Annotated in this window: 411 protein-coding genes, 5 tRNA genes, 1 other RNA gene and 5 pseudogenes (2 of these 422 cut by a window edge); 228 read left to right on the top strand and 194 right to left on the bottom strand. The window is 64.6% G+C overall.

The window, feature by feature from the left end:
- The 3 genes in view from LDJ84_RS20225 to LDJ84_RS20215 are tightly spaced (at most 14 nt apart) and all read right to left on the bottom strand, a layout consistent with a single transcriptional unit that may run on beyond the window.
- Positions 1–342: the 5' end (the start) of a glycerophosphodiester phosphodiesterase gene (locus tag LDJ84_RS20225; RefSeq protein ID WP_024766683.1), read on the bottom strand. 381 nt of this gene lie to the left of the window's left edge; only the first 342 of its 723 coding nucleotides appear in the window; its start codon is at positions 340–342; its stop codon lies off the left edge, out of view.
- Complete coding sequence (locus LDJ84_RS20220; protein ID WP_024766682.1) at positions 339–653, bottom strand: hypothetical protein; 315 nt, start codon at positions 651–653, stop codon at positions 339–341. The genes LDJ84_RS20225 and LDJ84_RS20220 overlap by 4 nt, the downstream gene beginning before the upstream one ends.
- Positions 654–667: 14 nt before the next feature.
- Positions 668–1,243 (bottom strand): PilZ domain-containing protein, encoded by a 576-nt coding sequence (locus LDJ84_RS20215; protein ID WP_024766681.1) that lies wholly within the window; start codon positions 1,241–1,243, stop codon positions 668–670.
- 124 nt (positions 1,244–1,367) lie between these two features.
- Between LDJ84_RS20215 and LDJ84_RS20210 the strand changes: the two genes are divergently transcribed.
- From LDJ84_RS20210 to LDJ84_RS20200, 3 genes are read left to right on the top strand one after another with little or no spacing between them, the layout of a single operon-like run.
- Positions 1,368–2,621 (top strand): lipoprotein-releasing ABC transporter permease subunit, encoded by a 1,254-nt coding sequence (locus tag LDJ84_RS20210; protein WP_226045334.1) that lies wholly within the window; start codon positions 1,368–1,370, stop codon positions 2,619–2,621.
- Positions 2,614–3,303, top strand: coding sequence for a lipoprotein-releasing ABC transporter ATP-binding protein LolD (gene lolD / locus LDJ84_RS20205; protein WP_024766679.1), 690 nt, complete (start codon positions 2,614–2,616; stop codon positions 3,301–3,303). Before LDJ84_RS20210 ends, lolD begins: the two co-directional genes overlap by 8 nt.
- 11 nt (positions 3,304–3,314) lie before the next feature.
- Positions 3,315–4,562, top strand: coding sequence for a lipoprotein-releasing ABC transporter permease subunit (locus tag LDJ84_RS20200; RefSeq protein WP_226045333.1), 1,248 nt, complete (start codon positions 3,315–3,317; stop codon positions 4,560–4,562).
- Between the two features lie 147 nt (positions 4,563–4,709).
- Here the strand turns inward: LDJ84_RS20200 and LDJ84_RS20195 are convergent, their stop codons facing one another.
- A complete protein-coding gene (locus LDJ84_RS20195) occupies positions 4,710–5,240 on the bottom strand; it encodes a DUF2062 domain-containing protein (RefSeq protein ID WP_065084899.1) in 531 nt (176 codons plus the stop codon).
- Between the two features lie 162 nt (positions 5,241–5,402).
- On the opposite strand from LDJ84_RS20195, the gene LDJ84_RS20190 reads away from it, so the two are divergent.
- From LDJ84_RS20190 to murB, 8 genes are all read left to right on the top strand, one after another.
- Positions 5,403–7,613, top strand: a complete 2,211-nt coding sequence (locus LDJ84_RS20190; protein WP_226046608.1) for a DNA internalization-related competence protein ComEC/Rec2 — start codon at positions 5,403–5,405, stop codon at positions 7,611–7,613.
- 71 nt (positions 7,614–7,684) lie between these two features.
- Positions 7,685–8,320 (top strand): MotA/TolQ/ExbB proton channel family protein, encoded by a 636-nt coding sequence (locus tag LDJ84_RS20185; RefSeq protein ID WP_024766675.1) that lies wholly within the window; start codon positions 7,685–7,687, stop codon positions 8,318–8,320.
- Positions 8,317–8,766, top strand: a complete 450-nt coding sequence (locus LDJ84_RS20180) for an ExbD/TolR family protein (RefSeq protein WP_024766674.1) — start codon at positions 8,317–8,319, stop codon at positions 8,764–8,766. Before LDJ84_RS20185 ends, LDJ84_RS20180 begins: the two co-directional genes overlap by 4 nt.
- On the top strand, positions 8,766–9,764 hold the full coding sequence (gene lpxK, locus LDJ84_RS20175; RefSeq protein WP_226045332.1) for a tetraacyldisaccharide 4'-kinase: 999 nt from the start codon (positions 8,766–8,768) through the stop codon (positions 9,762–9,764). The genes LDJ84_RS20180 and lpxK overlap by 1 nt, the downstream gene beginning before the upstream one ends.
- A gap of 58 nt (positions 9,765–9,822) precedes the next feature.
- The gene (locus LDJ84_RS20170) at positions 9,823–10,008 is read left to right on the top strand and encodes a Trm112 family protein (RefSeq protein WP_009621404.1); all 186 of its coding nucleotides are present in this window, start codon (positions 9,823–9,825) and stop codon (positions 10,006–10,008) included.
- Between the two features lie 4 nt (positions 10,009–10,012).
- Entirely contained in the window at positions 10,013–10,777 is a 765-nt protein-coding gene (gene kdsB, locus LDJ84_RS20165; protein WP_065084902.1) for a 3-deoxy-manno-octulosonate cytidylyltransferase, read from the top strand.
- Complete coding sequence (locus tag LDJ84_RS20160; RefSeq protein ID WP_170858384.1) at positions 10,777–11,241, top strand: low molecular weight protein-tyrosine-phosphatase; 465 nt, start codon at positions 10,777–10,779, stop codon at positions 11,239–11,241. Before kdsB ends, LDJ84_RS20160 begins: the two co-directional genes overlap by 1 nt.
- Complete coding sequence (murB, locus tag LDJ84_RS20155; protein ID WP_170858385.1) at positions 11,238–12,257, top strand: UDP-N-acetylmuramate dehydrogenase; 1,020 nt, start codon at positions 11,238–11,240, stop codon at positions 12,255–12,257. Before LDJ84_RS20160 ends, murB begins: the two co-directional genes overlap by 4 nt.
- Positions 12,258–12,534: 277 nt before the next feature.
- Here the strand turns inward: murB and rne are convergent, their stop codons facing one another.
- Positions 12,535–15,714: a ribonuclease E gene (gene rne / locus LDJ84_RS20150; protein WP_226045331.1), complete on the bottom strand. Its 3,180-nt coding sequence runs from the start codon at positions 15,712–15,714 to the stop codon at positions 12,535–12,537.
- Positions 15,715–16,303: 589 nt separating this feature from the next.
- Here rne and rluC point away from each other — a divergent pair.
- From rluC to LDJ84_RS20135, 3 genes are read left to right on the top strand one after another with little or no spacing between them, the layout of a single operon-like run.
- Positions 16,304–17,260, top strand: coding sequence for a 23S rRNA pseudouridine(955/2504/2580) synthase RluC (rluC, locus tag LDJ84_RS20145; RefSeq protein ID WP_024766672.1), 957 nt, complete (start codon positions 16,304–16,306; stop codon positions 17,258–17,260).
- On the top strand, positions 17,253–17,939 hold the full coding sequence (locus LDJ84_RS20140; protein WP_024766671.1) for an HAD-IIIA family hydrolase: 687 nt from the start codon (positions 17,253–17,255) through the stop codon (positions 17,937–17,939). Before rluC ends, LDJ84_RS20140 begins: the two co-directional genes overlap by 8 nt.
- A complete protein-coding gene (locus tag LDJ84_RS20135) occupies positions 17,939–18,934 on the top strand; it encodes a S49 family peptidase (RefSeq protein WP_024766670.1) in 996 nt (331 codons plus the stop codon). Before LDJ84_RS20140 ends, LDJ84_RS20135 begins: the two co-directional genes overlap by 1 nt.
- Positions 18,935–19,017: 83 nt before the next feature.
- Here LDJ84_RS20135 and LDJ84_RS20130 read toward each other — a convergent pair whose 3' ends face one another.
- Positions 19,018–19,596, bottom strand: a complete 579-nt coding sequence (locus LDJ84_RS20130) for a Maf family protein (protein ID WP_170858387.1) — start codon at positions 19,594–19,596, stop codon at positions 19,018–19,020.
- Positions 19,597–19,708: 112 nt separating this feature from the next.
- On the opposite strand from LDJ84_RS20130, the gene LDJ84_RS20125 reads away from it, so the two are divergent.
- From LDJ84_RS20125 to LDJ84_RS20065, 13 genes are all read left to right on the top strand, one after another.
- Entirely contained in the window at positions 19,709–20,239 is a 531-nt protein-coding gene (locus tag LDJ84_RS20125; RefSeq protein ID WP_038803737.1) for a YceD family protein, read from the top strand.
- 13 nt (positions 20,240–20,252) lie between these two features.
- Positions 20,253–20,435: a 50S ribosomal protein L32 gene (gene rpmF, locus LDJ84_RS20120; protein ID WP_009621425.1), complete on the top strand. Its 183-nt coding sequence runs from the start codon at positions 20,253–20,255 to the stop codon at positions 20,433–20,435.
- 3 nt (positions 20,436–20,438) lie between these two features.
- Positions 20,439–21,446 carry a phosphate acyltransferase PlsX gene (plsX, locus tag LDJ84_RS20115; protein WP_083196101.1) on the top strand — a complete coding sequence of 336 codons (1,008 nt, stop codon included), beginning with the start codon at positions 20,439–20,441 and terminating at the stop codon, positions 21,444–21,446.
- Between the two features lie 104 nt (positions 21,447–21,550).
- Positions 21,551–22,489: an ACP S-malonyltransferase gene (fabD, locus tag LDJ84_RS20110; protein ID WP_024764479.1), complete on the top strand. Its 939-nt coding sequence runs from the start codon at positions 21,551–21,553 to the stop codon at positions 22,487–22,489.
- A 14-nt stretch (positions 22,490–22,503) separates the two neighbouring features.
- Complete coding sequence (gene fabG, locus LDJ84_RS20105; RefSeq protein WP_037014455.1) at positions 22,504–23,247, top strand: 3-oxoacyl-ACP reductase FabG; 744 nt, start codon at positions 22,504–22,506, stop codon at positions 23,245–23,247.
- Positions 23,248–23,438: 191 nt separating this feature from the next.
- Positions 23,439–23,675, top strand: a complete 237-nt coding sequence (gene acpP, locus LDJ84_RS20100) for an acyl carrier protein (protein ID WP_015477931.1) — start codon at positions 23,439–23,441, stop codon at positions 23,673–23,675.
- Between the two features lie 118 nt (positions 23,676–23,793).
- Entirely contained in the window at positions 23,794–25,038 is a 1,245-nt protein-coding gene (gene fabF, locus LDJ84_RS20095) for a beta-ketoacyl-ACP synthase II (protein ID WP_024764480.1), read from the top strand.
- On the top strand, positions 25,038–25,853 hold the full coding sequence (gene pabC, locus LDJ84_RS20090) for an aminodeoxychorismate lyase (RefSeq protein WP_038803738.1): 816 nt from the start codon (positions 25,038–25,040) through the stop codon (positions 25,851–25,853). The genes fabF (LDJ84_RS20095) and pabC overlap by 1 nt, the downstream gene beginning before the upstream one ends.
- Before the next feature lie 6 nt (positions 25,854–25,859).
- Positions 25,860–26,954 (top strand): endolytic transglycosylase MltG, encoded by a 1,095-nt coding sequence (mltG, locus tag LDJ84_RS20085; protein WP_226046607.1) that lies wholly within the window; start codon positions 25,860–25,862, stop codon positions 26,952–26,954.
- Between the two features lie 25 nt (positions 26,955–26,979).
- Entirely contained in the window at positions 26,980–27,612 is a 633-nt protein-coding gene (gene tmk, locus LDJ84_RS20080) for a dTMP kinase (RefSeq protein WP_024764482.1), read from the top strand.
- Positions 27,605–28,591 carry a DNA polymerase III subunit delta' gene (locus tag LDJ84_RS20075; protein ID WP_226045330.1) on the top strand — a complete coding sequence of 329 codons (987 nt, stop codon included), beginning with the start codon at positions 27,605–27,607 and terminating at the stop codon, positions 28,589–28,591. Before tmk ends, LDJ84_RS20075 begins: the two co-directional genes overlap by 8 nt.
- A gap of 36 nt (positions 28,592–28,627) precedes the next feature.
- Positions 28,628–28,984 carry a PilZ domain-containing protein gene (locus LDJ84_RS20070; protein WP_024764484.1) on the top strand — a complete coding sequence of 119 codons (357 nt, stop codon included), beginning with the start codon at positions 28,628–28,630 and terminating at the stop codon, positions 28,982–28,984.
- An 88-nt stretch (positions 28,985–29,072) separates the two neighbouring features.
- Complete coding sequence (locus tag LDJ84_RS20065) at positions 29,073–29,849, top strand: TatD family hydrolase (RefSeq protein ID WP_024764485.1); 777 nt, start codon at positions 29,073–29,075, stop codon at positions 29,847–29,849.
- A 264-nt stretch (positions 29,850–30,113) separates the two neighbouring features.
- On the opposite strand, the gene LDJ84_RS20060 is transcribed toward LDJ84_RS20065, so the two are convergent.
- Positions 30,114–31,247 carry an aminotransferase class V-fold PLP-dependent enzyme gene (locus tag LDJ84_RS20060; protein WP_226045329.1) on the bottom strand — a complete coding sequence of 378 codons (1,134 nt, stop codon included), beginning with the start codon at positions 31,245–31,247 and terminating at the stop codon, positions 30,114–30,116.
- Between the two features lie 84 nt (positions 31,248–31,331).
- Here LDJ84_RS20060 and LDJ84_RS20055 point away from each other — a divergent pair, with 84 nt between their 5' ends.
- The 5 genes from LDJ84_RS20055 to LDJ84_RS20035 all read left to right on the top strand — a co-directional run bounded on the left by LDJ84_RS20055 (position 31,332) and on the right by LDJ84_RS20035 (position 35,192).
- Positions 31,332–31,970, top strand: coding sequence for a TetR/AcrR family transcriptional regulator (locus LDJ84_RS20055; RefSeq protein WP_017517621.1), 639 nt, complete (start codon positions 31,332–31,334; stop codon positions 31,968–31,970).
- 94 nt (positions 31,971–32,064) lie between these two features.
- Entirely contained in the window at positions 32,065–33,033 is a 969-nt protein-coding gene (locus LDJ84_RS20050) for a GTP 3',8-cyclase MoaA (protein ID WP_024764486.1), read from the top strand.
- Positions 33,034–33,059: 26 nt separating this feature from the next.
- Positions 33,060–33,953, top strand: coding sequence for a radical SAM protein (locus LDJ84_RS20045; RefSeq protein WP_024764487.1), 894 nt, complete (start codon positions 33,060–33,062; stop codon positions 33,951–33,953).
- 64 nt (positions 33,954–34,017) lie between these two features.
- Positions 34,018–34,629 carry a DUF4823 domain-containing protein gene (locus LDJ84_RS20040; RefSeq protein WP_024764488.1) on the top strand — a complete coding sequence of 204 codons (612 nt, stop codon included), beginning with the start codon at positions 34,018–34,020 and terminating at the stop codon, positions 34,627–34,629.
- Complete coding sequence (locus tag LDJ84_RS20035) at positions 34,626–35,192, top strand: DUF1285 domain-containing protein (protein WP_226045328.1); 567 nt, start codon at positions 34,626–34,628, stop codon at positions 35,190–35,192. The genes LDJ84_RS20040 and LDJ84_RS20035 overlap by 4 nt, the downstream gene beginning before the upstream one ends.
- Positions 35,193–35,299: 107 nt before the next feature.
- Here LDJ84_RS20035 and LDJ84_RS20030 read toward each other — a convergent pair whose 3' ends face one another.
- Positions 35,300–36,955 (bottom strand): electron transfer flavoprotein-ubiquinone oxidoreductase, encoded by a 1,656-nt coding sequence (locus LDJ84_RS20030; protein WP_024764490.1) that lies wholly within the window; start codon positions 36,953–36,955, stop codon positions 35,300–35,302.
- A 343-nt stretch (positions 36,956–37,298) separates the two neighbouring features.
- Here LDJ84_RS20030 and LDJ84_RS20025 point away from each other — a divergent pair, with 343 nt between their 5' ends.
- The 3 genes from LDJ84_RS20025 (at position 37,299) to fabV (ending at position 40,387) form a co-directional block, all read left to right on the top strand.
- Positions 37,299–38,048, top strand: coding sequence for an electron transfer flavoprotein subunit beta/FixA family protein (locus LDJ84_RS20025; protein WP_026078867.1), 750 nt, complete (start codon positions 37,299–37,301; stop codon positions 38,046–38,048).
- Positions 38,048–38,977 (top strand): electron transfer flavoprotein subunit alpha/FixB family protein, encoded by a 930-nt coding sequence (locus LDJ84_RS20020; RefSeq protein ID WP_024764492.1) that lies wholly within the window; start codon positions 38,048–38,050, stop codon positions 38,975–38,977. Before LDJ84_RS20025 ends, LDJ84_RS20020 begins: the two co-directional genes overlap by 1 nt.
- A gap of 213 nt (positions 38,978–39,190) precedes the next feature.
- Positions 39,191–40,387: an enoyl-ACP reductase FabV gene (gene fabV, locus LDJ84_RS20015; protein WP_037008805.1), complete on the top strand. Its 1,197-nt coding sequence runs from the start codon at positions 39,191–39,193 to the stop codon at positions 40,385–40,387.
- A gap of 55 nt (positions 40,388–40,442) precedes the next feature.
- Here fabV and LDJ84_RS20010 read toward each other — a convergent pair whose 3' ends face one another.
- A complete protein-coding gene (locus tag LDJ84_RS20010; RefSeq protein ID WP_226045327.1) occupies positions 40,443–41,390 on the bottom strand; it encodes an alpha/beta fold hydrolase in 948 nt (315 codons plus the stop codon).
- A gap of 97 nt (positions 41,391–41,487) precedes the next feature.
- Here LDJ84_RS20010 and LDJ84_RS20005 point away from each other — a divergent pair, with 97 nt between their 5' ends.
- The 8 genes from LDJ84_RS20005 (at position 41,488) to LDJ84_RS19970 (ending at position 48,108) form a co-directional block, all read left to right on the top strand.
- A complete protein-coding gene (locus tag LDJ84_RS20005) occupies positions 41,488–42,315 on the top strand; it encodes a substrate-binding periplasmic protein (protein WP_084357367.1) in 828 nt (275 codons plus the stop codon).
- A 28-nt stretch (positions 42,316–42,343) separates the two neighbouring features.
- Entirely contained in the window at positions 42,344–42,688 is a 345-nt protein-coding gene (locus tag LDJ84_RS20000; RefSeq protein ID WP_051445633.1) for a DUF4398 domain-containing protein, read from the top strand.
- Positions 42,685–43,497, top strand: a complete 813-nt coding sequence (locus LDJ84_RS19995) for an OmpA family protein (protein ID WP_226045325.1) — start codon at positions 42,685–42,687, stop codon at positions 43,495–43,497. The genes LDJ84_RS20000 and LDJ84_RS19995 overlap by 4 nt, the downstream gene beginning before the upstream one ends.
- 153 nt (positions 43,498–43,650) lie before the next feature.
- The gene (locus LDJ84_RS19990) at positions 43,651–44,286 is read left to right on the top strand and encodes a response regulator transcription factor (RefSeq protein WP_024764498.1); all 636 of its coding nucleotides are present in this window, start codon (positions 43,651–43,653) and stop codon (positions 44,284–44,286) included.
- A 106-nt stretch (positions 44,287–44,392) separates the two neighbouring features.
- A complete protein-coding gene (locus LDJ84_RS19985) occupies positions 44,393–45,832 on the top strand; it encodes a PLP-dependent aminotransferase family protein (protein WP_024764499.1) in 1,440 nt (479 codons plus the stop codon).
- A 288-nt stretch (positions 45,833–46,120) separates the two neighbouring features.
- Positions 46,121–46,714, top strand: coding sequence for an RNA polymerase sigma factor (locus LDJ84_RS19980; protein WP_024764500.1), 594 nt, complete (start codon positions 46,121–46,123; stop codon positions 46,712–46,714).
- Positions 46,711–47,421 (top strand): hypothetical protein, encoded by a 711-nt coding sequence (locus LDJ84_RS19975; RefSeq protein WP_226045324.1) that lies wholly within the window; start codon positions 46,711–46,713, stop codon positions 47,419–47,421. The genes LDJ84_RS19980 and LDJ84_RS19975 overlap by 4 nt, the downstream gene beginning before the upstream one ends.
- A gap of 126 nt (positions 47,422–47,547) precedes the next feature.
- Positions 47,548–48,108, top strand: a complete 561-nt coding sequence (locus LDJ84_RS19970) for a hypothetical protein (RefSeq protein ID WP_226045323.1) — start codon at positions 47,548–47,550, stop codon at positions 48,106–48,108.
- Between the two features lie 138 nt (positions 48,109–48,246).
- Here the strand turns inward: LDJ84_RS19970 and LDJ84_RS19965 are convergent, their stop codons facing one another.
- From LDJ84_RS19965 to LDJ84_RS19930, 8 genes are all read right to left on the bottom strand, one after another.
- Entirely contained in the window at positions 48,247–50,064 is a 1,818-nt protein-coding gene (locus tag LDJ84_RS19965; protein WP_038803741.1) for a long-chain-acyl-CoA synthetase, read from the bottom strand.
- A gap of 331 nt (positions 50,065–50,395) precedes the next feature.
- On the bottom strand, positions 50,396–51,217 hold the full coding sequence (locus LDJ84_RS19960; RefSeq protein WP_024764502.1) for an SDR family oxidoreductase: 822 nt from the start codon (positions 51,215–51,217) through the stop codon (positions 50,396–50,398).
- Positions 51,218–51,454: 237 nt separating this feature from the next.
- Complete coding sequence (atuF, locus tag LDJ84_RS19955) at positions 51,455–53,446, bottom strand: geranyl-CoA carboxylase subunit apha (RefSeq protein ID WP_226045322.1); 1,992 nt, start codon at positions 53,444–53,446, stop codon at positions 51,455–51,457.
- A gap of 68 nt (positions 53,447–53,514) precedes the next feature.
- Positions 53,515–54,312, bottom strand: coding sequence for an isohexenylglutaconyl-CoA hydratase (gene atuE / locus LDJ84_RS19950; RefSeq protein ID WP_024764504.1), 798 nt, complete (start codon positions 54,310–54,312; stop codon positions 53,515–53,517).
- Positions 54,313–54,438: 126 nt separating this feature from the next.
- The gene (gene atuD, locus LDJ84_RS19945) at positions 54,439–55,599 is read right to left on the bottom strand and encodes a citronellyl-CoA dehydrogenase (protein WP_038803742.1); all 1,161 of its coding nucleotides are present in this window, start codon (positions 55,597–55,599) and stop codon (positions 54,439–54,441) included.
- 190 nt (positions 55,600–55,789) lie between these two features.
- Entirely contained in the window at positions 55,790–57,406 is a 1,617-nt protein-coding gene (gene atuC / locus LDJ84_RS19940; RefSeq protein WP_065084404.1) for a geranyl-CoA carboxylase subunit beta, read from the bottom strand.
- A gap of 3 nt (positions 57,407–57,409) precedes the next feature.
- Positions 57,410–58,285 carry an SDR family oxidoreductase gene (locus LDJ84_RS19935; RefSeq protein WP_024764506.1) on the bottom strand — a complete coding sequence of 292 codons (876 nt, stop codon included), beginning with the start codon at positions 58,283–58,285 and terminating at the stop codon, positions 57,410–57,412.
- A gap of 97 nt (positions 58,286–58,382) precedes the next feature.
- A complete protein-coding gene (locus tag LDJ84_RS19930; RefSeq protein WP_226045321.1) occupies positions 58,383–60,176 on the bottom strand; it encodes an acyclic terpene utilization AtuA family protein in 1,794 nt (597 codons plus the stop codon).
- Positions 60,177–60,395: 219 nt separating this feature from the next.
- Between LDJ84_RS19930 and LDJ84_RS19925 the strand changes: the two genes are divergently transcribed.
- A complete protein-coding gene (locus tag LDJ84_RS19925; protein WP_186352629.1) occupies positions 60,396–61,016 on the top strand; it encodes a TetR/AcrR family transcriptional regulator in 621 nt (206 codons plus the stop codon).
- 44 nt (positions 61,017–61,060) lie between these two features.
- Here the strand turns inward: LDJ84_RS19925 and LDJ84_RS19920 are convergent, their stop codons facing one another.
- The 3 genes from LDJ84_RS19920 to eat form a co-directional block, all read right to left on the bottom strand.
- Positions 61,061–61,825: a CPBP family intramembrane glutamic endopeptidase gene (locus LDJ84_RS19920; protein WP_024764508.1), complete on the bottom strand. Its 765-nt coding sequence runs from the start codon at positions 61,823–61,825 to the stop codon at positions 61,061–61,063.
- Positions 61,826–61,924: 99 nt separating this feature from the next.
- On the bottom strand, positions 61,925–62,095 hold the full coding sequence (locus LDJ84_RS19915; RefSeq protein WP_065084401.1) for a DUF2897 family protein: 171 nt from the start codon (positions 62,093–62,095) through the stop codon (positions 61,925–61,927).
- Positions 62,096–62,335: 240 nt separating this feature from the next.
- A complete protein-coding gene (eat, locus tag LDJ84_RS19910; protein ID WP_024764509.1) occupies positions 62,336–63,700 on the bottom strand; it encodes an ethanolamine permease in 1,365 nt (454 codons plus the stop codon).
- A gap of 317 nt (positions 63,701–64,017) precedes the next feature.
- Here eat and LDJ84_RS19905 point away from each other — a divergent pair, with 317 nt between their 5' ends.
- The 3 genes from LDJ84_RS19905 (at position 64,018) to pyrF (ending at position 67,044) form a co-directional block, all read left to right on the top strand.
- The gene (locus LDJ84_RS19905; protein ID WP_226045320.1) at positions 64,018–65,319 is read left to right on the top strand and encodes a sensor histidine kinase; all 1,302 of its coding nucleotides are present in this window, start codon (positions 64,018–64,020) and stop codon (positions 65,317–65,319) included.
- A gap of 2 nt (positions 65,320–65,321) precedes the next feature.
- Positions 65,322–66,245 carry a response regulator gene (locus tag LDJ84_RS19900; protein ID WP_226045319.1) on the top strand — a complete coding sequence of 308 codons (924 nt, stop codon included), beginning with the start codon at positions 65,322–65,324 and terminating at the stop codon, positions 66,243–66,245.
- 100 nt (positions 66,246–66,345) lie between these two features.
- Positions 66,346–67,044, top strand: a complete 699-nt coding sequence (gene pyrF / locus LDJ84_RS19895) for an orotidine-5'-phosphate decarboxylase (RefSeq protein ID WP_024764511.1) — start codon at positions 66,346–66,348, stop codon at positions 67,042–67,044.
- Positions 67,045–67,201: 157 nt separating this feature from the next.
- Here the strand turns inward: pyrF and LDJ84_RS19890 are convergent, their stop codons facing one another.
- The gene (locus LDJ84_RS19890) at positions 67,202–67,651 is read right to left on the bottom strand and encodes a multidrug/biocide efflux PACE transporter (protein WP_170858406.1); all 450 of its coding nucleotides are present in this window, start codon (positions 67,649–67,651) and stop codon (positions 67,202–67,204) included.
- 122 nt (positions 67,652–67,773) lie between these two features.
- Between LDJ84_RS19890 and LDJ84_RS19885 the strand changes: the two genes are divergently transcribed.
- The 6 genes from LDJ84_RS19885 (at position 67,774) to LDJ84_RS19860 (ending at position 74,380) form a co-directional block, all read left to right on the top strand.
- Complete coding sequence (locus LDJ84_RS19885; protein WP_024764513.1) at positions 67,774–68,634, top strand: LysR family transcriptional regulator; 861 nt, start codon at positions 67,774–67,776, stop codon at positions 68,632–68,634.
- A 99-nt stretch (positions 68,635–68,733) separates the two neighbouring features.
- Positions 68,734–69,651, top strand: a complete 918-nt coding sequence (locus LDJ84_RS19880; RefSeq protein WP_170858407.1) for an AAA family ATPase — start codon at positions 68,734–68,736, stop codon at positions 69,649–69,651.
- Between the two features lie 10 nt (positions 69,652–69,661).
- Positions 69,662–70,615, top strand: coding sequence for a DUF58 domain-containing protein (locus tag LDJ84_RS19875; RefSeq protein WP_024764514.1), 954 nt, complete (start codon positions 69,662–69,664; stop codon positions 70,613–70,615).
- The gene (locus LDJ84_RS19870; protein WP_226045318.1) at positions 70,612–72,627 is read left to right on the top strand and encodes a DUF3488 and DUF4129 domain-containing transglutaminase family protein; all 2,016 of its coding nucleotides are present in this window, start codon (positions 70,612–70,614) and stop codon (positions 72,625–72,627) included. The genes LDJ84_RS19875 and LDJ84_RS19870 overlap by 4 nt, the downstream gene beginning before the upstream one ends.
- Positions 72,628–72,696: 69 nt before the next feature.
- Positions 72,697–73,467, top strand: coding sequence for a CHAD domain-containing protein (locus LDJ84_RS19865; RefSeq protein WP_038803745.1), 771 nt, complete (start codon positions 72,697–72,699; stop codon positions 73,465–73,467).
- A gap of 112 nt (positions 73,468–73,579) precedes the next feature.
- The gene (locus tag LDJ84_RS19860) at positions 73,580–74,380 is read left to right on the top strand and encodes an acyl-CoA thioesterase (protein ID WP_226045317.1); all 801 of its coding nucleotides are present in this window, start codon (positions 73,580–73,582) and stop codon (positions 74,378–74,380) included.
- Positions 74,381–74,391: 11 nt separating this feature from the next.
- Here the strand turns inward: LDJ84_RS19860 and LDJ84_RS19855 are convergent, their stop codons facing one another.
- From LDJ84_RS19855 to LDJ84_RS19835, 5 genes are all read right to left on the bottom strand, one after another.
- Entirely contained in the window at positions 74,392–75,969 is a 1,578-nt protein-coding gene (locus tag LDJ84_RS19855; RefSeq protein WP_024764517.1) for a GGDEF domain-containing protein, read from the bottom strand.
- Entirely contained in the window at positions 75,969–76,373 is a 405-nt protein-coding gene (locus tag LDJ84_RS19850; protein ID WP_226045316.1) for a molybdopterin-dependent oxidoreductase, read from the bottom strand. Before LDJ84_RS19850 ends, LDJ84_RS19855 begins: the two co-directional genes overlap by 1 nt.
- A 187-nt stretch (positions 76,374–76,560) precedes the next feature.
- Positions 76,561–76,920 (bottom strand): Mpo1-like protein, encoded by a 360-nt coding sequence (locus tag LDJ84_RS19845; RefSeq protein WP_024764519.1) that lies wholly within the window; start codon positions 76,918–76,920, stop codon positions 76,561–76,563.
- A 115-nt stretch (positions 76,921–77,035) separates the two neighbouring features.
- Complete coding sequence (locus tag LDJ84_RS19840) at positions 77,036–78,514, bottom strand: methyl-accepting chemotaxis protein (protein WP_024764520.1); 1,479 nt, start codon at positions 78,512–78,514, stop codon at positions 77,036–77,038.
- Positions 78,515–78,651: 137 nt separating this feature from the next.
- Complete coding sequence (locus LDJ84_RS19835; RefSeq protein ID WP_024764521.1) at positions 78,652–79,452, bottom strand: TatD family hydrolase; 801 nt, start codon at positions 79,450–79,452, stop codon at positions 78,652–78,654.
- A gap of 224 nt (positions 79,453–79,676) precedes the next feature.
- Here LDJ84_RS19835 and LDJ84_RS19830 point away from each other — a divergent pair, with 224 nt between their 5' ends.
- Both LDJ84_RS19830 and LDJ84_RS19825 read left to right on the top strand, forming a co-directional pair.
- Entirely contained in the window at positions 79,677–81,101 is a 1,425-nt protein-coding gene (locus LDJ84_RS19830; RefSeq protein WP_024764522.1) for a transglycosylase SLT domain-containing protein, read from the top strand.
- Between the two features lie 142 nt (positions 81,102–81,243).
- On the top strand, positions 81,244–81,678 hold the full coding sequence (locus tag LDJ84_RS19825) for a DoxX family protein (protein ID WP_017517576.1): 435 nt from the start codon (positions 81,244–81,246) through the stop codon (positions 81,676–81,678).
- Between the two features lie 67 nt (positions 81,679–81,745).
- On the opposite strand, the gene LDJ84_RS19820 is transcribed toward LDJ84_RS19825, so the two are convergent.
- On the bottom strand, positions 81,746–82,774 hold the full coding sequence (locus LDJ84_RS19820) for a YeiH family protein (protein WP_196912532.1): 1,029 nt from the start codon (positions 82,772–82,774) through the stop codon (positions 81,746–81,748).
- Between the two features lie 75 nt (positions 82,775–82,849).
- Here LDJ84_RS19820 and LDJ84_RS19815 point away from each other — a divergent pair, with 75 nt between their 5' ends.
- Positions 82,850–83,767, top strand: coding sequence for a LysR family transcriptional regulator (locus tag LDJ84_RS19815; RefSeq protein WP_226045315.1), 918 nt, complete (start codon positions 82,850–82,852; stop codon positions 83,765–83,767).
- Here LDJ84_RS19815 and thpR read toward each other — a convergent pair.
- Positions 83,753–84,271: an RNA 2',3'-cyclic phosphodiesterase gene (thpR, locus tag LDJ84_RS19810; RefSeq protein WP_226045314.1), complete on the bottom strand. Its 519-nt coding sequence runs from the start codon at positions 84,269–84,271 to the stop codon at positions 83,753–83,755. The genes LDJ84_RS19815 and thpR overlap by 15 nt on opposite strands.
- 182 nt (positions 84,272–84,453) lie before the next feature.
- On the opposite strand from thpR, the gene LDJ84_RS19805 reads away from it, so the two are divergent.
- From LDJ84_RS19805 to LDJ84_RS19785, 5 genes are all read left to right on the top strand, one after another.
- Positions 84,454–84,774 (top strand): hypothetical protein, encoded by a 321-nt coding sequence (locus tag LDJ84_RS19805; RefSeq protein WP_024764526.1) that lies wholly within the window; start codon positions 84,454–84,456, stop codon positions 84,772–84,774.
- 397 nt (positions 84,775–85,171) lie between these two features.
- A complete protein-coding gene (locus LDJ84_RS19800; RefSeq protein WP_065085032.1) occupies positions 85,172–86,107 on the top strand; it encodes a LysR substrate-binding domain-containing protein in 936 nt (311 codons plus the stop codon).
- A gap of 153 nt (positions 86,108–86,260) precedes the next feature.
- A complete protein-coding gene (tcuA, locus tag LDJ84_RS19795; protein ID WP_226045313.1) occupies positions 86,261–87,715 on the top strand; it encodes an FAD-dependent tricarballylate dehydrogenase TcuA in 1,455 nt (484 codons plus the stop codon).
- Positions 87,702–88,859: a tricarballylate utilization 4Fe-4S protein TcuB gene (tcuB, locus tag LDJ84_RS19790; protein ID WP_318784709.1), complete on the top strand. Its 1,158-nt coding sequence runs from the start codon at positions 87,702–87,704 to the stop codon at positions 88,857–88,859. The genes tcuA and tcuB overlap by 14 nt, the downstream gene beginning before the upstream one ends.
- 50 nt (positions 88,860–88,909) lie before the next feature.
- The gene (locus tag LDJ84_RS19785) at positions 88,910–90,217 is read left to right on the top strand and encodes an MFS transporter (RefSeq protein WP_226045312.1); all 1,308 of its coding nucleotides are present in this window, start codon (positions 88,910–88,912) and stop codon (positions 90,215–90,217) included.
- A gap of 180 nt (positions 90,218–90,397) precedes the next feature.
- Here LDJ84_RS19785 and greB read toward each other — a convergent pair whose 3' ends face one another.
- From greB to LDJ84_RS19770, 3 genes are read right to left on the bottom strand one after another with little or no spacing between them, the layout of a single operon-like run.
- Entirely contained in the window at positions 90,398–90,895 is a 498-nt protein-coding gene (gene greB, locus LDJ84_RS19780) for a transcription elongation factor GreB (protein ID WP_024764530.1), read from the bottom strand.
- A gap of 41 nt (positions 90,896–90,936) precedes the next feature.
- Positions 90,937–93,438 carry an ABC transporter permease gene (locus LDJ84_RS19775; RefSeq protein WP_038803747.1) on the bottom strand — a complete coding sequence of 834 codons (2,502 nt, stop codon included), beginning with the start codon at positions 93,436–93,438 and terminating at the stop codon, positions 90,937–90,939.
- A gap of 13 nt (positions 93,439–93,451) precedes the next feature.
- Positions 93,452–94,135 (bottom strand): ABC transporter ATP-binding protein, encoded by a 684-nt coding sequence (locus LDJ84_RS19770; protein ID WP_024764531.1) that lies wholly within the window; start codon positions 94,133–94,135, stop codon positions 93,452–93,454.
- A 10-nt stretch (positions 94,136–94,145) separates the two neighbouring features.
- On the opposite strand from LDJ84_RS19770, the gene LDJ84_RS19765 reads away from it, so the two are divergent.
- The 3 genes from LDJ84_RS19765 (at position 94,146) to LDJ84_RS19755 (ending at position 96,174) form a co-directional block, all read left to right on the top strand.
- Entirely contained in the window at positions 94,146–94,751 is a 606-nt protein-coding gene (locus tag LDJ84_RS19765) for an arylesterase (RefSeq protein WP_024764532.1), read from the top strand.
- An 87-nt stretch (positions 94,752–94,838) separates the two neighbouring features.
- Positions 94,839–95,117, top strand: coding sequence for a hypothetical protein (locus tag LDJ84_RS19760; RefSeq protein WP_024764533.1), 279 nt, complete (start codon positions 94,839–94,841; stop codon positions 95,115–95,117).
- A 73-nt stretch (positions 95,118–95,190) separates the two neighbouring features.
- Complete coding sequence (locus LDJ84_RS19755) at positions 95,191–96,174, top strand: L,D-transpeptidase family protein (RefSeq protein WP_226045311.1); 984 nt, start codon at positions 95,191–95,193, stop codon at positions 96,172–96,174.
- 119 nt (positions 96,175–96,293) lie between these two features.
- Here the strand turns inward: LDJ84_RS19755 and oprI are convergent, their stop codons facing one another.
- Complete coding sequence (oprI, locus tag LDJ84_RS19750; protein WP_017517003.1) at positions 96,294–96,545, bottom strand: outer membrane lipoprotei OprI; 252 nt, start codon at positions 96,543–96,545, stop codon at positions 96,294–96,296.
- 412 nt (positions 96,546–96,957) lie between these two features.
- Positions 96,958–97,047 (bottom strand) — tRNA-Ser (locus LDJ84_RS19745).
- Between the two features lie 161 nt (positions 97,048–97,208).
- Between LDJ84_RS19745 and earP the strand changes: the two genes are divergently transcribed.
- Complete coding sequence (gene earP / locus LDJ84_RS19740; protein WP_226045310.1) at positions 97,209–98,336, top strand: elongation factor P maturation arginine rhamnosyltransferase EarP; 1,128 nt, start codon at positions 97,209–97,211, stop codon at positions 98,334–98,336.
- Between the two features lie 42 nt (positions 98,337–98,378).
- Positions 98,379–98,945 carry an elongation factor P gene (gene efp, locus LDJ84_RS19735; protein WP_017517001.1) on the top strand — a complete coding sequence of 189 codons (567 nt, stop codon included), beginning with the start codon at positions 98,379–98,381 and terminating at the stop codon, positions 98,943–98,945.
- 78 nt (positions 98,946–99,023) lie between these two features.
- Here the strand turns inward: efp and LDJ84_RS19730 are convergent, their stop codons facing one another.
- The 3 genes from LDJ84_RS19730 to LDJ84_RS19720 form a co-directional block, all read right to left on the bottom strand.
- On the bottom strand, positions 99,024–99,452 hold the full coding sequence (locus LDJ84_RS19730; protein ID WP_024764536.1) for an organic hydroperoxide resistance protein: 429 nt from the start codon (positions 99,450–99,452) through the stop codon (positions 99,024–99,026).
- Between the two features lie 172 nt (positions 99,453–99,624).
- Positions 99,625–100,074 carry a MarR family winged helix-turn-helix transcriptional regulator gene (locus LDJ84_RS19725; RefSeq protein ID WP_024764537.1) on the bottom strand — a complete coding sequence of 150 codons (450 nt, stop codon included), beginning with the start codon at positions 100,072–100,074 and terminating at the stop codon, positions 99,625–99,627.
- A 62-nt stretch (positions 100,075–100,136) separates the two neighbouring features.
- Entirely contained in the window at positions 100,137–101,093 is a 957-nt protein-coding gene (locus tag LDJ84_RS19720; RefSeq protein ID WP_037007100.1) for a LysR family transcriptional regulator, read from the bottom strand.
- A 105-nt stretch (positions 101,094–101,198) separates the two neighbouring features.
- Here LDJ84_RS19720 and LDJ84_RS19715 point away from each other — a divergent pair, with 105 nt between their 5' ends.
- Positions 101,199–101,945, top strand: a complete 747-nt coding sequence (locus LDJ84_RS19715; RefSeq protein WP_024764538.1) for a sulfite exporter TauE/SafE family protein — start codon at positions 101,199–101,201, stop codon at positions 101,943–101,945.
- An 18-nt stretch (positions 101,946–101,963) separates the two neighbouring features.
- Here the strand turns inward: LDJ84_RS19715 and LDJ84_RS19710 are convergent, their stop codons facing one another.
- Positions 101,964–102,815, bottom strand: coding sequence for a LysR family transcriptional regulator (locus tag LDJ84_RS19710; RefSeq protein WP_024764539.1), 852 nt, complete (start codon positions 102,813–102,815; stop codon positions 101,964–101,966).
- A 96-nt stretch (positions 102,816–102,911) separates the two neighbouring features.
- Between LDJ84_RS19710 and LDJ84_RS19705 the strand changes: the two genes are divergently transcribed.
- The 3 genes from LDJ84_RS19705 (at position 102,912) to LDJ84_RS19695 (ending at position 104,968) form a co-directional block, all read left to right on the top strand.
- The gene (locus LDJ84_RS19705; protein WP_024764540.1) at positions 102,912–103,142 is read left to right on the top strand and encodes a DUF1127 domain-containing protein; all 231 of its coding nucleotides are present in this window, start codon (positions 102,912–102,914) and stop codon (positions 103,140–103,142) included.
- A gap of 74 nt (positions 103,143–103,216) precedes the next feature.
- On the top strand, positions 103,217–103,687 hold the full coding sequence (locus tag LDJ84_RS19700; RefSeq protein ID WP_024764541.1) for a DUF3291 domain-containing protein: 471 nt from the start codon (positions 103,217–103,219) through the stop codon (positions 103,685–103,687).
- A gap of 60 nt (positions 103,688–103,747) precedes the next feature.
- Positions 103,748–104,968 carry a winged helix-turn-helix domain-containing protein gene (locus tag LDJ84_RS19695; protein WP_024764542.1) on the top strand — a complete coding sequence of 407 codons (1,221 nt, stop codon included), beginning with the start codon at positions 103,748–103,750 and terminating at the stop codon, positions 104,966–104,968.
- Between the two features lie 34 nt (positions 104,969–105,002).
- Here the strand turns inward: LDJ84_RS19695 and LDJ84_RS19690 are convergent, their stop codons facing one another.
- Positions 105,003–105,764: a M48 family metalloprotease gene (locus LDJ84_RS19690; RefSeq protein ID WP_024764543.1), complete on the bottom strand. Its 762-nt coding sequence runs from the start codon at positions 105,762–105,764 to the stop codon at positions 105,003–105,005.
- A gap of 130 nt (positions 105,765–105,894) precedes the next feature.
- Positions 105,895–107,241 (bottom strand): class II 3-deoxy-7-phosphoheptulonate synthase, encoded by a 1,347-nt coding sequence (locus LDJ84_RS19685; protein ID WP_024764544.1) that lies wholly within the window; start codon positions 107,239–107,241, stop codon positions 105,895–105,897.
- 410 nt (positions 107,242–107,651) lie between these two features.
- Here LDJ84_RS19685 and LDJ84_RS19680 point away from each other — a divergent pair, with 410 nt between their 5' ends.
- On the top strand, positions 107,652–108,413 hold the full coding sequence (locus tag LDJ84_RS19680; protein ID WP_037007103.1) for a spermidine synthase: 762 nt from the start codon (positions 107,652–107,654) through the stop codon (positions 108,411–108,413).
- A 19-nt stretch (positions 108,414–108,432) separates the two neighbouring features.
- Here the strand turns inward: LDJ84_RS19680 and LDJ84_RS19675 are convergent, their stop codons facing one another.
- The 3 genes from LDJ84_RS19675 to LDJ84_RS19665 all read right to left on the bottom strand — a co-directional run bounded on the left by LDJ84_RS19675 (position 108,433) and on the right by LDJ84_RS19665 (position 112,772).
- Positions 108,433–110,100 carry a ShlB/FhaC/HecB family hemolysin secretion/activation protein gene (locus LDJ84_RS19675; protein WP_226045308.1) on the bottom strand — a complete coding sequence of 556 codons (1,668 nt, stop codon included), beginning with the start codon at positions 110,098–110,100 and terminating at the stop codon, positions 108,433–108,435.
- 87 nt (positions 110,101–110,187) lie between these two features.
- The gene (locus LDJ84_RS19670) at positions 110,188–111,723 is read right to left on the bottom strand and encodes a collagen-like triple helix repeat-containing protein (protein WP_263987021.1); all 1,536 of its coding nucleotides are present in this window, start codon (positions 111,721–111,723) and stop codon (positions 110,188–110,190) included.
- A 257-nt stretch (positions 111,724–111,980) separates the two neighbouring features.
- Complete coding sequence (locus LDJ84_RS19665; protein WP_084357342.1) at positions 111,981–112,772, bottom strand: crotonase/enoyl-CoA hydratase family protein; 792 nt, start codon at positions 112,770–112,772, stop codon at positions 111,981–111,983.
- A 303-nt stretch (positions 112,773–113,075) separates the two neighbouring features.
- On the opposite strand from LDJ84_RS19665, the pseudogene LDJ84_RS19660 reads away from it, so the two are divergent.
- A pseudogene (locus tag LDJ84_RS19660) lies at positions 113,076–114,811 on the top strand (DEAD/DEAH box helicase).
- Between the two features lie 163 nt (positions 114,812–114,974).
- Here the strand turns inward: LDJ84_RS19660 and LDJ84_RS19655 are convergent.
- Positions 114,975–115,745, bottom strand: coding sequence for a DODA-type extradiol aromatic ring-opening family dioxygenase (locus LDJ84_RS19655; protein ID WP_054909675.1), 771 nt, complete (start codon positions 115,743–115,745; stop codon positions 114,975–114,977).
- A gap of 274 nt (positions 115,746–116,019) precedes the next feature.
- On the opposite strand from LDJ84_RS19655, the gene LDJ84_RS19650 reads away from it, so the two are divergent.
- A complete protein-coding gene (locus LDJ84_RS19650) occupies positions 116,020–116,190 on the top strand; it encodes a hypothetical protein (protein ID WP_157837676.1) in 171 nt (56 codons plus the stop codon).
- Between the two features lie 11 nt (positions 116,191–116,201).
- Entirely contained in the window at positions 116,202–116,858 is a 657-nt protein-coding gene (locus LDJ84_RS19645) for a thiopurine S-methyltransferase (protein ID WP_037014225.1), read from the top strand.
- A 56-nt stretch (positions 116,859–116,914) separates the two neighbouring features.
- On the opposite strand, the gene htpX is transcribed toward LDJ84_RS19645, so the two are convergent.
- The 3 genes from htpX to LDJ84_RS19630 form a co-directional block, all read right to left on the bottom strand.
- A complete protein-coding gene (gene htpX / locus LDJ84_RS19640; protein WP_024766954.1) occupies positions 116,915–117,790 on the bottom strand; it encodes a protease HtpX in 876 nt (291 codons plus the stop codon).
- Between the two features lie 170 nt (positions 117,791–117,960).
- Positions 117,961–118,401, bottom strand: a complete 441-nt coding sequence (locus LDJ84_RS19635) for a hypothetical protein (protein WP_226045307.1) — start codon at positions 118,399–118,401, stop codon at positions 117,961–117,963.
- A gap of 18 nt (positions 118,402–118,419) precedes the next feature.
- The gene (locus LDJ84_RS19630) at positions 118,420–119,631 is read right to left on the bottom strand and encodes a pyridoxal phosphate-dependent aminotransferase (RefSeq protein WP_226045306.1); all 1,212 of its coding nucleotides are present in this window, start codon (positions 119,629–119,631) and stop codon (positions 118,420–118,422) included.
- A 291-nt stretch (positions 119,632–119,922) separates the two neighbouring features.
- On the opposite strand from LDJ84_RS19630, the gene msrB reads away from it, so the two are divergent.
- The 5 genes from msrB to LDJ84_RS19605 all read left to right on the top strand — a co-directional run bounded on the left by msrB (position 119,923) and on the right by LDJ84_RS19605 (position 124,571).
- Entirely contained in the window at positions 119,923–120,318 is a 396-nt protein-coding gene (msrB, locus tag LDJ84_RS19625; protein ID WP_024766956.1) for a peptide-methionine (R)-S-oxide reductase MsrB, read from the top strand.
- A gap of 467 nt (positions 120,319–120,785) precedes the next feature.
- Positions 120,786–122,171, top strand: a complete 1,386-nt coding sequence (locus LDJ84_RS19620) for a M10 family metallopeptidase (RefSeq protein ID WP_082032843.1) — start codon at positions 120,786–120,788, stop codon at positions 122,169–122,171.
- A gap of 429 nt (positions 122,172–122,600) precedes the next feature.
- Entirely contained in the window at positions 122,601–123,539 is a 939-nt protein-coding gene (locus tag LDJ84_RS19615; protein ID WP_226045305.1) for a tetratricopeptide repeat protein, read from the top strand.
- A 79-nt stretch (positions 123,540–123,618) separates the two neighbouring features.
- Entirely contained in the window at positions 123,619–124,101 is a 483-nt protein-coding gene (locus LDJ84_RS19610) for a glutathione peroxidase (RefSeq protein WP_084357340.1), read from the top strand.
- Positions 124,101–124,571 (top strand): MarR family winged helix-turn-helix transcriptional regulator, encoded by a 471-nt coding sequence (locus tag LDJ84_RS19605; RefSeq protein WP_037014219.1) that lies wholly within the window; start codon positions 124,101–124,103, stop codon positions 124,569–124,571. The genes LDJ84_RS19610 and LDJ84_RS19605 overlap by 1 nt, the downstream gene beginning before the upstream one ends.
- A gap of 1 nt (position 124,572) precedes the next feature.
- On the opposite strand, the gene LDJ84_RS19600 is transcribed toward LDJ84_RS19605, so the two are convergent.
- Entirely contained in the window at positions 124,573–126,939 is a 2,367-nt protein-coding gene (locus tag LDJ84_RS19600; RefSeq protein WP_413247430.1) for an ATP-binding protein, read from the bottom strand.
- A gap of 93 nt (positions 126,940–127,032) precedes the next feature.
- Between LDJ84_RS19600 and LDJ84_RS19595 the strand changes: the two genes are divergently transcribed.
- Both LDJ84_RS19595 and LDJ84_RS19590 read left to right on the top strand, forming a co-directional pair.
- Positions 127,033–127,929, top strand: a complete 897-nt coding sequence (locus LDJ84_RS19595; RefSeq protein WP_226045303.1) for an ATP-binding protein — start codon at positions 127,033–127,035, stop codon at positions 127,927–127,929.
- Positions 127,926–128,408: a GAF domain-containing protein gene (locus LDJ84_RS19590; protein ID WP_024766961.1), complete on the top strand. Its 483-nt coding sequence runs from the start codon at positions 127,926–127,928 to the stop codon at positions 128,406–128,408. The genes LDJ84_RS19595 and LDJ84_RS19590 overlap by 4 nt, the downstream gene beginning before the upstream one ends.
- Before the next feature lie 56 nt (positions 128,409–128,464).
- Here LDJ84_RS19590 and LDJ84_RS19585 read toward each other — a convergent pair whose 3' ends face one another.
- Together LDJ84_RS19585 and LDJ84_RS19580 are read right to left on the bottom strand one after the other, a co-directional pair.
- Positions 128,465–129,127 (bottom strand): glutathione S-transferase family protein, encoded by a 663-nt coding sequence (locus tag LDJ84_RS19585; RefSeq protein WP_226045302.1) that lies wholly within the window; start codon positions 129,125–129,127, stop codon positions 128,465–128,467.
- Positions 129,128–129,175: 48 nt separating this feature from the next.
- Positions 129,176–129,946, bottom strand: a complete 771-nt coding sequence (locus tag LDJ84_RS19580; RefSeq protein WP_024766963.1) for a hypothetical protein — start codon at positions 129,944–129,946, stop codon at positions 129,176–129,178.
- A 215-nt stretch (positions 129,947–130,161) separates the two neighbouring features.
- On the opposite strand from LDJ84_RS19580, the gene LDJ84_RS19575 reads away from it, so the two are divergent.
- The 6 genes from LDJ84_RS19575 to LDJ84_RS19550 all read left to right on the top strand — a co-directional run bounded on the left by LDJ84_RS19575 (position 130,162) and on the right by LDJ84_RS19550 (position 132,771).
- Positions 130,162–130,237, top strand: a tRNA-Glu gene (locus tag LDJ84_RS19575).
- 2 nt (positions 130,238–130,239) lie between these two features.
- A tRNA-Gly gene (locus LDJ84_RS19570) sits at positions 130,240–130,315 on the top strand.
- A gap of 85 nt (positions 130,316–130,400) precedes the next feature.
- Positions 130,401–130,476, top strand: a tRNA-Gly gene (locus LDJ84_RS19565).
- Between the two features lie 73 nt (positions 130,477–130,549).
- Positions 130,550–130,625: transfer RNA gene (locus tag LDJ84_RS19560), tRNA-Gly, on the top strand.
- A 366-nt stretch (positions 130,626–130,991) separates the two neighbouring features.
- Complete coding sequence (locus LDJ84_RS19555) at positions 130,992–131,675, top strand: HAD-IB family phosphatase (RefSeq protein ID WP_051445604.1); 684 nt, start codon at positions 130,992–130,994, stop codon at positions 131,673–131,675.
- Positions 131,676–131,730: 55 nt separating this feature from the next.
- Positions 131,731–132,771, top strand: coding sequence for a TerC/Alx family metal homeostasis membrane protein (locus LDJ84_RS19550; protein ID WP_226045301.1), 1,041 nt, complete (start codon positions 131,731–131,733; stop codon positions 132,769–132,771).
- 54 nt (positions 132,772–132,825) lie between these two features.
- Here LDJ84_RS19550 and LDJ84_RS19545 read toward each other — a convergent pair whose 3' ends face one another.
- The 4 genes from LDJ84_RS19545 to LDJ84_RS19530 all read right to left on the bottom strand — a co-directional run bounded on the left by LDJ84_RS19545 (position 132,826) and on the right by LDJ84_RS19530 (position 137,004).
- Complete coding sequence (locus tag LDJ84_RS19545; protein ID WP_226045300.1) at positions 132,826–133,347, bottom strand: DUF3592 domain-containing protein; 522 nt, start codon at positions 133,345–133,347, stop codon at positions 132,826–132,828.
- Between the two features lie 143 nt (positions 133,348–133,490).
- Positions 133,491–133,901, bottom strand: a complete 411-nt coding sequence (locus LDJ84_RS19540) for a PA2817 family protein (protein ID WP_024763871.1) — start codon at positions 133,899–133,901, stop codon at positions 133,491–133,493.
- A 74-nt stretch (positions 133,902–133,975) separates the two neighbouring features.
- On the bottom strand, positions 133,976–134,392 hold the full coding sequence (locus tag LDJ84_RS19535; protein WP_226045299.1) for a PA2816 family glutamine-rich protein: 417 nt from the start codon (positions 134,390–134,392) through the stop codon (positions 133,976–133,978).
- 119 nt (positions 134,393–134,511) lie between these two features.
- A complete protein-coding gene (locus LDJ84_RS19530) occupies positions 134,512–137,004 on the bottom strand; it encodes an acyl-CoA dehydrogenase (protein ID WP_024763873.1) in 2,493 nt (830 codons plus the stop codon).
- A gap of 240 nt (positions 137,005–137,244) precedes the next feature.
- On the opposite strand from LDJ84_RS19530, the gene LDJ84_RS19525 reads away from it, so the two are divergent.
- The 4 genes from LDJ84_RS19525 (at position 137,245) to LDJ84_RS19510 (ending at position 140,465) form a co-directional block, all read left to right on the top strand.
- Positions 137,245–137,904: a transglutaminase-like domain-containing protein gene (locus LDJ84_RS19525; protein WP_038803516.1), complete on the top strand. Its 660-nt coding sequence runs from the start codon at positions 137,245–137,247 to the stop codon at positions 137,902–137,904.
- A gap of 129 nt (positions 137,905–138,033) precedes the next feature.
- Entirely contained in the window at positions 138,034–138,651 is a 618-nt protein-coding gene (locus LDJ84_RS19520; protein WP_024763876.1) for a glutathione S-transferase, read from the top strand.
- A 105-nt stretch (positions 138,652–138,756) separates the two neighbouring features.
- Positions 138,757–139,689 (top strand): ABC transporter ATP-binding protein, encoded by a 933-nt coding sequence (locus LDJ84_RS19515; RefSeq protein WP_024763877.1) that lies wholly within the window; start codon positions 138,757–138,759, stop codon positions 139,687–139,689.
- Positions 139,686–140,465, top strand: a complete 780-nt coding sequence (locus LDJ84_RS19510) for an ABC transporter permease (protein ID WP_024763878.1) — start codon at positions 139,686–139,688, stop codon at positions 140,463–140,465. The genes LDJ84_RS19515 and LDJ84_RS19510 overlap by 4 nt, the downstream gene beginning before the upstream one ends.
- Positions 140,466–140,668: 203 nt before the next feature.
- Here LDJ84_RS19510 and LDJ84_RS19505 read toward each other — a convergent pair whose 3' ends face one another.
- Together LDJ84_RS19505 and LDJ84_RS19500 are read right to left on the bottom strand one after the other, a co-directional pair.
- The gene (locus tag LDJ84_RS19505) at positions 140,669–141,985 is read right to left on the bottom strand and encodes a heavy metal sensor histidine kinase (protein WP_196912547.1); all 1,317 of its coding nucleotides are present in this window, start codon (positions 141,983–141,985) and stop codon (positions 140,669–140,671) included.
- Entirely contained in the window at positions 141,982–142,662 is a 681-nt protein-coding gene (locus tag LDJ84_RS19500; RefSeq protein WP_024763880.1) for a heavy metal response regulator transcription factor, read from the bottom strand. The genes LDJ84_RS19505 and LDJ84_RS19500 overlap by 4 nt, the downstream gene beginning before the upstream one ends.
- A 126-nt stretch (positions 142,663–142,788) precedes the next feature.
- Here LDJ84_RS19500 and LDJ84_RS30735 point away from each other — a divergent pair, with 126 nt between their 5' ends.
- The 5 genes from LDJ84_RS30735 to queF all read left to right on the top strand — a co-directional run bounded on the left by LDJ84_RS30735 (position 142,789) and on the right by queF (position 147,088).
- Positions 142,789–142,920 (top strand): co-regulatory protein PtrA N-terminal domain-containing protein, encoded by a 132-nt coding sequence (locus LDJ84_RS30735; protein WP_263987020.1) that lies wholly within the window; start codon positions 142,789–142,791, stop codon positions 142,918–142,920.
- A gap of 171 nt (positions 142,921–143,091) precedes the next feature.
- Positions 143,092–143,634, top strand: a complete 543-nt coding sequence (locus LDJ84_RS19495) for a plastocyanin/azurin family copper-binding protein (RefSeq protein WP_024763881.1) — start codon at positions 143,092–143,094, stop codon at positions 143,632–143,634.
- Between the two features lie 10 nt (positions 143,635–143,644).
- Positions 143,645–145,327 (top strand): copper resistance system multicopper oxidase, encoded by a 1,683-nt coding sequence (locus tag LDJ84_RS19490; RefSeq protein ID WP_226045298.1) that lies wholly within the window; start codon positions 143,645–143,647, stop codon positions 145,325–145,327.
- Positions 145,328–145,336: 9 nt separating this feature from the next.
- A complete protein-coding gene (locus tag LDJ84_RS19485) occupies positions 145,337–146,044 on the top strand; it encodes a copper resistance protein B (protein WP_024763883.1) in 708 nt (235 codons plus the stop codon).
- Positions 146,045–146,257: 213 nt separating this feature from the next.
- Positions 146,258–147,088: an NADPH-dependent 7-cyano-7-deazaguanine reductase QueF gene (gene queF, locus LDJ84_RS19480; protein ID WP_065085065.1), complete on the top strand. Its 831-nt coding sequence runs from the start codon at positions 146,258–146,260 to the stop codon at positions 147,086–147,088.
- 70 nt (positions 147,089–147,158) lie between these two features.
- Here queF and LDJ84_RS19475 read toward each other — a convergent pair whose 3' ends face one another.
- The 3 genes from LDJ84_RS19475 to LDJ84_RS19465 form a co-directional block, all read right to left on the bottom strand.
- Complete coding sequence (locus tag LDJ84_RS19475) at positions 147,159–147,422, bottom strand: DUF4404 family protein (RefSeq protein ID WP_024763885.1); 264 nt, start codon at positions 147,420–147,422, stop codon at positions 147,159–147,161.
- Positions 147,423–147,500: 78 nt separating this feature from the next.
- A complete protein-coding gene (locus LDJ84_RS19470) occupies positions 147,501–148,082 on the bottom strand; it encodes a phosphonate degradation HD-domain oxygenase (RefSeq protein WP_024763886.1) in 582 nt (193 codons plus the stop codon).
- Positions 148,079–148,822, bottom strand: coding sequence for a phosphatase (locus LDJ84_RS19465; protein ID WP_065085064.1), 744 nt, complete (start codon positions 148,820–148,822; stop codon positions 148,079–148,081). The genes LDJ84_RS19470 and LDJ84_RS19465 overlap by 4 nt, the downstream gene beginning before the upstream one ends.
- Before the next feature lie 112 nt (positions 148,823–148,934).
- Here LDJ84_RS19465 and LDJ84_RS19460 point away from each other — a divergent pair, with 112 nt between their 5' ends.
- From LDJ84_RS19460 to rssC, 4 genes are all read left to right on the top strand, one after another.
- Positions 148,935–149,651: a UTRA domain-containing protein gene (locus LDJ84_RS19460; RefSeq protein WP_226045297.1), complete on the top strand. Its 717-nt coding sequence runs from the start codon at positions 148,935–148,937 to the stop codon at positions 149,649–149,651.
- Between the two features lie 168 nt (positions 149,652–149,819).
- Positions 149,820–150,524 carry a VacJ family lipoprotein gene (locus tag LDJ84_RS19455; RefSeq protein ID WP_024763889.1) on the top strand — a complete coding sequence of 235 codons (705 nt, stop codon included), beginning with the start codon at positions 149,820–149,822 and terminating at the stop codon, positions 150,522–150,524.
- Between the two features lie 181 nt (positions 150,525–150,705).
- Complete coding sequence (gene rssB, locus LDJ84_RS19450) at positions 150,706–151,890, top strand: two-component system response regulator RssB (protein WP_024763890.1); 1,185 nt, start codon at positions 150,706–150,708, stop codon at positions 151,888–151,890.
- A complete protein-coding gene (gene rssC, locus LDJ84_RS19445; protein ID WP_017517513.1) occupies positions 151,887–152,369 on the top strand; it encodes an anti-sigma factor antagonist RssC in 483 nt (160 codons plus the stop codon). Before rssB ends, rssC begins: the two co-directional genes overlap by 4 nt.
- 65 nt (positions 152,370–152,434) lie before the next feature.
- On the opposite strand, the gene tal is transcribed toward rssC, so the two are convergent.
- On the bottom strand, positions 152,435–153,355 hold the full coding sequence (gene tal / locus LDJ84_RS19440; RefSeq protein WP_226045296.1) for a transaldolase: 921 nt from the start codon (positions 153,353–153,355) through the stop codon (positions 152,435–152,437).
- 62 nt (positions 153,356–153,417) lie between these two features.
- Entirely contained in the window at positions 153,418–154,422 is a 1,005-nt protein-coding gene (gene dusA, locus LDJ84_RS19435; protein WP_226045295.1) for a tRNA dihydrouridine(20/20a) synthase DusA, read from the bottom strand.
- Positions 154,423–154,602: 180 nt separating this feature from the next.
- Between dusA and LDJ84_RS19430 the strand changes: the two genes are divergently transcribed.
- The gene (locus tag LDJ84_RS19430) at positions 154,603–154,944 is read left to right on the top strand and encodes a hypothetical protein (RefSeq protein ID WP_226045294.1); all 342 of its coding nucleotides are present in this window, start codon (positions 154,603–154,605) and stop codon (positions 154,942–154,944) included.
- Positions 154,945–155,008: 64 nt separating this feature from the next.
- Entirely contained in the window at positions 155,009–156,652 is a 1,644-nt protein-coding gene (locus LDJ84_RS19425) for a methyl-accepting chemotaxis protein (RefSeq protein WP_413247429.1), read from the top strand.
- A gap of 107 nt (positions 156,653–156,759) precedes the next feature.
- Here LDJ84_RS19425 and LDJ84_RS19420 read toward each other — a convergent pair whose 3' ends face one another.
- From LDJ84_RS19420 to puuE, 5 genes are all read right to left on the bottom strand, one after another.
- Complete coding sequence (locus LDJ84_RS19420; RefSeq protein WP_226045292.1) at positions 156,760–158,106, bottom strand: nucleobase:cation symporter-2 family protein; 1,347 nt, start codon at positions 158,104–158,106, stop codon at positions 156,760–156,762.
- Between the two features lie 375 nt (positions 158,107–158,481).
- Entirely contained in the window at positions 158,482–159,819 is a 1,338-nt protein-coding gene (locus LDJ84_RS19415; RefSeq protein WP_226045291.1) for a urate hydroxylase PuuD, read from the bottom strand.
- A gap of 52 nt (positions 159,820–159,871) precedes the next feature.
- Entirely contained in the window at positions 159,872–160,378 is a 507-nt protein-coding gene (locus LDJ84_RS19410) for an ureidoglycolate lyase (protein ID WP_226045290.1), read from the bottom strand.
- Positions 160,379–160,447: 69 nt separating this feature from the next.
- Positions 160,448–160,963 carry a 2-oxo-4-hydroxy-4-carboxy-5-ureidoimidazoline decarboxylase gene (uraD, locus tag LDJ84_RS19405; RefSeq protein ID WP_015477806.1) on the bottom strand — a complete coding sequence of 172 codons (516 nt, stop codon included), beginning with the start codon at positions 160,961–160,963 and terminating at the stop codon, positions 160,448–160,450.
- Positions 160,960–161,895, bottom strand: a complete 936-nt coding sequence (puuE, locus tag LDJ84_RS19400; protein WP_226045289.1) for an allantoinase PuuE — start codon at positions 161,893–161,895, stop codon at positions 160,960–160,962. Before puuE ends, uraD begins: the two co-directional genes overlap by 4 nt.
- 408 nt (positions 161,896–162,303) lie before the next feature.
- Between puuE and uraH the strand changes: the two genes are divergently transcribed.
- Together uraH and LDJ84_RS19390 are read left to right on the top strand one after the other, a co-directional pair.
- A complete protein-coding gene (uraH, locus tag LDJ84_RS19395; protein ID WP_024763899.1) occupies positions 162,304–162,657 on the top strand; it encodes a hydroxyisourate hydrolase in 354 nt (117 codons plus the stop codon).
- A gap of 163 nt (positions 162,658–162,820) precedes the next feature.
- Entirely contained in the window at positions 162,821–164,614 is a 1,794-nt protein-coding gene (locus tag LDJ84_RS19390; protein WP_226045288.1) for an ATP-binding protein, read from the top strand.
- Positions 164,615–164,711: 97 nt separating this feature from the next.
- Here the strand turns inward: LDJ84_RS19390 and LDJ84_RS19385 are convergent, their stop codons facing one another.
- Complete coding sequence (locus tag LDJ84_RS19385) at positions 164,712–166,058, bottom strand: NCS2 family permease (protein ID WP_226045287.1); 1,347 nt, start codon at positions 166,056–166,058, stop codon at positions 164,712–164,714.
- A gap of 395 nt (positions 166,059–166,453) precedes the next feature.
- Between LDJ84_RS19385 and LDJ84_RS19380 the strand changes: the two genes are divergently transcribed.
- Positions 166,454–167,230, top strand: coding sequence for a GntR family transcriptional regulator (locus LDJ84_RS19380; RefSeq protein ID WP_037017034.1), 777 nt, complete (start codon positions 166,454–166,456; stop codon positions 167,228–167,230).
- A 139-nt stretch (positions 167,231–167,369) separates the two neighbouring features.
- On the opposite strand, the gene LDJ84_RS19375 is transcribed toward LDJ84_RS19380, so the two are convergent.
- The 4 genes from LDJ84_RS19375 to LDJ84_RS19360 all read right to left on the bottom strand — a co-directional run bounded on the left by LDJ84_RS19375 (position 167,370) and on the right by LDJ84_RS19360 (position 172,558).
- Positions 167,370–168,812 carry an efflux transporter outer membrane subunit gene (locus tag LDJ84_RS19375; protein ID WP_226045286.1) on the bottom strand — a complete coding sequence of 481 codons (1,443 nt, stop codon included), beginning with the start codon at positions 168,810–168,812 and terminating at the stop codon, positions 167,370–167,372.
- Positions 168,809–169,876, bottom strand: coding sequence for an HlyD family secretion protein (locus LDJ84_RS19370; RefSeq protein ID WP_065085057.1), 1,068 nt, complete (start codon positions 169,874–169,876; stop codon positions 168,809–168,811). The genes LDJ84_RS19375 and LDJ84_RS19370 overlap by 4 nt, the downstream gene beginning before the upstream one ends.
- Before the next feature lie 11 nt (positions 169,877–169,887).
- Positions 169,888–171,471: an MFS transporter gene (locus tag LDJ84_RS19365; protein ID WP_226045285.1), complete on the bottom strand. Its 1,584-nt coding sequence runs from the start codon at positions 171,469–171,471 to the stop codon at positions 169,888–169,890.
- 163 nt (positions 171,472–171,634) lie between these two features.
- Positions 171,635–172,558 carry a LysR substrate-binding domain-containing protein gene (locus LDJ84_RS19360; RefSeq protein WP_037017040.1) on the bottom strand — a complete coding sequence of 308 codons (924 nt, stop codon included), beginning with the start codon at positions 172,556–172,558 and terminating at the stop codon, positions 171,635–171,637.
- Positions 172,559–172,722: 164 nt separating this feature from the next.
- On the opposite strand from LDJ84_RS19360, the gene LDJ84_RS19355 reads away from it, so the two are divergent.
- Complete coding sequence (locus LDJ84_RS19355) at positions 172,723–173,145, top strand: universal stress protein (protein WP_226045284.1); 423 nt, start codon at positions 172,723–172,725, stop codon at positions 173,143–173,145.
- Between the two features lie 194 nt (positions 173,146–173,339).
- Here the strand turns inward: LDJ84_RS19355 and guaD are convergent, their stop codons facing one another.
- From guaD to LDJ84_RS19330, 5 genes are all read right to left on the bottom strand, one after another.
- Entirely contained in the window at positions 173,340–174,644 is a 1,305-nt protein-coding gene (guaD, locus tag LDJ84_RS19350; protein ID WP_226045283.1) for a guanine deaminase, read from the bottom strand.
- Positions 174,645–174,703: 59 nt separating this feature from the next.
- The gene (gene xdhC / locus LDJ84_RS19345) at positions 174,704–175,555 is read right to left on the bottom strand and encodes a xanthine dehydrogenase accessory protein XdhC (RefSeq protein WP_024763906.1); all 852 of its coding nucleotides are present in this window, start codon (positions 175,553–175,555) and stop codon (positions 174,704–174,706) included.
- 192 nt (positions 175,556–175,747) lie between these two features.
- A complete protein-coding gene (gene xdhB / locus LDJ84_RS19340; protein WP_170858445.1) occupies positions 175,748–178,138 on the bottom strand; it encodes a xanthine dehydrogenase molybdopterin binding subunit in 2,391 nt (796 codons plus the stop codon).
- Entirely contained in the window at positions 178,131–179,594 is a 1,464-nt protein-coding gene (xdhA, locus tag LDJ84_RS19335) for a xanthine dehydrogenase small subunit (protein WP_226045282.1), read from the bottom strand. Before xdhA ends, xdhB begins: the two co-directional genes overlap by 8 nt.
- Positions 179,595–179,912: 318 nt before the next feature.
- Positions 179,913–181,049, bottom strand: coding sequence for an alkane 1-monooxygenase (locus tag LDJ84_RS19330; RefSeq protein WP_037008772.1), 1,137 nt, complete (start codon positions 181,047–181,049; stop codon positions 179,913–179,915).
- A gap of 183 nt (positions 181,050–181,232) precedes the next feature.
- On the opposite strand from LDJ84_RS19330, the gene LDJ84_RS19325 reads away from it, so the two are divergent.
- The 6 genes from LDJ84_RS19325 (at position 181,233) to LDJ84_RS19300 (ending at position 189,864) form a co-directional block, all read left to right on the top strand.
- Positions 181,233–181,892, top strand: coding sequence for a GntR family transcriptional regulator (locus LDJ84_RS19325; RefSeq protein ID WP_024763910.1), 660 nt, complete (start codon positions 181,233–181,235; stop codon positions 181,890–181,892).
- A gap of 33 nt (positions 181,893–181,925) precedes the next feature.
- Positions 181,926–185,414, top strand: a complete 3,489-nt coding sequence (gene smc, locus LDJ84_RS19320) for a chromosome segregation protein SMC (protein ID WP_226045281.1) — start codon at positions 181,926–181,928, stop codon at positions 185,412–185,414.
- A gap of 299 nt (positions 185,415–185,713) precedes the next feature.
- Entirely contained in the window at positions 185,714–186,604 is an 891-nt protein-coding gene (gene zipA / locus LDJ84_RS19315; RefSeq protein ID WP_024763911.1) for a cell division protein ZipA, read from the top strand.
- Between the two features lie 88 nt (positions 186,605–186,692).
- Complete coding sequence (gene ligA / locus LDJ84_RS19310; protein WP_226045280.1) at positions 186,693–189,080, top strand: NAD-dependent DNA ligase LigA; 2,388 nt, start codon at positions 186,693–186,695, stop codon at positions 189,078–189,080.
- Between the two features lie 53 nt (positions 189,081–189,133).
- Entirely contained in the window at positions 189,134–189,412 is a 279-nt protein-coding gene (locus tag LDJ84_RS19305; RefSeq protein WP_024763913.1) for an HU family DNA-binding protein, read from the top strand.
- Positions 189,413–189,486: 74 nt separating this feature from the next.
- Positions 189,487–189,864 (top strand): hypothetical protein, encoded by a 378-nt coding sequence (locus LDJ84_RS19300; protein WP_226045279.1) that lies wholly within the window; start codon positions 189,487–189,489, stop codon positions 189,862–189,864.
- A gap of 6 nt (positions 189,865–189,870) precedes the next feature.
- Here LDJ84_RS19300 and LDJ84_RS19295 read toward each other — a convergent pair whose 3' ends face one another.
- Positions 189,871–190,230 (bottom strand): type 1 fimbrial protein, encoded by a 360-nt coding sequence (locus LDJ84_RS19295; RefSeq protein WP_024763914.1) that lies wholly within the window; start codon positions 190,228–190,230, stop codon positions 189,871–189,873.
- 219 nt (positions 190,231–190,449) lie between these two features.
- Between LDJ84_RS19295 and ffs the strand changes: the two genes are divergently transcribed.
- Positions 190,450–190,546: signal recognition particle sRNA small type (gene ffs, locus LDJ84_RS19290), an RNA gene on the top strand.
- 61 nt (positions 190,547–190,607) lie between these two features.
- On the opposite strand, the gene LDJ84_RS19285 is transcribed toward ffs, so the two are convergent.
- A complete protein-coding gene (locus LDJ84_RS19285) occupies positions 190,608–191,330 on the bottom strand; it encodes a substrate-binding periplasmic protein (protein ID WP_024763915.1) in 723 nt (240 codons plus the stop codon).
- Positions 191,331–191,482: 152 nt separating this feature from the next.
- Between LDJ84_RS19285 and dnaX the strand changes: the two genes are divergently transcribed.
- The 3 genes from dnaX (at position 191,483) to recR (ending at position 194,844) form a co-directional block, all read left to right on the top strand.
- Positions 191,483–193,630: a DNA polymerase III subunit gamma/tau gene (gene dnaX, locus LDJ84_RS19280; RefSeq protein WP_226045278.1), complete on the top strand. Its 2,148-nt coding sequence runs from the start codon at positions 191,483–191,485 to the stop codon at positions 193,628–193,630.
- 37 nt (positions 193,631–193,667) lie between these two features.
- The gene (locus LDJ84_RS19275) at positions 193,668–193,994 is read left to right on the top strand and encodes a YbaB/EbfC family nucleoid-associated protein (protein ID WP_017516839.1); all 327 of its coding nucleotides are present in this window, start codon (positions 193,668–193,670) and stop codon (positions 193,992–193,994) included.
- Positions 193,995–194,244: 250 nt separating this feature from the next.
- A complete protein-coding gene (gene recR / locus LDJ84_RS19270; protein ID WP_024763918.1) occupies positions 194,245–194,844 on the top strand; it encodes a recombination mediator RecR in 600 nt (199 codons plus the stop codon).
- 47 nt (positions 194,845–194,891) lie between these two features.
- Here recR and LDJ84_RS19265 read toward each other — a convergent pair whose 3' ends face one another.
- Complete coding sequence (locus LDJ84_RS19265; protein ID WP_084357313.1) at positions 194,892–195,335, bottom strand: rhodanese-like domain-containing protein; 444 nt, start codon at positions 195,333–195,335, stop codon at positions 194,892–194,894.
- 93 nt (positions 195,336–195,428) lie between these two features.
- On the opposite strand from LDJ84_RS19265, the gene ftrA reads away from it, so the two are divergent.
- Positions 195,429–196,397: a transcriptional regulator FtrA gene (ftrA, locus tag LDJ84_RS19260; RefSeq protein ID WP_226045277.1), complete on the top strand. Its 969-nt coding sequence runs from the start codon at positions 195,429–195,431 to the stop codon at positions 196,395–196,397.
- 75 nt (positions 196,398–196,472) lie between these two features.
- Positions 196,473–197,621, top strand: coding sequence for an acyl-CoA dehydrogenase family protein (locus LDJ84_RS19255; RefSeq protein WP_024763921.1), 1,149 nt, complete (start codon positions 196,473–196,475; stop codon positions 197,619–197,621).
- Positions 197,622–197,634: 13 nt separating this feature from the next.
- Here LDJ84_RS19255 and LDJ84_RS19250 read toward each other — a convergent pair whose 3' ends face one another.
- From LDJ84_RS19250 to LDJ84_RS19240, 3 genes and pseudogenes are all read right to left on the bottom strand, one after another.
- Positions 197,635–198,174, bottom strand: coding sequence for a CbrC family protein (locus LDJ84_RS19250; RefSeq protein WP_024763922.1), 540 nt, complete (start codon positions 198,172–198,174; stop codon positions 197,635–197,637).
- A gap of 162 nt (positions 198,175–198,336) precedes the next feature.
- Positions 198,337–199,227: an SDR family NAD(P)-dependent oxidoreductase gene (locus LDJ84_RS19245; RefSeq protein ID WP_226045276.1), complete on the bottom strand. Its 891-nt coding sequence runs from the start codon at positions 199,225–199,227 to the stop codon at positions 198,337–198,339.
- Positions 199,224–200,815, bottom strand: a pseudogene (locus LDJ84_RS19240) (flavin-containing monooxygenase). Before LDJ84_RS19240 ends, LDJ84_RS19245 begins: the two are co-directional and overlap by 4 nt.
- 77 nt (positions 200,816–200,892) lie before the next feature.
- On the opposite strand from LDJ84_RS19240, the gene LDJ84_RS19235 reads away from it, so the two are divergent.
- The 8 genes from LDJ84_RS19235 (at position 200,893) to LDJ84_RS19200 (ending at position 207,381) form a co-directional block, all read left to right on the top strand.
- Complete coding sequence (locus tag LDJ84_RS19235; RefSeq protein WP_226045274.1) at positions 200,893–201,588, top strand: TetR family transcriptional regulator; 696 nt, start codon at positions 200,893–200,895, stop codon at positions 201,586–201,588.
- Between the two features lie 30 nt (positions 201,589–201,618).
- The gene (locus tag LDJ84_RS19230; protein ID WP_226045273.1) at positions 201,619–202,014 is read left to right on the top strand and encodes a GFA family protein; all 396 of its coding nucleotides are present in this window, start codon (positions 201,619–201,621) and stop codon (positions 202,012–202,014) included.
- A gap of 693 nt (positions 202,015–202,707) precedes the next feature.
- Positions 202,708–203,607, top strand: coding sequence for an iron-containing redox enzyme family protein (locus LDJ84_RS19225; protein ID WP_226045272.1), 900 nt, complete (start codon positions 202,708–202,710; stop codon positions 203,605–203,607).
- A 50-nt stretch (positions 203,608–203,657) separates the two neighbouring features.
- Positions 203,658–203,828, top strand: coding sequence for a rubredoxin (locus LDJ84_RS19220; RefSeq protein WP_192294950.1), 171 nt, complete (start codon positions 203,658–203,660; stop codon positions 203,826–203,828).
- A gap of 1 nt (position 203,829) precedes the next feature.
- On the top strand, positions 203,830–204,435 hold the full coding sequence (locus LDJ84_RS19215; RefSeq protein WP_226045271.1) for a LysE family translocator: 606 nt from the start codon (positions 203,830–203,832) through the stop codon (positions 204,433–204,435).
- A gap of 97 nt (positions 204,436–204,532) precedes the next feature.
- Positions 204,533–205,441 carry a hypothetical protein gene (locus LDJ84_RS19210; protein WP_226045270.1) on the top strand — a complete coding sequence of 303 codons (909 nt, stop codon included), beginning with the start codon at positions 204,533–204,535 and terminating at the stop codon, positions 205,439–205,441.
- Positions 205,434–206,696: an ATP-grasp domain-containing protein gene (locus LDJ84_RS19205; RefSeq protein ID WP_226045269.1), complete on the top strand. Its 1,263-nt coding sequence runs from the start codon at positions 205,434–205,436 to the stop codon at positions 206,694–206,696. The genes LDJ84_RS19210 and LDJ84_RS19205 overlap by 8 nt, the downstream gene beginning before the upstream one ends.
- Positions 206,689–207,381: a substrate-binding periplasmic protein gene (locus LDJ84_RS19200; RefSeq protein WP_226045268.1), complete on the top strand. Its 693-nt coding sequence runs from the start codon at positions 206,689–206,691 to the stop codon at positions 207,379–207,381. The genes LDJ84_RS19205 and LDJ84_RS19200 overlap by 8 nt, the downstream gene beginning before the upstream one ends.
- A gap of 315 nt (positions 207,382–207,696) precedes the next feature.
- Here the strand turns inward: LDJ84_RS19200 and LDJ84_RS19195 are convergent, their stop codons facing one another.
- The 17 genes from LDJ84_RS19195 to ccoN (LDJ84_RS19115) form a co-directional block, all read right to left on the bottom strand.
- Positions 207,697–208,527: a metal-dependent hydrolase gene (locus LDJ84_RS19195; protein WP_226045267.1), complete on the bottom strand. Its 831-nt coding sequence runs from the start codon at positions 208,525–208,527 to the stop codon at positions 207,697–207,699.
- Positions 208,528–208,800: 273 nt separating this feature from the next.
- Positions 208,801–209,349 (bottom strand): adenine phosphoribosyltransferase, encoded by a 549-nt coding sequence (locus tag LDJ84_RS19190; protein WP_024763933.1) that lies wholly within the window; start codon positions 209,347–209,349, stop codon positions 208,801–208,803.
- Positions 209,350–209,464: 115 nt separating this feature from the next.
- Positions 209,465–210,199, bottom strand: a complete 735-nt coding sequence (anr, locus tag LDJ84_RS19185) for a transcriptional regulator Anr (RefSeq protein WP_024763934.1) — start codon at positions 210,197–210,199, stop codon at positions 209,465–209,467.
- Between the two features lie 256 nt (positions 210,200–210,455).
- Positions 210,456–211,838, bottom strand: coding sequence for an oxygen-independent coproporphyrinogen III oxidase (hemN, locus tag LDJ84_RS19180; protein WP_024763935.1), 1,383 nt, complete (start codon positions 211,836–211,838; stop codon positions 210,456–210,458).
- A 72-nt stretch (positions 211,839–211,910) separates the two neighbouring features.
- Complete coding sequence (locus LDJ84_RS19175) at positions 211,911–212,636, bottom strand: sulfite exporter TauE/SafE family protein (RefSeq protein WP_226045266.1); 726 nt, start codon at positions 212,634–212,636, stop codon at positions 211,911–211,913.
- Positions 212,629–212,850, bottom strand: a complete 222-nt coding sequence (gene ccoS / locus LDJ84_RS19170) for a cbb3-type cytochrome oxidase assembly protein CcoS (protein ID WP_024763937.1) — start codon at positions 212,848–212,850, stop codon at positions 212,629–212,631. Before ccoS ends, LDJ84_RS19175 begins: the two co-directional genes overlap by 8 nt.
- Before the next feature lies 1 nt (position 212,851).
- The gene (locus LDJ84_RS19165) at positions 212,852–215,329 is read right to left on the bottom strand and encodes a heavy metal translocating P-type ATPase (RefSeq protein WP_226045265.1); all 2,478 of its coding nucleotides are present in this window, start codon (positions 215,327–215,329) and stop codon (positions 212,852–212,854) included.
- Entirely contained in the window at positions 215,326–215,871 is a 546-nt protein-coding gene (locus LDJ84_RS19160; protein ID WP_024763938.1) for a FixH family protein, read from the bottom strand. Before LDJ84_RS19160 ends, LDJ84_RS19165 begins: the two co-directional genes overlap by 4 nt.
- Before the next feature lie 129 nt (positions 215,872–216,000).
- Entirely contained in the window at positions 216,001–217,416 is a 1,416-nt protein-coding gene (gene ccoG / locus LDJ84_RS19155; RefSeq protein ID WP_038803520.1) for a cytochrome c oxidase accessory protein CcoG, read from the bottom strand.
- Positions 217,417–217,626: 210 nt separating this feature from the next.
- Positions 217,627–218,592, bottom strand: coding sequence for a cytochrome-c oxidase, cbb3-type subunit III (gene ccoP / locus LDJ84_RS19150; protein ID WP_024763939.1), 966 nt, complete (start codon positions 218,590–218,592; stop codon positions 217,627–217,629).
- Positions 218,589–218,780, bottom strand: coding sequence for a cbb3-type cytochrome oxidase subunit 3 (locus LDJ84_RS19145; RefSeq protein WP_024763940.1), 192 nt, complete (start codon positions 218,778–218,780; stop codon positions 218,589–218,591). Before LDJ84_RS19145 ends, ccoP (LDJ84_RS19150) begins: the two co-directional genes overlap by 4 nt.
- 5 nt (positions 218,781–218,785) lie before the next feature.
- Complete coding sequence (gene ccoO / locus LDJ84_RS19140) at positions 218,786–219,394, bottom strand: cytochrome-c oxidase, cbb3-type subunit II (protein WP_017516817.1); 609 nt, start codon at positions 219,392–219,394, stop codon at positions 218,786–218,788.
- Positions 219,394–220,836: a cytochrome-c oxidase, cbb3-type subunit I gene (gene ccoN / locus LDJ84_RS19135; RefSeq protein WP_038803521.1), complete on the bottom strand. Its 1,443-nt coding sequence runs from the start codon at positions 220,834–220,836 to the stop codon at positions 219,394–219,396. Before ccoN (LDJ84_RS19135) ends, ccoO (LDJ84_RS19140) begins: the two co-directional genes overlap by 1 nt.
- Before the next feature lie 343 nt (positions 220,837–221,179).
- Positions 221,180–222,103: a cytochrome-c oxidase, cbb3-type subunit III gene (gene ccoP, locus LDJ84_RS19130; protein WP_037018020.1), complete on the bottom strand. Its 924-nt coding sequence runs from the start codon at positions 222,101–222,103 to the stop codon at positions 221,180–221,182.
- Positions 222,100–222,291 (bottom strand): CcoQ/FixQ family Cbb3-type cytochrome c oxidase assembly chaperone, encoded by a 192-nt coding sequence (locus LDJ84_RS19125; RefSeq protein ID WP_024767473.1) that lies wholly within the window; start codon positions 222,289–222,291, stop codon positions 222,100–222,102. Before LDJ84_RS19125 ends, ccoP (LDJ84_RS19130) begins: the two co-directional genes overlap by 4 nt.
- Positions 222,292–222,296: 5 nt before the next feature.
- Positions 222,297–222,905, bottom strand: a complete 609-nt coding sequence (gene ccoO / locus LDJ84_RS19120) for a cytochrome-c oxidase, cbb3-type subunit II (RefSeq protein ID WP_015477751.1) — start codon at positions 222,903–222,905, stop codon at positions 222,297–222,299.
- A 10-nt stretch (positions 222,906–222,915) separates the two neighbouring features.
- Entirely contained in the window at positions 222,916–224,340 is a 1,425-nt protein-coding gene (gene ccoN / locus LDJ84_RS19115) for a cytochrome-c oxidase, cbb3-type subunit I (protein ID WP_169889019.1), read from the bottom strand.
- 113 nt (positions 224,341–224,453) lie between these two features.
- Between ccoN (LDJ84_RS19115) and LDJ84_RS19110 the strand changes: the two genes are divergently transcribed.
- Positions 224,454–225,152 (top strand): alpha/beta family hydrolase, encoded by a 699-nt coding sequence (locus LDJ84_RS19110; RefSeq protein WP_226045264.1) that lies wholly within the window; start codon positions 224,454–224,456, stop codon positions 225,150–225,152.
- Between the two features lie 89 nt (positions 225,153–225,241).
- Positions 225,242–226,414 (top strand): cationic peptide resistance protein CprA, encoded by a 1,173-nt coding sequence (gene cprA / locus LDJ84_RS19105; RefSeq protein ID WP_226045263.1) that lies wholly within the window; start codon positions 225,242–225,244, stop codon positions 226,412–226,414.
- Positions 226,415–226,491: 77 nt separating this feature from the next.
- Here the strand turns inward: cprA and LDJ84_RS19100 are convergent, their stop codons facing one another.
- Together LDJ84_RS19100 and acnA are read right to left on the bottom strand one after the other, a co-directional pair.
- Positions 226,492–228,057 carry a methyl-accepting chemotaxis protein gene (locus LDJ84_RS19100; protein WP_024763548.1) on the bottom strand — a complete coding sequence of 522 codons (1,566 nt, stop codon included), beginning with the start codon at positions 228,055–228,057 and terminating at the stop codon, positions 226,492–226,494.
- 195 nt (positions 228,058–228,252) lie between these two features.
- Entirely contained in the window at positions 228,253–230,985 is a 2,733-nt protein-coding gene (acnA, locus tag LDJ84_RS19095; RefSeq protein ID WP_065086653.1) for an aconitate hydratase AcnA, read from the bottom strand.
- A gap of 345 nt (positions 230,986–231,330) precedes the next feature.
- Between acnA and rlmM the strand changes: the two genes are divergently transcribed.
- Positions 231,331–232,398 carry a 23S rRNA (cytidine(2498)-2'-O)-methyltransferase RlmM gene (gene rlmM, locus LDJ84_RS19090; protein ID WP_226045262.1) on the top strand — a complete coding sequence of 356 codons (1,068 nt, stop codon included), beginning with the start codon at positions 231,331–231,333 and terminating at the stop codon, positions 232,396–232,398.
- 100 nt (positions 232,399–232,498) lie between these two features.
- Positions 232,499–233,377, top strand: a complete 879-nt coding sequence (locus LDJ84_RS19085; RefSeq protein WP_024763545.1) for a MaoC family dehydratase — start codon at positions 232,499–232,501, stop codon at positions 233,375–233,377.
- Positions 233,378–233,606: 229 nt separating this feature from the next.
- Here the strand turns inward: LDJ84_RS19085 and LDJ84_RS19080 are convergent, their stop codons facing one another.
- Positions 233,607–235,163: an alpha/beta hydrolase gene (locus LDJ84_RS19080; RefSeq protein WP_024763544.1), complete on the bottom strand. Its 1,557-nt coding sequence runs from the start codon at positions 235,161–235,163 to the stop codon at positions 233,607–233,609.
- A 152-nt stretch (positions 235,164–235,315) separates the two neighbouring features.
- Between LDJ84_RS19080 and tusA the strand changes: the two genes are divergently transcribed.
- On the top strand, positions 235,316–235,555 hold the full coding sequence (gene tusA / locus LDJ84_RS19075; RefSeq protein WP_015477744.1) for a sulfurtransferase TusA: 240 nt from the start codon (positions 235,316–235,318) through the stop codon (positions 235,553–235,555).
- Positions 235,556–235,781: 226 nt separating this feature from the next.
- On the opposite strand, the gene LDJ84_RS19070 is transcribed toward tusA, so the two are convergent.
- The 8 genes from LDJ84_RS19070 to LDJ84_RS19035 form a co-directional block, all read right to left on the bottom strand.
- The gene (locus LDJ84_RS19070) at positions 235,782–236,597 is read right to left on the bottom strand and encodes an ABC transporter permease (protein WP_024763543.1); all 816 of its coding nucleotides are present in this window, start codon (positions 236,595–236,597) and stop codon (positions 235,782–235,784) included.
- A gap of 275 nt (positions 236,598–236,872) precedes the next feature.
- Positions 236,873–237,709 carry an ABC transporter permease gene (locus LDJ84_RS19065; protein WP_024763542.1) on the bottom strand — a complete coding sequence of 279 codons (837 nt, stop codon included), beginning with the start codon at positions 237,707–237,709 and terminating at the stop codon, positions 236,873–236,875.
- Between the two features lie 15 nt (positions 237,710–237,724).
- Positions 237,725–238,840 (bottom strand): ABC transporter substrate-binding protein, encoded by a 1,116-nt coding sequence (locus LDJ84_RS19060; protein WP_024763541.1) that lies wholly within the window; start codon positions 238,838–238,840, stop codon positions 237,725–237,727.
- Positions 238,841–238,896: 56 nt separating this feature from the next.
- Positions 238,897–239,982 (bottom strand): ABC transporter ATP-binding protein, encoded by a 1,086-nt coding sequence (locus tag LDJ84_RS19055; protein ID WP_038803523.1) that lies wholly within the window; start codon positions 239,980–239,982, stop codon positions 238,897–238,899.
- A 139-nt stretch (positions 239,983–240,121) separates the two neighbouring features.
- Positions 240,122–241,045 (bottom strand): LysR substrate-binding domain-containing protein, encoded by a 924-nt coding sequence (locus LDJ84_RS19050; protein ID WP_037018793.1) that lies wholly within the window; start codon positions 241,043–241,045, stop codon positions 240,122–240,124.
- A gap of 518 nt (positions 241,046–241,563) precedes the next feature.
- Positions 241,564–242,877 carry an NAD(P)/FAD-dependent oxidoreductase gene (locus LDJ84_RS19045; protein WP_024763539.1) on the bottom strand — a complete coding sequence of 438 codons (1,314 nt, stop codon included), beginning with the start codon at positions 242,875–242,877 and terminating at the stop codon, positions 241,564–241,566.
- Positions 242,878–242,974: 97 nt separating this feature from the next.
- A complete protein-coding gene (locus LDJ84_RS19040) occupies positions 242,975–244,339 on the bottom strand; it encodes a glutamine synthetase family protein (RefSeq protein WP_084357301.1) in 1,365 nt (454 codons plus the stop codon).
- A gap of 175 nt (positions 244,340–244,514) precedes the next feature.
- A complete protein-coding gene (locus LDJ84_RS19035) occupies positions 244,515–244,703 on the bottom strand; it encodes a hypothetical protein (RefSeq protein ID WP_024763537.1) in 189 nt (62 codons plus the stop codon).
- 232 nt (positions 244,704–244,935) lie between these two features.
- Between LDJ84_RS19035 and LDJ84_RS19030 the strand changes: the two genes are divergently transcribed.
- Entirely contained in the window at positions 244,936–245,205 is a 270-nt protein-coding gene (locus LDJ84_RS19030) for a MoaD/ThiS family protein (RefSeq protein WP_084357300.1), read from the top strand.
- A 27-nt stretch (positions 245,206–245,232) separates the two neighbouring features.
- The gene (locus tag LDJ84_RS19025) at positions 245,233–246,336 is read left to right on the top strand and encodes a WD40/YVTN/BNR-like repeat-containing protein (protein ID WP_024763535.1); all 1,104 of its coding nucleotides are present in this window, start codon (positions 245,233–245,235) and stop codon (positions 246,334–246,336) included.
- Here LDJ84_RS19025 and LDJ84_RS19020 read toward each other — a convergent pair.
- Both LDJ84_RS19020 and LDJ84_RS19015 read right to left on the bottom strand, forming a co-directional pair.
- Positions 246,315–246,458 (bottom strand): hypothetical protein, encoded by a 144-nt coding sequence (locus LDJ84_RS19020; RefSeq protein WP_157837653.1) that lies wholly within the window; start codon positions 246,456–246,458, stop codon positions 246,315–246,317. The two genes, LDJ84_RS19025 and LDJ84_RS19020, sit on opposite strands and share 22 nt — an antisense overlap.
- Positions 246,459–246,481: 23 nt before the next feature.
- Positions 246,482–248,062 (bottom strand): RimK family protein, encoded by a 1,581-nt coding sequence (locus LDJ84_RS19015; protein WP_084357299.1) that lies wholly within the window; start codon positions 248,060–248,062, stop codon positions 246,482–246,484.
- 93 nt (positions 248,063–248,155) lie between these two features.
- On the opposite strand from LDJ84_RS19015, the gene LDJ84_RS19010 reads away from it, so the two are divergent.
- From LDJ84_RS19010 to LDJ84_RS18990, 5 genes are all read left to right on the top strand, one after another.
- Positions 248,156–248,605 carry a GNAT family N-acetyltransferase gene (locus tag LDJ84_RS19010; RefSeq protein WP_196912958.1) on the top strand — a complete coding sequence of 150 codons (450 nt, stop codon included), beginning with the start codon at positions 248,156–248,158 and terminating at the stop codon, positions 248,603–248,605.
- Positions 248,606–248,681: 76 nt separating this feature from the next.
- The gene (locus LDJ84_RS19005; protein WP_024763532.1) at positions 248,682–249,011 is read left to right on the top strand and encodes an ArsR/SmtB family transcription factor; all 330 of its coding nucleotides are present in this window, start codon (positions 248,682–248,684) and stop codon (positions 249,009–249,011) included.
- On the top strand, positions 249,008–249,442 hold the full coding sequence (locus LDJ84_RS19000; protein WP_037016131.1) for a YeeE/YedE family protein: 435 nt from the start codon (positions 249,008–249,010) through the stop codon (positions 249,440–249,442). The genes LDJ84_RS19005 and LDJ84_RS19000 overlap by 4 nt, the downstream gene beginning before the upstream one ends.
- The gene (locus tag LDJ84_RS18995; RefSeq protein WP_196912957.1) at positions 249,439–249,873 is read left to right on the top strand and encodes a DUF6691 family protein; all 435 of its coding nucleotides are present in this window, start codon (positions 249,439–249,441) and stop codon (positions 249,871–249,873) included. Before LDJ84_RS19000 ends, LDJ84_RS18995 begins: the two co-directional genes overlap by 4 nt.
- Entirely contained in the window at positions 249,870–250,733 is an 864-nt protein-coding gene (locus tag LDJ84_RS18990; RefSeq protein WP_196912956.1) for an MBL fold metallo-hydrolase, read from the top strand. The genes LDJ84_RS18995 and LDJ84_RS18990 overlap by 4 nt, the downstream gene beginning before the upstream one ends.
- 243 nt (positions 250,734–250,976) lie before the next feature.
- On the opposite strand, the gene aceF is transcribed toward LDJ84_RS18990, so the two are convergent.
- The 3 genes from aceF to LDJ84_RS18975 all read right to left on the bottom strand — a co-directional run bounded on the left by aceF (position 250,977) and on the right by LDJ84_RS18975 (position 256,549).
- A complete protein-coding gene (aceF, locus tag LDJ84_RS18985) occupies positions 250,977–252,578 on the bottom strand; it encodes a dihydrolipoyllysine-residue acetyltransferase (protein WP_196912955.1) in 1,602 nt (533 codons plus the stop codon).
- A gap of 154 nt (positions 252,579–252,732) precedes the next feature.
- Positions 252,733–255,381, bottom strand: coding sequence for a pyruvate dehydrogenase (acetyl-transferring), homodimeric type (gene aceE / locus LDJ84_RS18980; RefSeq protein ID WP_024763527.1), 2,649 nt, complete (start codon positions 255,379–255,381; stop codon positions 252,733–252,735).
- Between the two features lie 196 nt (positions 255,382–255,577).
- Positions 255,578–256,549: a GGDEF domain-containing protein gene (locus LDJ84_RS18975; RefSeq protein ID WP_024763526.1), complete on the bottom strand. Its 972-nt coding sequence runs from the start codon at positions 256,547–256,549 to the stop codon at positions 255,578–255,580.
- 317 nt (positions 256,550–256,866) lie between these two features.
- On the opposite strand from LDJ84_RS18975, the gene LDJ84_RS18970 reads away from it, so the two are divergent.
- Positions 256,867–257,484: a histidine phosphatase family protein gene (locus LDJ84_RS18970; protein WP_063831012.1), complete on the top strand. Its 618-nt coding sequence runs from the start codon at positions 256,867–256,869 to the stop codon at positions 257,482–257,484.
- Here the strand turns inward: LDJ84_RS18970 and LDJ84_RS18965 are convergent.
- The 3 genes from LDJ84_RS18965 to LDJ84_RS18955 form a co-directional block, all read right to left on the bottom strand.
- Positions 257,471–258,043, bottom strand: a complete 573-nt coding sequence (locus tag LDJ84_RS18965; RefSeq protein ID WP_037013296.1) for a periplasmic-like protein — start codon at positions 258,041–258,043, stop codon at positions 257,471–257,473. The genes LDJ84_RS18970 and LDJ84_RS18965 overlap by 14 nt on opposite strands.
- A gap of 83 nt (positions 258,044–258,126) precedes the next feature.
- Positions 258,127–258,723, bottom strand: a complete 597-nt coding sequence (locus tag LDJ84_RS18960) for an NADPH-dependent FMN reductase (protein ID WP_226045261.1) — start codon at positions 258,721–258,723, stop codon at positions 258,127–258,129.
- On the bottom strand, positions 258,720–259,577 hold the full coding sequence (locus LDJ84_RS18955) for a sterol desaturase family protein (protein ID WP_240967231.1): 858 nt from the start codon (positions 259,575–259,577) through the stop codon (positions 258,720–258,722). Before LDJ84_RS18955 ends, LDJ84_RS18960 begins: the two co-directional genes overlap by 4 nt.
- A 67-nt stretch (positions 259,578–259,644) precedes the next feature.
- Here LDJ84_RS18955 and LDJ84_RS18950 point away from each other — a divergent pair, with 67 nt between their 5' ends.
- On the top strand, positions 259,645–260,601 hold the full coding sequence (locus LDJ84_RS18950; RefSeq protein WP_065084535.1) for an AraC family transcriptional regulator ligand-binding domain-containing protein: 957 nt from the start codon (positions 259,645–259,647) through the stop codon (positions 260,599–260,601).
- A 113-nt stretch (positions 260,602–260,714) separates the two neighbouring features.
- On the opposite strand, the gene LDJ84_RS18945 is transcribed toward LDJ84_RS18950, so the two are convergent.
- The gene (locus LDJ84_RS18945) at positions 260,715–261,095 is read right to left on the bottom strand and encodes an NUDIX hydrolase (protein ID WP_024763521.1); all 381 of its coding nucleotides are present in this window, start codon (positions 261,093–261,095) and stop codon (positions 260,715–260,717) included.
- A 363-nt stretch (positions 261,096–261,458) separates the two neighbouring features.
- Here LDJ84_RS18945 and ycaC (LDJ84_RS18940) point away from each other — a divergent pair, with 363 nt between their 5' ends.
- Complete coding sequence (ycaC, locus tag LDJ84_RS18940; RefSeq protein WP_024763520.1) at positions 261,459–262,085, top strand: isochorismate family cysteine hydrolase YcaC; 627 nt, start codon at positions 261,459–261,461, stop codon at positions 262,083–262,085.
- A 630-nt stretch (positions 262,086–262,715) separates the two neighbouring features.
- Here ycaC (LDJ84_RS18940) and LDJ84_RS18935 read toward each other — a convergent pair.
- Positions 262,716–263,294: a hypothetical protein gene (locus tag LDJ84_RS18935; protein WP_024763519.1), complete on the bottom strand. Its 579-nt coding sequence runs from the start codon at positions 263,292–263,294 to the stop codon at positions 262,716–262,718.
- Between the two features lie 163 nt (positions 263,295–263,457).
- Here LDJ84_RS18935 and LDJ84_RS18930 point away from each other — a divergent pair, with 163 nt between their 5' ends.
- Positions 263,458–264,495 (top strand): hypothetical protein, encoded by a 1,038-nt coding sequence (locus LDJ84_RS18930; RefSeq protein WP_226045260.1) that lies wholly within the window; start codon positions 263,458–263,460, stop codon positions 264,493–264,495.
- Between the two features lie 19 nt (positions 264,496–264,514).
- On the opposite strand, the gene LDJ84_RS18925 is transcribed toward LDJ84_RS18930, so the two are convergent.
- Positions 264,515–265,801 (bottom strand): OprD family porin, encoded by a 1,287-nt coding sequence (locus LDJ84_RS18925; protein ID WP_037013197.1) that lies wholly within the window; start codon positions 265,799–265,801, stop codon positions 264,515–264,517.
- 194 nt (positions 265,802–265,995) lie between these two features.
- Between LDJ84_RS18925 and LDJ84_RS18920 the strand changes: the two genes are divergently transcribed.
- Entirely contained in the window at positions 265,996–266,247 is a 252-nt protein-coding gene (locus LDJ84_RS18920) for a DUF6021 family protein (RefSeq protein WP_037013194.1), read from the top strand.
- Positions 266,248–266,256: 9 nt separating this feature from the next.
- Here LDJ84_RS18920 and LDJ84_RS18915 read toward each other — a convergent pair whose 3' ends face one another.
- The 12 genes from LDJ84_RS18915 to phnD all read right to left on the bottom strand — a co-directional run bounded on the left by LDJ84_RS18915 (position 266,257) and on the right by phnD (position 285,470).
- Positions 266,257–266,823, bottom strand: coding sequence for a hypothetical protein (locus LDJ84_RS18915; protein WP_084357289.1), 567 nt, complete (start codon positions 266,821–266,823; stop codon positions 266,257–266,259).
- A gap of 14 nt (positions 266,824–266,837) precedes the next feature.
- Positions 266,838–267,464 carry a hypothetical protein gene (locus LDJ84_RS18910; RefSeq protein WP_226045259.1) on the bottom strand — a complete coding sequence of 209 codons (627 nt, stop codon included), beginning with the start codon at positions 267,462–267,464 and terminating at the stop codon, positions 266,838–266,840.
- A 10-nt stretch (positions 267,465–267,474) separates the two neighbouring features.
- On the bottom strand, positions 267,475–275,724 hold the full coding sequence (locus tag LDJ84_RS18905; protein WP_226045258.1) for a hemagglutinin repeat-containing protein: 8,250 nt from the start codon (positions 275,722–275,724) through the stop codon (positions 267,475–267,477).
- A gap of 43 nt (positions 275,725–275,767) precedes the next feature.
- Entirely contained in the window at positions 275,768–276,286 is a 519-nt protein-coding gene (locus tag LDJ84_RS18900) for a toxin-activating lysine-acyltransferase (RefSeq protein WP_024763513.1), read from the bottom strand.
- A gap of 10 nt (positions 276,287–276,296) precedes the next feature.
- Positions 276,297–278,018: a ShlB/FhaC/HecB family hemolysin secretion/activation protein gene (locus LDJ84_RS18895; RefSeq protein WP_263987019.1), complete on the bottom strand. Its 1,722-nt coding sequence runs from the start codon at positions 278,016–278,018 to the stop codon at positions 276,297–276,299.
- A gap of 430 nt (positions 278,019–278,448) precedes the next feature.
- On the bottom strand, positions 278,449–279,276 hold the full coding sequence (gene phnX / locus LDJ84_RS18890) for a phosphonoacetaldehyde hydrolase (RefSeq protein WP_024763511.1): 828 nt from the start codon (positions 279,274–279,276) through the stop codon (positions 278,449–278,451).
- Between the two features lie 102 nt (positions 279,277–279,378).
- Positions 279,379–280,239, bottom strand: a complete 861-nt coding sequence (locus LDJ84_RS18885; RefSeq protein WP_024763510.1) for a LysR substrate-binding domain-containing protein — start codon at positions 280,237–280,239, stop codon at positions 279,379–279,381.
- Between the two features lie 41 nt (positions 280,240–280,280).
- Positions 280,281–281,576, bottom strand: a complete 1,296-nt coding sequence (locus LDJ84_RS18880; protein WP_226045257.1) for an MFS transporter — start codon at positions 281,574–281,576, stop codon at positions 280,281–280,283.
- Between the two features lie 127 nt (positions 281,577–281,703).
- Entirely contained in the window at positions 281,704–282,792 is a 1,089-nt protein-coding gene (gene psrA, locus LDJ84_RS18875) for an iron-containing alcohol dehydrogenase PsrA (protein WP_226046602.1), read from the bottom strand.
- Between the two features lie 193 nt (positions 282,793–282,985).
- Positions 282,986–283,804 (bottom strand): phosphonate ABC transporter, permease protein PhnE, encoded by an 819-nt coding sequence (phnE, locus tag LDJ84_RS18870; protein WP_024763507.1) that lies wholly within the window; start codon positions 283,802–283,804, stop codon positions 282,986–282,988.
- A complete protein-coding gene (phnC, locus tag LDJ84_RS18865) occupies positions 283,801–284,601 on the bottom strand; it encodes a phosphonate ABC transporter ATP-binding protein (RefSeq protein WP_226045256.1) in 801 nt (266 codons plus the stop codon). The genes phnE and phnC overlap by 4 nt, the downstream gene beginning before the upstream one ends.
- Positions 284,598–285,470, bottom strand: coding sequence for a phosphonate ABC transporter substrate-binding protein (gene phnD / locus LDJ84_RS18860; protein ID WP_226045255.1), 873 nt, complete (start codon positions 285,468–285,470; stop codon positions 284,598–284,600). The genes phnC and phnD overlap by 4 nt, the downstream gene beginning before the upstream one ends.
- Before the next feature lie 111 nt (positions 285,471–285,581).
- On the opposite strand from phnD, the gene LDJ84_RS18855 reads away from it, so the two are divergent.
- The 3 genes from LDJ84_RS18855 to LDJ84_RS18845 all read left to right on the top strand — a co-directional run bounded on the left by LDJ84_RS18855 (position 285,582) and on the right by LDJ84_RS18845 (position 288,627).
- Positions 285,582–286,439 (top strand): LysR substrate-binding domain-containing protein, encoded by an 858-nt coding sequence (locus LDJ84_RS18855; protein WP_037015629.1) that lies wholly within the window; start codon positions 285,582–285,584, stop codon positions 286,437–286,439.
- A gap of 86 nt (positions 286,440–286,525) precedes the next feature.
- Positions 286,526–287,656: an MFS transporter gene (locus LDJ84_RS18850; protein WP_226045254.1), complete on the top strand. Its 1,131-nt coding sequence runs from the start codon at positions 286,526–286,528 to the stop codon at positions 287,654–287,656.
- A gap of 83 nt (positions 287,657–287,739) precedes the next feature.
- On the top strand, positions 287,740–288,627 hold the full coding sequence (locus LDJ84_RS18845; RefSeq protein ID WP_226045253.1) for a sterol desaturase family protein: 888 nt from the start codon (positions 287,740–287,742) through the stop codon (positions 288,625–288,627).
- Here the strand turns inward: LDJ84_RS18845 and LDJ84_RS18840 are convergent.
- On the bottom strand, positions 288,616–289,299 hold the full coding sequence (locus LDJ84_RS18840) for a helix-turn-helix domain-containing protein (protein ID WP_226045252.1): 684 nt from the start codon (positions 289,297–289,299) through the stop codon (positions 288,616–288,618). The two genes, LDJ84_RS18845 and LDJ84_RS18840, sit on opposite strands and share 12 nt — an antisense overlap.
- Positions 289,286–289,840, bottom strand: coding sequence for a GNAT family N-acetyltransferase (locus tag LDJ84_RS18835; RefSeq protein WP_226045251.1), 555 nt, complete (start codon positions 289,838–289,840; stop codon positions 289,286–289,288). The genes LDJ84_RS18840 and LDJ84_RS18835 overlap by 14 nt, the downstream gene beginning before the upstream one ends.
- A 160-nt stretch (positions 289,841–290,000) precedes the next feature.
- On the opposite strand from LDJ84_RS18835, the gene LDJ84_RS18830 reads away from it, so the two are divergent.
- The gene (locus LDJ84_RS18830) at positions 290,001–290,990 is read left to right on the top strand and encodes a zinc-dependent alcohol dehydrogenase family protein (RefSeq protein WP_226045250.1); all 990 of its coding nucleotides are present in this window, start codon (positions 290,001–290,003) and stop codon (positions 290,988–290,990) included.
- 150 nt (positions 290,991–291,140) lie between these two features.
- On the opposite strand, the gene LDJ84_RS18825 is transcribed toward LDJ84_RS18830, so the two are convergent.
- Entirely contained in the window at positions 291,141–291,485 is a 345-nt protein-coding gene (locus LDJ84_RS18825) for a VOC family protein (protein ID WP_024763498.1), read from the bottom strand.
- A 131-nt stretch (positions 291,486–291,616) separates the two neighbouring features.
- The gene (locus LDJ84_RS18820) at positions 291,617–292,273 is read right to left on the bottom strand and encodes a hypothetical protein (protein WP_037015613.1); all 657 of its coding nucleotides are present in this window, start codon (positions 292,271–292,273) and stop codon (positions 291,617–291,619) included.
- 272 nt (positions 292,274–292,545) lie between these two features.
- On the opposite strand from LDJ84_RS18820, the gene LDJ84_RS18815 reads away from it, so the two are divergent.
- The 11 genes from LDJ84_RS18815 (at position 292,546) to LDJ84_RS18765 (ending at position 305,268) form a co-directional block, all read left to right on the top strand.
- On the top strand, positions 292,546–294,474 hold the full coding sequence (locus LDJ84_RS18815) for an LTA synthase family protein (protein ID WP_226045249.1): 1,929 nt from the start codon (positions 292,546–292,548) through the stop codon (positions 294,472–294,474).
- Positions 294,475–294,898: 424 nt separating this feature from the next.
- A complete protein-coding gene (locus LDJ84_RS18810) occupies positions 294,899–296,413 on the top strand; it encodes an ABC transporter substrate-binding protein (RefSeq protein WP_226045248.1) in 1,515 nt (504 codons plus the stop codon).
- 14 nt (positions 296,414–296,427) lie between these two features.
- Positions 296,428–297,423: a flavin reductase gene (locus LDJ84_RS18805; RefSeq protein WP_084357277.1), complete on the top strand. Its 996-nt coding sequence runs from the start codon at positions 296,428–296,430 to the stop codon at positions 297,421–297,423.
- Between the two features lie 21 nt (positions 297,424–297,444).
- On the top strand, positions 297,445–298,497 hold the full coding sequence (locus LDJ84_RS18800; RefSeq protein WP_226045247.1) for an LLM class flavin-dependent oxidoreductase: 1,053 nt from the start codon (positions 297,445–297,447) through the stop codon (positions 298,495–298,497).
- The gene (locus tag LDJ84_RS18795; RefSeq protein ID WP_226045246.1) at positions 298,497–298,706 is read left to right on the top strand and encodes a tautomerase family protein; all 210 of its coding nucleotides are present in this window, start codon (positions 298,497–298,499) and stop codon (positions 298,704–298,706) included. Before LDJ84_RS18800 ends, LDJ84_RS18795 begins: the two co-directional genes overlap by 1 nt.
- Positions 298,707–298,717: 11 nt before the next feature.
- Entirely contained in the window at positions 298,718–299,497 is a 780-nt protein-coding gene (locus LDJ84_RS18790) for an alpha/beta fold hydrolase (protein ID WP_226045245.1), read from the top strand.
- Between the two features lie 104 nt (positions 299,498–299,601).
- Entirely contained in the window at positions 299,602–300,558 is a 957-nt protein-coding gene (locus LDJ84_RS18785) for an ABC transporter permease (RefSeq protein ID WP_037015601.1), read from the top strand.
- Between the two features lie 10 nt (positions 300,559–300,568).
- On the top strand, positions 300,569–301,384 hold the full coding sequence (locus LDJ84_RS18780; protein WP_024763491.1) for an ABC transporter permease: 816 nt from the start codon (positions 300,569–300,571) through the stop codon (positions 301,382–301,384).
- A gap of 35 nt (positions 301,385–301,419) precedes the next feature.
- Positions 301,420–303,033 carry an ABC transporter ATP-binding protein gene (locus LDJ84_RS18775; RefSeq protein WP_226045244.1) on the top strand — a complete coding sequence of 538 codons (1,614 nt, stop codon included), beginning with the start codon at positions 301,420–301,422 and terminating at the stop codon, positions 303,031–303,033.
- A 26-nt stretch (positions 303,034–303,059) separates the two neighbouring features.
- Positions 303,060–304,541: an aldehyde dehydrogenase gene (locus LDJ84_RS18770; RefSeq protein WP_226045243.1), complete on the top strand. Its 1,482-nt coding sequence runs from the start codon at positions 303,060–303,062 to the stop codon at positions 304,539–304,541.
- Positions 304,542–304,617: 76 nt separating this feature from the next.
- Complete coding sequence (locus tag LDJ84_RS18765) at positions 304,618–305,268, top strand: TetR/AcrR family transcriptional regulator (protein WP_226045242.1); 651 nt, start codon at positions 304,618–304,620, stop codon at positions 305,266–305,268.
- 54 nt (positions 305,269–305,322) lie between these two features.
- Here the strand turns inward: LDJ84_RS18765 and LDJ84_RS18760 are convergent, their stop codons facing one another.
- Complete coding sequence (locus LDJ84_RS18760) at positions 305,323–306,012, bottom strand: GNAT family N-acetyltransferase (protein ID WP_065084086.1); 690 nt, start codon at positions 306,010–306,012, stop codon at positions 305,323–305,325.
- Positions 306,013–306,510: 498 nt separating this feature from the next.
- Here LDJ84_RS18760 and LDJ84_RS18755 point away from each other — a divergent pair, with 498 nt between their 5' ends.
- The 6 genes and pseudogenes from LDJ84_RS18755 to LDJ84_RS18730 form a co-directional block, all read left to right on the top strand.
- Positions 306,511–307,605, top strand: coding sequence for an NAD(P)-dependent alcohol dehydrogenase (locus tag LDJ84_RS18755; RefSeq protein WP_169939467.1), 1,095 nt, complete (start codon positions 306,511–306,513; stop codon positions 307,603–307,605).
- Between the two features lie 127 nt (positions 307,606–307,732).
- Positions 307,733–308,242, top strand: coding sequence for a sigma-70 family RNA polymerase sigma factor (locus LDJ84_RS18750; RefSeq protein ID WP_024763486.1), 510 nt, complete (start codon positions 307,733–307,735; stop codon positions 308,240–308,242).
- A 5-nt stretch (positions 308,243–308,247) separates the two neighbouring features.
- Positions 308,248–309,234 carry a FecR domain-containing protein gene (locus LDJ84_RS18745; RefSeq protein WP_205896346.1) on the top strand — a complete coding sequence of 329 codons (987 nt, stop codon included), beginning with the start codon at positions 308,248–308,250 and terminating at the stop codon, positions 309,232–309,234.
- Between the two features lie 162 nt (positions 309,235–309,396).
- Entirely contained in the window at positions 309,397–311,895 is a 2,499-nt protein-coding gene (locus LDJ84_RS18740; RefSeq protein ID WP_226045241.1) for a TonB-dependent siderophore receptor, read from the top strand.
- A gap of 32 nt (positions 311,896–311,927) precedes the next feature.
- Positions 311,928–312,185, top strand: a pseudogene (locus LDJ84_RS18735) (hypothetical protein); the annotation flags it as partial.
- A pseudogene (locus LDJ84_RS18730) lies at positions 312,142–312,438 on the top strand (hypothetical protein); the annotation flags it as partial. The pseudogenes LDJ84_RS18735 and LDJ84_RS18730, both read left to right, overlap by 44 nt.
- A gap of 37 nt (positions 312,439–312,475) precedes the next feature.
- On the opposite strand, the gene LDJ84_RS18725 reads toward LDJ84_RS18730, so the two are convergent.
- A complete protein-coding gene (locus LDJ84_RS18725; protein ID WP_226046633.1) occupies positions 312,476–312,616 on the bottom strand; it encodes a hypothetical protein in 141 nt (46 codons plus the stop codon).
- Between the two features lie 348 nt (positions 312,617–312,964).
- On the opposite strand from LDJ84_RS18725, the gene LDJ84_RS18720 reads away from it, so the two are divergent.
- Both LDJ84_RS18720 and LDJ84_RS18715 read left to right on the top strand, forming a co-directional pair.
- A complete protein-coding gene (locus tag LDJ84_RS18720; RefSeq protein WP_226045240.1) occupies positions 312,965–314,425 on the top strand; it encodes a DUF1254 domain-containing protein in 1,461 nt (486 codons plus the stop codon).
- Positions 314,426–314,491: 66 nt separating this feature from the next.
- Positions 314,492–315,979 (top strand): DUF1254 domain-containing protein, encoded by a 1,488-nt coding sequence (locus LDJ84_RS18715; RefSeq protein ID WP_226045239.1) that lies wholly within the window; start codon positions 314,492–314,494, stop codon positions 315,977–315,979.
- A gap of 357 nt (positions 315,980–316,336) precedes the next feature.
- Here the strand turns inward: LDJ84_RS18715 and LDJ84_RS18710 are convergent, their stop codons facing one another.
- Positions 316,337–317,236, bottom strand: a complete 900-nt coding sequence (locus tag LDJ84_RS18710) for a LysR family transcriptional regulator (RefSeq protein ID WP_024763480.1) — start codon at positions 317,234–317,236, stop codon at positions 316,337–316,339.
- Between the two features lie 113 nt (positions 317,237–317,349).
- Here LDJ84_RS18710 and LDJ84_RS18705 point away from each other — a divergent pair, with 113 nt between their 5' ends.
- Genes LDJ84_RS18705 through LDJ84_RS18690 form a run of 4 tightly spaced genes read left to right on the top strand, consistent with a single transcriptional unit; the run spans position 317,350 to position 319,901 of the window.
- Positions 317,350–317,979: an NADPH-dependent F420 reductase gene (locus tag LDJ84_RS18705; RefSeq protein ID WP_024763479.1), complete on the top strand. Its 630-nt coding sequence runs from the start codon at positions 317,350–317,352 to the stop codon at positions 317,977–317,979.
- Between the two features lie 20 nt (positions 317,980–317,999).
- Positions 318,000–318,821: a DODA-type extradiol aromatic ring-opening family dioxygenase gene (locus LDJ84_RS18700; RefSeq protein WP_024763478.1), complete on the top strand. Its 822-nt coding sequence runs from the start codon at positions 318,000–318,002 to the stop codon at positions 318,819–318,821.
- The gene (locus LDJ84_RS18695) at positions 318,811–319,482 is read left to right on the top strand and encodes an alpha/beta hydrolase (RefSeq protein ID WP_084357269.1); all 672 of its coding nucleotides are present in this window, start codon (positions 318,811–318,813) and stop codon (positions 319,480–319,482) included. Before LDJ84_RS18700 ends, LDJ84_RS18695 begins: the two co-directional genes overlap by 11 nt.
- Positions 319,483–319,499: 17 nt before the next feature.
- On the top strand, positions 319,500–319,901 hold the full coding sequence (locus LDJ84_RS18690) for a DoxX family protein (RefSeq protein ID WP_024763476.1): 402 nt from the start codon (positions 319,500–319,502) through the stop codon (positions 319,899–319,901).
- 858 nt (positions 319,902–320,759) lie between these two features.
- Here the strand turns inward: LDJ84_RS18690 and LDJ84_RS18685 are convergent.
- The 3 genes from LDJ84_RS18685 to LDJ84_RS18675 all read right to left on the bottom strand — a co-directional run bounded on the left by LDJ84_RS18685 (position 320,760) and on the right by LDJ84_RS18675 (position 324,598).
- A complete protein-coding gene (locus tag LDJ84_RS18685) occupies positions 320,760–321,860 on the bottom strand; it encodes a polyamine ABC transporter substrate-binding protein (protein WP_226045238.1) in 1,101 nt (366 codons plus the stop codon).
- Positions 321,861–321,893: 33 nt separating this feature from the next.
- A complete protein-coding gene (locus tag LDJ84_RS18680; RefSeq protein WP_226045237.1) occupies positions 321,894–323,231 on the bottom strand; it encodes a hypothetical protein in 1,338 nt (445 codons plus the stop codon).
- A gap of 119 nt (positions 323,232–323,350) precedes the next feature.
- Entirely contained in the window at positions 323,351–324,598 is a 1,248-nt protein-coding gene (locus LDJ84_RS18675; RefSeq protein WP_226045236.1) for a serine hydrolase domain-containing protein, read from the bottom strand.
- Positions 324,599–324,742: 144 nt separating this feature from the next.
- On the opposite strand from LDJ84_RS18675, the gene LDJ84_RS18670 reads away from it, so the two are divergent.
- Positions 324,743–325,345, top strand: a complete 603-nt coding sequence (locus tag LDJ84_RS18670; RefSeq protein WP_226045235.1) for a TetR/AcrR family transcriptional regulator — start codon at positions 324,743–324,745, stop codon at positions 325,343–325,345.
- Positions 325,346–325,681: 336 nt separating this feature from the next.
- Positions 325,682–327,253: a sensor domain-containing diguanylate cyclase gene (locus tag LDJ84_RS18665; protein ID WP_226045234.1), complete on the top strand. Its 1,572-nt coding sequence runs from the start codon at positions 325,682–325,684 to the stop codon at positions 327,251–327,253.
- Positions 327,254–327,382: 129 nt separating this feature from the next.
- On the opposite strand, the gene LDJ84_RS18660 is transcribed toward LDJ84_RS18665, so the two are convergent.
- Together LDJ84_RS18660 and LDJ84_RS18655 are read right to left on the bottom strand one after the other, a co-directional pair.
- Positions 327,383–328,105 (bottom strand): SDR family oxidoreductase, encoded by a 723-nt coding sequence (locus tag LDJ84_RS18660; RefSeq protein ID WP_038803527.1) that lies wholly within the window; start codon positions 328,103–328,105, stop codon positions 327,383–327,385.
- 16 nt (positions 328,106–328,121) lie between these two features.
- Positions 328,122–328,970 (bottom strand): type 1 glutamine amidotransferase domain-containing protein, encoded by an 849-nt coding sequence (locus tag LDJ84_RS18655; protein ID WP_024763470.1) that lies wholly within the window; start codon positions 328,968–328,970, stop codon positions 328,122–328,124.
- Positions 328,971–329,083: 113 nt separating this feature from the next.
- Here LDJ84_RS18655 and LDJ84_RS18650 point away from each other — a divergent pair, with 113 nt between their 5' ends.
- The gene (locus LDJ84_RS18650; RefSeq protein ID WP_226045233.1) at positions 329,084–329,998 is read left to right on the top strand and encodes a LysR family transcriptional regulator; all 915 of its coding nucleotides are present in this window, start codon (positions 329,084–329,086) and stop codon (positions 329,996–329,998) included.
- A gap of 115 nt (positions 329,999–330,113) precedes the next feature.
- Here the strand turns inward: LDJ84_RS18650 and LDJ84_RS18645 are convergent, their stop codons facing one another.
- Positions 330,114–331,556: an MFS transporter gene (locus tag LDJ84_RS18645; protein WP_226045232.1), complete on the bottom strand. Its 1,443-nt coding sequence runs from the start codon at positions 331,554–331,556 to the stop codon at positions 330,114–330,116.
- 195 nt (positions 331,557–331,751) lie between these two features.
- Between LDJ84_RS18645 and LDJ84_RS18640 the strand changes: the two genes are divergently transcribed.
- Entirely contained in the window at positions 331,752–332,603 is an 852-nt protein-coding gene (locus LDJ84_RS18640; protein ID WP_024763467.1) for a LysR family transcriptional regulator, read from the top strand.
- Between the two features lie 186 nt (positions 332,604–332,789).
- Entirely contained in the window at positions 332,790–333,698 is a 909-nt protein-coding gene (glsB, locus tag LDJ84_RS18635) for a glutaminase B (protein WP_024763466.1), read from the top strand.
- Between the two features lie 59 nt (positions 333,699–333,757).
- Here glsB and LDJ84_RS18630 read toward each other — a convergent pair whose 3' ends face one another.
- Complete coding sequence (locus tag LDJ84_RS18630; RefSeq protein ID WP_037009061.1) at positions 333,758–333,973, bottom strand: hypothetical protein; 216 nt, start codon at positions 333,971–333,973, stop codon at positions 333,758–333,760.
- A gap of 310 nt (positions 333,974–334,283) precedes the next feature.
- Between LDJ84_RS18630 and LDJ84_RS18625 the strand changes: the two genes are divergently transcribed.
- Both LDJ84_RS18625 and LDJ84_RS18620 read left to right on the top strand, forming a co-directional pair.
- On the top strand, positions 334,284–335,603 hold the full coding sequence (locus LDJ84_RS18625) for an MFS transporter (RefSeq protein WP_193453170.1): 1,320 nt from the start codon (positions 334,284–334,286) through the stop codon (positions 335,601–335,603).
- Positions 335,600–336,376, top strand: coding sequence for a substrate-binding domain-containing protein (locus LDJ84_RS18620; RefSeq protein WP_038803528.1), 777 nt, complete (start codon positions 335,600–335,602; stop codon positions 336,374–336,376). The genes LDJ84_RS18625 and LDJ84_RS18620 overlap by 4 nt, the downstream gene beginning before the upstream one ends.
- On the opposite strand, the gene LDJ84_RS18615 is transcribed toward LDJ84_RS18620, so the two are convergent.
- Positions 336,362–337,270, bottom strand: a complete 909-nt coding sequence (locus LDJ84_RS18615; protein ID WP_024763463.1) for a LysR family transcriptional regulator — start codon at positions 337,268–337,270, stop codon at positions 336,362–336,364. The genes LDJ84_RS18620 and LDJ84_RS18615 overlap by 15 nt on opposite strands.
- A 216-nt stretch (positions 337,271–337,486) precedes the next feature.
- Positions 337,487–338,440 carry a GlxA family transcriptional regulator gene (locus tag LDJ84_RS18610; RefSeq protein WP_024763462.1) on the bottom strand — a complete coding sequence of 318 codons (954 nt, stop codon included), beginning with the start codon at positions 338,438–338,440 and terminating at the stop codon, positions 337,487–337,489.
- Positions 338,441–338,548: 108 nt separating this feature from the next.
- On the opposite strand from LDJ84_RS18610, the gene LDJ84_RS18605 reads away from it, so the two are divergent.
- Positions 338,549–339,343 (top strand): SDR family NAD(P)-dependent oxidoreductase, encoded by a 795-nt coding sequence (locus tag LDJ84_RS18605; protein ID WP_024763461.1) that lies wholly within the window; start codon positions 338,549–338,551, stop codon positions 339,341–339,343.
- A 74-nt stretch (positions 339,344–339,417) separates the two neighbouring features.
- Here LDJ84_RS18605 and LDJ84_RS18600 read toward each other — a convergent pair whose 3' ends face one another.
- Complete coding sequence (locus LDJ84_RS18600; RefSeq protein ID WP_024763460.1) at positions 339,418–339,915, bottom strand: winged helix-turn-helix transcriptional regulator; 498 nt, start codon at positions 339,913–339,915, stop codon at positions 339,418–339,420.
- A 110-nt stretch (positions 339,916–340,025) separates the two neighbouring features.
- On the opposite strand from LDJ84_RS18600, the gene fabF (LDJ84_RS18595) reads away from it, so the two are divergent.
- Complete coding sequence (fabF, locus tag LDJ84_RS18595) at positions 340,026–341,294, top strand: beta-ketoacyl-ACP synthase II (RefSeq protein ID WP_024763459.1); 1,269 nt, start codon at positions 340,026–340,028, stop codon at positions 341,292–341,294.
- Between the two features lie 69 nt (positions 341,295–341,363).
- On the opposite strand, the gene LDJ84_RS18590 is transcribed toward fabF (LDJ84_RS18595), so the two are convergent.
- Positions 341,364–342,266: a MerR family transcriptional regulator gene (locus LDJ84_RS18590; protein ID WP_226045231.1), complete on the bottom strand. Its 903-nt coding sequence runs from the start codon at positions 342,264–342,266 to the stop codon at positions 341,364–341,366.
- Between the two features lie 122 nt (positions 342,267–342,388).
- On the opposite strand from LDJ84_RS18590, the gene LDJ84_RS18585 reads away from it, so the two are divergent.
- The 7 genes from LDJ84_RS18585 (at position 342,389) to LDJ84_RS18555 (ending at position 347,918) form a co-directional block, all read left to right on the top strand.
- Positions 342,389–342,841: a PAS domain-containing protein gene (locus LDJ84_RS18585; RefSeq protein WP_226045230.1), complete on the top strand. Its 453-nt coding sequence runs from the start codon at positions 342,389–342,391 to the stop codon at positions 342,839–342,841.
- 109 nt (positions 342,842–342,950) lie between these two features.
- A complete protein-coding gene (locus LDJ84_RS18580; RefSeq protein ID WP_024763456.1) occupies positions 342,951–343,373 on the top strand; it encodes a nuclear transport factor 2 family protein in 423 nt (140 codons plus the stop codon).
- A complete protein-coding gene (locus tag LDJ84_RS18575) occupies positions 343,370–344,125 on the top strand; it encodes an SDR family NAD(P)-dependent oxidoreductase (RefSeq protein ID WP_226045229.1) in 756 nt (251 codons plus the stop codon). Before LDJ84_RS18580 ends, LDJ84_RS18575 begins: the two co-directional genes overlap by 4 nt.
- A gap of 2 nt (positions 344,126–344,127) precedes the next feature.
- Complete coding sequence (locus LDJ84_RS18570; RefSeq protein WP_024763454.1) at positions 344,128–345,375, top strand: NAD(P)/FAD-dependent oxidoreductase; 1,248 nt, start codon at positions 344,128–344,130, stop codon at positions 345,373–345,375.
- On the top strand, positions 345,372–346,187 hold the full coding sequence (locus LDJ84_RS18565) for a DUF1365 domain-containing protein (RefSeq protein WP_226045228.1): 816 nt from the start codon (positions 345,372–345,374) through the stop codon (positions 346,185–346,187). The genes LDJ84_RS18570 and LDJ84_RS18565 overlap by 4 nt, the downstream gene beginning before the upstream one ends.
- Positions 346,159–347,427 (top strand): SAM-dependent methyltransferase, encoded by a 1,269-nt coding sequence (locus LDJ84_RS18560; protein ID WP_226045227.1) that lies wholly within the window; start codon positions 346,159–346,161, stop codon positions 347,425–347,427. Before LDJ84_RS18565 ends, LDJ84_RS18560 begins: the two co-directional genes overlap by 29 nt.
- The gene (locus LDJ84_RS18555; RefSeq protein WP_226045226.1) at positions 347,427–347,918 is read left to right on the top strand and encodes a DUF2878 domain-containing protein; all 492 of its coding nucleotides are present in this window, start codon (positions 347,427–347,429) and stop codon (positions 347,916–347,918) included. The genes LDJ84_RS18560 and LDJ84_RS18555 overlap by 1 nt, the downstream gene beginning before the upstream one ends.
- Here LDJ84_RS18555 and LDJ84_RS18550 read toward each other — a convergent pair.
- The 5 genes from LDJ84_RS18550 to LDJ84_RS18530 are packed head-to-tail and all read right to left on the bottom strand — an operon-like array spanning position 347,883 to position 351,021.
- Complete coding sequence (locus LDJ84_RS18550; RefSeq protein WP_081754091.1) at positions 347,883–348,038, bottom strand: DUF2256 domain-containing protein; 156 nt, start codon at positions 348,036–348,038, stop codon at positions 347,883–347,885. The genes LDJ84_RS18555 and LDJ84_RS18550 overlap by 36 nt on opposite strands.
- Positions 348,035–349,576 carry a cryptochrome/photolyase family protein gene (locus LDJ84_RS18545; protein ID WP_226045225.1) on the bottom strand — a complete coding sequence of 514 codons (1,542 nt, stop codon included), beginning with the start codon at positions 349,574–349,576 and terminating at the stop codon, positions 348,035–348,037. The genes LDJ84_RS18550 and LDJ84_RS18545 overlap by 4 nt, the downstream gene beginning before the upstream one ends.
- Positions 349,573–349,878, bottom strand: coding sequence for a DUF6482 family protein (locus tag LDJ84_RS18540; protein ID WP_024766865.1), 306 nt, complete (start codon positions 349,876–349,878; stop codon positions 349,573–349,575). Before LDJ84_RS18540 ends, LDJ84_RS18545 begins: the two co-directional genes overlap by 4 nt.
- A 49-nt stretch (positions 349,879–349,927) precedes the next feature.
- Positions 349,928–350,482 carry a DUF3833 domain-containing protein gene (locus LDJ84_RS18535; protein ID WP_037007694.1) on the bottom strand — a complete coding sequence of 185 codons (555 nt, stop codon included), beginning with the start codon at positions 350,480–350,482 and terminating at the stop codon, positions 349,928–349,930.
- Entirely contained in the window at positions 350,479–351,021 is a 543-nt protein-coding gene (locus LDJ84_RS18530; protein WP_065327818.1) for a chalcone isomerase family protein, read from the bottom strand. The genes LDJ84_RS18535 and LDJ84_RS18530 overlap by 4 nt, the downstream gene beginning before the upstream one ends.
- A 301-nt stretch (positions 351,022–351,322) precedes the next feature.
- Between LDJ84_RS18530 and LDJ84_RS18525 the strand changes: the two genes are divergently transcribed.
- Positions 351,323–352,387 carry a catalase family peroxidase gene (locus LDJ84_RS18525; protein WP_226045224.1) on the top strand — a complete coding sequence of 355 codons (1,065 nt, stop codon included), beginning with the start codon at positions 351,323–351,325 and terminating at the stop codon, positions 352,385–352,387.
- A complete protein-coding gene (locus tag LDJ84_RS18520) occupies positions 352,384–352,938 on the top strand; it encodes a cytochrome b (protein WP_226045223.1) in 555 nt (184 codons plus the stop codon). Before LDJ84_RS18525 ends, LDJ84_RS18520 begins: the two co-directional genes overlap by 4 nt.
- A gap of 97 nt (positions 352,939–353,035) precedes the next feature.
- On the opposite strand, the gene LDJ84_RS18515 is transcribed toward LDJ84_RS18520, so the two are convergent.
- The 6 genes from LDJ84_RS18515 to ddaH form a co-directional block, all read right to left on the bottom strand.
- Positions 353,036–354,088 carry an AraC family transcriptional regulator gene (locus LDJ84_RS18515; RefSeq protein WP_196912233.1) on the bottom strand — a complete coding sequence of 351 codons (1,053 nt, stop codon included), beginning with the start codon at positions 354,086–354,088 and terminating at the stop codon, positions 353,036–353,038.
- 31 nt (positions 354,089–354,119) lie between these two features.
- Positions 354,120–354,902 carry an SDR family NAD(P)-dependent oxidoreductase gene (locus tag LDJ84_RS18510; protein WP_226045222.1) on the bottom strand — a complete coding sequence of 261 codons (783 nt, stop codon included), beginning with the start codon at positions 354,900–354,902 and terminating at the stop codon, positions 354,120–354,122.
- A gap of 217 nt (positions 354,903–355,119) precedes the next feature.
- The gene (gene chrA, locus LDJ84_RS18505) at positions 355,120–356,490 is read right to left on the bottom strand and encodes a chromate efflux transporter (protein WP_226045221.1); all 1,371 of its coding nucleotides are present in this window, start codon (positions 356,488–356,490) and stop codon (positions 355,120–355,122) included.
- Positions 356,483–357,421 (bottom strand): chromate resistance protein ChrB domain-containing protein, encoded by a 939-nt coding sequence (locus LDJ84_RS18500; RefSeq protein WP_226045220.1) that lies wholly within the window; start codon positions 357,419–357,421, stop codon positions 356,483–356,485. The genes chrA and LDJ84_RS18500 overlap by 8 nt, the downstream gene beginning before the upstream one ends.
- A 508-nt stretch (positions 357,422–357,929) precedes the next feature.
- Complete coding sequence (locus LDJ84_RS18495; RefSeq protein ID WP_170860141.1) at positions 357,930–359,345, bottom strand: basic amino acid/polyamine antiporter; 1,416 nt, start codon at positions 359,343–359,345, stop codon at positions 357,930–357,932.
- Between the two features lie 121 nt (positions 359,346–359,466).
- Positions 359,467–360,231, bottom strand: coding sequence for a dimethylargininase (gene ddaH, locus LDJ84_RS18490; protein ID WP_024766875.1), 765 nt, complete (start codon positions 360,229–360,231; stop codon positions 359,467–359,469).
- 199 nt (positions 360,232–360,430) lie between these two features.
- Between ddaH and LDJ84_RS18485 the strand changes: the two genes are divergently transcribed.
- Positions 360,431–361,822, top strand: a complete 1,392-nt coding sequence (locus LDJ84_RS18485; RefSeq protein ID WP_193453179.1) for a sigma-54 interaction domain-containing protein — start codon at positions 360,431–360,433, stop codon at positions 361,820–361,822.
- A gap of 700 nt (positions 361,823–362,522) precedes the next feature.
- Here the strand turns inward: LDJ84_RS18485 and LDJ84_RS18480 are convergent.
- Positions 362,523–364,298 (bottom strand): acyl-CoA dehydrogenase C-terminal domain-containing protein, encoded by a 1,776-nt coding sequence (locus LDJ84_RS18480; RefSeq protein ID WP_226045219.1) that lies wholly within the window; start codon positions 364,296–364,298, stop codon positions 362,523–362,525.
- A gap of 57 nt (positions 364,299–364,355) precedes the next feature.
- Entirely contained in the window at positions 364,356–365,978 is a 1,623-nt protein-coding gene (locus LDJ84_RS18475; protein ID WP_024766877.1) for an acyl-CoA synthetase, read from the bottom strand.
- 204 nt (positions 365,979–366,182) lie between these two features.
- On the opposite strand from LDJ84_RS18475, the gene LDJ84_RS18470 reads away from it, so the two are divergent.
- Positions 366,183–368,429, top strand: a complete 2,247-nt coding sequence (locus tag LDJ84_RS18470) for a PAS domain S-box protein (protein ID WP_226045218.1) — start codon at positions 366,183–366,185, stop codon at positions 368,427–368,429.
- A gap of 11 nt (positions 368,430–368,440) precedes the next feature.
- Positions 368,441–369,073: a response regulator transcription factor gene (locus LDJ84_RS18465; protein WP_413247465.1), complete on the top strand. Its 633-nt coding sequence runs from the start codon at positions 368,441–368,443 to the stop codon at positions 369,071–369,073.
- Positions 369,074–369,266: 193 nt separating this feature from the next.
- Here LDJ84_RS18465 and LDJ84_RS18460 read toward each other — a convergent pair whose 3' ends face one another.
- From LDJ84_RS18460 to LDJ84_RS18440, 5 genes are all read right to left on the bottom strand, one after another.
- Positions 369,267–369,791 carry a hypothetical protein gene (locus tag LDJ84_RS18460; RefSeq protein WP_024767054.1) on the bottom strand — a complete coding sequence of 175 codons (525 nt, stop codon included), beginning with the start codon at positions 369,789–369,791 and terminating at the stop codon, positions 369,267–369,269.
- 75 nt (positions 369,792–369,866) lie between these two features.
- The gene (locus LDJ84_RS18455) at positions 369,867–371,102 is read right to left on the bottom strand and encodes an MgtC/SapB family protein (protein ID WP_226045216.1); all 1,236 of its coding nucleotides are present in this window, start codon (positions 371,100–371,102) and stop codon (positions 369,867–369,869) included.
- A gap of 95 nt (positions 371,103–371,197) precedes the next feature.
- Entirely contained in the window at positions 371,198–372,133 is a 936-nt protein-coding gene (locus LDJ84_RS18450; RefSeq protein WP_226045215.1) for a universal stress protein, read from the bottom strand.
- 110 nt (positions 372,134–372,243) lie between these two features.
- Positions 372,244–373,146 (bottom strand): universal stress protein, encoded by a 903-nt coding sequence (locus LDJ84_RS18445; protein ID WP_226045214.1) that lies wholly within the window; start codon positions 373,144–373,146, stop codon positions 372,244–372,246.
- Positions 373,147–373,289: 143 nt separating this feature from the next.
- A complete protein-coding gene (locus tag LDJ84_RS18440; RefSeq protein ID WP_065085126.1) occupies positions 373,290–373,850 on the bottom strand; it encodes an Hsp20/alpha crystallin family protein in 561 nt (186 codons plus the stop codon).
- 219 nt (positions 373,851–374,069) lie between these two features.
- Here LDJ84_RS18440 and LDJ84_RS18435 point away from each other — a divergent pair, with 219 nt between their 5' ends.
- The 3 genes from LDJ84_RS18435 to LDJ84_RS18425 all read left to right on the top strand — a co-directional run bounded on the left by LDJ84_RS18435 (position 374,070) and on the right by LDJ84_RS18425 (position 376,011).
- A complete protein-coding gene (locus tag LDJ84_RS18435; protein ID WP_226045213.1) occupies positions 374,070–374,789 on the top strand; it encodes a hypothetical protein in 720 nt (239 codons plus the stop codon).
- 76 nt (positions 374,790–374,865) lie between these two features.
- Positions 374,866–375,762, top strand: coding sequence for a universal stress protein (locus tag LDJ84_RS18430; RefSeq protein ID WP_226045212.1), 897 nt, complete (start codon positions 374,866–374,868; stop codon positions 375,760–375,762).
- A gap of 9 nt (positions 375,763–375,771) precedes the next feature.
- The gene (locus LDJ84_RS18425; protein ID WP_226045211.1) at positions 375,772–376,011 is read left to right on the top strand and encodes a hypothetical protein; all 240 of its coding nucleotides are present in this window, start codon (positions 375,772–375,774) and stop codon (positions 376,009–376,011) included.
- 221 nt (positions 376,012–376,232) lie between these two features.
- On the opposite strand, the gene LDJ84_RS18420 is transcribed toward LDJ84_RS18425, so the two are convergent.
- The 10 genes from LDJ84_RS18420 to LDJ84_RS18375 form a co-directional block, all read right to left on the bottom strand.
- Positions 376,233–376,790, bottom strand: a complete 558-nt coding sequence (locus LDJ84_RS18420) for a GNAT family N-acetyltransferase (RefSeq protein ID WP_226045210.1) — start codon at positions 376,788–376,790, stop codon at positions 376,233–376,235.
- A gap of 141 nt (positions 376,791–376,931) precedes the next feature.
- Complete coding sequence (locus LDJ84_RS18415) at positions 376,932–377,756, bottom strand: CHAD domain-containing protein (protein WP_226045209.1); 825 nt, start codon at positions 377,754–377,756, stop codon at positions 376,932–376,934.
- Positions 377,757–377,925: 169 nt separating this feature from the next.
- Positions 377,926–378,675 carry a fumarate/nitrate reduction transcriptional regulator Fnr gene (fnr, locus tag LDJ84_RS18410; RefSeq protein ID WP_084357237.1) on the bottom strand — a complete coding sequence of 250 codons (750 nt, stop codon included), beginning with the start codon at positions 378,673–378,675 and terminating at the stop codon, positions 377,926–377,928.
- 181 nt (positions 378,676–378,856) lie between these two features.
- Positions 378,857–380,224 (bottom strand): ATP-binding protein, encoded by a 1,368-nt coding sequence (locus tag LDJ84_RS18405; RefSeq protein WP_084357236.1) that lies wholly within the window; start codon positions 380,222–380,224, stop codon positions 378,857–378,859.
- Complete coding sequence (locus LDJ84_RS18400) at positions 380,221–380,883, bottom strand: response regulator transcription factor (protein ID WP_024767066.1); 663 nt, start codon at positions 380,881–380,883, stop codon at positions 380,221–380,223. The genes LDJ84_RS18405 and LDJ84_RS18400 overlap by 4 nt, the downstream gene beginning before the upstream one ends.
- Positions 380,884–380,885: 2 nt before the next feature.
- Positions 380,886–381,527, bottom strand: a complete 642-nt coding sequence (locus tag LDJ84_RS18395) for a tetratricopeptide repeat protein (RefSeq protein ID WP_024767067.1) — start codon at positions 381,525–381,527, stop codon at positions 380,886–380,888.
- Positions 381,524–382,330 carry an SDR family oxidoreductase gene (locus LDJ84_RS18390; RefSeq protein ID WP_226045208.1) on the bottom strand — a complete coding sequence of 269 codons (807 nt, stop codon included), beginning with the start codon at positions 382,328–382,330 and terminating at the stop codon, positions 381,524–381,526. The genes LDJ84_RS18395 and LDJ84_RS18390 overlap by 4 nt, the downstream gene beginning before the upstream one ends.
- Positions 382,317–382,997, bottom strand: a complete 681-nt coding sequence (locus LDJ84_RS18385) for a TenA family transcriptional regulator (RefSeq protein ID WP_226045207.1) — start codon at positions 382,995–382,997, stop codon at positions 382,317–382,319. Before LDJ84_RS18385 ends, LDJ84_RS18390 begins: the two co-directional genes overlap by 14 nt.
- 8 nt (positions 382,998–383,005) lie before the next feature.
- Positions 383,006–384,472, bottom strand: a complete 1,467-nt coding sequence (locus LDJ84_RS18380) for an AMP-binding protein (RefSeq protein ID WP_226045206.1) — start codon at positions 384,470–384,472, stop codon at positions 383,006–383,008.
- Positions 384,462–385,139: a thermostable hemolysin gene (locus LDJ84_RS18375; protein WP_226045205.1), complete on the bottom strand. Its 678-nt coding sequence runs from the start codon at positions 385,137–385,139 to the stop codon at positions 384,462–384,464. The genes LDJ84_RS18380 and LDJ84_RS18375 overlap by 11 nt, the downstream gene beginning before the upstream one ends.
- A gap of 205 nt (positions 385,140–385,344) precedes the next feature.
- Here LDJ84_RS18375 and LDJ84_RS18370 point away from each other — a divergent pair, with 205 nt between their 5' ends.
- Positions 385,345–385,965 carry a tyrosine-type recombinase/integrase gene (locus LDJ84_RS18370; RefSeq protein WP_226045204.1) on the top strand — a complete coding sequence of 207 codons (621 nt, stop codon included), beginning with the start codon at positions 385,345–385,347 and terminating at the stop codon, positions 385,963–385,965.
- A gap of 68 nt (positions 385,966–386,033) precedes the next feature.
- Here the strand turns inward: LDJ84_RS18370 and LDJ84_RS18365 are convergent, their stop codons facing one another.
- Together LDJ84_RS18365 and LDJ84_RS18360 are read right to left on the bottom strand one after the other, a co-directional pair.
- Complete coding sequence (locus tag LDJ84_RS18365) at positions 386,034–387,404, bottom strand: NAD(P)/FAD-dependent oxidoreductase (RefSeq protein ID WP_226045203.1); 1,371 nt, start codon at positions 387,402–387,404, stop codon at positions 386,034–386,036.
- Positions 387,405–387,588: 184 nt separating this feature from the next.
- A complete protein-coding gene (locus LDJ84_RS18360; protein ID WP_084357232.1) occupies positions 387,589–388,584 on the bottom strand; it encodes an AraC family transcriptional regulator in 996 nt (331 codons plus the stop codon).
- 401 nt (positions 388,585–388,985) lie between these two features.
- On the opposite strand from LDJ84_RS18360, the gene LDJ84_RS18355 reads away from it, so the two are divergent.
- The 14 genes from LDJ84_RS18355 to LDJ84_RS18290 all read left to right on the top strand — a co-directional run bounded on the left by LDJ84_RS18355 (position 388,986) and on the right by LDJ84_RS18290 (position 403,318).
- Entirely contained in the window at positions 388,986–390,281 is a 1,296-nt protein-coding gene (locus tag LDJ84_RS18355) for an amine dehydrogenase large subunit (RefSeq protein WP_226045202.1), read from the top strand.
- Positions 390,275–390,811 carry a MauE/DoxX family redox-associated membrane protein gene (locus LDJ84_RS18350; protein ID WP_226045201.1) on the top strand — a complete coding sequence of 179 codons (537 nt, stop codon included), beginning with the start codon at positions 390,275–390,277 and terminating at the stop codon, positions 390,809–390,811. Before LDJ84_RS18355 ends, LDJ84_RS18350 begins: the two co-directional genes overlap by 7 nt.
- Positions 390,811–391,446: a methylamine dehydrogenase accessory protein MauD gene (gene mauD, locus LDJ84_RS18345; protein WP_226045200.1), complete on the top strand. Its 636-nt coding sequence runs from the start codon at positions 390,811–390,813 to the stop codon at positions 391,444–391,446. The genes LDJ84_RS18350 and mauD overlap by 1 nt, the downstream gene beginning before the upstream one ends.
- 8 nt (positions 391,447–391,454) lie before the next feature.
- The gene (locus tag LDJ84_RS18340) at positions 391,455–391,991 is read left to right on the top strand and encodes a methylamine dehydrogenase light chain (protein WP_413247464.1); all 537 of its coding nucleotides are present in this window, start codon (positions 391,455–391,457) and stop codon (positions 391,989–391,991) included.
- 3 nt (positions 391,992–391,994) lie between these two features.
- Entirely contained in the window at positions 391,995–392,441 is a 447-nt protein-coding gene (locus tag LDJ84_RS18335; RefSeq protein WP_226045198.1) for a c-type cytochrome, read from the top strand.
- A 2-nt stretch (positions 392,442–392,443) separates the two neighbouring features.
- Positions 392,444–393,085 carry a c-type cytochrome gene (locus tag LDJ84_RS18330; protein ID WP_226045197.1) on the top strand — a complete coding sequence of 214 codons (642 nt, stop codon included), beginning with the start codon at positions 392,444–392,446 and terminating at the stop codon, positions 393,083–393,085.
- Positions 393,086–393,403: 318 nt separating this feature from the next.
- Entirely contained in the window at positions 393,404–394,756 is a 1,353-nt protein-coding gene (locus tag LDJ84_RS18325) for a DUF1329 domain-containing protein (RefSeq protein ID WP_226045196.1), read from the top strand.
- 18 nt (positions 394,757–394,774) lie between these two features.
- Positions 394,775–396,622 carry a DUF1302 domain-containing protein gene (locus tag LDJ84_RS18320; RefSeq protein ID WP_226045195.1) on the top strand — a complete coding sequence of 616 codons (1,848 nt, stop codon included), beginning with the start codon at positions 394,775–394,777 and terminating at the stop codon, positions 396,620–396,622.
- A 77-nt stretch (positions 396,623–396,699) separates the two neighbouring features.
- Positions 396,700–399,060: an efflux RND transporter permease subunit gene (locus tag LDJ84_RS18315; RefSeq protein WP_226045194.1), complete on the top strand. Its 2,361-nt coding sequence runs from the start codon at positions 396,700–396,702 to the stop codon at positions 399,058–399,060.
- 16 nt (positions 399,061–399,076) lie between these two features.
- A complete protein-coding gene (locus LDJ84_RS18310; protein ID WP_226045193.1) occupies positions 399,077–400,018 on the top strand; it encodes a YCF48-related protein in 942 nt (313 codons plus the stop codon).
- A gap of 75 nt (positions 400,019–400,093) precedes the next feature.
- Positions 400,094–400,822 (top strand): NAD(P)H-dependent oxidoreductase, encoded by a 729-nt coding sequence (locus tag LDJ84_RS18305; RefSeq protein WP_084357222.1) that lies wholly within the window; start codon positions 400,094–400,096, stop codon positions 400,820–400,822.
- 27 nt (positions 400,823–400,849) lie between these two features.
- Positions 400,850–401,371, top strand: a complete 522-nt coding sequence (locus LDJ84_RS18300) for a hypothetical protein (protein ID WP_084357221.1) — start codon at positions 400,850–400,852, stop codon at positions 401,369–401,371.
- A gap of 48 nt (positions 401,372–401,419) precedes the next feature.
- Positions 401,420–402,646 (top strand): acyl-CoA dehydrogenase family protein, encoded by a 1,227-nt coding sequence (locus LDJ84_RS18295; RefSeq protein ID WP_226045192.1) that lies wholly within the window; start codon positions 401,420–401,422, stop codon positions 402,644–402,646.
- A 246-nt stretch (positions 402,647–402,892) separates the two neighbouring features.
- Entirely contained in the window at positions 402,893–403,318 is a 426-nt protein-coding gene (locus LDJ84_RS18290; RefSeq protein WP_024765893.1) for a hypothetical protein, read from the top strand.
- A gap of 71 nt (positions 403,319–403,389) precedes the next feature.
- Here the strand turns inward: LDJ84_RS18290 and LDJ84_RS18285 are convergent, their stop codons facing one another.
- The 3 genes from LDJ84_RS18285 to LDJ84_RS18275 form a co-directional block, all read right to left on the bottom strand.
- Positions 403,390–405,861 (bottom strand): TonB-dependent siderophore receptor, encoded by a 2,472-nt coding sequence (locus tag LDJ84_RS18285; protein ID WP_226045191.1) that lies wholly within the window; start codon positions 405,859–405,861, stop codon positions 403,390–403,392.
- Between the two features lie 113 nt (positions 405,862–405,974).
- Positions 405,975–406,931 (bottom strand): FecR domain-containing protein, encoded by a 957-nt coding sequence (locus LDJ84_RS18280; RefSeq protein WP_193453098.1) that lies wholly within the window; start codon positions 406,929–406,931, stop codon positions 405,975–405,977.
- On the bottom strand, positions 406,928–407,437 hold the full coding sequence (locus LDJ84_RS18275) for a sigma-70 family RNA polymerase sigma factor (protein WP_024765890.1): 510 nt from the start codon (positions 407,435–407,437) through the stop codon (positions 406,928–406,930). The genes LDJ84_RS18280 and LDJ84_RS18275 overlap by 4 nt, the downstream gene beginning before the upstream one ends.
- Before the next feature lie 281 nt (positions 407,438–407,718).
- Here LDJ84_RS18275 and LDJ84_RS18270 point away from each other — a divergent pair, with 281 nt between their 5' ends.
- From LDJ84_RS18270 to LDJ84_RS18260, 3 genes are all read left to right on the top strand, one after another.
- On the top strand, positions 407,719–408,582 hold the full coding sequence (locus tag LDJ84_RS18270; RefSeq protein WP_226045190.1) for an AraC family transcriptional regulator: 864 nt from the start codon (positions 407,719–407,721) through the stop codon (positions 408,580–408,582).
- Between the two features lie 294 nt (positions 408,583–408,876).
- Positions 408,877–409,737, top strand: coding sequence for an SDR family NAD(P)-dependent oxidoreductase (locus tag LDJ84_RS18265; RefSeq protein ID WP_065327909.1), 861 nt, complete (start codon positions 408,877–408,879; stop codon positions 409,735–409,737).
- 540 nt (positions 409,738–410,277) lie between these two features.
- Positions 410,278–411,330: a DUF2235 domain-containing protein gene (locus tag LDJ84_RS18260; RefSeq protein ID WP_054908506.1), complete on the top strand. Its 1,053-nt coding sequence runs from the start codon at positions 410,278–410,280 to the stop codon at positions 411,328–411,330.
- Positions 411,331–411,421: 91 nt separating this feature from the next.
- On the opposite strand, the gene LDJ84_RS18255 is transcribed toward LDJ84_RS18260, so the two are convergent.
- Positions 411,422–412,165, bottom strand: a complete 744-nt coding sequence (locus LDJ84_RS18255; RefSeq protein ID WP_226046601.1) for a class I SAM-dependent DNA methyltransferase — start codon at positions 412,163–412,165, stop codon at positions 411,422–411,424.
- Between the two features lie 562 nt (positions 412,166–412,727).
- Between LDJ84_RS18255 and LDJ84_RS18250 the strand changes: the two are divergent.
- The 3 genes and pseudogenes from LDJ84_RS18250 (at position 412,728) to LDJ84_RS18240 (ending at position 416,314) form a co-directional block, all read left to right on the top strand.
- Positions 412,728–414,112 (top strand): annotated as a pseudogene (locus tag LDJ84_RS18250) (APC family permease).
- A gap of 100 nt (positions 414,113–414,212) precedes the next feature.
- On the top strand, positions 414,213–415,106 hold the full coding sequence (locus tag LDJ84_RS18245) for a LysR family transcriptional regulator (protein ID WP_024765883.1): 894 nt from the start codon (positions 414,213–414,215) through the stop codon (positions 415,104–415,106).
- A 107-nt stretch (positions 415,107–415,213) separates the two neighbouring features.
- Positions 415,214–416,314 carry a M14 family metallopeptidase gene (locus LDJ84_RS18240; RefSeq protein WP_226045189.1) on the top strand — a complete coding sequence of 367 codons (1,101 nt, stop codon included), beginning with the start codon at positions 415,214–415,216 and terminating at the stop codon, positions 416,312–416,314.
- Positions 416,315–416,321: 7 nt separating this feature from the next.
- Here LDJ84_RS18240 and LDJ84_RS18235 read toward each other — a convergent pair whose 3' ends face one another.
- A complete protein-coding gene (locus tag LDJ84_RS18235) occupies positions 416,322–417,230 on the bottom strand; it encodes a LysR substrate-binding domain-containing protein (protein ID WP_024765881.1) in 909 nt (302 codons plus the stop codon).
- Between the two features lie 158 nt (positions 417,231–417,388).
- Here LDJ84_RS18235 and LDJ84_RS18230 point away from each other — a divergent pair, with 158 nt between their 5' ends.
- The 6 genes from LDJ84_RS18230 (at position 417,389) to LDJ84_RS18205 (ending at position 425,127) form a co-directional block, all read left to right on the top strand.
- Entirely contained in the window at positions 417,389–418,687 is a 1,299-nt protein-coding gene (locus tag LDJ84_RS18230; RefSeq protein ID WP_226045188.1) for an NAD(P)/FAD-dependent oxidoreductase, read from the top strand.
- A 66-nt stretch (positions 418,688–418,753) separates the two neighbouring features.
- Positions 418,754–419,845: a polyamine ABC transporter substrate-binding protein gene (locus LDJ84_RS18225; RefSeq protein WP_226045187.1), complete on the top strand. Its 1,092-nt coding sequence runs from the start codon at positions 418,754–418,756 to the stop codon at positions 419,843–419,845.
- A complete protein-coding gene (locus LDJ84_RS18220) occupies positions 419,842–421,110 on the top strand; it encodes an NAD(P)/FAD-dependent oxidoreductase (protein ID WP_226045186.1) in 1,269 nt (422 codons plus the stop codon). Before LDJ84_RS18225 ends, LDJ84_RS18220 begins: the two co-directional genes overlap by 4 nt.
- Before the next feature lie 50 nt (positions 421,111–421,160).
- Entirely contained in the window at positions 421,161–422,060 is a 900-nt protein-coding gene (locus LDJ84_RS18215) for a DMT family transporter (RefSeq protein WP_226045185.1), read from the top strand.
- A gap of 410 nt (positions 422,061–422,470) precedes the next feature.
- On the top strand, positions 422,471–424,363 hold the full coding sequence (gene mrdA, locus LDJ84_RS18210; protein ID WP_226045184.1) for a penicillin-binding protein 2: 1,893 nt from the start codon (positions 422,471–422,473) through the stop codon (positions 424,361–424,363).
- Between the two features lie 71 nt (positions 424,364–424,434).
- Entirely contained in the window at positions 424,435–425,127 is a 693-nt protein-coding gene (locus tag LDJ84_RS18205) for a hypothetical protein (protein WP_024765876.1), read from the top strand.
- 89 nt (positions 425,128–425,216) lie between these two features.
- On the opposite strand, the gene LDJ84_RS18200 is transcribed toward LDJ84_RS18205, so the two are convergent.
- The 4 genes from LDJ84_RS18200 to LDJ84_RS18185 are packed head-to-tail and all read right to left on the bottom strand — an operon-like array spanning position 425,217 to position 430,364.
- Positions 425,217–425,432 carry a formate dehydrogenase subunit delta gene (locus LDJ84_RS18200; RefSeq protein ID WP_024765875.1) on the bottom strand — a complete coding sequence of 72 codons (216 nt, stop codon included), beginning with the start codon at positions 425,430–425,432 and terminating at the stop codon, positions 425,217–425,219.
- Positions 425,429–428,332 (bottom strand): formate dehydrogenase subunit alpha, encoded by a 2,904-nt coding sequence (fdhF, locus tag LDJ84_RS18195; protein WP_226045183.1) that lies wholly within the window; start codon positions 428,330–428,332, stop codon positions 425,429–425,431. Before fdhF ends, LDJ84_RS18200 begins: the two co-directional genes overlap by 4 nt.
- Positions 428,329–429,888: a formate dehydrogenase beta subunit gene (locus LDJ84_RS18190; RefSeq protein ID WP_084357206.1), complete on the bottom strand. Its 1,560-nt coding sequence runs from the start codon at positions 429,886–429,888 to the stop codon at positions 428,329–428,331. The genes fdhF and LDJ84_RS18190 overlap by 4 nt, the downstream gene beginning before the upstream one ends.
- Positions 429,882–430,364 carry a formate dehydrogenase subunit gamma gene (locus tag LDJ84_RS18185; RefSeq protein WP_024765873.1) on the bottom strand — a complete coding sequence of 161 codons (483 nt, stop codon included), beginning with the start codon at positions 430,362–430,364 and terminating at the stop codon, positions 429,882–429,884. The genes LDJ84_RS18190 and LDJ84_RS18185 overlap by 7 nt, the downstream gene beginning before the upstream one ends.
- Before the next feature lie 384 nt (positions 430,365–430,748).
- On the opposite strand from LDJ84_RS18185, the gene LDJ84_RS18180 reads away from it, so the two are divergent.
- The 5 genes from LDJ84_RS18180 to LDJ84_RS18160 all read left to right on the top strand — a co-directional run bounded on the left by LDJ84_RS18180 (position 430,749) and on the right by LDJ84_RS18160 (position 435,593).
- Positions 430,749–431,114 (top strand): c-type cytochrome, encoded by a 366-nt coding sequence (locus LDJ84_RS18180; RefSeq protein ID WP_054908521.1) that lies wholly within the window; start codon positions 430,749–430,751, stop codon positions 431,112–431,114.
- Between the two features lie 16 nt (positions 431,115–431,130).
- Positions 431,131–432,525, top strand: a complete 1,395-nt coding sequence (locus LDJ84_RS18175; protein ID WP_065327894.1) for a D-arabinono-1,4-lactone oxidase — start codon at positions 431,131–431,133, stop codon at positions 432,523–432,525.
- A gap of 85 nt (positions 432,526–432,610) precedes the next feature.
- A complete protein-coding gene (locus tag LDJ84_RS18170; RefSeq protein ID WP_193453182.1) occupies positions 432,611–433,819 on the top strand; it encodes a DSD1 family PLP-dependent enzyme in 1,209 nt (402 codons plus the stop codon).
- A gap of 189 nt (positions 433,820–434,008) precedes the next feature.
- Positions 434,009–435,049 (top strand): AraC family transcriptional regulator, encoded by a 1,041-nt coding sequence (locus LDJ84_RS18165; RefSeq protein WP_226045182.1) that lies wholly within the window; start codon positions 434,009–434,011, stop codon positions 435,047–435,049.
- 91 nt (positions 435,050–435,140) lie between these two features.
- On the top strand, positions 435,141–435,593 hold the full coding sequence (locus LDJ84_RS18160) for a universal stress protein (RefSeq protein ID WP_226045181.1): 453 nt from the start codon (positions 435,141–435,143) through the stop codon (positions 435,591–435,593).
- Positions 435,594–435,617: 24 nt separating this feature from the next.
- Here LDJ84_RS18160 and LDJ84_RS18155 read toward each other — a convergent pair whose 3' ends face one another.
- From LDJ84_RS18155 to LDJ84_RS18135, 5 genes are all read right to left on the bottom strand, one after another.
- A complete protein-coding gene (locus LDJ84_RS18155; RefSeq protein WP_037007423.1) occupies positions 435,618–436,931 on the bottom strand; it encodes an LLM class flavin-dependent oxidoreductase in 1,314 nt (437 codons plus the stop codon).
- A gap of 7 nt (positions 436,932–436,938) precedes the next feature.
- A complete protein-coding gene (locus tag LDJ84_RS18150; protein WP_318784708.1) occupies positions 436,939–439,266 on the bottom strand; it encodes a TonB-dependent receptor in 2,328 nt (775 codons plus the stop codon).
- A 153-nt stretch (positions 439,267–439,419) separates the two neighbouring features.
- Positions 439,420–440,472 (bottom strand): AraC family transcriptional regulator, encoded by a 1,053-nt coding sequence (locus tag LDJ84_RS18145; RefSeq protein ID WP_037014229.1) that lies wholly within the window; start codon positions 440,470–440,472, stop codon positions 439,420–439,422.
- Positions 440,473–440,725: 253 nt separating this feature from the next.
- On the bottom strand, positions 440,726–442,399 hold the full coding sequence (locus LDJ84_RS18140) for an arylsulfatase (protein WP_226045180.1): 1,674 nt from the start codon (positions 442,397–442,399) through the stop codon (positions 440,726–440,728).
- Positions 442,400–442,684: 285 nt separating this feature from the next.
- The gene (locus LDJ84_RS18135) at positions 442,685–445,471 is read right to left on the bottom strand and encodes an ATP-binding protein (protein WP_226045179.1); all 2,787 of its coding nucleotides are present in this window, start codon (positions 445,469–445,471) and stop codon (positions 442,685–442,687) included.
- A gap of 465 nt (positions 445,472–445,936) precedes the next feature.
- Here LDJ84_RS18135 and LDJ84_RS18130 point away from each other — a divergent pair, with 465 nt between their 5' ends.
- Positions 445,937–446,347, top strand: a complete 411-nt coding sequence (locus LDJ84_RS18130) for a helix-turn-helix domain-containing protein (protein ID WP_024765865.1) — start codon at positions 445,937–445,939, stop codon at positions 446,345–446,347.
- Between the two features lie 188 nt (positions 446,348–446,535).
- Positions 446,536–447,046 carry the 5' portion of an isochorismate family cysteine hydrolase YcaC gene (gene ycaC, locus LDJ84_RS18125; protein ID WP_024765864.1) on the top strand. It continues 119 nt past the right edge of the window, so 511 of the gene's 630 nt are visible here — the first part of the coding sequence; its start codon is at positions 446,536–446,538; the stop codon falls past the right edge of the window.

The following is a 447,046-nucleotide window of genomic DNA, read 5'->3' as shown; positions in this document are numbered from 1 at the left end:
ATCCTTCGATGCGCTTTTCACTTCCAGTTGCCAGTGTTCGAACTCGCAACGCTCGAACAACTCCGCCAGGCGCGGGATAGGGCAGGGGCGCAACCAGCCGGGGCCGCCTTCGCGGGCGTCCATGGTCACCAGGTCATCCGCCAGTTGCTCGGAGACCTTGCCGCGGCGACCGGTAGTGCGCTTGAGCGTCGGGTCGTGGATGACCATCAGCTCGCCGTCGCGGGACAGGTGCAGGTCCAGCTCACAGCGCTTCACGCCGTGCTCCAGGCAGTGCAGGAAGCTGTTCAGGGTGTTTTCCGGTGCTTCGCCTTTGGCGCCGCGATGGCCATAGATCAGAGTCACTGGGGCTCCTTGGGAGTCGGTGAAAGGTCCTTGAGGTACTGCGAGCGGTGCTGGCGGACAGCATCGACCACCACCCCGCTCTCGAAATAGACGCTGAATTCGCGGTAGTCCCAGCGGGTGATCGGTGGCTTGCCCACTGCCGGGTGTTCCTCGTCCGGCAAGCCGAAGCGTTCCAGCACGGCCTTCTGGCTGTCGCCGCGGTTCGGCAGCACGATATGCGGATCGCCCTGGTCACCCACGGGTATCGAGAGGATATCGGCCGGCAGTGGCAGCGGGGTGACAAGGCTCAACAGGAGCAGCAGGTGGCGCAAGCAGATGCGTTTGTTCATTCTTCGCGGGCCTTGGCCTGCCGGCGCTCCAGTGCCTGGCGCTGGAGGATGTGACGAGCCAGCAACTGACGCGGGGCGTCGCCGAGCATCTCGAATTCGGTGCCGATCTCGTAGTCGCCCTCGGCTTGCTGTTGGCAGTGGGTGACCTTCGCGCGCAGCAGCAGGCCCAGGCCGTGGGGTAGCAGGACGATCTTCAGCGCCAGGTCCTGGCCGACCGGGAGCGGCTGGGCATCGCGGAAGTTGATGCCGCCTTCGGACAGCGTCACCCGGCGCGCCGGGCCGATCTCGCTGAGCAGGCTCTGGGTGAGCGCCTGGGCGATCAGGTCGATGCGCTTGTTCATCACCTTGAGATAGCTGGCCAGGGGGCGGTCGCGATCGTGAATATGACGCAGCAGGTGCTGCGACTCGAAGTCGGCCAGGTGCAGGTCGCTGAGCAGATTGAACAGCGCGGAATCATCCTGAAGCACTTCTTGCGACTGGATTTCGTCCTCGCGCAGCGGGCGAAATTCCAATGCGAGCGTATCTTCAATACGATAGTATTCGCGGCGGTTATCCGCGTCTGGAGTGGACATGGCGAACCCACGGCGGCAGTGATGGTCTGAGTGTAAAGCCGCCTGCCCGGCCTCGCCACACGGAAGTCGCACGCCAGAAGGATCTGACGCTCGACGCACTCTTCATCTTCTCAATCGGCCCCTCATGTTCAGACCACTTTCCGTCTACATCGGAACGCGCTACACACGCGCCAAACGCCGCAGCCACTTCGTATCCTTCATTTCGCTCACCTCCATGATCGGCCTCGCGCTGGGCGTGGTGGTGATGATCGTGGTGCTTTCCGTGATGAACGGCTTCGACCACGAGATGCGTACCCGCGTGCTGGGCATGGTGCCCCACGCCACGGTCGAGTCCTACCAGCCGATTTCCGACTGGCAAGGCATCGCCGGGCAGATCAAGACGCAGCACCCCAACGTGCTGGAAGTCGCGCCCTTCATCCAGATGCAGGGCCTGCTCAGCGCCGGCGGCACGGTGCAGAAGGTGCTGATCAACGCCGTCGACCCGAACGAGGAGAGCAAGGTCTCGATCATCGACCAGTTCTTCCAGGAAGGGTCGCTGCAGAGCCTCAAGCCCGGCGAGTTCGGCATCCTGATCGGCGACAAGGCGGCGAAGAACCTCGGCGTGAAACTGGGCGACAAGGTCACCTTCATCGCTCCGGAAGTCTCGGTCACCCCGGCAGGCATGTTCCCGCGCATGAAGCGCTTCACCGTGGTTGGCACCTTCCACGTCGGCGCCGGCGAGCTGGACGGCTACGTCGCCATGGTCCACATCGACGACGCGGCGCGCATGCGCCGCCTCAAGGAAGGCCAGGTCGAAGGCCTGCGCCTGAAGCTCGACGACCTGTTCCAGGCGCCGCGCACCGCCTGGGAAATCGCCCGCACCCTGAAGGGCAACGACTACTTCGCCCGTGACTGGACCCGCAGCCACGGCAACCTGTACCAGGCCATCCGCATGGAGAAATCGATGATCGGCCTGCTGCTGTTGCTGATCGTCGCGGTCGCCGCGTTCAACATCATTTCCACCCTGGTGATGGTCGTCACCGACAAGAAGGCCGACATCGCCATCCTGCGCACCCTGGGCGCCACGCCGGGGCAGATCATGGCGACCTTCATGGTCCAGGGCACGGTGATCGGCGTCATCGGCACCTGTATCGGCGGCGTGCTGGGTATCCTCGCGGCGCTCAACGTCAGCTCGGCCATCGCCCTGCTGGAGCGGCTGCTGGGCCACAAATTCCTCAACGCAGACGTGTATTTCATCGATTACCTGCCCTCGCAGCTGATGAGCGAGGACGTGATCCTGGTGTGCAGCGCCGCGTTGATCCTGAGTTTCTTCGCCACCCTGTATCCGGCCTGGCGTGCGGCGCGCACCCAGCCCGCGGAGGCATTGCGTTATGAGTAACAACGATCAGGCCGTCCTGAGCTGCCGCGACCTCGGCAAGCGTTACGAGGAAGGCCCGCAGTCGGTCGAAGTGCTGTCCAACGTGCAACTGGAACTGCTGCCCGGCGAGCGCGTGGCCATCGTCGGCAGCTCCGGCTCGGGCAAGAGTACCCTGCTGAACATGCTCGGCGGCCTCGATACGCCCAGCACCGGCAGCGTCTGGCTGGCCGGCGAACAGCTGTCGGCGCTCAACGAGAAGCAGCGCGGCTTGCTGCGCAACCGCGCGCTGGGCTTCGTCTACCAGTTCCACCACCTGCTGCCGGAGTTCACCGCGCTGGAGAACGTCTGCATGCCGCTGCTGATCGGCAAGACGCCGATCCCCGAGGCACGTCAGCGCGCCACGGCGTTGCTGGAGCGCGTGGGCCTGGGGCATCGCCTGAGCCACAAACCGTCCGAGCTGTCCGGCGGCGAGCGCCAGCGCGTGGCCATCGCCCGGGCCCTGGTGAACACGCCCAAGCTGGTGCTGCTCGACGAGCCTACCGGCAACCTCGACCAGCACACCGCCCACGGTATCCAGGAGCTGATGCTGGAGCTGTCGCAGTCCCTGCGCACCGCCTTCCTGGTAGTGACCCACGACACCCACCTCGCCCAGCAGATGGACCGTGTGCTGCGCCTGGAGGAGGGCCGGCTGGTCGCCGCCTGAGGGATACCGGAATGTTCAGACCCCTGTCCGTCTTCATCGGCACCCGCTACACCCGGGCCAAGCGACGCAACCACTACATCTCGTTCATTTCCCTGACCTCGATGATCGGCCTCGCCCTGGGCGTGCTGGCAATGATCGTGGTGCTCTCGGTGATGAATGGCTTCCAGAAGGAAATGCGCTCGCGGATCCTCGGCATGGTCCCCCACGCCGTGTTGCAGAAGACCAGCGGTCCGCTGGATGACTGGCAGCATGTGGCCGAGGTGGCGAAGCAGAACCCGAAGATCGTCGGCGCGGTGCCCTACACCGAGGTCGACGGCATGCTCTCCTATAAGGGGATGATGCAGCCCATCGAGGTGGACGGCGTCGACCCGGCGCTGGAAACCCAGGTGTCGATCATCGGCCAGCACATGGTTCGAGGCAGCCTGGACGACCTCAAGGCTACCGAGTTCGGTGTGGTCATCGGCGAGATCACCGCGCGGCGCTTCCACGTCAATGTCGGCGACAGCCTGCTGCTGATCGTGCCGGAGCCGAGCACGGCGCCCGGCGGAATCACCCCGCGCATGCAGCGCCTGAACGTGGTCGGTATCTTCAAGGTCGGCGCCGAACTGGACAGCACCCTGGCGCTGATCCATGTGGACGACGCCACCAGCCTGCTGCGCTGGCAACCGGGCCAGGTACAGAGCGTGCGCATCGCCCTGAAAGACCTGTTCCAGGCGCCGGAAGTCGGTGCGGCCATCGCCAAGCAACTGGGCGACGGCTACCGCTCGGTGGACTGGACCCACACCCAGGGCAGCCTGTTCAGCGCGATGAAGATGGAAAAGACCATGATCGGCCTACTGCTGTTGCTGATCGTTGCGGTCGCCGCCTTCAACATCATCGCCACACTGATCATGGTGGTGGCCGACAAGCGCGCGGATATCGCCATCCTGCGCACCCTGGGCGCCACGCCGAAGCAGATCATGGCGATCTTCATGGTGCAGGGCACGGTGATCGGCCTGATCGGCACCGTCATCGGCTGCGTGCTGGGCGTGCTGGCGGCGTACAACGTCACCGCCATCGTCTCGACCCTGGAGCGCATCGCCGGCACCCACGTGTTCAATTCGGACATCTACTTCATCAACTACCTGCCGTCCGACCCGCAGATCAGCGATATCGTCCTGATCTGCGTCGCCGCGCTGTCGATGAGCTTCCTCGCCACGCTGTACCCGGCCTGGCGCGCGGCCTCGACCCAGCCGGCGGAATCGCTGCGTTACGAGTGATTCATCGGCCCACGAAAAAGCCGCCCCTCGGGGCGGCTTTTTCGTTTCAGGGATCACCCAGCAGGAGCGAGCTTGCTCGCGAACAAACCTGTCGACGGCTCCGGGGCTTGGCGGTTCGCGAGCAGGCTCGCTCCTGCAAGGAAGTGCCTAAAGTCCTTGCTGCAGATTCCGCAGCGCCCGGCGCCGCCGCCAGCTTCGGCCGATCCACCAGCGCCAGTACCCCTCGGTGAGCAGGTAACCGAGAAGGCCGACCAGGATGCCGCAGATCACCGAGCCCAGCAGGAAGGGCTGCCAGAGCAGCGACAACTCGCCGCTGATCCATTCCCAGGTCAGGTGCTCGGGCAGGGCGCGCGCGGGGATGCCCATGACCCAGGCGCCCATCTTGTAGGTGCAGTAGAACACCGGCGGCATGGTGATCGGGTTGGTCAGCCAGACCAGCCCGACCGAGATCGGCAGGTTGGCCCGTACCCACACGGCCAACGAGGCGGCCAGCAGCATCTGCAGCGGGATCGGGATGAACGCGGCGAACAGCCCCATGCCCATGGCGCGGGACACGGAGCGGCGATTCAGGTGCCAGAGGTTGGGCGACTGGATCAGCGGTCCGAGAAAGCGCAGGCCCTTGTGGTTCCTGATGCTCTCCGGATCCGGCATGTAGCGCTTGAAGATTCGGCGCGGCATGAAGGAAATCTCTGGCAGACGGACGACGCCACATTATGCCTAGCTAGGTGACAGTCATTCGTTGCCAACTATGTCCGTGTGTAACCGCCGTCGGCCTGTCGGATCGGTGGTCGTGCGTGGCCTCGGTGACGCTGGGGGATAAAGTCGTTGCCACTTGCAGGGATGTTCGCTCTGGCCCTGGGACTGCTGGCGCTGCGCTGGCTGCCGGCGCTGCCATCTGGTTGGGTGCTGCTGCTTCTCGCACTGTGCGCTTTGCCTCTGTTGTTCACTCGCGGCTACTTCGTCGGGCTGTTCCTGCTCGGCTTCGCCTGGGCCTGCCAATCGGCCCAGTGGGCGCTGGATGACCGGCTGGCGCCGGAGCTGGACGGCCGCACGCTGTGGCTGGAGGGCAGGGTAGAGGGCTTGCCGGATCGTTCGGGGCCTTCAGTGCGCTTCGTGCTCTCCGAGGTTTCCAGCCCGCGCGCGCAGGTTCCGGCAACACTGCGCCTGTCCTGGTTCGGCGGGCCGCCGGTAGAAGGTGGCGAGCGCTGGCGGTTGGCAGTGAAGCTCAAGCGTCCCCACGGCATGGTCAACGGCGTGGGCTTCGATTACGAGGCCTGGCTCACTGCCCAGCGCATCGGCGCCACCGGCAGCGTGAAGGACGGGCAGCGCCTGGAGGCTTCCAGCGGCCCGCGCGTCTGGCGCGAAGCCTGGAGGCAACGCCTGCTGGCAGTGGACGCCCAGGGGCGCTCTGGTGCGCTTGCCGCGCTGGTGCTGGGCGACGCTTCCGGGTTGACCACGGCGGACTGGCAGGTCCTGCAGGACACCGGAACCCTGCACCTGATGGTGATTTCCGGCTCACACATTTCCCTGCTGGCGGGCCTGCTCTACGCCGTCGTGGCGGGGCTGGCGCGCCTGGGCTGCTGGCCATCCCGTCTGCCCTGGTTGCCCTGCGCCTGCCTGCTGGCTGCCAGCGGTGCCTGGGCCTACAGCCTGATGGCGGGCTTCGAGGTGCCGTTGCAGCGCGCGTGCGTGATGGTCTCCATCGTCCTGCTGTGGCGTTTGCGCTATCGCCATCGGGGATTGTGGACGCCGCTGCTGGGCGCTTTGCTAGCCGTGCTGGTGGCTGAGCCCTTGGTGGTGTTGCTGCCGGGGTTCTGGTTGTCCTACGCGGCGGTGGCTTTGCTGATCTTCGGCTTCTCCGGCCGCCTGGGGCGCTGGACGGCCTGGCGCACCTGGCTGCGTGCGCAGTGGCTGATGGCGATCGGGTTGTTGCCGGCGTCCATCGCGCTGGGCCTGCCGCTGAGCATTTCCGGTGTCGCCGCCAACCTGATTGCGGTGCCCTGGGTGGAGCTGGTCGTGGTTCCGCTCGCTCTGTTGGGCAGTCTGGCGCTGGGGGTTCCCGGCGTGGGGGAGTTGCTGCTCTGGGTGTCCGGCGGCCTGCTGGAAATACTGTTTCGTCTGCTCGGATGGATGGCCGAGCTGGCGCCCGCCTGGCAGCCGGTGGCGGCGCCAACCTGGACGCTGATACTGGCGATGCTCGGTGCGCTCCTGCTGCTGGCGCCGGCGGGAGTACCGCTGCGCTCGCTCGGGCTGGTGATGTTCCTGCCGGTGTTCTGGCCGAGCATTCCGCTGCCCGCGCCGGGCATGGCCGAGATCCGCGTACTGGACGTGGGGCAGGGGCTTTCGGTGCTGATCCGTACCCGCAGTCAGAGCTGGCTCTACGACACTGGTGCGCGCAACGGAGATTTCGATATCGGCGAGCGGGTGGTGGTGCCGACCTTGCGGAGTCTTGGCGTCGGCAAGCTCAATCTGCTGATGCTCAGCCATGCGGACAATGACCATGCCGGCGGTGCGTTGGCGGTGAAGCATTCACTCCGGCCTGCGCAGGTTATCAGTGGCGAGCCGGAAAGACTGGCGCCAGAGTTGCAGGCAAGCCCCTGTCGAATCGAGGAATGGAGGGTTGATGGCGTACGCCTGTCCAGCTGGACGTGGGCAGGCGCCAGGGAAAGCAACGACCGCTCGTGCGCGCTGGAAGTCGAGGCCAATGGCGAGCGCATCCTGCTCACTGGCGACCTGCCACAATCTGCCGAACTGGCCTGGCTGGCGGCGCATCCGGCCGAGCGCATCGATTGGTTGCTGGCCGGGCACCACGGCAGCCGTAGTTCCTCCGGGCCGGCCTTCCTGCGGGCGATCCGTCCATCCACCGCGATCATCTCGCGCGGTGCCAATAACCCCTACGGCCATCCGCACCCGTCGGTCGTCGAGCGCTTCCGTACGCTGGGCATACGGATTCAGGATACGGCGGAGGAGGGCGCGCTAGTCCTGACCCTAGGTGCCCATGGCGAGCTTGGGGGAGTGCGGGAAGGCGCACATTTCTGGCAGGAAAATTGACCCTGGGGCGGTCGGCTCGTCACGGCCCCTGTGCTAGAGTGGCGCCACTTTTTTTCAGGGGATTCACCACTGTGTGGGAACTGGTCAAAGCTGGCGGCTGGATGATGCTGCCGATCTTGCTGAGCTCCGTCGCTGCCATGGCGATCGTCGCCGAACGTCTCTGGACCTTGCGCTTGAGCCGCGTGGCCCCGCCGCAACTGCTCGGCCAGGTATGGAAGCAGATCAAGGACAGGAAGATGAACAGCCAGGCCCTCAAGGACCTGCGCGCATCCTCCCCGCTGGGTGAAATCCTCGCCGCCGGCCTGGCCAACTCCAAGCACGGCCGCGAAATCATGAAGGAGTGCATCGAGGAAGCCGCTTCCCGCGTGATCCACGAGCTGGAGCGCTACCTCAACGCCCTGGGCACCATCGCCGCCATGGCGCCGCTGCTCGGCCTGCTGGGCACGGTGTTCGGCATGATCCAGATCTTCAGCGCCTTCATGGGCGATGGCATGGCCAACGCGCCGATGCTCGCCGGCGGCATCTCCAAGGCCCTGATCACCACCGCGGCCGGCCTGATCGTGGCGATCCCCGCAGTATTCTTCCATCGTTACCTGCTGCGCCGCGTCGATGAGCTGGTCATCGCCATGGAGCAGGAAGCCATCAAGCTGGTGGAAGTGACCCAGGGCGACCGCGAAGTCGACTTCGTCGAGGAAGGCAAAGCGTGAAATTCCGCCGCAGAGCGGGCGGAGCGGCCCGCGAGGACGTCTTCATCAACCTGGCGTCGCTGATCGACGTGATCTTCGTGCTGCTGCTGTTCTTCGTGGTCGCCACCTCGTTCACCAAGCCGTCGCAGCTCAAGGTTGAACTGCCCGAGGCGGTCAGCGGCACGCCGCCCGAAGCCACCGAGATCAAGCAGCTGGAAATCTCCATCAGCGTCGAGGGTCACTACGCGCTCAACGGCCAGAGCCTGGCGCGCGACGACCTGGAAAACCTGATGAACGCCATGCAGCGCGAATCCGCCGGCGACAACAGCCTGCCGGTAGTGATCACCGCCGATGGCAAGGTGGACTACCAGTCCGTGGTCACCGCGATGGATGCCGCCGGCAAGCTGGGCTTCACCCACCTGCGCATCACCACTATCGAGTCCCGGGCGGACAAGAAGAGCCCCTGATGGCGTTCTCCGATCGCCTGCTCGACGCTTGGTACAAGGGCCACCCGGCCCTTGCCCTGCTCAGACCGCTCGAACTCCTCTACCGGCGAGTAGCCCAAGGCCGCCGGCAGGACTTCCTCTCCGGCGCCGAGCCGGCCTATCGCGCGCCGGTGCCGATCATCGTGGTCGGCAACATCACCGTCGGCGGCACCGGCAAGACGCCGATGATCCTCTGGCTGATCGAGCAGTGCCGCGCCCGCGGGCTGAAGGTCGGCGTGGTCAGCCGCGGCTACGGCGCCAAACCGCCGCAGACGCCCTGGCGCGTGCGCGCCGAACAGTCGGCAGCGGAGGCGGGCGACGAGCCGCTGATGATCGTGCGCCGTTGCGGCGTGCCGCTGATGATCGATCCGGACCGCTCCAGTGCCGTGCGCGCACTGCTCGCCGAAGAACCCCTGGACCTGATCCTCTGCGACGACGGCCTGCAGCATTACCGCCTGGCCCGCGACCTGGAACTGGTGCTGATCGACGCCGCCCGTGGTCTCGGCAACGGCCGCTGCCTGCCCGCCGGGCCGCTGCGCGAACCGGCCGAGCGCCTGGGTGAAGTCGACGCCGTGCTGTACAACGGCGCGCCCAGCGACCCGCCGGGGGCGTTCTCCTTCACCCTGCAACCATCTGCCTTGATCAACCTGGCCAGCGGTGAACGCCGTGGCGTCGAGCATTTCCCCGCCGGTCAGGCACTCCATGCCCTGGCCGGCATCGGCAACCCGCGGCGTTTCTTCACGACGCTCGAGGCGCTAAACTGGCGGCCGATTCCGCATCCCTTCCCCGACCATGCGGCCTTTACCGCCGAGCAGCTGCGCTTCACGCCGGAACTGCCGCTGGTCATGACCGAGAAGGATGCGGTGAAATGCCGGTCCTTCGCCGCGCCCGACTGGTGGTACCTCGCCGTCGAAGCGCAGCCCTCGCCGGCCTTCGTCGCCTGGTTCGACGCCCAGCTCGAGCGCCTGGTCGCCCGCTGATCCGCCGTCGTAACCTGCGCTGCCAGCTTTCAATCCTTTCAAGCTCAAGGAACGCACCATGGACCCGAAACTCCTCGATATCCTCGCCTGTCCGCTGTGCAAGGGCCCGCTCAAGCTCACCGACGACAAGTCCGAGCTGATCTGCAAGGCCGACGGCCTGGCCTACCCGGTGCGCGACGGCATCCCGGTGATGCTCGAAGGCGAGGCGCGTACCCTGAACGTCGACGAGCGTCTGGACAAGTAATCCCATGAGCCAGGCCTACACCGTCGTCATTCCCGCCCGCTACGCCTCCACCCGCCTGCCCGGCAAACCACTGCAGGACATCGCCGGCAAACCCATGATCCAGCACGTCTGGGCGCAGGCCGGCAAAAGTTCTGCCACCCAGGTGGTGGTCGCCACCGACGACCAGCGCATCTTCGATGCCTGCCAAGGCTTCGGTGCCCAGGTGGTGCTGACCCGCGCCGACCACAACTCCGGCACCGACCGCCTGGCGGAAGTGGCCGATGCGCTGGGCCTGGCCGACGACGCCATCGTGGTCAACGTGCAGGGCGACGAGCCGCTGGTGCCGCCGTCGATCATCGACCAGGTGGCCGCCAATCTTGCGGCACACCCGGAAGCGGGCATCGCCACCCTGTGCGAGGAAATCCATGATCCGGCCGCGCTGTTCAACCCGAACATCGTCAAGGTGGTCAGCGACAAGAACGGCCTGGCCCTGACCTTCAGCCGCGCCACGCTGCCCTGGGCGCGCGATGCCTTCGCCGTGGATCGCGAATCGCTGCCGGCCAACGTGCCCTACCGCCGCCACATCGGCATCTACGCCTATCGCGCGCGCTTCCTGCGTGATTTCGTGGCCTGGGGGCCGTGCTGGCTCGAAGACACCGAATGCCTGGAACAGCTGCGGGCGCTCTGGCATGGCGTGCGCATCCATGTGGCGGACGCCCTGGAAGCGCCGCAAGCCGGCGTCGATACCCCGGAAGACCTGGAGCGCGTGCGGCGCATCCTGGGGGCCTGATGAAGGTCCTGTTCGTCTGCCTGGGCAATATCTGCCGTTCTCCCACCGCCGAAGGCGTGTTCCGCCACAAGGTCCGCGAGGCGGGCCTTGAGGATCGAGTGGAGATCGATTCGGCCGGCACCGGCGACTGGCATGTCGGCAAGGCGCCGGATGCGCGCACCCGTGCCGCGGCGCTGCGCCGTGGTTATGACCTGTCGAGCCTGCGGGCACGACAGGTCAGTGCGGCGGATTTCTCCCGCTACGACCTGGTCCTGGCCATGGACAACGCCAACCTGCGTGACCTGAAGCGATTGCGCGGCAGCAGCGGCAAGGCCGAATTGGACCTGTTCCTGGCTCGCTACGAGCTGGAAATCGACGAAGTCCCCGATCCGTACTATGGCGGCGAGGATGGTTTCGAGCGGGTGTTGGACCTGGTGGAAAGGGCCTGCGACGGCCTGCTGACGGAAGTGAAGGGGCGACTGTGACGCTGCAACTGCAAGAACGCATTTCCCTCAAGCCCTACAATACCTTCGGCGTCGATGTCGCGGCACGCTGGTTTGCCCAGGCCCATGACGACGCCGAGGTGCGCGAAGGCATTGCTGCGGCGGTGCGGAAGGGGCTGCCGTTGATGGTCATCGGTGGCGGCAGCAACCTGCTGCTGACCCGCGACGTCGAGGCGCTGGCGCTGCGCATGGCTTCCCGCGGCGTTCGCATCCTCAGTGATGATGGCGAGCGGGTGGTGGTCGAGGCAGAGGCCGGCGAGGTGTGGGACGGCTTCGTGCGCTGGACCCTGTCCCAGGGCTTCGCTGGGCTGGAAAACCTCAGCCTGATTCCGGGTACCGTGGGCGCTGCGCCCATGCAGAACATCGGCGCCTATGGCGTGGAGCTCAAGGATGTGTTCGCCGGCCTGACCGCGCTGGACCGCCAGACGGGCGAGCTGCGCGAGTTCGACCTGGAGGACTGCGCCTTCGCCTACCGCGAAAGTCGCTTCAAGCGCGAGCCCGGTCGCTGGCTGATCCTGCGTGTGCGCTTCGCCTTGAGCCGTGTGGCAAAACTGCACCTGGACTACGGTCCTGTGCGCCAGCGCCTGGCGGAGGAGGGCGTGACCGAACCGACGGCGGCCGACGTCTCGCGGGTGATCTGCGCGATTCGTCGCGAAAAGCTCCCGGACCCTGCTGTGCTGGGCAATGCCGGCAGCTTCTTCAAGAACCCGGTAGTGTCCGCGGATCAGGCAGTGGCGCTGCGTCAGCGCTACAGCGACCTGGTGGCCTACCCGCAGGGTGACGGCCAGAGCAAGCTGGCTGCTGGCTGGCTGATCGACAAGGCTGGCTGGAAGGGCTTCCGCGAGGGCGCTGCTGGCGTCCACGCGCAGCAGGCGCTGGTCCTGGTCAACTACGGGGGCGCTACCGGGTCGCAGTTGCATGATCTGGCGCTGCGTATCCGGGATGACATCCAGCAGCGCTTTGGCGTGGAGCTGGAGATGGAGCCGAATCTCTACTGAGGTTGCTTCAGATGGAAAAAGGGATGCTTCGGCATCCCTTTTTTGTGCCTGCTCACCAGCGCAAATCAGGCCGGGGCTTTGTAGGAGCGAGCTTGCTCGCGGACGGTCCCTAGCTGCTGAGTCAGGCTGAACGTGGGAGCAGGTTTGTCCGCGATATCGGCGCGATGGCGAGCCAATCGCGGACGGAGTCTGCTACGGCGAAAAGGGGGAGGTTATCGCATTGCGGGCAATAAAAAAGGGGATGCCTAGGCATCCCCCTTTTCATGCTCGGAAGCTATCAGCTGTGGTGTTTCTCAACCACGGTGCCTTCTTCCTCGGTCTTCTCGGCTTTGTCGCCTTCAACCTGTTCGGCAGCCGGTTCGGCCTGCTCCACGGATTGGGCTTCGGCTTCACTCACCGCTTCGGCCACAACAGTCTCTGCTGTGATGTCGGCAGCCGGTTCGGCCGCGACTTCAGCTTCGACGACGGCAGCTTCCTCGATCACCGCTTCGACAACCGGAGCCTGCTCGACCTGCGGGGCAGCAGCTGCAGCAGCGGCGGCTTCGCGGGCCAGGCGCTCCTGACGACGGCGCTCGCGCGGGTCATTGGAGGCACGACCGGTAGCGTTGGCCGGAACGGCCGAGGCGGCTTCTTCGGCGGGCGCCGGAGCAGCTGCCGGGGCTTCTTCGGCAGCGGCCGGCGCTTCTGCCTTGGGCTCTCCGACCAGTTGGGCGACGGCTTCGATCACGGCTTCAGCAGCCGGGGTCGGCGCTTCTTCCGCAATGGTAGGCTCGGTAGCCACCACTTCAACGGTTTCGTGGGCGGCTTCGACCGGCTCCGCAGCCTGTTCGGCGGGCTTGGCCAGGAACTCGATGGTCTGCTCCAGGGCGCTCTCGGTGCGAACGGCCTCGACGACGCCGGACTCGACCGCAACGGTCTCGACCTGGGCTTCGACAGCCGGTTGCTCCTGCTCGCCAGCAGCTTCGGCTACGGCAACGGCGGTAGCAGCGGCAGCGACCATGGCAGCGGGCGACGGAGTGTCGGAAGCAGCCTGCTCGGCGGTGCCTTCGGCGCCAGTCGCTTCACCTTCAACACCATCCACGCCGGCTTCACGCTGGCGCTCGCGGCGGTTGCTGCGGCGGCGCTGGCCGCGGGAGCGGCGACGCGGACGCTCGTCATCCGAACCTTCGTCGTCCTGTTGCTCCAGCAGCTCCTCGTTCGGCAGCTCTTCGGCCTCAAGGGCGGCAGCATCGCGAGCCTGACGGTCTTCACGCGGTTGACGCTCTTCACGGGGCTGACGCTCTTCACGGGGCTGACGCTCGGCGCGCTCGCCACGAGGCTGGCGCTCTTCGCGCGGCTGGCGTTCCTCACGCGGTTGACGCTCGGCGCGTTCTTCACGCGGCTGGCGTTCTTCGCGGGGCTGACGCTCGGTGCGTTCTTCGCGCGGCTGGCGTTCGGCGCGCTCTTCACGCGGCTGGCGCTCCTCGCGCGGCTGGCGCTCGGCACGCTCTTCGCGCGGTTGACGCTCTTCGCGGGGCTGACGTTCTGCACGCTCTTCGCGCGGCTGGCGCTCTTCGCGGGCCGGGCGTTCGGCGCGCTCGCCGCGCTCTTCGCGACGACCGCGTTCTTTGCGCTCGTCGTCACGGCGACCGCCGTCACGACCGTCGCGGCGACGGTTCTGCTGGCGACCGTTGCGACGTTCGCCCTGGCCTTCGCTGCGCTCGGTGGCCGGTTTCTCGGCGGCCACCGGGGTCGGCTCCGGCTTGCTGCCGGCGAACAGGCCTACCAGCGACTTCACCAGGCCCTGGAACAGGCTCGGCTCAGGCATGGGTTTGGTGGCTTCGACAACCGGCGCTGCGGCAGCGGTCTGCTGCGGGGCAGGGGTCTGCGGGGAAACGGTCTTCACCGCGGCTTCCTGGCGAACCAGGGTGCGGGTGGCGCTGACCGGCTGGACTTCCTCGTGCTCTTCCGGGGCCATCTCGTAGCTGGCGTGGCCGGACAGCAGTTCGGGGTTGTCGTCGCGCAGGCGCTGGACTTCGAAGTGCGGCGTTTCCAGGTGGTCGTCCGGCAGGATGAAGATGCGTGCACGGGTACGCAGCTCGATCTTGGTGATGGCGTTGCGCTTCTCGTTGAGCAGGAAGGCGGCAACCTGGAACGGCACGCGCGCACGAACTTCGGCGGTGCGGTCCTTCAGGGCTTCTTCCTCGATCAGGCGCAGGATGGCCAGCGACAGGGACTCGACGTCGCGGATGATGCCCTGGCCGTTGCAACGCGGGCAGACGATGCCGCTGGTCTCGCCCAGGGACGGACGCAGGCGCTGACGGGACATTTCCAGCAGGCCGAAGCGCGAGATGCGGCCGACCTGGACGCGGGCACGGTCGGCTTCCAGGGCTTCGCGGACGCGTTCTTCCACGGCGCGCTGGTTCTTCGCCGGGGTCATGTCGATGAAGTCGATGACGATCAGGCCGCCGATGTCACGCAGACGCAGTTGGCGGGCGATTTCCTCGGCCGCTTCCAGGTTGGTCTGCAGGGCGGTTTCCTCGATGTCGCCGCCCTTGGTGGCGCGCGCCGAGTTGATGTCGATGGACACCAGGGCTTCGGTCGGATCGATGACGATGGAGCCACCCGACGGCAGCTTCACTTCGCGCTGGAAGGCGGTTTCGATCTGGCTCTCGATCTGGAAGCGGTTGAACAGCGGAACGCTGTCCTGGTACAGCTTCACCTTGCTCGCGTACTGCGGCATGACCTGCTGGATGAAGTTCAGGGCCTCTTCCTGGGCGTCGAGGCTGTCGATCAGCACTTCGCCGATGTCCTGGCGCAGGTAGTCGCGGATGGCGCGGATGATGACGTTGCTTTCCTGGTAGATCAGGAACGGGCCGCTGCGCTCGCCGGAGGCTTCCTTGATGGCGCCCCACAGTTGCAGCAGGTAGTCCAGGTCCCATTGCAGCTCTTCGGAACTGCGGCCCAGGCCCGCGGTGCGGACGATCAGACCCATGTCGCCGGGAACGGTCAGGCCGTTCAGGGCTTCGCGCAGTTCGTTGCGCTCTTCACCCTCGATGCGGCGGGAGATGCCGCCAGCGCGCGGGTTGTTGGGCATGAGCACCAGGTAGCGGCCGGCGAGGCTGATGAAGGTGGTCAGGGCGGCGCCCTTGTTGCCACGCTCTTCTTTCTCGACCTGGACGATGACTTCCTGGCCTTCGCTCAGGACGTCCTTGATGTTGATGCGGCCTTCGGGGTTCTTCTTGAAGTATTCGCGGGAGATTTCTTTGAGGGGGAGGAAGCCGTGGCGTTCGGCGCCGAAGTCGACGAATGCAGCCTCGAGGCTCGGCTCGATGCGGGTAATGCGGCCTTTGTAGATGTTGGCCTTCTTCTGTTCGCGCGCGCCGGACTCGATGTCCAGGTCGAACAGGCGTTGGCCGTCTACCAGCGCTACACGCAACTCTTCGGGTTGAGTCGCGTTGATCAGCATTCTTTTCATGTAGTACCAATGGTTTCCGGGGCCACCGGAAACGGCGATCGGCACACACGACTCTCACGGTCGGTGCTAAGGCACGTACTCAGGAATGGCGGACCATTCCCGTGTCCAGCGGCAGCAGGATAGAACTGCTGTGCCGCGACTACGTTTCCTGCTTGTTGTGTAAGAACAAGCACTCATCAGGAGGAGGAATTGACTGTCAGATGCGGACGATAAGTGCGTCTACGTTCAAGGCATGCGTTCAAGGCATGAACGCAACGCAATCCGACAGTTGTGCATCTCCGCCCTGCACATTTCCCTAAGAGCCGGGTGCCACTCGCTGAATCCGGGAGCGGGTTGGCTTTTATCACGGCGACCTTGGTTGCCGTGGTCATGTCTCAAGGCCTGGGTTTCGAGGCGCTGTCGGCGCGAGAATCGCTCGGGCCGTTGCAACGCTTCCGGGGACTGCCTGGTGTCCTTTCAATGTGTTTGCAGGCGGTTGGGGATGGCGATTACGCGATCATCCGCAGGCCTGGCCACTTTTGGCGGCCTCCCGAATATAGCAGCAATGATTAAGTGCTTCAATTGAATGAAAAATTGTTATTATATTCGGATGACTAATCCCGCCCCTCCGACTTCCGGCGTCCAGCTGCTTGAAGTCGCGCCGGAGTATGCCGGCCAACGAATCGACAATTTCCTCCGCACCCAGCTCAAGGGCGTGCCCAAGACCCTGATCTACCGCATCCTTCGCAAGGGTGAGGTGCGGGTCAACAAGGGCCGGATCAAGCCCGAGTACAAGCTGCAGGCGGGTGACGTGATACGCGTCCCGCCGCTGCGCCTGGCTGAGCGCGACGAGCCGGTGCCGCTGGCGCAGGGGCTGCTCGAGCGCCTGGAGGCTGCCATCGTCTTCGAAGACAAGGCGCTGATCGTGGTGAACAAGCCCACCGGTATCGCCGTGCACGGCGGCAGTGGGCTGAACTACGGGGTCATCGAGGCGTTCCGTCAACTGCGCCCTGAGTGCAAGGACCTGGAACTGGTGCATCGCCTGGATCGTGATACGTCCGGCCTGCTGATGATCGCCAAGAAGCGCAGCATGCTGCGTCACTTGCACGACGCCCTGCGCGGCGAGCGCATCGTGGACAAGCGCTACCATGCCCTGGTGCGCGGCAACTGGCCGGCGGCGAAGAAGCAGATTGCCGTGCCGCTGCTGAAGAACAACCTGCGCTCCGGCGAACGCGTGGTGGAAGTGAATCCCGAGGGCAAGGAAGCGCTGACCGAGTTCAAGGTGCTGCGCCGCTTCGGTGATTTTGCCACCTTGGTGGAGGCGCGCCCGATTACCGGTCGCACCCACCAGATCCGTGTGCATGCCAAACATGCCGGTCATTCCATTGCCGGCGACCCCAAGTACGGCGACGAGGATTTCTCCCGCGAGATCCGCGAGTTGGGCGGCAAGCGCCTGTTCCTGCATTCCGCGTTCCTGCGAGTGCCGATGCCCGACGGCTCGGTGCTGGAGCTGGAGGCGCCGGTGGACGATATCTGGCAGCGTACCGTGGAGCGCCTGGATGCGTGAGTATTCCCTGCTGATCTTCGATTGGGATGGCACGCTGGTGGACTCCATCGGTCGTATCGTCGAGGCGATGCGGGTGGCGGCGGTCGGTTCCGGTCTCCCGGCGCGTAGCGAGGAGGCGATCAAGGGCATTATCGGTCTTGGGCTGCCGGAGGCTATTCAGACCCTGTATCCCGAAGTCGAAGAAGGCGAGCCGCTGGATCGTTTCCGCCGGGACTACGGCGATCACTATTTGAGCCTGGAAGTGCGGCCGTCGCCGTTGTTCCCCGGTGTGGCCGAGGCAATGGCTGAGTTTCGGGGCTCGGGCTACCAGTTGGCGGTCGCCACTGGCAAGAACCGCCGTGGGCTGGATCGCGTGCTGGCGGGGCAGGGGTGGACGGACTTCTTCGATATCACCCGCGCCGCCGACGAGTCGGCGAGCAAGCCGGATCCGCGCATGCTGCATGAGATTCTCGAGCATTGCCGGGTCGATGCCCGTGACGCGCTGATGGTGGGCGATTCGCCTTTCGATCTGGAAATGGCGCGCCGAGCCGGCATGGATTCGGTGGCGGTGGGCTATGGTGCTCAGTCGCTGGAGGTCCTTCGGGAGTATGCTCCGGCGCTGGAAGTGAATCATTTCAATGAATTGCGCGCCTGGCTCGCCGGGCGCTCGGTCAAACCAGTGCTCGAGGTAGGCAACTGATGTCGGATGAATGGAAGGCGGACGATAGCAAGGCTGCACAAACCGCGGCGGGCGACGACAAGAGCTGGAAGCTGCTGGAGAAGGCCGTGCTGGCCGGTGTCCAGGAGCAGCGCCGGTCGCGCCGCTGGGGCATCTTTTTCAAGTTGCTGACTTTTGTCTACCTGTTTGGCGCCCTGGCATTGTTCAGTCCCTTCAGTGGCCTGTCCAAGTCCGCCTCGCGCAGCGCCAGCCATACCGCGCTGATCGAGGTGAAAGGCATGATCGCCGACAACGAGGCGGCCAGTGCCGACAACATCGTTGGCGCGCTGCGCTCGGCGTTCGAGGATGCCGGCACCAAGGGCATCGTCCTGCGCATCAATAGCCCGGGCGGCAGCCCGGTACAGTCCGGCTATATCTACGATGAAATCAAGCGCCTGCGTGGTGAGCATCCGGATATCAAGGTCTACGCCGTCATCAGTGATCTGGGGGCGTCCGGTGCTTACTACATTGCCAGTGCTGCCGATCAGATCTACGCGGACAAGGCCAGCCTGGTCGGTTCCATTGGCGTGACGGCGGCCACTTTCGGCTTTGTCGGCACCATGGAGAAGCTGGGTGTGGATCGTCGAATCTATACCTCCGGTGAGCACAAGGCCTTCCTCGATCCGTTCCAGCCGCCGAAAGCGGATGAAACCGCCTTCTGGCAACAGGTGCTGGACGTCACGCACAAGCAGTTCATCGATAGCGTGAAGAAAGGTCGTGGCGACCGCCTGAAGGACAAGGAGCACCCGGAGCTGTTCTCCGGCCTCATCTGGTCCGGTGAGCAGGCGCTGCAGTTGGGGTTGATCGATGGCCTGGGCAGCTCAAGCTACGTGGCGCGCGAAGTCATCAAGGAGAAGGAAATCGTGGACTACACGGTCCAGGAAACCGCCTTTGATCGCTTCACCAAGAAGCTTGGTGCCAGTGTCGCCGAGCGCATGGCCATGTGGATGGGCTTCCAGGGGCCAGCGCTGCGCTGAGTGCTCTTCCTTATATAAGGAAGGAAAAGGCCTGGCGATTTCCGGGCCTTTTTGTTTCCGTCTTGCGGGTCAGGCCTTCTTTTTCAGGGCACGGGTACCTGTTCGGCGAGCAGCATGTCCACCAGGCGGATCAGCGGCAAGCCGATCAGGCTGGTGGCGTCCTCGCCTTCGGTGGCGCGGAACAGGCTGACGCCCAGGCCTTCGGCCTTGAAGCTGCCGGCGCAGTCGAAAGGTTGCTCGATCTCGAGGTAGCGGCGGATGCGTGCTTCGTCGAGGTCGCGGAAGTACACGGTGAAGGGCACGCAGTCGACCTGCGCCCCACCGCTCTGGCTGTTCAGCAGGCAGAGGCCGGTGAGGAAGCTCACGCTCTTGCCGCTGGCGTCTTTCAGCTGTTCGGTGGCGCGTTCGATGGTATGGGGCTTGCCGAGTATCCTGCTGCCATTTACGGCGGCCTGGTCCGAGCCGATGATCAGGTGGTTGGGATATCGCTGGGCGAGAGTGCGCGCCTTGCTTTCCGCCAGCCGGCGCACCAGTTGCTCGGCGCTTTCGCCCGGCAGCGGTGTTTCGTCGACGTCGGGGCTGGCGCATTCGAACGGCAGGCGCAGGCGCTGCAGCAGTTCGCGGCGATAGGGCGAGCTGGAAGCCAGGATCAGGGGTAGCATGGATAACTCCTTCGGTGCGTCGCCGCGATTCTAGCGAAAAGGTCTGTCCATACAGCGGTTTATGGCTAATTTCCTTTGACAGCTTCGGGTGCATCCCTATAATGGCGCGCTTATGTTGAATGGACCGATACCACCTCACGTTGATCCGCGCAAATTGGTAGAGCGCGCCGCCACCCTCGAAGGTGAGCTGCCGATCGCCAAGATGCCACGTCTCAACGAGCAACTGACCAGCAGTGATGGCAAGATTCACGCGAAGTTTTCCTTCTTCCGTGATCAGCAGAAGCTGGCGGTCATGCACGTCGAACTCGACGCCGAGGTGAGCATGGTATGCCAGCGCTGTCTCGAGCCGGCCAACTTCCATGTGGGTGGTGCGTACGATTACGTCATCATTCCGGAAGGCAAGTCGATCGATGATCTGCCCAGTGGCTACGATGCATTGGAGGTGGGGGATGACCCCATCGACCTGACCTCGCTGGCCGAGGACGAGTTGCTGCTCGCCTTGCCCATCGTGCCGGTCCATGACCCTGAGGATTGCCAGCAGCCGGTGGGATACGCTACAGCGCCCGAACCGAGCGAGAACGTCGAAGAACGGCCCAATCCGTTCAGCGTACTGGCGCAGTTGAAGCGTGACCCAAACGTTTAGGAGTTAATCAATCATGGCTGTTCAGCAGAACAAAAAATCCCGTTCCGCTCGTGACATGCGTCGTTCGCACGATGCCCTGGACGCGAACGCTCTGTCCGTGGAAAAGAGCACCGGTGAAGTTCACCTGCGCCACCACGTCTCCCCGGACGGTTTCTATCGCGGCCGCAAGGTCGTAGACAAAGGCTCTGACGAGTAATCTTTGTCCGCACCAATCATCGCGATTGATGCAATGGGTGGGGACTACGGTCCCCACTGCATTGTTCCGGCCTGTATTTCCTTTCTGGCCGAATATGCTTCCCTCCAGCTGGTCCTCGTCGGCCAAGCTCCTCTGCTAGAAGAACACCTGCGTGGCCTGTCTCCGGCCGAGCGCCAGCGTCTTCACATTCATCACGCCAGCGAAATCGTCACGATGGACGAGCGTCCGTCACAGGCGTTGCGTGGCAAGCCCGACTCCTCCATGCGTGTTGCCCTCGAACTGGTTCGGGATGGCAAGGCCCATGCCTGCGTCAGTGCCGGCAATACCGGTGCGCTGATGGCGCTGTCCCGCTACTTGCTCAAGACCCTGCCCGGCATCGACCGCCCGGCGATGGTGACTGCAGTGCCGACGCAGACCGGCCACTGCCATCTGCTCGATTTGGGCGCCAACGTCGACTGCAGCGCCGAGCATCTCTACCAGTTCGCCGTCATGGGCGCCGTGGCGGCGGAAGCGTTGGGCAAGATCGACCCCAGGGTCGCGCTGCTGAATGTCGGCACCGAAGACATCAAGGGCAACCAGCAGGTGAAGCTGGCGGCCAGCCTTCTGCAGCAGGCGCGCGGGGTGAACTACATCGGCTACATCGAAGGCGATGGCCTGTATCGTGGGTTGGCCGATGTAGTGGTCTGCGACGGCTTCGTCGGCAATATCCTGCTCAAGTCCAGCGAAGGCCTGGCGGCCATGGTGGCGGCGCGTCTGGAGGAACTGTTCAATTCCAGCCTGCCGGCCAAGGCGGTCGGCTTGATGGCGATGCCTTTCCTGCGCCGTCTGCGGGGCGATCTGACGCCGTCCCAGCATAATGGCGCGAGTTTCCTGGGGTTGCAGGGCATCGTGGTGAAGAGTCACGGCAGTGCGAAGGAAGAGGGCATTCAGAGCGCCTTGCGTCGCGCGCTGCTGGAAGTTCGCGAGAATCTGCCCCAGCGGCTGCATGGCCGATTGGAACATCTGCTCTAATGTGTGACCGCGGTCGTCAGACCGTCATCCAACTGTCAGTTCAATGCGCCAGGCTCTCGCCGGCGCTATCCATTTGACGACATAGACAAAAGGGACCTGTTGCAATGTCCGCATCCCTCGCCTTCGTATTCCCCGGTCAAGGTTCGCAGTCGCTCGGCATGCTTGCCGAGCTGGGTGCCCAGCACGCCATCGTGCGCGAAACCTTCGCCGAAGCCTCCGCCGCCCTGGGTTATGACCTCTGGGCCCTGGTCCAGGAGGGCCCTGAAGAGCGCCTGAACCAGACCGACAAGACCCAGCCCGCGATCCTTACGGCCTCCATCGCCCTCTGGCGTCTGTGGCTGGCCGAAGGCGGCGTGCAGCCGGCTTATGTTGCCGGCCATAGCCTGGGCGAATATTCCGCTCTGGTCGCTGCTGGCAGCCTGGCCTTCGCCGACGCGGTAAAGCTGGTCGAGCGCCGTGGCCAATTGATGCAGGAAGCTGTTCCCGCCGGTACCGGCGGTATGGCTGCCATTCTCGGCCTGGAAGACGCTGATGTGCTTGCCGCCTGCGCCGAAGCTGCCCAGGGCGAAGTGGTCAGTGCCGTGAATTTCAACGCGCCGGGTCAGGTGGTGATCGCGGGGGCGGCCAAGGCCGTCGAGCGTGCCATCGAGGCTTGCAAGACGCGCGGGGCCAAGCGTGCCGTGGCGCTGCCGGTCAGCGTGCCGTCGCACTGCGAGCTGATGCGTCCGGCTGCCGAGCGTTTCGCTGAGGCGGTCGAGGCCGTTCAGTGGCAGATGCCGCAGATTGCCCTGGTACAGAACGTCACCGCCCAGGTTCCGGCTGATCTGGCTTCGCTCAAGCGCGACCTGTTGGCGCAGCTGTACAGCCCGGTACGCTGGGTCGAGAGCGTCCAGTTGCTGGCCGAAAAGGGCGTCACTGACCTGGTCGAATGCGGCCCGGGCAAGGTGCTGGCTGGTTTGAACAAGCGTTGCGCGAAGGGCGTAACCACCCATAACCTGGATTCCGCGGACGCCTTTGGCGCGGCTCGCGCGGCTCTGGCTTGAACAGGAGATAAGGCATGAGTCTGCAAGGTAAGGTTGCCCTGGTTACCGGCGCGAGCCGTGGTATCGGCCAGGCCATCGCTCTGGAACTGGGCCGCATGGGCGCCACCGTGGTCGGCACTGCCACCAGCGAGTCCGGCGCGCAGAAGATTTCCGAGTACCTCAAGGAAAACGGTATCCAGGGCTCCGGCATGGTGCTCGATGTGTCCAATGACGAGTCCGTCACCGCCGTAGTCGAGGCCATCCAGAAAGAGTCTGGCGCACCGGCTATCGTCGTCAATAACGCAGGTATCACCCGCGATAACCTGCTGATGCGCATGAAAGACGATGAGTGGTTCGACGTGGTCAACACCAACCTCAACAGCCTCTACCGTCTGTCGAAAGCCGTGCTGCGCGGCATGACCAAGGCGCGCTGGGGTCGCATCATCAATATCGGTTCGGTCGTCGGTGCCATGGGTAATGCCGGGCAGACCAACTACGCGGCGGCCAAGGCCGGTCTGGAAGGCTTCACCCGTGCCCTGGCGCGCGAAGTCGGTTCCCGTGCTATCACTGTCAACGCGGTCGCTCCGGGCTTCATCGACACCGACATGACCCGTGAGTTGCCCGAAGCCCAACGTGAAGCACTGCTCGGTCAGATTCCGCTGGGTCGACTGGGACAAGCCGAAGAGATCGCCAAAGTGGTAGCATTCCTCGCTTCCGAGGGCGCAGCTTATGTAACGGGTGCCACGGTACCGGTGAATGGCGGAATGTACATGAGCTGATGTGACGAGTTCCTTCGTGGCGATGTCATATGCGCTGTCTAAAGTTCTCCAAGCGTTGTGACGCTGGAATAGGCAGAGCATCTGGATTGCCGGAAGGGGCGTCAGCGTTCAGCTTGAAATGCAGAAATCCCTTTCTATACACTTACCCGCAGCCCAGCTGTACGGATTGTCCATAGGAGTGAAAACAAGGTATGAGCACCATCGAAGAACGCGTCAAGAAGATCGTTGCTGAGCAACTCGGCGTTAAGGAAGAAGAAGTCACCAACAGCGCTTCCTTCGTCGAAGACCTGGGCGCCGACTCCCTTGACACCGTTGAGCTGGTGATGGCTCTGGAAGAGGAATTCGAGACCGAAATCCCCGACGAGCAAGCCGAAAAGATCACCACCGTTCAGGAAGCCATCGACTACATCGTTGCCCACCAGGCATAAGATGTAGTCGTCGGTTCCCCGACGAAAGAAGCCGCACGGCCTGCAAAGGCGTGCGGCTTTTCTTTAACGCCGGCTTCTGCCGGCGTTATTGCCGTGAAACACATGAGAGGAAGTCACAGTGTCGCGTAGACGCGTAGTCATCACTGGCATGGGTATGTTGTCGCCCTTGGGTGTGGATGTGCCGAGCAGTTGGGAAGGCATTCTCGCCGGGCGCAGCGGTATCGCCCCGATCGAACACATGGACCTGTCCGCCTTTGCCACCCGTTTCGGCGGCTCGGTGAAAGGGTTCGACGTCGAGCAATACATGTCCGCCAAGGAAGCTCGCAAACTCGACCTGTTCATCCAGTACGGCCTGGCCGCCAGCTACCAGGCGGTGCGCGATTCCGGCCTGGAAGTCACCGACGCCAACCGGGAGCGCATCGGCGTTGCCATCGGTTCGGGCATCGGCGGTCTGACCAATATCGAAAACACCTGTCGTTCGCTGTTCGAGCAGGGCCCGCGGCGCATCTCGCCGTTCTTCGTGCCCGGTTCGGTCATCAACATGGTTTCCGGGTTCCTGTCGATCAACCTCGGTCTGCAGGGCCCCAACTACGCCATCACCACCGCCTGCACCACCGGCACCCACAATATCGGCATGGCCGCGCGCAACATCGCTTACGGCGACGCTGACGTGATGGTCGCCGGTGGGTCCGAAATGGCGGCCTGTGGTCTTGGCCTGGGCGGCTTCGGTGCCGCTCGTGCGCTGTCCACCCGCAACGACGAGCCGACCAAGGCCAGCCGTCCCTGGGACCAGGATCGCGACGGCTTCGTGCTCTCCGACGGTGCAGGTTCCCTGGTGCTGGAGGAACTGGAGCACGCCAAGGCTCGTGGCGCTCGCATCTACGCAGAAATCGTCGGTTTCGGCATGAGCGGCGACGCCTTCCACATGACTGCTCCGCCGGAAGACGGCGCAGGCGCTGCACGCTGCATGAAAGCCGCACTGCGCGATGCCGGCCTGAATCCCGAGCAGGTTGATTACATCAACGCCCACGGCACCTCGACGCCGGCCGGCGATATTGCGGAGATCTCCGCGGTGAAGTCGATCTTCGGCGACCACGCCTACAAGCTGTCGATGAGCTCCACCAAGTCGATGACCGGCCACCTGCTGGGTGCTGCCGGCGCGGTCGAGGCGATCTTCAGCGTGCTTGCGCTGCGTGATCAGGTGGCTCCGCCGACCATCAACCTGGATAACCCCAGCGAAGGCTGCGACCTCGACCTGGTCGCCCACCAGGCCAAGGAGCGTCCGATCGACGTCGCCTTGTCCAACTCCTTCGGCTTCGGTGGCACCAACGGTTCCCTGGTGTTCCGCCGGTTCCAGGGCTGATGCTGAGCTGGATCGACGGCCAGAACGCCGAGGTGCTGTCCGCGCGTGATCGCGGACTGGCCTACGGCGACGGGTTGTTCGAGACCATCCGCGTGTCCGCAGGCCGTCCGCGCCTGCTGGCGCGCCATCGGGCAAGACTGGAGGAGGGCGTCAGGCGCCTGTCCCTGCCGGTCTCGCTCGATCTCGTCGAAGATGAAATCCTGCGTTTCTCCACCCTGCTGGGTGATGGTGTCGCCAAGCTGGTGCTGACCCGCGGCGAAGGCGTGCGTGGCTACGCACCGCAGGCCGATGCCCAGGTGCGCCGACTATTGCTGGCCTCGCCTGCGCCGGCTTACCCGGCGAAGAATTGGGAGGAGGGCGTCAGGCTCTTCTCCTGCGCCACCCGCCTGGCCGAGCAGCCACTGCTGGCCGGCCTCAAGCACCTCAATCGCCTGGAGCAGGTCCTGGCTCGCGCCGAATGGAGCGATCCGGCTTTCGCCGAAGGATTGATGCGCGATGTTTCCGGGCGCGTCGTCGAAGGTGTGTTCAGCAACCTGTTCCTCGTGAAGCACGGCGAGTTGATCACCGCAGACCTCGGTCGCTGCGGCGTTGCCGGGGTCATGCGCGCCGAGATCATCGAGCGCGCCCGTAGCCTGGGCCTGCCGGTCATCGTGCGCGACATCGAGCACGGCGAACTGGCGGACGCCGACGAGGTCTTTCTCTGCAACAGTCTCTACGGTATCTGGCCGGTGCTCGGCGTGGCCGAGTTCACTTGGCCGGTCGGGCCCCTGACCCGTAAACTGCAGGGCCAACTCCGCGAACTTCTGGATTCCTGATACGTGATGCGCAAATTGCTGGTGCTGCTGGAAGGCGGCCTGCTGCTGGCCGGGCTCATGCTGGGCCTGTCGGCCTGGGAGCAGCAGCGTGCGCTGCAGCAGCCGCTCCAGCTCACCGAAGAGCGCCTGCTGGATGCTCCCAGCGGCGCCACCCCCGGTCGTCTGCTGACCCGCCTGGAGGACGAGGACGTCCTGCACGGCGGCTTCTGGCTTCGTCTGTACTGGCGCTTCAACCTGGCGGGCGAGGCGCTGCACAGCGGTGAATACCGCCTGACGCCCGGCATGACTGCTGCCCAGTTGCTCGATCTGTGGCGCGAGGGCGAGGTTGTGCAGTACGGCCTGACCCTGGTCGAGGGCTGGAACTTCCATCAGGTCCGCGACTTGCTCGCCCGCCAGCCCAAGCTGGACCAGACCCTGAACGGCCTCAGCGACGCCGACGTGATGGCCAGGCTGGGCAAGCCCGGCGTATTCCCCGAGGGCCGCTTCTTCCCCGACACCTACCGCTTCGTCCGTGGCACCAAGGACGTCGATATCCTCAAGCATGCCTACCAGCGCATGGAGACCATTCTCGCCGAGGAGTGGGACAAGCGCGGCGAGGACCTGCCCTACAAGGACTCGTACCAGGCGCTGATCATGGCCTCGCTGGTGGAGAAGGAAACCGGCGTACCCCAGGAGCGCGGCCAGATCGCGGGCGTTTTCGTGCGCCGCCTGCAGAAGAACATGCTGTTGCAGACTGACCCGACCGTCATCTACGGCATGGGCGAGCGCTATGCCGGCAAGATCACCAGGGCCGACCTGCGCACGCCAACGCCCTACAACACCTATGTGGTCGCCGGCCTGCCGCCGACGCCCATCGCGCTGCCCGGTCGCGAGGCAATCCACGCTGCGCTGAACCCGGTGCCGGGACAGAGCCTGTACTTCGTCGCCCGTGGCGATGGCAGCCACACCTTCTCCGACAACCTCGACGATCACAACAAGGCCGTCCAGGAATTCCAGATCAAGCGCCGCGCCGACTACCGTTCCAGCCCGGCGCCCGTTCCGTCGCCGGCGCAGACGCCGGACGAAGACGCTCCCGCCGCAGATACCCCTGCAGCGCAGTAGCCCGACAACACAAGGAGTGAGCCGAGTGACCGGCCTGTTCATCACCCTGGAAGGCCCCGAAGGCGCGGGCAAGAGCACCAATCGCGAGTACCTGGCCGAGCGCCTGCGCGAACGCGGAATCGAGGTCCAGCTGACCCGCGAGCCAGGCGGTACGCCGCTGGCCGAGCGCATCCGCGAGCTGCTGCTGGACCCGAGCGATGAAAAGATGGCAGTCGATACCGAACTGCTGCTGGTCTTTGCCGCCCGCGCACAGCACATCGCCGGGGTTATCCGCCCGGCCCTGGAGCGCGGCGCCGTGGTGCTCTGCGATCGCTTCACGGACGCCACCTACGCCTATCAGGGCGGCGGTCGTGGTCTGCCGGTGGAGCGCATCGCCCAGTTGGAAAGCTTCGTCCAGGGCAGCCTGCGCCCGGACCTGACCCTGGTGTTCGACCTGCCGGTGGAAATCGGCCTGTCCCGCGCAGCTGCCCGCGGTCGCCTGGACCGCTTCGAGCAGGAGGGGCGCGCCTTCTTCGAGGCGGTGCGCAATACCTACCTGGATCGCGCCCGCGCCGAGCCTGCGCGCTATCACATCCTCGATGCGGCGCAGACGCTGCCCGAGGTGCAGCGCGACCTGGATGGCCTGCTGCCGATCCTGCTGGAGCGCCTCAATGGCTGACATCTATCCCTGGCAGCAGGGCCTCTGGCAGCAGCTCAGCAGCCGCCCGCGCCATGCCCATGCCTATCTGCTTCACGGGCCGGCCGGTATAGGCAAGCGTGTGCTGGCGGAGAATCTGGTGCACTTCCTGCTGTGCCAGCGACCCGCGGGCGGCAAAGCATGCGGCCAGTGCAAGGCCTGCCAGTTGCTCGCCGCCGGCACACACCCGGATTTCTTCCAGCTGGAACCGGAGGAGCCGGAGAAACCCATTCGGGTCGATCAGGTTCGCGAGCTGGTGGGCTTCGTGGTGCAGACCGCGCAGTTGGGCGGGCGCAAGGTGGCGCTGCTGGAGCCGGCCGAGGCCATGAACCTCAATGCCGCCAACGCCCTGCTGAAAAGCCTGGAAGAGCCTTCCGGCGATACCGTGCTGCTGCTCATCAGCCACCAGCCCAGCCGGCTGTTGCCGACCATCAAGAGCCGCTGTGTGCAACAGGCTTGCCCGCAGCCTTCTGCCGAGCAGGCCCGTGCCTGGCTGGCGGGTACTCTGCCGGCCGAGCCGGTGGAGGCGTTGGACGAGTTGCTGGTGCTCGCTGGCGGATCACCGCTGACCGCGCTGCGACTGCAGGGCCACGGCGTGCGCGAGCAGCGCGCACAAGTGGTCGAAGGGGTGAAGAAGCTGCTCAAGCAGCAGGTTGCCCCAGGTCAGCTGGCCGAAAGCTGGAATGCTGTACCTTTGCCACTATTGTTCGACTGGTTCTGCGACTGGTCGCTGTTGATCCTGCGTTACCAGTTGGCTCGGGACGAAGAGGGCCTTGGCCTCGCCGACATGCGCAAGGTCGTGCAGTATCTCGCCGAAAAGTCGACACAGCCCAAGGTGCTGGCAATGCAGGACTGGCTGCTGCTTCAGCGGCAGAAGGTTCTCAACAAAGCCAACCTCAACCGTGCCTTGCTTCTCGAAGCCTTGCTCGTACAGTGGGCAAGTCTCCCTGGGCCGGGCTAGAATCCGGCCATCGGAAAAATCTGCCAGGATAGCTGAATGAGCTTGCCACCAAATCTGGGTCCGCGTAACGGAATCCTGTCCTTGACCATCAAGGACAAATCCGTGCTGTATGCCGCCTACATGCCGTTCATTCGCAACGGCGGGCTGTTCATTCCGACCAACAAGACCTACAAGCTGGGCGATGAGGTCTTCATGCTGCTCAACCTGATGGACGAGCCGGAAAAGATCCCGGTCGCCGGCAAGGTGGTCTGGATTACTCCTCGCGGAGCGCAGGGCAACCGTGCCGCCGGCATTGGCGTGCAGTTCAACGACGGTGACAACACCGCGCGCAACAAGATCGAGACCTATCTCGCCGGCGCGCTGAAGTCGGATCGCCCGACCCATACCATGTAGCTCATCCCCTGTAGAATTAGCAGCCTGTACAGGCTGCAAACACGGAGCGCCCTGAGGGGCGCTTCGTCATTTCCCGGAGAAGGTTTTCATGCTCGTCGATTCCCACTGCCACCTCGATCGTCTCGATCTCGCCGCCCACGACGGATCGCTGGATGCCGCGCTGAACGCTGCCCGTGCGCGCGGTGTCAGCCAGTTCCTGTGCATCGGCGTGAGTGCGGACAATGCCAGGGCGGTGAAGGATCTGGCTGATCGCTACGCCGACGTGCATTGCTCGGTCGGCGTCCACCCGCTCGACCTGGAGCCAGGCGCCGCGCCGGCGCTGGACTGGCTGCTGGGTGAGTTGAACCATCCGCGCGTGGTGGCCATCGGCGAGACCGGCCTGGACTATCACTACGAGCCCGAGGCCGCCGAGCTGCAGCAGGAGGCCTTCCGCCTGCACCTTGAGGCCGCCAAGGTGACCGGCAAGCCGGTCATCGTGCATACCCGCGAAGCCCGCGCCGATACCCTGGCGTTGCTGCGCGAGGCAGCGCTGCCGCAGGCCGGTGTGCTGCATTGCTTCACCGAAGACTGGGAGATGGCCAAGGCGGCGCTGGATATTGGCTTCTATATCTCGCTGTCGGGCATCGTCACCTTCCGCAATGCCGAGCAATTGCGCGAAGTGGCGCGACAGGTGCCGGTGGACCGCCTGCTGGTGGAAACCGATTCGCCCTATCTCGCGCCGGTGCCCCATCGCGGCAAACCGAACCTTCCCGAATACGTGCGCGAGGTGGCCGAGTACCTGGCCGTGTTGCGTGGGGTGAGTTTCGAAACGCTGGCCGAGCAGACCACTGCGAATTTCCGCCGGCTGTTCCCGCTCGCCTGCTGATGGTCCGTGCGCGGACAGCTTTCCCGCGCGCAAAAAAAACCCGGGTTCTGGGGGATGAATCCGGGTCAAGACCATTAGGAGTTTAACAATAAGGTACGCGATCCTCGGTACCTTCACCGGCGGAGCACTTGGGGGGAGATGCCGCGCGCCGGTATCTACAAGTATTGGTCAAGATGCCGCGCTTGCCACAGGGTGCCCGGTGTTTTTTAAACGGATTTGGAATACATCACACCGGGCTGAGCAGCTTTCTCGGCCGCGCCTGCATTATTGCCCCGCCAAAGCCCTGATCAACGCCAGAGTCTCCTCGATGACCGCTTCGCTGGTGTAGAAGTGCGGCGACAAGCGGATACCGGCGCCGCGCTGGATGCACACCACCTGCTCCGCGCGCAAACGCTCCAGCAGGCGGATATTGTCCCAGCCGGCCAGGCTGAACGTCAGGATGCCGGCGCGACGGCCAGGCTCCAGCGGGCTGTGCAGTGAGGCGCCGTTGATGCGGCCCAGGCCATCGTGCAGTTGCTGGACGCGCGTCTGCACCAACTCGCCGACCGAAGCCATGCCGACCTCTTCCAGCAGGCCAAGGCTGGCGTCCAATGCCACGGCGCCGAGCATGTTCGGGCTGCCGCACTCGAAGCGGCGAGCACTGCGCGCCGGTTGCCAGCCGGCGAGGTCGTAGTTGCCGGCGTTTTCCAGCATGTGCCAACCGTATTCCTGCAGCGCCAGTTGCTCGCGTTCGGCGGCGCGGCAATAGAACACACCCAGGCCTTCCGGGCCGAGCATCCATTTGTGGCCGTCGGCCATGGCGAAGGCGCAGTCGTATGCCTGCACGTCGAAGGGCAGGGCGCCCAGTTGCTGGATGGCATCGATGCAATACAGCACGCCGCGCTGGCGGCAGCCGGCGCCCAGGCGTTCCAGGTCCATGCGCAGGCCGCTGGCGTACTGCACGGCGCTGATGGAGAGCAGGCGCGTGCGCGGTGTGCAGGCGGCCAGCAGGTCGCCTTCGGGATCATCGCCGTCCAGGCTCACCTGGATGACTTCCACCCCACGAGGTTTGAGTGCTTCCCAGACGACCCGGTTAGAGGGGAATTCCTGATCGCTGATCACCACCTGGTCGCCGGCGCGCCAGTCCAGGCCAAAAGCGACGAAGGACAGCGCCTCGGACGTGTTCTTCACCAGGGCGATATCGCCGGTGGTCCGGGCATTCACCAGGCGCATCAGGCGTTCGCGCAGGCGCTTCTCGATGGTCAGCCAGCGCGGATAGTCACGGGCACCCAACAGGATGTTCTCCTGGGCAAACGCCGTGACGGCGTCTGCGGCGCGCTTGGGCCAGGGCGCGACCGCTGCGTGGTTCAGGTAGCGCAGGCCGGGTTGTTGGGGAAACTCGGAAGAAAAGCTAATCATGTCGGATGATCCGTGCAATTTGGCGCTGAATAGGCATAATACGCGGCTTCGAATTTTGACTATTTTTGACCGAACAGTCTTTTTATGCAGAAAGAGCCGCGCAAGGTTCGCGAATTCCGTCGTCGCGAACAGGAAATCCTCGACACCGCCCTCAAGCTGTTCCTCGAGCAGGGCGAAGACAGTGTCACGGTCGAAATGATCGCCGATGCCGTGGGTATCGGCAAAGGCACCATCTACAAGCACTTCAAGTCCAAGGCGGAGATCTATCTGCGCCTGATGCTGGACTACGAGCGCGATCTGGCCGACCTGTTCCACTCCGAAGACGTCGCTCGCGACAAGGAGCGCCTGTCGCGCGCCTACTTCGAGTTCCGCATGCGCGATCCGCAGCGCTACCGCCTGTTCGACCGCCTGGAAGAGAAGGTGGTGAAGACCAGCCAGGTCCCGGAGATGGTCGAGGAGCTGCACAAGATCCGCGAATCCAACTTCGAGCGCCTGAGCCAGCTGATCAAGGAACGCATCGCGGCGGGCAAGCTGGAAGACGTCCCGGCCTACTTCCACTACTGCGCGGCCTGGGCGCTGGTACATGGCGCCGTGGCGCTGTACCACTCGCCGTTCTGGCGCGACGTGCTGGAGGATCAGGAGGGCTTCTTCCAGTTCCTCATGGACATCGGCGTGCGCATGGGCAACAAGCGCAAGCGCGACGGCGATACGCCGGCCGCCTGAGTCGCCATTCGCGCGATTCATCGTCGCGGTTGCGACAGGGCTCCCGGCGCCGGTGGGGATATACTTGCATGAGTGATCGCCACCGGAGCCGAGCATGATCGTCGACCGCCAGGGCAGGCGCTTCCGCAATCTTCGCGTGAGCCTGACCGCCGCCTGCAACTACGCCTGCACCTATTGCGTGCCGGACGGCAAACGTCTGGTCGCGGCGCAGGACGAGCTTTCGGCGGAATCCCTGGTGCGCGGGGTCGCCTACCTGATCGAGTCCGCCGGCATCGAGCGTCTGCGCGTCACCGGTGGCGAACCGTTGGTCAGTCCGAAGCTCGATGCCTTCCTGCATGGCGTCAGCCGTCTCGGGCTGCAGGACATCGCCATCACCACCAACGGACAGCTGCTGTCGAAGAAGCTGCCGCTGCTGCTGGATTGCGGCATCCGCCGCCTCAACGTTTCCCTCGATACCCTGGATGCCGATGCCTTCCGGCGCATTGCCCGTGGCGGCGATCTGGCCACGGTCCTCAAGGGGCTCGACGAGGCCCGCGCGGCCGGCCTGAAGATCAAGCTCAACATGGTTCCGCTACGCGGGCAGAACCTCGACCAGGTCGTGCCGCTGCTGGACTACTGCCTGGAGCACGGCTTCGAGCTGCGCTTCATCGAGCTGATGCGCATGGGCCACCTGGCCCATGACCTGAACGGCTTCCACCGGCAGTTCGTCAGCTTGCAGGAGCTGCTGGAGCTCATCGGCGAACGCCATCCCTATATCCAGGCCGATGCGCCGGTGGATGCCACGGCCATTCGCTATGAAGTGCCGGGGCAGGGCTATTTTGGCGTAATCGCCAATGAAAGCGTGCCGTTCTGCCGGACCTGCTCGCGTCTGCGCCTTTCCTCCACCGGCTGGCTGCACGGCTGCCTGTCGTCGAGCAACCGGCACTACGTCGGCGACCTGCTGGACAAACCGCGCCACCAAGCGCTCCCAGCCTTGCAGCGGTTGCTGGTGAGCGCTCTGGCGGACAAGCAGGAAGTCGCCTTCTCCGGCGGCGTCACCATCATGAAGATCATCGGCGGCTGAGATCGCCCTCAAGACCTGATTAGCCCATGCCCAACGAATTCCCCATTTCCTATATCGAGCCGGTGTTCCGGCCGCCGAGCGAGGCACACTCGCTCATTCTTCCCGTCACCAACGGCTGTTCCTGGAACCAGTGCGGCTTCTGTGAGATGTATACCCAGCCGCAGAAGAAATTCCGCGCCCGCGACGAGGCCGAGGTGCTGGAGGAGATTCGCCGCTGTGGCGAGCGGCTGATCGTCCAGCGGGTGTTCCTCGCCGATGGCGATGCGCTGGTGTTGCCGACTCGGCGCCTGCTCAACATCCTCCGTGCGATCCGCGAGCACCTGCCCGAGGTGGACCGCGTCTCCAGTTACTGCCTGCCGCGCAACCTGCGCAAGAAGTCGGTGGAGGAGCTGAAGGAATTGGCGGACGCCGGTCTGCGCATGGCCTACGTGGGCGCCGAATCCGGCGACGACGAAGTGCTTGCGCGGGTGAACAAGGGCGAGACCTACGCCTCGACGCTGGATGCATTGCAGAAGCTGGGAGAGGCGGGGATCAAGCGCTCGGTAATGGTCCTCAACGGCCTGGGCGGCAGCACCCTGAGCGCCCAGCACGCCGACAACTCGGCGCGATTGATGAACGAGGCGCAGCCGGAATTCCTGTCCACTCTGGTGGTGAGCTTTCCCACTGGCGAAGAACGCTATCGCCAGGGCTTCCCGGATTTCCAGCCGTTATCGCAGGCCGAATTGTTCATCGAAGTCGAGCGCCTGCTGAACGGTCTGGAGCTTAGCGACACGGTGTTCCGCAGCGATCACGCATCCAACTACCTGGTGCTCAAGGGCACGCTGGGGAAGGACAAGGCGAAGCTGCTCGCCCAGGTCCGCCAGGCCATCGAGCAGCCGCAGCGCGCGCAGCTGCGCCAGGAATGGCAGCGCGGCCTGTGATGGCGCGGAAGCTGCATTGCCTGTCCGAATGCCGGTTTTTCGTCGCCGGCTCCGGAGACATTGCATGCGCCAACTGATACTGATCCTTGCCTTCGCTGCCCTCGGCGGCTGCATGAGCCCCAACGACCTGGCTGACGGCACCGATTATTACCTGCGCGACGCGGGCTTCCTCGACCACAGCCAGACTCGCCGGACGACCAACTGGCGGCTGCAGCAGGACTCCTTCATCTATATCGCTCAGGGGCCGTTCGTGCCGCCGGGCCATCCGTATGCACGGCCCAATGTGGTGGCGGAGGAGGCATTCGAAGGCTTCGTCCAGTACTTCCCGCTGGTACGCCGGGCCAAGAGCCCGCTGGGGCTGGAGGGCGCCATGCAGGAAGCGCGCGCGGCGGGCGCCAATTATCTGTTGTATACCCGCTTTGCCCGTGGCAAAGACAATGTCGGCACCTACGAGGAATACGAGGACACCGACAACGCTGTGGGCCGTGACCGCAGCGTGATTCAGGTGATGCTGATCGAGACCGACAACCGCTACTTGGTGGACAGCGCCACCATCCGCAGTCGCGGCGGTTTTCTGACATTCTATGATGCCAAACCCGAGGACCTGATAGGGCGGCCGCTGGAAGACTATGCCCGCAGCCTGCTCGGGGTGAAGACGCGAGAGGAGTACCAATGATCGACCCAGGCAAAGCCGGCGATCTGCTGGCGCAGATTCCCGCCAGCAAGGACAAGGGGCTGCCGCCGGTGCACCTGTGGAACCCGGACTGCTGTGGCGATATCGACATGCGCATCGCCCGCGACGGCACCTGGTACTACCTGGGCACGCCGATCGGGCGCAAGCCGATGGTACGCCTGTTCTCCACCATCATCCGCCGCGATGGCGACGACTATTTCCTGGTCACTCCGGTGGAGAAGTGCGGCATCACCGTCGATGACGCGCCTTTCGTTACCGTTACCCTGGCCGTCGAAGGGGAGGGCGAACAGCAGGTGTTGCGCTTCACCACCAATGTCGAGGATGAGGTGGTGGCCGACGCCGCGCATCCGATCCGCGTGGAGCTTGATCCGCAGACCCAGGAGCCGTCGCCCTACGTGCTGGTGCGGGTGAACCTGGAGGCGCTGATCCACCGCAACGTCTTCTACCAGTTGGTCGAGCTGGCGGTTCCCCGCGAGATCGATGGAGTTGAGTGGCTGGGAGTGTGGAGTTCCGGCGAGTTCTTCGCCATCGCGCCGCAGCCGTGACCGGTTGGTCTGAACGCGGCCAGTAGTCCCTGTCCTTCATCGCTACAAGTACTTAGCTTGCAAAGAAAAAGGCTCCCGAGGGAGCCTTTTCCGTTACCGCCAACGCCTTACATGTTGGGGTAGTTCGGACCGCCGGTACCTTCCGGGGCCACCCAGGTGATGTTCTGGGCCGGGTCCTTGATGTCGCAGGTCTTGCAGTGCACGCAGTTCTGCGCGTTGATCTGGAAGCGCTTGCTGCCGTCGTCGTTGCTCACGACTTCGTACACGCCAGCCGGGCAGTAACGCTGCGCGGGCTCGTCGTAGAGCGGCAGGTTCTTCTCGATCGGGGTGTTCGGGTCGGCCAGCTTCAGGTGGATCGGCTGGTCTTCCTCGTGGTTGGTGTTGGACAGGAACACCGAGGACAGCTTGTCGAAGCTGAGTTTGCCGTCCGGTTTGGGATAGTCGATCTTCGGCGCTTCGCTGGCCTTCTTCAGGGTCGCGTAGTCCGGCGTCGTATCGTGCAGAGTGAACGGAAGCTTGCCGCCGAAGATGTTCTGGTCGATGAAGTTGAACGCACCGCCACCGATGGCGCCGAACTTGTGCATCGCCGGGCCGAAGTTGCGGCTGCTGAACAGCTCGTCATACAGCCAGCTGCCCTTGAAGGCATCGACGTAGTTGGTCAACTCGTCACCGCCTTCACGGCCGGCGAACAGGGCTTCGGCAACCGAGTCGGCGGCCAGCATGCCGGACTTCATCGCGGTGTGGCTGCCTTTGATCTTGGCGAAGTTCAGGGTGCCGAGGTCGCAACCGATCAGCGCGCCGCCGGGGAAGACCATCTTCGGCAGCGAGTTCAGGCCGCCCTTGCAGATGGCGCGAGCGCCGTAGGCCACGCGCTTGCCGCCTTCCAGGTACTGCTTGATCACCGGGTGGTGCTTGTAGCGCTGGAACTCGTCGAACGGCGACAGGTGCGGGTTGGTGTAGGACAGGTCGATGATCAGGCCCACTACGACCTGGTTGTTTTCCAGGTGATAGAGGAAGGAACCGCCCGGATTGTCGTCGTTCAGCGGCCAGCCGGCGGTGTGTACCACCAGGCCCTGCTCGTGCTTGGCCGGGTCGATGTCCCAGATTTCCTTGATGCCGATGCCGTAGTGCTGGGCGTCGGCTTCGCTGTCGAGCTTGTACTTCTTGATCAGCTGCTTGCCGATGTGGCCACGGCAGCCTTCGGCGAACAGGGTGTATTTGGCGCGCAGTTCCATGCCAGGGGTGTAGTAACCCTCTTTCGGATTGCCTTCGCGGTCGACGCCCAGGTCACCGGTGACAATGCCGCGCACCACGCCATTCTCGTCGATCAGCGCTTCCTGGGCGGCGAAGCCCGGGTAGATCTCGACGCCCAGGCCTTCGGCCTGCTGGGCCAGCCAGCGGCACAGGTTGCCCAGGGAGATGATGTAGTTGCCTTCGTTGTGCATGGTCTTGGGCACGAAGAAGTTCGGCACCTTGGCCGCCGCCTCAGGGCTCTTCAGCACATAGATGTCGTCGCGTTTGACGGGGGTGTTCAGCGGCGCTTCGAGTTCCTTCCAGTTGGGGAACAGCTCGTTCAGCGCGCGGGGCTCGAACACGGCGCCCGAGAGGATGTGGGCGCCCACTTCGGAACCCTTCTCGACCACACAGACGCTGATTTCCTGACCGGCGTCGGCGGCCTTCTGCTTCAGTCGGCAGGCGGCGGACAGACCGGCAGGGCCGGCGCCGACGATGACGACGTCGAATTCCATAAATTCGCGTTCCACTATCGATCTCTCCTGAATCAAGGCTCTGGGCATTTTGTAGGTATTGGGATGGGCGTGCCCCCACCCAGTAAGAGCGGGGCGCATTATAGCTAGACCTGTTGCTATATCTAAACCCTTTATCGAGGGCAATACAAACGTTTGTTTGAATCGCGCGTAACCCTGATAGAATCGGGGTCCGCGGCTTATGAAGGGGTATTTTCGTGTATTGACCCGCCCGGTCGATGCGGTCAAGATACCTGCGGTTTTGCGGTCGCGTTGCGCTGGATGTAGTCGCAGATGGCGTGCACTACCGGCCAGGCCTGTCTGGCGACATTCCTATTCACCGGAGAAAAACGAGGAATCCATGAAGGTTCTTGTAGCTGTCAAACGAGTGGTTGACTATAACGTCAAGGTCCGCGTCAAGGCGGACAACTCCGGCGTCGATCTCGCCAACGTCAAGATGTCCATGAACCCCTTCTGCGAAATCGCCGTGGAAGAGGCCGTACGCCTGAAAGAGAAAGGCGTCGTCACCGAGATCGTTGCGGTCTCCGTCGGCCCGACCGCTGCCCAGGAGCAACTGCGTACCGCGCTGGCTCTGGGTGCAGATCGCGCCATCCTCGTTGAAACCAACGAAGAGCTGAGCTCCCTGGCCATCGCCAAGTCGCTGAAAGCCCTGGTCGACAAAGAGCAGCCGCAGCTGGTCATCCTCGGCAAGCAGGCCATCGACAGCGACAACAACCAGACCGGCCAGATGCTGGCCGCGCTGACCGGCTACGCGCAAGGCACCTTCGCCTCCAAGGTCGAAGTCGCTGGCGACAAGGTCAACGTCACCCGTGAAATCGACGGCGGCCTGCAGACCGTTGCCCTGAACCTGCCGGCCATCGTCACCACCGACCTGCGCCTGAACGAGCCGCGCTACGCGTCGCTGCCCAACATCATGAAAGCGAAGAAAAAGCCGCTGGACGTGGTGACCCCGGACGCCCTGGGCGTTTCCACCGCTTCCACCGTGAAGACCGTGAAAGTCGAAGCTCCGGCTGCCCGTAGCGCCGGCATCAAGGTCAAGTCCGTTGCCGAACTGGTCGAGAAACTGAAGAACGAGGCGAAAGTAATCTGATGGCTATCCTGGTAATCGCTGAGCACAACAACGGCGCACTGGGCGCTGCCACTCTGAACACTGTTGCTGCTGCGCAGAAGATCGGTGGTGACATCGCCGTGCTGGTCGCTGGCCAGAATGTCGGTGGCGTGGCTGAAGCCGCTGCCAAGATCGCTGGTGTTTCCAAGGTGCTGGTCGCCGACAACGCCGCCTACGCTCACCAGCTGCCGGAGAACGTAGCTCCGCTGATCGCTGAGCTGGGCAAGGGCTACAGCCACGTGCTGGCCGCAGCCACCACCAACGGCAAGAACTTCCTGCCGCGCGTTGCCGCCCTGCTGGACGTCGACCAGATCTCCGAGATCATCGAAGTCGTCAGCGCCGACACCTTCAAGCGCCCGATCTACGCCGGTAACGCCATCGCTACCGTGCAGTCCTCGGCCGCCGTCAAGGTCATCACCGTGCGTGGCACCGGCTTCGACGCCGTTGCTGCCGAAGGTGGCTCCGCCGCTGTTGAAGCTGTTTCCGGCCCGGCCGATGCCGGCAAGTCCGCCTTCGTCGGCGAAGAGCTGGCCAAGTCCGACCGTCCGGAACTGACCGCTGCCAAGATCGTCGTATCCGGCGGCCGCGGCATGGGCAATGGCGACAACTTCAAGATCCTCTACTCCCTGGCTGACAAGCTGGGCGCTGCCGTCGGCGCTTCCCGCGCCGCGGTCGACGCCGGCTTCGTGCCGAACGACATGCAGGTCGGCCAGACCGGCAAGATCGTTGCTCCGCAGCTGTACGTGGCCGTCGGCATTTCCGGCGCCATCCAGCACCTGGCGGGCATGAAGGATTCGAAAGTGATCGTGGCGATCAACAAGGACGAAGAGGCACCGATCTTCCAGGTCGCCGACTACGGCCTGGTCGCCGACCTGTTCGAAGCCGTACCGGAGCTGGAAAAGGCCGTCTAAGCCTTTTTCGCTCGATGAAGGAACCCGCTCCCGTAGCGGGTTCTTTCATTTCAGGGCCTTGATTTTCCTCCGGAAAGAGCTATTTCGCCGTGCGGGTGACCCATTGGTCACGAATCTTTGCCGAGAAGTCCACGGGCGAAGGTGTCTCAACTACAATGCGCGTCGTCTTCAGTTCCTGAACGTGTTTCAACGACACCTGCTACCGAGGTTTTCATGATCATCAAACCGCGCGTGCGTGGCTTCATCTGCGTCACTACCCACCCGACCGGCTGTGAAGCCAACGTCAAGGAACAGATCGAGTACGTCGAGGCGCATGGCCCCATCGCCAACGGTCCGAAGAAGGTCCTGGTCATCGGTTCCTCCACCGGCTATGGCCTGGCCGCGCGCATCAGCGCCGCCTTTGGCGCCAGCGCCGATACCCTGGGTGTGTTCTTCGAGCGTCCGGGCAGTGAAACCAAGGCGGGCACCGCCGGCTGGTACAACTCCGCTGCCTTCGAGAAGTTCGCCAAGGCCAAGGGCCTGTATGCGCGCAGCATCAATGGTGACGCTTTCTCCGATGAAGTGAAGAAAGTCACCATCGACACCATCAAGCAGGACCTGGGCAAGGTCGACCTGGTGGTCTACAGCCTGGCCGCGCCGCGCCGTACCCATCCGAAGACCGGCGAAGTCTTCAACTCCGTGCTCAAGCCGGTCGGCAAGACCGTGAACTTCCGTGGGCTGGACACCGACAAGGAAGTGATCAAGGAAAGCGTGATGGAACCGGCCACCGAGGCCGAGATCGCCAACACCGTAGCGGTGATGGGCGGTGAAGACTGGCAGATGTGGATCGATGCGCTGCAGGAGGCCGGTGTCCTGGCCGACGGCGCCAAGACCACTGCCTTCACCTACCTGGGCGAAGAGATCACTCACGATCTGTACTGGAACGGCTCCATCGGCGCCGCCAAGAAGGACCTGGACCAGAAAGTCCTGGGTATTCGTGAAAAACTGGCTGCCACTGGTGGTGATGCCCGCGTTTCCGTGCTGAAGGCCGTGGTCACCCAGGCCAGCTCGGCCATCCCGATGATGCCGCTGTACCTGTCGCTGCTGTTCAAGGTGATGAAGGAGAAGGGCACCCACGAAGGCTGCATCGAGCAGGTCGACGGCCTGTTCCGCGAGAGCCTGTACGGTGCTGAGCCGCATCTGGACGCCGATGGTCGCCTGCGCGCGGACTACAAGGAACTGCAGCCGGACGTGCAGAACACCGTGAAGGACCTGTGGAACAAGGTGACCAACGAGAACCTGTACCAACTGACCGACTTCACCGGCTACAAGACCGAGTTCCTGCGCCTGTTCGGCTTCGAGATCGCCGGCGTGGACTACGAGCAGGACGTCAATCCGGACGTGCAGATTCCGAATCTGATCCAGCTCTGAGTTCGCACCAGCAGAAACGGCGCCCGAGGGCGCCGTTTTTGTTTGTCGCCGGCGATCATTTTGCCGCGGTGACCGGCCCGTGGTTCTGTTTGAGGAAGTCCAGGTAAAGGCGAGCGGTTTCCTCCGGGCGCTCGATCATCGGCACGTGGCCACAATCGCGCAGGATGGCGACGCTGGACTTCTTCAGCAGCGGTTTCATCACGTCGATGCTGGAAACGTCCAGTACGCGGTCGCGATCGCCCCACAGCAGCAGGGTCGGCGCGGTGATCTTCGGCAGCTCCGGTTCCAGTGGGATATAGCGTTCACGCAATTGCTGGAAGACCATGCCGTTGAACTCGCTGCGCTCCAGCGAGCGTTCTGCCAGGTAGTCCCGCAGGCGCGACGGCAGCGGTGGCTTCTGCACGAAGACGAAGTCGAGCAGGGCGGGGAAGTCCTCCACCGAGCGCAGCACCAGCGGATTGTCGCCTTTGAGCAGGCGCTCGAACAGTTCACTCGGGTGCGGCGCCGTCACGCCGGCGTTATCGAACAGCCCGACCGACAGCACCTCCTGCGGATGTCGGGCGGCCAGCAGCGCGGCGATGTGCCCGCCCATGGAGTTTCCAACCACGTGGAAACGGCCGATGCCCTGCTCGCGCATGAAGTCGGCCAGGCGCTCTGCCTGGGTGCCGACATCGTAGCTGATGTTCGCAGGCTTGCTGCTATCGCCGAAGCCAGGCAGGTCCACGGCGATGACGCGGTAGTCCTGGGTGAGGAAGCGGGCGAAGCGCGGCCAGTTGCTCTTGTCGGCGCCGAAGCCGTGGATCAGCAGGATGGTCTGGGCCTTTTCCGGGCCTCCCTCGTAATAGGCGATGTCCAGGTTGTCGACCTGCAGGCTGTTGGTCGAGAGCCGGGCACGGGCGCTTTCGACGTATTGCGCAGTGGCCAGCAGCGTGGAGGGAAAGGCATACAGAACGCCTGCGGCGACAGCAATCAGCAGGAGAAGGGCCAGAAGGGCTTTCTTCATGAGAAGTCCTTATTACCAAATCGGGGCGGTGTGCTTTACGCTAGCATTTTGCGGCTCTAAGCAGGGCCGTACCTTCTTCTGGTGAGTGAGACTACCGATGCCTGATTGCTCCACGTTGATCCGTGCGGCGCTGTTGCTGGTGACTTTCTCCATCCCGTTGGCCGGTTTCGCGGCCGGCAAGTGCGAGCGCCTGGTGGCCACCGGCAATCCGGAATACCCACCTTACCTATGGCGCGACCCGGCGCAGCCGGAACGGCTGATCGGTGCCAATGCCGACCTGCTGGAGCAGATCGGTAAGGCCATCGGGGTGAACATCCGGGTGATCTACACCGGCTCCTGGGCGCGAGCGCAGGAAGAAGCGCGGCTGGGTCGGGTCGACCTGATCGCTGGCGCATTTCTAACGCCGGAGCGTCTGGAAACCATGGACTATATCCATCCGGCTTTTCTCACCACCGACAACGTCGTCTGGATGCGCAGGGATGCCGTCGTGGCCTACAGCGGCCGTGACGATCTGAAGGGCCTGAAGGGCGGAACCCTGGTGAACAACAGCTTCGGCGCGGATTTCGACACTTTCGCCAAGGAACAATTGACGTTGGAGGAAGTGCCCAGCCTGACCCAGGCGTTCCAGAAGCTGCTGCTCAAACGCTCGGATTATGTGATCTACGAGCACTATCCCGGCCTCGCGGTCGCCGATACCCTCGGCATGGCCGATGATCTGCAGCCGCTGGAACCGCCGATCTCCAGCGAGGGTCTGTACCTGACAGTCGCGCACAACTCGGCTTGCAACGACCCGTGGCTGCGCGGACAACTGGCGAAAAAAATGACAGAATTGACGGCCGCCGGAGTCCCGCAGCGCCTGCTGCAGGACAACCTGGCCCGCTGGAAGGCCCAGCAACTTCGGCCTGCCAGCACTCCCACCGAGTAGGACAATAGATTTCGTGATCAATCGACGGATGATGGTCGCCGGCCTGGCTTTGTTAGCAGTGGCCGGCTGTGCGACGAACGACCCGGCACCCAACGAGCAGATGCGCCTCACCGAACAGGCGCTGGAACAGGCCAAAGCCGTGGGTGCGACCGATGACGTGGCCGAACTCAAGCTCGCCGAGGACAAGTACCAGGCCGCCAAGGGCGCCCTGGCGGTCGGCTCGAACAAGAAGGCCCGGCAACTGGCCGAACAGGCTGAACTCGATGCCCGCCTGTCCGAGGCCAAGGAGCTGACACGCAAGAGCGCCGAGCAACTGGCCGAGCAGAGCAAGAGCATCAACCGCCTGCGTAAACAGTTGGGGGAAGTGCAATGACTTCCCTGCAACTGTTGCGTCTGGCTGCACTGTCGAGTGCCGTCCTGCTGGCCGGTTGCGCCAACAGCCAGCTCAGCGAGAAATCCCTGGAGCAGGCCCGCCAGCAGTTCCAGGCGGTGAAGGAAGACTCCGCCGTGCTGCGCAGCGCGCCCAAGGACGTGATCCGTGCCGGCGAGTCGCTGGCCCGTGCCGAGCGCCTGTCCAACTACTGGGGCAGCAGCGACGACGTCCTCCAGTACTCCTACCTCAGCCAGCGCTACAGCGAGATTGCCCGCGAGCACAGCAACCTGACGCTGAATCAGGAGCGCCTGGCCAAGCAGCAGATGGAGCGCGAACGCCTGCAACTGGCGATGCGCGAAGCCCGCCTGCTGGGCGTGCAGGAGCAGAGCAAGTGGCTGGAGCAGCAGATGGTCAGCCTGGCGACCAACGAAACCGAGCGCGGCCTTGTGCTGACCCTGGGGGACGTGCTGTTCGACAGCGGCGAAGCCGACCTGAAGCCCGCGGCCAACCGCACTGTGCTCAAGGTGGTGCAGTTCCTCCAGCTCAACCCGCGGCGGGTCATCCGCATCGAGGGCTACACCGACGCCGAAGGCGACCGCGAGCAGAATCTGCAGCTGTCGAAGGATCGTGCGCAGGCTGTGGCGGATGCGCTGACCGACCTGGGGGTGGACCAGAAGCGCGTCCAGGTACAAGGCTATGGCGAGGCCTATCCGATCTCGGACAACGCTTCGTCGCTGGGGCGCGCGCAGAACCGCCGGGTGGAGATCGTCTTCTCCGACGAGAAGGGCCAGCTCGGCGCCGAACGCTGATCCAACTCGCAATATCCCGTCACAGGAAAACCCCGGAAGCCTCGGCTCCGGGGTTTTTCATCAGGGGCATCTCGAAATCTTTCGAGTGGCAGCTTGGCGAAAATGGCCGGGTGCGACTAATCCCCTCAGGGGAGCTGTAAACGAGAGAATGTGATGTCATCGGAAAAGAAGCTTTTCAATGTAATCGTGGCGGATCCGCAACCGATGATCGGTTGGGGCCTTGAACGCTATCTGCTGGAGCGCGAACTGGCGCAGGTGAAAGCCTTCGTCAGCGACACCGATAGCCTGCTGGATGTCCTCACTGCCCATCCCGAGGTCGACCTGGCCATCGTCGAGCTGGCGCTGCCCGGCGCCCGCGGTCGTGATGGGGTGCACCTGATCGAATGGCTGCAGCGCCACTATCCCCACGTGCCGGTGCTGGTCTACTCGGTCATGGGCGCACCGCTGCTGGCCAGCGCAGCGGTGAAATGCGGTGCAGTGGGCTATGTCTGCAAGCGCAACCCGCTGAGCCTGCTGGACGACGCCTTCGCCCGTATCCGCAAGGGCGAGACCTATATAGACCCTATGCTGCGGCCCCCCCGGCATACCGGCAAACCGTTGAGCCCGACGGAAATCGACATCATCCGCCGTTTGGCCCATGGCGCCACGGTGGGCGAGATCGCCGAACGGACCAATCGGAGTGTCTCCACCATCAGTACCCACAAGCGCAACGCCATGCAGAAGCTCGGCCTGACCACCGATGCGCAACTGGTGGTGGCGGGTTTGCTGGACTGGCTCGGGGAGATCTGAGCGCAGAGGACAGCGCAACTGTATCGGACGGAATGCTGACGACTGTTCTGGAACAGTTTGCACTTTTTGGCTACTGTTTCGGTTCAATGACCGAGGGATGGCCGTCATGTCCAATCTGCTGCTCTACCAGCGCATCGCCCAGCAACTGGCGGAAGACATCCGTCGTGGTGTCTACCAGCCGGGCGAGCGCGTGCCGTCCGTGCGCAAGTTGAGCACCCAGCTCAACGTCAGCCATGCCACGGTGCTCCAGGCCTATGCCACCCTCGAAGATCAGGGGCTGATCCGCGCGCGCCCGCAATCCGGATTCTACGTGCACCGCACGCCGGCGCTGACTGCCTCGACACCGGACATCGCCCGTGTCGAGCGGCCGGGGCTGGTCACCCGCAGCAGCATCATCAATCAGGTGCTCGCCGAGGCGCGCCGCGAAGGCGTGTTCCCGCTGGGCGCCGCCGTGCCGCACGTGGATTACCTCCCGGTCCGTGCGCTGCACCAGCAATTGGCCAAGGTCACCCGCTTCTCCAGCCCACGTGCCTTCAGCTACATGTTCAGCCCCGGCTACGAGCCGTTGCGCCGCCAGGTGGCGATCCGCATGCGCGATGCCGGTGTCGTGGTCGATCCGACCCAGGTAACCATCACCCATGGTTGCGTGGACGCCATCCACATGGCTTTGCGCGTGATGACCCGGCCGGGCGACCTGATCGCCACCGAGTCGCCGAGCTATTACGGCCTGTTGCAGCTGGCCGACATCCTCGGTCTGAAGGTCATCGAGATCCCCAGCGACCCGCTGACCGGCATCAGCCTGGAAGCCCTGCAGCTGGCGGCCAACCAGTGGCCGATCAAGGCGCTGGTGCTGACCGCGCGCCTGAGCAACCCGCTGGGCGGCACCATCCCCGAGGATCGCCAGAAGGCACTGCTCAAGCTCACCGCCGAGCACAACATCGGGGTGATCGAGGACGATATCTACGGCGAGCTGATGTTCGACCAGGGCCAGACCAAGGCGCTCAAGGCCCACGACCGTGACGGTCGCGTGGTGTACTGCTCGAGCTTCTCCAAGACCATTTCCCCGGGAGTGCGCATCGGCTGGATCATCGCCGAGCGCTACCAGGAGGAAATCCGCCGCCTGCAGACCTTCACCACGCATTCGGCGTGCACCGTCACCCAGATGGGCGTGGCGGCCTACCTGGAGAACGGCGGCTACGACCGGCACCTGCGCTACATCCGCCAGGAGTACCGCAAGAACATGACGGCCTACCAGCTGGCGGTGCAGCAGTACTTCCCCGAAGGCACACAGATGACCCGGCCCAAGGGCGGCTTCATCCTCTGGGTCAGCCTGCCGGCCAAGGTCAACACCAAGGAGCTGCACGTGCGCGCGCTGGAGCAGGGCATCAGCATCGCGCCGGGGCTGATCTTCAGTAACACCGAGCAGTTCAACAACTGCCTGCGCCTGACCTGCGGCATCCCGTGGGACCGCGAGGCGGAGCGGGCGATCATGACCCTCGGCATGCTGGCCTGCCAGCTGTGCCAGGAGGAACTGATCGCGGCGTGATCGTACCGTCGCAGGAGCGGGCTCCGTCCGCGATAGCTCCGCACCGCGCCGGAGGACATCGCGGACGGAGTCGGCTCCTACGAAAACACCTGTTTGTTTCTGTGTCCGCCTAACCCATTTCTTCAGACGATCTCGTCAAAGCAAGTTGAATCCCTCGACGAGACCGCTGCCGTGCCGATCGCCACGCTGTCGGATGACCACTGCGTTACACCCGTGCCTGCGCCATCGGTGATACTCGGTCGCTGGCGAGAAGCCAGCCACCACCCGCACCGCTACGGATCGAGAGAGTTGAAGAGACCCCTCACGGATGAAAACGACGTCGCCCTGCTGCGGCGTTACCGACAAGGCGACGCCGAAGCGTTCGGCGAGCTTTACGCTCGTCATCGCCTTGGCCTGTTCCGTTTCCTCTGCGGCCTGTGCGGCGACAATGCCCAGGCCGAGGAAGTGTTCCAGGAAACCTGGCTGAGCCTGATCCGCAGCGATAGCCAGCCACTGGGCGCGGCCAGCTTCAAGACCTGGCTGTACCAGATCGGCCGCAACCGCCTGATCGACCATTGGCGCAAGCTGGGTCGGCACCTGGGGCGCCAGGAAAGCTTCGACGAACAATTGCATGGCGATGCATTGGGCGGCGAAAGCACCGACCCCGAGCGCGAGCTGAGCCTTGCCCGCGACCAGCAGCGCCTGCAGGGCGCACTGGAGTCTTTGCCGGTGGAGCAGCGCGAAGTCTTCCTGCTGCGCACCCATGGCGATCTGGAACTGAACGAAATTGCCGAGCTCACGAAGACTCCGGCGGAAACCGTGAAGAGCCGACTTCGCTATGCGATGCAGAAACTGCGTCGGTTGTTGTCCGACCCGTCGGTGGCCGAGGAGGTGAACCCATGAACCGCGATCCGCACGAGCAGGAGCTGCTCGAACTCTACCGTCGGCATAGCGAAGCGCAGCCGCCGGCGCAGCTGGACGCGCGCATCCTGGCCGCCGCTCGCGCCGCCGTACAGCAGAAGCCCCCGAGTTTCGCCCAGCGCCTGCACCAATGGTTGCTGGGCGCCGGCAGCCGCCAGCGCTGGGGCGTTGCCGTGGCGGGTCTGGCGACCCTGGGCATCGGCCTGAGCCTGACCCTGCGGACCTTCGAGGACGCACCAGAGCGCTTTGACGCGCCGGTATCCCCGGCAATGATGCGCGCGCCAGCGCCCGCACCGGCCATGGCGCCACCGGCGGCTCCGGCCGCTGCGCCTTCAGTGGCGGAGCCGCGGATGGCCGCGCCGCAGATGGACAGTGCCGCTGCCGGGGCATCGGTCCAGGAGCTCGCCAAGCCTGTGCCGATGAGCAAGAAAATGGCGGCTGCGGCGGCAAGGGACGAAGTCCGCGCATCTGCCGATGCACAGGCGCGGTCAGCAGGTGTATCGGCCGAGGGGAAGCTCCAGGCATTCGCCGAGGAGGCCGACGAGCCACGTACCAGTCTGCTGCACCTGCGCGACTTGCAAGGCAAGGGGCGCAAGGAAGAGGCTGAACAAGTGCGTGAGAGCCTCCGGCAGCGTTTCCCTGGCTTGGACATCGACAAGGCTCTGAAGGAATTACCTGACAACCCTTGATCAATGACAGGCCGGGTTCAGCCTGCGTCTGTCAGAGTGCATGACGTAACGGTTTGTCATGGCAAGACTCTTGCTCCGCAAGGCAACTCGCGCCAGCATTGCGCGGTTTTTCTCACGGTCCGCTCCATGAAGAAGTCTCGAATCCTCGTTGTCGCCAGTCTGTCCCTGCTGCTCGCTGCCTGTGGCGATGAGCACAAGGACAAGGCTGTGGCTCCGGCCCCGGCTGTTGCCCCAGCCGTGACTGCGCCTGCCAGCACGCCTGCGCCGGAACCTGCCGCCGAGCAGCCGCGTGAGGAAGAGGCCAAGCCTGCTGCTGCCAAAGTCGTGGCGTCGCCCAAGTCCGCCGCGGTCGAGGCCGCCATCAAGCCAGAGGCCAAGGCGCCCTCGAAGACGCCGGCGCAGGTGAAGAAGCCGCTGGATCCGGTGGTCAAGCAGCCGCTGCCGGCGGTGAAGCTGGACCTGCGTCTGCCCAGGGACCTGGTCCATCAGTTGGAGCCGGACGATACGATCACCGTGATCGAGGAGAAGCCGATCCTGCCGCCGATGTTCGGCGAAAAAGCCGGACAGAGCCCCTTCGAGGTCGGTGGCCGGCTGATCCAGCGCGAGCCCAACGAGCGTGAACCCAACGACGACAGTTGGCACTCGGACATCCGTGGCGCCGAGTTGCAGTTCAAGTTCCGCAACTGATCGCTCGATTTCCCTCCAGGACCGACTGTTTTCTTGTGCGATGCCGTGCCTGCGTTTTTCCCTCTCCCTTCCGAACGGGGCGCACAGCGAGGACGGGAGAGAGGGGAGACTTCGCGAGGCAGTTCGTTATGGTGGCCCTTAGAAACGGTGAGCGCCGCCGCGAATCGCTTCGAACAGCGCGCCATCCAGCCCTCGATAGGCTGTCTCCCCTGGTAGCCGAACGAACAGTGCCTCGGTTACGGCTGAGGGGTCGTAGGCGTTGCGCTTGAGGTCGGTCTTCTTGTATTTGAAGGTCCCGGTGGTCTCTACCTGGGCCAGCAGGCGCAGGAACAGCGGCACGGCATAAGCCGGCAGCTCGCGGTCCAGGTGGGCCGCCAGCTCTGTCGTATCCAGGCTGACGCCGTCGGCGAGGCGCAGTGCAGCCATGCCGCAGCGGCCGTTGGTGCCGGGAATCTCCACGCCGTAGACCACCGCGTCTTCCACGCCGGGGAAGGCCCCCAGGGCGTTTTCCACCTCGGTGGTGGAGACGTTCTCGCCCTTCCAGCGGAAGGTGTCGCCCAGGCGATCGACGAACTGGGTGTGCTTGAAGCCGATGTCGCGCATCAGATCGCCGGTGTTGAACCAGGTATCGCCTTCCTTGAACACGTTGCGGTAGATCACCGCCTCGCTCTTGGCCGGGTCGGTGTAGCCATCGAACGGCCACTTGTCGCTGATCTCACTGATCAGCAGGCCGGCTTCGCCCTTGTCGACCTTTTCCATGAACCCCTTGGCGCCCCGTACCGGCTGGTCGTTTTCCAGGTCATAGCGGACGATGGCGTAAGTTGCTGGGGAGAATCCCACCGTATTGTCGAAGTTGAACACATTGGTGAAGCCGATATTGCCTTCGCTGGAGGCATAGAATTCGGTGATCCGCTCGATGCCGAAGCGCTCCTTGAACTCGTTCCAGATCGAGGGGCGCAGGCCATTGCCGATCATGCAGGTCAAGGTATTGCCGCGCTCTTCGGCGCACTCGGGCTGGTTGAGCAGGTAGCGACAGAGTTCGCCGATGTAGCCGAAGCAGGTGGCCTGGTAGGTCTGGACGTCTTTCCAGAACGAGCTGGCGGAAAACTTGCGGCGCAGGGCGATCGCCGCGCCGCCGGCCAGCACGGCGCTCCAGCACACGGTCACGGCATTGTTGTGGTAGCAGGGCAGGGTCAGGTAAAGCACGTCGCTGTTGGTCAGCGCCAGGCCCGAGTGGCCGAAGCCGCCGTAGGCCTTGATCCACTTGCCGTGGCTCATGATCGAGGCTTTGGGCAGGCCGGTGGTACCGGAGGTGTAGATGTAGAAGCAGGCGTCCTTCAGGCGCACCTTGGCGGTGTCGGCGAGGTTGTTCGAGTCCTGTTCCTGCGCCAGGCGCATCAGGCTGTGCCAGCCCGCGGGCGCTTGTGCCGCTTCATCGCCATCGGCGATCCAGTAGCAGCGGCCGCCGCTGTTCTCCAGGGCCGGGCGGACGTCCTCGAAGGCTTCGCGCAACTCTTCGCCGACCACGAAATGGCTGGGCTTGACCAGGTTGAGGCTGTGGCTGAGTACCTGGCCGCGCTGGGTAGTGTTCACCAGCGCGCCGATGGCGCCGAGCTTGGCCAGGGCGGCGAGCACCACCATCAATTCGGCGCGATTCTCCAGCATCACCGCCACCACGCTGCCGTGTTGCACGCCTTCGGCCTGGAAGGCCCGCGCCAGGCGGTTGGCCCAGCCGTTGAACAAGGCGTAGGACAGGCGCCGGCGTTCGTCGATCAGCGCCGGGCTGTCCGGATAGAGGCGCGCGGCGCGCTCCAGGGCCCAGCCCAGGGACAGGTTCTTCTCGCGGTTGCGGATGCCGGTGTAGTAGAGCCCGCGGAGCATGCGTGGCACGCGGCCGAGTGTGGCCGGCAGGTGGGCGAGGAAGCGGGTCGGGGTGATGATATCGGCGTGGCTCATTGACGCGTGCCCTTATTGTCATTGTTGTCTGTGGCGTGCAGACGCTTGCGAGCGACTCTAGGTCGTCGTCCGACGTGCGCCTATGGCTGTTGCGCGCGTGGCGCAGGGCAGATCGGCAAACGCATCGGCTAGGCGTTCATCGCAGTCTAGAGAGCGATGGCCGGACGGCCAGGGCGGGATTGTGTCGATTGGTAAACGTCGCGAACGATGCCAGGAGAGGGCGCCGCAGGGCGGATAACCGCTTGCGGTTATCCGCCGTCAGTCCGTGGGGAGTGAACGGCGGATAACGGGTTCTGCGTCATGCGCCCTACGAAGAGGTGCGCGAGCAGGCTCAGTCGAGGAACAGGTCGGGCACCAGGCTGCCGCCGTTCGGGTCGAAACGGTACTGCTCGAAGTCGCTCTGGCCCTGTTCGCGCAGGATGTCCTCGTCGATCAGCAGCCGACCGCTGATGGCGCGTTCGCTGCTGGAGAGGATGGCGTAGGCGGCGTCCGCCATGATCGCGGGAGTGCGCGCACGCTTGAAGGCGTCGCGGCTGCCCAGCTCGAACTCGATGGCGGCGGTGGCGATCATGGTTTTCGGCCACAGCGCGTTGACGCTGATACCGTACTTCTTGAACTCCTCGTGCATCCCCAGGGTGAGCATGCTCATGCCGTACTTGGTGACAGTGTAGGGGCCGTGCTGGGCGAACCACTTGCCGGCCAGGTTGATCGGTGGCGAGAGGCTGAGGATGTGGCCCTTGCTCTGCTTCAGGTAGGGCAGCGCGGCCTGGCTGCAGACCATCACGGCGCGGGTGTTGATCTGGTACATCAGGTCGAAGCGCTTGGGTTCCAGGCGTTCCACGCCCACCAGCTTGATGGCGCCGGCGTTGTTCACCACGGCGTCGATGCCGCCGAAGTGCTCGGCGGCGCGGGCCATGGCCTCGCGCACGGCGTTCTCGTCGCGCACGTCCAGTTGCAGGGCCAGCGCCTTGCCGCCCACGGCCTCGACTTCCTCGGCCACGCTGAAGATGGTGCCTTCGAGTTTCGGGTGGGGCTCGGCGCTCTTGGCGGCGATGACGATGTTGGCGCCATCGCGTGCGGCGCGCAGGGCGATCTCGCGGCCGATGCCACGGCTGGCGCCGGTGATGAAGAGGGTTTTGCCTTTGAGGGACATGGGGTGCTCCGTGTTCTTGTTGTCTTTGTCGGACGGCATCGCGGATGTATCCGCTCCTACGAAAAGTGCTTCCTGGTATTCGGTGCGTTTGGACCTGCCCTCACCCTGACCCTGGCTGCGCGCCCCGCTCCAGAGGGAGAGGGGACTGTCTGCTGCGAGGATGAATGCGGTGCCTTCCTTCCGCTCCGAACTGCCCCCTCGCCTGGGGGAGAGGGCTGGGGTGAGGGGAAAGGAGATTCAGACTGACTCCAGCGCCTCGACCTCCACCAGCAACTGCCGCGATTTGACCTGCTCGCCCTTGGATACCTGCACGCGGCGGATCACGCCGTCGACGCCGGCCTTAAGCGGGTGCTCCATCTTCATCGCTTCCAGTACCAGCAGCAGTTGGCCCTTGCTGACCCGCGTACCTTCGCTCACCAGCACGTCGACGATGGCGCCATCCATCGGTGCCTTCACCGTGCCGGAGCCTGCGCCGCCAGCCGCGCTGACGGGCTCGTGGGTGACGTCCAGCAGTTCCAGGTTGCCGTCCGCGCCATACAGCCAGAGGCGCGCGCCGTCGCGGTGGAAGGGCAGGCGGCGGCGAACGCCGTCGGCTTCGATGATCGCGTCACCGTTCTCCTCGCCGAGCAGGCGCAGCTTGATGGCGGATTCACCGATGTGGGCCAGCAGCGTCGGCTGGGTGCCGTGTTCGCGGACTTCCAGCTCGATGACGAATTTCTCCTCGCCATGCTTGAGCGCAAAACGCCAGGGCGCGCTGCCCGCGCTACGCCAACCGGACAGACCAGGCTGGTGCGCTCGGTCGCTGGCCGAAGCCTGGTAGAGCAGGGCGGCGGCGCAGGCCAGTTCCAGCGGCTGCGGCTGGCGCGGGGCCAGACTCGGGTCGCCGGCGAATTGCTCGCCGATGAACGCCGTGGTGGCATTGCCGGCGGCGAACTCCGGGTGCCTGAGCAGGTTGGCGAGGAAGCGCTGGTTGCCGGTCACACCCAGCAGGACGCAATCCTCGACGGCGCGCACCAGCTTGCGCCGGGCCTCGTCGCGGGTGGCGCCGTAGGCGATGACCTTGGCCAGCATCGGGTCGTAGAAGGGCGTCACCGGCTGGCCTTCGCGCAGGCCGTGATCGATGCGGATGCCGTCCAGCTGCGGCGGCGTCCAGCGCAGCACCTGGCCGGTCTGCGGGAGGAAACCGTTGCCAGCATCCTCAGCGTACAGGCGCACCTCGATGGCATGGCCCTTGAGCTGGATCTGCTCCTGGGTCAGCGGCAGCGGATGGCCCTCGGCGACGCGAATCTGCCAGGCCACCAGGTCCTGGCCGGTGATCAGTTCGGTGACCGGGTGCTCCACCTGCAGGCGGGTGTTCATTTCCAGGAAGTAGAAGGCGCCGCTGGCATCCAGCAGGAACTCCACGGTGCCGGCGCCCAGATAGTTCACGGAGGCGGCGGCCTTCACCGCAGCGCTGCCCATGGCGGCGCGCAGGTCCTCGGTCAGCACCGGGCAGGGCGCTTCCTCGATGACCTTCTGGTGGCGGCGCTGCACCGAGCAGTCGCGCTCGCCGAGATAGACGATATGGCCGTGGCTGTCGCCGAATACCTGGATTTCCACGTGCCGCGGTTGCACCACGGCTTTCTCCAGGATCAGCTCGCCGCTGCCGAAGGCGTTCTGCGCTTCCGAGCGCGCCGTGCGCAGCTGTTCGGCGAGGTCCTCGCTGCGCGTCACCAGGCGCATGCCGCGCCCGCCGCCGCCGGCACTGGCCTTGATCATCAGCGGGTAGCCGATGCGCTCGGCCTCGCGGCTGAGCGTGGCGTCGTCCTGATCGGCACCTTCGTAGCCGGGAATGCAGGGCACACCGGCTTCGAGCATGGCGATCTTCGACAGGCGCTTGCTGCCCATCAGGTGGATGGCTTCCACGCCGGGGCCGATGAAGACGATGCCGGCAGCCTCGCAGGCGCGGGCGAAGTCGGCGTTCTCCGAGAGGAAGCCGTAGCCGGGGTGGACGGCGCCAGCGCCGGTGCGTTTCGCGGCGTCGAGGATCGCCTCGGCTTTCAGGTAGGACTGGCCGACCGGCGCCGGGCCGATGCACACGGCCTCGTCGGCCAGTTGCACGTGGCGGGCGTCGGCGTCGGCCTCGCTGTACACGGCGACGGTCCGGTAGCCCAGGTCGTGGGCGGTGCGGATCACCCGGCAGGCGATCTCGCCGCGGTTGGCAATCAGGATCTTGTCGAAGCTGGGCATGCTGGCTGTTTCCCTCTCCCCAGCCCTCTCCCTGAAGGGAGAGGGGGTTGTTCGGTGCGCGCGTTGGGTCACTGCGCCCAGTTCGGTTTGCGTTTCTGCACGAAGGCCATGGTGCCTTCGGCGCCTTCCGCGCCGGTCACCGCGTCGGCGAACTGGCGGGCAGCGCCGTCCAGCAACGGGCCGAGGGCTTCGGTCTCGGTGGCCAACAGCAGTGCCTTGGTGGCGGCATTGGCGCCCGGCGCGCAGCGACGGACCTGGTCAAGGGTTTCCGCCAGTTGCTCGCCGAGGTTTTCAGCGTTGTCGGCGCAGTGATGCACGAGCCCGAGGCGCAGCGCCTCACGGCCATCGAAGCGCGCGGCAGTCAAGGCCAGGCGGCGGGCCTGGGTCAGGCCGATGCGTTTCACCACGAAGGGCGCGATCTGCGCCGGCAGGATGCCGAGGCTGGTTTCCGGCAGGCCGAACTGCGCGTCGGCCGCCGCGATGGCGATGTCCGAGACGCAGGCCAGGCCGAAGCCACCGCCGAGCACCGCACCTTCCAGCGCGGCGACCAGCACCTGCGGCTGTGCCTGGGCTTCTTCCAGCAGGCCGCCGAAGGCGCGGTTCAGCGCGGCATAGGCATCGGGACCGGTGGCGCGGGCGCTGGCCATGTCCTTGATGTCGCCGCCAGCGCAGAAGTGCCCGCCGGCGCCGCGCAGGACAATGGCGCGCACGGCGCGGTCGTCGCGTACAGCGGCGAGCACCGCGCGCAGTTCGCTGACCATCGCCAGGCTCATGGCGTTGCGGCTGTCCGGGCGATTGAGGGTGACGTGCAGTACGCCGCCTTCACGTTCCAGCAGGAGGGTTTCGCAGTTCGGCAGTTCACTCATGCCGCAATTCCTCGTTGATTCGTCGTCTTTTCGTAGGAGCGAGCTTGCTCGCGAACCGCATGGCACCGGGGTGCCAAGCGAAACAGCGTTCGCGAGCAAGCTCGCTCCTACAAAGGGCCCAGGCCCTTAGCCCTTCTTCTTGCCCGGCAGGGTGCCCATCAGCTTGCAGATGATGCCCAGCATGATTTCGTCTGCGCCGCCGCCGATGGAGACCAGGCGGGTGTCGCGGTAGGCGCGGGCGATCGGGTTTTCCCACATGAAGCCCTGGCCGCCCCAGTACTGCAGGCAGGCGTCGGTGACCTCGCGGGACAGCCGGCCGACCTTGAGCTTGGCCATGGAGGCCAGGCGGGTGACGTCCTTGCCGCGGATGTACTGTTCGGTGGCCTGGTAGGTGAGGGCGCGCAGGCACTCGATCTCGGTCATCAGCTCGGCCATGCGGAAGTGGATGACCTGATTGTCGATCAGCGCCTGGCCGAAGGTCTTGCGCTCCTTGCAGTAGTCGATGGTGGCGTTGACGCAGTACTCCATGCCCTTGATCCCGCTGGCGGCGCCGAACAGGCGTTCCTCCTGGAACTGCAGCATCTGCATCATGAAGCCCGAACCCTCGGCGCCGATGCGGTAGCGCTGCGGCACGCGCACGTCGTCGAAGAACACCTGGGCGGTCTCCGAGCTGCGCATGCCGAGCTTGTCCAGGTGCGGGCTGATGCTGATGCCCTTGGACTTCATCGGCACCATGATCAGCGACTTGTTGACGTGGGGCTTGTCGTCGGAGGTGTTGGCCAGCAGGCAGATGAAGTCGGCGGACGGCGAGTTGGTGATCCACATCTTGCTGCCGTTGATGACGTAGTCGTCGCCATCCTTGCGCGCGGTGGTCTTCAGCCCGGCGACGTCGGAGCCGGCGCCCACTTCGGAGACGCCGATGCAGCCGACCATCTCGCCGGCGATGGCCGGGCGGAGGAATTCCTCGCGCAGCTCATCGGAGCCGAAGCGCGCCAGGGCCGGGGTGCACATGTCGGTCTGCACGCCCAGGGCCATCGGCACGCCGCCGCAATGGATGGTGCCGAACTCCTCGGCGGCGACCACCGAGTAGCTGTAGTCCAGGCCCATGCCGCCGAATTTCTCCGGCTTGGAGATGCCCAGCAGGCCCAGGTCGCCAGCTTTCTTGAAGACTTCGTGGATGGGGAAGCGACCGGCCTTTTCCCACTCGTCGACGTAAGGGTTGATCTCGCGCTCGACGAAGTTGCGCACGGTGCGGCGGAGTTCTTCGTGTTCCTGGGTGAAGATCATTGTTGTTGTTCTCCTGATGCCTGGTCTGGTTTCCCGCCTCTGGCCCTCTCCCCAACCCTCTCCCTGAAGGGAGAGGGGCTGTCCGGAGTGGCTGGACGGTTCGCATTACGCCGGGTCGCTTTGGCTCCCTCTCCCGCTTGCGGGAGAGGGCGGGGGGAGAGGGTCTTCTGCCCACTCTCCCAATTCCCGATCAGAACCTCGCTACCCCAAAACTATTACCCTTCAGCGGTCGCACGGCCGCTTCCGCACAGATATCCAGCAGATAACCGAGCAATTGCCGCGTGTCGCGCGGATCGATCAGCCCGTCGTCCCACAGGCTCGCCGTGCCGTAGAGCGCGGTGGACTGGGCGTCGAGTTTCTGCGCGGTCATCTGTTCGAGCATATCGAGCATCTTCGGGTCGGCTTCCTTGCCCTCCTTGGCGTGCTTTTCCTCGGTGACGATGCGCAGCACCTTGCCGGCCTGGGCGCCGCCCATCACGGCGGTGCGGCTGTTGGGCCAGGCGAAGATGAAGCGCGGGTCCAGCCCGCGGCCGCACATGGCGTAGTTGCCGGCGCCGTAGGAGCCGCCGACGACGAGGGTGAGCTTGGGCACCGTGGCGTTGGCCACCGCCTGGATCATCTTCGAGCCGTGCTTGATCACGCCCAGGCGTTCGGACTCGGTGCCGACCATGAAGCCGGTGGTGTTGTGCAGGAACAGGATCGGCGTGTTGCTCTGCTCGCACAGCTGGATGAACTGCGCCGCCTTGGCCGCACCCTGCGGGGTGATCGGGCCGTTGTTGCCGATCAGGCCACAGGCGTGGCCTTCGATGTGAAGGTGGCCGCAGACGGTCTGGCTGTCGAATGAGTGCTTGAAGTCGAGAAAACGCGAACCGTCGGCGATGCGCGCAACGATCTCGCGCACGTCGTAGGGCTTCTTCGCGTCCGCCGGGACCACGCCGAGCAGTTCCTGCGCCGGGTACAGCGGCTCCTCCCACGTCAGTTTCGCGCGGGCTGGCAGTTGGTTGTTCCATGGCAGCGCGGCGAGGATTTCCCGTGCCAGGCGCACGCCGTCGGCGTCGTTCTCCGCCAGGTACTCGGCGGTGCCGGCGACCTGGGCGTGCAGCTCGGCACCGCCCAGTTCCTCGTCGGTGGCGATTTCGCCGGTGGCGGCCTTGAGCAGCGGCGGGCCGGCGAGGAACATCTTGGCCTTGCCGCGCACCACCACCACATAGTCCGACAGCCCCGGCTGGTAGGCACCGCCGGCGGTGGACGAGCCGTGCACCACGGTGACCTGCGGAATACCCGCCGCCGACAGGCGCGCCTGGTTGGCGAAGCCGCGTGCGCCCTCGACGAAGATGTCCGCCGCGTAGTTCAGGTTGGCGCCGCCGCTCTCGGTCAGCGCCACCACCGGCAACTTGTTCTCGAAAGCGATCTGCTGCAGGCGCAGGGTCTTCTTCAGCCCGGTGGGGGAGATGGTGCCGCCCTTGATTGCGCTGTTGCTGGCGGTCACCAGGCAACGCACCCCGGCGATATAACCGATGCCGGAGATGATGCCGCCGCCGGCCTGGGTGCCGTCCTTGTCGTCGTGCAGCTTGTAGCCGGCCAGCGAACCGATCTCGAGGAACGGCGCGCCGGCATCCAGTAGCAGGTTCAGGCGTTCGCGCGGCAGCAGCTGGCCGCGCTTGTCGAACTTGGGCTTGGCCTCGGCGGCCTTGTCGAGCACCTTCTGCTCGACCTCGCGGAAGCTCGCCACGGCGGCCAGCATGGCCTCGCGGTTGCGGGCGAAGTCTTCGCCCTGAGGATCGAGTTCGGATTGGATGACGGGCATCGCTTACTCCTGATCCTTGAGGACGTCCGGCAGGTAGGCGCGGTGGAAGCCGTTATAGGAGCGGCTCTGCCCCGGCTTCACCTTCGACAGCGGGAAGGCGCGGCTGCCCTGGCTGGCGGCGCCGTCGATGCGGATGGTGTTGCCGCTGATGAAGGCCGCGCCGGGGGAGAGCAGGAAGACGATGGCCGACGCCACTTCCGACTCGGTGCCGATGCGCTTGAGCGGTACGTGCTCGCGCAGGGTCGGGATCACGGCCTTGAACGCGCCTTCGTAGGTGTCCATGCCGCTGGAGGCGACCCAGCCCGGCGCCACGGCGTTGACCCGCACGCCGGCGTGGCCCCACTCGATGGCGGCGGTCTTGGTGAAGTTCTCCATGCCCGCGCGGGCGGCGCCGGAGTGGCCCATGCCGGGCATGCCGCCCCACATGTCGGCGAGCATGTTGACGATGCTGCCGCCGGTCTTGCTCAGGCTCTGGTTGAACACTTCGCGGGCCATCAGGAAGCCGCCGACGAGGTTGGTGCGCACCACGGCCTCGAAGCCCTTCAGGTTGATCGAAGCCAGCGGCGCCGGGTACTGGCCGCCGGCGTTGTTGACCAGGTGATGGATCGGCCCGCGCTCGGCGATGACCTGAGCGACCAGCGCCTTCACCGCCTCCTCGTCGCGGATGTCGCAGCTGTGCCAGCTGGCGCTGCCGCCGTCCTCGATGATTTCGCCGGTGGTCTTCTCCAGCTTCTCGGCCTTGCGCCCGACCAGCACCACGTGGGCGCCGAGGGCTGCCAGCTCATGGGCGGTGCAGCGGCCGATACCGCTGCCGCCGCCGGTGACGATGATGGTCTGGCCGTCGAACAGGCCGGGTTTGAAGATCGAGTCGTAGCTCATTGTTGTTCTGACTCCGAGGTATCCCGTAGGGCGGATGAAGCGGAACGCTTCATCCGCCGTTGTCGATGGGTGGATAACGCCGGTGGCGTTATTCGCCCTATGTTTGCAGCGAATCGGCGATGGCTTGCGGCACCGCCACCGGGAATTCCAGCAACTGCTGGGCGAAGGCCTTGCCCTGCGGGTCGATACGCAGGCTGGCGACACCGCCGCCGCCCAGGGCGTTTTCCAGCAGGAAGTTCAGGCTGTGTGTGCCTGGCAGGTGCCAGCGACTGACGCGGCCAAGCTGCGGGTCGAGCACGTGCTGCATCCACTCGGCCACCGCGCCTTCGCTCAGGGCCTCGGCGATCCACGGCAGGTATTCGGGCTGGCGCGCCATCACGCCGATGTTGCTGTGGTTGCCTTTGTCGCCGGAGCGCGCCACCGCCAGTTTCACCAAGGGCACGCTGGCCTGCGCCGGGCCAATGGCCGCCGGCACGGGAATGTCGTCGGCCAGCGCGACCGGGTCGAACTGGTCGATGGCGGGCAGGGCGACTGGCTGGCGCTCGCCGTCGATCTCCACGGCCAGCTCGCAGGCGTCCTTGTCGATCAGGAAGGAGAACAGGCGGATCACCGGGTACACGGTCGGGCGGCCACCGACGATGCCGGTCAGGCCCGGCGCCATGCCGGTGGCGGCCTGGGCGATCTCGCGGGAGAACAGCACCAGGGCTTCCTTGCGGCTGTGGCGCACGGCGAGCTTCACCACGATTTCGCGGCTGTCCTCGCGGCGCCCGTGCGGGCCATAGGTGGCCTCGCTGCCGAGCAGTTCGACACTCACTTCGCGATACGGCCCCCAGCCGCGTTCCATGAGGATTTCCTCGGTCTTGGCGATAATCGCCTGGCTGACCCGTTCGGCCTTCTTCACCGCGTCGATACCGGCGATCAGGCAACTGGCGGTGCAGCGGAAACCGTCCGGGTAGGTGGCGCTGACCTTGTACTGGCCGGTCGGCGGCAGGCCGCGCGCGCCACTGACGGCTACGCGGTTCTCGCCGACCTGGGCCAGCTGGACCTGGGTGAAATCGCAGATCACATCGGGCAGCAGGTAGGCGCGCGGGTCGCCGATCTCGTAGAGCATCTGCTCGCCCACCGACAGTGGCGTGACCAGCCCGCCGGTGCCCTGCGGCTTGGTAACGACGAATTCGCCGCCGGCCTGCACTTCGACGATGGGGAAGCCGATATGCTCGTAGTCCGGCACGCTTTCCCAGTCGGTGAAGTTGCCGCCGGTGCACTGCGCGCCGCATTCGATGATGTGCCCGGCCAGTGCGGCCTGGGCCAGCTTGTCGTAGTTGTTCCAGGCCCAGCCGAATTCGTGGACCAGCGCGGCGCTGACCACCGCGCTGTCCACCACGCGACCGGTGATGACGATGTCGGCGCCGGACTCCAGCGCCCGGACGATGCCGGGAGCGCCGAGGTAGGCGTTGATCGACACGCACATCGGCGGCATCGGTGCATCGCTGAACATCTCGCGGATGCCGGCCTTGGCCAGTTCACCCTGGCGCGGCTGCAGGTTGTCGCCGTGCACCACGGCGATCTTCAGCGCCACGCCGGCCTTTTCGCAGGCGGTGGCCAGGGCGTTGGCGCAGGCGCTGGGATTCACCCCGCCGGCGTTGCTGATCACGCGCACCTGCTTCGAAGCGATATCGCCCAGCAGGGGTGTCATCACGTCGACGAAATCGGTGGCGTAGCCGGCCTCGGGGTTCTTCAGGCGCGCGCCGGCCATGATCGACATGGTGATCTCGGCGAGATAGTCGAACACCAGGTAATCCAGCTGCGCGCCGCGCACCAGTTGAGCGGCGGCGGTGGAGGTATCGCCCCAGAAGGCGGAGGCGCAGCCGATACGTACGGATCTAGTCATTGTTCTGCCCGTGACGCTGAGTGATGGATCGACATTACCAAGCAAGCGCTTGGTTGAAAAGCCCCGAGTCGATGACTACCCCAACCATTGGATGGCCAAGCGCTTGCTTGGTTGGCACTCGCGGGCTTACATTTCGTCAGACAACACAAGCACTTGCGGGGCGATTCGATGAATTGCCCTGAGCAAGGTGGCCAGATGGGACCCATGGGGAGAGAAAGCGTGGATGACCGCAAAGCCCGCGAAGTCATGCTGGAGCTGGTCGGGACCGGGCAGATCACCGACCCGGAGAGCGCCCGTGGCAAGTTGCTGCAGACTGCCGCGCACCTGTTCCGCAGCAAGGGCTACGAGCGCACCACGGTGCGCGACCTGGCCGGCGCGGTCGGCATCCAGTCCGGCAGCATCTTCCATCACTTCAAGAGCAAGGACGAAATCCTGCGCTCGGTGATGGAGGAAACCATCCTCTACAACACCGCCCTGATGCGCGCCGCCCTGGCCGATGCCACGAACCTGCGCGAGCGCCTGCTGGCGCTGATCCGCTGCGAGCTGCAGTCGATCACCGGCGGTACCGGCGAGGCGATGGCAGTGCTGGTCTACGAGTGGCGCTCGCTGTCGGAAGAAGGCCAGGCCTACATCCTCAGCCTGCGCGACATCTACGAGCAGATGTGGCTGGAAGTGCTGGAGGAGGCGCGCGTGGCCGGATTCACTCAGGCTGATCCGTTCATCCTGCGGCGCTTCCTCACCGGGGCGCTGTCCTGGTCCATCACCTGGTTCCGCCCCGAGGGCAGCCTGACGCTGGACGAGCTGGCCGAGCAGGCGTTGCTGCTGGTGATGCGCGATTGAGGCTCTTGTAGGAGCAAGCTCGCTCCTACATGACTGCTACTGGCTTAGATAATTCGCAACGGATAACTGAACAGCAGCAGGTGCAGGCAGTTCACCGCCGCGTGCAGCAGCACGGGTACCGCCAGGCGGCCGCTGAAGTGGAAGGCCAGGCCGTAGCCCAGGCCGGCGATACCGGCGACGACGGCGAACAACGGGTTGATCGGCCAGTGCACCATGCCGAACAGCACGCTGGCGACCGCCACACCGGCAAAGGCGCCGAACCGGCGCACCAGTTCGCTCTGCAGCAGGCCGCGGAAGAACGCTTCCTCGGTCAGCGAGATCACGCAGATGTTGACCAGCATCCATAGCCAGAAGCCCGGCGGCCATTTCGGGTTCCACACCACCAGGCCGCCGGCCACTGCAACCAGGGGCACGGCGAACAGCGTGGTGACGATGACGATGGCAGCGAAGTCCGGCGAGCGCCTTTCCTCGGGCACCGGATCGCGGCGCAGCCACCAGGCGAGCAGGGTCGCACCGACCAGGGCCTTGTCCCAGGACAGGTGGAGGGCATAGACGGGAGCGTCGGGGCTGAGCTGGCGCACTGGCCAGAGTGTCCACGAGGTAGTGCCCGGCAACAGGTGCGCGGCGAGGGCAATACTGAGCACAAGGCAGACCAGCCACCACAGCAGGCGGGGCAGGCGGGTCTCGCCGCAGAGAGTCCAGGCGACATAGAACGCGCCGATCAGCAACCCCACTGGCTGGACGAATCCGAGCGCAAAACCGCAGAGCAACAACACGACTGGCAGCAGCGGCAGGAGTTTCCTGAGCATTCTTTCCTCCATCCAGGGAGGCGCAGTCTAGGCAATTTCGACTGCCACTGGCCATCGCTGTGGCCAGTTTTTACTGAAACGTCAGTCAGTTAGGACATTTCAGCGCTTATCTTCGGCTTCCTTGGCATCCATTTCGGCGTTGCGCTCATGGATGCGCTTGAGCTGTTCCTCGGTGAGCGGGAGCTTTTTCGCGGTGTCGCGCAGCATCATCAGCGCGCCGACGATGGAGCCCAGAGCTAGGGCGATGATCAACCAGGCATACCAGGGCATGGTCCCGTCTCCGACAGTGGCAGTGGAATATCACGATACGCTGTGATTCAGACCTTGTCAGGCGCGGACCGGTTCAGACTGATCGCCTCGCAGAGCTCGCTATCGCCCTTGAGCTTCACGCCACTGGCGTAGGACAGATCCTGCGGGCGCACATTGACTGAGCGCGGTTGTCGGGTGGGGATATGGCCTGGCGCTCGGATTATCCCGCGCCCCGCCACGAGGGCAGGGCGCGGACGGCGCTCAGGCACCCGTGAGCATGGCGTCCGCCGGGGCGCTGGCGCGATGGGCGGCGGTGAGCTGGAAGTAGACGAAACCCGCCGCCATGAAGGCCAGGAAGATCCCGGCGATCTGCAGGTTGAACCACACCATCGCCGCCAGGCACAGCACGGCCAGCGCCAGGGCGATGCCCGGCACCACGGGGAAGCCCGGCGCGCGGAAGCTGCGTTCCAGGTGCGGCTCGCTGCGGCGCAGCTTGAACAGGCTGAGCATGCTCATGATGTACATGACGATGGCGCCGAACACACTCATGGTGATCATCGCCGCGGTCAGGCTCATGCCCTGCAGGGCGATCAGGCCGTCGCTGTAGATCGCCGCGATGCCTACCAGGCCGCCGGCGATGATTGCCCGGTGCGGAGTCTGGAAGCGCGACAGCTTGGCCAGCCCGCGCGGCAGGTAGCCGGCGCGGGCGAGGGCGAAGAACTGCCGCGAGTAGCCGAGGATGATGCCGTGGAAGCTGGCGACCAGGCCGAACAGGCCGATCCACACCAGCATGTGCAGCCAGCCGGAGTTCTCACCGACCACCATCTTCATCGCCTGTGGCAGTGGGTCGTTGATGCCCGACAGGGCCTTCCAGTCGCCCGCGCCGCCGGCGAACAGCATGACGCCGATGGCCAGCACCACCAGGGTCAGGATGCCGCTGACGTAGGCCTTGGGAATGGTGCGTTTCGGGTCCTTGGCTTCCTCGGCGGCCATGGCCGCGCCCTCGATGGCGAGGAAGAACCAGATGGCGAAGGGAATCGCCGCGAAGATGCCGCTGATCGCCGCACCGCCGAAGCTGTCGGAGCCGGCCCAGCCGTTGAGCACGAAATTGCTGAAGCTGAAGCCCGGCGCAACCACGCCCATGAACACCAGCAACTCGCCCACTGCGAGGATGGTGACGATCAGCTCGAAGGTCGCCGCGATGCTGACGCCGAGGATATTCAGCGTCATGAAGATCAGGTACGCGCCGACCGCCGCGTGCTTCGGGTCGAGCGAAGGGAACTGCACGTTGAGGTACGCGCCGATGGCCATGGCGATGGCCGGCGGGGCGAAGACGAACTCGATCAGCGTGGCGAGGCCCGCCACCAGTCCGCCTTTTTCGCCAAAGGCGCGACGGCTGTAGGCGAAGGGCCCGCCGGCGTGAGGAATCGCCGTGGTCAGCTCGGTGAAGCTGAAGATGAAGCAGGTGTACATGGTTGCCACCAGCAGCGTGGTGACGAGGAAGCCGAGGGTGCCGGCCACGCCCCAGCCATAGCTCCAGCCGAAGTACTCACCGGAAATCACCAGGCCCACGGCGATGCCCCACAGGTGCAGGGTGCCGAGGGTGGGTTTGAGTTGCGTGCTCATGCGACGTCTCCTGAAGAGAAAGTCAGAGAAGAGAAAGTCCGAACGAGGATGAAAAACACGACCCGCTGATTCGTGCAGTGGCCGTGCCATGCCCGGAGATCAGGTCGCAAAGCCTGGTTTCGCGTCGTTTCGTGAACATTCGCGGCACATTGGCGTGCCTCGAATGGGGGCGCGGCGATTCGTTCAGGTGCGCGGTCCCGCGCTTGTTGCACGGCGATGACCGCAGCGTGACGCTTCGCGGAGCCGCGACGGCTGTCACAGGATGGCAATCTGCCGCTGGTCTACTGGCGCCCATTCCAGCGACCGGAGATTCGCCGATGACCACCCGCGCCCTGCACGAGCTGTTGCGCCAGGTAGCGCCCTTGGCCCCGGAGTTGAGCATCAGCGACGTCGCCGATCGCTTCCTCGATGCCGAGCACCGCGCCTTCCTCTCGCTGCCCGTGGTGGACGAGGCCGGGTTGCCGCTGGGGCTGGTCAGCCGCAACGGCCTGCAGGACATCTTTATGCAGCGCTTTGGCCGCGACCTCTGGGGCCGCCGTCCGGCCAGCGATGTGATGAATGCGCAGCCATTGAAGGTGCGCGCCGACCTGAGCCTCGAAGAAGCCTCGCAACAGGTCACCGCCCAACTGAGTTACCCGATCACCGAGGACTTCGTCCTGGTGGACGAACAGGGACGCTACCTCGGCCTGGGCACGGTGCTCGATCTGCTGAAAGCCATGGAGCAGCGCGTCGCCCAGCGCAACCGCGTGCTCAACAAGACGCTGCAGGACCTGCGAGAGTCCCAGGCGCAGCTGGTGCAATCGGAGAAGATGGCTTCCCTCGGGCAGATGGTCGCCGGCGTCGCCCACGAGCTGAACACGCCGCTGGGCTATGTGAAGAACAACGTCGCGCTGCTGCGCGAGCTGTTGCTGCCACTGCTCGGCCTTACCGAAGCCCAGGCCCTGTTCAACGAATGCCTGGACGACCCGGCCTGCGACCCCGAGCAATTGGCGCGCACTCGCGCAGCCTTCGAACAGGCCCGCGAAGAAGCGGCGTTGGAACAACTGGTGGGCGATCTCGACCAGTTGTTCGGCGACACCCATTTCGGCCTGGCGCAGATCGGCGAGCTGGTCGGCGGCCTGAAGGACTTCGCCCGCCTGGACCGCGCCCGCAGCGAAGAGGTCGACCTCAACGACTGCGTACGCAGCGCGCTGCTGATCGCCCGCAACAGCATCAAGGAAAAGGCCGAGGTTGCCACCCAGCTGGGCGCGCTGCCCAAGGTTGCCTGCGCCGCCAGCCAGATCAACCAGGTGCTGCTCAACCTGCTGACCAACGCCGCCCAGGCCATGGAGAAGTTCGGCCTGATCCAGGTGAAATCCTGGGCGGACGAAACCCATGTGCACCTCTCGGTCCAGGACAACGGCAAGGGCATGGACGAGGAGGTGCGCGCGCGCATCTTCGACCCCTTCTTCACCACCAAGCCGGTGGGGCAGGGCACGGGCCTGGGCCTGTCGATCAGCTACAAGATCGTCCAGGACCACGGCGGCCGCATCCGCGTGGCATCCGAACCCGGACGCGGCACACGATTCCTCATCAGCCTGCCGATCCAGCAGGCCAGCGAACTGAAACGGAGCGCCTGAACATGAGTCAGCAGCCTGTCCGCATCCTCTTCGTCGACGACGAGGAGCGCATCCTGCGCAGCCTTGCGATGCAGTTCCGCCGTCACTACGACGTGCTGGTGGAAACCGATCCGCACATGGCCCTGCAGCGCCTGCGCGAAGAGCACATCGATATTCTCGTCAGCGACCAGCGCATGCCGCAGATGACCGGCGCCGAGTTGCTCGCCCAGGCCCGGGAAATCGCCCCGGACACCCTGCGCATCCTGCTCACTGGTTACTCGGACCTCGACGCCGCGGTGGATGCGCTCAACAGTGGCGGCATCTTCCGCTACCTGACCAAGCCCTGGGACCCGCAGGAAATGGCCTTCACCCTGCGCCAGGCGGCCGAGATCGCCCAGCGACAGGCGCCGGCCGAGCCCATCGATACCAAGGCGATCAGCCGCGTCGTTGCGCCGCTCAACGTGCTGTTGCTGGACGAGGATGCCGAGACCCTGGCGTGCGTCGGCGAGTTCTGCAGCGCCGGTACCCACCAGCTGCACCGCGCGCGCAACCTCGCCGAGGCCATCGTGCGACTGAACAGCGAACCTATCGATATCCTGGTCAGTGACCTCAAGCTGGCCGGCGAAGACACCGCGCCGCTGCTCAAGTCCCTGGCGCAGGCTCATCCGCGCCTGCTGAGCATCGTCGTCACGCCGTTCCGCGACACCCAGGACCTGCTGGCGCTGATCAATCAGGCGCAGATCTTCCGCTACCTGCCCAAGCCGATCCGCCGCGGCCTGTTCGAGAAGGGCCTGAAGGCCGCCGCCGAGCAGGCGCTGCTCTGGCGCGCCCAGCCGGAGCAGAAAGTCGCGCGCATCGCCGAGGTGCCTCGCGAGGATCGTGAGCGAGAGAAAGTGGGCAGCCTGCTGGGCATGCTCGGCCGCCTTCGCGAGCGGCTGAGTGCCTGATCGCCGTCGGCGACGGAGCATTCCTGCCGGGCGGGCTACGGAAGTCGGCGCGTTTCTGCGACAATGCGCGCCGATTTTTTCGATACCCGCGAGAGAGCCCATGTCCGCCTGCCAGACCCCGATCATCGTCGCCCTGGATTTCCCCACCCGCGAAGCCGCGCTGGCGCTGGCTGACCAGCTCGATCCGAAGCTGTGCCGGGTGAAGGTGGGCAAGGAACTGTTCACCAGTTGTGCTGCCGGTATCGTCGAGACTCTGAACAGCCGCGGCTTCGAAGTCTTCCTCGACCTGAAATTCCACGACATCCCCAATACCACCGCGATGGCCGTGCGCGCCGCCGCCGAGATGGGCGTGTGGATGGTCAACGTGCACTGCTCCGGCGGCCTGCGCATGATGAGTGCCTGCCGCGAGACTCTGGATGCCTTCAATGGTCCGTCGCCGCTGCTGATCGGCGTGACCGTGCTGACCAGCATGGAGCGCGAGGACCTGGCCGGCATCGGCCTGGACGTCGAGCCCCAGGAGCAGGTACTGCGTCTGGCTGCGCTGGCGCAGAAGGCCGGCATGGACGGCCTGGTCTGCTCCGCCCAGGAAGCGCCGGCGCTGAAAGCTGCGCATCCGGCACTGCAACTGGTCACCCCCGGCATCCGCCCGGCTGGCAGCGCCCAGGACGACCAGCGTCGCATCCTCACCCCGCGCCAGGCGCTGGACAACGGCTCCGACTACCTGGTGATCGGCCGCCCGATCAGCCAAGCCGCCGACCCGGCCAAGGCACTCGCCGAGATCGCTGCCAGCCTGGCCTGATCGCGTTCTTTCGGACATGAAAAAGCCCGCAGCGATGCGGGCTTTTTTGTTTGTGCTTTTTGTAGGAGCGAGGGGCGCGCCCAGTCCTTGCTCGCGAACAAATCTCCCGGCAGCACATGAGCTGGGCGGTTCGCGAGCAAGCTCGCTCCTACAGGTTTCAGCTGTGCGCTTGAGCGGTGGTTTGCGCGCGATTGATCAGCCGCTCGCGCACAACGTCGTACACCCAGTTGAATACCAGCGCGTACGGCAGGAAGAACAGCACCAGGCCGATGTCGAGGATGAAGGCTTCCAGCAGGCTCACCGACAGCCACCAGGCGGCCAGCGGCACCAGCAGGACGATCAGGCCGAGCTCGAACAGCGAGGCGTGCAGCACGCGCACCGACAGGGTGCGGCTGAAGCCCATGCGGTTCTGCGCACGGTCGAAGGCGGCGTTGAATAGCATGTTCCACAGGGTGGCGATGGCCGAGAACATCAGGGTCATGGCGCCCATGTGGCCCAGGGGTTTGTCCATCAGCCAGGCCAGGGTCGGCGCGCAGATGACGACCGCCAGCAGTTCGAAAAGGCCGGCGTGGAACATCCGTTCCTTCAGGGTTTTAGTCGGGCTCATGGGGTTTCTCCAGATAAGGCAGTGGCAGGCCGACTCCGTCGGTCTGGCGCCATTATCATCGGTCGACCGGCTGGATCTAAGTTGGATACCATCGGTTTAACCGATGGTAGAGGTGTCGCTCCATGCAATATTCCCCCGAATCCCTGCAGGCCTTCGCCGAGGCCGCATGCCTGGGCTCGTTCAGCGCCGCCGCGCGCAAGCTGGGCAAGAGCCAGTCCACCGTCAGCGAGGCCATCGCGCGGCTGGAGATCGATCTGGGGCTGACCCTGTTCGACCGCAGCAGTCGCCAGCCGCAACTGACCGAAGCCGGCCACGCGCTGCTCGGGCGGGTGGAGGAAGTGCTGATGGCCAACGACCGCCTCGGCCAGCTCGCCCATCAGCTGGTAGGCGGGCTGGAGTCGCGGGTGACCCTGGCGATGTCGGACACCTACCAGTCCGCCGAATTCGAGGCGCGGCTGGCGGAGATCGATGCGCGCTACCCGGACCTGGAGTTCGAGTGGCTGATCGCCGAGGACAGCGATGTGCTCGATCTGGTTGTTCAGGGGCGCGCCAGCCTGGGGCTGCTTGCCGCTCAAAAGGATTACGCGCCGGATATCAGCTCTGCAACCTTGAGCGAACAGGCGGAGTTCGGCCTGTTCGTAAGCCGCGACCACCCGCTGGCTGGCCGCGAGCACGTGGAGCGCGAAGACCTGCTGGCCTACCGCGCCTTGCGCCTGAATACCTATCTGGACGATGCCGCACCGCTGCTGGGCGGGCGCTGCTGGAGCGCACCGAACTACCTGTTGTTGCTGGACATGGCGGTGCTCGGCTTCGGCTGGATCGAATTGCCCAGTTGGATGGTAGGACGCTTCGCCGGCGGGCGTATGCAGGAGCTGAAGGTTGCCGGCTGGCCGCGCCGAGTGGCGGTGGATGTGATCTGGTCGCGGCAACGACGCCTGGGGCCGGCCGCGAGTTGGCTGGCGGAGCGGCTGCTGGGCCGTTGAGGCGCTCTGCATCACAGTTTCCGGACTAAATGTGTCGGGGCCTTTGATGCCCGGCGTGACACCAGTAGGATCGGAGTTTTCCTAGATTGTGAGGTCAGGATGCGCGCCAAGCTGGAGAATTGTCTGAAGGCAGTTGACGAAGTCCTGCTCGGCAAGGAGGTTCAGGTAAGGCTGGCGCTGACCTGCCTGCTGGCGCGCGGTCACCTCCTGATCGAAGACTTGCCCGGCATGGGCAAGACCACCCTCAGCCATGCCCTGGCGCGTGTGCTGGGCCTGGGGTTCCAGCGTATCCAGTTCACTTCCGACCTGCTGCCCGGCGACGTGCTGGGCACTTCGGTGTTCGACAAGGACAGCGGGCAGTTCGTCTTCCATCCCGGGCCGATCTTCTCCGAGCTGGTGCTGGCCGACGAGATCAACCGCGCCACCCCCAAGAGCCAGAGCGCGCTGCTCGAGGCGATGGAGGAAGGGCAGGTGACCATCGAGGGCGCGACCCGGCCGCTGCCCGAACCCTTCTTCGTCATCGCCACGCAGAACCCGGTGACCCAGGGCGGCACCTTTGCGCTGCCTGAATCCCAGCTCGACCGCTTCCTCATGCGCCTGTCCCTGGGTTACCCCGGCCGCGCCGCCGAGAAGGCGTTGTTGCTGGGCGAAGCTCGCCGCGACCTGCTGCCGCGCCTGGAACCGATGCTCGACCCGCAGGAACTGCAGGCGCTGCAGGGCGAGGTGCTGGCGGTGCGCGCCAGCGATGCGCTGGTGGACTACGTGCTGCGCCTGGTGGAAGCCACGCGCACCCAGCCGGCCTTTGCCCTGGGCCTGTCACCGCGGGGCAGCCTGGCGCTGCTGGCAGCGGCCCGCGCCTGGGCGTTGCTGGCCGGGCGCGACTACGTCATCCCGGAGGACGTACAGGCCGTACTGCCCTCGGTGGCCGGCCACCGCCTGCGCGACCAGGCCGACCCGGCCGGGCATGGCGGCGGTGCGTTGGTGCAGTGGTTGTTGCGCGAAGTTCCGGCTCTCTGAGGGGCACGCCATGCTCGTCAAGGTCAGGCCACTGTGGCAGAGCTGGATAGCCCGGCGCATACCGCCGTCTCCCTCGCTGCAGCTCAACCAGCGCCGCATCTTCATCATCCCCACTCGGCAGGGCCTGGCGTTCGGCGTCGCGCTGTTGCTGATGCTGCTGACCGCGATCAACTACCAGAACAGCCTGGCCTATGGCCTGACCTTCCTTCTGCTGTCGCTGTTCATCGTCGCCATCCTCCACACCTACCGCAACCTGGGCGGCCTGCGTCTGTCGGCGCTCGGCGCGCAGCCAGTGTTCGTCGGCGAGCAGGCAGCCTTCCGGGTGCGCCTGGAGGGCGAAGGGCGCAACCGGCAGGCCATCGGCCTGGGGTGGGAAGCCGAGCGCATGCAGTTCGCCGATGTCACGGCGGACCACGCCGAAGAGTTGCTGCTGAGCGTGCCAGCCGAGCGCCGTGGCTGGTTGCGCCCTGGTCGCCTGCGGGTGGAGAGTCGCTTCCCGCTGGGCTTGCTGGTCGCCTGGAGCTGGGTCGACCTGGACCAGTCGGTGCTGGTCTACCCGCATCCGCAGCCCGGCGACCTGCCGCTGGAAAGCGGGGCGGCGGAGAACGACGAGGAAGGCGTGCGGCCCAGCGGGCGCGGCGTCGATGATTACCAGGGCCTGCGGCCCTACCAGCCGGGCGATTCGCGCCGGCGCTTGCACTGGAAGGCCTACTCCCGTGGCCAGGGCCTGCTGGTGAAGGATTTCTCCGCGCTGGCCGGGCGCAACATCTGGCTGGAGTTCGACAGCCTGGGCGGCGACACCGAGGGGCGCCTGTCCCGGCTGTGCTTCTGGGTCCTGCAGCTCACGCGGCGCCAGCAGCCGTTCGGCCTGCGCCTGCCGGATGCGCAACTGGCGGTCGGCCTGGACGATGCCCATCGCGACGCCTGCCTGCGCGCTCTGGCGTTGCACGGGACGAAGCGATGAGCAGTGCGACCGCCACTTCCTCCCAGCCCATTCCACGGGTGGCCCTGACCTGGCTGCTGGTGGCCCAGGCGGTGGTGATCATCCCGCACCTGGAACATCTGCCGCTGTGGGTCGTCGCCCTCTGGCTGGGTTGCGCCGCCTGGCGCATCCAGGTGTTTCGCATGCGCGCCAACTACCCCAGTGGTATCGCCAAGCTGGCGCTGGTGGCGTTGGCCGGGTTGGGCGTGTGGTTTTCCCGCGGCTCGCTGCTCGGCCTGGATGCCGGCGTGGTGCTGCTGATCTCGGCCTTCGTGGTCAAGCTGGTGGAGCTCAAGACTCGCCGCGATGCCTGGGTACTGATCCTGCTGGGGTTCTTCGCGGTTACCACCAGTTACCTGTTCCAGGATGACATCCTCGCCGCCGCCTTCAGCTTGCTGCCGGTGCTGGCGCTGCTCGCGGCGGCCATCGGCCTGCAGCAGAGCGGTTTCGCCGCGCGCCCGATGCCGACCTTGCGCCTGGCCGGCGGTCTGCTGCTGCAAGCCTTGCCGCTGATGCTGCTGCTTTTCCTATTGTTCCCGCGCATGGGGCCACTGTGGTCGCTGCCAATGCCCGGCGACAAATCCATGACCGGGCTGAGTGACAGCATGGCGCCCGGCGACATGGTGGAACTGAGCCAGTCTGCTGCGCTGGCTTTTCGAGTGAGCTTCGACGGCAGCCCGCCGCCGCGCTCGCAATTGTACTGGCGCGCCCTGACCCTGGAACGCTTCGACGGCGTGCGCTGGAGTACCGCGTTCCAGCGTGGCGACCGTGAGCCGCAATGGCAGCGGCAGGGGCAGCCCTTGCAGTACCAGGTGATCATGGAGCCCAACGGTCGGCCCTGGCTGTTCGGGCTGGATGTGGCGCAGGCCAGCCTGGGCGATGCGCGGATGATGAGCGACTTCCACCTGGAGCGGCGCCTGCCGGTACGCCAGGGGCTGCTCTACCGCGCCACCTCCTGGCCGCACGCTCTGCTGGAGCCGGACGACGCCACCCGCGCACAACGGATCAACCTCGCCTTGCCGCAGGGCGGCAATCCCCAGGCCCGCGCCTGGGCGCGACAACTGCGCGAACGCTACCCACAGCCGGCCGAGCTGGTGCAGGCGATGCTCCGGCACTTCCGCGAGCAGCCGTTCCGCTACACACTCCGCCCGCCGGATGTTGGCCCGGAGCGCATCGACGGTTTCCTGTTCGACACCCGGGCCGGCTTCTGCGAGCACTATGCCGGCGCCATGACCTTCGTCCTGCGCGCGGCGGGGATTCCGGCTCGCGTGGTGACCGGCTACCAGGGGGGCGAGGCCAGCGCGTCGGGCAACTACCTGGCGATCCGCCAGTTCGATGCCCACGCCTGGGTGGAGTACTGGCAGCCGGGCCGCGGGTGGACGCGCGTTGACCCCACGGGCGCCGTATCGCCCGAGCGGATCGAGCAAGGGCTGGAGGCGGCCATGAGCCAGGAAGGCAGCTTCCTCGAGGCCGATCCGTTTTCACCCCTGCGCTACCGGAACTTCGCGCTGCTCAACGAACTGCGCATGGCCTGGGACGACGTCAACTACGGCTGGCAGCGCTGGGTGCTGGGTTACCAGGCCGAGCAGCAGGGCGACATGCTGAAGAACTGGTTCGGCGGACTGGACCGGCAGTGGATCGGCGCCCTGCTGGTGGGCGGTGGCGCGCTGTTGCTGGCTGTGCTGGCGCTGGTGCTGTTCAAGCCCTGGCGGCGCACCACCGATCTCCAGTTGCAGAGCTTCCAGCGTTTCGAAAGGATGCTCGCGCCCCTGGGGGTGCATCGCGAGCCGGGGGAGGGCGCGCGGGACTTCTGCCGGCGCGCGAGCAGGGTCCTCCCGGCCCACGCGCAGGCGATCCGCAGCTACCTGGAAGCCTTCGAAGCACAGCGCTATGGCGGAGCCGCCACCGCTCCGGCCCAATTGCGTGCGCACCTGGCGCGCCTGCGTCGCGAACTGCCCTGGCGCTTGTGGTCTGCGCGCAGAAACGGGACGTGACATCGCGGCCCTTGCCGGTGTGCTGGCGGGGGCTAACCTGATAGCTCACCCTCTGGCGTGGAGCCTGCCGTGACCTCCTTCTGCGATTACCTGGTAAGCCATCTGATCGAGCAGGAGGTCGCGTTGTTCTCCGCGTCCTCCCGCCTGAAGGCGGAGTCCGATCCCGAGGCGCTGCACGACCTGCGCATCGCTGTGCGCCGGCTGCGCAGTCTGCTGCACCCGGTGCGGGGCATGCCGGGGATCGACGAACTGGAGCAGGCGCTGGGTGATATGGGCCGTCTCAGCGGTCCGCTGCGTGATCTGGAAGTGCTGCTGCCGGCGCTGGAGGCCGAGGGCTACGAGCGTGCCGCCGCGCTGCGCCGGCCGGCGCTGATTTCCGGCTATGCCACGCTGCTCGCCAGCCCGCAGTGGGAGCGTCTGCTGCTGCGCCTGGATGGCTGGCCGCAGCTGTGGCGAACAGCGGAGCGCCATGGCGTGCTCAAGGGGTTGCACGGTAAGGTGGAGAAGCGCCTTGCCCGGGAATGGCGGAAGCTGCGCGACGCGCTGGAAGATCCGGCCCACGATCGCCATCGCTTGCGCCTGCTGATCAAGCGCGTGCGCTATTCGCTGGAGGCCTATCCGAAGGAGTCGGCGGTGCCGCAGCGACTGCTCGCGCCGCTGAAGGATGCGCAATCGGCCTTGGGCGACTGGCATGACTACGAGCAGTGGCTGATCCGCAGCGAGCGCGAACTCGACCTGATGCCCTTGCAGCCGCACTGGAACGCCCGCCACGACCTCGCCGAGCGCCTCGCCGACGAGAGCCTCGAAGCCCTGCGGAAAGCGCTGCATAGGGCTCGTTGATGACAGGGCATTTCCTGCAAGGGACAAGGCTTTGGATGGTTTGCCGGGGCTGCCGGTGCCCCTAAGATCGCAACCAGCTGCCATTTTCCAGAAGCCTCAGGGAAGTCCGATCATGTCCTTCAGCGAACTGCTCCGGGCGGTGCGTGCCGCACCGCTGTCCATTGTCATCCCCGCCGCCTGGGCGCAGGGCCGTGCGAGTTTCGGCGGCCTGGTGGCGGCGCTGGCCTACGAGGCCATGGCGGCGGTGGCCGAGGCCGGACGACCGGTGCGTTCGCTGGCGATCACTTTCGTCGGCCCCATCGAGGTGGAAGTGCCGGTGAGCTTCGAGGCCGAAGTGCTGCGGGAGGGCAAGTCGGTCAGCCAGGTATTCTGCCGCGCGGTGCAGAACGGGCAGGTGGTGCTGCTGGCGCAAGGCAGCTTCGGTGTGGGACGCGAATCCACCGTGCAGATGGACGGCCTGCCGCCACCGATGTTCAAGGCCGTCGAGGACTGCCAGGAGCTGCCGTACATTCGCAAGCTGATGCCGGCCTTCACCCAGAATATCGCCATGCGCTGGGCGGTCGGGCACATGCCGTTCTCGGCCAGTCGCGAGCGCGAGATGGGTGGCTGGATGCGCTTCCGCGGCGGCGACGTGGGCGAGGAGCCGATGGAGATCAGCCACCTGCTGGCGCTGATCGACGCCTGGCCGCCGGCCAACCTGCCGCATCTGAAATCGCCAGCGCCTTCCAGCTCGCTGACCTGGACCGTGGAGTTCGTCCAGCCGCTGCCCTCGATGCCGGCCAATGGCTGGTGCCAGTACCTGGCGACCATCGAGCATGCCCGCGACGGTTACGGGCACATCGCCGCCCAGACCTGGTCGGCCGATGGCCTACTCCTGGCGATCGGCCGGCAGACGGTGACCATCTTCGGCTAGGGCTGCCCCCGCTAAATGCCGGGTGCGGTCTCCGTGCGGTTGCGGCCGCCGGCCTTGGCCCGGTAGAGGGCCCGGTCGGCGCGGGCGAGCAGGTCCTCCAGGCGCAGCTCGCCTTCGCGCCGGGCCGCCACGCCGATGCTCAGGGTGAGACGCACGCGGCTGCCGTCTTCGCTGGTGAAGGACAGTGCCTGGACGCTGTTGCGTACCCGCTCGGCGACCTGCAGCGCCTGCTGCAGGTCGGTTTCGGGAAGGATTGCGGCGAACTCCTCGCCACCCAGGCGGCCAAGCAGGTCCACTTCGCGCAGTCCCTGCGTCAACTCCTTCGCCACGGCTTGAAGCACGGCATCGCCGAAGGCATGGCCGTGGGTATCGTTGATCGGCTTGAAGAAGTCGATGTCCAGCATCAGCGCCGAGCACTGGCGGTCGTAGCGCTGTGCGCTCTTGAGCAGGGCGACGCCGCGTTTGACGAAGGCATGGCGGTTCTGCAGGCCGGTCAGCGGATCGGTGGTGGCCAGCAGGCGCAACTCCTGTTCCATGGTCTTGCGCTGGTTGATGTCGAAGCTCCACACCAGCGAGGCGGGGCGTCCGTCCACCTCCATGCGCCGCGCCCAGACGATCGCCCAGAAAGGCGGATTGCCCGCCAGGCGGGTCTCCCAACTGTCCAGTTGGCCGTGATCGGCCAGGGACTGGCGGAAGCGTGCTTCCTCGTCGGGATCGTCGAACAGTCGACTCAGGGTGAAGGGTTCGTGCGGGCGGATGCCGGTGCGCTGTAACAGCCGCGGGCTGACGTAGTGGGCGCGGGAGTCTTCGTCGCTGAGCAGCGCCACGTCGCTGGGGCTGGTGTCGAGGATATAGCGCAGCAGCGCCTTGCGTTCGCTCAATTCCTGGGTGCGCTGCTCGACGCGCTGCTCCAGCGACTGGTTGAGGTCATGCAGGCGCTGGGTGAGCAGGAGCTTGCGCCGCGAATTGGCGATCACCCGCAAGGCCAGCAGCACACTGCACAGGCCGAGGCCGAAAAGCACCCAGGCCAGCAGGTTGAAGGCGCGCTGCAGGTCCTGGCGTTCGGCGTCCATGTAGTTGGTCAGGGCAATGTTGGTGACCACCACCAGTTCGTGGGTGGGTTCGAGCAGAGGCGGCAGCTCGTGCAGCATCTCGCCGGCCAGCAGTTTCGCAGCCTGCGGCTGCCCCCATGGCGCACGCTTGAGCCAGGCGTCACTCAGGTGCTGGATCTTTTCCAGGGTTGCCTGCACTTCCGGGCGGGGTACGGCCAGGTAGTTGTAGACGGGCGTATTACGCAGCGGCGGCAGGAGGCTGGCGAGCACTTCGACACGGGTTGCCAGGGCATCGCTGTCGCTCTCCCCGGCGAGTACCTGCCGGGCGCTGTTCAACGAGCGCTCCAGCTCGGCCCGCAGCTGGTAGGCCTGCCACAGCTCGCTGTGGGCATCGGGATGGGCCAGTTGGCGGACATGCTGGTGCACCATCAGCAGCGCGGCGCCGGCGCCGGCGGTCAGCGCCGCGATCAGGCCGCTGAGGATGATGACGGTCAGGCGGCGATAGCGCCGCCTGGGAAGTTGCGGGGGCACGGCGATCACTCCAGGGTAATGCGGCTTACCTGCCAGACGGTGCGGTTGAAATAGACCTGGGTCCGCAACTCCGGGTAATCGAGCATCGGGTAGATGACGAACAGCGGGCCGCGCTCGGCGATACCGATGGGTTGGCCGTCGCGGCGGTAGGCGAGGATCGGGTCGAAGGCGTCCAGGTCGCTCAGTGGAATCAGCGCGGAGTAGTCGTTGAGTGCCTCGACCCGCAGGCGCTGGGCGTCGCTGCGCTCGAAGCCGGCGAGCAGGATGCTCAGGCGCACGCCTTGCCAGCCATGGACCCGGGTTTCTTCCGGGAGCATCGAGCGCCGCTCGCTCTGCGGCAGCGCTTCAAGCTCGCGCAGGCTGTAGTGGCGCTGGAGTTGCGGCTGGCCTTTGACTGCAATGGTCAGCACGGTGCGCTCGGCCGTCGATTCCGGGGCTGAGTTCGCAGTCGTGACAATAAACAGGCAGGCAAAAAAGCCAATAAAATGACGAAAGGCCGACATCTCAACAGCTCGCGACGAAATCTCGACGATTATATCGGCGAACCTGCCCGGTACTTGAATGGCCGCAATGCCGCGCCCTGCTCTTATGGCCGGCTCAGCGCCCGCGATTGCGCCAGGCACGCCACCAGGCGCCGCTCAAAACAAAGCGCGGGAAGGTGACGAACTGCTCGACCAGCAGACGGCTGACGGCGTCCTTGCGGTCCTTAAAGGGTTCGGGCGCCTGCTCTTCAAGCTTGTGCCCGCGGCCCTGGATGGCCAGCGAGGCGACCATGCCGATCACCCCCAGCAGGATCGCCGACAGGCTCAGACCGAACAGCCCGCTGAGCAGGGTCAGGGCGCCGAGGATGAACAGCGGCACGGCGATGATGTGCAACGCCAGGTTGGTCGGGTTGCGGTGATTGGCGGCGTAGCCCTGCCACTGCCAGGCGAGGAGGTTGGGATGACGTTTGCCCATGTGGGTGCTCCCGAGACTGAAAGGCCCGCCTGAGCGCAGGCGGGCGGACTATCAGCAGTCTAGGTGCTGCGCCGAAGCCCGCGCCAATGGACGCAGGCTATGCGGGCGATAGGGATTACAGGCGCAGCTGGCGGATGGCGCGGCTGAGCTCGCCGGCGAGGTCCGCCAACTGGTGGCTGGTGCCGGCCGAGTCCACGGTCTGCTGCACCGTGTGTTCGGTCACGTCGCGGATACCGACGACCGAGCGGGTCATTTCCTCGGCGACCTGGCTCTGCTGCTCGGCGGCCACGGCGATCTGGGTATTGCTCTCGCGCATCAGCGCCACCGCCGAAGCGATCGCCGCCAGGGCTTCGCCGGCTTCACGGGCTTGCTCTACGCAGCCGTCGGCCTTGATCGAGCTTTCCTGCATGAATTCCACGGCGTCGCGGGTGCCGGACTGCAGCGCATTGATCATCTGGGTGATCTCGTCGGTGGAGTCCTGCACGCGCTTGGCGAGGTTGCGCACTTCATCGGCCACCACGGCGAAACCGCGACCCATCTCGCCGGCGCGGGCGGCCTCGATGGCGGCGTTGAGAGCCAGCAGGTTGGTCTGTTCGGCGATGCCGTGGATCACGCTGACCACGCTGCTGATCTTGTGACTGTCCTGAGCCAGCTGCTGGATCATCTCGGCGGTCTGCTGCACGCCCTGGGACAACCCGGCGATGGACTGGCCAACGCGACCGACGACCTGCTGGCCATTGCCGGCGAGGCGGTCGGCCTCCTGCGACTGGTCACGGGTGTCGGCGGCATGCTGGGCGATGTGGTGGACGGTGGTGGACATCTCGTTGATGGCGGTGGCGGCCTGGTCGGTCTCGCTCTGCTGGCCGAGCATGCCCTGGCGCACCTGGCCCATGCTGTTGGCAAGGCTGCGCGCGCCTTCGTCGAGGCGCCCGGCGGCCTGGGCAACGGTGCCGACCACGCGCTGGTAGCCGGCCTGCATGGCGTTGAAGGCAGTGGCCATCTGGCCGACTTCGTCGCGGCTTTCCAGCGGCACGCGGGCGGACAGATCGCCGCTCTTTTCCACGTGCAGCATCACGTCGCGCAGGGTCAGCAGGTGCGTGAGGATGAAGCGGATCAGCAATTGCGAGGCGGCCAGCAGGGCCAGCATCAGCACCAGCACGGCGCCGGCGAAGGGCAGGGCGCGGTCTTCGAAGACGCTCCAGAAGTCGGCGCCGGGGGCGAGCACGGCAACGCGCTGGCCGTTGCCGATATCCTGCACGTAAGCGCCGGCCAGTGCGCCGTTGCGGTTCTGCGCATCCTGCAGGTCCACCCAGCCGCTGGCGCGGGCGAGGGCCGAGCCGTCGACACCGGTGATCTGCGGGGCGCTGCCGGCGGCGAAGCTGACGAGGTTCGGCGAAGTCGGCAGCGCCGAGCCCGCCGGCCAGCCCTTGAGCATCTGGGCCTGGGCTTCGGCACCCTGGCGTGCCTGCTGGTTGCGCCCATCGAGCTCCTGGTGCATGGCGAACAGCACCAGCAGCAGAGTGGTGACGAAGGCGACCGCGTTGACGGCCCAGAATTTGTACTTGAGGGAAATATCGCGGATCCAGGCGGCCATAGATGTCTTCTTGTCGGTCGAATAGTGGCAGGGCGCCATTATTGTCGTGAAAAGGGATGAAGGTGGCCATTGATGGGAATCAAGCCACCTTCCGCTCCCGACTTATCGGCCGAGGAAGGGCATTCTTGAGAGCCGGTTCAAATTTCCGGGAGGTCAAAGAAGCGCCGCGCACACTCGGTGGTGTGGGCAGCGACGCGCTCTGCGCTCTCGCCACGATGCTGGGCCACGCAGGTCAGCACTTCGGGCAGGTAGGCCGGCTGGTTCCTGCCGTTCTTCGGCTTGGGCCGCAGCGTGCGCGGCAACAGATAAGGTGCATCGCTTTCCAGCATCAGCCGGCCTTCGGGAATTTCCCGCACCAGCTCCTGCAGATGGGTGCCGCGGCGCTCGTCGCAAATCCAGCCGGTGATGCCGATGTGCAGGTCGAGGTCGAGGTAGGAATAAAGCGTGCGGCGCTCGCCGGTGAAGCAATGCACCACGGCCGCAGGGAGCCGGTCGCGGAACTCCTTGAGGATCGCCAGCAGGCGCTCTCCGGCATCGCGCTCGTGGATGAACACCGGCAATTGCAGTTCCACGGCGAGGCCCAGTTGTTCTTCGAAAGCCTTTTCCTGCTGCGGGCGCGGCGAAAAGTCGCGGTTGAAGTCCAGGCCGCATTCGCCCACGGCCTTTACCCGGTCCTCCGCCAGCAGGCCGCGCAGCGCCCTGGCGCTGCCGCTGTCCCAGTGGCTGGCTTCATGGGGATGGACACCGGCGGTGCAGTAAAGACGCTGTTCTTCGTCCAGTTGCCGGCACAGTTCCAGGGCCTGTTCGCTGTCGGACAGGCTGGTCCCGGTGAGCACCATCTGGGCGACGCCGGCCTCGATCGCGCGAGCGAGGACCGCTTCACGTTCCGGCTCGAAGCTTGGATGGGTGAGGTTGACGCCGATGTCGATCAGTTGCATTTTTGTTCCCTTTGTCCGGATGCGGAGCATAGCAAAACGCTCTTTCCAGACGAAAATTCTTCAAAAACAACAGGTTGCGGATTATTCCGAAGATATATCGGAAGTTTCGGGTTGGTAATGAGTCCCTCCTGTGAGAATCTTGCGCGCCCTTGGCGGTCGGGAACCCCCGGCCGAAACCGCACTCTAATCGGCCCGCCGCCGAGTGCGAGCCCCTGGAGAGCTGGATGACCCGACTGTTGTTGCTACTGCTGTGCCTCGTGGCCCTGACGCCACTGCCGGCGGCCGCGCGCCTGACGGCCCAGCCGGAAAACTGGGAGCAGGAAAACACCGACGCCCGCGACCTCGCCACGATCCGCTCCGGCGGCACCCTGCGGGTTCTGGTCAACCAGAGCCGCAACAGCTCCGGCGAGATCAAGGGCGAACCCATTGGCGTCGAATACCGTCGCCTGCGCGCCTTCGAGCAATACCTCAACGACAGTGCCCCGGGGCGCAAGCCGCTCACCATCCAGTTCATTCCCAAGGCCAAGGATCAATTGCTCGGCGCGCTGCAGCGCGGTGAAGGCGATCTGGTCGCGCCCGGGGAAGTCCTGCTGGCCCGCGATGGCCAGAACGTCAGCCCCAGCCTGCCGTGGAAGGCCGACGTGCCGCTGGTGCTGGTGACCAAGCAGGGCAACCGCAAGTTCGTGCGCCTGGAGCAGCTGGCCGGCCGCACCATCACCCTGCCAGCCGGCAGCGCCGCCGGCGAGGCCGTGCGCAAGGTCAACGAGCGCCTGGCGCAGAAGCGCATGGCGCCGCTGGTGCTGGAGTGGACCGATTCTTCCCTGGCGGTGGAAGACGTGCTGGAGATGGTCCAGGCCGGCATCTTCAATTACACCGTGGTCGAGCAGCCCATCGCCGAACGCTGGAGCAAGGTCTTCACCAAACTGCGCGTCGATCGTCATCTGGTGCTGGACAACAGCGAGCCGATGGCCTGGTACGTTCGTCGTGACGCGCCGATGCTGCGCGCCAGCGTCAACCGCTTCCTCAAGGACTATCGCGCCCCGGCGGACCAGGACGCGGCCTTCCAGCGCCTGTACCGCCGCGCCTACCAGGTGCGCAACCCGCTGCTCGTTCCCGACCGCAAGCGCCTGGAAGCCGTGCGCCCGACCCTGCAACGCTATGGTGAGCAGAGCAAGGTCGACTGGCTGGCCCTGGCCGCCGTGGGCTTCAAGGAGTCCAACCTGAATGCCGGCGCGCGCGGCGCCGGCGGCGCCACCGGGCTGATGCAGATCACCCCGGCGGCGGCCCGCGCCGTGGGCGTGGATACCGTGCACCAGAAGGAGAACAACGTGCAGGCAGCGAGCCGTTACATGGCCATGCTGCGCAAGCGCTTCTTCTCCAGCCCGCGCATCAATGAACGGGACCGCATGGCCTTCGTTCTGGCTGCCTACAATGCCGGTCCCGAGCGGGTGCAAAGCCTGCGTGCGGAGGCCAAGCGCCAGGGCCTGAACCCCAACCAGTGGTTCTTCCAGGTCGAGCGCGTGGCGGCCGAGCAGTTGGGCATGGGCGTGGTGAACTACGTCAGCAGCGTCAACAAGTACTATCTTGCATATCAGCGGGAACGTGATGGCCTCGAGCCACGTGAGAGCGTGGCGGCAATCAAGAAGTAATCAGTTTTTTCGATAGCTTTCAGCGCTATTTTGCGCTTTTGATATCGTAAAAACTGGTTATATTGGTCGCCAAGCAACCCCGGTTGTCACCTACTTCCTACGCAACCCTCCGCTCCCACTAGAGCTCGCATAAGGACGCACCATGAACTCGCTGATCAAATCCATCCTGACCACCAACGCTGGCGCCGGCATCGCTGTCCTGCGCATCACCACCGGCCTGACCTTCATGGCTCACGGCTCGCAGAAGCTCTTCGGCGCCTTTGGTGGCCCGGGTCTGCAAGGCATGGCGGGCTGGCTGGAATCCCTCGGTGTGACTCCTGGCTACCTGATGGCTGCCCTGGCCGGCAGCGCCGAGTTCTTCGGCGGCCTGGCCCTGGTCCTCGGCCTGCTGGTGCGCCTGGCGAGCATCCCGCTGATCGTCGCCATGCTGGTCGCAGTGTTCAGCGTGCACTTGGCCAACGGCTTCTTCATCACCGCCAACGGCTTCGAATACGCCTTCACCCTGATCATGATCAGCGTCGCGTTGCTGATCAGCGGCGCCGGCCCGTTCTCGCTGGACCGCAAGCTGTCCAGCTGATCGCCGACGCGATAACGAAAAAGGGCGGGCACCCAAGGTGCCCGCCCTTTTTGTTTGCCTGCGTGAATCAGTGGAACAGGTACTGTACGCCGCCGTTGATCAGGCCGCCGCCCACCAGCAGGAAGGCGAACAGACCGGCGCCCAGTAGCAGCGGCTTGGGGCCTTCCTTGCGCAGGTCGCCCAGGCGGGTGGCCAGGCCCAGGGCGGCCATCGCCATGCCGAGCATCACGTCATCCAGTTGCTGCAGCGGCGCCAGCCAGCTTTCCGGCACCCAGCCCAGCGAGCGCAGGCCGGTCACCAGCAGGAAGAACACGGCGAAACCGGGAATGTGCAGTTTGCGGCGCGCGCCGGGCTCGGCGGCTTCGGCGCAACCGACGCGGCCGAGGATCAGCAGGGCCGGGGCCAGCAGCAGGACCCGCAACATCTTGCTGATCAGCGCGGCGTCCGCGGCGGCCGGGTCCATGGCGCGGCCGGCGGCAACCACCTGGGCGACTTCATGGATGGTCGAGCCGGTGAACACGCCGAAGGCCTGCTCGCTGCCGAACAGATTGGGCAGTGCGGCGTAGATCAGCGGATGCAGCAGCATCGCCAGGGTGCCGAAGAGCACCACGGTGGCTACCGCGACGGCGGTGTGCTCGGCACGCGCCTTGAGTACCGGGCTGCTCGCCATGACCGCAGCGGCTCCACAGATGGCGCTGCCGGCGCCGATCAGCAGGGCGCTTTCGCGCGGCAGCTTGAGCCAGCGTTCGCCGATCCACCAGGCGACGGTCAGGGTGCTGGCGACCATCAGCACGTCGATGATCAATGCTGCCGGGCCGAGGGCGGCGATGTCCTGGAAGGTCAGGCGCAGGCCGTAGAGCACAACGCCCAGGCGCAGCAGTTGCTGGCGAGAGAGGTCGATGCCGGGGCGAATGCTGCCGAAGCGCGCGAGCCCCAGGTTGCCGGCCAGCAGGCCGATGAGGATTGCCAGGGTCAGGCTGCCGAGCCCCAGGTGCTGCAGTGCGGGAGTTTCCATGAGCTGGCGCGAGCCGAAGGCGATGGCCAGGCAGAGCAGGGCGCCGGGGACGAAGTAGGGCAGGCGGCGGAGGGCGTTCATTGCAGGCTCCTTGTGTAAGGTGAAGCCATGGTGCCGCGGTACCGCTTAGTGTAAAAACGGATTGTTCTTATTGGGATGACCGGTTTTATCGATATGGGCCCGCGCATCACCCTTCGCCAGTTGGCGACCTTCACCGCGATTGCCGAACTGGGCAATGTCACCCAGGCCGCGGCACGCATCGCGCTTTCGCAGTCCGCCGCCAGCCAGGCGTTGCAGGAGCTGGAGCGTGCACTCGGCACGCGCCTGTTCGACCGCAGTGGCAAGCGCCTGGCGCTGAACGACAACGGTCGCGCCTTCTACCCCAAGGCCAGTGCGCTGCTGGCGCAGAGCGCCGAGCTGGAGAGCCTGTTCGAATCGGCGCCGGTGCAACTGAGCCTCGGTGCCAGCCGCAGCATCGGCGGCTACCTGCTGCCGCAGGTGATGGCCGGCTTTCTCGGCGAATTGCCCGAGAGCCGCCTGGAGCTACAGGTCGCCAACAGCGGCGGAGTGATCGAGGCGCTGGCCGAGTTCCGCCTGGACGTGGCCTTCATCGAAGCGCCGATCCAGCATCCGCAGATCCAGCTGACGCCCTGGATGGTGGACGAGCTGCTACTGGTCGTGGCGCCGGATCATCCCCTGGCGACGGCCGAGTGCGTCACCCTGCAGGATCTGGCGGCGGCGCGCTGGGTGCTGCGGGAGTCCGGGTCGGGCACACGGGTGACTTTCGAGCAGCAGGTACTGCCGCGCCTGGGCAGCGTCAATGCGCCCCTGGAGGTGAGCAACGCCGAGGCGATCAAGCAGCTGGTTGCGAGCGGTTTCGGCATCGCTTGCCTGTCGCAGCGTGTCGTACAGGCGGAGCTCGCACGCGGCGAGCTGGTGCAGTTGGATAATCCGCTGGGGCCGCTGCGGCGCACCTTCTTCCGTGCGCTGCACATCGACAAATACCCCACGGCGGGCCTGCGACGCTTCCTCGATTACGCCCAGGGCTGGGCGGCTCGATCAGACGCTATCTAGCGGCCACTCGCCGATGGCGCGGTAGCGCACGCCGGCGGGGCTGTTCTCCGAGCTGAACAGCGTCACGGCCTGGGCCGGTAGCAGAAACGACGCCGTGGCAGCCGGTGTCTGGTGGGCGTGGCGCGCGAGGGTGATGTGGGGATGGAAGGGGCGGTGCTCGACTTCGAATCCGCCTGTCCGCAACTCTTCGCGCAATGCATGCACCAGTTCGTGCAGGGCGGCCGGCGCGCTGCTCGGCGCCAGGTGCAGGATGCCATTGCTCCAGGGCGCGATGTGGTCCAGTTCCAGGTTGAAGCCCCGGTGCGGCAGGCGTTCGCCGATGGCGCGCAATTCCGCCTTGCGGCCGCGCGGGACGGCGCCGAGAAAAGCCAGGGTCAGGTGCAGATTGGCCTGGGCAACGGGCTGGCCGTCCAGGTGCAGGCCATCGCGCCAGGCGCAGATTTGCGCTGCCAGCGGCGCCGGGCAGGGCAGGGCGAAGAACAGCCGCAGGGGTGGTGTGGTCATCGACTGAAGTCTCCTTGACAGCTTTGACGGGGCTTCTCTAGGATGCCGCACAGCGCCGATTTAAGTAGCAACTTGCGGGGCGCGGATGCAGCGATGGCTGGCATCGAAATACCGCTAAAGCGCTGGTTCGGTGTGCCTCTCGCCGCGTCCAGCTGGACCAAAGAGGCGGAAGACATGACACCATGACCTGTCCCAATCCCCATGTGCGCCTGGCTCCGATCACCACCGGCTTGGTTCGTCGCAATCCGAAGATTCTCCTGGGCGGCAATCACCAGCCCACCCTCGTCCGTTACCTCGATGGCTGGCCCAAGCGCTGGAACGGCTCGCGTACCTTCCTGATCCAGTTTGCCGAAACCTTTGCCGACCTGGCGCGCTTCCCCTCCGACAGCTTTGACTTCGCGGTGGTCCAGTCGCCAGTGGCCGAGCAGCTGGAGCCGGCTGTTCACCAACTCACCCGTGTGGCCCGGCAAGGGCTGATCACCCGGCGTCCGCAACCGCTCTGACCCTTGCAGGAGCGACGCCGCTCTGGAACGGATTCCCTGGCGGCGCCCTGGCTGGATGGGGGCGCTCCCGCCAGTGTTATGCCTGGCGTTGCCCAGGGGTACTCGATTCCCGCCACGAACCACAGCCAGTCGCTGGCGCACCCTCACCTCGGCGTCCAGCTCATTGTCCACCAAGGTGCGGGGTCAGCGGCGAGTCGATGCTGACAGGGTTGTTGCGCACGTTCAGTTCATATGGGCCGACGATGCGGGGCAGATCAGACAAACTGGGATCTGGCAGTTGCGGCAAGTCGGTCGGACTATCAATGCTCTTCCACCTGATCGCTGATCCATCATGAGCAATGAGCTGGCCCAGGCTGGTCGTTAAGACAGTTCCAATCCCATGCGGAGCCTTACCATTTTGGAATTAAGACAGCTACGTTACTTCGTCAAAATCATCGAGCATGGCAGTTTAGGTCGTGCCGCACTTGAGCTGGAGGTAGGTGTCTCGGCGTTGAGTCAGCAGATCAGCAAACTGGAAAGCGAGCTCTCGACGCGCCTGCTCAACCGCACCACGACCGGCGTCACCCCTACCAGTGCGGGCATGGCGTTCCTGCACCATGCCCAGCTCTCCCTGCGTCAGGCCGACAATGCGATCATGGCGGCTCATCGTGGACGAATGAGTGGCTACGTGAGTGTCGGTTTGCCACCAACCACGGCGACCGTTCTGGCTCTGCCTCTCATAAGTGCGATGCGCACTCGGTATCCAGATATTCAGTTGCACCTTGTGGAAATGCTGTCCGGTCATCTGGCCGGACAACTCAATTCACGCCAGATCGACTTGGCCATACTTTTTCAGCTGGAGGGGGGGAAGCGCTGGAGCGTGACACCCTTGCTTGACGAGAAACTGTTCGTGATTTGCTCCCCGGCGTTGGCCGGAGCGCCCCGTGGGGAGCGGGTGCAGTTGGCAGATCTGGGCAACTTGCCGTTAGTGATGCCCAGCGCACAGCATGGCTTGCGTTCAGCGCTTACCAGCGCCTTTGAAAGAGAGGGGTTGGCGCCGAACATCATTATGGAGATCGATGGCCTCGCGGTTCTCATGAACGCAGCGCGTGCGGGGCATGCGGCGACGATTCAACCGGGCGCTGCAGCTGCGTTGAAAGGTGAGTCGGGATTGTTGGTAGCTGAAATCACCAATCCCCATGTAGGGCGGCGTAACCTGCTTGCAACGCTAGCGGACGATGAGCTCTCCCCCGCGGCCCTGGCAACTCGGCGTGTCATCACGGACGTGGCCCGCCAACTGGTGGAAGCAGGCCAGTGGCCGGGAGCAACCTGGCTTCAAGACATGGCAGAGTAAGGCTAGCGTCCTCCGCGTGGTAAAGGCACGGGCAAAGCCTTTACGAAAATTAAACACCTCATGCCAAAAGCGGCCTTTCTGCGATCCGCTTGCTCCCCTATTTTCCTCCCCACTCACAAGGTCTTCGGCTTCCTTGTGAAATGAGGAGCGAAGATGATCGATGTTCTAGTAATCGGCGGTGGCAATGCCGCTCTGTGCGCGGCACTGATGGCCCGGGAAGCCGGGGCCAGCGTCCTGCTCTTAGAGGGCGCGCCAAAGGTCTGGCGTGGCGGTAATTCACAGCACACGCGCAACCTCCGCTGTATGCATGATGCCCCGCAGGACGTGCTGGTCGAGGCTTACCCCGAAGAGGAGTACTGGCAGGACCTGCTGAAAGTCACGGGCGGACTTACCAACGAAAAGCTGGCGCGGATCACCATCCGCGCCTCGTCCAGCTGTCGTGACTGGATGCGCAGCCACGGTGTGCACTTTCAACCGCCGCTGTCCGGGGCGCTGCATGTGGCGCGCACCAATGCGTTCTTCATGGGCGGTGGCAAAGCCCTGGTCAATGCCTATTTTCGCAGTGCCGAGCGGTTGGGCGTGCAGATCCGCTACAACGCGCAGGTCACCGATATCGAGCTGCAGGACGGTCGGTTCGTCGCGGCCTGCCTGGCCGAACGCGAGGTGGACGGCCAGCGCCTGCCCGCCGAGCGCATCCAGGCCAGGGCCTGCGTGTTGGCGGCAGGCGGCTTCGAGTCCAACCGAGAATGGCTGCGTGAGGCCTGGGGCCAGAACGAGCGTGGTGAATGGCCGTCGGACAATTTCCTGATCCGCGGCACACGCTTCAACACAGGGATACTGCTCAGGCGCATGGGCGAGCTGGGCGCTGACGTGATCGGAGATCCGACCCAGGCGCACATGGTTGCCATCGATGCGCGCGCGCCACTTTACGACGGCGGCATCTGCACCCGCATCGACTGCGTGTCCCTGGGGGTGGTGGTCAATCGCGACGGCCAACGCTTCTATGACGAGGGTGAGGATTTCTGGCCCAAGCGCTATGCCATCTGGGGGCGCCTGGTGGCTGGGCAGCCAGGTCAGCAGGCCTACTCGATCATCGACCAGCAGGCCATCGGTCGCTTCATGCCGCCGGTATTCCCCAGTACTACCGCCATGACCCTGGGCGAGCTCGCGCGCAAGCTGGGACTGCCCGAAATGGCCTTCCTCAAGACCATCGACGACTACAACAACGCCTGCCAGCCCGGCACCTTCGATCACACCGCGCTCGACGACTGCCACACCCAGGGCCTGACACCGGCCAAGACCCACTGGGCGCGCCCCCTGGTAAAGGCGCCGTTCTACGCCTACCCACTGCGGCCGGGCGTCACCTTCACTTACCTCGGTCTAGCCACCGACGAGACAGCTGCCGTGCACTTCGACGGCAAGCCCAGTCCCAACCTGTTCGTCGCCGGAGAAATGATGGCCGGCAACGTCCTGGGCAAGGGGTATACCGCCGGTATCGGCATGGCGATCGGTACGGCGTTCGGCCGCATCGCTGGCGTGCAGGCGGCTGCCAGCGCAGGGGCTGGCAACACAAAGAATACTTCGGAGGCCCGCCGTGCAACTGTTTGATCCCACTGCCTCAAGCAATCTGATCCCCGTACTGAATGTGCACGAGGAAGAAGTACAACGGCAGATGAGCATCTGCAACGCTTGCCGTTACTGCGAAGGCTTCTGTGCCGTATTCCCGGCCATGACCCGCCGCCTTGAGTTTGCCCAGGCGGACATCCATTACCTGGCCAACCTGTGCCACAACTGCGGTGCTTGTCTGCACGCTTGCCAATACGCCGCGCCTCATGAATTCGCTGTCAACGTACCCCAGGCCATGGCCAAGGTGCGCCTTGATACCTACGCCGAGTACGCCTGGCCGCAAGCGCTGGGCAAGCTCTACCAGCGCAACGGGCTGACCCTGGCATTGGCGTCCGGCGCAGGGCTGGTCCTGTTCCTGTGCCTGACCCTGCTGGTGATGGGCAGCCTTTTCACCGCCATGCCCGGCGGTAACTTCTACGGCATCTTCCCGCACAACACCCTGGCCCTGATGTTCGGCGCGGTATTCGGCTTTGCGACCTTGTCATTGACCCTGGGCGTGCGCCGCTTCTGGCGCTCGGTCTCGCCGGCTACGGCGCCCACACCACTGAAGACCGCCGCGGTACTGGAAGCCACGACCAGCGTGGCCACGCTCAAGTATCTGGACGGCGGACATGGCGAAGGCTGCAATAACGCCGATGACCGCTTCACCCTGTGGCGTCGTCGCTTTCACCACCTGACCTTCTACGGTTTCCTGCTGTGCTTCGCCGCCACTGGCACCGCGACGCTCTATCACTACTTGCTGGGCCTGGCGGCACCTTACCCGGTGCTGAGCCTGCCGGTGCTGTTGGGTATAGCCGGCGGCCTGGGGTTGCTGGTTGGCCCAGCGGGCCTTCTCTGGTTGAACCTGCGCCGCAACCCCGCCCAGGGCGACGGCCAGCAGAAACCCATGGATCGCGGCTTCATCGCCTTGCTGTTCCTGGTCAGTGCCAGTGGCCTGGCTCTGCTGGCCTTCCGGGAAACCGCTGCCCTGGGCCTGCTGCTGGCGATCCACCTGGGCCTGGTCATGGCGTTCTTCCTGACCATGCCCTACAGCAAGTTCGCCCACGGCATTTTCCGCAGTGCCGCGCTGCTCAAGCACGCCATCGAAAAGCGCCAACCCAATCCGATAAACGCGGGAAGCGACTGACCGCTCGACCACCCGGTTCTACAACAACAATTAAGAGCACAACGGTAGCCATGATGAACACGACCCCCCAAGGCAGATGCTCCAAGCTGGGCGCCATTCTGCGTGTCACCAGCGGCAATTTCCTTGAACAGTTCGATTTCTTCCTGTTCGGGTTCTATGCCACCTACATTTCTCAGACGTTCTTCCCGGCCAGCAGCGAGTTCGCCTCGCTGATGATGACTTTCGCGGTATTCGGCTCCGGGTTCCTGATGCGCCCGCTGGGGGCCATTGTGCTGGGTGCATACATCGACAAGGCGGGGCGCCGCACGGGCCTCATCGTCACCCTGTCGATCATGGCCGCCGGTACTGTGCTGATCGCCCTGGTACCGGGCTACGCCAGCATCGGCCTGTTCGCCCCGTTGCTGGTGCTGCTGGGCAGGCTGCTGCAGGGCTTCTCGGCAGGGGCGGAGATGGGCGGCGTGTCCGTCTACCTCTCCGAGATCGCCACGCCGGGCCGCACCGGTTTCTACACCGCCTGGCAATCAGCCAGCCAGCAGGTCGCCATCGTTGTGGCGGCGGCCTTGGGCTACGCGCTCAACGCCACCATGGCGGCTGCCGACGTCGCAGCCTGGGGCTGGCGCATCCCGTTCTTCATCGGCTGTGTGATCATCCCGTTCATCTTCATCATTCGCCGTTCGCTGCAGGAAACCGAAGCATTCAAGGCGCGTAATCACCACCCGAGTGCCGGTGAAGTGTTCCGCTCAATGCGCGACAACTGGCGTACGGTGCTGGCCGGTGGCTTGTTGGCCTCGATGACCACCACCACCTTCTACCTGATCACCGTGTACACCCCGACTTTCGGCAAGTCGGTGCTGAGCCTGAGCACTACCGACAGCCTGGTCGTGACCCTGCTGGTCGGCGTCAGCAATTTCATCTGGCTGCCTATCGGCGGCGCCCTGTCTGACCGCATTGGCCGCCGTCCGCAACTGCTGGGGATCACCTTGCTGTGCATCTTCAGCGCTTATCCGGCGATGCACTGGCTGGCTACGGCGCCGAGCTTCGAGCGGCTGCTTGCGGTGCTTCTGTACTTCTCAATGTTCTTCGGTCTGTACAACGGCGCCATGGTTGCGGCGCTAACTGAAGTGATGCCGCAGAACGTGCGGGTAGTCGGATTTTCCCTGGCGTTTAGCCTGGCCACGGCCCTGTTCGGCGGTTTCACGCCAGCAGTGTCGACGCTGTTGGTACAAGCCACCGGCGACAAGGCTTCACCAGCGTATTGGCTGATGTTCGCCGCCGTGTGCGGGCTTACCGCTACGGTCATTCTCTATGGCCGACACAAAAAATCGACTGGTCAGCGCTACTCCGAGGCGATGCCTTAACCAGGGCGCGGGCAGTGGCGAAACGGTGACAAGCATCCGTTCACCATTGCCAGCAGCTGCCCTGAGTCCCTTTTTGTTGCAGCGATCTTGCTCGCGAACCTGCTTGGGCTTCGGCACTGCCGGTGACTCCGTTCGCGAACAAGCTCGCCCCAGCAGAGGCTCCATCGGGCCGACGATGGATCAGGGATACTCGATCTCGATCACGAACCACATTTTCTCGCCTGACGGGCTGCGCACCATCACCTCGGCGTCCAGTTCCTTGCCCACCAGGGCGCGGGCCAGCGGCGAGTCGATGCTGATGTGGTTGTTGCGCAGGTCCAGTTCATCCGGGCCGACGATGCGATAGCGGGCCTGCTCGCCGTCCTCGTCTTCCAGGGTGACCCAGGCGCCGAAGTAGACCTTGTTCGGATTCGCCGGGCGCTCGCTGACCACCTTGCAGTTTTCCAGGCGCTTGCGCAGGAAGCGCACGCGGCTGTCGATCTCCCGCAGCATCTTCTTGCCGTAGGTGTACTCGGCGTTCTCCGAGCGATCACCTTGCGCGGCGGCCTCGCTGACCGACTGGGTCACCTGTGGCCGGCGCACGTTCCACAGTTCATGCAGTTCGGCGCGCAGGCGCGCTTCGCCTTCGGGAGTGATCAGTGGGGTACCGGCAGGGCGGGGCGGGCGATAGCGGCTCATGGCATCCAGGGCGGCGAAAGTGATCGGGCGAGTCTACCCGATCAGCTCTCGCGCAGCAGGCGCAACGGGCTCACGTTGAGCGCGCGGCGCGTCCCCAGCAGCCCGGCGCCACCCACCAGCAGCGCCCCCAGTAACGGCAGTGCCAGCAACCAGGGGTGCGGGCTCCACGGCAGGTCGAACACCAGCCGGTAGAGCAGGTAGCTGATCAGCTCGCAGCCCAGTGCCGCCAGCAGGCCGCTGACCGCGCCGAGCAGGGCGAACTCGCTGCGCCGCGTGCGCATCAGCAGGCTGCGTTCGGCCCCCAGGGCACGCAGCAGCGCCCCCTGGCGCAGGCGCTCGTCGAGCGTCGCCTGCAGACCGGCAAACAGCACCACGAAGCCGGCGGCAAGGACGAACACCAGCACGTACTCCACGGCCAGCGTCACCTGGTCGAGGATGCTGCGCAGCTGCGCGAGCAGCGCGTCCACCGGCAGCAGGGTGACGGTGGGGTAGGCACGGGCCAGCTCGATCAACTGGCGCTCCTGGCTGGCCGGCAGATAGAAACTGGTCAGGTAGGTCACCGGCAGGTCGGTCAGGGTGCCCGGCTCGAAGACCATGAAGAAGTTGGGCTGGAAGTTGTCCCACTTCACCGAGCGCAGGCTGCGGATCTGCGCCTCGCGGGTCTGCCCGGCAACGGTGAAGCTCAGGTGGTCGCCGACCTTCAGGCCGAGGTTGCCGGCGAGCTTTTCTTCCACCGAGACGCCCGGCAGTTTGCTCTTCTCGCCTGCCGTCCACCAGTCGCCGGCGACAATCTGGTTGCCTGCGGGCAGGCGTGCGGACCAGGTCAGCCCCAGGTCGCGTTGCAGGGCGCGCTCGCTGCGGATGTCCTCGTTCATCGCGTGGACGGGCTTGCCGTTCACCGCCACCAGGCGGCCGGGCACCATGGGGTAGAGGTCTTCGGCATTGGGTGACAGCGCCTTCACCCGCTGCTCGAAGCCGTCTTTCTCGGCCGGCAGGATGTTCAGCGCGAAATGGTTCGGGGCATTGGGCGGCAACTGCGAATGCCAGGTATCCAGCAACTCGCCGCGCAGCAGGGCGATCAGCGCCATGGCCAGCAGGATCAGGCCGAAGGCGAGGCTCTGCCCGGCGGCCGCCAGCGGGTAACGCAGCAATTGGCCGAGGCCCAGGCGCCACGGCAGGCTGGCCCCTTGCAGCGCGCGACGCAGGCCGCGCAGGGCGAGCAGCAGGATAAAGCCGAGGACCACTGCGGCGATGGCGCCGCCACCGAGCAGGGCGAGGGTGAGTTTCAGGTCCAGGCTCAGCCGCCACATGATCAGGCCGAGGGCGAGCAGTGCGCAGCCGTAGGCCATCCAGGTACGCATCGGCACCGGCAACAGGTCGCTGCGCAGCACCCGCAGCGGCGGTACGCGGCCAAGGGCAGCCAGCGGCGGAAGGGCGAAGCCGGCCAGCGCGACCAGTCCGGTAGCCATGCCGGCGAGCGCCGGGACGATGCCGGCGTCGGGGAGTTCCGGCGGCAGCAGGTTACCCAGCAGGTGCATCAGGCCGAGTTGTGCCAGCCAACCCAGGAAGGCGCCGAAGAGGCTGGCGACCACGCCCAGCACGAACAGCTGGCTGCCATACAGCAGCAGCGCTTCGCGGCGTGACAGGCCCAGGCAGCGCAACAGCGCGCTGGCGTCGAAGCGTCGGGTGGCGAAGCGGTTGGCAGACAGCGCCACCGCCACGCCGGCGAGCAGTACGGCGGCGAGGCTGGCAAGGTTGAGGTAGCGCTCGGCGCGGCCCAGGGCATCGCCGATCTGCCGGTTCCCGTGGTGCGCGTCCTGCAGTTCCTGATTGGCGGCAAGGTTGCCCTGGGTAGCCTGCCGGTAGGTTTGCAGTGCGTCGTGCGCGCCGCCCCACAGGTCGCGGTAGCGCACCCGGCTGCCGGGCTGCACCACGCCGGTGGCGTCCAGGTCCTGCAGGCTCATCATCACGCGCGGGGTAAGGCTGTAGAAGTCGCCGGCCCGGTCCGGTTCATAGGTCAGAACACGGGCGATACGCAGGGATTTGCGGCCGATGTCGACGCTGTCGCCGATCTTCAGGTCGAGGCTTGCGAGCAGGCGCGATTCGACCCAGATATCACCCGCTGCCGGGCGTCCGCCTTCGACCTCCGGCTGCAATGGCGCGGGTGCGCTTTTCAGTTCGCCGCGCAAGGGATAGCTGTCGCCGACGGCCTTCACGCTGCTCAGCTGAATGCCGTTATCGGTGGCCACCACACTGGAGAACTCCACGCTCTGCGCGTGCTGCAGGCCCAGCTTGAGGCCGCTGTCGATCTGCTCCTGGCGCGCGGGCTGGGTGCCGGTGAGCACCAGGTCGGCGCCGAGGAATTCGGCGGCGCGCACCAGCATGGCGCCGTTCAGGCGAGCGCTGAAATAGCCGATGGCGGAACTGGCCGCCACCGCCACCAGCAGGGCGAAGAACAGCACGCGCAGTTCGCCGCTGCGCCCTTCGCGCCATAGCTGGCGCAGGGACAGACGGAACAGGTTGGGCAGCGACAGTGGCTTCATCGGCGCTCGTCCGTCAGGGTTCGACGTGGTCGATCAGGTGGCCGCTTTCCAGGCGGATGTGACGCTGGCAGCGGTGGGCGAGGCGCTCGTCGTGGGTTACCAGGACGAGGGTGGTGCCGCGCTCGCGGTTCAGCTCGAAGAGCAGGTCGCTGATGCGCTCGCCGGTATGGGTGTCGAGGTTGCCGGTGGGCTCGTCGGCGAACAGCACGTCCGGCTCGGCGGCGAAGGCGCGGGCGATGGCGACCCGCTGCTGCTCGCCGCCGGAGAGCTGGCGCGGGTAGTGGGTGAGGCGCTGGCCGAGGCCGACTCGCTCCAGCAGTTCCCGGGCGCGTTGCCCGGCGTCCTTGCGGCCATCGAGCTCCAGCGGCAGCATGACGTTCTCCAGCGCGTTGAGGCTGTCGAGCAGTTGGAACGACTGGAAGACGAAGCCGACATGAGCGGCACGCACGCGGGCGCGCTGGTCCTCATCGAGGCTGCCGAGGGTGTGGCCGAGCAGGACGATCTCGCCGCCGCTGGGCAGGTCGAGCCCGGCCAGCAGGCCGAGGAGGGTGGACTTGCCCGAGCCGGAACTGCCGACGATGGCGAGGCTGTCGCCGCGGGAGAGGTCGAGGGAGAGGTCGTGGAGGATGGTCAGCTTGCCTTCCGCGCTGGAAACAACCTTGCTAAGGTTCCGCGCGGTGAGAATGCTTTCGCTCATGGAGAATCCGATGCGTGCATGGCTAATGGGCGGCTGCCTGGCGTTGCTTCTGATCACGCAGCAGGCCGCGGCGCAGACGCTGTTGGTCGTCGGCGATAGTATCAGCGCCGGTTTGGGGCTGGATACCAGCCTGGGGTGGGTCAGCCTGCTGGACAAGCGCTTGAAGGAGCAGGGTTTCGACTACCAGGTGGTGAATGCGTCGATCTCCGGCGACACCACGGCAGGCGGCCTCGCGCGCCTGCCGGCGCTGCTTTCGGAGCAGAAGCCGAAGCTGGTGGTGATCGAATTGGGCGGCAACGATGGCCTGCGCGGGATGGCGCCGGCGCAATTGCAACAGAATCTTGCCTCCATGGTGGATCAGTCGCGCCAGGCGGGCGCGAAGGTCATCCTGCTGGGGATGCGCCTGCCGCCGAACTACGGGCAGCGCTATACCGATGCATTCGCCAAAGTCTTCGACAGCGTGGCGAGCGAGCAGAAGATTCCGCTGGTACCGTTCTTCCTCGAAGGAGTCGGCGGTGTACAGGGCATGATGCAGGCGGATGGCATTCACCCGGCGGTGGCGGCACAGCCTAAACTGCTCGACAACGTGTGGCCGACGCTCAAACCCTTGCTGTGATGGGCGGTTGCAGTAATAAACCACTGAATCGAGGCTTCCCCGCGCCCGGCCTTTCGGCTATGTTTGCGCACCCTTCTGGAACCCCCTATGTCGCGCCACGCCTGGACCCTCTTCGCCTACCAGTTGATCGAACCCGATGAGCAGCTGGACCTGTTCGCCTGCCGCGAAGTGCGGGTGCACCTGGTTGCGCGCCAACTGGAGCTGGGAACCCCGGCCGACCGCACCCTGTGCGGCAGCCTGCTGCCGGCGCAGCCACTCTGGCGCGGCGCCGAGAGGCCGCTGCTGCGCGACCGGCGCATCTGCGCGGCCTGCCTGAAACAACTGGAAGAGGAAAAGCGCGGCGCGCGCGGTTCCTGGCTCGTCTGATATCTCCCGTTGACGGGGCTTGCGGTGGTAAACTGATCACCCTTTGCTCATTGCCCACGTCAAGGATCCTCGGATGTTGTCGCGCGTCATTGCCGCCTGCTCGCTGTCCCTCGCCGCGCTGCTCTCGGCCGGCCCCGTTTCCGCCATTGAATTGCCGTTGCCGGCGCCGGGTGACGATATCGTCGGCCAGGTCCAGGTGATCAAGGCCAAGTACGAAGACACTTTCGCCGACCTCGGCGAGAAATACGGCCTCGGTTACTCCGAGATGATCGCCGCCAACCCGGGCGTCGATGCCTGGCTGCCGGGTGTGGGCACCGAGATCATCATTCCGACCCGCTTCGTCCTGCCGGCAGGTCCGCGCGAGGGCGTGGTGATCAACCTCGCCGAATACCGCCTGTACTACTTCCCCAAGGACAAGAACGTCGTCTACACCTACGCCCTGGGCATTGGTCGTGAAGGCTGGGGTTCGCCGGTGGGCAGCACCAGCGTGATCGCCAAGACCAAGGACCCGGCCTGGTATCCGCCGGCGTCGATCCGCGCCGAGCACGCCGCCGATGGTGATCCGCTGCCGAGCGTGGTGCCGCCAGGCCCGGATAACCCGCTGGGGCCGTACAAGATGAGCCTGGGCTTCCACGGCTACCTGATCCATGGTTCGAACAAGAAGTTCGGCATCGGTACTCGTACCAGCCACGGTTGCTTCCGCATGTACAACTGGGACGTGACCCAGTTGTTCTCGATGATCCCGGTGGGTACCAAGGTGCGCATCATCAACGAGCCGTACAAGTTCGGTCGCAGCGAAGGCAAGATCTACCTCGAAGCCCATGCGCCGATCGATGACAACGGTGATCCTTCGGTCGTCGACAAGCATACCGCCGTGATCAACGCGCTGCTCAAGCGCGAAGACATCGCCAGCCAGATGCAGATGGACTGGAACGTGGTGCGTGAAGTGGTTGCCGCCGAAGATGGCCTGCCGGTTGCCATTGCCCAGCCGCAGCAAGTGCAGCAGGGCGGTTCGGTTGCCGCCACTGTCGACCAGGATGCGATGCCGCTGCAGTAACTTTCTACTGCAGCGAAAGAGCCCGCCGCGAGCGGGCTTTTTCTTGCCAGCTACTTTCCTGCGGGCATAAAAAAACCGACCCCGAAGGGTCGGTTTTTTCGAACAGATCCGAAGATCTATTACTTGCGGCTGGCTTTGTCCAGCATACGCAGTGCGCGCTCGTTAGCCTCGTCAGCGGTCTGCTGGGCTTTCTGAGCGGCGGCCAGAGCTTCGTCAGCCTTGCGATAGGCTTCATCGGCACGGGCTTGAGCGCGAGCAGCGGCGTCTTCAGTAGCGGTCAGACGTGCTTCGGTTTCTTTCGAGTGGCTGCTGCAACCGGTGGCCAGAACAGCAGCCAGAGCCAGAGCAGAGAATTTCAGAACGTTGTTCATCGTGTTCCCCTTAAGGTGGACATTTCCATTAAAAGCAATCTCCCATGACTGGGAAATTAGCCGGACTACATAGTACCCATTACTTGTAGTAAGTAAACTGACCAAGCGCAAGTACGGCACTTTTTTTTCATGTTAGGTCGCTCTTCGCAGTTGTGCGAGGCCGATTTGGGCAAAAACTGTCCAATCTGGCAAAGGAGTGTTTCCAAAGTGCGTCAGGCAAGCGCCGAGGCCGCTTTCCGGCCTGCGGAACCAAGCCGTCAGACGACTGTCGCCTATGGTCGAACAACTGTTTAATCGCCGTTGTGCATTTGTCCAGCGGACAACTTGCAACTAGGTCGCAACAGGTGAAGAAAGTGTGAAGGGGGAAAACGAAAAAGCCCGGCTAATTGCTTAGCCGGGCTTTTCAAGAATCTGGCGGTGAGGGAGGGATTCGAACCCTCGATACGATTTCTCGTATACACACTTTCCAGGCGTGCTCCTTCAACCGCTCGGACACCTCACCAGATTTCTCGACAGCGCTGTGTCTGTCGAGGCGCGCACTTTACTCAAAGGTTTCCTCCTTGGCAAATGTTTTTTGAAAATTTTTCCCAACGGATTCATCGGCTTAAGGAGCACGGCCTGGATCGCGGGTACACTGGCGCCATCTGATCCTCCGGAGAGCGCATGGCCAACTGGGACGTTTTCTGCCGCGTAGTCGACAACTATGGCGATATCGGTGTCACCTGGAGACTGGCTCGCCAACTGGCCGGCGAACATGGCCAGCGGGTTCGGCTATGGGTCGACGATCTGGCGGCCTTTGTGCGTATCTGCCCGGCCGCCGATGGCGCGGCCGAATCGCAACACCAATCCGGCGTGGAGGTACGCCTGTGGCCGAAGCCCTGGCAGGATACTCAAGCGGCGGACGTGGTGATCGAGGCCTTTGCCTGCGAAATGCCGCCTGCCTATATAGAAGCGATGAAGCAACGCCGGCAGCCGCCTCTGTGGCTGAACCTGGAATACCTCAGCGCCGAGCCGTGGGTGGAGTCCTGCCATGGCTTGCCATCGATGCAGGCCAACGGTTTGCAGAAGTACTTCTACTTCCCCGGTTTCACTCCGGCCACCGGCGGGCTGTTGCGCGAGAGCGACCTGATTGCACGGCGTGACGCTTTCCAGGCCGACCCGGCGGCCAGCCTTCGGTTCCTGGAAAGTCTGGGCGTGCACCCGCGTGCCCATGAGCGGCGCATTTCCCTGTTCGCCTATGAAAATGCCGCGCTGGGCAGTTGGCTCGACGCATTGGCCGCCAGCTCCGACAGCATTTTGTTGCTGGTACCGGAGGGCAGGGTGCTGGCCGATGTCGAGCGCTGGGCGCAGAGAACGTTAAAAGCAGGGGGGCAGTTCCAGCGCGGTGCGCTGCGCCTGCAAGTACTGCCCTTCGTGTGCCAGGAGGACTACGACCCGCTCTTGTGGAGTTGCGATGTCAACGCGGTGCGTGGTGAGGATTCCTTCGTGCGGGCGCAGTGGGCGGGGCGGCCATTCGTCTGGCACATCTACCAGCAGGATGACGATGTTCACCTGGAGAAGCTGCAGGCCTTCATGGCCCTGTTCAGTGACGGAATGGACGAGCCGCTGCGGACCGAGCTGATGGCGTTCTGGATGGCCTGGAATGGCCAGGGTGATGCCGGGGAAGCCTGGCGAAAGCTGGAAAGACGGTTGCCGGAGTGGTCCGCGTGGATTGGCAATTGGCAACGGCGCCTGGGCGAACAAACCGATCTTGCTGCGGGGCTGGTGCGTTTTTATACAAATTGGCTATGATATGGCCCCTGATTTTTGTCTCCAATCCAATCGGATAATCGTATGAAAACCGCACAAGAGTTCCGCGCTGGCCAGGTTGCCAACATCAATGGCGCCCCCTGGGTCATCCAGAAGGCCGAGTTCAACAAGTCCGGCCGTAACTCCGCGGTCGTCAAGATGAAGCTGAAGAACCTGCTGACCGGTGCCGGCACCGAGACCGTGTTCAAGGCCGACGACAAGCTGGAGCCGATCATCCTCGATCGCAAGGAAGTAACCTACTCCTACTTCGCGGACCCGCTGTATGTCTTCATGGACACCGAGTTCAACCAGTACGAGATCGAGAAAGACGATCTGGAAGGCGTGCTGACCTTCATCGAAGACGGCATGACCGACGTCTGCGAAGCGGTCTTCTATAACGAGAAAGTCATCTCCGTTGAACTGCCGACCACCATCGTTCGCGAAATCGTCTATACCGAGCCGGCCGTCCGTGGCGACACCTCCGGTAAAGTGATGAAGACCGCTCGCCTGAAGAACGGTGCTGAAGTCCAGGTTTCCGCCTTCTGCGAAATCGGCGACTCGATCGAAATCGATACCCGCACTGGTGAGTACAAGTCCCGCGTCAAGGCCTGAGCCTGATTCGAGACACAAAAAAGCCCGGCTGATGCCGGGCTTTTTCGTTTCTGGCGTTCTGGATTGTCGGCGCTGGAGTCAGACGCTGACGTTCAGGCGCACGTCGATATTGCCGCGGGTGGCGTTGGAGTAGGGGCAGACCTGGTGAGCCTTGGCGACCAGGTCTTCCGCCTCGGCCTGGTCCAGTCCCGGCAGATTGATGTTCAGCTCGACTTCCAGGCCGAAACCGCCGGGGATCTGGCCGATACCGACCTTGCCGGTGATCGAGGCGTCCGCCGGGATCTGCTTCTTGCTCTGGCTGGCGACGAACTTGATGGCGCCGATGAAGCAAGCCGAGTAGCCAGCGGCGAACAGTTGCTCCGGGTTGGTGGCTTCGCCACCGGCGCCGCCCAGTTCACGCGGGGTGGACAGTTTTACGTCGAGGATGCCGTCCGAGGAAACGGCACGGCCGTCGCGGCCTCCGGTGGCGGTAGCGGTGGCGGTGTAGAGGGCTTTGATGGTTTGCATGGTGGTCTCCGATTCGCTGTCAGGTAAGTCTGGTTGAGAATGCCTTGCTGCTTAATATCTTGTGCGCTAAGCAGTTCGTGAGGAGAAAGTTAGTTCTATTTAATTTAGTGCGCAAGATAATTTTTGGAAGATTTCTGACTAAGGAACCTGCAGCTTGGGCATAAGCCCCGATTTACGGGGCTTGCAAATGTCCGCGCAGGTCCACGAGCTCCTCCTGGAGTCGCTTCAGACTGTCCAACGTTAGACCGCTGCTGGCCAGGATGCAGGCCGGAATGCGCTCCGCCTGTCGGCGCAGTTCCCGGCCCTTGTCGGTCAGGCGCAACTGCACGACGCGCTCGTCTGCCTGGCTGCGGGTGCGGGTGATCAGGCCTTCGGTTTCGAGCCGCTTGAGCAGCGGCGTGAGCGAGCCGGGGTCGGTGAGCATGCGTGAGCTGATCTCGCCCACGGTGATGCCGTCTTCTTCCCAGAGCACCAGCATGGCGATGTACTGCGGGTAGGTGAGCCCCAGTTCCTGCAGCAATGGCTTGTACACCTTGGTCATCTGCAGGGAAGTGGAGTAGAGGGCGAAGCACAGCTGGTTATCCAGCTTGAGGGCTTCGCAGGTCGGGTCTGGCTTGGTCATGGCGTGCTCCGGGCTGGGCGCTCGAGGCGAAGAGGTAATTGCGCATTAATTTAGCGCGATGGTTAATTCTTGAACAGCGCTTCCTCCAGTGCCGTGTCCCAGGGGGGAGGGAAACCAAAGCGCTTCAGCAGGAAGGCCAGCAGGCGTTCGCTGCGCGGGTGGGTACCGCGTTGCAGGCGCAGCGCGTGGATGACGCCGGGCTCTGGTTCGGGGAGGCCGTTCTCGCAGAACAGAGGCAGCAACTGGCCGCTGATCAGGTACTCGCTGCACAGCCATGTCGGCAGGTGCGCCAGGCCGATGCCCTGCAGCGCGCCTTCCACCAGTGTTTCCGCGTTATTGGCGGTCATGCGCAAGCGGCGCGGCCGGAGCTGCTGCAGCCTCCCATCGATGAGGAAACGCCACGCCAGTGCCGGCGCCAGGCCTTCCCAGTCCAGGCCGATGTGCTCCGGCAATTCCAGGGGGGAGGCAGGCTTGCCGTGGTGCTTCAGGTAGGCGGGGCTGGCGCAGACGACCCGCCGCATGGACGCCAGGCGTGTGGCGACCAGGCGGCTTTCAGGCAGGGTGCCGATGCGCAGGACCAGGTCGACCTGGCCGAGGTTCTCCCCGCGGGTGTCGGTGAAGCTGTCGATCAGCCGCAGTTGCACGTCCAGGCCGGGGTTGGCGGCGAGAAAGTCGACCAGCGCCGGTGCGAGGTGGCGACGACCGAAAGGCACCGGGGCGTCGATGCGGATCAGGCCTTCCGGCGCGGTGCTCAGGGACACGGCCTCCGCTCGCGCCTGACGCAGTTCGCTGACGATCCGCCGTGCCCGTTCGGCGAAGGCCAGCCCAGCCGGCGTGGCGCGCACCTTGTGGGTGCTGCGCACGAGCAGGGTCGATCCCAGCCCCTGCTCCAGGGAGTCCATGCGTCGTGCCACGGCGGAAGGAGTGAGCTGGCGCAGGCGGGCGGCAGCGGAAAAGCTGCCGTTGTCGAGCACGTCCAGGTAAAGATCGAGCTGGTCCTCGAGGTTGGAGGGCGTCATGGCATTCATTGGCTATGCGAGAAAGGCAAAGCCATTGTGCAGCGCTTTGCGTTTCCCATCCAGCCAGGCTTTTCTAGCATGGACGCACTGTTGTGGAGGTGCGTGATGTGGGATCTGGTCGTGGACTTTCTGCTCGGCGTCGTGCTGGGCAGCCTGGGTGGGCTGTTCGGTATCGGCGGCGGGCTGCTGGCGATTCCGGCGCTGGGCGTGCTGTTCGGGCTGGATCAGCAGCTGGCGCAGGGTACCGCGCTGGTGATGGTGGTGCCGAACGTGCTGCTGGCAATCTGGCGCTATCACCAGCGCAATCGCATCGATTTCGCCCAGGCCGGGGTGCTGGCGCTGACCGGCCTGGTCTGTGCGTTCTTCGCTTCCAGCATTGCCGTCAACCTGGATGCCCGTAGCATGCGCACGGCCTTCGTGGTTTTCCTGGTGCTGTTGGCGCTGTACCTGCTGGTGCGCCTGTTCCAGCCCGTGCCGCAGGGTGGCAGCACGCCGCGCTACGGCCTGCCTTGGATGGGCGTTCTGGGGTTGGGGGCTGGTTCGCTGGGCGGCCTGTTTGGTGTGGGCGGTGGCGTTCTGGCGACGCCGGTGCTGACCTCGGTGTTCGGCCTGACCCAAGTGATCGCCCAAGGCCTCGCGCTGGCCCTGGCGGCGCCCAGCACGGGCGTGGCGCTGGCAACCTACGCGGTGCACGGCCACGTGGACTGGCGCATGGGCAGCGCGCTGGCGCTGGGCGGCCTGGTGAGCATTTCCTGGGGCGTGCGGCTGGCCCACGCGCTGCCAGAACGTCAGCTGCGCATGGCCTTCAGTGCCTTCCTGATCGTCTGTGCGGTGCTGCTGGCGGTGCGCTGAGTCCCTGCGCGTTGATCGTCAGGACTTGAAGCCCTCGACTATGTACTCGGCGAGCTTGTCGGTCACCGGCGTCATCTTCTGCCCACGCAGCAGCACGATGCTGGCGTTGGGCAGCACCGGCAGCCCTTCGTCTTCGCCGATGATGCGCAGGTTGCCGGTCAGCAGGCTGCGCAGCTGCGCGGTCACCGCCAGTCCGGCATTGGCCACGGCGAACAGGGCCGACAGGCTCGGGCTGCTGTAGGCGATGCGATAGTCCACTTCCATCGCCTCCAGGGCGTTGCAGGCCCAGGCGCGGCAGAAGCAGGCGGTGTTGAACATCGCCAGCGGCAGCGGGCGCTGGTCCTGCGGGCAGAAGCTCTCCGCGGCCATCCAGACGAAGTCTTCCTGGCGCAGCAGCTGGCCGATCTCGGTGCCCGGCTCGCGGGTGACGATGGACAGGTCGAGGTCGTTGCGCATCAGCAGTTGCGCCGAGGAGTCGCAATGCACCTCGACCTGCACCAGTGGGTAGGCCTCGGCGAAGCGCGAGAGGATGCTGGGCAGGAAGCGCATCACATAATCGTCCGGCGTGCCGATCTTCACCGAGCCGACCATGTGCGGCTGGCGGAAGGTGTTGAACACCTCGCCCTGCAACCGCAGGATGCGCCGCGCGTAACCCAGCAGGATCTGGCCTTCCGGCGTCAGGCGCACCTGGCGGCCGTCGCGCTCGAACAGGCTGCGTTCCAGCACGTCTTCTTCCAGCCTTTTCATCTGCATGCTCACCGCCGACTGGGTGCGGTTGACCATCTCGGCGGCGCGGGTGAAGCCGCCGTGGTCGGCGATGGCGACGAAGGTGCGCAGCAGTTCGCTGTCGATGCTGGGGAAACTGCTCATTCATCAATCTCCGAGATGGTTCGCATAAGAATGATTCGTTGGATTGATCTTAGCGCGAGCAGGAAACTGCATCCAACCCCACAGGGAGGAAGCAAGATGAAAGGTCAAATCGGTTTCGTAGCAGCGTCCTACCATGTTCACAAAATCGCGGCCGCACCGCTGTGGAAGCGTGCCGTGCAACGTGTCCTGCATTGGCACGAACTGGCCCGCCAGCGCCGTGAGCTGGCGTCCATGAGCGATGAAGCGCTCAAGGACATTGGCCTGAGTCGCGCCGATATCCAGCAGGAAGTCGAGCGCCCGTTCTGGGCCGACTATGTTCGTCGTTGAGCCTGCCGGGCGACACGGCCCTCACCGTGTCGCCCGCTCTTGCAAGTCTGATCAGCGTCATGACAAGGAAGCCTATGTCCACGCCTTACCACCTCGCCCAGGTCAACATCGCCAAGGCCCGCGCACCACTGGATCAACCCGTGATGAAGGGCTTCGTTGACCAGCTCGATCACATCAACGCCCTCGCCGAGCGCAGCCCTGGTTTCGTCTGGCGCCTGCAGACGGAGGAGGGCGATGCCACGTCCGTCCGCGTCTTCGACGACCCACTGATCATCGTCAACCTGTCCGTCTGGGAGTCCGTCGAGGCGTTGAAGGAGTACGTCTACAGCGGAGAGCACCTGCAGGTACTGCGCAGCAAGCGCGACTGGATGGAGCGTCTTGGCGCGCCAAGCCTCGCTCTGTGGTGGCTGCCCGCAGGCAACCTTCCGGATGTGCAGATGGCCCGCGAGCGCCTGGAGCGCCTACAGCTGGAAGGCCCGTCGCCGGAAGTCTTCACTTTCGCGCGGCCATTCCCGGCGCCCGGATCGCTGGCTGAGTCGGCCTGATGCAGCCAGCTCCGGCAATAGGCATTAGGCTCTATGGCTTGCCCCATCCTGGAGTCCACGATGCCGACCGTAGAATCCCTGTCCCTCAAGCAAGCCCGCCGCCTGGCCCTGGCCGCCCAGGGCTTTGCCCTGCGCAGGCCCGGTGGCGAGGTGCAGCGTCGCCATGTGCGCAGCCTGCTGGAGCGCCTGGGTGTGCTACAGATCGATTCGGTGAACGCGCTGGTGCGCTCGCATTACCTGCCGTTGTTCTCGCGCCTGGGCAACTACTCGCCGACGCTGCTGGAAGAGGCGGCCTGGAGTGGCGGGCGGCATCGTCGGTTGTTCGAATACTGGGGGCATGAAGCCTCGTTGCTGCCGCTCGAACTGTATCCGCTGATGCGCTGGCGCATGCGTCGCGCAGCCGAAGGGCGCGGTATCTATCAGCAATTGGCGCGCTTCGGGCGTGAGCGACAGGCGGTGATCCAGCGGGTGCTCGATGCCGTTCGCGAGCAGGGCGCGCTGGGCGCCGGCAGCCTGACTACCCGCGTGGAACGTGCCGGCCCCTGGTGGGACTGGAGCGAGGAGAAACATGCGCTGGAATGGCTGTTCGCCGCAGGCGAGGTGACGGTCGCCGGGCGGCGCGGCTTCGAGCGTCTGTACGACTTGCCGGAGCGCGTACTGCCGTCCGATCTGCTCCGGCAGCCCGAGCTGGACGAGGCCGAGGCGCAGCGCCAATTGCTGCTGCATTCCGCCCAGGCTCTGGGCGTGGCCACCGAGAAGGACTTGCGCGACTACTTCCGCCTGGACCCCGCCGACAGCAAGGCGCGGCTGGCGGAGTTGGTGGAGGCGGGCGATCTGCTGGTCGTACAGGTTCAGGGCTGGCAGGCGCCGGCCTATTGCCTGGCGGAACCGGTCATTCCGCGCAAGGTGCGCGCCAGCGCCTTGCTTTCGCCCTTCGACTCGCTGGTCTGGGAGCGCGCCCGCACCGAGCGGCTGTTCGATTTCCGTTATCGCCTGGAGATCTACACGCCGCAGCACAAACGCGTTTACGGCTACTACGTCCTGCCTTTCCTGTTCAACGAGCACCTGGCCGCGCGGGTCGATCTGCGCTCCGATCGCGCCGCGGGAAAGCTGGTGGTGCATGCCGTCCACGAAGAGGAAAAGGGATTGGGTGAAGAGGGCCACGCCGCGTTGGCGCAGCAATTGAACGAGATGGCGCGCTGGCTCGGGCTGGAACGGGTGGCGGTGAACTGCCGGCGGCCCTCAGGCGAGCGCCTGCAGGGGCTGCTGACGCAGGCCTGAAACGAAACGGGCCTCCGCAGAGGCCCGTCCGTGATCACTTGCCGCTGGCGATGCGTTTGCGGATGTGGTCCGCACGCTGCTGCGAGCCGGGGTGGGAGTCGAACATGCTGCTTTCCTGGCCGCCGCTGAGCCTGGCCAGCTTGTCGAAGGCGCTGGCCAGGCCGTTGAGGTCGATGCCGCGCTTCTTCAGCAGGTCGAAGGAGTAATCGTCGGCCGCCGACTCCTGGGACTGGGAGAACTGCGCGTTGACCAGCGCTTCACCGATTTCTCCCAACTGCGATTGCGACAGGGCGGCGACGGTGGCATTCCCCGAGGCTGCGACGGCACCGCGGGCGGCGGCGGTTGCGTAGGCAGTCTGGGTGGCCTTCTTCACGTGGCCGAGGGCGACGTGGCCGATCTCGTGGCCGAGCACGCCTTCCACTTCGTTGTCGTTCATCAGGTCCATTAGGCCGGAGTAGACGCGTACGCAGCCATTGGCCATGGCGAAGGCGTTGACGTCTTCGGTGAGGTAGACCTTGTAGTTGATCGAGGTACCGGTCAGCGGGTTGCCCAGGGCGGCGGCTATCTTGTCCAGGCGCTGCGCGTAGGGGCTGGAGGCTGGGGCGATCTGGGCTTCGGCATCCTGCTTGGCACAGGCTTCGTCGGCGACCTGCTTGATCTCAGCATCGCTGAGGGTGGCGGCCTTCATGGCCATCATGCCCGACTGCACGAGGCTGTCGGTGTTCATGTTCTGGCAGCCGGAGAGTGCGGCGCTGGCGCCGATCAGCAGGGCGAGGAGGGAGCGGTGCAGTTGCATCGGGAATCTTCCTTGGTTGACGGTTTCCATGGCGCGGCGGCTGCCGCGCGGGGCGCCACTCTAGGTAGACGCCTGGTACCCGTCAATTGCGGGAAGAGCTCTCAGGTGTTTGCTGAGACGCATGTCCGGTTCAGCGACGGACCTGCTTCAGGGTTTCGGCGATGAGGAAGGCCAGCTCCAGCGACTGGTCCGCGTTCAGGCGCGGGTCGCAGTGGGTGTGGTAGCGATCGCTCAGGCCGGCCTCGGTGATCGGCCGCGCACCACCGATGCACTCGGTGACGTTCTGCCCGGTCATCTCGATATGGATGCCGCCGGCGTAGCTGCCCTCGGCCCGGTGTACTTCGAAGAATTGCCGGACCTCGGCGAGGATGCGCGCAAAGTCGCGGGTCTTGTAGCCGCTGGAGGCCTTGATGGTGTTGCCGTGCATGGGGTCGGAGCTCCACAGCACCTGCTTGCCCTCGCGCTGCACGGTCTGGATCAGGCGCGGCAGGCCGTCGCCGACCTTGTCGGCACCCATGCGCACGATGAGGTTGAGGCGGCCGGGCTCGTTGTCCGGGTTGAGGATGTCGATCAGGCGGATCAGCTCCTCGCTATCCATGCTCGGGCCGACCTTCACGCCGATGGGGTTGCCGACGCCGCGGAGCATTTCGACATGGGCGCCGTCGAGCTGGCGGGTGCGGTCGCCGATCCACAGCATGTGCGCGGAGCAGTCGTACCAGCCGCCGGTGAGGCTGTCGCGGCGGATGAAGGCTTCCTCGTAGTTCAGCAGCAGTGCTTCATGGGCGGTGAAGAAGCTGGTCTCGCGCAGTTGCGGCGCGGTATCCAGGCCGCAGGCGCGCATGAAGGCAAGGGTTTCGTCGATGCGGTCGGCCAGTTGCTGGTAGCGCTCGGACAGCGCCGAGTTGGCGATGAAATCGAGGTTCCACTGGTGCACCTGGTGCAGGTCGGCAAAGCCACCATTGGCGAAGGCGCGCAGCAGGTTCAGCGAGGCCGTGGACTGATGGTAGGCCTGCAGCAGCCGGTCCGGGTCCGGCACGCGGCTTTTCTCATCGAAGCCGATGCCGTTGACGATATCGCCGCGGTAAGCCGGCAAGGTCACGCCGCCGATGGTTTCATCGCCGGAGGAGCGCGGTTTGGCGAACTGGCCGGCCATGCGGCCGACCTTCACCACCGGGCAGCCGGCAGCGAAAGTCATCACCACCGCCATCTGCAGCAGCACCTTGAAGGTGTCGCGGATCTTCGCCGCGGAGAACTCGGCGAAGCTCTCGGCACAGTCGCCGCCCTGCAGCAGGAAGGCGCGACCAGCAGTGACCTCGGCGAACTGTCGGCGCAGCTCGCGGGCCTCGCCGGCGAACACCAGCGGCGGGAAGCTGGCGAGGGTGCGCTCGACCTCGCTCACGCGGTTCGCGTCGGGGTAGGCGGGCTGTTGCTGGATCGGTTTGCTTCTCCAGCTATCGGGGCTCCAGGGCAGGCTCATTGGCGGGTCTTCGCGGCTATGGACGGTATCCGCCCATGGTATCAGCTCGGCATATGGCTCGCGCGAGGTCGCCGTGGCGGTTTGCGCTGGAAAAGAAGGGACATCCTTGTCCTGGGGAACACTGGTGGGCGATCAGCCGCCCGCGCAGCGCACAGGTGTGCGCTGACGCAGGAATACCGACGAAAGACAGTGACGGTTGGCGGATTCGCGAAGGGCGCTACGCTGGCGCATGCTCGGTTGTGCCTCTTGGGCTGTTATTCTTGCGGCTTTGCCGACCTGGCGGTCGCGGGTGGCCGTCTTGATTCGAAGGATTATTGCGTGCGCGAGCCCCTGTATTTCAATGGCAATCCGTGCCGTTCGCCGTATCCGGCGAGCCGCATTGCCATGGCAGTTTCCTCCCGGAGCCGGTGATGAGCGAGGAACAGTTGAGCGAAGAGTTGCTGATCGTCGAGGAGCGCGATGACTTCGGCGTGATCCGTGTCGTGGAGAGCGGTGCCTTCCGCTACCTGGAGTTCGGCGACGAGGTCGAGCAGAGCTGCGTGCTGACGGGTGATCCGAGCTGGCTGGAGTACGACTACTCGCGCGCCATGCTGGTCGGTGCGCTGTGCCATCCGCGCCCGCGCCGCGCGCTGTTCCTCGGTTTTGGTGCCGGCAGCCTGACCCAGGCCTGCCTGAAGTACCTGCCGCTGGACGAAGTGGAAGCCATCGAGCTGCGTCCCTCCATTCCGCGCCTGGCCCGCGAGCACCTCGGCCTGGCGGACGATGAGCGCCTGAACCTGCGCATCGGCGATGCCGTGCAGGAGCTGGCCGGGTGCGAGCCGGCCGACCTGATCTTCCTCGATCTCTATACCGATACCGGACCTGCGCCGGCGCACATCGGCTGGGACTTTCTCGGCGCCTGTCGCGAACGCCTGCGGCCGGGGGGCTGGCTGGTGATCAACCAGTGGAGCACCGACGACGGCCGACCCCTGGGTGCCGCGCTGCTGCGCGGTCGCTTCAATCGGCATTACTGGGAATGCCCGGTGCCCGAAGGCAACGTGATCGTCTTCGTCCCCGCCGAACTGGATCAGGAGCTGAACCTGCGCGGCCTGAAGAAGCGTGTCGGCCAGCTTGAACCGAAGCTGGGCTATTCGCTGCGCCCCTACATCGAGTCACTGCGCCCGGCGCAGTGACTCTCTGCATGGATAGCCATCAGGGAATCTGATAGCTGAAGGCGAAGTTCAGCCGCGGGCTGCGCTCGTTGTTGTCCAGGGCCCGATCGCCGAAGGGCTTGGCCACTTCCATCGACACCAGGTAGTGCTTGCGGTCGGAGAAGCGCACGCCCAGCGCCGCGGAGCCGAGCTTGCCTTCGTTCAGACCGTCCTGGTTATAGCGGGTGCGCGCAGTGTCGACGACGAAGTAGGGCTGGATCTGGTTGAGCACCACACTCTGCCGCAGGAAGGAATAGTTCACCTCATAGGCGGCGCCCCAGCCCTTGTCGCCGGTGGCCTGATCGTCGGGGTAGCCGCGGCCGAAGTTTCCGCCGCCGTAGGTGACCTGCTCGGAATCCGGCAGCACGTCGTCGCTCCATTGGAAGGCGGCGGTCACCACGCCCTGCCAGTTGGAGCCGAACTGGTCTTGCTGGGCGCCGTAGCCGAGCAGGCGGGTGAAATTCTTCTTGATCGGATCCGGCGTCTCCGCGCCCATGCCGTTGAGGCCCTGGTAAACCGCCACGCTGCCGGCCCGCACGCGCTTCTCGGCGAATTGCTGGACCACGGTTTCGATCCCTACCACGCGAAGCTTGCTCTTCTGCTCGATACGGAAGGGGATGGCCGGGTAGACCAGGTCGTAACGGCTGGTGTCGTTCACCGTATAGCCGCGCAGGTTGAGGTCCCAGGTCAGGTCGCGGCGCAGCACCAGCGGAATCCCCAGTCCGGCGCTGACCCGCTCGTTCTGCCGCTTGCGCTCGAACTCCAGGCCGCTGGCCAGACGCAGGTTCTCTCCGGGGCGCGAGTTGTACTTGCTGTAGCCGGCGAGCAGTTGCAGGCCGTTGTCACCCAGGAGCTGGCTGTAGTTCCAGGCGCGGTAGTACTCGTGGTCGTCGCCCGGCGGGTAGAGGTAGCTGAACTGCAGTTGCTCGCCCCAGCCGAGCATCGACATCACCTCGGCGTTGAACAGCCCGCGCTGCTCGCCACGGCGCGAGTCTAGGTTCATGCCGGTGTCGAAGCGCTTCTGCTTGCCCGCCAGCTCCAACACGGCGCCACCGTCGCTGGTGGTGGGCGGGTTGAGCGCCATGGCCATCTGCATGCCGGGCACCCGGCTCATCAGCACGCTGAAGCGTTCGAAGCTTTCGCGGGTCAGGGGTTTTTCCGCTTTCAGCTTCTCGATCCAGCGGTCCACGCGCATCTGGTGCACGCCCAGGTCGCCCGCAGCGCGAACCTGGCTGATGTGGCCCTCGACCAGTACGATCCGCGCGACGCCGCTGGCAAAGTCCTGGTTGGGCACGTAGGCGAACGAGATGAAGTAGCCGTCATCCTGGTAGCGCTGGGTGATGGCCTTGGCCGCCGCCACCAGCTCGCTGACCTGGATGGTGCGCTTGGTCAGTGGTCCCAGCAGCGGCTTCCAGGTCTCGACGGGGTAGTGCTTGCCGCCGGCCAGTTCGATGCGCTTGATGCGGATGCGCTGCTGGAGCACCTGTCCGGGCTGGGTTGCCGACGGTTCCGGAGCTGTGACCTTGGGGGCCTTGGGGCGAATATCGCCGCCAGGGAGGTTGGGGCGGGGAAGGGTCTGTTCGATATCGGAGCCGGGAAGCTGTATCGGGCGCTCGGCCCAGGCGAAGGGTGCAGCCAACAACAGGGGAAGGACAGCGAGTCTGCGCATCTGGCTCCTCCATGAGACCGATCTTCTTATTAAAAGACCAGGAGCCGTGGGTGGCTCCTGGTTACTACAGTATGGGCGTAAATCGGATTATTGCTTGGGCGTACCGATCGCCAATCCACCGCCCAGTCCGCCGGTCACACCACCCAGCGCGCCACCCACGGCGCCCAGCGTATTGCCCAGCAGGCCTCCCTGGCCGCTGGTGCCGCCAGTCGTACCGGCGCCAGCGCCGACTGCCACGCCTGAACCCTGGGCATTGCTGCCGATGCCCACGCCAGCGCCGGCGACCAGGCCGCCACCACCGGTGAGGCCGCTGGTCAGGCCACCGACGGTTCCGGCCACGCCGTTGACCAGGCCCCCGACCGGATTGCTGCCGCCAGAGGCGCCACCGAGGGAGCCGGTGATGCCGCCGACCGCGCCAGTCACACCGCCGACCAGGCCACCCACCGGATTACTGCCACCGGTAACGCCGCCGAGGGAGCCGGTGATGCCGCCCACTGCACCGGTCACACCGCTGACCAGGCCGCCCACCGGATTGCTGCCACCGGTAGCTCCACCCAGGGAGCCGGTGACACCCCCGAGCAGACCGCCGCCCGGGTTGCTACCGTTGACCAGGCCGCCGGCGGCACTGACTGCCTGACCCGCATTGCTGACGATTCCGCCGACCGGTGCCAGCGCCGGATTCTGGCTGGCGACCTGGTTGCCTGTCTGGGTCACAACACCGCCGACGGTGGTCAACAGGTTGTTCACCGGCGTTCCCAGTCCGGTGGCGGCGCCGACGCCGCGGGTAGTTTCTTCGACTTTGCCGACCAGGCCGGCGGTGGTACCGCTGAGCTGGGTGGTCAACTGGCTCAGCGGGCCGGTGGTGACCGCGCCGCTGAGCGAGTCGCCGAGCATGGTGATCTTGCCGCCGACACCATCCACCAGGCCGCCCACCTGGCCGGTCAGGCCGTTGAGCGGGGTGTTTGCCAGCACCGGTGCATCACCGATGGCCGCCACGGTGTCACCCAGGCTGCTCACGGCGCCGCCGGTATGGCTCACCAGGCCGGTTACGCCAGCCACGGTAGTGCCTACTGCGTTGGGGTTGTTGCCCAATTGGCCGAGGCCGTTGGTCACGCCGGTGCCGACACTGTCCACGCCTGCGCCGACTTGCTGGACCAGGCTGCCGGCATTCTGCGTGACGCCATTGCCCAGCACCGGCAGGTCAACCGTTTTCACCACGCCGCCCACGGTGCTGACGGTGTCGCCGACATTGGAGACCGCTTGGCCAGTGTTAGTCAGGATATTTCCGGTGGTGCTGGCCGGCGGAGTGGTGGTGCCGCCGCCATCGGTCCCGCCGCCATCCGTGCCGCCACCGCCAGTTCCTCCGGTCCCACCGGTCCCACCGGTACCGCCAGTTCCTCCGGTGCCGTCGGTGCCACCAGTGCCACCAGTGCCACCAGTGCCGTCGGTACCGCCTGTGCCGCCAGAGCCACCGGAGCCATCGCCGCCGGAGCCGCTGTCGGCGGGTTGCTCGGAACTGCTGCCGGAAGAGTGGTGGCTGCTGCCGCCCTTGCTGCTGCAACCTTGCAGGGAGAGGGCAACGACGAGAAGGGAAAGCGCGAAAACACGGATCGGGCCTGACATGAGAAGTTCCTCCATGAGAACGTCAGTCAGCGGGCTGCCCGGTCGGTATCCGGCGCGTCGCTGAGCTGCTCTGGAGTCAGTTCTAGAGGTTTGTTTTCAGGCGCGAAATTGGAACTTGTATATAGTCGTTTTGTGACTTTTAACTATCTGATTTTAAAGAGAAAACTAAAGGATTAAGACCGCCCGTCAGGGGTTTTTAATACCTTGGATATAGCGCTTTTCGCACGATGGTTCCGTTTTGCTTTTTCCGCGAGCGTTCATTTGCCCAGAAATCGACCGTCGCGGCGCTCCAGCATGGCATTCAAACCCTCTTTCGCGTCCTCGGTGGAGAGCAGTTCGCTGGCCATGGCCGGCAGCAGTCTTGCAGCTGCCTCCTCGCCCTCGTCGAGGCTTCTCCGGGCCGATGCCAGGGTTGCGCGGATGCCCAGCGGTGCCTGGGCGGCAACGCGCTGGGCCAGCCAGAGGGCGCGGGGCAGCAGCTCTTCCGGCGCGGTGACCTCCTGCACGAGGCCTATGCGATAGGCCTCGTGCGCATCGAAGGGGTCGCCGGTCAGCAGCCAGCGCATCGCATTGCCCCAGCCGGCCACCTGGTGCATGCGCAAAGTGGCCCCGCCGAAGGGAAAAATGCCGCGCTGTACTTCGAGTTGGGCGAAGCGCGCGTTGCTGGCGCAGAGATTGATGTCGGCGGCGAGCATCAATTCGATGCCCAGGGTGAAGCAATAGCCCTGCGCTGCGACCAGCAAAGGCTTGGTCAGGCGCCGCCCACCGAAGGTGCCCCAGGGGTCGGCGGAGCCTTCGGGCATGCTCCAGCCGGTGCGGAAGGTCTCGCCGATGCTGGCCAGGTCCAGACCGGCGGTGAAATGGTCGCCGTGGGCGAAAACCAGTGCGCAGCGCAGCTCGTCGTCGCGCTCGTACTCGCCAAAGGCCAGCACCAGTTGGGTGAGCATTTCCAGGTCGAAGGCGTTGCGCTTCCCGACCCGGTTCAGGCCCAGCAACAGGACGTGGTCATGGCGTTCGACAGTGATGCGCGGTTCGCTGCTGGCGGTCATGGGTGGGCTCCGGTCGGGTGGCTTGCACGGTATAGCTGGCAGGGGCGGGGTTGTCTATGGGACGACCGTTCGCCGGCCCTGTTCCGAAAAGAAACACATCGGTCAGGATTTTCCGGTATGATACGCGCCGGCCAAACGCTGGCCTCGTTTCGGATCCCGCATTTTTCCGCAGCTTTCACGCTCGGGCTGTGCGTCCGCTGTGCGGACTTCCTTGACGCATTCTTCCAATCTTCATTTCGCAAATCCCCGCTTCCAGCTGCCTGGGTGACTTCATCGTCGTACAGGGCATGCGCAGCTCGGCTATTGGGTCTTTGCGGATGTACTTAGAGGCAAAACCCATGACCCAGGAAACCGCCGGCTTCGCCGCGCTCGGTCTTCACCCCAATGTTCTCGCTGCCATTGCCGCTGTCGGTTATGAAGAGCCGTCGCCGATCCAGGCCCAGTCGATCCCGGTGATCCTCGAAGGCCACGACATGATCGGCCAGGCCCAGACCGGTACCGGCAAGACTGCCGCGTTCGCGCTGCCGTTGCTTTCGCAGATCGAACCCAGCCGCCGTGTCCCGCAGGTGCTGGTGCTGGTTCCGACCCGCGAACTGGCCCTGCAGGTTGCCACCGCTTTCGAGACCTACTCCAAGCAGATGCCGGGCGTCGGCGTCATTGCCGTCTACGGTGGTGCCCCCATGGGCCCGCAGCTCAAGGCTCTGCGCCAGGGCGCCCAGGTCGTGGTCGCCACCCCGGGCCGCCTGTGCGACCACCTGCGCCGCGACGAAAATCTGCTGTCCACCGTCAAGAGCCTGGTGCTCGACGAAGCGGACGAAATGCTCAAGCTCGGCTTCATGGATGACCTCGAAGTGATCTTCGAAGCCATGCCGTCCAGCCGTCAGAGCGTGCTGTTCTCCGCGACCCTGCCGGCTTCGATCCGCAGCATCGCCGAACGCCACCTGAAAGAACCCAAGCACGTCCGCATCGCCGCCAAGACCCAGACCGTCGCCCGCATCGAGCAGGTGCACCTGATGGTCCACGCCGACCAGAAGCCGGCGTCGATCCTGCGCCTGCTGGAAGTCGAACAGTTCGACGCCCTGATCGGCTTCGTCCGCACCAAGCAGGCCACCCTGGATATCGCCGAGCTGCTCGAGCGCCAGGGCTACCGTGCCGCCGCGCTGAACGGCGATATGCCGCAGGCGCAGCGTGAGCGCGTGATCGAGTCCCTCAAGGATGGCTCGCTGGACATCGTCATCGCCACCGACGTTGCTGCTCGCGGCCTGGACGTGGCGCGCATCACCCACGTACTGAACGTGGACATGCCCTACGATCCGGAATCCTACGTACACCGCATCGGCCGTACCGGCCGTGCCGGCCGCGAAGGCCGTGCCCTGCTGCTGGTGACCCCGCGTGAGCGCCGCATGCTGCAGGTGATCGAGCGTGTGACCGGGCAGAAGGTCGGCGAAGTTCGCCTGCCGGACGCCGAGACCGTGCTGGAAGCCCGCCTGAATCGCCTGGCCACCGGCCTGCAACCGCTGCTGGCCAACGCTGTGGCCAACCGTGGCGCCGTGCGCGACGAGCTGTGCCGCCGCCTGGGTACCGACATGGACACCCTGGCCGCCGTGCTGCTGGCCAAGCTCACCGAAGGCAAGGCGCTGGACCTGGAATCGGTCCGCCGTGAACAGCCGCTGACCCCGGCCGCTCCGCGCGAGCGCAGCGGTGACCGTTACGAGCGCAGCGAACGTGGCGATCGCCCCGAGCGCGGCGACCGTCCGGAGCGCAGCGGCGAGCGTCGCACCATGGCTCCGCCGTCGGAAGGCAAGGCCCGCTGCCGTACCGCCCTGGGCGCCCGTGATGGCGTGCAGGCGAAGAACCTGCTGGGCGCCATCCTCAACGAGGGTGGCCTGTCCCGCGAGGCCATCGGTCGCATCCAGATCCGCGAGACCTTCAGCCTGATCGAGCTGCCGGAAGAGAACCTCGAGCGTCTGCTGACCAAGCTCAAGGACACCCGCGTCGCCGGCAAGGCCCTGCGCCTGCGTCGTTATCGCGAAGACTGATTCGTCAGTCTCCCGCGCATGAAAAAGCCCCGCCTTGGTGGGGCTTTTTCATTTTCGGCACCGGCCGGTGCATACCCTGTAGGAGCGAGCTTGCTCGCGAACCGCCCAACTCCGACGCTGTAGCGAGAAGTTCACGAGCGAGCTCGCTCCTGCAAAAGAGCAGTCAGTCGAAGCGGTAGATATCCATCCCCAGCGCGCCAAGCGTGAAGCCGGCGTGCTCCACCGTCATCGCCGAACCGCCGGCGCCGCGGGCGAAGTACAGCGGCAGCAGGTGCTCGTCGCGTGGGTGGTTGCGTACCGCGTAGGGAGCCTGTCGGCGATAGTCGAACAAGGCGGCTTCGTCGTCGGCTTCCAGCCGCGCCACCATCCAGTCGCGGAACGCCTTGGCCCAGGGGGTGATCACCTCGGGGCCTGCGTGCCAGTCCAGTTCGCCCAGGTTGTGGGTGATGCTGCCTGAGCCGATCAGCAGGATGCCTTCATCGCGCAGTTTGCGCAGGGCAGCGCCGACCCGGTGCTGCATGGGGGCGCCGAGGCGGCTGGGCAGGGACAACTGCACGACGGGGATATCGGCTTCCGGGTACATCAGGCTCAGCGGCACCCAGGCGCCGTGGTCCAGCGGGCGTTCGGGGTCGAGGGTGGCAGGCAGGCCGGCCTCGGCCAGCAGTTCTGCGACTCGCTGCGCCAGCTCCGGCGAGCCGGCGGCCGGGTACTGCACGGCGTAGAGCTCGGGCGGAAAGCCGTAGAAGTCGTGCCAGGTGTCCGGCATGGGCGACGCGGTGATGCGCAGGTCGGGCGTTTCCCAATGGGCGGAAACCACCAGGATGGCCTTGGGGCGCGGCAATTCGCGGGCCAGACGTTTCAGGGGGGCGTCGCTGGCGCCGGGATCCAGAGCCAGCATGGGGGAGCCGTGGGAGATGAAGAGGGCAGGGAGCATGACGAACCTCGCTACTTGAATACCTCTATGTTCACGCGCTCAAAGATCGAAATCCAGTATAGGTTTTTGACTTTAATGATCGTAAGAATCGATGTTTGACGCGATATCTCCCGCAGCCTGCTTCGCTGCAAAAGTGCCAACTGGGTTGCAGAGTGGCGGAGCCAGCCGCCATAAGACGCTTTGAGGGGATGTCAGTCGGACTATGCGTTAGAGTTTGCGGAAATTTCCGAAACAGATGGCGAATTCAGCTATGCAGCAAGGCGAACAAGTCCTGATGCTCGAGATCGGCGACTGCCTCCGTCTGGAGGACGGCACCGAAATCTGCGTGCAGCGGGTCCGCGGTGATCAGGTGCGGCTGAAGATTCTCGAGGCCGGAGAAAGTCAGCGCGAGCGGCGCGGCGCCTGGTGGCGCTGGCTGTTGCCCCGCGCTTTGCGCAGTGTTTGAGCAGGTGATCTATGCAGCATGAGTTCTGGCAGTCGCGCTGGGCGCGCAATGAAATCGGTTTCCATCAGCAGTCGGTGAATCCCGGACTGCAGCGCAACTGGCCGGGCCTGGGGTTGCCCGAGGAGTCGCAGGTGCTGGTGCCGCTGTGCGGCAAGAGCCTGGACATGCTCTGGCTGGCCCAGTGGGGATATCGCGTGCTGGGAGTCGAACTGGCCGAGCGCGCTGCCGTCGACTTCTTCACCGAGCTGGGTGTCACTCCGCAGGTCACCGAGGATGGCGCGCTGCGCCGCTACAGCTTCGAGCGCCTGGAGATTCTCCAGGGCGATTTCTTCGATGTCACCGCTGAACAGGTGGCGGGGTGCAGCGCACTGTACGACCGCGCAGCGCTGATCGCCTTGCCGCCGGACCTGCGCGCCGACTATGCGGCTCATCTTCAGCGCATCCTGCCGCCTCGATCGCGCGGGCTGCTGGTGACCCTGGAATACCCTCAGGCCGAGATGGATGGCCCGCCGTTCGCCGTGCTGGCGCCGGAAGTGCACGAGCTCTTCGCCGAGGACTGGGAGGTGACGGAGGTGGAGCGCCTCGATGTGCTGGCGGAGAACCCGAAGTTTCTCAAGCGTGGCGTCGGTCATCTGGACGAAGTGGTGTTTGCGCTGCGCCGGGGCTGAATCGCAGGTATGAAAAAGGGCGACCCGAGGGTCGCCCTTTTTTGTCGCGTCGAAGCTTAGCGGCCGGCGGCGCGCAGGGCTTCGATACGGTCTTCCAGCGGCGGGTGGCTCATGAACAGGCCGGCGAGACCATGCTTGAGGTTGCCGTTGATACCGAAGGCCTGCAGCGAGTCGGGCATCTGCACCGGCACACCCTGTTCGGCGCGCAGGCGTTGCAGGGCGGCGATCATCGCACCGGTGCTGGCCAGGCGGGCGCCGGCTTCGTCGGCGCGGTATTCGCGTTTGCGCGAGAACCACATGACGATGATGCTGGCGAGGATACCCAGGACCAGTTCGGCGAAGATGGTCGCGACGAAGTAGCCGATGCCCGGGCCGTCTTCGTTCTTCAGGATCGCCTTGTCGACGAAGTTGCCGAAGATGCGCGCGAAGAACATCACGAAGGTGTTCACCACGCCCTGGATCAGCGCCAGGGTGACCATGTCGCCGTTGGCCACGTGGCCGATCTCGTGGGCGAGTACGGCTTTCACTTCCTCAGGCGAGAAGCGCTCCAGCAGGCCCTGGCTGACCGCGACCAGCGCGTCGTTGCGGTTCCAGCCGGTGGCGAAGGCGTTGGCCTCGTAGGCGGGGAAGATACCCACTTCCGGCATCTTGATGCCGGCTTCGCGGGACAGCTCTTCCACGGTCTGCAGCAGCCACTGTTCATGACGGGTGCGCGGCTGGCTGATGATCTCGGTGCCGGTGCTCATCTTCGCCATCCACTTGGAGATGAACAGCGAAACCAGGGAGCCGGCGAAGCCGAAGACGGCACAGAAAATCAGAAGGCTACCGTAATTCTGGCCGGTGAATCGGTCCACGCCGAGCAATTTCAGGGTGATGCTGGCGATCACCAGAACTGCCAGGTTGGTGGCCAGGAACAACAGGATGCGCATCATGGCGTAAAGCTTCTCCTCACGGTGACGGGGCGAAAGCCGCCTTGGAATGCGGCTTTCCGGATCTCCGGGCGCAACGCGCTCGGGATCGCTGAATAGTATGCGGGGTATATACGGATGGCCCCCAGGTGATTCAACTCGGGGACTATTTCAACTTGTGTCGTCCGCCTGTACTACGAGCGCCCCAGGTCGCTCTCGAAGAGTAGACGGGTCAGCCGGGCGATGCGTTCCCCGTGCTGGCTGGCCAGTGCATCGCGCAGCTGGTTGGCCAGCGTGGCCTGGTCGCGGCGCACGCTGGGCGGCAGTTCCTGGTCGTCGCGCACGGCATGGGGGACGAGGCGGGTCAGGCGCAGGAAGGCTTTTTCGCTGAGCACCGCCTGGTCCAATGCTTCGTAACGAATGGTTGCCTCGAAGCGCAGGTAGCCTTCTTCGGCCAACCACAGCAGCGCGCCCAGACAGCTCTGGTGGCGGGTGCTGGGCAGGCCGAATTCGTCGGGCTCTTCCCGGCCGATCAGGTCCTCGACGTAGAGGGCGATCTTGCGCGGGAAGGCCTGGTAGAGCGTCAGCAGGCCGCCGGCTGCGTCCTTGTAGAAGTCGTCGATCTGCAGATCCATCAGTTCACTGGCGATGATTTATTGGCGATAGCTTTTCAGGAAGTTGCCGATACGTCCGATGGCCTGTTCCAGGTCATCGAGTCGAGGCAGGGTAACGACCCTGAAGTGATCCGGCCAGGGCCAGTTGAAGGCGGTGCCCTGAACAATGAGCAACTTCTCGGAAAGCAGCAGGTCGAGGACGAACTTCTCGTCGTTGTGGATCGGGCAGACCTTCTGGTCGATGCGCGGGAACGCGTAGAGCGCGCCCATGGGCTTCACGCAACTGACGCCGGGAATGTCGTTGAGCAGTTCCCAGGCGCGGTTGCGCTGCTCCAGCAGGCGGCCGCCCGGCAGCACCAGGTCGTTGATGCTCTGGTAGCCGCCCAGCGCTGTCTGGATGGCGTGCTGGCTCGGCACGTTGGCGCACAGGCGCATGTTGGCGAGGATATCCAGGCCCTCGATATAGCTCTGTGCCTTGTGCTTGGGGCCTGAAATGGCGATCCAGCCGGAGCGGAAACCCGCCACGCGGTAGGACTTGGACAGGCCGTTGAAGGTCAGGCAGAGGACGTCCGGCGCCAGCGACGCGGTGGAGATGTGCTGGGCCTCGTCGTAGAGGATCTTGTCGTAGATCTCGTCGGAGAAGATCACCAGGTTGTGCTGGCGCGCCAGCTCGACGATGTCCAGCAGCACTTCCTTCGAGTAGACCGCGCCGGTGGGGTTGTTCGGGTTGATCAGCACCAGGGCCTTGGTATTGCTGGTGATCTTCGCCTTCATGTCGGCGACGTCGGGGAACCAGCCGGCCTGCTCGTCGCACAGGTAATGCACCGGCTTGCCGCCGGAGAGGGCGACCGAGGCGGTCCACAGCGGATAGTCGGGCGCCGGAATCAGCACCTCGTCACCGTTGTTGAGCAGCGCCTGCAGGGCCATGACGATCAGCTCGGATACGCCGTTGCCCAGGTAGATGTCCTCGATGCCGACACCTTCCACCTGCTTCTGCTGGTAGTACTGCATTACTGCCTTGCGCGCGCTGAACAGGCCCTTGGAGTCGCTGTAGCCCTGGGCGGTGGGCAGGTTGCGGATGACGTCCTGGAGGATTTCGTCCGGCGCCTCGAAACCGAACGGCGCCGGGTTGCCGATGTTCAGCTTGAGGATGCGATGGCCTTCCTCTTCCAGGCGTTTGGCGTGCTTGAGCACGGGCCCGCGAATGTCGTAGCAGACGTTGGCGAGCTTGTTCGATTTGGTGACCTGCATGATCTGGGATTCCGAAATAGTCCGCGGCCGGCGACTTGGCAGGCTGTAACGCGGGTGACAGACTGGCGTCAAATGATGGGTTCGGAAGTGCTTTTCCCTGGTGTCGACCCTGAAAATCGACAGGAAAACAGTGAATTTCTCGAAAAAGTAGAGTTTTTAAGGCTTTTCTATCGCGAGAATGTCTCTGTGCGGCAGATTCTGAACCTGACGTTAACCACGCGCATCATACGTGCGGCCCGATTCCCGGAAAAGGAGGCATCGGGCATTTTTTCCATTAATGGAGGCAGATCGATGGAAAAGCTGGAAAAGCCCCTGGATTCCTGGCGTGACGAACTCACCGACGAGCAGTTCCATGTCTGCCGTCTGGGCGGCACCGAGCGCGCCTTCACCGGCGAATACCACGACACCAAGACACCCGGCATCTACCACTGCGTGTGCTGTGGTACCGCGCTGTTCGATTCCGACGCCAAGTACGACTCCGGCAGCGGCTGGCCGAGCTATTTCCAGCCGGTCAATGGCGAGGTGGTCAAGGAGTTGGAAGACTTCAGCCATGGCATGCACCGCATCGAAGTACGCTGCGGCAAGTGCGATTCGCACCTGGGCCACGTCTTCCCCGACGGCCCGCGGCCGACTGGGTTGCGTTACTGCATCAATTCGGCGTCGTTGAAGTTGGTGCCCAAGGCGTGACTCCAGAGCCCGCCACTGAGGCGGGTCTTTCTCGGGGCAGTGAATAGTGATGTCTGCAGATTTCAGATCAACGCCGCTCTCTGCTGTTTTTGTCTTACACGTTGCACTGGGTAATATCGACGCAGCACTTCTGCTGTAGTTCGTAATTTCTGATGGCCATTTTTATGGCTCGGCGGTTGCAGGAGCGAAGTGCGGCGGCTGAGTTGGATAGATATTTAGCGTGTTGTTGGCGTTGCTGTGGGAATTATTTCTTCCTGTTCCGATATTTCTTTCAGGAATTTCCTGGTCTGAAATTTTTCGGATGGATTTGTGCGTGGGACTCTTACGATTGTGGAGTGTTAATCTGTAGGGAATCTTTAGATTTGTAACTTTGTATTTCTGATGATGTTTGCATGGTTGTTTTTCTGTTGAATCAGTGTCTAAAAATCTATTCCCTGTCTGTACTTTTGACTTGAGGTGGTATTTTTATGACTTCAGCATCGCAGATTTCGAAAACTGGGATTTCCTACATAGATTCTCTGCTATGTGGGCGGAGGTGGGACGGGAGTGTTCTGGCCTACAGCTTCCCAACTCAAGCAAGCTACTACGGCGCTTCGTATACTGGCACTAGCTCTGAGACTCAATATTGGGCTGGTGGATTTTCAGCGACCGAACAGAGTGCAGTCAGAGAAATTTTCAGATCTATATCAACATTTACCAATCTAAGTTTCGTTGAGGTTCAAGAAACAGCTACCACACATGCTGATCTCAGATTCGGCCATTCGAATTCACCTAACGCGTCTGCATCCGCTTGGGCATACTATCCGGGTAACCTATCTTCCAGTGGCGATGTCTGGCTATGGGCAAGTTACTCTGATTATTCGCCGGGTAGCTCCGGTAATCAGACGCTTATGCATGAGATTGGACATGTGCTTGGGTTGAAACATCCATTTATCTCCTACAATGGATTTCCAGCGGCGACCTCAGATGCTGAACGATATTACCCCTTTACCGTGATGGACTATTTTGGGGTCGGAAATCTTCCTGGAACAGGAACTCCTAATTTTTCTCCCGAGGTTTATTCGCGCGGCGATATCGCTGCGTTGCAGGAGATGTATGGGGCGAATTTCGATACGCATTCGGGGAATACGGATTATATTGTTACTCCGGGTGGTGAGTTTTGGTACATGGAACGTACCCCAGAAGGAACACTGACATCGGGAACTCTGAAGGTGGCTAGTGATCCAGTATTCTACACAACCCTCTGGGATGGTGGTGGAGGAGATGGTTATAACTTTAATCAGCTAGCACAGGATCAGTGGGTGGATCTTCGTCCGGGAAAAGGATCTGTAATCCTGCATGATCAGCAATTGCAGCAAAACTCAACTACGATGATTGCTAATATTTATAATGCATTTCAATACCATGAAGATCCGCGGTCTTTGATTGAAACGGTGCTTTGTGGGTCTGGCAATGATGTCATTGTCGGGAACTCTGCTAGTAATCTAATTGTGGGTGGGGGTGGTTATGATGTCTGTGTGATCGACTCTGTTTTTTCGGCGAATAAAATAAAGTTTGGAGTTCCTGCTTCTTCTGGATACTTTAGTAGTGAGTTGAATGGTTCTGAGTTCTCATATGCTGGGCAAGGTATTAATACTTATCATGCTCTTGTTGCCATCAGTGGGCCGGAGGGGAGTGATGAAATTAAGGAGGTTGAGGAGATTTTATTTAGAGATAAACGGCTTTTTGTGGAGTGTACAGAAACATACTTTAATGTAAGGGTTGAGGATTATTCGCTGAGTAATGAGTTTAAAGGTGATTGGTGGGCGCACACCGTTAAAACTACTGATGAGCTCATGTATTACTTGGTTTGATCCATGGTGGGGAGTTGCTGCGCCGAACTCCCCCATCCAGTTGCCGGGCTTGGCTTGAGTTCTTTGGTGAGCCAAGAATATGAATGTAATCTTTTTGGTTGGGGGAGCTCCGGTCGATTTGGGCTTTCCCGAGTTTAGATGGGTGTGCAGATGAGCCGTAAGAAAACCGCTTCTATCAGTCGATTACTATCGGAGAGTCAAAGGATTTTGATCGTTATCATGCAAAGGGAGATTTCGAGTCTGCACTATTGGTTTTGAAAAAGGCGGAGCGGTTTCCGATGCCATCGAGTTAAAGGTGAACCGGTTCTGTGTCTGCTGCGGCTTGGGCGACTGGAAGAAGCACTACGTCTAAGTCAGAAACTCCCCGGTGAGCGACTTGGCAGTAACTATGCCGATCTTGTGGCGGAGTTGCATGGCCGACTGGGACAGTTGGAAGAGGCTCAACGCCTGGGTGGCAAGGCATTGCATATCAAGGCGCAATCCGTTGCCTCGAATAAGGCTTACCCTATTCCTGAGTGCAGTCCGCCAAGTTTTTCCGGTTATGACCCCTCGCGCAATATCATTGCTTTCAGCCTGTTTGGCGATAAGGCTCGTTATTGTGAGACGGCTATCATGAACTGCGATGCGGTTGCACGTTTGCTGCCAGGTTGGAAGTGTCGCTTCTATTGCGATGAAACGGTTCCGCGGGAGGTGCGTGACCGTCTAGTGGCCAAAGGTGGAGAAGTGGCGATGGTGGGGGCGGCGCATAAGAATGTGCCCCCGCTGATGTGGCGTTTTTTGGTGGCGGACGATTCGCAAGTGACTCGATTCCTGGTTCGCGATGCTGATTCCCTGATTGGGGAGCGAGAAAAGGCTTTGGTCGAGGCCTGGCTTGTTTCGGGGAAATGGTTCCACCTGATCAGAGATTGGTTTACCCATTCTGAATTGATTCTTGCGGGACTATGGGGCGGATGCCGGGGGGCATTACCAGGGATGCAGTCCCTTATTGCTGAGTTCGTTGCGTCTGGAAATTACAGTTCAACACATATGGACCAGCATTTCCTCAGGCAGAAGGTGTGGCCCACGCTGTGCCAAAGCGTGCTTGCTCACGATAGTCAGTTCGACCTTGCAGGCGTGGTCAGGTTCGAGCCTGCGAAGGGCTCAATGGAACATATCGGTGCGAACCTGAGCGCCGTCCAGATCGGTGCGCCGGAGGCCGCTCCGGATGGATCGAGAATCAGGTGGACGCTCCTCGACGATGCGGGTAAGTCCGTCTGTTCCTATGTGGCTACCGTGAAGAACGCGCAATGGCGCGACCATTTACCCTCCCTGTATGCCGATAACATCAAGCACCATGGGTGGACGGTCCGCACCGAGTTGTTGGGATGAGAGATCGCAATATTAAATTGTGCGCAATTTAATTGCTCGCTACTCTATGGTTTCCCACTCTCCCCCGGAGCCATGTCCGATGAGCGATGCACTGCTGAACATTCCCGTGACTACCATCAAGGGCGAACAGAAGACCCTCGCCGATTTCGGCGGCAAGGCGTTGCTGGTGGTGAATACCGCCAGCCAGTGCGGCTTCACTCCGCAGTACAAGGGGCTGGAGAAGCTCTGGCGGCAGTACAAGGACAGGGGCCTGGTGGTACTCGGTTTCCCCTGCAACCAGTTCGGCAAGCAGGAGCCCGGTAACGAAGGGGAAATCACCCAGTTCTGCGAGTTGAATTTCGGCGTGAGCTTCCCGCTGTTCAAGAAGATCGACGTCAACGGCGCCGAGGCCCACCCGCTTTATGTGCAACTGAAGAAGCGCGCGCCGGGCCTGCTGGGCAGCCAGGGCATCAAGTGGAACTTCACCAAGTTCCTCATCGGCCAGGATGGCAAGGTGATCAAGCGCTTTGCCCCGACCACCAAGCCCGAGCAACTGTCCGCCGAGATCGAAGCGCTGCTGTGATGAAAGATGCTGTATCCCTGCCGGCCGAACTGCAGCTGGACAACCAGCTGTGCTTCCGCCTGTACGCCGTGTCCCGCGCGGTGATCCGTGGCTACCGGCCGATGCTAGAAGCGCTCGGCCTGACCTACCCGCAGTACCTGGCCATGCTGGTGCTCTGGGAGTGGCAGGCCGAGCCGCCGGAGCAGCCTTCGGTGAAGGCCCTGGGCGAGCGGTTGATGCTGGACTCCGGCACCCTTACGCCGCTGCTCAAGCGTCTGGAGCAATTGGGCCTGGTGCAGCGCCGTCGCGCGCAGCATGACGAGCGTGAGGTGCACCTGGGCCTGACGGCGGAGGGGGCGGCATTGCGCGAGAAGGTGCTGCCGCTGCGGGAGGAACTGCTGTGTCGCAGTGGTATCGACCTGAGCGTCACCGATGGCCTGCGCGAGCAGTTGGACGGCCTGCTGCGGCAATTGACCCAGCTGGACGCCTGAGTCAGCCGCGCGACCGGGGACCGGCCCAGCGTTCGAGGATGGCGGCCAGCTCGTCGCGGTGGAAAGGCTTGGCGAGGTAATCGTCCATGCCGGCGGCGCGACAGCGTTCGCGCTCGTCCGGCAGGGCATTGGCGGTTAGGGCGATCACCGGCAGGCTCGGCCAGCGGCCGCTCTCGCGGATCTCGCGGGTGGCTTGGTAGCCGTCCATCACCGGCATGTTGCAGTCCATCAGCACCAGGTCGAATTCGGCGCTGGCGAGCTGCTGCAACGCCTCCTCGCCATTGTTGGCGATGCCCACCTGGCACCCCAGTTTCTGCAACAGCCCGCGCGCGACCAGTTGGTTGACCGGGTTGTCCTCCACCAGCAGCACGCGGGCGGAGAATTGCTCCAGTGCCGCAGTGCCCGGCGCTTTTGCCGTGGGTAGAGGCTGGTGCTCGAAAGCCTGTTTCAGTGCCTGGTAGAGCACGGCGCGCGACAGCGGGCGCGCCAGCTGCCGCAAGGGCGCCAGGCGCTGGGCCATCTCGGGCTCGAGGAAGTTGCCATAGGCCGTCACCAGCAACACCGGCTTGGTGACGTTCTGGCGCAGGCCGATCAGGCAGTCCGGGCAATCCGAGAGCAGCGCGTCCAGCTCCACTCCGGCCAGGCTGGCGTCGATGTCCAGGCGCTGGTAGTCCACGCCCCATGCCGGCAGCCAGCTCTGCAGCAGCGCGGCCAGCCCGCTGCTGGCGGCGCACTGCACGATCAGCTTGCCGTTCAGTTGCGCCAGCGGTTGTGCGGGTTCCAGCGTCGTCAGGGGCAGGGTGACGGCGAACTCGCTGCCCAGGCCCGGTTCGGAGGTGACGCTCAGCTCGCCTTGCATGGCCTCACAGAGCTTGCGCGTCAGCGCCAGGCCCAGCCCGGTGCCGCCATACTGGCGGGCGATGCCGGCGTCGGCCTGGGTGAAGGGCTGGAAGATCTTCTGCAGGGCCTCGGGCGCCACGCCGATGCCGGTGTCGCGGACGCTGATGCGCACGCCATGGTCCAGAGGATCGACGCGGACATCCACACGGCCGAAGCGGGTGAACTTGAGGGCATTGGACAGCAGGTTGCTGATCACCTGGCGCACCCGGGTCGGGTCGCCGGAAAGCTGGGCCGGCAGCTGCGGGCTGATCAGACAGGTGAGTTCCACGGCGGGACCGGCGTTCTGCGACAGCAGGCTGGCGGTGTCTTCCACGAGGGTACCGAGGTCGAATGGGATCTGCTCCAGCTCCAGTTGGCCGGCCTCGAACTTGGAGAGGTCGAGTACGTCGTTGAGCAGGTCCACCAGCACCTTGCCCGAATCATGGGCGATGGACAGCTGCTGGCGCTGCTCGGCGGTGAGCGGGCCGTCCAGCGCCAGGCCGAGCATGCCCAGCAGGCCGTTGAGCGGCGTGCGGATCTCGTGGCTCATGTTGGCCAGGAAGCTGCCACGTGCCTGGGCCATGGCCAGGGCGTTCTGCCGGGCCTGCTCCAGTTCCTGGTTGGACAGGGTCAGGCGCGCGTTGGCTGCCTTCAATTCGGCGGTGCGCGCGGCGACGATGTTTTCCAGTTCTTCCAGATACTGGGTCAGGCGGTCCTCCGCCTCGCGGCGCTGTTCCATCTCCACCGAGATGCGGTTGAGCTGGCGATTGGTGACCTCCACCAGCACACCGATCTCGTCGCGCTCATGGCCTCGCGGGCAGGGCAGTCGCAGGCGGGAGGGCGAGCGCGGGTCGTGGCGGGACAGGGCTTCGATCAGGCTCACCAGGGGCTTGGTCAGCAGCGCGTAGAAGAGCACCAGCAGGATCAGTGAGAGCATCAGGCTGCGGATGAAGCCGGAAATGAAGGTCATCCCGGCGCGGCGCAGGAAGTCGTTGCCGAAGACGAAGGTGTCGATCTCCAGGCGCAGCACGCCGAGCGATTCTGCTGGGGCATGCTCGACGAACAGCGGTTCCTCGTAGGTGCGCTGCTGGCCGAAGAGGAAATCGCTCAGGCCTCGCAGGTGGCTTTCCGCCGGTGGTCGGTCGGCGCTGGCCAGGGGCACGCCGGCGTTATCGATGATCTCGGCGCGGATCACCGCAGGCGAGCGCAGCAGTCCCACGACCAGTTCCTGGGCCAGTTCGGCGTCGATGTTGTAGGCGATGCGGGCGGCGGGGTTGTGGCTGACGTCCAGCAGGGCGCGCACTTCGCGGTTGATGGAGGCGTCCTGGCTGGCATAATCGACGCCTACCTGGATGAGGCTCAGCAAGGTGCCCAGGATGAACGCCACCAGCACCGTCAGGCTGGCCTGCTTGAACGAGAGGCGATGAGTGAGCGCAATATCCATGGTTGCGGAGCGTCGCCTCGCAGAAGCTTTCCTGCGGCGTAGCATAGCCCATCGGAACCGTCTGTCGGGATAGCCCGAAGGCGAAGAAATTCCCGGTTCTCAACCCGTAGAGCCGCGTCGAAGAATATGGAGACCCGCGTGGATTCTCGTCTGAACGATTTTCTCGCCCGCGCCGAAGCGCTGATGGTGCGCCTGGAGCCTTTGCTGCCCGCCATCCGCGAAACGCTGGACTGGCAGCACAGCCTGGCGGCGCGCTGGCATCGCGACGGCCGCAGCGGTTACCTGCAACCGCTCAAGGTCAGCCTCGACCTGCGCCTGGACGACCTGCTGGGCGTCGACCGGCAGCGCGAGCAACTGGCGCGCAACACCCGGCAGTTCGTTGCGGGCCAACCGGCCAACCATGCGTTGCTGTGGGGCGCCCGAGGCACCGGCAAGTCCTCGCTGGTCCGCGCGCTGCTGGCGGAGCTGGCCGGCGAAGGACTGCGCCTGATCGAGATCGAGCGCGACCACCTCGCCGACCTGCCGCGCGTGGTCGAGCAGATCCAGGGGCTGCCGCAGCGCTTCGTGCTGTTCTGCGACGACCTCTCGTTCGACGCCGGCGAAGGCGATTTCCGCGTCCTCAAGAGCGTGCTCGACGGCTCGCTGGAGCAGGCGCCGGACAACGTGCTGCTCTACGCCACGTCCAACCGTCGCCATCTGGTCTCGGAGAAGCAGAGCGACAACGAGAACTGGAAGATGGTCGATGGCGAGTTGCACCCCAACGAAGCCGTCGAAGACAAGATCGCCCTGTCCGACCGTTTCGGCCTGTGGCTGTCCTTCTATCCCTTCACCCAGGAGCACTTCCTCAGCGTGGTGCGTCACTGGGTCGAGGTGCTCGCGCAGAAGTCCGGGCTCGCTGCCTGGACCTGGGACGAGGCGCTGGAGAAGGAAGCCATCCGCTGGGCGCTCGGGCGCGGCAACCGTAATGGCCGCTGTGCCTATCAATTCGCCCGCTACTGGGTGGGCAGACAATTGCTGGAAGGAGAGACCCCATGATCGATCTGCAACAGGCCGGTGCCGGCCTTGGCGGCTACGCGCTGCTGGCCGCCCAGGCGGAGTCGCTGTTTGCCGACGAGCGCGATTTCATCGCCAACGCCTCGCAGTTTTCCGCGTTCCTGTTCAACGAGTTGGCGGACCTGAACTGGGCCGGCTTCTACCTGAACCGCAATGAAGAGCTGGTGCTCGGCCCGTTCCAGGGCAAGGTCGCCTGCGTGCGCATTCCCTTCAGCAAGGGCGTGTGCGGCGCCGCGGCGCGCACCCGGGAAACCCAGCGTGTCGAAGATGTGCACGCATTCCCCGGCCACATCGCCTGTGACAGCGCCTCCAACAGCGAGCTGGTGGTGCCGCTGGTGAAGGACGGCCGCCTGATCGGCGTGCTGGATCTGGACAGCCCGAAGGTTGGCCGATTCAGTGAGGAGGACCAGGCAGGTATCGAACGCCTGGTGGAGATTTTCCTGCGCCTCTCCGACTGCTGATCCGCGCCCATGAAAAAGCCCCGCCTAGGCGGGGCTTTTTCGTTCATGCAGGAAGATCAGCGCTTGGCCATGATCTTGGCGATGATCTGCAGCTCACCCTGGACGATTTCGGCGAGGGCAGGGCGGGCCAGGGTGCGCTCGAAATGCGCTGCCAGCTTCGGCCAGCGTTGGGCGTCCAGTTCTTCCTCGCCGTGGCGCAGGTTTACCAGCTGGCAGGCGATGGCGATGTCGGCGAGGCTGAAACGGTCGTCGACGAACCATTGCTGCTGGCCCAGGCACTTCTCCAGGTAGTCGAAGTGTTCGGGGAGCTTCTCCTGCATGGCGCCTTTGACCGCCACTTCATCGCAGACCTTGCCCATCAGCGGCTTGAGCAGGCGGTTGCGGAACACGGTGAAGGTGGTCAGCGGCGCCAGCTCGTAGTCGGCGTACTTCTCCAGCCAGTTGATCTGTGCGCGGGACTCGGCGCCTGTGCCGCACAGCGGGTCGCGCTGCGGGTCACGGTCTTCCAGGTAATGGCAGATGACGCTGGAGTCGGCGAGGGTGAAGTCACCATCGCGGATCGCCGGTACGCGACGCAGCGGGTTGAGTTCGCGGTACCAGTCCGGCTGGTTGAACGGGTTGATGTTCTCCAGTTGGTAATCGAAGCCTTTCTCGGCCGCGAACAGGCGGACTTTGCGAACGAAGGGGGACAGCGGGGCGCCGAAGACGACGAGGCTCATGCAAGGCTCCTGGGGCGAAGGTGGCCGGGTTGGTGATTCGACGACGGATCAGTCGTAAAGGTTCTTCTTCTTCCAGATATCGTCTTCGTCCAGCGCCTTGAGGCCGTCGCCCAGTTCGCTCTGTTCATCCACGGCGGGCTGGGAGGTTTCCAGTACCAGAGCGTTGGCGTGGGCCAGCTGGGCTTCCATCTGCTTGAGCTGCGCCTGGTAGCGGCCGATCTCCGGTTGCTTCTGCAGGTACTGTGCGCCGCGCTCGAAGGCCAGGCGTGCCTGCCGCGGTTGGCCCTGCTGGAGCGCCTGCTGGCCGAGGTTGCCGAAGAACTCTATATGGAGGAGGGTGAGCAGGTGGCGGATTTCCTTCACCCATTTCTGCGCTTCCACCCGAGGCAGCATGTTGTCCTGGGCGCAGCGGGTAAGCTGGGCATGCAGCGCTTCGAAGAGGAAGCGCACGTCCTTGGCCTTGGCCTCGGTGAGGATCGGTTGTGGCGCATTCTTGACCGGAATGGACTCGCCCTTGGCCACCAGGCCGCGCAGCTCTTCAATTCGCTGCCTGAGCGCAGCGTTCTGCTTGTCGACGGCCAGCAGGCGTTCGCTGAGGCTCAGTTCGAAGCCGCTGAGCAGCAGCTTCAGTGCCGGCGACATGAATTGGCCGGGCAGGGATTCGGAAACATCGGCGCAGCGCCGGCAGCGGTCGGCCAGATCGGCCTTCAGGCGCGCCTGCTCCAGCTTGCGGTTTTCCACTAGATGGTTGATGTAGCCGATAGCGACCAGCAGGGCGATACCGACGAGAACCAGGACCGTAATGACGATTGGCGACACCGTGGAGTGCTCCGGATGTTTTCCGCGAGTGTAATGTCTTAGTGATACTGCTGATAGCGGCAGCTCGGTTTTTACCCAGAAGTCTTTGATTTAAAAATAATTTCTCTGAAGGGTTGACGACCCTTCAAAGCCTCCCTAGAATGCGCGCCACTTCGACGCGAAACGCAGAATTTGCCGCAGCGACGAAGTCGGAAAGATGTTAAGTTCCGGGCCGCGTCCCCTTCGTCTAGTGGCCTAGGACACCGCCCTTTCACGGCGGTAACAGGGGTTCGAGTCCCCTAGGGGACGCCATTGCGGGAATAGCTCAGTTGGTAGAGCACGACCTTGCCAAGGTCGGGGTCGCGAGTTCGAGTCTCGTTTCCCGCTCCAGATTCTCGATCATTGCCTCTGGCAGTGACCGAAAGATGAAATGGCGTTACCCTTCGGCGAAAGCTGAAGGTTGCAACAAGTTGATGCGGGAATAGCTCAGTTGGTAGAGCACGACCTTGCCAAGGTCGGGGTCGCGAGTTCGAGTCTCGTTTCCCGCTCCAAATCGGAACGCCGCCTCTCTAGGCGGCGTTTTCGTTAACCTGAGGCGCAAGCTGAAGGTTACTGCAAGTTGATGCGGGAATAGCTCAGTTGGTAGAGCACGACCTTGCCAAGGTCGGGGTCGCGAGTTCGAGTCTCGTTTCCCGCTCCAGAATCGAAACGCCGCCCTTCGGGGCGGCGTTTTCGTTTGTGCGATGAAAATCTTACCGCCGCCGCGCACCATCCTCTACGGGCTGAATTCCGGCTGCCATCCTTGGCCTCTCTTCTGCATTCATTGCTCCGCCGTGGGCTTGGGGCTTCCCCGCTATCTACCGGCAAATCCGCTCTGGCGCCTGTATTGAGGAAAATTCCGACGCAGCCCTGAGGGGATTCTCGTTTGTCGCCTCAGACAGGTACCCGAGAATGCCAGCGCTCGATCGTTGTGCGATGGAGCGGGGCTCGTTCGTGCCGCCTGTCGGCGGCGGGGATGGAGATTGTGGGGCGCTCAGGTGAGGTGGTCATGCGGATGTGGGAGTCAATGGATCGCCCCGAGTCTGGCCGCCATGGGCGTCAATCGAGCGCGGGCGGAGGCGGTGTCCTGTCGGTATTCGATTTCGACGGCACCTTGACCCGCCATGACAGCTTCCTGCCGTTCCTCTGGTTCGCCTTCGGTACGCTCGGATTCGTCCGACGCCTGCCCGCCATGCTGCTGCCGAGCCTGGCTTTCCTCTTGCGCCGGATCAGCCGCGATGAGCTAAAGGCGCGCCTCCTCGCGGTTTTTCTCGGAGGTATCGACGCGCAATGGCTTGCCGTCCGTGCGCAAGCCTACTGCCGGTTCGTCTGGGGCTACCTGCTGCGGCCGGAAGGGTTGCGCGGCGTGGCCGCAGAACTGGCGTCCGGGGCCGAAGTGACGCTTTGCTCGGCGTCCCCTGCGCTGGTGCTGCGACCTTTCGCCGAGCGCCTGGGCGTGGGGCTGATCGGCACCGAACTGGAGGTGATCGATGGCCGTATCACCGGCCGCATCGCCGGCGGCAATTGCCGCGCCGAGAACAAGGTGCTGCGCCTGCAGGCCAAGTACGGCCCCCTGACGGCTTACCGGCTGCGCGCCTGGGGCGACACCCAGGGCGACCATGCGCTGTTGCGCGCCGCACAGGACCCGCATTGGCGGGCCTTCCATCCGCGCTGGCGGCGAAAGATCGGCGCAGACCGGCCCGCCACCTGATCCGAAGGGTGGCCGGATCGATCCGGCCGACATTTCATTATCGAGAGTCGCAATCGTGGAACAGACACATATTGGTTTCCCCCCGTTGACCGTCGCGGTCTTTGTCGGGCTTGCCCTGGCGGCCCTTCTGCTGGACATGGTGAGCCACCGCGACAACAAGCCCATCTCCCTGGCGGGGGCGGCGGGCTGGTCAATCTTCTGGGTCGCCATTTCCCTGAGCTTCGCCGGGTTCCTTTACGTCCAGCATGGTTCCCAGGTGGCCAGTCTGTTCCTTACCGGCTATGCGCTGGAAAAGGTGCTGAGCGTCGACAATCTGTTCGTCTTCATCGCCATCTTCGCCTGGTTCAAGGTGCCGGATGGCCTGCGCCACCGCGTTCTGTACTGGGGAATCATCGGCGCCATCGTGTTCCGCGCCATCTTCGTGGCCATCGGTACGGGGCTGTTGGCGTTCGGTCCGTGGGTGGAGATCGTCTTTGCCGCGATCGTCGCCTGGACCGGCGTGATGATGCTCAGGGGTGGCGGCGACGATGACGGCGAGGAGGACTATTCCCGGCACCTGGCCTATCGCTTCGCCAGCAAGCTGTTCCCGGTCTGGCCGAAGCTGCTGGGCGGGCGTTTCTTCGTGGCGCGCAAGCAGCTCGAGGTGGAAGTGTGCAAGCCGGAGCACAAGGGCCTCAGCCTGGCCGCCAAGGGTGCGCTGTTTGCCACGCCACTGTTCCTCTGCCTGGTGGTGGTCGAGGTGTCGGACGTGCTGTTCGCCTTCGACTCGGTTCCGGCAGTGATCGCAGTGAGCCGCGAGCCGCTGATCGTCTACTCGGCCATGCTGTTCGCCATCCTCGGGCTGCGCACGCTGTATTTCGTGCTTGAAGCGCTCAAGCGCTACCTCGTGCACCTGGAGAAGTCGGTGGTGGTGCTGCTGTTCTTCATTGCCGCCAAGCTGGGCCTGAATGCCACGGATGCCCTGTTCCATCACGGCTACAGCATCGATGCCAACACCAGCCTGGTGGTCGTGCTGGCGGTCCTGGCGGTGGGGATTGTGGCGAGCCTGCTGTTTCCGCAGAAGGAGGAGGTCGAGGGGGAAGCTTCCGAACGCTGATCCTGCCCGGCATGAAAAAAGCCCGCGAATGCGGGCTTTTCTCGTTGTGCCGGCTCAGGCTGCTGCTGGCTCCTCGCGGGGGACGAACAGGCGGCGGGTGGCCAGCAGGTGGATGATGAAGCCGATCAGTGAGGCCCCCAGCAGGCCCACGCCCAGGCGGGTGAACATGCCGCCGGTGTCGGAGAGGTCCTGGAGGCGGTCCAGGCGGTCGAAGTGCGCCGGGTCGGCGTTGGCGTAGGCGATCTGCAGCACGGTACCTTCGGGGTACTTGTCGGCGTTGCTACCGGCCACGTCGAAGCGGCCGATGTAGGGCTGGCCCTTCACTTCGAACTGGTAGGTGAAGTGGTACATCTCCTTGGTGCGCCCGCGACGGCCGCGCTCCTCGGTGACTTCGTCCAGCACCAGCGGCGCGCTGACCACGGAATGGTCGGCGAGGATGCGTTTTGCGCGCAGGTGGTCGCCGATGGCGGTAAGGCACATCACCACGACGAAGCCGATGGAGAAAAGGGTGCAGATGATGCTGGAGACGCGGCGGACCTTGTCGTGGGCCCCTTGCGAGATCTTGAAGCTGAGCATGACGTTCCCTGCCTTTGTTTGAATAAGTAACAAAAGGCTACGGGCGGGGCGCCCCGGGTGTCCTTGTCAGTTTGTCAACCGCGCGCGGCGGGCGCTGGACAGAATGTCCGTGGCGCGGCGGCAGTCGCCGCGCCAGGCGGGGATCAGTGCTTGGGCGAGTCGTCCGGCAGGGCCAGTACCTGCTTCTCGCGGTTCCAGTCGAAGGGTTCGCCGTTTTCTTCTGCTTCGAAGCGGCGCTCGTCGAGCTGCTGGTACATCTGCAGTTCTTCGTCGGGCATGAAATGCAGGCAGTCGCCGCCGAAGAACCACAGCAGGTCGCGCGGCACCAGGTGGGCGATCTGCGGGTAACGGTGGAAGACCTGGCTGATCAGGTCCTGGCCCAGGTATTGGGCGCCTTCGGGGTCGCGCGGCAATTCCAGCATCAGTTCGTCGAACCGTTCCAGGAACAGGCCGTGGTTGTCCTCGGGAACCTGCTCGGCTTCGCCCAGCGCGCCGAGGATCATGCGCAGGTGGTTGAGCAGGGCAATGTGGTGGTCGAGATAGGCGCTGGCCATGGGAGTTCCTCTGGAGCTGTATTCAAACGGCTGCGGAGTATATCGGGTTTCGCCCGTGCTGCCGCCGGGGATGATCAGCGGATCGGGCGCATCTGGATCTGCCGGCGCTGGTTGTCGATCTGCTGGCGCTGCTGGTCGAGGATGCGTTGCTGCTGTTGCAGTTGGTCCTGCTGCAGCTCGCTCTTCTGCCGCTGGATCATCTGGTCGCTCTGCCGCCGCTGTTCGTCCCAGCGGCGTTGGCTGTCCTGCTGGCGCTTGAGGTTGTCCTGCTGTATCTGCAGGCGCTGGTTCTCGTAGTTCAGGCGCTGGCGGTCCAGTTCGTTCTGCCGTAGCTCGGACTGGCGGCGCAGGCTGTCCTGCTGTTGCTGGATGGGGTCGATGAGCGGACTGGGCGTGGGGGCCGGGCGCGGGCGGCTGGGATAGAGCCAGGGATCGGCCTGGGCGGCGCCGACGAGGAAGATCGCCAGCAGCGGAAGGAGGAATCGGCGCATGGGAGGTATCTCCATGACAGGGTTGCCCCCAGTGTGCACCTGATCATTGCGCTCGGCATTGCTTTGCGTCGGACAAGGAAAAGGGCGCCCGAAGGCGCCCTATGCGTGAAGCCTGTAGATCAGTCTGTGGTGGTGGTCGGTTTGCTCGCCGGCTTCTCCTTGTTCGATTTCTCGCTGGCGGATGTCTTTCCGGCCAGTTCTTCCTTGGAGAAATCGTCCACATCGATCACCGCCCGGCGGGCGCGCTCGGCGGCATGCAGGGTTTCAGCCTCGGTCGCCTCCAGCACGCCGGCCTCGCGGGCGGCGTCGATGGGCGATTGGCCTGGCTTGGGATCAACGCCGTGTTCCTTGAGGGCCTTGTGCAGTTTCTTCTGCAGCGGTGCGGCGGCGGCAAGTTGGTCGTAGGCGATGGTGAGCTTGGCGACCGGATCGTCCTCTCCGCTGGGCAGGTAGGCGCCGGCAAGGATCGCCTGCAGCGCCGGGTCGCTCAGCGGGCGGCCGAGGATATCGGCGATCTCGGCATCCAGCGCATCGCCAGGGCCACGGTGGCGGCGGCCCAGCGGCAGCACGAGCACGCGCAGCAGGCAGGCGAAGGCACGGTTGGGGAAGTTGTCGATCAGGTCGGCCAACGCCGCTTCGGCCTTCTCCAGGTTTTCCTCCATGGCCCAGCGCAGCAGCGGGTGGAGGTAATCCGGGTTATCCAGGTCGTGGTAGCGCTTGAGCGCGGCGGAGCCCAGGTACAGGTGGCTCAGCGCATCGCCCAGGCGCGCCGACAGGCGCTCGCGGCGCTTCAGCTCGCCGCCGAGCATCATCATGCTGAAGTCGGCGAGCAGGGCAAAGGAGGCGGCGAGACGGTTCAGCGCGCGGTAGTACGGGCGGCTGACGCGGTCGCCCGGCACCTGGTCGAAGCTGCCGAAGCCCAGGCCCAGCAGCAGGCTGCTGGCGGCGTTGCCGACGGCGAAGCCGATGTGGTCGAGCAGCAGTTCGTCGAACTCGCGCTCGGCCTGGTCCTGGTCTTCGCGGCGGGCCAGTTCCATTTCCTTCAGGACGTATGGATGGCAGCGGATGGCGCCCTGGCCGAAGATCATCAGGTTGCGCGAGAGGATGTTGGCGCCCTCGACGGTGATGAAGATCGGCGCGGCCTGCCAGGAGCGGCCCAGGTAGTTGTTCGGGCCCAGGATGATGCCCTTGCCGCCGTGGATATCCATGGCGTGGGCGATGCACTCGCGGCCGCGTTCGGTCAGGTGGTACTTGAGGATGGCCGAGAGCACCGAGGGCTTCTCGCCCAGGTCGACCGCGTTGGCGGTGAGGATGCGCGCGCTGTCCATCAGCCAGGCGTTGCCGCCGATGCGCGCGAGCGCTTCCTGGATGCCCTCGAAGGCCGACAGCGGCACGTTGAACTGCTCGCGTACCTGCGCATAGCGACCGCTGACGTAGCTGCCGGCCTTGGCGGCGCTGGTGCCCACCGCCGGCAGGGAGATCGAGCGCCCCACGGACAGGCAGTTCATCAGCATCATCCAGCCTTTGCCGATCATTTCCTGGCCGCCGATGATGTAGTCCAGCGGCACGAATACATCCTTGCCGGAGTTGGGGCCGTTCATGAAGGCGGCGCCCAGCGGCACGTGGCGGCGGCCGATCTGCACGCCGTCGGTGTCGGTGGGGATCAGCGCCAGGGTGATGCCGAGGTCTTCTTCCTCGCCCAGCAGGTGGTCCGGGTCATGGCACTTGAACGCCAGGCCGAGGAGGGTGGCGACGGGGCCAAGGGTGATGTAGCGCTTTTCCCAGGTCAGGCGCAGGCCGAGGACTTCCTGGCCTTCCCACTGGCCCTTGCAGACCACGCCGACGTCGGTCATGCCGCCGGCATCGGAACCGGCCTGCGGGCTGGTCAGGGCGAAGCAGGGGATTTCTGCGCCGGTGGCCAGGCGCGGCAGGTAGCGCTGGCGCTGGGCGTCGGTGCCGTAGTGCAGCAGCAGTTCGGCCGGGCCGAGGGAGTTGGGCACCATCACGGTGGAGGCGAGGTCGCCGCTGCGGGTGGCGAGTTTCATTACCACCTGGGAGTGGGCGAAGGCGGAGAAGCCCTTGCCGCCGTATTCCTTGGGAATGATCAGGCCGAAGAAGCCCTGGTCCTTGATGAAGGCCCAGGCCTCGGGCGGCAGGTCCATGTCCTTGCCGACCTGGTAGTCGTTGATCATCGCGCAGAGCTGTTCGGTGGGGCCGTCGACGAACGCCTGCTCCTCCTCGGTCAACTGCGCGCGGGGATAGGCGAGCAGGGTATGCCAGTCCGGACGGCCGCTGAACAGTTGACCGTCCCACCAGACCGTGCCGGCCTCGATGGCCTCGCGTTCAGTCTCGGACATCGGCGGCAGGGTCTTCTTGAACCAGGCGAACAGCCGCGAGGTGAACAGGCTGCGGCGCAGGTCGGTGGCGAGAATCGTCACCGCGACCACGGCCCAGATCAGCCAGAACAGCACCATCCAGCCGTGGGCGTGGCTGAACAGGCTCATCAGCACGAGGTACACGGCGACGATGCCGAGGGCCTTGAGCGGCGAGGCGCGGCGGTGCGCGAGCCAGGCAACGCCGAGGATCAGGACGAGTAACCAGACGAGCAGCATGCGGATTCCTCCATGACAGCCCGCCCCGGCGGCAGCGCGCCGTGGTGGGCTTGGTGACGAACAATGCGCGCGCAAAGCGACGGGCGTGAACACCCTTCACAATGCACCGGAAGCTTAGCTGGCCGAGCGGGACCGATGGCCGCATGGCCGGACAGCTTGGCCGGATCGCCTTGTCGGGGAGCCGATCCGGCTGGTTAGACTGGTGGCGCCATCAAGGACGACCAGCCCGGAGACAGAGCCATGCAGCAGTACCTCAAGCCCAGCCGCTTCGTTGATAGTGACCACCCCGGGGTAATCGAGTTCGCTCTAAATCATCGGGGCGACGGCGGTACGCCGCTGGAGCAGGCGGTGGCGCTCTATTACGCGGTGCGCGACGGGATTCGCTACAACCCCTACGTGTTCAGCCGCGACCCGCAGACCCTCAAGGGCAGTCACGCCCTGGAAAGCGGGCAGTCCTACTGCGTGCCCAAGGCCACGTTGCTGGCCGCTTGCGCCCGGCACTGCGGGATTCCCGCGCGCATTGGCCTGGCCGATGTGAAGAACCACCTGGCCACGCCGCGCCTGCTGGAGTTGCTGCGCAGCGAGGTATTCGCCATGCACGGCTACACCGAGCTGTTCCTCGAAGGCCGCTGGGTAAAGGCCACGCCGGCCTTCGATATCGGCCTGTGCGAGGCCTTCGGCGTGCTGCCGCTGGAGTTCGACGGGCGCAACGACAGCGTCTTCCACCCGTTCAATCGCGACGGCGAGCGGCATATGGAGTACCTGCGCGACCACGGGCAGTTCCCCGACGTGCCCGAGGCGTTTTTCTTCGGTTACCTCCGGCAGTGTTACCCGCATCTGTTCACCGGTGAAGACGCACCGCTGCAGGGCGACATGCGCAGTGAAGCAGCCAAAGCATGAACGCAATCGATAGTGACCATCAGTAGCTGTGTCTTTTTTCCTCGCGCCGTTGCCGGTAGTGTGCCGTCATCCGAAATCGCGTCCGTTGGGCGCGTGACCATCGAATGACGACAACAAGAGGGGCGCAGTATGCTGAAGATCTGGGGTCGGAAGAATTCCTCCAACGTGCGCAAGGTGCTCTGGTGCGCGGAGGAGGCGGGTCTGGCCTATGAGCGGATCGACGCCGGCGGCGCGTTCGGTGTGGTCAATGACGCGCCTTATCGTGCCCTGAACCCCAATGGCGTGGTGCCGACCCTGGAGGACGAGGGATTCGTCCTCTGGGAGTCCAACACCATCGTCCGCTACCTCGCCGCGCGCTACGCCCCGGACCTGTACCCGCAGGACCTGCAGCAGCGCGCCAGCGCCGAGAAGTGGATGGACTGGACCACCTCGTCCCTGGCCGCGCCGTTCCGCACCGTATTCTGGGGGACCGTGCGCACCCCGCCGGAACAGCGCGACCCGGCTGCCATCCAGGCTGCCCTCGATATCTGCGCGGGCCTGTTGGCAATTCCCGAGGCGGTGCTGGCAAAGCAGTCATACCTGTCTGGCGAACAGTTCGGTATCGGCGATATTCCCCTGGGCTGCTTCATCTATGCTTGGTTCGAAATGCCCATCGAGCGCCCGGCGCAGCCGCATCTCAAGGCCTGGTACGAGCGCCTGAAGGCACGCCCGGCCTACCGTGACGCCGTGATGACCGACCTGACCTGAGTCCCTGCGCGTGCCCCGAAGGTTGCAATCCTCGCGGCGTGCCCTTATCAAGCAGGCCTTTTCCAGAGACGTGCGTCTTTCCACCGACTTGCAACGGGAAAACCCATGAGTTCCGCGCTGTCCATCCGTCAACTGACGAAGACCTACGGCAACGGCTTCCAGGCCCTCAAGGGCATCGATCTGGACGTCGCCGAGGGCGATTTCTTTGCCTTGCTGGGCCCCAATGGCGCCGGCAAATCCACCACCATTGGCATCCTCTCCACCCTGGTGAACAAGACCAGCGGCACGGTCAATGTGTTCGGCCATGACCTGGACAAGGATCCCTACGGCTTGAAGCGCTGCCTGGGCGTGGTGCCCCAGGAATTCAACTTCAACCAGTTCGAGAAGGTGTTCGACATCGTCGTCACCCAGGCCGGCTACTACGGCATCCCGATGAGCGTGGCCAAGGGGCGCGCCGAGAAGTACCTGACCCAGCTGGGCCTGTGGGACAAGCGCAACTCCGCCTCCCGCGAGCTCTCCGGTGGCATGAAGCGCCGCCTGATGATCGCCCGCGCGCTGGTCCACGAGCCGCGCCTGCTGATCCTCGACGAACCCACCGCCGGCGTGGACATCGAACTGCGCCGCTCGATGTGGAACTTCCTTACCGAGCTCAACGGCGAAGGCATCAGCATCATCCTCACCACGCACTACCTGGAAGAGGCCGAGCAGCTGTGCCGCAACATCGCGATCATCGACCACGGCACCATCGTGGAGAACACCAGCATGCGCAAACTGTTGAACAAGCTGCATGTGGAGACTTTCTACCTCGACCTGCAGGGCACGCTCAGCGAGACGCCCAGGCTCGACGGCTATCCGGCGCGGCTGGTGGATGACCACACCCTGGAAGTGCAGGTGGACAAATCCCTGGGGATCAACGGTCTGTTCGTCCAGCTCAATGCCCAGGGCGTGCAGATCCTGAGCCTGCGCAACAAGAGCAACCGGCTGGAGGAGCTGTTCGTGTCGCTGGTGGAGAAGAATCTGTCGAAGGTGGCGGTATGAGTCACGAACTGCGCGCCAACTGGGTCGCCCTCAACACCATCGTCTACCGCGAAGTCCGCCGCTTCCTGCGCATCTGGCCGCAGACCCTGCTGCCGCCGGCGATCACCATGGTTCTGTACTTCGTCATCTTCGGCAACCTGATCGGCCGGCAGATCGGCGACATGGGCGGCTTTACCTACATGCAGTACATCGTGCCCGGCCTGATCATGATGTCGGTGATCACCAACTCGTACGGCAACGTGGTGTCGAGCTTCTTCGGCAGCAAGTTCCAGCGCAACATCGAGGAGTTGCTGGTGTCGCCGGTGTCGCCGCACACCATCCTCCTCGGCTTCGTCTGCGGTGGTGTTCTGCGCGGATTGGCGGTGGGCGTGATCGTCACCATTCTGTCGCTGTTCTTCACCGACCTGCAGATCCACCACCTGGGCATCACCGTTCTGGTGGTGGTGCTGACGGCGGCGATCTTCTCCATGGGTGGCTTCGTCAACGCGGTATTCGCCCGTAATTTCGACGATATCTCGATTATCCCGACCTTCGTGCTGACGCCGCTGACCTACCTGGGTGGGGTGTTCTACTCGATCACGCTGCTGCCGCCGTTCTGGCAGACCGTGTCGCTGGCGAACCCGATCCTGCACATGGTCAATGCCTTCCGCTATGGCATTCTCGGGGTGTCGGACATCCGCATCGGCACCGCGGTGATCTTCATGCTGGTGGCTACCGTGCTGCTCTACGTGTTCTGCGTGCGCCTGCTGGTGAGCGGGCGTGGGATGCGCCAGTGAGTGACGCATTGCGCTGATGCCAAAAGGCCCCGGTTGGGGCCTTTTAGTTTTTTGGGCCAGCTGGAACTTCGCTGCATTGGTTTGCCCTCACCCCAGCCCTCTCCCGGAGGGAGAGGGAGCCGCGCGTGCCGGCTGATGCCTTGGTTTCCGCCTATTCCGTACAGTCCCCTCTCCCTCTGGGAGAGGGTTAGGGTGAGGGGCTCTTAAGCGGGAAACTCGATAACGAACCGCGTCCACCCACCAGCCGACTCGCAACGAATCTCCCCGCCATGGGCGCGGATGATGGAGCGACAGATCGCCAACCCCAGTCCGGCGTGCTCGCCCTGGCCCTCGCGGCGGGCCGGGTCGGCGCGGTAGAAACGGTCGAACAGGCGCGGCAGGCGCGCGGCGGGAATCTCCCGGCCGGGGTTTTCCACGCTCAGGCGGCCCGGCTCCAGGCGTACGCGAATCTGCCCGCCGTCCGGGGTGAAGCGCAGGGCGTTGTCCAGCAGGTTGGCCAGTACCCTGCGCAGCAAGGCACGGTCGCCTTGTACCGACAGCTCGCCGTCGCGCCCCAGGCGAATGGATTTTTCCTCGGCCAGCGGTCCGTAGAACTCCAGCAGTTCGTCCACTTCGGCGGCCAGAGCCAGAACCTGGCGGTTCGGCGCGAGCAGGCCGTGGTCGGCCTTGGCCAGGAACAGCATGTCATTGACCATCGCGGTGAGCCGTTCCAGCTCCTCCAGGTTGCCGTGCAGCGCTTCGCGGTAATCCTCCAGACCGCGCGAGCGCGAGAGCACTACCTGGGTCTGGGTCAGCAGCCCGGTCAGGGGCGTGCGCAGCTCGTGGGCGATGTCGGCGGAGAAGGCCGACAGGCGCTGGAAGGCTTCTTCCAGGCGCGCCAGCATCGCGTTCAGTTCGCCGGCCAGGCCGCGCAGCTCCTGCGGCATCTGCCCGGCGTCGAGGCGGGTCGTCAGCGAGTGCGCGCTGACCTGGGCCGCCACTTCGCTCATGCGCCGCAAGGGGCGCAGGCTGGCGCGGGCCGCCCAGGCGCCAAGCAGCGCGGTGGCCAGGGCGGAGAAACCCATGGTCATCCAGATCAGGCGCTGCATGCGCTGCAGGAAGTGCTGGTGATGGGTGATGTCGAGGATCAGGGTGAGTTGCGCACCCTGCGGATTCCCGGCATCCAGCGGCGCTTGCAGTTCGCGGTAGGCGGGGGCTTCGTCGCTGGCCATGTTCATGGCGGGCAGTTGCCAGAACCAGCGTTGGCCGTCAGGGCCCTGCAGGCGCAGGCCGAGGTCGGGATGGCGCTCCAGTTCGCGGCGCAGTTCGGTGTCGTGGGGGGCGAGTTGTTCAGCACTGCCTACACCATTCAGTACGTCGCGGAAGATCGCCAGCTTGCCGTTCAGCAACTGCTGGTCCAGTTCGATGAAGTGTGCCTCGCTGGCGCGGCTGAAAATGAGGCCGGCCAGCAACGACACGGCGGCGGTGCAGGCGGCGAACAGCAGGCTCAGGCGCAGGCCGAGGGAGAGGCGGGCGCTCATGCTTCGCGCTCTTCCAGCACGTAACCCATGCCGCGCACGGTGTGGATCAGGCGTTGCGGGAAGTCGTCGTCGACCTTGGCGCGCAGGCGGCGGATGGCGACCTCGATGACGTTGGTGTCGCTGTCGAAATTCATGTCCCACACCTGGGAGGCGATCAGCGACTTGGGCAGCACCTCGCCGCTGCGGCGCAGCAGCAATTCCAGCAGGGCGAACTCCTTGGCGGTCAGGTCGATGCGCTTGCCGGCGCGCTGTACGCGGCGGCGCAGCAGGTCAAGCTCCAGGTCGGCCAGTTGCAGGGTGGTTTCCTGAATCTGCTGGCCGCCGCGGCGCAGCAGGGTGCGGACGCGGGCGAGCAGTTCGACGAAGGCGAAGGGTTTCACCAGGTAATCGTCGGCACCCAGTTCCAGGCCGCGCACGCGGTCTTCCACGGCGTCGCGGGCGGTGAGGAACAGCACCGGCACCGCGCTGCCGGCCTGGCGCACCGCCTGGAGGATCTGCCAGCCGTCGCGGCCGGGCAGCATCACGTCGAGGATCAGCAGGTCGTGCTCGGCGGCCAGGGCCAGTTGCAGCCCCTCGTCGCCATCGGCGGTCAGGTCGACGGCGAAGCCGGCCTCGCTCAGGCCCTGTTGCAGGTACTGGCCGATGCGGGGTTCGTCTTCGACGATGAGGAGTTTCATCCGGGTATCCATTCAGGCGCTCGGGGCGCGGCTGTCCTCAAGGTAATGGGGCGGTCAGCGAACTGACAGTGTCGGTATCGCAGACTGGCAGCGCATTCATTTTCAAGCGTCATTGAGGAGGCTGCCATGCACCTGATCATCTCCGCGCTGTTTGCCGTGCTGTTGTTCCCCGTCACGCCCGCCTGGGCTGACGGAGGAGGGGACATCACCTTCCAGCGTATGCAGGAACAGGCCGCCAAGGCGCGCCAGGTCTGCTGATTTCGCTTCATCGTGCTGCCCCTTGCCCGCCCTTCGGCGGGCTTTTTTCGCCCTCTTTATACCCGGTATCGGGCAAGCGAGCGCCAAGCTGACAGAGTTGTAATCTTCCCGACAGGTAACCCTCAGCCGCCGACAGCGACCATGGCCACCATTCCAGAAAGGAGATTCGCCATGTCCCTGCGTCATCTGCTCCAAGCTTCCGCCCTCGGCCTCGCCGCCGCTTTCAGCCTGCCGGCCCTGGCCGATACCGGGCACACCTACGACTTCGGCAAGCCGGCCCAGGCCGCCCAGGCCACCCGAACTGTGGAGATCAAGCTGGGCGAGATGTTCTTCGAGCCGGAGAGCATCGACGTGAAGCCGGGCGAGACCGTGCGCTTCGTCATCCACAACACGGGCAGCCTGCTGCACGAATTCAACCTGGGAAGCGCCGCCATGCACGCCGGCCACCAGAAGGAAATGCAGCAGATGATGGATACCGGGATGCTCACGCCCACCGGCATGCAGCACGACATGAGCCAGATGGACCACAGCAAGATGGGCCATGGCGACATGCCGATGATGAAGCACGACGATCCCAACAGCGTGCTGGTGGAGCCGGGCAAGAGCGCCGAACTGACCTGGACCTTCAGCAAGGCCACCAGCCTGGAGTTCGCCTGCAACATTCCGGGGCATTACCAGGCTGGCATGGTCGGCAAACTGACCGTCAAGCCTTGAGCGCGCCAAGATGATTCGCGCAAGGGATTGGGCTCTGGGGGCGCTGCTGCTGCTGGCACCGTTGGCGGTGCAGGCGGGCGTGTATGACCTGACGATTGGCGAGGGCGAGTTGAAACTGTCCGATGGCGCACGCAAGGCGCTCACGGTGAACGGCCGGACGCCCGCGCCGGAGTTGCGCTTCAAGGAGGGCGAGGACGTCGAATTGCGCGTCACCAACACCCTCGATCGCGACACCTCGCTGCACTGGCACGGGCTGATCCTGCCCTACACCCAGGATGGCGTGCCGGGCATCAGCTTTCCGGGTATCAAGCCCGGCGAGACCTTCACCTACCGTTTCACCGTGAAGCAGTCCGGCACCTACTGGTACCACGCCCACAGCGACTTCCAGGAAATCGAGGGCCTCTATGGCCCGCTGGTGATCGAACCGAAGTCGCGCGAGCCCTACCGCTATGACCGCGAGTACACCTTGCTGCTCGCGGACTGGCACGACACGAAGCCGGAAACCGTGTTCGCCAACCTGAAGAAGCAGAGCGACTACTACAACCATAACCAGCGAACCCTGGGGGATTTCATCGCCGACTCCAGTGCGAATGGTTTTCTGGCGACCCTGCGCGACCGCCTGGACTGGGGCGGCATGCGCATGACACCGACGGACATCGCCGACATCGCCGGCTTTCGCTTCCTGGTCAATGGTCAGGACAGCGAACAGAACTGGACCGGCCGGTTCAAGCCTGGCGAGCGAGTGCGCCTGCGCCTCATCAACGGCTCGGGCATGAGCTATTTCGACTTGCGCATTCCCGGCCTGAAGATGACTGTGGTGCAGGCCGACGGCAACGACGTGCAGCCGGTGACGGTGGACGAACTGCGTATCGCCGTGGCCGAAACCTATGACGTGATTGTCCAGCCGCAGGAAGACCGCGCCTACACCTTCTTCGCCGAAGCGATGGACCGCAGCGGATACGCCCGTGCCACCCTGACGCCGCGCGAGGGGCTGGTCGCCGAGGTGCCGGTTCTGCGCGAGCGGCCGTTGCTGACCATGGCCGATATGGGCATGAGCCACGGAGGCATGGATCACGGCAGCATGGCGATGGGACATCCGGAAGGTTCGGACATGGCCGGCATGGATCACTCCAAAATGGCCGGCATGGATCATTCGCAGATGGCTGGGATGGATCATTCGACCATGGGCGCCGCGGCGCCGAAGTCCGACTACGCCCCCGGCAGCGGTCTGACCCCGCAACCGGCCGAGCCGGGCAATCGCCTGCTGGTCTACGCGGACCTGAAAGCCATGCGTCCCTACGCCGACTACCGTGCGCCGGATCGCACCATCGAGTTTCGCCTGACCGGCAACATGGAGCGCTACTTCTGGTCCATCGACGGCAAGAAGTACTCCGAGGCGGAGCCGATCCGCCTGACCTACGGCGAGCGCGTGCGCATCCGCTTCGTCAACGACACCATGATGACCCACCCCATGCACCTGCACGGCATGTGGATGCAGCTGGACAAGGGCAATGGCCGCTTCAACCCGCTCAAGCATGTGGTCAGCGTGGCGCCGGGCAGCACCCTGGACGTCGACGTACCGGCCGACGCGCTGGGCGAGTGGGCCTTCCACTGCCACCTGATCTACCACATGGCCGCCGGCATGATGCGCAAGGTCATCGTCGAGCCGGCACCCGCCAGCGCCAGTCTCTGAGGACCCGCCATGAAACGCATTGCAACGGTGGCCTGCGCGGCGACCCTGGGCCTGGCCTTGCCCGCAGAAAGTGCCGAGATGGACGACATGCCGATGGGCTCGCTGCTGATCCAGCGCCTGGAAAGCCGCTTCCACGGCAACGACCAGGCCCTGGGCTGGGAAGCCCAGGGCTGGTACGGCACCGATTACCAGAAGCTCCGTCTGAAGCTGGAAGGCGAGCGCGATGCCGGCGGCCCGACCACCGACAATGAGGTGCAGCTGCTCTACCAGCGAATGGTCGCGGATTTCTGGGACTGGCAGGTGGGTGTGCGCCATGACGACCAGCCGGGACCGTCACGTACTTACGCCGTGCTGGGTATCCAGGGCCTGGCACCGCAGTGGTTCGAGGTGGACGCCAACCTGTTTCTCAGCGAGCGCGGCGATCCATCCCTGCGCCTGGAGACCGAGTATGAGCTGCTGCTGACCCAGCGGCTGATCCTCGAGCCATCGCTGGAATACAACCTGGCGCTGGCCGATGACCGGGATATCGGCGTGGGCGCGGGCGGCAGCGAGCTGGAGGCGGGTTTGCGCCTGCGCTACGAAATCCGTCGCGAGTTCGCCCCTTATTTCGGCTATGTCTGGAGCAAGACCTATGGCCGCAGCGGCGACATCGCCCGCGCCGAAGGCGAGGATGACGAGGAGGGCTACTGGGTCGCGGGCGTGCGGATGTGGTTCTGAGGGTAGGTTGCTCTTCATAGAAGCGAGCTTGCTCGCGAACGGATTTCCCGGCGGCGTTATCGCCATGACGGTTCGCGAGCAAGCTCGCTCCTGCAGGGCGGGTGTCGCGGCGAAGGGCCCGGTTCGTCCGCCGGCTGCTGAAAGGCGAGGCGGATTTGTATACACTCGCCGCCTCGCGCCACCGCCCGCAACGTCGATCCAGCAGGTCCTCACATGCAGCATCCCGCCGAACACTCGCCCCTGGGCAAATCCAGCGAATACGTCTCCACCTACGCGCCGGAGCTGCTCTTCCCGATCTCGCGCACCACCAAGTGGGCGGAGCTGGGCCTGACTGCGGACACCCTGCCGTACCAGGGCGTGGACCTGTGGAACTGCTATGAGCTGTCCTGGCTGACCGCATCGGGCAAGCCGGTGGTGGCCATCGGCGAGTTCTCGATCCCGGCGCAGTCGCCTAACATCATCGAGTCCAAGTCCTTCAAGCTCTACCTCAACTCGCTGAACCAGACCGCCTTCGACAGCGCCGAAGCCGTGCGTGCGGTGATGGAGCGCGACTTGTCTGCCGCCGCTGGCGCGCCGGTCGGTGTGCGCGTACGCAGCCTGGACGAAGTGGCAGGCGAGGGCGTTGCCGTCATCGAAGGCACCTGTGTCGATGATCTGGACGTTGCGGTGGAGAGCTACGACCACCCGCGCCCGGAACTGCTGAGCTGCGATGACACTCGACGCGTCGACGAAGTGCTCTACAGCCACCTGCTCAAATCCAACTGCCCGGTCACCGGCCAGCCGGACTGGGGCACCCTGGTGGTCGAGTACGCCGGCCCGGCGCTGGATGCCGCAAGCCTGCTGGCCTACGTCGTCTCGTTCCGCCAGCACCAGGACTTCCACGAACAGTGCGTCGAGCGCATCTACCTCGACCTGCAGCGCCTGCTGCAGCCGACTCGCCTGACCGTCTATGCACGTTACGTGCGCCGTGGTGGGCTGGACATCAACCCGTACCGCAGCAGCGAAGCCGTGCAGCCGGACAATCGCCGGCTGGTGCGTCAGTAGTTGCTGGCGCGCCTGTCAATCGCGGATACAAAAAACCCGGCCATGGCCGGGTTTTTCATGTCTGGGAGCTTCAGATGCCCATGTTCGCCAGGCTCTGCACGATGGAGCGAAGCGTGCCGGCCAAGGTCGGATGGCTTGCCTCGAAGCGCTCGACGGCGAGGTTGACGTTGTCCATCAGGGTCTCGTCGGCCAGCGCCTCTTCGTTGGCCAGCTGCAATTCGATGTCCTTGATCAGGGCTTGCAGCGATTCGCGCTCCTCCGCGTTCAACGGCGGCTGGCGCTCCAGCTGGTCGCGCAGGGCCTGAAGTTCTTCCTGGAGGCGTTGTGTCGGCATGGTGGTGTCCTTCTGCGGTACGTACCCAAAGATGGACCTCGCCCGACGGGGAAAAGGTCCATCGCCATGCCTTTGAGCTTAACTCGCCGCGCGCACCCTTGCCTGATGCCGATCAACGCGCAGGAGACGTTCGAGCAGCGGGAAGAAGTGCTCCAGCTCCGGCGTGCGCATGGCCGGGTCCTTGCCCAGGTCGTCCAGGCGGCGCAGCGTCAGCGCGTCCTGGGAGAAAGGCGCGTTGAGAAAGGCGCTGGAGCCGCGTTCATCGAACGGCCCGCCCTGCAGCGCCAGGCTCTGCCGCGAGGCCGTGGACAGGCCGGCGTGGTAGGCCGGGTCCACCGCGCAGAGGTAGCGCTTGGCGGCTACGTGCAGGCGAATCGGCTGCCAGACGGCTTCGGGCAACAGCTCGCGCAGCAGGTTGGCGCCGAATTCCTCGTGCCGCTGGTCCTGTTCATCGATCAGTTGCGGATCTTCATAGAGGTGGCCGATGTCGTGGAGCAGGGCGGCGATCACCAGGCTGTCGGAACAGCCGGCGCGCTCGGCCAGGGTGGCGCACTGCAACGCGTGCTCGGCCTGGCTGACGGCCTCGCCGTAAGGTTCGGCGCCGTGGCTGGCGAAGCGCTCGGCCAGCTCGTCGAGAAAGCGGTGGCGTTCGTGCTTCATGGTTTTTCTCCTTTCAGGCGGCGGCCGGCGATGTCCTGCAGGCAGGAGTCCAGCTCGCCCAGGTGATCGATGACCGAGTGCACACCGAGCCGGTACAGGCCCAGCGTGGCCTGTGCGCGCAGGCGGTCGCGGTCGAGGTTGCCCAGGGCGTCCCAGTCTCCCGGCGCCTGGCCGCACAGTGGGCCGCTGGCGGCCAGGCCGATGGTCCACAGGCCGGCGTTCAGGCCTGCCTGGAGCAGGCGCGGCTGGCCGCTGACCAGCACGCAGCCGTCCAGTAATGGCGTGCCAAGCTGCATCAGTGCCTGCCAGCAGGAGTCTGGCGCCGGCCACTGGCGGCCGGCGATATCCAGGCCGGTGGCAAGGTGTTCGTCCAGCGCGGCAGCAAGATGCAGCGTGGTGGCCCTGGGTAGCTCATCCAGCCAGCCGCAGGGAATACCGCGCCGGTGCAGTGACTGCAAGGCATCCAGCGCGCCGGGCGTCACCTCGGCGTGGGCCTGGGCGGCTTCGTCCAGGGCCGACTGGAACAAGTCGCACTCGGGGGCGTCGGCATCGTGGCCCAGGGCCAGATCCAGCGCCTGCTGCGGGGGCAGGGCGAGGGCGGAGGTCAGGCGCTCCGGCGGACAATCGGGGCAACTACGTTGCAGGGCAACCGGCAGCGTCCTTGCGCCGAAGTCCACCAGATCACCGGACAGTCCGAACAGCAGGGTGGTGAAGCGTGGAAGGTCGGCAGTCGCAGGCATGGTGGGCTTTTCTGATAATTGGTCTAGGCCAGACTAGCGAGCCATTGTGACGGTCCGATGAAGTCCCCCTGCTGCCCGTTATAATCGCCGCGCCTTTTTGTGGAAGACACCCATGCCGGTCGAACCCATGCCCCATTACCTGCGCATTCGCGACCAGTTGGCGCAGGACATCGCCAACGACACCCTCACCGAGCGCCTGCCCGCCGAGCGCGAGCTGGCCGAACGCTTCGGCTGCACCCGCGTAACCCTGCGTGAGGCGCTGCAACAGCTGGAAACAGAAGGCGTGCTCTACCGCGAGAATCGCCGCGGCTGGTTCGTCTCACCGCCGCGCATCCGCTACAACCCGACCCGCACCACGGGCTTCATGGATTACGTTCAGGCCCAGGGGCGGGTGCCGCGTACCGAAGTGCTGGCGGCTGAACGCCGTACCGCCGGGTCCGCTATCGCTCGACGCATGGGGCTGGATGAAGGGGCCGAGGTGTTTCATATCCTGCGCCGACGCTGGGTCGACGAACGCCCGGTAATGCTGGAGGAAATCACCCTGGATGCCAGTTGGTGCCCCGGGTTGCTCGACCATGGTCTGGACACCTCGCTTACCCGCGTACTGCGCGAGGAGCTGGGACTCAGCCTGTCACGTTCCGAGCTGGCCATGCATTCCACGGCGCTGGTGGCTGCGCGGGCGACACCGCTGCAACTGACGCCGGGCGCGCCAGGACTGCACGTGGAGCGCGCAAGCTTTGTCGACGGTGGCCGGATGGTGGAGTGGGACCAGGAGTTCTGGCGTTCCGATGCACTGGAAATTGTCATCGACGCACGGTATCCGGACTGAAGTGGCACTATGCTTTCTGTTGAAGGCAAGCGAAACGGCAGAGCGTGATCCAAATCGAAATCCTGCGAGATCGGTTCGGGTCCGCAAAACCCTTCGGCCTCTATATAATCTGCCCGCACAGCGGGGCCGCCATGGCTGGCCCGAAAGACATTCACTGGAGAACTCCCGATGCGCCCACTAGGCGTCCAATGGACGAAACGCTGCTTCAGCCTGCTCGCCGCCGCCGGTCTGGCCACGATCCCGTTCCTGGCACAGGCCGCCAGCGAAGACGACCCGTGGGAAAGCGTCAACCGCCCGATCTTCACCTTCAACGACACACTGGACACCTACGCCCTCAAGCCGTTGGCCCAGGGCTACCAGTACGTCACACCGAACGTCGTGCAAGACGGCGTGCACAACTTCTTCGGCAACATCGGTGACGTGCGCAACCTGGTCAACGACCTGCTGCAACTGAAGTTCCGCGATGCCGGCGTCGACACCAGCCGCCTGCTGTTCAACACTACCTTCGGTCTGGCCGGCTTCATCGACGTCGCGACCCACATGGGCCTGCGCCGCAACGACGAAGACTTCGGCCAGACCCTCGGTCATTACGGCGTGGGCAGCGGCCCTTACGTGATGCTGCCGCTGCTGGGCCCCAGCACCCTGCGCGATGCGCCCTCGCTGATCCCGGATGCCTACACCGGCCCGTATCCCTACATCGACAATGTATCGGTGCGTAACAGCCTGCGCGGCGTCAACGTGGTCGATACCCGCGCCGACCTGCTCAAGTCCGAGAAGCTGATCAGCGGCGACAAATACACCTTCATCCGCAACGCCTACCTGCAGAACCGCGAGTTCAAGGTCAAGGACGGCGAGGTCGAAGACGACTTCTGATCCGCCTTGCCCGCAGCCCGCTCCTGTCCTCCAGCCCGCGCCGTTCGTGGCGCGGGCTGCGGCTGCTTGAACCCTTGAGCGGATGGGAGTACTGTCTGCGCCTTGTCGCGACCGACCCGCGCCGCTGTTCCCTAGAATGAGCGCCAAACCACAACCCCGGCGCCGTTTGCCTGGATGACCCATGCACAAAGCCAGTGCCTCGCTGCTGATTATCGATGACGACGACGTCGTCCGCGAAAGCCTCGCCGCCTACCTGGAAGACAGCGGATTCAAGGTCACACAGGCCACCAACGGCCTGGAAGGCCTGAAGGTCTTCGAACACCAACTCCCCGACCTGGTGATCTGCGATCTGCGCATGCCGCAGATGGACGGCCTCGAGCTGATCCGTCGCGTCAGCGAGATGGCGGTGGAAACCCCGGTGATCGTGCTGTCCGGTGCCGGTGTGATGAGCGATGCCGTCGAAGCCCTGCGCCTGGGTGCCGCCGACTACCTGATCAAGCCGCTGGAAGACCTTGCCGTCCTGGAACACTCGGTACGCCGTGCCCTGGACCGCGCCTTCCTGCGCTCGGAAAACCGCCGCTATCGCGAAAAGCTGGAAACCGCCAACCGCGAACTGCAGGCCAGCCTGAACCTGCTCCAGGAAGACCAGAACGCCGGTCGCCAGGTGCAGATGAACATGCTGCCGGAAACGCCCTGGGAGTCCGAAGGACTGGCGTTTTCCCACCAGATCATCCCGTCGCTGTATCTGTCGGGTGACTTTGTCGATTACTTCCGTGTCGACGCCCGCCGCATCGGCTTCTATCTCGCCGACGTTTCGGGGCACGGCGCCTCGTCCGCCTTCGTCACCGTGCTGCTGAAGTTCATGACCACGCGGCTGCTGTACGAGTCCAAGCGCAACGACATGCTGCCGGAATTCAAGCCGTCGGACGTCCTCGGCCACATCAATCGCGGGCTGATCAACTGCAACCTGGGCAAGCACGTGACCATGCTCGGCGGGGTGATCGACCTGGATACCGACCGCCTGACCTACAGCATCGGCGGGCACCTGCCGTTGCCTGTGCTCTATGTCGACGGCGAAGCCCGTTACCTGGAAGGCAGAGGCCTGCCGGTTGGGCTGTTCGACGAAGCGACTTACGAGGATCATGTCCTCGATCTTCCCAAATCCTTCAGTCTTTCCCTGTTCTCGGACGGCATTCTCGATGTCCTTCCGGGAGCTACGCTGAAAGAAAAGGAGACGGCACTGCCCGAGCAGGTCGTCGCCGCCGGCGGAACCCTGGATGGCCTGCGTCAAGTCTTCGGACTGGCCAAGTTGTCCGAGATGCCGGATGATATTGCCTTGCTGGTGTTGAGCAGGAACCTTGCATGAGTACCGGTAAAATCCAGTTCGCCGAGCAGGATGGCTCATTCGTCCTGAAGTTCGTGGGCGAAGTCCGACTGACCCTGTGTTCGGCGCTGGATGCCACCATTGAAAAAATCTTCGCCGCGTTGAATTTCTCGGCGATCATCATCGATCTCACGGAAACCCAGAGCATCGACAGCACCACGCTGGGCCTCCTGGCGAAGTTGTCGATTCTCTCGCGGCAGAAGGTCGGACTGTTGCCCACGCTGGTCACCACCAACGCGGACATCACCCGGCTGCTGCAGTCGATGGGCTTCGATCAGGTGTTCAACATCGTCGATCGCCCGATTCCGTGCTCGGATTGCCTGACCGATCTGCCTCCCCAGGACCAGTCCGAGGAGGTGGTGCGCGGTAAGGTGCTCGAGGCCCACCGTATCCTGATGGGCCTGAACGAGACCAATCGCGAGGCCTTCCACGATCTGGTGAGCGCGCTCGAGCGCCACTGATTCGATGAGCTGAAATGCAAACCGGCGCCCTGGGGCGCCGGTTTGCATTTGCTCGTCCGCAGTTTTCAGCGCTTGGCGAGCAGCGCCTCGAGCTTTTCCTGGTCGCGGGCGAACAGGCGGATGCCTTCGGCCAGCTTCTCGGTGCCCATGGCGTCTTCGTTCATTTGCCAGCGGAAGGTGCTCTCGTCCAGAACCTGGCGCGCCTCGCCACCACCGGGCTGCAGCGCGCGCGGCAGCTCGCCCTGGGCATCAGCCAATTGCTGCAGCAGGTCCGGGCTTATAGTCAGGCGGTCGCAGCCGGCGAGCTGCTCGATCTGGCCGAGGTTGCGGAAGCTGGCGCCCATCACTACGGTGTCGTAGCCGTTGGCCTTGTAGTAGCGATAGATGCGCGAAACGGACTGCACGCCTGGATCTTCCGCGCCGACGTAGTCGCGGTTATTGGCCTTCTTGTACCAGTCGTAGATGCGCCCGACGAAGGGCGAGATCAGGAACACACCGGCGTCGGCGCAGGCGGCGGCCTGGGCGAAGGAGAACAGCAGGGTGAGGTTGGTCTGGATGCCTTCGCGCTCCAGTTGCTCGGCAGCGCGGATGCCCTCCCAGGTGGAGGCGATCTTGATCAGCACGCGGTCGCGGCCGATGCCTTGCTGGTCATACAGGTCGATCAGGCGATGGGCGCGCTGCAGCGTGGCTTCGGTATCGAAGGACAGGCGGGCGTCAACCTCGGTGGAGATGCGCCCCGGAATCACGCCCAGAATGTCCTTGCCCACGGCGACGGCGAAGCGATCACAGGCGAGGCCGGCGTCACCCTGCGCGCCTTCGGTGGCGCGTGCCAGGTGCTCGGCGTAGCGGGGCAGGGCGGCAGCCTTCAGCAGCAGCGACGGATTGGTGGTGGCATCCACCGGCTTCAGGCGGGCAATGGCGTCGAAATCGCCGGTATCGGCGACAACCGTGGTGTATTGCTTGAGTTGTTCCAGCTTGGAGGTCATGGCGCGTCTTCCGTAGAGAGTGCATCGACCTTACCCGAGGCCGATGCGCCACTCAACGGGACTCAGTGATCGGCGAGAAGTTCTCCCGCCTGATCAAGCAATCCCAGCGAATCCTTGGTCTTGTGAACGTCCACCGAGAGCAGTTGGCGGAAGCGCCGTGCGCCAGGGAATCCCTGCGCCAGGCCAAGGACGTGGCGGGTCACATGGTGCATTGCGCCGCCTTCGGCAATGTGCCGCTCGATGTACGGGCGCATTCGCGCCAGGGCTTGCGCGCGGGTGATGGCCGGCTCCGACGAGCCATACAGCGCGGCGTCCACCTGGGCCAGCAGATAGGGGTTGTGGTAAGCCTCGCGGCCGAGCATCACGCCATCGAACACCTGCAGGTGCTCGCGGCATTCTTCCAGGGTCTTGATGCCGCCGTTGAGGACGATTTCCAGTTCCGAGAAGTCGCGCTTGAGCTGCGCGGCGATGTCGTAGCGCAGCGGTGGGATTTCGCGGTTTTCCTTGGGCGACAGGCCTTCGAGGATGGCGATGCGCGCGTGCACGGTGAAGCTGCGGCAGCCGGCGTCGCGCACCTGGCCGACGAAGTCGCAGAGCTCTTCGTAGCTGTCGCGGCCGTTGATGCCGATGCGGTGCTTGACCGTTACCGGGATCGATACCGCATCGCGCATGGCCTTCACGCACTCCGCCACCAGCGCCGGGTGGCCCATCAGGCAGGCGCCGATCATGTTGTTCTGCACGCGGTCGCTGGGGCAGCCGACGTTCAGGTTCACTTCGTCGTAGCCAGCTGCTTCGGCCATCTTCGCCGCCGCCGCCAGGTCCGCCGGATTGCTGCCGCCCAGTTGCAGGGCCAGCGGGTGCTCGCACTCGTCGTGACGCAGGAAGCGTGCGGCATCGCCGTGCAGGATGGCGCCGGTGGTGACCATCTCCGTGTAGAGCAAGGCATGGCTGGAGAGCTGGCGCAGGAAGAACCGACAGTGGCGGTCGGTCCAGTCCATCATCGGCGCCACGCTGAAGCGGCGGGAAGGCTCGGGGCGGGTAGTGGCGGTCGGAGCGGCAGTGGTCATCGGTGCTTCGTATCTGGCTTCGCTTGGGGGCGCGAAATCGTTCGCACCGCGGAAAGGGCGGAGATTTTACCGGGGTTGCCCGCTCCGCGCACGGAAACCGGCGGGCGGTCTGTCTTGGCCTAGCAGTCAGCATCGACGCAGCTGCTACCCTCTGGGTTCCTGACAGAAGGATCTCATTCGATGAAACGCCTATTGCTGACGCTCCCGCTGATCCTGCTGGCGGCCTGTTCCTCGCCGGGCAAGCTGAAGGAGGAGGCGCCAGGGTTGCGGATGGAAAGCGCCAAGTCGCCCTCGGTCTATATGACCTGCCTGTTGCCGAAATGGCGGGAGATCCGCTCGTCGTCGTCGGTGAAGGAAATCCGCTTTGGCTACCGGCTGCTGATGCCGACCACAGCGAGCGATAGCCCCGAGGCGTTGCTGGAGGCTACGGCAGCGGACAAGGGGAGTGATGTGGTGCTCTATCGCCGCCATTCGCCGAGCCCGGACGATGCGATCAACCTGGCGGCGCGCAGCTGCCTGTAGCGACTCAAGCAGCGCCTCGTCTACCACTAAGGAACGATAGCCGCCGCGTGAAGCAGGCGGCCTAATGGCTCTGACAAGAATAATCGGGCTTCCCGGCAGCGTGCCTGCGCTGTGCAGCGGTAGGGCCCGCCAGAAGAGAGCTGCCGCCATGGATATCGCGCGCCCGCGTATCGTCCTCATCCTTACCCTGCAGACGTGCGGCCTGGTGCTGCTGTTCATCGCCCAGGCGCTGGGCGGCTGGCCGCTGTCGTTGTGCCTGCTGCTGGCTGCGGTGCTGCTCTGGGGGCCATGGTTAGTTCCCGAGCGGGCGGCCCCGGCCGGTGCGCTGGCGGTGCTGCCGGATGTCGCGGAGCTGACCCGCGAGCTGTCCCAGGGCACCAGTCGCAATGCGCTGTCCGCCGCCGGGGTGTCCTTCTCGGTGCAGCGCCTGGTGGAGAAGCTGGAGTCCCAGGTGGTGGCGGCCGAGCAGATCGTCGGCAGCGCCGAGGTGATGATCCATACCGAGCGGGCTACGTCGAACCTGGCCCGCCAGGCGAAGGAGGCAGCCACGCTCGCCCGCGCCGGCAGCGATGCCAGGCGCAGCGAGTTGCACGCCGCTATCGATTGCATGCGCCAGCTGAGCCAGCGCGCCAGTGCCAGCCGCGTGCTGATCGAGACGCTGAATGCGCGCAGCGAGGACATCCAGCGCGTGACCCAGGTGATCCAGTCCATCGCCAGCCAGACCAACCTGCTCGCGCTCAATGCCGCCATCGAGGCGGCGCGCGCGGGCGAGCATGGGCGCGGCTTTGCGGTGGTCGCCGAAGAGGTGCGCGGCCTGGCTGGACGCACCGCCGAGGCTACCGACGAAGTCGGGCAGATGATCGAGGATATCCAGCGCCAGACCGGCGAGGTGGTGGAGCAGATTCGCCAGCTCACCGATGACCTGGGCCTGGGCGTCAGCCAGGTGGAAAGTACTGGCCGGCAGTTGCAGGACATCGCCGGGCTGGCCGCCACGGTGGAGACCCAGATCACCGAGATTGCCGAAGGCGCGGAGATCAACCGTAACCAGCTGGACAGCCTGTTCGCCGCCGTCGAGCAGGTGCGCGGCGACCTGCGCGCCAGCGACGAGCAGACGCACCGGTTGGCGGACGCGGCGGTGCAGTTGGAAACCCAGGCGGAGATGATCAGCGAGCGCCTGGCTGAGGTGGCGCTGGACGACTATCACCAGCGCGTCTATGACCTTGCCCGCGCCGGTGCGCAGGCCATCGGTGCGCGTTTCGAGGCGGATATCGACACGGGGCGCATCGGCCCGGAGGATCTGTTCGACCGCGACTACCAGCCGATGCCGGGCACTCGGCCGCAGAAATTCCGTACGCGTTTCGACCGTTACACCGATGAGGTGCTGCCGCGCATCCAGGAAGACCTGCTGCAACGCCATGAAGGGCTGGTGTTCGCCATCGCCTGTACCGCCGAGGGTTACGTGCCGACGCACAACCAGGCGTTCAGCCATCCGCCCAGCGGCGACCTGCAGGTGGACATGCTGAAGAGCCGCAGCAAGCGTCTGTTCAACGACCGCACCGGGGTGCGCTGCGGCAGCCACAACCAGCCCATGCTGCTACAGACCTACTGCCGCGATACCGGCGAGCTGATGCACGACCTCTCGGTGCCGATCTACGTGCGTGGGCGCCAGTGGGGCGGCCTGCGCCTGGGCTACCGGCCGGAAGCCTGAGGCTCCAGGGGCTAGCCCGCTCCTACTAAGAACCGCAGGCGAAAAAAAGCCGCGAAGGAGTTGGACGCGGCTTGGGTGCGGGGCCCGGGGGCGCCCGCGAAAGGGTTTCAGTGATGCCCGCAGAGGGCGTCGCGGCCTTGTTCGCCGAGTATGTTGAAGAGGATGTTCAGCACCACGGCCCAAATTGCGGTCATCGCGATGCCGCTATGGGTGATCGGCTCCATCCATTGGGGCAGCGCGGCGAAGAAGTCCGGGCGTACCACCGGCACCATTCCCATCCCGATGCTCACCGCTACCAGCAACTGGTTGCGGCGATCGACGATGTCCGCCTCATGAAGGATGCGGATGCCGCTGGCAGCGACCATGCCGAACATGGCGATGCCGGCGCCGCCCAGGACGGCGGGCGGAATCGAGGCGACCAGGAAGGCGGCCTTGGGCAGCAGCGACAGGGCGATCAGGAACAGCGCGGCGGCGGCGGTGACGTAGCGGCTGCGCACGCCGGTCATTTGCACCAGGCCGATGTTCTGGGCGAACGAGGAATGGGTGAAGGTATTCATGAAGCCGGCGACGAACGACGCGCTGGCATCGCACAACAGGCCACGGCGCAGGCGGTTGGGGCAGATTTCGGTCTCGGTGATCTTGCCCAGGGCGAGGAACATGCCGGTGGACTCGACGAAGATGATCACCACCACCAGGCACATCGACAGCACCGGAGCCAGGTGGAATTCCGGGGCACCGAAATGCAGTGGCGTGACGATGTCGAACCACGGGCGCTGTTCGATGCCGTCCAGGCTGACCATGCCCATGCTGGCGCCGATGATGTAGCCCAGCAGCATGCCGATCAGCACCGAGACGTTGACCCAGAAGCCCTTCAGGAAGCGGTTGATCAGCAGGATCACTGCCAGCACGAAGGTGGACAGGGCGAGGTATTCGATGGCGCCGAAGTTGGCGGCTGCCTTGCCGCCGCCGGCCCAGTTGATCGCCACCGGGAACAGGCACATGCCGATGGAGGTGATCACGGTGCCGGTTACCAGCGGCGGGAAGAAGCGCACGATGCGGCTCATGAACGGCGCGATGAGCATGCCGAAGAAGCCGGCGGCGATGGTCGCGCCGAAGATGCCGGTCATGCCCACACCGGGCATCCCGGCCATGGCGACCATGCTGCCCACGGCGGCGAAACTGGCGCCCATCATCACCGGCATGCGGATGCCCACCGGGCCGATGCCGAGCGATTGCACGAGCGTGGCGATGCCGGCGACCAGCAGGTCGGCGTTGATCAGGAAGGCGATTTCTTCACGGGAGAGACCGGCGGCCTGGCCGACGATCAGTGGTACGGCGACGGCGCCGCCATACATCAGGAGAACGTGCTGGAAGCCGACCAGCAGCAGCTGCAGCAAGGGCAAACGCTGGTCGACGGGCGAGCCGGTAGGGGAGCGCTCAGTTACCACGGACATGCAACACCTCGGTTTTTATTGTTGTCAGTCGCTGGTTGCCGGACGGGCACGACAACCGGGAAGTACTGGCCGATCTCACCCCCGGGGCCGAGCGGGTGAAGCGGTGCGGGACTTTATAAACGCGATGTGTATTACGTTCAATCGATTTTTGTATACAACTAGTCGGTCATGTTTTGTCTCTGCAGTGCTGGATGGCTCTAGGTCGCGTGTTTCCTGGTTTCAGCAATTCTGTAGCCATTGGTCGAGTGGACTACATTTTTTGTTTCAAGGGGGGCAGCGGATGGCAATCGCGGACCCGCCGAGCCATGCCGGACTTTTGTACAGACATAAAAAAACCGCACCCGAAGGTGCGGTTCTTCTGGCCGTGCCGCAGGCTCAATTAACCTGGGCACCCTTGGAGATCCAGTCTCCAACGAGCTTGCGCTCTTCCGGGGTCATCTGCGTGATGTTGCCCAGCGGCATGACCTGCGAAGCCACGGCCTGCGCCTGGATGCGCGGGGCGAGCTGCTGGATCTGCTGCGGGGTGTCGAACATCACGCCGGCCGGCGCGGTACTGAACAGATTGCTGGTCGGCTTGGCCGAGTGGCAGACGGCGCAGCGTTCCTGGATGACGTGATGGACCTTGTCGAAGCCTTCGGTCGAGCCCGCGGCGGTGGACGCCTGGGTCGGAGCGGCCTGAGCCTGCTGGGCGGCAGCGGCCTTGGCGGCTTCCTTGTCCTTGGCGCGTTCGGCCGGGGTCTTGCCGCCAACGGCGGTTTCCGGCAGCGGCTGGTACTCGATCTTCTGAGCTTGCGCGGTAGAGGAGGCGTCGCTGGTTGGCCAGTTCGGGCCGGTGACGAAGGCCAGGGCGATCATGCCGACGGCGCCGGCGGGCAGGGCCCAGGCCATGCCATTGCCTTCGTGGCGGGTGTTGAAGTAGTGACGCACGATCACTGCCAGCGCCGCGATGCAGGTCAGGATCAGCCAGTTGTAGTGGCTGCCGTAGGTGCTCGGGAAGTGGTTGCTGATCATGATGAACAGCACCGGCAGGGTGAAGTAGTTGTTGTGGCGCGAACGCAGCAGGCCTTTTGCCGGTAGTACCGGGTCGGGCTCGCGGCCTTCCTCGATGGCCTTAACCAGCGCGCGCTGGGCCGGCATGATCACGCGGAACACGTTGCCCACCATGATGGTGCCGATGATGGCGCCCACGTGCAGGTAGGCACCGCGACCGCTGAACACCTGGCTGAGCAGGTAGGCGGCGAGCACCAGCAGACCGAACAGGATGGCGCCGAGCAGGGCGGGCTTCTTGCCCAGCGGCGAGTCGCACAGGGTGCTGTAGACGAACCAGCCGGCGATCAGCGAGCCGATGCCGATGGCCACGGCAGCGGCCGGGGCCAGGTCGCTGCCCGGGGCGATCAGGTACAGGGTCGGGTTCAGGTAGAACACGATGGTCAGCAGGCAGACACCCGACATCCAGGTGGAGTAGGCCTCCCATTTGAACCAGTGCAGGTTATCCGGCATTTTCGGCGGGGCGAGCTTGTACTTCTCCAGGTGGTAGATGCCGCCACCATGGATCGCCCAGAGATCACCGGAGAGCCCTTCGCGTGGGTTGGCGCGATTGAGGTTGTTCTCCAGCCAGACGAAGTAGAACGAAGCGCCGATCCAGGCAATGCCCACAATCATGTGGACCCAGCGGACCAGCAGGTTCAGCCATTCGATGAGATGTGCTTCCACAGTTTTTACCTCTTGCCCGGGTGCCGCCGTCGCGGCAGGCGGGCCTCTCTTATTAGGTCGCTTGGGGGTCGAGGAGGAGCTGTTCGTCCTCGGTGAAGAAATGCTCGTCGCAGTTGTTGCCAGAACCGCTGCGATCGACCACCAGGAAGTCATCCCGCTTTTCGATCGTCAGCACCGGGTGGTGCCAGACGCCGCGGTGGTAATTGACGCCCTGCTTGCCGTTGGACAGGAAAGCGCGGACGAGGCCCGATACAGGTACATCGCCAAGGGGCGCGACCACGATCAGAAAGGGGTTGCCGAGCAGCGGAATGAACGCCTGGCTGCCCTGCGGGTGACGTTCCAGCATGCGGATGCGCAAGGGCATCTCCAGGGACTCGGCGCTGAAGATGCTGATGATCGCCTGGTCATCGGGCTGCGCCGTTTCGACGGTGGCGAGCTTGTGATAACGGCGGGTGGAGCCGTTGTTGATCATGAAAAAGTCGCTGCCTTCGGTCTCGATGACATCACCGAACGGGGCGAAGGCTTCCTTGGTCAACGGCTCGATCTTCAGGGTACGCATGGCTGGTCTTCTTAATATCGTTGTTCGCATTGCCCCCTTCGCTGGGAAGGGGAGTGAAGGTCCGCTCGCTCAGAGCTGCTGCAGGCGGAACATCGCGATCTTGTTGATCTCCGCCAGGGCGGTCTGGAACTCCTGCTCCGGCGTGTTGTGGATGCGTTCTTCGAACGCAGCCAGGATCTGGTGGCGGTTGCTGCCCTTCACCGCCTTGATGAAGGGGAAGCCGAACTTGGCCTTGTAGGCGTCGTTGAGTTCGGTGAAGCGGGCGAATTCTTCGGCGGTGCAGTCCTGGATACCGGCGCCGGCCTGTTCGGCGGTGCTGGAGGCGGTCAGCTCACCACGGATCGCGGCCTTGCCGGCGAGGTCCGGGTGCGCGTTGATCAGCGCCAGCTGCGCTTCATGGCTGGCGGACAGGAGGATGTCGGCCATGCGTTGCTGCAGCAGTTCGATGTCGTTCAGGCTGTCGTCGACGCCCAGGTCATAGGCCTTCTCGGCGACCCACGGGGAGTGCTCGTAGATGTCGGCGAAGGTGGCGACGAAGGCGGCGCGGTCGAGGCTGGCCGGGGTCAGGGTCTGGAAGCGGCTCATGCCTTGTTCTCCTGCGCTTTGAACGGGTGCTTCTCGTGCCAGTGCTTGGCGATGTCGACGCGGCGGGTGATCCACACCTTCTCGTGACCCTTAACGTACTGGATGAAGCGCTCCAGCGAGGCCATGCGCGCCGGACGGCCCAGCAGGCGGCAGTGCATGCCGATGGAGAGCATCTTCGGCGCGCCCTCGGCACCCTCGGCGTAGAGCACGTCGAAGGCGTCCTTGAGGTATTTGAAGAAGTCGTCGCCCTTGTTGAAGCCCTGCACCTGGGTGAAGCGCATGTCGTTGGTGTCCAGCGTGTAGGGGATCACCAGGTGCGGTTTCTCGGCGGTGCTCGCCGGGTCCCAGTAGGGCAGGTCGTCGTCGTAGGTGTCGGAGTCGTAGAGGAAGTTGCCGTCCTCGCGGACGATGCGGCGGGTGTTCGGGCCCAGGCGGCCGGTGTACCAGCCCTGCGGGCGCTGGCCGGTCAGCTCGGTGAGGATGCGCACGGCCTCGAACATGTGTTCGCGTTCCTGCGCTTCGTCCATGTACTGGTAGTCGATCCAGCGGTAGCCGTGGCTGCAGATCTCGTGGCCGTCGGCGACCATCTGGCGGATCGCTTCCGGGTGGCGCTGGGCGGCCATGGCCACGGCGAACACGGTGAGCGGCAGGTCGTACTTTTTGAAGAGCTTGAGCAGGCGCCATACGCCGGCACGGCTGCCGTATTCGTAGAGCGATTCCATGCACATGTTGCGCTCGCCCTTGAGCGGCTGGGCGGCGACCATCTCGGAGAGGAAGGCTTCGGACTCGGCATCCCCGTGCAGGATGTTGCGCTCGCCGCCTTCCTCGTAGTTGAGGACGAAGGAGAGGGCGATGCGCGCATCGTTCGGCCAGTGCGGGTGGGGAATGTTGTTGCCGTAACCGATCAGGTCGCGTGGATAGTCAGCGCTCACTGCAGTGTTCCTTCTTGTGGTTGGCGGTCGGCGCCGGGTCGGTAGACCGTGCGCTGCCGTGATGTGTGCATTGTATACAAAATGTCGGGCGGTCTGTAAATACAATCCGCGCAACGGTCGTTTCAATCCATCGGCCTCCCCCGCAGTGGCTGCGAATGCGCTGGATGCCATGCAATGGCGCAGTCTGCGGCTGATGGTTGGCTGCTTCTGCACGCCGGTACAGCTTGGGGAAAAGCTGCTTTTTGCCGTGATGGAACAATTTTTTGTATACAATTGATCATGTCGCTGGGTATATTCGGTCCGACCAAAAGCACCCGCGTACTGCTCAATGGAGCAGTGCGCCGATATCGATCAACAAGACAGAGGAGGAAGGTGTCCGCCGGCGCCGCCGTCAGACACCGATAGCCCATGGGACGCTTGACCACTCACGTACTGGATTCCGCCCACGGCTGCCCGGGCCATGGCATCAAGATCGAACTGTTCCGTGTCGAGGGCCAGCAACTCGAGCTGATCGCCACGCGCGTGACCAATGATGACGGCCGCTGCGACGAGCCGCTGCTGCAGGGCGAGGATTTCCGCGCCGGCGTCTACCAGTTGCTGTTCAACGCCGGCGACTACTACCGCGCCCGTGGCGTGGAGCTGCCCCAGCCGGCGTTCCTCGACCAGGTCGTGCTGCGCTTCGGCATTGCCTCGGAAAGCGACCACTACCATGTGCCGTTGCTGATTTCCCCCTACAGCTATTCCACCTATCGCGGTAGCTAGTCCCCGCCCGTAGGTCTTCCCCCGGACTCTTCGTGGAGTCTTCCTCGGCCCGCCCACACTGCGGGCTTTTTTTTGCCCGTCATTCAGCAATTTGCCTGGGTTTTATAGGCGCAAACGCGGTAGTTGGACTAGAAGGAGAGATACCGAATTCGTGAGAAGTGGCATGAGCAGAATCCTGATCGTCGATGAACAACCGGTTACCCGCCATGCGCTGCGCCTGATGATGGAGGCGGACCGGCACGAGGTAGTCGGCGAGGCGGACAACGGCCCCGATGCGTTGCACCAGGCGCGCCTGTGCAAGCCGGACCTGATGATCCTCGAACTGTCGATTCCGCGGCTGGGTGGCCTGGAGGTACTGCAACGCCTGGTGGCCCAGGAGTCGCCGGTCAAGGTGCTGGTGCTCACTTCCCAGGACTCCGAGTATTTCGCCGGCCGCTGCCTGACGGCCGGCGCTGCCGGCTTCGTCAGCAAGCAGGAGGACCCGCAGGCCGTGCGCGAGGCGGTGCGAGCCATCGCCCAGGGGCACAGCTACTTCCCCAGCCACGCCCTGGGCAGTGTGAATGCTGCGGAGGAGGCGGGGCATGGCGGCCTGCTCAAGGACCTCTCGGTGCGCGAACTGAGCGTGCTGCAATTGCTGGCCCAAGGCTTGAGCAACATTGCCATCGCCGATCAGTTGTCCATCAGCGACAAGACCGTGAGCACCTACAAGGTGCGTCTTATGCAGAAGCTGCACGCCAAATCGCTGGTGGAGCTGGTCGATATCGGCCGGCGCCACGGGCTGGTCGAGGGAGGCGCAAAGGAAGAGGGGGGAGGTGAATCGGAGCTTGACGATGAGCAGAAGCGGGAATTCGAGCTTCTGCGCCACATGATCGACTCGCTTCCCTACCCGATGAGCGTGCGTGGGCTGGATGGTCGGGTGCGCTTCTGCAATGCAACGGCGTTGAGCTATCTGGGGTTGCCCCTGGAGGCCGTCGTTGGCAGTTGGGTCGGCGAGTTGGGGGTTTTTAGCGACTCCAATGAGTGGGACTTTCTTCGCGAAAGGATGATTGCGAATATTGCGCGAGGCGAACCGTACGACTCGGATGTCGAGTTGCGTACGATCAAGGGCCGCAGGGTACTCCACCACTGGGGACGGCCTTATCGAGATGGCAATGGGACATTATTGGGTGCTATTTGCGGGGCGATCAATATCACCGACCAGGATGATCTGGTCCGCGCGTTGCGCAATGCCAATGCCCGCATTGAATCCATCAGCAGGGGAAAGACGCAGTTCCTGGCGGGGATGGGGAGCGAGATGCAGGGACCTATCCAGACCATTGTCGCCATGATTGACCTTGCACTGAATCAGGACGACGCCAGGCGCCAGCGCGAACCCCTACTGGTCGCCCGCTCGCAGGCCAATAATCTGTTGCATGTTCTGGACGACCTGCAGTTACTCAATCGGGCCAAATCCGGGCGGCTTCAATTGAACATGGAAGAGACCGATTTACGAGCGCTGGTCTCCCGTCAGGTTGAATCGGTAGCCGACTCTGCCGCCTCCAAGGGAATAAGCCTGGAAACCAACTTCGACCTTGCTCTGCAGCCGCGAGTCTGGTGCGACGCGCCACGCCTGCGGCAGATAATGGAGAATCTGTTGGGCAACGCGGTCAAGTTCACTGAGCAGGGAAGCGTGATTGTGCGGCTTTGCGCCAGGGGGAAGGGCCAGGGAATGGTAGAGGTTCAGGTGGATGTGATCGACACGGGAGTTGGCATTTCCGATGTCGAGTTGGCGCATCTTTTCGAGCCGTTTTCCTATGATCTCGATGGGCTGCGTATCGGACAAGGGGGGTCTGGACTGGGGCTGGCCTTGTGCAAAAGCCTGGTGACACTGATGGGGGGCGACATTAGCGTCAAGAGTCGCCTGGGCGTCGGCACGGAGTTCAGTTTCAAAGTGAGGGTCCCTGACGCCTCGTCCTGATCACGATACAGCGGTTCAGGATTTGATCAGGCCGCGAACGGAAACCAAAACCCCGGCAATCGCCGGGGTCTTAGTTTCTATCAGACGCGGCGGCGGCTCAGAGGAAGATGAACTTCGCCACGAAGATCGCACACAGCGCGTACAGGCTGATGGTCACGTCCTTGTGGCGGCCGGTGAAGACCTTCATCGCCACGTAGGTCACGAAGCCCAGTGCGATACCGTCGGCGACCGAAAAGGTCAGCGGCATCATGATCACGGTGACGATCGCCGGGATGGTCTCGGTGTGCTCGTTCCAGTCGATGTGGGCCATACCGCCCATCATCAGCATCGCAACGTAGATCAGCGCGCCGGCGGTGGCGTAGGCGGGGATCATGCCGGCCAACGGGGCGAAGAACATCGCCGCGACGAACAGCACGCCGACTACCACGGCGGTCAGTCCAGTACGGCCACCGGCGGCGACACCGGCCGCGCTCTCGACGTAGCTGGTCACTGGCGGTACGCCGAGCACCGCGCCGAAGGCACTGGAGGTGCTGTCGGCCTTCATCGCTTTCGACAGGTTCTCGATGCGACCGTCCTCGCGCACCAGGTGCGCGCGCTGGGCTACGCCCATCAGGGTGCCGGCGGTGTCGAACATATGCACGAAGAGGAAGGCCAGGATCACGCTGATCATGGTCACGTTGAGCGCGCCGGAGATATCCATCGCCAGGAAGGTCGGCGCCAGGCTCGGCGGCATGGAGAACACGCCGCCGAACTTGACTATCCCTAAGGCGATGCCGGCCACGGTGACAGTGAGGATGCTGATCAGGATGCCGCCGAACACGCGGCGGTATTCCAGCACCGCGATCATCAGGAAGCAGATGGCGGCGAGCAGCGGGCCGGGGCTGGTCAGGTCACCCAGGTGAACCAGGGTGGCGGGGCTGGCAACCACGATGCCGGCGGTTTTCAGGCCGATCAGGCCGAGGAACAGGCCGACGCCGGCGCCCATGGCGAAGCGCAGGCTGACCGGGATGCTATTGAGCAGCCACTCGCGAATGCGCGAGAAGGTCAGGATCATGAACGCGATACCGGAGATGAACACTGCACCCAGTGCGATCTCCCAGCTGTAGTTCATGGTCTTGACCACGGTGTAGGTGAAGAAAGCGTTGAGGCCCATGCCCGGCGCCAGGCCCACCGGCCAGTTGGCGTACAGGCCCATGAGGAAGCAGCCCAGCGCGGCGGCCAGGCAGGTAGCCACGAAGGCGGCGCCGTGATCGATGCCCGCGTCGGCCATGATGTTGGGGTTGACGAAGATGATGTACGCCATGGTGATGAAAGTCGTGAGACCCGCGGCGAGTTCGGTCTTCACGGTGGTGCCATGCTGGCTCAGCTTGAACAGGCGTTCGAGCAGGCCGGTGGCGGGGGGACTGGATGCAAAGGCTTGTTGTTCTTGTTTGGTGCTTTCCACAGCGGTACTCCTCAACGCTCTTGTTGTTGGTCCCTTGCCGTCGGCTGGTTCACCTGCGTCCCTTGCGCTAACGGAAAGAGTTGTGAGGGTGTGAATGTTGACCTTTGGGTCAGGAAGTCACGCCGCGATTATGCAGTTGTGTACAAAAAGTTCAAATAATGTTTAGTGTCTTGCTGAAAGATTTTTACAAGCAAAGCGTCGGAATGGTCGCACGCTGACCTTCGCCAAGCTCCTGCGCCGCGCGGCCTTGGGGTTGACGGCGAGTCGCTCATGACGGCTGCACGATAGTGGCCACTTTGTGTACACTGTGCGCCATGCCTGGCCCGCGGCCAGCTTCACTCCAGCCCCCACGGATTTCGCGCCGGTTCGCACCGGCTGAGCAGGGTTCGACTCCGATGACCGACCAGTTGCAACAGATCAGGAAGCAGCCGCGCAATGGCAAGGCGCGCAGCGGCACTCAGGACGAAATCGTCTACGCGCATATTTTCGACGCCATCCTCGAGCAGCGTCTGGCGCCCGGTACCAAGCTGAGCGAAGAAGCCCTGGGTGAAATCTTCGGCGTTAGTCGCACCATCATCCGTCGCGCCCTGTCGCGCCTGGCCCACGAGCAGGTCGTGCTGCTGCGCCCGAACCGTGGTGCGGTGGTGGCCAGCCCGAGCATCGACGAAGCCCGGCAGATCCTCTTCGCCCGCCGCACCGTCGAGCGCGCGATCACCGAACTGGCCGTGGACAACGCCAGCGGTGACGCTCTGGCCGAGTTGCGCGACATGGTCAAGCAGGAGCAGTCCAGCTTTGCCCGTGGCGACCGTGGCGCCGGTATCCGTCTCTCCGGCGAATTCCATCTGAAGCTCGCCGAAATGGCGAAGAACGCCCCGCTGGTGGTATTCCAGCGCAGCCTGGTCTCGCAGACCTCGCTGATCATTGCCCAATACGAGAGTGGTGGTCGCTCGCACTGCTCGTTCGACGAGCACAACGAAATCCTCGATGCCATCGAGAAGGGCGACAAGGAAAAGGCCGTGACCCTGATGATGCACCACATGGCGCACATCGACGACAAGCTGAACCTGGACGTGGACGGCGCCTCCGGCGACCTGCACGCGGTTTTCTCGCACCTGCTGGCCGGCAAGAAGAAGCCGCGCCGCAGCAAGGCGGACGCCGACTCGGCGGCCTGATCGCCGAGCCAGAAAGAAGCCCCGCATCTGCGGGGCTTTTTCGTTTCTGCACGGGGCGCTTTCCCAGGAGCGAGCTTGCTCGCCAATCCGACGCACGCCGGCGTCTCAAGGTGCGATGCGTTCGCGAGCAAGCTCGCTGCTACAGGGATTGGGCGCTGTCCTCGGCCTGCTGCCAGCCGCCACCCAGTGACTTGTAGAGCAGCACGAGGGTGGTCGCCACGGCTTCGCGGCCGCGCACCTGCTGTTCCTCGGTGGCCAGCAGTTCGCGCTGGGCGCTGAGCACGTTGAGGAAGTCCACCGCACCGGCCTTGTATTGTTCGCGGGCGTTGGCCAGGGCGGTGCGGCCGTGTTCGGCAGCGTTGTCCAGGCTGGCCAGGCGGCGTTGGTCGGCGGCGTAGTCGGTGAGCGCATCGTCCACTTCGCGCCAGGCGTTGAGCACGGTGCGGCGGTAGGCGATGGCCGATTCCTGCTGCTGCGCCTCGCGCAGGGCGAGCATGCCCTTCAGTCGGCCGCCCTCGAAGATCGGCAGCGACAGGCTCGGGCCAATGCCGAAGGTGCGGCTGTTCCAGTCGCCGAAGTTCGACAGCTGCAACGCCTGGAAACCGAAGCTGCCATTGAGGCTGATGCGCGGGTAGAAGTCCGCCTCGGCCACGCCGATGCTGGCGGTAGCGGCGTGCAACGTTGCCTCGGCACGGCGGATGTCCGGGCGGCGCTGGGCCAGTTCCGAGGGCAGGCCGACTGGCACGTTGCGCGGTGGCTGCGGCACCGGCTTGTCCTGGGCGAGCTCAGCTTGCAGTGCGCCGGGCGCTTCGCCAAGCAGGTAGCCCAGGGCGTTGATCAGTCGCGCCTGGCGCTTCTGGCTGTCGGGCAGGCGTGCCTCGATGCTGGCCACCTGGGTCAGCGCTTCGGCCACGTCCAGCCCGGTGGCGACGCCGTCTGCGCGGCGCAGGCGGGTGAGGTCCAGGCTGCGCTGGGCGATCTCGAGGTTGCTGCGGATGATGGCTTCCAGGTCTTGCTCGGCGCGCAGTTGCAGGTAGTTGCGTGCGGTCTCGGCGAGCACCGAAACCAGTACGTCGCGGCGGCTTGCCTCGGTGGCCTGCACGTTGGCGTCGGCGGCCTCCAGCTCGCGGCGCACGCGGCCCCAGAAGTCCAGCTCCCACGACAGGTCGAAGCCACCGTCGAGTTGGTTGAAGTTGTCCTTGCCGGCTTTGCCGGACGGGTCGTTCAGGCCGACCTCGCTGTTGCGCTTGCGCTGGTAGCCCAGGTCTGCGCCGATGTTGGGCACGGCATCGCCGCCCAGTGCCTGGCGGATCGCCCGGCTCTGCTGCAGGCGCGCATCGGCTTCGCGCAGGTCGAGGTTGGCATCCGCCACTCGGCGTTGCAGGTCGTTGAGCTGCGGGTCGCCCAGCAGCGTCCACCACCGCGCTTCCAGCGGCGCATTGAGTGCCTGGCTCGGTGTATCACCACGCCGAGCAGACCAGTTCACTGCGTCGGCATCGTCCGGGCGCTGGAAGTCCGGGCCGACGCTGCAGGCGCCGAGTGCGAGCAGAGTTAGAAAGAGAGGCGCGCGTGTGGCGATCATTGCACGGCCACCTTCTGCTCACCGTCGGCGTGCTTGCCGGTGTCGATCCGCGCGATGACCGACATACCCACGCGCAGTTTGTCGCGCAGCGGCTGGTCGGCGTCGAGGACTATCTTCACCGGGATGCGCTGGACGATCTTGGTGAAGTTGCCGGTGGCGTTGTCCGGCGCGATCGGCGCAAAGCTCAGGCCGGTGGCCGGGGCGATGCTGTCGACGTGGCCGCGCAGTTTCTCGCCGGGGAAGGTGTCGATGCTGATCTCGACCATCTGGCCGGGCTGCACGTCGGTGAGCTGGGTTTCCTGGAAATTGCCGACCACATAGGCATCCTGCAGCGGCACCACGGCCAGCAATGCATTACCCGGTGTGGTGTAGGCGCCCACGCGCACGGCACGGCGGCCGACCATGCCGTCGAAGGGCGCACGGATTTCCGTATACGACAGGTTCAGTTGCGCCTGCTGCAACTGCGCCTGGCCGCGTTTCAGCGCGCCGAGGGCTTCGGCCTGCTGGGCCAGCAGCACGTCGAGTTGCTTGCGGGCGGCGAGGGCGGCGGCCTTGTTCTTGTCGAGCACGGCTTTCGCCGAGTCGACACGCGAGCGCGCCTGCTGGGCGTTCTGCAAGGTGCCGGCGCCTTGGCTGGCGAGGTGCTGGTAGCGGTTGAGTTCCTGCGAGGCGAAGGTCAGCGCGGCCAGGTCGGCTTGTACCTGGGCCGCGGTCTGGGCAATCACTGCCTGCTGGCGTTCCAGGTCGGCAGCGACGTGGTGGTGACGCGCCTCGGCGGCCAGCACGTCGGCTTCGGCAGCGGCCAGCGCGGTGCGGTAGTCGCGGGCGTCGATGCGCGCCAGGACCTGCCCCGCCTTCACCGACTGGTTGTCGTCCACCAGCACTTCCTCGATGAATCCGGCGACCTTCGGCGCCACCAGGGTGAAGTCCGCGTGGACGTAGGCATCGTCCGTGCTCTGCTCACGGCTCGGGCCGAGCAGGCGCAGCAGCAGGTAGACGACAAGGGCGAGCAGCAGCACGGCAACCAGGGCCAGACTGCCGCGACGGGAATTCAGTTTCGACATGGGCAGACCTTTCAATGAGCAGGAACGACGGGGCGCGGCGGGTAGACCCGCAGCGGCATCAGGGGAATCAGGACGAGCAGGGCGGCGGCCAGCCAGGACATCGCCAGCAGGGTGTCGGACGCGGCGAGCACGCCGGCCTGACCGCGCACCTGCCCGGCCAGCCGGCTGACGTTCTCGGCGCCGCCCAGTTGTTCAAGGCGCAGGCCGAGGGCTTGCGAGGCGTTGCCCAGGTGGTCGACCAGGCGGTTTGAGTGGTAGTGCTCGCGCCAGGTCATGAGGAACGAGACGATGGCGCTGCCCAGCACTGCGGAGAAGCCGCGCACGCTGTTGAACCAGGCCGAGGCGAACGGCCCTTCGATGGGCGCGACGACGCTGGTGGCGGACATCAGCAGCGGCACCACGGCCATCGGCTGGCCGATGATCTGCAGCGCCAGCAGGGCGTAGAAGTTCTCCCGCGTCCACTCGCTGGTCAGCTGGCTCATGCCGAAGGCCGAGAGCCCGCAAAGGCTGATGCCGATGGCCAGCACCCAGCGGCAATCCACGCGTGGGATATTGCACAGCGCGGCCACCAGCGGCAGGGAGATCAGCTGCGGCAGCGCCACCAGCAGCGCCATTGGCGCCGATTGCAGCGGGCGATAACCGTGGGCCGAGGCCAGGTACGACGCCGGCACGCCGGAGCACGCGCCGAGCACCACCAGCACGCCGGCGAGGGTGATCAGCGAGTGGGTGAAGTTGCGCCGCTTGAGGATGTCCAGGCGGAAGAACGGCAGCGGATGCGTCCACTCGTTGACGAAGAACGCCGCCAGCAGCCCGGCGCCGCCGATCACCAGCAGGGTGATCAGGTCCGACTCAAACCAGTCCAGGCGCTCGCCCTGCAAGAGGCCGATCACCAGCATGAGGATGCCCGGCAAGCCAAGTGAAAGGCCCAGGTAGTCGAACTGACGCAAGCGTTCCAGGCGCAGCGGGTCCTGCGGGATGCCCCAGGCGACGGCAGCGAGCGCCACGGCGCAGAGTGGAATGACCTGCCAGAACACCCAGTGCCAGCCGACGAACTCGGTCCACAGCGCCGCCAGGGGCATGCCGAGATTGGGCGCGAAGGTGGCGGTAAGCGCATAGGCACCCAGGCCGTAAAGCTTGATACCCGGCGGCAGGAAGCGCAGCGCCACGGTCATCAGCATCGGCGGCATGCAGCCGCCGGCGAAGCCTTGCAGCAGGCGCAACAGGTAGAGCGTCTCGACGTTCGGCGCAAAGGGGCAGAGCAGTGCCAGCAGGGCAAAGGCGGCGATGGCGCCGAGGGTGAAGCGGCGCAGCGAGACGGTGACCGAGAACCAGGGCGCAAAGGCCATGGCGGCGACCTGCGCCGCCGAATACAGGGCGAGCAGCCAGGTGCCTTCGTCATGGCCGATGGACAGTGCGCCGCGCACGTCGGTCATAGCGAGGTCCGTGACCTTCTCGTTGAGCCCGGCGCTGAGGGAGGCGATCAGCACGCCGAGCATGCCGACCGCGATGCGCAGGCCGAACGGCTGGGCAGCAGCTGGCGTGGCGGGCTTGGCCGGTTGCGGATGGGCAGCGGAAATCGGGGCGAGCGCGGTCATGGCCGGCCTCCACGGGGGTGGCCGATGCCGCCGCCGGTAGGCGGTTCGGTGCAAGGCATAGGAATCAACTCGGGTATTTGCGACCGAGTCTAGGGAAGGTCGATAGCTGTGGAAATTGAAATGATTGCAGCTAATCAGTGCGTTTAGCGCACTTGTCGCGCAATCAGCTCAGCAGGCCGGAGCTCTCGCGCAATTCGATGCACACACGCTTCACCGTCTGTCGCAGCCAGCTGTGCGCCGGGTCGTTGTCGAAGCGCGGGTGCCAGGCCTGGAGGATCACCACGGATTTGAGCGGCAGCGGGATGTCGAACTGGCGCAGGGCGAAGCCCAGGCGGTCCAGGCGCCACAGCGAATGCTCGGCGATGGGCAGTACCAGGTCGGATTCCAGCAGGGCGAAGATCGAGGAGTGGAAAGTCGGCGCGGTCAGGCGGATCTCGCGGCGCAGGCCGAGGTTCGCCAGTTCTTCGTCTATCGGTCCGATGGCGCGGCCCCGGCGGGACACGCTGATCTGCGGAAAGGAGGCGAAGCGCTCCGGGGTGATCTCGTCGTCGAATATCGGGTGGTCGCGCCGCGCCAGGCCGACGAAGTTGGTGGTGAACAGCGTCTGCGTGCGGATTTCCGGCTCCAGCGTCGAGGTGGCGCCGATATAGAGGTCGATGCGGTTCTGCCGCAGGGCTTCGTCATCGAAGTCCGCTTCCGGGGCAATGCGCAGGCTGCAGCGAGGCGCTTCTTCCTTCATCACCGCCAGCATGCGCGAGGCAAAGCCGCCCACCAGCACGTTGTTGGAGCGCAGCACGAAGCAGCGCTCCAACTGGTCCATGCGCAGGTTTTCCTTGGCGTTGAACAGGCGCATGGCGTGTTCCACCAGGTCGCTGACTTCCTCGCGCAACTGCAGTGCGCGAGGCGTCGGCACCAGGTTGCGCCCGGCACGAACCATGATCGGGTCGCCCACCGCTTCGCGGATGCGCGACAGGGTGCGGCTCATCGCCGGCGGGCTGAGGTGCATGCGCCGCGCGGCGCCGACCACGCTGCCTTCTTCGAGCAGGATGTTGAGGGCGACCAGCAGGTTGAGATCGGGCAGGGCCATGGTGACTCCGAAGGATGGGCGCGTTGCCATTCATGTTCCATTGCGACGGGCTTGATGGGCAAGCGTGCGTTTGACGCAATGGTTAATTACGTTTTGCGTGCCTTTACGGTGCGCGCCCTGGCCCGAAGAATGGAGGCGGATTTCGTTTCATGAAGGAGAAAGGCATGTTCAAGCGGATTCTTCTGGCCATCGACGGCGCGGCGCAGTCGCCGCGGATCATTGCCAGCGCCGCCGAGCTGGCGCGGTGCAGTGATGCGGTGGTGCATGTGGTAAGCGCCGTGGACCGCGCTTTCACCATGCCGCGCCAGGATGCGCTGGAGTACCCGCCGGCGGAGCAGGAACAACACGAGGCCCAGGCGCTGGTGGATGATGCCGTGGTGCAGTTGCAGCCGTGCGTGGCGACGGGAGCGGTGGTGGCCGGTGATCCGGCGCGGGCGATCCTGCGCGAGGCGGAGCGGCTGGAGTGCGACCTGATTGTGATCGGCCATCGTCACCTGGGGCGCATCGAGCGCTTGCTCGATCCATCGGTGGGGCAGCGGGTGATCGAGCGGGCGCCGTGTCCGGTGCTGGTCGAGGTGCGGGAGTAGCGTACCTGTTGGCTCTGAGCCGTGCGAACCCGCCCAACGCAGCGCTCGACAGGCCAAGCGCGGATAGAGTCCGCTCCTGCGCTGGCCGGGGAGAGCGGCACCCCTGTGGGAGAGGGGTGTGCGAAACAGAAAGAAAAGCGGCCCCGGCGCCGGGTTGGTCCTGAGCGAGGACCCGGCGCCGAAGCCGTAAGGGGTCAACCGCGGCGATGCACGTTGCGACCGTGCGCGAAGGTTTCCTTCACGGTACGGTCGTCGCCGAGGATGACCAGTGCGAAGAGTTTCTCCTCCAGGGTTTTCGCCTGCTGCAGGCGGTAGTCCAGCAGCGGGGTGGCCTTGTAGTCGAGGACCACGAAGTCGGCCTCGTTGCCCTGGGCGAAGCTGCCGACCTTGTCTTCCAGTTCCAGCGCGCGGGCGCCGCCGAGGGTGGCCAGGTACAGCGACTTGAATGGGTCGAGCTTGATGCCCTGCAGCTGCATGACCTTGTAGGCCTCGTTCAGCGATTGCAGCTGGGAGAAGCTGGTGCCGGCGCCGACGTCGGTGCCCAGGCCGACTTTCACCTTGTGCTTCTCCAGCTTCGCCAGGTCGAACAGGCCGCTGCCCAGGAACAGGTTGGAGGTCGGGCAGAAGGCCACGGCCGAGCCGGTTTCCGCCAAGCGCTGGCATTCGCCGTCGCACAGGTGCACGCCGTGGGCGAATACCGAGCGCGGGCCGAGCAGGCCGTGGTGGTCATAGACGTCCAGGTAGCCCTTGCGCTCCGGGAACAGCTCCTTGACCCACTCGATTTCCTTGAGGTTTTCCGACAGGTGCGTGTGCAGGTACACGCCCGGGAATTCCTTGAGCAGTCGGCCGGCGGCGTCGAGCTGTTCCGGGGTGCTGGTGGGGGCGAAGCGCGGGGTCACGGCGTAGAGCAGGCGGCCCTTGCCATGCCAGCGCTCGATCAGGGCCTTGCTGTCGGTGTAGCTGCTTTCGGCGGTATCGGTCAGGTAGTCCGGGGCGTTGCGGTCCATCATCACCTTGCCGGCGATCAGACGCAGGTCGAGCTTTTCCGCAGCGCCGAACAACGCGTCCACCGACTGCGGGTGCACGGTGCCGAACACCAGCGCGGTGGTGGTGCCGGCGCGCAGCAGTTCCTTGAGGAAGATACCGGCCACATCGGCGGCGTGGGCCGGGTCGGCGAACTGCTTCTCGGTGGGGAAGGTGTAGGTGTTCAGCCAGTCCAGCAGCTGCTCGCCGTAGGAGGCGATCATGCCGGTCTGCGGGTAGTGGATGTGGGTGTCGATGAAGCCGGGGGTGATCAGCGCATCGCGGTACTCGACCACTTCCACGCCGCCCAGTTGCGGCAGTAGTTCGGCGGCGTGGCCGAGGCGGGCGACCTTGCCGTCTTCCACCAGCAGGATGCCGTCCTCGAAATACTGGTAGGACTGCTCCACGCCGACTTCGGCCGGGTCGGCGACGCTGTGCAGGATACTGGCGCGGTAGGCTTTGGCTTGAGTGCTCATCGATCTCTCTTCAGTCGTGTTTCGGGGCCGGGGCGCGTGCGGGCGCCGGGGCGGAAATTTCAGGCGCCGCTTTCGGCAGTGCGTGCACGGCGGCTCGTGGGTAACAGTTTGGCCACGGTGTTCTCGCCCTGGCTGGTCTGCTGACCGAAGGTGGCGTTGTAGGTGGCGATGACTTCGCCGGCGATGGACACGGCGATCTCCACTGGCAGCTTGCCCTTCACCTCGCCGATGCCCATGGGGCAGCGCATGCGCTGCACGGTGTCGGCGGCGAAACCGCGGTCGCGCAGGCGATGTTCGAACTTGGCGCGCTTGGTGTCCGAGCCGATCAGGCCGAAGTAGGTGAAGTCGTTGCGCTCGAGGATCTTCGCGGTCAGCTCCAGGTCCAGGGCGTGGTTGTGGGTCATGACGATGAAGTAGCTGCCGGCAGGCATTTCGTCGATCTCGTCGATCACATCCTCGTTGATCACACGGGTCACACCCTCGGGGATATGGCCGGGGAATTCGGCCTCTCGCGAGTCGATCCAGCGCACCTTGCACGGCAGGCTGGCAAGCAGCGGTACCAGGGCGCGGCCGACATGGCCGGCGCCGAACACGGCGATGTGCGCCTGGGGCTGGCCCATGGGTTCGAACAGCAGCACGGTGGCGCCGCCGCAGCACTGGCCGAGGCTGGCGCCGAGGCTGAAGCGTTCCAGCTTCGGCTCGCGCTCACGGGCCAGCAGCATCTCGCGGGCGATGGCCATGGCCTTGAATTCGAGGTGGCCGCCGCCGATGGTGTCGTAGATCTTGTCGGCGCTGACGACCATCTTCGAGCCGGCGTTGCGCGGGGTCGAGCCGCGTTCTTCGATGATGGTCACCAGCACGCTGGCTTCGGCGCGCTGTTGCAGGTCGGCGAGGGCACTGATCCAGTTCATCGTATCGAACCTCGGAGGTGGCTTTTTTGTAGGAGCGAGCTTGCTCGCGAACGGGTTTCCCGGCAGCTCTGTGGCTTGGCGGTTCGCGAGCAAGCTCGCTCCTACAATTTGGAGTTAGGGTGGGGCACCGCTGGCAGGGCGGAGGACGGAAGTGGGGACGTCTCTCCCTGCCAGCGGTGCCCCATGGTCACATCACGCCGGCTCGACCTGAGCCGGTGCTTTCTCGGCCTGGGCCAGCTTCAGCTTGCGCATCTGCTCCACGCCCCAGAGCACACGCTCGGGGGTGGCTGGGGCGTCGATCTGCGGCTGGGCGCGGTAGTCCGCCAGGCTCGCCACGGCGTCCTTGATCGCGCAGAACACCGAGATGCCCAGCATGAACGGCGGCTCGCCGACAGCCTTGGAGTGGAACACCGTCTGCTCCGGGTTCTTGCGGTTCTCCACCAGCTTCACCCGCAGGTCAATGGGCATGTCGGCGATGGCCGGAATCTTGTAGCTGGCCGGGCCGTTGGTCATCAGCTTGCCCTTGGCGTTCCAGACCAGCTCTTCCATGGTCAGCCAGCCCATGCCCTGGACGAAGCCGCCTTCCACCTGGCCGATGTCGATGGCCGGGTTCAGCGAGGCGCCGACGTCGTGGAGGATGTCGCTGCGCAGCATCTTGTACTCGCCGGTGAGGGTGTCGACGATCACTTCCGAGCAGGACACGCCATAGGCGAAGTAGTAGAACGGCCGGCCGCGCGCCTGGCTGCGGTCATAGTAGATCTTCGGCGTGCGGTAGAAGCCGGTGGAGGAGAGCGATACCTGGCCGAAGTAGGCCTGCTGTACCAGTTCCTCGAAGGGCAGGATCAGGTCGCGCACGCGCACCTGGTTATTGCGGAACTCGACGTCATCCTCGGTGACCTTCCAGTGCCTGGCGGCGAATTCCACCAGGCGCTGCTTGAGGGTTTCGGCGGCGTTCTGCGCGGCCTTGCCGTTCAGGTCGGCACCGGAGGACGCGGCGGTGGGCGAGGTGTTGGGGACCTTGTCGGTGTTGGTCGCGGTGATCTGCACGCGGTCGATGTCGACCTGGAAGACCTCGGCGACCACCTGGGCGACCTTGGTGTTCAGGCCCTGGCCCATCTCGGTGCCGCCGTGGTTCAGGTGGATGCTGCCATCGGTGTAGATGTGGATCAGCGCGCCGGCCTGGTTGAGGAAGGTGGCAGTGAAGCTGATGCCGAATTTCACCGGGGTCAGCGACAGGCCTTTCTTCAGTACCGGGCTGCTGGCGTTGAAGGCGCGGATTTCGGCGCGGCGCTTGGCGTACTCGGCGCTGGCTTCCAGTTCCTCGGTCATCTCCTGCAGCAGGTTGTGTTCCACCTGCTGGTAGTAGTGGGTGACGTTGCGCTCGTCCTTGCCGTAGTAGTTGCGCTTGCGCACGTCCAGCGGGTCCTTGCCCAGATGGCGCGCGACGGCGTCCATGATCTCCTCGATGGCGACCATGCCCTGCGGGCCGCCGAAGCCGCGGTAGGCGGTGTTCGACGCGGTGTTGGTCTTGCAGCGGTGACCGTTCACCGTGGCGTTGCCGAGGAAGTAGGCGTTGTCCGAGTGGAACATCGCGCGGTCGACGATGGAGCCGGAGAGGTCCGGCGAGTAGCCGCAGTTGCCGGCCAGCTCGATGTTGATGCCGTGCAGCAGGCCGTCGTCCTCGAAGCCCACGTCGTACTCGACATAGAACGGGTGGCGCTTACCGGTCATCTGCATGTCTTCGACGCGCGGCAGGCGCATCTTCGTCGGGCGGCCGGTCAGGCGCGCGATCACGGCGCACAGGCAGGCCGGAGCGGCCGCCTGGGTTTCCTTGCCGCCGAAGCCGCCACCCATGCGGCGCATGTCGATGACCACCTTGTTGAAGGAGATGCCCAGCACTTCGGCCACCAGCTTCTGCACTTCGGTGGGGTTCTGCGTGGAGGTGTAGACGATCACGCCGCCGTCTTCGGTGGGCATCACCGAGGAAATCTGCGTCTCCAGGTAGAAGTGCTCCTGGCCGCCGATATGCAGGGTGCCCTGGATGCGGTTCGGCGCGGTGGCGAGCTTGGCCTCGGAGTCGCCGATCTTGTGCTGGTGGCTGTCGAGCACGAAGTGCTTCTTGCGCAGCGCTTCGACCACGTCGAGCACCGGTTCCAGGTCCTCGTACTCGATGATCGCGGCCATGGCCGCCTTGCGCGCGGTTTCCAGGCTGTCGGCGGCGACGGCGATGACCATCTGGCCGACGTACTCGACCTTGCCGTCCGCCAGCAGCGGGTCGCCGGCGACCACCGGGCCGATGTCCAGCTGGCCGGGCACGTCATCCTTGGTGATGGCGATGGCGACGCCGGGGAACTGGTAGCAGGGGCTGACGTCCAGTTTGGTGATGCGCGCGTGGGCGCGGTCGCTCATGCGGGCGTAGACGTGCAACTGGTTGGGGAATTCCAGTCGGTCATCGATGTACTGCGCTTCGCCGCTGACGTGCTTGGGCGCGCTTTCGTGCTTGACGCTGCGGCCGACGCCGGTGGTGAGGTCGGCGCGGAACAGCGCGGTGAGTTCTTCCTGGCTTTTTTGCGGCTTATGCATAGTGGGTCACCCGGGTCACGGCCTGAGGGGCTTCCAGCTCCAGGAAGCACTTACGCAGCAGGTTCTGCGCGGTGAGCAGGCGGTATTCCTTGCTCGCACGGAAGTCGGTGAGCGGCGCGAAATCTTCGCTCAGAGCCTGTGCGGCGCGTTCGAAGGTGGCGCTATTGAAGGTCTGGCCGAGCAGCGCGGCCTCGCAGGCCCTGGCGCGCTTCGGAATCGCCGCCATGCCGCCGAAGCCGGTGCGCACCGCGGTGATCTTGCAGTTCTCCACGGTGACGCTGAAGGCGGCGCACACGGCGGAAATATCGTCGTCCAGGCGCTTGGAGACCTTGTAGGCACGGAACGCCTGGTTGGCCTGCGGACGGGGGATGATCACCTGTTCGATGAACTCGCCTTCCTGGCGCGCGGTGACCTTGTAGTCGATGAAGTATTCGTCGATCGGCAGTTCGCGGCGTTCGGCGCCCTTGCGCAGCACCAGGCGCGCGCCGAGGGCGATCAGCAGCGGCGGCGAGTCGCCGATGGGGGATGCGTTGCCGATGTTGCCGCCCAGGGTGCCCTGGTTGCGGATCTGCAGCGAGGCGAAGCGGTGCAGCAACTCGCCGAAGTCCGGGTAGTCGCGGGAAAGCGCTTCATAGCAGTCGGTCAGCGGAGTCGCCGCGCCGATCTCGATACGGTCGTCGAAGACTTCGACGCGCTTCATTTCCTCGACATGGCCGACGTAGATCATCACCGGTAGTTCGCGGTGGAACTGGGTGACTTCCAGGGCCAGGTCGGTGCCGCCGGCCAGCAGCCGTGCTTGCGGGTTGGCGGTGTAGAGGTCGGCCAGGTCGGCGATGGTCAGCGGCAGCAGGCAGCGCTTGTCGCCGCTGTTGAGCTCGGCGGTTTCGTTGGGCGCGATAGCCTTGAGCTGGGCGATGATTTCCGGCTGGGCGACGTCGAACTGGTCGGGCTGCTTCTGGCAGCAGGACTGCTCGGCGGCATCAAGGATCGGGCGGTAGCCGGTGCAGCGGCACAGGTTGCCGGCCAGCGCTTCATGGGCTTCGGCCTTGCGCTCGTCGGCGGTTTCGCCCGCGCTGTTCTTCTGCAGGGCGAACAGCGACATGACGAAGCCGGGGGTGCAGAAGCCGCACTGCGAGCCGTGGCAGTCGACCATGGCCTGCTGTACGCCGTGCAGTTCGCCGCGGTGCTTGAGGTCGTCGACGCTGATCAGCTGCTTGCCGTGCAGCGAGGAAACGAAGGTGAGACAGGAGTTGAGGGTGCGGTAGCGGATGCGCTCGGCACCTTCTTCACCGACCAGCTCGCCGACCACCACGGTGCAGGCGCCGCAGTCACCGGAGGCGCAACCCTCCTTGGTGCCGGTCTTGCCCAGGGTCTGGCGCAGGTAGTTGAGCACGGTGAGATTGGGATCGAGGCGGTCTTCGACGCGCAGCTCGCGATTGAGCAGGAACCTGATCAAGGCTTGCCTCCAGGCTGATTCTTGTTTTTGGTAGGGCACTGGATGGCGAATTTATGGAAAGCTGACTTTTGAGTCAATAAAATTTCTGTCCGAATAGTCAGAAAGTTTTTCCGGCATGACAAGTGGTAGGGAGAGAGTGGCTTCTCGCAGTGGCGAGCTTGCTCGCGAACCGCCGTTGCAGACACGTGCGCCGTGCCGATCGACTGGCTTTCAAGGGGCGAAGAGCTTCGCGAGCAAGCTCGCTCCTACAAGGTCAGCGGAAAGAAAAAAGGCGGCAAGCCGGGGTAGGGCTTGCCGCCAAGGCGTGGAACTCGTCGATCAGGCTTGCTGGGTAGCGCTCAGCTGATATTCCTCACCGGCGTAATAGGCGCGCACCCGGCGGTCCATCACCGCGCGCCAGAGCGGCGGGAACAGCGCCAGGACGATCATCCCGGCATAGCCATTGGGCAATTGCGGGCTCTCGTCGAAGTGCCGCAGGACCTGATAGCGGCGCTTGGCGTTGGCGTGGTGGTCGGAATGGCGCTGCAGGTGGAAGAGGAACAGGTTGGTCAGCAGGAAGTTGCTGTTCCAGGAGTGCTCGTGGGTGGTTCGCTCGTAGCGCCCGGTTTCGAGGCGGCGCCGGTGCAGCCCGTAGTGCTCGACGTAGTTGACGATCTCCAGCAGGGTGAAGGCCATCACCGACTGGCCGATGAAGTAGACCGCGCCGATCCAGCCGAAGGCAACCGTGAAACCGACCAGGAACAGCGCGCTGATGACGTACCACCAGATCAGCTCGTTGCGCCAGTGCAGCGCCGGCAGGCCCTTGCGTTTGAGGCGCTCCTTCTCGAGCTTCCAGGCATTCAGGAAGTTGTGCTTGTAGGCGTGAGGCAGGAAGGCGTAGAGGCTCTGGCCGTAGCGCGAGGACGAGGCGTCCTCCGGCGTTGAGACGTGCACATGGTGCCCGCGTACGTGCTCGACCTTGAAGCCCGCGTAGCACACCGCCGCCAGCAGCAGGCCGCCGGCGTTCTGTTCCAGCTCCGGGTCCTTGTGGATCAGTTCGTGGGAGACGGTGATGCCGATGGCGCCCATCACCGTGCCCACCGAAAGAATCCAGCCCAGTTGCCCGACCCAGTTCCAGGCGTCATAAGTGGCCAGCACCCAGCCGCCGTACACCAGCATGCCCAGCAGCAGCGGCACCGTCAGCAGGCTGAGGAAGCGGTAATAGCCCTCGCGCTCCATGGGTGGGACTTCCTCGATCTCATCCGGGTTGGCCGGATCGCGGCCGACCACGAAGTCCAGCAGCGGGATCACCCCGAACACCACGGTGATCACCAGCCAGGCCCAGGCATTGGGATAGTTGCTGCCGTAGGACCACCAGTAGCTGACGGGGATACCGAACACCGGCACCAGCCAGATCCAGTAGCCGGCTTTTTTGAGACGCAACATCCAGGCAGGGGAAAGGAAAAAGGCGAACATGGACGACTCCCGATACGTCTCTTGTGTAGGATTGTCTGACAATCCTGCGCCTGATTCCCCTGTCAGACGCACCAACCTTTGTTCTGTCATCCCCCCAGGGCAGGGGATGGCGCGGTAACACCCTGTGTTACACTACGCGTCCGCATTACCCCTCGAAAAGCGCTCCGATTCTTAAGGACAACCATGACGTTCAAGGCCCCGGACAGCCTGGCTGAGCAGATCGCGCATCACCTTGCCGAGCGCATCATCCGGGGCGAACTCAAGGAGCGCGAGCGCATCCAGGAACAGAAGGTCACCCAGACCCTCAATGTCAGCCGTGGCTCGGTGCGCGAGGCGCTGCTGATCCTTGAGCGCCGCCACCTGGTGGTAATCCTGCCGCGCCGCGGCGCCCAGGTGTCCGAGCTGTCTCCCGCCCACGTCGAAAGCCTCTACTCGCTGGTCATCGAGCTGTACATCATGCTCGCCAGCAGCGTGGCCCGGACCTGGCGGGAAGAGGCCGACCTGGCACCCTTCATGGCGATCCAGCAGCGCCTGCTGGACAACCTCGAGCGCGGCGACATCAACGCCTTCGTCGAATCCAGCTTCGACATCATGCGCGCTGCCTTCCCGTTCGCTGGCAACCCCTACCTGCAGGAAACCGTGGAAAATCTCCTGCCGGCCATCAGCCGCACTTATCATCTGGCCCTGGAACGCCGCAAAGGCGAGATGAGTCAGTTCATCGGCAGCTTCGAAGACCTGCTGCGCGCGGTGGTCGGGCGCGACGAAGCCGGCATCCGCGCGGTGCTGCTCGACTACGGTCGGCACAACAGCCAACTGGTCCTGGCCGCTCTGGCTGAACGATAAGCTCGCTACTAGAAGAACAAGGGGGGAGGGCGCATGCGGCTCAAGTGCATCAAGCTGGCGGGCTTCAAGTCCTTCGTCGATCCGACGACGGTCAATTTTCCGAGCAACATGGCGGCGGTGGTTGGCCCCAACGGCTGCGGAAAATCCAACATTATCGACGCCGTTCGCTGGGTGATGGGTGAGAGTTCGGCGAAGAATCTCCGCGGCGAGTCGATGACCGACGTCATCTTCAATGGCTCCAACACCCGCAAGCCGGTGACCCAGGCGTCCATCGAGCTGATCTTCGACAACTCCGACCAGACCCTGCTGGGCGAATACGCCAGCTACGCCGAGATTTCCATTCGCCGCCGCGTGACCCGCGACGGCCAGAACACCTACTTCCTCAACGGCACCAAGTGCCGGCGCCGGGACATCACCGACATCTTCCTCGGCACCGGCCTCGGGCCGCGCAGCTACTCGATCATCGAGCAGGGCATGATCTCCAAGCTGATCGAGGCCAAGCCCGAGGACCTGCGCAACTTCATCGAGGAAGCCGCCGGCATCTCCAAGTACAAGGAGCGCCGCCGCGAAACCGAAAACCGCATCCGCCGCACCCAGGAAAACCTCGCGCGCCTGACCGACCTGCGCGAAGAGCTGGAACGCCAGCTCGAACGTCTGCACCGCCAGGCCCAGTCGGCGGAGAAGTACCAGGAGTTCAAGGCCGAGGAACGTACCCTCAAGGCCCAGCTCGGCGCCCTGCGCTGGCGCGACCTGAACGAGCAGGTCGGGCAGAAGGAAAAGGTGATCGGCGACCAGGAAGTGGCCTTCGAGGCGCTGGTGGCCGAGCAGCGCAGCGCGGACGCCAGCATCGAGCGCCTGCGCGACGGCCACCACGAGCTGTCGGAAACCTTCAACCAGGTGCAGGGCCGCTTCTATTCCGTGGGCGGCGACATCGCCCGCGTCGAGCAGAGCATCCAGCACGGCCAGCAGCGCCTGCGGCAATTGCAGGATGACCTGCGCGAGGCGGAGAAAACCCGCCAGGAAACCGAATCCCACCTGGGCCACGACCGCACGCTGCTGGCCACCCTGGCCGAAGAGCTGGAGCGCCTGGCCCCGGAGCAGGAGATCAGCGCGGCCGCTGCCGAAGAGGCCACCGTTGGCCTGGAAGAGGCCGAGCAGCGCATGCATGACTGGCAGCAGCGCTGGGACGCCTTCAACCAGCAGAGCGCCGAGCCGCGCCGCGAAGCCGAAGTGCAGCAGTCGCGCATCCAGCACCTGGAGCAGAGCCTGGAGCGCCAGGCCGAGCGGCAGCGCCGGCTGAGCGACGAACGCACACAACTGGCGGCTGACCCGGAAGACGCCGCGATCCTCGAACTGGGCGAGCAGGTTGCCGCCATCGAGTTGCTGCTGGAAGAGTCGCAGATCGAAGAGCAGGAACTGGCCGAGCGCCTGGAGCGCGTGCGCCAGTCCCTGCAGGAAAGCACCTCTGCGCAGCACCAGGCGCAGGGCGAGCTGCAACGCCTGAATGGCCGGATCGCCTCGCTGGAAGCCTTGCAACAGGCCGCGCTCGATCCGGGCGACGGCACTGCGCAGTGGCTGCGCCAACAGGGCCTGGAACAACGCCCGCGCCTCGCCGAAGGGCTGCGCGTGCAGCCGGGCTGGGAGCTGGCGGTGGAAACCGTACTCGGCGCCGACCTGCATGGCGTGCTGCTGGATGATCTGAAGGGGCTGCCGTTCGACGCGCTGGAGAAGGGCGAGCTGCGCCTGCTCGATCTGGCCGCTGGCGCTGTTTCCCGCCCCGGCAGCCTGCTGGACAAGGTCGAGACGAACGTCGGCCTGAGCTACTGGCTGGGCCGCGTGCGCCCGGTCGAAACCCTGGATCAGGCCCTGGTCCAGCGCGCTTCGCTGGGCGACGGCGAGAGCCTGGTCAGCCGCGATGGCTACTGGGTCGGCCGCAACTTCCTGCGTGTGCGCCGTGGCGAATCCGCCGATGGTGGCGTGCTGGCGCGTGGGCAGGAGCTGGAGCGCCTCTATGTCGAGCGGGAGACGCTGGAACAGCGCCTCGCCGAGATCGACGAGCAACTGGTGCGCCTGCGTGACGAGCAGCGTCACGCCGAGGAAGGTCGTGACCAGGTGCGCCGCCGCCTGCAGGACGAAGGTCGCCGCCAGGGCGAATTGAAGGCGCAACTGTCCGCGCAGCAGGCCAAGGTCGAGCAGTTGACGTTGCGTCGGCGCCGTCTTGACGAAGAACTGGCCGAACTGGCCGAGCAGCACGCCATCGAGCAGGAGCAACTGGGCGAAGCCCGGCTGAGCCTGCAGGAAGCACTGGACGCCATGGCGGTGGATACCGAGCGCCGCGAGTCGCTGCTCGCCGAACGCGACGGCATGCGCGAGAAACTCGACCGCATCCGCCAGGAGTCGCGCCAGCACAAGGACCAAGCCCATCAGTTGGCAGTGCGCGTTGGTTCCCTGCGTGCCCAGCACGAATCCACCCGCCAGGCGCTGGAGCGCCTGGACAGCCAGGCGGTGCGCCTGGTCGAGCGCTGCGAGCAGCTCAACCTCAACCTGGAGGAAGGCGCCGCTCCGCTGGAAGAATTACGCATGCGCCTGGAAGAGCTGCTCGACCGGCGCATGGCAGTGGAGGACGAACTCAAGCACGCGCGTCTCGCCCTGGAAGATGCCGACCGCCAGTTGCGTGACGCCGAGAAGCGCCGGACCCAGGCCGAGCAGCAGTCGCAATTGCTGCGCGGCCAGCTGGAACAGCAGCGCATGGAGTGGCAGGCCCTGAGCGTGCGGCGCAAGTCGTTGCAGGAGCAGCTCCACGAGGACGGTTACGACCTGCACGGCGTGCTGGGCACGCTGCCTCACGATGCCGCCGAGAAGGTCTGGGAAAACCGCCTGGAAGAACTGGCCACGCGCATCGGCCGCCTGGGGCCGATCAACCTCGCGGCCATCGAGGAATACCAGCAGCAATCCGAGCGCAAACGCTACCTCGACGACCAGAACGACGACCTGGTGGAAGCGCTGGACACCCTGGAAAACGTGATCCGCAAGATCGACAAGGAAACCCGCAACCGCTTCAAGGAAACCTTCGACCAGATCAATGCTGGCCTTCAGGCATTGTTCCCCAAGGTTTTCGGCGGCGGTCACGCCTATCTGGAACTTACCGGCGAGGATCTACTCGATACCGGGGTGGCGATCATGGCGAGACCGCCGGGCAAGAAGAACAGCACCATCCATCTTCTGTCCGGTGGCGAGAAGGCCCTGACCGCTCTGGCGCTGGTATTTGCGATCTTCCAGCTGAACCCGGCACCGTTCTGCATGCTCGACGAGGTCGACGCGCCATTGGACGATGCCAACGTCGGCCGTTATGCGCGACTGGTGAAAGAGATGTCGGAGAAAGTGCAGTTCATCTATATCACCCACAACAAGATCGCCATGGAGATGGCCGACCAGTTGATGGGCGTGACCATGCACGAACCGGGTTGTTCCAGGCTGGTGGCGGTGGATGTGGAAGAGGCGGTGGCATTGGCCGAAGCCTGATCGCGCGGCAGAACTTGCAGCAGGCTGGCAAGGTGCCGTGTTGTGTGTCTAAGGTATTGATTTGATTGGGATAGGTCGCATTCTCAAAGCGAAGGTGGGAAGCGCTATGAAAAGTTGCAAAGTGCGCGGCGGAGTGTCGCCATAGACAGTGTAAAGTTATGTGAGAGCGTGTTAGCTTAATGCCCACTTTTGTATCGCGTGGAAAACATCAGTCAGAACATGAAGTTGGCTCCACGTTTTCAAGGGATAGGATGTCCTTTTCTTCATCATCATTTTTTGTTCAGGGGCTACGGGATTAGATGGATATCGGTCTGCGCGAATGGCTGATCGTCATTGGGCTTATCGTGATCGCCGGCATTCTGTTTGACGGCTGGCGTCGCATGCGGGGTGGCAAGGGCAAGTTGCGCTTCAAACTGGATCGCCAGTTTGCCAACCAGCCCGATGACGGGGATGAAAGCACTCCTGAACTGCTCGGGCCTTCCCGGGTGGTCGAACACCGCGAGCCGGAACTGGACGAGGAAGACCTGCCCAAGGTCAGCGCCAAGGAGTCGCGCGGCAAGCGCCGTGGCGAACCGCGCCAGGGCGACCTGAACCTGGACGACCCGGCACCGAACCTGCTCGGCCCGCTGGACGAGGAAGATTTCCCGAACCCGCTGGACGAAGCGCCCCAGGAAAAGCCGAAGAAAGAGCGCAGGAAGGACAAGGAGCGTAGCGCTCCTGCTGCCCCGGCTGCCGCCTCTTCGGCGGCCCAGGCTCCGATCGACGAAGTGCTGATCATCAACGTCATCAGCCGCGACGAGGGTGGCTTCAAGGGGCCTGCGCTGCTGCAGAACATCCTGGAAAGCGGCCTGCGCTACGGCGAAATGGACATCTTCCATCGCCACGAGAGCATGGCTGGCAACGGTGAAGTGCTGTTCTCCATGGCCAACGCGGTCAAGCCGGGCACCTTCGATCTGGACAACATCGACCAGTTCAGCACCCGTGCCGTGAGCTTCTTCCTCGGCCTGCCGGGCCCGCGCCATCCCAAGCAGGCATTCGACGTGATGATCGCCGCCGCCCGCAAGCTGGCCCAGGAGCTCAATGGCGAGCTGAAGGACGAGCAGCGCAGCGTGATGACTGCGCAGACCATCGAGCACTACCGTCAGCGCATCATCGATTTCGAACGACGCGCCCTGACCCAGAAGCGCTAAGCTTTCAGCACGCTGCACAGAAGCCCCAAGCGACCCTTGGGGCTTCGCATTTCTACCTCAAGCAGAATAAAGCCGCCGAGATTCCCGCATGACCGATCCCCAGACCGCTGCCGAACGCATCGCCCAGCTGCGCAGCGAACTCGACGACCATAACTACCGCTATTACGTGCTCGACGAGCCTAGCGTGCCGGACGCCGAGTACGACCGCCTGTTCCGCGAACTGAAGGCGCTGGAAGCCGAGCATCCCCAACTGATTACTCCCGAGTCGCCAACCCAGCGCGTCGGCGGCGCGGCCGCTTCGGCTTTCGGCGAAGTACGCCACGAAGTGCCGATGCTGAGCCTGGGCAACGCCTTCGAGGAGCAGGATCTCATCGATTTTGATCGCCGTGTGCGCGAGGGCCTGGCCGATCAGCTGCCTTCCTCCGATCTGTTCGGCGGCGGAGCCGAGGTGGAATACAGCTGCGAGCCCAAGCTCGATGGCCTGGCGGTCAGCCTGCTGTACGAAAATGGCGTGCTGACCCGCGGTGCCACCCGTGGCGACGGCACCACCGGCGAAGACATCAGCGTCAACGTGCGCACCATCCGCAACGTGCCACTGCGCCTGAAGGGCGAGGGCTGGCCGGCGATACTGGAAGTGCGTGGTGAAGTGTTCATGTCCAAGGCAGGCTTCGAGGCGCTCAACGAACGGCAGATGGAAGCCGGCGGCAAGACCTTCGCCAACCCGCGCAATGCTGCCGCCGGTAGCCTGCGCCAGCTGGATTCGAAGATCACCGCCAGCCGCCCGCTGGAATTCTGCTGCTACGGCTTTGGCCGGGTCGAGGGCGGCACGCTGCCGGGCACCCAGGTGGAGATCCTTGAGGCCTTGAAGGGCTGGGGTATCCCGATCAGCCGCGAGCTGAAGCTGGCCAAGGGTGTGGAGGGTTGCCGCGCCTATTACGAAGACATCGGGACGCGCCGCGACAGTCTCGCCTACGAAATCGACGGCGTGGTGTTCAAGGTCAACCGCACCGATTTCCAGCGCGAGCTGGGCTTCCGTGCCCGCGAGCCGCGCTGGGCCATCGCCCACAAGTTCCCGGCGCGGGAGGAGCTCACCGAACTCTTGGACGTGGAATTCCAGGTCGGCCGCACCGGCGCAGTGACGCCCGTGGCACGCCTGAAGCCGGTCCAGGTGGCCGGTGTGACCGTTTCCAATGCCACGCTGCACAACATGGACGAGGTCGCGCGCCTGGGTCTGATGATCGGCGACACCGTGATCATCCGCCGGGCCGGCGACGTGATTCCGCAGGTCATGCAGGTGGTCACCGAGCGCCGCCCGGCAGACGCGCGCCCGGTCGCAATCCCCACCCAGTGCCCGGTATGCGGCTCGCAGGTCGAACGTACTCAGTTGGTGAAGCGCAGCAAGGGCAAGGAGTCGGTCAGCGAGGGGGCCATCTACCGTTGCGTCGGACGACTGTTCTGCCAGGCGCAACTCAAGCAGGCGATCATCCACTTCGTTTCTCGCCGCGCCATGGATATCGACGGCCTCGGCGACAAGATCGTCGAGCAACTGGTGGACAAGGGCCTGGTGAAGTCGCCGGCCGATCTCTACACCCTGACCTTCGAGCAGGTCATCGAGCTGGAGGGCTTCGCCGAAGTCTCCACGCGCAATCTGCTCGCTGCCATTGCCGACAGCCGCAAGCCGGCGCTGGCACGCTTCGTCTTCGCCCTGGGTATCCCGGACGTGGGCGAGGAGACGGCCAAGCTGCTGGCACGCTCCCTGGGCTCGCTGGCGCGCATCCAGAAGGCGCTGCCGGAGGTGCTGACCTACCTACCCGATGTGGGCGGTGAAGTGGCCTATGAGATCCACAATTTCTTCGATGACGAGCACAACCGCAGCGTGATCCAGCAACTGCTGGAGCGTGGCGTCGAGCTGCAGGACGAGGGCGAGGTATCGGCCGAGTTCGCCGCCGTCGCCACCCTGGCAGGCTTCATCGACAAGCTGAACATTCCCTTCATCGCCGCCACTGGCGCCGAGAAGCTCGCGGACCGCACCGGCAGCCTCGACGCACTGGTTGCCCTCAGCCAGGACTGGCTGGACCTCAGCACCCTGAAAGGAGTGAACGAGAAGGCCAGGCAGTCGGTGCGCGAGTACTTCGCCGATGCCACCCGCGTCGAGCGTGCCAAGGCCGTCGAGGCACAGCTGGCGGAGTTCGGCATGCACTGGCGCAGCGAGCGCAAGGTCGTCGAAGGCCTGCCGCTGGCGGGCCAGACCTGGGTGCTCACCGGCACGCTGGAGGCCATGAGCCGCGACGTCGCCAAGGAAAAGCTGGAAAGCCTGGGCGCCAAGGTGGCCGGCTCCGTCTCCGCCAAGACCCATTGTGTCGTTGCCGGACCGGGAGCAGGTTCAAAGTTGGCCAAGGCCCAGGAACTTGGCGTCGCCGTGATGGACGAAGAGCAGCTGATCAAGCTGCTGGCCGACCACGGCATCGGCGCCTGACACGCCTTCCTTTCAATCAAAGAATCAAGATCAACGCATCAAGGAGTCATTCCATGCCCATGACCAAGGACCAACTGGTTCGCGATATCGCCGAATCCCTCGACCTGACCCAGGCCGCCGTGCGCGGCGTGTTCGAGCAACTGGCGCAGATCGCCCAGGACGCCCTGGAGAACGACGGTGAGCTGACCCTGCCGGGTATCGGCAAGCTCAAGGTCAGCGAACGCGCCGCCCGTACCGGCCGCAATCCGCAGACCGGCAAGACCATCGAGATCGCCGCGAAGAAGGCCGTGCGTCTGGTGCCCGCCAAGGCTCTGGTCGACAGCCTGAACTGATCGGCAGGCCCGTTCGGCCTCTGCGTTGCGATGCAGGACGGGACGGGCCATTCCATTGGTTGACGGAGAGCAAGATGGACAAGGCAAGAAAGCAGCGCCTGCTCGGCGTAGGGGCACTGGTGCTGTTGTTCGGGGCTTACGTGGCCTGGACCGAGCGCCCGCAGATCGTCCTGCATTACGAGGCGCAGGGTGGTCCGGCGGTCAGCTACAGCTACAAGGAAAACGGCGAGGAAACCCTCGCGGGCGAGATCAAGCCTGGTGAGGCGCGAACCTTCCCGCTGCGCCTGTGGCGTTCCGGGGAATATCGCGTGGCCTTCCAGTTCCACCAGGGCGCGGAGCGCTACTCCACCTTCAGCACCCGTCCGGGCTACAGCAAGATGGACCTGTTCATCGGGCCGAACCTGGAAGTCTCTACCCAGCCCCGGCCCGAGGGCATGCTGCAGGCGCAGTGAGACCGGTTACAGGTACTCGGCTACCAGCACGAGGTGACGCGTGCCTGCTGGGTCCTTGGCGCGAATCATCCCCGCGACGTTGCCGTTCGGTGTGCTGAGTTTTTCCACTGTGCGACCCTGGCTGTCGGTGAGTCGGTAATGCACCGCTAGCTGATTGCCGCGGGGCTCGTTCAGGTACAGGTCCACCGACTGTTTGCACTGGCTGGCCGTCACCCGGCCGCTGGAGTTGGTGATGTCGCTCACGCCGATCTGGCAGGTAGGCTCGACGACGGCGCCGCGAAAGGTGATGGTGCCGCTGCTGGCCGCCTGCAGCGAGCCGCAGAGGGCAATGGCAAGTAGCGCGGTAGAGTTCACGATCAATCGCATTTGAACACTCCTTGCATGGGCGGGGACGCCCCGAGCGGGCGGACTTATCCATTGCTTCGGCCTGTGGCGAGGAAGCTTGAGTGGCCTGGCGGAAAAGCTCCCCGGGCTGCGATGTGGATCAAAGGAAAGAACGTAAGTGCTTGAAGTGCTTGTAACTTGCGCTCAAGCCGCTACAATGGCGCGGCTCGCCGGACTGGCGAGCTCTCGCGATGGTGGCCCTGTCGGTCCCCCCGCAACGATTACTCGCTTACCTGGTCAGGTCCGGAAGGAAGCAGCCAAGGCGGGGACATTGTGTGCCGGGGTGTGGCTGGCGGGGCCGCCTCCATTTCGGAGCCTGGAAAATGGCCCGCCTCGCGGCCTGTCGAGCGCTGCCCGTCTCAGCGGTAGTGATCCAGGATCTGCTCGATCTTCCCTGACGCCTTGATCTTCGCCAGCACCGAGAGCACCTCTTCGGCGCGGACTTCGGGCGCGTCCAGCACCATGCACGACAGCGGGGTCTCCTCGATCACGCTGGCGGTTCTCAGGCGCTCCGCCTCGGGCAGATCACGGTTGAACCAGTTCAGCGCGAACTCGCTGCTGATCGCATATTGATAGCGTCCGATGCGCAGCTTCTTCAGCACCAGCTCCTGGTTGCGCGCGTCGTCGCGGATCAGCCAGTGGCTGTCCAAAAGCGGCTGCAGGCGGGGGTAGTGGTAGCCCAGCACCGTGCCGATGGACTGGCTGGGGAGGGTTTCGAGGTTTTCCGCAGGGGCGTCGCGGACCACCAGCAGGTCGCGCTGCAACATCAGTGGTGCAGTCCAGCGGTAGTCCTTGAACTCGTGCTCGATCCAGGTGCGCGAGACGTAGCAGCGCACGTCCACGGAGTGAGTGAGCAGCGCCTGTTCGATGCGGGCGCGGGGCACGATGTGGAACGCCGGTGTCCGTCCAAGCTCGCGGGCCGTCTCGTTGAACAGCTCGAACAGGATGCCGCCGGTCAGTTCGCCATTTTCGATCTGCGCCAGCGGCATCGCCCAGCTGTCGACCACCGAGAAGCGCAGGGGACGGTCGTCGGCCTGGGCGAGGGTGGCGGTCAGCAGCAGGGCGGTGGCGAGGAAGCGCATCAAGGCTCCGTTGATGGCAGAACGACGACACAATGCCGTGTAGCCCGGCCCTTGCCAAGATGCGACAACGTCCGGTGCGGACATCGAGTGCAATTTACGGTCCGCTTCGCTAGGATTAGCGCACTTCTGCTCACCTGTCGCGATGGATTTCAATGAGTTATCAGGTTCTTGCCCGCAAATGGCGTCCGCGCTCGTTCCGCGAAATGGTCGGCCAGACCCATGTGCTCAAGGCCCTGATCAACGCGCTGGACAATCAGCGCCTGCACCACGCCTACCTGTTCACCGGGACCCGCGGCGTGGGCAAGACCACCATCGCGCGCATCCTGGCCAAGTGCCTGAACTGCGAGACCGGCGTCAGCTCCACTCCGTGCGGACAGTGCTCGGTGTGCCGCGAGATCGATGAGGGCCGTTTCGTCGACCTGATCGAAGTCGACGCCGCCAGCCGCACCAAGGTCGAGGATACCCGCGAGCTGCTCGACAACGTGCAGTACTCGCCGAGCCGCGGCCGCTACAAGGTCTACCTGATCGACGAAGTGCACATGCTCTCCAGCCACAGCTTCAACGCCCTGTTGAAGACCCTGGAGGAGCCGCCGCCCCATGTGAAGTTCCTGCTCGCCACCACCGACCCGCAGAAGCTGCCGGTCACCATCCTCTCGCGCTGCTTGCAGTTCTCCCTGAAGAACATGCCGCCGGAGCGCGTGGTGGAACACCTGACCCACGTGCTGGGCGCCGAGAACGTGCCGTTCGAGGACGATGCGCTGTGGCTGCTCGGCCGCGCTGCCGACGGCTCCATGCGTGACGCCATGAGCCTCACCGACCAGGCCATCGCCTTCGGTGAAGGCAAGGTGCTGGCCGCGGATGTGCGTGCCATGCTCGGCACCCTGGATCACGGGCAAGTCTACGGCGTGCTTCATGCGCTGCTGGAAGGCGATGCCCGCGCGTTGCTGGAGGCGGTACGCCACTTGGCCGAGCAGGGCCCGGACTGGGGCGGCGTGCTGGCCGAGATACTCAACGTGTTGCACCGCGTGGCCATTGCCCAGGCGCTGCCCGAGGCGGTGGACAACGGCCAGGGCGACCGCGACCGTGTGCTGGCGCTGGCCCAGGCCTTGCCAGCCGAGGACGTGCAGTTCTACTACCAGATGGGCCTGATCGGCCGCCGCGACCTGCCGCTGGCGCCCGATCCCCGCGGCGGCTTCGAGATGGTCCTGTTGCGCATGCTGGCGTTCCGCCCGGCGGATGCCGACGGCGCACCGAGGTCACCACTAAAGGACCTGGGGATCAGCAAGGCCACGGCTGATTCCAACCAGAACCCAGTGGCCGGCGCCGCCGTTGCGGCGCCGGTTGCATCCATTGCTGCTCCGGCTGTTGCGCCTGCACCGGTAGTGCCGGTTGCTGCGGTTGTGCCTGCTGTTGCCGCGCCTCAGCCTCAGCCGGCTCCGGCTCCGGCTGCGCAAGCCGAACCAGCCGTTGCGCCGACTCCGGTTGTCCAACCTGTGCCTGAGCCGGCTCCGGTGGAGCCGGAAGCCGCCGTGCAACTCGAGCCGACGGCGCCGGCTGCCGAGCCGGAACAAGCCGTCGCCGAGGCGCCGATCGATCTGCCGTGGGACGAACCTGCCGCACCGATTGCCGCGGCTCCAGCGCCAGTCGAGACTGCTGCACCTGCACCTGCACCTGCACCTGCACCTGCAGCTGCCACGCCGGCACCGGTGGAAGCGCCTGCGCCCAAGGTCGAAGAGCCGGCCCCGATAATCGCCGAAGTTCCGGCCGAGGACGACGACCGCGATGACGAGCCGCCGCCCGCCGAGGACTACTACGAAGTCGACATGGAGTCCTACGGCTACCTCGAGAACGAGGCGCCGCAGGAGCAGGCCGAGCCCGAACCCGAGCCCGCCGCCATGCCGGCAACCGGTCTGGCTGCCGAGTGGCTGGACCTGTTCCCGCGCCTGGGCCTGGCCGGCCTGACGGCCAGCATCGGCGCCAACTGCACGCTGGTCGCCGTCGAGGGCGATACCTGGCACCTGCACCTGGATCCGGGCCAGAGCGCGCTGTTCAACGCGACCCAGCAGCGTCGCCTGAACGATGCGCTGAACCAGTTCCACGGTCGTACGCTGACCCTGCAGGTGACCCAGCAGAAGCCCGAGCAGGAAACCCCGGCCCAGGCCGCCGCGCGCAAACGTGCCGAGCGCCAGCGCCAGGCCGAGGCGTCGATCGCCGCCGACCCTTATGTGCTACAGATGAAGCAACAGTTCGCCGCGGTCGTCCGCGACGGTACTATCGAACCCCTGGAGGCCAAGGCTTGAGCCTGGGTCGACGACTGAACGAATCGAGGAACTCGACATGATGAAAGGTGGCATGGCCGGCCTGATGAAGCAGGCCCAGCAGATGCAGGAAAAGATGCAGAAGATGCAGGAAGAGCTGGCCAACGCCGAAGTGACCGGTCAATCCGGCGCCGGCCTGGTGAGCGTGGTGATGACCGGTCGCCACGACGTCAAGCGCGTCTCCCTGGATGACAGCCTGATGCAGGAAGACAAGGAAATCCTCGAGGACCTGATCGCCGCCGCGGTGAACGACGCCGTGCGCAAGATCGAGCAGAACAACCAGGAGAAGATGTCCGGCATGACCGCTGGCATGCAATTGCCGCCCGGCTTCAAAATGCCCTTCTGAGTTTGATCGTGCCGCCCATGCCCGGCGCATGGCGGCGTTGTCGTCGGGTTCGGACTCCTCATGTGCTGCAGCACACTCCGGTTCCTCACCCGACGGCGCCTTGCCCTGCTTGGGCCTGAGCGGCCTGTGGGCTGACTTCTTCGTTTCCTGTTTTCCAAAAGAGAATGCACTTGCCTTCCGGCTTGCCAAGTATGTGAGCGCGAACCGTGCGTTCCTTCGTTCTAATACTCCCGAAATTCGAGACCGCCCCATGAGCTTCACGCCGCTGATCCGCCAACTGATCGACGCCCTGCGCACCCTGCCCGGAGTGGGGCAGAAGAGTGCCCAGCGCATGGCGCTGCAGCTGCTGGAGCGTGACCGCAGCGGCGGCCTGCGCCTGGCGCAGGCGCTGACCCAGGCGATGGAAGGCGTTGGCCACTGCAAGCAGTGCCGCACGCTGTCGGAAGACGAGTTCTGCCCGCAGTGCACCGACCCGCGCCGCGATGACAGCCTGCTGTGCGTGGTGGAAGGGCCGCTGGACGTGTTTGCTGTCGAGCAGACCGGTTATCGCGGCCGCTACTTCGTGCTCAAGGGACACCTGTCGCCGCTGGATGGCCTGGGCCCGGAAGCCATCGGCATTCCTGAGCTTGAGGCGCGAATCAAGGCCGGCAGTTTCAGCGAGATCATTCTCGCCACCAACCCCACGGTGGAAGGCGAGGCGACCGCCCACTACATCGCCCAGTTGCTAGGCGGCGGTGACCTGGTGCTGTCGCGCATCGCCCACGGTGTGCCGCTGGGTGGCGAACTGGAACTGGTGGACGGCGGCACGCTGGCCCACGCCCTGGCAGGACGCCGGCCGATCAGCAACTGACAGATTCGAACAAGGCCGGAGAGATTCCGGCCTTGTTGCATTCGGGGTCAGCAGGCGCAGCTGATGCCTTGACTGTCGGCACGCCGCGATTCTTCCACTGCGCCAACCAGCGCCAGCCCCTCGTCCAGCCAGCCAGTCACGCCACCGATCATCTCCTTCACCGGCAGGCCCAGCGCTGCGAGCTTGGCGGCAGCGCGGTGCACGCCGTTGCAGTGCGGGCCTGCGCAGTAGACGACGAACAGGGTACCCGCCGGAAACTGCGCCATGCGTCGCGCGTCGATCTCCCGTGTTGGCAGGTTCAGCGCGCCGGGTACATGGCCACGGGCGAAGGCAGCGGCGTTGCGCACATCGAGCAGGACGAAATCCTGCTCGCCATTCTGCAGGGCGTCGTTCACGTCCGAGCAGTCGGTCTCGAAGGCCAGCCGATGGCTGAAATGGACAAGGGCGTCGGCGGGCAGGGCGGCGGGGAATTGGCTGACAAGGCTGGGCATGACAAGGCTCCTGGGGAAGATGGGACCACTGTATGCAGCCGCGAAAGCCGGCTAAAGTGGCGGCCTGGACAGTGATCGGAAGTTTTCCGCCAAATGCAGCGTGATCCCCTCGCAGTGGCCGTTCTCGCTTACGACGGCCTGTGCACCTTCGAATTCGGCATCGCCGTTGAGATCTTCGGCCTGCCGCGCCCGGAATTCGACTTTGCCTGGTACCGCCACCGCATCGTTGCCGTCGACGCCGGACCGATGCGCGCCATGGGCGGCATCCACGTGCTGGCCGATGGCGGGCTGGAGGCGCTCGAAACGGCTGGCACTATCATCGTGCCGGGCTGGCGGGACCGCGCCGAGGCGCCGTCCGCCGAGCTGGTACAGGCGCTGCGCAAGGCCCACGACCAGGGCGCACGGCTGCTGTCGATCTGCTCGGGCGTCTTCGTCCTGGCAGCCACCGGTTTGCTCGACGGCCAGCGTGCCACCACGCACTGGCGCTATGCCGAGGAGCTGGCCGAACGCTTCCCTGGCATCGAAGTGGATGCGCAAGTGCTCTATGTCGATGCCGGACAGGTGATTACCTCCGCTGGCAGTGCAGCGGGCATCGATGCCTGCCTGCATCTGGTGGCGCGGGATTTCGGCGTACAGGTGGCCAATAACGTGGCTCGCCGGCTGGTCATGTCGCCGCAACGCGCTGGCGGCCAGGCGCAGTTCATCCCCGCGCCCGTGGCCCAGGCGCCCCGCCACGATCTCGCCGGGCTGCTGGATTGGGCCCGCCAGCGTCTGGACCGATCCATCTCGGTGGGCGAACTGGCCAGCCGCGTGGCGATGAGCGAGCGCACTTTCCTGCGCCGCTTCAGCGAAGCCACCGGTATGACGCCCAAGGCGTGGTTGCAGCACGAGCGTATGGCGCGAGCCCGTGAACTGCTGGAAGGCTGCACCGACAGCGTTGAGCGAATCGCCGAGCAATGCGGCTTCGGCACCGTGGAGAGCTTCCGCAACGCCTTTCGTGGCGCGGCCGGGGTGGCACCATCGATTTACCGCGAGCGATTCGGGACGGCGTATCTGTCCTAGCCGATGGCGGGTGTCTCGCCTTGTAAACCAAGCAAGCGCTAGGTAAGTTTCACGCAAACCGTCTGGAGCCTTGCCATGTCCGTGTTCACCGAGTACTTCGATGACAGCCACCGCCTGGTCCGCGACAGCGTACGGCGCTTCGTCGAGCGGGAAATCCTGCCCCATGTCGCTGACTGGGAGGAGGCCGAGGAGTTTCCACGCGAGCTGTACCGCAAGGCCGGCGAGGCGGGCATCCTTGGCATTGGTTATCCGGAAGCGCTTGGCGGCAGCCACGAGGGCGATCTGTTTGCCAAGGTGGCAGCCAGCGAAGAGCTGATGCGCTGCGGCTCCGGTGGGCTGGTGGCGGGGCTGGGCTCGCTGGATATCGGCCTGCCGCCCTTGATCAAGTGGGGCCGCCCGGAGCTGCGTGAACGCATCGCGCCGCAGGTGCTGGCCGGCGAGAAGATCATGGCGCTGGCGGTCACCGAGCCGTCCGGCGGCTCCGACGTGGCCAGCCTGAAGACCCGCGCCGTGCGTGATGGCGACCACTACCGCGTGAGCGGCAGCAAGACCTTCATCACCAGCGGCGTGCGTGCCGACTACTACACCGTGGCCGTCCGCACTGGCGGCGACGGCTTTGGTGGCGTCAGCCTGCTGCTGGTGGAGAAGGGCGCTCCCGGCTTCACGGTCAGCCGCAAGCTGAAGAAAATGGGTTGGTGGGCATCGGACACCGCCGAACTGTTCTTCGACGACTGCAAGGTGCCGGCGGAAAACCTGATAGGCGCCGAGAACATGGGCTTCGCCTGCATCATGGCGAACTTCCAGAGCGAGCGCCTGGCGCTGGCGATCATGGCCAACATGACTGCGCAACTCGCCCTGGACGAAGCACTGGCGTGGTGCCGCGAGCGCGAGGCGTTCGGCAAGCCGATCGGCAAGTTCCAGGTGCTCAAGCATCGCTTGGCGGAAATGGCCACTCAGGTCGAAGTGTCCCGAGAGTTCACCTATCGGCAGGCGGCGAAGATGGCGGTGGGCAAGAGCGTAATCAAGGAAATCTCCATGGCCAAGAACTTCGCCACCGACATCGCCGACCGGGTGACCTACGACGCGGTGCAGGTGCTGGGCGGCATGGGCTACATGCGCGAGAGCCTGGTGGAGCGGCTGTACCGCGACAACCGCATCCTCTCCATCGGTGGCGGCACGCGGGAGATCATGAACGAGATCATCGCCAAGCAGATGGGGCTTTGAGATGCCCTGGGGTTCAGGTGAAGTCCATCCCGTAGCGCGTCTTGCCGCAATGCAGGCAGCGGAAGTGATAGATCGCCGGGTTGCCCGCTGGCTCGTAGTGCTCGATCACCTGTAGCCAGGTTTTTTCCGGCCAGCCGAAGTCGGCGAAGTGCCCGGCCAGCTCGGCGGCGCCGAGGGCGATGATGTCCTCCCGCCTGGCGTCGCCGTGGAAGGCGCAGGCGTCGCCGCAGCAGTTCAGCCAATGCTCTTGCTGCCAGGAGGCGAACCCCGGTGTGCGTTCGCAGACTTCGCGCACCACGGCATCGGGTACTCCGGCGTCCAACAGTGGGTAGTCATCGGCGAAACTGGCCTCGAAACGCTCTGCAGCGCTGCCGTCGGCGATGCACCAGGGACACAGGCAGTTTTCCGGCAGGTCGTGTCGCGTGTACACCGAGGCGGTGTAGACGTAGCCGCGCTTTTGTCCGCAACACCGGCAGGTTTCTGCCGAGGCCACCACGCTGCCGGTGGAAAGCGGTTCGGGGTGGTAGCGGAAGGTGGGCAGTGTCTGGCTCATGGTCGTCATCCCTGGTGTTATTGCCTGGCAGCGGCTAGCCAGTATAAACAGCGGTTAGCGGATGACAGCCCGACTCGACAATTGAAAAAAACGGCGCCCATCCGGGGGTAAGGGGGATGGGCGCCGGTCCGACAGGGAAAAGGGATTCGTTGCGGCAGAGCCTTACTTGGCCTCGTAACCCTCGGCGGCTGACTTGCGCTTGGGTTTCGGAGCGAAGCGCTTGGCCAGCTTCATGCTGCCGGTGACCACCTTCTGATACCAGACCGGCAGCAGGCGCAACATCACGTCGATGGCGTGGGCGTCCGGGCCGATCAGGATGCGCCGCGAATCACGCTCCACGCCGCGAATGATCACCTGCGCAGCTTTCTGTGGCGTAGTGCGCAGCAACTGGTCGTTGAACTGGGTACGCGCAGCTTCCGCGTTCTGCCCGGTGACCTTGACCATGCTGTCGTTCATCCGCGCGGTCTTGGCGATATTGGTCTTGATGCCGCCGGGGTGAACACAGCTGGCCGAAACACCTGCGCGTTCCATGTCCAGCTCCTGGCGCAGTGATTCGGTGAAACCGCGTACGGCGAACTTGGTGGCGTTGTAGGCGCTCATACCCGGCTGGGAGAACAGCCCGAACACGCTGGAAACGTTGACGATGTGGCCGTCTCCGGATGCCTTCAGGTGTGGCAGGAAGGCCTTGGTGCCGTAGATCACGCCCCAGAAGTTGATGTTGGTGATCCACTCATACTCTTCATAGTCGCTGGCTTCCACGGTGCCGGCGTGGGCGACGCCGGCGTTGTTGAACACCAGGTTGACCTTGCCGTGCTCGCGGGCGGCCTTGTCGGCCCAGGCATGCACCTGCTCGCGGTCGGCGACGTTCACGGTGTCGATGGACACGCGCACGCCGGTGGAGGAGAGCAACTGGCGGGTTTCCTCGAGGCCTGCGGCATTCACGTCCGCCAGAGCCAGGTGGCAGCCGCGGGAGGCCAGTTCGATGGCCAGGGCGCGACCGATGCCCGAACCCGCGCCGGTGATCGCGGCAACCTTGTTCTCGAAGTTCTTCATGCCGGCACCTCTTCTGTGTGGCGTTGGGGTTGGACGACAGGGCTGGGCAGCGGCTTGGACTTCAAATGATAGGCGCTGGGATCGAATTGGCTGGTCAGCGCGCGGAAGCGCCAGGTGAAGCCCGGCCACAGGGTGCAGTTGCGCCCGCTCACCGGGTGCAGGTACCAGCTCTTGCAGCCGCCGGTGTTCCACACGCTGTGGTTGAGGCCGCGCTGCAGCTTGGCGTTCCACTGGTCCTGGACGTCGCTCTTGACCTCCACGCTCTGCAGCTCGCGGCGGTCCATCAGCTTGATGGCGCCCAGCACGTAGGTGATCTGCGACTCGATCATGTAGACCATGGAGTTGTGGCCCAGACCGGTGTTCGGGCCCATGAGGAAGAACAGGTTGGGGAAGCCGCGGGTCATGGTGCCCTTGTAGGCTTCCGGGCCGTTCTGCCAGGTATCGAGCAGGTCCACGCCGTCCTTGCCGAATACCACGCCACGCGGGATCGGATCGTTGGCGGTGAAGCCGGTACCGAAGATGATGGCGTCCGCCTGCCGCTCGCGACCGTCGGCGGTGATGATGCTGCCGGCCTTGATCTCGCGGATGCCGTCGACGATCACCGAGGCGTTGGAGGCGGCCAGTGCCGGGTAGTAGTTGTGCGACATGAGCACGCGCTTGCAGCCGATGGTGTAGTCCGGGGTCAGCTTGCGGCGCAGGTCCGGGTCCTTGACCTGCTGGCGGATGAAGCGCTCGGCCAGCCTGCCCACCAGTTTCATCGCCCAGGGCGCGAAGGTGAAGCCCAGCACACGGCCTTCTAGCATGCTGTAGAGGGCGCCGCGCCAGAGCTTCTGTACCGCCGGGAAGTGACGGAAGCGCGCGCGCTCCTTCTCGCTGATGGCACGGTCCGGCTTGGGCAGGATCCACGGTGCGGTGCGCTGGTAAAGGTCGAGCTTGGCCACCAGCGGCTGGATTTCCGGGACGAACTGGATGGCCGAGGCGCCGGTGCCGATCACCGCCACGCGCTTGCCCTTGAGGTCATAGTCATGGTCCCACTGCTGCGAGTGGAAGGCCTTGCCCTGGAAGTTCTCCAGTCCCTTGAGTGCCGGGATGGAGGGAATCGACAGGGCGCCCATGCCCGACACCACGGCCTTGGCGGTGTAGTGGTTGCCGGCAGCGTCGAACAGGTGCCAGAGCTGCTGCTCGTCGTTCCACTCGAAGCGCGCCATCTCGGTGTTGAACAGCGTCTTGTCTTCCAGCCGGTATTTCTTCCAGCAGTTCTCCAGGTAGGCGCGGATCTCCGGCTGGCGGGCGAACATGCGCGTCCAGTCCGGGTTCGGCTCGAAGGAGAAGGAGTACACGTGGGACTGCACGTCACAGGCGCAGCCCGGGTAGTTGTTGACCCGCCAGGTGCCGCCGACACCGGCGTCCTTTTCGAACAGCAGGAAATCGTGCTCGCCTTCCTGCTTCAGGCGGATCGCCATGCCCAGGCCGGAAAACCCGGTACCGATGATGGCGACCTTGCAGTGTCGGGGGGCAGTCTTTGGTTGGGTTCTCACAACCGTACTCATGGCCACGCTCCTGTTATGATTATTGCTGGCGTATACAACTGTCTACGCGATAGGAATGTAGACATCTGTATACCATCGTAACAACCAACCTTCGGTGGGGTCGGGCACGAAACTCATGGAAATCGGACAGGAAGAACGGCCGGCGGAAGCGGCGGGTAAGCGAGCGCTCATCGATGCCGCACTGCGCCTGGCGGCCAGTCGACGCAGCCTGAGCAGCCTGGGGTTGCGGGAGCTGGCGCGGGAAGCAGGACTGAACCCGAACACCTTCTACCGGCACTTCGGTGACGTGGATGACCTGGGCCTGGCGATCATCCGTGATATCGCCACCCAGTTGCGCCAGCCGTTGCGCGACCTGCGCCGCGAGGCAGCCGAACGCGCCCTGCCGGGGGCAGGCGCGGCCAGCGTGCCGTTCGGCCTGGACTTTGAACGCGGCCAGCGCGTGACCCGGGAGACGGTGCGGCTGTTCTTCGACTTCGTGGAAGGTAACCCGCAGGCTTTCATCATCGGCGTGCGCGAGTTGCACGGGCCGTCGCCGGTCCTGCGCGAGGCCTTGGCGAAGGTGATGGACGAGTTCGGCGAAGACATGGCCGAGGACATCCGCCACTTCCACCTGCTGCCGGATATCGACGAAAACGAGCTGAACCAGCTGTCGCGGCTGATCAGCCGGCAGTTGTTCCAGCAGTCACTGGATTACCTGGAGCGCCCGCCGGAGCAGCGCGGGGAAGTCTGCGCTCTGGCCGAGCGACAAATCCTGTTGCTCTTCACTGGCGTCGCGGTGCTGCAGACCTTCGGCATGCTGGCTAGGCTGTGAGTCTTCTAGGGTCATAGCGGGAGCTTCAGCATGTTGCCCTTGCCCCTGTTCGGTGGCTGCGCCTGCGGCGCGGTGCGCTATCGGGTGGATGCCGAGCCGGAAGAGAGCGGTTACTGCCATTGCCGCATCTGCCAGAAGTCCAGTGCCGCGCCGGCGGTACCGTGGGCGGTAATTCCGCTGACGGGCTTCGCCTATATTGCCGGCGAGCTGGGGATGTGGCGCTCAAGCCCGGACGGCGAACGGCGCTTCTGCGTGAAGTGCGGCACGCCCATGGAGTTCCGCGTGCGCGATGGCGAGACGGTGGGGCTGAACAGCGTGACCCTGGACGAGCCGAAGCTGATCGAGCCGCAGTGCCATATCTGGTGCTCATCGCAGCTGTCGTGGTTCGACACGGTGGATGATCTGCCGAGGCGCCAGGAGGGCTGACGCCCGGTCATGCTTTTGTAGGAGCGAGCTTGCTCGCGAACCTCTCGGCACCGGAGCAGCGTCCGTTCGCGAGCAAGCTCGCTCCTACAGAAACCGTCATTTGGTGCGATGTGCGGAATTGCATTGCACTTGATCATCCGTTTGCATTTGTTCTGACCACTGATTGCACCGGATTTGCTCAGAACCTTTGAAAACATGGTCTGTTGAGAGCGCTCAAGCCTCTGAAAAAAAACAGGGCCAGTCCTGTTGCTGTCCTGCCGGCGGCGGTCATTGCAAAGGCTGTCCATGAGGAGTTCATCCAGGGTGAAAGTCTAGGCCAAACCAAGCTACTGCCCGAGAGCTTGGATAATTAAGTCGCGGATACCAATTCGGCACCGGCATTGTCGGTTAGATGCTCGAATTTTCCGTTTGAGGAGTCGCTAAGCAGCAAATTTCCGGTGACTATTATGGGCCGTTCAAATGATTGGAGCCGATATGTGGCCTCACACCTAAGTTGTACTGGTGGCGGTGCTTGGATTGTCAGATGGTTCTTGTTTTCTTGGTTGTTTATAGAGCTCTATTGTGGGACGGTTCTGTAATCCGATTTAGAGAGTTGTTCGCTGATCCTTGGTATCAAGTTGACACCATGTTGACAGGCATTGAAGGGGGATATAGAAACATTCTGCGGCATGTAGTTGGGTCGGAATTGTCTGGATGGCCAGGGAGAAGGTATCTCAAGATGCGTCCACGTCATTCAAGATTGGCCGCAATTTCAATACATTGATTGAGGTGATAACTTTGGATATTCAACAGGCGTTCACTCTTCGTGAAAATGAAGTCGCACGAGACCACGGTCAAAGCGATATTATTTACACCGAAATTGCATCGGCGGTAGTTCGTCATAATGCCATCAAAGAGCTTGATCGTTTTGGCCAAATTCTGGCCAGTCGACCGCTTGATCATGAAGGCTTGGCAACTTTCTTCGGGACCCTTTGGGCATTTTTCAAAGACGTTCCCTCTGGCATCATCGCGCTGGCCGCTCGCATTACTGACGAACTGCTGGCCGAAGACACGTGGAACGCAACTGCAAAAGCTGCATACGTGCTCTACGCATCTGTTGACGAGTTCGGACTACACCAGCATCAGCGACACATGCTGCCTACTCATCACCAAATGTTCCGGGAACTGACCGAACATCTTGGGCTGAGTCATCAAGACCTGCACAATCCAGCTTTTGTCTTGCCGGAAGGGGTCGCCATGGGCGATGCAACACATCGTCTCTATCGTTCTGATCAACTCGGTGAGGCCCTGGGATTCCATCTCGCATCCGAGATGACATCGTCCCGTGAGTTCCAATATTTCTTGGCCGGCTTCCAGAAGTACGCCAAGGAATATGATCTGAAAGACGAGGATGACCCGGTTCTGGCCTTCTTCGCCGTACACTGCGAAGTTGAACCGATGCATGTATCCACTGGGCGAGACGTCTTGGTGTCGTTCCTGAACCGTGACGAGCGCATCGGCAAGCAGGCATTACGGGGCGCCATGGCATTCATGGATGGCTTCGAACGCATGTTCGCTGCCTTGAATCGTAAGCTGGGTCACAGTATTCAGTGACCCCGCCAAGGGCGCAGGCGTTGCCCGCGCCCTTTAAATGGAGAGTCATCATGGCTAGCAAGGAATATGAGTGCAATTTCTGCCATTACGTCTACTCGGAGGAACAAGGTGAGGAGACGGAAGGGGTAGTTCCAGGGACACAGTGGGAAGACCTTCCTGAAGATTTTAAATGCCCCCACTGCCGAACAAAGAAGAAGAACTTCACTGAACGGACGCTCTGACGTGCTGCCAGCAAGTGCCCTCAAGGCCTTTCTCTTTGGCATTACACTTTCTATTGCCGTAGGGCCTATCGCATTAATAATCATCCGAAACGGCATTCAGCATGGCAGAGTCGTTGCCATAAAAAGTGCGTTTGGGGCGGCGATTGGAGATCTTTTCTTTAGCGTGATTGCGTTTGCCAGCGCAAGCTTAGTAGTGGGATTTCTATCCAGTCATCAAAGGTTCCTGAGCGCAGCTTCCGCGCTAATTTTAATTCTATTTGGACTGCACATGATATGTGGCGAGTTCAAGGCCAAGACTGATAGTGGCGTCCCGTCAAAAAATATTGGCTTTACAGCTACGTTCATACTAACGATTTCAAATCCATTAACTATTCTGGCTATTTCAGCATTTGCAACTCAAGTTGACGGACGCACAATAGCTTCCCTCGTGATATCGTGTCTTTGTTTGTTTTCGGGGAGCTTATTTATTCAATGCTTGTACGCATTGGGTGGTACCACATTAAAGCCATTCATCACCAATAATAGCCACCTAAGAATTCTTGGATTTTTCAGTGGTTTGGGTGTCACGATATTCGGCTTGGTCGAGGCTGCTTTTTTATGGAAATAGTGCTCTCCCTTAATGTTTTCGAGATCAGAGATACAGCTTCTTAAATTTCAAAAATTAACATCCATGTACCCTGCTATCGACATCAAGGGAGGGGGCTATGCTCGTTGAACACCGCTCCTTGGCAGTCGGGCTTTGCCTACTGCTCGCGCATAACATGCTCACCGGTTGGCAGGATGTATACCGCGCCGTTGCATTCCGGAAGCTAGACGTATTCTTCCTGACTTTCGTCGCCTTCTTGATTGTCATAGCGACTTTCGAGGTGTGTTTCAGGGGAGGCGGAGGCGAAGCCCGGCTGCGATGGAAGGAAGTCGTCTCGCTGAACCTCTGGACCGCAGGAAGTTGGGGGGCATTGTTCCTTTCAATCTGGCTCATCCCCCCAGCCCTTGCTGCTGCGATTGCAACCTCCCTCTGTCCGATATTCACTTACTTCGTAAACCGTCGACTGCGCCCGAGTTCGCCGGCTTCCCTCCGCGACATCACTGTATGCTTGGCTGCACTCGCAATCACTGCATTCTTGTCTTGGGCGACAATCGCCTCAAATGCAGGAAAAGGGACGAATGGCCTCGTTCTTTGGGGAATCCTCCTAGCCATGGCAGCGGCTTTCTCGGATGCGTTCATGACCGTGTCCATGAAGGCCTGTTATGACCGGGGGGTTTCTGGTTCCGAACTGCTCGCGCGGAGGTTCTACTTGCTGACAGGCTTGGCGTTCACAGGCGCGCTTGTAAGGGGAGCTTTCTCAGTGTCAGCTGAAGAACTTATGAGCGGAGCCTCTCTCGCGCTTTTCGGTGTCATTCCCGCAACGCTCCTCCTGCAGAGAAGTCTTAAGTACATTGAGCCGGTACTTTTCGAGATTGTGCTCGCCACAGCACCTGCCTTTGTCCTCGCGTTCCAGTTCACGCATTCCGCCCTCACCCCATCTACTCCGGCCATTGTGGGCGTCGTACTGGTCATCGGCCTGTCCCTGGCCCAGATTTATCACTCCTTCTTTGGTGCCCGTCATGCATAGCCTTGGGATCATCGTTGATGCGTACTCAACCGGAAACAAACTCGCCAGGGAGTTCTCGGCCTACGGAGTCGGATGTTTCCACGTCCAGTCCAGGGACCCTATCCTGGTTTTTGACGCGCCGTCTTTCGTGCCGGAGGACTTCGCCAGAAATTTCGTGTACCAGGGAGATGTAGCTAAGCTGGCTGAGGACATCGGGAAGCTCTCGCCTTTGTTTGTGATAGCCGGCTGCGAGTCGGGCGTCCCCCTAGCCGACGCGCTATCGGAAGTCCTCAAGCTGCCTTCGAACGGAACGGCTAAGTCCAGCGCCCGACGAGACAAGTTCCTCATGCAGGCAGCCCTAAAGGACGCCGGCGTTGAGCATATTCGGTCGCTGCGAACGGATTCGGCTGCAGAGGCGATCACATGGTGTGATCGGCAGTGCGCATGGCCTTGCGTAGTGAAGCCCCTCGACAGCGCTGGATCTGATGGAGTCACCTTTTGCCATGCGCCAAATGAAGTCCGCGCGGCCTTCGCGTCCCTACTGGGTAGGACAAATGCAATGGGGACAGTCAATACGCTGCTTATCGTGCAGGAAAGATTGGTTGGCGAGCAGTACATAGTCAACACAGTAAGCCTTCAGGGGAGCCACTACGTCTCCGAGGTGTGGAAGGACGTTCGTCTTGAAGTGCCCGGGGCGTGCGCAGTTGGATGCTACGAGGCGCTGCTCAAGTCCGCATCCACAGAATCCACTGTTCTCGGTCGTTATGCCGGCTCCGTCCTTGACGCTCTCGAGATTCAGAACGGTCCTGCCCACTTAGAGATCATGCTTGTCGAAGGACGCGGTCCCGTGCTCATAGAAGTGGGCGCCCGTATGCAGGGATCCATCTGCGACTCCGTGGTTCTTTCAGCCCTCGGCCACAGCCATGTGACGCTCACTGCGCTGCGCTATGCGGACCCGAGTGGCTTTGCCAGCTATTCGAATACGCCTTACCAAGCCCGGAAGCCGGTGTTGGCGGCGATGCTTGTGTCCCCCCGAGACCTTCGAGTATCGGACTCTAGGTTCCCGTCAGCGATCAGGGCTCTACCGAGTTACGCAGCGGACCAGGGACTGCCAACGTCTGGGACCTCCATCAAACGGACAATCGACATGGATACCTGCCCGGGAATCGTCTACCTGTCCCACGAGTCGGCCGAAGTGCTCCAAGCAGACTACGTTCGCCTCAGGGAATTGGAGGTGCAGATGTACGAGGAAGCTGTGGAGGAAGTCGATGTTTAGAATTGGTTGCGATCCCGACAACCCCCCCTACACGAAACTGTCAGCCGGTGTGTGGAGTGGGACTGAGTACGAGTTCATCACCTCATTGCTTTATGAGACCAGGCTGGAATTCGAGATCGTCCCAGTCTCTTGGGGTGACATGTTTGATCAGTTGCGGCTTGGTAAGGTTGCTGCAATCTTTTCGAGCCTCTCGGCAACGGAAGAGCGGCGGCAAGAGTTCCTTTTCAGCGACGCCTATTTCGACTCCCCAGAGACGCTGATGGGATGGGAAGGTGTCAATCTGGAAAGTATCGAACTGGGGCGCTGCTCCTTGGCGGTGCTCGCTGGATCCAATCATGAGCGCTACGCGCGGGCATCCTTCCCAGGAGCGGATATCCGCCTTTTCAATAACTCAGTCGAGATGCTTAATGCGCTCGAAAGCGCAACTGTCGACACAGTCGTGTCTGAGTTAAATGCGGCCCAACATTGGCTTTATGGCCAAGGCAAACGAGAGAAAATCCGAGTTCTAGGAGAACCGATAATCTGCCCGGAAATATTCGGTAATGGTTCCTCGGTGGCGGTCGGCAGGTCTTTCCCGGAACTGAGAGACTACATTAATACTGCCCTGCGGGGCACACCTGGCCAGGCATCTGCAGGATTAGGATGCGTAGTAGAGGATGGCCCGGGAGCACAAGTAATCGACTAGTGAACGCCGGGATTATGTGGATTGGCTGTGCCAGGTCGCAGGTCGCAGGTCGCAGGTCGGATCGGAGGTCGGAGGTCGCAGACTGCAGCGCGAGCCCCAATGCTCCGGCCTGATCAAACAGTTGCACCCAGCGCAGTATTCCAATCGTATGGGGCGTTCTCTGTCGGTCATGGCCACGGCGTGTAATGGTCAGGTCCGATGCAAATGATTGGTCAAGTCAAATGCAATCAGGTGGTCAAGAGAGTGCAATTGCGCACGATGGAGTTGAATGAAAAACGCCAGGCGATTGCCTGGCGTTTTCGTTGGTGCGGGAGGTCAGCCGGCGAAATCCAGCGTTTCCTTCCAGCGGGTTTCCAGCGCCTTGGTGTCATGGTCGAAGGGGTGGAAGCCGGGGCGGAAGTAGTCCAGCCACGGGCGGATCAGGTTGACGAAGTAGCCGCGGCGCGGGTGCAGCAGCACGCCCAGGCCGTGTTTCCAGCTGCGCCAGTTGAACAGCTGGCCGTCGCGGCGCAGCAGGTTGACCTGGAAGCCGGCAATGACGCTGAGGAAGATCACCGTGGTCAGCAGCATCACCGCGGTGCGGGTGAAGTAGCCGCCGTAGACCTGCTGGTAGACATCGTAGGCCACCGCCTTGTGTTCATTCTCCTCGACGGCATGCCACATCCACAGCTTGTACATCTTGTCCGACTTCATCTGGCCGCTCAGGTCTTCGCGCTTGAGCAGTTGTTCGGCCATGGTCGCGGTGAAGTGTTCCAGGGCGCAGGTGATCGCCAGCTGATGCTTCTTGGTGGTGACCTTGCTGATCGATTCGAGCAGCAGCTTGATGCGCAGTTCCAGGGTTTCCAGGTCGATGCCGTGCTCGTCGGCGTATTCGTTGTAGGCCGCGTGCTCCTTGGAGTGCATGGCCTCCTGGCCGATGAAGGCGCTGACGTCCTTCTGCAGCTGCGGGTCCTGGATGCGCTCGCGCACCGCACGCACGCTGTCGACGAAGAACTTCTCGCCGTAGGGGAACAGCGAAGACAGGTTGTTCATGAAGTGGGTCATGAAGGGCTGCCCGTCCCACCAGTACTTCGGGGTTTCACTGAAGGTGAAATCCATGCGGCGGACCGGGAAGTTGGCGCGGATCGGCGTGGTACTGGCGTTCATGACTAACTCCTTGTTGTTGTGCGGGCGGGAGCGAGGTGCGTGGCAGGTACGGCACCCAGGCAAGCCCTGTCGTTAGTTCGCGATGCCACCTTCGAATGTGTCATCGGTTGATGTCATGTTCGGAGTCTTGTCGGACAATCGCCAGGTCATTTCCGGCCGCGGCAGGGTCGAATCAGGCCAAAGCGGTCATCACCAGCCATTGGATGGGGCGCCCGTGCGAAGGCCGGAAACGAAAACGGGCGCCGTAGCGCCCGCTCTCGGAAACAGCGCCGATCAGGCTTCGTCGAGGGCGAAGGCGGTCAGGCTGTAGGTGGAAATCTGCGCGTCGTTGAGCTTGGTCGAACCGCCCAGTTCCGGCAGGTCGATGATCGCAGCGGCCTCGAACACGCTGGCGCCCATGCGGCGTACCAGTTGCGCGGCGGCCAGCAGGGTGCCGCCGGTGGCGATCAGGTCATCGAAGATCAGCACGCTGTCGCCTTCGCACAGGCTGTCGGCGTGGACTTCCAGCAGGGCCTCGCCGTACTCGGTCTCGTAGGCCTGGGCCAGTACGTCGGCCGGCAGCTTGCCGCGCTTGCGGAACAGCACCAGAGGCTTGTTCAGTTCGTAGGCGATGATCGAACCGATCAGGAAGCCGCGCGCATCCATGGCGCCGATGTGGGTGAAGTCGGCCTCGACGTAGCGCTGGATAAAGCTGTCGGCGACGAAGCGCAGGGCTCGCGGCGACTGGAACAGCGGGGTGATGTCGCGGAACATGACGCCGGGCTTGGGAAAGTCGGGAACGGCACGGATCACGGACTTCAGGTCGAGTGGGTTGAGGATCATGCTGGATGTGCACCTGATGCGGTTTTTGCAGAGGCCAAAGTATAACGGGCCCGCCGTGTGGCGAGCCCGTTTTCGATGACCGGAAAGTCAACCGGACGGTCAGCTTTCAGGTAGCTCAGCTTTCCAGTTGGCCACCTGCCAGTGCGCACAGCTCGATGGAGTCGAGGATGTGCACTTCCTTGCCTTCGGCGGCGATCAGGCCGTTCTGCTGGAAGCGGGTGAACACGCGGGAGACGGTTTCCACCGCCAGGCCCAGGTAGTTGCCGATTTCGTTGCGCGACATGGCCAGGCGGAACTGCTGGGCCGAGAAGCCACGGGCGCGGAAGCGCGCGGAGAGGTTCACCAGGAAGGTGGCGATGCGCTCGTCGGCGGTCTTCTTCGACAGCAGCATCATCATCTGCTGGTCATCGCGGATTTCCCGGCTCATCACCCGCAGCAGCTGGCGGCGCAGTTGCGGCAGCTGCTCGGAGAGTTCGTCCAGGCGTTCGAAGGGGATTTCGCACACCGAGGTGGTTTCCAGGGCCTGGGCCGATACCGGGTAGCTCTCGGTGTCCATGCCGGACAGGCCGACCAGCTCGCTGGGCAGGTGGAAGCCGGTGATCTGCTCTTCGCCGCCGTCGGTGATGCTGAAGGTTTTCAGCGCGCCGGAACGCACGGCGAAGACGGAACCGAAGGCATCGCCCTGGCGGAACAGGAACTCGCCTTTCTTCAGGGGGCGGCCGCGCTTGACGATCTCATCGAGGGCGTCCATGTCGCTGTGGTTCAGCGACAGGGGCAGGCAGAGGGGAGCCAGGCTGCAATCCTTGCAGTGCGCCTGTGGCAGTGCGCGCACTTTGATGGTTTCGGCCATGAGTGTTCCTTGAATGGGATGGCACACAAAAACCAAGGGTACCGCAGACTGCAAGTCGCGCGCCAGTTGGCGACCTGTCTGAATCGCTGGTTCCAGCGACGGGGATGAGGAAGTGCGGCGGGGTATCGGGGCTTGAATCCTTTCGAAAAGTACTAGGGCAGGGCTGTTCCTACACCCTCGGACGACCGACATATCCTGTATCAATGGGTGCGACAGTTGGTCTCGCACCGTCGGTCGTCTGCGCGGAACTCGGGCGTCAGATGACCCGCGAGAAGCGCTGCAGGTTCTGCATGGGCAGGTAGCGGTCGAACAGCATGCACAGCGAGCGGACCAGCAGCCGGCCGGAAGCGCTGACGTCTATACCGCGCGGGCCGAGGGTGATCAGGCCATCGCGGGCGAAACGCTCGAGATCGTCCCAGATTTCCGCGAAGTAGCCGCGGAAGTCGATGTTGTAGAGGTCCTCGATGTCCTCGAAGTCCAGCTGGAAATGGCAGATCAGTTGCTGGATCACGGCGCGGCGGATGAGATCGTCCTTGTTGCAGTGCAATCCGCGGCGGGTGGCGAGTTGGCCCTGGTCGAGGGTGTTCTGGTAGTCGGCGATGTCATTGCTGTTCTGGCAGTAGAGATCGCCGATCTGGCTGATCGAGGAAACCCCCAGGCCAACGAGGTCGCAGTGACCGTGGGTGGTGTAGCCCTGGAAGTTGCGCTGCAGAGTGCCGTCTTCCTGGGCCATCGCCAGTTCGTCGTCCGGCAGGGCGAAGTGGTCCATGCCGATATAGCGGTAGCCGGCGGCTTCGAGCTGCTCGGTGGTGCGCTGCAGCATTTCCAGCTTCTGCCCAGGGGAGGGCAGGTCTTCGGCCAGGATCCGGCGTTGTGGCGGGAAACGTTCGGGAAGGTGCGCGTAGTTGAACACGGACAACCGGTTTGGCTGCAGGGCAATGACCTGCTCGACGGTGTGGGCGAAGGTGTCCGGGGTCTGTCTGGGCAGGCCGTAGATCAGGTCGATGTTGATCGAGCGGAATTGCAGAGTACGCGCTGCGTCGATGATGGCGCGGGTCTCGTCCAGGCTCTGCAGGCGATTGATGGCCTGTTGAACATCCAGGTTGAAGTCCTGCACGCCGATGCTGGCGCGGTTGAAGCCCAGCTCGCGGAGCAGGCCCATGGTCGACCAGTCGGCCTCGCGCGGGTCGATCTCGATGCCGTAGTCGCCGAAGTCACCCTCGACGAAGTGGAAATGGGTGCGCAGTTGCGCCATCAGTTCACGCAACTGGCCGGGGCTCAGGAAGGTCGGGGTGCCTCCGCCGAAGTGCAGCTGCTCGACTTGCTGCTGGCGGCCCAGGTGACGGCTGACAATCTCGATTTCGTGGATGAGACGGGCGAGGTAGGGGGCGCTGCGGCCACGATCCTTGGTGATGACCTTGTTGCAGGCGCAGTAGTAGCAGATGTTCGCGCAGAACGGGACGTGCACGTAGAGCGAGAGCGGGCGCTGCGCCTTCTGGCTATCGCGCAGCGCGTGCAGCAGGTCGAAGGGTCCGACTCCTTCGTGGAACTGCACGGCTGTGGGATAGGAGGTGTAGCGCGGGCCGGACAGATCGTATCGGCGTATCAGATCTGCGTCCCAGCGAATATTGTCGAGCATGCCGATGTTCCCCGGTGGCGAGCTTTTCCTGCGCAGTCTAGGGAGAGTCCGATAGAGGCCTGTTGACCTGTATCAAGCGGCTTTATGGTGGGCAATACCGGCGCTGGCGTGCATCTCGTGGCCCATGATCCAGGCCTGGTGCGGGCCGGGCAGGGTCCACAGGCCGAAGAGGATCACCAGGATGCCACCGGCCATGCGCACGCTGCGCTTGCGCAGCAGCGCGGTGATGCGCTCGGCGGCGAGCCCTGTCGCCAGCAGCACCGGCCAGGTGCCGAGGCCGAAGGCGAGCATCAGCAGCGCACTGTCGATGGCCGAGCCCTGGCTGGTGGCCCAGAGCAGGGTGCTGTAGACCAGCCCGCAGGGCAGCCAGCCCCACAGTGCGCCCAGCAGCAGTGCGCGCGGGACGCTGGCGACAGGCAGCAGGCGGCTGGCGAAGGGCTGGATGTGCTTCCACAGGCCGCGACCCAGCGCTTCGATGCGGGTCAGGCCACTCCACCAGCCGGCCAGGTAAAGGCCCATGGCGATCAGCAGCAGGCCGGCGATCACCCGCAACGCTGCGGCGAATGGCGTGCGCGCCACGGCCCAGCCGGCCAGGCCGAGCAGCAGGCCGGCGCAGGCGTAGCTGAGGATGCGTCCGAGGTTGTAGGCCAGCAGCAGGCGCAGGCGACGTCCGCGTTGCTCCGGCGGGATGGCCATGGTCAGCGCGCCCATCAGGCCGCCACACATGCCCAGGCAGTGACCGCCGCCGAGCAGGCCGAGAATCAGCGCGGACGCCAGCAGCGGCGCCAGTTCAGGCATCGCGCTTGTCCTGTTTCTGGCTGCTGTGCGAGGCATCGCCCTCGGCTTCATCGATGCCGGCCTGGTGCTTGGGATCCTCGTCGTCGAACAGGATGCTGTGGGCGGGCCCGTCCATGTCGTCGTACTGGCCGCTGTTCACCGCCCAGAAAAAGATCGCGATGCAGATGCCGACGATCACCACGGCAACCGGAATCATTATGTAGAGAGCGGGCATTTCAACTCCGTGGCAGCGCCTGCGCCGCTTGTGGGGCGGCTGGCAGGTCGGTGGTCGCTGTCGGGGCGCCGGCGCCCTTGGGCAGCCGGGTCAGGCGCAGGGCGTTGAGCACCACGGTCAGCGAGCTGATCGACATGCCCACCGCAGCCCACACCGGCGTGATCCAGCCAAGGGCGGCAAAGGGCAACATCAGCCCATTGTACAGCCCCGCCCAGACCAGATTCTCGATGATGACCCGACGGGTGCGACGAGCCAGGCCGAAGGCCTGCACCACGCTGTCCAGGCGGTTGGACAACAGCACGGCATCGGCGCTGGTCTTCGCCAGGTCGGTGGCTGAGCCCATGGCGACGCTGATGTCGGCAGCGGCCAGCACCGGCACGTCGTTCACGCCATCGCCCAGCATCAGCACGCGGTGGCCTTGCTGGTGCAGCTGACGCAGGACTTCGAGCTTGTCATCCGGGCGAAGGCCGCCACGGCAATCGTCGATGCCCAGTTCGGCGGCGACCCGGTCGACCATGGGTGAGCTGTCGCCGGAGAGCAGCAGGGTGCGCCAGCCGCGGGCGCGGCATGCTTCGAGCAGGTCGGTGGCGTCTTCGCGGATGCGATCGTCCAGCACCAGCCAGGCGAGGGCGCCGCTGTCATCGCCCAGCAGCAGCCACTGGCCGGGTTCCTGCGGATGCTGGGGCGCGTCGCTGCCGCTCAGGGCGCAGACGAAGGACGGCTCGCCGATGCGCAGGCGACGCTCGCCAACCCGGCCTTCCAGGCCCAGGCCGGGGTGGCTCTCGACATTCTCGGCGGGCTGCGGTGCGCGGCCGAAAGCTCGGGCGATAGGGTGTTCGGAACGGTTCTCCAGCGCGGCAGCCAGTGCCAGGCAGGTGTCGCTGTCCAACAAGCCCAGCGGGCGCACGGCGCGCAGGGTGAGGCGGCCTTCGGTGAGGGTGCCGGTCTTGTCGAAGATCACCGTGTCGATGTGGTTCAGGCCTTCCAGCACGTGGCCCCGGGTCACCAGCAGGCCGAGCTTGTGCAGGCTGCCGGTGGCGGCAGTCAGGGCCGTCGGTGTGGCCAGCGACAGTGCGCAGGGACAGGTCGCCACCAGCATCGCCAGGACGACCCAGAAGGCGCGGGAAGCATCGTGCTGCCACCAGAACAGGCCGACCACGGCGGACAGCACCAGCAAGGCGATGAGGAACCACTGCGCGGCCTTGTCGGCGAGTTCGGCGAGGCGCGGCTTGTCCGACTGGGCGCGTTCGAGCAGGCGGACGATGGCTGACAGCCGGCTGTCCCCGCCCAGGGCCTTGACCTGTACGGTCAGCGGGCCTTCGACGTTGAGGGTGCCGCCGGTGACGCTGTCGCCGCTCTGGCGCGGCTGCGGCAGGTATTCGCCGGTGAGCAGGGATTCGTCGACGCTGGACTGGCCGTCGAGGATCAGGCCATCGGCGGGGATCACCGAGCCGGGCTGGACCAGCACGCGGTCGCCCAGGTTCAGTTCGCTGAGCAGTACGCGGCTGCTCTGGCCGCTGCCGTCCAGGCGCAGGCAGGAGGCGGGCAGCAGATTGACCAACTGGGCGGTCGCGGCGGCGGTGCGCTCGCGGGCGCGGCGTTCCAGGTAGCGGCCGGCGAGCAGGAACAGGGCGAACATGCCGACGGCGTCGAAGTACAGGTCGCCGTGGCCGGTGACGGCGGTCCAGATTCCGGCCAGGTAGGCGCCGCCGATGGCCAGGGACACCGAGACATCCATGGTCAGGTGGCGGGTGCGCAGGTCGCGCACGGCGCCACGGAAGAACGGCTGGCAGGAGTAGAAGACGATGGGTGTGGTGAGGAACATCGCCACCCAGCGCAGGATTTCGTGCAGCTCGGGGCTCAGGTCGATGTTGAATTCCGGCCAGGTGGCCATGGTCGCCATCATTGCCTGGAACCACAGCAGGCCGGCGACGCCCAGCTGGCGCAGGGACTTGCGGTTCTCCTGGTGCAACTGGTCGGCGGCGCGGTCCGGCTGGAAGGGGTGCGCGGCGTAACCAATACGGCGCAGTTCGGCAAGCAGCTCGCTCAGCGGCAGCTCGCTGTCGGACCAGCGCACATGCAGACGGTGGTTGGACAGGTTGAGACCAGCCTCGGCGACGGCGGGCAGGCCCTTGAGGTGTTTCTCGATCAGCCAGCCGCAGGCGGCGCAGCTGATGCCTTCCATGATCAGGGTGGTCTCGGCGAGATCGCCCTGATGCTGGACGAAGGGCTGCTGAACGTCGGGGCGGTCGAACAGCTTCAGCTCGTCGACGAGCTGTTCGGGCAGGGCGTCAGGGTTGGGGGCGGCTTCGGTGCGGTGGCGGTAATAGCCTTCCAGGCCGCCGGCAACGATAGCCTCGGCCACGGCTTGGCAACCCGGGCAGCAGAATTCGCGGGTTTCGCCGAGTACTGGCGCAGTGAAGCGGCTGCCGGGCGGGACCGGCAGCGCGCAGTGGTAACAGAGCAGCGCGGCGCTCATGGGCGCTCGGCTTCATCTCCGCTGAGGGGCTCGTCGCCGAGGTCGAAGGTAGCGCCGGGAGCGACCTTTTCTTCCTCGAACAGACGCCAGGTCTTGCCGTTCTCCTCGCCGAGCAGCTCGACGAAGCGGCGGCCCTTCACGGCGGCATCCAGGCTGGCGGTGTAGCGGCCCGGCTCGGCGGGGCTGGCGCGCAGTTCCAGGTGCTTGTCCTGGGATTCCAGGGTGGGGGAGAGCAGGTTCAGGGTAAGCGTGGCCGGACGGCTGTCGCCCGTGAGGCGCAGGTCCACTTCACCGGTCAGCTCGTCGAAGCTGATCTTCGCCCGCAGCTTGAGTTGCTGGGCGAGGTGCTCGCGGTCAAGGGAGCGGTTGATGCCCTTGCCTGCTTCGTAATAGTTGTCGCTGACCAGGGAGTCCTGGTTGTTCACGGCGATATTGACCATCGTCAGGCTGAGGAAGATCGAGGTGGCCAGCATGGCGATGATGATCCACGGCCAGAGGTGCTTGTACCAGGGTTCCACGGGTGTCTTCATGGCCGATTGCATGCTCTTTGATCTCTCGCTGGCGGCGCCTTGCGGGACGCCGCCCGGTGAAGGGGCGGGCGAATTCTACGTCCTTGGATCGCTACTGGCACCCCATGTGCAACATGGGGTGCCAATTCGTTCAGCATTGGTTCAACGAACGCGCGGACCGATGAAGCGACTGGTGGATTCCTTGCTGATGGACGGGTCGTCCACCGACTGGATGGTAAAGCTGATCTCGTTGGTGGTGGAGGGCAGCTTCTCCGGGTCGATGGAGAGTTCCACCGGCATGCTGAAGATGTCCCCGGCCGCGACCGAGATTTCCTTCTTGCCTTCCAGGATCAGGCCATCCATGCCTTTGGCGCTGAGTACGTAGGTATGGTCCTTCTGGTCCTTGTTCATGACCTTGAGGCTGTACACGTTCTCGATGCGGCCTTCGGCGTTCTCGCGGTAGAGCACGCGGTCCTTGCTGACGTCGAACCCCACCAGCGGGCGCAGGAGGATGGCGGTGATCAGCAGGCCGATCATGATGCACAGGGCGATGGCGTAGCCGATCAGGCGCGGGCGCACCAGATGGGTTTTCTGCCCGGACAGGTTGTGCTCGGTGGTGTAGCTGATCAGGCCACGCGGGTAGTTCATCTTGTCCATGATGCTGTCGCAGGCGTCGATGCACGCCGCGCAGCCGATGCATTCGATCTGCAGGCCGTCGCGGATGTCGATGCCGGTCGGGCAGACCTGAACGCACATGGTGCAGTCGATGCAATCGCCCAGACCCTGGGCCTTGTAGTCGGCGCCTTTCTTGCGCGGGCCACGGCTCTCGCCACGCCGCGGATCGTAGGAGACGATCAGGGTGTCCTTGTCGAACATCACGCTCTGGAAGCGCGCATACGGGCACATGTAGATGCACACCTGCTCGCGCAGCCAGCCGGCGTTGCCGTAGGTGGCGAGGGTGAAGAAACCGACCCAGAAGTAGGCCCAGCCGTCGGCTTCGCCAGTGACCAGTTCCATCAGCAGTTCGCGGATGGGGGCGAAGTAGCCGACGAAGGTCAGGCCGGTGACCAGGCCGATCAGCAGCCAGAGGCTGTGCTTGGCGACCTTGCGCAGCAGCTTGTTGCCGCTGAAGCCGGCCTTGTCGAGCTTCATGCGCTGGTTGCGGTCACCTTCGGTGACTTTTTCGCACCACATGAAGATCCAGGTCCACACGCTCTGCGGGCAGGTGTAGCCGCACCAGACGCGGCCGGCGAACACGGTGATGAAGAACAGGCCGAACGCACTGATGATCAGCAGCCCGGAGAGAAGGATGAAGTCCTGCGGCCAGAAGGTCGCGCCGAAGATGTAGAACTTGCGCTCGGGCAGATCCCAGAGGACCGCCTGGCGACCGTTCCAGGTCAGCCATACGGTGCCGAAATAGAGAAGGAAGAGGAGGGCGCCCCCGGCCAAGCGGAGGTTGCGGAAGAACCCGGTAAAGGCTCGGGTGTAGATCTTTTCCCGGGAGGCATAAAGGTCGACGCTTTCACCCTTGCCCTTGGTGGGCGGAGTGACGTCCTGGACCGGAATCTGTTTGCTCATCAGTGCATTCCACGGCAGCGGGAGGGCGCCCTGTCGATACATGCCGAGAGGGTCAGAAATATGCTTGCACGCCTAACAATGATACGGCGTGGTGGGTGTTGCAACGGTGCGACAGTTGGTCGCGCAAGGAATTATGGACCCAGAAATAGAGCGGCGCCGGTGTAGAAACCGGCGCCGCTGGGTGTCGCTATGGGTGTAGGAAAGGGAGGCTTATTCGGCGCTCTTCTCACCTTCGCCATGGGACAGGCTGTACACGTAGGCAGCCAGCAGGTGGACCTGGTCTTTGCCCAGACGCTCCAGCTGAGCCGGCATCTGGCCTTGGCGGCCGTAGCGGATGGTCTGCTGCAGCTGGGCGAAGCTCGAGCCGTAGATGAACGCGGCCGGGTGGGTCAGGTTCGGCGCGCCCATGGCCGCAGTGCCTTTGCCTTCAGCGCCGTGGCAAGCCACGCAGTTGGTGGCGAAGATCTTCTGGCCGTTGGCGACCTGCTCGTCAGTCACGCCTTCGGGCAGCTTGCGGCCGTCCAGCTTGGTGGTGACGAAGGCTGCTACATCATGAACGCCGGCATCGCCGATGACTTCGCCCCAGGCCGGCATGGCCGCGTGGCGACCGCCTTCGATGGTGGCGATGATGTCCTTCGGCTCGCCGCCCCAGCGCCAGTCGGCGTCGGTCAGGTTCGGGAAGCCGTGGGCGCCTTTGGCGTCGGAACCGTGGCAGACGGAGCAGTTGGAAGCGAACAGGCGGTTACCCATTTTCAGGGCCTGCTCGTCCTTGGCCACATCCTCGATCGGCATGGCGCCGAACTTGGCGTACAGCGGGCCGTACTTCTCATCGGCCTTGGCCATTTCCTTTTCCCACTGGTGCACACCGGTCCAGCCCTGTTCGCCGTTGGCGAATTCGGCCTTGTCCTGGTAGCCCGGCAGCAGGCCCTTCCAGTTGCCCAGGCCCGGGTACAGGGCCAGGTAGGCGAGGGCGAAGATGAAGGTGGCCACGAACAGCATGAACCACCACTTCGGCAGCGGGTTGTCGTACTCCTCGATGCCGTCGAAGGCATGGCCGACGGTCTCGTCGGTGGCTTCGTTGCGCTGACCGCGACGGGTGGCGAACAGCAGCCACGCCAGGGCGAAGATGGTGCCCAGGGTAAGTACGGTGACGTACAGACTCCAGAAGGTTGTCATTCTTTGTTGCTCCTAGAAGCTTGCTCTTGCTCGACGTGCTTTTTGGCGACCGGGTCATCCGCGAAGGGCAGCAGGGCGTCTTCGTCGAAGCGCTCCTTGCGTTTGCCACCGTAGGCCCAGAGCAGGACGCCGACGAAGGCGACCATCACTACTACAGTGCCGATACCGCGAATGGTCCCGATATCCATCACTGTCACCGTTTGCTCTTGATGATGGTGCCGAGGCCTTGCAGGTAGGCGACCACAGCGTCCATCTCGGTCTTGCCTTTGACGGCATCACGAGCACCGGCGATGTCTTCGTCGGTGTAAGGCACGCCCAGCGTACGCAGGGCTTCCATTTTCTTCGCGGTGTCCTTGCCGTCGAGCTTGTTCTCCACCAGCCAGGGGTAGGAGGGCATCTTCGATTCCGGGACCACGTTGCGCGGGTTGTACAGGTGCGCGCGGTGCCAGTCGTCGGAGTAGCGGCCGCCGACGCGGGCCAGGTCCGGACCGGTACGCTTGGAACCCCACAGGAACGGGTGGTCCCAGACGCTTTCGCCGGCGACGGAGTAGTGGCCGTAGCGCTCGGTCTCGGCACGGAACGGACGGACCATCTGCGAGTGGCAGCCTACGCAGCCTTCGCGGATGTAGATGTCACGGCCTTCGAGCTCCAGCGCGGTGCGCGGCTTCATGCCTTCGACCGGCTTGTTGGTGACGTCCTGGAAGAACAGCGGAACGATCTGGGTCAGACCGCCGATGCTCACCGCAATGACCATGAAGAAGGCCAGAAGGCCGATGTTCTTCTCGACTACTTCGTGCTTCATCAGTGAGCTCCTACAGCGGGGATCTGGGCAGCGGCATCGGCGTCAGCCTGTTTGAAACCGCGCACAGTACGGAAGGTGTTGTAGGCCATCAGCAGCATGCCGGAGGCGAAGAAGGCGCCGCCCAGCGCACGGACGATGAAGCCCGGGTGGCTGGCCTGCAGGGCTTCCACGAAGGAGTAGGTGAGGGTGCCGTCGGCGTTGATTGCGCGCCACATCAGGCCCTGGGTGATGCCGTTGACCCACATGGAGGCGATGTAGAGCACGGTGCCGATGGTAGCCAGCCAGAAGTGCGCGTTGATCAGGCCCACGCTGTGCATCTGCTCGCGGCCGAAGACCTTCGGAATCAGGTGGTACAGGGAACCGATGGAGATCATCGCAACCCAGCCCAGGGCGCCGGCGTGTACGTGGCCGATGGTCCAGTCGGTGTAGTGCGACAGGGAGTTGACGGTCTTGATCGCCATCATCGGGCCTTCGAAGGTGGACATGCCGTAGAAGGCCAGGGAGACCACCAGGAAGCGCAGGATCGGGTCGGTGCGCAGCTTATGCCAGGCGCCCGACAGGGTCATCATGCCGTTGATCATGCCGCCCCAGCTCGGAGCCAGCAGGATCAGGGACATCACCATGCCCAGGGACTGCGCCCAGTCCGGCAGAGCGGTGTAGTGCAGGTGGTGCGGACCGGCCCAGATGTACAGGGTGATCAGCGCCCAGAAGTGCACGATGGACAGGCGGTAGGAGTAGATCGGACGCTCGGCCTGCTTGGGTACGAAGTAGTACATCATCCCCAGGAAGCCGGTGGTCAGGAAGAAGCCCACGGCGTTGTGGCCGTACCACCACTGGATCATCGCGTCGGTCGCGCCGGCGTAGATCGAGTAGGACTTGAAGGCGGTTACCGGGATTTCCATGCTGTTGACGATGTGCAGCATGGCGGTCACCAGGATGAACGCGCCATAGAACCAGTTGCCCACGTAGATGTGCTTGGTCTTGCGCTTCATCACCGTGCCGAAGAACACCAGTGCGTAGGTCACCCAGACGATGGCCAGCAGGATGTCGATCGGCCATTCCAGTTCGGCGTACTCCTTGGAGGAGGTGTAGCCCAGCGGCAAGGTGATGCCGGCCAGCACGATCACCGCTTGCCATCCCCAGAAGGTGAAGGCTGCGAGGCTATCGGACACCAGTCGGGTCTGACAGGTGCGCTGTACGACGTAGTAGGAAGTTGCGAAGAGAGCACAGCCGCCGAAGGCGAAGATCACCAGGTTGGTGTGCAGCGGACGGAGGCGGCCGAAGCTGGTCCAGGGCAGGTCCAGGTTCAACTGGGGCCAAACCAGCTGAGAGGCGATGTAAACACCGAGCCCCATACCAAGTATCCCCCAGACCACCGTCATGATGGCGAACTGGCGGACGACCTTATAGTTATAAGCAGTCGGACTGATTGCTGTGCTCATTCTAAGGTTCCACGGTTTTTGGATTTTATGGACAAAAAAACGGCGGCAAGTATGGAGAAAGCAGGTAGCCATTGCAACGCGCCGGGCCTTGGCGCGAAGCCGGTTTGACGCCTGCTCCGGAGCGCTTTGCGCCGCTGCTTGCCGCTCATTTCGGCTCGCCCGTGCCAACCTGGGAAGTGGGTCAGGTTAGTCGTATTGCAGGTTTGCGAATGGAATTCAGCTTAGACGTGAACAGGAAGGGTGTGAAGAAAGGAGATAGAGAGGGTGCGACACTTCGTCGCGATATTGCAGAGGTCAGAAACTCGCGCCCCTTTTAGCGGGCGCGAGTTGGGGGGCGGGGAGTTTACTTCGCCTGGCCGGAAATGTTGTAGATGTATCCGGCGAGAATGTGCACTTTGTCTTTGCCCAGGTACTGCTCCTGCGCCGGCATCTGGCCCTGGCGGCCGTGACGGATGGTCTGCTGCAGTTGCGCGTAACTGGAACCGTAGATGAACGCACCCGGGTGGGTCAGGTCAGGCGCTCCCATCAGCGGGTTGCCCTTGCCTTCCGGACCGTGGCAGGCGACGCAGGTGGTGGCGAACAGCTTGCCGCCGTTGTCGACGTTCTCCGCGGTCACGCCCTCGGGCAGCTTGCGGCCGTCCAGTTTGGCGGTGACGAAGGCCGCCACGTCCTGCACACCCTTGTCGCCCAGCACTTCACCCCAGGCCGGCATGGCGGCCTGGCGGCCACCGAGGATGGTGGTCTGGATGTCCTGGGCGGTGCCGCCCCAGCGCCAGTCGCTGTCGGTCAGGTTCGGGAAGCCTGCTGCGCCCTTCGCATCGGAGCCATGGCAGATGGCGCAGTAGGTGGCGAAGAGGCGCTCGCCCATTTTCATGGCTTGCGGATCCTTGGCGACTTCTTCCACCGACATGGCCGCGTATTTGGCGAAGATCGGGCCGTATTTTTCCTTGGCCAGGGCTTCTTCACGCTCCCATTGCTTGTCCTGCGTCCAGCCGCCGTCGTAGCCCGGCAGAACGCCTTTCCAGTTGCCCAGGCCCGGGTAGAGCACCAGGTAGCCGGCGGCGAAGACGATGGTGCCGACGAACAGCAGGAACCACCACTTGGGCAGCGGATTGTCGTACTCCTCGATGCCGTCGAAGGCGTGGCCCATGGTCTGGTCGGTGGTGTTCGAGGACTGCCCGCTGCGGGTGGCGAATACCAGCCACAGCAGGGCGATCAGCGAACCGACTGTTAAAACGGTGATGTACAGACTCCAGAAGGTAGTCATGCGTTGTTGCTCCTAGAAGCTTGCTCTTGCTCAGCGTGCTGCTTGGCTACCGGGTCATCCGCGAAAGGCAGCAGCGCGTCTTCGTCGAAGCGCTCCTTGCGTTTGCCGCCGTAAGCCCAGAGCAGTACGCCGACGAAGGCAACCATCACGATGACGGTGCCGAGGCCGCGAATGGTCCCGATATCCAAGGTTGTCACCGCTTGTTCTTGATGGAGGTGCCGAGGACCTGCAGGTACGCGACGACCGCGTCCATTTCGGTCTTCCCTTTGACGGCGTCGCTGGCGCCAGCGATGTCGTCGTCCGTGTAGGGCACGCCCATGACACGCATCACTTCCAGTTTCTTCGCCGTATCCTTGCCGTCGAGCTTGTTCTCGACCAGCCAGGGGTAGGCGGGCATCTTCGACTCCGGGACCACGTTGCGCGGGTTGTACAGGTGCGCGCGGTGCCAGTCGTCCGAGTAGCGGCCGCCGACGCGGGCCAGGTCCGGGCCGGTACGCTTGGAGCCCCACAGGAACGGGTGATCCCAGACGCTCTCACCGGCGACGGAGTAGTGGCCGTAGCGCTCGGTCTCGGCGCGGAACGGACGGATCATCTGCGAGTGGCAGCCTACGCAGCCTTCGCGGATGTAGACGTCACGGCCTTCCAGTTGCAGGGCGGTGTAGGGCTTCATGCCTTCCACCGGGGTGTTGGTGACGTCCTGGAAGAACAGCGGGACGATCTGGGTCAGGCCGCCGATGCTCACGGCGACGGCCATGCACAGGGCCAGCAGGCCGACGTTTTTCTCGAGTACTTCGTGTTTCATGTCGGACTCCTCAGGCCATCTGCGCCGCGGCTTGCATTTCGGCCGGTTTGGCGGCCGCTACGGTGCGCCAGACGTTGTAGGCCATGACCAGCATGCCCAGCAGGAAGATGGCACCACCGATCATCCGCACGATGAAGCCGGGGTGGCCGGCGGCCAGGGCTTCGACGAAGGAGTAGGTGAGGGTGCCGTCGGCGTTTACCGCGCGCCACATCAGGCCCTGGGTGATGCCGTTGACCCACATGGAGGCGATGTACAGAACGGTGCCGATGGTGGCCAGCCAGAAGTGGGTGTTGATCAGGCCCACGCTGTGCATCTGCTCGCGGCCGAAGACCTTCGGAATCAGGTGGTACAGCGAGCCGATGGACACCATCGCTACCCAGCCCAGAGCGCCGGCATGTACGTGGCCGATGGTCCAGTCGGTGTAGTGCGACAGGGCGTTGACGGTCTTGATGGCCATCATCGGGCCTTCGAAGGTGGACATGCCGTAGAAGGCCAGGGAAACCACCAGGAAGCGCAGGATCGGGTCGGTGCGCAGCTTATGCCAGGCGCCGGAGAGGGTCATCATGCCGTTGATCATGCCGCCCCAGCTCGGCGCCAGCAGGATCAGGGACATCACCATGCCCAGCGACTGCGCCCAGTCCGGCAGCGCGGTGTAGTGCAGGTGGTGCGGGCCGGCCCAGATGTAGACGGCGATCAGCGCCCAGAAGTGCACGATGGACAGGCGATAGGAATAGACCGGACGCTCGGCCTGCTTCGGAACGAAGTAGTACATCATCCCCAGGAAGCCCGCGGTCAGGAAGAAGCCCACGGCGTTGTGGCCGTACCACCACTGGATCATCGCGTCGGTGGCGCCCGAGTACAGGGAATAGGACTTGGTCAGGCTGACCGGGATTTCCAGGTTGTTGACCACGTGCAGGATCGCCACGGTCAGGATGAAGGCGCCGAAGAACCAGTTGCCCACGTAGATGTGCTTGGTCTTGCGCTTCATCAGCGTGCCGAAGAAGACGATCGCGTAGGAAACCCAGACGATGGTGATCAAAATGTCGATCGGCCACTCCAGCTCGGCGTACTCCTTGGAAGAGGTGTAACCCAGTGGCAGGGTAATGGCCGCCAACAGGATCACCAGCTGCCAACCCCAGAAGGTGAAGGAAGCGAGCGGACCTGCGAACAGGCGGGTCTGGCAGGTGCGCTGCACCGAGTAGTAGCTGGTGGCGAACAGTGCGCAGCCGCCGAAGGCGAAGATCACCGCATTGGTATGCAGCGGGCGCAGGCGCCCGAAGCTCGTCCACGGTAAGCCGAGGTTAAGGTCCGGCCACACCAGTTGAGCGGCGATCAGGACACCGACGGCCATGCCGACGATCCCCCACACCACTGTCATAATGGCGAACTGGCGGACCACCTTATAGTTATAAGCGGTCTGATTGGTTGTGCTCATTTATGGGCTTCCATCCACGGTTATGGGCTATGCCCATCCCGGCAGGTTTTTTACGGCTTACGCCGCCCCTCCCCCTTGGGATAGGTACTAATTCGAAATTAGCGGAGTGAAGGATGGATAAAGGCCCGTCGAGGAATATTGATTCGGATCAATTGCCGCCTGAGACCTCTGTCGCGGGCGCCTGCGGTCCTTTGTCGCTGCTGCGGAACCCGGCACGGCGCGAACTGTCGGCTACGGTGGTTCTGGCCCACGGCGCGGGTGCGCCGATGGACAGCCCGTTCATGGGCGACATCGCCGCGCGGCTGGCCGAACGGGGTATCTCTGTCGTGCGCTTCGAGTTCCCCTATATGGCCATACGCCGCGAGGACGGCCGGCGGCGTCCGCCCAATCCGCAGAAGCACTTGCTGGAGTGCTGGCGGCGGGTATACGCGCAGGTTCGCGCCGAAGCAGCAGGCAAGCTGGCGATTGGCGGCAAATCCATGGGCGGGCGCATGGCCAGCCTATTGGCGGACGAACTGGGCGCCGACGCGCTGGTCTGCCTGGGCTATCCGTTCTATGCCGCCGGCAAGCCGGAAAAACCGCGCGTGGCCCACCTCGCCGAACTGACGACGCCGACCCTGATCGTCCAGGGCGAACGCGATGCATTGGGCGACCGTGCCACGGTCGAACGCTACGCGTTGTCGCCGGCGATCCAGCTGCACTGGCTGGCGGCGGCCGACCATGATCTCAAGCCACTCAAGGTCTCCGGGCTGACCCATGACCAGCATCTGGAGACTACCGCCGAGCGGATAGCAGAGTTCCTCGCGTCGTAACCGCTCCTTAAGGCAGTCCCTTCTATCCTCGCCTCCGCCGGCTTCCAAGAGCCGGCAACCCGCTCCCAGAGGACAGGCCGAAGGCTGCCATGAACACCGAATTTGCCGATCGCATTGCCACCCACGCCCCGCGTTTCACCCCAGGTATCGCGCACAGTCTGCTGCTGACTGGCGCCACCGGTTTCCTCGGCGGCTCCGTTGCCGCGCACCTGATTGCCGACGGCCAGAGCGAGGCACTGCTGTTTCTGGTGCGTGCCAGAACCCCAGCCCAGGGCCTGGAGCGCCTGCGCGACAACCTGCGGCTGCACTGCGTGCCAGAGGCTGCCCTGGAGCGCCTGCAGGACCACCAGATCCTTTGCGGCGATCTGCTCGACACCGCCTGGATGCAGGGCGAACGCGCACGTCTGATGCGCGTGGAGCAGGTGATCAATTGTGCCGCCGTCGCCTCGTTTTCGAAGAACCCGAGCATCTGGCCGGTGAATGTCGAAGGCACCTTCGCCTTCGCCAAACTGCTCAGCCAGTCCCGCAACCTCAAGCGCTTCCTGCATGTAGGGACGGCCATGTGCTGCGGGCCGCAGCGCGAGTCGCCGGTGCGCGAATCCTGGGACTTCCCCGACAGCGAAGAACAACTGGTGGACTACACCGCCTCCAAGGCCGAGATCGAACGGCGCATGCGCGAAGAACTGCCGCAGTTACCGCTGGTGGTGGCGCGGCCGTCCATCGTGGTCGGGCATCGCGAACTGGGCTGCCGCGCCTCGGGCAGCATCTTCTGGGTGTTCCGCATGGGCTTCGCCCTGGAGAGTTTTACCTGCGGCCTGGACGAGCAGATCGATGTGATCCCGGTGGACTACTGCGCCGAGGCACTGGTCACCCTGGCGCTCAAGCCGCAACTGAGCCACAACCTCTACCACATCTCCGCCGGACACGGCTCTGCCTGCACCTTCGGCGAAATCGACCAGGCCTACGCCGACGCCCGTGGCGAGACTCCGGTGGGGGACCGCTACCGGAAGGTCAGTTCGGAGGATCTGCGCGAGCTGGCCGGCAGCTTCGAGAGTCGAATCGGCAAGGCCAACCCGCGCCTTGTGCTGCGTGCGCTGCGCCTGTACAGCGGCTTCGCCGACCTCAACTACCTGTTCGACAACCAGCGTCTGCTCGACGAAGGCATCGCCGCGCCGCCGCGCTTCACCGACTACGTGGGCGTGTGCGTGCATTCCTCGCGAGATGTCAGCATCCCGGCTCAGATGCAGTGGGACTTCAAGTAGCTGGCAGATGCCTCTGCAGGAACGGGCGCGCCAGCGATCTCGCGCCTGGCGCGCTCCGGCAGGGAGCCTGTCAAGGCTCAGCGGTTGAACCGCTCCACCAGCGAGTACTGGCGTTGTGCGGTCTGCGTCAGCTCCTCGCTGAGCAGGGCGGTGCGCTGGGCTTCGCCGGACGTCTGGTCGGCGAGATTGGCGATGGTGCTGATGTTGCGGTTGATCTCCTCGGCCACGGCGCTCTGTTCTTCCGCGGCGGCGGCGATCTGGGTAGTCATCTCGGTGATGTTCGCCACCGCATCGCTGATGCCCACTAGCGCGTTGTCCGCCTGCAACACGCGGTCCACGCCTTCGTCGGCCTGGCGGCGACCGGACTCCATGGCGCGCACGGCTTCGGTGGCGGTGTTCTGCAGGTTGGCGATCAACTGGTGAATCTGCCCGGTGGACTCGGCGGTGCGCTGGGCCAGCGAACGGACTTCGTCGGCGACCACGGCAAAGCCGCGGCCCATCTCGCCAGCACGGGCTGCCTCGATGGCGGCATTGAGTGCCAGCAGGTTGGTCTGGTCGGCGATGCCCTTGATCACGTCCACCACACCGCCTATCTGCTCGCTGTCGCGGGCCAGCTGACTGACCGCTTCACCGGTTTCACCCACGGAGTTGGAGAGACGCTGCATGGCCTCGCGGGTCTCGGCGGCGATCTGCCGGCCCTCAGTGGTCAGGTCGTTGGCCTGGCGGGTGGCATCGGCCGTGCGCTGCACGTTGTCGGCCACTTCCTGGGTGGTAGCGGCCATCTGGTTGACGGCGGTGGCCACCTGCTCGGTCTCCTGACGCTGGCGGTCGAGGCCGGCGGAACTGTGGTGGGCCAGTGAGTCGGCTTCGCGGGCCTGCTCGGTGAGGGTTTCAGCGGTGTCCTGCAGACGAGTCAGACAGGTCTTCAGGCGTGCTTCCTGGCTGAGAATGGACATTTCCAGGCGCGCCTGTGCGCCCCGGCTGTCGGTGTACATCTGTGCGATCAGCGGGTCGGAAGTGGTCTGCTCTGCCAGGCGCAGCAGGCGCTTGAGGCCGCGCTGCTGCCAGCCAAGGCCGATGAGGCCGAGCGGGATCGACAGCAGGGCGGCCAGCAGGAAGCCCCAGTGAGAATTCAGCCAGACGCCGATGAGGAAGCCGATCTGGCCGATCAGGATGAACGGCAGCCAGTCCAGCAGCACCGGCAGCCAGCGGTCGCGGGTGGGAATGGCCGACTTTCCGGCATTGATCCGTGCATACAGCGCCTCGGCACGGCGCACCTGTTCGGCGGTGGGTTTCACCCGCACCGACTCGTAACCGACGATCTCGTTGCGCTCATAGATGGGCGTGACGTAGGCGCTGACCCAGTAGTGGTCGCCGTTCTTGCAGCGATTCTTGACGATGCCCATCCACGGGCGGCCCTTTTTCAGGGTGGTCCACATGTGCGCGAACACGGCGGACGGAACGTCCGGGTGGCGCACCAGGTTGTGCGGTGCGCCGACCAGTTCCTCGCGGGAGAATCCGCTGATGGCGGTAAAAGCTTCATTGGCGTAACCGATCACGCCGCGGGCATCGGTGGTGGAGATCAGCCGCTGTTCGGCGGGGAAGGAGCATTCACGCTGGGTGATCGGCTGGTTGTTGCGCATCAGGCTGGGATCTCGGGCAAAGTCGAAAATGGTACGTCTGTCCAGCTTATCGGCCGCCAGATCGAAAATTTGATGGCTGTCACAGAAAAAAGTCAGAAGAGTGACGCCAGGATATGGACGATAGCCTATCGCCACTGGTCACCGAAATGAAACCAAAGAAGGAGGCGGCGGCCTGTTGCAGGTCGCCGCCATGCCTCAGATCAGGCTGCGCAGCACGTAGTGAAGGATGCCGCCGGCCTTGAAGTACTCGACTTCGTTCTGGGTATCGATCCGGCAGAGCACCTCGAAGCTGTCCTGGCTGCCGTCCTCGCGCTGCACCGCGACCTTTAGGTTCATGTGCGGCTTCAGCTCGCCGGACAGGCCGCTGATGCTCAGAACTTCCTTGCCGGTCAGCTTGAGCGCCTTGCGGTCCTCGCCGTCCTTGAACTGCAGCGGCAACACGCCCATGCCCACCAGGTTGGAGCGGTGGATGCGCTCGAAGCTTTCGGCGATCACTGCCTTTACCCCCAGCAGGTTGGTGCCCTTGGCTGCCCAGTCACGGGAGGAGCCGGTGCCGTATTCCTTGCCGGCGACGATCACCAGCGGCGTGCCGTCCTGCTGGTAGCGCATGGCGGCATCGTAGATCGCCAGCTTGTCGCCGGTGGGTACGTAGAGGGTGTTGCCACCTTCCTCGCCACCGAGCATCTCGTTCTTGATGCGGATATTGGCGAAAGTGCCGCGCATCATCACTTCATGGTTCCCACGGCGCGATCCGTAGGAGTTGAAATCGGCGTAGGCCACGCCGTGCTCGCTGAGGTAACGCCCGGCCGGGCTGTCCTTCTTGATGTTGCCGGCGGGGGAGATGTGGTCGGTGGTTACCGAATCGCCCAGCACCGCAAGGATGTTGGCGCCTTTGATGTCCTCGACTTTCGGTGGCGCGTCGGCGATGTGCTCGAAGAAGGGCGGATGCTGGATGTAGGTGGAGTCGTTCTGCCAGACGTAGGTCTTGGCGTCCGGCACCTGGATCGCGCGCCATTTCTCATCGCCCTGGAAGACTTCGGCGTATTCCTTGTGGAACATCGCCGTATCGACTTTCTGTACGGCGTCAGCGATTTCCTGCTGGGTTGGCCAGATGTCCTTCAGATAGACCGGCTGACCGTCCTTGCCGGTGCCCAGTGGGTCCCTGGTCAGGTCGGTGCGCACGGTACCGGCCAGGGCGTAGGCGACCACCAGCGGCGGCGAGGCCAGCCAGTTGGTTTTCACCAGCGGATGGACGCGGCCTTCGAAGTTGCGGTTGCCGGAAAGCACCGAGGCGACGGTCAGGTCGGCCTGCTGTACCGCCTTCTCGATGGGCTCCAGCAGCGGCCCCGAGTTGCCGATGCAGGTGGTGCAGCCGTAACCCACCAGGTCGAAGCCCAGTTCGTCCAGGTAGCGGGTCAGGCCGGCGGCGCGGAAGTAGTCGGTCACCACTTTCGAGCCGGGTGCGAGCGAGCTCTTCACCCAAGGCTTGCGCTGCAGGCCTTTCTCCAGCGCCTTCTTCGCCAGCAGGCCGGCGGCCATCATGACGCTGGGATTGGAGGTGTTGGTGCAGGAAGTGATGGCGGCGATCACCACGGCGCCGTTCTTCAGGCGATGGGTCTGGCCGTCGTGCTGGTAATCGGTCTCGCCGGCCGCAATGGAGGCGCCCACGGCCGCACCGCCGCCACCTTCATTGAGCAGGCGACCTTCTTCGCTGGGCACGGGCTTGATCTGCAGGCCGAGGAAGTCATCGAACGCCTGGCCGACATGGCCGAGGGCGACGCGGTCCTGCGGGCGCTTCGGCCCGGCGAGGCTGGCTTCGACTTCGCCCATGTCCAGTTGCAGGCTGTCGGTGAAGACCGGCTCGTGGCCTTTCTCGCGCCACAGGCCCTGGGCCTTGCTGTAGGCCTCCACCAGCTTGACGGCATCGTCCGGGCGGCCGGACAGGCGCAGGTAGCCCAGGGTGATCTCGTCTACCGGGAAGAAACCGCAGGTGGCGCCGTACTCCGGGGCCATGTTGGCGATGGTGGCGCGGTCCGCCAGCGGCAGGTCGGCGAGGCCGTCGCCATAGAATTCGACGAATTTTCCGACAACACCTTTCTTGCGCAGCATCTGAGTGACGGTCAGCACCAGGTCGGTGGCGGTGATGCCTTCCTTCAGCTTGCCGGTGAGCTTGAAGCCGATCACCTCGGGAATCAGCATCGACACTGGCTGGCCGAGCATGGCCGCTTCTGCCTCGATGCCGCCGACGCCCCAGCCGAGCACGCCGAGGCCGTTGATCATGGTGGTGTGCGAATCGGTGCCGACCAGTGTGTCGGGGAAGGCGTAGGTGCGGCCGTCCTCGTCCTTGGTCCACACCGTGCGTCCCAGGTATTCCAGGTTGACCTGGTGGCAGATGCCGGTGCCCGGCGGCACCACGCGGAAGTTGTCGAAGGCGTTCTGGCCCCAGCGCAGGAAGGCGTAGCGCTCGCCGTTGCGCTCCATCTCGATCTCGACGTTCTGCGCGAAGGCTGACTGGCTGGCGAACTTGTCGACCATCACCGAGTGGTCGATGACCAGGTCGACCGGCGACAGCGGGTTGATCTTCTGCGGATCACCGCCGGCCTTGGCCATGGCGTCGCGCATGGCGGCCAGGTCGACCACCGCCGGCACGCCGGTGAAGTCCTGCATCAGCACGCGGGCGGGGCGGTACTGGATCTCGCGCTCGGAGCTGCGGGTCTTCAGCCAGCCGGCCAGGGCTTTGAGGTCATCGCCGGTGACGGTATTGCCGTCCTCCCAGCGCAACAGGTTTTCCAGCAGGACTTTCAGGGACATGGGCAGTTTGCCCAGGTCGCCGAGACTCTTCGCCGCTTCAGGCAGGCTGTAATAGTGATAGGTCTTGCCGGCGACCTCCAGGGTACGCAGGCTGTTCAGGCTATCCACTGCGGGCATGACATTCTCCTCAGGCTTGGATTCTGCTCGTGATCGTCAGGCACGGCTGATGTCGGGTGCGCTAGCGATACTTGGCGAAAGTGCGTTCAACCGAGCTGATCCATCGCAGAAAAAGCGCGATTGGCGGCAAATTTCGCCATGCAGGGCAATCATCGGGCAGTCTTCTGGGCGGTTAGGCCAGAACACTCAAGCTAGACCGTCCGACGGGGTGTTGCCATCTGTTCTGGACCGTTCGCTTGGCGAACGGGTTCAGAACAAATGGCTCTGTCTGTGGGACCATTCCTGTAAATCAGCATGAAACCTTCGTGGGCAGCCTCTATAGTGCGCGGCCGAGGAGACACCCCGATGAATACCCTGTTACTGCACTGCCGGCCGGGCTTCGAGAATGAGGTCTGCGCCGAGCTGTCCGAGCACGCTGCGCGCCTGGACATTCCCGGCTACGCTCGCGCCAAACCGGCTACAGCCTACGCCGAATTTATCTGCATGGATGCCAATGGCGCCGAGCGCCTGATGCGCCAACTGCGCTTCCCCGAGCTGATCTTCCCGCGCCAGTGGGCGCGAGGCACGGGCTTCACCACTCTGCCGGAGCAGGACCGCATTGGTGCGATCCTCGAGGCCCTGGCCGGCTTCCCGCAGTGCGGCAGCCTCTGGCTGGAGGTGTTCGACACCAACGACGGCAAGGAGCTTTCGACCTTCTGCCGCAAGTTCGAGAAGCCCCTGCGCGCGGCCCTGGTGAAAGCCGGCAAGCTCGTGGAAGACCCCAGCCTGCCGCGCCTGCTGCTGACCTTCCGCTCTGGCCGCGAGGCCTTTATCGGCGTGGCCGAGGCACGCAACTGCGCCATGTGGCCGATGGGCATTCCGCGCCTGAAGTTCCCTCGCGAGGCGCCCAGCCGCTCGACGCTCAAGCTGGAAGAAGCCTGGCACCACTTCATCCCCCGCGCCGACTGGGACCGCCGCCTGGCGCCGGACATGCTCGCCGTGGACCTGGGCGCATCGCCCGGCGGCTGGACCTGGCAGCTGGTGAACCGGGAGATGCGCGTGGTCGCCGTGGACAACGGGCCGATGGCGGAGAACCTGATGTACTCCGGGCTGGTCGAGCACCAGCGCGTAGACGGTTACGCCTTCCGCCCGCGCCAGCGCATGGACTGGATGGTCTGCGATATCGTCGAGAAGCCCGCACGCACGGGAGCGATGATCGAGACCTGGATCGGCGAGGGGCTGTGCCGCGAGGCCATCGTCAACCTCAAGCTGCCGATGAAGCAGCGTTATGCCGAGGTGCGGCGCATCCTCGACCGCCTGGAGGAGTCCTTCCGCGAGCGTGGGCTGAAAGTGCAGATCGGCTGCAAGCAGCTTTACCACGATCGTGAGGAAGTGACCTGCCACCTGCGCCGCATCGAGAAGGGCGAGCGCTAGCGACTCGGAACGGCTCCGCAGCGCCACCCGACCTTCGGTGGCTTGTCGCGCCGCCCGGCATTGCCCATGCTAGGCGGCGCGAATCCTTGCGGAGACCTTCGTGAAGCGAAAGTTGCCCTCCCTGCTGGGCAGTTACAGCCGTATGCTGCTGCCGCGCCGCGGCCTGGGCCGCGATGAGCGCGTGCCCTACCTGGCAATGGACAGCCGTACCCTGAAATTCGACCTGCGCCACCTGCGCGCCTATCGCCAGCACTTCGGTCTCGACCCGGCGCTGGGCGTGCCGCTGCTCTATCCGCAGGTCATCAGCCTGCCGCTGCACCTGCGCCTGCTCAGCCGATCGCGCATGCCGCTGTCGGTCGTGGGGCTGATCCACCTGCGCAGCCATATCCAGCGCTACCGCATGCTTGATGAGCACGAACCGCTGCAGTTCGACTGCCGCATCCTCACCAGCCGGCGTAGCGAGCTGGGGCTGGAAGTGGATGTGGTCACCGAGGCCTGGCACCACGACATGCTCTATTGGCAGTCGATCACCACCTACCTGCGCCGTGGCGATTTCCTCGATGCCCAGACCGAACCCGACCCGCTGCCGGAGCGCGCCCAGTGGCACACCCTGGAAGCGCCCGTCCACTCCGGCGTGCAGTGGCGCGTGCCGAAGATCGTCGGCTGGCGCTACGCGGGTCTGAGTGGTGACTTCAACCCGCTGCACCTGTCGCGCCTGATGGCCTCGCATTACGGCTTCGGCAAACCCTTCGCCCACGGCATGTGGGGCCTGGCGCGCAGCCTGACCGGCCGCCGCCTGACGGAGAATGTGCGCCTGGATGCACACTTCAAGGCGCCGCTGCCGCTGGGCAGCCAGGTGAAGCAGGTCTATCGCCGCCTCGGCAAGAAGGAGCAGTGGGCGTTGCTGCCCGCCGAAGGCGATGGCCAGCCGATGCTGCTGGCGCAACTGGATGAAGCGCCGGACGGGCCGTTGCGTTAGGAGATTCGCCGGGAAGCGTTGGTGTGGCTCTGTTCGCGAGCAAGCTCGCTCCTACAAACAGCGCGCCGATGCAAACCTGTAGGAGCGAGCTTGCTCGCGAACCGCTCAGCGCAGCGCTTGCCCGATGCTGACAACCCGTTGAACACGATGTCTGCCGTCATTGCCCGCGGGCCATTGATGGGTATCGCTTCGCTCCACGCCATCCTACGGTTCGACGATCGATGCGTATTTATCGACGCTCCGCCACACGCGGTTGCAGCGGCACCAGGCTCGGCAGCTGCACCTCGCCCCGCAACTCTACCGGTGCGATGCGCCAGGAACTGTTGAACAGGTACTGGTCGCTGAAACCGCTCACCAGCAGACCGACCTCGTCCCCCGGCGCAAGGCTGGCGCTGACGGCGTTGAGGCGCGTGCTGCCCTGGTTCGCCAGGGGTTTCACCTGTTCATCCAGGCGCTGCGTGCGGCCATCGGCGCTACGGATCGCCAGCGCCGCAAAAACCTGTGCGTCCGGGCGTTCCGCCAGCGGTTGATCCAGGCGCACTTCGGCGCTGCCCAGCAAGGCGCTGGTTTCGCTCACGCGCTGCAAGGGGATGAACGTCGAAGGCTGAACCAGGCCACTCAATGCCGGCCGGATCGCCGTGGCCGGCAGCGCGACGGTTACGCCCGGCGGAGGCAAGTCGTCCAGTGCCACTCCCTGGTCCAGATCGAGGCTGATGCACAGGTCCGGCACGCCGTCGGCGGCGCCAGGGCGCTTGCGCAGCTTTTCCTCGTACCAGGCGACGATGCCGGTATAGAGATTGATCGCCCGCGAGCCGCAATGGATCACCGGCTCGTTGTTGAACGGCGGCAATCCGCTCCAGGCTTGCATGGGCGGCGGCAGGATGTGGCCGCCCTGCATGCCGAGCAGGCGCACGTCCGCCGGGCCCTGTTTCAGGCACTGGCGGATCTGCAGGCCCTGGTCCAGCGGGAACAGGGTGTCGCGCAGACCCTGGATCAGCAGGGCGTCGGCGTGGGGCAGGCGGCCGGCCGCGCAGTAGCTGGCGAGGCTGTTGGCGTGCAGCTCGGCCTGTACCGGCTCCGCCATGCGCCCGCCGGTGGTGTGTAGGTAGTCGGCCTGGACGAACTTGCCCAGGTCGTAGCCGGTAGCGAGGCCCAGGCTGACCAGCACGCCGCCCCAGCCGATCTTCAGCTGGCCGTCCGGCGCCAGGGCGTCGGCCAGGTCGTACCAGGTGGCGATGGGCACGATGGCGTCGATGCGCGGGTCTTCCGCCGAGGCCAGCAGCTGCACGGCGCCGCCATAGCTTTCGCCGAGCATGCCGACGCGCGGGTCGTTCGGGCCGTCCATGGTCAGCCGTGCCAGGTGCGTGGCGGCCCAGTCGATCACTGCGCTGGCATCCTGGACCTCGAACTGCGGGTTCATCATCTCGATGCGCCCGTCGCTGCCGCCCCAGCCACGCTGGTCGTAGCTGACCACCCAGAAACCGGCCTTCCAGGCGCGCAAGGCGGCGCGGCCGGACATCATGTTCTTGCCGTAGTAACCCTCCGGCCCGGTCACCCGCCAGCCGCCCCAGCCGTGGGTGTGGACGATCAGCGGGGCCGTTTCGCCAGCCTTCAGCGCGGGCTGGAAGACCGTGGCGGAGAGCCGGGTGCCGTCGCGCGCGACGATGACCGCTTCGAACCAGGTGGCCGGCAGGTCCTGGCCGCGGCTGGCGCTGAAGTCCGGAACCTGGTCGCGGGCGGCGCAGCCGGCGAGCAGGGCGAGGCACAGGCAGAGGAGGGCGCGCATCGGGACTCCAGGCAGGTCAGGCAGGTGCGCCAGCATGCCCGGCGCCCGTAGCGCCCACCCCCAACCAAGGTTGGGTGACCCGGACGGACGCGAGGTGACCGCACGGTGCGCTTTGCGCGACAATACGCCATTGGTTTTTCTGGAGTTACCCGATGTCCCAGCCAGTCGATGCGATTCTCGACGCCACCGGCCTGAACTGCCCCGAGCCGGTCATGATGTTGCACAACAAGGTGCGCGACCTGCCGGCCGGCGGGCTGCTCAAGGTGATTGCCACCGACCCCTCCACGCGCCGTGACATTCCCAAGTTCTGCGTCTTCCTCGGCCACGAGCTGGTGGAGCAGCAGGAAGAGGCGGGGACCTACCTGTACTGGATTCGCAAGAAGGCGGAGTGATCGCGCTGCCGATATCCGGTCGCCCGTGGGAGCGGACTTCGTCCGCGATGTCTTTACGCCGCGCGGTTGTTGCAGGGAGTGGCCGCTGCGCCCGACGTTGAATTTCAGCCGCAGAGTCACCGGCGATAGCGCTTTTCTGTGGGAGTGAGCTTGCTCGCGAAGCGCCCGGCGCCGGAGCTGCCAGGGGATTTGTTCGCGAGCAAGCTCGCTCCCACAGGGAAAGGCTTCAGCTTCCTACCGGGCGTGCGGCAATCTTCTGGGCGATCATCCGCCCGATCAGCGCGACGAAGGTGAGGGCGATCAGCACCACCGAAATCGCCGCTACCGCCGGGTCGATGTTGTCGCGCAGGCCGGACCAGATCTGCCGCGGCAACGTGTTCACCTCGGTACTGGTGACGAACAGGGTCACCGCGATCTCCTCCCAGCTCAGGGCAAAGCACAGCAGCGCCGTGCTCGCCACGCCCAGCTTGAGGTTCGGCAGCACCACCATGAAGGTGGTCTGGCCCAGGCTCGCGCCGAGGTTGCGCGCGGCCAGCTCGATGCGCCGATCCAGCTGGCTGAGCGCCACCAGCATGGTCACCACGCCGTAGGGCACCACCATCACGATGTGCGCGATGGTCAGCCCGAACAGGGTGTCGTAGCCCAGGCCGGGGGCGAACTGGCTGACCTTGGTCTCCATGAAGTACAGGACCATCGCCGAGATCATTGGCGGGATCGCCATGGGCAGCAGCACCAGGCCGATCAGCAGGGTCGCCAGGCGCGAGCGCAGGTACCAGATGCCGAGGCTGAAGCTCACCGCCAGCGCGGTCGCAATGATGCAGGTGGCGGTGGCGACGATCAGGCTCTGGCTGATCGCCGAGAGCCATTCCGGGCTGTCCAGCAGCGCGTGGTAATGCCGCAGCGACCAGTTGCCGTTGGGCATCGACAGGAAACGCTTGCTGGTGAAGGACACCGGGATCACCGCCAGCAGCGGGAAGATCATGAAGATCATCGCCATGGTCGCCAGCAGGCGGCTGGGGGCTTTGGTTTCGTGTGCGTTCATCATGAGGGCCTGTTGTCGTTTCGCGGCGAGCCGCGTTGCCGCGTCAAATTGCGCCAGGCAAGGCGCGGGACGCAGGTTATGGTTATTCCCTTGGCAAGTCCTGCAACGCAGCATGGCGCGATTTGCCGCGCAACCCGGAGGGACGGGGCCCATTTGGCGCAGTGCCGCGTTGCTCGTCGTTCATTTGGATCACCAAACCTCTCTCCTCGCGCCTTGCCCTGCGCCAAATGGGCCTCCGTCGCGGTCGTCGCGAAACGACCACAGGCCCTCGTTCCTCAGCCGACCAGCTTGTCGACGCGGGTCATGCGCAGCAGCGCCCAGATCATCCCGCTCACCAGCGCCAGCAGCACCACCGAAAGCGCCGCGCCTAGGCCCCAGTTGCTGGTCTGGAACATCTGCAGGTAGACGTACTCGGCCACCATCACCGTCTGCCCACCGCCGAGGATCGCCGGGGTGATGAAGAAGCCCAGGCAGAACACGAAGACGATGATGAAGGCGCCAAGAATGCCCGGAATGGTCTGCGGCACGAAGATGCTCCAGAAGGTGCGCATCTGCCCGGCGCCCAGGCCGCGCGCGGCGAGCAGCACGCGCGGGTCGAGGCGGCGCATGGTCGAGACCAGCGGGAACAGCGCGAAGGGCACCATGAAGTGGACCATGCCGATCACCACGCCCAGCTCGTTGCGCGTGAGTTGCAAGGGCTCGCTGGTGATGCCCAGGTATTGCAGCCAGTCGTTGAGCAAACCGTTGCTGCGCAGGGCAATCAGCCAGCCGAAGGCACGCACCAGCACCGACAGCCAGAACGGGATGAACACGCAGATTTCCACCACGCGCTGCCAGAACGGCGGGCTGTAGACCCAGCAGTAGGCCATCAGGTAGGCGATCACCAGGGAGATCACGCTGACCGTGGTGCACAGGCGGAAGGTCCGCCAGAGCACGTCGTGGATCGCCGGGTCCGTCATGATCCGCTGGTACTGCTCGATCCCGGGCTCCGGCAGGGTCACGCTCCAGCCGAGCACGCCGAGGAAGGGCAGTACGTAGAACACGAACAGGACGATCGGCAGCGGCAGCAGCAGGGCGCCCAGCTTGAGCCGCGAGGGGGCGTTATCGGCCATGACCTGCGCTCCGCGTCACTTGGAAATGTGGGTCAGGTACTGCTCCAGGGTTGCCCCGTAGTGGTCGGTGTACCACTCGTGGCTGAGCATGATCTGCTTGGGCAGGTTCGCCGGGTCCGTGCAGTTGAGGTGCTTGCGGTCGTCAGGGATCAACGCGGCGGCGGCGGGGTTGGCCGGGCCGTTGCCGAACATCTTGAACAGTTCGACCTGGGTCTGCGGGTCCTGGGCGTAGGCAATGAACTTCATCGCCGCCTCGGTGCCGGCCGGGTTGCCCTTGAGCACGCCCCAGTTACTGCAGCCCAGCAGGGCGTTGTCGAAGGTCCACTTGATGCGGCCTTCGCTGTCGTCGGTGATGACCTGAGCGCGGGTGTTCCAGATCGCGCCCATGGACACTTCGCCCTCGATCAGCAGCTGCTGGGTTTCCGCCCCCGAGCCCCAGAAGGACAGCACATGGGGCTTGAGCTCCTCGATCTTCTTCAGGGCACGCGGCACGTCCAGCGGGTAGAGCTTGTCCGGGGTCACGCCGTCGGCCAGCAGCGCGGCCTCCAGCATGCCGTTCATCCACTTGTAGAGGGTGCGCTTGCCGGGGAAGGTCTTCACGTCCCAGAAGTCAGCCCAGGTCTTGGGTGCCTTGTCGCCGAAACGCTCGCTGTCGTAGGCGATCACGTAGCTGAGCATGTAGTCGGCGATGCCGTACTCGTAGGCGAAGCCGGGCAGCACCTTGTCCTTGGACACGACGTTGTAGTCGATCGGCTGCACCAGGCCTTCCTTGCCGAGTATCTGCAGGACCGAGCTCTCTGCGTCGACCACGTCCCAGCTCACCCGGCCGCTGGACAGCTGGGTGCGGATGGCGCCCTCGGTAGGGCCGCTGCCGTCGATCTTGGTGGGGATGCCGGTGGCCTTGGAGAAGCCCTCGGTCCAGGCCTTGCCGAATGCCTTGATCGCGTCGCCGCCCCAGTTCACCACCACCAGCGGCTTGTCGCCGGCGGCGAAGCTCACGCCGCTGCGCAGGGCCAGCGGCAGGGCGGCCATCAGGCCCATGCCCTTGAGGAAGGTGCGGCGGTCGATCTGCCCGCGGCGGGTCTTTTCGATGAGGACTTCGATGCAGTCTTGCTGGTGAGGATTGAACATGGGTGCAGCTCCCGATCAGGTGGGATGGCGAAAAGGGGACTAACGCGTTCGGCGGCTCAGGCCAGCAGCAGGCTTTTCTCGATGGGCCAGCTCAGCCAGACCTTCGAACCGTGCTCCAGGCGCGAGGCCTGATGGTCGGCGTGCACGGCCAGGCTCATGGGCAACTTGCCTTCGGCACCGGCACCTAGGCACAGCTCGGTGCTGGCGCCCTGGTAGGTCTTGGCGGTGAGCACGGCCTGCACCACGTTGTGGCCGTTCACCTGCGGCGGGGCGCTGTGCAGCTGCATGTGTTCCGGGCGCACCGCCAGCAGCGGTGCGTCGGCCTGTATGGCGTTGGAATAGCTGGCGCGCAGCTCGGCCTCACCGAAGCGTCCGCAGGCCAGCTCGCCGGCGCGGCCCACCTGGCTGAGCGGGAAGAGGTTCATCTTGCCGAGGAATTCGGCGACGAAGCGGTTGTTCGGCTGGTTGTAGATGATTTCCGGCGCGTCGACCTGGGCCAGTTGGCCACGGTTGAAGATGGCGATGCGGGTGGACAGCGCGAGGGCTTCGTTCTGGTCGTGGGTGACGAAGACGAAGGTGGTGCCGACCTGGCGGTGGATGCGTTGCAGTTCGGCCTGCAGTTGCTCGCGCAGGTTCTTGTCGAGTGCCGAGAGCGGTTCGTCGAGCAGCAGCATGTCCGGTTCGAAGACCAGGGCGCGGGCGATGGCCACGCGTTGCTGCTGGCCGCCGGAGAGCTCGCCGGGGCGCTTGCCCAGGTGTTCGCCGAGGCCGACCACTTCGAGCATGTGGCGCACGCGGCGGTTGCGCTCCTCGGTCTTCACGCCGCGGATCTTCAGCGGGAAGGCGACGTTGTCCTCGATGCTCATGTGCGGGAACAGGGCGTAGCCCTGGAACACCATGCCGAAGTTGCGCTTCTCGGCGGGGCGCTTGGTGATGTCGGCGCCGCCTTCCTCCAGACGACCGCGGGACGGGTCCTGGAAGCCGGCGAGGATCATCAGGAAGGTGGTCTTGCCGGAGCCCGACGGGCCGAGGAGAGTGAGGAACTCACCCTGCTGGACGTCGATGTTCACGCCATCCAGCGCGTTGAAACTTCCGTAGCTCTTGCCGATGCCGATGGCACGGAGTTGGGGCTGTCGCTCCACTGCACTTACCTCGATTTCTTGTTCTTGTTCGAGCAGCCGCCGGGTGAGGATCAGGTAAAAATCAGCGGCCTTTTTTTAACGCAGTATTGTCAAATCTCTCTTCGCTTCAATCGCGTTTTTTTGCCCTCATTGTTCGAAATCACTCACCAATCAGCGCATGGCGCGCATTCTGGCGGAACTGCTCGGACATCCGCAGCTCGGCCTTCATCCACGCCTTGAAGGCCCGAACGTCGGGGCGTTCGGATTTGGCCGGGTCGGTGACGAAGTAGTAGCGGTTGGGCGGCTCGATGGCGACGTTGAACAGGCGCACCAACTGCCCCTTGGCCATGGCGTCGCCGCTGACCAGCGCATCGCCCATGGCCACGCCTTGCCCGGCGATGGCCGCCGACTGCACCAGGTGCGCGTCGGAGAAGACGATGCCGTTGCGCACATTGAGGTTCTTCACCCCGGCGGCGGCGGTCCACAGCAGCCAGTCGGAGTGATCGACCATGTGCAGGAACGGCAGGCTGGCCAGGTCTTCCGGCGAGTCGAGGCCGCCGACGGAGTTGATCAGCGACGGGCTGCACACCGGGAAGGTGTCCAGCGTGGCGATCAGGTCCACGTGCAGGTCCTGCCAGTCGCCCACGCCGTAGGCGATGAACAGGTCGACGTCACGGTCGCTGACATCGTCGGGGACGCGGGGCGAGACCAGGTTCAGCTCCACCTGCGGGTGGGCGCGCTGGAACTTGCCGATCTGGTGGCACAGCCAGTAGGTGGCAAAGCCCGGCGTGCAGCTCACGCACAGGCGGCCGGAAACTTCCTCGGCGTTGGCGAAGCGCCGCGCCTCGTTGAGGATCGCCAGGGCGCGCTGGGTTTCGCGGGCGAAGCATTCGCCGTGGTAGGTCAGCGCAATGCCGCGGCCAACCCGTTCGGTGAGCGGGATGCCCAGGCAGTCTTCGAGGCTGTGCAACTGGTGGCTGACGGCGCTGCGGGTCAGGCTCAGCTCGCTGGCCGCGCCGGACAGGCTGCCCAGGCGGGCGACGGCGTCCAGCACGCGCAGGGCGGTCATCGAGGGGAAACGCATGGCTCACTCCAAGTGCGCGAAGTGGAGCCTTTATCCCTGAGCGGGGCGGTGGTGTCGAGTGGCTGCGGGTACGGGCGGAGAGGGTGGGTGTTGCGGAGTGTTTCGCGCACCCCAGGAGCGCCGGAGCCAGACCGTAGGGCGAGTAACCTGGAACAGGTTATCCGCCGCTGCTCCTACGGCGGATAACGCTGGCGCGTTATTCGCCCTACAAAACTCGCGAACGGGTTTCGCAGCGGGGCGGGTTCGCGAGCAAGCTCGCTCCTACAAAGAGCCGTTCGCGCGCAACGGCAACCCCGGTCTTGCCGCTCCTACGGGATGACCTCGGCGCAGGGGCCGCCCTCACCCCAGCCCTCTCCCAGAGGGAGAGGGGGCCGTTCGGCGCAGGATGAAACCATGGCCTCAGCCGGCACAATCTGCCTCCTCTCCCTAAGGGAGAGGGCTGGGGTGAGGGGGAATCACAGGCGCGGACTGACCTGAAGAAGACAGTTGCTCCTACAACTCGACTTCTGATCTGGCCGTTAGCGCAGCTTTTCCATCATCTGGTAGTACCACATGCCCGCCGCCAGCATCGGGTTGCCGAACACGTCGCCCATGGGCACGCGGATGTGCTTGCACTGGGCGAAGGTGTCGAACTTCTCCAGGTCGCCGGTCATCGCCGTGGCCATGATCTCGCCCATGATGTGGGTGGTCGCCACGCCGTGGCCGGAGTAGCCCTGGCAGTACCAGACGTTCTCCGACAGCTTGCCCAGCTGCGGGATGCGGTTCATCACGATGCCCATGGCGCAGCTCCACTGGAACTCGATGTCCACGCCCTTGAGCGCCGGGAAGGTGCGCTCGATGCACGGGCGCAGTTCGCCGGCGATGTCGCGGGAGTCGCGACCCGAGTAGTTGGCGCCGCCGCCGAACAGCAGGCGGCCGTCGCCGGTCATGCGGTAGTAGTCGAGCACGAAGCGGCAGTCGTAGACGGCCAGGTCCTGCGGGTTGATGCGCTTGGCCAGTTCGCCCAGCGGCTTGGTGGTGACGATGCCGCCCATGGCCGGGAAGATCATGCCCTTGAGCTGCTTGCGCTCGAGCTTGTGGTAGACGTCGCCGGCCAGCATCACCTGCGCGGCGTTGATCCGTCCGCCCGAGGTGACCACCGCCGGGCGCGGGCCGTGGATGATGTCCAGCACTTCGGAGTGCTCGAAGATCAGCGCGCCCAGGCTGGCGGCGGCCTTGGCCTCGCCGATGCACAGGTTGAGCGGGTGCAGGTGCATGTTGCGGGTGTTCTTGATGGCGCCGCAGTAGAGGTCGCTTTCCAGGTGCGCGCGCACACCGGCGCCGTCCAGCAGGCTGATCTCGTCGCCCATGCCACGGCGCTTGGCGTCATCGAAGGTGGCCTTCAATTCGTCCATGTGCGACGGCTTCATCGCCGCGTGCAGGTGGCCGAACTTCAGGTCGCACTGGATGCCGTATTTCTCCACGCGGCTCTTGATGATCTCGTGGCCGCGCCAGCGCAGGTGCCAGATGAAGTCGTCGACGTCGTCGCCCAGCCACTGGCGCATCTGTTTTTCCATGGCGGAGTCGCCGGAGAGGCTGCCGGTGACCTGCCCGCCGTTGCGCCCGCTGGCGCCCCAGCCGACCTTGTTGGTCTCGACGATGGCGACCTTGTAGCCACGCTCGGCCAGCTCCACGGCAGTAGCAACACCGGTGAAGCCGCCGCCGATGATGGCGATGTCGACGTTCACCTCGCCCTGCAGCGTGGGGTAGCGGGTCTCTTCGTTGAGGCTCGCGGAATAATAGGACTTCGCGCGCTCGGGGGCGGGAGTGGCGGGGTTCAGTGCAGCGTTCATTTTTGTGTTTCCCTTGTTGTTCCTTTCCCTCTCCCTAGCCCTCTCCCTGAAGGGAGAAGGCTGGGGAGAGGGGCTTGCAAGCAGTTGCACGATGCTTTCACGCCTGCGTCAGATACCAGCGCCAGTCCTGCTCGCCGACCTCGCCCATGAACTGGCGGTATTCGGCCTGCTTGACCTTCAGGTAGACGCCGAGGAATTCGTGCCCCAGCGCGTCACGCGCCCAGCTGGAGCGTTCCAGCGCGCGCAGCGAGGTGAGCCAGTCGGTGGGCAGCAGTTCCTTGGCCTGGGCGTAGCCGTTGCCTTCCACCGGCGCACCCGGATCGATCGCCTCGCGAATGCCGCGGTGAATACCCGCGAGGATCGCGGCGGCAGCCAGGTACGGGTTGGCGTCGGCGCCGCAGATGCGGTGCTCGACGTGTCGGGTATTGGCCGGGCCGCCGGGCACGCGCAGGCTGACGGTGCGGTTATCGCAGCCCCAGGTCGGCGCCAGCGGCGCGTAGCTGTTGGCCTGGAAGCGGCGGTAGGAGTTGGCGTTGGGGCAGAACAGCAGCAGCGAGTCGAGGAGGCTTTTCAGCATGCCGCCCACGGACTGGCGCAGCAGCGGAGTGCCGGCGGGGTCTTCGCTGGCGAACAGGTTGTTGCCCTCGGCGTCGGCCAGGGACACGTGCATGTGCATGCCGGTGCCGGCGAGGTCGTCGAACGGCTTGGCCATGAAGCAGGCCTGCATGCCGTGCTTGTGCGCCACGCCTTTCACCAGGCGCTTGTAGCGCACGGCCTGGTCCATGGCGACCAGCGCATCGCCGTGCTCCAGGGTGATCTCCACCTGGCCCGGCGCGTATTCGGAAATCGCCGTGCGGGCCGGAATGCCCTGGGCCTTGCACGCGGCATAGAGGTCGGCGAGGAACGGCTCGATCTGCTCCAGCTCACGCAGGCCATAAACCTGCGTGGTGCGCGGGCGACCGCCGTCGGCGTCCAGCGCCGGTTGCGGGCGGCCATTGGCATCGCGCTTGGCGTCCAGCAGGTAGAACTCCAGCTCGCAGGCCATCACCGGGTGGAAGCCATCGGCCTTGAGGCCGTCGATCACGCGCAGCAGCACGTGGCGCGGATCGGCGATGTCCGCCGGCTTGCCTTCCTCGGGGTGCATGCTGACCTGCACCGCCGCCGTGGGAATCTGCCGCCAGGGCAGGCGCACCAGGCTGCCGGCCAACGGGTAGGCGCGGCAATCGATGTCGCCCACGTCCCAGACCAGCCCGGAATCCTCCACGTCCTCGCCGTGCACGGTGAGACCGAGGATGGTGCTGGGCAGCGGCCGGCCGGACTGGTACACGGCGAGCAGTTCCTCGCGGTGCAGCAGCTTGCCGCGCGGCACGCCGTTGGCGTCGAGGATGAACAGCTCGACCATCTCGATATCGGGGTTCTGGGCCAGGAAATACTGGGCTTCTTGCACGGAGGCGAAATTCATGGGGCTCTCGTTAGCATCCACGCGGATGCGCTGACGACCTGCAGGCCAGGGCCGCGCCGACGGGCGCAGGATTGAAGGCAGGCAAGCGATACAACGGGCTACGTCTTGTTCGAGAACGGCGTATGGCCAGTCCTGAGCGTAGTTCCGTCGAATGAATACGGGCGATGACGCCCGATCAGCGAGAGGTGCTGTCCGGTGGACGGGCGTGGCGGCAGTGCCAGAGCGCCCAGAAGGCCAGTTCGAGAGGCAGGGTCAGCGGTTGCAGTTCGAGCCAGCGGGCATGTTTGCGCGGCAGGCGGACAGCGCTGCCGGCCTTGCGGGCGGCGACGGGTTCCAGCGATGCGGGCGAAACGAGCAGATGCATGTCGAAGGTTATGGCTGACGATTCCCGGAGACTCGCACGGCGGATGGGTTTGTTAAATGTGATTTTCACGACGTTTGGTTTCATTTTATCGAAACTGAATGCCGGGGAAGGACCGCTACGAAGGCCGTTCCAGAGCCTCTCCGGTGGCCATGACGCATCCCGTCGAAGCGCTCGGAACACCCGCCACACCTGCCCTAGACTGGTGCAGTCAGCGCCCGTTGCGAGTTCGCCCATGTGCCGTATCGCCTTCGCCCCGTCGATCCAGCGTCACGTTTCCATCGTTGAGCGCGAGCTGACGGCGGACACCTTGTCCGGCGCGTTGGAAACGGTGTTCGCCGAGGCGCCGAAGCTGCGCGGCTACCTGCTGGATGACCAGGGCGGATTGCGCCGGCACCTGACGATTTTCATTGATGGGCTGCGCCTGCGGGACCGCGCCCGCCTCAGCGATGCGCTGGCGGCGGACAGCGAGGTCTACGTGGTGCAGGCCTTGAGCGGTGGATGAGAACCGGCGGTAATTCAGGAGAGCACAATGGATGATCGACTGCTGGTGGCGACCCGCAAGGGGTTGTTCACCTTCCAGCGTGGCGCGGACGGTTGGCAGGAAAGCCGCCGTGACTTCATCGGCGAACCGCTCAGCACCGTGCTGGCCGACCCGCGCGATGACAGCCTCTATGCCGCCCTCAACCTCGGCCATTTCGGCTGCAAGCTCTGGCGCCAACGCGCCGGTGAAGCTTGGCAGGAAGTCGCCGTGCCGACCTATCCGCAGCAACCCGACCCGCTGCCCGAACCCGCGGAAGGGGGAGCGCCGGCCGCGCCCTGGACCCTGCAACAGATCTGGTGCCTGGAAACCGGTGGCGCTGCCGAGCCCGGCGTGCTCTGGGCCGGCACCATTCCCGGCGGCCTGTTCCGCAGCGACGACGGCGGCGACAGCTGGGAGTTGAACCGCCCGCTCTGGGATGTTCCCGAGCGCTCGCGCTGGATGGGCGGCGGCTATGACTGGCCGGGCATCCACTCGGTCAGCGTCGATCCGCGGGACAGCCAGCACCTGACCGTCGCGGTGTCCTGCGGCGGCGTCTGGCAGAGCGTTGACGGCGGCGCCAGCTGGCGCCTGAGCACCGCCGGCATGTACGCCGACTACATGCCGCCGGAGCTGCGTGAAGAGGGCGCCATCCAGGACCCGCACCGCCTGGTGCATTGCCCGGCGCAACCGGATCGCCTCTGGGTGCAGCATCACAACGGCATCTTCACCTCCATCGACGGCGGCTCGCGCTGGAGCGACGTGTCGGTCCAACCCTCGAGCTTCGGTTTTGCCGTCGCCGTCCACCCGACACGGCCGGAGACGGCGTGGTTCGTCCCGGCGGTGAAGGATGTGTGCCGGATTCCGGTGGATGCCCGCTTCGTCGTTACCCGCACGCGCGACGGCGGCGCCAGCTTCGAAATACTGGACGGTGGCCTGCCCGAGGGCGCCGCCTTCGACCTGGTCTATCGCCACGGCCTGGCCATCGACGATGACGGCGCCTGCCTGGCGATGGGTTCCACCACCGGTGGCCTGTGGCTGTCGGAGAACGGCGGGGACCACTGGCAGTGCCTGTCCGTCCACCTGCCGCCGATCTACTGCGTGCGCTTTGGCTGAGTCTTGTGCCTGGCCTCTTCGCGCTCCTCGCGCGGCTTCATGCGGTGGTCGAAGTAGTTGATCGCGGTGCCGAACACGACGATGGCGATCAGGATGGTCAGGCCGATATGCGTGGCTTCCATAGGGTTCTCCTTGGACGGTTCGCTCAGAGCGCCTGGCCGTGGCGCTTGAGCTCCAGGCGGCGGATGAACTCCTCCAGTACCCGGCGGTAAAGTTCGTCCTTGAGGCAGGCATCCTCGATACCGGCGTCGAGGTTGGGGTTGTCGTTCACTTCGATGACCACCACTTCGCCGTCCACCTCCTTCAGGTCGACGCCGTAAAGGCCGTCGCCGATCAGGTTGGCAGTCTTCAGTGCCAGCTCCACGACGGCGGGCGGCGCGCTTTCCACCGGCAGCGTGCGGCACTCGCCGATCGCCTCGCCGCCGGCCTTGTGCTCGACTATCTGCCAGTGCCCGCGGGACATGAAGTACTGGCAGGCGAACACCGGCTGGCGATTGAGGATGCCGATGCGCCAGTCGAACTCGGTGTAGAGGTATTCCTGGGCGAGCAGCAGCACCGAGTGCTCGAACAGCTCGGCGCTGACGCTGTGCAGTTGCTGGGCGTCCTCGACCTTGTAGACGCCACGGGAGAAGCAGCCGTCGGGGATCTTCAGAACCAGCGGGAAGCCCAGCCGCGCGCCGATGCGCTCCAGTTCCTGCGGGTCGTCCTTGTAGAGGATTTCCGTGGCCGGCATGCCCAGGCCGTGGCTGCGCAGCAGGTCGCTGAGATAGACCTTGTTGGTGCAGCGCAGGATCGAGGCCGGGTCGTCCATCACGATCAACCCCTCGCTCTCGGCCTTTTTGGCGAAGCAGTAGGTGTGGTCGTCGACGCTGGTGGTCTCGCGGATCAGCAACGCGTCGTACTCGGCGAGGCGCGGGTAATCTTTCTTCTCGATCAGCTCCACGTCGATGCCCAACTGCCGGCCGACGCGGACGAAACTCTCCAGTGCGCCGGCGTTGGAAGGCGGCAGGCTTTCCGCCGGGTTGTGCAGGATGGCCAGGTCGTAACGCGCCAGGCGCCGCGAGTTGGGCTGGCGCCAGACGCGCCGGCTGAAGCGGTCCAGGGCATCGGCGAACTGGTCCTCCTGGTTATCGCGCAGCTTGTGCAGCGCGCCGGGGCGGATTCCCGCGATGTGCCAGGCGTCGGTGCGGCGGAAGTCCACCAGCAGAATGGGGCAAGGGAAGACCTCGAACAGTTGGCGGGCGATGGGTTGCAGCGGTTCGAGGTCGGTACGGCCGAAATACAGGCGCAGAGTGAAGCCGTCGGTGCTGGCGCAGGGATGCTGGGCGAGGGCTTTTTCCAGGGATTTTTCCAGGCCGTCCAGAGCCAGGCCGTAGAGGGATTTCTTCGCCAATTCGCTGATGGTGCGCACGGAAGGAATGACCTTGTGGCCACGTGCTTCGGCGAGCAGCGAACAATAATAACCGTGGCCGAGATATTTATAGTGGCGGCACAAGTTGATGACCTGGAAGCGTTTCCCTGCTTCGAACTGGCGGGAGGCTTCCAGATATTCCCGCGCCGTCAGCATGTCCTCGCTGGGGAGGTACGAGGCCCAGTCTTCCTTGCGGTCGACGATGATCAGAACCCGGCTGGACCGCGCTGAAGGAGGCTCTGCAGCGGCATCGGGGATTATCCGGAGAGAACTTGCGTTCAACTTTTCATGGAAGTTAGTGTGTAACGAAGACATTGTTAACGGACCTGTCTGGAAGTTGCCGTGTGTCTATTAAGCAGTAACTTTCTGAAATGTCCCGGTTCATTACGAAAGTTTTATGGAGAACTCATGTCACTGTTATATCGCCTTGCCACGCAGGCCGATTTGCCGGCTCTTCTCGCGTTGGAGGAAGGCACTTTCGACGAGGACCGCCTGAGCGCGCGCAGCTTCCGTCATCTGATCGCCGCGCCGAGCGCTGAACTCCTCGTGGCGCAGGAGGGGGGCGAGCTGCTTGGCTACGCCTTGCTGCTGTTTCGCCGGGGCGCCACGGTGGCACGGTTGTATTCGCTGGCGATCTCGTCCCAGGCCCGTGGTCGGGGGCTGGGCAGTGGCCTGCTGGAGCAGGTGGAGCGCAGTGCCACGGCGCGCGGCTGCAAGGCGCTGCGGCTCGAGGTGCGCGTCGATAATGGCATCGCCATCGGTCTCTATGAGCGGCACGACTATCGTCGGTTTGGCCGGACCGCGGGTTTCTACGAAGACGGCGTCGATGCCTGGCGGTACGAGAAGCCGCTGATCTGAAGAAGAGATCGGGGACTGGCCAGGAGGTGAAAAACAATCTATAAAAACATAGATTGTTTATTTGTAGATCGTACCCATGACCACTCCTGCGCTCGACCCCGCCGACGCGCTGCGTCTGCATCAGTCCGCCGAAACCGCCTGCCAGTTGCTCAAGGCGCTGGCCAATACCGACCGCCTGATTCTGCTCTGCCAACTGGCCGAGGGTGAACTGAACGTCGGTGAGCTGGAAACCCGTACGGGCATCTCCCAGCCGACCCTGTCCCAGCAACTGGCGGTGCTGCGCCGCGAAGAGCTGGTGGAGACCCGCCGCGAGGGCAAGCAGGTCTATTACCGCATTGCGAGCCACCAGGCGCTGGCGGTGATCGAAACGCTGTACCGGCTGTTCTGCGCGGAGCAACCGAGATGATCGACTGGACTCATTTCACCCCCTGGAGCGCCCTGGCCGGTGGAGCGCTGATCGGTCTGTCGGCCGGGCTCTACGCCGTCCTCGATGGTCGCGTCGCCGGCATCAGCGGGCTGCTCGGCGGATTGTTCAAAAGCGCCGGCTGGCGCGGAGAAGGGCTGTTCTTCCTGCTCGGAATACTGGCCGCGCCGCTGTTGTGGGCTGCGTTGCTGCCATTGCCGGAGATCCGTTTCGAGGCAGGCTGGATGACGCTGGTGGTGGCGGGCCTGCTGGTCGGCGTTGGCAGTCGTTTCGGCTCCGGCTGTACCAGTGGGCATGGTGTCTGCGGGCTATCACGGATGTCTGGCCGCTCGCTGGTGGCGACGTTGTGCTTCATGGGTACCGGCTTCGCCACCGTGTTCGTTCTGCGTCACTGGCTGGGGATTGGAGCATGAGCAGGATCGTCGCCTTGCTGCTCGGCCTGCTGTTCGGCATCGGCCTGTTGCTGGCAGGCATGGCCAACCCGGCCAAGGTGCTGGGCTTCCTCGATCTCGCCGGGCGCTGGGACCCCTCGCTGGCGCTGGTGATGCTGGCTGCCATCGCTGTTGGACTACCGTTCTTCACGTGGGCGCGGCGGCACGATCGTTCGCTGCTGGGTGGCCTGATGCAACTGCCGCAGCGCCGCGACCTGGACAGCCGGCTGATCGGCGGCAGCCTGCTGTTTGGCGTTGGCTGGGGCATTGCCGGCATCTGTCCGGGACCGGCACTGGTGACCTTCTCCGCCGGCTACTGGCAGGGCGCATTGTTCTGCCTCGCCATGCTGGTGGGGATGGCGCTCCACGCCGCCTGCGAACGGCATCGCGAGAACCAGGGGAGGCCCGCATGAGCGCCACGATCCAGCATTTCTTCGACCCGGCCACCTCCACCTACAGCTACGTGGTGGCGGATCACAGCACCGGGTACTGCGCCATCATCGATCCGGTACTGGACTACGATGCCGCCTCCGGCCGCGTGAGCAACGCCGGCGCCCGGCGCATCCTCGACCATGTGCGCGAACAGGCGCTGACGGTGCAGTGGTTGCTGGAGACCCACCTGCATGCCGATCACCTGTCCGCCGCAGCCTGGCTCAAGGCCGAGCTCGGCGGTCGGCTCGCCATCGGCGCCAGCATCGCCCAGGTACAGCGCACCTTCGCAGGACTGCTCAACCTGGGTGAGGATTTTCCCTGCGACGGCAGCCAGTTCGACCACCTGTTCGAGGACGGCGAGCGTTTCAGCATCGGCGAATTGCAGGCCCAGGCACTGCACACTCCGGGCCATACGCCGGCCTGCATGACCTATCTCATCGCTGACGCTGCCTTCGTCGGCGACACGCTTTTCATGCCCGACTACGGCACCGCCCGCTGCGATTTCCCCGGCGGCGACGCGCGGCAGTTGTACCGTTCGATCCAGCGGCTGTTCGCGCTGCCCGATTCGACCCGGCTGCTCCTCTGCCACGACTACCTGACGGAGGGGCGCGAGGAGCACCAGCACGAGACCACGGTAGCGCGCGAGCGCGAGGCCAACGTCCATGTGCATGACGGGGTGGGCGAGGACGCCTTCGTCGCGATGCGCAACGAACGCGATGCGACGCTCAACGCCCCGGCACTGATCTGGCCGTCGATCCAGGTGAACATGCGTGGCGGGGTTCTGCCGGAAGCCGAGGGCAACGGCGTGCGATATCTGCGGATTCCGCTGAATCGTATGTAGGGTGAGGCAACGGGTTCGCGAGCAGACTCGCTCCTGCCAATGGAACCTGCTACGAACTTGTCGGAGTGAACAGGTTCGCGAACCGCTGCGGGCTATCCGCCGTGATGGCGGATAACGCTTCCTGCGCTCCCGGACATTCGAGCCACTGCTTCCCCTCACCCTGGCCCTCGGGGAGAGGGCCGGGGTGAGGGGAAGCGCCCGGGTGCGAGGCTCATCGCAGTCGGAGCCCGCTGCCATGGGGCCTTAGAGCAAAAGACTGCGAATATCCCCCAACACTTCGCCGAGCCGCCGAGTGAACCGCGCCGCCGCCGCACCGTTGATCACCCGGTGGTCATAGGACAGCGACAACGGTAGCATCAGCCGCGGTTGGAAGGCCTTGCCGTCCCACAGCGGCTGCATGGTCGCCTTGCTCACGCCGAGGATCGCCACTTCTGGCGCGTTGACGATGGGCGTGAAGCCGGTGCCGCCAATATGTCCCAGGCTGGAGATGGTGAAGCAGGCGCCCTGCATCGCGTCGGCGGAGAGCTTCTTGATCCGCGCCTTCTCCGCCAGTTCGGCGGCTTCCAGGGCAAGCTGCAGCAGCCCTTTCTTGTCCACGTCGCGGATCACCGGCACCAGCAGGCCATCCGGCGTGTCCACGGCGAAGCCGATGTGCACGTAATGCTTGCGGATCAGCGCCTTGCCGCTGGGCGCCAGCGAGCTGTTGAAGTCCGGCAGCTCTCGCAGCAGGTGGGCGCAGGCCTTGAGCAGGATCGGCAGGATGGTCAGCTTGGTCCCGGCCTTTTCCGCCGCCGCCTTCTGCGCGATGCGGAAGGCTTCCGCCTCGGTGATGTCGGCGGACTCGAACTGGGTCACGTGGGGCACGTTCAGCCAGCTGCGGTGCAGGTTGCTGGCGCCGACCTGCATCAGGCGGGTCATGGCCACTTCTTCGATTTCGCCGAACTTGCTGAAGTCGATTTCCGGAATCGGCGGAATCCCTGCGCCGCCAGCGGCTCCTGCCGCCGCGCCGGACTTGCTCCGTTGCAGTTGCTCCTTCACGAACAACTGCACGTCCTCCTTGAGGATGCGGCCCTTGGGCCCGGTGCCGGTAACCTGCGCCAGGTCGACGCCGAATTCGCGGGCGAGCATGCGCACCGCCGGCCCGGCGTGGACCTTGGTGCCGTCGCGGCTGGGCGCACCGACGGGCGCGGCTTCCGGTGCCTTGGGCTGCTCGGTTCTTGCGCTGGGCTCCGGAGCGGGTTGCGCGGTGTCCTGCGCAGCAGTCGGCGCGGCGCTAGCGGCAACTTCCAGTTCAAGGATCTCATCGCCTTCCTTGAGCGTATCGCCGATCTTCACCTTGATGGCTTTCACCACCCCGGCCCTGGGCGCGGGGATTTCCATGCTGGCCTTGTCGGATTCCAGCGTCAGCAGGCTCTGGTCGGCCTCGATGGAGTCACCCACCTTGACCATCAGTTCGATGATCTCGCCCTGGCCGTTGCCGATGTCCGGAACCTTGATGGTTTCCACGCCACCGCCTCCCGCAGGCGCGGATTGCGGGGCCGGTGCGGCGGCGGGCCTGGGTTGTTCGGCTGCCGGTTTGGCGGGCTCTTCGGCCTTGGCCTCGGTGGCGCTGTTTTCGGCTTCCAGTTCGAGGATCTCGTCGCCTTCCTTGAGGGTGTCGCCGATCTTCACCTTGATCGCCTTCACCACGCCGGCTTTCGGCGCAGGAATTTCCATGCTGGCCTTGTCGGATTCCAGGGTCAGCAGGCTCTGGTCGGCCTCGATGCGATCGCCGACCTTGACCAGCAGTTCGATGACTTCGCCTTCGCCGTTGCCGATGTCGGGTACGCGGATGGTCTCGCTCACGGTGCCTCTCCTCAGAACCTGCTCAATGTCTGCCTGCACTTGCTCATGCGGCGTTGAGAGCAGGCTCGAAATGCTCATTTATCGCTCGTAAACTGCGCTTTCTCGCCTGCTCTCGCCTTGCCTGAGCTGCGTTCGGCAAGACCTTGAACAGGTTCTAGCAGTCCAGCGGGTTGGGTTTTTCCGGGTCGAGACCGAACTTGGCGATCGCTTCCGCCACCACTTTCGGCTCGATGTCGCCGCGATCGGCCAGCGCCTCCAGCGCGGCGAGCACCACCCAGTGGCGGTCCACCTCGAAGAAGTGGCGCAGCCTCGCGCGGGTGTCGCTGCGGCCGAAGCCGTCGGTGCCCAGCACCTTGAATTCCTTGGTCGGCACCCACTGGCGAATCTGTTCGGCGTAGACCTTCATGTAGTCGGTGGACGCGATCACCGGCCCGCGCCGGCCGCCGAGGCAGTGCTCGACATAACTCGCACGCGGCTTCTGCCCAGGATGCAGGCGATTCCAGCGTTCCACCGCCAGGCCGTCGCGGCGCAGCTCGTTGAAGCTGGGCACGGACCAGATGTCTGCGCCGATGCCGAAGTCCTCGCGGAGGATTTTCGCGGCCGCTTCCACCTCGCGCAGGATGGTTCCCGAGCCGAGCAGCTGGACGTGGTGCGCGGCGCCGCGCTTGTCCTCGTCGAGCAGGTACATGCCCTTGATGATCCCTTCCTCGGCGCCCTTGGGCAGGGGCGGGTGCGGGTAGTTCTCGTTCATCACGGTGATGTAGTAGAAGACGTCCTGCTGCTCCTCCATCATCTGCCGGACGCCCTCCCTGATGATCACCGCCAGCTCGTAGGAGTAGGTCGGGTCGTAGGTGCGGCAGTTGGGGATGACCGAGGCAAGCACGTGGCTGTGGCCGTCCTCGTGCTGCAGGCCTTCGCCGTTGAGCGTGGTGCGCCCGGCGGTGCCGCCGAGGAGGAAGCCGCGGGTCAGGCTGTCGCCGGCCGCCCAGGCAAGGTCGCCGATACGCTGGAAGCCGAACATCGAATAGAAGATGTAGAACGGCAGCATCGGCTGGCGGTAGTTGCTGTAGGCGGTGCCGGCGGCGATGAACGACGACATGGCGCCGGCCTCGGTGATGCCTTCCTCGAGGATCTGGCCCTTCTTGTCCTCGCGATAGAACATCAACTGCTCCTTGTCGACCGGCTCGTAGAGCTGGCCCACCGAGGAGTAGATGCCGAGCTGGCGGAACATGCCCTCCATGCCGAAGGTGCGGGCTTCGTCCGGGATGATCGGCACGATGCGCTGGCCCAGCTCCTTGTCCTTCACCAGTTGCGAGATGATCCGCACGAAGGCCATGGTGGTGGAGATTTCACGGTCGCCCGAACCGTCCAGCAGCGCCTTGAGCGTTTCCAGCGGCGGCGCCGGGATGGCCTGGCTGTTGCCATGGCGATGGGGCATGAAGCCGCCCAGGGCGGCCCGGCGTTCCTTCAGGTAGCGCGCCTCGGCGCTGCCCTCGTCGGGGCGATAGAAGGGCAGCCTGGGCAGGTCGGCATCCTTGATCGGGATGTCGAAACGGTCGCGGAAGGCGCGCAGGCTGTCCACGTCGATTTCGTGGATGTTGTGGGCGATGTTCTTCGCCTCCCCGGTGCCGGTGCCGTAGCCCTTGATGGTCTTGGCCAGGACCACGCTGGGCTGGCCCTTGTGGTTCACCGCCTGGTGGTAGGCCGCATAGACCTTGTACGGGTCGTGGCCGCCACGGTTGAGCTTCCAGACCTCCTCGTCGGAGAGGTCCTTGACCATCTCCAGCAACTCGGGCCGCTTGCCGAAGAAGTGCTCGCGGACGTAGGCGCCGTCCTTGGCCTTGTAGTTCTGGTAGTCGCCGTCCACCGCTTCGTCCATCCGCGCCTGCAGCAGGCCGGCGGTGTCCTTGGCGAACAGCGGGTCCCACAGGCGCCCCCAGATCACCTTGATCACGTTCCAGTTGGCGCCGCGGAACACGCCTTCCAGCTCCTGGATGATCTTGCCGTTGCCGCGCACCGGGCCGTCCAGGCGCTGCAGGTTGCAGTTCACCACGAAGATCAGGTTGTCGAGCTTCTCGCGCCCGGCCAGGGAGATCGCACCGAGGGATTCGGGTTCGTCGGTCTCGCCGTCGCCGAGGAAGCACCAGACCTTCTGCTTGCCGGCGGGAATGAAGCCGCGGCTCTCCAGGTACTTCATGAAGCGCGCCTGGTAGATCGCCTGGATCGGCCCCAGGCCCATGGACACCGTGGGGAACTGCCAGAAGTGCGGCATCAGCCGGGGGTGCGGGTAGGAGGAGACTCCCTTGCCATCCACCTCCTGGCGGAAGTTCTCCAGCTGCTCGTCGCTGAGCAGCCCCTCGATGTAGGCGCGGGCGTAGACGCCTGGGGAGGCGTGACCCTGGAAGTAGATCAGGTCGCCGGCGTGTTCCTCGGTAGGGCCGTTGAAGAAGTAGTTGAAGCCGATGTCGTAGAGGGTCGCCGAGGAAGCGAAGGTGGAGATGTGCCCGCCCAGTGACGGGTCCTTGTGGTTGGCGCGCATGACCATTGCCAGCGCGTTCCAGCGCACCAGCGAGCGGATGCGCCGCTCCATGAACAGGTCGCCGGGCATGCGTGCTTCATGGCCGACCGGAATGCTGTTGCGATAGGGCGTGGTGATGGCGTAGGGCAGTTGCGTGCCGGTGCGGCTGGCCAGCTCGCCGAGGCGAGTCATCAGGTAGTGGGCGCGCTCTTCGCCTTCTTTTTCCAGTACGGATTCCAGCGCGTCCAGCCATTCCTGGGTTTCGACGGGGTCGATATCGTGCATGGTCAGGGGTCCTGGTTACGGGGTCGGCTCTACGCAATGCCGGCTCCGGGCCAGGTGTTCCAAGGGGTTGGCGCAACGGTCGGCGGCCCTTGTGAGGCCACCGCGCTGCCGCCGGCACGCGCGTGTGGCTATAGAGCTTAGACAGCTCTGGCGCCAGTGCCCGCCCTGATTGTCGAGTCAGGTCGTCGCAGTGGCCTCAGAGCACCGCGTCGCGCCGCAGGTCGTCGCCGCGCTTCCACTGGGCCGCCACCAGCCGATCGCGCCCGGCCTGCTTGGCCTGGTAGAGCAACCGGTCCACCGCCGCGACGAAGTCCAGCGGGCGGTCGCTGGAGGAGGGCACGGCGGTGCCGACGCCCAGGCTGATGGTCAGCAGCGAGGACACATTCGACTTCTCGTGACTGATCTGTTGTTCGCGCAGCACGCTGCGGCAGCGCTCGGCAACCTGCCGCGCGGCCTCGCTGTCGGTCTCCGGCAGCACCAGCACGAACTCCTCGCCGCCGAAGCGCGCGATGAAGTCCCGCGGGCGATGCAGCGCACCCGCCAGTGCCTTGCCCACCGTGCGCAGGCAGTCGTCACCGCGGACATGCCCGTAGTGATCGTTGAACTGCTTGAAGTAGTCGATATCCAGCAGTACCAGGGAGATCGGCTGGCCGCTGCGCTGGGCGCTGCCCCACTCGGTGTCCAGCACCGAATCGAACATGCGCCGGTTGGCCACACCGGTCAGGCCGTCCTTGTACGAGTACTCCTCGAGCTGGCGCTGCAGCATGATCAGCTGTTCTTCGGCGCGCTTGCGCTCGCTGATGTCGAACATGAAGCCGACCAGCGAATCCACCTCGCCGTCGTCGTCGCGCACCACGTGCACCACATCGCGAATCCACACGTAATCACCCTGGATGGTCAGCGCGCGGTAATCCGCCTCGTGATCGGTGCCCTCGCGGGACTGCGAAATGCAGAAATTCACCACCCGCTCGCGGTCTTCGGGGTGCATGCGCTCTGCCCAGTCGTTGGCGCTGACCCAACTGGCCTGGCTCCAGCCCAGCAATTCTTCGATCTGCGGGCCGATGTAGGCGAAGGTCATGGATTTCCAGTCGATCTTCCACGGGATGGCGCGGGTGGATTCGAGGAGGGTCTGGTAGACGGGATTCTCCGGGGAGGCGTCGTACGGCATGGCGGCGGCTCTCTGATGGCACTGTGCCTTGTTCTACCACATCGCGATGACCGAAAAGCGGCCGATTGCGCTGGTTGACCCCTCGATGGCGGCGGGGCGACAGACGGTCGTTTCCGACAGAGACGGTTTCTTCAGCAATTCATAACGGGTTCTTCACGAATCCGGGGATAGGGTTTGTTCGCCCGCCATCTGACAACCCGCAGTGCGATGGACACCCCAGGGACGGGTCGGGCCTCCCTCGTCGAAGAGGGAACGGATGCGGACCTCTTTCCAGCAGCGCGGCCTCAATCATGCCCATCCCGAAAGTCTTCAGATCAATGTCCCGCGGTTGGCTGGCATTACTGGCAATGCTCCCGGTGATTGCCCTGCTCAGTGGCTTCCTGCCGCTGGACTTCTCGCGTCCTACGCCGCTGGTGGGTGACGCCCAGCGCCAGGCCGAATTGCGCGAGCATTGGCAGAACGGCGACCTGATCGTGCTGGTGCGCCATGCCGAACGCTGCGACCGCTCCAGCGCACCGTGCATGGCCGACGTCAGCGGCATCACCGTCAGGGGCGGGCAGAGTGCCCACGAGATCGGGCAGGATTTCGCCGCGCTCGGCCTGGCCAATGCCGACATTCTCAGCAGCGACCAGTTGCGCGCCATCCAGACCGCCTCCTCGATGTTCGGCCGGCAGCCGGTGGAGCAGAACTGGTTGTACAAGTGCGAAGGAACGATGCTGGACCAGGCGCTGCAGCACAAGGTGGCGCACCGCAACCTGATCCTGGTGACCCACAGCGAATGCATCGAAGACCTGGAACACTCGGTCAGCGTGGACGACCCGGCGACCCCGGACTATGCCTCGACGCTCTTCGTGCTCAGCGAGAAGGACCAGACGCCGCGCTTGCTGGGTTACCTCGACGCGGATCAGTGGCCGTTGAACGTCAGCGGGCGCTGATCTGGCTGGGCGTGGCGCCCAGGCGGTAGCGCTGCAATTCCTGCGCGGTCAGCACGCGCATGCGTTGCGGGTCGATGCTCTGCATGGCGTCGGCCAGCTCCAGGGGAATATCCATGTCGCGGAAATAGGTGCGGGCGTTGTAGCTGCCCGCGGCCTGGGACGAATCGCCGGCCGGGTAGTAGGGGCGATGCAGGCCCACGTAGCCGCGCACGGTACGGTGCTTGCCGGCGGCCAGCAGGTAGACGCAGGAACCCTGGCAGACGCTGTTGGTCGGCACCAGGGTCTCGAAGCCGGATTCACGCAGCAGGCGGCCCATCTTGATCGACTCGGCGGCGCTGCCACCGATGCTGTCCAGCAGGGCCACCTTGCGGGCGAACTTGCCGGGGTTGGCCAGCAGCCCCTTGAACAGACGTTCGTAGTCGCCCGGAGCGATGTCCTCGCTGATCCGTACCGCCAGTACTTCGCCGACCTTGGAATGCTGCACCTGCTTCACCTCGACCTTGGCGAAGGTCAGGCTGGAGCACAGCGCGGTGGCACAGAGCAGGGCGGTGCGAAGCATCGGGAGACGAGTCCTGTCGAAGTTTTTGTAGGAAGGCGCAGAAGATACCCTGAAGCGCCTTCCTACGCATCCTCCTGGGCGCCTCACATACCGTTGGCGTAGGCCGGATTGTGCAGGTCGATCCGCTGGCGGACCTCGCGCAGCGCGCCTGCGTACTGGCAAAGCATGTGCAGCGCCCAATCGGCGCGTTCGCGCAGGCGCTGGTCGTTTTCATCGCTTGGCGGGCCTTCGTTGAGCACGCTTTCCACCTGTCGGACCAACAGCTGTTCCGGCAGGTAGGCGATGCGGCTGTTCTTGTAGCTGGAGGCGCGCAGCTCGGCCAGCGGATAGGCGCCGCCCTGGCCGGCGGAAACCCCGACCGGTAGCGCCGGCTTGTGCCCCAGTTCGCGCAGCCCGGCATAGACGAAGAAATTCTTCAGCGCCGGGCAGGCCATGCCGTGCCATTCCGGAGCGATCACCACCAGCGCATCGGCCTCGTGCAGCAGCTCGCAGTGCTGCGGCCAATGGCCTTGCGTACCCGCTGCCGGCCACAGCGGCAGTGGCGTGGCGCCCAGGTCGATGACCTGCGCCCAGCCGCACAGCGCCAGGCTTTCCAGACGGCCGGCAAGGTAGCGAGCGACCTTCGCCGACTGGCTGTCCAACTGGCTGGAGCCGGCGACCAGCACGATATTCGGGCTCATCGGGCCACCTCCGCTGCGACGTCCTTCTCGGTGTCCGGCGCGCGGCTGCGCACCAGCGGCCAGAACACTTCCTCCTGCCAGCTGACCGGCGCCAGGTCCTCGATGCCGTAGGTCTGTGGGCGGCGCCGGGTGATCTTTGCCGTACCGAAGAGCACGTCCCAGAAGAACAGCAGGTTGCCGAAGTTGCCCTTGTAGTAGGTCACGCCATCGTCGGCACTCAATCCGTGGTGGGCCGAATGGGTGGCGGGCGTCGAGATTGTCCGCTCCAGCAGCCACATCAGCGGGCGCAGGACGCGGATGCGATAGAGCCTGTCGTCCCAGGCGAGGTTGCTGTGGGCGCCGAAGATCACGCACATCTTCAGGATCAGGTAGACGTAGTAGACGTTCGCCAACCCCATGTGGATCAGCGCCCCGGAGAACCACAGGCCCGGCATCAGCAGGTAGTAGAAGCTGTTGTTGCGGTAGACGATGCGGATGCTCATGTACGGCGCCGAATGGTGCGCGCGGTGCAGGGCGTAGAGGAACGGCACGCGGTGGGCCAGGCGATGCCACCAGTACTGGGTCAGGTCGTCGAACAGCAGGAACAGCGCGAAGCCGGCCAGCCAGGGGATGCCCGCGAGGGAACCGGCGGCGGCGGGAATGGCGAGGTCGAGCAGGGCGCCGCTGGCCCACATCACCAGAGGGAAGGTCACCGCCAGCAGAAGGCTGGAGCCGAAAATCTCGATCAGCGCGTCACGACGCTGGCCATGGGGTTGGCGGAAGGTGGCACAGGCCATTTCCAGGGCGATGAAGGCGAAGAATATCCCCGCCACGATCACGGTCGGATTGTCTGGGAGCATTGTTGTTGTAGTCATGACACTCTCGGTTCGGGTCCAATGGGACAAGGCGTGCCCATCAGAACCCATGACCGAACGGCGACCCATGCGCGAAAAGGACAGAAACATCCGAGAACTGGCCAACCCGGCGGCGCAGCGCTACCACCGCGGGCCGCTCGGCCAGGTGCTGGAGCGCTACCTGAGCAGCCACCGTGCGCGTCGGCACAGCGATTACAGCCTGGTCGAGCTGGAGCAGCTCTGGCTTGAAGCGGCGAGCCTGGAGCCCGCCATCGGCCTGCAGCTGTTCGGCCTGTTCACCCCTCAGGACTGGCATGTGATCGCCCACCTCGCGCAGTTCTGCGCCGATGTGCGGCAGGCTGTGCTCTGCTGGGTGCGCTATGCGCCACTGGCCGCGGACACCGATACCTTCCGGCTGCTCGAAGAGGGCGACAGCGTCGCCGTCGAACTGGTCATCGATGCCCCCGAACCGCTGAGCCGATACCTGCTGGAGCATTACTGCGTGATGGCGGTGACTCAACTGCGTCGGGGTACCGGCAGCGCCGTCGTCCCGGTGCGTGCCTGTTTCGCCCACGCACGGCCCGAGTACCACGCGCAGTACACGCAGTGGTTCGGTCAGCGGGTGGAGTTCGGGAGCACCTGCAACCGACTGTATTTCGACGCGCAGACGCTGTCCCTGCCGCTACTGGGGCGTCATGCCGGTCTGGTGGAACTGCTCACGATGGAGCTTGATCGCCGCCTCGCCCGACTGCGCCAACTCAGCGGGTGGGCGGCCAGGGCAGCGGGTATCGCCCGACGGATGCTCGAACGCGGCGAGGTCCCGGCGCTGGAAAGCGTCGCAGACCAGTTGCACCAGAGTCCGCGCACCCTGCGCAGGCGGTTGGCGGAACAGGATCTGGGATTTCGCGAGTTGCTCGATCAGGTGCGCAAGGAGTTGGAGCAGCACCTGGAACTGCAGGGAGAAAGTCGCACGCGCATCGCCGAGCGCCTGGGCTACGGTGACTTGGCGGCGTATCTGAATGCGCGCAAGCGCTGGAGTGCATGAATCATCGAGCAATAGGGCAGGGCAGCTGAAACGGTGGTCAGCAGCACAGGGGAGACGAACGCGCCTGCCTTGTCCGCCGTGGGCTGGAGAGGGGGCGATGAAAAAGGCCGGCGTCAGCCGGCCTCTTTGCTCAGACACGAACGCAACAGGCGTCGCACCGACTTGTTGATGTTGCGCTTGCTCGCCTCCTCGGGGGTGAACCAGCGGCAATCGGCGATCTCGTTCAGCGGGGTCGGCTGCTGCGCCGGGTCGACCGGCGTTTCGAACACGTAGTGCAGCGTCTGGTACAGCTCCAGCGGCGCCACGTAGTTCATCTGCTCGATGGCCAGCCCGGTTTCCTCGATCAGCTCGCGCACGGCGGCCTGGCCTGGGCGTTCGTCGGCCTCGATACGGCCGCCGGGAAGGTTCCATTTCGACTTGGCCTTGCGGACGAACAGAATCTTGTCGTCGAGCCGGCAAATCACGGTTGCGCGCTCTTTTACGTTCCTGGCCATGGCGCTAGTTCCCCCACACGCTTCCTACAGTTTTCAGCTTAGACATTTCGCGAATATTTCCATTGGGAAGAACTGCTTACAACAACAATGTCGACGAATGGTAAGGAATTGTCGTGGGTGAGATATGTAAGGGAAGTCTGAAGCCCCGGTCGTCATCATCCGTTCTCAGAATTCCTTCACCGTGGACCGGCGGCTGGAATCGAAGTGCAAAATTTTTTTGCACCGGCGTGCCAGGCTTCATGGCCTACGCTTGATACCTGCCACTGCGCCTGGCGGCGCACGAACTGAGCGAGCACGCAGTACCGCTGACTCATCACCGGCCCGGCGCCCAGAGCCGGGCGACCTTCATCCAGAGGAAATCCCATGAGCAAGCCCTACGTCCGTCTCGACAAGTCCCAGGCCGCGGTATTGCTGGTCGATCACCAGGCCGGCCTGCTTTCGCTGGTGCGTGACATCGAGCCCGACAAGTTCAAGAACAACGTCCTGGCTCTGGCCGACCTGGCCAAGTACTTCAAGCTGCCGACCATCCTCACCACCAGCTTCGAGAACGGCCCCAACGGCCCGCTGGTGCCCGAGCTGAAGGACCTGTTCCCCGACGCGCCCTACATCGCCCGCCCGGGCAATATCAACGCCTGGGACAACGAGGACTTCGTCAAGGCGGTGAAGGCCACCGGCAAGAAGCAACTGATCATCGCCGGCGTGGTCACCGAGGTGTGCGTGGCCTTCCCCGCGCTGTCGGCGCTGGAAGAGGGCTTCGATGTCTTCGTCGTCGCCGATGCCTCGGGCACTTTCAACGAAGTCACCCGTGACGCCGCCTGGCGCCGCATGGAGGCCGCCGGCGCGCAGATGATGACCTGGTTCGGCGTGGCCTGTGAGCTGCACCGCGACTGGCGCAACGACATCGAAGGCCTTGCCGCGCTGTTCTCCAACCACATCCCCGACTACCGCAACCTGATCACCAGCTACAGCACGCTCACCGCCAAGAAGTGAGGCGGCGCTCGCCGGGCCGGCGCCAGGTGGGCCGGCCCTGCCCTGTAGCCGGGGCGCTCCAGGGCAAGCTCGTAGAATTGTCGGGCTTCGCTGAGCAGCGGGGCCAGTGCGTTGATGAAGAGGACTTCCTCGCCGGACTGGTCGGTCACGGTGACGGGGAGAAATTCGCGCTTGGTGATCCTCCGCGAGGTGGGATTGTTCGCTCTTCCCGAGAATGAATGAGGGCCGCCAATCAACCCTTCCTGCGGGAAGAGAGGCAACCGTGCGAGGGTAGGAAGCGCCGGTCTCCGGGACCCGCTAGGCCCGAAGGCCTCCCGCGCGGGCACCATGAAACATGAGTCCGCAAACGGATTACGTCCCCGAGTCGTGGCTACGGAGCTGCCGTGCCCTGAGAGATACTGCTGGGGTTTCCTACGCCCGGCCGCGATGACGCTGCGGCGGTTCAGAGGCCAGGGGCGGCGCTAAGGCTAATGGCTGGTGAGGCTTCTCGGTTGGTTGCTGCGATGCAGTGGCAGGACATTGCCGACAGAATGAAGCGGGGCTCGTCCCTTCCCCAAACACGCAGGAGCGATCAGGGGGGGAGAGGTGAATGCGGAGCCGGCTTTGCCGCACGGCGCAAGAGCAAAGAGGTCAACCCTTCGCGGCGCCAGGAGCTGGAGTCGGAGCTGGTGCTGGAGCAGCAGCCGGCGCCACAGTGGGAACCTGGAACCGGCACTTGCGGGCGGCCCTTGCGGCGGCGGCTGTGCGTTCGTTGTAGGGTTTGCCGATGTCTTCGGCGATATCGATGTCTGGCCCGATATCCTTGGCCAATTGGGTCAGGCCGCGTAATGCGGCGACGCCGCTTATGCCCATCGCATCGGCGCTGTCGAGCACGGCGATCACCGCGCCGCCGGTCCCGCTGGCGCCGGCTATCCAGGCTGCGTTGGCGGAGGCGTTCGCCGCCGTCAGGGCCGGGGCGACGATGGACGCCGACGTCACGCCGATGACCTTCAGCCACCAGGCTGTTCGAGCTTTCTGCTCGGCTTTCTCGGTCTTCACGCCGAACAGGGTGTCGCAGGGGGCCAGGGTCTGGCGGATTGCTGTGTTCTGGGCTTCGAGTTGATCGAGCGTCAGTCCCTGCGGGTCGCTATCTGTGCCGACGAGGAACTGCGCGTTGCTGGAGCAGCCCGCGATCAACAGGCAGGCGGTTACCAGAAATTCCCTTTTCATATTGCCTCCCAGGCCCGGCGCAGAAGTCTTTCGGTGGAGGTGCGCGCCTGACCCAGAGTGCCGTTGGCGGGTTGCCCGGTCATCATTCATTTCGATGATGACCGGCGCTTTGGGGTGGTTCAGGCTCTGCCAGCAGCCCCCGCCTCACTTCCAGGAAGAAAACATGCGCATTCCATTGGGCTTTCTGGGCATCCTCCTGGTCAGCCAGGCCATGGCGTTCGAAATCCATCCAGTCAGCTGGAAAGGTGGCGCGAATGACTACGGGTCCAGCGCGGTGCAGTTGGAAATCCGCGACGATGCGAGCGCCGCGCAATGCCATCTGCGTTCCTACATCCTCGACAGCCGTAATCAGGCCATCCACGAGATCATCACTCGGCAGGCCTATCAGCCGGCATACGCGAAAGTCCTGCGCGGCAGGACCTGGCTCCTGCCGTTACTGGGGGGCGTGGAGTGGAACGATGACCCGGAAGAGCTGACGCGCAAGGCCTGGCACTACAACGGCACGGCGCATATCTGGCTGTTCAAGGCCCATGAGGAAGACGCCAGTCGACCCAATACGCTGACCCGCCGCGTACACCATGGTGATCTGCAATTCCTTCATGCGATGCGGGCTGCGGATGAGTCCGACGCGCAGGCCAGAGCGAAGATGTATCGGTGGCTGGAATACACCTACCGGGTCGCGATCGGGGAGGTGCCGGCCAACACCATTCGCAAGACAACGCCCTACCACGAGTTCTTCGGCAAGGTCGGCTGCTCGCGCAATCCGCAACTGGCCAACCCCAGTGACTGCACGGTGCTCGATGTTTTCGACATGAAGCACATGTATCGTCAGGGCGATCAGGAGGAAAACCTGAGATCACTGGCCGCAGGGGCGATCGCCCACCTGATCCAGGACAGTTACAGCGCCAGTCACACGCAACGCGAGAACGGCACCGGCAGGCTGCTGCATCTGTATACGTACGATGCCGAGAACCGGAAGACCCACTGTGAAAAGGACGGGGCGTACAAGAGCAACAGCGCTGCCATCGCCAAGGCTCGGGAGATGACTGCCGAGTTGCTGGGCTACGTTCACCGTCGGGAAGGCTGGGACAAGGCTTCGGCATTCTTCGTCCGAACCCTGGGGGCCCCAGACCCTGGCTCGGCCACGACGGAACGTCGGGCCGGCGCTGTCACCGAAGCGTGGGCAGGCATCGCCCGGTGAGAGGGGGCGTTCGGCTGGCTCAGAGAATCGAGAAGTTGTAGCTCGCGATCAGCCGGACCTCATCCACGTCCCGCGCCGACTGTTCGTAGTTGGTGCGGTAGGTGGCGTTGCGCAGGCGCAGGCTGAGGTCCTTGAAGGTGCCGGCCTGGATCACGTACTTGAACTCCACGTCGCGCTCCCATTCCTTGCCTTCGTCGCCATTGGCCAGGGCGATGTGGTCGCCGTTGACGTAGCGGGTCATGAAGCTCAGGCCGGGCACGCCGACGCTGCGCAGGTCGAAGTCGTAGCGCAGTTGCCAGGAGCGCTCCCGGGCATTGGCGAAGTCGTTCACCTGCACGTAGTTGGCGAGGTAGGGGTTGCTGCCGTCGAGGTAGGGCATGGAGCTGTCGCCGTTCATGCGCTGCCAGCCGGCGCTGAGGATATGGCCGCCCTGGGCGTAGGACAGCAGCAGGCTCAGCGCGCGGTTGTCGATTTCGCCGGCGCGGGCCGAGCCGTCGTCGTCGCTGTCGAACCAGCGCAGGTCGGCGGTGACCTTGCCGGCGCCCACCGCCTGCTTGCCGACGATGCCGACGTAGCGCTGGCGGTAGACGTTCTCCAGCCCGCCCTGGGCGTATTGCAGCAGCAGTTGGTCATTGACCTGGTAGTCGGCCTGGTAGGCGTCGAAGCGGTTGCCGGTGGTGTCGCAGGCGTAGCGCTTGTTCTTGCAGTTCAGGCGCACGTCCTGGGCGTCGCTGGAGTCGCGCGCGGTGTAGCGCTCCAGCCGCGTGGCGGTGAGCTTGAGGTGGGCGATTTCCTCGCTGGTCAGCTGCGCGCCGTGGAACATGTTGGGCAGCAGGCGGCCGTCGTTGTACTTGAGCAGCGGCATGTCCGGCAGCATCGCGCCGTACTTCAGCTGGGTGCGGGACACGCGCAGCTTGCCGGTGACGCCGGCCTTGGCGTACTGGTCCGCGGAGTGGCGCGGGTCGTGGCCGCTGGAAGGCAGCAGGCCGCTGTTGCTGTCGGCGGGGCTGGAGTCGAGCTTGACGCCGAGCATGGCCAGGGCGTCGACGCCAAAGCCGACGGTGCCTTCGGTGTAGCCCGATTGCAGATTGAGGATGAAGCCCTGGGCGGTCTCTTCGCGTTTGGAGGCGCCCTGGGGGTTGGACGAGCTGCCGTCGCGGAAGTCGCGGTTGAAGTAGAAGGTACGCGATTCCAGGCGCGCGCTGCTGTCCTCCAGGAAGTCGGCACTGGCCGGGGCGGCGATGCCTCCGAGCAGGGCGAGGGCGCTCAGGCGGGTGAGCTGGCTGGAGGAGAGGGGCGAGGGCATGCGGTGACTCCGGGGGCACTGAAAAAGCGCGCGAAGGTGTCACAGATGGGCGGTCGGGTCTTTGCGACCATGGTCTAGATCGCGGGTTTCCCTGAGGCGGCGAGCGAAATCGGCCGGCTGTCGGTGCAGGGGAAACCCAGGGGGATGGCTGCGCGTAAACTGCCTTGTCACTGCCAGAGACGCAGGAGGTGATCATGAAACGCCATGTCCCCCTCAGCGAGCATCCCGTGGCCGCCAGCGAGCGCTGGCTGTTCGCGTCGGGCCAGGCGCCCGGCGATGGCTCGCACCACGTGGACCCCGACCTGGGGTTCGATCCGGACTCGCCGGACCTGGCCGACCCGCAGGTCGACCCGCCACATCCGGCCCATGCTCCCGAAGACGGGCCGGACCCCGGCAGCCAGCGGCGTGTGCCGGATGACCGCTATCCGCCGTATTCGCAACCCTGAAAGCGGCGCTCAGAGCGCGTCGGAAGCCTTGCACAAACGGGTGTCCTGCAGGCTGCCGCTGAGGTTGCGGCCATCGCCCAGGCGCACCAGCCGCGCCAGGCACTGGCCGCTTTCCATCAGCAGCAGCTCGTAGTCCTGCCCGGCTTCGGGGGTGAAGGTCATGGATTGCTGGCAGCTATACGAATAGCCGCTGCTGACCATGCCCCGGCTCTGGAAGTTGAAGGCGAAGGGCTGGCCCGCCGGTATCCGCACCTCGCTGCTGGCGAAGCCGCCCTGGCTGAGTTGTTCGGCCTGGCGGCTGGGCGGCATGCCCAGGCTCTGGCCGTTGCGGTTGGCGAAGCCGGATTGCGCCACGGCGATCACGCCGGCGCCTTCGCGGCGCCAGTCGATACAGGCACTGGCGGGAACGCCGCGAGCCATGCCGTTGGTGATCACGCGCAAGCGTGCCGTTTCTCCGCCAGCCGGCGCGGAGTAGGGCGTGGAGTAGGACTGCACGTTGGCGAGGTTGCCGCAGCCGGCGAGCAGCAGCGTGGCCAGCGCCAGGGCGCCGGTGCGGGGGAACAGCGTGGCGTACATGGTGATTCCTGGTATCAGCGTTGCCCGGCGGCCTTGGGCGGCGCGCAGCAGTTGCGCGTGTCGATGACCTTGCCGCGGCACGCGGGCAGCATGGGCGGGGTCTTGCACAGCAGGTTGCTGGCCGGGCGGGTGAAGTGGAAGCCGCGATCGAGCATGCACAGTTGCGCGGCGGCGATGTCGTTGAGGAGCATCTGGTCGACGGGCTCGATCACCGTGGTGTAGCCGCAGGCTTTCATGGCCTGCTGCACGCCCTGGCTGTCGGCGCCGGCCTGCGTCCATTGCGTGTAGGCGGGCGGGCGCTGCGTCGGGCCGGCCTTCGGCGCGGCGCCGGTGGCCTTGCAGGCGGGCAGCTGCGGGCTGGTATCGCAGAGGATGTAGCGATCCTGGTAGGCGAACCCCTGGCCGAGCATGCACTGCTCGCCGCGCGCGTAGTCGTTGGTGGTGATGGTCGTGCTGTCGACGTAGGCCGAGTCGGGGAAGCCGCAGCCGAGCAGGGCGTTGCGCACGCCCTGCTGGTCCACACCGGACTTGGCCCACAGCTCGTACAGCGGCGGTGGCGGCTGCAACGGCCGCGCCTGGCTGCAGGCTGCCAGGAGCAGGCAGGGCAGGAGGGCGGCCAGGCCGCCGTTGCGCTTCAGCATGTCTGCGGGCTCATGGGGTCGGCGGATAGGTCTTCACCGGGCTGAGTACCGGTTTCTTGTCCGGCATGTCCTGCCAGAACTTCTGGCAGGCAGGGTCGCCGTTGCCGTAGCAGTTGTGCACCGTGTACTTGCCGCCTGCCACGTTCTTGATCTCCTTGAGCGCATTGCTGTCGTCGGGGATGGTGCCGCCGGTGCCGGGGTTCCAGCCGATCCAGCCGCCCACCGGGTCGGTCTTGTGGTTCTGCAACTGGACGACCATCTCGTTCTTCTTCTCGTCGCTCATCGCGTCGCGATTCTGCAGCATGGCCAGCAGGTCGTCCGCCTTGGCGGCATTGTAGGCCGGGCCGTAGAAGTTGAGGGTGGTGTTGCTCAGGCTGCCGCTGGGATCGGGCAGCCGTGCGATGGACTCCATGGCGTTGCCGGTGGTCATCGAGCCGCGGCTGTGGCCGTCGATGTGCAGACCGGTCTCGCCATAGCGCAGCAGCGCTTCGCGGGTCTCGACGGTGGCGTTGGCCAGGCCCCAGAAGTCGTTCTCCAGGTACTTCTGGTAGCCGGCGATGAGCAGCTCGGAGACGGAGTTGCTGGCGTCGGGGAACCAGATGAAGTACTGCGGGCCATCGGCGGTGCTGTGCTGCGCCGCGTAGCGGGCCGCGCCGTTCTCGTCGTTGAAGATGCCGTTGTTGGCGATGTGCACGCGGCCGTCGCCACCGGCCTGCAGGTTGGCCTTCTCGCTGTCGTCGAGTTCGCGGCGCAGCGGCACGCCGTCCTTGTCGCGCAGTACGTTGCCCTGGTCGTCGGTGAGGATGACGAACATCCGCGCCTTTTCCAGGAACATCTTGCGGTAGGCGTCGTCGGTGAACTGCACGGCCTGGCGGTAGGTTTCGTTCTTGATCGCCTGTTCCGCCTCGGCGGTGCGGCGCATCTCGTCGACGTCCTGGCGCTCGGCGGCGGTATGGGCGTTGGCGGTGTCGCGGTTGAGGCCGGCGACCGTGTCCGCGCTGTTCTGCCCGGTGAGTTGCTGTTGCAGGGCATCGTCGGTGATGACCACGGTGCCGGCGCTGATGGCGCTGCGGGTATCGCCGGACGACGAGCCGGAGTCCTTGCCCGAGTTCAGCGCGTTGCCGACGATGGCCTTGCCGACGCCGTACTTGCCCTGGGTGACCATGTCGGAACTGAGGTTGACGCCGCTGCTGGTGGCCTTGGCATCCGCCGCGTTGTGGATGTCCGCCTGGGTCAGGGTGGCGGTGCTGAGCCGGTTGCGCCCGGCCTCGATGGCGGCGTCGCTGCTGGCGATCAGGCCGCCCTTGAGGTCGGTGTTGCCGTTCACGCGGATGTCGAAGCCGCCGTCGCCTGCCTTGATCCCCGATTGTTCGGTGACGCTGGCGTAGTTGGAGTTCTGCTTGGCCGTGTTGCTGCTGACGCTGCCGCTGGAAGCGCCGTAGCAGAACGGCGGGATGCACAGGCTGACGCCCACGCCCTTGCTCGACTGCTTGGCGTCGTAGGTGCTGGTGTCCTGCAGGCTCTCGATGCTCAGGTTGCCGCCGACGTCGGCAGTGACCTGCGGCGCGCTGACCACCGCGCCATGCAGCTGGGTGTCGCCGCCGGACTGCAGGTTGACCTGGCGCCCGCCGTCGACGTGGGTGTTGCTCCACACCAGGTCCTTGCCATCGGCGTTGCCGCGGCTCTGCGAGGCGCCGGCGTTGATGGTGAAGCCGTTCTGCGTGCCGCCCACGGCGAAGCCGATGCCGATGCTGGCGCTGCTGCCCTTGCTGGTGCTGTGCTGCTCGACGGTGTTCTTCGCGGCCAGCAGGGCGATGTCGCCGTCGGCCTTGAGATTGGCGTCGCGCCCGGCGCTGATCTGGCTGCCCTGCACGGTGAGGTCGCTGTCCTTGCCGGCGCCGCTGGCGGTGATGTTCACGTCACGCCCGGCGCTCACGCTGGAGCCGGCGGCGGTGCTGCCGCGCTGCTCGCTGCGGCTCTCGTTCTTGCTCGCGCCGATGGAGATGCTGATGTTGATGCCGCCAGCCTGGGCCGGATTGGCCATGACGGCGGAGGCGGCGCCGGCACCTTCCAGCGCGACATTGGCCGCGGCCAGGGCCTTCATGCGGTTGTCGTCGGTGCGCTCGGCGGACTTCTTCATCTGCTGCGCGGTCTGCACGGCGGTGATGATCGGGTTGGTCAGGGTGACGGAAAGGCCGCTCTGCTTGAACTTGCTTTCCTGGGTGCTGAGGTGGGCGTTCTGCGCCTCGACGATGTCGACGGTGCGGCCTTCGATGTTCACATCACCGCTGGGCGCGCTGACCTTGCTGCCGACCTGGCGGTAGGCCTCGCCGGCCTTGATGTTGACGTTGCCGTTGATCGAGCCGACGGTGCTGGCGGCGGCGCTGTCGCCATCGTCGGTGTTCTTCACCGACTGCTGCTGGCTGCCGATGGTGAAGCCGATGCCGCCGCCGCTGAACAGGCCGCTCTTCTTCTCGTCGCGGCTGTGCTGTTCGTTCAGGTGGTCGGTGGCGGAGGCGATGGTGACGTTGCGGCCGGCCACCAGGGTGGTGTCGCCGTTGGACACCACGTTGCTGCCTTCCACCTTGATGTCGTTGCCGGCGCTGACGTAGGTGGTCTCGCCGCTGAAGGTCGAGCCCTGGGACAGGCTCTCGTCGACCGTGTCGCGGGTGACGATGGTCTTGGAGGAGAACCAGCCGGTCTTGCTCTTGACCTTGTGCGCCTCGTCGGCCATGGCGTTGTTCTGGCTGGCGGTGAGGTTGACGTCGTGGTCGGCGGAGGCCTGCACCGCGCCCTTTTCGCTGGTCACGCTGGCACCGCGGGAGTTGAGGTCGTGGCCGGCGATCAGGCGCACGTCGCCCTGGCCCTGCACGCTGCTGGCCACTTCGCCGGCGCTGGACTCCTTGCGCCAGTTGCTGCTGTTCCAGGTCATGCTCTGCTGTTCCTGGACGGCCACGGTGCCGAGGTTGATGTCGTTGCCGGCGCCCAGGGTGGTCTTGCCGCCTGCGCCGCTGTTGACCACCTGGGCGGCGTTCAGGTTGAGGTCACGCCCGGCCGTGGCGATCAGCTCGCCGGCCGGGTCGGAGACGAACAGCCCGGCGACCCGGGACAGGCGCGTGGCGCTGCCCTGGGCGCTCTGGGAGTCCTGGGTGCTGGAGGTCAGGTTGATGTCGCGGCCGGCTACGGCGGTCAGGCTATGGCTGGCGTCGATCAGGCCGCCGAGGTTGTTCAGGTCGCCGGCGGCCTTCACTCCCACGTCGGTGCCGGTCAGGCGGCCACCGAGGTTCTGGATGTTCTGCGCGGTGATCGACAGCACGTCGCGCCCGGCAAGGGTGCCGCTGTTGACCAGGTCGTTCTGGATGTTCAGGTCGACGTTCTGCCCGGCCATCAGCGCGCCGGAACCGTCGATGTCGCCCTGGCGTACGCGCACATAGACCTGCGGTACCAGCGCGCGGGTCACGCTGCCATCGGGCAGGGTGACGTCCTTGGCCACCAGCCAGACGATGTCGCTGGTCAGCTGCGCCATCTGCTCGGGAGTCAGGGCGACGCCGGGCACCAGGTTCCAGGCCTGGGCATAGGTCAGGCCGTTGTCGAGCAGCGCGCGGTACTGGGTTTCGTCATTGCCGTAGCCATCGAGGAAGCGCCGCCCGGTGAGTTGGGCGATCTGTTCGCGGATCAGCTTCTGCTCATAGAAGCCATCGCCCAGGCGCGTCAGGGTCAGGCCGGGGTCCAGCTTCAGGCGGTCGAGCATGTAGTCCGAGGACAGCCAGGCGCGGTAGTTGGTGAAGCGCGGGTCGCTCTCGATCAGGTAGCCGCTGGTGGCCTGCGGGTTGACCTGGAACAGGCTGTTGTCCGGCACGCGGGTGTCGATGCCGCCGGTGCGGATGCTCTCGGCGACGCCGGCATCGTTCTTGGTCTGCACGGCAGTCACTTCCAGTACCGGGCTGATCACCCGGCCGTTGCCGACGTTGACCTGGGCGGCGCCGGCACCGCTTGCCGGCTGGTCGACACGGCCCAGGTTGAGATCGCCGACCTGGGTGCCGCTGCCGACGTGGGCAGTGTTCTGCAGGTAGGCGCCGGGCTTGAGGAAGATGTCGACGATGCTGGCCGCCGGGTTGTAGGCGGCGTTATCGGCGCCCTGCTTGTCCCGGCCCTTCTTCTGGATGCGGTAGAAGTGGGTGACGATGCCGCTCTCGGTAGTGACACGCTCGCCGGGGGCCTCGGTGTTTTCCAGGCGGCCCAGGTTACCGCCGATGGTGCCGCCGGCGATGATCCGGCTCTTGTCGTTGAGCGCGTCGGCGACGTCCAGGCGCAGGTTGCCGCCGGCAAGGATCTGCGCCGGATCGGAGCTGAGGATCTGCGTTTCGCGGGTCACGCGGGTGTAGTTGTAGAGGTTCCAGTCCTCGCGCTCGCCCTCCGGGGTGACCAGGTAATCCACCTCGGAGTTGTAGATGGAAATCTGCTCCGGCCGGTAGCGGTTGGTGGAGCCGGTGAGCTGGTACTCGAGGATGCTCTCGCGGCTGACTTCCACTTCCTGGGTGCTGAAATGTTCGTTGGTGTTGCGCAGCACGGCGCTGGCCAGGCCCATGTCGCCCAGGGCCTCGATGGTGGCGCTGGCGTTGCGGATTTCGCCGGCGCTGCCGGTGGCGTGGCCGTTGGCGTCCAGGGCGCCGCCGATGTAGAGGTCGCCGGCGCTGAAGAGCAGGGCATGCTCGCGGTTCAGCAGGCTGCCCACGCCTATGTCCAGGCGATTGCGCGCGGCGATCACGGCGGCCTTGCCGTCTTCGACGTCGTTGCGCAGGGCGCCGGCGGATACCGACAGCTGGTCGCCGTAGATGCGCCCGCTGCCGAGGTTGCTCAGGGTGCCTGCGTTGACACGGGTGGTCTGGCCATCGAGCAGGCCGCGGTTGGTCAGGGTGCCGCCGGTGTCGAGGGTCAGGTTGGTGGCGCTCAGCTCGCCGGTGGCGGTGTTGTTCAGGTTGCCGGCTGTCACCTTCAGCGCCTGGCCCGCGACGAGGCGTGCCTGGTTGTCGAGGTTGCCGGCGGTCTGCAGGTCGATGCTGCCGTTGGCCTGCAACTGGCCGCTGTGCACGTAGCTGTCGCTCAGCTTCAGGCTGATGTCGCCCAGGCTCAGGGTCTGGCCGTCGCCGCCCAGGCTCCTGCTGTCGATGCTCAGCTTCTGCCCGGCGATCAGCTTGCCGTTGTGGTTGAGGATGGCCAGGGACTTGCTGGCCGCGCCGTCGAGGATGTTCAGGTTCTTGCTGGAGCTGACCAGGCCGCCGCTGTTGTCCAGCTGGCCGCTGCTGTTCAGGGTGAGGGTTTCGTCGGCGCGCACCGCACCGGACTGGTTGTCGATCTGGCTGGCGCTGAGCGTCAGCGAATGGCCTTCGAGGCCCTGGTCGGTACCCAGGGTGTTGCGGTTGTCGAGGGTACCCGCCGTGACCAGCAGTTTGCCGCCGGCGCGCAGCAGGCTGCCGGCGTTGTCCAGGCGGCCGCTGGCGAGGTCGAGCACGGCGTCGCCCAGGGTCTGCAGTTGCCCGCCACGGTTGTCCAGGCCGCTGGCCTTGATGCGCACGTTGCCTTCGCTGGTCAACAGGCCGCCACGGGCGTTGTTGATTTGCGCAGTGGTGAGATCGAGGTCGCCCTTGCCGCCGATGAAGCCGGCGCTGTTGTCCAGGTCGCCGCTGGCGAGGATCACCCCGCCCTTGCCGAGCAGGCCGCCGCTGGCGCCGGAGTCGGTGTTGCCGATGGCCTGGCCATGGGCGTCGATGCGCAGCAGGCCAGCGGCCTGGACCAGGCCGCCCTGGTTGTTCAGCGTGCCGGTCTGCAGCTCAACACCGTCGCTGGCGATCAGCACGCCATTCTGGTTGTCGAGCGTCGCGCGGTTGCTGTCCAGCTTGAGGTTGCCGGCACTGATCAGGCCGTTGCCGTTGAGCACGCCCTGGCCCGACAGGGTGATCTGGTGCTGGCCCTCGATGCGGCCGTTGCGGTTGTCCAGGCTGCCCTGGGTGGCGTCGACGGCCACGCTGCCGTCCACCGAACCGAGCGTGCCAGCCTGGTTGCTGATGCTGCCGCCACGGGCCGTCAGTGCGCCTTTGGCGGCGAGGGTGCCGGTGTCGTTGTTGAGCTTGCCGGCGCTGACGTCGAGCGTGCCGCTGGCGGTGACCTTGCCCTTGACATTGACCAGCTCGCCGGCTTCCACGCGCGAGTTGCCAGTCGCCGCGAGGGTGCCGGAGGCATTGTCCAGCTTGTCCTTCACCTTGGCCTGGAGGTCGCCCCCGGCAGCCTGGACGGTGCCGGACTGGTTCAGCAGGGTGCCTGCGTCCAGCTGCACGCCGCCATTGCCGGCGAGGGTGCCGCCGCTGTTGTCCAGCAGGCCGCTGGTGCTGACGCGCAGGGTACCGGCGCCCGTCTGGAGGATTTCGCCCTGGCGGTTGGAGAGCGACGCGGCATCGATGCCGATCTGCCGCGCGACTGTGCTGGCGCCGTCGAGCAGGGCGTCGTTCAGGCTGGCCTGCAACTGGCCGTTGCTGGCGATGGAGCCGCTGCGGCCATCGACGGAGTTCGCGGTGACCTTCAGGGTGCCGCTGCCGGCGTGTTCGATCCTGCCCTGTCGGTTGTTCAGGTTCAGTGCGCCCAGGGTCAGGTTGGCAGCGTTGCTGGCGATGCGGCCGTCGCTGTTGTCCAGGGTGCCGGGGAGGGCGAGGGTCATGTCGCCGCTGCCGGTCTGGATGATCTCGCCCTTGCGGTTGGACAGGTCGTGGGCCTGCAACTGCACGCTGGTGCCGGCCAGCCTGGCCGAATCGGAGGTCAGCTTCTGCGCGATGTTCGCTGCAAGGAGGTTGCCGGCGTCCAGCGTTGCTCCGCTCAGGTCGGCATTGGCGGTGGCACTCAGGCGAATGTTCTGGGCGCTGGCCTGGCCCTGTTTGAGGTCAAGGTCGGCGCCGGCGATCCCGAGGTCGCCACCGGCAAGGGTGGCGCCCTGGCTTTTCACCTGCCGGGTGGCGGTGATGTCGAGCCGCCCGCTGGTGCCGATGCTGCCGTCCGCCTGCACGCCGGCGGCCAGGGTGGCCTGGCTGTCGTTGACGATGCCATTGGCGTTCAGGCTGACGTTCTGCTGCGCCGCGGCGATGCCGCTGTTGTGGATGTCGCCGCGGCTGCTCAGGGCGGTGTCGCCCTTGGCGTAGGCCGAGCCGCTGTTGTCGATGCCGCCGTTGCTGTCCAGGCGGACGTTGGCGGTGGCGTTGATCTGGCCGCTGTTGCCAATGCGCCCGTCGGCGCTGATCACCACGTCGCCGGCGCTGGCGCCGATCTGCCCGGCGTTGCGCACGCCGACGCCGGATTCGGTGCCGACCAGCATGATCTTGCCGGCATACATGCCGCCGAGCTGGGCGACGTCGATGGCCACCGAGGGCTTCTCGCCGTTGCCTTCGATGGGCCGTGCGCTGCTGTTGTCGGCGTTGACCTGGTTGGCCCCGGCGGTGACGCGCAGGTCGTTCGCCCAGACGCCGGCGTTGACCTCCACGGAGCGCGCGATCACGTCGGTGAAGTCGGTCTGGCTGGCGTCCAGGCCCTTGCCGGTGATGGCGATGCGGCCGCCGCGCACTTCATAGCCCTGCAACTGGCCGTCGACGATCTGCGCGGTACCGGTGGTGAGGGTGGCGCGGTTGGCGTTGATGAAGCCGCAGCCGTCGCAGGCGATGCCTGCCGGGTTGGCGATCACCACCTGGGCGCGGTCGCCGGCCACTTCCACGTAGCCGCGCAGCTGGCTGGGGTTGCTGCCGTTGACCTCGTTGAGAATCACCCGCGCGGTGCCGTTGGCCAGGTTCTGGTTGCCGTCGATCCAGCCGCCGAGCTGGGTCTGCACGCTGTTGCGCGAGTTGTTGAGGATCGCGCCCTGCTGGTTCACGTCGAACTGGCTGTAGGTGTTGCGCGAGACGCCCGCCGCGCTGGGCGTCTGGATGTTCACCTGGGGCACGCCGTTGGCGGAGTTGATCACGCCCGGCTGCTGGCCGGGTGGGGCGCCATGGTCGGCGACGATGTCGGCGTGGGCCAGCGGGACGGCCAGGCTGATCAGCCCGAGCGTCGCCATCAGGGCGAAACGCAGTGGGCGCAGGCTGACCAGCAGCGCGGAGCCAACAGCGCCCCGCGGGCCTTCCGTGGTGCCCGGTGCCTTGCCGTTGCTGGTGACGTTCTCGGCAACGACCATGAGTTGGCCGCGAGCCTTGTTGAAGACGATGCGGTAGAGGTGCTTGTTCATACAAATCCCTTTGTCGGTTCAGGGCGCAGGCCGCGGGGCGCGCTCAGAGCTGGATGGCCAGCGGGTGGTCGGAGAACCATGCGCGCCCTTCGGCGGGCATGACCGCGACACCCTGGAACTTCTTGATCCTCAGGCCGCGTTGTTCGCCACGGTGGTACAGCGCCCGGCCGCAGCGGTTGGCGAAGAAGTGCCGCTGCAGGACGCGCGACACCGGAACGGAGTGGCCGAACGGCGCCACCCAGTCGTTGAACCAGATACGCTCGCCGCTATTCCAGTCGGCGGCCGGCATGCAGATGGCCGGCTGGCTCAGGTAGCGCGCCTCGGCTTCCAGGCTCAGGTTGCTGAAGGCGACGTAGAACACCGGGCGGCCGTTCTGCCGGCCGAGGATGAACTGCCGATGGCTGATCGCCGGCAGCAGCAGGGCGTTGAGCGCGTGCAGCGGGATGTCGCGGTGGGACGCCGAGTGCAGCCACAGCCAGACCGCCGAGCCCAGCGCCTCGGCTTCGCTCCAGGGTTCGTCGAAGAAGCCCGGCGCGGTGATGTCGAATCCGTCGATATGCATGGGCGCCTCCTCAGAAGGACCAGGTCAGGTTGAAGCCGCCGGTGGTGGTGGCGGTGTCGAAGCCCTTGGGCTTGCTGATCGGCTGGCCGACGAAAACGTCGTAGGACACGCCGCGATAACCGCCGCGCAGGCCCAGCACGTAACCGGCCAGGTGAGTGCCGATCAGGTACTTGCTCGACTGCCCGCCGACTTCGCCGTAGTCCACGCCCACGTAGGCTTCCTGGCCGGTCTGGCCGAGCGCCAGGCCGAGGTCGTTGCGGGTCAGCCAGCCCCGGTCGGCGGAGAGGATCTGCTCGCCGTCGAAGCCGCGCACGCTGTAGCGCCCGCCGATGGTGAAGCGGTCCTGGGGTACCAGCGGCGTGCGGTTCCATTGCGCGCGCCAGGTGTTGCTGTAGCGCAGGCGCTGGTCGCCCAGGGCGAAGGGCACGCTGAGTTGGGCTTCGGCGGTGATGATCTTGGAGCGCGAGGTGCCTTCGTTGAAGGGTTCCTCCGGCGCCGCCATGGCATTGCGCGCTCCGGTGCCGCGGCGGTAGCCGGTGCTCAGGTAGAGGGTGGAGGCGCCGATGTATTCGGTATGGGTCAGGCCGAACGACCAGCCGGCCATGCGTCGGCGCTGGATCTCGATCTCGGTGTCGTCGATCCAGTTCTTCGAGCGCCGGCTCCAGCCGCCGATGCTGGCGGTGGTCTTGCGCACGGCGTCGCGGTAGAGCATGCGGGTGAGGCTGATCTCGTCGTTCTTGCTCTCGCCGCTGTAGCTGTAGTCCTGGTTCGCCCCGGAGATGGTCTGGTGGTAGTCGTACTCGCTGGAGGTCACCCCCAGCAGCCAGTAACCGAAGGGCACCGAGTAGTGCAGGGTGTGGCCGCGCGAGCCGCGATCGCCGGAGTCGCCGCCGCCCAGGTCGTGGTTGTAGCTGAAGTAGAACAGGTCGCTGAGGGTCAGGAAGTTGTCGAACGACACCGAGGTGGTGCCCAGGTACTTGCCGGTCTCGTCGGTGCCCGAATCGTCCACCGAGAGGCTGAAGCGAATCGGGAATTTCTGCCGCCAGGCGATCACCAGGTCGCTTTCGCCGGGCTGCGCGCCGGCGCCTTCGGCGGCGGTGATCTGGATGTCGGCGTCGGCGGTGGGCACCCGCTTGAAGTTCTCCAGCGCCTGCTCGATGTCGCGCAGGTTGAGCAGGTCGCCGGGCTTGGCGGGCACGGTGTTCCAGGCGTTGGCGCGGTGCGAGGTGCCCTCTGCGAAGCGGATCGAGCGGATGCGCCCCGGCACCAGTGTCAGCTCCAGGGTGCCGCTCTTCAGGTCCTGTGGCTGCGCCAGCACGCGGGAGGTGACGTAGCCGCGTTCGATAATCGCGTTCTGGATGCGCTTCATCGTCAGGTTGATGCCGTTGGCGCCCAGGCACTGGCCGGTGGCCGGGTCGTCCTTCGGGTCGGCGGCGCGCAGGGCCCACTGGAATTGCTCGGCGGCATCGCCGGTGAGGGTTATCTGGCGGATCGCAAAGCAGGGTGCCTCGTTGCGCGGCAGGCGGTTGCCTTCCAGGCCGCTGGGTGGCAGCTTCAGGCGCACATCTGGCGAGGGTTCCATCTGCTCGCGCAGCGCGCGATCGCGTTCCTGCTGTTGCAGAAGCTGCTGCGCGGGGAGCGGGTCGGCGGCCAGGGCGGTGGCGCCACTGCACGTGCCCATGGCCAGGGCAGCCAGGTGCAGGGCAGTTCGAAGGGGAAGAGCGATACCCATCCATGGGGCTCGTGGAGCACGGCACGAATCTGCCGAAAGCGCTCTACGGCAAGAGAGAAGAGCCATTTCGCATCCTTGTGAAATATCTTGCAATAACTCGTCGAATTATGACGAAAAGTCCTGAATCCGACCGTGAATCCGTTCTAATCGCTGTAAATCCGTTGATACACCGCTGTCGGATGTGTAACGCGGATATGACAGCTCCGACGGTTCGAGATGAAGGACGGAAATTTTGTTCCGAATGTTTACAGAGGCCTGACGAACGGTCTGAAGTGCTATTGCCGTGATATCACGGGATGCATGGCCGATCCTTATATAGGAGCGAGCTTGCTGGCGAACCGATTCCCCGCGGCGATGTTCGCGAGCAAGCTCGCTCCTACAGAAAGTAGAAGGCCCGCATCAGGCGGGCCTTCTTCGTTCTCGCTCGGGATCAGCTGCTCTGCGGCATCTCGCCCCGCGCCAGGCGCGCATTGATATCGGCGATCACCGCCGGCAGTTCGGCGATGGTGTCGATCAGGTAATGCGGCCGCGAGCCCTCGAACATCTGGCCGATGCGGCGGCGTTCCTGCTCAAGCTTTTCCGCCGGCAGCGCCTTGTACTGCTCGTAGGTCAGGCCCAGGGCGTTGCCCGAGCAGGTCAGCGCCACGGTCCACATGCCGGCGCTGCGGCCTTCGAGGATGCCCGGCCAGGTGTCGTCGACCTTCACGCAGGCCGCGACATCGTTGATCCCCAGGGCGATCACGTTGGCCAGCGCCTGTGCCGGGTACGGGCGGCCGTTGGGCACTTCGTCGGTGGCAACCACATGGTCGGCGACATAGCCGTTGGTCTTGGCCAACGCCACGACCTTCTCCATCACCACCGCCGGGTAGCCGGAACAGGAACCGATCTTCAGCCCGCTCCTGCGCAGGTCGGCGATGGCATCGAGCGCACCGGGAATCAGCGCCGAATGCTCGGCGATCTTCTCGATCTGCAGCGGCATGAAGCGTTCGTAGATGGCGGTGACATCGTCGTCGGTGGGCAGATGACCGAAGGCCGTACGGTAGCGTTCGCCGATGGCGGGGATGTCGCACAGGGTGCGGATGTGGTCCCACTTGCCCATGCCCATCGGGCCGCGGGCTTCTTCCAGGCTGACCTGTACGCCGAACTCGGCGAAGGCCTCGACGAAGATCTGGGTCGGCGCGAAGGAGCCGAAGTCGACCACGGTGCCGGCCCAGTCGAGGATGGCGGCTTGCAGTTGCTGGGGTTGCTGGTAGTGCATGGCGGTGCTCCTGTGAGGGGATTCTTGGTGAAAGGCAGGATGAGCGCGGCCCGCCCGGCGTCATGGCAGGCTCGCGGTGTCACGGGGTGTTCGGGTGGAAAATCAGGCCGTGGAGTCGAACAGCTCGGCGATGATCGGCCGCTTGCGGCGGATGCCCAGGCAGCACAGGTAGTAGTCGATGTGGAACGGGTCCTCGGCGAAGGCGATGGAGCGCGTGCCGGGCCGGTCGGCGTATTCCACCGCCGAGACGAAGCCCACGCCGATGCCGTGCACCACCGCATGGACGATGGCCTCGCGGCTGTTCAGCTGCATCGCGCAGTCCAGCTCCACGCCATGTTGCCGGCAGCCTTCCTCGACCAACTGGCGGGTGCGCGAGGCCGGCTCGCGCAACACCACGCGCTGGCTGGCGATCTCCTGCACGCTGACCGATTCCTGCTGCGCCCAGGGGTGGTCGTCGCGTACCACCGCGAGGATCGGGCAGGTGCGGTAGAGCTGCGTGCTCAGGCGCTGGTCGAACTCCGAGAGGGCGAGGATCGCCACGTCGATATCGAAGTTGTACAGCCGCTCCAGGGTGCCGGCCTCGCTGGTGAAGGAGGTCTCCAGTTCGATGTGCGGGTAACGCTGCATCAGTGCGTAGGTCAGGCTCATGGCGATCGGCGGCGACACCGCGCCGATGCGCAACATGCCCTGCTTGCGCTGCTGGAAGCTCTGCAGCAGTTGCAAGGCTTCGTCCTCCTGGCCGAACAGGCCCTGGGTGATCGCGTAGAGCTGCTCGCCGGCCGGGCTCAGCTCGATGAAGCGCCCGCGTCGATGGAACAGCTCCACGCTGAAGCGCTTCTCCAGGCCGCTGACCTGCTCGCTGATGGTCGGCTGGCCGACGCTGAGCAGCGCCGCGGCCTGGGTGAAGCTGCCGGTGCGGGCCACGGCGTGAAAGGAGCGCAACCACTTGTGGTACTGGTACATGAGGTCTCTCTGTGAGGAAGGCCTGGCTCATTGCCGTGCCCTCAGCGCCGGACGAACAGGGCGACCACCGCGCTGCACACGCAGGCCGTGGTGACCACGATGAAGATCAGCGAAGTATTGCCCGTCGTGTCCAGCATGCGACCGATCAGGGGTTCGGCCAGACCCGCGAAGAGGTAGGAGGAGAAGTTCATGATCCCGGTGGCGGTACCGGCGCGGCGCGCGCCGACCAGGTCCGGGCAGAGCGCCCAGAAGCTCGACGCCGGGCCGTAGACGAAGAAGCCGCAGAGGAACAGCGCGAGCAGGCCGATGCTGCTGTGCGCCGGCAGGCTCCACATCCACAGGCTGGTGAGGGCGCCGAGCACCATGTAGAGCATGATCGCGCGGTAGCGCTTGCTGCCGAACAGGCGGTCGGACACCCAGCCATTGCTCAGTGCGCCGACGGCCATGCCGACCGGCAGGGCGATGGTGATCCACTTCGGGTCGATGAAGCTCTGGCCCTTCTGCCAGTCGGCGCCGAGGAAGTGCACCGGCACCCAGACGATCAGCCCGTAGCGCGCAGCGTTCTGGAAGCCCAGCGACAGCGCAGCGACCAGCAGGCGCGGGTTCTTCAGCACCGCCAGGTAGCGCTGCGTCGAGCTTTCCTCTTCACCGTGGGTCGCTTCGCTGGAGCGGTCCTCGGCATTCGCCACGCCGGTGTCGGCCAGCGCTTCGAAGCCCATGTCCTGTGGGCGTTCCCGTGCCACCAGATAGAACACGATGCCGCCGGCGAGCATCAGCAGCACCGGCAGGCGGAAGATCCAGCGCCACTCCAGGTGCAACACGTCGATCACCACCACCGAGGTGACGTACGACAGCACCGAGGCGCAGCCGGCGGCGAACACGTAGAAGCCGTAGACCTTGCCGCGCTCGGCGGCGCTCCACCAGTTCGACAGCAGGCGGCTGCCCGGCGCCCAGCCCAGGGCCTGGAAGTAGCCGTTGATGCCCCACGGCAGGATCAGGCTGGCGAAGCCGCCGGCGAAACTGGTGACCCAGTTGGCGCCGCAGGACAGCACCGCGCCCAGGCTCATGATGCGCCGGCCGCCGAACTTGTCGGCGAGGTTGCCGTTGATGGCCTGGCCGATGGCGTACATCCAGAGCATGGCGCTGGAGGCCCAGCCGAGGGTTTCCTTGCTCAGGCCGAACTCGGCCTGGATACCGGGGATGGCAAAGCCGAACGTCTGGCGGCCGGTATAGAAGAACAGGTAGCAGAACATCGCGGCGAGCAGCATGCGCCACTGCGCCACGCGGAAGGGCGACACGGATGACTCAAGGCCAGGCAGGGTTTGTGCACGGTTCATGGTTGTTTTCCTTCTTGTTCGCTCGCGCCGGCGCAAGGCTCGGCGTGTCGGCACTCTTCTTCGGTGCAATAGGTTTTCGGTGCAACAGGAAAAGGCGGCAGCCAGGGCCGCCCGGTAAAGGACGACCTCAGGCGGCTTGCGAGCCGATGAAGTTGCGGCCGCGGGCGCCCTGCATGGCGAAGTCGATCATCGCTTCGGCTTCGGCTGCGGTCACCCCGTAGTCGCCGAACTCGGTCTTGACCCCGAGGCGATGGAGGAATTCACGCAGGCGCTTTTGGGCGCCCTTCAGGTCGCTGCCGAAGACGCGCTGCAGCACGCGGTCGCGGTCGGCGTCGCGACCCCAGGCCAGGCCCAGCACCAGCGGCAGGGTGAACGAGCAGGCGATGCCATGGGGCAGGCCGTGGCGCAGGGTCATCTCGTAGGAGATGGAGTGGGCCAGCGCGGTCTTGGTGTTGGAGAAGGCCATACCGGCCTTCAGCGCGGCCAGCGCCATGCGCGAGCGCAGTTCACGGTTGCCGAGGTCCTGCTGCAGGCGCGGCAGGCAGTCGAGGATGTCTTCGATGGCAGAGATGGCGAAGGTGTCGGAGATCGGGTTGGCGTTGTGGTTCCAGATCGATTCCAGTGCGTGGGACAACGCGTCCAGCCCGGTGGACACGGTGACCCCGGCGGGCACGCTGAGCATCAGGTCCGGGTCGATCAGCGCCACCTGCGGCCAGGTGCAATCCAGGTGCAGGGAGTACTTCTTCTGTTGCTGCGCGTCCCAGATGGTCGCCCAGGGCGTCACTTCGCTGCCGGTGCCGGCGGTGGTCGGCGCGGCGACCAGTGTCTTGTGTCGTGCCGGGACGAAGGGCTTGCCGGCGGCCAGCAGGTCGAGCAGTTCGTCGAAGCGCCCGGACCCGGTGCCGACGACCAGTGCCTTGGCGGTGTCGATGGCGCTGCCGCCGCCGAGGGCGAACACCGTGGTGCAGTCGCCCGCTTCACGCCAGAAGCGCTCGTGCACGTCGCGCAGCCAGGCTACGTCGGGGTTGGGTTGCACGTCGTCGATGACGTAGGCGAGGCGGTCGCCCAGCAGGTGGCGGACGCGTTCGATCAGCCCCAGTTGCGCGGCTTCGGGGAAGGTCACCAGGGCGACCTTGCCTTGGCACAGGTCGGCGATGCGCTCCAGGCTGCCACCGCCGAAAACGGTGGCGACCGGATTGTGGAATCGGGCAGGCATGGGCAGTTCCTTGTTGTTGTTTGAACGTGCGGCCATGCTCCGGGCCTCGTCGGTTTCGTTCCAATCGATTGATCGCAGGTGGGCATCGGCCTGACCGATAACGGCGGGTGCGGACATCTGGCAAAACTCCAGGCATGAGCCTGCCCGGCGCGCGCCCGGGGGCGCACGCGGCAGGGTTGAAGAGGAGGGCGGGTCAGTGCCGGCCGTTGCCCTGGATGGCGTGGCGCAGGCGGTTGGAGAGCAGGTCGGCGAGCACCACCATGACGGTGATGACGAGGATGCAGGTCGCGGTCTCCGGGTACTTGAACAGCTTCAGGCTGCTGACCAGTTCGAAGCCCAGGCCGCCGGCGCCGACCATGCCGAGCACGGTGGCCGAGCGCAGGTTGACCTCGAAGCGGTAGAGCACCACGGCGATCCAGGCCGTGATCACCTGCGGCAGCACGCCGAAGGCGATCACCTGCAACGGCCGCGCGCCGGTGGCCTGCAAGGCTTCGATAGGGCCCTGGTCGATTTCCTCGATGCTCTCGGCGAAGAACTTGCCGAGCATGCCCACGCCGTGCAGCGCCAGGGCCAGTACGCCGGGGAAGGGGCCGAGGCCGACTGCCGAGACGAACACCAGGGCGAGGATCAACTCGTTGATGCTGCGGATGACGTTGAGCAATTGCCGCGTGCCCAGGTACAGCCAGCGGTTGCCGTGCAGGTTGCGCGCGGCGAGGAAACCCAGCGGCACCGCCAGGACGATGCCCAGCAGCGTGCCCCAGAGGGCGATCTGCAGGGTTTCCAGCGCCGGGCGCCAGAGGCTGGGGAGGATGCTCAGGTCCGGCGGCAGCGAGCGACTGAGGAAGTCGCCGATCTGCGGCAGGCCGCTGGCCAGTTCGCTCCAGCTCAGCTGCGCGCCCTCGGCGCTCCAGTGCAGCAGGTAGATCACCGCCAGAACGGCGGCGCCGGTGGTCAGCCAGCCGCGCTTGCTGTGTGGTGTCTCGACCATCCACTGATGGCTTCGCAGGTTCATGCGCCGACTCCTGTGCCGCTGGTGTACACCGCGCGAGCCGCCGCCTGGTAGGCGGTCGCCTCGCCGCTTGGGCGTTGCTGGTAGATCCGCTGCAGGGCCGATTCATCCAGTTCCCCGGCGCTGCCGTCGAAGACCACGCGGCCGTTGGCCAGGCCGACGATGCGGTCGCCGAACTCGCGTGCCAGGTCCACCTGGTGCAGGTTGCACACCACCGTGATGCCCAGGGTGCGGGTGGCTTCGCGCAGGTAGTGCATGACCAGCTGCGCGGTCTTCGGGTCGAGGCTCGCCACCGGTTCGTCGGCGAGGATCACCTGCGGCCGCTGGGCCAGCGCGCGGGCGATGCCGACGCGCTGCATCTGCCCGCCGGACAGCGAATCGGTGCGCGCATCGGCCTTGTGTTCCAGCTCTACCCGGCGCAGGCATTCGCGGGCCAGGGCGATGTCTTCGCGGCTGAACAGTTGCAGTACCGAGGCGAGGGTGCCGACGCAGCCCAGGCGCCCGGTGAGCACGTTCTTCAGCACCGACAGGCGCGGCACCACGTTGTGCTGCTGGAAGATCATCGCCACCCGGCGGCGCAGTTCGCGCTGGTCGCGGGGCAGCAGCGCATCGACCCCGGCGACCTGCAGCGTACCGCTGTCGGCCTGCGCCAGGCGGTTCATGCAGCGCAGCAGGGTGGACTTGCCGGCGCCGGACTGGCCGAGGATCACCACGAACTCGCCGGCCTCGATGCTCAGGTCGATCCCGCGCAGCACCGGGTTGTCGCCGTAGCACTTGGTCAGTTGGGCGACGCGGATCATTTCAGGCTCCGCAGGTCGAGATCGAGCACCTTGGCGGTGTCGCGCACGACGTTGTAGGCGGCGTCGTTGGTGTGCTGGAAGCCATTGAGTAGGCCCTGGTCGCCCCACGGCACGTCCTTGATCGAGGCGAACGCGTCGACCAGTTTCTTCTGCAGTTCCGGGTCGAGGTCCTTGCGCCAGACCATGGGCGACTCGGGGATGTCGTCGGATGTCCAGACGACCTGGAAGTCATCCTGCTGCACCTGGCCGGCGCTGATCGCGCCGGCGAGGATGCGGTCGGCCACGGCGGCGGCATCCACCTTGCGGTTCTCCACGGCGAGGATGCTGGCGTCGTGGGAGCCGGAGAAGATCACCCGCGAGAACAGCGCCTTCGGGTCATGCCCGGATTGCTCCAGGCCGGCCTTGGGGAACAGGTGGCCGGAGGCCGAGCTGGGGTCGACGAAGGCGAAGGTGTGGCCCTTGAGGTCGTCCAGGCTGCGGATGCCGCTGTCCTTACGGGCGATGATCAGGCTGTGGTAGGCGCTGCTGCCGGTCTTCTTGGTCACCGCCACGGCGAAGGCGTCGGCGCCGGCCACCTGGTTCGCCAGCACGTAGGAGAACGGCCCGAGGTAGGCGACATCCAGCTTGCCGGCGCGCAGGGCTTCGATCACGCCGTTGTAGTCGGTGGCCACGAAAGGCTTCACCGGCATGCCCAGGCGTTCCTGCAGCTGGTCGAGCACCAGTTGGCTGCTCTTGATCATCGCCTGGGAATCCTCGGAGGGGATCAGGCGGACGGTGAGGGCGTCCTGCGCCTGGGCAGTCGAGAGCAGGGCGGAGGCGAAGGCGAGCGGCAGCACGGCGAAGCGGAACAGTCTGGTCAGCGAAGTCATGGCGTTACCCGGAGGTTGTGTTCGGTAGCGCCAAAGCTAGGGCTGTCATGTGACAGTCACGCCATCAGATCAATATGGGTTTGCACGCAAATCCATTGATAGGAGCTATGGATGTCCACCGCCCGCCTGCGTACCTTCCTCGCCGTCGCCCGCCACGCCAGCTTCAGCGCCGGCGCACGGGCCATCGGCCTCAGCCAGCCGACGGCGACCACGCAGATCCAGGGCCTGGAGCGCGAGTTCAACGTCGAGCTGTTCCACCGCCGTGGCCGTCGCATCGAGCTGACCGCCGTGGGCCGCGCCTTGCTGCCGATTGCCCAGCAGATGTCGATGCTCGAATCCGAGGCGACCAACCTGCTGCGCGATTCCGGCCAGCTCAATCGCGGCCAGCTGAAGGTCGGCGCGGTGGGGCCGTTCCATGTGATCGAGATGGTCGACCGCTATCGCCGGGACTATCCGCAGATCGACGTATCGATCCGTATCGGCAACTCGGCGTCGGTGCTCGCCGACCTGGAGAACTACGTGACCGATGTCGGCGTGCTGGCCGGGCTGCATGACGATCCCGCCTTCGTCGCCGAGTTGTATGCGCGGCACCCGGTGATCCTCTTCGCCCACGCCGAACACCCCTTTGCCCGCCACGACGCGGTGCCGGTGCAGGCGCTGCAGGGCCAGCCGCTGCTGCGTCGCGAGCAGGGTTCGACCACCCGCGTCGCCCTGGAGCGGGTGCTCGAAGCGGCGGATGTCACACCGCGCATCGCCATGGAGATCGGCAGCCGCGAAGCGCTGCGCGAGGCGGTGATCCGTGGCATCGGCATCGGCGTGGTGTCCGAGGCGGAGTACATCGCCGATCCTCGCCTGAAGGCCATCCGCATCATCGGCGACCCGGTGTTCACCGAGACCTACCTGTACTACCTGGCCGAGCGCCGCAGCAGCCAGGTGATCGCCTCCTTCCTGCGCACACTCGCGCGATAGCACAGCCGCCGGGGCGGGCGTAAGGCTTGTCTTGCGGGCCGGGGGCCGGGTTATCCTGCGGGCCCCGTCGCCGTCACGAGACTGTCATGTCGTCCGCTGCCGAGCAGGCGCTGCTGCGCCTCGCCGATCGAGATTCGCGCAACTCCGCCCAGGTGCTCGGCCTGTGCCTGCCCGCCGACGTGCTGCTCTACCTGTTGCTGCCGATGTACGCGGCGGACTTCGGCGTGACCCTGGTGGAAGCGGGCATCCTGCTGGCGGCCAATCGCCTGGTGCGCATCGTCGGCTACGGCTGGGTGGTGCGTTTCTACGCTCGCCATGGCGACCGTGCCGCCTGCAGCCTGGCGGCGCTGGCGACGGCAGCCTGCGCGCTGGCCTCGGCGACGCTCTCCGGGTTTGCCACATTGCTGGTGTTTCGCCTGGTCTGGGGCCTGTGTTTCGCCACCTTCAACCTCAGCACCCAGACCCTCGCCACCGCTGAGGCTCAAGGCGCTGCACGGCGCGCCGGGCGCTCGCGGGCAACCTTGTCCATCGGGCCGATGCTGGCCCTGCCGCTGGGGGCGGTGATGGCCCAGGCCTTCGGGCCGCGCAGCGTGTTCTTCGTGCTCTGCGTGGCTGCCCTGTGCGGTCTCTGGCGCGCCCGCGCGCTGCCGGCCACGGGGCACGAGATTCCCGTCAGCAACGGTCGCCGCCTGCGCCTGCCGGACAGCATCGCCACCTGGTCCTTCATCGAAGGCGTGACGCTGGACGGCCTGTTCATCTTCGGCCTGTCGCTCTACGCACAGACCCACCTGGGCGGCACCGGCGTGCTGGTGGCGGGCATCCTGATGGCGGTGCGTTATCTCAGCGAGATGCTCTTCAGCCCCTTCGGCGGGCGACTGGCGGACCGCTTCGGCGCGCTACGCATGCTGGTGATCCTGTCGCTGGCCACCTCGCTGGCGCTGCTGATGTTCGGCAGCTACTGGCTGTTCGTCGGCGCCTTCTTCGTGCTGGTGTTGCGCGCGCTGCAACTGCCGCTGGTGGTGACGCTGGTGGCGCAGCGCAACCCGCAGGCGCGCATCCAGGCGCTGGCCGGCAATGCGGTCTGGCGAGATATCGGCGCCGGGCTCGGGCCGATCCTTGCCGGCGTGCTGCTGCCGCAGGTGCCGGCGATCTGGGCCTACGCCGGAGCGGCGCTGATACTGGCGCTCAGTGCGTTGGGGTGCGCCTGGCGGCGTTGAGCCGGCGAGATGCGCGGATTGTTCAAGCGCCGGTGATGCGGCAACGGGAACACTGGTGACTCCCATTGCACCGGAGTTGCCCCATGCGACACCTCTACGCCCCCGCGTTCTTCTTCGGCTTCATCGGCCTGGCCCTGTACCTGGTCGGTGAAGGCGTTTCGCTGCTCTGTCTGCCGGCGCTGTTGCCGCTGGCGATTCTGCTGGCCTTTCTTGCCGAGCGATTCTGGCCGCATCGAGCGGGCTGGAACGAGAGTCACGGCGATGGCGCCCGCGACCTGATCCATGCGCTGGTCAACGAGACGCTGAACGCGCTGGGCATTGCCGCGATTCCTCTGCTGGCCCTGTGGCTACCGCATTTCGGGTTGTGGCCAAGCGATTGGCCGCTGGTGCTGCAATTGCTGGCGGCGCTGCTGATGGCTGACTTCGGCATCACCCTGGTGCACTACGCCAGCCACCGTTCCGCGCTGCTCTGGCGTCTGCACGCGGTGCACCACAGCGTGACGCGCATGTACGGCTTCAACGGCCTGATGAAGCACCCGCTGCACCAGATGCTCGAAGCCCTGGGCGGCACGCTGCCACTGCTGTTGCTCGGTGTTCCCGTGGAGGTTGCGGCGTTGCTGGCCTTCGTCATCGCCATCCAGTTGCTGCTGCAGCACAGCAACGTCGACATGCGTATCGGTGTGCTGCGCCATGTGTTCGCCTGGGCGCCGTTGCACCGCCTGCATCACCTGAAGTACGGCACTGCGGGCGACGTCAACTTCGCGCTGTTCTTCAGCTTCTGGGACCGCCTGCTGGGTACCGCGCTGTACCTGCCCGGCTATGAGTTGGCAGAGGACGACCTGGGCATCGGCGACCGGCCGGACTACCCGCAGGCGTACTTCGCGCAGCTCGCCGAACCGTTCCGCCGCGCCGATGCAGCGCACCCGCCGGCACCATTGCCGGCAGAGCTGCGCCGTGCGCTAGTCGAGTAGCCGCAGCTTCAGTTGGCGCAGCGTCAGGTCGGCGCGAATGCCGAACTGGCTGCGCACGCTGCGGGAGAAGTGCGCGGAGTCGGCGAAGCCCGCCGCAATGGCGGCGCTGGTCAGGCTGTCGCCGGCCATGGCCAGACGCAGCGCCTGGCGCAGCCGCTGCCAGAGCACCAGGCGACGTACCGATAGCCCCAGTGTGCCGCTGAACAGCCGCTCCAGTTGGCTCAACGATAGCGCGGCTTCTTCGGCCAGCTCCTGGGCGGGCAGGGCACCATCGTCCAGGGCGCGGATGCGTTGCAGGGCCTTGCCCAGGCGCGGGTCGAGTGCACGGCGAGGCAGGGCTTGCAGTTGCGCGGCGAGCGCTGGCAGGTCCGGCCCGGTGGCTCGGCAGACGCGCTCCAGGTCGGCCAGTTCGAAAGCCAGCGGTTCGGCGAAGAGGGTGATGACGGGCTGCTCGCTGGCCTGGATGGCATGGCGCCGGTTCGACGGAATGACCAGCAGCGACTCTCGCTGCGGTTGCTCGTCCACCAGCGCCTGCACCTCGTCTGCGCGAGCCATCAGCAGCTGATGCGCGTAGTGCGCGTGTGGGCGGGCGTGGCCGGTGGTGCCGGCGACCAGGCAGAAGTCCGCGCCCAGCCACAGCTCGCCTTGCCAGGCCCGTTCAGTCGGCTGCATGGCGTGCCAGCCATTCTTCGCGGGTCAGCTCCCAGGTTTCCCGCGGCAGCACGCCGCTGACGAAATGGCCTTCGCTGCTGTCGATGCAGCGCATGCCTTCGCGTTCGGAAATGCGCCGCGAGCCCTGGTTGACGATGGCCTTGGGCACCTGCATGAGCGGCCGCTCCAGGGTCAGGAACCAGTAGCGGGTGACCGCTTCGCAGACCTCGGTCATGTAACCCCGGCCTTGCCACCTCGGCGCGAGCCAGAACCCCCGGTGATTGCCGGGTTGGTCGAAGAGGGAAATGCTGCCGATGGCGTCGCCGGGTGCGCTGGCCAGGCGGATCATCCAGTGCCACTCCTCGCCGCGCGCCATTGCCGGCAGCGCCAGGTCGCGCACGTAGGTCAAGGCACCGTCATCGGGATAGGGCCAGGGCACGCGGCTATCCAGATAACGCACCACCTCCCAGTGCGGGAAAAGGTGCTGGATGGCGTCGGCATCCGCCAGTTGCAGGGGCGTGAGCAGCAGACGCTCGGTACGCAGGGTGGGCAGGCTATCCATGTCGAGGTCCTGTGTGCGGACGAGCAGTCTGCGGCTTTTCGCTCGCCCTTGGCCAGCCGGATGACGCGCCCGGTCCGAATGGTCGGGCGACCCCGCACGGATTTCCTACACTCCCATTCCGGCCGGCGCCTTTGTCCCGGCCCGCTGAAGAGAGGTTGTCATGGCCCGCATTGTCAGAATCCACCAATACGGTGACGCCAGCGTCCTGAAACTGGAGGCGGTGGACGTGCCCGCGCCAGCGGCGGACGAGGTACAGATCGCGGTCAGGGCCTTCGGCCTGAACCGCGCCGAAGTGATGTTCCGCAACCACGCTTACCTGCAGGAAGCCGAGTTCCCCAGCCGCCTGGGCTACGAGGCCGCTGGTGTGGTGAGCGCCGTGGGGAGTGCCGTGAAGAATGTCCAGGTGGGCGATGCGGTGAGCCTGATCCCGCCGCTGGATATCGCCCGCTGGGGCACCTACGGCGAAGTGGCCAACGTGCCGGCGTACCTGGTGGTGAAGCATCCGCAGAACCTCAGCTTCGAACAGGCCGCCGCGTCCTGGATGCAGTACGTCACTGCCTGGGGTGCGCTGGTGGAGCAGGCGAAGCTGTCGAAGGGCGAGTTCGTGCTGGCCACCGCCGCGTCCAGCAGTGTCGGCCTCGCCGCTTTCCAGATCGCCCGCATGGTGGGCGCCACCTCCATTGCCGTCACCCGCACCCAGGCGAAAAAACAGGCGCTGCTGGAGGCGGGTGCCGATCACGTGATCGTCAGCGACGATGAAAATATCGTCGAGAAGGTCATGGCGCTGACCGACGGGCAGGGCGCCCGCGTGGTGTTCGACCCTATCGGTGGTCCCGGTTTCGAGGTGCTCACCCAGGCCATGGCCCGCGGCGGCATCCTCCTCGAATACGGTGCGCTGAGCCCTGAACCGACGCCGTTCCCCCTGTTCACCGTGCTGGGCAGGAGCCTGACGCTGAAGGGTTACCTGTACGCCGAGATCGTCGCCGACCCGGCGGCGCTGCAGCGCGCCAAGGCATTCATCGTCAAGGGGCTGGAGTCCGGTGCGCTGCGCCCGGTGATCGCGCGGACCTTCCCGCTGGAGCAGATCCAGGACGCCCATCGCTTCCTGGAAGCCAACCAGCAGGTGGGCAAGATAGTCGTCACGGTGTGACGCGGGATGCAAGGTCGCGGGCGCCCGGTATTTTGCTGGCGGTGATCCACGAGGCCCGAACAGTGTCGCCGCCACATCCCCCCGCTGGCTTTGGCGTCCCGGCGCCTGCGCATCGAACACCAGCGCCTTGTCTCGGTCGGCTGGCCCCGTTCAGGCTGCGCTGTGCTGGGCGAAGGCGAGGTGGTAGCCGTTGCAGTCGCGCACGCCGAATTCCCGCGAGCCGTAGGGCATGTCCTGCAGGGGCCAGGCGATCTGCGCCCGCTCCTTTACCGCGTCGTAGTAGCGCTGGATGTCGGCCAGTTGCAGGTAGAGGGTGCCGGAACAACCTGCCTCGCTGCCCCACAGGTCCTGCGCGGTGAACAGCAGGCGGCAGTCTTCCAGCTGCACGGTGAGCGTCCCCTCGGCGGAGTCGGTCACGGCAAAGCCGAGCACGTCGCGGTAATGCTCGCGGGTGAGTTCCAGGTCGTGGCAGCGCAGCAGCAGGGTCAGCGGCATGGGAAATCCGGAGGTGGGAGCGAAATCCGGATGATGGCACGGCCCGGGCCGGTCGTCAGCGTGGAATGACCTGCCGGCGGAGAACCAGGGCCGCGGCGAAGTGCAGGTCTGCCCGGGGAGGGCGAGAGGGCTTACTTGCGCAGGACGTAGATGCGTACCCCATCCACGCCGGGGATCACGTTGCAATGGTGGATCTGGGAGAAACCCAGGCGCTGGAATTCACGTTCCAGGGCGCGCGCATTGGCGAAGTCGGGGCCGATGGGGTGCGGGTCCGAGCCGCAGGGGCAGGGCTGTGTGTCGTCGAGCGAATTCGAATGGCCGATGCGGGCGAACAGGATCACGCTGTCGCGCGTCACCGGAATCCATTGGTTCAGCAAGCGGACGTTGCGGCTGTTGCAGGCGGTCCGGGGGATTTCCGGCAGCAGCAGGCAATCGACCGAGCCCTTGCGCAGTTCTGCGCCCTCCAGCGGCGCCGGCAGGTCGCGGATCCGCCGTTTCATCGCTTCGGGCAGCTTGCGGTGGGCGTCGGCCAGCGAGTCGCCCGACGGGCAGGTCGCGACGATGATGCGGTTGCTGTGTTCCAGCAGCACGGGCCAGGAGGCGCCGGGCGACTGCGAGACTTCCAGCATCAGGATGGGCTCCTCGGCCATGCGCAGGGCCAGGCGCAGCAGACGCTTCTCCCGCCACTGGCGAATCCGCTGACAGAGTCCGCCGCCGGACGAACCGCGGGCGGGGGCATCGGTCTGGTGTCGGGAGGAGGGGGTGAACAGGCGCTGGGGATCGTTCATGGATAGGGACTCGTCAGTTACTGTCCATTGTCGAATCGAGCGATCAAGGTCTCGTCAAGGACATGTGAAAAAGACGTGGAGGAGGATTTTTCGTGAGCTGTTGCCCGGGCATTCAGGCGAGCGGTTCCGGATCCTGGACAATTCACGAATCCCGCAGCTTATTTTGACGATTTCTTTTCCTTCCCCCTTGTAGTGTCCCGCCCGGATGCCGGCACCGGCGCCGACTTGCGCCGCGTTGTGCTGCGCAGGAAAGACTTCTACAAGGACACCCCATGCAACTCTTCCGCTCGGCTCCGACGCGCTTCCTGGCGCTGGTCGCCTTGCTCTGGCTGATCGTCTTCTTCCTGACCCGATCGGCCCTCCTGGTCGGCCATCTGCCCGAGGTGGGCGCGGCCCATGTGGCGGTCTTCGCCATTGGCCTGCTCTACGACCTCAGCTTCCTGGTCTACGCCCTGTTGCCGATGGGTGTAGTCCTCCTGCTGATGCCCGCGCGGGTCTGGCGCAGCGCCAGTTGGCGCTGGCTGCTGGCGGCGATGCTGTTCACCAGCGTCTACGTGATGCTCTTCACGGCGGTGGCCGAGTGGCTGTTCTGGGACGAGTTCGGGGTGCGCTTCAACTTCATCGCAGTCGACTACCTGGTGTATTCCGACGAGGTGCTGAACAACATCCTCGAGTCCTATCCCATCGGCCTGTGGCTGAGCATCCTGGCGCTGCTTTCGCTGAGCGTGACCCTCGCGCTGTTCAAGGTCCTGGGTCGCCTGCGTGACGCCGAGGTGCCGCCGCTGTCGCGCCGCCTGCTGGGTTGCGCCGGCCTGGTGGCGATGGCGCTGGCGGCCGGTGTCCTGGTCGACCAGGATGCCCCGCGCGGCCAGGATGGCAATACCTACGCCCGCGAGCTGGCGAGCAACGGGCCGTACCAGTTCTTCGCTGCGTTCCGAAACAACGAGCTGGACTATCCGCAGTTCTACGCGACCCTGCCGCCCGAGCAGGTCACGCAGCGCATCCGCTCGGAACTGGCCGAGCCCAATGCGCGCTTCACCGGCACCGGGCCGATGGACATCCGCCGGAGCATCGCCAGCGAAGGGGCGCCCAAGCGCTACAACATCGTCCTGGTGACCATCGAGAGCCTGAGCGCCAAGTACCTGGGCAGCAACGGCGACGAGCGCGACCTCACGCCCAACCTGGATGAGCTGCGTCGCAACAGCCTCTACTTCAACAACTTCTACGCCACCGGCACCCGTACCGACCGTGGCCTGGAAGCCATCACCTTGTCGATCCCGCCCACCCCGGGTCGCTCCATCGTCAAGCGTGTCGGCCGCGAGAGCGGTTTCGCCAGCCTCGGTCAGCAGTTGAAGAACGTCGGCTATGACGCCGTGTTTCTGTATGGCGGTCGCGGCTATTTCGACAACATGAACGCCTTCTTCGGCGGTAATGGTTATCGCATCGTCGACCAGTCCAGCGTCCAGGAGTCGGACATCCACTTCAAGAACGCCTGGGGCATGAGCGACGAAGATCTCTACGCCCAGGCGATCAAGGTCGCGGACGAAGACCACGCGCGCCAGCAGCCCTTCCTGCTGCAACTGATGACCACCTCGAACCACCGCCCCTACACTTACCCGGCCGATCGCATCGACATCCCCTCGGGCGAGGGGCGTGACGGCGCGGTGAAGTACACCGACTACGCCATCGGCCAGTTCCTCAAGGCGGTGAAGGGCAAATCGTGGTTCGACAACACCCTGTTCGTGTTCGTCGCCGACCACACCGCGGGCAGCGCCGGCAAGGAAGACCTGCCCGTGGCGAACTACCAGATCCCGCTGTTCATTTACGCGCCCAAGTTGCTGCCAGCCGGGGAACGCCCGGAGCTGGCCAGCCAGCTGGACCTCGCACCGAGCCTGCTGTCGATCCTCAACCTGAGCTACACCTCGACCTTCTACGGCCGCAACCTGATGGTGCCGAACGCCTTGCCACCGCGCGTGGTGATTGGCAACTACCAGCACCTGGGCCTGTTCGACGGCCGGGACCTGGCGATCCTCAGCCCGCGCGGCGAACTGCGCCGGCACAACCAGGCCCTGGGGGCGAGCACGGAAGTGACGGCGCAGGCGGACGACCCGCTGGTGGCGCGTGCGATCAGCTATTACCAGTCGGCCAGCTACGGTTTCACCCATCATCTGCTGGACTGGAAGCCAACGGCAGGGCAGTGAGAGCAGGGCCGTCGTCACGGCCCTGAACCTGCTGCAGGTTGCTGTCAGGTTCCATGGCGCTCTGCCCTCCAGGGCGCCAGTACTTCCTGCCTTTTTCCTCCCCTGCGGCCACCCTCGGCCGCGCTTTGCTCTCCCTTGAAACTGAAGCCCTGCGAGATTCTTTTGTACGTCTGTACAGAAAATTCTTGCATGGCGGATTTCTTGTTGCTAATAATCTGTACGACTGTACAAAAGTGATTCGATAGAAGTCTCCGGGGCAGTCGCGTTGAGTGGATAAAAACAAACAGAAGACCCCAGGCCCAACTTCGCTTCAGGCCTGTACGGTCGTACAAAACTCAAGTGTCTTGCGAGGTGTGGGATGAAGGAAAAGCAACCTGGGGAGCCATCCTCCGGCGTAACCCGTCGTGACCTGGTGAAAGGGACGATGGGGCTTTTGTGGGCCGGCGTGCTGCTGGGCGGCTTGCCGCTGCCGGCATTCGCCGAGCCGAAGAAGGGCGGGCGACTGGTATTCGGCCTGGCCGGCGCGTCGACCACCGACAGCCTGGATCCGGGCCTGGCCGAAGACGACTTCATGATGCTGCTGAGCCAGGCGCTGCGCGGCAACCTGGTGGAGATCGACAGCAGCGGCAACGCCATTCCCGAACTGGCCGAGTCCTGGGAGTCCTCGCCGGACGCCAGGGTCTGGACCTTCAAGCTGCGCAGTGGCGTGCAGTTCCACAACGGCAAGCCCTTCGTCGCCGATGACGTGGTGGCCACGCTCGACTACCACCGCAAGGACGGCTCCAAGTCCCTGTCCAAATCGATCGTCTCGCAGATCGACGAAGTGAAGGCGGTCGATGACTCGACGGTGCGCATCAGCCTCAAGGACGGCAACGCCGACTTTCCCGTGCTGATGAGCGACTACCACCTGAGCATCCTGCCGCGTGGCGCTGACGGCCAGGTGGACTGGCGCTCCGGCGTGGGCACCGGCGGCTACATGCTCAAGGAGTACAACCCCGGTGTCCGTGCCTTCGTAGTGCGCAATCCCAACTACTGGAAGCCGGGCCGGGCGCACGTCGAGGAGGCAGAGCTGATCGCCATCGCCGACTCCGTGGCGCGCCAGAACGCGCTGCTCACCGGCAAGGTCAACGTCATCAACCGCGTGGAGATCAAGACCTTGTCGCTGCTGCAGCGCAGCAACAAGGTACGCATCGCCGAGGTCACCGGCCTGAACCACGCGACCATGCCGATGATCGCCAAGGTCAGCCCGTTCCAGGACAACAACGTGCGCCTGGCGCTCAAGCACGCAGTGGACCGCGAACAGTGGGTGAAGTCGATCCTGCGCGGCCACGGCAGCGTTGGCAACGACCACCCCATCGGCCGCCAGCAGAAGTACTTCAACAGCGAGCTCGCCCAGCGCCAGTACGACCCCGACAAGGCGCGCTTCTACCTCAAGCAGGCCGGGCTGGACAGCCTGGATATCAGCATCAGTGCCGCCGACGCGGCCTTCGCCGGGGCGGTGGATGCCGGCGTGCTGTTCGAGGAAAGCGCGCGCAAGGCCGGCATCAACCTCAAGGTGGTGCGCGAATCCAACGACGGTTACTGGATCAACGTCTGGTCGAAGAAGCCGATGTGCATGTGCTACTGGACCGGCCGCGCCACGCCGGACTGGATCTTCAGCCAGATCTACGCCAGCGGCGCTTCCTGGGGCGACACCCAGTGGAACAACGAGCGCTTCGACAAACTGATGCTGCAGGCCCGCTCCGAGCTCGACGAGGCCCGGCGCAAGGCCATCTACTGGGACATGCAGGCGATGCTGCACGACGAGGGCGCCACCGTGGTACCGATGTTCATGAACCACATCATGGGCATGGGCAACGATGTGGTGACGTCGCCGACCGTGGCCGGCGACATGGCCCTGGACGGCATGCGCGCCATCGAGCGCTGGTCGCTGGCGTGAAGCGGGAGAACGGGATGAGCAACCTCGACTGGCATTCGGTCAGCGCGGACGACACGCGCAGCCTGCGCAACGTCTTCGGCACCTTCATGACCGGCGTCACCATCGTCACCACCCGCGAGGCCGACGGAACGCCCCGCGGCTTCACGGCGAACTCCTTCACGTCGGTCTCGCTGAGCCCGGCACTGGTGCTGGTGTGCATTGCGAAAAGCGCCGGCAGCCTGGTGGTCTTCAGTGCGGCCGAACGCTTCGCCGTCAACATCCTCGGCGACTGGCAGCGCGACCTGTCGAACCGCTTCGCCGGGCGCTCGGCCGACAAGTTCGCCGGGGTCGAGCTGTTGTCCTGCGAGGCCGACGTGCCGTGCCTGGCCGACAGCCTGAGCGTGCTCAGCTGCCGGCGCCACAGCCTGGTGGAAGCGGGTGACCACGTGATCCTGATCGGCGAGGTGCAGCGCTACCGCAGCAGCGTCGGCAGCCCGCTGGGCTACTTCCGCGGCAGCTACATCGACTTCGCCGAAGGCGCCAAGGCCATCCAGGTGGAGCGCGGCAGTGCGCTCAAGGTCGGGTGCCTGATCGCCCGCGACAACGGTGTGCTGCTGGTGCGCGAGCCGGGCCAGGAGCACTGGAGCATCCCGGAGGTGTTCTGGCGGGCCGGGGTGAGCCAGAAGGCGGTCATCGATGAGGTCTTCCGCCGGGTCGGCCTGGTGGGCGAGGTGTCGTTCATCTACTCGATGTTCGAGGAGGCGGGCGACGACTTCACCCGCCTGATTTTTCGCGCGGACGCCAGCGCCGAACTGGCGCTGGCCAGCGACGCCGGGCGGGAAGTGCGTGTCTTCCGTGCCGAGGACGAGCCCTGGCTGCTGGTCCGCGGCGACTACTGCATCAGCATGCTCCACCGCTTCTTCAGCGAGCGGCAGGCCGACAGCTTCGGCATCTACTGCGACACTGCCGATGGCGGACGAATTGCCGGCATCGCGGGCAAGCCCGTGCATTGGCTGGACTGGAAACACTAAGACCACCGAGTGGACAACAACATGGAATTCAACCATTTCCTCAGCTCCTACCTGCCCGATCCGGATGCCTCCGGCAAACAGCTCTACGAGCACATGGTCGAGCAGGCCGTGGTGGCGGAAGAGGTCGGCTATGCCGGCATCTCCATCCCCGAGCACCACCTGATCAACATCCTGCTGGTGCCCTCGCCGCTGCAGATGGCGGTGAAGATCGCCGCGGTCACCCGGCACATCGAATTGGCTACCTCCATCGCCGTGCTGCCGATCCGCGACATGCGGGTATTCGCCGGCGAAGTGGTGCAGGCCGATGCCCTGTGCGACGGCCGGCTGGTGCTGGGCGTGGGGCGCGGCGCCTTCAAGTACGAGATCGAGATGCTCGGCGTGCCGATGAGCGAGACCCGCGAGCGCTTCGACGAATCCCTGGCCGTGCTGCAGGCCCTGCTGACGCGCAAGGAAGTGAGCTGGGACGGCAAGTACTACCAGTTCGGCCCGCTGACCGTGATGCCGCGCCCCGAGCGGGAAATTCCGCTGGTGGTGGCGAGCATGGCGCCCGAGGGCATCCAGGCCTGCGCGCGCCAGGGCTTCTCGGTGCAGACCACGCCGCTGAGCGGCGACCACCGGATGCTGCTGGACCAGGTCAACGCCTTTCGCCGTGGCAAAGCCGAGGCGAAAGCGAAATCCGCCAGGCGCGCCCGGCTGTCGCTGCAGCGCGCGACCTATCTCGCCCGCGATGAAGCCGACGCCCGCGAGAAGCTGCAACTGGCCTACGAGTACTACCGGCGTTTCGACAACGTGTTCACCGGGCCGGGCATCGTCCATGGCGGTGGCATCGAGGCGCTGCCACGCCAGCAGTCCATCGAGGAGCTGGGCAGGAACCTGCTCATCTGCACCCGCGAGCAGATGATCGATCAGCTTTCCGCCTATGCCGAGGCCGGTATCGACGAAGTGATCATGACCGCCAACTTCGGCCAGTCCCAGGAAGACAGCCTGGACATGATGCGGCGCTTCGGCGAGCAGGTCATTCCGCACTTCAGTTCCCGCTCGAACCAACCCAACCTGAACAAGAGGACCGGCTGATGCCCCTGCTTACCGTAGAACTCTTCCCCGGACGCACCCCTGAAAAGAAGCGCGAGCTGATCCAGGCGCTGACCGACACCTACCTCCAGGTCTGCGGCGGCAAGGCCCAGGCGGTCACCATCCTGCTCAAGGAGGTGGACCCGGCCGACTGGGGCGTAGGCGGCCGCAGCTACGCAGAGATCATCGCAGAAGCAAAGGTCCAGGGCTGAGGAGGCGCGTGATGAGCAAGGCAATCGATTGCGCCTATGTGGTGGACGGGCAGGGCCCCGCCCTGGTGATGGTGCACGGCATCGGCGCGCGCAAGACCGGCTGGGACAAGGTTACCGAGGCGCTGAAGGACAGCTTCACCTGCATCCGCTACGACCTGCGCGGCCACGGCGAGTCGCCGCTGCCGACCGAGGACTTCGGCCTGGAAGAACTGGTCGAGGACCTCGAAGCGCTGCGCGCGCGGCTGGGCATCGAGCAGATGCACATCATCGGCCATTCTCTCGGCGGGATGATCGGCCCCGCCTATGCGCACAAGTATCCGCAGCACGTGCTGAGCGTCGGGCTGCTGTCCACCGCGGCATTCCGCTCGCCGCAGGACAGCGAGAACGTGCGCAAGGTGGTCCGCGCCATGGAAGAAAAGGGCATCGGCCCGGTGCTGGATACCCTGACCCAGCGCTGGTTCACCGAGAACTTCTGCGCGACGCATCCGGAGGTCATCGAATGGCGCAAGCAGCAGGTGATGGACACGCCGGCCGAGGTGTTCCTCAACGTCTTCCACATCTACGCGGAGACCGAGATGGCGCCCTGGCTGCATGAAGTGAAGCAACCGTGCCTGGTGCTCACCGGCGAGTTCGACGGCGGCTGCAATCCGGGCCTGAACCGGCAGATCGCCGAGGCGTTGCCGCACTCGCAGCTGGTGGTACTGCCGGACCTCAAGCACGCCATCCTGATCGAAGCGAGCGACCAGGTGGTGCCCCACCTGAAAGCCTTCCTGGACAAGGCCTCGCACTAACGCCTGCCGATACGCCGGAGGAGGGTGGGCACTGCCCAACCCTCCCCGTAACCGCCCAGAACCATAAGAACAACAACTGCCCAACCGATCAGCAGGTCGATACCATGGCTCTGATTTATCCCATTCTCTTGCGGCGCATTCTTCTCGGAGCCCTGACCCTGTTGGGCGTCTCCGCACTCATCTTCGCGGCGGTGCAGCTGCTGCCCGGCGACATGGCGCAGAAGCTGCTCGGCCAGTCCGCCACGCCCGAGGCGCTGCATGCCCTGCGCCACGAGCTGGGGCTGGACCAGCCCGCGCTGAGCCGCTACCTGCACTGGCTGCTGGGCAGCCTGCAGGGCGACTTCGGCACCTCGCTGTCCAACGGCCGGGCGGTGTCCGAACTGATCGGCCAGCGCCTGCTGAACACGCTGTTCCTGGCCGGCTACACGGCACTGATCGCGGTGCCGCTGGCGCTGCTGCTGGGGCTGTTCGCGGCGCTCTACAAGGACTCGTTCTATGACCGGGTGGTGAACATCGTCTCCCTGGCGGCGGTGTCGCTGCCGGAGTTCTTCATCGGCTACATCCTGATCCTCTGGCTGGCGGTGAAGCACCCGCTGTTTCCTTCCATCGCCGACGTACCGGCCTCGGCAAGCCTGCTCGAGCACCTGCAGGCGGCCTTCCTGCCGGCGCTCACGCTGACCCTGGTGATCACCGCCCACATGATGCGCATGACGCGCATCGCGGTGCTCGACCTGCTGCAGCTGCCCTACATCGAGATGGCCCGGCTCAAGGGCCTGTCGCGGCTGAAGATCGTCCTGCGCCACGCGTTGCCCAACGCCTGGGCGCCCATCGTCAATGTCATTGCGGTGAACCTCGCGTACCTGATCACCGGCGTGGTGGTGGTCGAGGTGGTGTTCGTCTACCCCGGCCTCGGGCAACTGATGGTGGACTCGGTGATCAAGCGCGACGTCATGGTGGTCCAGGCCTGTTGCTGCATCTTCGCGGTGGTCTACATCGGCATCAATCTGCTCGCCGACGTGCTGTCCATCGTTACCAATCCGCGCCTGCTGCATCGCCAGTGAGAACGAGCCGATGAATGCCTTGATCGCAACCTTCAAGCAGATGACCTGGACCGCCCGCATCGGCCTGCTGATCATCCTTTTCTACACCTTCCTCGCGCTGTTCGGCCCGCTGGTGGCACCCTTCGGCGAGACCGAGATCGTCGGCGGCGAATACGACCCCTGGAGCGCGCAGCACTGGCTGGGCACCGATGCCCTGGGGCGCGACATGCTCTCGCGGGTGATCTTCGCCGCGCGCAACACCATCGGCATCGCGCTGCTGTCCACCGCGCTGGCCTTCTTCATCGGCGGTTCGCTGGGGCTGATCGCCGCTGCCATGGGCGGCTGGGTGGACAGTGCGCTGTCACGCCTGGTGGACGTGCTGATGGCGGTGCCGCAGCTGATCTGCGCGCTGCTCCTGCTGACCATCTTCGGCACCAGCATCGCCAACCTGGTGTTCGTCATCGCCCTGGTGGACGCCACGCGTATCTTCCGCCTGGCGCGCTCGGTGTCGCTCAACGTGGTGGTGACCGACTACATGGAGGTGGCCCGGCTGCGCGGCGAAGGGCTGTTCTGGCTGGTGGCGGTGGAACTGCTGCCCAATGTGCGGGCACCGCTGGTGGCGGAATTCGGCCTGCGCTTCTGCTTCGTGTTCCTGACCATTTCCTCGCTGTCGTTCCTTGGCCTGGGGTTGCAACCGCCGCTGGCGGACTGGGGCAGCATGGTCCGCGAGAATGCCTCGCTGATTTCCTTTGGCGACCTGACGCCATTGATCCCTGCCGCCGCCATCGGCGTGCTGGCGATCGCCGTCAACTTCGTTGCCGACTGGTTCCTCGCCCAGCGGCGATGACCGTCCTGCCCACCTATTGTCCGAGGACACGCAGCATGAGCGAACCCCTACTGAAGATTACCGGCCTGCGCATCGAGGCCGGCGGCGCGGACGGCTGGAGCGAGATCGTCCACGGCATCGACCTGCAATTGCAGCGCGGCAGGATACTCGGCCTGGTCGGCGAGTCCGGCGCCGGCAAGTCCACCATCGGCCTCGCCGCCATGGGCTACACCCGCGACGGCTGCCGCATCAGCGGCGGCGAGATTCTCTTCGACGGCATCGACCTGCGCCAGGTGCCCGAAGCGCTGCATCGCGAGCTGCTCGGCGCGCGCATCGCCTATGTGGCGCAGTCCGCGGCGGCGAGCTTCAACCCGGCGCACCGGTTGATCGACCAGCACTGCGAGAGCGCCCTGGAGCACGGCCTGGCGCCCCGCGAACAGGCGCGCCGGGATGCGGTGGCGCTGTACCGGAAGATTTCCCTGCCCGAGCCCGAGTCGATCGGCGAGCGCTATCCGCACCAGGTGTCAGGCGGCCAGTTGCAGCGGATCATGACGGCCATGGCGATGTCCTGCCGGCCGGACCTGATCATCTTCGACGAACCGACCACGGCACTGGACGTCACCACGCAGATCGACGTCCTGCTGACCATCCGCGAGCTGGTCCGCGAGTTCCAGGTGGCGGCCATCTACATCTCCCACGACCTCGCCGTGGTGGCGCAGATGGCCGACGAGGTGATGGTGCTCAAGGATGGCCACATGGTCGAACGCGGCGACAAGCGCCGGGTGATCGCCGAGCCGCAGGCGGACTACACCCGCTCGCTGTGGGCGGTACGCAACCTCGCGTGTGAGGCGCGTCCGCCGGTGGCCGCCGACCAGCAACCGCTGCTGGAGCTGCGCGGCATCCGCGCCGGCTACGGCAACAAACAGGTGCTCGACGACGTGTCGCTGAAGGTCTTTCCGGGGCGCACGCTGGCCATCGTCGGCGAGTCCGGCTCGGGCAAGTCGACGCTGGGGCGTTGCATCACCGGGGCCTTGCCCAGCCGCGAGGGCAGCATCCTGTTCCAGGGCAGGCCGCTTGCGGGGCATTACGCCAAGCGCAGCCGGGACGAGCTGCGTTCGATCCAGATGATCTACCAGATGGCCGACACCGCGCTGAACCCGCGCCACCGCATCGGTGACATCGTCGGGCGACCACTGCAGTTCTATGGCGGCCTCGATGCTGCCCGGCGCGAAGAACGAACCCGTGAATTGCTCGATGCCGTGGGCCTGGAACCCGGCCGCTTCATGGCCCGGCGGCCGGGCGAACTGTCCGGCGGGCAGAAACAGCGGGTGGGCATTGCCCGCGCCCTGGCGGCGGACCCGGCGGTGATCGTCTGTGACGAGATCACCAGCGCCCTCGACCAGCTTGTCGCGGAGGGCATCCTGCGGCTGATCGACGACCTCAAGCAGCGCCTGGGCATCACCTACCTGTTCATCACCCACGACCTGTCGGTGGTGAAGTCCATCGCCGACGACGTGCTGGTGCTCAAGGCTGGCCGCGTCGTCGATTTCGGCGACAAGCAGCGGGTGTTCACGCCGCCGTGCGACAGCTACGTCACGCGCCTGCTCGACAGCATGCCGCAGATGGACCCGGACTGGCTCGACGGCCTGTCGCAACGGGGTGTGGCCTGAACTCATTTCCGCTCAAGGAGCAAACCATGACCGCAACAACTCTGCAGGACTGGAGCGAGCGCGCGGCAACGCTCGCCATCGAAGGTCGCTGCTTCATCGACGGTGATTACTGCAGCGCGCAGGACCTGCGCACCTTCGACAAGGCCAGCCCACTCGACGGGCGCCGCCTGGCGGCCATCGCACGAGGTGGCGCAGCTGACATTGAGCGTGCCGTGGCCAGCGCGCGCCGGGTATTCGAGGCCGGGCACTGGTCGCGCATGGCACCGGTGCAGCGCAAGCGCATCCTGATCCGTTTCGCCGATCTGCTGGAAAGCCACGCCGAGGAGCTGGCGCTGCTGGAAACCCTCGACATGGGCAAGCCCATCGCCCACTCCCTGGCCACCGACGTGCCCGGCGCGGCCAATGCCATTCGCTGGTCCGCCGAGGCCATCGACAAGGTCTACGGCGAGATCGCCGCCACCGCCGAGGACCAGCTGGGCCTGGTCACCCGCGAAGCCGTGGGCGTGGTTGGCGTGATAGTGCCGTGGAACTTCCCGCTGCTGATGGCCAGCTGGAAGCTCGGCCCGGCGCTGGCGTGTGGCAACTCCGTGGTGCTCAAGCCGTCCGAGCGCTCGCCGCTGACGGCCATCCGTATCGCTCGGCTGGCCTGCGAGGCGGGCATCCCCGTGGGTGTGTTGAACGTGGTGCCGGGCTATGGCGCCGAGGCCGGTGACGCCCTGTCGCGGCACATGGACGTCGACGCCATCGCCTTCACCGGCTCGACCGGCGTGGCCAAGCGCCTGATGGTCGCCGCCGGGCAGTCCAACCTCAAGCGCGTGTGGACCGAGGCCGGTGGCAAGAGCCCGAACATCGTCTTCGCCGATGCGCCCGAGCTGCGCGCGGCGGCTATCAGTGCCGCCGCCGCCATCGCCTACAACCAGGGCCAGGTCTGCACTGCCGGTTCGCGCCTGCTGGTGCAGGAGTCGGTGCGCGAAGAATTCCTCGAGCATCTGCGTGAAGCACTGGCCGCGTGGACGCCGAACGACGCCCTTGATCCGGCCAGTCGCTATGGCGCACTGGTTGACGCCCAGCATCTGCAGTTGGTGCAGGGCTACATCGCCAGCGGCCTGGAGGAGGGCGCCCGGCTGGTGGCCGGCAGCGGCGAAAGCGAGGGTTGCTACCTGGCGCCGGTGGTCTTCGATGGCGTGCGCAACGACATGCGTATCGCCCGCGAGGAAATCTTCGGCGCCGTGCTCTCGGTCATCAGCTTCAAGGATGCCGAGGAGGCGGTGGCCATCGCCAACGACACGCCCTACGGCCTGGCGGCGGCCTTGTGGACGTCCAACCTGTCCCGCGCGCACCAGGTTTCGCGTGCGCTGCGGGCCGGCTCGGTGTGGGTCAACCAATACTCGGGCGGCGACATGACCGCGCCCTTCGGCGGCTTCAAGCAGTCCGGCAACGGGCGTGACCGTTCGCTGCATGCCTTCGACAAGTACACCGAACTCAAGGCGACCTGGATCAGGCTCTGAATGAACTAACTTTTGACCATGACGGACGCGGGGCGGAATAATCCGCCCCAACTGCCAACCTTGGAATCGGCACGCCATGTCACAACAGAAGGTGGCGCAGCAGAAAGCGGCGCAACGGAAAACGAAAAAGGTCTACGACCCTGAATTGCGCCGCGAGGAGATCATCAAGGCTGCCTTCCTCTGTCTGAGCGAGGAGGGCTACGCCAAGCTGTCCGCGCGCAAGGTGGCGGCGCGCGCCGAGATGGCGCTGGGGCACATCAGCTACCACTTCAAGGACATGAACGAGCTGCTGGTGGAGGCCTACAAGTACGCCTCGCACCAGCTCTACGAAGCGACCCGCGCGGGGCTGGTGGCCGAGCCGCGCACGTCCATGGCGCAGCTGGAAGTGTTCCTGCGCAGTGGCTTCACCAGCACCTTTCTCGACCGCAGCTACCTGTCGGTGCGCATCGACCTGTGGTCCGCCTCGCTGTTCCAGGAAGACATCGCCGACACCGAGCGCAAGCTCTACGCCATCTACCGCGAACGCCTGGTGGAAATCCTGCGCAGGATCGCCGAGGAGCGCGAGGTGGGCGCCGAGCGTATCGAGAACTCGGCCGACGCCATCATGGCCATGCTCGATGGCTTGTGGCTGGACTGGCAGCGTCGGCGCAACATGAAGGCCATCGAGCATGGCATCAGTGCCTGTCTCGATCTGGTGGCGTTCTACATGCCCGAATCCGGGCGCTGAGGCACCGCGCGGAATCTCCTGCCCGGGGACGCGGCAGACGACTCGAACCGCCCCTCAGTGAATCGTCGGGAAGCGCGCCTTGACCAGTTCCCGGGCTTGCCAGGTCATCTGGTCCAGCAGGCGATCGCGTTTCTGCTCGGCCTCGCGCATCGCCTTGCTGCCCTTCTGCTTCACCAGATAGGTGTGGATCTGCCGCACTTCCTTGGACTGGTAGATCGGCGCGAGATCCTGCACCGCGACCATGCCGTCGGAACGCCGGTCGCGGGTGTTCAGCAGCACGTGCGGCCCCTGCGCCGCCAGGATGCGGAAGCCCATCGCCTCGAAGACCGGCACCTTGCCCGCCGCACAGGCCAGTTCCGCGTGGGGGCGATGCTCGAGCATCTTCTGCAGCATGGCGCGGGCGATACCGCGCCGGCGGTGGCTGGCCTGGACGGCGAGGTAGGCCAGGGTGCAGGCCTGGGCGTCATCCTGGCTCGGCAGGTAGAGGGCGAAACCCAGCACCTGCGATGGGTCTTCATCATCCAGGGCGAGGATCAGCCGCGTGGGACCGTCCGGCGAGCCGTTCATGGCCTGCAGGTACAGGTGCACCTCGAAGCCGATCACGTACTGGTACAGCTGGAACAGCGGGTTGCTCGGCGTCAGCGGCACCGGGCTGACGTCGCTGAAATAGTCCACCACCATCTGCAGCACCTGGCTTTTCAGGGATTCGGGGGGCGAGGTGTCGAGGTTTACGAGGGTGAACATCTGAAGCTGGCTCCGGGCGTGCCCGATCCGGGGGAATCGGCGTGGTGCCCATTGTAACCTCCGCGGGCCTCGAACGATTCCTCCGGTGGGCGCTGGGCGGCAGGCGCTGCGCAGCTTTCCCAGCCATCGCGCGAGGGTCTTGTACAGGGTCACTGCGGCGGCGCTCCGGCACCCAGGCGTCGAGCTGGAGCTGGTAGCGCACCTTCCACGCGCGCTACCAGGGCATCGCGCTGGACCTCCCGCCGGTGGAGTTGCACATGCTCGCCGGACTGTCCGCGCGCCTTGTTTTCTGGCGATTCCGGTCAATGCTCTATCAGCCCGCCAGCGTTCCCGGCAGGCAGGCTGCCGAGCGAGCTTCCCCTGGCTTGATATGCATCAAAGGGATTTCGCTCCGGCCAAGCACACTGGGTCCGGTCGGCCGAGGCGCCGCGGGCAGTCGTTCCCTGCGATCCCCGGTCCTGTGCATCCATGGTGCATTCCAAGCGAGGAGAAACAACGATGGCAATGATGAAAGCGGCGATCTTCGTGGAACCGGGGCGAATCGAGCTGGCGGACAAACCCATCCCCGAGGTCGGCCCCAACGACGCGCTGATCCGCATCACCACGACCACCATCTGCGGCACCGACGTGCACATCCTCAAGGGCGAGTACCCGGTGGCCAGGGGGCTGACCGTCGGGCACGAACCGGTTGGCGTCATCGAGAAGCTCGGCAGCGCGGTCAAGGGCTACCGCGAGGGCCAGCGGGTCATTGCCGGTGCGATCTGCCCGAATTTCAATTCCTATGCCGCGCAGGATGGCGTGCCCTCGCAGGATGGCAGCTACCTCGTCGAGAGCGGTCGCTGCGCCTGCCACGGCTACAAGGCCACCGCCGGCTGGCGCTTCGGCAACCTGATCGACGGTACCCAGGCCGAGTACGTCCTGGTGCCCGATGCCGAAGGCAACCTCGCGCCGATCCCGGACAGTCTCACCGACGAACAGGTGCTGATGTGCCCCGACATCATGTCCACTGGCTTCAAGGGCGCCGAGAACGCCAATATCCGTATCGGCGACACCGTGGTCGTCTTCGCCCAGGGGCCGATCGGCCTGTGCGCCACCGCTGGCGCCCGCCTGCTGGGTGCCTCGACCATCATCGCGGTGGATGGCAACGCGCACCGGTTGGACATTTCCCGCAGCATGGGGGCCGACGTCACCCTGGACTTCACCAAGTGCGACGTGGTGGAGGAGGTGATGAAGCTCACCGGTGGGCGCGGCGCCGATTCGTCCATCGAATGCCTGGGGCTGCCGAGCACCTTCGAGCAGGCGATGAAGGTACTCAAGCCGGGCGGGACGCTGTCGAGCCTGGGGGTCTACTCCAGCGATGTGCACATCCCGCTCTCGGCGTTTGCCGCCGGCCTGGGTGACCATCGCATCAATACCGCCCTGTGCCCTGGCGGTAAGGAGCGCATGCGCCGCCTGATGAGCATCATCGAGTCGAACCGCGCCGACTTCGGCTCGCTAGTGACGCACCACTATGCGCTCGACGACATCGTCAACGCCTACGACCTGTTCGCCCACCAGCGCGACGGCGTGCTGAAGATCGCCATCAAGCCCTGAGGTGGAGGCAATGGCCTGATGCCGTCCGCAGCAGGTCATTGCCCCGAATGATCCGGCCAATTGCGCAGGGCAGGGCAAATCCAGTATTGTTGAGAACGATTATCATGTTTAACAGTACTGGACGTTCATGGACAGCGAGCGGGCATTCGAACGGGATGTTGAGCGGCTTTACCTTGCCCACCACGGGTGGCTGAAGGGCTGGCTGCGCCGCCGCCTGGGCGAGCACGCCGATGCGGAAGACCTGGCCCATGACACCTTTGTGCGGGTGATGCGCTCGCGCAGCGCCATCGCCGACCTGCGCCAGCCGCTGGCCTACCTCGCCACCATTGCCAACAGCCTGCTGATCAACCGCTGGCGCCGTCAGGCGGTCGAGCGGGCCTACCTCGAAGCGCTGGCCGCGCGTCCCGAAGCGGTAGCGCCGTCCGAGGAAGAACGCCTGCTGCTGATCGAGGCTTTGGTGGAGGTCGATGAGCTCCTGCATGGCCTGGCGCCCCAGGTGCGGGAAATCTTCCTGCTGTCGCAGCTCGACGGCCTGACTTACCCGCAGATCGCGTTGCGCCTGGAACTGAGCGTCAACCAGGTGCAGAAGGCGATGAGCAAGGCGTTTGCGGCCTGCTACGCGAGCCGGTTCGAGTGAACGCCATGTCCCGCGAGAGCGATTCCCGGCCCATCTCCAGCAGCATCCGCGACCAGGCGATTGCCTGGTTCACCCTGGCCCAGTCGGGCTGCATGAGCGATGCCGAGCAGCGCCAGTTGCTGGTCTGGCGCGAGGCCAGCAGCGAGCACGAGCGCGCCTGGCAGCGCCTGAGCAGCATCCCGCTCGGCCTGCAGCGTCACGCCGGCGCACTGGCCGACCCGATGGCGCGGCAGCTGGCCGGTCGCCGCCACTACAACGAGATGGACCGGCGCAAGGCGCTCAAGGTGCTGGTCGGTTTCGGCCTGCTCGGCGGGCTTGCCTGGCAGGGCCGCGACACGCAGTGGGTGCAGGGCGCCATGGCGGACTACCGCACCGGCGTCGGCGAGCGAACGCCGCGCACGCTGCCCGATGGCACGCGCCTGTGGCTCAACACCGCAACCGCGGTCGACCTGCATTACACCGACAGCGCTCGCGAACTGCGCCTGCGCTACGGCGAAATCGAGATTCTCACCGCCCGCGATGGCGCGGGGCGGCCGTTCCGGGTTGTCAGCGGCGACGCAGTGTTGCAGCCGTTTGGCACGCGCTTCCGCGTCCGCAGGGACGAAGGCGGGCGCGGCACCTTGCTGGCCGTCACTCAGGGGCGGGTCGCTGCCAGTTCGCGGGCCGGCGGCGAGGCGAGGGTGATCGAGGCGGGGTCGCAAGCTCGCATCGATGCGGCTGGCGTCGGCGCTCCGCAGGTGCTGGAAGCGAATGGCGGTGCCTGGGTCGATGGCTACCTGGTGGCCGAGCGCATGCGCCTTGGGGATTTTCTCGCCGAGCTGGACCGCTATCGCCCCGGGCTGCTGCGCTGCGATCCGGCGGTCGCCGGTATTCGCCTGAGCGGCTCCTATCCGCTGGCCGATACCGACCGGGTGCTGGCCATGCTGCAGGACAGCCTGCCGGTGACGGTCCAGCGGCGCACCCGCTACTGGGTGACCGTGGGCTCGCGCTAGGGAAAGAAGCCCAGCGCTGCGGAAAATCGCAGACGAGCGCCGCAGAAAAACACCAATGAAAATAATTCTCGAAAAGTCGGCAGGTTTTCGTTTCTCGCTTGGCCTAGGGAGAAATCCCTGCTCGCTCACGCGGGCCCACAACGAGAAACGGACCCTCTGCCCATGACGCTTCACCCCATCGCCCGCGCCCTGCGCCAGTCGCTCGGCCTTGCCCTGCTGTCCTGTTCCACGCTGGCCCTGCTGCCGATGTCGCCGGCACAGGCCGAATCCGCGGTCACGCGGACCCAGCACTACGCCATTCCCGCCGGCCCGCTGGATCAGGTGCTCGGCGATTTCGGCCGCAGTGCCGGCATTCCCATCTCGGTGAACGCCGGCCTGACTGAAGGCAAGCGCAGCGCCGGGCTCAATGGCGAGTACAGCATCGAAGACGGATTTGCCCGCATCCTGTCTGGTACGCAACTGACAGTGCGCCGCCTGGAAAACGGCGGCTTCGGCCTGGTGCCGACGCCGTCGGATGCGGTGCTGGAGATGGATTCCACCACGGTGTCCAGCCAGGTGCTGGACGCGACCACCGAGGGCACCAATTCCTATTCGGCCCGCGCGGTGACCATCGGCAAGGGCGCGCACACCCTGCGCGAGACCCCGCAGTCGGTGACGGTGCTGACCCGTCGTTACATGGACGACCAGAACGTCACTACCATCGAACAGGCGATGGAGAAGACGCCGGGCATCGCCGTCTACGAGTCGCCCATGGGCGGCAAGTACTTCTACTCCCGCGGCTTCATGATGCAGGGCCAGTACCAGTACGACGGCGTGCCGCTGGATGTCGGCGGCGAGTACGTCCAGGCCAACAGCTTCTCCGGCGATATGGCCTTCTACGACCGGGTCGAGGTGCTCAAGGGCGCGGCGGGCATGCTCAAGGGCTCGGGCAGCTCCACCGGCGGTGTCAATTTCGTCCGCAAGCGGGGCCAGAGCGTGCCGGAGACCAAGCTGTCGCTCTCGGCCGGCTCCTGGGACAACTACCGCGGCCAGGTGGATACCGGCGGCCCGCTCAACGAGTCCGGCACGCTGCGTGGGCGAACAGTCGTGGCGCTGCAGGACCGCCAGTATTTTTACGATGTCGGCAAGCGCAATGACCAGATTCTCTACGGCGCGCTGGACTACGACGTGACCCCGGATACCACCGTGGGCCTGGGCGTTGCCTACGAGAAGCTGGATGCGACTCCGTGCTGGCACGGCCTGCCGCGCTACAGCAACGGCAAGGACCTGAAGCTCAGCCGCTCGACCTGCCTGGGCGCTACCTGGAACAACTGGGAAAGCGAGCGCACCACGGTATTCGCCGACCTGTCCCAGCAGTTGAACGAGGACTGGGCCTTCAAGTTCGCCGGCGTCTGGACCCACAACGACCAGGACATCAAGTACGCCCTGTCCGAGACCTCGGGCGGTGTTGCATCGGGCGCGACCTCGGCGCCTTCCTCGGTGTATTCCGGGCTGTTCGACTACGACCAGACCGACTACGGCTTCGATGCCTACCTGGACGGAAAATTCGAGGCCTTCGGCCTGCAGCATGAGCTGACCGTCGGCGCCAACGCCAGCCGCGCCAGGACCCACGATCACTACGCGCTGATCAACATGACCAGCCTGCTGGGTACCTCGCAGGACCCGTTCCATCCCAACTCGCACATCCCCGAGCCGGCGGATGATTTCTACGCGCCCAACTCCTACCGCGGCGGCCCGGTACCCACCAACTCGGACACCCGCCAATTCGGCACCTACGCCACCCTTCGCCTGAAGCTGGCCGAGCCTTTGACCGCGGTCCTGGGGTCGCGCGTCAGCTGGTACCGCAACAGCCGAGACTCCTACACTCAGGCCTGGGATTACTGGCAGCACGACCGCAGCCAGGAGAACGGCCAGGTCACGCCGTTCGCGGCACTGATCTACGACCTCAACGATGAGTGGTCCGTCTACACCAGCTACGCGGATATCTTCCAGCCGCAGAGCACCTACACCGACGAATCCGGCAGCCCGCTGCAACCCAAGACCGGCGCCAGCTACGAGCTGGGCATCAAGGGCGAGCTGCTGGAGGGCCGGGTCAACACCGCCTTCAACCTGTTCCGTACGGTGGAGGAACACCGCGCCGAGGCGGACTACGACACGGTCTGTGCCGGCTCATCCGACGGCTACTGCTACACCGATGTGGGCAAGGTGCGCGCCCAGGGCTTCGAGGCGGAAATCAGCGGCGAGGTCATCGATCGCCTGCAACTGCTGGCCGGCTACACCTACACCCAGACCAAGTACCTCAAGAGCGCCGAGGAAAATCCGCAGGAACCGACCTTCACCACCACCTACTTCCCGCGCCACCTGTTCCGCGCCTGGGCCGACTATCAACTGGCCGGCGAGCTGGACCGCTGGAGCCTGGGGGCGGGCGTGACGGCGCAGAGCGACACCTCCGTGCACAGCGGCAAGGTCACCTCGGTGCAATCGGACTACGCCATCTACAGCGGCCGCCTGGGCTATCGCATCGACGATCACTGGACGGTCGCGCTCAACGGCAACAACCTGTTCGACAAGAAGTACTACCAGAGCGTCGGTGCCGTTTCCTGGGGCAACTTCTACGGCGAGCCGCGCAACTTCATGGTGACCCTGCAAGGCGCGTTCTGACGCCGATTGGCCTGCGCACTGCCGCCGCGAAGATGCCGTTGATGCCAATCACGGCCTCTTCGTTGGGCGCCCCGGCAAGCAGTTGCTGCCTGGCGAGCTTCTCCATGGCCGCCGGGCCAACGCTTTGGCCGGCACGGACATGGGGCGAGCGGCACATCGCGCGCGGGCCTGCGGCTACTCAACAGAAGAAGTGGCACAGGGCTTTCGAGCGTCAAGTGGTCTGGATCACCGGAGCTTCCTCCGGCATTGGCGAGGCCCTGGCCGGCCTGCTGTTGCAACAGGGCGCGCGCGTCATCCTCTCCGGCCGGCGCGAGGCAGCGCTGCAGGCTGTCGCCGAGCAGGCGCCGCAGCGCTCTCTGGTACTGCCTTTCGAGAGCGCGCCCGGTCGCTCAGGGCAGACGGCAACTGGCGGTCGTCAGCTCGGCAGCCGGCAGGGTCGGCGCTCCGCTGTGCACCGGCTATCGTGGCGCCAAGCACGCCGTGATCGGCTACTTCGAAGCCTTGTGCGCAGAGGTTGAACACACCCATGGCATCCGTGTCAGCGTGATCCTGCCCGGTTCGGTGCGCACCTGCGTGGCAGTCAATGTGCTCGGTGTACGCCGCGGCTGCGCGGCGCATCGTCGATGGGCGAGCGGCCGGTCAGCGCAGCATCGAAGTGGCGGAAGGCACCGAGAAGCTCGCCCTGTACCTGCGGGGCACCGATCCCGGAGCGGCTGTTCACGCTCGCCGCCGCTGACGGCGCCCGCCTGGCCGAGGAGCGTGCCCGCAACGGCAATGCCGATATCGACCCCGGAGCGGTGCAGCGCCTGGACAGCCTAGGGCCGCTGCTGGAAAGAAACGACCAGGTTTGTGCCTGCTGAGTGGCGGCCACTGGCCGATAGCAGCCGCCAGTGAGAGGCAGCTTCCGGCCAGGGAGGGTTATCGAAGATACTCACTTGTAGAGCGACTGACGCCATCTAGACTCCGTAATTCATGGAGCCCGGAATGTTGAGCGTGTGCGTCATCTGGACGCCCACCGCAGTTCACAGGTTCGCCTCCTTAGCGCATTCCCAACGCAAGGAAGTCGACGATGCCACACCCGCTGAAACTGCTGCCTATCGCTGTCCTGAGCCTTTCCATTGGCGTGCCGCTGCTGCAGGCCGCCGAGCAGTCGCCCGTCGCGCAGGTTACCCAGCCCGCTACGGGTGTAGTGATGCATCCCGAGTACGCCAAGGCCATTGCGCGCATGGCCTACCTCTGGGGCTGGCCGATGGTGAACATGCTCAATCGCAATGACACCATCACCAAGGCGCCGCACCCCGGCCTGCTGGGGGGCATCCTGCCGGTGGCTCCGCGAGGCCAGCTGGGCATGTTGCACGACTACATCACCCCGGCGGAAACTTTCGTCACCTGCCCGAACCAGGACGTGGTCTACGGCTTGGGCTTCTTCTCCCTGGACGAGGAACCGGTGATCGTCCAGGTGCCGGATTTCGGCGACCGGTTCTGGGTCTACTCGATTTATGACCAGCGCACGGACCAGGTCGGCGAACTGGGCAAACCCTACGGCAGCAAGCCGGGCTTCTACCTGCTGGTGGGGCCGAACTGGAAGGGTGAGAAGCCCGAGGGCGTGGAGGCGATCATTCGCAGCCCCACGGCGCTGACCAACGCCATCCCGCGCATCTTCATGGACGATACTGCCGAGGACCGTGCGGCGATCCAGGAAAAACTCAACCAGATCGCCTTCTACCCGTTGAAGGACTTCGACGGGAAGATGAAGAGCATCGATTGGAAGAACACCCCGGACATCCCCAACCCCAACGCGGCCAAGGCCAGTGGCGGGGAAACCAAGTGGGTGATCCCGGAGAAATTCTTCGACCAGTTCCCCAAGGTGCTGGAGATGGTACCGCCTCTGCCGGGTGAAGAGGCGCTCTACGGCCAGTTCCGCCTACTGATGGACGCAGCCGCCAAGGACCCGGAGCTGAAGAAGCTGCTGGTGCAGACGGCGGTGGAGAGCGAGAAGGAAATCATCAAGCCGTTCTTCGAGTGGAAGCACAACGGACGCCCGGCGGGGAACGGCTGGAACCGCTCGACCAACAACGCGCAGTTCGGTATCGATTACTTCAACCGCACCGGTACGGCGAAGTCGAACATGTTCGACAACCGTCCCACCGAGACCCAGTACTTCTATACCGATTTCGACAAGACCGGCGCCCCGCTCAACGGCGCGCACAGCTACGAAGTGACCTTCGCCGCCGGCCAGGAACCCCCGGTGAACGGCTTCTGGTCGCTGACGCTGTACAACGAGAAGCATCTGTTCAGCACCAACAAGCTCAACCGCTATTCCCTGGGCACCAAGAACAAGGACCTCAAGCGCAACGCCGATGGTTCGCTGACCATCCATATCGGCCCGATCTCGCCCGGCAAGGACCAGGAGAGCAACTGGCTGCCTTCGCCCAAGGAGCCGATCTCGCTGTACATCCGCTCGTACTGGGGCAAGGAACCGATCCTCGATGGCAGCTGGCAACCGCCGGTGATCAAGAAGATCAAGTAAGCCGTCCGCTGTATTTCTCCCCGGCGGTGCGACGAGCACCGCCGCTCACCTTCAGGAGACTGATCCATGGGTTCCATGCACCGAGTATTCGCGCTATCCGCGCTGGCCGCTTCGCTCATGTATTTACCGGTGGTACAGGCGGCGGATCAGGCACCTGCTTCGCCGCTGATCAAGCAGATCAACAATGGCAACTGGCTCGATCCGAAGGAGGCCGAAGACCTGCGCGACGAGCTGTACTACCAGCGCGCGGTATTCGCCTACATGACCATGCTGCCGGCGCTCAATACCATCGGCATGAAGGACGGTTCCGAGAAGGCCTTCGGCGCCGGCTACAACGTGCTGCCGATCTGGAAGCAGCGCATGGACGCGCGGACCATGGTGCCCACGCCGAACGCCGACGTGATCTATTCGATGAGCTACCTGGACCTGAAACAGACCGGGCCGCTGGTGGTGAAGGCGCCGGCCAACGTCATCGGCATGTTCACCGATTTCTTCCAGCGCACCCTGACGGACGTCGGCGCGGTGGGGCCGGACCGCGCGCGGGGCGGCCTGTACCTGCTGCTGCCGCCGGACTACAACGGCCCGGTGCCGGGCGGCTATTTCGCAGTCAAGTCACGCACCTACAACGTCTTCCTGTTCTTCCGCACCATCATGGCCAAGGGTGACGGCAAGCCTGACCCGGCACCGGCGGTGAAGAATGCCGAGCTGACCCGCGTCTATCCGCTGTTCACGGTGGAGAAGGACGTCAAACCCATGGCGTTCCCGGATGCCAGCGGCAAGGCGCTGAACATGATGTACCCGGTGGACAACAGCTACTGGGCCAAGCTCAAGGCGTTCGTCGACTACGAGCCGGTTGAGGCCATCGACCCCGAGCTGCGCGGTGTGCTGGCGTCCATCGGCATCATCAAGGGCGAACCGTTCAAGCCCACGGCGAAGCAGGAAGAGTTGCTGAAGAAGGCCGTGGAGACTGCGCCGAAGATGATCCTCGCCAACCGCCAGCTGGGCCGCGACGACAAGCGCAACCTCTACTACAAGGACCGCCAGTACGAGAACACCTGGGCCGGCGGCACCAACGACTGGATGCAGGACAGCTACCTGGACGTGAGCCAGCGCGCCAACTTCTTCCAGTTCGCCTACTCCTCCGCGCCGGCGATGGTCATGCACACTACGGGCGCCGGCTCGAAATACCCCTTCACCGGCCGCGACAAGGACGGCAAGTTCCTCGAAGGCGGCAGCACCTACAAGCTGCGCCTGCCGCCCAATCCGCCGGCTGCGCTGTTCTGGGCCGTGACGGCCTACAACATCACCGACGGCACCATGCCCGAAACCAAGCAGCTGCTGCCGTCCACCAACGGCTACTACGACATCCCCAAGCAGCAGGACGGCTCCATCGAAATCTGGTTCGGCCCGGAGAAGCCGGCTGATGTGGCCGACGCGGCCTTCATCCAGACCATTCCTGGGCGTAACTTCCTCGTGGCCCTGCGCCTGTACGGCAGCGAAGATGCGTTCTACGACCAGACGTGGAAACCGGATGATGTGGTGAAGGTAAAGTAAGGCGCTTGGACACGCTGGCGGGACAACTCCGTCAGCGTCCGCTTCTGGCCGATGGCTCCCTATCCGATTGGTTGGAACCTGCCTGATGCGGCCAGCATATTTCTTTTCGTTATTCCCATGTCGGCTTTTTCTGGTTTCAGTCTCATAGAACTGAGTTCCTTGTTTCGACTGCAATATTCCTTCTGCTTACGCAGGGTTTTGTGCGTTGCACGAGGTGATAGAACTCTCAGTCCATGGTGGATAGTCTCAAGCCTGTCTCCGATTTAAGTGGAAGCTAGGACAGGAGTCGACGCCAGAGTCCAATTGAAGAAACATCATGCGTTTTCAGTTGAGATTTTCCCCACGCTGATGCCGAGGTCATATCGCCCACGATGGATGGGAAAATTTTTCTGCCAGGAAATTTATGAAAGCTCTTACCTTCGCCGGAAGATGTTTTCGGCTGGGGTATACCGCGTAAACCCCGAGCTCGACGGATTTATACTCCGGCAAGATTTCAACCAGATCCCCTCTGCGAATATCCTCGGCAATCATGAAACTCGGTTGTAACGAAATACCTCCATCAGCCAAAGTGATATGGCGACAGGTATCTCCATTGTTGCACCGCACGACAGAACGTGTGCGCACGGTTTCGCTACCGCTTGGCCCCTCGAATACCCAATCATTACCGCTGGCGTAATTGGAGTACGCCACTATCGTGTGTTCCGCCAGGTCATCCAGTTTGCGTATCGCTGGATGGCTAGACAGATATCCCGGCGAGGCACTCAAACACATTCTGGTGGTGGCCAGCCGGCGCCCGACTAGCGACGAGTTTTCCATCCGTGCAATACGCACAGCGGCGTCAAATCCCTCCTCGACCAGATCCACGAGCCGATCATTCAGACTGATGTCCAGTTCAATCCTGGGATATCTACGCATGAAGTCGGCCCAGATGGGGGCAAGGTGCAGGATGCCAAAACTGACCGGTGCATTGACCCGGAGCACTCCGCTCGGCTCGGGCCGGGCGGCTGATACGGCTTCTTCCGCTTCGTCCATCATCGCAAGGACCTCCCTGGCCTGGTGATAGAACTGGCGGCCCTCGTCAGTCAATGAGAGGCGCCGCGTCGTTCGATGGAGCAAGCGTGCCCCCAGCCGTTCCTCCAGTGCGTTTACGTAGCGGGATATTGCTGCCTTTGACATTCCCAAGGGTTCAGCAGCGCCTACAAAACTCCCTTTGTCGACGACGGTGCAGAAGACCTGCATCTCGAGAGCGCGATCCATTATTGTTCCACCATTCGGGATAAATAATCACATATAACAATGTTTATCTCAAAAAATAAGCCTATAGACTAGCCCCATCGACACTTGAATCAACGCATCTGGGAGAGGTAGCTATGAAAGTCACCGTAATTGGTACCGGCAACATGGGCTCCGGCTTCGCCAAGCAGCTTTCCAACGCGGGTCATTCGGTCCGGATCACGGGGCGCGACTTTGAAAAGGCCAAAGCGTTGGCCGACCAGTACCCGAACGTCACTGCCTATATAGCTTCTGAGGCCCTGGGTGACAGCGATGTGGTCGTCCTTGCAACTGGCTTTAGTGATGCTGTCTCTGCTCTGAAAGGCTTGGGTGATCTGACTGGGAAAGTGATCGTGGATATCACCAATCCGCTGAGCGCCGACTACATGTCCTTGACCATTGGCCATGTGACCAGCGCTTCCGAAGAAATTGCCAAAGCCCTGCCACAGGCTCATGTCGTAAAGGCGTTCAACACACTGTTTGCGCAAGTGCTCGCTGATGGCCCTGAGTTCGCCGAAAACCAGCGCGGCAGCGTGTTTGTCGCCAGCGACAACGAACGCGCCAAGCAGACGGCAGTTTCGCTGGCCCAGAGCATGGGGTGGAACGCCGTCGACGCAGGCGGGCTGATTAATGCTCGCTACCTGGAGCCGCTGGCAGGTTTGAATATTTACCTCGGTTACGGCGCGGGCCTGGGTACCTCCATTGCTCCTGTCTGGCTCAACAAGTAAGGCAACCCTGAGGAATCACCATGAAGACGTCGCTCCCGCTGCTGTTTGTATCTCATGGTGCTCCAATGTTCGCTATCGAGCCTGGTCTGGCTGGCCAACAGTTGACCGAGCTCGGTCGCGAACTGCCGCAGCCCGATGCAATCGTGGTCATCTCGCCTCACTGGATGACTCGAGGCGAGGTCTGCGTCACCTCGAGCACCAGCCCAAAAACCATCCACGATTTCGGTGGGTTTCCAAATCAGCTTTATGAACTGAGCTACCCCGCCCCAGGCGCACCGGCACTGGCGAATCACATTGTTGAGCTGCTCGGTTCGGCAGGTTGGAAAGCGCGCCTGGACGCAACTCGCGGCCTCGATCACGGTGCGTGGGTGCCGCTGCTCTACCTGGCGCCTTCAGCAACAGTGCCAGTGGTCCAGGTCTCGATGCCCATGCCTATGGATACCTACGGTGCCTTGGCGCTGGGTAAAGCACTCAAGCCTCTTCGCGACATGAACGTGCTGGTAGTGGCTTCTGGAAGCCTGACCCATAACCTTTATGAGTTCCGAGGAGCTACGTCCGACAGCGCGGACTACGTCAAAGACTTCGCTGCCTGGACTGCGATGACACTGCAGCGCGGGGACACAGAACAAATGTTGGAATACCGACGCTTTGCACCGGCTGCTGATCGAGCTCACCCGACGAATGAACACTTCTTACCCCTGTTGATTGCTCTTGGCGCAGCCGGAGAGAAGTATCAAACGCGCGTTCTGGAGGGGGGCATTACCTACGGAGTGTTGGCGATGGATAGCTACCTTTTCGACTCGGCTCCATCGACTCAAGGCGTTGTTGAACATGATTCATGAAATTGGCTTTTCTGAAGCGATAAAAGAACCCACATCTGGCATCTACTTCCGCAAGAGTTGTAACGCCGTTGATCCCAAAGCCCGTTTGCTTTTGTTGCACGGTGTTGGGTCGAACGAAGTCAATCTGGCGAGCGTGGCTGCATCACTGCCGGTGGATCTGGAGGTTCTATTGCTACGGGGCCCCCTACAAACGGGGCCTCAGGGCTTCGCGTGGTATCAGGTCAACTTTACCAGCGACGGCCCTTCGTTCAGCTATACGCAGGCTGAATCCAGCCGGCAGCTGTTGAAGCAATTCCTGGAAGCGCTTCCCTCGTTGCCGACGGTGATCGCGGGCTTCAGCCAGGGTGGAATCATGAGTGCAAGTATCGGATTAACCGAGCCAGAGCTTTTCGCAGGGTTCGGAGTTTTGAGCGGAAGAGTGCTGAGAGAAATCCACACCCAGATTGCTTCTGATGATCGACTTGAGTCGCTCTCAGGATTTATTGCCCATGGTAAGCGGGATGCTGTTCTGCCCAGCAGATGGGCACAGGAAACTGACACCTTGCTGGACCGGATTGGAGTAAAGCATGAGACACATTTTTACGACATGGCCCATGAGGTGATTGATTTGGAAATGGCCGATTTTTCCAAGTGGTTATCCAAAACGCTGCAACTCACTTAACAACAGGAGATACAATCATGATTGATTCACGCACCGCGCCCTATGCTGCATTCGTGCTGCGGCTGGCACTCGGTATCATGTTCATTGCACATGGCTTGACCAAAGTATTCGTATTTACCCCTGCGGGCACCGCTGGATTTTTTGAATCAGTTGGATTCCCAGGTTTTCTGGCATATCCAGTCATTGCATTCGAAGTGATTGGTGGCGTTCTGCTAGTGCTTGGCGTTTATACTCGTTGGATTGCTGCGCTGGCAGTTGTCCAGTTATTCATGGCTGCGACCGTTCACTTCGGTAATGGTTGGAGCTTCACCAATGCCAACGGCGGCTGGGAATACCCGATCTACCTGAGCGCCACTGCTCTGGTTGTAGCGCTGCTGGGTGATGGTCGTTTCGCGATGAAGCCCTCCACCCGAGCGTAGCTTCGACGTGCAGTAACTTCCCCGCGCTGCCCCTGCTTCAGGATAGCTATAAGCTGCGATGCGTGTGGCGCCTGGAGCGAGTATGCGGCCCAAGCTGCGATGTGCCGCATGGCTTCTTCAGGCCCGAAACTGGCCGCCAGATTGGCCCTCGCTTGCGAGATTGAATCTGACTGGAAGCGTCCGGCTACAACCGATATGTTAGCCACCTCATGCTAAACCCGGCGGAATCCGGTTATGTGCCACAGAGCTTGTGGAGTAATGCAAGTCAACATCTTTTTAAATGTCGTTTTGACATTATGAGGTGAAGCTCTTAGGTAAGTGTGAGCAAGTCTGCCGGAGGAGGTAAGTTTCCTCCGGCAGCGTTTGCCTTAATCTGGATAGTGCTGTTTCGGTTTGGGGTGCGCTCGCTTTTTATTACATGGTCGAAGTCTGTGGTTCTGACTTTCAGGGTTCGCCTTGCAGCGGCTCTGTGACGATCTATTAAGGCGCTGAAATAATGCGCAGGATAGATGCGTTTCTGGTTTTATCACGGCGGTAATCGATATGAAGCATGCGGTTATCTCAGTAATTGTCCTGTCTCTGCTCGGCAGTCTTGCATTGAGATCATAGGTGTTTGATCAATCCATCACCCACGACTAACCGCATACGCAAGGCTGCATCCCAAGTTGCCTGCCTTCCAACGCCCCAATCAGCTCTTTTGGGCTCTCTGCGTAGTCGATCCGAGGTCTCTGTTTCCTCACCGACACTCCCCCCGTTTCAGCAAGGTTTGTGTGTTTTTTTCACCGGTAAATCCACAGTCAGCAGCCTGCTTCCGCCCAGACATGGACGGAAGTGGCCTGCAAAGTGTTGGAGGCTGCCTCAGGTTCCGGACTTGATCTTCGTCCAACTGCGGGTCATGGCGCGCTCGATGCTGATGGGTACCGGCGACAGGGTGAACAGGTTGCCGCGCTGGTCGGCCGGGATGAACATCGCGTGGTTCTGCAGCAGTTCCGGGGCAACGGTGTCCTGCGCGTCACGGTTGGGGTTCGGGTAGCCGATGATGTTCGATACCTGGACGATCACCTTGGGGTCCAGCAGGTAGTTGATGAACGCCTGAGCCTCCGCAGGGTGTTTCGCGCCCTTGGGAAGGGCCATGGTGTCAGCCCACATCAGGGTGCCTTCGCGCGGCAGCAGCATGCGGATGTCGTTGCCGTTCTTGGCGCTGGCGGCCATTCCCTGGGCCTGAAGCACTGCCGCGGACCAGCCGACCACGATGCACACGTCGCCGTTGGCCAGATCGGAAGCCAGCTTGGCGGAGTTGAAGTAGCGGATGTAGGGGCGGATTTTCAGCAACAGCGCTTCGGCCTTCTGGTAATCTGTGGGGTTGCGGCTGCTCGGGTCGAGCCCCAGGTAGTGGAGGGCGATGGGCAGCAGCTCTTCGGGCGCATCGAGGAAGGCGACGCCGCAGGATTGCAGCTTGCTGATGTTCTCCGGCTTGAACAGCAGGTCCCAGCTGTCCAGCCTGGCCTCGGCGCCGAGGGCATTGCGCACCTTGTCGGCGTTGTAGCCGATCAGGGTGGTGCCCCACAGGTAAGGCACGGCGTACTGGTTGCCCGGGTCCACCCGTTCCAGGTTGTGCATGATGCCCGCGTCCAGGTGCGACCAGTTGGGCAATTGCTGTCGGTCCAGTTTCTGGATGGCGCCGGCCTGGATGAACTTGGCGATCTGCACGGTATTGGGGAAGACCAGGTCGTAGCCGGAGGTGCCGGTGAGCATCTTCGACTCCAGGGTGTGCGGGCTGTCGAAGACGTCGTAATTGACCTTGATGCCGGTCTGGGTTTCGAAGTCCTTGATCACCTGCGCCGGCAGGTAGTCGACCCAGTTGTAGATATTCACTTCACGTTGCGCAGCGCTCGCAGGGGTGAACGGAAGGCTGGCGCAGACGAGCAGGGCGGCGAACCATTTCTTGTCTAGTTTCATCGGATCAGCTCACGTTGAGGGTGGCGGCCAGGATCACAGCTTGTAGATGAAGAACCATTCCAGGGTGTCGAAGCGGTCGTTACCCAGTACTTCCTTGGCGCCGGCCTGCGGATCGACCCAGTTGTAAGCCAGCGAGGTGTAGATGTGCTCGGTGGGCATCCACTCGACGTACACCCCGGTCTCGTTGGCGAAGTCGCGGTCGCTCACCGGGATGCCGAAGTAGTAGTTGGAGTTGAGCTTGAACTGGTGGTATTGGGCGCCGGCAGACCATTGCTCGTTGAAGTGCACTTTGCCACGCCAGGTCTGGGCTTTCTCGTTGCTGTTGTAGAGCAGGTAGTTGCCGACGACGTCGCCGATCACCCAGGTGCCCCAGTCAACGTAGCCCTTGCTCAGCGGATCCCAGTCCTTGCGGGTGTTGTCGTTGGGATCGTTGTCGCCGGAGAAGTCGGCGTAGCGATAGCCCAGGGTCGGTTGCAGCGGCAGGTCCTGGAAGCTGTAGTCCGCAGAGGCGTACCAGGCGCTGGCATCGTAATCGATGCCCTTGCCGCTGCCGCGCTCGATGGCGTATTCGCCGTTGAGCTGCAGGGCTTCCAGGCCCGGCGGGCTGGCATTGAGCACACGCAGGTTGTAGACGTCCATGCCGTCGCGCGGGATGAAGGCATTCTGCTTGTTGTCCTTGGCCTCGACGCTGAAGGCCATGGCGCCCAGGGTCGCGTTGGGCAGCTTGAAGTCGACGTTGGCACCGGTCATGCGCAGGTCGCCCAGATGGTCGTCGGTGCGCAGGCTGAAGGCTTGCGCCGAGAACATCTCGTGCTGCCAGGACAGCACGCCGGCATCGCGGAAGGCCGTACGCGGCGCGCTGAAGTAGGCGCCATCGCCGTACTGGTCGAGGTTACCGTCCATCACCAGGAAGCCGTTGCCGACCATGTAGTTCTGGTCGCCCAGGGTCAGGCGCCAGTCGCCGGCACGAAAGCCCGCGTAGGCCTCTTCCACCGAGGTGTTATGTTCGTCACCGCGGGTGTAACCGCCCGGGTCGCCGTCACCCGTGGTCCCGGCGGCTATCAGCGAGCCGCCGCCGAGAAAGGCGAAGTCCGGGCTGACTGCGTACTCGAAGGTCACGCCTGGCTTGAGGTAGTACTCCTGCCAGTCGTAGTTCTCTTTGTTGCTCAGTTCGCCACTGCGCAGGTCGATGCGACCCAGGCCGAAGTTGGCATTGTGGCTGTTGATGGCGGTCGCCGATGCACTGAGCGAGTACTCGCCCTTGAAGTCGCCGCTCTCGAAGGCTACGCCCGCGGTCGCCAGCGGGCTGCCGGCGATGAGGGTCAGCGCAAGGGCACTGCGGGGCGCAGACGGGAAACGTCTGGTGGTCATGGCAAAGCTCCTGTATGTCGTTCTTGTTGGAACAGGGCAGTCACGCGGGCAAAGCGGGGCCCGCAAGGGCGCATGCTGGGTGCAGCGTCCGTTTCTTTTTGCTGGCGATCAGGTTTGTGTCAGGCGTCGCTTAAGGATTGGGCGAGCGTCTTGAGCAGATGCACGGTGTCGGTATCGATCACGTTCTCCGCTTCGGGCGCGGAGGATTGCTTGATGATTACTACCTCGGCCTTGAAGTCGATGAAGATCCACTGGCCATGGATACCGACAGCCATGAGCGCGTGGTCATTGAAGACATACCACTGGCTCTTGTAGGAGGCCTGCGGGCTCCATTCGGAGAACTCCTTGTTGGTCGCATACACCGCAGGGTCATTGCCCTTCAGCAGGCGCTCCACCGCCGCCGTTGGCATTACCTGTTGCCCGTTGAAGTGGCCGCGGCCAAGCAGCATCAGGCCAAAGCGGCCCATGTCGCGCAGCGTTGCGTTGAAGCCGAAACCGACCACGCCCTGGCCCGACGGATCGGCTAATAGGAAACCATCGCGCTCGCAGCCCAGCTGCCGCCACATGCGTTCGAACAGCACATGGCAAGGCAGGCCGCTGGCGCGCTCCATGATCCAACCCATGGCTTCGGTGGTCGCCGTGACATAGCGGAAGAAACCTCCATGCTCGCCCTTGAGCGGGAAGGTGCGCAGCCAGTCGTGGATCGAGGCGGACCTCTCGAACCCCGGCGGCACCGGGGTGAGGCCCACGGTGTAGTGCAGCCGCGAGGTCGGCGAGTTGGGGTCTTCGTAGTGCTCGACGTAGTCGATGCTGATGGCCATGTCCATCACCTGACGCACGCTCGCCGTCTCGAAGGCGGTGCCGGCAAATTCGGGCACGTACGAAATCGCGGGACGGTCCGGGTCGAGCAGGCCCTGCTCGATGAGTTGCTCGGCCAAGGCGCCGGTGAGCGACTTGGTGACCGAGAACATGATGTGGCGGGTGTCCGGGGCCTGGTGGTTGAAATAGCGTTCACACAGGACGCGGCCCTTCTTGAGCACCAGGAAGCCATCGGTGAAGGTGGCGTCCAGGTGCTCCTGAAGGCTGACCTGCTCGCCACTCAGGCTGGTGAAAGTGAAGTTTTGCAGCAGGTCCTCAGTCGGGCCCAGGTCGCTGACCGGCGCATTGCCAGCGGCTACCACCAGGGTCGGACAGAGTTGGCTCATGTGCTGGAAGGTCCAGCGATTGTGGGGCGGCAGCAGGACATCGGCGGCCCCGACGCTCAGTTGCGCGGCGTACGAACGCTCCTGCGGCTGTGGCGGATTCGGCTGGAGGCTCAGGCGTTCGGCGTAGGCTTGCACCAGGGCCGCTTGCAGATCGAGAGACATGGATCACTCCTGGGAGAACGAAGGGCCACAGGCGCTGGCCGTGGCAAATTTTTCTCACCATAAAAACTTTTAGTCAACTAAAAGTTTTATTCGAGGAAAACCTATAGAATCTCGCTCAGACAGATTCAGCAGTGAGGAGACGACTTGAGCGGGCTTCGTGAACGACAGAAAGAGGCGCGGCGCCAGGCGATCAGCCAGGCAGCGGTCGAGCTGTTCCGCCTCCAGGGGTACGGCACTACCACCGTCGAGCAGATCGCCGAACGGGCCGGGGTATCGCCGCCCACGGTGTTCAACTACTTCGGCAGCAAGCAGGAGATCCTCAGCGACTTGCTACGGGCGACCGACGAGCGCGTCGTCAAGGAGATGGTCCAGCTGGCGCTGGACTTCGAGGATCCGGTGGATGTGCTCTGCCACCTGGAGAGCCTGGTTCTGAAGTACGAGCTTGAAGCGTTGCCGGTATCGGTCTGGCGCGAGCTGTTGTCGATGCATTACAGCGGAGCGTCGCCGGAGCAGCTCAAGCTTAATAACGAGGTGCTCAATGCCGAGGTCAGCGTCCTGCTAGGTCATCTTCAGAAGGCCGGCATGGTGCGTCACGATCTCTGCCCGGACTACGTGGCGCAGTTGCTCAACGAGTTTCTCACCCTCGAATTCCTCAAGCTGGTCAGCGTCGAGCCCTTGGATTTCGATGCCCATCAGCTAAGTGTGCGGCGTTTCGTCGAAGTCCTGTTCACGGGTATCAGGCAATAGATGCCGGCGGTCTCCCTACGGCGACCCAGGGAAGTCTTCCGCCGACCGATAGCGGACATGCCCACGCTTGCCTCGGGCCGATAGACGGGGAGTTTGCGCCGGTGTCGCCACACCGATCTTCGTGTAATCCCTTTCCTACGAAACCTGACTGCTTTTCATATCCCTTGCTTTGTGACATGCGAAGAGAATGCCCGCATCGATAGCATCCTATCGCGCGGCGGAGGCATTAATGAGCAGGTGTCCTCCTGGCTTCGGGGCCGTACCGGTCCGGCACGTGTGTGATGCGTATGGCGACGTCGGGCTGTCTTGCCGATGCGTTGGAGCAGGGTGATTCGGATGAAGCAGCAAACCGCCTGGCCACTGGATATACGTTGGCTGATTCTCGGGCTCGTCCTACTGTCCGTGTTGGCCACGCTGGCCAACAGCCTGACCATGGCTTATAGAGTCCAGCGCGACGCGCTGATCGAGCACGCACTGGCGTCCAACAGCGCTTATGCATCTAAAGTCGCGTCGAGTCTCAGTGAGTTCCTGCGTTCGACACAGAGTCACCTGCGCTTCAGCGCTAGCGAACTGGGCAAGCATTGGGGCGACGCCTCAAGCTTGCGAGAGGAGGCGGTGCGAATGCAGACGCAGGACATCGACTTCAACTCCATCGCCATCGTCGATTCTAATGGCAAGGTGTTGCAGGCCTATCCGGATGCATTGCAGATCATTGGCACAACTCTGCGCTCGGAAAGTATCCAGCAAGCGTTGCACACGCGTCGCCCGCAAATCAGCCCAGCCTATGTTTCCGTGGCTGGTAACCTGGTGGTGTTCATCTCGCAGCCGATCTTCGATGCCTCGGGACACTTCCTCGGAACCGTTGGCGGATCCGTCTATCTGCGCAAGCAGAGCGCACTGCATACCGTGATCAGCAGCCATTTCCATCATGAGGGAACATTTGCTTTCGTCGCCGATGGAAACCGTCGTCTGTTATTCCACCCAGAGCAGAATCGCATCGGCGAAAAACTCGACTGGAGCAAGACAGTTGACGCTGCGTTGCGAGGCGAAAGCGGAGCCATGGAAGTACCCAACTACCTGGGCATCCCGATGCTCGCCGGGTACGCCCATGTGGAAAGCGCCAACTGGGCAGTAGTCGCTCAGCAGCCCCGTGAGATAGCACTGGCGCCGCTCGGACGGCTGATGCGCGACATGATCCTGGAGATGGTTCCGGCTGGACTGGTTGGGCTAATCCTGGTCTGGTACGGCACCGCGCTGATTGCCCGCCCGCTTCATGAGCTCGCATCGATCGCCGAGCAATTATCAGCGCCGCAGACCACGGAGCGGCTGAAGGCGGTAAATGCCTGGTATCCCGATGCCTCGGCGATCCGACAGGCCATGCTGGCCGGCGTGCAGTTGCTGCAGCAGAAACTCGGACGGCTCAGACATGAGGCACAAAGTGACTCCCTTACAGGCCTCGCGAATCGTCGTGCCATGGACGCACTTCTCCAGTTGCTGGAACAAACGGGCCAGGAGTACTCGGTTCTTGCGCTGGATATCGACCACTTCAAGCGAGTCAATGACACCTACGGCCATGATGTGGGAGATGTGGCGCTGCAACAGGTAGCGGCAGTACTCCAGGAATATACCCGTGCAGGAGATATGGCATGCCGGGCTGGCGGGGAGGAGTTCACCCTGATCTTACCGGACACATCGTTGGCGACCGCCCTAGCTATCGCAGAGCGTATTCGAGTCGCCCTCGCGGCTCGCGAGATTCCGCAAATCGGCCTCATCACGGTTTCCATCGGTGTGGCTAGTCGTGACAGTGAAGGCGAGTTGGCGGAGGCAACACTCAAGCGGGCGGATCGATGCCTGTATCAGGCCAAGAAAGGTGGGCGCAATCGCGTTGAGTCGTTCGGCGGTGGGTAGCAACGACGCAACGCGGAGTGTTTCGTCCTTGTTGTCATAGATGGCTCCAGACCTCAAGGTCGAGCCTTGGTAGCGTCCACCTCTGGCCGCTAGCATCGCCTGCTTGAGGCAACCTCGTTAAGGCGGGCTCTAGAACGGGCTCCTGCCGATCGAGGCCCCTCCGTCAACGTAGAGCGTCTGCCCGGTGATGAAGTCGCTGCGCTCATTGAGCAGGAAGGCCACCGCCGGCGCGACGTCCTGCGGTTGCCCGAGCCGGCCCATCGGCACTGCCGCGATGTAGGCGGCTTCGCCCGCGCTGCCTGGCGGATTTCCACGACGGAACAGCTCGGTTTCGATCGGTCCCGGCGCGACTGCGTTGACTGTGATCCCCGTCTGAGCCAGTTCCAGTGCCCAGCTGCGGGTGAAACTGACCAGGGCAGCCTTGGCGGCGGCGTAGGAGGTGCGCTGGCGAGTGCCGAGGACAGTGAGGCTGGCGATGTTCACTATCCGTCCCCAACCGCGCTTGCGCATGCCCGGTAGCAGTGCCTGGGTGGCTTGCAGCGCTGGGTGCAGATTCACCTGCATGACTTCGTCGAAACTTGCCAGGTCCACTTCGCCCAGTGCCTGGGGGCGAACCAGGCCGACATTGTTCACCAGGCCGTCGAAGGCGTGATATTTCATCAGCTCCGTCAGCAGGGTCGGGAAGCGGCCAGCGTCTGTCAGGTCCGTGGCGACCAGTTCGCCGGGGAAGCTGGCGTCGCCAGCCTGGCGGGCTATGCCGACGACCTGGTGACCCTCGGCCGCCAGTTGCTCGGAGATAGCCCGGCCAATGCCCTTGCTGGCACCGGTGATCAGGAAGGTACGTTGCGGCATGACATGCTCCTCGTAATCAATGCTTCTGCAGACGTTGCAGCAGGGCTTGGCCGACCTGCGCCGCCGATGCCGGGTTCTGCCCGGTGATCAGCTCGCGATCGATTATCACGTTGGGCGTCCAAGGTGACTGGTTGCTCTGGTACTGTCCGCCGGCTCGCTCCAGGGCAGTCTGGGGGTAGAACTTCATTTGCCCACCTCCCAGCAGCGCCTTGGCTTGTTCTTCTTCCTGGTTGCTGATGACCGTCATGCGATAGCCGGCGTAGATCCAGCCTGTGGGGGCTGCAGTCTTGTCTCCGGACTCCAGCGCATGGATCAGTTTCTGCGGTTGGTCCAGTGTCGAGAGCAGGGCGATGGGGCCGTGGCAAACCAGGGCGGTGGTCTTGCCGTCGGCGTGGAACGCACGCAGCAGGCGCCCCAGTGCCGGGGCGGCGAGCAGGTCCTGCATCGGCGCATGGCCGCCGGGTACATAGACTGCGTCGAACTGCCTGTAACCGATCTGCTCCACGCGCGCCAGGCTGATCACCGGCGAGTGGGTCGGCGAGGTGAGCTGCAGTTTCTCCAGCAGCGTCTGGTATTGCTCCAGGCGCTTCGGGTCGCCGCCGAAGTACTGGATGGCTGCTGAACTGCGGTCCAGTGTTGGGGCGCGCCCATGGGGCGTCGCGAAGGTCACACGATGGCCGGCGTCGAGCAGTGCCTTGGTCGGTTCCAGCAACTCGTTGAGGTAAAAGCCGGTATCGAAGACCTTGCCGTCGCGCAGATCCAGGTGGTTCTCGTCGGACAGCACCACCAGTACGTTTGCTGCGTGGGCGCCCAGGCTGGCGCCGCCGATGGCGGCGGCGAGGGCGAGTCGTTGGTAAGTTTTCATCGCGGGTCCCCTGTGGGCGCGAGCCGGATGGCGCGCGTTGGTGGAACTTTATTGATGCTTGCATCGGCGATAAATTGGCTATCTGGGAAAGCATTTTTGCTCTGTAGGACAAAATGGCGCGACGGTTCGATCACCTGGGGGATGTCGAGGCCCTGCTCGAAGTGGTGGAGCGTGGCTCGATCAGCGCGGCGGCGGTTGCCTTGGCTACCACGCCCTCGGTGATCAGCCGGGCCATCTCCCGGCTGGAGGCACGCCTGGGCGTGCAGTTGCTGCGCCGTACCACGCGCCGGCTGAGCCTCACCGACAGCGGGCGTGAATATGTCCAGCAGGCGGGTGCCGCCTTCGAGCAGATCGTCAGTGCGGAGCGGGCACTGAGCGGGCGAGGGGAGGTGCAGGGCCGAGTGCGCTTGAGTGCGCCGACCACCTACGGGCACTACCGTCTGCCCGCCATGCTGGCGGCCTTTGCCCTGCGCTATCCGAAGGTGCAGGTGGAGCTCGGCATCGCCAACCGCAATGTCGATCTGGTGGCCGAAGGTTATGACCTGGCGATTCGCCTCGGAACTTTGCCCGACAGCAGCCTGGTGGCGCGCCAGCTGGAGGAGGCACGGCTTTGCCTGGTGGCGGCACCGGCCTATCTGGCCCGCGTCGGCACGCCGAAATCCGTCGCCGATCTCGCCATGCATAACTGTCTGCCGTTCGTCATGCCCAGCAATGGGCGGCCGGGCATCTGGCAATTCCGCCAGGGCGAGGAAGAGCTGAGGTTCGTTCCACAGGGCAACCCGGTGGTGGCGGACGATGTGCTGGGCTGCATCTCGCTGGCCGAGCACGGCGTGGGGATCTGCCAGACCTACGAATTCATCGTTGCCGAACGCTTGCGCCAAGGGCGCCTGGTTCGCCTGCTGGAGGACCTCGAGGGCGCCCGGCGACCTTTTTCCCTCATCTATCCCCCCCATCGCCAGTTATCGACGGCGTGCCGTGTGTTGATCGATTTTCTAGCGGGATCGGCAGCGGAAACCACCCCTGACTAGTCAGTCGGTGCCGAGCACACTGGCTCGGCCGATGCCATGAACGAGGTCGGTGACAGACAGGTGCGGCAGGCCAGTCCTCGACGGAAGGTCGATGCTTACCGGCGTCCTGGATTGCTTACAGGGATTTGCCACTGCCCGTTCGCGGCGCCGAAGCGTAAAGCACCAGTAGCGCGGACAAGCTCAGGCTCAGGGCGATGCCCAGCAGCGCGGCGATAAAGCCTCGGGCTACCGAGGCCGGGCTGTGGGCCGGCGCGGCGACGGCATAGAACAGGCCGCCGAGCACCGCCACACCGAGGGAGGCACTGATTTGCAAGGCCGAGTTGACCAGGCCGGAAACCATCCCGGAGCCAGCGGCCGGGGCGCGGTCGATCACGCTTCGGATCAGGGTGGGCAATGCCCAGCCCTGGCCAAATCCCAGCAGCCCGACGCCCACGATCAGCGGCACCAGCGCCGGACGTTCACCCGCGGCAGCGGTACCTACCGCTGCGCTCAGGACCACGCAGCCCAGCATCTCCAGCAGCATTCCCAGGGCCGGTACCCAGCGGCCGAAGCAGCGGATGGCAATGGGGGTGGTCAGCGGACCGACCAGAAAGCCGACGCCGAAGGGTGTGAACATCAGGCCGGTGACCGCCGGTGTGGTGCCGAGCGCGCCTTGCAGGTACACCGAAAAGGTCAGAAAGAACGCTGATACGACGTAGAAAAACAGCGCGCTGACCAGGCCCGCCAGCAAGCGCGGCGATCGCGCCAGTTGGGGGCTGAGCAGCGGAGTGCCGCCGCGCCTTAGGAGGGCCGCTTCATGGCGCCAGAAGACCATGGCAACCACGGGCGCGCCCAGCAACATCAGGCACATCCACCACGGCCAGTCCAACTCCGGACCCTGCACCAGCGGTACCACCAGCAGGCCCAGCGTCAGGGCGCAGAGCAGCGCGCCGAGGCGATCCAGAGACGCCGGTGTGGCGCTGCGGGTGTCCGGCAGAAAAGGCATGCCGACGAAGAAAACGGCGGCCACGATGGGAAGATTGATCAGAAAGATGATCCGCCACTGCAGCCCGAGCACGTCGGCCGCGATCAGCACGCCGCCCAGGACTTGTGCGACCACGGCGGCTAATCCAAGCGCCGCTCCATACACCGCCAACGCCCGCGAGCGCTCCTGCTCGGGAAACAGGGCATGGATGGACGCCAGGCCCTGGGGAGCCATGGCGGCGGCGCTCAACCCTTGCAAGACTCGACCCACGATCAGCATCGGCGGCGAGGCCGCCAGTCCACAGATCAGCGATGCCAATCCAAAGCCTGCCATGCCCGCCAGAAACACCCGACGCCGGCCAAACAGGTCGCCCAGGCGTCCACCGGTAATGAGAAAAACTGCATAGGTTGCCGCATAGGCCGAGATCACCCATTCGATCTGCGCCGGCGTCGCCCTCAGCCCCTGAGCAATGGACGGCAGGGCCACATTGACGATGAAGAAATCCAGTGGTGGCAGGAACGCGCCGGCCAGCAGTACCGCAAAGGCCAGCCAGCGCCGAGATGCCGTGGCGGTGGCTGGAGTGGAAAGGGTCATGGCAACGCCTCCAGGAAACGATTTGGCCGGCAGCTTCTGGCCGGGCCCGCGCATCGCTACGTACACTAGCGAGCGGAGTGGGATCGGCCTGACGACGCTGCCAGGCTGGATGTGGCCGCAGTTTGAAAGGCTGGGTGCGTTGGCGGGACTGCCATCGCTGCACATTGCGCGTTCATTTTCGTAAGGGGTGACGGGGTGGAATGGGACGACTTGCGTTTTTTCCTGGCGATAGCCCGTGCCCGCTCCCTGGGCGCCGCTGCCAAGCATCTGGGCGTCAGTCACCCCACCGTGGGCAGGCGTTTGCAGGCGCTGGAGCAAGCCTGCGGCCAGGCTTTTTTCCGGCGCACCAGCGAAGGTCTGGTACCGACCGCGATGGGCGAGGGCATCCTGAGCCTGGCAGAGGATATGGAAAGCAGCGCCCTGGCCATTGCCCGGCGCATCGATGGCAGTGAACAGCCCGAGGGCATCCTGCGCATATCCTCAGCCGACTGGTTTGCCGGGTACGTGCTGGCGCCGGTGCTTGGCGAACTGGTGCGCCGCCACCCTGCGGTGGTACCCGAGGTGATTGCCGGGCAGCGTCTATCGGACCTCACCCGCCGCGAAGCGGACATCGCCTTTCGTATCGTGCCGTTTGACCAGCCGGACATCGTGCAGCGCCGGCTGATGAGCATGCCCTACGGCCTGTACGCCAGCGCCGCCGTGCCCTTCGAGCCCGGTCCGGATGGCGCGGACTGCAAGTTGATCCTGATGAACACCGCGCAGGCCTATTACCCCGACGTGCTGTGGGTCCAGCGCATGCTGCCCGCCGCGCCCACGGTGTTCACCAGCAGCAGCCGCACCGTGCAGGCGCAGATGTGCGCTCGAGGCTTGGGGGTGGCGGTACTGCCGCGCCCGCTGGGCGACCAGCTGCCGGCGCTGACCCGTATTGAACTCAGCGAAGAGCCGCCCCCGCGTGATATCTGGATGGGCTACCACCAGGACATGCGGCGCCTGGATCGCCTGCGTGCGCTGGCAGAACTGGCCAGCGAGATGCTCGGCAGCCACTGAGGGGCGCTAGGACCTCTCGCTCGCCTGTAGCGTGCGTTGGTAGCAGCCGCTCCCGCACACCTATCGGGTGCCGCCATGAATCCCGATCGCCGCCACTCTGATCCCGTGAGTGTGATCTCTCCTGCTCGATCTACGTCAAGAGTGCTGCCCCGTGCAGTCGTCTGGGGTCTGATAACGGGGACTTCCATGCAAACTCTGTTGAACGACATTCTCGAAGCCGTGCGTCCCTTGATCGGCAAGGGCAACGTAGCCGACTACATTCCCGCACTGGCCGACGTGCCGGCGAGTCAGCTGGGGATAGCGGTCTATGGCAACGATGGCAGCTATCACTGTGCGGGCGACGCCTTGGTGCCGTTTTCGGTGCAGAGCATTTCCAAGGTTTTCAGCCTGGTTCAGGCGATTGGTCACTCCGGAGAGGCCATCTGGGAACGGCTTGGTCACGAGCCTTCGGGCCAGCCGTTCAACTCGCTGGTTCAGTTGGAGTTCGAGCGCGGGCGCCCGCGTAATCCCTTCATCAATGCCGGTGCGTTGGTTATCTGCGATATCAACCAATCGCGCTTCGCCGCACCCATTCAGTCGATGCGCGATTTCGTGCGGCGCCTGTCGGGCAATCCCCAGATAGCGATGGATGCACGTGTGGCCGATTCGGAGTATCAGTTCCGCGCGCGCAATGCGGCCATGGCTTACCTGATGCAGTCATTCGGCAATTTCCATAACGAGGTGGAGACTGTGCTGCGCAGCTATTTCAGCTACTGCGCGTTGCGCATGAATTGCCTGGATCTGGCACGAGCCTTCTGTTTCCTGGCCAACGATGGGTTCTGCAAGCACAGTGGCGAGCAGATTCTGACCCGGCGCCAGACTCAGCAGGTGAACTCGATCATGGCCACCAGCGGGCTGTATGACGAGGCTGGGAATTTTGCCTACCGCGTGGGGCTGCCGGGCAAGAGCGGCGTGGGCGGCGGGATCGTGGCCATCGTGCCGGGGCAATTCACCGTGTGCGTGTGGTCGCCGGAGTTGAATGCAGCGGGCAATTCCCTTGCCGGGATGGCGGCGCTGGAACTGTTGAGTTCCCGGATTGGCTGGTCGGTGTTCTGACGGGCGAGCGGATGGTCAGCGGCCACTCGGCGCGCAGCCGCTGCTGCAGGCGCCGATCCTTATCGTTCGGCTTGCCAGGCGATCAGTGCCGCCAAGGCTTCGCTGATAGGCGTGGTGTTGGCCTCCAGAACCTTCAGATGACGTCGGACGGCTTCGGCGGTGTCCGACGAGCCGCTTGCCTCCGCCCAGGTGGCGAGTTCCCGAATGGCGGCGCTTGTGGCATTGATGTTCTGGTTGAGACGGCAAACGAGCGAGGGGAGGGGGAAAGTGTTCATGATGACCTCCGCAGAGAGACTTCAGATCCACTCGGAAGCAAGAAAGGCCGTACCCATCGATACGGCCTTTTGCCGTGAAGTTGCTGCTCTCCAAACCACACGGCAGGGAAAATTTACCAAAAATAGTCTCTGATTCAAGCCCCCCGCGAGGCATCAGCACAGGGGTGTCGGTGAAGTGTGAAAGGCTTTATTGATAGATTTCATGCATCAATGAATGCAAACATAGCACTTATCGTTTCAAAGTGTGTCAAGCAGAATCCAGCGACCAAAAGCGCCAACAAGCCTAAATAAGATCGCTGGAGAACTCCCTATGCATGCCTCCACCACCCAGGGCCCGACGTCCGCCCGCTCTAAGGCGGGTGCCGTGTTTCGCGTCACTTCGGGCAACTTTCTCGAACAGTTCGATTTCTTCCTCTTCGGCTTTTACGCCACGCAGATAGCCGCCGTCTTCTTTCCCGCATCCAGCGAGTTCGCTTCGCTCATGATGACCTTCGCCGTGTTTGGCGCAGGCTTTCTGATGCGTCCATTGGGAGCGGTGATTCTTGGGGCCTACATCGATGATGTCGGCCGCCGGAAGGGGTTGATCCTCACCTTGTCGATCATGGCCAGTGGCACCCTGCTGATCGTCCTGGTGCCGGGCTATTCCAGCATCGGTCTGTGGGCCCCCTTGCTGGTGCTGGTGGGGCGCTTGCTCCAGGGCTTTTCGGCCGGCGCCGAGCTGGGCGGGGTTTCGGTCTACCTGGCGGAAATGGCGACGGCCGGGCGTAAGGGGTTCTATACCAGTTGGCAATCCGCGAGCCAGCAGGTGGCGATCGTCGTGGCGGCCGCCCTGGGGTACGGGCTCAATCAACTGATGTCACCGGCAATGATCGCGGATTGGGGCTGGAGAATTCCCTTTGCCATTGGCTGCCTGATCGTGCCGTTCATCTTCGTGCTTCGTCGCAGCCTGGAGGAAACCGAGGAGTTTGCCCGTCGCTCCGAGCGCCCCACCATGAAACAGGTATTCGCCACGCTGGGCGAGAACTGGCGTGTGGTCCTGGCCGGCCTGCTGATGGTGGCGATGACGACCACGGCGTTCTATCTGATCACGGTATACGCCCCCACCTTCGGCAAGACGGTGCTGAACCTGAGCACGACCGATGCCTTGCTGGTGACTCTGCTAGTCGGGATCTCGAACTTCATCTGGCTGCCCATCGGCGGGCATCTGAGCGATAGATTCGGGCGCAAGCCGATACTCGTCGCGATGACCGTGCTGGCCATTTTCACGGCCTATCCGGCGCTGTCCTTCCTGGCCCAGGCACCGAGCTTCGCGCACATGCTGCAGGTCCTGCTCTGGCTGTCGTTCATCTACGGCCTCTACAACGGGGCGATGATTCCCGCTCTCACCGAAATCATGCCGGTGCAAGTCCGGGTGGCGGGCTTCTCCCTGGCTTACAGCTTGGCAACCGCCGTGTTTGGCGGCTTCACCCCCGCAATTTCTACCTGGCTCATTCATTTGAGCGGCGACAAGGGCGCCCCCGGCTACTGGATGACCTTCGCCGCCGTCTGTGCGCTGTGCTCGACGCTGGTGCTTTACCGCGCAAGCTCCTCGCGTACTCCCTTCCTGCCTGATCGAGAGCTTGCTCAATGAAAGCACTGACCCAACATCTAGCCGCCCTGGCGCTTGGCCTTTGCGCGCTCAACAGCGCTGCACAGGCCGAAGAACTGAACGTCATGACGTCGGGTGGTTTCACCGCGGCATTTCAACGGCTGAGCCCTAAGTATGCGCAAAACAGCGGCGACACGATCCAGACCATCCTAGGCCCGTCCATGGGCAAGGCCCGCGAAGCGATCCCCAATCGACTGGCGAGAGGGGAGAATGCCGATGTGGTGATCATGGTCGGCTACGCCCTGGATGAGCTCATCAAGCAGGGCGTAGTGGACCCGGCTTCCAAAGTCGAGCTGGCGGACTCTCGTATTGGCATGGTGGTCCGAAAGGGTGCTGCCAAGCCGCGGATCGATAGCGAGGAGGCGTTCAGGAACAGCCTGCTGGACGCCGGCTCCATCGCTTATTCGGACAGCGCCAGCGGTGTCTACATCCAGAACAAACTATTCAGGAAGCTCGGGGTGGAGCAGCAGGTGGAACCGAAGGCGAAGATGATCGAACGGATCCCGGTTGCCTCGGTCGTCGCCTCGGGCCAGTACGAGGTCGGTTTCCAGCAGGTCGCCGAGTTGCTGCCCATTGCCGGGGTATCCTTCGTCGGCAAGATTCCGGAAAGCCTGCAATCGGTGACCCGCTACTCTGCCGGTATCCCACGCAATGCAAAACACCCGGAGAAGGCCAGGGAGTTGCTGTCGTATCTCGCCTCGCCTGCCGCGCAGCCCGTCGTGCAGGCCTCGGGCCTGGATTCAGTCCCCCGGTGATTTCACCGGCGTGCTTTTGACCAGCCGCTCCAGCTCGAGCGCAGCGGGCGTCAGCGTGCGTCCGCTGTGCTTGATCAACCCCACGTTTCGCACCACCGCAGGTTCCTCCAGCGGAACGGCCTTGAGGATGGGGTGGCTGGTCCGTGGCATCGCGATCGATGGTACGGCGGCCACGCCCACGCCGGCTTCCACCAGCCCTATGGCGGTGGTGACATGTCTCGTTTCGCAAATGCTGTGGCGGGGCGGGACCACGCGTTTCAAGGCCTGGCTCAGGATGAGGCGGTTGCCGGAGCTCTTGTCCAGCGCGATGTAGTCGTGCTCGTAGAGCTCGGACCAGGTCACCGACGGACGATCCGCCAGGGGGTGATCACGTCGGCAGGCCATTACGTATCGTTCTTCGAGCAGCAGTTCGAAGGTGATTTCCGGGCTGAGATTGCCGCTGAACGTAACGCCGAAATCGGCTTCCCCGCTCGCGACGGCGAGGTTGACCTCATGCGCGCTGGCGTCCACCACCATGATCTTGATACGCGGATACAGCCGGTGGAACTCACTGATGACGTTAGGCATGAAGTAGTAGGCGGCCGACGGCACGCAGGCGATGGTGACGCGCTCCATCCGACTGGAGGCGACATCCGCAATGCTCATCAACGCATTGTCCAGTTGATCGAGCACCCGCTCGACTTCCGGCACGAATGCCCGACCCACCGCCGTCAGGCTGACCTTGCGGGTCGTCCTGTCGAACAGCCGAACATTCAAGGCCGATTCCAGCTTCTCGATACGACGGCTCAGCGCCGGCTGGGAGATCTTTACCGTCTCGGCGGCCTTGCGGAAGCTGCCCTTTTCAACAATGGCGCGGAATGCCTGAAGATCGTCCAGATCGAAGTTGATGCTCATGGGGCTGGCGATGGATTGATAATGAGGCGGCATCAATAGCACTTTCGGTCGCGCCGGGGAAGGCACCAATGGCGGACTGCGAGGCGTTAGCTGGGCAACGCGGATAAACCGGAGCGCCAGTCGCAAGCCTTCGTTGCGGATACACCAGTGTCCGTGAGTTCCTTCCGGACGGGATTGCGTCGGCAATCAGCGCGCCTTGCTGTCGGTCGCTGCTGGCTATGCCGGCATTACCCGGCGGGCATCGCGGCGCACGGCCTGTGGGGGCACCCCGAACCCGCGCATGAAGACTTCGCGCATGTGCCGGCGATCGCGGAAACCCGTTTCCCGGGCCACCACATCGAGCGAGTGGCGGCTTTGCTCGATCATCAGCCTCGCGGCTTCCAGGCGCAGTGCCTCGATCGCCTTGGCCGGGGATTGCCCTGTCTCGGCGGTGAACACGCGGGTGAACTGGCGGGGGCTGAGGTGGGCGACATCGGCCAGCTCCTCGACGCCCAGTGGTTGCCTCAGATGCTGGCGTGCATAGTTCAAGACGCTCTGGATGCGGTCGGACTTGGGGGCAAGGTCGAGCATTTCCGAATGCTGGGATTGGCCGCCGGAGCGGTGCTGGTGCATTACCAGCTTGTGCGCCACCGAGCGCGCGACTTCTGCGCCCAGGTCCTTCTCCACCATGCCGACGGCCAGGTCGAGGCCGGCGGTCATGCCTGCCGATGTCCAAAAAGGGCCATCGACGATGTAGATACGGTCTGCCTCGACCATGATTTGCGGATGACGTTTCTGCAGGGCCTGGGCATAGGCCCAATGGGTCGTCGCTCGCCGCCCGGCGAGCAGTCCTGCTTCGGCGAGGATGAAAGCGCCGGTGCAGATACCGACCGCACGGCGCGCCTGGCTGCCGGCCTTGCGCACGAAGTCGAGAACTTCGGGGGTTGGCTCGCTCTCCAGCGGGTCGTTGACCCCGACCACCATCCAGGTATCGGCCAGCCGTGGCGCTTGCAGAGGACGGGTCTCCATGGTCAGGCCCAGCGAGGAGCGCACCAGGCCACCAGCTGGCGAGAAGTGCTCGATGCTGTAGACCGGTTTACCGACGGCCAGGTTGGCGAACTCGAAGACCGTCTGGGTGGCCAGGGAGAGCACCTGGAAGCCATCGGTGAGCAGATAGCCAATGCGATGCATGATGATATCCTGAATGTCCTGAAATACTACCTTATACGTCATTTGAGATGCGGCCAAGTCGTCGCATCCTGACCTCCAGCCTTCCCCAACCCTCGCTGGAGCATCGACATGACCCACACTCATCCTGGTACTGCCCTGATCACTGGCGCCTCGTCTGGCATCGGCGCCATCTATGCAGAACGCCTGGCCCGCCGTGGCTACGACCTGATCCTGGTCGCCCGCAATCGTGGTCGTCTGAATGCGCTGGCCAAGCGCCTGAGCGATGAAACCGGTCGCGCCATCGAGGTGGTGGTCGCCGATCTGGCCGACAGAACCGATCTGGCGCAGGTCGAGGAGCTGCTGCGGTCGGACGCGAGCATCTCCTTGCTGGTGAACAACGCCGGCATCGGCGCCACCCGTCCCTTGCTGGAATCCAACATCGACAGGCTGGAGGATCTGCTCACGCTGAACGTGAACGTGCTGACGCGCCTGACCTACGCCGCCGTGCCCGGCTTTGTCGCTCGCGGTGGCGGCACGCTGATCAACATCGCCTCCATCGTTGCCATCGCGCCGGAGGTGCTGAACGGTGTGTACGGCGGCTCAAAGGCGTTCGTCCTCGCCTTCAGCCAGTCCCTGCGCCATGAACTGGCGGACACGAACGTCCGCGTACAGGTGGTGCTGCCCGGTGCGACCGCCACCGACTTCTGGGGCCTGGCCGGCACGCCGCTGGAGCATCTACCGGACGCCATCGTGATGAAGGCGGATGACATGGTGGATGCGGCACTCGCCGGGCTCGACCAGGGCGAGTTCGTCACCATTCCGGCGTTACCGGAAATCGCCGACCTCGATGACTATGAAGCGGCGCGCCAGAAATTGATGCCCAACTTGTCGCGCAGCTTGCCCGCAGCCAGATATCTGGGGTGAGCGGTGAGGGGCCGAGCCTGCTGTGAGGGGCTCGGCTCGACGCGCTCAGCGGGGAGTCGCGAAGGGCCTGCCGATCAAGCGTCCTGCGCGGGCCGGCTGGTTCCAAGGCGCAGCCGCATCGGGGCGCTGGCCGCCGGTCCTGCCTGCACCGTGCAGTGATCCAGCGGCACGCAGCGGCCCTCGGAGATTTCGGCCATGATCCGGTGTACGGGCCTTCCGCTCTCCCGCTCGACCAACTGCACGCTTTCCTCGCCCTGCACGTAATGGCGATTCCCCCAGGCCACAAGTGCCATGAGGACGACTCGGAAGTCTTCGCCTCGGGGCGTGGGTACGTATTCGTAGCGCAACGGGCGCTGACTGTACGCCTGGCGCTCGAGCAAGCCCGCCTCGACGAGTGATTTCAGGCGCCGGGTCAGCATGTTCGGAGCGATTTCCAGGCTGCGGGAAAACTCATCGAAGCGCCGCAAGCCCTGCAGCGCGTCACGCATGATCAGCATGCTCCACCATTCACCAACCCGCTCCAGGCTCAGTGCGATGGGGCATTCGGCTTCGGCAAAAGTCTTGCGCTGCATGGTCGGCCTTCTTTTGAAAAGTATAAATAGTAGCCCGGCATGTTACTTTCATGATGATAGTAACGTCCATGCAGTGTGATCTCTCAATCTGCAACAGGAGTGGGGCCCAAATGAACAAGCGTATCGTCGTTACCGGGATGGGGGCGGTCAGCCCGCTCGGCTGCGGAGTCGAACCGATATGGAAACGCCTTCTGGCCTGCCAGTCGGGAATTCGCCGGCTGGCGCCTGAGCTGGTCGGTGATCTGTCGGTCAGCATTGGCGGCCAGGTGCCGGATCGGTCCCAGGACCCGGAGGCCGGCTTCGATCCGGATCAACTGCTGGCGGCCAAAGAGCAGCGCAAGATGGACCGTTTCATCCTGTTCGCCCTGGCCGCAGCCAAGGAGGCGCTGGCACAGGCCGGCTGGTCTCCCAGCACGTCCCAGGAGCAGGAACGCACGGCGACCATCATTGCGACGGGTGTAGGTGGGTTCCATTCGATTGCCGAGGCGGTACGGACCACCGACAGCAAGGGGCCGCGCCGCTTATCGCCCTTCACCATTCCCTCGTTCCTGAGCAACATGGCGGCTGGGCATGTATCCATTTTCCATGGTTTCAAGGGCCCCCTGGGTACGCCGGTGACCGCCTGCGCCGCCGGCGTGCAGGCTATCGGGGATGCCGCGCGGATGATCCGCGCGGGCGAGGTGGATATCGCCGTCTGCGGTGGCGCAGAAGCGACCATTCACCGGGTGAGCCTCGCCGGTTTTGCCGCCGCACGGGCGCTTTCCAGCCAGTACAACGACACCCCGGAGCGCGCCTCCCGGCCCTTCGATACGGGGCGCGATGGGTTCGTCATGGGCGAAGGCGCAGGCCTGCTGGTCATCGAAGAGTTGCAGCACGCGCTGGCGCGTGGCGCAACGCCGCTGGCGGAGCTGGTGGGCTACGGTACCAGTGCCGATGCCTATCACATGACCGCGGGTCCCGAGGACGGGGATGGCGCTCGCCGAGCCATGCAGCAAGCGCTGCGGCAGGCGGGTGTCGAGGCATCCCAGGTCCAGCATCTCAATGCCCACGCCACCTCGACTCCGGTCGGCGACAAGGGCGAGCTGGCTGCCATCAGGACCGTGTTCGGCAGCGGCAGCAATGTCGCCATCAGCTCGACCAAGTCGGCGACGGGCCATCTGTTGGGCGCCGCTGGCGGCATAGAGGCGATCTTCACGATCCTGGCGCTGCGCGATCAGGTGGTACCCGCCACGCTGAACCTGGAGGTACCTGATCCCGCGGCCGATGGCCTGAATCTGGTCAGCGGCAGCGCCCGGCCCATGCCATTGGAGTACGCACTGTCCAATGGCTTTGGATTCGGCGGGGTGAACGCGAGCGTCCTCTTCCGGCGCTGGGGTTGAGCTGTGCGTCCCGCATCCTGTACGAACTTGGCGTGTTGTACAGCTTGCCGGGGCGTCGATCGCGTGCGTTTACAGCTGCAGGGCGCCGCGCAGCAGCAATCGCAGCCGCTGCGCGCCGAGTGCCGGACCACTACCCAGGGCCGCTATGGGCCCCCCCGTAGCGGCGTTGGCAATGTCCTGCGCGGCCTCGCCGATCAAGGCCAGCGGGCAATCGATCGCCATCTGTAATCGCTCCAGGCGTTTGATCGCATCCGCCGACAAGACCACGTGGGCGAGCAACACCAGCGCGGCCGGCTGCATCGCCGCGCAGACCAGTGGCAGTTCTTCCGGCGGCGCACCCGGCGCCAGGGGCTGGACGCGTAGATCCTCGCCCCCCAGCAGCAAGCCCGTGGCCAGCAATTCGAATTCCTGTGTCGTCCCGGCGGCATCGGCCAGCAGCACGCCGGCGCCGGGCGCGCGGCTCATCTGCAGGCGAAGGAGGACGCGGGCGCGCAAGAAGGCGTCGAGGAACGCCCACTGGCTGCGGGAGCCGAAGCCGTTGAGCGTCAGCAGGGAGCGCCACAGCGGCAGGAGGATGTCCTCCAGCAGCGTCGAGAGGGGAAAGATGCTGTAGGCCTGGCCGTAGAGCCTGTCGAGTTCGCTCTGGTCGAACGCCCCCGTGGCGCGGGAAAATGCGTCGCGCCACTGCTGGCGCTCGTCGCCGGGCTGGGCCGATTCCTGCCGCTGGCGCTGGGCGAGCAACTCGCCAATCTTGCCTACCGCCATGCCCCGGCCGGTCCACAGCAGAATGTCCTGGATGGTCTGCAGATCCTGCGGGGTGTACAGACGATGCCCGCCATCGGTGCGCAGCGGGCTGACCAGGCCGTAGCGGCGCTCCCACGCCCGCAGGGTCACCGGGTTGATGCCGGTGAGGCGAACCACCTCGCGCATGGGCAGCAGATCGCTGGGATCGATATCGGATAGGTCGTTCATGGCGCGGCCAGGCGGCGAAGGAGCCTGGATTGTAAACCAGCGGCAAGGCTTGTGGCCGAGCTAGGCAGTACCCGGTCGCCCGACTACCCTAGGCGGATCGCAGCGAACCGGATGGAAAACCCATGATCAATGCCAAACTCCTGCAACTGATGGTCGAAGCCTCCAACGACGGCATCGTGGTGGCCGAGCAGGAGGGAGAGGACAGCATCCTGATCTATGCCAACGCGGCCTTCGAACGCCTGACCGGGTTTGCCGTCGACGACATCCTCTATCAGGACTGCCGCTTCCTGCAGGGCAGCGAGCGGCAGCAGGCGGGGCTGGAGGCCGTGCGCGAGGCGATCCGCGCCGGGCAACCCTGTCGCCAGGTGCTGCACAATTTCCGCAAGGACGGCACGCCGTTCTGGAACGAGCTGTCGATCACCCCGGTGCGCAACGAAGCGGACCAGCTCACGTACTTCATCGGCATCCAGCGCGACGTCAGCCGCGAAGTCGCGGCTCGGGACCGCGTGCGCCAGTTGGAGGCCGAGGTCGAGGCGCTCAAGGAGCAACTCGCCGCGCTGAAGCCCCGCCAATGATCTGTAGTAAAAATTGTACAAGCAGACTTGATTTGTACAATTAATGCCGTAGGCTTCGCTTGTACCTGTACAGAAAATAATAGTTGTACAGGATTTGCCGGAGCCCACCATGTCCTCGTTTCTGGAATCCTTCGCCAAGTGCTTTGCCTCGCTGGACGCGTCCAGTCTGTACCGGCTCGGCGACCTCTACAGCCAGGACGTGAGCTTTCAGGACCCGCTGCACCGCGTGGATGGTCTCGCCGAGTTGCGCCGCTACTTCGAGTCGCTCTACGCCGATGCCCAGGAGCTGCGCTACGACTTCCACGGCTTCGATGAAGTGGGCGAGGGGCGCGGCTACCTGCGCTGGACCCTGCATTTCCGCCATCCGCGGCTGGGGGGCGGCAAGTTGATCGTCGTGGAAGGCTGCAGCCATCTGTGCTGGGGCGAGCGCGTGGAATTTCATCGGGACTATTTCGATGCCGGAGCGCTGCTTTATGAGCACCTGCCGGTCATGGGCGGCGTCATCGCCTGGCTGAAGCGGAGGCTGGCATGAGCCGCCTGTGGTTGACCGGAGCCAGCAGCGGCATCGGCGCGGCGCTGGCCGAACGGCTGCTCGCTGAGGGCCACAGCCTGGCCGTGACGGCACGCCAGGCCGCACCGTTGCAAGCGCTGGCCCAGCGTCACGGAGCGCGCGTACTGGTAGTGCCCGGCGACATCACGGACGCCGGCCAGGTCCGGGAAATCGTCCGCCGCATCGAGCAGGCCTGGGGGACGCTGGATCGCGTGGTGCTCAATGCCGGGACCTGCGAATACCTCGAGCCCGGCCGGTTCGACGCGGCGTTGGTGGAGCGCGTGGTGAGGACCAATGTGCTGGGCGCCGCGCAATGCATCCAGGCGTGCCTGCCGCTGCTGCGCCAGGGCGTGCGACCGCACCTGGTGGTTATCGGCAGCGCGGTGACCTGGCTGGCCTTGCCCCGCGCCGGTGCCTATGGGGCCTCCAAGGCCGCGCTGCGTTACCTGCTGGAATCGCTGCGCATCGACCTGGCGGGCGAGGGCATCGATACGACCCTGGTGAGCCCCGGCTTCGTGGAGACGCCGCTGACCCGGCAAAACGATTTCCCCATGCCCATGATCTGGCCGGTGGAGCGCGCTGCCGAGCATATCGTCCAGCGCCTGGAGTCCCGTCCGTTGGAGATCGCCTTCCCGCGTGCCTTCGTCCTGATCCTGCGGCTGCTGGGCGCGTTGCCCTCGCGCTGGCGCCTGGGGCTCGGTCGACGGCTCGCCCGCCGTCCGGCGGAGGCCTGAGCATGCGCATCGCGATTATCGGCAGCGGCATCTCCGGCCTCACCTGCGCCCATCTGCTGGCGCGCAGTCACGAGGTCTGCGTCTTCGAAGCCTCCGACTGGATCGGTGGCCACACCCACACCGTGGATGTGGACTGGCAGGGCCAGCGCTACGCCGTGGACACCGGCTTCATCGTCTTCAACGACTGGACCTACCCGCGCTTCATCCAGTTGCTGGATCGTCTGGGCGTTGCCTCGCGGCCGACCCAGATGAGCTTTTCCGTGCACGATCCGGCCACCGGCCTGGAGTACAACGGCCATGACCTCAACACCCTGTTCGCCCAGCGGCGCAATCTGGTCTCGCCCGGCTTCTGGGGCATGCTGCACGACATCCTGCGCTTCAACCGCGAAGCGCTCGAAGACCACGCCGAGCAGCGCATTCCCCTGACGTTGACGCTCGGCGACTACCTGCGCGCTGGCGACTATGGCGATCGCTTCATCGAGCATTACATCGTGCCGATGGGCTCGGCCATCTGGTCGATGTCGCGCGCCCGCATGCTGGATTTTCCGTTGCAGTTCTTCATCCGCTTCTTCGCCAACCATGGCCTGCTGTCGGTGAACAACCGACCGCAATGGCGTGTGGTGGAAGGGGGCTCGCGCAGTTACGTGGCGCCCTTGACGGCGGGGTATCGCGAGCGGATCCGTCTGAGCTGCCCGGTGCACCGCGTCCGGCGTGATGCGCAGGGCGTGGAGATTCACAGCGCTGCGGGAATCGAACGATTCGACAAGGTAGTGTTCGCCTGTCACAGCGACCAGGCCCTGGCCCTGCTGGAGGCGCCTAGCGCGGCTGAGCAGACGGTGCTCTGTGCTCTCGGCTATGCCAGCAACGAAGTCGTCCTGCATACCGACACCCGCCTTTTGCCGCGGCGTCGTCGCGCCTGGGCGAGCTGGAACTATCGCCTCGGCGGCCCGGAAGATGCGCCCGCGGCGCTGACTTACGACATGAACCTGCTTCAAGGGATCGAGGCGCCCGTGACGTTCTGCGTCAGCCTCAACCAGACCGAGCGCATCGACCCCGCCAAGGTGCTGGCGCGCTTCGACTACGCCCATCCGCAATTCAGCCTGCCGGGCATCGATGCGCAGGCCCGGCGCGGCCTGCTGCAGGGTCGGCAGCACAGTTATTTCTGCGGTGCCTATTGGGGCAACGGTTTCCACGAGGACGGTGTGGTCAGCGCCCTCGAAGTCGCCGGTCATTTCGGGGAGCGGCTGTGAACAGCAGCCTCTGCCGTGGCTGGGTGGTGCACCGGCGCCTGCTGCCCCGCGTGCATGCTTTCCGTTATCCGGTGGGCATGATTCTGCTGGACCTGGCCGAGCCAGCGTCTGTGATGCGGCTCTCGCCGCTGTTGCGTGCCTTGCGTTTTGCTCCACTGAGCTGGCGGGAAGGTGACTACCTGCCCGCTTGGACGGGGACCGGGATGTCGCTGGAGGAGGCCGTACGCTGCCTTCTGCGCGAGGCACTGGGCGAGTCGCCCGCCGGGCCGATCCAGTTGCTCACCCAACTGCGCAGCTGGGGCCTGTGGTTCAACCCGGTGAGCTTCTACTTCTGCCACGACCGCGAAGGCCGCCTGGCTGCGATCCTCTGCGAGGTACGCAATACCCCCTGGCGTGAGCGCTACCACTACGTGCTGCCGGTGAAGCCCAACGCACCCCAGGAATTCGCGGTGGCCAAGGCCTTCCATGTCTCGCCGTTCCTGCCCAGGGAGATGGAGTACCGGATGCGCTTTCACATCGATCAGTCCCGTGTGCATGTACAGATGGAAAACTGGCGCGCTGGCCACCGGGTGTTCCAGGCCCATCTCGATCTGTACCGCCAGGAACTGAACGGCGCGGCGCTGCGGCGGCACCTGCTGGCATTTCCCTGGATGAGCCTGCGCACCGTTGCAGCCATCTACTGGCAGGCGTTACGCCTGCTGTTCAAGCGCATCCCCTTGCACGACCACCAGGCGAGCGACCATCGCCTGAGTGTCGGCCACTGTGCCGTCGAGGAGCCTGACCATGACAGAACCCACCCTGAGCGCCGATAAAGCCGGTGGCGCCGCACCTTTGGCCGGCAACCTGTTCCGTCAGGCGGTGCTCGCTCGCCTGCGGCGACTGCGGCATGGCTGGCTGCAGGTGCGTCGCGCCGATAGCCTGCTGGACTTCGGCGACCGGCGCAGTCCCTTGCGCGCGGTGATCGACGTGCATGACGACGCCGTATGGGGGATGGTGGCGTGCAACGGCTCGATCGGCGCAGGGGAGGCCTACATCCAGGGATACTGGAGCAGCCCGGACCTGGCGCTGGTCACTCGGCTGTTCGTCGCCAACCTGGACGTACTCGATGCGATGGAGGGCGGCCTGGCGCTGTTTGCCAAGCCTGCGCTGCGTCTGCTGCACTGGCTCAACCGTAACAGCCGCCGCGGCTCGCAGCGCAATATCCGTGCACACTACGACCTGGGCAACGACCTGTTCGAGCGCCTGCTGGACCCGACGCTGATGTATTCCTCGGCGGTGTTCCAAAGCCCTACGCAGAGCCTGGAACAGGCGCAGTTGAACAAGCTGGAGGTCATCTGCCGGAAGCTCGATCTGCAACCGCAGGATCATCTGCTGGAGATCGGCACCGGCTGGGGCAGCCTCGCGCTGTATGCTGCCGCCCATTATGGCTGTCGTGTGACGACCACGACGCTGTCGGAGCAGCAATACGCCTGCGCCCAATACCGCATCCGCGAATGCGGCCTGGAGGATCGCGTGACCCTGCTGATGCAGGATTACCGCGAGTTGCGCGGCAGCTACGACAAGCTGGTGTCCATCGAGATGATCGAAGCGGTCGGCCATCGCTACCTGCCCGACTACTTCCGTTGCTGCGCTGCCTTGCTCAAGGACGACGGGCTGATGCTGCTGCAGTCCATCACCATCCGCGACCAGCGCTACGAGCAGGCGCGGCGGTCGGTGGACTTCATCCAGCGCTACATCTTCCCCGGCGGCGCGCTGCCTTCGATCACCACGCTGCTGCAGACCGCGAAGCAGCACACGGGGCTCAACCTCATCCATTTGGAAGATTTTGCCGGGGACTATGCGCTGACCCTGCGGTATTGGCGCGATAACCTCCGGCAAGCGCGCACCGAACTGCTGGAACTGGGCTATGACGAAAGCTTCCAGCGCCTGTGGGAGTTCTACCTGTGCTATTGCCAGGGCGGCTTCGAGGAGCGCGCCATCGGCGTGGCGCATCTGCTGTGGGCCGGGCCTGCGGCGCGCAAGGCGAGCCTGGCGGATCACCTGGACGCCTGATGCACCGGCGCCTGCCCCTGCTGGCCAACGCAATCTGGCTGCAGCTTGGCTGGTGGGGTTGTGTGCTCGGGGCGCAGCGGCCCGTGCTGTTGGGTGTGGTAGCGCTCGGGCTGCTGGCGCACCTGGCGTTGTGTCGGCGAAAAGTGGAAGAGGGCATCGCGGCTCTCGGCGTAGCCCTGGCCGGTTGCGTGCTGGATGCGACGCTGGGTTGGCTGGGGTTTTTCGATTTTCACGGGGCCATGCTGCCGGGCTGGCTGGTCCTGCTCTGGCTGGTGTTCGCCAGCGGGTTGCGCCACAGCCTGGCCTGGGCTGCGCGACCGGTCTGGCGCGGCGCCTGCCTGGGCGCTCTGGGCGGGCCGTTGGCGTATTGTGCGGGCGCACCGCTGGCAGGAGTGGGCCTACCCCTGGGCATCGCGTGGTCGGCGTTGCTGCTGGCGCTGGTGTGGGCGGCCGCGCTACCGCTGATGCTGCGCTTCGCGCTTGGCCGGTGAGCGTCGGCAGCGCTCGGAGCAATAAAGCACCTCATCCCAACAACGTGCCCAGCGCCGCCGCCAGGTGAAAGGGCGGCTGCAGACGGCGCAGATCTTTTGCGGCAGCACCGATTTCCTCATAGCGCCTGCCCCGCATCCAGGCGCGCGAGCAGTGCCTCGCCGCGTTGCCACAGGGCCAGGCTGCGTTCATCGTCCATGCGTTGCAGGTTGCGATAGGGCATCGACAACCGCGGATTGTTGCCGAGCCGCTCGCGGTGGCGCATGAGGAAGTGCCAGTACAGGGCATTGAAGGGGCAGGCATCTTCCTCTGTCGCCTTGTCGACCCTGTAGCGGCACGAGCCGCAGTGGTTGGACATCCGCTGGATGTACCGCCCGCTCGCGCAATAGGGCTTGGAGCCCAGGTAGCCGCCGTCGGCGTGCATCACCATACCCAGCGTGTTGGGCAGTTCGACCCAGTCGAAGGCATCCAGGTACACGGCCAGGTACCAGTCACAGACGGCCGGGGGCGCGATACCCGCCAGCAAAGCGAAATTGCCGGTGACCATGAGCCGCTGGATGTGGTGCGCGTAGCCCAACTCAAGGGTCTGACCGATCGCCTGGGCCATGCAGCGCATGTCCGTCCTGCCGGTCCAGTAGAACTCCGGCAGCGGGCGGCTGTTACCCAGCACGTTGAGCTGGGCGTACTCGGGCATGCGCAGCCAGTAGATGCCATGCACATACTCGCGCCAGCCGATCAGTTGGCGAATGAAGCCCTCGGCCGCGTTCAGCGGGACCCGTCCCTGGCGATAGGCCTGCTCCACATCCTCGCCAAGCTTACGCACCTCCAGCAACCCGATGTTCAGCGCGGCGCTGATGCGGGCGTGGAACAGGTAGGGCTCGCCTTCGGCCATGGCGTCCTGGTAGTCACCGAAAGCTGGCAGGGAGAACTCCAGGAAGTGCTGCCAGAGCTCCTGTGCCTGGGAGTGGGTTACCGGGTAGTCGAAGCCCTGCAGACGGCCGTAGTGGTCGCTGAAGCGCGCACCGACCAGCGCCATCACCTCGCGGGTGATGGCGTCCTGGCCGAAGCGTGCCGCAAAGGGTCCGCGCAGCCCTCGCGGCAGGGGTTTGCGGTTGTCTGCGTCGAGGTTCCAGGTGCCGCCCACGGGGTGGCCGTCGGGCTCCATCAGCAGACCGGTGCGCCGGCGCATCTCCCGGTAGAAGTGCTCCATGCGCAATTGTCGACGCGCCCCGGCCCAGCGCGCGAACTCCTCGCGGCTGCACAGGAAGCGGCGGTCTTCGTGCCAGCTCAGCGGCACCGCGCTGTCTCGCAGCGCCCGCTCCAGCCGCCACTCGCCGCATTCGGTGAAATGCACCTGCGGTTCACCCAGAGCGGCATGCCAGCGTTCGACTTCACCGGCGATGCTGCCGCGGTTTTCGGGATCGTCCAGCGCCACGTAGATTACCCGCCAGCCGCGCTCGCGCAGCGCCTGGGCGAAGTGGCGCATGGCGCTGAAGATGAGCACGATCTTCTGCGGATGATGGGGCACATAGCGTGCCTCCTGATTCACCTCGGCCATCAGGATCGCGTCCTGGGCGGGGTCCAGCACCTCGAACAGCGACAGCTCGAAGCTCAACTGATCGCCCAGCAGCAGACCGAGCCGGCGTGGCTTCTCCATCATTCGCGGCGCTCCAGCGAAAGTGGCACACGCAGTGGCGCAACGGCTGTCGGATGTGAAGCGCAGATCTCGTCGTGGACGCAATGCTGCACCAGCTCGCAGGGTAGTGACGCCCATTCGGCCAGCACTGCACGTACCTCGGTGGTCGAGCGCAACTGCAGCACCTGCTCGCGTTCGCCGCGAATCGGCCGCAAACCCTCGGCCAGGCGCGCCTGCAGCACATAGAATCCGCCCTCCAGCGAAATCACTTCGATAGCCTGGATATGCCCGGCCGTGGCGGCCTGTGCGAATTCCTGCAACGTCATGGAGTACTCCTGGCCGGCACGGCCGTCGGAATAAAGGTGTGCGCCTGCCTCAGCTTCTGCTGGGATCCGCGGCGCCCTCTCGGCGGAAGAACAAGGTCACCTGCCCGAGTTCGACGCCGAACTTGCGCATGCTGGAGCGGTTGATCAGCGTGTCGTCGTCCATGAGGTACATCCAGTCGTCGAAGCTCACTTCCCAGGTGGTGCCGTCAACTTCCAGGTTCAGGCGGTAGCGCCAGCGCAGTGCGTTGCCGGCGACTTCTCCGGTGGCTTCGCCCACCACGTCGGCGGCGCGTCCCCGCCAGCGTCCGGTGCCGTCGGGGGTCAGGGTCCAGACGCGCTGCTGGCGCGTACCGTCGCTGTAGAGGAAACGCTCATCGAGGATCAGTCGCTCGCCTTCGCGGCGGCTGGTGATGTCCACCGCGAAGCGCTTGACCACTTCGCCCGAGGGTTTCTGGAAGATGCCCCAGGCTTTCACCGGGCCGGCGAAGAATACCGGCAGGTCCAGGCTCGGGCGCTCCTTGGCGTAGTGTTCGACGCCGACATTGCCGCAGCTGCCCAGCAGCAGGCTGGCGATGATCAGGAACAGGCGCATTGTGTGGTTCATGGTTGCTCTCCGCTCAGGCCAAGCAGGTCGCGGCGCAGTTCCGGATTGCGCGTACGCGGGTCCAGCCAGATGGAAAAGAACGCCCGGGCGAATCGGGCGTCGCTCACCGCATGGCGAAGCCTGCCGTCGACATAGAAGCGGCAGCCCACGCCGGGCAGATAGACCCCGGTGATCCGTTGCCCGGGCTGCACATCGACGAAGCCCTGGCGCATCTCTCGGGCCCAACCCGCCAGCAAGGCTTCGTCCTCGGTGCCCAGTCGGCGCATTTCGTCGAGGCTGGCCTGCACCAGGGTGTCCTGCGACAGCGCGCGCCGATACACCAACTCCAGCGCGAAGGCATGCGCCCAGCCTGAGGTTGCGCCGGCGCTCCAGAGATGCGCCTCGTACACCACGAAGCCGAGCCAGGTGAACTGGCCCTGACCAACCTGCGTGGCTCCCGGGATTTCGCTGCGCCAGTCGGCGCTGCCCGGCGAGGCCCACAGACTGCAGAACAGAGCGAGCCCCAGACAGAGAGACAGGGAACGGGTCGGTATGCGCATGACGTGGGCCTGTGAATGCATACCTCAATAGTTGTACAGAAATTATTAAATGTACAGATAATGCGTGAGCGGCCTTTAGCGTGCTCTAGGATCACTGTCGCAGTGGAAGTCCCTGATCCATGGCCGGTATCGGCCGCTTTAAAGCCATGTTCAACACGTTGGTGCGGGGGGCGGGAGGCAATTTGCATACAGTGTTTGAATGAAATTGTGTGCATAGTCTTGTTGTTGTATAGATAATGGCCCGGCGCGTTCAGTTCGCCAGCCGCGCGCAATGACTCCCCAGCCTGCTGATAACCACACCATGCCCTACGACCTTTCCCTGACCCGAAACCAACGCCTGTTGCGCAGCGCGTGCATTGCCGGAGCTCTGTGCGCCGCCATCGGCCTGTTCGCCTGGAGCGCCGGCTGGCTGGGAGCCGACCGGCTCACCAGCGCCCAATTGATCGATCGCATGGAGGCCAATGCCGGGGTCCATCCCGGATACCGCCGCGCCCATCCGCGCGGCATCTGCTTCAGCGGCTATCTCGAAGTGAGCGGCGACGTGGCGCCGCTGTCGCGGGCAGCGCTGCTGCGAGCAGGGCGGGTACCGGTGCTGGGGCGGCTCTCGGTAGGCGCGGGCAATCCCCATGCCGCGGACACCAGCGTACCTGTGCGCAGCATGGCGCTCCTGCTGCGCCAGCCCGATGGCCAGCAGTGGCGCATGGCGATGAACAATCCGCCGGTGCTCGCGGTACGCACGCCGGAGGATTTCTACGAGCAACTGGGTGCCATGCGGCCGGACCCGGGGACAGGCAAAAACGACCCCGTGCGGGTCAAGCAATTCTTCGATGCACACCCCGAAAGCGCCGAGTTTCGTGCCTGGGCGGCGGCCTACCGGCCGAGCGACAGCTTCGCCAGCACGGCGTACAACAGCATCAACGCCTTCGTCCTCGTCGATGCACAAGGTCAGCGCCATGCGGTGCGATGGTCGATGGTGCCGCAACTGGCCGCTACGCCACTGGGCTCTCAGGGCGTGGCTGACGATGCCTTGCAGCAGGACCTGCTGCAGCGCCTGAAATCCGGCCCGCTGCGCTGGACGTGGCGATTCACCCTGGCGGACAGCGGTGATGCGGTGAACGATCCGACCCATGCGTGGCCTGCCGAGCGCACGCAGTTGGACGCCGGAAACCTGGTGGTTGAGCAGGCGCGCGCGCAGCTGGAAGGCGACTGCTACGGCTTCAATTTCGACCCGCTGATCCTGCCCGATGGCGTGGAGCCCAGCGATGATGCCATCCTGCGCGCACGCTCATCGGCCTACGCGCAGTCCTATCGGCGCCGGACCTTCGAAGGTCAGCCGTCCAGCCAGCAGCCGGGAGCTCAACCGTGAAAGCGCCTGTCGATTCCTTCCATCCGCTGCTTCGCCTGCTGCACGGCCTGATGGCGTTGTTGGTGATTGCCCTGCTGCTCATCGGCGTTGCGATGGTTGCCAGCGTCGGCGGCAGCCAGCCTCAACTGGTGGCGTGGCACAAGCAGCTCGGGCTGGCCTTGCTGGTGCTTCTGCTCGTTCGCCTGCTCGTGCGCAGCGTCACGGCGCGTCCGGCCCTGCCGGCATCCGTGAAGGCCTGGCAGCGTCACCTGGCAGGACTGCTGCACTTTGCGCTGTATGTTCTGCTGGTATTGCAACCCCTGGTCGGCTGGGCCATGCAAGGGGCCGCGGATTATCCGCTGCGCCTGGCCGGCTGGCACGTGCCGCCGCTGGTCGATGCCGATGCGGGCCTCTATGGTCTGCTGCGCTGCGCCCATGGCTGGATCGCCTACGGTCTCTTCGGCTTGATCCTTGCGCATGCCGGCGCCGCGCTGGTTCATGCTCTGCTGTATCGCGACGGTGTCTGGCAGAGCATGTGGCGGGTTCGCTCCAACAGGTCGCGCGACAGCTGAGGAGTGCTGGAACGTCTGCCTGCTAGCCATTCCGAGCGCGGATGGTCGTCCGCTATCGATCTGGCGCGTGGCCGGTAGCTGACCTCGGCAGCTGGCTTCAATAGGCCTGCTGGCTGCGGTACTCGCCCGGGGTCATGCCCGTCCAGGCCTTGAAGGCGCGCAGGAACGAGTTGGCATCCTGGAAGCCGATCAGAAAGGAGATTTCTCCCGCGGAGAAGGTGGAGCGAGAGAGGTAGTGACGAGCGAGGTTCGCTCGGGTGTCGTCGAGTACCTCCTGATAGCTCAGTGCCTCGTCCGCCAGGTGGCGTTGCAGGGAGCGTTTGCTCATCGCCAGACGCTCGGAGACATCCTGAATGCTGCTGCGCCCGCTCGGCAACATGTCGAGCAATGCGCTGCGCACGCGTGCACGGGTGCTGGCACCGGTCTCCAGCATCGAAAGCCGCTGCTGCAGCTCCGGTTCGAAGAACTGCCACATGGCGACGTTCTCGGTCAGGAAGGGGCGCGCGGCATCTTCCGCCGAGAACCGGATCCGGTTGCGCCGGCCTTCTTGCAGGCGACATCCGAGGAACCCTTCGCACGGGGCTGTCTGGCTCGGCAGAGCGGCCAGCTCCGCCTCCAGCGGTTTGATGGTCTGTCGGGTGGCGAGCCGTGCCAGGTGGGTGAGGAACACCAGTTCCAGGGCGCAGAGGCTGCGCGGCAATGGCTGGTCGTAACCGTAGCAGTCGATGAAGACGTCCGTGTGCATTGGGTGGACGAAGACCTCCAGCGCCAACGGGCCACAAAGGCGCTTGTACTCGGCAAGACGAGTAAGGGCGCTGTTGAGGTCAGGGCTGCACAGGCAGGCAAATAGCGGCGGATCGAAAGCTTCCACCGAAATGGCGCCACCCAGCCGTAGCGGCAAGTGGGATTCGCCGACCAATTGCTCCAGGCCCAGAAAGAGCCGGAAATACTCTGGCGGAGACAAGGTTGCATCCTTGCGGCTGAACAGGTCGGCGGGCAGTTCGGCGAGGGCCAGCAGGTCTCCGGCTGTGATGCCCAGATCGGCGATGATCAGCTTCCAACCGGGGTGCACAACAAAATGCCTGGCTTGTTTCATGGGCGCGGTGTCTCTTTGAATCAGCTTGCAGGCTCGCGGATCATCAGGCGGCACGCCGCCTTTCAGGGCATCGCGCTGCGCTTGCTCAGGATGCCTTCTCCATCGCCTGGCGCGATAGCTTGAGCACCATTCTGCGAGAGAGCAGGGGGACGATCCAGTCGAGCATGATCCGCAACTTGCATTCGTTGAAGGCGACCAGTTGGCCCCGCTCCATCGCCTTGTAGCCGCATTGTGCAACGGACTCTGCCGTCCTGGCATTCTTCCAGACTTCCACGCCCTGCAGATCGCCCGCGGCGACGAAACCGGTCGCGACCGCACCTGGACATAGTGCGGTGGCAGTTACCCCGTACTCGCTAACCTCTTCGGCAACCGCCTGGGTGAAGGATGTGACGTAGGCCTTGGTGGCGTAGTACACCGCCTGCAGGGGGCCTGGCATGAACGCTGCGGTGGACGAGACATTCAGGATGCGCCCCCGCCGGCGGGACACCATACCCCGGAGGTAGAAGTGGGTCAGGGAGGTGAGCGCCGCCATGTTAACCTGCATCATGGCCTGGTCGGCGCTGAGATCGCGCTCCACGAACTTGCCATGTCCGCCGAAGCCGGCGTTGTTGATCAGCACATCGATGGTCAGCCCCAGGGATTGCGTGGCATGGAAGATGCGATCCGCGGCGTTCGGGTCGGCCAGATCGTCAGCCAAAACGTAAGCTTTTACAGCGTACTGCGCCTGAATTTCACGTTTCAGAGCCTCCAGCTTGTCGCGCGAACGGGCAACCAGGACGACATCGCCGCCCTTGCTGGCATGGATGCGAGCCAGTTCCAGTCCAATGCCGCCGGACGCTCCGGTGATCAATGCAGTGCGGTTACCCATGACATCTCCTGTCTTTCGATCAAACCAAGAATGAGGAGATGGTAAGGATCAGCTGGTACCGGGGCACTAGCCTATGGCGCCATGATTAATTCCGATCACGCCAGGCTGCTGCAGCAGACGCAGGAAAGGATGGCGCGGCTCTGTCGCTGAAATAAGCGGAGAGGAAATCGTTGTCGGTAGCCAGTGACCGAAAGCGAACCTCAGGCCCAGGAGTAAATCACATCCCGGCCCGGAGCATATGCACGGCCAGGCCCGTCAGGGCGCAGGCTATCAGCGCTTTAATCACACCAGCCTTGTAGCGGAACAGGGCGATTGCGGCTGCCAGGGCGATCAGCGCCGAAGGCCAGTCGAAGTGCCCCTCGAATCCGGCGGGCCAGAGAACGTGGTAGCCGAAGAACAGCGCCAGGTTCAGGATCACGCCCACCACCGCAGCGGTGATGCCGGTGAGCGGTGCCGTGAACTTCAGTTCGTTATGCGTCGACTCCACCAGCGGGCCGCCGGCGAGGATGAACAGGAAAGAGGGCAGGAAGGTGAACCAGGTGACGAGGCTTGCCGCGACAGCACCTGCGAGGAAGGGATGATCGGCGCCAAACATCGGCTGGACGTAACCCCCCACGAAGCCCACGAATGCAACCACCATGATCAGAGGCCCTGGCGTGGTTTCGCCCAGGGCCAGGCCATCGATCATCTGGGCTGGAGTCAGCCAGCCGTAGTGACCGACTGCACCCTGATAGACATAAGGCAACACAGCGTAGGCGCCACCAAAGGTGAGCAATGCCGCCTTGGTGAAGAACCAGCCCATCTGCGTGAGTGTCCCTTGCCAGCCGAAAGCGCTCGCCAGCAGCCCCATCGGCAGCAGCCAGAGAACCGCTCCGACCAGCAGCAGCTGTAGCAGGCGTGCCCAACGGAACCGCGCGTGCTCGGGAGTGGGGGTATCGTCATCGATCAGGGCGGGCCCGTAGCCGACTTTGCCTGCCTGATGACTCCCGCCGATGACGAACTTGGCAGGCACTAGCCGACCACCTATGTAACCGATGATGGCAGCTCCCAGAACGATCAGTGGGAAAGGGAGGCTCAGCGCGAAGATCGCGACGAAGGAGGCCGCAGCGATCGCCCACAACCAGCCGTTCTTCAGTGCGCGCGTGCCGATGCGATGCGCGGCGTGCACGACGATGGCGGTCACCGCTGGCTTGATGCCGTAGAAGAGACCGGCCACGACCGGTACTTCGCCGAAGGCGATGTACAACCACGAGAGGCCGATCAGGATGAACAGCGATGGCACTACGAAGAGGGCGCCGGCTATCACTCCGCCCCAGGTGCGGTGCATCAGCCAGCCGATGTAGGTGGCCAGCTGCTGTGCCTCGGGGCCGGGCAACAACATGCAGTAGTTGAGTGCATGCAGGAAGCGTCGCTCGCTGATCCAGCGCCGACGTTCGACGAGTTCCTGGTGCATGATCGAGATCTGCCCGGCGGGTCCGCCGAAGCTGATGAATCCGAGCTTGAGCCAGAAAAGAAAGGCGGAGAACAGTCCAACCGGCCTGGCGTGATTCGCCGCGGAATCAGAGGCGCCTGGATGGAACTCATCCATGATTCTTCTCCTCGCTGGCGAACGCGGTCAGCAGGCCGTCAAACACACCGGCAGCCGTCTGGAAGAGCTGGTCATCGTCGGTGATGCTCTCGCGCAACCCCGCCAGTACACGCTCGATGCCGGAAGCTTCAGCGGGCTGGGCACCTCCCACGTCCAGGTAGTGCACGAGTTCGGCCAGGCGTCGGAGACCGGGGGCCTCGAGCTGGAAGCTCGCCTGCAGCGTCTCGAAGGTGACGCGTTGCCCGTTGTGGCTGAAGGTGGCGCCATCAAAATCGAAGCCCAGGGTATCTTCCGGACAATCACCCGGCGATTCCAGCCAGAGGATTCGTGCATCCGAATCGATGAAGCGGCGGATCAACCAGGCGCTGGCCAGACGATCCACCCATGGGCGGCGGCGGGTTGCCCAGCGTCGGCCCTGGAAGTCCGCGCGAACCAACCGCTCGATGGGTATCTCGTGGCCGCTCGGTTCGTCAGGTGACAAGGCACGGCTGATGGCCGTTTCCAGGTCTCTCAACGCCAGGTCGACCTTTTCCCTGGCGTCACCAGGGAAGAAGTCGATAGCAGCGACCTGCCCGAAGCTTTTGCGCAGCTTCCTCACCTGACGTGCCGTTTGCAGAGCATTGTCGGGGGAAAGCTCGGCATGGCAGGTGGAGATTTCCTCTCGAAGCTTGCCGTACTCCTCGGCACGATCAAATAGTGCTGCAAAGCGCTCACCTGGCTGCTGGACAGAAAACAGAAGCGCAGTGCCGTTGATGGCCAGCACGCTGTGTTCGATAGCTTCCAGCGCGGCGCGTCCTGCTTTCTGATCAGGCAGCAGGTAGACACCATCGCGCAGCACAGCGGCTCCGCAGGCTTTCAGCGCCCGCCAGGCACGCATGCGTTCGGTGGCGTTCGCTGTAGGCAATCCGAGTACCAGTAGCAGCCAGTTCATCTGTAGAGTTCGCAACATAAAATGTCTATAGCTCTACATTATCTGTGTTGCTCAGGCACGTAAAGGACAGGCCTCTGAGGTGATTGCAGACGGTGAGGGTTTTCTTTTCAGTACTCTGAGGTGCAGCCATTGGCCGAAAGCCGACTCGCTCAGAAACAGCGTACCGCCAGGCTGGCGAAACCCTGCAGATAGGTGAGGCCGCACTGCAATCATTGACGGAGCCGGCCCTGGATGCGCCCGACCTGCTGCCTACCAGGTAGCTGCCGACTCAGAGAACCGGGCGAATTCCCAACGGGGTGCGGGCTGACGCTGGCCAATGGGCAGATTGAGACGCTCGCCCTGGACGATGCCGGTCTGGTAGTCAGTCAGCCTGGCGCCGGGAAGCGGAGCTCCAGCCTCGCCAATTGGCACGAGCGACCAATCAATCTCACCGGGGCATTCAGTGGCACGAGTCGAGCGGTCGTAGTGCGCGCTTCAAAGATGCTGCCGTATACGACCATCCATTAAGCTAGAGACCAAGTCGGCCGCTGCTGACCATCCACAGGGCGATGGCTGCCAAGCCCAGAACCAGCACGCTGGCGATTCGCTCCCCTGCATTGCCGAACCGCGTCAACCCACGCTGGCGGCGGGCGCGGATGAAGAAGCCGAGCCCTGGAGCATAGAGAATCATCGACAGCAGTAGGTACTTCAGGCCGGCGGCATAGATCAGCCATACACCGTAGAAGGTGCCCAGCGCTGCCATTACCAGCAGCAGCGGCCGAGGTTGTCGCAAGACCAGCTTGAGGCAGAACCCGGCGCATAACAGATACGGGATGAGCGCCATCGAGGTGGCCAACTGGATCAGCGCGTTGTAGCCGGAAGCGTTGAAGAATGCCACCAGCAACAGCAGCGATATCAGCGAATTGGTCAGCCAGAGCGCCGGTGCCGGGGTGTCCGCCGCGTTGGTCCGGCCAAACAGCGCCGGAGCAGTGTTTCCCGTGCCGCGGCTGGCCAGGTAGAGCATTTCCACCGCCAGCAGGGTCCAGGCCAGCAGTGCGCCGGCCACCGAGACGATCAGCCCGAGGTTGATCAGGGTGGCGCCCCAGGGGCCGACCGCTGCGGCCATTACTTGCGCCATCGATGGGTTTTTCATCTGCGCCAGTTCGTGCTGCGGCACCACTCCGAGCGAGAGGACCGAGACGCAGACCAGCAACAGCAGGGTAATGACGAACCCGATCAGGGTGGCGCGGCTGACGTCGGCCATGCGTTTTGCATGGCTGGCATAGACGGTTGCGCTCTCGATGCCGAGAAACACCCACACGGTGTACAGCATGGTGGTCTCCACCTGGCGGACGATGCTGCCCAGTGCCGGATTGCCCCAGAAGTCGATACGGAATACGTCAACGCGGAAGGCCAGGGCCGCACAGAGGATGAATAGTCCGATGGGCACGATCTTCGCCAGGGTGACGATGGTGTTGGTGAGGGCTGCGTTGTGTACTCCGTGCAACACGAAGGCGTGTACCAGCCAAAGCACCGCCAGTTCGCCGACCAGCGCCTGCCAGGTGGTGCCATCACCGAAGAAGGCGAACAGGCTGAACGATCCCAGCGCACTGAACAGCACCACCAGGTATCCGGCGTTGCCAACCCAGGCGGAGATCCAGTAGCCCCAGGCGGCATTGAAGCCCAGGTACTCGCCGAACCCTTCGCGAGCGTAGCCATAGACGCCGTCGTCCAGATCCGGGCGGGTGCTGGACAGCCACTGGAAGATGCGGGTCAGCGTCAGCATCCCGACGAAGGTGATTGCCCAGGCGATGAGGATGGCGCCGGCACCGGCGCCCTCGGCCATGTTCTGCGGCAGGCTGAAGATGCCGCTGCCGATGATGCCGCCCACCACCAGGGCGGTGAGGGCCGGCAGGCCCAGTCTGGTTTGATTCGAGTTGGACATCTTGCGCCTCCGAAACAGCTGTCGATGTCGCGTGGCGACTCTTGCCGACACGCTCACGGCCACGAAGGGAGGGGCCCTCGCAGATATCGACGGGCCGTTTGGCCCGTCGATACGGCGCGGTTCAGAAGCGCAGTGACATGCAGCTGACGCCGCCGTCGATCTTGCGGTACTCGGAGGTATCGACTTCGATGACCTGGTAGCCGAGGTCGGCGATCTTCTGCCGGGTCTGTGGATAGCCGGCGGGCATGATCACCCGCTCGTTGACCCAGATGCAGTTGGCCGCGTAGGCCTCTTCCTCGGGGATCGCGATGATATTGAGGTGCTGGAAGTCCGGCTTGCTGATGAATTCGCCGGCGGCCAGCAGGTTGCCGTGCTCCAGGTAGGCCAGGCCGGTCTTCAGGTGCAGGACCTTCTCCAGGCGGACCACCGAGCCGCTGAGGCCATGCTTTTCGAGAATGGCGATCATCTGCCGCGCACCTTCGGCATTGGTCCGCGCCGACTCGCCAATGTAGAAGTGCTCGCCGACCATCATGATGTCGCCCGCTTCCACGGTACCAGGGGCCTCGATGCGTTCGACGCGGCCGGGATAGAAACGCTGGATGGTCTCTTCGATGATCCGTGTCTCGCCGCGCCGGGATTCGGCTCCTGGGCGAGTGATGATGGCGCAGCGTGAGGTGCACAGCACCGGATCCTCGACGAATACCGAGTCGGGAAAACTCTCGTCCGGCGGCAGCAGGGTGATATCCACCTCGCAGGTCTGCAGTGCGCGGATGTAGGCATTGTGCTGCTCCAGGGCGGCAGCGTAGTCCGGTTTGCCGAGGTGGGCGGAGGTCAGCCCGTCGACCAGGGAGCGTGCAGGCGTGCGGGCAATGATGTGCTTGAACATGGTGAATCCTCTTGCGGGTGTACGCCGAGGACGGTGCAAGTCATGCGCCAGTCTGGAAGGCGCCGTGGGCGGCGAAATAGGTGATCGGGCAACGTGTTTCCTGGCGTTCCGTTGACTGGGAGCAGGACCGGCGAATCGTCTTGCGGCGAGATTGAGACAGATGTCGAATAATCGACGCGTTGGAAATCAGGGAGTGGCCATGGGAAGTGTCGAAAAGTCGTCGATTTCCAATCGAAATGAGGAGTTGAACTGGCTCGTGCGCTGCCTGGCGCCGATTTTCGATGGACTGCGACAACCGGTCACGGTCGTCGATCAGTCGGGGCACTACGTCTATTACAACCGGGCGAGTGGTGCGCTGGACGGGTTAGACCCGCAGCAGGTTCTGGGCATGCATGTGCTGCAGAGCGTGCCCTGGCTGAAGCCGGAGCAGAGCACGCTGCTGCGTTGCCTGGCGGAGGGACAGCCCTCCATCGATACCGTGCAGGCCTATGTCGGCGCAGGTGGAGAAATGTTGCAGTACCGTCACCGGGCCATTCCGCTGCATGGCCGCCAGGGCGAGTTGGTCGGCGCGATGGAGGTGGGCGAGGTGGTCGCCGATGCGTTGGTCGCCGGCGCAGAGGACGGTCCGGCCATCCTCAGCGTTGCGCCAGGAATGCTGCAGCAATTGCGACGCCTGGAAGTGTTCGCCGTGACCGACCTACCGTTGCTGGTACATGGCGAGACCGGTACCGGCAAGGAACTCTTTGCGCGTCGCGCCCATGCCCTCAGTCCTCGCCGCAATGGCCCGTTGATCAGCCTGAACTGTGCCGCCATCCCGGAAACCCTGCTGGAGAGCACATTGTTCGGCACCACCCGTGGCGCCTTCACGGGGGCCGAGAACCGCAAGGGTATGTTCGCCCTGGCGGAGGGCGGCACGCTGTTTCTCGATGAGATCAACTCGATGCCGCTGGGCATGCAGAGCAAGTTGCTCCGGGTCTTGCAGGACGGCAGCTTCCTTCCCTTGGGCGGTCTCACCGCGCAACGGGCGGATGTTCGCCTGATCGCCGCAAGCAACCAGGCACCGCGGCAGGCGATTGCCGAGGGGCGCCTGCGTGAGGATCTCTACTACCGGCTGAACGTTGCCTGCCTGAGCATTCCGCCTCTGCGTGATCGCCCCGGAGATGTCGAACTTCTGGCCCGACTCTTCGTGCGGCGTGATGCACCAAACCTCAATCCGAAGGTCACCAGCCTGGGCGCCACCGCTTTGGCATGCTTGCAGGCCTGCGCCTGGCCGGGCAATGTGCGTCAGCTGGAGAATGTCATTCGCCGCAGCCTGCTGCTGCACGACCAGGATGGTGCTGAGCTCGACGAGATCATCTTTGCCGACGATGAGGTCGATCATCCTGCTGTGCCCGCTTGCGAGCCTTGCCCGTCCGGCAGCGGAAGCTTGCGCGAACGGCTGGCGGAGCAGGAGCGCAACCTGATTGCTAAGGCTTTGCGCGAGGTGTGCGGCAATCTTTCCCTGGCTGCCGAGCGCTTGGGAATTCCCCGAACGACGCTCCTCGGGCGGATGCGGCGCCTAGGCTTGCAGGCCTCTCCAGGACACTCATAGAGCCGCCTCGCCAGTCCAATGCCACGGGCTTGGCGAATATTGCGCATCTCGCGCGCCGGCCGCACTACCGTATACAGAATCGGTGACTCTGACTCCTCCAGACGCAGATTGGAAACTCGCCTGGAGCGGTGATTCGCAAAGGCCGGCTTGATATTTATCTCTGGCTGATTGCTGCCGTTGTTGCGTAGCCGATTCAACGAGAGCATTTGTGCGAATGCTTGATTTTCTGTCGGAGCGACGAGCAACCAGAATCCCTGATCGACTTTGGGGATTCAGCTTCGCTCTGCCTCTGTCCATCGAGCCGCCTGACCACAGCTATACGAACGAAGTCACCAGTCGATTCCTTGAGCCCTTCAAGGCCAAGATCGAGCATGACCGAAATCGGGCCCTTACCCGGCATCGATACGCTCATTACAGCAAGGTGCGGTCTGTCTGAGCGAGGACGAAAATCGCTACCTGTGCTCCGAGGAGTCGCTGAATTTGCTCGTGAAGGGTATTCGGGGGCTTTCCAATCATGTGACCAAGTTGAGCTTGCGCACCATGAGATGGCCACCGCCCCATTCCGGACGCCAGCATTGCTGACCCACAGATACTGAACCGATACGGCGCGTGAAGCCTGTCTGCATCGCCCGATTAGCCTGCCATCAAAAAAGCGTGGCCAACATTGGCGACTGGCCACGCAATCACGCTCAACTGAAATTCAGAAGTGCTCGGCGCGCAGCTCGAACAGGCAATCGCTGCCCGCGCGTATGGATCCGGCGAGAGACTCGATGCGCGGTAGCAAGCGGGCGAAGTAGAAACGCGCGGTGGCCAGCTTGCCGCTGTGGAATCCGTCGCCCTGGCCCAGGCTGGCCTGCGCCATGCGAGCCCAGAGGTAGGCGTAGGCGGTGTAGCCGAACAGGTGCAGGTATTCCACCGAGGCCGCGCCGATCTCCTGCGGCCGGCTGGCGGCGCGCTCGCGCAACTGGCGAGTGACGGACTCCAGCAGGTCCAGGGCATCCAGTAGCGGGGCGGTGAAGGAGCCCATGGCGGCGCCGTCGGCGGCATCGGCGAAAGCGCGGATCTCTCCGGCGAACAGCGCCAGTGCCTGGCCGCCATCGGCAAGCACCTTGCGGCCCAGCAGGTCGAGTGCCTGGATGCCGTTGGTGCCTTCGTAGATCTGCGCGATGCGCACATCGCGCACCAGTTGCTCTTGGCCCCACTCGCGGATGAAGCCGTGGCCGCCGAACACCTGCTGGCCATGGATGCAGCTTTCCAGTCCGGTGTCGGTGAAGAAGGCCTTGGCGACAGGAGTCAGCAGCGCCACCAGTGACTGGGCCGACTCGCGTTCGGCAGCGTCTTCGGCATACTTGGCGACGTCCAGCTGCTGGCCGACATAGGTGGAGAAGGCGCGGCCACCTTCGGTCAGAGCCTTCATGGTCAGCAGCATGCGGCGCACATCGGGGTGCACGATGATCGGGTCGGCGGCCTTGTCTTTCGCCACCGGGCCGGTGGCGGCGCGGCTTTGCAGACGTTCGCGGGCGTAGGCGACGGCGCTCTGGTAGGACATCTCGGCGCAGCCGATACCCTGGATGCCGATGGACAGGCGCTCGTAGTTCATCATGGTGAACATCGCTGCCAGCCCCTTGTTCAGCTCGCCGACCAGCCAACCGGTGGCGCCATCGAAGTTCATCACGCAGGTCGCCGAGGCCTTGATGCCCATCTTGTGCTCGATCGAACCGCAGGAGACCGCGTTGCGCGCGCCCAGCGAGCCATCGGCCTGCACCAGGAACTTGGGCACCAGAAACAGCGAGATGCCCCGCGAGCCCGCCGGGGCATCGGGCAGCTTGGCCAGCACCAGGTGGATGATGTTGTCGGTGAGGTCCTGCTCGCCGCCGGTGATGAAGATCTTGGTGCCGCTGACAAGATAGCTGCCGTCGGCCTGTGGTTCGGCGCGGGTGCGGATCAGCCCCAGGTCGGTGCCGGCATGGGGTTCGGTCAGGCACATGGAGCCGGCCCATTCGCCAGCGTACATATTCGGCAGGTAGGTATTCTTGAGGGCTTCGTTGGCGTGGGCATCCAGCGCCAGGCAGGCGCCGGCGGAGAGGGTGGAGTAAAGGCTGAAGCTGGCGTTGGCACCGTACATCATTTCCTCGAACTGCACCGAGAGCATTTTCGGCATGCCCATGCCGCCGTATTCGGGGTTGCCCGCCAGCCCGACCCAGCCGCCTTCGGCGTAGGTCGCGTAGGCCTCGCGGAAGCCGGTGGGCGTGCACACGTTGCCGTCGGCGAACTGCGCCCCTTCTTCGTCACCACTGCGGTTGAGCGGAGCGAGCAGGCCGCTGGTGATCTTCGCCGCCTCCTCGAGGATGGCGTCGGCGGTGTCGGCGTCGATACGTTCAGCCAGCGCTGGCAGGCGTGCCCAGAGAGCTGGGGCATCGAACACGTCATTGAGCAGGAAGCGCATGTCGCGCAGGGGAGCGTTGTACTCGGGCATGGCGGACTCCAGCGCTCCCCGCAGCGGGGAGCGCACGATGGCAGGCGAAAGGTCGGGTCAGAGGGCGTTGGCCCAGTCGCGCAGGACGAACTTCTGGATCTTCCCGGTCGAGGTCTTGGGCAGGTCGGTGAAGACCACGGTGCGCGGTACCTTGAAGCCGGCCAGGTGCTCGCGGCAGAAGCTCATGATGTCCTGCGGCTCGACCGCCGCGTGCTCGGCCTTGAGGGTGATGAAGGCGCAGGGCGTCTCGCCCCAGCGTTCGTCGGCACGGGCCACCACGGCGGCTTCCATCACGGCCGGGTGGCGGTAGAGTACGCCCTCGACCTCGATGGTGGAGATGTTCTCGCCGCCGGAGATGATGATGTCCTTGAGGCGGTCGCGAATCTCCACATAGCCGTCCGGGTGCCAGACCGCCAGGTCGCCGGTATGGAACCAGCCACCGGCGAAGGATTCCTCGGTGGCAGTAGGGTTCTTCAGGTAGCCCTTCATCACGGTGTTGCCGCGCATGAAAATCTCGCCGATGGTCAGGCCGTCGCGGGGCACCGGCTCCAGGGTCTTGGGATCGGCGACCATCACGCCTTCCAGGGTCGGGTAGCGCACGCCCTGGCGCGACTTGATGCGGGCGCGTTCGTCCAGCGACAGCTCGTCCCATTCCTCATGCCAGGCGCAGACGGTCACCGGGCCGTAGACCTCGGTCAGGCCGTAGACGTGGGTGACCTTGATGCCCATTTCCTCCACCGCGCCGATCACCTTGGCCGGCGGAGCCGCGCCGGCGACCATGGCGTGCACCGGGTGGTCGATGGCGGCCTTGGCCGACGCGGGCATGTTGATCAGCGCATTGAGCACGATGGGCGCGCCGCACAGATGGGTGACCTGGTGTTCGCGGATCAGGGTAAGGATCTTCTGCGGATCGACCCGGCGCAGGCACACGTGGGTGCCGGCCAGCGCTGTAACGGTCCACGGATAGCACCAGCCGTTGCAGTGGAACATCGGCAGGGTCCAGAGGTAGACCGGATGCTGGCCCATGGACCAGGTCATCTGGTTGCCCAGCGAATTCAGATAGGCGCCACGGTGGTGGTAGACCACGCCTTTGGGGTTGCCGGTGGTGCCGGAGGTGTAGTTGAGGGAGATGGCGTCCCATTCGTCCTGCGGCCACTGCCAGGCGAATTCCGGGTCGCCCTCGGCAAGCAGCGCCTCATAGTCCAGCGGGCTGACGGCATAACCTTCGCCGTACTCGGGGTCGTCCACGTCCACCACCAGGGGCGGATGATCGAGCATGCCCAAGGCTGAGTGGATGACGTCGCTGAACTCGCGGTCAGTGATCAGCACTTTGGCTTCGCCGTGCTGCAGCATGAAGGCGATGGCCTCGGCGTCCAGGCGCACGTTGAGGGTATTGAGGACCGCGCCGATCATCGGCACGCCGAAGTGCGCCTCGACCATCTGCGGCGTGTTGGGCAGCATCACCGCCACCGTATCGCCACGGCCTATGCCACGGGCGGCGAGGGCGGAGGCCAGGCGGCGGCAGCGCTGGTAGGTTTCCTTCCAGGTGCGGCGCAGGCTGCCATGGATGATGGCGGTACGCTCGGGGTAAACGTGGGCGGTACGTTCGATGAAGCTCAGCGGCGACAGCGCGATGTGGTTGACGGCCGCGCGCGGCAAGCCATGTTCGAAGATCGACATGTGGACACCCTGTGGCTGATTGTTAGCTCATTGTTCTGTTATGACCCGTGAAGCGTCTGGCAGCAGCCGGGTCGTGACCGGTGCGGCAAGCTGTCGCCCGGTCATTGCGGCGTTTTATAGCAATGTCGAATTGGATATGGAAGTTAAACCTATGGTGTATGGTATAAATACTATATTCATTCAAAGCGCCTTCGAGCCACTTTCATGTCCGAGTTGAATACCCTGGTGCGCCTGGTGCGCGAGCAGGCACCGGTCGCCTTGCAGACCGACGCTCTGCAGCGGCTCTGTCTCGAGCGCGACGGCGTGGAGCGCGCCCTCTACGTCGAATGGCAACCGCGCAGCCAGAGCTTCGAGGCCCTTGCCGGCGCATCACGCTTGCCGCCGGGCAGTGGTGACCCGTTGCAGGCCAATGACCTGGCGCTGCTCGGGGGGCTGGGCAAGCTTGCACGCTTGCCTCTCGGAGAACTTCTCGATGTGCCGTGCTGGCTCAGCGGCCGCCTGCGACGCGCCGGCTGGAGCCAGGGGCTGGCGCTGGTGCTGCCGTTGCGAGACGCGGTGCCGGGGCTGCTGCTGGTGGAAAGCTCCGGGGCGGACGCCGAGCACTGGCTCGGCTGGATGGGTGAACTGCTCGGCGAAGTGCTTGCCCTCGCTCATCAGGCGCGCCGCACTGCGCCGTTACTCAGCGCCGATCCACAACCGGCGCTGGTGCTGGACGAGGCAGACGTGCTGGTGGACTGCAACCAGGCCCTGCGTCAGTTGCTCGTGGATCTGCCCGGCAGCGAGCCCCGCGACCTGCTACCCAGCAACCACGCGCAATTGCTGCGCACCTGCCTGGAACAGGGGAGGGCGGTGCACGAGGTCACCGGTGAGCGTGAAGGCCGGCAGTTTCTCTGGACCTTCGTACCGATGCCTGGTGAGCGGCAGGTGCTGGTCCACGGTCGCGAGGCTACCGCGTCGCTGCGGGACCAGCGTGAGGCGGCGAGAGCCAGCCGGCTGTACCGGCAGATCATCGAGAACACCACCGACCTGATTTCCCGCCGCACCCTCGACGGCCGGCTGCTCGACGTCTCGCCGGCCTCCTGGACCTTGCTCGGCTACTGGCCGGAAGCGCTGCGCGGCAAGGAACTGCTGCCGCTGCTGCACGAACAGGATCGCCAACGGGTCGCCGAGCGTACGCGTGACGCGCTTGTGCAGGACGGCTACGTGACCCTGACCTATCGCCTGCGCCACCGCGACGGCCACTACCTGTGGTTCGAGACCGCCAGCCGCGCCATTCGCGAAACCTATACCGGCCATGTGATGGAAGTGGTCAGCGTGTCCCGCGACATCACCGCACGGGTTCAGGCCGAGGAAGGTTTGCGGCGCCTGGCCGAAGTTGTCGAGGCCAATACTGACCTGGTGCTGTTCGTCGATCCGGGAGGCCGCGTCACGTACCTCAACCCCTCGGCGTGCCGTGCTCTGCGGCTAGAAGGCGAGGCGCTGCCAGCGTCCGTTGCGCAAGTGCTGGACGATGGCCTGCTGGACCAGTTGGAACGAGAAGGCTGGGAGCGCGCGCGGCGCAGCGGCGTCTGGAGCGCCGAAGGACGCCTGCGCGGACGCGATGGCGCGCCGTTGTCGCTGGTCCTGCTGGCGCACAACGCGGCAGGCGGCGAGTGTTACTACTCGCTGGTAGCCCGTGACATGACCGAACGCGAACTGCGCGAGAACCAGCAACGCCGGCATCAGGACGAACTGGCGCATACCGCGCGCCTGGTGACCCTGGGCGAACTGGCTTCGGGAATTGCCCATGAGATGAACCAACCGCTGGCCGCTGTGATGAACTACGCCAGCGCCAGCCAGCGCTACCTGAAATCCCTCGACAGCCAACCGGATGCTGCTCAGCGTGTGGCCCAGGGGTTGGCACAGATCGTCGAGCACACCGCCCACGCCTCCGAAGTGATCCGTCGCCTGCGGGCCTTCCTGCGCAAGGGGCAGCGGCGGATGCAGGCGCTGGACCTGAACCAGGTGGCGCGTGCTGCGTTGGGCTTGTGCGCCTGGGAAGCGGCCGGTGCGGAGGTGGCCATCTGCGAGGCCTTCACGGACAATCTGGCGCCCGTCTACGCCGACCGCGTGTTGCTGGAACAGGTATTCCTCAACCTGTTGCGCAACGCCGTCGAGGCCAACCGCGAGCGCCACGCCGGCGAGCCCTCGAATGTGCGCATTGGCAGCTGTCGCGACAGTGACGGGCAGCTCTGCGTCTGGGTAGATGACGAAGGGCCCGGGGCTAGCCCGGCGGCGCTGGAGCAGATGTTCACGCCGTTCTTCACCAGCAAGCCCGAAGGCCTGGGGTTGGGCCTGTCCATGAGTCGCGGCATCGTCGAAGGCTTCGGCGGCACGCTGGAGGCCGTGGCGGCGCCTTCCGGCGGTCTGCGCCTGGAATGCCGGCTGCCGGCAGGGAAAACCGAACAATGACGGAGACAGTGATGGAAACGGCGGTGGTGTATGTGGTGGACGACGACCAGCGGATGCTCGACTCGACAGTCTGGTTGCTGGAATCGGTCGGTCTGAAGGTGCGGCCATTCACCAGCGGCCGCGAGTTCCTCGACGCCTGCCCGAACGATGCTCACGCCTGTGTGCTGCTCGACGTGCGCATGCCCGGGCTTGGTGGGCTGGCGGTACAGGAAGAAATGCGCCGACGCGGCCTGGAACTGCCGGTGATCTTCGTCAGCGGCCATGCCGACGTCCCAATCGTCATCCGGGCCTTCAAGGCCGGCGCGGTGGATTTCATCGAGAAGCCTTACAACGAGCAATTGCTGCTGGACAGCGTGCAGCAGGCGCTCAGCTCCGGCGAACGCCTGCATGCGTCGCGCTCAGGCCTGGGCGAACTGGAGGTGCGTCTGGCGGCCCTGACGCCTCGCGAGCGTGACGTGTTCCTGCCGTTGGTACGCGGCTACACCAGCCGTGAAGTCGCCGAGCAACTGGAGATCAGCGTGAAGACTGTCGACCTGTATCGCGCACGGGTGATGAAGCGCATGCAGGCTGCAACACTGTCAGACCTGGTGGGCATGGCCGTCGCGGCTGGGTTGGTGGACCCGCTCCGGCTTCGCCACAGCTAGCGCGCTTTCCCGGGGTACGTTTTTCCATCCATGGATCAAGCATCCAGCCCCAACGCATGACACCGGCAGGGGGCGAGCTGATCTGGCTGCAAGTCCTTGTGTTCGAGGTGTGATTTGAGGGGGCCGCTTCTGGCCGGTTGAATCCACAGCCGATTTCTGCCCGTGACGTGGGGCAGCTACCGACCCATAGCAGTCAGTCGATAGATGTTACGAAGCGGGTATCGATACCGAGACACGGTGAGGGCTGCGAGTTGATGAGTACGGCTGCTTCATCTCCGTTGTTCAGAAAGACTAGGTAGTCACCGGTCTCAAAAGAAACTCTAAATCCGACAAGCCGAGACCCACGTCCAGTCGCAGTATCGAGCACCCCCTCGACGTCGCGAACGATCGCTCCCTCCAGATGACACGCCGATAAGCCAGCAAGGAGGTTTTCTCTCTTCCAAGCGCAAGAAGCGTTGGGTTCTATCTCGAAGGAGACAGGCGTATCAAGCGGTAATGAGTCCGCTCCAACGCTCTCGCCATCACTCAAGAGGTACATGGATAAAACCTCACCTTCGCTGAAGCACCACTCAAGAAAGCCCACGTCTCCTGGGTCTTTCTCGCCATTGAAATAGTATTGGTCATGCCACAGCGCGCTCAGTCGTTTGCCCATAAGCAAACGGGCGTCGCGTAGATCTCGCGCGGCTCTGTGGGATGAAAACGAAAGGCGGCCAGACATCAGGTTGCTCTCGTGGGGCAAATTGACAATAGATACTACACAGGCCTCAGAACGTCCGCTTTAGGCCCTCTTCAGTCAGACGAACAGCCCTAACCAGAACGATGCAAGAACCAGAAGCTGGCCGGCGGTCACGTACTTCCCATAAGCAGCACCGCCGCTCCACCAAGAGAGCAGGCACTTGCTGAGGGTGTTACCGCTCAGTGCCGTCAGGGCTGCGGGGGCGAGTTGAGTGATGGACATTTGACCTGATGCGACCAGCGATGCAATCGAGGCGATGGCGGCGTGGGCGTCGCCCAGTCCGCTGACGAAGGCTATGGCAATGACCCCCTTGTCGCCCGCCAGGTGCAGCAGTGCGGAGGACAACAGCGAAATGCCGGTCAGTACCACCGTAATGACCAACGCGCCCTTGAGGTTGAAGACCCGTTTGTTGGAACGGGCGGGCTGGTCGGTGCTCGAGGCTCGCCAAGGGGCGATCAATCCTAATCCGAAGGCAGCGGCCGACGTCCCACCAAGCAACATCGATGGCCAGACCAGCGTCAGGAACCGTGCATCGATGGCGATCAGTACCAGCGCGAACTGAACGATAGTCGCCAAGTTGGATAGCACCGCCGCCGCAGCGTACTCCCTGTGCGAATTTCCCGCCGCCTTGGCCTGCCGGCCAATCACCGCAATGGTTGCAGCGCCGGAGGCGAATCCGGAAGCGATCGCTCCTAGCGCAATGCCGTAACGCGCGCTGGTCATGCGCAACGCTATGTGCCCGAGGGCCTCCACCCCCATCAACAACAGGGTGAGTGTGCAGATGGTGCGGGGATTGAGGGCCTCGAAGGGGCCAATGAATCGATTTGGCGTCAGCGGCAGTACAACCAGGGCGACCGTCAGCAGGATCAAGCCATCGCGGACTTCCGTTTCGCTCAACTGCTGCAGCACGAAGCGGTGAAGTTCGTCGCGCAAGGTCAGCAGGATGGTCATCACCACCCCGACGGCCGCTGCCAGCTCGGGTTGCGTGGCACTGAGTGCCCCCAGCAAGAGCACGAGCAGCATGGCGATTTCCCCGGTGATACCGGTTCCCCAGGGCTGGTCGCGATAGGAAACACACAACAGCAGGCAAAGCGCGATGCCCATGACGCCCACCAGTACTGGGCCAAGCAATGCCATGCTGGTGAATCCCAGCAGGGCCGCGGCCGCGAAGCTTCTCAGGCCATGTGTGGCACCGCTCCTGCCTTGGCCTTTCCTGCGCTCGCGCACCAGGCCCACCAGCATGCCAATGCCCAGGGCCACCGCACCATGCGTGAAACTCAGCGGGTCGAGCATCTTTGTTGACCGCGTGGCATCGTCGAGTCTTCCTACAGAACTGCGTAGCGACTACTCGGCGCGCCCCCGTGCCGATGGGGAATGGGTGATGCGCGTCATGATTGTTCCGTGCTGTCAGGTGGCCGCCTGGGATGGCCGGTTGTGTCAGCGCCGACGGCCAGTAGACCACCTGACATGCGGTACAGCAGGCGCTCGGTGGTGCTGCCCAGGATGCGGTCCAGCCCCAGCCGGCTCTGCATGCCCATGACCACGACATCGATCCGATGGTCGTCCATGAAGTTGGCAATGCCCTGGGTGGCAGGGCCGAGGACGAAATGGCGGTGTTCCATGGGAACGTGCCAGCGGTCGGCCAGATGGTTGAAGGTGCGGTAGAGCGAGATGCGGACCTGCTCGGCATAGCTGGAGTCCCAGCTGCTGCTCAGCGTGGCCGAGTCGTAGTCGATGGCGCTCGGCAGGTCGCAGGCGTGGAGAAAATGCAGTTCTGCGCCGCACAGGCTTGCCAGATTGCGCGCGGCTTCGATGATTCCTTCATTCAGCCCGCTAGCTAGCAGCTCCGGTCTGGCGACATCCAGTGCGGCGGCCACCTTCAGCGGCAGCGGATTGAGTGCTTCTGCCACTAGATGCAATGGAACCTGGCAGGCTCTGAGCAGGCGATAGTCCAGCGGTGTGACAAAGACCCTGCGTAATGCCGCCTCGTGATGAACGTTCTTGATCACCAAGTCCGCCTTTAGCGTTGCCACGCGATCAAGAATCTCCCGGCAGGGCTCGGCGCTCCAGAGGGTTTCGCAGGTGACATCCATCCCGGTGCTGCGTAGCTCGTGCGCGTCACGCTCGACGTCGACGCGGCATTGCTCAAGCAGTTCGTCGCGCAGATGATCGGAAAGAAACGGCATGCCCAGGCGTGGTTCGAGGAACATGCCGATATGCAACGCGGCATGACTTCTACGGGCAATCGCCAAGGCTCTTCGATAGGCGGCCGATTGCCGCCAGTGAGGGGCGGCGATGAAGAACACTTTATGATACTGGTCCATGGTCTTCGCCTCTGGCGCGGCCCACTTCAAGTGCAGGCTGGAACGGGGTGCGTTGCGTGACTTTGATGCCCATCAAAATCTGCGATTGCCACTCCATCCTCGATGTCTTGTCATGCCCCCACGGCCAGCACGCTGCCTGGAATCTGGTCGAGGACATGCTCCGTGGTGCTGCCAATCAATCGCTCTACGCCGGTGCGGTGCACTCGGCCCATCACGACCACATCCATCTCGTGCTCCTGGGCGAAGCGTGAAACTCCGCGCAGTGGCGTCCCCATCAGAAAGTGGCGTCGCTCCTGCGGCACGCCATGATCGTCCGCCAGGCGGACGAAGGCCTGGTGCAGGGAGGCGCGTATGTCCTCCACCAGGTCGACCCAGGCCACCGCGCCTTCCGCACGGTTGGCCATGTAGGCGGGCATGCAGTCATAGATGTACAGCAGGTGCAGTTGTGCGTTGCATTGCAGCGCCAGGCCATTGGCCGCCGCAATGATGCGATCGTTGATACCGTTGATCAGGGTTCGTGGATCTGCCGGGTCGACCGCCGCAACGATGCGCCGGGGCAGGGGATGCTGCGCGCTGTGCACCAGGTGCAGCGGTTGCTGGCACTCGCGTAACAGGAACCAGTCCAGTGGAGTAGCGAAGGAGCGCTTGAAAGCAGACTCATGCTGGATGTCCTTGATCACCAGGTCCGGCTGCAGTTCGCCGATGGCCTGTAGCAGATCGGTACGCAGATCGGTCGTCCACAGGACGGACGAAGTCATCTCCACGCCCACGCCGCGACCACGTTGTAAACGGCATTCGTTTTCCCAACGCTCGCGCTGGGCTCTCAGCATGTTCTCGCGCGCATCGTTCTGTACGTGCCGGGCCAGCAGACTGAAGGTGGCGAACGGCTCCACGCAGGCAATGACATGCAGGCTGGCCCCGCATTGCCCTGCCAGGGCGGTGGCACGCTGCAAAGCCGGGGTATCGTGACGGTCGGGATGGGCGATCAGCAGCAGTTTCTGGATCTGGCTCATGGTGCACCTCGCAAGCATGAACGGGCAGGATCGAGCGGCGGAGACCAGCACCGTCGCTGCGCAGCCCCACCCTGAATGGGGTGGTATCGCCCTGGTTCTCATGCCGTCAGGGAGAGGGCGCTCCCGGCGGGAGCGCCAACGCATCACTTGGCGGTCTTGACCGGAATGATCTTCTCCGGATGCACTGCTTCCGCCCGCTTGGGCAACTGAACCTGCAATACGCCCTTGCTGAAGCGTGCCTGGATCTTCTCGGGGTCCACTTCGCGGGGGAGGCGGAACACTCGCTCGAAACTTCCGTAGCGGCGTTCCGAGAGGTGGTATTCCTTGCGGGTTTCGTTCTTCTCTTCCTTCTTCTCGCCCTTGATGATGAGGCTGCCGTTGGCCAGCTTGACCTCGATGTCCTTCTCGTCCATGCCGGGCAACTCGGCGTTGATTCGGAACTCATCCGCCTGCTCGCTGACGTCCACTGCGGGTAGGCCATGGGAGAAAGGTTCGCGGCGCCAGAACTGGTCGGCATCGAACGGACTGTGGCTGAAGGGGAGCCTTAGCGGCGCGCGGCCGAAGTCGTCGAAGAGGCTGTCGATCTGGCGGCGCAGACTATCGAAAGGACGCCACGGGTGGAACGGGTTGGCGGGCGACTCCGAAGGCTTTGTCGGTTGTTGGGGAACGGTGCTGACAAGTACTTTTTTAGCGGGCTCGGACATGATGAATTCCTCCGCAGGAAAAAGGATCGCCTCACTGGCGAGGCCGTTCGATTCTGCGACCCTGATACCGTCCGACTTTGATGCCGATCAAATACCGCTCCGGCGGTCACATTGATTTTCCCGGACGTAACTTGATGGCGATCAAGGTGATTGGCCTGCGGCTTCTTAGCCTGAGTCAAAGCCGGCGTACCCTGCCGGCGGTTGCCGTGGAGGCGCGGCATGGAATGGCAGACGATTGGCCGCGCGCGGGTGCTGGAGGAGCTATCCATCTCGGACTCGACGCAATGCCTGCGTGTGAAGCTGGACGATGACGAAACACAGTCGATCATTCCTGGCCAGTACTGCTTGCTGGATGATCGTGTACAAGCTGCCAGGGCCTTCAACTACGTCAGTCTGCCGGGGCGTGATCGTCTCTGCATCCTGGCGGCCAGCCGGCGCGAAGTGCCGCTGTGCACGGATGGCCCGTTGCTTTATCGCGGCCCACTGGGGGTGGGCTGGCCGTTGCCGTTTGGCGTTTCCCGCCTGCTGGTTTTTGCCTGCAATGCTGGAATCCTGGCCGTGGCAGCCGCCATCGACGAGTTCGCCTGCTGGCTGCCCTGGGTACAACTGGTGCTGGTTGAGGACGCATCCAGCCAGGCGTGCCTGCCCGACGATTGCCGCCGCTGGCTGCATTCGCTGGGGTTGCTGACCTCGCCAGTCGAGGATTGCCCTCTGGAGCGGTTGAGAGCGCAGCTGAGCCGGCAGTTGCCCGACCTGGTCTACTGCTCCGCGCCTGCGCCGCTGGCGCTGAAGGCCGCCCGTCTTTGTCTATGGCATGGCGTCCCGGCGTATCGAATCTGGGTACGGGCCGAGTGCGTGCTGCCGGGAGCGGGAAGCACGTCCCTGTCAGCTGCAGACGGCCCGGTACTGCGCTTCGATCGCTTGAGCGGACGCATTTGATCGGCATCAAAGTACGACATCCTGGGCAAGCACAGGCTCATAGCGACACGTCCAACCGCTATGCGCCGGAGGCCTCATGAACGCCTATGCTCGCCTGCTGCTGATCTGCGACCCTGATCTCCACTATTCCCCGGCGCTGGCCCGCGCTCAGGCACTGGCGGGCGCCTTCGATGCGCGCCTGCACATCGTAGTGTTGGGAAGCCTGCCAACTGGTCTGTCGGTGCTCGATTACAACGCCCGGCAGAGAGTTCGCGAAGAGATCCAGGAGCGTCAGCGCATCTGGCTCGACGATCAGTTGGAGCTGTTGCGTGGTCATGGGATTGATGCCAGCGCCGAGGCCGTCTGGAGTGACGACGCACTGGAGGACATCATTGCGTTGGTCCGGCGGCATCACATCGATCTGCTGCTCAAGGACACGCGCTATGAGCCCGCGCTGAGCCGTGCGCTGACTCATCCGCTGGATTGGCAGCTTCTGCGCCAGTCGCCTGTGCCGCTCCACCTGGTCAGCCAGGCCACTCATCCTCTGCCGTGCAAGGTGGTCGCCGCCATTGATCTCTCCCAGGATGATCCGGAGGTCGACCAGTTGAACCAGCGTATCGTCGAAATGGCACAACAGTTCGCAGGTCAATGCGATGCCGAGCTTCACTTGCTGCAGGCTTACGACGTCAGCGCCGGCTTCCTGGCCTATGCAGCCGGACCGGTGGCCTGGACGCCGGAGGTCGCGGAGCTGGCCGCAGGACGCTCGCGCCAGCAGATGGAGCGCATCGGTAGCCAGTTCAATGTGGGGCGGCTATGCCAGCATTTCGTCAAAGGCAGCGCCACGCGGGTGATCGCCGAGTTCGCTGAGCAACAGCACATGGATGTCGTCGTCATGGGCACGCTCTATCACGCCGGGCTGGCGAAAGTCATCGGCAGTACCACGGAGCAGGCGCTGTACCGGGTGAACTCCGGCATCCTGGCTGTTCGACCCTGAGGCTGGATCATGAAAGTGCTGGCGTTTCTCGTCGCGCTGTTCACCGTCTGGGCGATTGCTTGCGTCGCCTGGATTGCGTTGCGCTATACGCCTGCCGGTGGCGACAGTCAGTACGTGTTTCTCTGGGATCGCTGGGAAAACCGAGTGTGTCTGGTATCGATCGGCGAACCGTCCCACATCATCTGCGACCTTCGCTCGCTCTGGGTCGAATCCCCAGCAAAGGACGGGCCCATGGCTCAGCGTCCATGACAGCGGCCCGGTGAGCATGCTCAGCCGGCGCGCCGGCGTTCAGGGTCCGAGCGTTGCACCTGGGGCCATGCATGTGGCGCCGTAAGGCGCTGATGCAGTTGCTCCAGATAGTCTCGGGCCTGACGCTCATTGGCAAAAGGCACCCGGTATTGATCGAGTTGGACGTAGCAGCGGCCGTCGCTGGTGCAGAGAAGTTGCGTGCGCATTGTTGCCTCCCCGCCTCACGGCGCCGGCTGCAGTTGCAGGGTGTGAATGGTCTGGGTGGAATCCATTGGGTCCTGGCGGCTGGTGAAGCCTAGGAAGTGCGCCAGTTCGTGCATCGCGCTGTTGGCTGCTGCGTCTACCGAATACATCTGCTGTAGCCCTTGCTGCCTGGCCGTTTCGATCAGATGGCGCATCAGCGCCACGGCCAGCCCGCGATGACGCCAGGCATCCGCCACGGTGACCGCACATTCGCACTGGTGGGAATGGGCGCAACGTGCGTACCGGCTGATGCCGATTTCTACTAGTTCCCCATCCTGGTGCGTCAGGGCCGCGTAGGCGACGCTATCCTTGAAATCCACCGCCATCAATTGGTTCAGCAACGAGGGGCTGACTTCTTTCATGGTGCAGAGAAAACGGAAGTGACGCGCTTCGGGCGACAAGTGCGCGATGAAATCCGCTTCACGCTGGCGATCCTCCGGCCGCAACGGGCGGATCAGTACGTGGGTTCCATCCGGTAAGGCCTCGACCCAGTGTTCATCGAGACCGCCGTCTTTGGCTTGGGAGTGGCTGGACATGAATACCTCCTGGCGCAGTGCCGATATGCGGGTAAGCCCCTGACTCACTTGTACGCCGCGAAGGTTGGGTGAATTTGATCGTGATCAAATGGCGGTAATCTCATCGCCTCCGGCTGCCAACCGGCCGCCGCAGAGGGCTCGTCAACCTTTCACCGGCTTCAGCGGTGGGACGTGTTTTCTCTCCTTTCTGGAAGTTGTCAGCCGTTCCAGCAGCGCCGCCAAAACCGTCTGCACCTCGTGCTGGGCTTCAGTCCTGGCTGAAATCCACCCGTTGAGCAGTGGGCGAAGCGACCGGTCCTTGTCGCTGCTGGCGCACCACAGACTCAGGTCATGTTCATTGCCCAGAATTGACTGGGCGCGCTTGAGAGCGTCCAGCAGCGCGTCGTCTGGCCTGACCCAGTTGGCATAGCTCTCGCACAGGTAGCGCACGCGCTTGATGCGCAGACGAATGGCGTGCCAGTCGTGGGGACTATCGTGGGATTTTTCCAGCACCTCGCGAAGCTGCACCAGATCGCGCTTCGCCCGTCGCCTGAGGAGCTTGCGAATGTTCTTGAGATCGCTGCCGGAGCGGATCTTGCGAAACGCGGCGGGCCAACGCTCCAGCTCACCGAGCACTCGTTTGGCAATTGGCTTGCGCAAACACAGCCGAACGTTCTGTTCCACATGCGCCCGGCGTCTGCTGGCTTCTGCCTGCCAGCCCAGTCGCTCCAGTTCCTGAGCTAGTACCTGGGCATCCCGTAAGTCACTGGTGCTCGTCAGCAGCGCCGCGGCGGCCTGATCCAGGACCGCCAGCTCCGGCCACTGGCGCAGTGGACGCAGCAGACTGCGCACACCTCGCAGCGTGATGCGCAGGTCGTGCAGCGCCTCACCGTCACTGGCGCTCTCGATGCATTGTGCGGTGTACAGATAATCCACTTGTAACCCGATGAGCCGGGCAATCAGAAAGTCGGTGCTGCTGGCTGGCATACGGGATGGTGCTAGGGGGAACGCTCTGTCTGGGCGCATGGTGACCTCCGGCGGCGCCAGCACCAACTGGCACGCTCGGAGCAGCCTCCGCCGGGGAAGGCCGCGGCGCTTTGATGCGAATCAAACAGGCGTTCTGGCGGCTGAAGAGGGCAACTCCAGGCGGGCAGACTCAGCGATTTTCGCTTGCGGCACCTTGCCCCTCGATCCCGCTCAATCGGCAAAGCTCTTGGTGGTTGAGCAAATGCACCTCCCGACCCTCGCATGCGATCAGGCCCGTCTGCACGAAGCGAGTGAACAACCGGCTGATGGTTTCCAGGGTCAGATCGAGGTAGTTGCCGATATCACCACGCGTCATGCACAGCGTGAAACGGTCCTGGCACAGTCCGCGCTGCTGGTAGCGCGCCGACAGGCTCAGCAGAAACTGGGCCAGCCGCTGCTCGGCACGCTCGCGGTTGCAGCGAATGTGTTCGTGCTCGCCGTGGATACCCTGACTGAGGATATGCAGTAATTGGTGGCGCAGCCCGGGAATGCGTCCGGAGAGGTCCTCCAATTGCTCCAGGTCGATGGCGCATACCAGCGAAGTCTCCAGAGCCACCGCGAACCCTCGGAAGGACGGCGCCCCAATTGCATCCAGCCCAATCATTTCGCCGGGCAGGACAAAGCCGGTCACCTGCTGATCACCATTGGACTCAAGCAGGTAGGTCTTCAGCGCTCCCGAACGCAAGGCGAATACCTGCCGCATCGGTTCGCCGGCTCGAAATAGGTACTCCCCTTTGTGCAGCGGCCGGTTGCGGCGAACTATGCGGTCCAGCTCCGCAACCTCACCTTCGGTCAGGCTGGCGGGAAGGCAAAGGCGGCTCAGCGAACAGGCAAGGCAACTGACCTGGAAGAGCTGGGATGGGCGTTGACTGTCAGTCATCACGTAAGCCCAGGCATACGGGCGTTCTAGCCATTCTAGCCGTTTCGCTTCGTGGCCAGGCAGCCTTCGACAAACGGAGGTGGTTTGGCTTCAGAATAGTGTCGGTAGTGAAGGTGAACTGCCTAGGCAGAAGCCGCTACAGCGAGACTGTCCGATTCCGATCCGTAGCGGACATCAGCGCTCAGGAGGCAGGAATGACCCTCAACGTTGCGCGAAGTCCACCGGAGGGGAGATTGCTCAACTGTACGCTGCCTCCAAGCCGTTCCATGATCATCCCAACAATGGACAGGCCCAGTCCGGCGCCGTTCTCGGATCCTTTGCTGTAGAAGCGTTCGAAGACACGCTCCAGGTCTTCCTGGTCGATGCCAGGCCCCTGATCTTCCACGTTCAGTACGATGGCGTTGCCTTCACGGTGTAGCGTGACGTTGACTCGACCGCCAGCTGGTGAGTGATTTACTGCGTTTGCGACCAGGTTCTGCAGAGCAATGCCCAAAGCGCCTGCATCACTTTGAAGCTGATAGTCGCCCTCGGTGATTTCCAGAGACGGTTCCTGGCCTTGATCCAAAATCCAGGGTGTCATCTCCGCCAATGTCTCCGTCGCCACTGCAGCGACATCGACCGTCACCCAGTTGCGTTGCCCGAGTCGCGGCTCGATTCTCGCCATGGTCAGTAGCTGGTTTACCACTCGACTGAGACGATCCACACCACCAACCAGAAACTCCAAGGCTTTATCTCGCTCAACATCGCTCCTGGCCTCAAGCGCGTTCTGCGCATGCAGCCGAAGGATTGCCAGGGGCGTACGCATCTCATGGGCGGCGTCGGCGATAAATCGATGTTCACGGCGCAGCAGCTCATCAATCTGCCCCAGCAGCCGGTTGAGCGCCGCCTGCATGGGTTCGAGCTCTCGAGGTAGGGGTACCAGCTGCAGTGGCTCCAGTGACTCTGCATGCCGCGCTCGGATGACGCGTGCCATGTTCTGCAACGGTTGCAGCCCCCAGCCGATGGCCAGCCATACCAGCAACGCTAACGCGAGGCTACCGATCAGGAAGGGAAATAAGGTGTGGCGGACGATGCGGCCGATCAGATCGTTGCGCACATCGTTGCGCTCACCGACCCAGATCACCAACTGGCGCTCTGGCACGGGAAGCACGAAGCTGCGCCATTGCTGCTCCCCCACCATGATGTTGGAAAAGCCGGGCTCGGTCAGCGGACGAGTGAAGCTTGGGGCGCTGACTGTATGTACCAGGACTTCACCGTTGATGCGCCACACCTGGAAGGCGAGTTTGCTCTCGTAGGGGTGACCGATGCGATGCTTGCCCGCCTGACTCAATGCTTCATTGAATGCCAGGTACAACGCATGGCGATCCTTGTCGCCTAGCGGCATGCTCATGACGCCTTGCAGGAGGCGCGCGTTCTGCGCCAGATGGGCGTCGTAGATCTCGTCGATCTCGTGGCTGCTGTCGTGATAGTTGTAGAGCGCAAGCAGGCTGGTACCGACCAGCAATAGCAGCATTACTCGCCAGAGCGTGCGTTGGCGCAACGAACTCATGCTTTGCCTTCCACCAGATAGCCAATGCCGCGAACGGTGCGGATCAGATCGTTGAAGAGTTTCTTGCGCAGGTGATAGACATTCACTTCCAGCGTGTTGCTCTCGGGCTCTTCATCCCAGCCGTAAAGGAGCTGAGTGAGCCGCTCGCGGGTGAAGACCTTGCCGGGTTGGGACAGCAGTTCATGGAGCAACCGGTACTCTTTCGGGGTCAGCACGACTGGATGCCCCTGGTAGCTGACTTGCCGAGTGGCCGGGTCGAGTGTCACCCCGGCATGCTCGATCAGCACCTTGGCGCGACCGGCGCTGCGACGCAGTAGCGCACGCAGGCGAGCTTTCAGCTCGTTGAGGTCGAACGGTTTGACCAGGTAGTCGTCGGCGCCGGCATCGAGACCGGCGATGCGATCATCGGTCGCGTCACGGGCTGTCAGGATCAGCACGGGCACCGCATCGCCCCCAGCACGCAACCGGCGCAGCACCTCGATGCCATCCAGGCGCGGAAGTCCCAGATCCAGCACGACCAGATCGAAGGTCTCCTGCTGCAAGGCGTGCAATGCACTCACCCCGTCCTGCAGCCAGTCGATGGTGTAACCCTCCTGGCGCAATCCGTTGCAGATACCTTCCCCCAGAGCGGGATCGTCTTCGACTACCAGCAACCGCATGCTCAGTCCTGCTTGTCCTTGATCGTCTTGAGTAAAGCATTGATTTCGCCGCGTCGGCCCTGGTCGGCCAGCTCACGGCCGGGCCGTGGCTGTGCCTGCAGTGCTTTCTGCAAAGCCGCACGCGCTTCGACGTAATGCCCTTGGCGATAGAGATGGTCACCCCAGAAGTAATTGCTGTCGATGCCTTCCGGATTCAACTGCAGCGCCTTGCGCAGCAGCTCATCTGCCTTGTCCGAGTCACCGAATCCGATGGGCCAGCCAGGCACTCGGTCATACAGTGCGCCGAGGCTGGTGTAAGCCGACCCCTGCAGAGCGTTTGGGTCGAGAGCCAGGGCCTTCTCCAGGCTGGCCCGGGCAGCCTTGACCTTACCAAGCGCACCAAGCCCGCCCGTGGCACCGGCCCAACTGCTAGTCACGATTCCATTCCAGATCCAAGCTTCCGCAGCCTGGGGCTGCTCGCGGGTAAAGGTCTCCGCGTCGCCCGCCAGCTTTTCGAAAGCGGCTGCGCGTTGCGCCTCAGGCATCTGGTACTGGATTTGCGCCCAACGTTGCTGGATCGCGCTGAGGTGCTGGTTGCCAGTCTGATCGAGCGCCCAGGTCAGTGGGGAGAAGGCAATGAGGCTGGCGAGTATCAGGCGTTTCATTTGCTGTGCTCCTTGGCGTTGGCATCGCTGTAACGGCGGATCAGTGGGAGCTGCTTGCGCAATGCGCGGTCGACCACGCCGGGCAGCATGCCGTTGAGCCGCACGAAGAGTTTTTCAGGCCATCCCAGGTACAGCTCGTTGCGCTGGTGTTGCACCGCGTCAAGCACTGCCCGCGCGACATCGACCGGATCATCCATCCCTACTTTCAGCGCTTGGTTGAGCGCGGTGGCGGCTGAAGTGTTCATCGATGTACGGGTGGCACGAGGTGCCGCGTAGAGTACGTCGACCGTGGTATCGGCCAATTCGCGTCGAAGCGCCTCGGAGAATCCGCGCAAGGCGAACTTACTGGCGCTATAGGTCGCGTAGCCGGGATAGCCGATGGAGCCATAGATGGAACCGACGTTCACCACCAAGGCATGAGGCTGCTCGCGCAACAATGGCAGCAGCAGGCGGGTCAGCTGCAGGGGGGCCTTGATGTTGAGATCCAGCAGGTCGTCCAGCGTGTCCTCATCGATCTGCTCAAGCAGGGCGAAGCGGTTCACGCCTGCGGCGTTGATCAGCACGTTCACGCCGCCCATGGCCCAGGCAGCGGTGGCTACCTCCTGCCGGCCACTCCTGGTACGAAGATCGGCAGAGTGCCAGCGCAACTGATTGGGATAACGGTTCATGAGCACCGCCAGACCGCCAAGGTGCCGGCTGATTGCCAGTACTCGGGCGCCACCAGCACACAGCTGGCTGGCCAGTTCCAGCCCAATGCCGCCGCTGGCACCGGTCAATACCACCACCGATTCACGCAAGCGCATGCTGCACCTCTGGCTGGTGGGCTCGCGGTAGGCCTTGGAACATATCGGTGTACAGCTGGTAGACGACCTTGGCGGAATGAATCACCGCCTCTTGATCTTCCGGACGATCCAGGCGGTTCATCAGCTCGCGATAGGTTGCCATGTGATCCTGGTCGAGCGCGCCGTGGGAGCTCAGGTAGCTGAATGCCGTCGGCGGTAGACCAAGTCCTTGCTGAATGCTGCCGGCGGCCTGGGTAGCGAGGGCGATACTGGTACCTTCGAGGACATTGACCATACCGAACAGGCCGACAGGATTGTCGCGGGCGATCAGGTCATAGAGGAAGGCCACCATCAGCTCGATCGGTAGGCTGGGGCGGCTGTTACGTACCTGCTCCGGGTCGCCTCCGCAGGCTGCGATGTCATTGAGAATCCACTGCTCGTGGCCGTACTCCTCCTCGATGTATTCGCAGACTGCACCGCGCAACCATTCAAGTCGGCTGGGCAGACGAGCGCCGCACGCCATCATCAGTGGCACAGTATGGCGAACGTGGTGATAGGCCTGAGTGAGGAAGGCGATGTAACCCTCCAGGCTGACAACGCCACCCAGGGCATCACGAATGACAGGGGCGCTGAAAAGTGCCTGGCGTTCCTGAGTGGTGGCTGATTGGAGAGAGTCGAAGAAGTTCATGGCAGACCTCAGGGTTGCGAGAGTTCAGTGATGAGGGGCTGGTGGCGACGGAGGATTTCCTGGCGGCGCGGTCGGCCGTTACTGGTAAGGGTTCCGTCAGCACCGCTAAAGGGGCTGGGTAGGCGTCTCCAGGCATGAACCCGTGCGTAATCGGGTAAGCCGGCGTTGCATTGCTGCACGGCCTGTTCGATGACTTCGTCGCTGATGCCAGGGTCGATGGGCCAGAGCAATGCGAAGTTGCGCGGCAGCCCCTCGCCGTGAACGAAGGCCTGGAGGATTACACCTGTCTGGGAAAGCTCGGCCTCGATCCACTCGGGATTCACGTTGCGACCGAAACTGGTGATGAACTGGTTCTTCTTGCGGCCCGCCAGGTAGAGGAAGCCAGCAGCGTCGAAATGGCCGAGATCGCCGGTTGGCCACCATTCCTCATCGAAAGAAGGTTCGCCCAGGTAGCCCAGCAGGGTGGAACCGCGAACCAGCACTTCCCCGTCATCAGCGATACGCACCTGGACGTGCGGCAGAGGGCAGCCCACGCTGCCTGGATGCTGATTACCAGGGCGGTTCAGGCAAACCACGGAGGCGCATTCGGAGAGCCCGTAGCCTTCGAAGACCGGAAGCCCCACTGCTTCGGCGCGCTCCAGCAAGCTGCTCGCGACTTTGGCACCACCTACTGCGACGAAACGCAGGGGGCCGACTTTCATCATGCCTCGCTCGATGGCGGTGACCAGGCCAAGCAGGAGTTGCGGTACCAGAATCAGGCTCTCGGCGCCGCTGAGTGCAATGGTGCCGAGGAAGCGTTTCCAGTCGACCTGACTGGCGCCACCGATGCCCATCTGCGCTTGCGGGTAGAGCGTGATGCCGGCTCCCGCCAGTAGGGCAGCATAAATGCCGAGGTTCTCCAGCAGGACGGCCAGCGGAAGTACTGCGAGGTACTTCCTGGGCTCGGTTGGACGGCTCGCTGCTTCGAGCTCCTGTGCGACGCACAGCAGTGACGCGGCGCTCAGGCATACGCCCTTGGGCGACCCAGTGCTACCGGAGGTGTAGGTGATCTTGGCAGTGCCTGCAGGTAGATCGGCGTCGACAACGGCCGGCCGCTCCCAGAAACGCTCGCCTGGTGTGAAACCAGCTGCTCGCAGATCTTCTGCGAAGGAGTCGTTGGCAACGGCGAGCGTCGCCTGGGTCTGCATCAAGCAATGCAGGCGCTGTGCGGCACTGAAGAAGGGCGGGAGGATGACGCAAGGGCGCTCAGCCAAGAGCGCGGCCAGATCCCAAAAGAGCGCTTCGGGGCCGTTCTCCAGTGCGAGGGCAAACGGCCCTTCGGGTTGCTCTCGCAGCCATGCTTCGCGACGTTCAACTTCAGCCAGAAGCTGGGCATAAGTGACGTTGCCCGTGATTCCGCGTACAGCCACTTTCGACGCATGCTCCGTGGCGTGCGCCTGCAGCACCTCACGAAAGGCATTCAGTTCATGCGGCATGGCCGGCCTCCTGCAGCAGCATCGGGAAACCCATGCGCTTGTACACCCCCGCGCGCTCCAGCTCTTCATGGCCGTAACCGATGTTTCCTGCGTAGACCAGAGGATGCTGTGCGTAATAGCTGCCCCAGCTGGCCAGTTCGCCATTCAGACGACGCGGATCTGCTTCGGCGATGACGGTTGGTTCCAATCCCAATCGGTGGAAGCTGTTGACCAGAGTGGAGGCGCCGGTAAAGGCGACCCACTGCAGGTCGCGCGCAGCCAGCAGCCAGGTCACGGCAGTGATGATTACGCGTGCACTGCCAGCACTCAGGGCAGCAAGGTTGCCTACCTCGACCAACTGCTCACGCCCGACGGCACGACCTGCAAGCCGCGACACAACGCCCTCCAGCGGCTCGTCCAGGTAGTGCTCAAGAAACAGCGGCTCGTGGCTGGCCGGACGAATGCCTGCGGCTGCGATCAAGCGCCCGTGGCTGTCCTGAAGCCCGATGAGCTCCGGTAGATAGTGGTGGACGTCAGCGTGGTGGATGGACTCGAAACGCGCGTGGATGAAGGTTTCAAGCTCCTCGCGGTCGGAGTCGCCCTCGCGGCGCAAGGTCAGTCGAGCTTGTCGCTCGGCGACGGAGCCAAAGTGGAATGGAAACAGGCTGCTCCATTCGTGCTGGGTCATGGTGATCCCCCCAGGGGTCGTTCGATGAGGGGAGTATCAGCGGCGAATCTGAAAGTAGTCTGAAGTCGCTGAGAGTCAGCGGCGGTGGAAGCGAAATATCCGACATGAGTGTTTTAAGAGCATCTCCGGCCATAGAGTCTGGTCGGAGAGCCACTGGGACTAGGCGCGATGCACCCTAGTCCTTCACTCATGTGGAGGACAAATCATGGCCACACCCACAAAGAAAGCTCACGAACCTTGGAACAAGGGCAAACTGGTCGGCCAGAAAGCACCACTGAGACTCAGGGACATTTGGGCTATCAGAGTGCGGCTGGAAATCGCAAACAAGGATCGTGATCTGGCGCTGTTCAACCTCGCTATCGACAGCAAGCTACGAGCCTGTGATTTAACGAAGCTGCGCGTCAGAGACATCGCTCACGGTGATCATGTATCGACGCGTGCAATCGTCATACAACAGAAGACCCAGCGGCCGGTGCAGTTCGAAATCACCGCTCAGATAAGAGCATCAGTTGAAGCTTGGATCCTTGCCGCTCGCCGTCGCAACGACGATTTCCTTTTTCCCAGCCGTGTTCGACATTCAGCGCACATATCCACGAGGCAGTACGCCCGCATAGTGAAAGCTTGGGTAACGACAATCGGTCTCGACCCCACGCTTTACGGAACCCATACGCTTCGTAGAACCAAAGCATCGCTGATCTATCGCAGAACGAAGAACCTGCGGGCAGTTCAACTGCTGCTAGGCCATACGAAACTGGAGAGCACTGTTCGATACCTCGGGATTGAGGTGGACGACGCTCTAGAAATGGCGGAGCAGACCGAGGTTTGACCTTTTCCACTTTGGCGCCGGGTTTCGAGCCGGCGCCTCCTTGAGTCAGCTAGCGACCCATAGCTGCCCTACGCAGGCCGTCCGTCCAGGCTACGTTCTTCCCACCAGTCCCAAGCCTTGAGCCCTTGGCGGGCTACGTGGCCACCAAGGAAGGCGAGCGTGTCGCTGCCGATGGAATAGGATTTCCGGTTCACAATCCAGACGTCGGTCAGCTCGGTCTTCTCGCCATTGAGAAGGTCCGCGATGGTCCGGCCATTGAGGTGGCTCAGCGCCACACCATGTCCAAAGCAGCCACCGGAATAGATGACGCGCTCGTCACCTATGAAGCTGATCTCGGGCACCATGTCCGCAGTGACTGACACCGGCCCACCCCAACGGTAGCCGATGCGCAGGTTCTTGAGCTGCGGGTAGATCCACTTCAGGTGGGCCTCGCAGTGCTGCCAGCTCATGGGGGACGGCACTTCTTCCATCGGGGCTGAGCGGTAGACGATCGCATCGCCGCCGCCGATGGCGATCCGCCCGTCCACGGTGGGGCGGAAGTAATGAAGCATCTGGCGGTTGTCGCCAAAGGATTCGCGGTTCCTCCAGCCGATGCTGTCCCATTGCAGCTCGCTGAGCGGCTCGGTGACGACCTGGTAGGTCCAGAGGGGGAATTGCCGGGTTTGCAGGGAGCGGGTGTCGGGGATCTGCCTTGAGTAGGCATTGGTCGCCACCACGAGTTTGTCGCAGGTGATGATGCCCGCCGGAGTGTCGAGGGTGATCGCGGCGGCGTTCCTTTCGATCCGGGTCACGGGGGTCGCTTCGTGGATGCGCACTCCGGTTGACTCCGCCAGAACCTTGAGGGCGCGCACTTGCTTGCAGGGGTTGAGGTAGCCGGTGCCGGATTCGTAGATCGCACTGTGGAAACGTTCGGAATGAAAATCCTGGCGAACTTGCGCCGGATCGCGCCAGGTCATGTCGTCATCGATGCCCAATTCCTGGAACAGCTGGTAACTCTTCTTCAGGCGGTCCGCCTGCTGCTTCGAGTAGCTGATGCGGACCAGTCCGTTGTGGCGGTAATCGGCATCGAGGCCGTTCTCTTCGATCAGGCTGCGGGTGTAGGCAACGGCTTTTTCCAGGTACCGGTGGGCCTCGACCATTTTCTGCTTGCCCCAGCGTAGCAGCACCAGTTCAGGCTCCAGGCCGAACATCTTGGTGCTGAATCCCGCATTACGGCCGCTGGCGCCAAAGCCGATGACGTTGGCTTCGAGCACGACCACGCGGGCGTTGGGATTGTCCTTCTTGAACTGCCACGCGGTGTTGAGGCCGGTAAAGCCACCGCCGATGACCGCCACATCCACCTTGAGGTTTTCCTTCAGTGCAGGGTTAGGCGAGTAATGTCCGAAGTCGTGTTGCCAGAAGGATTTGCTGTCCGTTGCCGGGGTGCTGTTGATGGTCATGCTCTCAATCTCTTCTTGTCGGTCTGGTGATTGGGAAAGCAGTGCCGTACGAGGGCGGGCCGAAACATTCGACGGCCCAGGCCTACGGCAAGATGACCACGAGGGTAGGTGGCGGCGGGGCGGCTGGATTGTTAGCGCGTGCCAGCATTTGGGCCGCGCGCGCCAATCTTGCAGAGGGCGGAGATTAGGAACTCGGCCGGTTGCCGGTGCGGTATTGCTGCGGCGAGCGGCCGGTCCAGCGGCGGAACGCGCGGGTAAAGGAGCCGGACTCGGCATAGCCAACCAGCAGCGATATTTCGGTCATGGAGTAGTCCGAGTCCTTGATGTATGCCAGGGCCAATTCCCGGCGCACGTCCTCGACCAGCGTGGAGTATTCGATGCCATGGTCCTTGAGGCGCCGCTGCAGGGTGCGCCGGCTGAGGTTCAGCTGTTCGCAGATCTCGTCGAGGGATGGCGCGCCGCTGCTCATCTCTGCGGCGATCATGCGGGTCACCTGGGCAAGCAGTTCGTCGGAGACGGCGCGCTCGTCGCGTTCTCGTTCCAGGTAGGGTTCCAGCGCCATGTACAGCCGTTCGTTGCCGCGAACCACCGGCAGTTGCAGTGTCTCCAGCGGCAGGAGGATTCGGTTGGTGGGCTGGTTGAAGTAGAGCGGGCACCGGAAGACCTGCTTATGCACTGAGAGGTCGGTGGGGCGGTCGTGTTCGAAGTCCAGGCGGATGGGGCGCAAGGTGCTGCTGGTGATGAGGTTGAGCATCCGCAGGACGCATGTAACGGCGAATTCGGCATCCTGCCGGCGCTGGAGTATGGTGGGGATGGTGACACGATACTCCACGGCCAAGGCGTTGGCCTCGACCTTGAAGTCGAAGCTGGATTCCTGCGCGAAGACCACGATGAACTGGTGTAGGGTCTTCAGGGCCTTCTCGACGCTGGGCGCGCAAAAGAGCGCATGACCGAGAGCGCCGAAGTCGTCGCCTTCGGTCTGGATGCCGAGCTCGATGCCAATGCTCGGGTTGCGTTGCGCGGCGGCTTCCCAGAGCGCGACGTATTGCTCACCGGGTATCTCGATGTCGGCACGCTCAAGCACCCGACGATCGATTCCCAGCGGGTCCAGGTACGGCTCGAAGCTATCCCTGAATCGACGGAAGAAATTTTCGGACACCACCGTACGTACCAACTTCATGTGCACCGCCGCCTTCTTGTTCTTGTGGTTCTGCTGTCCATTCCTGAAATACCGCGGCCGAACGGGGTGATCGGCTGCGGTCGGTGGTCGCCCGGCACCCTCGCTTTGCTGAGAGGGCGCAAGGCCCGCCGGAGGCTTCCTCGCCACCTTACGATAATCGTTTCAAGGTGTGACTGGTAAGCCCGGCATCGGGAAAGAGGACGCCTGGAGTCGCCTCGGTTTCCCCGGCTTGGCATCAGATGCCAATGGTGCTGTCACCTGCTGGCAAGCCGCCGCTCACTGCTTTGACGAATGCTCCTGTTCAGTTATCCGGTCAACTCGCCAGCCACGCGCCGACAGTCGGTAGTGGGGCTGGGCGATACCCGGACGCCTGATGCCCGATCCCAGGAGAACAAGAACAAATGCTAGTCAGCCTGCGATGGCGGAGCGCTGCCGATCTGCGCGCCGCTCCTCTGCTATCTCCCGTTCCGGCCACGTCCGGCCCGCGACGCCTGCGTGGCCTACTCTGTGGCCTCTGGCTTGCCGTCGTGGCCGTGCCGGCGCTGGCGCAATTCGTGCCGGAACAGGCCCGGGTGGAAACCCTGGCCGATCACCGGGGCCAGCACTGGTTCTGGATCTGGGGCAGCAACGCCCCGAACATGGTCGATGGCCGCGCCTACCTGTTCGCCGACGATGGGCGCAATCTTGGCCAGGTGAGCACCGGCATGTGGTCCAACGGCCTAGTGCTATCGCACAAGCGAGACGAGTTTTACGCCAGCGAGATCTACTTCAGCCGTGGCGTGCGTGGCACCCGTTCGGACGTGGTCACTGTCTACGATTCGCGGACGCTCAGCCCCAAACGCGAGATTGCCATTCCAGCCAAGCGCATGACCGCGCTGATCTCCACCGGCCTGAGCGTGCTCTCGGACGATGAGCGCTTTCTCCTGGTGCTCAACTTCACGCCGGCGCAGTCCATTTCGGTGGTCGACCTGGAAAACGACCGCTTCGTTGGCGAAGTCGCCATTCCCGGTTGCGCATCCATCTATCCGGCCGGGCCACGAGACTTCTATTCCATCTGCGGCAACGGTGGTTTCTTCCACCTGCGCCTGGACGAGCAAGGCCAGGTGGCTTTGCAGGAGCGCACGGCGGCTGTCTTTGATCCGGTCAAGGACGCCTTGCTGACTACCGCATCGCGCCAGGGCGACATCTGGTATTTCGTGTCCCAGCACAACGATGCCTACGGGCTGCGCATGACAGCCGATGGCGTCGAGGCAAAGCAGCACTGGTCACTGCTAAGCGACTCCGAGCGCGCCGACGGCTGGGGCGTCGCCGGCAATCATGGCACCGCGTTGCACGAGCGCAGTGGCCGGCTGTTCGTCCTGATGCACAAGGACAAACCCGAGAACTACCAGAAGCCCGGTACTGAGGTCTGGGTGTTCGACACGCGTTCCCAGAAGCGCCTGGCGCGCATCGAGCTAAAGGAGCAGAGCACCGCCATCGGCGTAAGCCAGGGCGAGCAGCCGCGGCTTTACAGTCTCGACTGGATCGTGCCCATGCCGAGCCTGTTCACCGCCTGGATCTACCTGACCGAAGGGGACAAGGGACTGATGCCGCTGTTGCGCCAGGGAATCAATCTGTATGACGCCGATAGCGGCGAGCACCTGCGCGGAATTGGTGACATACCCCTGGGCTTCCTCAATGCGGTGGCGCCATGGTGATCGACGATCCTGTTCTGCACCTTGCCAGCGCCGCCGGCCTCGCCTTGCTGCTGGGCAGTGCTGGCATCCATAAGCTGCGCCACTGGCGGGAATTCTCGCTGATCTTCGGTGATTACAACGCCGCCTTGGGCGGCCTGCTTCCCGCATGGGTTGCCGGTCTGATGCCGTTACTGGAGTTACTGGCCGCCGGTGCCGTGCTCACCAGCCCCTGGCAACCCGATGCTGCGCTACCCGCTGTTTTCCTACTGGGGCTATATGCCGCCTTGCTGGCCATCGTGGCGCAGCGTGGCTCCTCCATCGCTGACTGCGGTTGTCACTTCGGCGGGCGTTCCCAGCCTCCGGGCAGGGCACTGGTTCTGCGCAATCTGCTGTTGGCGATTCCGGCGCTGAACCTGCTGTCGCCCATGGGGGGACGGTCTCTGACCTGGTTCGACGGCGTCACCCTGATCTTCGTCCTGGCCGGCAGCGTGGCTCTCTATGTGCTGGCCCACTCGCTAATTTCCAATCGTGCTGTAGTGGGAGAACCGTGATGGACATGACCTACGCATTAATCGTCTCCAGCAGCTTTTCCTGGCTGCTTAATCTTGCCCTGATCCTCGCCGTGCTCGCCCTGGCGCGGCAGGTGGGGTTGCTGCATGAACGCATCCGGCCGGTGGGTGCCCTGTCCCTCGGCAAGGCCATCAAGGCCGGCGAAGCGGCGCCGTCGTTCACCCTGCCAAGCCTCACCGGCGGCTCGGTCAGCCTTGGCGGGCGCGACGGGCCCGGGCGGTCGACCTTGCTGTTCTTCCTCTCGGACACTTGTCCGGTCTGCAAGACGCTCCTGCCGGTGCTGAAGTCCATTGCACAACAAGAGCGCCCGCGCCTGCGGGTGGTATTGGCAAGCGATGGCGAGGCGGTCGCGCATCACGCGTTCATCTCGGCCCAGCGTCTGGAGGAGTTTCCTTATCTTCTGTCGCGGGAAGTGGGCCTGGCCTACCAGATCAGCAAACTTCCTTACGGCGTGCTGATCGACGCAGCCGGCATCGTGATCACCCATGGCCTGATCAATACCCGCGAGCACCTGGAGAGCCTGTTCGAGGCTCAGGACCTTGGCGTTGCCTCGATCCAGGCCTACGAGGCCGCGCAGCGCGCCGCCGAACAACCTCTCTATAAGCAGGTGCACTGAGCATGGCAATCCGTTGGTTTGATGAGGCCGCCGAACTACTGACTCGCAAAGTCGCCCGTGGCACTTCACGGCGCGGTTTCCTTGGCGGTTTGGGTACGCTGATGGCGGGGGCCGGCGCCACCACATTGCTCCCTGTGTTTCGCAGTAGCGCCTTTGCTCAGAATGCTCCTGCCCGGAACGGCTCGGCCGCGCTGGCCGAGAGCGGTGACCCGAGCAGTTGTGACTACTGGCGGTATTGCGCCATCGACGGGTTCCTTTGCAGTTGCTGCGGCGGCACGGTGAATAGCTGCCCGCCGGGGACGGTGCGTTCGGACATCACGTGGATTGGCACCTGCCGCAACCCGTCCGATGGTAAGGACTACGTGATCTCCTACAACGACTGCTGCGGCAAGAGCAATTGCGGGCGCTGCGTGTGTCAGCGCGACGAGGGCGACCGCCCGTTGTACCGTCCGCAGAGCTCCAACGACTTGAACTGGTGCTCCGGCAGCCAGGCCGACATGCCGTATCACTGCTCGCTGTCGGTGGTGATCGGGGTGAAGGAATAACCCATGGTCGCTCGCGCCGCCCTGCTGATCGGCCTCGTCGCGCTGCTGTCGGGGGCACAGGACCTGTCGGCTACCGAGCAGCGGCAACTGGACTACATGCTCAACTGCCAGGGCTGCCATCTTCCTGATGGCAGCGGCAACCAGCTGCGCCAGGTGCCGGCCTTTCCGGGACAGCTCGGCAAGTTCCTCGGCGTGCCGGGCGGGCGCGAATACCTGGTGCAGGTGCCGGGCTCTGCGCTCTCTGGGCTGTCCGATGATGCACTAGCCGGCGTCCTCAACTGGATGTTGGAGCGCTTCAGCCCACAGCAACTGCCCGCCGATTTCAAACCCTACAGCGGTGCGGAGCTGCACGAGTGGCGGCAGCACGTCCCGGCCGATGTCGCGCAGGTTCGCCGCGACCTGATCGAACGCATCGCGCAACAAGCGCAACAGACACGCCAAGGAAACTGATCATGAAGCCATGCATCTCAGTCGGCCTGCTCCTGCTGGCCGTCACCTTCCACCTGCGCGCCGAAACCGTGACCGGTAGCGAAACCTGCGTGGCCTGCCACGGCAACCAGGGGCAGGGTAACGCGGCCCTCGGCGCGCCGCGCCTGGCGGGCCAGCAGCCCGATTACCTGCTGCGGCAGCTGCAAGCGTTCAAGCACGGCCAGCGCGGCTACGACCCAGGGGACGGCCACGGCGCCCAGATGCGGACCGTGGTAGCCGGCCTGGACGATGCCGAACTCAAGTCCCTTGCGCAGCACTTTGCGCAACAGCCGCCGCCTGCGCCGAGTGCCGCCGCCAGCGGAAGCGTCGCTGACGCGCGGGGTGAAAGCCTCTACCAGGGCACCTGCGCCGCCTGTCACGGGCCAAACGCGGAGGGTTTCGCCCACTTGAAAACCCCAAACCTGAGCATCCTTGATGCCAGCTATCTCGACCGCCAGCTCACCCACTACACGCAGGGCATGCGCGGCGCGGAGGCGCATGCGGATGAGCTGGGTATCTGGATGCGTGGCATTGCCCTGCAGATCCGCAGTACCGAGGACCGCCTGGCAATCATCGATTACCTCGCCGGTCTTTCGGCCCAGGCGCCCGTGGGCGCGCAGCACTAGATATCGATTGGCACGAGATGCCAACCCACCTGTCATCTGCTGGCAATTCCAGGCGCAGCGCTCCCTATAGCTTTGCTTACAGGCGGCCGCAGTGGCTGCGACCGTGCTCCCACAACCACCGCGGCTCGCCTGGACAAGAACGCCAGGAAGAGGAACGGCAGTTACCGTCAGGTGGGCTCCGCGCACTGCGCAATCGCAACGATCGGACCTGCACGCGAGCTACGCCTTTCCTTCAGGCCCGGGTTTCCCTGACCCGGCCCTCTGAGTCATTTCGAACTGCTTCCCGATAACCACAAAAAGCTCCACCAGGAGAAGTTCATGAGATACCTCCCCCTTTCGCTGTTGGGTGGTGCGCTGTTTGCGCTCCTTGCTACTGGCCCTGCCCATGCCGCCACCGCGGCTGACCTGGGTAACACATTGACTGCGGTGGGTGCCGAGAAGGCGGGCAACGCCGACGGCAGTATTCCCGCCTGGAGCGGTGGCCTGATCCAGGCGCCGGCCGGCTGGACACCCGGCCACGGCGATCCGTTCGCCAGCGATAAGCCGCTGTACAGCATCGACGCGGGCAACCTGGGCAAGTACCAGTCGCTGTTGCCGGAGGGGCAGGCGGCGTTGATCAAGACCTATCCAGGCTACCGTCTGGATGTGTACCCGACCCACCGCAGCTGTGCGATTCCGGCGGAAGTGGCCGAGCGCACCAAGGCCTTCGCCGGGCAGGCCAGCGTCGGAAGCGATGGCTGGTCGCTGCAGCAGGCGGCCGGCGCCACGGTGCCGTTCCCCGTGCCCAAGAGCGGCGTGGAGGTGATGTGGAACTACAAGCTGCGCTATATGGCAAAAGGACGCAGGGCGCAGATTTCTGTACTGCTTCGCGAGCAAAATGGAACACTCAGCGAGGTGAAACAGTGGGCTTACGAGTGGTATCCCTACAACGACGCGGCGGTTCGTGATCCTTCAGATGTCGAGGGTGTGGAAGCCAAGCAGCTCTACGAGGTGCTTTCGCCTTCGTCCCGCGCCGGCGAGATGTACTTGGTGCACTCCTTCCTGAGCAAGGTGCAGGGCTCCTGGATCTACTTCCCCGGCCAGCGCCGCGTGCGACTGGCCCCGTCCTTCGCCTACGACAACCCAATCGCAGGCTCTGACAACCTCTACTTCGTTGACCAGATCAACATGTTCACTGGTGCCCTTGACCGCTACAACTTCAAGCTGGTCGGCAAGAAGGAAATGGTGGTGCCGTACAACTCCTTCAAGCTGGTCGACAAGTCCAACAAGTACGAGGACCTGATCGGCAAGGACTATCTGAACCGCGATGTGCAGCGCTACGAGAAGCATCGCGTGTGGGTGGTTGAGGCGACCGTAAAGGCGGACAAGCGCCACTCGTTCGCCAAGCGCACCTTCTACTTCGACGAGGACAGCTGGAACCTGCTGCACGTGGATATGTACGACGCCAAGGGCAACCTCTGGCGCGTGCAGGAAGGTAGCCAGTGGGCCGACCCCGAAATCCAGTCTTGCACCAGCTCAGAGTATGTCAGCTACGACCTGATTGCCCGGCGCTACATCGCCGACGGCTTTACCCAGGAAGGCCAGGTGCTCGACTACACCGCCGGCCTGCAGGGGCGGGTCAACGACAAGATGTTCAACTCCAACGAACTGCGCCGTCGCGGCGAGCGTTGATCGGACGGAGGGCAGGACATGCAGAGCAATCACAAACGCGGCGCCCCGGTGCTTACAGGCAAATCCTTTTCGCGCCGCAAACTGGCGCTGGCCGTGGCCATCGCCTCCGGTCTGGGCTGGGCGCCAGCGAGCTTCGCTTTCATCTTCGGCAACGAGGATGGGATCTCGGGCAGCTTCGATTCCACCCTGACCTACGGCTTCGCCCAACGCCTGGAGTCACCCGACTGCCATCAGCTGGGCAGTGACAACGGCGGCTGTAACACCGGTAGCAACACCGAGCTCGGCCGTTACTACAACACGACTCGCGGCAACGGCTACGCCAATGCCGATATCAACTACAGCAACGCAGATGACGGCGACCTGAACTACGCCAAACACGACGTGTTCTCCAGCGTCATCAAGGGCACCCATGAGTTGAGCCTGAAGTTCGGCGACGGCTGGAGCGCGCTCGGACGCGTCGCCTGGGCCAAGGACTTCAAGATGGACGACACCCGTCGCACGGAACTGGACGACCAGGCCGAGCGCGACGCCACCGAGCGCTTCGACCTGCTCGACCTGTGGGTAGCGAAGAGCTTCGACCTGGGCGAAATGCCTGCCAAGGTGAAGGTGGGCAACCAGGTCATCAGCTGGGGTGCAGAGATCTTCGTGCCCGGCGGCATCAACCAGATCAACGCCCTCAGTCTGCCGAAGTACCACACGCCAGGTACTCAGCTCAAGGAAGTGTTCATCCCAGCACCGATGGCCTCCTTCAATATCGGCCTCACCGATACCGTCAGCCTGGAGGGCTATTACCAGTTCAAGTGGAATGCCTACGCCCTGGACCCGGTGGGCACCTACTTTTCCACCACTGATGTGGCGGGCGAAGGGAGGCAGGCGATCTACTACTCGACGAACTATGTCGAGGGCCTTCTGCCGGGGATCTGCACTACGACGCCCACGGGGCATTGTGGCGATCCGCTGAATACCGGCGTAAGCCACAATGATCTTGTTGCCGCTGGGCTTGCCGTCCCCTATGCGGGCGAGCAGGAGGCGAAGAATAGCGGCCAGCATGGCGTCGCAGTGCGCTGGAACGCCGAGAGCATCGGCACAGAGTTCGGCTTCTTCTACCAGCGCTACCACGACAAGGTGCCTTTCGTGGGTTACACCGCGCTGAGCGACCCGAACAACCTGGTGGTGGACAACTACTTCATCAACTACGGCGAGGACAAGGATCTGTATGGCCTGTCCATGAGCACGATGGTTGGTCCCGTGGCAGTCGCCGGCGAGTTGTCCTATCGCCCCGAAGACAGTGTCGGCATCGATCCGACCGTGCCCTTCGGCCAAGGGCTGACCGGGCGATATAACAAGTACAGCGTGTTTGATACCGGCACCAGCAAGGGCTTCGTCAACGAGCGCAAGTGGCAGGCCGACCTGAACGCCATCTATAACTTCTCGGGCAACGATCCCCTGGGCTTCCTTCCGGAGGCACTCGGCGCCTCGGATGCTTTCCTGCTTGCCGAGGCGGTGGTGACCCATTACCCGGGGCTGGATACCTCAGGAAAGGTGCCCTACGCCATGCCGGACTATTCGCTGCCAGACCGAACTTCCTGGGGCTACGTCACTGAGCTGGGGATCAACTATCCCAACCTGTTCGGAAGTGGCGTGGCGGTCACGCCGCAGCTGGACTTCAGCCACGACGTCAACGGAACAACGTCCAATGCCATGCCGTTCGTGGAGGGGCGCAAGTCGCTGAGCACCTCGCTGCTGTTCAACTACCGCGATCGCTGGAAGGGCGGCTTGCAGTGGGTGCAGTACTGGGGCGGCGGTGACAACAACCTCATGGCCGACCGCGACTTCATCAGCGGCAATCTCTCCTACTCGTTCTAATCCAGCCCTGGTTCGTTGGCGGTGGGTCCGCTTTCGCGCGACCCGCCGCCCGCGACCCTGCAGTATCGAGGCATTCCATGTTGGCTTTTCTGGTATCGGCGCTCGAGCGCCTGTTCTTCCGCCACCGGCTCGCGACGCTGGGCCTTTTGGCCGCGATCACCCTGGTCATGGCGGCCTTCGCCTCGCGGCTGGAAATGTCGGCCGGCTTCGACAAGCAGCTGCCGCAGCAGCACACGTTCATCAAGACATTCAACCAGTACCGCGACGTCTTGTTCGGCGCCAACCGCATCATCGTTGTCCTGCACGCCCGGCACGGTGACATCTGGAACAAGCAGGCGATGACCCGCCTGTACGACGTGACCCAGACGCTGTTCTTCATGCCCGGTGTTGACCGGCGCAGCGTGACCTCGCTGTGGACACCCAACACCCGCGCCGTCCAGATTACCGAAGAGGGCATGAAGGCCGAGGATGTGGTCGGCGGCGATGTCACCGTGGGCACGCTGGACGACCGGGCGATTTCCGGCATCCGCGAGCGCACTATCGTCGGCGGCTTCATTGGCAGCTTGGTGGCCAACGATCATTCCGGCGCCATGGTGGTGGCCGAGCTGGCGGACCCTGACCCGCAGACGGGAAAGCCGCTCAATTACCTCGAGTTCAGCCAGCGTCTGGAAAAGGAAGTTCGAGCTCAGTACTCCGACGCCGACTACGACGTACAGATCATCGGCTTCGCCAAGCAGATGGGGGATATCGGCGCGGGCGCCAAGAGCGTCGTGGAGTTCTTCGGCCTGGCCTTTGTGCTCACCGTGCTGGCGGTCTACTGGTACACCCGATCCTGGAAGCTGACCTTCCTGCCGCTGTTCTGCTCGCTGGTATCGGTGGTCTGGCAGTTCGGCACCATCACGCTGCTGGGCTATGGGCTCGATCCGCTGGCGATCCTGGTGCCGTTCCTGGTGTTCGCCATCGGCGTGTCCCACGGTGTGCAGCAGGTCAATTTCATCTCCAAGGAAGTCTGCGCTGGAGCCGATGGCATGACGGCGGCCCGACGCAGCTTCAGCGGCTTGTTCATCCCCGGCACGCTGGCGCTGATCACCGCTTTCGTCGGCTTCGCCACCCTGGTGCTGGTGCCGATCCCGATGATCCATGAGCTGGCCATTACCGCGTCGGTGGGCGTGGCCTACAAAATCGTGACTAACCTGATCATGTTGCCGGTGCTGGCGAGTTTCTTCCGTTACGACACGGGCTACATGGCACGCATCGAGCGGTTGCGTGCGGGGCGGGACAGCCTGATGGTCCGCCTCGGGCGCATCGCTGAGCCACGTAACGCAGCTATCGGCACCCTGATCGGCGTGGCGCTGATGGCGCTGGCGGTTTGGCAGAGCCATGGCCGGCATGTCGGCCATGTGTTGCCGGGTGCGCCGGAACTGCACGCGGACTCGCGCTACAACCAGGATGTGCAGAGCGTGGTCAGCCACTTCGCGCTGGGCCTGGACCTGTTCACCGTGGCGGTGGAGACGCCGGCGGGTGGCTGCTACCGCAACGACGTGATGACCTATGTCGACCGTCTCACCTGGTACCTCGGCAACGTGCCGGGCGTGCTCTCGGCACAGTCCCTGCCGGCGCTGACCAAGCTGTCGGCCTCCGGGGTGAACGAGGGCAATCCGAAGTGGGCCGCCTTGCCGCAGGACGAGCTGTCCTTGGGGGAAGCCGTGCGCCAGGTGCCCGAGGCCCTGCGGCTGTACAACGCCGATTGCACGCTGTTGCCGGTCAACCTTTACCTGGCCGACCACAAGGCCAGCACCTTGAAGCGGGTGGTGCAGGCCGTGGAGCAGTACCGCGCCGGGCACACCATGCCGGGCGTGACCGTACGCCTCGCCAGCGGCAATGCCGGCGTGCAGGCGGCCACCAACGAGGTGGTGGAGTCGTCTGAGCTGCCGATGATGCTCTACGTATACCTGACGATTCTGCTGCTGGTGTTCCTCGTCTACCGCGACTGGCGGGCGATGATCGCCTGCTGCGCGCCGCTGACCCTGGCCACCTTCCTCGGCTACTGGTTCATGAAGGAACTGGACATCGGCCTGACCGTGGCGACGTTGCCGGTCATGGTGCTCGCGGTGGGCATCGGCGTGGATTACGCCTTCTACATCTATAACCGCCTGCAGATGCACCTGGCGCAGGGCCGCGACATCGTCAGCGCCTTCCAGTTGGCGCTGCGCGAGGTCGGCGTGGCCACGGTGTTCACCGCGCTGACGCTCTCCGTCGGTGTCGCCACCTGGTCCTTCTCCGCATTGAAATTCCAGGCTGACATGGGGCTGCTGCTCACCTTCATGTTCATGGCGAACATGCTCATGGCCATCACCTTGCTGCCGGCCCTGGCGGTGGTGCTGGAAACCCTGATTCCGCGTCGGGGGCCGGTTCGCGCTCCGCTGATCGCGCATTGAAAGAGGAGGGCATCCGATGATCCCGATTCGATTCGCACACCTGGCCGCCGTCGCTGTGGCCCTGGTGATCTCCTGCAGCCTTCGCGCCGCGGAAACCGAGGTACCTGCCATCGCGCTGGGCAGTGCCGAGCACGCGCCGCTGGTGGGGGCCGCTCAGGCTCGGCAACGGCTGGTGGCGGTGGGCGACCACGGCGTGATCGTGCTGTCCGACGACGGTGCGACCTGGCGCCAGGCCCGCAGCGTTCCGGTGGATGGGCTGCTGACCGCGCTGAGCTTCGTCGACGAGCGACAAGGCTGGGCAGTCGGCCATGGGGGCGTGGTGCTACACACCGAGGACGGTGGCGAAACCTGGGCCTTGCTGCCGCCGTTGGAGGACCGGCCAGTCCTCCTCTCGGTGTGGTTCGAAAATGCTCGGCACGGCGTAGTGGTTGGGGCCTACGGCTATGCCGCGCAGACGCAGGACGGCGGCAAGAGCTGGCAACGTGTGACGGTCTCGGCCGAGGGCGATGACTTCCACCTGAATCACCTCTTCGCCGGCCGCAATGGCGATCTGTTCATCGCGGCGGAGGCGGGGCATGCCTATCGCTCCGCCGACCATGGAGAAACCTGGCAGGCGCTGGAGACCGGCGCGAGCGGCTCGCTGTGGAGCGGCACCGGGCTCCGCGATGGGCGGTTGCTGATGGTCGGTATGAGCGGCCGGGTGCTCCTGGGCGATCGCCTCGGCGAGCGCTGGCAGACACTGGACAGCGGCAGCCACGAGGCAATTACGGCGGTCACCCAGCTGGCCGATGGCCGCGTCGCCCTGGTGGGCAACGGCGGGCTGCTGGCCCTTTCCGACAATCGCCTGGAGCGCTTTACCGCCGCGCAAAGAGAGGATCGCCTGAACCTCTCGGCATTGGCCCCGCGTGCCGATGGCCACCTGGTCCTGTTCGGTCCGGCCGGCGTCATCAACCAATGAGTCACCGATTGCGATGACTGGGGCGGTCATCGCAATCCGAGCACCTGTTTCAATCGCGAAAATCTGGAAGAAGTTATGAATGTCTTGATTGTGCATGCCCACAACGAACCGGGCTCATTCACCACCGCCATGAAGAACCTGGCGGTGGTCATCCTGAGCGAGCAGGGGCATGAAGTGAGGGTCTCCGACCTCTACGCCCAACGATTCAACCCGGTGGCCAGCGCCGCGGACTTCGGCAGCCGCGACAACGAGGAGTATCTGGTTTATGCGCTGGAACAGCGCCATAACCTGAAGAACGGAACGCTCGCCCAGGACATCAGCACTGAACTGGAAAAGCTTCAGTGGGCCGACCTGATCATTTTCAGCTTCCCAATTTACTGGTTCGGCATGCCCGCCATCCTGAAGGGCTGGATCGACCGTGTGTTCGTCTCCGGTCTTTGCTACGGCGGCCGGAGGATCTATGACCAGGGTGGCCTGAAGGGCAAGAAGGCCATGCTCGCGTTCACCCTCGGCGGGCAGTCCCACATGTTCGGTAAGGGTGCCGTGCACGGCGAGATCGAGACGCTGCTGCGGCCGATCCACCAGGGAATGCTGGCCTACGTCGGTCTTGAAGTGCTTCCGCCCTTCATCGCCTACCACGTCCCTTACATCAGTGAGACCGAGCGCTGGGACTACCTGAACAGCTACTGCGAGCACCTGCTGACGCTGGAGGAGCGTGCACCTCTGGTATTTCCCAAGCTCGCTGACTTCGACGGGAACTTGCGTCCGCGCGCCGGCTCCGCGTCCCCCGAAAGCCTGCCGTAGTTCATTGCCATTGATGTTGGAGTCGCCATGCCGTCCAAAAAATTTCTCAAGGGTTTCAAACATGAACTGGCCAATCGCGCCTTTGCGCTGATGACTGTCAGGCGCATGGCGGGCCGCCTGGAAGGCGATCCGTGGTTCTCGTTCTGGAAGACCTATTGGGACCTGGAAGTCCTCAATGCCCGACGATACGAAGCCGCCGCCCTGATCTGGGGGTTGGACCCCGCTCCGGGCTTCGCCACGAAGCTCAAGGCGTGGCTGGTTTCTTCCGTGCCGCGCTGCCTGATGGTGGTGCTGGTGAAATTCGTCCTCAAGGAAACCGTCGCCTATGCAGAGTGGCTGCGCGACCTCTGCTCGGAGGGGCCGTCCGGCGCTTCGGCATTCCTGGACTACATGGTGGAACAGGAAGACCTGCAGATCGAGCTGATGCGGATGGCCCTGGCCGGCCGGCACCGAGAGATCGCCGGGTACGCAGAGGACTTCTTCCTGAAATACGGCCACACGATCCCCAAGGTGGGATTTGGTGCAAGCCCGGCCGCTGCCGGGAATTAAGGGGGCTCGTCCGGAGCTTTCCAGAGTCAGTTACACGTCGAGGTAAAAATGAGCCAAGGTCCGATCCGCATGGCGGATGAGCTGTATCACGATCTGATGTCTTCCGAGGCCATCCGCGAGGTTCGCCGGGAGGTGCGTGCTTTCGCCGACGAATTCGTCGCTCCCCGGGCTTATGAGATCGCCCACAGGGACGAGAGCGTCGATAGCTTTCCACGAGACGTGTTCGACGCGATGGCCCGCCAGGGCATCTTCCGTATTCCCTTCGAGCAGCGTGACGGCGGGCGTGGCCTTGAGCACCGAGTACTCGCCACCGCCACGACTTGCGAGGAGCTCGCCTACCACAGCAACTCGATTGCAGCGGTATTTGATGTGCACTGCATTCTTGCCGGGCGCACCCTGGAAAGAGGCAGTGACTTCATCCGCGAACGTTATCTGAAGGCGGTCATTAGCGGCGAGAAGATCGGCGCCTTCGCCACCACGGAACCCCTGGCGAGTACCGACCTGTCGCCCAGCGCGGTGGCCACCATTGCCCGTCGCGATGGCGAGAGCTACATCATCAATGGTCACAAGCGTTTCATCACCAACTCGCCGGTTGCCGATTTCATAGTGGTGCTGTGCCGAAGCGAAGACGACGGAATGGTGGAGCTGGCCGTCGAAACCGACCAGCCCGGCGTCCGTATTGGCAAGCCAGACCGGAAGATGGGCAATCGCGGGCAGCTCACAGCCGACGTGCATTTCGATAATGTCGAGGTGCCCATCGAACGTCGAATCGGCGAGCGTAACCAGGGGCTGCGCGTGGCCTTGTCCACCCTGACCTATGGGCGTATCGGTATCGCTGCCACCGGCGTTGGCATGGCTCAAGCGGCCTTCGACCACTCGGTCGGACACCTGCGTAGCCGGGAGGCGTTCGGTAAGAAGCTTGGTGCTTTCCAGCACTGGCAGTTCCGCATGGCGGAGCGCGCGACTCAGATCGAGAACGCGCGAAACCTCTACATCAAGGCCGCTTTGCGCATGGACCTTGGCGTCGAGTTTCCCGAGCCCGAGGCAGCCATGGCCAAGTTCTACGCAACCGAGGCCGCAGGTGACATGGCGCGTGACGGCGTGCAGATCTTTGGCGGCTACGGCTTCCTGCGCGAACTGTCCGAGGACGGCAGTCATTACAAGGTCGAGGAAATCTACCGGGACAACAAGATCAGCGAGATCTACGAGGGCACTAACGAGATTCAGAGGATGGTCATAGCCCGGCAGATCTTCGGTAAATCGTTGGTTGGCTGACGAAATTCAACGGAGCACCCCGACTCAGGTCGGGGGCTCCTTGGTCTTTGCTACATACCCTTCTTGAAGCCCGCTAATTGCCGGTAGTTGCCGCCTGGCGAGAGGCCGCTACCGACCCATTGCGGGCATTGTCCCTGCACAGTTCTAATCACGGCCGCCCGGGTATGTAATTGACCTAGCCGTGCCGAGTCGGGCGTCCGGGCGCCGCCAAGGTGCGAATGCTGATATTTCACGGGAGGTACACCTGTGACCCCGGACGATCTTGATGGACTGGATGTGGCGTGGATAGCAGTTGATGCCCTCGGGCAAGTTGCCATCTTTACGACCGGCGGAGCTGGAACCGTTCCATTCACAGCCGTTGCATCGATCGATATCACCGAACCGGAAGTCGATCTGCTGCCCGAAACGTCGGGCTTCGATCTGCTGGCCAATCTTCCGTGCCCGGATGATTTCGTTAGGTTCGCCAAACGTGGATTCTTCGCTTACGACTGGTCGGACGTCCATCGAGTAACTCAGTGTCGGATCGAAGGCTACGAGCTGCAAGCAAGGCCGCTGCGGCCGTTAACGCTCAAAGAACTCCCCGCTTCGATGCAGCTGGCTGCCGCGGCTACCGAGTTGCCCGATGTTTCATTCGGCGCCTTGGTGATCCCAGCTGCGCTGCTGAAGACCTAGGCGCGCGAATGTCCGCTCCTGGCCGGTAGCTGCCCTTGGTGAGAGGCGGCTACCGGTCCAAAGCGAGCACCTCAGAAGTCGGCTTTCAGGGTGATGGCGTAGTTGCGTGGGTCGCCGTACTGGTTACTCGCGTTCAGCCAGCCGATGGAGGAGTAGTACTTCTTGTCGAACAGGTTGTTGCCGTTCAGGGCGACGCTGAAGTTCTTGTTGATCTGGTAGCCCAGGCGCGCATTCCAGATGGCGTAGCCGGATTGCTTGATATCGCCTACGCCACCGGTGCCACCGAAGTTGGTGTTGTAGTTTTCGCTCTGGATGCTGGCGCCCGCGCCGACGGTCCACTGGCTCAGTGCTCCCGGCAGGTTGTAGTCACCCCAGAAGCGCAGGAGATGGCGCGGCGTGTAGCTGTTGAAGGTGGAGCCGGAGGTTGAGGTGCCGTCGCCCGGATCGTTGAGGAACTTGGTCGAGGTATAGGTATAGCCGGCGAACAGCTGCAGGCCCCTGAGCACTTCGCCGCTGATCTCAGCGTCAAAGCCCTCGGCGCGAACCTTGCCGCCGGCCACGTAGCAGTTGTCCTCGCCGTTCTGCCCGCACTCTGAGGCGTAGTCGTACTGCGCACGGTTCTCCTGGTCCACACGGAAGATCGCGAAGCTGGTGTTCACGCGGCCCTCCATCAGCTCGCCTTTCAGGCCGATCTCGTAATTCGAACCCTCAATGGGCTTGAGCGAGGCGCTATCCTGCGTCAGCTCGGTCTGCGGCTTGAAGATGTCGGTGTAGCTGACATAGGCCGACCACTGGTTGTTCAGCTCGTAGATGAGGCCGCCGTAGGGGGTGAACTCGCCGGTTTCCTTCGAATGCGCCGGGGTGGGCGAGGAGGTGGTGAAGCGGGTGAGCTCGTAGTCGTACTGGTAGTTGCTGGTGCGCCCGCCCAGAACCAGGGTCAGCGGCTCGACCAGCTTGTAGCGCACCACGCCGTAGAGGCCGTTCTGGCGGATATGACCCTTGGAGGTGCCGGCATAGGTGGTGCTGAGCATCTCTTCTTCGGTTGGTTCGCGCGGGGATACCGGGTCGTAGATGTTGATCGGCCCGAGGTTGAGCAGTCCGCCTTGCAGGTCGTCGGTCTTCAGGTCGCTGGCGTTGGCGCCGACCACCACCTGGTGCTCCAGGTCGAAGGCGCGCCACTTGCCGGCGAGGTTGATGTCAGCGCCCTTGTTGATGTTTTCGAAGTCGTACAGGTAGGCGCGTGACTGCATGCCGTCACCGGTGGCTGGGTCGACCGCCCCCCGGCCGAAGCTGTAGAGGATGTCGTTGGTCTCGCGGATGTAGCTGCCCGAGGCATTCAGGCGCCAGTCATCGTTGAAGTCATGGGTGACGTCGGCGAAGTAGGTCGTCTGCTTGTTGTTCCATTTGTTCCAGTCGGCGCCGGTGAAGGTGGAGCGGCCCGCGTGCACCGCGCTGCCATCCTTGTTGCGCGGCAGGCCGCCGAAGGACGGTGTCGAGTGCAGGTCTTCCACGCTGGCGCCGGCGGCTACCCTGGTATCGTCGGTCAGGTCGTATTCGAGAATCCCGTAGAGCACGTTCTTGCGGCTTTCCGCCGTGTCATAGAAGTAGTCCCGATCCTCGTGGGCGGCCACCAGGCGACCGCGCAGCTTGCCGTCGGCAGTGAGCGGAGAACTGGCATCGATGCTCTGCCGGTAGGTGTCCCAGGAGCCAGCGCTGGCGGTGAGGGACAGCGACGGCTCGGCCTTCGGACGTTTGCGCACGAGGTTGATGGCCGCGCCGGGGTTGCCGCTGCCCTGCAGCAGGCCGTTGGCACCGCGCAGCACTTCGACGCGGTCGTACAGCAACGTATCGGAGGTGAAGCTGCTGCCGATGGCGTAGTAGCGGCGATCGAGCGGAACGCCGTCGTACTGGATGGTCTCCACCTCGAAGCCGCGCGAGTAAATGTACTTACCGCCGGACGGACTCTGATAGGTGGTAATGCCGGTGGTTTTCTCCAGCACCTGGTCCAGGGTGTCGAGGCGCTGGTCGTCCATCGCCTTGCGTGTGATGACGGTGACCGACTGCGGGATGTCTCTGAGGCGCTGCGTGGATTTACCGATGCTGGCTTCGTTGGATGTGTAGGATCCGGAGCCCTCCGTCGTCGCTCCCAGGCCCTGACCGGTAACGACCGTGTCGCTCATCTCCAGGGCTGTCGGGATTTCCTCCAGCACGTAGCTGCCACCCTGATCGATTGCCCGCAGGCCGGTGCCGGCGAGGAGGGCGGCGAACCCGGCCTCCCTGGAATAGCTGCCATGCAGGCCGTCCGAGTGCCGGTTGGCAGTCTTGCTGGCATCGAACGAAAGCGCTGCCCCGGCCTCGCTGGCGAAGCGGCTGAGCACTTCGGTCAGTGAGCCGGCGGCAATGTCGTACTGCCGGACGCTTTGCACCGCACCGGTCGGTACCGGCTCTGCGGCCTGGATGGCGGATACGCCCCCAACGGCGAGGCTGAAGAGGGCGGCCTGCACCTGGATGGCGAGCCGATGGCGAACGAACGGATACAACATGGTCTCTCCCCGGTAGTGGTGACCAAGTGGGTCACTGATGCCGGGAAAGCCGAACCAGGAACGAAGAAAGTGCACGGTGTTCAGAATTATTTTTCGCCGGCATCCCGAAGGCGTCAGCTGCGTGGAATCACGGTTACCCAATACCCTGTGCGATACACCGCCCTGACGGGAAAGCTGCGCTCCAGGGATCGCAGCGCGAGGTCGGTGTCATCCAGGGGGAAGGCTCCGGAAATGCGCAGGCTGCTGATGCGTGGGTCGCACCTCAGCAAGCCATGGCGGTAGCGCCCGAGCTCTTCCAGTAACTCTCCCAGCGGGCGGTCGAGCGCGATCAGGCTGCCCTGTTCCCAGGCGCCCACCGAGGCGCTGTTGGCCTGCACGGGGCCGATGACTCCGGAGGCGACGCGGGTGTGCTGGCCTGCTTCCAGGCGCAGGGCGTTGCGCTGTCCCGGAACAGTCACTTCGACGGCTTTTTCCAGGACCGCCACATCGGTGCCGCCGCTCCAGCTGCGCACGGTGAAGCGAGTCCCCAGGGCGCGTACGCTGGCATCGGGGCTCTGGACGAAAAATGGCCTGTCGAGGGCGTCGCTGGCGGTGCTCACCAGCACCTCGCCGACACGCAAGATGATCAGGCGCTGGTTCGCGTCGAAGCGCACATCCACCGCGCTGTCGGTGTTGAGGAGCATCTGGCTGCCATCCGCCAGGGTGAAAGTGCGGCGCTCACCCACTGCGGTTTTGTAGCCGGCAGTGAAGCGTTGGCGCGTATCGCTGCGCCAACCCAGTGTGGCCAGCCCGCCCAGAGAAGCGAGCACCACGACACTGCGCAGCACCTGGCGCCTCGATGGTCCGGTCGAAGCCAGTGTTGCAGCAGCCAGGCGCCCCGGCACCCGGGCCATCTGCCGGTTCACCGACTCGATGCGCTGCCAGGCGCGCTGATTGATCGGGTCGGCCGCCAGCCAGCGCTGCCAGGCTTGCTGATCGCTGGCTGCAGTCGACTCATTGGCGAGTCGCGCATACCAGCGCGCGGCTTCGCTGATGGCCTGGCGCTCATTCGGAATGAGGGCGTCGCTCACGAGAGGCGCACCATCGCCAGGCAACAGTGTTCCATGGCCTTGGCCATGTACTTGTTGACGGTGCGGATGGAGATGCCCAGTCGCTCGGCAATCTGGCTGTAGGTCAGTCCTTCCAGCTGTGACAGGATGAAGGCCTGCCGGGTCTTTTGCCCCAGGCCATCGAGCATACGGTCGATTTCCGTCAGCGCTTCGAGGAGCAGGGCCTGCTCTTCGAGGGAGGGCTGGACCGCTTCGGGAAGCAGGGCCAGCGCTTCCAGATAGGCCCGTTCCAGTGAGCGCCGGCGGTACAGGTCTATCACCAGTCCCCGTGCGATGGTCTGCAGGTAGTGACGGGGTTCGCGAATCACCCCAGCGCTCTTGGCCATCAGCACGCGCACGAAGGTGTCCTGCGCCAGGTCGGCCGCATCAGCGGAGTCGTTGAGGCGCTGGCGCAGCCAGCCGCGAAGCCAGCCGTGATGGTCGCGGTACAGCATCCCTACCGATTGCAGCGACGAATCTCCCTGCATTGCAATCCCCCAAGAACAATTTGCAAACGACAATCGTTATCAATCATACGGGATGTGGCAATGCTTGAAAACTGCCGGCTGGGGAGCGTCTGCTTCTGGCCGGAAGTGCCCCGCACAGCCGTTTTCCTCGCCTGCAAGCCCTCATGGCTGCCGTTGCCATGAGGGTGGAAAGTCGGGTGACGGAGACGGCCGTGGGGGTAACCTGAGCAAATCCGGCTAGGTGCGCCCACTGCGGATTGGGTGATTCTGTCGCCGACCGCATAACCAGGAGCTTCCATCCGGTGCCCGATATTCCGACTGCCTACGCCAAACGCTTCGATTCCGTGCTTGCTTACATCGATGGGCACCTCGAGGGTGACCTTTCGGTGAAAACGCTGAGCGAGGTGGCGCATTTCTCGGCGTTTCACTTCCACCGGCAATTCACAGCCTACGTAGGTGTGCCTGTCGCGCGTTATGTGCAACTGATGCGCCTGCGACGCGCGGCGCATCGCCTGGTGTCTGGTGCGGAATACTCGGTAATGGATGCCTCGCTCGACGCCGGCTTTGACAGCCCAGAGGCATTCAGCCGGGCCTTTCGGCGGGACTTCGGCATGGCGCCCAGTGCCTTCCGGCAGCAGCCGAATTGGCAGACCTGGCATGCGGTTTTCGCCATTCCCCATTTTTCCAGGAGCATCACTATGCAGGTACGTATCGTCGATTTCGCCGAGGTCCGGGTCGCCGCCCTCGAACACAGCGGGCCTCCCGCACAGCTCGACGAGAGCGTGCGCCAGTTCATTCAGTGGCGCATGGGTAGCGGGCAGTCGCCAGTAGACGCGAGCCGCACTTTCGGCATTCCCTACGGCAACCCCGACACAACACCAACGGAACAGTTTCGCTTCGACATCTGCGGCGAGATCGGCGAAGCCGTCGCGTCGAACGATTACGGCGTACGCGAGCTGGTCATTCCCGGTGGTCGTTGTGTGGTCGTTCGCCACGTCGGTTCGCCGGATCACATCGGCGAGAGCATCTATCCGGTCTATCGCGACTGGCTGCCTGGCAGTAACGAAGAACTCCGTGACCACCCGCTGTTCTTCCACTACCTGAGCGTCTTTCCTGAGACGCCGCTGGAAGAATGGCAGACGGATATCTACATCCCGCTGCAATAGCACTCGCTCGCACTTTGCCGTCGTCCGAGGCATTCGTGACGGCGGCACTTTGTGCTGCCCGGTCGCGCTGACGACAAGCGTTCGCTACCGCCAGTGGACGATCAAGCATTCAAGGTGATCGACGATGGGCGCTGCGCCTTGCGCCCGACGATCATCTGCAGCCGGCACCCTGGAGTGCAGCGACAACCGGCGAACTTGTTCATGGCCCTGGGGCCAGCGCTTTGGCCGGCTCGGACATGGGGTGAGCGGCACGGCGCACACTAGACTGCGGCTACCCAACAGAAGGAGTGGCACATGACTTTCAATCACCAAGTGGTCTGGATCACCGGGGCATCCTCCGGCATTGGCGAGGCGCTGGCGCGCCTGCTGCTGCAGCAGGGCGCGTGCGTCATCCTCTCCGGGCGGCGCGAAGCCGCGCTGCAGGCCGTTGCCGAGCAGGCGCCGCAGCGTGCCCTGGTCCTGCCCTTCGAAAGCACCGACTATGCCGTACTGCCACAGGTGGTGGAGAAGGCCTGGGCCTGGCAGGGTCGTATCGACTGCCTGATCAACAACGCCGGCATCAGCCAGCGCAGCCTGGCCCTGGATACCCGCTTCGAGGTTTACCGCGAGCTGATGGAAGTCGACTACCTGGCTCCGGTGGCCCTGACCCAGCAGTTGCTGCCGCGTCTGGTCGCTCAGGGGAGTGGCCAATTGGCCGTTGTCAGCTCCGTGGCCGGCAAGGTCGGTGCCCCATTGCGTACCGGCTACTGCGCTGCCAAGCATGCCGTAATCGGCTACTTCGAGGCCTTGCGCGCCGAAGTCGAACAGGCCCATGGCATCAGGGTCAGCGTGATCCTGCCTGGTTCGGTGCGCACCGGCGTGGCCGTCAACGCACTGGGTGGCGACGGTGCCCGTCGCGGTCGCTCCGACGTCAATATCGATAACGGCATGCCTGCCGACGAAGCCGCGCGGCGCATTGTCGAGGGACTGGCGGCCGGTCTGCGCAGCATAGAGGTGGCGGAGGGTACCGAGAAGCTCGCCCTGCACCTGCGAAGCACCGACCCTGAGCGCCTTTTCGCGCTCACTGCCGCCGAAGGCGCGCGCCTGGCCGAAGAGCGTGCCCGCAACGGCAATGCCGATATCGACCCGGGAGCTGTGCAGCGCCTGGGCAACTGAAACCTGTCAGCGGAAGGAGAAAAGGCCCAGATTACCCTGGGCTTTTTTCTCCAGCGGTGTCAGGCGCGCCCTGAGTATGGCCTGCACCTGGGAGACTGTGTTTCACCCGCGGCGGCCGCTGTCGGCTCAATGCTGATCCTGTCTGTCGGGCTTGCAGTTTCGATCAGCCCGCACCTTGCAGACAGTGCGATCGAGCAGGAGCTTCAGGATGCCGGGCCCAACCCTATGGTCAACCGGCATCAGGACGGGTTGGTCGCTGCTGCTCGTCGCTGCGCGCAAGTCAGCTCAGCCCACCAGGATCGCCCGCAATCGCAGTCCGCCGTACGGCGATGCAGCTCTGTCGACGGGCTACTACAGTTGCCCATCGAGGGCGATACCGTCGAAGGGGCTTCGGACCTTTGCTCAGAATGAAAAGTCATCCGTCGTGCATTCTTGCGAGGGCCTTCTCCACTCGTGTTTCCGGTTTGAATCTCGCCTGCGAAAGCAGCAACGGAGCGGGAAGTTTCGAGCAGCCAGAACGACTGGCGTTGGAGAAAAGGCATGCCCAAGAAAATCATCATTTCCTTCGACGGAACCTGGAACACGCCGGACGCGAAGTCCGAGATCAAGGGCAGTAAAAGCACCAATGTGTGGAAGCTGCATGCTTCCATCCTGCCCACCGACAAGGACGGCACGACGCAGGACAAGTGGTACGACAAGGGTGTCGGCACCGCGTGGTACGACCGTCTTGCGGGCGGGGCCTTCGGCGTGGGGCTTTCCGAGAAGATCCTCGATGGCTACCGGCAACTGGTCACGACTTACGAGGCCGGTGACCAGATCTACCTGTTCGGCTTCAGCCGTGGGGCCTATACGGCGCGCAGCCTGGTGGGGCTGATCCGCAATGCCGGCCTGCTCAAGCCCGAGCACATCGACCTGACCAACGAAGCCTACGGCCTGTACCGGACCCGCGACGAGGGCGCGGATTCCGACAGTGCCAAGCTGTTCAGGGACAATTTCTCGCGGGTGATCTCCATCCACATGCTCGGCATCTGGGATACCGTGGGCGCCCTGGGCGTGCCGCTGGAATCCTTCGACTGGTTCAACAAGGCCTATTACGAGTTCCATGACACCGAGCTCAGCTCGATCGTCCACAACGCCTTCCAGGCGCTGGCCATCGACGAGTGGCGCAAGAATTATCAGTGCACGCTGTGGGACCCGAAGAGCAAGCCCAACCAGCGCGTGGAGCAGGTCTGGTTCTCCGGTGCGCACGCCAATGTCGGCGGTGGCTACCCAGACAACAGCCTGTCGGACATCGCCCTGGTGTGGATGGTCAACAAGGCGATCGAGTGCGGCCTGGCGGTGGATACCGGCAAGACCCCGAGCCTGCCCACCACCACCCAGCCCATCACCAACTCCTACAAGGAGTTCCTGGGCGGCGCCTACAGCCAGCTCACCCCGCCGTATTACCGGGATATCGGCAACACGCCCTTCGGCCAGGAGGCGATCGATCCCAGCGTGGAGGACCGCCTCAAGCACGATGCCCAGTACAAGCCGAAGAACCCGGTGGGCGGCCATCTCACCGGCAACTTCACGCCGGTGGGCAAGATCCGCTGACGATCAGCACGCTGGCCGGTGGCGTGGTTGCGTATTCCTCGTCGAGCGGCCGGCACAGTCGCTCACGCCGCGGTGAATACCATGGCCCTCGTTAGCGCTTCACGCAGACGAACAGCGCGTTGCCTGAGCTGCCGGCCCAGGGCGTGATCCGTTCGTAGTCGTGCTCGAAGACCTGAACCTCGAAGAGCGGCTCCAGTAGCCGCTGCAACTCGGCGAAGGTCACCGCGACCATCGCGTGTTCGTCCTGCCAGGCCTGGGTGTCGCCGCCGCTGGTCTTCTCGATACTCAGGCGCAGCGCCTGGCGCTCGCCCGCACCGCTGTAGTACCAGCCGGAACCGAAGGTGAACTGGCTACCCTCGTGCTCGACCGAATGGCGCACGAAGGAGCGGTTGTCAATCTGCCCCTTGTCCACGCTGTTGAAGCAGAACACGCCGCCGTCCGCGAGGGCTGCGTGCACGCTTGCCAGGCACGCCTGCAACTGCTCCACGCCGGGGTTGTAGTGGATCGAGTAGAGGAAGCAGGTGATCAGGTCCAGCGGCGCGTCGACGCGGAAGCTGGCCATGTCCTGCCGGCTGAAGTGCGCCTCGGGGCAGCGCTGCCGGGCGATGTCCAGCATCGGCTGGTTGATGTCCAGGCCGGCGCTCTGGTAGCCGAAGTCGAGGAAGTGGCGCACGTGCGGCCCGGTCCCGCAGGCGAGGTCCAGGTGCCTGTGCCCCTGGTTGCCGAACAACTGGTGCAGGCGGCGCACGCAGTGGCTCTGCGCCTGGTAGTCGATGTCGGCGCACATCAGGTCGTAGTAGGAGGACAGGTCGGTGTACAGCGCGTTGGAGGACATAGGCAGCCAGGGAAAGGTTTCGCCGCAGGTTTGGGCGCGGCATGGTACATCAGCCATGGCCGATCCCCGCGGAAATCGGACTGGCGTGGTCGATGAGGCAGGTGTCATGGCGAGCATCCGGTGCCTGGATCGGGTTGCCCGGGCTGACGGCCAGCCACCGCGTCCGACAGCAGAACCGGTCGCCGGCTCCGCAATGCACGGCCATTTTTTTCATTGGCCGCGAAAATATTTTTACTAATTTTCCTCCGCGAAAAGCTGAAGCACCATGCCGCCCCATTCCAACAACAACGTCCTTCGAGGCGGCCAGCAGGAGTGCCCAGGTGCAAGAGTTCAACGAGTGGCGGCAGTGTTTTGCAGCACGGACATTCATCGATGACGCACTGAGCGGCGACCTGCGGGGCGCTGCCCCGTCCAACCGCAGCTGAATCCCTCCCGCAGCGGCTCCCCGAAGCTTTGCCCCGGTTGAAATCGCCGGGCTCCCGACCGCTGCCCAGGAAACCTCGACCGGCATCGCGCCGTTCCAGTCCAACGAGCCCAGAGGCTCGCAGTCCATGAGTCAGCCATGAAAAAAACAACAAGCGCTTCCGCTACGTCCTTGCCTGCCCATCCAGCCCATACCCCATCGCCGTCGTCGCGCAGTTTCCGCAAGTCGCTGGGGATCCCGGCGCTGGTGCTGTTCGGCCTCGCCTACATGGTGCCGCTGGCCGTTTTCACCACCTACGGCCTGGTGACCCGGATGAGCAAGGGGCATCTGCCAACGGCCTATCTCTTCACCCTTGCGGCCATGCTGCTGACGGCCTACAGCTATGGGCGCATGGTGCAGGCGCACCCTTACTCGGGGTCCGTCTACAGCTAACGCGCAAGACCTTCGGCGCGGCCTTCGGCTTCATGGCGGGCTGGACGCTGCTGCTGGACTACATCTTCCTGCCGTTGCTGAGCTACCTGCTGATCGGCATCTACATGACCGACTACTTCCCCTCCGTGCCTCTGTCGGTGTGGATACTCGGGTCCATCGCGCTGGTGACCCTGCTCAACCTCGTCGGCATCGAGTCGATCACCCGGGTCAACTGGGTGCTGATCGTCGCGCAGATGGTTTTCGTGGTGGTGTTCATTGCGCTCTCGCTGAGCCACCTGGGTGCCCAGGCGGAGCCGGTGGCGCTGGTCCAGCCGTTCTACGACGAGCACTTCAGCCTGCCGCTGGTGATGTCCGGTGCGGCGGTACTGTGCCTGTCCTTCCTCGGCTTCGATGCCGTCTCGACCATGGCCGAGGAAACCCCGGAGCCGCGCCGGCAGATTCCCGCAGCGATCATGCTGGTAACCCTGATCGGCGGCGTGCTGTTCATCGTCATGGCCTACTTCGGCCAACTGGTGTTCCCCGAGTGGCAGGCGCTCACCGATGCCGATTCCGCGGCGCTCGACGTGCTGCGCCGGATCGGCGGCGAGTGGCTGGTGACCTTCTTCACCGCGACCTACGTGGCGGGCTGCTTCGCCTCGGCGATGGTGTCCCAGGCGAGCGTCTCCCGCGTGCTCTTCGCCATGGGCCGGGACGGGGCGATTCCCCGTGTATTCGGCAAGCTGGTGACGAAGAAACGCGTGCCGGCGAATGCGATCATCCTGATCAGCCTGCTGTCGCTGATCGCCCTGTTCGTCACCCTGGATACCGTCGCCAACATGATCAGCTTCGGCGCGCTCTTCGCGTTCTCGGCGGTCAACCTGGCGGTGATCAAGCACTACCTGATCGATGAGCGCCTCACCGGCAAGGGCAACTACCTGCGCTACGGGGCGCTGCCGGCCCTGGGCTTCCTCAGCACCATCTGGCTCTGGTCGAGCCTGTCGGGGATGTCCTTCCTGATCGGCTTCGGCTGGATGTGCCTGGGGTTCATCTGCCTGGCCAGCGCCACGCGGATGTTCCAGCAGCAGCTGCCGGACCTGAACATGGCGGAGTGATCGTCGGTCGGATCGAAGCCGGGCCTGGCCCCGGCTTCTTTCAAGCGAAGCCGATACTGGTTAAGGTGGCGCGAATTCGAGAAGCGGGCGGGATCGCGCCATGAAACTGCATCAACTGCGCGCCCTGCGCACCATCGCCGAAAGCGGCAGCCTGCAGGAGGCCTCGCGTCTGCTGGAGGTCACCCAGCCGTCACTGTCCAAGGCAGTGAAGGAGCTCGAAGGCGAGCTGGGCGTGCCGCTGCTGGTGCGCTCGAATCGTGGTGTGACGGTCACGGCCTACGGCGAGCGGCTGGTCAGCATGGCCCGGCTGGTCACCGAGGAAGTGCGCCGCGCGCGCGACGAGATCGATACGCTCAAGGGCGAGATGGCCGGCCGCGTGGCTATCGGCGTGTCGCCGGTGACGCCCAATCGCGCCTTTGCCAACTGCTTCAAGCGCTACCGCGAGCTGCACCCGAATGTGCAGCTGCAAATCTTCGAGCTGCGCTCGGTGCAGCTCTTCGAAGGGCTGAAGGAAGGCCGGCTGGACCTGGTGCTGACCACCCAACCGGTGCAGGACGCCGCCGACGGGCAGGTCTGGTACGAACTGGCACCGCAGCCTTCGGCATTGGCGGTGCGCAAAGGGCATCCCCTGGCGGGGGCTCGCTCGCTGCACGAACTGCTGGACCTGGAGTGGCTGTTGTCCGACCCGCTGGAAGTCGCCCTGGCCGGGCAGTTTTTCCGTGAACGCGAGGTGGCGCCGCCCCAGCGCATCACCGAATGTTCTTCCTCGCTGCTCTACCTCGAACTGGCGGCCAGCACCGACGCGGTGAGCTTCTGGTCGCAGCGCATGCTGCAGTTGCCGATGGTGGCGCAAGTGCTGGTGCCACTGCAGATCGCCGAAGCCACGCCGGTGGCGAGCATTTCCATGGTCACTCGCCCGCAGGAGTTGATGACCCGCGAAGCCCGGTTGCTGGCCGAGGAAATGGTGACGGCGTTCAACACCGCGCAAATCTGACCGGCATAACCAGCTTCAATGCTCATGTGTAGAGATCATTACTCCGCGCTTTCGCGCTGATGCATCCTGCCGGCCGCCAGATGCCACCCGAAACGGCCGGAGTCTCCATGAATGCATCGTCGTATTTCGCCCAGAGCTATGCCCAGGCGCGTAGCAAGTTCCTCGACGCCTGCGCAGCCGCCGGCTTGCGGGTGGATTCCCATGTCCATCCGCTGACCGGGCGCGACGGCGAGACGCTGGCGGTGGACGTCGCCCGCGAAGGTGCGTCCGACGCGAAGCGGCTATTGATTATCAGCAGTGGTTGCCATGGCGTCGAAGGCTTCTGCGGCTCCGGCGTGCAGAGCGCTCTGCTGGCCGACGCCCAATGGCGTGAGCATGCGCTGCGCAACGGCTGCGCGGTGCTCTACGTGCACGCCGCCAACCCCTACGGCTTTTCCTGGTGGCGCCGCTGGACCCAGGAGAACGTCGATCTCAACCGCAACTTCCGCGACTTCACCCAGGCGGCCCCGGAGAACCCCGGTTATGCGCGCCTGGACGCGGTACTCGCGCCCCGTCGCTGGCCGAGCCCGTTGGGGCGCCTGCGGCTGCTCGGCTATGCACTGCGCCATGGCCGCTGGGAATTGCAGCGGGCGATTTCCTCCGGCCAGGCGAGTCATCCCGATGGGCTGTTCTTCTCGGGCACTCAGCCGACCTGGAGCAACCGCACCGTGCGCCAGGTGCTGCGCCAGCATGGCCGGCAATGCCGCGAAATAGCCTGGATCGACGTGCACACCGGCCTCGGCCCGACCGGCTACGGCGAGTACATCTACTCGGGTGATCCGCGCCCCGCAGCGTTGCTCCGCGCCCGCGCCTGGTGGGGCGACGAGGTGCGCTCCACGGAGGAGGGCAACAGTGTGTCGGTGAAGCTCAGCGGCAAGCTGGTCCACGCGGCACTCGAGGAGTGCCCGCAGGCGCTGCTGATCTCCATGAGCCTGGAGTTCGGCACCGTGCCCGGCTCGCAAGTGCTCGAAGCGCTGCGCGCGGACCAGTGGCTGCACCGCAACCCCGGTGCGCCGGTGGCAACGGCGCAACGGATCAAGCAGCAGCTGCGCGATGCCTTCTACGTCGACACCGACCAGTGGAAACAGGCCGTACTGACTCGCGCGCGGGATACCGCCTGGAAAGCGGTGGAGGGCCTGTGCAGCGAGATTCCACGAGAGCTGGCCTGAACTCGGGTCAAGCTTCCAACGGGTTGCGCTGCTCCTCGAACCAGTCGAGCACCGCCTGGCAGGCCGGGTGGGCGGCGCCGCTGTCGCGCAGCCACAGGGCGTAGCGGCCGCCGGTCTTCAGTGCTTCGCCGAAAGGCACGATGAGGTCGCCACGCTGCAGGGCGTCGTGGGCCAGCATGCGGTCGGTCATGGCCACGCCCAGGCCGCGGGTGGCGGCGTCCAGCGCCAGGTCGTCGAGGTTGAACAGCATGTGCTTGAACTGCGCCGGTGGTGGCGCGGCCTGCGCGCGCAGCCACTGCGGCCATTCCAGGCCGCCGCTGGAGGCGTGGATCAGCGGGTGGCGGGCCAGTTCCTCCAGTGAGCGCGGCGGCTCCTGGCCGTCGTCCAGGCGCGGGGCACAGACCGGGATCAGGTATTCGTCGTACAGCGGCGTCAGCGCACGGCCCTGGGGGTCGCTGCCGCTGGGCAGGTAGAGCACGTAGGCGTCGCAGTCACCGCCGTCGTCCACCACTTCGCCGCCCACCGTCTCGATGGACAGGCACAGCTCCGGGTGCCGCGAGTAGAAGGAGCTCAGGCGCGGCAGCAGCCAGCGCACCGCCAGCGAGACGAAGATGCGGATGCGGAAAGGCCGGTCCGCCGAGGCCGGCACCAGGCGTTCCTCCAGGCGCAGCAACTGCTGCAGCATGCCTTCGGCCACCGTGTATACCTCGCGGCCGGCGTCGGTCAGCGCCACCTTGCGGCTGGTGCGGTCGAACAGCGGCACACGGTAGTACTCCTCCAGTTGCTGGACCTGCCGGCTGATGGCGCTCTGGGTCAGGTGCAGCTGTAGCGCGGCCGCTGTGAAGCTGCCGGACTCGGCGACCTGCACCAGCGCCTGCAGTGCCTGCAGGGAGGGAACGCGCAGCAGTTTGTCCATGAAACGTCCCTCCACAATCTATGCGTTTTGCGAATACAAGGATGAAAAATTAGCGTTGGTTCGACCAGCGCTACTGCCCGTAGATTCTGGCCATGACGCGCCATTGGGGAAATCGCTTGGATACGCCCGGCGCATGGATTGTGAAGGAGTGCCGGGCAATGAACAATCACTGCGGCTGGATCGCCCTGGCGGGCGAGTTGCCCGCGCGGCCGACGCTGAGTGCAACCCAGCGGGCGGACTGGCTGATCATCGGCGGCGGCATCACCGGGTTGTCCGCCGCTCACACACTGGCGGCGCGTTTTCCGCAACAGCGCGTGGTGCTGCTGGAGCGCCAGCGCATCGCCCAGGGCGCCTCCGCGCGCAACTCCGGTTTCGTCGTCGCCCACGAGTTGCCGGCGGCCGGCGAACGCCTGGGGCAACCCGGCCATGCCGCTTACCAGGTGGCCTCGCGCATCGGCATCGCGGCAGCGCAGGAGGTCCGCCAGCGCATCGCCGAACTGAACATCGACTGCGAGCTTTACAACGACGGCTATCACTTCGCCGCTCACCGCGCCGAGCATCTGGGCGATATCGACGGCATCCTCGCCACGCTGGCCTCGGTGGGCGCCAACGCTCGCTACTACGAGGGCGCCGCCCTGGAGCAACGGCTCGGCAGCGCGTTCTATGCGCGGGCCATTCATTGCGCCGGCGGCAACGCACTGCTGCAACCTGCGCGCTATGCGAAGGGCCTGGCCGACAGCCTGCCGGCGTCGGTGGAGATCTTCGAGCAGAGCGGCGTGACCGACCTGCGCCGCAGCGGCCAGGGCTGGGTGGCACGCACCGCCCAGGGCGAAGTCCAGGCTTCGCAGGTGCTGGTCTGCCTGGGCGCATTCATCGCCCGCGCCGGCCTGCACGACAGCGGCTCCTTCCCGCTGGAACTCAGCGCCAGCATCACCCGCCCGCTGGATGAGCCACGCTGGCAGTCGCTGTTCGGCGAGCGTCAGTGGGGCGTGCTCGCGCCGTTGCCCGGTGGCGGCACCGTGCGCCTGCTGCCGGGGCGCCGACTGCTGATCCGCAACACCGTCGAGTACCGCCATCGCGACCTCGACAACCGCGCGCTGGCCGAGCGCCGTCGCCGCCATCTCATCGGTTTGCAGAAGCGTTTCCCCGGCATCGTCGACGCCGACATCGCCTACAGCTGGACCGGCCACCTGAGCGGCACCCGCTCCGGCGAACCGTATTTCGCTCGCGTCGACCAGGGCCTGCATGCCGTGGCCGGCTGCAACGGCTCGGGCGTGGCGCGCGGCACCCTGTGGGGGCGCCTGCTGGTGGAGATGGCGACAGGGGGAAGCTCGCCGGTGCTGGCCGATGTGCTGGCGCAGGCGACTCCCGGCTACCTGCCGCCCAGCCCGTTCTTCGATATCGGCGCTTCGCTGCGCATGGCCTGGGAGGTGCGCCGCGCGCGAGCCGAGGCCTGATTCATCGCTTTACCCACGCACGACCATCCAGAAAGACCATCTCCAAGAACAACAACCGAGGGCAGCATGATCAACCGTCCCATGACCCTGGCAGGCCTGGCCCTGTCGCTGTTGGCTGGCACCACCCAGGCGGCGCCGACCGTCACCATCGCCAACTGGAGCAGCTACATCGCCGACGACACCCTGGCGAACTTCACGAAGCAGACCGGCATCCAGACCACCTACGACCTGGTGGACAGCAACGAGACCACCGAAGCCAAGCTGATGACCGGCGCCAGCGGCTACGACCTGGCCAGCCCGTCCAACCACTTCCTGCCGCGGCTGATCAAGGCCGGCACCATCCAGGAACTGGACAAGAGCAAGCTGCCCAACTGGAACAACCTCGACCCCAAGCTGATGAAGATCCTCGAGGTCAGCGACCCGGGTAACCGCTACGCCATTCCCTACCTCTGGGTGACCGTGGGCATCGGCTACAACGAGGACAGGATCAAGGCCCTCTTCGGCAACACCGACGTCACCCGCAGCTGGCAGCTGCTGTTCGATCCGAAGAACGCGGAGAAGCTCGCCCAGTGCGGCATCGCGGTGATCGACAACGCCACCCAGATGGTGCCCATTACCCTCAAGGTGCTCGGCCGCGACCCGGCCAGCCAGAACCCGGACGACTTCAAGGCGGCCGAGGCGGCGCTGCAGGCGATCCGCCCGTCGATCCGCTACTTCCACCAGTCCAAGTACGTCAGCGACCTGGCCAACGGCAACATCTGCGTCGCCATCGGCTTCAGCGGCGACGTGCTGCAGGCCATGACTGCTGCCCAGCAGGCCGGCAACGGCGTGAAGATCGGCTACAGCCTGCCGCGTGAAGGCAGCACCATCGCGGTGGACACCGTGGTGATTCCCAAGGGCGCACCGCACCTGGACAACGCCTACGCCTACATGAACTACCTGCTGCAGCCCGAGGTGATCGCCAACATCACCAACGCCGTGCAGTACCCCAACGGCAACGCCGCCGCGAGCCAGTACGTGAAGCCGGAACTGCGTGCGAACCCGGCCGTCTATCCGCCGCAGGAAGTGCTCGACACCCTGTTCCCGATCAAGACCCTGTCGCCCTCCGGGATGCGCATGAGCACCCGCCTGTGGACCCGAGTGATGAGCGGCAAATGACCCAGCCCAACGACCTGCGCCGCCACGCCCTGGTGATCGGCGCCGGCGTGGTCGGCCTGGCCACCGCGCTGCAACTGCAACGCCGCGACTTCCGCGTGACCCTGCTGGACCGCAATCCGCCGGGCCTGGCCACGTCATTCGGCAACGCCTGCACCTTCGCCACCTACTCGGTTGAGCCGGTGGCCACGCTCGGCATCTGGCGCAAGGCGCCGGGCATGTTGCTGCGCCCGGACAGCCCGCTGGCGATCCGCCCGGCCTACCTGCCGCGCATCGCGCCGTGGCTGTTGCGGTTCCTGGCGGCTTCGCGGCGTGATCGCGTGGAGGCCATCGGCCACGATCTCAATACCCTGCTGCGCCCGTGCATGGAGGCGTGGCAGGGGTTGTTCGATGCGGCCGGCGCCAATGACCTGATCCGCCACGATGGCTCGCTGTACATCTTCGAGGAGCATGAACGCGGTGACGCCCAGGCCATGGTGGATTACCACCGGCGCTTCGAGGTGCCGATCCGCTTCGTCGAAGGCGGTGAATTGCGCGAGCTGGAACCCGCACTCAACGCCCGCGCCAGCTGCGCGGTGGAGCTGCCGGGCGTGAGCCGCACGCTCGATCCCTACGCGCTGAGCCTGCGCCTGTTCGAACGTTTCCAGGCCATGGGCGGCGAGTTCCGCCGTGGCGAACTGCTGGGACTCGAACCGGCCGGGCAGGGCCGGGACGCAGTGCAGGCGCAACTGGCGACCGGCGAGCGGCTGGCCGCCGACCGCGTGGCGCTGTGCACCGGCGCCTGGTCGCGCACCTTGGTGGAGCAATTGGGCGATGCCGTGCCGCAGGACACCGAACGCGGTTACCACGTGCTCTTCGGCCATGCCGGCGAGGTGCTCAATCGCCCGGTGTGCTGGGGTGCCGGCGGCTTCTACATGACGCCCATGGCACAGGGCCTGCGGGTGGCCGGCACGGTGGAGTTCGCCGGACTGGAAGCGCTGCCGAGCCCGGCGCGCTACCGCTGCCTGACCCGTGGCGCGCGGCGCTTCCTGCGCCTGCAGCACGAGCCGGTGTCGCAGTGGATGGGCTTCCGCTCCTCGGTGCCGGACAGCATGCCGGTGCTCGGCCCGTCCCGGCGGCTGCCGCAGGTGTTCTACAACTTCGGCCACGGCCATATCGGCTTGACCCTCGGCGCCATCACCGGCCAGTTGCTCGCCGAGCAGGCCAGCGATGTCGTCACCAGCGTGCCGGTGACGCCGTTCCTTGCCAGCCGCTTCAGCCCACGCTGAAGCGCGGCATTCACCACGGACATTCACCCGAACAGGAAGGAGAACACGACATGCCCCAGCTGCCCCTCGTCGCCCCACGCAGCAATGCCATGCGCAGCGTGGGCCTGATGCTGTTGTCGATGTTCTGCTTCGCCGTGGTGGATGCACTGGCCAAGGTCGTGGCGCTGAAATACCCGGCCAACGAAGTGACCTTCTTCCGCATGGCCTTCGGCGTGTTGCCGGCCTTCCTGCTCTGCCTGCGCGGGCGGCCGCTGGTGCAACGCTGGCGGCAGCTGGACATGCGCGGGCAGACCATTCGTGCGGTGACGCTGCTCGGGTCATCCGCGCTGTTCTTCGCCGGGTTGCCCTATGTGCCGCTGAGCGAAGCCATCTCCATCGCCTATTCCGAGGCGCTGCTGGTGATCGTGCTGGCGCCGCTGCTGCTGGGCGAACGCCTGCTGCCGCGCAACGCGCTGGCGGCGCTGCTCGGCTTCCTCGGCGTGCTGATGGTGGTCAAGCCCGACAATGCCGAAGCCAGCCTGGTCGGTCCGGCGCTGCTGGTGGCCAGTGCCTTCTTCGGCGCGCTGTCGATGATCCAGATCCGACGCATCCGCGAGACCGACGACTCGACCACCACGGTGCTGTATTTCACCGTGGTCGGCACGCTGGTGACCGGCACCACGCTGCCGTTTTCCTGGAGCACTCCGAGCCTGCCGGACCTCGGCCTGATGCTTGCCCTCGGCCTGCTGGCGACGCTGGGCCAACTGCTGTTCACCATCGCCGTGCGCCGCGCCCACGCGGCCACCCTGGCGCCTTACACCTACACCAGCATCATCTGGGCGAGCCTGCTCGGCTACCTGATCTGGGGCGAAGTGCTCAGCCTGCTGTCGTTGATCGGCATCGTGCTGATCGTCGGCAGCGCGGTGGTCGTGGCGGTGCTGGAGCAGCCGCCGGAAGGCTCGGTGGTCTGACTTTCCTCGCTTCGCACTTGGCGCCGCGCGCTCCTGCGGATGGAATCCGGCCCTTCGGTTTTCCTCGCCGCGAACCTTGTGCGCGATTCTGCTCAGGCCGAGTGCGTTGGCTGGCCCATCGCGGGCTCGGCCCGCAATAGCCTTTACCCTGCAGAGGAGTATCGCGAGCTGCGGCAGCGTCCATCGGCGTCGACTTCCCTTGGGAGATGCTTCGACTACCGGTCAGAATCCGGCTCGTCAGTCTGGTACCATCGCGCGCCGAGCTGCCATGTGCCGCGTGATTGTCCCGCGCTTGGCGATACCGGTTTCTTCCGTTTTGCTGCAAACAGGCCGCATCGATCGGCAAGCCCCCCTGCATGGGCAGGGGCGAATCGCTTGCCGCAGGGTCGATGGGGCCTTCTGGAATCCCGATGCACGATCCGATCAAACTCAAGGACCACCAGCAGGAGTCGGCGCTGGTCAACCGCCGGCTGATCGCCTGCGGCCTGATGGTGGCCCTGATGAGCGTGACCCTGGTGGCGAGGATGTACTTCCTCCAGGTCACCGACTACGCGACCAACGCCACCGTCTCCGAGAACAACCGTATTCACGTGCTGCCGATTCCCCCGGAGCGTGGGCTGATCTTCGACCGCACTGGCAAGGTGCTGGCCGAGAACCTGCCGAGCTTCAACCTCACCCTGACCCGCGAGCGCGCCGGCAACTCGGTGGCGGTGCTCGATCAGGTCACCGATATTCTTCACCTGAGCCCCGAGCAACGCCTGCAGTGCGACAAGGCCCTGAAGAAGAGCCGCCACCCCTTCGAACCAGTCACCCTGCTGCATGAGCTGAGCGAGGAGCAGATCGCCCTCATCGAGGTCAATCGCTACAAGCTGCCGGGCATCGATGTGGATGCCGAATTCGTCCGCCACTACCCCTACGGCGAGCACTTCGCCCATTCGGTCGGCTTCGTCGGGCGGATCAACGAGCGCGAGGCTGCCCGCCTGGACAGCACCGAGTACCGCGGCACCGAGTACGTCGGCAAGACCGGCATCGAGCACTTCTACGAACCGCAACTGCACGGCCACGTGGGCTACGAGGAGGTGGAAACCAACGCCCAGGGCAGGGTCATGCGCGTGCTGAAGAAGGTGCCGCCGGTGGCCGGCGAGAACATCGTGCTGGGCCTCGATGTGGACCTGCAGATCGCCGCCGAAAAGGCCCTGGGTGATCGCCGCGGCTCCGTGGTAGCGCTGGACCCGAACACCGGCCAGGTGCTGGCGATGGTCAGCAACCCCAGCTTCGACCCGAACCTGTTCGTCAATGGCATCAGCTCGGCGCAGTACGCCGAGCTGCGCGATTCCATCGACCGGCCGCTGTTCAACCGGGCGCTGCGCGGGCTGTATTCGCCGGGCTCGACCATCAAGCCGGTGGTAGCCATCGCTGGCCTGGATACCGGCACCATCACCCCGGCCACGCGGGTCTTCGATCCGGGCTACTTCCAACTGCCCAACTACGATCACAAGTACCGCAACTGGAACCACAGCGGCGATGGCTGGGTGGACCTCGACGCCGCCATCAAGCGCTCCAACGACACCTACTTCTACGACGTCGCCCACAAGCTCGGCATCGACCGCATGCACGACTACCTGACGCGTTTCGGGCTGGGCAGCAAGGTGTCCATCGACATGGCCGAGGAATCCCCCGGCCTGATGCCGTCCCGCGAGTGGAAACGCGCCACCCGGCGCCAGGCCTGGTTCCCCGGCGAGACGGTGATCCTCGGTATTGGCCAGGGCTACATGCAGGTGACGCCGCTGCAACTCGCCGAAGCGACCGCGCTGATCGCCAGCAAGGGCGCCTGGCACCGCCCGCGCCTGGCGGAGTCGGTGGGCGGCGAGGACGTTGTCGATGCCCATCCCATGCCCGACATCCACCTGAGCGACCCCCGCGACTGGGACGCGGTGAACTATGGCATGCAGCTGGTCATGCACGACCCGGGCGGCGGCGCTCGGGCCGCGGGGCAGGGCGCGCAGTACCGCATCGCCGGCAAGAGCGGCACCGCGCAGATCGTCGCGATTCGCCAGGGTGAGCGCTACAACCGCCTCAAAACCCAGGAGCGCCACCGCGACAACGCCTTGTTCGTCGGCTTCGCGCCCGCCAGCGATCCGTCCATCGTGGTCTCGGTGACCATCGAGAACGGCGAGGCCGGCGGGCGGGTGGCCGGACCGGTGGTGCGCGAGATCATGGATGCCTGGCTGCTCGACCAGGATGGCAAGCTCAAGCCGCAATACGCGGTCCCGGCGGAGACCGCGTCAGGCAAGCACGCCTGAGATGTGGCTCACATTGAATAGAGTGCGCGATTGAGCGAGGATCGCCGCTTTTCCACGACAGAGGATGTCCCATGCGCACGTTGCAAACGTTTTGCCTGATGGCTGTCGCCGTCTTGGCCGGTTGTTCCAGCATGCCGCCACCGCCGGAATATCAGGGGCTGGAGCAATCCGACAAGATTGCCATCCACGACCAGCGGCCGAGCACCGAGAAGGAGGGGAAAACCTTCAGCCTGCTGCTGACCAGCAGCGCCTACGGTATCTACCGCGCCGCCGACGGTGCAACCAAACCTACCGGTGTGCGCCTGCTGGCCCATCGCGCCTACGAGACCTTCCCGGAGCTGAGCAGCCAACCGTCGATCACCGTGGAGCACTTCGTGACTTACACCAACCTGCAATCGCGGTTGCGCACCAATGCGTTGATCGGTGGCTTGACTGGGGGTATCGGCGTTGCGCTGATGGCGCAGAAGGAGATGCCGGCCGGTGATGTACGCACGACTCGTATCGATAGCGTGGCGCTCGACAAGACGGCAGGGGACGAGGAATACACCCGCGCTTTCTTCACTGAGCAGGAGAACCCCGAGAAATCGCCGGTCAATCTCATCTATATCGATACCGACATGCTCGGCCAGCGCGTGGCGAGCCGCTGCCTGGTTCCGCCGATTGCTGGTAAGCCGACGTTGTTCCTGGTGGAAGCGATGGACATGTGCATCGCCAATCACTTGGCGCTGTATCGCAGCAAGAGCCAGGAAACTGCCGTCAAGTGAGTTGAGCGGGAGCTGCCGATTGCGCCATGAAAGAGGCCGCCACAGTGTGCGGCCTCTTTCATTTCCGCGCTGGTGAAAGCGCTCTGCCGTCAGGCGGTTTGTGTCGTCAGCGCCGCCCGCACCAGGGCGTGCAACTCCTCGCCCGGGTTCTGCTCATGCCAGGCCTTGATTTCGCGGCGCATGGCGGGCGTCCAGAAGTTCTGCAGATGTTGCTGCACGCCATGCACCGCTAGGGCAGGGTCTGACTCGGTGGAGAAGTACTGGCCGATCTGGTTGGCCATCTTGATCAGGTTCTCGACGCTCATCGACGGACCTCGGCTTTCTCGGTTTGCGCAGCTTGGGCATGGCGGCGCTCCTTGAGCAAGCGCCGCTGTTCGTCACTGAACGCCTGGTAGCGCTTCTGCCATTCCGAAGGCTGGAACACGCGCACCACTTCCACCGCGGTGACCTTGTATTCTGGACAGTTGGTGGCCCAGTCGGAGTTGTCGGTGGTGATCACATTGGCGCCCGATTCGGGGAAGTGGAAGGTCGTGTAGACCACGCCCGGCGCCACCCGCTCGCTGACCTTGGCGCGCAGCACCGTCTGCCCCGCGCGGCTGCCCACGCCAACCCAGTCGCCGTCGCTGATGCCGCGGCTCTCGGCGTCGCTGGGGTGGATTTCCAGGCGGTCCTCCTCGTGCCAGGCGACGTTGTCGGTGCGCCGGGTCTGCGCGCCGACGTTGTACTGGCTAAGGATGCGCCCGGTGGTGAGTAGCAGCGGGTAGCGGGCGTTGACCTTCTCTTCCGTGGGCACGTAGCCGGTGAGCATGAAGCGCCCCTTGCCGCGCACGAATTGCTCGATGTGCATGGTCGGTGTGCCATCGGGCGCGGCGTCGTTGCACGGCCATTGCAGGCTGCCGTGGCGGTCCAGTTCGGCATAGCTGACGCGGGTGAAGGTCGGCGTCAGGCGGGCGATCTCGTCCATGATCTGCGACGGATGCTGGTAGTCCATGGGGTAACCCAGGGCGTTGGCTAGCGCGATCGTGGCCTCCCAGTCTGCCTTGCCGCCCAGCGGCTCCATCACCTTACGCACGCGGGATATGCGCCGCTCGGCGTTGGTGAAGGTGCCGTCCTTCTCGAGGAAGGAGCTGCCCGGCAGTAATACATGGGCGAACTTGGCGGTTTCGTTGAGGAAGATGTCCTGCACCACCACGCACTCCATGGCGGAAAGAGCCGCGGTGACGTGCTGGGTGTTGGGGTCGCTCTGGGCGATGTCCTCGCCCTGGCAGTACAGCGCCTTGAAGGTGCCGCCCAGCGCTGCTTCGAACATGTTGGGGATGCGCAGGCCGGGGTCGGGCTGCAGGGTGACGCCCCAGGCCTGTTCGAACTGGCTGCGCACGGTCTGGTTGGAAATGTGCCGGTAGCCGGGCAGCTCGTGGGGGAAGGAGCCCATGTCGCAGGAGCCCTGCACGTTGTTCTGGCCGCGCAGCGGGTTCACCCCGACGCCCTCGCGGCCGACGTTGCCGGTGGCCATGGCGAGGTTGGCGATGCCCATCACCGCGGTGCTGCCCTGGCTGTGTTCGGTGACGCCCAGGCCGTAGTAGATCGCCGCGTTGCCGCCGGTGGCGTAGAGGCGGGCGGCGGCGCGGATTTCCTCGGCAGGCACGCCGCAGACCGGGCCGAGCACTTCCGGGGCGTTCTCCGGCAGGCTGACGAAATCGCGCCAGCGGATGAAGTCGCTGGCCTCGCAGCGCGCATCGACGAAGTCCTGCTTGACCAGGCCCTCGCTGACGATGACGTGGGCCAGCGCGTTGAGCATGGCGACGTTGGTGCCGGGGCGCAGTTGCAGGTGCAGCTCGGCGCGGGCATGGGGCGAGTCGACCAGGTCGATGCGCCGGGGGTCGATGACGATCAGTTGCGCACCCTGGCGCAACCGGCGCTTGAGCTGCGAGCCGAACACCGGGTGTGCGTCGGTAGGGTTGGCGCCCATCACCAGCACCACGTCGGACTGCATTACCGAGTCGAAGCTCTGGGTGCCGGCGGATTCGCCCAGGGTCTGCTTCAGGCCGTAGCCGGTGGGTGAGTGGCAGACTCGCGCACACGTATCGACGTTGTTGTTGCCGAACGCCGCGCGCACCAGCTTCTGTACCAGGTAGGTCTCTTCGTTGGTGCAGCGGCTGGAGGTGATGCCGCCGATGGAGTCGCGCCCGTATTTCGTCTGGATGCGGCGAAATTCGCTGGCAGCGTAGGTGACGGCCTCGTCCCAGCTGACTTCCTGCCAGGGGTCGCTGATGTGCTTGCGGATCATCGGCTTGGTGATGCGGTCCGGATGCGTGGCGTAGCCCCAGGCGAAGCGGCCCTTGACGCAGGAGTGGCCGTGGTTGGCCTGGCCGTTCTTGTCCGGGACCATGCGCACCAGCTGGTTGCCCTTCATCTCGGCGCGGAAGGAGCAGCCCACGCCGCAGTAGGCGCAGGTGGTGATGACAGCGCGCTCGGGCTGGCCGATCTCGACCACGCTCTTTTCCATCAGCGTAGCGGTCGGGCAGGCCTGCACGCAGGCCCCGCAGGAGACGCATTCGGAATCGAGGAAGTTCTCGCCACCGGCCGCCGCCACGCGCGAGTCGAAGCCGCGCCCAGAGAGGGTCAGGGCGAAGGTGCCCTGGATTTCCTCGCAGGCGCGCACGCAGCGGTTGCAGACAATGCACTTGCTCGGGTCGTAGTCGAAGTAGGGATTGGAAACGTCTTTCGCATCGCTCAGGTGGTTGGCGCCGTCGTAGCCGTAGCGCACCTCGCGCAGGCCGACCTGACCGGCCACGGTCTGCAACTCGCAGTTGCCGTTGGCGGAGCAGGTCAGACAATCCAGCGGGTGGTCGGAGATGTACAGCTCCATGACGTTGCGGCGCAGGCCCGCCAGCTTCGGCGTCTGCGTGCGCACCACCATGCCCTCGCTGACCGGCGTGGTGCAGGAGGCCGGGTAGCCGCGCATGCCGTCGATCTCCACCAGGCACATGCGGCAGGAGCCGAAGGCTTCCAGGCTGTCGGTGGCGCAGAGCTTGGGAATGCTGGTGCCCAGCAGCGCAGCGGCGCGCATCACCGAAGTACCGGCAGGGACGCTGATTTCGCGGCCGTCGATGCTCAGGCTGACCTGTAGGTCGCTCTCGCGGGCGGGTGTGCCGAGGTCGATGTCACTCGTGCTGGACGTGGCAGGGTCGAAGAAATTGATCACGAGTCGGCCTCCGAAGTCGCCAGACCGAAGTCGGCGGGGAAGTGCTTGAGGGCGCTGGCCACGGGGAAGGCGGTCATGCCGCCGAGGGCGCAGAGCGAGCCGTATTGCATCGTGTCGCAGAGGTCGGTGAGCAGCCGCGCCTGTTCCTCGCGGGCGCTGAGGTCGGTGGCGGCGATCAGCCGGTCGACCACTTCCACGCCACGGGTCGAGCCGATGCGGCAGGGCGTGCACTTGCCGCAGGATTCCTCGGCGCAGAACTGCAGGGCGAAGCGTGCCATGCGTGCCATGTCGAGCGTGTCGTCGGCGACCACCACGCCGCCATGGCCGAGCATGGCGCCGACGGCGGCGAAGGCTTCGTAGTCCAGCGGGGTGTCGAACTGCGAGGGCGGTACCCAGGCACCGAGCGGGCCACCGACCTGCGCAGCCTTCAGCGGTCGGCCGCTGGCGGTGCCGCCGCCGTAGCCTTCCACCAGCTCGCGCAGGGTCAGGCCGAAGGCACGTTCCACCAGCCCGCCGTGGCGTATGTTGCCGGCCAGCTGGAAGGGCATGGTGCCCAGCGAACGGCCCATGCCGAAGTCGCGGTAGTACTGTGCGCCCCTGGCCAGGATGATCGGCACCGAGGCCAGGGTGAGCACGTTGTGCACCAGCGTCGGCAGGCCGAACAGGCCTTGCAGCGCCGGTAGCGGCGGCTTGGCGCGGACCACGCCGCGCTTGCCTTCCAGGGAATCCAGCAGGGCGGTTTCCTCACCGCAGATGTAGGCGCCGGCGCCGACCCGCACTTCCAGCTCGAAGGCGCGGCCGCTACCGCAGACATCGTCGCCCAGGTAGCCGGCTTCGCGGGCGATCCTCAGGGCGAGGTTGAGTGTCACGATGGCGTCCGGGTACTCGGAGCGCACGTAGATGTAGCCCATGCTCGCGCCGACGGCGAGACCGGCGATGGCCATGCCTTCGATCAGCAGGAAGGGGTCGCCTTCCATCAGCATGCGGTCGGCGAAGGTGCCGGAGTCGCCTTCGTCGGCGTTGCACACCACGTATTTCTGCGGGCCAACGGCGTCACGCACGGTGCGCCACTTGATGCCGGCGGGGAAGGCCGCGCCGCCACGGCCGCGCAGGCCGGAATCGAGCACGGCGGCGACGACGTCGGTGCCGTCCATGCCGATGGCACGGGCCAGGCCGTCGAAGCCGCCATGGGCACGGTAGTCGTCCAGCGACAGCGGCCGCGTGATGCCGGCGCGGGCGAAGAGCAGGCGCTGCTGGGTCTTCAGGTAGGCAATCTCTTCCACCAGACCCAGGGCCAGCGGGTGGCGTGCAGGGGCGTCGGCCAGCGCATCGAAGAGGGACGGGACATCGGCTGCCGCCAGTGGACCGAAGCCCAGCCGGCCTTCGCTGCCGTCCATTTCCACCAGCGGTTCCAGCCAGTACAGGCCGCGCGAGCTGGTGCGCTGGATCTCCAGCGGTATCTGGCGTCGCTCGGCTTCGGCGACCAGGGCGTCGGTCACCTCATCGGCGCCCACCGCGCGGGCCAGCGAATCGCAGGGGATGAACAGTTTCAACATGCGGCGTCCTCCCGGCAACCGTTCACCAGCTCGCGCAGGCGTTCGGCGGTGAGGCGCGCGTGCACCCGGCCGTCCAGTTCCAGGGCCGGCGAGCAGGCGCAGGCGCCCAGGCAATAGACCGGGCGCAGGGCGATGCGGCCATCGGCGCTGGTGCCGTGGTCGTCCAGCCCGAGCTGTTCGCGCAGTTGTGCGGCGAGGGCTTCGGCGCCGCGGCTCTGGCACGACTCGGCGCGGCACAGGCGCAGCGTATGGCGGGCCGGGGGCGCGGTGCGGAAGTCGTGGTAGAAGCTGATCACCCCGCGCACCTCGGCGACGCTGAGGTTCAGGGCGTGGGCGATTTCAGGGAGGGCATCGTCGGGGATGTAGCCGACGCAATCCTGGATGGCATGAAGCACTGGCAGCAGGGCGCCGGGCGTGGCTTTCAGGCGTTCCAGAACATCATGGATCAGGGGCAGGTGAAGCGAATCATCAGGCATTCAGCGCACCTCGATATCGCGGATGCCTGCCATGGGCGGCGATCCGGAATCCTTCGGCTGCGGCGTACCGGCCACCTCACGGGCTGCGTGGCTGTTCGGGGCGCCATTCTTATTATCCGGCCAGGCATCTGGGCGCGCCTGGTCCTCGACAGTATGGAAGCTTGCCATCCCTTGTGTTCAAGGATTGCACCGCAGCGACCCTGCGCATCCTGAAACCGACAGACCCTTAAACCGACAGACTGCCGAAACGACCACGCTGTCCGCTCAGAGCCCCCTTGTTGGCCGGCAAAGCCCTCGGTCGCGAGCGGCGCTCGACTTAACCTGCTGCTGCCCATGACAACAAGAATCCGCGCCGTTCCCGCGCGCGGGAAGAAGGGGAGCACCATGCATAAACCCGCAACGGCCTGGCTGCCGGTTGCCCTGCTGGCCCTGGTCGGCCTGCTCGGCGGCTGTGGCGATGACGCCGCGCCGCCTACCCGCAACGCCGCCGCCCTGGCACCTGCCGATCCCGCGCTGGCGAAAATCTATGACAGCAGCTGCAAGCTCTGCCACGCCAACCCGGCGTCGGGAGCACCGCAGGCCGGCGATGCGAAAGCCTGGCAGCCCCGGGTCGCCCAGGGCGCCGACAGCCTGCTCGACCACAGCATCAACGGCTTCAAGGGCATGCCGCCGATGGGCATGTGCATGCAGTGCTCGGAAGACGAGTTCCTGGCGCTGATTTCCTTCATGTCCGGCCAATCGGTCCGGTAAGCGCGGGGTTGCTTGCATGTCTATTCATCTCACCCGCCGCCAACTCCTGCACAGCGCTGGCATTGCCGGCGCGTTCGCGGCGCTGTCGAGCAGCCCGCTGGCCGCCGAACTGGCCCGCGCGCCGCGGCTGATTCCCTGGCGCAACTGGTCCGGCGGGCAGAGCTGCCTGCCGGCGGCGCGCCTGGCTCCGCAGAGCCTCGACGAGCTGGTGCAGGTCATCCGCCAGGCCGAGGGCAAGGTGCGCCCGGTGGGGTCGGCGCACTCCTTCAGCGCCCTGGTGCCGACCGACGGCACGCTGGTCTCGCTGGCCTACTTCAACGGCCTGCTCGGCCACGATGCCGACACATTGCAGGCGGAATTCGCGGCCGGCACGCCGATGTCGCTCATGGGGCCGGCACTGAAGGAGGTCGGCCAGGCACTGCCGAACATGGCGGACATCGATTACCAGACCCTGGCCGGGGCGATCTCCACCTCGACCCACGGCACCGGAGTCGGCTTCGGCTCCTATTCCTCGCGCGTCACCGGCTTGCAACTGGTGACCGCCAGCGGCGAGGTGCTGGACTGCGATGCCCAGCGCCACCCCGAGGTGTTCAACGCCGCGCGGGTATCCCTCGGCGCCTTTGGCATCGCCACCCGCGTGCGCCTGCAGAACCGCCAGGCCTATCGCCTGCGCGAGCGGCAGTGGGTGGCCAGCACCGAGGAATTGCTGGAGGACGTGGAAAAGAACACCCGCGAGAACCAGCACTGGGAAATGCAGGTCATGACCCATTCCGACTATGCGCTGTCCATCGCCTTGAACGAGACCACCGACCCGGCCACGCCGCCGCTGGACCCGGCCGAGGAGGGCGGCAACCAGTTCGTCAGCATCATCGAGAACCTCGACAAGTACGGCAGCGACTTCCCCGCCGCGCGGCGCTTCCTGCTCAACAGCCTGCGCCATGTCGCCAGCTTCGACGACCGCGTCGGCGACTCCTACGACATCTACGCCAACGTGCGCAACGTGCGCTTCAACGAGATGGAATATTCGGTCCCGGCGGAACACGGGCCGGCCTGCCTGCGCGAGATTCTGAAGAAGATCAACGACAAGGACCTGCGCACCTGGTTCCCCATCGAATACCGCTACGTGAAGGCCGACGACATTCCGCTGAGCATGTTCGAAGGCCGCGACAGCTGCTCCATCTCCGTGCACCAGCACTACAGCATGGACCACCACAACTTCTTCGCCGCCATCGAACCGATCTTCTGGAAGTACGCCGGCCGGCCGCACTGGGGCAAGCTGCACACGCTCAACGCGCGCACGCTGCAACCGCTGTACCCGCGCTGGAAAGAGTTCACCGAAGTGCGCCGCGAGCTGGACCCGCAGGGCAAGTTCCTCAATGCCCACCTGTCATCGATCCTGGGCGTGGCCTGACAAGGAAGAACAACCCATGAAACGACGCCATTTCATCGTCGGTGCGGCCGGGGCAGGTGTTCTGCTCGTCGGCGCCGGTGCCTGGCTGCGACCGTCCGACCACGGCGTGCCATACGACGACTACTTCGCCCGGCTGAACCGCGAACTGCGCGAGCACGGGCCGATGCGCCCGGTGATGCTGATCGACCTCGACCGCCTGGACCACAACGTCGACGTGGTGATGCAGTCGGTGGCGCGCACCGGCAAGCACCTGCGCGTGGTGGAGAAGTCCCTGCCGTCGCCGCAGTTGCTCGACTACATCGCCCAGCGCGCCGGCACTCGGCGGATGATGTCGTTCCACCAGCCGTTCCTCAATCACGATGCCGAGCGCTTTCCCGATGCCGACCTGCTGCTGGGCAAGCCACTGCCGGTCGGCTCGGCACAGCAGTTCTACGAGGAACTTCGCGGCCCGTTCGACCCGACGAAGCAGCTGCAATGGCTGCTCGACACCCCCGAGCGGCTGCAGCAGTACCTGGCGCTAGCGCAAGGGCGCAACACCCGCCTGCGGATCAACATCGAACTGGACGTCGGCCTGCACCGTGGCGGTGTAGCGGACCACGCGACGCTGGACAGGATGCTCACGATCATCGGCGCCAACCCGCAGCACCTGGAGTTTGCCGGGTTCATGGGCTACGACCCCTTCGTCGGCATGGGCGTGCCCGAGGTGCTGGGCTCCTCCGAGGAGCTTTTCGCCAAGGTCATGACGCTCTACGACGGCTTCGTCGACTACGCCCGCACCCGCCATGCGCCTCTGTGGAAGCCGGAGCTGACGCTCAATACCGCCGGCAGCCCGAGCTACAGGATGCACGAGAACGAACGCACCAGCACCGAAGTGTCGGTGGGTTCGGCGCTGGTCAAGCCGACCCACTACGACCTGCCGTCGCTGGTGGACCACCAGCCGGCTGCCTTCATCGCCACGCCAGTCCTCAAGAGCACCGGCCCGGTGCGGATTCCGGCACTGGACGACAAGTCGGCACTGTTCTCCTGGTGGGATGCCAACCAGCGCGAGACCTTCTTCGTCTACGGCGGCAACTGGATGGCCGAACCCGAGTCGCCCAGGGGGTTGCAGTTCAACGGCCTTTACGGGCGCAGCTCGAACCAGGAGATGGTCAACGGCTCCAGCGCCGTGAACCTGAAAGTGGACGACCAGATGTTCCTGCGCCCGACCCAGTCCGAGTCGATCCTGCTGCAGTTCGACGACCTGCTGGCGATACGCGGGGGGCGCATCGTCGAGCACTGGCCGGTCTACAGCTGAGCGGCGCAGCGTTGGCGTTGGGCGGGCGGCATGGAGCCGTCCGCCCGCGCCAGCGGGGCATTGCGCGAGGTCGTCTGCAATATTCTGTTACGCCCGCTCTTGGCGAGCCTGCGAAAGCGTTATGATGCGGCCATCCTGCGCCGCCCACATGACAAGAATCGCCGGCGCCCCCGCTCGAGAGCAGCCTACATGCCCAGCACAAGCATCGACGCGCAATTCGACCTGGCCCTGGTTTCACCTTTCCTGCTGCAGACCCTCGCCGAAGTCGCCAGTGACCAGGGAGTGAGCAGCGAACGCCTGTGCCGCGGGCTCGGCTTTACCGCCGAGGAGCTGCAGGACCCGGCGCAGCGCGTCACCTACCGGCAGACGGTGGCGATGATCCAGCGAGCCCTCGCGGCGCTGCCCGAGCGTGGCCTGGGGCTCTGGGTCGGCCATCACAACGTGCTGGGCACACTCGGCCTGCTTGGCCACGTACTGTCCCTCTGCAAGACCCTGCGCGACGCCTTCGAGGTGGGCCGGCGCTTCCAGCACACCACTGGCGGCATTGCGCTGTGCAACCTGATCGAGGGGCCCGAGGAAAGCTTCATCGAAGTCGAATGCCGGTTGCCCTACGCCGACATCCAGGTGTTCGCCGTGGAAGAGTTCTTCGCCAGCCTGCTGGTCTACAACCGCACGCTGATCGGGCCCCAGTTTCAGCCCCTGCGTTTCGAGTTCACCCATGCCGCACCGGTCTATGAGGCCGAGTACCGCCGGCTGCTCGGGCCGAACCTGCAATTCGGTTGCCTGCACAACCGGGTGGTCATCGCCAGCCACTGGCTGGATGTGCAACTGCCCAGCCACCACCCGGTCGCGCTGCGCCAGGCGCTCAACCTGCTGGAGGGGGAGTACGCCCAGGTGCAGCAGAAGACCGGCCTGCTGGAAACGGTGGAGCGTGCCATCGCTCGCGACCTGGCCAACGGCAGCCCCATCGACAAGGTTGCAGGCGAGCTGAACATGAGCAGCCGTACCTTGCGTCGCCGCCTGAGCGAGCACGGGATGAGCTTCGACGCCCTGCAGGAACAGGTGCGCCACGCACGCGCCATGAGCCTGCTGAACAACCCGGAGATGCCCATCGAGCGCATCGCCGAGGCGCTCGGCTACAGTGATGTGCGCGGCTTCCGCCGGGCCTTCAAGCGCTGGACCGGGCAGAGCCCGTCCGCCTGCCGCGACGAGGCGATGCCGGCGCACTGAAGCACCGCTGGGCGATTACATTGACGCGGCACAAGGGTGCTGCCGGCCTGTGCGGTTAAGGTCGTAGTGCCCATTCAACGAGGAGCACAGCATGTACGAGCACGTACTGGCTGCCGTCGACGGCAGCCCCGTTTCCCTCAAGGCCCTGGCCGAAGGCGCAAGGCTGGTCCGCATGAGCGGTGGTGAACTGCATGTCATCACCATCGTCGATCGCCCGCTCGGCCATCTGCCTTACTACGCCGAGTATTACGACGCCGAGGCCCTGCAAGCCGCCGCACTCAAGGCCGCCGACGATATCCTGAGCAAGGCGCGGGACGTGGTGGCCGAATACGCCGTGCCGGCCACTTACCAGCGGGTCAGCATGGAAACCGCCGGTGAGGAAGTGGCCGATCGCATCGAACGCGAGGCCGACGCCGTCAAGGCCGACGCCATCGTCATGGGCACCCACAGCCGCCGCGGCGTGCGCCGGCTGATGCTGGGCAGCGTGGCCGAAGGCGTGCTGCAATCGAGCCAGCGACCGGTGCTGCTGGTGCGCGACCTGTAGTGAACCGCTGGCGCGGTGGCTGGCCTATCGACGCTCCGGCCGCTGCAGCCCGAGGTGTTCGCGCAACGTGCTACCGCGGTATTCGCGACGGTACAGCCCGCGCTTCTGCAACTCCGGCACCACCAGTTCCACGAAGCTGTCCAGGCCATTGGGCAACAGTGGCGGCATGATGTTGAAGCCGTCGGCGGCGCCGGCGCTGAACCAGGCTTCCAGATGGTCGGCGATCTGCTTGGGGTCGCCGACCAGCGTGCAGTGCCCGCGTGCCCCGGCTGCCCGCAGGTAGAGCTGGCGCAACGTCAGCTTTTCCCGGCGCGCCAATTCGACGAACAGCGCCTGCCGGCTCTTCATCGCATTGCTGGGTGGTAGCTCCGGCAGCGGGCCATCCAGCGGGAAACGGGACAGGTCCAGCCCGCCGGCCATGCCTGAGAGCAGGGCGAGCCCCAGCTGCGGTTCTATCAGCCCCTGCAGCTCGGCGTGGAGGTCTTCGGCTTCGCTCTGCGTCCGTCCGATCACCGGGGAGATTCCCGGCATGATCTTCAGTTCGTGGGCTTCGCGTCCGTACCCGGCCAGACGCCCCTTCAGATCGCTGTAGAAGGCGCGTGCATCCTCCAGCGTCTGCTGGGCGGTGAACACCACCTCGGCGGTGCGCGCGGCCAGGGCCTTGCCCGGTTCCGACGAGCCCGCCTGTACCAGCACCGGGTGGCCCTGCGGCGAGCGCGGCTGGTTCAGCGGGCCGCGCACGCGGTAGTAGTCGCCATGATGGGCGAGGGTGCGCAGTTGCTCCGGGTCGAAGTAGCGGCCGCTGAGCTTGTCGCGGCGGAAGGCGTCGTCGGCGAAGCTGTCCCACAGGCCGCGGGCCACATCGATGAACTCCTCGGCGCGGGCGTAGCGGTCGGCGTGGTCGAAATGCTGCTCCAGGCCGAAGTTCTGTGCTTCCTGGTCCGTCGCCGAGGTCACCAGGTTCCAGCCGGCACGGCCGCCGGACAGGTGATCGAGCGAGGCGAAGCGGCGCGCCAGCAGGTAGGGATCGTTGTAGCTGGTGGAGACGGTGGAAATCAGGCCAATGCGCTCGGTCACCGAGGCCAGCGAAGCGAGGAGCATCAGTGGATCGAATACCTCGCCGAGGGTGGTGTGCGCGGCCAGTTCATTGCTGCCGAGCAGGGCGAGGTTGTCGGCGAAGAAGATCGCGTCGAACAGGCCGCGTTCGGCGGTCTGCGCCAGGCGGCGGAAGTGTGCGAAGTCCAGGGCGCCGGCGGGTGCCAGCGGGTGGCGCCAGGCGGCCAGGTGGTGACCGCTGCCCATCAGGAAGGCGCCGAGGCTGATCTGTGTCTGGCTCATATGTACCTCAGAAGTCGTAGCGCAGGGTCACGCCGGTCACGCGCGGCTGGCCGGGATAGCCCACGTACAGGCCGTTGGAGGAAGCGATTACTGCCTGGTAGTACTCCTTGTCGAAGGCGTTCTTCACCCACAGGGAGGCGTCCAGCAGCCCGTCGCCGACTTCGTGGCGCAGGCCCACCGAGAAGTTGGCCAGGCCATAGCCGGGGATCTTCGACAGGTTGGAGTTGTCCAGCGTGCCCTCGGCCTCGGAGCGGTAGGCGTAGCTCGCGGTGACATAGGGCTCGAAGCGGTTGTCCAGTTGCCACTTGTATTCGCCGTTGAGGTTGGCGATCCAGCGCGACGCGCCCATCACCCGCTCGCCGGAGAGATCGCAGGTGGCCGGCGCGCCGGGCTGGCTGCTGACTTCGGCCGGGCAGGGGGCGTCCTTGAACGACAGATAGGTGACATCGTTGAACGAGCCGTTGAAGTTCACGGTCAGGCCTCGCAGCGGCAGCGCGGTGGCTTCGAACTCCAGGCCGCGCGAACGCAGGTCGCCGGCGTTGGCCAGTACCTGGTAGCCGGTCAGCGAGCCGGCGGGCTGGTAGTAGGTGGTGGCCTGGTAGCCGGTGATGCCGGTCCAGAACAGGTTGGCGTTGAGCTGCAGGCGACGGTCGAAGAGCGTGCTCTTGATCCCCAGTTCCGCATCGTTGGCGCGCTCGGGACCGACCAGCAGGGAGTCGGCACCAGCGCTGGGCGCACTGCCGACGGTGAGGTTCACCCCGCCGGACTTTTCGCCGTGGGACAACGAGGCGTAGCCCAGCAGATTGTCGTCGAACTTGTAGCTCAGGCTGAGCAGTGCCGAGGGCGCGGCGTTGTGCAGGCTGAGGTCGCCGGAGTCGTAGGCGCCGGCCTGGCTGGCGCGGATCGCCGCCGGCAGGCCGCCGACCGGAGCGCCGCCCACGGGGGCGGAGCGCTCGACCTGCGCCTGCTTCTCTTCATAGGTGCCGCGCAGGCCGAGGGTGAAGTCCAGCTTGTCGCTCAGGTGCCAGGTGCCCTGGGAGAACAGGGCGAAACTGTCGGTGTCGATCCAGCCCTTGCTGGTGCTGCTGACGTTGTTCAGCGCATTGAGGTTGGCGCCGATCAGGTTGAGGTCGGCCAGCGGGCCGAGGTCGACGAAATAGCGGTTGTTCAGGCTCTGGCGGAAGGCGTACGCGCCCACCACGTAGTCGAAGGCACCGCCGGTGGGCGAGGCCAGGCGGATTTCCTGGGAGAACTGGCGGTCGTGGATTTCGTAACCCAGGTCGCGGATTACCGGCACGTCCAACTCGTCCGAATCGTTGGCCGGGTTGAAGTGCCAATAGCGATAGGCGCTGATGGAGGTCAGCTTGTAGCCGCCGTCGAGGTTCCAGTTGGCTTCCACCGAGCTGGCGTTCTGGTGGACGCTGACGTTCTGCCGGCCGTCGATGTTGGATTTGCCCTCCACCGGATGGGCGCCCACCAGGGCTGCGCGGCGCCAGAACTGACTGGAGCCGCCGTAGATCACGCCGCTGCCCTGGCTGGAGTTCTCGCTGTTGTATTCGTTGATCCAGCGCAGGCTGAAATCATCGTTGGGCTGGAACAGCAACTGGCCGCGTACGCCTTCGCGCTCGCCGCCCAGGAGGGTGCGGCCGTCGGCAAGGTTTTTCAGGTAGCCATCGTCGCGGGTGCGGTAGAGCGACAGGCGCCCGGCCAGGGTCTCCGTCAGCGGGCCGGAGAAACTGCCCTTGCCCTGGAAGTAGCCGTTCTCGCCGCCGGAGGTTTCGATACTGCTTTCGGGGGTGAAGGTCGGTTTGCGCGTGGTGATGTTCAGTACACCGGCGGTGGTGTTCTTGCCGAACAGGGTTCCTTGCGGACCACGCAGCAGGTCGAGTTGTTCGATGTCCATCAGGTCGAACACCGCCATGCCGGGGCGGCCGAGGTAGACGTTGTCCAGGTAGATCCCGGCGGAGCCTTCCAGGCCGTCGCTGGCCGGGTTGTTGCCGATACCGCGCACGGCCAGGCTCGACTGGCGCGCGTGGATATAGGCGACGTTCACGCTGGGCAATGCCTGCTGCAGGTCCTGGATCTTGTAGATGCGCTGCTTGTCGAGGGTGTCGCCGCTGAGCGTGGTGATCGGCGTCGGCACGTCCTGGGCGTTCTCCTCGCGGCGGCGGGCGGTCACGGTGACCGTCTGCAGGGCATCGGTAACGGCTTGGCCGTCGTTGCCGACGGCGCTCTGCCCATCGGCGGCGGCATTGCCAGCGGCCAGCAGCAGCGCCAGGGTCAGTGGGTGCAGCGCCAGGCCGGTGCGGCTGGCGCGCGAAGGGAGTCTATGCATGGCTTGTCCTTGCAGCAGGGCCGTGGCACGCACGGCTGGAAGTCGGCGGAGCGGGGGCTGGTCACCCCTCTGGTCGCCGATGCTAGGCAAGCTCACTCGAAGACGATGGGCTTTGGCGGACAATCCATGGTCCGCCGCAGACAGATACCGGTCTCACAACGCCAGGGCGAAGCCGCCGGTTGGCCGGACGGCGGCCGGTGACTCGGCCAGGCCCAGTTCGCCCTGGCGCCATTGCCCCGGGCTCTGGCCGGTCCAGCGGCGGAATGCACGGTTGAAGCTGCTGGGCTCGTTGAAGCCCAGCCGGTAGCAGACTTCGTTGACCGAGCAATGAGGCTGGCGCAGGTGCGCGAACGCCAGTTCACGGCGTGTTTCCTCCAGGAGCTCGGTAAAACTGGTGGCATGACGCAGCAGGTGGCGATGCAGGTTGCGCGTGCTCATGCCCAGTTCCTCGGCGACCAGCCCCTGCTGGACTTCGCCGCTGGGCAGTTGGCGCACGATGGATTGGCGGACCTGCTCGGGCAGGTCGTGGCCGGACAGGCGCTTGAGGTAGCTGTTGAGGCTGCCATCGAGGATCTGCGCCAGCTCGCGGTTCCCGCTGCGCAACGGGATTTCCAGTAGCGCCGGGTCGTAGTCTACGGCGTTGTGTGCAGCATCGAAGACCAGGCGCTGGCCGAAACGCGCTTCCCAGGCGTCGGCGTCGATGGGGCGGGGCCGCGCCAGGTGTACGCAACGCACCACGCCCAGGCCCCAGATCGGCGTGGCATGCCGCAGTCCGGAAGCGAGCAGTGCCTCGGTGGCCATCTGCTCGACCTGTGCGCGGGGGATGCGCCGGTAGATCAGGCGGCAGACTCCGTCGCCGCGCTCCAGGCTGACCTGGCCGGACGTGCTCACCACGGGGGAAAAGCGCACCACGCGCTCCAGCGCTTCGCCGACGGTGGCGCTGCTTTGCAGGGCGAACAGCAGGCCATGGAAGTCCGTGGGCAGGCTGTGCGCGGCGACTTCAAGGCCGAACGCCGGATCGCCGGTGGTGCGCTCCACGGCGCGCCACAGGGCGCTCATGCGCTCGAGCGGAATGCGAAGGTTGGCGTCCTGCAACTGTGCCGGGTCGATGCCGGCGGTGCGCAGCAGGGGTCTGGGATCGTGTCCGTGGGCCTGCAAGGCGCGGGCGATGACCTGGGCCCAGGTGGCTATGGTGTCGGCATGCATGTGCGCTACTCCCTGGGTAAAGGCCCGCGCCGCTCTGCGACAGTCGTTTGCGACGGAGGGAGCGCCATGATGGCAAGCATTTTTTAGCTCATGAAGGAATTATTTTTATTATTTAAATAACTGAAATTCCTAAGTGGAGCCCGTTGCGGGTTGTGACCACGACGATGCGTTTTCAGCATGGAAAATATGCCTGGCGGGTTGCGGTGCAGGGGCGTGCGCCGTGGTCCCGGAAAACCGCCGGTATCGCCGGTGCTCACAATGTTCTTGGCTGTCGCGTGAAGACGCGCAGCAGACCACGCGCCAGCTCGCGGAACAGGCGGCCGGCGAAGCTGAAGTCGAGCACACCGGTTTCGTCGACATAGCGCTGCCATTGCTCCACCAGAGCGCGCAGGCGTTCCGGCTCCTGCCGGGCAAGGTCGTGGATCTCCCCCGGATCGCGCGCGAGGTCGTAGAGCTGCCAGCGCCCCGGACCGTCAGGCTTGGGAATATACAGCGCCTTCCAGCGGCCCTGGCGGATGGCACGAGCGCGGAACAGCTCCCAGCCGGTGGTTTCGTCCTGCGCGTGCGGCTCGGTTTCTTGTCCCTGAAGGTACGCCAGCAGCGAACGGCCACGGATCGGCAACACCTCGCGGCCCTGGTAGTGGGGGCCCGGATGGCGCGTGTCGGCCAGTTCCAGGAGGGTCGGCACGATGTCCATCACCGTGGCGAAGGCATGGCTGATGGTTCCCTGCAGATGCAGCCCGGGCCAGGTGATGAAGGCTGGAACGCGGATGCCGCCCTGACTGGTGAAGAGTTTGAATTGGCGCGAGGGGGCGGTGGCCGCCTGGGCCCAGCGTGGACCATACCAGACATAGGAGTTGGCGCGGCCCACGTTCTCCAGGCGATTGTCGTAATGCTTGGCGATGAAGCGCTGGGCGCGCTTGCCGACGATGGGCAGGGCTTCGAGCGCTGCACCTTCGGCGCCGTTGTCGGAGAGGAACACGATCACTGTGTTGTCCAGTTCGCCGCTGGTGCGCAGGTGCTCGATGACCCGGCCGACGTTCCAGTCCAGGCGATCGACCATGGCGGCATAGACCTCCATGGCGCGGGCCGACTGTTGCCTGCCTGCGTCATCCAGTTCGTGCCAGTTCGGTGTGTCGGCTACTACCGGGTGGGCTTCAACGTCTTCGGCGATCAACCCCAGCTCCTTCAGCCGCGCCAGACGCTGTTCGCGCAGCACATCGGGACCGCCGTCATAGCGCCCCTTGTACTTGCTGATCAGCTCGTCCGGCGCCTGTAATGGGAAGTGCGGGGCGGAAAAGGGCAGGTAGGCGAAGAAGGGCCGTCCATCGTCCGTCGGGCGCTCGTCCAGGTAGTCGAGCAGGCGGTCGGTGAAGGCATCGGAGGAATAGAAATCCTTCGGCAGTTCGCTTACCGGGTCGAGGCCATCGCGGTAAGTGCCTTCCACCGCATGCAGCAGGCGCGGCATCTTGTGTGGCACCACGTCGGGCGACCAGCCGTAGTGGTTGTGTGCGGCCCCTTCCAGGATGAACGAACGCTCGAAACCGCGTGCCGCCGCCGAGGTCTCCGCCGTACGGCCCAGATGCCATTTGCCGGAGATCAGCGTGTGGTAGCCGGCGTCGCGCAACAGCTCGGCGAGGGTTACCACGCGCCGGTTGAGGTGGCCTTCGTAGCCGGGGTTGCGGCGGATGGTCTCGTCGCTGAATTCGGCCATCGCTCCGATGCCGGCGAGATGATGGTCGGTGCCGGTCAACAGCATGGCGCGGGTCGGCGAGCAGGCAGACGCTGCATGGAAATCGGTGAGACGCAGGCCAGCCGTGGCCAGGGCATCGAGGTTCGGTGTGTCGATCTCGCCGCCGAAGGCGCCAAGGTCGGAGAAACCCAGGTCGTCGGCAACGATCAGCAGGAAGTTCGGGCGTTTGCTCATGGTCGTCTCAGGCAGGTGGTGCGGTGCATCGTGAGGGCTGGCAGCTGCGCGCGATGGGCGCTTCGCAGCCTGTTTTCCCTGGCTTGAGTGCAGCCTGGGGATGCTCCTTTTCCGGCATATCCAGGAAGATATCGATGCCTTCAAGCGATAAGAGCGCCCATTAAGGACGCCCTTGTGAGAACGCGCCATTGCCTTCGGCGAATACTTTTCATGCCTTATCGGCATCGAACATGACTGCCCGCACAGGCGGCTTTCCGGGTCGCCGGGCTTGGGAAGGGGGATCAGTCAGTTGCCGGCGGAGTCACACAGCTCGAGGCAGCGCCGCGCCCGTTGCTGATCGGGCGAGTCGAAGCCTTCGGTGAAGCGACGGTAGACCGGCTGCAGCAGTTGCCGCGCGGCTTCTGATCGGCCCTGCGTGTGCCACAGCCCCGCCAGGCAGGTGGCCGAGCGCAGTTCCCAGGCCAGCGCACCTTGTTCCTGGGCCAGTGCCAGGGCGCGGGTCAGCAGGGTTTCCGCGTCGAGCAGGGATTCGCGGTCGTCGCGCTCGAGCAGGGCAACGGCTTCATTGCGCAGGATTTCCGGCGCACACCAGCCTGCGGCGCCGGTTCTTGCGCGCATCAACTGGGCCGGGTCTGCGGGCAGGGGACGGCCGCCGAGGGTTTGCACGATGTCGCGCACCAGGCCGACCGCGGGGGCGCCGGGTGAGTCCTCGAAGCGCATGGCCCAGGCATAGTGCCGCGCCCAGTCGGTGAACAGCGGAACGCGGTGGCGCTCGGCGACCTCGACCATCTGCCGCACGCGTTGACGAGCCTTGTCGAGTTCGCCGTTATAGAAAGCGATGACGCAACCGGCCGCAGCGAGGCTGTAGGCGATGGAGGCGCTGTGGTCGATTTTGCAGGCCAGTTCGATGGCCTGCGCTGCCATACGCTCCGCCTGTTCCGGCAGGCCGCGCAGCCAGAGCGTGCGAGCCTGGGTGGCCAGGGAAGCGACCTGCTGGTCGTATTGCACGCCCAGGCACGGAGCGAAGCGGTTCGCCTGCCGCTGTTGTTCCAGGCGCTCAAGTACGTCGTCGCCGACGGACTGGGCCAGTACCTGATTCCCCGAGTAATGCAGCGCCAGTACCTTCAGGCGCAGTGCGCTGGTGGCGAGTATCTCGCCCTGGCCACTGCTCAGGCGGTCGAAGTGCTGGCTATGCTCGGCCGCCAACTGGTACTGGCCGGCCCACAGCAGCACCGCCAGGCCACCCGACAGCGCGGTGAGCTCGCCAGGGCGGTCACCGATCTGCTGGGCGAGGAACCGCGCGTTCTGGAAGGCCTCGTTCGCCTGACTGTTGCGCACGTCGTGATAGGTGGTGTTGCCCAACGCCAGCTCCAGGCGCATGGCCAGCTCCAGCGATGAAGCGGATTGTGCGCCGAGCAGGCCCAGTGCGGCGCTCACGTAGGGGCCGTACTCGTGCAGCAGCGACAGCTCCTGCCACAGCGGTGACGAACAGGCCGCGAGATGGATCGCCAGGGTGTGCCGGACCTCGGCGTGCAGGCCCCAGTCGAGCGCGGCGCGAACATCGGCGAGCCATGGCGCGTGGCGTTGCAGCCAGCCCTGGGACGCCGACCGTTCCCACTCATCCTGCGCGGCCTGCATCGCGCGCTCGCAGAGTTCCAGATGACGCTCCCGGGCTTCGTGGAGTTCGCCGGTGGCCTCGAGTTTTTCCAGCGCGTAAAGACGGGTTGGTTCGAGCAGTCGGTAGGTGACTTCGTCGCCGCGAACCTCGGTGCTCAGTAGCGACTTGGCCGTCAGGTGATTCACCAGCAGGAAGGCCGTGCCCAGGTCCGCCGGTTGGCCGAGGGCCGCGGCGACGGAGTCCAGCGTGAAGCTGCCGCGAAAGACGCTGAGGCGCCGCAGGCAGGATTGCTCCGCGGGACGCAGCAGCGCGTAACTCCAGTCGAGCATCGCGCGCAGGTGTTGGTGGCGATCGGATTGCAGCGGCAGGTCGAGGTAGCCACCCTGCAACAACGCATCGATGCTGCCGTCGGCCTGGCCCAGGTGCCCGGCGGCGAGTTCCAGCGCCAGCGGAATGCCCTCCAGGCGGCGGCAGATTTCGCCGACCCGCGGCAGGTCCTCGGGGCGGAATTCGAACTCCTCGTGGGTCTCCTTCGCCCGCTCGATGAGCAGCGCCACTGCCGGGTAGGCGAGGGCGTCCTCGATGCTGCCGAGCCGTGCTGGCGGGCAAGCCAGCGGCCGCAGCGGCTGGATGTGCTCGCCGGTGGCGCGCAGGCTTTCGCGGCTGGTGGCGAGGATATGCATCTGCGGCGCATGGCGCAGCAGGCACTCCACCAGATGCGCGGCGGCTTCGATCAGATGCTCGCAGTTGTCGATGAGCAGCAGCATCTGCCGGTCGGCGACCTGGGTGCAGATCTGTTCCAACGATTCGCCTGCCAGTCCCGGAATGCCCAGGGCACTGGCGAGGGTGCTGTTCAACGGCCGGGCGTCCTGCAACGGGGTCAGGTCGAGCATGCGGATGCCGTGGCGGTACTGGCCGATGAAACGCTCGGCGGCCTGCAGGGCGAGGCTGGTCTTGCCGATGCCGCCGCTGCCCACCAGGCTGATGCAGCGGCGTTGCGGCAGTTCGGCAACCAGGCGCTCCAGCTCCGTCTCGCGCCCCAGCAGGCGATTGCGCCGCGGCGGCAGATTGTGGTTCGCCGCGGCCCCCGGGTCTTGGGCCGGCGTGGATTGCGTCGAAGCGGTCAGCGGCTCGACGAAGCTGTAGCCACGCAATGCCACCGTGACGATGAAGCGCCGGCCATTCTGGCCATCGCCCAGGGCTTTGCGCAGGGCGGCCATGTGCACCCGCAGGTTGCCTTCGTCGATGTCCTGGCCGGGCCAGGCGCGGGCCAGCAGTTCGCCCTTGCTCACCACCTGGCCGGCGCGCTCCAGCAGCGCCAAAAGGATGTCCAGTGCACGCTGGCCCAGGCGCAGCGGACGGCCGGCCTCGAGGATCATGCGTGAGGTGGGGAATATCTGGTAGGGGCCGAAATGAAGCACGGTTTCGACCGTCGCCACGGGCTCGGGAGTCATCGTCTGGTCGTCGCTTTCGCACGCTGGGGCAGGTTTCGCGCCGGCCCAGGTGCTGGCCCTGGTGGCGCAGGTCCATCGACTCTGCGGTCGATTGGCCATTCTTTTTGTGAATGACACTCAGGGTAAACGACGGCTCGGCGTTGGGCCATCCTGTGTCGGCGAGCCTGATCCGGACATTTTGCCTAATAACGATTAACGCCGCGTTCACCTCGACATTGCCTTTCGGGTGTCCTGCGCTGCTGGCTGCTCTGCCTCGCAGGCCTGGCAGGGCAAGGCTTGGCGGGTGTCAGTCGGGAGCTGTCGCGATGATCGCAAGTGACGACGCGGGCAATGGAAAATCCGCTTCCCGGTCTTCGGTCCGCCGCCTTTTCTCTCCCTCGGGTTAATGCCGTTTAACCAGCTTTAACTCGCCGCCACCCCTTCGCCCACAAAAAATGGCCAGCAGACCGCAGGGGAGGGACCAGCATGCTTCAGAGACTGATCGGCCAGATGCCAGTGGACGCGCCAAAGCGTGATCTTGCGCCCTGGCAGCGCGAGCGCGCCCAGGCCTTGCTGCTCAAGCATCTGGACAGCGGCATCGCGGTGAGCGACCTGGCCGCCGCCTGCGCCCTGTCGCGCAGCGATTTCACCCGCAAGTTCAAGGTCGCCACGGGTCACTCGCCCCAGGCGTGGATGCGCATCCTGCGGGTGGAGAAGGCCAAGCAACTGATGCGCGAATCGTCCTTCCCGCTGGCGGAGATCGGCCTGCAGTGTGGCTTCTGCGACCAGGCGCATTTCTGCCGGATTTTCTACCGCATCGAAGGCGTTACGCCCTTGAGCTGGCAGCGCCAGTTCTTCCATGAGGAACACCGTTCGACCTGGCGGCACGCGGGCTAGCCCGAGCGCCCAGCGGTGCTCCATGTGTTTGTCGTTCTGTAAATGGAACGCTAGAGGCAATTTTTGCCGTCTAGTGGATCAATGGTGTCGAAATTAATCTTTGTTCCATGCAGTGACGCACTGCAAAACGAGTCCAAACCCTTTCCGGCAGCGCCGGCACCCACTGAAAGCAAATCGAGGATTTCACCATGACCAACGCTACCTACAACCGCCTGGACAAAGACAACGCCGCCGTCCTGCTGGTCGACCACCAGGCCGGTCTGCTCTCGCTGGTCCGCGATATCGATCCGGACAAGTTCAAGAACAACGTGCTGGCGCTGGGCGACCTGGCGAAGTTCTTCAACCTGCCGACCATCCTCACCACCAGCTTCGAAACCGGTCCTAACGGTCCGCTGGTTCCCGAGCTGAAAGCGCAGTTCCCCGATGCGCCGTACATTGCCCGCCCTGGCCAGATCAACGCCTGGGACAACGAGGACTTCGTGAAAGCAGTGAAGGCCACCGGCAAGAAGCAACTGATCATCGCCGGCGTGGTGACCGAGGTCTGCGTGGCGTTCCCGGCGCTGTCGGCCCTGGCGGAAGGCTTTGACGTGTTCGTGGTGGCGGATGCCTCCGGCACCTTCAACGAGATGACCCGCGACGCGGCCTGGCGCCGGATGGAAGCGGCCGGTGCGCAGCTGATGACCTGGTTCGGCGTGGCCT

The organism is Pseudomonas sp. HS-18 (assembly GCF_020401845.1).
Taxonomy (GTDB): domain Bacteria; phylum Pseudomonadota; class Gammaproteobacteria; order Pseudomonadales; family Pseudomonadaceae; genus Pseudomonas; species Pseudomonas nitroreducens.
This window is presented reverse-complemented; position numbering and strand designations above follow the sequence as displayed.

What these genes read in the sequence shown, in the direction of transcription:
- LDJ84_RS20215 (WP_024766681.1), bottom strand. Translation starts at nt 1,243, where the DNA reads ATGTCCACTCCAGACGCGGATAACCGCCGCGAATACTATCGTATTGAA.
- LDJ84_RS20210 (WP_226045334.1), top strand. Translation starts at nt 1,368, where the DNA reads ATGTTCAGACCACTTTCCGTCTACATCGGAACGCGCTACACACGCGCC.
- lolD (WP_024766679.1), top strand. Translation starts at nt 2,614, where the DNA reads ATGAGTAACAACGATCAGGCCGTCCTGAGCTGCCGCGACCTCGGCAAG.
- LDJ84_RS20200 (WP_226045333.1), top strand. Translation starts at nt 3,315, where the DNA reads ATGTTCAGACCCCTGTCCGTCTTCATCGGCACCCGCTACACCCGGGCC.
- LDJ84_RS20195 (WP_065084899.1), bottom strand. Translation starts at nt 5,240, where the DNA reads ATGCCGCGCCGAATCTTCAAGCGCTACATGCCGGATCCGGAGAGCATC.
- LDJ84_RS20190 (WP_226046608.1), top strand. Translation starts at nt 5,403, where the DNA reads ATGTTCGCTCTGGCCCTGGGACTGCTGGCGCTGCGCTGGCTGCCGGCG.
- lpxK (WP_226045332.1), top strand. Translation starts at nt 8,766, where the DNA reads ATGGCGTTCTCCGATCGCCTGCTCGACGCTTGGTACAAGGGCCACCCG.
- LDJ84_RS20170 (WP_009621404.1), top strand. Translation starts at nt 9,823, where the DNA reads ATGGACCCGAAACTCCTCGATATCCTCGCCTGTCCGCTGTGCAAGGGC.
- kdsB (WP_065084902.1), top strand. Translation starts at nt 10,013, where the DNA reads ATGAGCCAGGCCTACACCGTCGTCATTCCCGCCCGCTACGCCTCCACC.
- LDJ84_RS20160 (WP_170858384.1), top strand. Translation starts at nt 10,777, where the DNA reads ATGAAGGTCCTGTTCGTCTGCCTGGGCAATATCTGCCGTTCTCCCACC.
- rne (WP_226045331.1), bottom strand. Translation starts at nt 15,714, where the DNA reads ATGAAAAGAATGCTGATCAACGCGACTCAACCCGAAGAGTTGCGTGTA.
- rluC (WP_024766672.1), top strand. Translation starts at nt 16,304, where the DNA reads ATGACTAATCCCGCCCCTCCGACTTCCGGCGTCCAGCTGCTTGAAGTC.
- LDJ84_RS20140 (WP_024766671.1), top strand. Translation starts at nt 17,253, where the DNA reads ATGCGTGAGTATTCCCTGCTGATCTTCGATTGGGATGGCACGCTGGTG.
- LDJ84_RS20135 (WP_024766670.1), top strand. Translation starts at nt 17,939, where the DNA reads ATGTCGGATGAATGGAAGGCGGACGATAGCAAGGCTGCACAAACCGCG.
- LDJ84_RS20130 (WP_170858387.1), bottom strand. Translation starts at nt 19,596, where the DNA reads ATGCTACCCCTGATCCTGGCTTCCAGCTCGCCCTATCGCCGCGAACTG.
- LDJ84_RS20125 (WP_038803737.1), top strand. Translation starts at nt 19,709, where the DNA reads ATGTTGAATGGACCGATACCACCTCACGTTGATCCGCGCAAATTGGTA.
- rpmF (WP_009621425.1), top strand. Translation starts at nt 20,253, where the DNA reads ATGGCTGTTCAGCAGAACAAAAAATCCCGTTCCGCTCGTGACATGCGT.
- fabD (WP_024764479.1), top strand. Translation starts at nt 21,551, where the DNA reads ATGTCCGCATCCCTCGCCTTCGTATTCCCCGGTCAAGGTTCGCAGTCG.
- fabG (WP_037014455.1), top strand. Translation starts at nt 22,504, where the DNA reads ATGAGTCTGCAAGGTAAGGTTGCCCTGGTTACCGGCGCGAGCCGTGGT.
- acpP (WP_015477931.1), top strand. Translation starts at nt 23,439, where the DNA reads ATGAGCACCATCGAAGAACGCGTCAAGAAGATCGTTGCTGAGCAACTC.
- pabC (WP_038803738.1), top strand. Translation starts at nt 25,038, where the DNA reads ATGCTGAGCTGGATCGACGGCCAGAACGCCGAGGTGCTGTCCGCGCGT.
- mltG (WP_226046607.1), top strand. Translation starts at nt 25,860, where the DNA reads ATGCGCAAATTGCTGGTGCTGCTGGAAGGCGGCCTGCTGCTGGCCGGG.
- LDJ84_RS20075 (WP_226045330.1), top strand. Translation starts at nt 27,605, where the DNA reads ATGGCTGACATCTATCCCTGGCAGCAGGGCCTCTGGCAGCAGCTCAGC.
- LDJ84_RS20070 (WP_024764484.1), top strand. Translation starts at nt 28,628, where the DNA reads ATGAGCTTGCCACCAAATCTGGGTCCGCGTAACGGAATCCTGTCCTTG.
- LDJ84_RS20065 (WP_024764485.1), top strand. Translation starts at nt 29,073, where the DNA reads ATGCTCGTCGATTCCCACTGCCACCTCGATCGTCTCGATCTCGCCGCC.
- LDJ84_RS20060 (WP_226045329.1), bottom strand. Translation starts at nt 31,247, where the DNA reads ATGATTAGCTTTTCTTCCGAGTTTCCCCAACAACCCGGCCTGCGCTAC.
- LDJ84_RS20055 (WP_017517621.1), top strand. Translation starts at nt 31,332, where the DNA reads ATGCAGAAAGAGCCGCGCAAGGTTCGCGAATTCCGTCGTCGCGAACAG.
- LDJ84_RS20050 (WP_024764486.1), top strand. Translation starts at nt 32,065, where the DNA reads ATGATCGTCGACCGCCAGGGCAGGCGCTTCCGCAATCTTCGCGTGAGC.
- LDJ84_RS20045 (WP_024764487.1), top strand. Translation starts at nt 33,060, where the DNA reads ATGCCCAACGAATTCCCCATTTCCTATATCGAGCCGGTGTTCCGGCCG.
- LDJ84_RS20040 (WP_024764488.1), top strand. Translation starts at nt 34,018, where the DNA reads ATGCGCCAACTGATACTGATCCTTGCCTTCGCTGCCCTCGGCGGCTGC.
- LDJ84_RS20035 (WP_226045328.1), top strand. Translation starts at nt 34,626, where the DNA reads ATGATCGACCCAGGCAAAGCCGGCGATCTGCTGGCGCAGATTCCCGCC.
- LDJ84_RS20025 (WP_026078867.1), top strand. Translation starts at nt 37,299, where the DNA reads ATGAAGGTTCTTGTAGCTGTCAAACGAGTGGTTGACTATAACGTCAAG.
- LDJ84_RS20020 (WP_024764492.1), top strand. Translation starts at nt 38,048, where the DNA reads ATGGCTATCCTGGTAATCGCTGAGCACAACAACGGCGCACTGGGCGCT.
- fabV (WP_037008805.1), top strand. Translation starts at nt 39,191, where the DNA reads ATGATCATCAAACCGCGCGTGCGTGGCTTCATCTGCGTCACTACCCAC.
- LDJ84_RS20010 (WP_226045327.1), bottom strand. Translation starts at nt 41,390, where the DNA reads ATGAAGAAAGCCCTTCTGGCCCTTCTCCTGCTGATTGCTGTCGCCGCA.
- LDJ84_RS20005 (WP_084357367.1), top strand. Translation starts at nt 41,488, where the DNA reads ATGCCTGATTGCTCCACGTTGATCCGTGCGGCGCTGTTGCTGGTGACT.
- LDJ84_RS20000 (WP_051445633.1), top strand. Translation starts at nt 42,344, where the DNA reads ATGATGGTCGCCGGCCTGGCTTTGTTAGCAGTGGCCGGCTGTGCGACG.
- LDJ84_RS19995 (WP_226045325.1), top strand. Translation starts at nt 42,685, where the DNA reads ATGACTTCCCTGCAACTGTTGCGTCTGGCTGCACTGTCGAGTGCCGTC.
- LDJ84_RS19990 (WP_024764498.1), top strand. Translation starts at nt 43,651, where the DNA reads ATGTCATCGGAAAAGAAGCTTTTCAATGTAATCGTGGCGGATCCGCAA.
- LDJ84_RS19985 (WP_024764499.1), top strand. Translation starts at nt 44,393, where the DNA reads ATGTCCAATCTGCTGCTCTACCAGCGCATCGCCCAGCAACTGGCGGAA.
- LDJ84_RS19975 (WP_226045324.1), top strand. Translation starts at nt 46,711, where the DNA reads ATGAACCGCGATCCGCACGAGCAGGAGCTGCTCGAACTCTACCGTCGG.
- LDJ84_RS19970 (WP_226045323.1), top strand. Translation starts at nt 47,548, where the DNA reads ATGAAGAAGTCTCGAATCCTCGTTGTCGCCAGTCTGTCCCTGCTGCTC.
- LDJ84_RS19965 (WP_038803741.1), bottom strand. Translation starts at nt 50,064, where the DNA reads ATGAGCCACGCCGATATCATCACCCCGACCCGCTTCCTCGCCCACCTG.
- LDJ84_RS19960 (WP_024764502.1), bottom strand. Translation starts at nt 51,217, where the DNA reads ATGTCCCTCAAAGGCAAAACCCTCTTCATCACCGGCGCCAGCCGTGGC.
- atuF (WP_226045322.1), bottom strand. Translation starts at nt 53,446, where the DNA reads ATGCCCAGCTTCGACAAGATCCTGATTGCCAACCGCGGCGAGATCGCC.
- atuE (WP_024764504.1), bottom strand. Translation starts at nt 54,312, where the DNA reads ATGAGTGAACTGCCGAACTGCGAAACCCTCCTGCTGGAACGTGAAGGC.
- atuD (WP_038803742.1), bottom strand. Translation starts at nt 55,599, where the DNA reads ATGATCTTCACCCAGGAACACGAAGAACTCCGCCGCACCGTGCGCAAC.
- atuC (WP_065084404.1), bottom strand. Translation starts at nt 57,406, where the DNA reads ATGCCCGTCATCCAATCCGAACTCGATCCTCAGGGCGAAGACTTCGCC.
- LDJ84_RS19935 (WP_024764506.1), bottom strand. Translation starts at nt 58,285, where the DNA reads ATGAGCTACGACTCGATCTTCAAACCCGGCCTGTTCGACGGCCAGACC.
- LDJ84_RS19930 (WP_226045321.1), bottom strand. Translation starts at nt 60,176, where the DNA reads ATGACTAGATCCGTACGTATCGGCTGCGCCTCCGCCTTCTGGGGCGAT.
- LDJ84_RS19920 (WP_024764508.1), bottom strand. Translation starts at nt 61,825, where the DNA reads ATGCTCAGGAAACTCCTGCCGCTGCTGCCAGTCGTGTTGTTGCTCTGC.
- LDJ84_RS19915 (WP_065084401.1), bottom strand. Translation starts at nt 62,095, where the DNA reads ATGCCCTGGTATGCCTGGTTGATCATCGCCCTAGCTCTGGGCTCCATC.
- eat (WP_024764509.1), bottom strand. Translation starts at nt 63,700, where the DNA reads ATGAGCACGCAACTCAAACCCACCCTCGGCACCCTGCACCTGTGGGGC.
- LDJ84_RS19905 (WP_226045320.1), top strand. Translation starts at nt 64,018, where the DNA reads ATGACCACCCGCGCCCTGCACGAGCTGTTGCGCCAGGTAGCGCCCTTG.
- LDJ84_RS19900 (WP_226045319.1), top strand. Translation starts at nt 65,322, where the DNA reads ATGAGTCAGCAGCCTGTCCGCATCCTCTTCGTCGACGACGAGGAGCGC.
- pyrF (WP_024764511.1), top strand. Translation starts at nt 66,346, where the DNA reads ATGTCCGCCTGCCAGACCCCGATCATCGTCGCCCTGGATTTCCCCACC.
- LDJ84_RS19890 (WP_170858406.1), bottom strand. Translation starts at nt 67,651, where the DNA reads ATGAGCCCGACTAAAACCCTGAAGGAACGGATGTTCCACGCCGGCCTT.
- LDJ84_RS19885 (WP_024764513.1), top strand. Translation starts at nt 67,774, where the DNA reads ATGCAATATTCCCCCGAATCCCTGCAGGCCTTCGCCGAGGCCGCATGC.
- LDJ84_RS19880 (WP_170858407.1), top strand. Translation starts at nt 68,734, where the DNA reads ATGCGCGCCAAGCTGGAGAATTGTCTGAAGGCAGTTGACGAAGTCCTG.
- LDJ84_RS19875 (WP_024764514.1), top strand. Translation starts at nt 69,662, where the DNA reads ATGCTCGTCAAGGTCAGGCCACTGTGGCAGAGCTGGATAGCCCGGCGC.
- LDJ84_RS19870 (WP_226045318.1), top strand. Translation starts at nt 70,612, where the DNA reads ATGAGCAGTGCGACCGCCACTTCCTCCCAGCCCATTCCACGGGTGGCC.
- LDJ84_RS19860 (WP_226045317.1), top strand. Translation starts at nt 73,580, where the DNA reads ATGTCCTTCAGCGAACTGCTCCGGGCGGTGCGTGCCGCACCGCTGTCC.
- LDJ84_RS19845 (WP_024764519.1), bottom strand. Translation starts at nt 76,920, where the DNA reads ATGGGCAAACGTCATCCCAACCTCCTCGCCTGGCAGTGGCAGGGCTAC.
- LDJ84_RS19840 (WP_024764520.1), bottom strand. Translation starts at nt 78,514, where the DNA reads ATGGCCGCCTGGATCCGCGATATTTCCCTCAAGTACAAATTCTGGGCC.
- LDJ84_RS19835 (WP_024764521.1), bottom strand. Translation starts at nt 79,452, where the DNA reads ATGCAACTGATCGACATCGGCGTCAACCTCACCCATCCAAGCTTCGAG.
- LDJ84_RS19830 (WP_024764522.1), top strand. Translation starts at nt 79,677, where the DNA reads ATGACCCGACTGTTGTTGCTACTGCTGTGCCTCGTGGCCCTGACGCCA.
- LDJ84_RS19825 (WP_017517576.1), top strand. Translation starts at nt 81,244, where the DNA reads ATGAACTCGCTGATCAAATCCATCCTGACCACCAACGCTGGCGCCGGC.
- LDJ84_RS19820 (WP_196912532.1), bottom strand. Translation starts at nt 82,774, where the DNA reads ATGAACGCCCTCCGCCGCCTGCCCTACTTCGTCCCCGGCGCCCTGCTC.
- LDJ84_RS19815 (WP_226045315.1), top strand. Translation starts at nt 82,850, where the DNA reads ATGACCGGTTTTATCGATATGGGCCCGCGCATCACCCTTCGCCAGTTG.
- thpR (WP_226045314.1), bottom strand. Translation starts at nt 84,271, where the DNA reads ATGACCACACCACCCCTGCGGCTGTTCTTCGCCCTGCCCTGCCCGGCG.
- LDJ84_RS19805 (WP_024764526.1), top strand. Translation starts at nt 84,454, where the DNA reads ATGACCTGTCCCAATCCCCATGTGCGCCTGGCTCCGATCACCACCGGC.
- tcuA (WP_226045313.1), top strand. Translation starts at nt 86,261, where the DNA reads ATGATCGATGTTCTAGTAATCGGCGGTGGCAATGCCGCTCTGTGCGCG.
- LDJ84_RS19785 (WP_226045312.1), top strand. Translation starts at nt 88,910, where the DNA reads ATGATGAACACGACCCCCCAAGGCAGATGCTCCAAGCTGGGCGCCATT.
- greB (WP_024764530.1), bottom strand. Translation starts at nt 90,895, where the DNA reads ATGAGCCGCTATCGCCCGCCCCGCCCTGCCGGTACCCCACTGATCACT.
- LDJ84_RS19775 (WP_038803747.1), bottom strand. Translation starts at nt 93,438, where the DNA reads ATGAAGCCACTGTCGCTGCCCAACCTGTTCCGTCTGTCCCTGCGCCAG.
- LDJ84_RS19770 (WP_024764531.1), bottom strand. Translation starts at nt 94,135, where the DNA reads ATGAGCGAAAGCATTCTCACCGCGCGGAACCTTAGCAAGGTTGTTTCC.
- LDJ84_RS19765 (WP_024764532.1), top strand. Translation starts at nt 94,146, where the DNA reads ATGCGTGCATGGCTAATGGGCGGCTGCCTGGCGTTGCTTCTGATCACG.
- LDJ84_RS19760 (WP_024764533.1), top strand. Translation starts at nt 94,839, where the DNA reads ATGTCGCGCCACGCCTGGACCCTCTTCGCCTACCAGTTGATCGAACCC.
- LDJ84_RS19755 (WP_226045311.1), top strand. Translation starts at nt 95,191, where the DNA reads ATGTTGTCGCGCGTCATTGCCGCCTGCTCGCTGTCCCTCGCCGCGCTG.
- oprI (WP_017517003.1), bottom strand. Translation starts at nt 96,545, where the DNA reads ATGAACAACGTTCTGAAATTCTCTGCTCTGGCTCTGGCTGCTGTTCTG.
- earP (WP_226045310.1), top strand. Translation starts at nt 97,209, where the DNA reads ATGGCCAACTGGGACGTTTTCTGCCGCGTAGTCGACAACTATGGCGAT.
- efp (WP_017517001.1), top strand. Translation starts at nt 98,379, where the DNA reads ATGAAAACCGCACAAGAGTTCCGCGCTGGCCAGGTTGCCAACATCAAT.
- LDJ84_RS19730 (WP_024764536.1), bottom strand. Translation starts at nt 99,452, where the DNA reads ATGCAAACCATCAAAGCCCTCTACACCGCCACCGCTACCGCCACCGGA.
- LDJ84_RS19725 (WP_024764537.1), bottom strand. Translation starts at nt 100,074, where the DNA reads ATGACCAAGCCAGACCCGACCTGCGAAGCCCTCAAGCTGGATAACCAG.
- LDJ84_RS19720 (WP_037007100.1), bottom strand. Translation starts at nt 101,093, where the DNA reads ATGACGCCCTCCAACCTCGAGGACCAGCTCGATCTTTACCTGGACGTG.
- LDJ84_RS19715 (WP_024764538.1), top strand. Translation starts at nt 101,199, where the DNA reads ATGTGGGATCTGGTCGTGGACTTTCTGCTCGGCGTCGTGCTGGGCAGC.
- LDJ84_RS19710 (WP_024764539.1), bottom strand. Translation starts at nt 102,815, where the DNA reads ATGAGCAGTTTCCCCAGCATCGACAGCGAACTGCTGCGCACCTTCGTC.
- LDJ84_RS19705 (WP_024764540.1), top strand. Translation starts at nt 102,912, where the DNA reads ATGAAAGGTCAAATCGGTTTCGTAGCAGCGTCCTACCATGTTCACAAA.
- LDJ84_RS19700 (WP_024764541.1), top strand. Translation starts at nt 103,217, where the DNA reads ATGTCCACGCCTTACCACCTCGCCCAGGTCAACATCGCCAAGGCCCGC.
- LDJ84_RS19695 (WP_024764542.1), top strand. Translation starts at nt 103,748, where the DNA reads ATGCCGACCGTAGAATCCCTGTCCCTCAAGCAAGCCCGCCGCCTGGCC.
- LDJ84_RS19690 (WP_024764543.1), bottom strand. Translation starts at nt 105,764, where the DNA reads ATGCAACTGCACCGCTCCCTCCTCGCCCTGCTGATCGGCGCCAGCGCC.
- LDJ84_RS19685 (WP_024764544.1), bottom strand. Translation starts at nt 107,241, where the DNA reads ATGAGCCTGCCCTGGAGCCCCGATAGCTGGAGAAGCAAACCGATCCAG.
- LDJ84_RS19680 (WP_037007103.1), top strand. Translation starts at nt 107,652, where the DNA reads ATGAGCGAGGAACAGTTGAGCGAAGAGTTGCTGATCGTCGAGGAGCGC.
- LDJ84_RS19675 (WP_226045308.1), bottom strand. Translation starts at nt 110,100, where the DNA reads ATGCGCAGACTCGCTGTCCTTCCCCTGTTGTTGGCTGCACCCTTCGCC.
- LDJ84_RS19670 (WP_263987021.1), bottom strand. Translation starts at nt 111,723, where the DNA reads ATGTCAGGCCCGATCCGTGTTTTCGCGCTTTCCCTTCTCGTCGTTGCC.
- LDJ84_RS19665 (WP_084357342.1), bottom strand. Translation starts at nt 112,772, where the DNA reads ATGACCGCCAGCAGCGAACCGCGCATCACTGTCGAACGCCATGACCAC.
- LDJ84_RS19655 (WP_054909675.1), bottom strand. Translation starts at nt 115,745, where the DNA reads ATGCTCCCTGCCCTCTTCATCTCCCACGGCTCCCCCATGCTGGCTCTG.
- LDJ84_RS19650 (WP_157837676.1), top strand. Translation starts at nt 116,020, where the DNA reads ATGCTCGAGATCGGCGACTGCCTCCGTCTGGAGGACGGCACCGAAATC.
- LDJ84_RS19645 (WP_037014225.1), top strand. Translation starts at nt 116,202, where the DNA reads ATGCAGCATGAGTTCTGGCAGTCGCGCTGGGCGCGCAATGAAATCGGT.
- htpX (WP_024766954.1), bottom strand. Translation starts at nt 117,790, where the DNA reads ATGATGCGCATCCTGTTGTTCCTGGCCACCAACCTGGCAGTTCTGGTG.
- LDJ84_RS19635 (WP_226045307.1), bottom strand. Translation starts at nt 118,401, where the DNA reads ATGGATCTGCAGATCGACGACTTCTACAAGGACGCAGCCGGCGGCCTG.
- LDJ84_RS19630 (WP_226045306.1), bottom strand. Translation starts at nt 119,631, where the DNA reads ATGCAGGTCACCAAATCGAACAAGCTCGCCAACGTCTGCTACGACATT.
- msrB (WP_024766956.1), top strand. Translation starts at nt 119,923, where the DNA reads ATGGAAAAGCTGGAAAAGCCCCTGGATTCCTGGCGTGACGAACTCACC.
- LDJ84_RS19620 (WP_082032843.1), top strand. Translation starts at nt 120,786, where the DNA reads ATGACTTCAGCATCGCAGATTTCGAAAACTGGGATTTCCTACATAGAT.
- LDJ84_RS19610 (WP_084357340.1), top strand. Translation starts at nt 123,619, where the DNA reads ATGAGCGATGCACTGCTGAACATTCCCGTGACTACCATCAAGGGCGAA.
- LDJ84_RS19605 (WP_037014219.1), top strand. Translation starts at nt 124,101, where the DNA reads ATGAAAGATGCTGTATCCCTGCCGGCCGAACTGCAGCTGGACAACCAG.
- LDJ84_RS19600 (WP_413247430.1), bottom strand. Translation starts at nt 126,939, where the DNA reads ATGCTACGCCGCAGGAAAGCTTCTGCGAGGCGACGCTCCGCAACCATG.
- LDJ84_RS19590 (WP_024766961.1), top strand. Translation starts at nt 127,926, where the DNA reads ATGATCGATCTGCAACAGGCCGGTGCCGGCCTTGGCGGCTACGCGCTG.
- LDJ84_RS19585 (WP_226045302.1), bottom strand. Translation starts at nt 129,127, where the DNA reads ATGAGCCTCGTCGTCTTCGGCGCCCCGCTGTCCCCCTTCGTTCGCAAA.
- LDJ84_RS19555 (WP_051445604.1), top strand. Translation starts at nt 130,992, where the DNA reads ATGGATCGCCCCGAGTCTGGCCGCCATGGGCGTCAATCGAGCGCGGGC.
- LDJ84_RS19545 (WP_226045300.1), bottom strand. Translation starts at nt 133,347, where the DNA reads ATGCTCAGCTTCAAGATCTCGCAAGGGGCCCACGACAAGGTCCGCCGC.
- LDJ84_RS19540 (WP_024763871.1), bottom strand. Translation starts at nt 133,901, where the DNA reads ATGGCCAGCGCCTATCTCGACCACCACATTGCCCTGCTCAACCACCTG.
- LDJ84_RS19535 (WP_226045299.1), bottom strand. Translation starts at nt 134,392, where the DNA reads ATGCGCCGATTCCTCCTTCCGCTGCTGGCGATCTTCCTCGTCGGCGCC.
- LDJ84_RS19530 (WP_024763873.1), bottom strand. Translation starts at nt 137,004, where the DNA reads ATGCTGCTCGTCTGGTTACTCGTCCTGATCCTCGGCGTTGCCTGGCTC.
- LDJ84_RS19525 (WP_038803516.1), top strand. Translation starts at nt 137,245, where the DNA reads ATGCAGCAGTACCTCAAGCCCAGCCGCTTCGTTGATAGTGACCACCCC.
- LDJ84_RS19520 (WP_024763876.1), top strand. Translation starts at nt 138,034, where the DNA reads ATGCTGAAGATCTGGGGTCGGAAGAATTCCTCCAACGTGCGCAAGGTG.
- LDJ84_RS19515 (WP_024763877.1), top strand. Translation starts at nt 138,757, where the DNA reads ATGAGTTCCGCGCTGTCCATCCGTCAACTGACGAAGACCTACGGCAAC.
- LDJ84_RS19510 (WP_024763878.1), top strand. Translation starts at nt 139,686, where the DNA reads ATGAGTCACGAACTGCGCGCCAACTGGGTCGCCCTCAACACCATCGTC.
- LDJ84_RS19505 (WP_196912547.1), bottom strand. Translation starts at nt 141,985, where the DNA reads ATGAGCGCCCGCCTCTCCCTCGGCCTGCGCCTGAGCCTGCTGTTCGCC.
- LDJ84_RS19500 (WP_024763880.1), bottom strand. Translation starts at nt 142,662, where the DNA reads ATGAAACTCCTCATCGTCGAAGACGAACCCCGCATCGGCCAGTACCTG.
- LDJ84_RS30735 (WP_263987020.1), top strand. Translation starts at nt 142,789, where the DNA reads ATGCACCTGATCATCTCCGCGCTGTTTGCCGTGCTGTTGTTCCCCGTC.
- LDJ84_RS19495 (WP_024763881.1), top strand. Translation starts at nt 143,092, where the DNA reads ATGTCCCTGCGTCATCTGCTCCAAGCTTCCGCCCTCGGCCTCGCCGCC.
- LDJ84_RS19490 (WP_226045298.1), top strand. Translation starts at nt 143,645, where the DNA reads ATGATTCGCGCAAGGGATTGGGCTCTGGGGGCGCTGCTGCTGCTGGCA.
- LDJ84_RS19485 (WP_024763883.1), top strand. Translation starts at nt 145,337, where the DNA reads ATGAAACGCATTGCAACGGTGGCCTGCGCGGCGACCCTGGGCCTGGCC.
- queF (WP_065085065.1), top strand. Translation starts at nt 146,258, where the DNA reads ATGCAGCATCCCGCCGAACACTCGCCCCTGGGCAAATCCAGCGAATAC.
- LDJ84_RS19475 (WP_024763885.1), bottom strand. Translation starts at nt 147,422, where the DNA reads ATGCCGACACAACGCCTCCAGGAAGAACTTCAGGCCCTGCGCGACCAG.
- LDJ84_RS19470 (WP_024763886.1), bottom strand. Translation starts at nt 148,082, where the DNA reads ATGAAGCACGAACGCCACCGCTTTCTCGACGAGCTGGCCGAGCGCTTC.
- LDJ84_RS19465 (WP_065085064.1), bottom strand. Translation starts at nt 148,822, where the DNA reads ATGCCTGCGACTGCCGACCTTCCACGCTTCACCACCCTGCTGTTCGGA.
- LDJ84_RS19460 (WP_226045297.1), top strand. Translation starts at nt 148,935, where the DNA reads ATGCCGGTCGAACCCATGCCCCATTACCTGCGCATTCGCGACCAGTTG.
- LDJ84_RS19455 (WP_024763889.1), top strand. Translation starts at nt 149,820, where the DNA reads ATGCGCCCACTAGGCGTCCAATGGACGAAACGCTGCTTCAGCCTGCTC.
- rssB (WP_024763890.1), top strand. Translation starts at nt 150,706, where the DNA reads ATGCACAAAGCCAGTGCCTCGCTGCTGATTATCGATGACGACGACGTC.
- rssC (WP_017517513.1), top strand. Translation starts at nt 151,887, where the DNA reads ATGAGTACCGGTAAAATCCAGTTCGCCGAGCAGGATGGCTCATTCGTC.
- tal (WP_226045296.1), bottom strand. Translation starts at nt 153,355, where the DNA reads ATGACCTCCAAGCTGGAACAACTCAAGCAATACACCACGGTTGTCGCC.
- dusA (WP_226045295.1), bottom strand. Translation starts at nt 154,422, where the DNA reads ATGACCACTGCCGCTCCGACCGCCACTACCCGCCCCGAGCCTTCCCGC.
- LDJ84_RS19430 (WP_226045294.1), top strand. Translation starts at nt 154,603, where the DNA reads ATGAAACGCCTATTGCTGACGCTCCCGCTGATCCTGCTGGCGGCCTGT.
- LDJ84_RS19425 (WP_413247429.1), top strand. Translation starts at nt 155,009, where the DNA reads ATGGCTCTGACAAGAATAATCGGGCTTCCCGGCAGCGTGCCTGCGCTG.
- LDJ84_RS19420 (WP_226045292.1), bottom strand. Translation starts at nt 158,106, where the DNA reads ATGTCCGTGGTAACTGAGCGCTCCCCTACCGGCTCGCCCGTCGACCAG.
- LDJ84_RS19410 (WP_226045290.1), bottom strand. Translation starts at nt 160,378, where the DNA reads ATGCGTACCCTGAAGATCGAGCCGTTGACCAAGGAAGCCTTCGCCCCG.
- uraD (WP_015477806.1), bottom strand. Translation starts at nt 160,963, where the DNA reads ATGAGCCGCTTCCAGACCCTGACCCCGGCCAGCCTCGACCGCGCCGCC.
- uraH (WP_024763899.1), top strand. Translation starts at nt 162,304, where the DNA reads ATGGGACGCTTGACCACTCACGTACTGGATTCCGCCCACGGCTGCCCG.
- LDJ84_RS19390 (WP_226045288.1), top strand. Translation starts at nt 162,821, where the DNA reads ATGAGCAGAATCCTGATCGTCGATGAACAACCGGTTACCCGCCATGCG.
- LDJ84_RS19380 (WP_037017034.1), top strand. Translation starts at nt 166,454, where the DNA reads ATGACCGACCAGTTGCAACAGATCAGGAAGCAGCCGCGCAATGGCAAG.
- LDJ84_RS19375 (WP_226045286.1), bottom strand. Translation starts at nt 168,812, where the DNA reads ATGATCGCCACACGCGCGCCTCTCTTTCTAACTCTGCTCGCACTCGGC.
- LDJ84_RS19370 (WP_065085057.1), bottom strand. Translation starts at nt 169,876, where the DNA reads ATGTCGAAACTGAATTCCCGTCGCGGCAGTCTGGCCCTGGTTGCCGTG.
- LDJ84_RS19365 (WP_226045285.1), bottom strand. Translation starts at nt 171,471, where the DNA reads ATGACCGCGCTCGCCCCGATTTCCGCTGCCCATCCGCAACCGGCCAAG.
- LDJ84_RS19360 (WP_037017040.1), bottom strand. Translation starts at nt 172,558, where the DNA reads ATGGCCCTGCCCGATCTCAACCTGCTGGTCGCCCTCAACATCCTGCTC.
- LDJ84_RS19355 (WP_226045284.1), top strand. Translation starts at nt 172,723, where the DNA reads ATGTTCAAGCGGATTCTTCTGGCCATCGACGGCGCGGCGCAGTCGCCG.
- guaD (WP_226045283.1), bottom strand. Translation starts at nt 174,644, where the DNA reads ATGAGCACTCAAGCCAAAGCCTACCGCGCCAGTATCCTGCACAGCGTC.
- xdhC (WP_024763906.1), bottom strand. Translation starts at nt 175,555, where the DNA reads ATGAACTGGATCAGTGCCCTCGCCGACCTGCAACAGCGCGCCGAAGCC.
- xdhB (WP_170858445.1), bottom strand. Translation starts at nt 178,138, where the DNA reads ATGCATAAGCCGCAAAAAAGCCAGGAAGAACTCACCGCGCTGTTCCGC.
- LDJ84_RS19330 (WP_037008772.1), bottom strand. Translation starts at nt 181,049, where the DNA reads ATGTTCGCCTTTTTCCTTTCCCCTGCCTGGATGTTGCGTCTCAAAAAA.
- LDJ84_RS19325 (WP_024763910.1), top strand. Translation starts at nt 181,233, where the DNA reads ATGACGTTCAAGGCCCCGGACAGCCTGGCTGAGCAGATCGCGCATCAC.
- smc (WP_226045281.1), top strand. Translation starts at nt 181,926, where the DNA reads ATGCGGCTCAAGTGCATCAAGCTGGCGGGCTTCAAGTCCTTCGTCGAT.
- zipA (WP_024763911.1), top strand. Translation starts at nt 185,714, where the DNA reads ATGGATATCGGTCTGCGCGAATGGCTGATCGTCATTGGGCTTATCGTG.
- ligA (WP_226045280.1), top strand. Translation starts at nt 186,693, where the DNA reads ATGACCGATCCCCAGACCGCTGCCGAACGCATCGCCCAGCTGCGCAGC.
- LDJ84_RS19305 (WP_024763913.1), top strand. Translation starts at nt 189,134, where the DNA reads ATGCCCATGACCAAGGACCAACTGGTTCGCGATATCGCCGAATCCCTC.
- LDJ84_RS19300 (WP_226045279.1), top strand. Translation starts at nt 189,487, where the DNA reads ATGGACAAGGCAAGAAAGCAGCGCCTGCTCGGCGTAGGGGCACTGGTG.
- LDJ84_RS19295 (WP_024763914.1), bottom strand. Translation starts at nt 190,230, where the DNA reads ATGCGATTGATCGTGAACTCTACCGCGCTACTTGCCATTGCCCTCTGC.
- LDJ84_RS19285 (WP_024763915.1), bottom strand. Translation starts at nt 191,330, where the DNA reads ATGCGCTTCCTCGCCACCGCCCTGCTGCTGACCGCCACCCTCGCCCAG.
- dnaX (WP_226045278.1), top strand. Translation starts at nt 191,483, where the DNA reads ATGAGTTATCAGGTTCTTGCCCGCAAATGGCGTCCGCGCTCGTTCCGC.
- LDJ84_RS19275 (WP_017516839.1), top strand. Translation starts at nt 193,668, where the DNA reads ATGATGAAAGGTGGCATGGCCGGCCTGATGAAGCAGGCCCAGCAGATG.
- recR (WP_024763918.1), top strand. Translation starts at nt 194,245, where the DNA reads ATGAGCTTCACGCCGCTGATCCGCCAACTGATCGACGCCCTGCGCACC.
- LDJ84_RS19265 (WP_084357313.1), bottom strand. Translation starts at nt 195,335, where the DNA reads ATGCCCAGCCTTGTCAGCCAATTCCCCGCCGCCCTGCCCGCCGACGCC.
- ftrA (WP_226045277.1), top strand. Translation starts at nt 195,429, where the DNA reads ATGCAGCGTGATCCCCTCGCAGTGGCCGTTCTCGCTTACGACGGCCTG.
- LDJ84_RS19255 (WP_024763921.1), top strand. Translation starts at nt 196,473, where the DNA reads ATGTCCGTGTTCACCGAGTACTTCGATGACAGCCACCGCCTGGTCCGC.
- LDJ84_RS19250 (WP_024763922.1), bottom strand. Translation starts at nt 198,174, where the DNA reads ATGAGCCAGACACTGCCCACCTTCCGCTACCACCCCGAACCGCTTTCC.
- LDJ84_RS19245 (WP_226045276.1), bottom strand. Translation starts at nt 199,227, where the DNA reads ATGAAGAACTTCGAGAACAAGGTTGCCGCGATCACCGGCGCGGGTTCG.
- LDJ84_RS19235 (WP_226045274.1), top strand. Translation starts at nt 200,893, where the DNA reads ATGGAAATCGGACAGGAAGAACGGCCGGCGGAAGCGGCGGGTAAGCGA.
- LDJ84_RS19230 (WP_226045273.1), top strand. Translation starts at nt 201,619, where the DNA reads ATGTTGCCCTTGCCCCTGTTCGGTGGCTGCGCCTGCGGCGCGGTGCGC.
- LDJ84_RS19225 (WP_226045272.1), top strand. Translation starts at nt 202,708, where the DNA reads ATGGCCAGGGAGAAGGTATCTCAAGATGCGTCCACGTCATTCAAGATT.
- LDJ84_RS19220 (WP_192294950.1), top strand. Translation starts at nt 203,658, where the DNA reads ATGGCTAGCAAGGAATATGAGTGCAATTTCTGCCATTACGTCTACTCG.
- LDJ84_RS19210 (WP_226045270.1), top strand. Translation starts at nt 204,533, where the DNA reads ATGCTCGTTGAACACCGCTCCTTGGCAGTCGGGCTTTGCCTACTGCTC.
- LDJ84_RS19205 (WP_226045269.1), top strand. Translation starts at nt 205,434, where the DNA reads ATGCATAGCCTTGGGATCATCGTTGATGCGTACTCAACCGGAAACAAA.
- LDJ84_RS19200 (WP_226045268.1), top strand. Translation starts at nt 206,689, where the DNA reads ATGTTTAGAATTGGTTGCGATCCCGACAACCCCCCCTACACGAAACTG.
- LDJ84_RS19195 (WP_226045267.1), bottom strand. Translation starts at nt 208,527, where the DNA reads ATGAACGCCAGTACCACGCCGATCCGCGCCAACTTCCCGGTCCGCCGC.
- LDJ84_RS19190 (WP_024763933.1), bottom strand. Translation starts at nt 209,349, where the DNA reads ATGATCCTCAACCCACTCGACCTGAAGTCCGTGATCCGTGCCGTTCCC.
- anr (WP_024763934.1), bottom strand. Translation starts at nt 210,199, where the DNA reads ATGGCCGAAACCATCAAAGTGCGCGCACTGCCACAGGCGCACTGCAAG.
- hemN (WP_024763935.1), bottom strand. Translation starts at nt 211,838, where the DNA reads ATGCTCGACAATATTCGCTGGGACGCAGATCTGATACGCCGATACGAT.
- LDJ84_RS19175 (WP_226045266.1), bottom strand. Translation starts at nt 212,636, where the DNA reads ATGCCTGAACTGGCGCCGCTGCTGGCGTCCGCGCTGATTCTCGGCCTG.
- ccoS (WP_024763937.1), bottom strand. Translation starts at nt 212,850, where the DNA reads ATGCCCGCTCTCTACATAATGATTCCGGTTGCCGTGGTGATCGTCGGC.
- LDJ84_RS19165 (WP_226045265.1), bottom strand. Translation starts at nt 215,329, where the DNA reads ATGAGCGCCGCGCTGCTCTGTTACCACTGCGCGCTGCCGGTCCCGCCC.
- LDJ84_RS19160 (WP_024763938.1), bottom strand. Translation starts at nt 215,871, where the DNA reads ATGCAATCGGCCATGAAGACACCCGTGGAACCCTGGTACAAGCACCTC.
- ccoG (WP_038803520.1), bottom strand. Translation starts at nt 217,416, where the DNA reads ATGAGCAAACAGATTCCGGTCCAGGACGTCACTCCGCCCACCAAGGGC.
- ccoP (WP_024763939.1), bottom strand. Translation starts at nt 218,592, where the DNA reads ATGACAACCTTCTGGAGTCTGTACGTCACCGTACTTACCCTGGGCACC.
- LDJ84_RS19145 (WP_024763940.1), bottom strand. Translation starts at nt 218,780, where the DNA reads ATGGATATCGGGACCATTCGCGGTATCGGCACTGTAGTAGTGATGGTC.
- ccoO (WP_017516817.1), bottom strand. Translation starts at nt 219,394, where the DNA reads ATGAAGCACGAAGTAGTCGAGAAGAACATCGGCCTTCTGGCCTTCTTC.
- ccoN (WP_038803521.1), bottom strand. Translation starts at nt 220,836, where the DNA reads ATGAGCACAGCAATCAGTCCGACTGCTTATAACTATAAGGTCGTCCGC.
- ccoP (WP_037018020.1), bottom strand. Translation starts at nt 222,103, where the DNA reads ATGACTACCTTCTGGAGTCTGTACATCACCGTTTTAACAGTCGGTTCG.
- ccoO (WP_015477751.1), bottom strand. Translation starts at nt 222,905, where the DNA reads ATGAAACACGAAGTACTCGAGAAAAACGTCGGCCTGCTGGCCCTGTGC.
- ccoN (WP_169889019.1), bottom strand. Translation starts at nt 224,340, where the DNA reads ATGAGCACAACCAATCAGACCGCTTATAACTATAAGGTGGTCCGCCAG.
- LDJ84_RS19110 (WP_226045264.1), top strand. Translation starts at nt 224,454, where the DNA reads ATGGATAAAGGCCCGTCGAGGAATATTGATTCGGATCAATTGCCGCCT.
- cprA (WP_226045263.1), top strand. Translation starts at nt 225,242, where the DNA reads ATGAACACCGAATTTGCCGATCGCATTGCCACCCACGCCCCGCGTTTC.
- LDJ84_RS19100 (WP_024763548.1), bottom strand. Translation starts at nt 228,057, where the DNA reads ATGCGCAACAACCAGCCGATCACCCAGCGTGAATGCTCCTTCCCCGCC.
- acnA (WP_065086653.1), bottom strand. Translation starts at nt 230,985, where the DNA reads ATGCCCGCAGTGGATAGCCTGAACAGCCTGCGTACCCTGGAGGTCGCC.
- rlmM (WP_226045262.1), top strand. Translation starts at nt 231,331, where the DNA reads ATGAATACCCTGTTACTGCACTGCCGGCCGGGCTTCGAGAATGAGGTC.
- LDJ84_RS19080 (WP_024763544.1), bottom strand. Translation starts at nt 235,163, where the DNA reads ATGCGCGCCCTCCTCTGCCTGTGCCTCGCCCTGCTCGCCGGCTGCGCC.
- tusA (WP_015477744.1), top strand. Translation starts at nt 235,316, where the DNA reads ATGTCCCAGCCAGTCGATGCGATTCTCGACGCCACCGGCCTGAACTGC.
- LDJ84_RS19070 (WP_024763543.1), bottom strand. Translation starts at nt 236,597, where the DNA reads ATGAACGCACACGAAACCAAAGCCCCCAGCCGCCTGCTGGCGACCATG.
- LDJ84_RS19065 (WP_024763542.1), bottom strand. Translation starts at nt 237,709, where the DNA reads ATGGCCGATAACGCCCCCTCGCGGCTCAAGCTGGGCGCCCTGCTGCTG.
- LDJ84_RS19060 (WP_024763541.1), bottom strand. Translation starts at nt 238,840, where the DNA reads ATGTTCAATCCTCACCAGCAAGACTGCATCGAAGTCCTCATCGAAAAG.
- LDJ84_RS19050 (WP_037018793.1), bottom strand. Translation starts at nt 241,045, where the DNA reads ATGCGTTTCCCCTCGATGACCGCCCTGCGCGTGCTGGACGCCGTCGCC.
- LDJ84_RS19045 (WP_024763539.1), bottom strand. Translation starts at nt 242,877, where the DNA reads ATGAACGCTGCACTGAACCCCGCCACTCCCGCCCCCGAGCGCGCGAAG.
- LDJ84_RS19040 (WP_084357301.1), bottom strand. Translation starts at nt 244,339, where the DNA reads ATGAATTTCGCCTCCGTGCAAGAAGCCCAGTATTTCCTGGCCCAGAAC.
- LDJ84_RS19035 (WP_024763537.1), bottom strand. Translation starts at nt 244,703, where the DNA reads ATGCATCTGCTCGTTTCGCCCGCATCGCTGGAACCCGTCGCCGCCCGC.
- LDJ84_RS19030 (WP_084357300.1), top strand. Translation starts at nt 244,936, where the DNA reads ATGTGCCGTATCGCCTTCGCCCCGTCGATCCAGCGTCACGTTTCCATC.
- LDJ84_RS19025 (WP_024763535.1), top strand. Translation starts at nt 245,233, where the DNA reads ATGGATGATCGACTGCTGGTGGCGACCCGCAAGGGGTTGTTCACCTTC.
- LDJ84_RS19020 (WP_157837653.1), bottom strand. Translation starts at nt 246,458, where the DNA reads ATGGAAGCCACGCATATCGGCCTGACCATCCTGATCGCCATCGTCGTG.
- LDJ84_RS19015 (WP_084357299.1), bottom strand. Translation starts at nt 248,062, where the DNA reads ATGTCTTCGTTACACACTAACTTCCATGAAAAGTTGAACGCAAGTTCT.
- LDJ84_RS19010 (WP_196912958.1), top strand. Translation starts at nt 248,156, where the DNA reads ATGTCACTGTTATATCGCCTTGCCACGCAGGCCGATTTGCCGGCTCTT.
- LDJ84_RS19005 (WP_024763532.1), top strand. Translation starts at nt 248,682, where the DNA reads ATGACCACTCCTGCGCTCGACCCCGCCGACGCGCTGCGTCTGCATCAG.
- LDJ84_RS19000 (WP_037016131.1), top strand. Translation starts at nt 249,008, where the DNA reads ATGATCGACTGGACTCATTTCACCCCCTGGAGCGCCCTGGCCGGTGGA.
- LDJ84_RS18995 (WP_196912957.1), top strand. Translation starts at nt 249,439, where the DNA reads ATGAGCAGGATCGTCGCCTTGCTGCTCGGCCTGCTGTTCGGCATCGGC.
- LDJ84_RS18990 (WP_196912956.1), top strand. Translation starts at nt 249,870, where the DNA reads ATGAGCGCCACGATCCAGCATTTCTTCGACCCGGCCACCTCCACCTAC.
- aceE (WP_024763527.1), bottom strand. Translation starts at nt 255,381, where the DNA reads ATGCACGATATCGACCCCGTCGAAACCCAGGAATGGCTGGACGCGCTG.
- LDJ84_RS18975 (WP_024763526.1), bottom strand. Translation starts at nt 256,549, where the DNA reads ATGCCGTACGACGCCTCCCCGGAGAATCCCGTCTACCAGACCCTCCTC.
- LDJ84_RS18970 (WP_063831012.1), top strand. Translation starts at nt 256,867, where the DNA reads ATGTCCCGCGGTTGGCTGGCATTACTGGCAATGCTCCCGGTGATTGCC.
- LDJ84_RS18965 (WP_037013296.1), bottom strand. Translation starts at nt 258,043, where the DNA reads ATGCTTCGCACCGCCCTGCTCTGTGCCACCGCGCTGTGCTCCAGCCTG.
- LDJ84_RS18960 (WP_226045261.1), bottom strand. Translation starts at nt 258,723, where the DNA reads ATGAGCCCGAATATCGTGCTGGTCGCCGGCTCCAGCCAGTTGGACAGC.
- LDJ84_RS18955 (WP_240967231.1), bottom strand. Translation starts at nt 259,577, where the DNA reads ATGACTACAACAACAATGCTCCCAGACAATCCGACCGTGATCGTGGCG.
- LDJ84_RS18950 (WP_065084535.1), top strand. Translation starts at nt 259,645, where the DNA reads ATGCGCGAAAAGGACAGAAACATCCGAGAACTGGCCAACCCGGCGGCG.
- LDJ84_RS18945 (WP_024763521.1), bottom strand. Translation starts at nt 261,095, where the DNA reads ATGGCCAGGAACGTAAAAGAGCGCGCAACCGTGATTTGCCGGCTCGAC.
- ycaC (WP_024763520.1), top strand. Translation starts at nt 261,459, where the DNA reads ATGAGCAAGCCCTACGTCCGTCTCGACAAGTCCCAGGCCGCGGTATTG.
- LDJ84_RS18935 (WP_024763519.1), bottom strand. Translation starts at nt 263,294, where the DNA reads ATGAAAAGGGAATTTCTGGTAACCGCCTGCCTGTTGATCGCGGGCTGC.
- LDJ84_RS18930 (WP_226045260.1), top strand. Translation starts at nt 263,458, where the DNA reads ATGCGCATTCCATTGGGCTTTCTGGGCATCCTCCTGGTCAGCCAGGCC.
- LDJ84_RS18925 (WP_037013197.1), bottom strand. Translation starts at nt 265,801, where the DNA reads ATGCCCTCGCCCCTCTCCTCCAGCCAGCTCACCCGCCTGAGCGCCCTC.
- LDJ84_RS18920 (WP_037013194.1), top strand. Translation starts at nt 265,996, where the DNA reads ATGAAACGCCATGTCCCCCTCAGCGAGCATCCCGTGGCCGCCAGCGAG.
- LDJ84_RS18915 (WP_084357289.1), bottom strand. Translation starts at nt 266,823, where the DNA reads ATGTACGCCACGCTGTTCCCCCGCACCGGCGCCCTGGCGCTGGCCACG.
- LDJ84_RS18910 (WP_226045259.1), bottom strand. Translation starts at nt 267,464, where the DNA reads ATGCTGAAGCGCAACGGCGGCCTGGCCGCCCTCCTGCCCTGCCTGCTC.
- LDJ84_RS18905 (WP_226045258.1), bottom strand. Translation starts at nt 275,724, where the DNA reads ATGAACAAGCACCTCTACCGCATCGTCTTCAACAAGGCTCGCGGCCAA.
- LDJ84_RS18900 (WP_024763513.1), bottom strand. Translation starts at nt 276,286, where the DNA reads ATGCATATCGACGGATTCGACATCACCGCGCCGGGCTTCTTCGACGAA.
- LDJ84_RS18895 (WP_263987019.1), bottom strand. Translation starts at nt 278,018, where the DNA reads ATGGGTATCGCTCTTCCCCTTCGAACTGCCCTGCACCTGGCTGCCCTG.
- phnX (WP_024763511.1), bottom strand. Translation starts at nt 279,276, where the DNA reads ATGCACTACCAGCAACCCCAGCAACTGCAAGCCGCCATCCTCGACTGG.
- LDJ84_RS18885 (WP_024763510.1), bottom strand. Translation starts at nt 280,239, where the DNA reads ATGTACCAGTACCACAAGTGGTTGCGCTCCTTTCACGCCGTGGCCCGC.
- LDJ84_RS18880 (WP_226045257.1), bottom strand. Translation starts at nt 281,576, where the DNA reads ATGAACCGTGCACAAACCCTGCCTGGCCTTGAGTCATCCGTGTCGCCC.
- psrA (WP_226046602.1), bottom strand. Translation starts at nt 282,792, where the DNA reads ATGCCTGCCCGATTCCACAATCCGGTCGCCACCGTTTTCGGCGGTGGC.
- phnE (WP_024763507.1), bottom strand. Translation starts at nt 283,804, where the DNA reads ATGAACCTGCGAAGCCATCAGTGGATGGTCGAGACACCACACAGCAAG.
- phnC (WP_226045256.1), bottom strand. Translation starts at nt 284,601, where the DNA reads ATGATCCGCGTCGCCCAACTGACCAAGTGCTACGGCGACAACCCGGTG.
- phnD (WP_226045255.1), bottom strand. Translation starts at nt 285,470, where the DNA reads ATGACTTCGCTGACCAGACTGTTCCGCTTCGCCGTGCTGCCGCTCGCC.
- LDJ84_RS18855 (WP_037015629.1), top strand. Translation starts at nt 285,582, where the DNA reads ATGTCCACCGCCCGCCTGCGTACCTTCCTCGCCGTCGCCCGCCACGCC.
- LDJ84_RS18850 (WP_226045254.1), top strand. Translation starts at nt 286,526, where the DNA reads ATGTCGTCCGCTGCCGAGCAGGCGCTGCTGCGCCTCGCCGATCGAGAT.
- LDJ84_RS18845 (WP_226045253.1), top strand. Translation starts at nt 287,740, where the DNA reads ATGCGACACCTCTACGCCCCCGCGTTCTTCTTCGGCTTCATCGGCCTG.
- LDJ84_RS18840 (WP_226045252.1), bottom strand. Translation starts at nt 289,299, where the DNA reads ATGCAGCCGACTGAACGGGCCTGGCAAGGCGAGCTGTGGCTGGGCGCG.
- LDJ84_RS18835 (WP_226045251.1), bottom strand. Translation starts at nt 289,840, where the DNA reads ATGGATAGCCTGCCCACCCTGCGTACCGAGCGTCTGCTGCTCACGCCC.
- LDJ84_RS18830 (WP_226045250.1), top strand. Translation starts at nt 290,001, where the DNA reads ATGGCCCGCATTGTCAGAATCCACCAATACGGTGACGCCAGCGTCCTG.
- LDJ84_RS18825 (WP_024763498.1), bottom strand. Translation starts at nt 291,485, where the DNA reads ATGCCGCTGACCCTGCTGCTGCGCTGCCACGACCTGGAACTCACCCGC.
- LDJ84_RS18820 (WP_037015613.1), bottom strand. Translation starts at nt 292,273, where the DNA reads ATGAACGATCCCCAGCGCCTGTTCACCCCCTCCTCCCGACACCAGACC.
- LDJ84_RS18815 (WP_226045249.1), top strand. Translation starts at nt 292,546, where the DNA reads ATGCAACTCTTCCGCTCGGCTCCGACGCGCTTCCTGGCGCTGGTCGCC.
- LDJ84_RS18810 (WP_226045248.1), top strand. Translation starts at nt 294,899, where the DNA reads ATGGGGCTTTTGTGGGCCGGCGTGCTGCTGGGCGGCTTGCCGCTGCCG.
- LDJ84_RS18805 (WP_084357277.1), top strand. Translation starts at nt 296,428, where the DNA reads ATGAGCAACCTCGACTGGCATTCGGTCAGCGCGGACGACACGCGCAGC.
- LDJ84_RS18800 (WP_226045247.1), top strand. Translation starts at nt 297,445, where the DNA reads ATGGAATTCAACCATTTCCTCAGCTCCTACCTGCCCGATCCGGATGCC.
- LDJ84_RS18795 (WP_226045246.1), top strand. Translation starts at nt 298,497, where the DNA reads ATGCCCCTGCTTACCGTAGAACTCTTCCCCGGACGCACCCCTGAAAAG.
- LDJ84_RS18790 (WP_226045245.1), top strand. Translation starts at nt 298,718, where the DNA reads ATGAGCAAGGCAATCGATTGCGCCTATGTGGTGGACGGGCAGGGCCCC.
- LDJ84_RS18785 (WP_037015601.1), top strand. Translation starts at nt 299,602, where the DNA reads ATGGCTCTGATTTATCCCATTCTCTTGCGGCGCATTCTTCTCGGAGCC.
- LDJ84_RS18780 (WP_024763491.1), top strand. Translation starts at nt 300,569, where the DNA reads ATGAATGCCTTGATCGCAACCTTCAAGCAGATGACCTGGACCGCCCGC.
- LDJ84_RS18775 (WP_226045244.1), top strand. Translation starts at nt 301,420, where the DNA reads ATGAGCGAACCCCTACTGAAGATTACCGGCCTGCGCATCGAGGCCGGC.
- LDJ84_RS18770 (WP_226045243.1), top strand. Translation starts at nt 303,060, where the DNA reads ATGACCGCAACAACTCTGCAGGACTGGAGCGAGCGCGCGGCAACGCTC.
- LDJ84_RS18765 (WP_226045242.1), top strand. Translation starts at nt 304,618, where the DNA reads ATGTCACAACAGAAGGTGGCGCAGCAGAAAGCGGCGCAACGGAAAACG.
- LDJ84_RS18760 (WP_065084086.1), bottom strand. Translation starts at nt 306,012, where the DNA reads ATGTTCACCCTCGTAAACCTCGACACCTCGCCCCCCGAATCCCTGAAA.
- LDJ84_RS18755 (WP_169939467.1), top strand. Translation starts at nt 306,511, where the DNA reads ATGGCAATGATGAAAGCGGCGATCTTCGTGGAACCGGGGCGAATCGAG.
- LDJ84_RS18750 (WP_024763486.1), top strand. Translation starts at nt 307,733, where the DNA reads ATGGACAGCGAGCGGGCATTCGAACGGGATGTTGAGCGGCTTTACCTT.
- LDJ84_RS18745 (WP_205896346.1), top strand. Translation starts at nt 308,248, where the DNA reads ATGTCCCGCGAGAGCGATTCCCGGCCCATCTCCAGCAGCATCCGCGAC.
- LDJ84_RS18740 (WP_226045241.1), top strand. Translation starts at nt 309,397, where the DNA reads ATGACGCTTCACCCCATCGCCCGCGCCCTGCGCCAGTCGCTCGGCCTT.
- LDJ84_RS18720 (WP_226045240.1), top strand. Translation starts at nt 312,965, where the DNA reads ATGCCACACCCGCTGAAACTGCTGCCTATCGCTGTCCTGAGCCTTTCC.
- LDJ84_RS18715 (WP_226045239.1), top strand. Translation starts at nt 314,492, where the DNA reads ATGGGTTCCATGCACCGAGTATTCGCGCTATCCGCGCTGGCCGCTTCG.
- LDJ84_RS18710 (WP_024763480.1), bottom strand. Translation starts at nt 317,236, where the DNA reads ATGGATCGCGCTCTCGAGATGCAGGTCTTCTGCACCGTCGTCGACAAA.
- LDJ84_RS18705 (WP_024763479.1), top strand. Translation starts at nt 317,350, where the DNA reads ATGAAAGTCACCGTAATTGGTACCGGCAACATGGGCTCCGGCTTCGCC.
- LDJ84_RS18700 (WP_024763478.1), top strand. Translation starts at nt 318,000, where the DNA reads ATGAAGACGTCGCTCCCGCTGCTGTTTGTATCTCATGGTGCTCCAATG.
- LDJ84_RS18695 (WP_084357269.1), top strand. Translation starts at nt 318,811, where the DNA reads ATGATTCATGAAATTGGCTTTTCTGAAGCGATAAAAGAACCCACATCT.
- LDJ84_RS18690 (WP_024763476.1), top strand. Translation starts at nt 319,500, where the DNA reads ATGATTGATTCACGCACCGCGCCCTATGCTGCATTCGTGCTGCGGCTG.
- LDJ84_RS18685 (WP_226045238.1), bottom strand. Translation starts at nt 321,860, where the DNA reads ATGAAACTAGACAAGAAATGGTTCGCCGCCCTGCTCGTCTGCGCCAGC.
- LDJ84_RS18680 (WP_226045237.1), bottom strand. Translation starts at nt 323,231, where the DNA reads ATGACCACCAGACGTTTCCCGTCTGCGCCCCGCAGTGCCCTTGCGCTG.
- LDJ84_RS18675 (WP_226045236.1), bottom strand. Translation starts at nt 324,598, where the DNA reads ATGTCTCTCGATCTGCAAGCGGCCCTGGTGCAAGCCTACGCCGAACGC.
- LDJ84_RS18665 (WP_226045234.1), top strand. Translation starts at nt 325,682, where the DNA reads ATGAAGCAGCAAACCGCCTGGCCACTGGATATACGTTGGCTGATTCTC.
- LDJ84_RS18660 (WP_038803527.1), bottom strand. Translation starts at nt 328,105, where the DNA reads ATGCCGCAACGTACCTTCCTGATCACCGGTGCCAGCAAGGGCATTGGC.
- LDJ84_RS18655 (WP_024763470.1), bottom strand. Translation starts at nt 328,970, where the DNA reads ATGAAAACTTACCAACGACTCGCCCTCGCCGCCGCCATCGGCGGCGCC.
- LDJ84_RS18650 (WP_226045233.1), top strand. Translation starts at nt 329,084, where the DNA reads ATGGCGCGACGGTTCGATCACCTGGGGGATGTCGAGGCCCTGCTCGAA.
- LDJ84_RS18645 (WP_226045232.1), bottom strand. Translation starts at nt 331,556, where the DNA reads ATGACCCTTTCCACTCCAGCCACCGCCACGGCATCTCGGCGCTGGCTG.
- glsB (WP_024763466.1), top strand. Translation starts at nt 332,790, where the DNA reads ATGCAAACTCTGTTGAACGACATTCTCGAAGCCGTGCGTCCCTTGATC.
- LDJ84_RS18630 (WP_037009061.1), bottom strand. Translation starts at nt 333,973, where the DNA reads ATGAACACTTTCCCCCTCCCCTCGCTCGTTTGCCGTCTCAACCAGAAC.
- LDJ84_RS18625 (WP_193453170.1), top strand. Translation starts at nt 334,284, where the DNA reads ATGCATGCCTCCACCACCCAGGGCCCGACGTCCGCCCGCTCTAAGGCG.
- LDJ84_RS18620 (WP_038803528.1), top strand. Translation starts at nt 335,600, where the DNA reads ATGAAAGCACTGACCCAACATCTAGCCGCCCTGGCGCTTGGCCTTTGC.
- LDJ84_RS18615 (WP_024763463.1), bottom strand. Translation starts at nt 337,270, where the DNA reads ATGAGCATCAACTTCGATCTGGACGATCTTCAGGCATTCCGCGCCATT.
- LDJ84_RS18610 (WP_024763462.1), bottom strand. Translation starts at nt 338,440, where the DNA reads ATGCATCGCATTGGCTATCTGCTCACCGATGGCTTCCAGGTGCTCTCC.
- LDJ84_RS18605 (WP_024763461.1), top strand. Translation starts at nt 338,549, where the DNA reads ATGACCCACACTCATCCTGGTACTGCCCTGATCACTGGCGCCTCGTCT.
- LDJ84_RS18600 (WP_024763460.1), bottom strand. Translation starts at nt 339,915, where the DNA reads ATGCAGCGCAAGACTTTTGCCGAAGCCGAATGCCCCATCGCACTGAGC.
- fabF (WP_024763459.1), top strand. Translation starts at nt 340,026, where the DNA reads ATGAACAAGCGTATCGTCGTTACCGGGATGGGGGCGGTCAGCCCGCTC.
- LDJ84_RS18590 (WP_226045231.1), bottom strand. Translation starts at nt 342,266, where the DNA reads ATGAACGACCTATCCGATATCGATCCCAGCGATCTGCTGCCCATGCGC.
- LDJ84_RS18585 (WP_226045230.1), top strand. Translation starts at nt 342,389, where the DNA reads ATGATCAATGCCAAACTCCTGCAACTGATGGTCGAAGCCTCCAACGAC.
- LDJ84_RS18580 (WP_024763456.1), top strand. Translation starts at nt 342,951, where the DNA reads ATGTCCTCGTTTCTGGAATCCTTCGCCAAGTGCTTTGCCTCGCTGGAC.
- LDJ84_RS18575 (WP_226045229.1), top strand. Translation starts at nt 343,370, where the DNA reads ATGAGCCGCCTGTGGTTGACCGGAGCCAGCAGCGGCATCGGCGCGGCG.
- LDJ84_RS18570 (WP_024763454.1), top strand. Translation starts at nt 344,128, where the DNA reads ATGCGCATCGCGATTATCGGCAGCGGCATCTCCGGCCTCACCTGCGCC.
- LDJ84_RS18560 (WP_226045227.1), top strand. Translation starts at nt 346,159, where the DNA reads ATGACAGAACCCACCCTGAGCGCCGATAAAGCCGGTGGCGCCGCACCT.
- LDJ84_RS18555 (WP_226045226.1), top strand. Translation starts at nt 347,427, where the DNA reads ATGCACCGGCGCCTGCCCCTGCTGGCCAACGCAATCTGGCTGCAGCTT.
- LDJ84_RS18550 (WP_081754091.1), bottom strand. Translation starts at nt 348,038, where the DNA reads ATGAGGAAATCGGTGCTGCCGCAAAAGATCTGCGCCGTCTGCAGCCGC.
- LDJ84_RS18545 (WP_226045225.1), bottom strand. Translation starts at nt 349,576, where the DNA reads ATGATGGAGAAGCCACGCCGGCTCGGTCTGCTGCTGGGCGATCAGTTG.
- LDJ84_RS18540 (WP_024766865.1), bottom strand. Translation starts at nt 349,878, where the DNA reads ATGACGTTGCAGGAATTCGCACAGGCCGCCACGGCCGGGCATATCCAG.
- LDJ84_RS18535 (WP_037007694.1), bottom strand. Translation starts at nt 350,482, where the DNA reads ATGAACCACACAATGCGCCTGTTCCTGATCATCGCCAGCCTGCTGCTG.
- LDJ84_RS18530 (WP_065327818.1), bottom strand. Translation starts at nt 351,021, where the DNA reads ATGCGCATACCGACCCGTTCCCTGTCTCTCTGTCTGGGGCTCGCTCTG.
- LDJ84_RS18525 (WP_226045224.1), top strand. Translation starts at nt 351,323, where the DNA reads ATGCCCTACGACCTTTCCCTGACCCGAAACCAACGCCTGTTGCGCAGC.
- LDJ84_RS18510 (WP_226045222.1), bottom strand. Translation starts at nt 354,902, where the DNA reads ATGGGTAACCGCACTGCATTGATCACCGGAGCGTCCGGCGGCATTGGA.
- chrA (WP_226045221.1), bottom strand. Translation starts at nt 356,490, where the DNA reads ATGGATGAGTTCCATCCAGGCGCCTCTGATTCCGCGGCGAATCACGCC.
- LDJ84_RS18500 (WP_226045220.1), bottom strand. Translation starts at nt 357,421, where the DNA reads ATGAACTGGCTGCTACTGGTACTCGGATTGCCTACAGCGAACGCCACC.
- LDJ84_RS18495 (WP_170860141.1), bottom strand. Translation starts at nt 359,345, where the DNA reads ATGTCCAACTCGAATCAAACCAGACTGGGCCTGCCGGCCCTCACCGCC.
- ddaH (WP_024766875.1), bottom strand. Translation starts at nt 360,231, where the DNA reads ATGTTCAAGCACATCATTGCCCGCACGCCTGCACGCTCCCTGGTCGAC.
- LDJ84_RS18485 (WP_193453179.1), top strand. Translation starts at nt 360,431, where the DNA reads ATGGGAAGTGTCGAAAAGTCGTCGATTTCCAATCGAAATGAGGAGTTG.
- LDJ84_RS18480 (WP_226045219.1), bottom strand. Translation starts at nt 364,298, where the DNA reads ATGCCCGAGTACAACGCTCCCCTGCGCGACATGCGCTTCCTGCTCAAT.
- LDJ84_RS18475 (WP_024766877.1), bottom strand. Translation starts at nt 365,978, where the DNA reads ATGTCGATCTTCGAACATGGCTTGCCGCGCGCGGCCGTCAACCACATC.
- LDJ84_RS18470 (WP_226045218.1), top strand. Translation starts at nt 366,183, where the DNA reads ATGTCCGAGTTGAATACCCTGGTGCGCCTGGTGCGCGAGCAGGCACCG.
- LDJ84_RS18465 (WP_413247465.1), top strand. Translation starts at nt 368,441, where the DNA reads ATGGAAACGGCGGTGGTGTATGTGGTGGACGACGACCAGCGGATGCTC.
- LDJ84_RS18460 (WP_024767054.1), bottom strand. Translation starts at nt 369,791, where the DNA reads ATGTCTGGCCGCCTTTCGTTTTCATCCCACAGAGCCGCGCGAGATCTA.
- LDJ84_RS18455 (WP_226045216.1), bottom strand. Translation starts at nt 371,102, where the DNA reads ATGCTCGACCCGCTGAGTTTCACGCATGGTGCGGTGGCCCTGGGCATT.
- LDJ84_RS18450 (WP_226045215.1), bottom strand. Translation starts at nt 372,133, where the DNA reads ATGGACCAGTATCATAAAGTGTTCTTCATCGCCGCCCCTCACTGGCGG.
- LDJ84_RS18445 (WP_226045214.1), bottom strand. Translation starts at nt 373,146, where the DNA reads ATGAGCCAGATCCAGAAACTGCTGCTGATCGCCCATCCCGACCGTCAC.
- LDJ84_RS18440 (WP_065085126.1), bottom strand. Translation starts at nt 373,850, where the DNA reads ATGTCCGAGCCCGCTAAAAAAGTACTTGTCAGCACCGTTCCCCAACAA.
- LDJ84_RS18435 (WP_226045213.1), top strand. Translation starts at nt 374,070, where the DNA reads ATGGAATGGCAGACGATTGGCCGCGCGCGGGTGCTGGAGGAGCTATCC.
- LDJ84_RS18430 (WP_226045212.1), top strand. Translation starts at nt 374,866, where the DNA reads ATGAACGCCTATGCTCGCCTGCTGCTGATCTGCGACCCTGATCTCCAC.
- LDJ84_RS18425 (WP_226045211.1), top strand. Translation starts at nt 375,772, where the DNA reads ATGAAAGTGCTGGCGTTTCTCGTCGCGCTGTTCACCGTCTGGGCGATT.
- LDJ84_RS18420 (WP_226045210.1), bottom strand. Translation starts at nt 376,790, where the DNA reads ATGTCCAGCCACTCCCAAGCCAAAGACGGCGGTCTCGATGAACACTGG.
- LDJ84_RS18415 (WP_226045209.1), bottom strand. Translation starts at nt 377,756, where the DNA reads ATGCCAGCCAGCAGCACCGACTTTCTGATTGCCCGGCTCATCGGGTTA.
- fnr (WP_084357237.1), bottom strand. Translation starts at nt 378,675, where the DNA reads ATGACTGACAGTCAACGCCCATCCCAGCTCTTCCAGGTCAGTTGCCTT.
- LDJ84_RS18405 (WP_084357236.1), bottom strand. Translation starts at nt 380,224, where the DNA reads ATGAGTTCGTTGCGCCAACGCACGCTCTGGCGAGTAATGCTGCTATTG.
- LDJ84_RS18400 (WP_024767066.1), bottom strand. Translation starts at nt 380,883, where the DNA reads ATGCGGTTGCTGGTAGTCGAAGACGATCCCGCTCTGGGGGAAGGTATC.
- LDJ84_RS18395 (WP_024767067.1), bottom strand. Translation starts at nt 381,527, where the DNA reads ATGAAACGCCTGATACTCGCCAGCCTCATTGCCTTCTCCCCACTGACC.
- LDJ84_RS18390 (WP_226045208.1), bottom strand. Translation starts at nt 382,330, where the DNA reads ATGCGCTTGCGTGAATCGGTGGTGGTATTGACCGGTGCCAGCGGCGGC.
- LDJ84_RS18385 (WP_226045207.1), bottom strand. Translation starts at nt 382,997, where the DNA reads ATGAACTTCTTCGACTCTCTCCAATCAGCCACCACTCAGGAACGCCAG.
- LDJ84_RS18380 (WP_226045206.1), bottom strand. Translation starts at nt 384,472, where the DNA reads ATGCCGCATGAACTGAATGCCTTTCGTGAGGTGCTGCAGGCGCACGCC.
- LDJ84_RS18375 (WP_226045205.1), bottom strand. Translation starts at nt 385,139, where the DNA reads ATGACCCAGCACGAATGGAGCAGCCTGTTTCCATTCCACTTTGGCTCC.
- LDJ84_RS18370 (WP_226045204.1), top strand. Translation starts at nt 385,345, where the DNA reads ATGGCCACACCCACAAAGAAAGCTCACGAACCTTGGAACAAGGGCAAA.
- LDJ84_RS18365 (WP_226045203.1), bottom strand. Translation starts at nt 387,404, where the DNA reads ATGACCATCAACAGCACCCCGGCAACGGACAGCAAATCCTTCTGGCAA.
- LDJ84_RS18360 (WP_084357232.1), bottom strand. Translation starts at nt 388,584, where the DNA reads ATGAAGTTGGTACGTACGGTGGTGTCCGAAAATTTCTTCCGTCGATTC.
- LDJ84_RS18355 (WP_226045202.1), top strand. Translation starts at nt 388,986, where the DNA reads ATGCTAGTCAGCCTGCGATGGCGGAGCGCTGCCGATCTGCGCGCCGCT.
- LDJ84_RS18350 (WP_226045201.1), top strand. Translation starts at nt 390,275, where the DNA reads ATGGTGATCGACGATCCTGTTCTGCACCTTGCCAGCGCCGCCGGCCTC.
- mauD (WP_226045200.1), top strand. Translation starts at nt 390,811, where the DNA reads ATGGACATGACCTACGCATTAATCGTCTCCAGCAGCTTTTCCTGGCTG.
- LDJ84_RS18335 (WP_226045198.1), top strand. Translation starts at nt 391,995, where the DNA reads ATGGTCGCTCGCGCCGCCCTGCTGATCGGCCTCGTCGCGCTGCTGTCG.
- LDJ84_RS18330 (WP_226045197.1), top strand. Translation starts at nt 392,444, where the DNA reads ATGAAGCCATGCATCTCAGTCGGCCTGCTCCTGCTGGCCGTCACCTTC.
- LDJ84_RS18325 (WP_226045196.1), top strand. Translation starts at nt 393,404, where the DNA reads ATGAGATACCTCCCCCTTTCGCTGTTGGGTGGTGCGCTGTTTGCGCTC.
- LDJ84_RS18320 (WP_226045195.1), top strand. Translation starts at nt 394,775, where the DNA reads ATGCAGAGCAATCACAAACGCGGCGCCCCGGTGCTTACAGGCAAATCC.
- LDJ84_RS18315 (WP_226045194.1), top strand. Translation starts at nt 396,700, where the DNA reads ATGTTGGCTTTTCTGGTATCGGCGCTCGAGCGCCTGTTCTTCCGCCAC.
- LDJ84_RS18310 (WP_226045193.1), top strand. Translation starts at nt 399,077, where the DNA reads ATGATCCCGATTCGATTCGCACACCTGGCCGCCGTCGCTGTGGCCCTG.
- LDJ84_RS18305 (WP_084357222.1), top strand. Translation starts at nt 400,094, where the DNA reads ATGAATGTCTTGATTGTGCATGCCCACAACGAACCGGGCTCATTCACC.
- LDJ84_RS18300 (WP_084357221.1), top strand. Translation starts at nt 400,850, where the DNA reads ATGCCGTCCAAAAAATTTCTCAAGGGTTTCAAACATGAACTGGCCAAT.
- LDJ84_RS18295 (WP_226045192.1), top strand. Translation starts at nt 401,420, where the DNA reads ATGAGCCAAGGTCCGATCCGCATGGCGGATGAGCTGTATCACGATCTG.
- LDJ84_RS18285 (WP_226045191.1), bottom strand. Translation starts at nt 405,861, where the DNA reads ATGTTGTATCCGTTCGTTCGCCATCGGCTCGCCATCCAGGTGCAGGCC.
- LDJ84_RS18275 (WP_024765890.1), bottom strand. Translation starts at nt 407,437, where the DNA reads ATGCAGGGAGATTCGTCGCTGCAATCGGTAGGGATGCTGTACCGCGAC.
- LDJ84_RS18265 (WP_065327909.1), top strand. Translation starts at nt 408,877, where the DNA reads ATGACTTTCAATCACCAAGTGGTCTGGATCACCGGGGCATCCTCCGGC.
- LDJ84_RS18260 (WP_054908506.1), top strand. Translation starts at nt 410,278, where the DNA reads ATGCCCAAGAAAATCATCATTTCCTTCGACGGAACCTGGAACACGCCG.
- LDJ84_RS18255 (WP_226046601.1), bottom strand. Translation starts at nt 412,165, where the DNA reads ATGTCCTCCAACGCGCTGTACACCGACCTGTCCTCCTACTACGACCTG.
- LDJ84_RS18245 (WP_024765883.1), top strand. Translation starts at nt 414,213, where the DNA reads ATGAAACTGCATCAACTGCGCGCCCTGCGCACCATCGCCGAAAGCGGC.
- LDJ84_RS18240 (WP_226045189.1), top strand. Translation starts at nt 415,214, where the DNA reads ATGAATGCATCGTCGTATTTCGCCCAGAGCTATGCCCAGGCGCGTAGC.
- LDJ84_RS18235 (WP_024765881.1), bottom strand. Translation starts at nt 417,230, where the DNA reads ATGGACAAACTGCTGCGCGTTCCCTCCCTGCAGGCACTGCAGGCGCTG.
- LDJ84_RS18230 (WP_226045188.1), top strand. Translation starts at nt 417,389, where the DNA reads ATGAACAATCACTGCGGCTGGATCGCCCTGGCGGGCGAGTTGCCCGCG.
- LDJ84_RS18225 (WP_226045187.1), top strand. Translation starts at nt 418,754, where the DNA reads ATGATCAACCGTCCCATGACCCTGGCAGGCCTGGCCCTGTCGCTGTTG.
- LDJ84_RS18220 (WP_226045186.1), top strand. Translation starts at nt 419,842, where the DNA reads ATGACCCAGCCCAACGACCTGCGCCGCCACGCCCTGGTGATCGGCGCC.
- LDJ84_RS18215 (WP_226045185.1), top strand. Translation starts at nt 421,161, where the DNA reads ATGCCCCAGCTGCCCCTCGTCGCCCCACGCAGCAATGCCATGCGCAGC.
- mrdA (WP_226045184.1), top strand. Translation starts at nt 422,471, where the DNA reads ATGCACGATCCGATCAAACTCAAGGACCACCAGCAGGAGTCGGCGCTG.
- LDJ84_RS18205 (WP_024765876.1), top strand. Translation starts at nt 424,435, where the DNA reads ATGCGCACGTTGCAAACGTTTTGCCTGATGGCTGTCGCCGTCTTGGCC.
- LDJ84_RS18200 (WP_024765875.1), bottom strand. Translation starts at nt 425,432, where the DNA reads ATGAGCGTCGAGAACCTGATCAAGATGGCCAACCAGATCGGCCAGTAC.
- LDJ84_RS18190 (WP_084357206.1), bottom strand. Translation starts at nt 429,888, where the DNA reads ATGTTGAAACTGTTCATCCCCTGCGATTCGCTGGCCCGCGCGGTGGGC.
- LDJ84_RS18185 (WP_024765873.1), bottom strand. Translation starts at nt 430,364, where the DNA reads ATGCCTGATGATTCGCTTCACCTGCCCCTGATCCATGATGTTCTGGAA.
- LDJ84_RS18180 (WP_054908521.1), top strand. Translation starts at nt 430,749, where the DNA reads ATGCATAAACCCGCAACGGCCTGGCTGCCGGTTGCCCTGCTGGCCCTG.
- LDJ84_RS18175 (WP_065327894.1), top strand. Translation starts at nt 431,131, where the DNA reads ATGTCTATTCATCTCACCCGCCGCCAACTCCTGCACAGCGCTGGCATT.
- LDJ84_RS18165 (WP_226045182.1), top strand. Translation starts at nt 434,009, where the DNA reads ATGCCCAGCACAAGCATCGACGCGCAATTCGACCTGGCCCTGGTTTCA.
- LDJ84_RS18160 (WP_226045181.1), top strand. Translation starts at nt 435,141, where the DNA reads ATGTACGAGCACGTACTGGCTGCCGTCGACGGCAGCCCCGTTTCCCTC.
- LDJ84_RS18155 (WP_037007423.1), bottom strand. Translation starts at nt 436,931, where the DNA reads ATGAGCCAGACACAGATCAGCCTCGGCGCCTTCCTGATGGGCAGCGGT.
- LDJ84_RS18150 (WP_318784708.1), bottom strand. Translation starts at nt 439,266, where the DNA reads ATGCATAGACTCCCTTCGCGCGCCAGCCGCACCGGCCTGGCGCTGCAC.
- LDJ84_RS18145 (WP_037014229.1), bottom strand. Translation starts at nt 440,472, where the DNA reads ATGCATGCCGACACCATAGCCACCTGGGCCCAGGTCATCGCCCGCGCC.
- LDJ84_RS18140 (WP_226045180.1), bottom strand. Translation starts at nt 442,399, where the DNA reads ATGAGCAAACGCCCGAACTTCCTGCTGATCGTTGCCGACGACCTGGGT.
- LDJ84_RS18135 (WP_226045179.1), bottom strand. Translation starts at nt 445,471, where the DNA reads ATGACTCCCGAGCCCGTGGCGACGGTCGAAACCGTGCTTCATTTCGGC.
- LDJ84_RS18130 (WP_024765865.1), top strand. Translation starts at nt 445,937, where the DNA reads ATGCTTCAGAGACTGATCGGCCAGATGCCAGTGGACGCGCCAAAGCGT.